This window comes from Variovorax sp. W2I14, from assembly GCF_050435205.1.
Classification (GTDB): Bacteria; Pseudomonadota; Gammaproteobacteria; order Burkholderiales; family Burkholderiaceae_C; genus Variovorax; species Variovorax paradoxus_C.
In genome coordinates this window covers 2,537,585-2,984,708 of the sequence record NZ_JBNDJX010000001.1, presented here as the reverse complement: position 1 = coordinate 2,984,708, position 447,124 = coordinate 2,537,585, and the positions used below count along the sequence as shown (strand labels likewise).

423 protein-coding genes, 2 tRNA genes, 7 pseudogenes and 1 riboswitch (2 of these 433 cut by a window edge) are annotated in these 447,124 nt (G+C 66.6%); of the genes and pseudogenes, 227 read left to right on the top strand and 205 right to left on the bottom strand.

Annotated elements, in window-relative coordinates:
- Window positions 1–794, bottom strand: the start of a protein-coding gene (locus tag QF040_RS13995; protein WP_429611525.1) for a DEAD/DEAH box helicase. It extends 1,036 nt beyond the left edge of the window; the window shows 794 of its 1,830 coding nt (coding positions 1–794); it begins with the start codon at window positions 792–794; its stop codon lies beyond the left edge, outside the window.
- A 300-nt stretch (window positions 795–1,094) separates the two neighbouring features.
- Here QF040_RS13995 and ettA point away from each other — a divergent pair, with 300 nt between their 5' ends.
- The gene (gene ettA / locus QF040_RS13990) at window positions 1,095–2,756 is read left to right on the top strand and encodes an energy-dependent translational throttle protein EttA (RefSeq protein ID WP_306883028.1); all 1,662 of its coding nucleotides are present in this window, start codon (window positions 1,095–1,097) and stop codon (window positions 2,754–2,756) included.
- 87 nt (window positions 2,757–2,843) lie between these two features.
- Here the strand turns inward: ettA and QF040_RS13985 are convergent, their stop codons facing one another.
- The 6 genes and pseudogenes from QF040_RS13985 to QF040_RS13960 all read right to left on the bottom strand — a co-directional run bounded on the left by QF040_RS13985 (window position 2,844) and on the right by QF040_RS13960 (window position 8,817).
- Entirely contained in the window at window positions 2,844–3,683 is an 840-nt protein-coding gene (locus tag QF040_RS13985; protein WP_429611524.1) for an NHL repeat-containing protein, read from the bottom strand.
- Window positions 3,680–4,102 (bottom strand): carboxymuconolactone decarboxylase family protein, encoded by a 423-nt coding sequence (locus QF040_RS13980; protein WP_429611523.1) that lies wholly within the window; start codon window positions 4,100–4,102, stop codon window positions 3,680–3,682. Before QF040_RS13980 ends, QF040_RS13985 begins: the two co-directional genes overlap by 4 nt.
- Window positions 4,017–4,535: a MerR family transcriptional regulator gene (locus tag QF040_RS13975; protein WP_429611522.1), complete on the bottom strand. Its 519-nt coding sequence runs from the start codon at window positions 4,533–4,535 to the stop codon at window positions 4,017–4,019. Before QF040_RS13975 ends, QF040_RS13980 begins: the two co-directional genes overlap by 86 nt.
- Before the next feature lie 51 nt (window positions 4,536–4,586).
- Window positions 4,587–6,355, bottom strand: a pseudogene (pabB, locus tag QF040_RS13970) (aminodeoxychorismate synthase component I).
- A gap of 4 nt (window positions 6,356–6,359) precedes the next feature.
- Window positions 6,360–7,757 (bottom strand): TAXI family TRAP transporter solute-binding subunit, encoded by a 1,398-nt coding sequence (locus QF040_RS13965; protein WP_429611521.1) that lies wholly within the window; start codon window positions 7,755–7,757, stop codon window positions 6,360–6,362.
- A gap of 25 nt (window positions 7,758–7,782) precedes the next feature.
- On the bottom strand, window positions 7,783–8,817 hold the full coding sequence (locus QF040_RS13960; protein ID WP_429611520.1) for a P1 family peptidase: 1,035 nt from the start codon (window positions 8,815–8,817) through the stop codon (window positions 7,783–7,785).
- A gap of 48 nt (window positions 8,818–8,865) precedes the next feature.
- On the opposite strand from QF040_RS13960, the gene QF040_RS13955 reads away from it, so the two are divergent.
- Entirely contained in the window at window positions 8,866–10,173 is a 1,308-nt protein-coding gene (locus QF040_RS13955) for an NAD(P)/FAD-dependent oxidoreductase (protein WP_429611519.1), read from the top strand.
- On the opposite strand, the gene QF040_RS13950 is transcribed toward QF040_RS13955, so the two are convergent.
- The 20 genes and pseudogenes from QF040_RS13950 to QF040_RS13855 form a co-directional block, all read right to left on the bottom strand.
- Window positions 10,166–10,462: a copper-binding protein gene (locus tag QF040_RS13950; protein ID WP_429611518.1), complete on the bottom strand. Its 297-nt coding sequence runs from the start codon at window positions 10,460–10,462 to the stop codon at window positions 10,166–10,168. The genes QF040_RS13955 and QF040_RS13950 overlap by 8 nt on opposite strands.
- Window positions 10,463–10,477: 15 nt before the next feature.
- Window positions 10,478–10,939, bottom strand: a complete 462-nt coding sequence (locus tag QF040_RS13945; RefSeq protein ID WP_429611517.1) for a DUF411 domain-containing protein — start codon at window positions 10,937–10,939, stop codon at window positions 10,478–10,480.
- 34 nt (window positions 10,940–10,973) lie between these two features.
- Window positions 10,974–11,489 carry a cupredoxin domain-containing protein gene (locus QF040_RS13940; protein ID WP_429611516.1) on the bottom strand — a complete coding sequence of 172 codons (516 nt, stop codon included), beginning with the start codon at window positions 11,487–11,489 and terminating at the stop codon, window positions 10,974–10,976.
- Window positions 11,490–11,520: 31 nt separating this feature from the next.
- On the bottom strand, window positions 11,521–12,903 hold the full coding sequence (locus QF040_RS13935; protein ID WP_429611515.1) for a multicopper oxidase family protein: 1,383 nt from the start codon (window positions 12,901–12,903) through the stop codon (window positions 11,521–11,523).
- A gap of 1 nt (window position 12,904) precedes the next feature.
- Complete coding sequence (locus QF040_RS13930) at window positions 12,905–14,383, bottom strand: TolC family protein (RefSeq protein WP_429611514.1); 1,479 nt, start codon at window positions 14,381–14,383, stop codon at window positions 12,905–12,907.
- 77 nt (window positions 14,384–14,460) lie between these two features.
- Window positions 14,461–14,883, bottom strand: a complete 423-nt coding sequence (locus tag QF040_RS13925; RefSeq protein WP_429611513.1) for a hypothetical protein — start codon at window positions 14,881–14,883, stop codon at window positions 14,461–14,463.
- A gap of 24 nt (window positions 14,884–14,907) precedes the next feature.
- The gene (locus QF040_RS13920) at window positions 14,908–15,186 is read right to left on the bottom strand and encodes a hypothetical protein (protein ID WP_307646715.1); all 279 of its coding nucleotides are present in this window, start codon (window positions 15,184–15,186) and stop codon (window positions 14,908–14,910) included.
- The gene (locus QF040_RS13915) at window positions 15,183–16,175 is read right to left on the bottom strand and encodes a glycerophosphodiester phosphodiesterase (RefSeq protein ID WP_429611512.1); all 993 of its coding nucleotides are present in this window, start codon (window positions 16,173–16,175) and stop codon (window positions 15,183–15,185) included. Before QF040_RS13915 ends, QF040_RS13920 begins: the two co-directional genes overlap by 4 nt.
- Entirely contained in the window at window positions 16,172–16,753 is a 582-nt protein-coding gene (locus QF040_RS13910) for a DUF1439 domain-containing protein (protein ID WP_429611511.1), read from the bottom strand. The genes QF040_RS13915 and QF040_RS13910 overlap by 4 nt, the downstream gene beginning before the upstream one ends.
- Before the next feature lie 54 nt (window positions 16,754–16,807).
- Complete coding sequence (locus QF040_RS13905) at window positions 16,808–17,314, bottom strand: GNAT family N-acetyltransferase (protein WP_429611510.1); 507 nt, start codon at window positions 17,312–17,314, stop codon at window positions 16,808–16,810.
- Between the two features lie 15 nt (window positions 17,315–17,329).
- Complete coding sequence (locus tag QF040_RS13900) at window positions 17,330–17,815, bottom strand: AAA family ATPase (protein ID WP_429611509.1); 486 nt, start codon at window positions 17,813–17,815, stop codon at window positions 17,330–17,332.
- 193 nt (window positions 17,816–18,008) lie between these two features.
- The gene (locus QF040_RS13895) at window positions 18,009–18,794 is read right to left on the bottom strand and encodes an amino acid ABC transporter ATP-binding protein (protein ID WP_429611508.1); all 786 of its coding nucleotides are present in this window, start codon (window positions 18,792–18,794) and stop codon (window positions 18,009–18,011) included.
- Complete coding sequence (locus QF040_RS13890) at window positions 18,778–19,431, bottom strand: amino acid ABC transporter permease (protein ID WP_429611507.1); 654 nt, start codon at window positions 19,429–19,431, stop codon at window positions 18,778–18,780. The genes QF040_RS13895 and QF040_RS13890 overlap by 17 nt, the downstream gene beginning before the upstream one ends.
- Before the next feature lie 27 nt (window positions 19,432–19,458).
- Window positions 19,459–20,121: an amino acid ABC transporter permease gene (locus QF040_RS13885; RefSeq protein ID WP_307612092.1), complete on the bottom strand. Its 663-nt coding sequence runs from the start codon at window positions 20,119–20,121 to the stop codon at window positions 19,459–19,461.
- A gap of 15 nt (window positions 20,122–20,136) precedes the next feature.
- A complete protein-coding gene (locus tag QF040_RS13880; RefSeq protein ID WP_013542616.1) occupies window positions 20,137–20,937 on the bottom strand; it encodes a transporter substrate-binding domain-containing protein in 801 nt (266 codons plus the stop codon).
- Entirely contained in the window at window positions 20,934–21,701 is a 768-nt protein-coding gene (locus QF040_RS13875; RefSeq protein WP_307503929.1) for a GntR family transcriptional regulator, read from the bottom strand. Before QF040_RS13875 ends, QF040_RS13880 begins: the two co-directional genes overlap by 4 nt.
- Window positions 21,702–21,806: 105 nt before the next feature.
- A pseudogene (locus QF040_RS13870) lies at window positions 21,807–23,142 on the bottom strand (MFS transporter).
- Between the two features lie 25 nt (window positions 23,143–23,167).
- Window positions 23,168–24,241 carry a hypothetical protein gene (locus QF040_RS13865; RefSeq protein WP_429611506.1) on the bottom strand — a complete coding sequence of 358 codons (1,074 nt, stop codon included), beginning with the start codon at window positions 24,239–24,241 and terminating at the stop codon, window positions 23,168–23,170.
- Between the two features lie 190 nt (window positions 24,242–24,431).
- On the bottom strand, window positions 24,432–25,199 hold the full coding sequence (locus tag QF040_RS13860) for an SDR family NAD(P)-dependent oxidoreductase (RefSeq protein WP_429611505.1): 768 nt from the start codon (window positions 25,197–25,199) through the stop codon (window positions 24,432–24,434).
- Window positions 25,196–25,711: an ester cyclase gene (locus QF040_RS13855; protein WP_429611504.1), complete on the bottom strand. Its 516-nt coding sequence runs from the start codon at window positions 25,709–25,711 to the stop codon at window positions 25,196–25,198. The genes QF040_RS13860 and QF040_RS13855 overlap by 4 nt, the downstream gene beginning before the upstream one ends.
- Before the next feature lie 133 nt (window positions 25,712–25,844).
- Between QF040_RS13855 and QF040_RS13850 the strand changes: the two genes are divergently transcribed.
- Window positions 25,845–26,567 (top strand): Crp/Fnr family transcriptional regulator, encoded by a 723-nt coding sequence (locus QF040_RS13850; RefSeq protein WP_429611503.1) that lies wholly within the window; start codon window positions 25,845–25,847, stop codon window positions 26,565–26,567.
- Window positions 26,568–26,580: 13 nt separating this feature from the next.
- Here QF040_RS13850 and QF040_RS13845 read toward each other — a convergent pair whose 3' ends face one another.
- Window positions 26,581–27,558, bottom strand: coding sequence for a Bug family tripartite tricarboxylate transporter substrate binding protein (locus tag QF040_RS13845; protein WP_429611502.1), 978 nt, complete (start codon window positions 27,556–27,558; stop codon window positions 26,581–26,583).
- Between the two features lie 42 nt (window positions 27,559–27,600).
- Window positions 27,601–28,041, bottom strand: a complete 441-nt coding sequence (locus tag QF040_RS13840) for an OsmC family protein (RefSeq protein ID WP_307503949.1) — start codon at window positions 28,039–28,041, stop codon at window positions 27,601–27,603.
- Between the two features lie 254 nt (window positions 28,042–28,295).
- Here QF040_RS13840 and QF040_RS13835 point away from each other — a divergent pair, with 254 nt between their 5' ends.
- The 6 genes and pseudogenes from QF040_RS13835 (at window position 28,296) to QF040_RS13810 (ending at window position 34,944) form a co-directional block, all read left to right on the top strand.
- Window positions 28,296–29,999 (top strand): long-chain fatty acid--CoA ligase, encoded by a 1,704-nt coding sequence (locus QF040_RS13835; RefSeq protein WP_429611501.1) that lies wholly within the window; start codon window positions 28,296–28,298, stop codon window positions 29,997–29,999.
- A gap of 104 nt (window positions 30,000–30,103) precedes the next feature.
- Complete coding sequence (locus QF040_RS13830; protein ID WP_429611500.1) at window positions 30,104–30,607, top strand: sigma-70 family RNA polymerase sigma factor; 504 nt, start codon at window positions 30,104–30,106, stop codon at window positions 30,605–30,607.
- Window positions 30,608–30,668: 61 nt separating this feature from the next.
- Window positions 30,669–31,136 (top strand): annotated as a pseudogene (locus QF040_RS13825) (DUF4880 domain-containing protein); the annotation flags it as partial.
- A gap of 61 nt (window positions 31,137–31,197) precedes the next feature.
- On the top strand, window positions 31,198–31,719 hold the full coding sequence (locus QF040_RS13820; RefSeq protein ID WP_429611499.1) for a FecR domain-containing protein: 522 nt from the start codon (window positions 31,198–31,200) through the stop codon (window positions 31,717–31,719).
- A 73-nt stretch (window positions 31,720–31,792) separates the two neighbouring features.
- A complete protein-coding gene (gene fhuE / locus QF040_RS13815; RefSeq protein WP_429611498.1) occupies window positions 31,793–34,276 on the top strand; it encodes a ferric-rhodotorulic acid/ferric-coprogen receptor FhuE in 2,484 nt (827 codons plus the stop codon).
- 140 nt (window positions 34,277–34,416) lie between these two features.
- Window positions 34,417–34,944 (top strand): thermonuclease family protein, encoded by a 528-nt coding sequence (locus tag QF040_RS13810; protein WP_429611497.1) that lies wholly within the window; start codon window positions 34,417–34,419, stop codon window positions 34,942–34,944.
- A 42-nt stretch (window positions 34,945–34,986) separates the two neighbouring features.
- On the opposite strand, the gene QF040_RS13805 is transcribed toward QF040_RS13810, so the two are convergent.
- Complete coding sequence (locus QF040_RS13805; RefSeq protein ID WP_429611496.1) at window positions 34,987–35,238, bottom strand: hypothetical protein; 252 nt, start codon at window positions 35,236–35,238, stop codon at window positions 34,987–34,989.
- A 15-nt stretch (window positions 35,239–35,253) separates the two neighbouring features.
- Window positions 35,254–36,609 (bottom strand): NAD(P)/FAD-dependent oxidoreductase, encoded by a 1,356-nt coding sequence (locus tag QF040_RS13800; RefSeq protein ID WP_429611495.1) that lies wholly within the window; start codon window positions 36,607–36,609, stop codon window positions 35,254–35,256.
- 155 nt (window positions 36,610–36,764) lie between these two features.
- Between QF040_RS13800 and egtB the strand changes: the two genes are divergently transcribed.
- The 5 genes from egtB (at window position 36,765) to QF040_RS13775 (ending at window position 41,596) form a co-directional block, all read left to right on the top strand.
- Window positions 36,765–38,033 (top strand): ergothioneine biosynthesis protein EgtB, encoded by a 1,269-nt coding sequence (gene egtB, locus QF040_RS13795; RefSeq protein WP_429611494.1) that lies wholly within the window; start codon window positions 36,765–36,767, stop codon window positions 38,031–38,033.
- Between the two features lie 2 nt (window positions 38,034–38,035).
- Entirely contained in the window at window positions 38,036–39,049 is a 1,014-nt protein-coding gene (gene egtD, locus QF040_RS13790) for an L-histidine N(alpha)-methyltransferase (RefSeq protein WP_429611493.1), read from the top strand.
- Window positions 39,050–39,991: 942 nt separating this feature from the next.
- Window positions 39,992–40,273, top strand: coding sequence for a DUF427 domain-containing protein (locus QF040_RS13785; RefSeq protein ID WP_306883216.1), 282 nt, complete (start codon window positions 39,992–39,994; stop codon window positions 40,271–40,273).
- Window positions 40,270–41,028: a 2OG-Fe dioxygenase family protein gene (locus tag QF040_RS13780; RefSeq protein WP_429611492.1), complete on the top strand. Its 759-nt coding sequence runs from the start codon at window positions 40,270–40,272 to the stop codon at window positions 41,026–41,028. The genes QF040_RS13785 and QF040_RS13780 overlap by 4 nt, the downstream gene beginning before the upstream one ends.
- A 127-nt stretch (window positions 41,029–41,155) precedes the next feature.
- Entirely contained in the window at window positions 41,156–41,596 is a 441-nt protein-coding gene (locus QF040_RS13775) for a universal stress protein (RefSeq protein ID WP_013542598.1), read from the top strand.
- A 49-nt stretch (window positions 41,597–41,645) separates the two neighbouring features.
- Here QF040_RS13775 and QF040_RS13770 read toward each other — a convergent pair whose 3' ends face one another.
- The gene (locus QF040_RS13770) at window positions 41,646–42,368 is read right to left on the bottom strand and encodes an RluA family pseudouridine synthase (RefSeq protein ID WP_429611491.1); all 723 of its coding nucleotides are present in this window, start codon (window positions 42,366–42,368) and stop codon (window positions 41,646–41,648) included.
- 91 nt (window positions 42,369–42,459) lie between these two features.
- Between QF040_RS13770 and QF040_RS13765 the strand changes: the two genes are divergently transcribed.
- Window positions 42,460–43,755: an MFS transporter gene (locus QF040_RS13765; protein WP_429611490.1), complete on the top strand. Its 1,296-nt coding sequence runs from the start codon at window positions 42,460–42,462 to the stop codon at window positions 43,753–43,755.
- Here QF040_RS13765 and QF040_RS13760 read toward each other — a convergent pair.
- The 3 genes from QF040_RS13760 to QF040_RS13750 are packed head-to-tail and all read right to left on the bottom strand — an operon-like array spanning window position 43,752 to window position 44,493.
- Window positions 43,752–44,039: a 2Fe-2S iron-sulfur cluster-binding protein gene (locus QF040_RS13760; RefSeq protein ID WP_429611489.1), complete on the bottom strand. Its 288-nt coding sequence runs from the start codon at window positions 44,037–44,039 to the stop codon at window positions 43,752–43,754. The two genes, QF040_RS13765 and QF040_RS13760, sit on opposite strands and share 4 nt — an antisense overlap.
- Entirely contained in the window at window positions 44,036–44,347 is a 312-nt protein-coding gene (locus QF040_RS13755) for a VF530 family DNA-binding protein (RefSeq protein ID WP_013542594.1), read from the bottom strand. Before QF040_RS13755 ends, QF040_RS13760 begins: the two co-directional genes overlap by 4 nt.
- Window positions 44,344–44,493, bottom strand: coding sequence for a hypothetical protein (locus QF040_RS13750; RefSeq protein ID WP_013542593.1), 150 nt, complete (start codon window positions 44,491–44,493; stop codon window positions 44,344–44,346). The genes QF040_RS13755 and QF040_RS13750 overlap by 4 nt, the downstream gene beginning before the upstream one ends.
- Before the next feature lie 87 nt (window positions 44,494–44,580).
- On the opposite strand from QF040_RS13750, the gene QF040_RS13745 reads away from it, so the two are divergent.
- From QF040_RS13745 to QF040_RS13735, 3 genes are all read left to right on the top strand, one after another.
- Complete coding sequence (locus tag QF040_RS13745) at window positions 44,581–45,099, top strand: N-acetyltransferase family protein (RefSeq protein ID WP_429611488.1); 519 nt, start codon at window positions 44,581–44,583, stop codon at window positions 45,097–45,099.
- Between the two features lie 4 nt (window positions 45,100–45,103).
- The gene (locus QF040_RS13740) at window positions 45,104–45,808 is read left to right on the top strand and encodes a PepSY-associated TM helix domain-containing protein (protein WP_429611487.1); all 705 of its coding nucleotides are present in this window, start codon (window positions 45,104–45,106) and stop codon (window positions 45,806–45,808) included.
- Between the two features lie 93 nt (window positions 45,809–45,901).
- Window positions 45,902–46,810, top strand: a complete 909-nt coding sequence (locus QF040_RS13735; protein ID WP_429611486.1) for a DUF808 domain-containing protein — start codon at window positions 45,902–45,904, stop codon at window positions 46,808–46,810.
- Between the two features lie 62 nt (window positions 46,811–46,872).
- Here the strand turns inward: QF040_RS13735 and QF040_RS13730 are convergent, their stop codons facing one another.
- On the bottom strand, window positions 46,873–47,085 hold the full coding sequence (locus QF040_RS13730; protein WP_307605080.1) for a hypothetical protein: 213 nt from the start codon (window positions 47,083–47,085) through the stop codon (window positions 46,873–46,875).
- Window positions 47,086–47,124: 39 nt separating this feature from the next.
- Window positions 47,125–48,303 carry a lactonase family protein gene (locus QF040_RS13725; RefSeq protein ID WP_429611485.1) on the bottom strand — a complete coding sequence of 393 codons (1,179 nt, stop codon included), beginning with the start codon at window positions 48,301–48,303 and terminating at the stop codon, window positions 47,125–47,127.
- A 102-nt stretch (window positions 48,304–48,405) separates the two neighbouring features.
- Here QF040_RS13725 and QF040_RS13720 point away from each other — a divergent pair, with 102 nt between their 5' ends.
- The 4 genes from QF040_RS13720 to QF040_RS13705 are packed head-to-tail and all read left to right on the top strand — an operon-like array spanning window position 48,406 to window position 50,848.
- The gene (locus QF040_RS13720; protein WP_429611484.1) at window positions 48,406–48,678 is read left to right on the top strand and encodes a DUF2164 domain-containing protein; all 273 of its coding nucleotides are present in this window, start codon (window positions 48,406–48,408) and stop codon (window positions 48,676–48,678) included.
- Window positions 48,679–48,680: 2 nt separating this feature from the next.
- Window positions 48,681–49,505 carry a VOC family protein gene (locus tag QF040_RS13715; protein WP_429611483.1) on the top strand — a complete coding sequence of 275 codons (825 nt, stop codon included), beginning with the start codon at window positions 48,681–48,683 and terminating at the stop codon, window positions 49,503–49,505.
- 57 nt (window positions 49,506–49,562) lie between these two features.
- Complete coding sequence (locus QF040_RS13710; protein ID WP_429611482.1) at window positions 49,563–49,991, top strand: hypothetical protein; 429 nt, start codon at window positions 49,563–49,565, stop codon at window positions 49,989–49,991.
- A 59-nt stretch (window positions 49,992–50,050) separates the two neighbouring features.
- Entirely contained in the window at window positions 50,051–50,848 is a 798-nt protein-coding gene (locus QF040_RS13705) for an enoyl-CoA hydratase/isomerase family protein (protein WP_307611919.1), read from the top strand.
- A gap of 25 nt (window positions 50,849–50,873) precedes the next feature.
- On the opposite strand, the gene QF040_RS13700 is transcribed toward QF040_RS13705, so the two are convergent.
- A complete protein-coding gene (locus QF040_RS13700) occupies window positions 50,874–51,977 on the bottom strand; it encodes a M14 family metallopeptidase (RefSeq protein WP_429611481.1) in 1,104 nt (367 codons plus the stop codon).
- Between the two features lie 47 nt (window positions 51,978–52,024).
- The gene (locus QF040_RS13695) at window positions 52,025–53,338 is read right to left on the bottom strand and encodes an MFS transporter (RefSeq protein WP_429611480.1); all 1,314 of its coding nucleotides are present in this window, start codon (window positions 53,336–53,338) and stop codon (window positions 52,025–52,027) included.
- Between the two features lie 148 nt (window positions 53,339–53,486).
- Here QF040_RS13695 and QF040_RS13690 point away from each other — a divergent pair, with 148 nt between their 5' ends.
- Entirely contained in the window at window positions 53,487–54,389 is a 903-nt protein-coding gene (locus tag QF040_RS13690) for a LysR substrate-binding domain-containing protein (RefSeq protein WP_307504010.1), read from the top strand.
- Here QF040_RS13690 and QF040_RS13685 read toward each other — a convergent pair.
- Window positions 54,386–55,045, bottom strand: coding sequence for a glutathione S-transferase (locus QF040_RS13685; protein WP_429611479.1), 660 nt, complete (start codon window positions 55,043–55,045; stop codon window positions 54,386–54,388). The genes QF040_RS13690 and QF040_RS13685 overlap by 4 nt on opposite strands.
- Before the next feature lie 67 nt (window positions 55,046–55,112).
- Between QF040_RS13685 and QF040_RS13680 the strand changes: the two genes are divergently transcribed.
- The 3 genes from QF040_RS13680 to zigA all read left to right on the top strand — a co-directional run bounded on the left by QF040_RS13680 (window position 55,113) and on the right by zigA (window position 58,218).
- Window positions 55,113–55,982 (top strand): helix-turn-helix domain-containing protein, encoded by an 870-nt coding sequence (locus tag QF040_RS13680; RefSeq protein WP_429611478.1) that lies wholly within the window; start codon window positions 55,113–55,115, stop codon window positions 55,980–55,982.
- 42 nt (window positions 55,983–56,024) lie between these two features.
- Window positions 56,025–56,927, top strand: a complete 903-nt coding sequence (locus QF040_RS13675; protein WP_429611477.1) for an SDR family oxidoreductase — start codon at window positions 56,025–56,027, stop codon at window positions 56,925–56,927.
- A 97-nt stretch (window positions 56,928–57,024) separates the two neighbouring features.
- Window positions 57,025–58,218 carry a zinc metallochaperone GTPase ZigA gene (gene zigA, locus QF040_RS13670; protein WP_429611476.1) on the top strand — a complete coding sequence of 398 codons (1,194 nt, stop codon included), beginning with the start codon at window positions 57,025–57,027 and terminating at the stop codon, window positions 58,216–58,218.
- 6 nt (window positions 58,219–58,224) lie between these two features.
- Here the strand turns inward: zigA and QF040_RS13665 are convergent, their stop codons facing one another.
- Window positions 58,225–58,707 (bottom strand): Fur family transcriptional regulator, encoded by a 483-nt coding sequence (locus QF040_RS13665; protein ID WP_429611475.1) that lies wholly within the window; start codon window positions 58,705–58,707, stop codon window positions 58,225–58,227.
- A gap of 97 nt (window positions 58,708–58,804) precedes the next feature.
- Window positions 58,805–59,113 carry a hypothetical protein gene (locus QF040_RS13660; protein ID WP_429611474.1) on the bottom strand — a complete coding sequence of 103 codons (309 nt, stop codon included), beginning with the start codon at window positions 59,111–59,113 and terminating at the stop codon, window positions 58,805–58,807.
- Window positions 59,114–59,243: 130 nt separating this feature from the next.
- Here QF040_RS13660 and QF040_RS13655 point away from each other — a divergent pair, with 130 nt between their 5' ends.
- The 7 genes from QF040_RS13655 (at window position 59,244) to QF040_RS13625 (ending at window position 64,631) form a co-directional block, all read left to right on the top strand.
- Window positions 59,244–59,906, top strand: coding sequence for an alpha/beta hydrolase (locus QF040_RS13655; RefSeq protein WP_429611473.1), 663 nt, complete (start codon window positions 59,244–59,246; stop codon window positions 59,904–59,906).
- Between the two features lie 54 nt (window positions 59,907–59,960).
- Window positions 59,961–60,272, top strand: a complete 312-nt coding sequence (locus QF040_RS13650; RefSeq protein ID WP_093431065.1) for a putative quinol monooxygenase — start codon at window positions 59,961–59,963, stop codon at window positions 60,270–60,272.
- A 171-nt stretch (window positions 60,273–60,443) separates the two neighbouring features.
- The gene (gene gshA, locus QF040_RS13645) at window positions 60,444–62,000 is read left to right on the top strand and encodes a glutamate--cysteine ligase (protein WP_429611472.1); all 1,557 of its coding nucleotides are present in this window, start codon (window positions 60,444–60,446) and stop codon (window positions 61,998–62,000) included.
- Between the two features lie 170 nt (window positions 62,001–62,170).
- Window positions 62,171–62,551, top strand: coding sequence for a response regulator (locus QF040_RS13640; protein WP_429614653.1), 381 nt, complete (start codon window positions 62,171–62,173; stop codon window positions 62,549–62,551).
- Window positions 62,552–62,671: 120 nt separating this feature from the next.
- A complete protein-coding gene (locus tag QF040_RS13635) occupies window positions 62,672–63,595 on the top strand; it encodes an SDR family NAD(P)-dependent oxidoreductase (protein ID WP_429611471.1) in 924 nt (307 codons plus the stop codon).
- A gap of 135 nt (window positions 63,596–63,730) precedes the next feature.
- Window positions 63,731–64,153, top strand: coding sequence for a nuclear transport factor 2 family protein (locus QF040_RS13630; protein ID WP_429611470.1), 423 nt, complete (start codon window positions 63,731–63,733; stop codon window positions 64,151–64,153).
- Window positions 64,143–64,631: a MerR family transcriptional regulator gene (locus QF040_RS13625; protein ID WP_429611469.1), complete on the top strand. Its 489-nt coding sequence runs from the start codon at window positions 64,143–64,145 to the stop codon at window positions 64,629–64,631. Before QF040_RS13630 ends, QF040_RS13625 begins: the two co-directional genes overlap by 11 nt.
- Window positions 64,632–64,640: 9 nt before the next feature.
- Here QF040_RS13625 and QF040_RS13620 read toward each other — a convergent pair whose 3' ends face one another.
- From QF040_RS13620 to QF040_RS13610, 3 genes are all read right to left on the bottom strand, one after another.
- Window positions 64,641–65,000 carry an HPF/RaiA family ribosome-associated protein gene (locus tag QF040_RS13620; protein WP_306883192.1) on the bottom strand — a complete coding sequence of 120 codons (360 nt, stop codon included), beginning with the start codon at window positions 64,998–65,000 and terminating at the stop codon, window positions 64,641–64,643.
- 135 nt (window positions 65,001–65,135) lie between these two features.
- On the bottom strand, window positions 65,136–65,564 hold the full coding sequence (locus tag QF040_RS13615; RefSeq protein WP_306883191.1) for a CBS domain-containing protein: 429 nt from the start codon (window positions 65,562–65,564) through the stop codon (window positions 65,136–65,138).
- A gap of 310 nt (window positions 65,565–65,874) precedes the next feature.
- Window positions 65,875–66,474 (bottom strand): cell envelope protein SmpA, encoded by a 600-nt coding sequence (locus QF040_RS13610; RefSeq protein WP_429611468.1) that lies wholly within the window; start codon window positions 66,472–66,474, stop codon window positions 65,875–65,877.
- A 172-nt stretch (window positions 66,475–66,646) separates the two neighbouring features.
- Between QF040_RS13610 and ylqF the strand changes: the two genes are divergently transcribed.
- The 7 genes from ylqF to QF040_RS13575 all read left to right on the top strand — a co-directional run bounded on the left by ylqF (window position 66,647) and on the right by QF040_RS13575 (window position 74,344).
- A complete protein-coding gene (gene ylqF, locus QF040_RS13605; protein WP_429611467.1) occupies window positions 66,647–67,603 on the top strand; it encodes a ribosome biogenesis GTPase YlqF in 957 nt (318 codons plus the stop codon).
- Between the two features lie 55 nt (window positions 67,604–67,658).
- Window positions 67,659–68,108, top strand: a complete 450-nt coding sequence (locus tag QF040_RS13600) for a Fur family transcriptional regulator (RefSeq protein WP_429611466.1) — start codon at window positions 67,659–67,661, stop codon at window positions 68,106–68,108.
- Between the two features lie 98 nt (window positions 68,109–68,206).
- Entirely contained in the window at window positions 68,207–68,356 is a 150-nt protein-coding gene (gene ykgO / locus QF040_RS13595) for a type B 50S ribosomal protein L36 (RefSeq protein ID WP_013542562.1), read from the top strand.
- Between the two features lie 138 nt (window positions 68,357–68,494).
- A complete protein-coding gene (locus QF040_RS13590) occupies window positions 68,495–69,202 on the top strand; it encodes an ABC transporter ATP-binding protein (RefSeq protein WP_429611465.1) in 708 nt (235 codons plus the stop codon).
- A 2-nt stretch (window positions 69,203–69,204) separates the two neighbouring features.
- Window positions 69,205–70,605, top strand: coding sequence for an ABC transporter permease subunit (locus QF040_RS13585; protein ID WP_429611464.1), 1,401 nt, complete (start codon window positions 69,205–69,207; stop codon window positions 70,603–70,605).
- Between the two features lie 15 nt (window positions 70,606–70,620).
- Window positions 70,621–72,102 carry an ABC transporter permease subunit gene (locus tag QF040_RS13580; protein WP_429611463.1) on the top strand — a complete coding sequence of 494 codons (1,482 nt, stop codon included), beginning with the start codon at window positions 70,621–70,623 and terminating at the stop codon, window positions 72,100–72,102.
- Window positions 72,103–72,154: 52 nt separating this feature from the next.
- Window positions 72,155–74,344: a TonB-dependent receptor gene (locus tag QF040_RS13575; protein ID WP_429611462.1), complete on the top strand. Its 2,190-nt coding sequence runs from the start codon at window positions 72,155–72,157 to the stop codon at window positions 74,342–74,344.
- Window positions 74,345–74,481: 137 nt separating this feature from the next.
- On the opposite strand, the gene QF040_RS13570 is transcribed toward QF040_RS13575, so the two are convergent.
- Window positions 74,482–76,119 carry a DUF4139 domain-containing protein gene (locus tag QF040_RS13570; protein ID WP_429611461.1) on the bottom strand — a complete coding sequence of 546 codons (1,638 nt, stop codon included), beginning with the start codon at window positions 76,117–76,119 and terminating at the stop codon, window positions 74,482–74,484.
- Between the two features lie 221 nt (window positions 76,120–76,340).
- Between QF040_RS13570 and QF040_RS13565 the strand changes: the two genes are divergently transcribed.
- On the top strand, window positions 76,341–76,781 hold the full coding sequence (locus tag QF040_RS13565) for a PaaI family thioesterase (RefSeq protein WP_429611460.1): 441 nt from the start codon (window positions 76,341–76,343) through the stop codon (window positions 76,779–76,781).
- On the opposite strand, the gene QF040_RS13560 is transcribed toward QF040_RS13565, so the two are convergent.
- A complete protein-coding gene (locus QF040_RS13560; RefSeq protein WP_429611459.1) occupies window positions 76,705–77,934 on the bottom strand; it encodes an acyltransferase family protein in 1,230 nt (409 codons plus the stop codon). The genes QF040_RS13565 and QF040_RS13560 overlap by 77 nt on opposite strands.
- A gap of 155 nt (window positions 77,935–78,089) precedes the next feature.
- On the opposite strand from QF040_RS13560, the gene QF040_RS13555 reads away from it, so the two are divergent.
- The 5 genes and pseudogenes from QF040_RS13555 (at window position 78,090) to QF040_RS13535 (ending at window position 82,921) form a co-directional block, all read left to right on the top strand.
- Window positions 78,090–79,034 (top strand): LytTR family DNA-binding domain-containing protein, encoded by a 945-nt coding sequence (locus QF040_RS13555; RefSeq protein WP_429611458.1) that lies wholly within the window; start codon window positions 78,090–78,092, stop codon window positions 79,032–79,034.
- A 151-nt stretch (window positions 79,035–79,185) separates the two neighbouring features.
- A pseudogene (locus QF040_RS13550) lies at window positions 79,186–80,389 on the top strand (ammonium transporter).
- Window positions 80,390–80,459: 70 nt separating this feature from the next.
- The gene (locus QF040_RS13545; protein WP_429611457.1) at window positions 80,460–81,434 is read left to right on the top strand and encodes an MBL fold metallo-hydrolase; all 975 of its coding nucleotides are present in this window, start codon (window positions 80,460–80,462) and stop codon (window positions 81,432–81,434) included.
- 129 nt (window positions 81,435–81,563) lie between these two features.
- Window positions 81,564–82,499: a succinylglutamate desuccinylase gene (locus QF040_RS13540; protein ID WP_429611456.1), complete on the top strand. Its 936-nt coding sequence runs from the start codon at window positions 81,564–81,566 to the stop codon at window positions 82,497–82,499.
- A gap of 8 nt (window positions 82,500–82,507) precedes the next feature.
- Window positions 82,508–82,921: a DoxX family protein gene (locus tag QF040_RS13535; protein WP_429611455.1), complete on the top strand. Its 414-nt coding sequence runs from the start codon at window positions 82,508–82,510 to the stop codon at window positions 82,919–82,921.
- On the opposite strand, the gene QF040_RS13530 is transcribed toward QF040_RS13535, so the two are convergent.
- The 5 genes from QF040_RS13530 to QF040_RS13510 all read right to left on the bottom strand — a co-directional run bounded on the left by QF040_RS13530 (window position 82,911) and on the right by QF040_RS13510 (window position 86,200).
- A complete protein-coding gene (locus tag QF040_RS13530; RefSeq protein ID WP_429611454.1) occupies window positions 82,911–83,234 on the bottom strand; it encodes a hypothetical protein in 324 nt (107 codons plus the stop codon). The two genes, QF040_RS13535 and QF040_RS13530, sit on opposite strands and share 11 nt — an antisense overlap.
- A 14-nt stretch (window positions 83,235–83,248) precedes the next feature.
- The gene (locus QF040_RS13525; protein WP_429611453.1) at window positions 83,249–84,190 is read right to left on the bottom strand and encodes a restriction endonuclease; all 942 of its coding nucleotides are present in this window, start codon (window positions 84,188–84,190) and stop codon (window positions 83,249–83,251) included.
- 145 nt (window positions 84,191–84,335) lie between these two features.
- Complete coding sequence (locus tag QF040_RS13520; RefSeq protein WP_429611452.1) at window positions 84,336–84,626, bottom strand: nucleotidyltransferase family protein; 291 nt, start codon at window positions 84,624–84,626, stop codon at window positions 84,336–84,338.
- 32 nt (window positions 84,627–84,658) lie between these two features.
- Window positions 84,659–85,588, bottom strand: a complete 930-nt coding sequence (locus QF040_RS13515) for a peptidoglycan DD-metalloendopeptidase family protein (protein ID WP_429611451.1) — start codon at window positions 85,586–85,588, stop codon at window positions 84,659–84,661.
- 63 nt (window positions 85,589–85,651) lie between these two features.
- A complete protein-coding gene (locus QF040_RS13510) occupies window positions 85,652–86,200 on the bottom strand; it encodes a pseudouridine synthase (RefSeq protein WP_306883176.1) in 549 nt (182 codons plus the stop codon).
- A 143-nt stretch (window positions 86,201–86,343) separates the two neighbouring features.
- Between QF040_RS13510 and QF040_RS13505 the strand changes: the two genes are divergently transcribed.
- Window positions 86,344–86,646 carry a hypothetical protein gene (locus tag QF040_RS13505; protein ID WP_429611450.1) on the top strand — a complete coding sequence of 101 codons (303 nt, stop codon included), beginning with the start codon at window positions 86,344–86,346 and terminating at the stop codon, window positions 86,644–86,646.
- 59 nt (window positions 86,647–86,705) lie between these two features.
- On the opposite strand, the gene QF040_RS13500 is transcribed toward QF040_RS13505, so the two are convergent.
- On the bottom strand, window positions 86,706–88,520 hold the full coding sequence (locus QF040_RS13500; RefSeq protein ID WP_429611449.1) for a glutamine--tRNA ligase/YqeY domain fusion protein: 1,815 nt from the start codon (window positions 88,518–88,520) through the stop codon (window positions 86,706–86,708).
- Window positions 88,521–88,667: 147 nt separating this feature from the next.
- Here QF040_RS13500 and QF040_RS13495 point away from each other — a divergent pair, with 147 nt between their 5' ends.
- Window positions 88,668–89,024: a hypothetical protein gene (locus tag QF040_RS13495; protein ID WP_429611448.1), complete on the top strand. Its 357-nt coding sequence runs from the start codon at window positions 88,668–88,670 to the stop codon at window positions 89,022–89,024.
- Window positions 89,025–89,105: 81 nt separating this feature from the next.
- Here QF040_RS13495 and QF040_RS13490 read toward each other — a convergent pair whose 3' ends face one another.
- The 5 genes from QF040_RS13490 to QF040_RS13470 are packed head-to-tail and all read right to left on the bottom strand — an operon-like array spanning window position 89,106 to window position 92,867.
- On the bottom strand, window positions 89,106–89,960 hold the full coding sequence (locus QF040_RS13490; RefSeq protein WP_429614652.1) for a LytR/AlgR family response regulator transcription factor: 855 nt from the start codon (window positions 89,958–89,960) through the stop codon (window positions 89,106–89,108).
- Between the two features lie 17 nt (window positions 89,961–89,977).
- Window positions 89,978–91,015 (bottom strand): sensor histidine kinase, encoded by a 1,038-nt coding sequence (locus tag QF040_RS13485; RefSeq protein ID WP_429614651.1) that lies wholly within the window; start codon window positions 91,013–91,015, stop codon window positions 89,978–89,980.
- A gap of 44 nt (window positions 91,016–91,059) precedes the next feature.
- Window positions 91,060–91,356 (bottom strand): 2TM domain-containing protein, encoded by a 297-nt coding sequence (locus tag QF040_RS13480; protein ID WP_307646663.1) that lies wholly within the window; start codon window positions 91,354–91,356, stop codon window positions 91,060–91,062.
- Window positions 91,353–92,300: a sterol desaturase family protein gene (locus QF040_RS13475; protein WP_429611447.1), complete on the bottom strand. Its 948-nt coding sequence runs from the start codon at window positions 92,298–92,300 to the stop codon at window positions 91,353–91,355. The genes QF040_RS13480 and QF040_RS13475 overlap by 4 nt, the downstream gene beginning before the upstream one ends.
- A gap of 45 nt (window positions 92,301–92,345) precedes the next feature.
- A complete protein-coding gene (locus QF040_RS13470) occupies window positions 92,346–92,867 on the bottom strand; it encodes a DUF6622 family protein (protein WP_307611971.1) in 522 nt (173 codons plus the stop codon).
- 268 nt (window positions 92,868–93,135) lie between these two features.
- Here QF040_RS13470 and QF040_RS13465 point away from each other — a divergent pair, with 268 nt between their 5' ends.
- The 4 genes from QF040_RS13465 (at window position 93,136) to QF040_RS13450 (ending at window position 103,675) form a co-directional block, all read left to right on the top strand.
- Entirely contained in the window at window positions 93,136–94,752 is a 1,617-nt protein-coding gene (locus QF040_RS13465; protein ID WP_429611446.1) for an efflux RND transporter periplasmic adaptor subunit, read from the top strand.
- Window positions 94,753–94,888: 136 nt separating this feature from the next.
- Complete coding sequence (locus QF040_RS13460; protein WP_429611445.1) at window positions 94,889–98,023, top strand: efflux RND transporter permease subunit; 3,135 nt, start codon at window positions 94,889–94,891, stop codon at window positions 98,021–98,023.
- A 790-nt stretch (window positions 98,024–98,813) separates the two neighbouring features.
- Complete coding sequence (locus QF040_RS13455) at window positions 98,814–102,086, top strand: efflux RND transporter permease subunit (protein ID WP_429611444.1); 3,273 nt, start codon at window positions 98,814–98,816, stop codon at window positions 102,084–102,086.
- A gap of 11 nt (window positions 102,087–102,097) precedes the next feature.
- Complete coding sequence (locus QF040_RS13450; protein WP_429611443.1) at window positions 102,098–103,675, top strand: efflux transporter outer membrane subunit; 1,578 nt, start codon at window positions 102,098–102,100, stop codon at window positions 103,673–103,675.
- A 112-nt stretch (window positions 103,676–103,787) separates the two neighbouring features.
- On the opposite strand, the gene QF040_RS13445 is transcribed toward QF040_RS13450, so the two are convergent.
- On the bottom strand, window positions 103,788–104,153 hold the full coding sequence (locus QF040_RS13445) for an SPW repeat protein (protein WP_280807541.1): 366 nt from the start codon (window positions 104,151–104,153) through the stop codon (window positions 103,788–103,790).
- Between the two features lie 175 nt (window positions 104,154–104,328).
- Between QF040_RS13445 and QF040_RS13440 the strand changes: the two genes are divergently transcribed.
- Both QF040_RS13440 and QF040_RS13435 read left to right on the top strand, forming a co-directional pair.
- Complete coding sequence (locus tag QF040_RS13440) at window positions 104,329–106,596, top strand: molybdopterin cofactor-binding domain-containing protein (protein WP_429611442.1); 2,268 nt, start codon at window positions 104,329–104,331, stop codon at window positions 106,594–106,596.
- A 23-nt stretch (window positions 106,597–106,619) separates the two neighbouring features.
- Window positions 106,620–107,084: a (2Fe-2S)-binding protein gene (locus tag QF040_RS13435; protein WP_429611441.1), complete on the top strand. Its 465-nt coding sequence runs from the start codon at window positions 106,620–106,622 to the stop codon at window positions 107,082–107,084.
- Here QF040_RS13435 and QF040_RS13430 read toward each other — a convergent pair.
- Window positions 107,081–107,947 (bottom strand): MurR/RpiR family transcriptional regulator, encoded by an 867-nt coding sequence (locus QF040_RS13430; protein ID WP_429611440.1) that lies wholly within the window; start codon window positions 107,945–107,947, stop codon window positions 107,081–107,083. The two genes, QF040_RS13435 and QF040_RS13430, sit on opposite strands and share 4 nt — an antisense overlap.
- A gap of 137 nt (window positions 107,948–108,084) precedes the next feature.
- Here QF040_RS13430 and QF040_RS13425 point away from each other — a divergent pair, with 137 nt between their 5' ends.
- From QF040_RS13425 to QF040_RS13415, 3 genes are all read left to right on the top strand, one after another.
- Window positions 108,085–109,419, top strand: a complete 1,335-nt coding sequence (locus QF040_RS13425) for an aspartate aminotransferase family protein (protein WP_429611439.1) — start codon at window positions 108,085–108,087, stop codon at window positions 109,417–109,419.
- Between the two features lie 53 nt (window positions 109,420–109,472).
- Window positions 109,473–110,384, top strand: coding sequence for a transporter substrate-binding domain-containing protein (locus QF040_RS13420; RefSeq protein WP_429611438.1), 912 nt, complete (start codon window positions 109,473–109,475; stop codon window positions 110,382–110,384).
- A gap of 138 nt (window positions 110,385–110,522) precedes the next feature.
- Complete coding sequence (locus QF040_RS13415; protein WP_429611437.1) at window positions 110,523–111,188, top strand: aspartate/glutamate racemase family protein; 666 nt, start codon at window positions 110,523–110,525, stop codon at window positions 111,186–111,188.
- Here the strand turns inward: QF040_RS13415 and QF040_RS13410 are convergent.
- Entirely contained in the window at window positions 111,180–112,052 is an 873-nt protein-coding gene (locus QF040_RS13410) for a hypothetical protein (protein ID WP_429611436.1), read from the bottom strand. The two genes, QF040_RS13415 and QF040_RS13410, sit on opposite strands and share 9 nt — an antisense overlap.
- A gap of 168 nt (window positions 112,053–112,220) precedes the next feature.
- On the opposite strand from QF040_RS13410, the gene QF040_RS13405 reads away from it, so the two are divergent.
- Complete coding sequence (locus tag QF040_RS13405; protein ID WP_429611435.1) at window positions 112,221–113,048, top strand: undecaprenyl-diphosphate phosphatase; 828 nt, start codon at window positions 112,221–112,223, stop codon at window positions 113,046–113,048.
- A 12-nt stretch (window positions 113,049–113,060) separates the two neighbouring features.
- Here the strand turns inward: QF040_RS13405 and QF040_RS13400 are convergent, their stop codons facing one another.
- The 5 genes from QF040_RS13400 to QF040_RS13380 form a co-directional block, all read right to left on the bottom strand.
- Window positions 113,061–114,158, bottom strand: coding sequence for a sensor histidine kinase (locus QF040_RS13400; protein WP_429611434.1), 1,098 nt, complete (start codon window positions 114,156–114,158; stop codon window positions 113,061–113,063).
- A gap of 1,005 nt (window positions 114,159–115,163) precedes the next feature.
- Window positions 115,164–115,871 carry a response regulator transcription factor gene (locus tag QF040_RS13395; protein WP_429611433.1) on the bottom strand — a complete coding sequence of 236 codons (708 nt, stop codon included), beginning with the start codon at window positions 115,869–115,871 and terminating at the stop codon, window positions 115,164–115,166.
- A 229-nt stretch (window positions 115,872–116,100) separates the two neighbouring features.
- Window positions 116,101–116,907, bottom strand: coding sequence for an SDR family NAD(P)-dependent oxidoreductase (locus QF040_RS13390; RefSeq protein ID WP_429611432.1), 807 nt, complete (start codon window positions 116,905–116,907; stop codon window positions 116,101–116,103).
- Window positions 116,908–117,004: 97 nt separating this feature from the next.
- A complete protein-coding gene (locus QF040_RS13385; protein WP_429611431.1) occupies window positions 117,005–117,385 on the bottom strand; it encodes a YciI family protein in 381 nt (126 codons plus the stop codon).
- Window positions 117,367–118,656, bottom strand: coding sequence for an RNA polymerase sigma factor (locus QF040_RS13380; RefSeq protein ID WP_429611430.1), 1,290 nt, complete (start codon window positions 118,654–118,656; stop codon window positions 117,367–117,369). Before QF040_RS13380 ends, QF040_RS13385 begins: the two co-directional genes overlap by 19 nt.
- A 96-nt stretch (window positions 118,657–118,752) precedes the next feature.
- Between QF040_RS13380 and QF040_RS13375 the strand changes: the two genes are divergently transcribed.
- Complete coding sequence (locus QF040_RS13375) at window positions 118,753–119,268, top strand: MOSC domain-containing protein (RefSeq protein ID WP_429611429.1); 516 nt, start codon at window positions 118,753–118,755, stop codon at window positions 119,266–119,268.
- A 17-nt stretch (window positions 119,269–119,285) separates the two neighbouring features.
- On the opposite strand, the gene QF040_RS13370 is transcribed toward QF040_RS13375, so the two are convergent.
- From QF040_RS13370 to mutS, 3 genes are read right to left on the bottom strand one after another with little or no spacing between them, the layout of a single operon-like run.
- Window positions 119,286–120,092, bottom strand: coding sequence for an alpha/beta fold hydrolase (locus QF040_RS13370; RefSeq protein ID WP_429611428.1), 807 nt, complete (start codon window positions 120,090–120,092; stop codon window positions 119,286–119,288).
- Between the two features lie 14 nt (window positions 120,093–120,106).
- Complete coding sequence (locus QF040_RS13365; RefSeq protein ID WP_013542517.1) at window positions 120,107–120,946, bottom strand: proteasome-type protease; 840 nt, start codon at window positions 120,944–120,946, stop codon at window positions 120,107–120,109.
- 28 nt (window positions 120,947–120,974) lie between these two features.
- Window positions 120,975–123,632 carry a DNA mismatch repair protein MutS gene (mutS, locus tag QF040_RS13360; RefSeq protein ID WP_429611427.1) on the bottom strand — a complete coding sequence of 886 codons (2,658 nt, stop codon included), beginning with the start codon at window positions 123,630–123,632 and terminating at the stop codon, window positions 120,975–120,977.
- 179 nt (window positions 123,633–123,811) lie between these two features.
- On the opposite strand from mutS, the gene QF040_RS13355 reads away from it, so the two are divergent.
- Entirely contained in the window at window positions 123,812–125,080 is a 1,269-nt protein-coding gene (locus tag QF040_RS13355; protein WP_429611426.1) for a tyrosine-type recombinase/integrase, read from the top strand.
- Here QF040_RS13355 and QF040_RS13350 read toward each other — a convergent pair.
- The 21 genes from QF040_RS13350 to QF040_RS13250 all read right to left on the bottom strand — a co-directional run bounded on the left by QF040_RS13350 (window position 125,070) and on the right by QF040_RS13250 (window position 137,474).
- Entirely contained in the window at window positions 125,070–125,363 is a 294-nt protein-coding gene (locus tag QF040_RS13350; protein ID WP_429611425.1) for a hypothetical protein, read from the bottom strand. The two genes, QF040_RS13355 and QF040_RS13350, sit on opposite strands and share 11 nt — an antisense overlap.
- Complete coding sequence (locus tag QF040_RS13345; RefSeq protein ID WP_429611424.1) at window positions 125,360–126,436, bottom strand: RNA-directed DNA polymerase; 1,077 nt, start codon at window positions 126,434–126,436, stop codon at window positions 125,360–125,362. Before QF040_RS13345 ends, QF040_RS13350 begins: the two co-directional genes overlap by 4 nt.
- 314 nt (window positions 126,437–126,750) lie before the next feature.
- Complete coding sequence (locus QF040_RS13340; RefSeq protein WP_429611423.1) at window positions 126,751–127,110, bottom strand: four helix bundle protein; 360 nt, start codon at window positions 127,108–127,110, stop codon at window positions 126,751–126,753.
- A 40-nt stretch (window positions 127,111–127,150) separates the two neighbouring features.
- The gene (locus QF040_RS13335) at window positions 127,151–127,651 is read right to left on the bottom strand and encodes a hypothetical protein (RefSeq protein WP_429611422.1); all 501 of its coding nucleotides are present in this window, start codon (window positions 127,649–127,651) and stop codon (window positions 127,151–127,153) included.
- Window positions 127,652–127,711: 60 nt separating this feature from the next.
- Window positions 127,712–128,269 carry a DUF1566 domain-containing protein gene (locus QF040_RS13330; RefSeq protein ID WP_429611421.1) on the bottom strand — a complete coding sequence of 186 codons (558 nt, stop codon included), beginning with the start codon at window positions 128,267–128,269 and terminating at the stop codon, window positions 127,712–127,714.
- A gap of 43 nt (window positions 128,270–128,312) precedes the next feature.
- The gene (locus QF040_RS13325; RefSeq protein WP_429611420.1) at window positions 128,313–128,564 is read right to left on the bottom strand and encodes a helix-turn-helix transcriptional regulator; all 252 of its coding nucleotides are present in this window, start codon (window positions 128,562–128,564) and stop codon (window positions 128,313–128,315) included.
- Window positions 128,561–128,746 carry a hypothetical protein gene (locus tag QF040_RS13320; protein WP_429611419.1) on the bottom strand — a complete coding sequence of 62 codons (186 nt, stop codon included), beginning with the start codon at window positions 128,744–128,746 and terminating at the stop codon, window positions 128,561–128,563. Before QF040_RS13320 ends, QF040_RS13325 begins: the two co-directional genes overlap by 4 nt.
- On the bottom strand, window positions 128,743–129,180 hold the full coding sequence (locus tag QF040_RS13315; RefSeq protein ID WP_429611418.1) for a hypothetical protein: 438 nt from the start codon (window positions 129,178–129,180) through the stop codon (window positions 128,743–128,745). The genes QF040_RS13320 and QF040_RS13315 overlap by 4 nt, the downstream gene beginning before the upstream one ends.
- A gap of 48 nt (window positions 129,181–129,228) precedes the next feature.
- Entirely contained in the window at window positions 129,229–129,705 is a 477-nt protein-coding gene (locus QF040_RS13310) for a hypothetical protein (protein WP_429611417.1), read from the bottom strand.
- Window position 129,706: 1 nt separating this feature from the next.
- The gene (locus QF040_RS13305; protein WP_429611416.1) at window positions 129,707–130,441 is read right to left on the bottom strand and encodes a hypothetical protein; all 735 of its coding nucleotides are present in this window, start codon (window positions 130,439–130,441) and stop codon (window positions 129,707–129,709) included.
- A complete protein-coding gene (locus QF040_RS13300) occupies window positions 130,438–132,702 on the bottom strand; it encodes a ParB/RepB/Spo0J family partition protein (protein WP_429611415.1) in 2,265 nt (754 codons plus the stop codon). Before QF040_RS13300 ends, QF040_RS13305 begins: the two co-directional genes overlap by 4 nt.
- Window positions 132,703–132,721: 19 nt before the next feature.
- Complete coding sequence (locus QF040_RS13295; protein ID WP_429611414.1) at window positions 132,722–133,687, bottom strand: hypothetical protein; 966 nt, start codon at window positions 133,685–133,687, stop codon at window positions 132,722–132,724.
- Window positions 133,684–134,160, bottom strand: a complete 477-nt coding sequence (locus tag QF040_RS13290) for a hypothetical protein (protein ID WP_429611413.1) — start codon at window positions 134,158–134,160, stop codon at window positions 133,684–133,686. Before QF040_RS13290 ends, QF040_RS13295 begins: the two co-directional genes overlap by 4 nt.
- Window positions 134,157–134,852 (bottom strand): hypothetical protein, encoded by a 696-nt coding sequence (locus QF040_RS13285; protein WP_429611412.1) that lies wholly within the window; start codon window positions 134,850–134,852, stop codon window positions 134,157–134,159. The genes QF040_RS13290 and QF040_RS13285 overlap by 4 nt, the downstream gene beginning before the upstream one ends.
- Window positions 134,849–135,223, bottom strand: coding sequence for a hypothetical protein (locus QF040_RS13280; RefSeq protein ID WP_429611411.1), 375 nt, complete (start codon window positions 135,221–135,223; stop codon window positions 134,849–134,851). The genes QF040_RS13285 and QF040_RS13280 overlap by 4 nt, the downstream gene beginning before the upstream one ends.
- Window positions 135,220–135,405, bottom strand: a complete 186-nt coding sequence (locus tag QF040_RS13275; RefSeq protein ID WP_429611410.1) for a hypothetical protein — start codon at window positions 135,403–135,405, stop codon at window positions 135,220–135,222. Before QF040_RS13275 ends, QF040_RS13280 begins: the two co-directional genes overlap by 4 nt.
- A gap of 155 nt (window positions 135,406–135,560) precedes the next feature.
- Complete coding sequence (locus QF040_RS13270; RefSeq protein WP_429611409.1) at window positions 135,561–135,965, bottom strand: hypothetical protein; 405 nt, start codon at window positions 135,963–135,965, stop codon at window positions 135,561–135,563.
- The gene (locus QF040_RS13265; protein ID WP_429611408.1) at window positions 135,962–136,219 is read right to left on the bottom strand and encodes a hypothetical protein; all 258 of its coding nucleotides are present in this window, start codon (window positions 136,217–136,219) and stop codon (window positions 135,962–135,964) included. Before QF040_RS13265 ends, QF040_RS13270 begins: the two co-directional genes overlap by 4 nt.
- Window positions 136,216–136,350, bottom strand: coding sequence for a hypothetical protein (locus QF040_RS13260; RefSeq protein ID WP_429611407.1), 135 nt, complete (start codon window positions 136,348–136,350; stop codon window positions 136,216–136,218). Before QF040_RS13260 ends, QF040_RS13265 begins: the two co-directional genes overlap by 4 nt.
- Complete coding sequence (locus QF040_RS13255; RefSeq protein ID WP_429611406.1) at window positions 136,347–136,745, bottom strand: hypothetical protein; 399 nt, start codon at window positions 136,743–136,745, stop codon at window positions 136,347–136,349. The genes QF040_RS13260 and QF040_RS13255 overlap by 4 nt, the downstream gene beginning before the upstream one ends.
- A 114-nt stretch (window positions 136,746–136,859) precedes the next feature.
- Window positions 136,860–137,474 (bottom strand): hypothetical protein, encoded by a 615-nt coding sequence (locus QF040_RS13250; protein ID WP_429614737.1) that lies wholly within the window; start codon window positions 137,472–137,474, stop codon window positions 136,860–136,862.
- On the opposite strand from QF040_RS13250, the gene QF040_RS13245 reads away from it, so the two are divergent.
- The 29 genes from QF040_RS13245 (at window position 137,440) to QF040_RS13105 (ending at window position 163,315) form a co-directional block, all read left to right on the top strand.
- Entirely contained in the window at window positions 137,440–137,664 is a 225-nt protein-coding gene (locus tag QF040_RS13245) for a helix-turn-helix domain-containing protein (protein ID WP_429611405.1), read from the top strand. The two genes, QF040_RS13250 and QF040_RS13245, sit on opposite strands and share 35 nt — an antisense overlap.
- A 199-nt stretch (window positions 137,665–137,863) precedes the next feature.
- Window positions 137,864–138,328, top strand: a complete 465-nt coding sequence (locus QF040_RS13240; RefSeq protein ID WP_429611404.1) for a phage regulatory CII family protein — start codon at window positions 137,864–137,866, stop codon at window positions 138,326–138,328.
- A gap of 3 nt (window positions 138,329–138,331) precedes the next feature.
- Window positions 138,332–140,743, top strand: a complete 2,412-nt coding sequence (locus QF040_RS13235; protein ID WP_429611403.1) for a VapE domain-containing protein — start codon at window positions 138,332–138,334, stop codon at window positions 140,741–140,743.
- 381 nt (window positions 140,744–141,124) lie between these two features.
- Window positions 141,125–141,430, top strand: a complete 306-nt coding sequence (locus QF040_RS13230; protein WP_429611402.1) for a hypothetical protein — start codon at window positions 141,125–141,127, stop codon at window positions 141,428–141,430.
- A complete protein-coding gene (locus tag QF040_RS13225; RefSeq protein ID WP_429611401.1) occupies window positions 141,427–142,221 on the top strand; it encodes a hypothetical protein in 795 nt (264 codons plus the stop codon). Before QF040_RS13230 ends, QF040_RS13225 begins: the two co-directional genes overlap by 4 nt.
- A gap of 157 nt (window positions 142,222–142,378) precedes the next feature.
- Window positions 142,379–142,900 carry a hypothetical protein gene (locus QF040_RS13220; RefSeq protein ID WP_429611400.1) on the top strand — a complete coding sequence of 174 codons (522 nt, stop codon included), beginning with the start codon at window positions 142,379–142,381 and terminating at the stop codon, window positions 142,898–142,900.
- Window positions 142,897–144,960: a phage terminase large subunit family protein gene (locus QF040_RS13215; protein ID WP_429611399.1), complete on the top strand. Its 2,064-nt coding sequence runs from the start codon at window positions 142,897–142,899 to the stop codon at window positions 144,958–144,960. The genes QF040_RS13220 and QF040_RS13215 overlap by 4 nt, the downstream gene beginning before the upstream one ends.
- A 2-nt stretch (window positions 144,961–144,962) precedes the next feature.
- A complete protein-coding gene (locus QF040_RS13210) occupies window positions 144,963–145,286 on the top strand; it encodes a helix-turn-helix domain-containing protein (RefSeq protein ID WP_429611398.1) in 324 nt (107 codons plus the stop codon).
- Window positions 145,287–145,370: 84 nt separating this feature from the next.
- On the top strand, window positions 145,371–145,583 hold the full coding sequence (locus QF040_RS13205) for a phage head-tail joining protein (RefSeq protein ID WP_429611397.1): 213 nt from the start codon (window positions 145,371–145,373) through the stop codon (window positions 145,581–145,583).
- 11 nt (window positions 145,584–145,594) lie between these two features.
- A complete protein-coding gene (locus QF040_RS13200; protein ID WP_429611396.1) occupies window positions 145,595–147,064 on the top strand; it encodes a phage portal protein in 1,470 nt (489 codons plus the stop codon).
- A 55-nt stretch (window positions 147,065–147,119) separates the two neighbouring features.
- Window positions 147,120–149,243: a prohead protease/major capsid protein fusion protein gene (locus QF040_RS13195; protein WP_429611395.1), complete on the top strand. Its 2,124-nt coding sequence runs from the start codon at window positions 147,120–147,122 to the stop codon at window positions 149,241–149,243.
- A 68-nt stretch (window positions 149,244–149,311) separates the two neighbouring features.
- Window positions 149,312–149,674, top strand: coding sequence for a capsid cement protein (locus tag QF040_RS13190; protein ID WP_429611394.1), 363 nt, complete (start codon window positions 149,312–149,314; stop codon window positions 149,672–149,674).
- A 7-nt stretch (window positions 149,675–149,681) separates the two neighbouring features.
- On the top strand, window positions 149,682–150,005 hold the full coding sequence (locus QF040_RS13185; protein WP_429611393.1) for a hypothetical protein: 324 nt from the start codon (window positions 149,682–149,684) through the stop codon (window positions 150,003–150,005).
- A 3-nt stretch (window positions 150,006–150,008) separates the two neighbouring features.
- Complete coding sequence (locus QF040_RS13180) at window positions 150,009–150,455, top strand: hypothetical protein (RefSeq protein WP_429611392.1); 447 nt, start codon at window positions 150,009–150,011, stop codon at window positions 150,453–150,455.
- 13 nt (window positions 150,456–150,468) lie between these two features.
- The gene (locus QF040_RS13175; protein WP_429611391.1) at window positions 150,469–151,122 is read left to right on the top strand and encodes a phage tail tube protein; all 654 of its coding nucleotides are present in this window, start codon (window positions 150,469–150,471) and stop codon (window positions 151,120–151,122) included.
- Window positions 151,122–151,490, top strand: coding sequence for a hypothetical protein (locus tag QF040_RS13170; RefSeq protein ID WP_429611390.1), 369 nt, complete (start codon window positions 151,122–151,124; stop codon window positions 151,488–151,490). Before QF040_RS13175 ends, QF040_RS13170 begins: the two co-directional genes overlap by 1 nt.
- Window positions 151,491–151,567: 77 nt before the next feature.
- Window positions 151,568–151,840, top strand: a complete 273-nt coding sequence (locus QF040_RS13165; RefSeq protein ID WP_429611389.1) for a hypothetical protein — start codon at window positions 151,568–151,570, stop codon at window positions 151,838–151,840.
- Window positions 151,815–154,049 (top strand): hypothetical protein, encoded by a 2,235-nt coding sequence (locus QF040_RS13160; RefSeq protein ID WP_429611388.1) that lies wholly within the window; start codon window positions 151,815–151,817, stop codon window positions 154,047–154,049. Before QF040_RS13165 ends, QF040_RS13160 begins: the two co-directional genes overlap by 26 nt.
- Complete coding sequence (locus QF040_RS13155) at window positions 154,046–154,537, top strand: hypothetical protein (RefSeq protein ID WP_429611387.1); 492 nt, start codon at window positions 154,046–154,048, stop codon at window positions 154,535–154,537. Before QF040_RS13160 ends, QF040_RS13155 begins: the two co-directional genes overlap by 4 nt.
- Window positions 154,537–155,040, top strand: coding sequence for a hypothetical protein (locus tag QF040_RS13150; protein WP_429611386.1), 504 nt, complete (start codon window positions 154,537–154,539; stop codon window positions 155,038–155,040). The genes QF040_RS13155 and QF040_RS13150 overlap by 1 nt, the downstream gene beginning before the upstream one ends.
- Window positions 155,037–155,405, top strand: a complete 369-nt coding sequence (locus QF040_RS13145) for a hypothetical protein (protein WP_429611385.1) — start codon at window positions 155,037–155,039, stop codon at window positions 155,403–155,405. Before QF040_RS13150 ends, QF040_RS13145 begins: the two co-directional genes overlap by 4 nt.
- A complete protein-coding gene (locus QF040_RS13140) occupies window positions 155,402–158,263 on the top strand; it encodes a host specificity factor TipJ family phage tail protein (RefSeq protein ID WP_429611384.1) in 2,862 nt (953 codons plus the stop codon). The genes QF040_RS13145 and QF040_RS13140 overlap by 4 nt, the downstream gene beginning before the upstream one ends.
- Before the next feature lie 19 nt (window positions 158,264–158,282).
- Window positions 158,283–160,229 (top strand): hypothetical protein, encoded by a 1,947-nt coding sequence (locus tag QF040_RS13135; protein WP_429611383.1) that lies wholly within the window; start codon window positions 158,283–158,285, stop codon window positions 160,227–160,229.
- Window positions 160,230–160,232: 3 nt separating this feature from the next.
- Window positions 160,233–161,000: a hypothetical protein gene (locus QF040_RS13130; RefSeq protein ID WP_429611382.1), complete on the top strand. Its 768-nt coding sequence runs from the start codon at window positions 160,233–160,235 to the stop codon at window positions 160,998–161,000.
- Between the two features lie 3 nt (window positions 161,001–161,003).
- A complete protein-coding gene (locus QF040_RS13125) occupies window positions 161,004–161,399 on the top strand; it encodes a hypothetical protein (protein WP_429611381.1) in 396 nt (131 codons plus the stop codon).
- Window positions 161,396–161,716 carry a hypothetical protein gene (locus QF040_RS13120; protein WP_429611380.1) on the top strand — a complete coding sequence of 107 codons (321 nt, stop codon included), beginning with the start codon at window positions 161,396–161,398 and terminating at the stop codon, window positions 161,714–161,716. The genes QF040_RS13125 and QF040_RS13120 overlap by 4 nt, the downstream gene beginning before the upstream one ends.
- Window positions 161,713–162,240: a hypothetical protein gene (locus tag QF040_RS13115; protein ID WP_429611379.1), complete on the top strand. Its 528-nt coding sequence runs from the start codon at window positions 161,713–161,715 to the stop codon at window positions 162,238–162,240. The genes QF040_RS13120 and QF040_RS13115 overlap by 4 nt, the downstream gene beginning before the upstream one ends.
- Complete coding sequence (locus QF040_RS13110) at window positions 162,237–162,731, top strand: hypothetical protein (protein WP_429611378.1); 495 nt, start codon at window positions 162,237–162,239, stop codon at window positions 162,729–162,731. The genes QF040_RS13115 and QF040_RS13110 overlap by 4 nt, the downstream gene beginning before the upstream one ends.
- A 203-nt stretch (window positions 162,732–162,934) precedes the next feature.
- Window positions 162,935–163,315 carry a hypothetical protein gene (locus QF040_RS13105; protein ID WP_429611377.1) on the top strand — a complete coding sequence of 127 codons (381 nt, stop codon included), beginning with the start codon at window positions 162,935–162,937 and terminating at the stop codon, window positions 163,313–163,315.
- A 20-nt stretch (window positions 163,316–163,335) separates the two neighbouring features.
- On the opposite strand, the gene QF040_RS13100 is transcribed toward QF040_RS13105, so the two are convergent.
- From QF040_RS13100 to QF040_RS13090, 3 genes and pseudogenes are all read right to left on the bottom strand, one after another.
- Window positions 163,336–164,001 carry an SGNH/GDSL hydrolase family protein gene (locus QF040_RS13100; protein WP_429611376.1) on the bottom strand — a complete coding sequence of 222 codons (666 nt, stop codon included), beginning with the start codon at window positions 163,999–164,001 and terminating at the stop codon, window positions 163,336–163,338.
- A 73-nt stretch (window positions 164,002–164,074) separates the two neighbouring features.
- Window positions 164,075–164,599 (bottom strand): hypothetical protein, encoded by a 525-nt coding sequence (locus QF040_RS13095; RefSeq protein WP_429611375.1) that lies wholly within the window; start codon window positions 164,597–164,599, stop codon window positions 164,075–164,077.
- A gap of 225 nt (window positions 164,600–164,824) precedes the next feature.
- Window positions 164,825–164,953: pseudogene (locus tag QF040_RS13090) on the bottom strand (helix-turn-helix domain-containing protein); the annotation flags it as partial.
- A 182-nt stretch (window positions 164,954–165,135) separates the two neighbouring features.
- Here QF040_RS13090 and QF040_RS13085 point away from each other — a divergent pair.
- Together QF040_RS13085 and corA are read left to right on the top strand one after the other, a co-directional pair.
- A complete protein-coding gene (locus QF040_RS13085) occupies window positions 165,136–165,759 on the top strand; it encodes a hypothetical protein (protein WP_429611374.1) in 624 nt (207 codons plus the stop codon).
- A gap of 43 nt (window positions 165,760–165,802) precedes the next feature.
- Window positions 165,803–166,780: a magnesium/cobalt transporter CorA gene (corA, locus tag QF040_RS13080; RefSeq protein ID WP_429611373.1), complete on the top strand. Its 978-nt coding sequence runs from the start codon at window positions 165,803–165,805 to the stop codon at window positions 166,778–166,780.
- A gap of 135 nt (window positions 166,781–166,915) precedes the next feature.
- Here corA and QF040_RS13075 read toward each other — a convergent pair whose 3' ends face one another.
- Both QF040_RS13075 and QF040_RS13070 read right to left on the bottom strand, forming a co-directional pair.
- Window positions 166,916–167,764: a siderophore-interacting protein gene (locus QF040_RS13075; protein WP_429611372.1), complete on the bottom strand. Its 849-nt coding sequence runs from the start codon at window positions 167,762–167,764 to the stop codon at window positions 166,916–166,918.
- A gap of 15 nt (window positions 167,765–167,779) precedes the next feature.
- A complete protein-coding gene (locus QF040_RS13070) occupies window positions 167,780–168,277 on the bottom strand; it encodes a PadR family transcriptional regulator (RefSeq protein WP_429611371.1) in 498 nt (165 codons plus the stop codon).
- On the opposite strand from QF040_RS13070, the gene QF040_RS13065 reads away from it, so the two are divergent.
- Together QF040_RS13065 and QF040_RS13060 are read left to right on the top strand one after the other, a co-directional pair.
- On the top strand, window positions 168,230–168,625 hold the full coding sequence (locus tag QF040_RS13065; RefSeq protein WP_429611370.1) for a hypothetical protein: 396 nt from the start codon (window positions 168,230–168,232) through the stop codon (window positions 168,623–168,625). The genes QF040_RS13070 and QF040_RS13065 overlap by 48 nt on opposite strands.
- A gap of 534 nt (window positions 168,626–169,159) precedes the next feature.
- Window positions 169,160–169,468, top strand: coding sequence for a hypothetical protein (locus tag QF040_RS13060; RefSeq protein WP_429611369.1), 309 nt, complete (start codon window positions 169,160–169,162; stop codon window positions 169,466–169,468).
- Window positions 169,469–169,620: 152 nt separating this feature from the next.
- Here QF040_RS13060 and QF040_RS13055 read toward each other — a convergent pair whose 3' ends face one another.
- From QF040_RS13055 to QF040_RS13010, 10 genes are all read right to left on the bottom strand, one after another.
- On the bottom strand, window positions 169,621–169,959 hold the full coding sequence (locus QF040_RS13055) for a DUF3223 domain-containing protein (protein ID WP_429611368.1): 339 nt from the start codon (window positions 169,957–169,959) through the stop codon (window positions 169,621–169,623).
- A gap of 24 nt (window positions 169,960–169,983) precedes the next feature.
- Window positions 169,984–172,509, bottom strand: coding sequence for a DEAD/DEAH box helicase (locus tag QF040_RS13050; protein ID WP_429611367.1), 2,526 nt, complete (start codon window positions 172,507–172,509; stop codon window positions 169,984–169,986).
- Window positions 172,509–173,492 (bottom strand): HamA C-terminal domain-containing protein, encoded by a 984-nt coding sequence (locus QF040_RS13045; protein WP_429611366.1) that lies wholly within the window; start codon window positions 173,490–173,492, stop codon window positions 172,509–172,511. Before QF040_RS13045 ends, QF040_RS13050 begins: the two co-directional genes overlap by 1 nt.
- Window positions 173,493–174,016: 524 nt before the next feature.
- The gene (locus QF040_RS13040; protein ID WP_429611365.1) at window positions 174,017–175,063 is read right to left on the bottom strand and encodes an SLAC1 anion channel family protein; all 1,047 of its coding nucleotides are present in this window, start codon (window positions 175,061–175,063) and stop codon (window positions 174,017–174,019) included.
- A 131-nt stretch (window positions 175,064–175,194) separates the two neighbouring features.
- Window positions 175,195–176,604: an ABC transporter ATP-binding protein gene (locus QF040_RS13035; protein WP_429611364.1), complete on the bottom strand. Its 1,410-nt coding sequence runs from the start codon at window positions 176,602–176,604 to the stop codon at window positions 175,195–175,197.
- Window positions 176,601–177,443, bottom strand: a complete 843-nt coding sequence (locus tag QF040_RS13030; RefSeq protein WP_429611363.1) for an ABC transporter permease — start codon at window positions 177,441–177,443, stop codon at window positions 176,601–176,603. The genes QF040_RS13035 and QF040_RS13030 overlap by 4 nt, the downstream gene beginning before the upstream one ends.
- Entirely contained in the window at window positions 177,440–178,417 is a 978-nt protein-coding gene (locus QF040_RS13025; RefSeq protein ID WP_429611362.1) for an ABC transporter permease, read from the bottom strand. Before QF040_RS13025 ends, QF040_RS13030 begins: the two co-directional genes overlap by 4 nt.
- A 26-nt stretch (window positions 178,418–178,443) precedes the next feature.
- Window positions 178,444–180,006 (bottom strand): ABC transporter substrate-binding protein, encoded by a 1,563-nt coding sequence (locus QF040_RS13020; protein WP_429611361.1) that lies wholly within the window; start codon window positions 180,004–180,006, stop codon window positions 178,444–178,446.
- A gap of 1 nt (window position 180,007) precedes the next feature.
- Window positions 180,008–182,212, bottom strand: a complete 2,205-nt coding sequence (locus tag QF040_RS13015; protein WP_429611360.1) for a TonB-dependent siderophore receptor — start codon at window positions 182,210–182,212, stop codon at window positions 180,008–180,010.
- A 101-nt stretch (window positions 182,213–182,313) separates the two neighbouring features.
- Window positions 182,314–182,703: a DUF2946 family protein gene (locus QF040_RS13010; RefSeq protein ID WP_307607889.1), complete on the bottom strand. Its 390-nt coding sequence runs from the start codon at window positions 182,701–182,703 to the stop codon at window positions 182,314–182,316.
- A gap of 203 nt (window positions 182,704–182,906) precedes the next feature.
- On the opposite strand from QF040_RS13010, the gene QF040_RS13005 reads away from it, so the two are divergent.
- Together QF040_RS13005 and QF040_RS13000 are read left to right on the top strand one after the other, a co-directional pair.
- Window positions 182,907–183,644: a type IV toxin-antitoxin system AbiEi family antitoxin domain-containing protein gene (locus QF040_RS13005; protein WP_429611359.1), complete on the top strand. Its 738-nt coding sequence runs from the start codon at window positions 182,907–182,909 to the stop codon at window positions 183,642–183,644.
- Window positions 183,641–184,573 (top strand): nucleotidyl transferase AbiEii/AbiGii toxin family protein, encoded by a 933-nt coding sequence (locus QF040_RS13000; RefSeq protein ID WP_429611358.1) that lies wholly within the window; start codon window positions 183,641–183,643, stop codon window positions 184,571–184,573. The genes QF040_RS13005 and QF040_RS13000 overlap by 4 nt, the downstream gene beginning before the upstream one ends.
- A gap of 20 nt (window positions 184,574–184,593) precedes the next feature.
- Here QF040_RS13000 and QF040_RS12995 read toward each other — a convergent pair whose 3' ends face one another.
- The 3 genes from QF040_RS12995 to QF040_RS12985 form a co-directional block, all read right to left on the bottom strand.
- Window positions 184,594–185,913: a sulfatase family protein gene (locus QF040_RS12995; protein WP_429611357.1), complete on the bottom strand. Its 1,320-nt coding sequence runs from the start codon at window positions 185,911–185,913 to the stop codon at window positions 184,594–184,596.
- 16 nt (window positions 185,914–185,929) lie between these two features.
- The gene (locus QF040_RS12990; RefSeq protein ID WP_429614650.1) at window positions 185,930–186,895 is read right to left on the bottom strand and encodes a Bug family tripartite tricarboxylate transporter substrate binding protein; all 966 of its coding nucleotides are present in this window, start codon (window positions 186,893–186,895) and stop codon (window positions 185,930–185,932) included.
- An 89-nt stretch (window positions 186,896–186,984) separates the two neighbouring features.
- The gene (locus tag QF040_RS12985; RefSeq protein WP_429611356.1) at window positions 186,985–187,986 is read right to left on the bottom strand and encodes a Bug family tripartite tricarboxylate transporter substrate binding protein; all 1,002 of its coding nucleotides are present in this window, start codon (window positions 187,984–187,986) and stop codon (window positions 186,985–186,987) included.
- Window positions 187,987–188,078: 92 nt separating this feature from the next.
- On the opposite strand from QF040_RS12985, the gene QF040_RS12980 reads away from it, so the two are divergent.
- Window positions 188,079–188,606 (top strand): MarR family winged helix-turn-helix transcriptional regulator, encoded by a 528-nt coding sequence (locus QF040_RS12980; RefSeq protein WP_429611355.1) that lies wholly within the window; start codon window positions 188,079–188,081, stop codon window positions 188,604–188,606.
- 24 nt (window positions 188,607–188,630) lie between these two features.
- On the opposite strand, the gene QF040_RS12975 is transcribed toward QF040_RS12980, so the two are convergent.
- Entirely contained in the window at window positions 188,631–188,885 is a 255-nt protein-coding gene (locus QF040_RS12975) for a DUF1488 family protein (RefSeq protein WP_307607881.1), read from the bottom strand.
- Window positions 188,886–189,054: 169 nt separating this feature from the next.
- Here QF040_RS12975 and QF040_RS12970 point away from each other — a divergent pair, with 169 nt between their 5' ends.
- Window positions 189,055–189,717 carry a suppressor of fused domain protein gene (locus QF040_RS12970; protein ID WP_429611354.1) on the top strand — a complete coding sequence of 221 codons (663 nt, stop codon included), beginning with the start codon at window positions 189,055–189,057 and terminating at the stop codon, window positions 189,715–189,717.
- Between the two features lie 5 nt (window positions 189,718–189,722).
- Here the strand turns inward: QF040_RS12970 and QF040_RS12965 are convergent, their stop codons facing one another.
- Genes QF040_RS12965 through QF040_RS12940 form a run of 6 tightly spaced genes read right to left on the bottom strand, consistent with a single transcriptional unit; the run spans window position 189,723 to window position 197,518 of the window.
- Window positions 189,723–192,134, bottom strand: coding sequence for an ATP-binding cassette domain-containing protein (locus tag QF040_RS12965; RefSeq protein ID WP_429611353.1), 2,412 nt, complete (start codon window positions 192,132–192,134; stop codon window positions 189,723–189,725).
- 32 nt (window positions 192,135–192,166) lie between these two features.
- On the bottom strand, window positions 192,167–192,577 hold the full coding sequence (locus tag QF040_RS12960) for a VOC family protein (protein ID WP_307684027.1): 411 nt from the start codon (window positions 192,575–192,577) through the stop codon (window positions 192,167–192,169).
- Window positions 192,578–192,588: 11 nt separating this feature from the next.
- Window positions 192,589–193,056, bottom strand: a complete 468-nt coding sequence (locus QF040_RS12955) for a helix-turn-helix transcriptional regulator (RefSeq protein WP_429611352.1) — start codon at window positions 193,054–193,056, stop codon at window positions 192,589–192,591.
- Between the two features lie 51 nt (window positions 193,057–193,107).
- Window positions 193,108–194,217 carry a mechanosensitive ion channel family protein gene (locus QF040_RS12950; protein WP_429611351.1) on the bottom strand — a complete coding sequence of 370 codons (1,110 nt, stop codon included), beginning with the start codon at window positions 194,215–194,217 and terminating at the stop codon, window positions 193,108–193,110.
- On the bottom strand, window positions 194,217–196,463 hold the full coding sequence (locus QF040_RS12945) for an FUSC family membrane protein (protein ID WP_429611350.1): 2,247 nt from the start codon (window positions 196,461–196,463) through the stop codon (window positions 194,217–194,219). The genes QF040_RS12950 and QF040_RS12945 overlap by 1 nt, the downstream gene beginning before the upstream one ends.
- Window positions 196,463–197,518, bottom strand: a complete 1,056-nt coding sequence (locus QF040_RS12940; RefSeq protein ID WP_429611349.1) for an inositol monophosphatase family protein — start codon at window positions 197,516–197,518, stop codon at window positions 196,463–196,465. Before QF040_RS12940 ends, QF040_RS12945 begins: the two co-directional genes overlap by 1 nt.
- Window positions 197,519–197,650: 132 nt before the next feature.
- On the opposite strand from QF040_RS12940, the gene QF040_RS12935 reads away from it, so the two are divergent.
- The 3 genes from QF040_RS12935 to QF040_RS12925 all read left to right on the top strand — a co-directional run bounded on the left by QF040_RS12935 (window position 197,651) and on the right by QF040_RS12925 (window position 200,613).
- Window positions 197,651–198,394 carry an RNA methyltransferase gene (locus QF040_RS12935; RefSeq protein WP_307643937.1) on the top strand — a complete coding sequence of 248 codons (744 nt, stop codon included), beginning with the start codon at window positions 197,651–197,653 and terminating at the stop codon, window positions 198,392–198,394.
- Window positions 198,395–198,451: 57 nt separating this feature from the next.
- A complete protein-coding gene (gene cysE, locus QF040_RS12930) occupies window positions 198,452–199,243 on the top strand; it encodes a serine O-acetyltransferase (protein WP_306879047.1) in 792 nt (263 codons plus the stop codon).
- 122 nt (window positions 199,244–199,365) lie between these two features.
- A complete protein-coding gene (locus QF040_RS12925) occupies window positions 199,366–200,613 on the top strand; it encodes an MFS transporter (protein ID WP_429611348.1) in 1,248 nt (415 codons plus the stop codon).
- Window positions 200,614–200,668: 55 nt separating this feature from the next.
- Here QF040_RS12925 and QF040_RS12920 read toward each other — a convergent pair whose 3' ends face one another.
- On the bottom strand, window positions 200,669–201,544 hold the full coding sequence (locus tag QF040_RS12920; protein WP_429611347.1) for a LysR family transcriptional regulator: 876 nt from the start codon (window positions 201,542–201,544) through the stop codon (window positions 200,669–200,671).
- Window positions 201,545–201,646: 102 nt separating this feature from the next.
- On the opposite strand from QF040_RS12920, the gene QF040_RS12915 reads away from it, so the two are divergent.
- From QF040_RS12915 to pyrF, 3 genes are all read left to right on the top strand, one after another.
- On the top strand, window positions 201,647–202,597 hold the full coding sequence (locus QF040_RS12915) for an NADP-dependent oxidoreductase (protein ID WP_429611346.1): 951 nt from the start codon (window positions 201,647–201,649) through the stop codon (window positions 202,595–202,597).
- A gap of 61 nt (window positions 202,598–202,658) precedes the next feature.
- The gene (locus QF040_RS12910) at window positions 202,659–203,528 is read left to right on the top strand and encodes an NmrA/HSCARG family protein (RefSeq protein WP_429611345.1); all 870 of its coding nucleotides are present in this window, start codon (window positions 202,659–202,661) and stop codon (window positions 203,526–203,528) included.
- A gap of 51 nt (window positions 203,529–203,579) precedes the next feature.
- Window positions 203,580–204,323 carry an orotidine-5'-phosphate decarboxylase gene (gene pyrF / locus QF040_RS12905; RefSeq protein WP_429611344.1) on the top strand — a complete coding sequence of 248 codons (744 nt, stop codon included), beginning with the start codon at window positions 203,580–203,582 and terminating at the stop codon, window positions 204,321–204,323.
- Window positions 204,324–204,404: 81 nt separating this feature from the next.
- On the opposite strand, the gene cadR is transcribed toward pyrF, so the two are convergent.
- On the bottom strand, window positions 204,405–204,878 hold the full coding sequence (cadR, locus tag QF040_RS12900) for a Cd(II)/Pb(II)-responsive transcriptional regulator (RefSeq protein WP_429611343.1): 474 nt from the start codon (window positions 204,876–204,878) through the stop codon (window positions 204,405–204,407).
- Window positions 204,879–204,949: 71 nt separating this feature from the next.
- On the opposite strand from cadR, the gene QF040_RS12895 reads away from it, so the two are divergent.
- Entirely contained in the window at window positions 204,950–207,253 is a 2,304-nt protein-coding gene (locus QF040_RS12895) for a heavy metal translocating P-type ATPase (protein WP_429611342.1), read from the top strand.
- 4 nt (window positions 207,254–207,257) lie between these two features.
- Here QF040_RS12895 and QF040_RS12890 read toward each other — a convergent pair whose 3' ends face one another.
- Window positions 207,258–207,836: a carboxymuconolactone decarboxylase family protein gene (locus QF040_RS12890; protein WP_429611341.1), complete on the bottom strand. Its 579-nt coding sequence runs from the start codon at window positions 207,834–207,836 to the stop codon at window positions 207,258–207,260.
- A 118-nt stretch (window positions 207,837–207,954) separates the two neighbouring features.
- Between QF040_RS12890 and QF040_RS12885 the strand changes: the two genes are divergently transcribed.
- From QF040_RS12885 to QF040_RS12870, 4 genes are all read left to right on the top strand, one after another.
- Window positions 207,955–208,287 carry a winged helix-turn-helix transcriptional regulator gene (locus QF040_RS12885; protein WP_429611340.1) on the top strand — a complete coding sequence of 111 codons (333 nt, stop codon included), beginning with the start codon at window positions 207,955–207,957 and terminating at the stop codon, window positions 208,285–208,287.
- Between the two features lie 248 nt (window positions 208,288–208,535).
- On the top strand, window positions 208,536–209,018 hold the full coding sequence (locus QF040_RS12880; RefSeq protein WP_429611339.1) for a hypothetical protein: 483 nt from the start codon (window positions 208,536–208,538) through the stop codon (window positions 209,016–209,018).
- On the top strand, window positions 209,015–209,494 hold the full coding sequence (locus QF040_RS12875; protein ID WP_429611338.1) for a DUF305 domain-containing protein: 480 nt from the start codon (window positions 209,015–209,017) through the stop codon (window positions 209,492–209,494). Before QF040_RS12880 ends, QF040_RS12875 begins: the two co-directional genes overlap by 4 nt.
- Window positions 209,491–210,951 (top strand): YncE family protein, encoded by a 1,461-nt coding sequence (locus QF040_RS12870; RefSeq protein ID WP_429611337.1) that lies wholly within the window; start codon window positions 209,491–209,493, stop codon window positions 210,949–210,951. The genes QF040_RS12875 and QF040_RS12870 overlap by 4 nt, the downstream gene beginning before the upstream one ends.
- A 10-nt stretch (window positions 210,952–210,961) precedes the next feature.
- On the opposite strand, the gene QF040_RS12865 is transcribed toward QF040_RS12870, so the two are convergent.
- On the bottom strand, window positions 210,962–211,702 hold the full coding sequence (locus QF040_RS12865; protein WP_429611336.1) for a response regulator: 741 nt from the start codon (window positions 211,700–211,702) through the stop codon (window positions 210,962–210,964).
- Window positions 211,703–211,893: 191 nt separating this feature from the next.
- On the opposite strand from QF040_RS12865, the gene QF040_RS12860 reads away from it, so the two are divergent.
- The 3 genes from QF040_RS12860 to QF040_RS12850 all read left to right on the top strand — a co-directional run bounded on the left by QF040_RS12860 (window position 211,894) and on the right by QF040_RS12850 (window position 216,102).
- Complete coding sequence (locus QF040_RS12860) at window positions 211,894–212,220, top strand: hypothetical protein (RefSeq protein ID WP_429611335.1); 327 nt, start codon at window positions 211,894–211,896, stop codon at window positions 212,218–212,220.
- Window positions 212,221–212,228: 8 nt separating this feature from the next.
- A complete protein-coding gene (locus tag QF040_RS12855) occupies window positions 212,229–214,757 on the top strand; it encodes an ATP-binding protein (RefSeq protein ID WP_429611334.1) in 2,529 nt (842 codons plus the stop codon).
- Window positions 214,758–214,827: 70 nt separating this feature from the next.
- Window positions 214,828–216,102 carry a cation:proton antiporter gene (locus QF040_RS12850; protein ID WP_429611333.1) on the top strand — a complete coding sequence of 425 codons (1,275 nt, stop codon included), beginning with the start codon at window positions 214,828–214,830 and terminating at the stop codon, window positions 216,100–216,102.
- A 159-nt stretch (window positions 216,103–216,261) separates the two neighbouring features.
- Here QF040_RS12850 and QF040_RS12845 read toward each other — a convergent pair whose 3' ends face one another.
- On the bottom strand, window positions 216,262–217,173 hold the full coding sequence (locus QF040_RS12845) for a heavy metal sensor histidine kinase (RefSeq protein ID WP_429611332.1): 912 nt from the start codon (window positions 217,171–217,173) through the stop codon (window positions 216,262–216,264).
- Between the two features lie 145 nt (window positions 217,174–217,318).
- On the opposite strand from QF040_RS12845, the gene QF040_RS12840 reads away from it, so the two are divergent.
- Window positions 217,319–217,615, top strand: coding sequence for a hypothetical protein (locus tag QF040_RS12840; RefSeq protein ID WP_429611331.1), 297 nt, complete (start codon window positions 217,319–217,321; stop codon window positions 217,613–217,615).
- Here QF040_RS12840 and QF040_RS12835 read toward each other — a convergent pair.
- Window positions 217,585–218,262 carry a heavy metal response regulator transcription factor gene (locus QF040_RS12835; protein ID WP_429611330.1) on the bottom strand — a complete coding sequence of 226 codons (678 nt, stop codon included), beginning with the start codon at window positions 218,260–218,262 and terminating at the stop codon, window positions 217,585–217,587. The two genes, QF040_RS12840 and QF040_RS12835, sit on opposite strands and share 31 nt — an antisense overlap.
- 160 nt (window positions 218,263–218,422) lie before the next feature.
- Between QF040_RS12835 and QF040_RS12830 the strand changes: the two genes are divergently transcribed.
- The 7 genes from QF040_RS12830 (at window position 218,423) to QF040_RS12800 (ending at window position 227,123) form a co-directional block, all read left to right on the top strand.
- Entirely contained in the window at window positions 218,423–218,803 is a 381-nt protein-coding gene (locus tag QF040_RS12830) for a hypothetical protein (protein WP_429611329.1), read from the top strand.
- A gap of 95 nt (window positions 218,804–218,898) precedes the next feature.
- Window positions 218,899–220,242 carry a TolC family protein gene (locus tag QF040_RS12825; protein ID WP_429611328.1) on the top strand — a complete coding sequence of 448 codons (1,344 nt, stop codon included), beginning with the start codon at window positions 218,899–218,901 and terminating at the stop codon, window positions 220,240–220,242.
- Between the two features lie 17 nt (window positions 220,243–220,259).
- Window positions 220,260–221,627, top strand: coding sequence for an efflux RND transporter periplasmic adaptor subunit (locus QF040_RS12820; RefSeq protein ID WP_429611327.1), 1,368 nt, complete (start codon window positions 220,260–220,262; stop codon window positions 221,625–221,627).
- Between the two features lie 9 nt (window positions 221,628–221,636).
- A complete protein-coding gene (locus QF040_RS12815) occupies window positions 221,637–224,858 on the top strand; it encodes a CusA/CzcA family heavy metal efflux RND transporter (protein ID WP_429611326.1) in 3,222 nt (1,073 codons plus the stop codon).
- Window positions 224,848–225,765 carry a cation diffusion facilitator family transporter gene (locus QF040_RS12810; protein WP_429611325.1) on the top strand — a complete coding sequence of 306 codons (918 nt, stop codon included), beginning with the start codon at window positions 224,848–224,850 and terminating at the stop codon, window positions 225,763–225,765. The genes QF040_RS12815 and QF040_RS12810 overlap by 11 nt, the downstream gene beginning before the upstream one ends.
- A gap of 127 nt (window positions 225,766–225,892) precedes the next feature.
- Window positions 225,893–226,645: an SDR family oxidoreductase gene (locus QF040_RS12805; protein ID WP_429611324.1), complete on the top strand. Its 753-nt coding sequence runs from the start codon at window positions 225,893–225,895 to the stop codon at window positions 226,643–226,645.
- A gap of 70 nt (window positions 226,646–226,715) precedes the next feature.
- Window positions 226,716–227,123 carry a cupin domain-containing protein gene (locus tag QF040_RS12800; protein WP_429611323.1) on the top strand — a complete coding sequence of 136 codons (408 nt, stop codon included), beginning with the start codon at window positions 226,716–226,718 and terminating at the stop codon, window positions 227,121–227,123.
- A gap of 9 nt (window positions 227,124–227,132) precedes the next feature.
- On the opposite strand, the gene mog is transcribed toward QF040_RS12800, so the two are convergent.
- Window positions 227,133–227,732: a molybdopterin adenylyltransferase gene (mog, locus tag QF040_RS12795; protein ID WP_429611322.1), complete on the bottom strand. Its 600-nt coding sequence runs from the start codon at window positions 227,730–227,732 to the stop codon at window positions 227,133–227,135.
- Window positions 227,729–228,385, bottom strand: coding sequence for a ribosome biogenesis factor YjgA (gene yjgA, locus QF040_RS12790; protein ID WP_013542458.1), 657 nt, complete (start codon window positions 228,383–228,385; stop codon window positions 227,729–227,731). Before yjgA ends, mog begins: the two co-directional genes overlap by 4 nt.
- Window positions 228,386–228,502: 117 nt before the next feature.
- On the opposite strand from yjgA, the gene pmbA reads away from it, so the two are divergent.
- Together pmbA and QF040_RS12780 are read left to right on the top strand one after the other, a co-directional pair.
- Window positions 228,503–229,873, top strand: coding sequence for a metalloprotease PmbA (gene pmbA, locus QF040_RS12785; protein ID WP_306878923.1), 1,371 nt, complete (start codon window positions 228,503–228,505; stop codon window positions 229,871–229,873).
- A 72-nt stretch (window positions 229,874–229,945) separates the two neighbouring features.
- Window positions 229,946–230,899: an AraC family transcriptional regulator gene (locus QF040_RS12780; protein ID WP_306878922.1), complete on the top strand. Its 954-nt coding sequence runs from the start codon at window positions 229,946–229,948 to the stop codon at window positions 230,897–230,899.
- A gap of 4 nt (window positions 230,900–230,903) precedes the next feature.
- Here the strand turns inward: QF040_RS12780 and QF040_RS12775 are convergent, their stop codons facing one another.
- The 4 genes from QF040_RS12775 to QF040_RS12760 all read right to left on the bottom strand — a co-directional run bounded on the left by QF040_RS12775 (window position 230,904) and on the right by QF040_RS12760 (window position 235,491).
- Entirely contained in the window at window positions 230,904–232,139 is a 1,236-nt protein-coding gene (locus QF040_RS12775) for an MFS transporter (protein WP_429611321.1), read from the bottom strand.
- Between the two features lie 8 nt (window positions 232,140–232,147).
- Window positions 232,148–233,011, bottom strand: coding sequence for an alpha/beta fold hydrolase (locus QF040_RS12770; RefSeq protein ID WP_429611320.1), 864 nt, complete (start codon window positions 233,009–233,011; stop codon window positions 232,148–232,150).
- Between the two features lie 188 nt (window positions 233,012–233,199).
- Complete coding sequence (locus QF040_RS12765; protein WP_429611319.1) at window positions 233,200–233,649, bottom strand: DUF4124 domain-containing protein; 450 nt, start codon at window positions 233,647–233,649, stop codon at window positions 233,200–233,202.
- 105 nt (window positions 233,650–233,754) lie between these two features.
- Entirely contained in the window at window positions 233,755–235,491 is a 1,737-nt protein-coding gene (locus tag QF040_RS12760; RefSeq protein WP_429611318.1) for a M4 family metallopeptidase, read from the bottom strand.
- 333 nt (window positions 235,492–235,824) lie between these two features.
- On the opposite strand from QF040_RS12760, the gene QF040_RS12755 reads away from it, so the two are divergent.
- The 9 genes from QF040_RS12755 to QF040_RS12715 all read left to right on the top strand — a co-directional run bounded on the left by QF040_RS12755 (window position 235,825) and on the right by QF040_RS12715 (window position 245,232).
- Entirely contained in the window at window positions 235,825–237,111 is a 1,287-nt protein-coding gene (locus QF040_RS12755) for an ABC transporter substrate-binding protein (protein ID WP_429611317.1), read from the top strand.
- Window positions 237,108–237,992, top strand: a complete 885-nt coding sequence (locus QF040_RS12750; RefSeq protein ID WP_429611316.1) for a carbohydrate ABC transporter permease — start codon at window positions 237,108–237,110, stop codon at window positions 237,990–237,992. The genes QF040_RS12755 and QF040_RS12750 overlap by 4 nt, the downstream gene beginning before the upstream one ends.
- Before the next feature lie 20 nt (window positions 237,993–238,012).
- Window positions 238,013–238,825 carry a carbohydrate ABC transporter permease gene (locus QF040_RS12745; RefSeq protein ID WP_416367511.1) on the top strand — a complete coding sequence of 271 codons (813 nt, stop codon included), beginning with the start codon at window positions 238,013–238,015 and terminating at the stop codon, window positions 238,823–238,825.
- 32 nt (window positions 238,826–238,857) lie between these two features.
- Window positions 238,858–239,961, top strand: coding sequence for an ABC transporter ATP-binding protein (locus QF040_RS12740; protein ID WP_429611315.1), 1,104 nt, complete (start codon window positions 238,858–238,860; stop codon window positions 239,959–239,961).
- 40 nt (window positions 239,962–240,001) lie between these two features.
- Window positions 240,002–241,051, top strand: coding sequence for an NAD(P)-dependent alcohol dehydrogenase (locus QF040_RS12735; protein ID WP_306878916.1), 1,050 nt, complete (start codon window positions 240,002–240,004; stop codon window positions 241,049–241,051).
- Between the two features lie 126 nt (window positions 241,052–241,177).
- Window positions 241,178–241,999 carry an SDR family oxidoreductase gene (locus QF040_RS12730; protein WP_429611314.1) on the top strand — a complete coding sequence of 274 codons (822 nt, stop codon included), beginning with the start codon at window positions 241,178–241,180 and terminating at the stop codon, window positions 241,997–241,999.
- The gene (locus QF040_RS12725; protein ID WP_429611313.1) at window positions 241,999–243,336 is read left to right on the top strand and encodes a flavin-containing monooxygenase; all 1,338 of its coding nucleotides are present in this window, start codon (window positions 241,999–242,001) and stop codon (window positions 243,334–243,336) included. Before QF040_RS12730 ends, QF040_RS12725 begins: the two co-directional genes overlap by 1 nt.
- A gap of 17 nt (window positions 243,337–243,353) precedes the next feature.
- Window positions 243,354–244,691 (top strand): bile acid:sodium symporter, encoded by a 1,338-nt coding sequence (locus QF040_RS12720; RefSeq protein WP_429611312.1) that lies wholly within the window; start codon window positions 243,354–243,356, stop codon window positions 244,689–244,691.
- A gap of 19 nt (window positions 244,692–244,710) precedes the next feature.
- Complete coding sequence (locus QF040_RS12715) at window positions 244,711–245,232, top strand: hypothetical protein (RefSeq protein ID WP_429611311.1); 522 nt, start codon at window positions 244,711–244,713, stop codon at window positions 245,230–245,232.
- Here QF040_RS12715 and QF040_RS12710 read toward each other — a convergent pair.
- Complete coding sequence (locus QF040_RS12710) at window positions 245,219–246,124, bottom strand: LysR family transcriptional regulator (protein ID WP_013542445.1); 906 nt, start codon at window positions 246,122–246,124, stop codon at window positions 245,219–245,221. The genes QF040_RS12715 and QF040_RS12710 overlap by 14 nt on opposite strands.
- 101 nt (window positions 246,125–246,225) lie before the next feature.
- Between QF040_RS12710 and QF040_RS12705 the strand changes: the two genes are divergently transcribed.
- The gene (locus QF040_RS12705; protein ID WP_429611310.1) at window positions 246,226–246,987 is read left to right on the top strand and encodes a sulfite exporter TauE/SafE family protein; all 762 of its coding nucleotides are present in this window, start codon (window positions 246,226–246,228) and stop codon (window positions 246,985–246,987) included.
- Between the two features lie 27 nt (window positions 246,988–247,014).
- Here the strand turns inward: QF040_RS12705 and QF040_RS12700 are convergent, their stop codons facing one another.
- The 14 genes and pseudogenes from QF040_RS12700 to QF040_RS12635 form a co-directional block, all read right to left on the bottom strand.
- Window positions 247,015–247,491, bottom strand: a complete 477-nt coding sequence (locus QF040_RS12700; protein WP_429611309.1) for an NUDIX domain-containing protein — start codon at window positions 247,489–247,491, stop codon at window positions 247,015–247,017.
- Entirely contained in the window at window positions 247,491–247,940 is a 450-nt protein-coding gene (locus tag QF040_RS12695) for a GatB/YqeY domain-containing protein (RefSeq protein WP_013542442.1), read from the bottom strand. The genes QF040_RS12700 and QF040_RS12695 overlap by 1 nt, the downstream gene beginning before the upstream one ends.
- Before the next feature lie 109 nt (window positions 247,941–248,049).
- Window positions 248,050–248,262 carry a 30S ribosomal protein S21 gene (rpsU, locus tag QF040_RS12690; protein ID WP_007833691.1) on the bottom strand — a complete coding sequence of 71 codons (213 nt, stop codon included), beginning with the start codon at window positions 248,260–248,262 and terminating at the stop codon, window positions 248,050–248,052.
- Window positions 248,263–248,372: 110 nt separating this feature from the next.
- Window positions 248,373–249,608 (bottom strand): NAD(P)/FAD-dependent oxidoreductase, encoded by a 1,236-nt coding sequence (locus QF040_RS12685; protein WP_429614649.1) that lies wholly within the window; start codon window positions 249,606–249,608, stop codon window positions 248,373–248,375.
- A 135-nt stretch (window positions 249,609–249,743) separates the two neighbouring features.
- Window positions 249,744–250,397: pseudogene (locus tag QF040_RS12680) on the bottom strand (distant relative of cell wall-associated hydrolase); the annotation flags it as partial.
- Window positions 250,397–251,521 carry a sterol desaturase family protein gene (locus QF040_RS12675; RefSeq protein ID WP_013542439.1) on the bottom strand — a complete coding sequence of 375 codons (1,125 nt, stop codon included), beginning with the start codon at window positions 251,519–251,521 and terminating at the stop codon, window positions 250,397–250,399. The gene QF040_RS12675 and the pseudogene QF040_RS12680, both read right to left, overlap by 1 nt.
- 65 nt (window positions 251,522–251,586) lie before the next feature.
- Window positions 251,587–252,477, bottom strand: a complete 891-nt coding sequence (locus tag QF040_RS12670; RefSeq protein ID WP_429611308.1) for an ABC transporter permease — start codon at window positions 252,475–252,477, stop codon at window positions 251,587–251,589.
- Between the two features lies 1 nt (window position 252,478).
- The gene (locus QF040_RS12665; RefSeq protein WP_307504365.1) at window positions 252,479–253,396 is read right to left on the bottom strand and encodes an ABC transporter permease; all 918 of its coding nucleotides are present in this window, start codon (window positions 253,394–253,396) and stop codon (window positions 252,479–252,481) included.
- Between the two features lie 16 nt (window positions 253,397–253,412).
- The gene (locus QF040_RS12660) at window positions 253,413–254,681 is read right to left on the bottom strand and encodes an ABC transporter substrate-binding protein (protein WP_307607787.1); all 1,269 of its coding nucleotides are present in this window, start codon (window positions 254,679–254,681) and stop codon (window positions 253,413–253,415) included.
- Between the two features lie 64 nt (window positions 254,682–254,745).
- Complete coding sequence (locus QF040_RS12655; protein WP_307504367.1) at window positions 254,746–255,771, bottom strand: ABC transporter ATP-binding protein; 1,026 nt, start codon at window positions 255,769–255,771, stop codon at window positions 254,746–254,748.
- 98 nt (window positions 255,772–255,869) lie between these two features.
- On the bottom strand, window positions 255,870–256,670 hold the full coding sequence (gene cobA, locus QF040_RS12650; protein ID WP_429611307.1) for a uroporphyrinogen-III C-methyltransferase: 801 nt from the start codon (window positions 256,668–256,670) through the stop codon (window positions 255,870–255,872).
- On the bottom strand, window positions 256,667–257,572 hold the full coding sequence (gene ybiB / locus QF040_RS12645) for a DNA-binding protein YbiB (protein WP_429611306.1): 906 nt from the start codon (window positions 257,570–257,572) through the stop codon (window positions 256,667–256,669). The genes cobA and ybiB overlap by 4 nt, the downstream gene beginning before the upstream one ends.
- Window positions 257,573–257,749: 177 nt before the next feature.
- On the bottom strand, window positions 257,750–260,554 hold the full coding sequence (locus QF040_RS12640) for a molybdopterin-dependent oxidoreductase (protein WP_429611305.1): 2,805 nt from the start codon (window positions 260,552–260,554) through the stop codon (window positions 257,750–257,752).
- A 90-nt stretch (window positions 260,555–260,644) separates the two neighbouring features.
- A pseudogene (locus QF040_RS12635) lies at window positions 260,645–261,862 on the bottom strand (NAD(P)/FAD-dependent oxidoreductase); the annotation flags it as partial.
- 64 nt (window positions 261,863–261,926) lie between these two features.
- Between QF040_RS12635 and QF040_RS12630 the strand changes: the two are divergent.
- On the top strand, window positions 261,927–263,633 hold the full coding sequence (locus QF040_RS12630) for a protein kinase domain-containing protein (protein WP_429611304.1): 1,707 nt from the start codon (window positions 261,927–261,929) through the stop codon (window positions 263,631–263,633).
- Between the two features lie 17 nt (window positions 263,634–263,650).
- Here the strand turns inward: QF040_RS12630 and QF040_RS12625 are convergent, their stop codons facing one another.
- The gene (locus QF040_RS12625) at window positions 263,651–264,916 is read right to left on the bottom strand and encodes an MFS transporter (RefSeq protein ID WP_429611303.1); all 1,266 of its coding nucleotides are present in this window, start codon (window positions 264,914–264,916) and stop codon (window positions 263,651–263,653) included.
- Window positions 264,917–265,173: 257 nt separating this feature from the next.
- On the opposite strand from QF040_RS12625, the gene QF040_RS12620 reads away from it, so the two are divergent.
- On the top strand, window positions 265,174–266,454 hold the full coding sequence (locus QF040_RS12620) for an ANTAR domain-containing protein (RefSeq protein WP_429611302.1): 1,281 nt from the start codon (window positions 265,174–265,176) through the stop codon (window positions 266,452–266,454).
- A gap of 25 nt (window positions 266,455–266,479) precedes the next feature.
- Here QF040_RS12620 and QF040_RS12615 read toward each other — a convergent pair whose 3' ends face one another.
- The 4 genes from QF040_RS12615 to QF040_RS12600 form a co-directional block, all read right to left on the bottom strand.
- Window positions 266,480–267,289: an ABC transporter ATP-binding protein gene (locus tag QF040_RS12615; RefSeq protein WP_013542425.1), complete on the bottom strand. Its 810-nt coding sequence runs from the start codon at window positions 267,287–267,289 to the stop codon at window positions 266,480–266,482.
- Complete coding sequence (gene ntrB, locus QF040_RS12610) at window positions 267,286–268,206, bottom strand: nitrate ABC transporter permease (protein WP_307683979.1); 921 nt, start codon at window positions 268,204–268,206, stop codon at window positions 267,286–267,288. The genes QF040_RS12615 and ntrB overlap by 4 nt, the downstream gene beginning before the upstream one ends.
- 13 nt (window positions 268,207–268,219) lie before the next feature.
- A complete protein-coding gene (locus QF040_RS12605; protein ID WP_429611301.1) occupies window positions 268,220–269,464 on the bottom strand; it encodes a CmpA/NrtA family ABC transporter substrate-binding protein in 1,245 nt (414 codons plus the stop codon).
- A gap of 340 nt (window positions 269,465–269,804) precedes the next feature.
- Window positions 269,805–271,082: a nitrate- and nitrite sensing domain-containing protein gene (locus QF040_RS12600; protein ID WP_429611299.1), complete on the bottom strand. Its 1,278-nt coding sequence runs from the start codon at window positions 271,080–271,082 to the stop codon at window positions 269,805–269,807.
- Window positions 271,083–271,175: 93 nt separating this feature from the next.
- On the opposite strand from QF040_RS12600, the gene tsaD reads away from it, so the two are divergent.
- Complete coding sequence (tsaD, locus tag QF040_RS12595) at window positions 271,176–272,237, top strand: tRNA (adenosine(37)-N6)-threonylcarbamoyltransferase complex transferase subunit TsaD (protein WP_429611298.1); 1,062 nt, start codon at window positions 271,176–271,178, stop codon at window positions 272,235–272,237.
- Window positions 272,238–272,327: 90 nt separating this feature from the next.
- Here tsaD and QF040_RS12590 read toward each other — a convergent pair whose 3' ends face one another.
- Together QF040_RS12590 and QF040_RS12585 are read right to left on the bottom strand one after the other, a co-directional pair.
- The gene (locus QF040_RS12590) at window positions 272,328–272,699 is read right to left on the bottom strand and encodes an Hsp20/alpha crystallin family protein (protein ID WP_429611297.1); all 372 of its coding nucleotides are present in this window, start codon (window positions 272,697–272,699) and stop codon (window positions 272,328–272,330) included.
- Between the two features lie 66 nt (window positions 272,700–272,765).
- A complete protein-coding gene (locus QF040_RS12585) occupies window positions 272,766–272,960 on the bottom strand; it encodes a hypothetical protein (RefSeq protein ID WP_429611296.1) in 195 nt (64 codons plus the stop codon).
- On the opposite strand from QF040_RS12585, the gene QF040_RS12580 reads away from it, so the two are divergent.
- The 26 genes from QF040_RS12580 (at window position 272,959) to QF040_RS12455 (ending at window position 297,728) form a co-directional block, all read left to right on the top strand.
- Window positions 272,959–274,116 carry a branched-chain amino acid ABC transporter substrate-binding protein gene (locus QF040_RS12580; protein WP_429611295.1) on the top strand — a complete coding sequence of 386 codons (1,158 nt, stop codon included), beginning with the start codon at window positions 272,959–272,961 and terminating at the stop codon, window positions 274,114–274,116. The genes QF040_RS12585 and QF040_RS12580 overlap by 2 nt on opposite strands.
- Window positions 274,117–274,131: 15 nt before the next feature.
- Window positions 274,132–275,304 (top strand): pyridoxal phosphate-dependent aminotransferase, encoded by a 1,173-nt coding sequence (locus QF040_RS12575; protein WP_429611294.1) that lies wholly within the window; start codon window positions 274,132–274,134, stop codon window positions 275,302–275,304.
- An 83-nt stretch (window positions 275,305–275,387) separates the two neighbouring features.
- Window positions 275,388–276,317: a DMT family transporter gene (locus tag QF040_RS12570; protein ID WP_429611293.1), complete on the top strand. Its 930-nt coding sequence runs from the start codon at window positions 275,388–275,390 to the stop codon at window positions 276,315–276,317.
- Window positions 276,318–276,406: 89 nt separating this feature from the next.
- Window positions 276,407–276,673, top strand: coding sequence for a 30S ribosomal protein S15 (rpsO, locus tag QF040_RS12565; RefSeq protein ID WP_007837783.1), 267 nt, complete (start codon window positions 276,407–276,409; stop codon window positions 276,671–276,673).
- A gap of 205 nt (window positions 276,674–276,878) precedes the next feature.
- Complete coding sequence (pnp, locus tag QF040_RS12560) at window positions 276,879–279,206, top strand: polyribonucleotide nucleotidyltransferase (protein WP_307607771.1); 2,328 nt, start codon at window positions 276,879–276,881, stop codon at window positions 279,204–279,206.
- Window positions 279,207–279,295: 89 nt separating this feature from the next.
- On the top strand, window positions 279,296–280,294 hold the full coding sequence (locus QF040_RS12555; protein ID WP_013542415.1) for an NAD(P)H-quinone oxidoreductase: 999 nt from the start codon (window positions 279,296–279,298) through the stop codon (window positions 280,292–280,294).
- A gap of 17 nt (window positions 280,295–280,311) precedes the next feature.
- The gene (tpiA, locus tag QF040_RS12550) at window positions 280,312–281,076 is read left to right on the top strand and encodes a triose-phosphate isomerase (RefSeq protein WP_307504410.1); all 765 of its coding nucleotides are present in this window, start codon (window positions 280,312–280,314) and stop codon (window positions 281,074–281,076) included.
- A 37-nt stretch (window positions 281,077–281,113) separates the two neighbouring features.
- Window positions 281,114–281,524, top strand: a complete 411-nt coding sequence (gene secG, locus QF040_RS12545) for a preprotein translocase subunit SecG (RefSeq protein ID WP_013542413.1) — start codon at window positions 281,114–281,116, stop codon at window positions 281,522–281,524.
- Between the two features lie 119 nt (window positions 281,525–281,643).
- A tRNA-Leu gene (locus tag QF040_RS12540) sits at window positions 281,644–281,728 on the top strand.
- Between the two features lie 67 nt (window positions 281,729–281,795).
- Window positions 281,796–282,155, top strand: coding sequence for an NADH-quinone oxidoreductase subunit A (locus tag QF040_RS12535; RefSeq protein ID WP_041943881.1), 360 nt, complete (start codon window positions 281,796–281,798; stop codon window positions 282,153–282,155).
- A 15-nt stretch (window positions 282,156–282,170) separates the two neighbouring features.
- The gene (locus QF040_RS12530) at window positions 282,171–282,650 is read left to right on the top strand and encodes a NuoB/complex I 20 kDa subunit family protein (protein WP_007837763.1); all 480 of its coding nucleotides are present in this window, start codon (window positions 282,171–282,173) and stop codon (window positions 282,648–282,650) included.
- 13 nt (window positions 282,651–282,663) lie between these two features.
- Entirely contained in the window at window positions 282,664–283,275 is a 612-nt protein-coding gene (locus QF040_RS12525; RefSeq protein ID WP_013542411.1) for an NADH-quinone oxidoreductase subunit C, read from the top strand.
- Between the two features lies 1 nt (window position 283,276).
- On the top strand, window positions 283,277–284,530 hold the full coding sequence (locus QF040_RS12520; RefSeq protein ID WP_429611292.1) for an NADH-quinone oxidoreductase subunit D: 1,254 nt from the start codon (window positions 283,277–283,279) through the stop codon (window positions 284,528–284,530).
- A 10-nt stretch (window positions 284,531–284,540) separates the two neighbouring features.
- Window positions 284,541–285,083 (top strand): NADH-quinone oxidoreductase subunit NuoE, encoded by a 543-nt coding sequence (gene nuoE / locus QF040_RS12515; protein WP_429611291.1) that lies wholly within the window; start codon window positions 284,541–284,543, stop codon window positions 285,081–285,083.
- Window positions 285,083–286,423, top strand: coding sequence for an NADH-quinone oxidoreductase subunit NuoF (gene nuoF / locus QF040_RS12510; RefSeq protein WP_013542408.1), 1,341 nt, complete (start codon window positions 285,083–285,085; stop codon window positions 286,421–286,423). Before nuoE ends, nuoF begins: the two co-directional genes overlap by 1 nt.
- A gap of 17 nt (window positions 286,424–286,440) precedes the next feature.
- The gene (gene nuoG, locus QF040_RS12505) at window positions 286,441–288,621 is read left to right on the top strand and encodes an NADH-quinone oxidoreductase subunit NuoG (protein WP_429611290.1); all 2,181 of its coding nucleotides are present in this window, start codon (window positions 286,441–286,443) and stop codon (window positions 288,619–288,621) included.
- Window positions 288,618–289,694, top strand: a complete 1,077-nt coding sequence (gene nuoH, locus QF040_RS12500; RefSeq protein ID WP_429611289.1) for an NADH-quinone oxidoreductase subunit NuoH — start codon at window positions 288,618–288,620, stop codon at window positions 289,692–289,694. Before nuoG ends, nuoH begins: the two co-directional genes overlap by 4 nt.
- Before the next feature lie 17 nt (window positions 289,695–289,711).
- Window positions 289,712–290,257 carry an NADH-quinone oxidoreductase subunit NuoI gene (nuoI, locus tag QF040_RS12495; RefSeq protein ID WP_013542405.1) on the top strand — a complete coding sequence of 182 codons (546 nt, stop codon included), beginning with the start codon at window positions 289,712–289,714 and terminating at the stop codon, window positions 290,255–290,257.
- A gap of 37 nt (window positions 290,258–290,294) precedes the next feature.
- Complete coding sequence (locus QF040_RS12490) at window positions 290,295–290,960, top strand: NADH-quinone oxidoreductase subunit J (protein ID WP_013542404.1); 666 nt, start codon at window positions 290,295–290,297, stop codon at window positions 290,958–290,960.
- Window positions 290,957–291,265, top strand: coding sequence for an NADH-quinone oxidoreductase subunit NuoK (gene nuoK, locus QF040_RS12485; RefSeq protein WP_007837741.1), 309 nt, complete (start codon window positions 290,957–290,959; stop codon window positions 291,263–291,265). Before QF040_RS12490 ends, nuoK begins: the two co-directional genes overlap by 4 nt.
- A gap of 7 nt (window positions 291,266–291,272) precedes the next feature.
- A complete protein-coding gene (gene nuoL / locus QF040_RS12480) occupies window positions 291,273–293,318 on the top strand; it encodes an NADH-quinone oxidoreductase subunit L (protein ID WP_306878830.1) in 2,046 nt (681 codons plus the stop codon).
- A 25-nt stretch (window positions 293,319–293,343) separates the two neighbouring features.
- A complete protein-coding gene (locus tag QF040_RS12475) occupies window positions 293,344–294,822 on the top strand; it encodes an NADH-quinone oxidoreductase subunit M (protein ID WP_429611288.1) in 1,479 nt (492 codons plus the stop codon).
- A gap of 26 nt (window positions 294,823–294,848) precedes the next feature.
- Window positions 294,849–296,336, top strand: coding sequence for an NADH-quinone oxidoreductase subunit NuoN (gene nuoN / locus QF040_RS12470; protein WP_429611287.1), 1,488 nt, complete (start codon window positions 294,849–294,851; stop codon window positions 296,334–296,336).
- Between the two features lie 15 nt (window positions 296,337–296,351).
- Window positions 296,352–296,657 (top strand): DUF2818 family protein, encoded by a 306-nt coding sequence (locus tag QF040_RS12465; protein WP_429611286.1) that lies wholly within the window; start codon window positions 296,352–296,354, stop codon window positions 296,655–296,657.
- 5 nt (window positions 296,658–296,662) lie between these two features.
- Window positions 296,663–297,268: an NUDIX domain-containing protein gene (locus QF040_RS12460; protein ID WP_306878825.1), complete on the top strand. Its 606-nt coding sequence runs from the start codon at window positions 296,663–296,665 to the stop codon at window positions 297,266–297,268.
- 7 nt (window positions 297,269–297,275) lie between these two features.
- Entirely contained in the window at window positions 297,276–297,728 is a 453-nt protein-coding gene (locus tag QF040_RS12455) for a DUF1178 family protein (RefSeq protein WP_429611285.1), read from the top strand.
- A gap of 18 nt (window positions 297,729–297,746) precedes the next feature.
- Here the strand turns inward: QF040_RS12455 and QF040_RS12450 are convergent, their stop codons facing one another.
- Window positions 297,747–299,531 (bottom strand): ABC transporter transmembrane domain-containing protein, encoded by a 1,785-nt coding sequence (locus tag QF040_RS12450; protein ID WP_429611284.1) that lies wholly within the window; start codon window positions 299,529–299,531, stop codon window positions 297,747–297,749.
- A 78-nt stretch (window positions 299,532–299,609) separates the two neighbouring features.
- On the opposite strand from QF040_RS12450, the gene QF040_RS12445 reads away from it, so the two are divergent.
- From QF040_RS12445 to QF040_RS12430, 4 genes are read left to right on the top strand one after another with little or no spacing between them, the layout of a single operon-like run.
- A complete protein-coding gene (locus QF040_RS12445; RefSeq protein ID WP_013542396.1) occupies window positions 299,610–300,146 on the top strand; it encodes a MarR family winged helix-turn-helix transcriptional regulator in 537 nt (178 codons plus the stop codon).
- Window positions 300,139–301,620: an efflux transporter outer membrane subunit gene (locus tag QF040_RS12440; RefSeq protein ID WP_429611283.1), complete on the top strand. Its 1,482-nt coding sequence runs from the start codon at window positions 300,139–300,141 to the stop codon at window positions 301,618–301,620. The genes QF040_RS12445 and QF040_RS12440 overlap by 8 nt, the downstream gene beginning before the upstream one ends.
- A gap of 55 nt (window positions 301,621–301,675) precedes the next feature.
- Window positions 301,676–303,034 carry an efflux RND transporter periplasmic adaptor subunit gene (locus QF040_RS12435; RefSeq protein WP_429611282.1) on the top strand — a complete coding sequence of 453 codons (1,359 nt, stop codon included), beginning with the start codon at window positions 301,676–301,678 and terminating at the stop codon, window positions 303,032–303,034.
- Between the two features lie 38 nt (window positions 303,035–303,072).
- Window positions 303,073–304,635: a DHA2 family efflux MFS transporter permease subunit gene (locus tag QF040_RS12430; RefSeq protein ID WP_013542393.1), complete on the top strand. Its 1,563-nt coding sequence runs from the start codon at window positions 303,073–303,075 to the stop codon at window positions 304,633–304,635.
- A 76-nt stretch (window positions 304,636–304,711) separates the two neighbouring features.
- On the opposite strand, the gene QF040_RS12425 is transcribed toward QF040_RS12430, so the two are convergent.
- Window positions 304,712–305,911 carry an AGE family epimerase/isomerase gene (locus tag QF040_RS12425; RefSeq protein ID WP_429611281.1) on the bottom strand — a complete coding sequence of 400 codons (1,200 nt, stop codon included), beginning with the start codon at window positions 305,909–305,911 and terminating at the stop codon, window positions 304,712–304,714.
- A 224-nt stretch (window positions 305,912–306,135) separates the two neighbouring features.
- On the opposite strand from QF040_RS12425, the gene QF040_RS12420 reads away from it, so the two are divergent.
- From QF040_RS12420 to QF040_RS12395, 6 genes are all read left to right on the top strand, one after another.
- Complete coding sequence (locus QF040_RS12420) at window positions 306,136–306,906, top strand: ABC transporter ATP-binding protein (RefSeq protein ID WP_013542391.1); 771 nt, start codon at window positions 306,136–306,138, stop codon at window positions 306,904–306,906.
- Window positions 306,907–306,993: 87 nt separating this feature from the next.
- The gene (locus tag QF040_RS12415) at window positions 306,994–307,701 is read left to right on the top strand and encodes an ABC transporter ATP-binding protein (protein ID WP_013542390.1); all 708 of its coding nucleotides are present in this window, start codon (window positions 306,994–306,996) and stop codon (window positions 307,699–307,701) included.
- Window positions 307,702–307,813: 112 nt separating this feature from the next.
- Entirely contained in the window at window positions 307,814–308,962 is a 1,149-nt protein-coding gene (locus tag QF040_RS12410; protein ID WP_429614648.1) for an ABC transporter substrate-binding protein, read from the top strand.
- A 51-nt stretch (window positions 308,963–309,013) separates the two neighbouring features.
- Complete coding sequence (locus QF040_RS12405) at window positions 309,014–310,210, top strand: ABC transporter substrate-binding protein (protein WP_013542388.1); 1,197 nt, start codon at window positions 309,014–309,016, stop codon at window positions 310,208–310,210.
- Between the two features lie 45 nt (window positions 310,211–310,255).
- Complete coding sequence (locus QF040_RS12400; RefSeq protein WP_042581796.1) at window positions 310,256–311,131, top strand: branched-chain amino acid ABC transporter permease; 876 nt, start codon at window positions 310,256–310,258, stop codon at window positions 311,129–311,131.
- A gap of 10 nt (window positions 311,132–311,141) precedes the next feature.
- Window positions 311,142–312,128: a branched-chain amino acid ABC transporter permease gene (locus QF040_RS12395; protein ID WP_429611280.1), complete on the top strand. Its 987-nt coding sequence runs from the start codon at window positions 311,142–311,144 to the stop codon at window positions 312,126–312,128.
- Window positions 312,129–312,191: 63 nt separating this feature from the next.
- On the opposite strand, the gene QF040_RS12390 is transcribed toward QF040_RS12395, so the two are convergent.
- The 3 genes from QF040_RS12390 to QF040_RS12380 form a co-directional block, all read right to left on the bottom strand.
- Window positions 312,192–312,635 (bottom strand): YXWGXW repeat-containing protein, encoded by a 444-nt coding sequence (locus QF040_RS12390; protein ID WP_429611279.1) that lies wholly within the window; start codon window positions 312,633–312,635, stop codon window positions 312,192–312,194.
- A gap of 117 nt (window positions 312,636–312,752) precedes the next feature.
- Window positions 312,753–313,826: a lipocalin-like domain-containing protein gene (locus tag QF040_RS12385; protein ID WP_429611278.1), complete on the bottom strand. Its 1,074-nt coding sequence runs from the start codon at window positions 313,824–313,826 to the stop codon at window positions 312,753–312,755.
- The gene (locus QF040_RS12380) at window positions 313,826–314,902 is read right to left on the bottom strand and encodes a PLP-dependent cysteine synthase family protein (RefSeq protein WP_429611277.1); all 1,077 of its coding nucleotides are present in this window, start codon (window positions 314,900–314,902) and stop codon (window positions 313,826–313,828) included. The genes QF040_RS12385 and QF040_RS12380 overlap by 1 nt, the downstream gene beginning before the upstream one ends.
- Window positions 314,903–315,032: 130 nt before the next feature.
- Between QF040_RS12380 and QF040_RS12375 the strand changes: the two genes are divergently transcribed.
- Together QF040_RS12375 and QF040_RS12370 are read left to right on the top strand one after the other, a co-directional pair.
- Window positions 315,033–317,543 (top strand): penicillin acylase family protein, encoded by a 2,511-nt coding sequence (locus tag QF040_RS12375; RefSeq protein ID WP_429614647.1) that lies wholly within the window; start codon window positions 315,033–315,035, stop codon window positions 317,541–317,543.
- A gap of 31 nt (window positions 317,544–317,574) precedes the next feature.
- On the top strand, window positions 317,575–317,709 hold the full coding sequence (locus QF040_RS12370; protein ID WP_429611276.1) for a hypothetical protein: 135 nt from the start codon (window positions 317,575–317,577) through the stop codon (window positions 317,707–317,709).
- 18 nt (window positions 317,710–317,727) lie between these two features.
- Here the strand turns inward: QF040_RS12370 and QF040_RS12365 are convergent, their stop codons facing one another.
- Window positions 317,728–320,337, bottom strand: a complete 2,610-nt coding sequence (locus QF040_RS12365) for an FtsX-like permease family protein (RefSeq protein ID WP_429611275.1) — start codon at window positions 320,335–320,337, stop codon at window positions 317,728–317,730.
- Between the two features lie 85 nt (window positions 320,338–320,422).
- On the opposite strand from QF040_RS12365, the gene QF040_RS12360 reads away from it, so the two are divergent.
- Window positions 320,423–321,889 (top strand): serine hydrolase domain-containing protein, encoded by a 1,467-nt coding sequence (locus QF040_RS12360; RefSeq protein ID WP_429611274.1) that lies wholly within the window; start codon window positions 320,423–320,425, stop codon window positions 321,887–321,889.
- A 13-nt stretch (window positions 321,890–321,902) separates the two neighbouring features.
- Here the strand turns inward: QF040_RS12360 and QF040_RS12355 are convergent, their stop codons facing one another.
- From QF040_RS12355 to QF040_RS12345, 3 genes are read right to left on the bottom strand one after another with little or no spacing between them, the layout of a single operon-like run.
- Window positions 321,903–322,802: an ADP-ribosylglycohydrolase family protein gene (locus tag QF040_RS12355; protein ID WP_429611273.1), complete on the bottom strand. Its 900-nt coding sequence runs from the start codon at window positions 322,800–322,802 to the stop codon at window positions 321,903–321,905.
- On the bottom strand, window positions 322,799–323,374 hold the full coding sequence (locus QF040_RS12350) for an NADAR family protein (protein ID WP_429611272.1): 576 nt from the start codon (window positions 323,372–323,374) through the stop codon (window positions 322,799–322,801). The genes QF040_RS12355 and QF040_RS12350 overlap by 4 nt, the downstream gene beginning before the upstream one ends.
- A gap of 12 nt (window positions 323,375–323,386) precedes the next feature.
- Window positions 323,387–324,004 (bottom strand): DUF4291 domain-containing protein, encoded by a 618-nt coding sequence (locus QF040_RS12345; protein WP_429611271.1) that lies wholly within the window; start codon window positions 324,002–324,004, stop codon window positions 323,387–323,389.
- Window positions 324,005–324,223: 219 nt separating this feature from the next.
- Here QF040_RS12345 and QF040_RS12340 point away from each other — a divergent pair, with 219 nt between their 5' ends.
- On the top strand, window positions 324,224–324,877 hold the full coding sequence (locus QF040_RS12340) for an NUDIX hydrolase (RefSeq protein ID WP_429614646.1): 654 nt from the start codon (window positions 324,224–324,226) through the stop codon (window positions 324,875–324,877).
- A gap of 9 nt (window positions 324,878–324,886) precedes the next feature.
- On the opposite strand, the gene QF040_RS12335 is transcribed toward QF040_RS12340, so the two are convergent.
- The 5 genes from QF040_RS12335 to QF040_RS12315 all read right to left on the bottom strand — a co-directional run bounded on the left by QF040_RS12335 (window position 324,887) and on the right by QF040_RS12315 (window position 329,588).
- Window positions 324,887–326,119, bottom strand: coding sequence for an RNA polymerase sigma factor (locus QF040_RS12335; RefSeq protein ID WP_429611270.1), 1,233 nt, complete (start codon window positions 326,117–326,119; stop codon window positions 324,887–324,889).
- The gene (locus QF040_RS12330) at window positions 326,116–326,478 is read right to left on the bottom strand and encodes a YciI family protein (protein ID WP_206174314.1); all 363 of its coding nucleotides are present in this window, start codon (window positions 326,476–326,478) and stop codon (window positions 326,116–326,118) included. The genes QF040_RS12335 and QF040_RS12330 overlap by 4 nt, the downstream gene beginning before the upstream one ends.
- Before the next feature lie 167 nt (window positions 326,479–326,645).
- The gene (locus QF040_RS12325) at window positions 326,646–328,007 is read right to left on the bottom strand and encodes an NAD(P)H-dependent oxidoreductase (RefSeq protein WP_429611269.1); all 1,362 of its coding nucleotides are present in this window, start codon (window positions 328,005–328,007) and stop codon (window positions 326,646–326,648) included.
- 4 nt (window positions 328,008–328,011) lie between these two features.
- Window positions 328,012–328,887 (bottom strand): phytanoyl-CoA dioxygenase family protein, encoded by an 876-nt coding sequence (locus QF040_RS12320; protein WP_429611268.1) that lies wholly within the window; start codon window positions 328,885–328,887, stop codon window positions 328,012–328,014.
- Window positions 328,884–329,588 carry a GntR family transcriptional regulator gene (locus QF040_RS12315; RefSeq protein WP_307600182.1) on the bottom strand — a complete coding sequence of 235 codons (705 nt, stop codon included), beginning with the start codon at window positions 329,586–329,588 and terminating at the stop codon, window positions 328,884–328,886. The genes QF040_RS12320 and QF040_RS12315 overlap by 4 nt, the downstream gene beginning before the upstream one ends.
- A 117-nt stretch (window positions 329,589–329,705) precedes the next feature.
- Here QF040_RS12315 and QF040_RS12310 point away from each other — a divergent pair, with 117 nt between their 5' ends.
- Window positions 329,706–330,662: a threo-3-hydroxy-L-aspartate ammonia-lyase gene (locus QF040_RS12310; RefSeq protein ID WP_429611267.1), complete on the top strand. Its 957-nt coding sequence runs from the start codon at window positions 329,706–329,708 to the stop codon at window positions 330,660–330,662.
- Between the two features lie 137 nt (window positions 330,663–330,799).
- On the opposite strand, the gene QF040_RS12305 is transcribed toward QF040_RS12310, so the two are convergent.
- The 3 genes from QF040_RS12305 to QF040_RS12295 are packed head-to-tail and all read right to left on the bottom strand — an operon-like array spanning window position 330,800 to window position 333,459.
- On the bottom strand, window positions 330,800–331,453 hold the full coding sequence (locus tag QF040_RS12305) for an ABC transporter ATP-binding protein (RefSeq protein ID WP_429611266.1): 654 nt from the start codon (window positions 331,451–331,453) through the stop codon (window positions 330,800–330,802).
- Complete coding sequence (miaA, locus tag QF040_RS12300) at window positions 331,450–332,484, bottom strand: tRNA (adenosine(37)-N6)-dimethylallyltransferase MiaA (protein ID WP_429611265.1); 1,035 nt, start codon at window positions 332,482–332,484, stop codon at window positions 331,450–331,452. Before miaA ends, QF040_RS12305 begins: the two co-directional genes overlap by 4 nt.
- Before the next feature lie 57 nt (window positions 332,485–332,541).
- Window positions 332,542–333,459, bottom strand: a complete 918-nt coding sequence (locus QF040_RS12295) for an AraC family transcriptional regulator (RefSeq protein ID WP_429611264.1) — start codon at window positions 333,457–333,459, stop codon at window positions 332,542–332,544.
- 225 nt (window positions 333,460–333,684) lie between these two features.
- Here QF040_RS12295 and QF040_RS12290 point away from each other — a divergent pair, with 225 nt between their 5' ends.
- The 3 genes from QF040_RS12290 to QF040_RS12280 are packed head-to-tail and all read left to right on the top strand — an operon-like array spanning window position 333,685 to window position 336,827.
- Window positions 333,685–334,047: a c-type cytochrome gene (locus tag QF040_RS12290; RefSeq protein WP_429611263.1), complete on the top strand. Its 363-nt coding sequence runs from the start codon at window positions 333,685–333,687 to the stop codon at window positions 334,045–334,047.
- 47 nt (window positions 334,048–334,094) lie between these two features.
- Entirely contained in the window at window positions 334,095–334,568 is a 474-nt protein-coding gene (locus tag QF040_RS12285) for a (2Fe-2S)-binding protein (RefSeq protein ID WP_013542368.1), read from the top strand.
- A 12-nt stretch (window positions 334,569–334,580) separates the two neighbouring features.
- On the top strand, window positions 334,581–336,827 hold the full coding sequence (locus QF040_RS12280; RefSeq protein WP_429611262.1) for a molybdopterin cofactor-binding domain-containing protein: 2,247 nt from the start codon (window positions 334,581–334,583) through the stop codon (window positions 336,825–336,827).
- 195 nt (window positions 336,828–337,022) lie between these two features.
- Here QF040_RS12280 and QF040_RS12275 read toward each other — a convergent pair whose 3' ends face one another.
- The 3 genes from QF040_RS12275 to QF040_RS12265 form a co-directional block, all read right to left on the bottom strand.
- Window positions 337,023–338,000 (bottom strand): alpha/beta hydrolase, encoded by a 978-nt coding sequence (locus QF040_RS12275; protein ID WP_429611261.1) that lies wholly within the window; start codon window positions 337,998–338,000, stop codon window positions 337,023–337,025.
- A gap of 188 nt (window positions 338,001–338,188) precedes the next feature.
- Window positions 338,189–340,084 (bottom strand): DNA mismatch repair endonuclease MutL, encoded by a 1,896-nt coding sequence (gene mutL, locus QF040_RS12270; protein ID WP_429611260.1) that lies wholly within the window; start codon window positions 340,082–340,084, stop codon window positions 338,189–338,191.
- Window positions 340,085–340,197: 113 nt separating this feature from the next.
- Complete coding sequence (locus QF040_RS12265; protein WP_429611259.1) at window positions 340,198–340,689, bottom strand: N-acetyltransferase family protein; 492 nt, start codon at window positions 340,687–340,689, stop codon at window positions 340,198–340,200.
- A gap of 49 nt (window positions 340,690–340,738) precedes the next feature.
- Here QF040_RS12265 and QF040_RS12260 point away from each other — a divergent pair, with 49 nt between their 5' ends.
- On the top strand, window positions 340,739–341,401 hold the full coding sequence (locus tag QF040_RS12260; protein ID WP_013542363.1) for a DedA family protein: 663 nt from the start codon (window positions 340,739–340,741) through the stop codon (window positions 341,399–341,401).
- Between the two features lie 70 nt (window positions 341,402–341,471).
- Here the strand turns inward: QF040_RS12260 and QF040_RS12255 are convergent, their stop codons facing one another.
- The 3 genes from QF040_RS12255 to tsaE form a co-directional block, all read right to left on the bottom strand.
- Window positions 341,472–341,759, bottom strand: coding sequence for a glycine zipper domain-containing protein (locus QF040_RS12255; protein WP_429611258.1), 288 nt, complete (start codon window positions 341,757–341,759; stop codon window positions 341,472–341,474).
- Between the two features lie 155 nt (window positions 341,760–341,914).
- Complete coding sequence (locus QF040_RS12250) at window positions 341,915–343,420, bottom strand: N-acetylmuramoyl-L-alanine amidase (RefSeq protein ID WP_429611257.1); 1,506 nt, start codon at window positions 343,418–343,420, stop codon at window positions 341,915–341,917.
- Entirely contained in the window at window positions 343,417–343,932 is a 516-nt protein-coding gene (gene tsaE / locus QF040_RS12245) for a tRNA (adenosine(37)-N6)-threonylcarbamoyltransferase complex ATPase subunit type 1 TsaE (RefSeq protein ID WP_306878784.1), read from the bottom strand. The genes QF040_RS12250 and tsaE overlap by 4 nt, the downstream gene beginning before the upstream one ends.
- On the opposite strand from tsaE, the gene queG reads away from it, so the two are divergent.
- On the top strand, window positions 343,918–345,000 hold the full coding sequence (gene queG / locus QF040_RS12240; protein ID WP_429611256.1) for a tRNA epoxyqueuosine(34) reductase QueG: 1,083 nt from the start codon (window positions 343,918–343,920) through the stop codon (window positions 344,998–345,000). The two genes, tsaE and queG, sit on opposite strands and share 15 nt — an antisense overlap.
- Here queG and arsC read toward each other — a convergent pair.
- From arsC to QF040_RS12170, 14 genes are all read right to left on the bottom strand, one after another.
- Window positions 344,997–345,377, bottom strand: coding sequence for an arsenate reductase (glutaredoxin) (gene arsC / locus QF040_RS12235; RefSeq protein ID WP_429611255.1), 381 nt, complete (start codon window positions 345,375–345,377; stop codon window positions 344,997–344,999). The genes queG and arsC overlap by 4 nt on opposite strands.
- 26 nt (window positions 345,378–345,403) lie before the next feature.
- Window positions 345,404–346,090, bottom strand: a complete 687-nt coding sequence (locus QF040_RS12230) for a glutathione S-transferase family protein (protein WP_429611254.1) — start codon at window positions 346,088–346,090, stop codon at window positions 345,404–345,406.
- Window positions 346,091–346,122: 32 nt separating this feature from the next.
- Complete coding sequence (locus tag QF040_RS12225) at window positions 346,123–346,635, bottom strand: 6,7-dimethyl-8-ribityllumazine synthase (protein WP_176656500.1); 513 nt, start codon at window positions 346,633–346,635, stop codon at window positions 346,123–346,125.
- A gap of 100 nt (window positions 346,636–346,735) precedes the next feature.
- Window positions 346,736–346,899, bottom strand: a riboswitch (FMN riboswitch).
- A gap of 99 nt (window positions 346,900–346,998) precedes the next feature.
- The gene (locus QF040_RS12220; protein ID WP_429611253.1) at window positions 346,999–349,179 is read right to left on the bottom strand and encodes a TonB-dependent siderophore receptor; all 2,181 of its coding nucleotides are present in this window, start codon (window positions 349,177–349,179) and stop codon (window positions 346,999–347,001) included.
- Window positions 349,180–349,490: 311 nt separating this feature from the next.
- On the bottom strand, window positions 349,491–350,582 hold the full coding sequence (locus tag QF040_RS12215) for a DNA glycosylase AlkZ-like family protein (RefSeq protein WP_429611252.1): 1,092 nt from the start codon (window positions 350,580–350,582) through the stop codon (window positions 349,491–349,493).
- A 48-nt stretch (window positions 350,583–350,630) separates the two neighbouring features.
- Entirely contained in the window at window positions 350,631–351,509 is an 879-nt protein-coding gene (locus tag QF040_RS12210; protein ID WP_429611251.1) for a sugar phosphate isomerase/epimerase family protein, read from the bottom strand.
- An 8-nt stretch (window positions 351,510–351,517) separates the two neighbouring features.
- Window positions 351,518–352,705, bottom strand: coding sequence for a dihydrodipicolinate synthase family protein (locus QF040_RS12205; RefSeq protein WP_429611250.1), 1,188 nt, complete (start codon window positions 352,703–352,705; stop codon window positions 351,518–351,520).
- 13 nt (window positions 352,706–352,718) lie between these two features.
- Window positions 352,719–353,882 carry a Gfo/Idh/MocA family protein gene (locus QF040_RS12200; RefSeq protein WP_429611249.1) on the bottom strand — a complete coding sequence of 388 codons (1,164 nt, stop codon included), beginning with the start codon at window positions 353,880–353,882 and terminating at the stop codon, window positions 352,719–352,721.
- Between the two features lie 32 nt (window positions 353,883–353,914).
- Window positions 353,915–355,345 (bottom strand): enolase C-terminal domain-like protein, encoded by a 1,431-nt coding sequence (locus QF040_RS12195; protein ID WP_429611248.1) that lies wholly within the window; start codon window positions 355,343–355,345, stop codon window positions 353,915–353,917.
- Between the two features lie 9 nt (window positions 355,346–355,354).
- Complete coding sequence (locus tag QF040_RS12190) at window positions 355,355–356,134, bottom strand: ABC transporter ATP-binding protein (RefSeq protein WP_429611247.1); 780 nt, start codon at window positions 356,132–356,134, stop codon at window positions 355,355–355,357.
- Window positions 356,135–356,183: 49 nt separating this feature from the next.
- Window positions 356,184–357,194 carry an ABC transporter substrate-binding protein gene (locus QF040_RS12185; RefSeq protein WP_429611246.1) on the bottom strand — a complete coding sequence of 337 codons (1,011 nt, stop codon included), beginning with the start codon at window positions 357,192–357,194 and terminating at the stop codon, window positions 356,184–356,186.
- A gap of 40 nt (window positions 357,195–357,234) precedes the next feature.
- A complete protein-coding gene (locus QF040_RS12180) occupies window positions 357,235–358,008 on the bottom strand; it encodes an ABC transporter permease (RefSeq protein ID WP_429611245.1) in 774 nt (257 codons plus the stop codon).
- 40 nt (window positions 358,009–358,048) lie between these two features.
- Complete coding sequence (locus QF040_RS12175) at window positions 358,049–359,044, bottom strand: tripartite tricarboxylate transporter substrate binding protein (RefSeq protein ID WP_429611244.1); 996 nt, start codon at window positions 359,042–359,044, stop codon at window positions 358,049–358,051.
- Window positions 359,045–359,191: 147 nt separating this feature from the next.
- A complete protein-coding gene (locus QF040_RS12170) occupies window positions 359,192–359,848 on the bottom strand; it encodes a TetR/AcrR family transcriptional regulator (RefSeq protein ID WP_013542345.1) in 657 nt (218 codons plus the stop codon).
- A gap of 93 nt (window positions 359,849–359,941) precedes the next feature.
- On the opposite strand from QF040_RS12170, the gene QF040_RS12165 reads away from it, so the two are divergent.
- Complete coding sequence (locus QF040_RS12165; RefSeq protein WP_429611243.1) at window positions 359,942–361,666, top strand: thiamine pyrophosphate-binding protein; 1,725 nt, start codon at window positions 359,942–359,944, stop codon at window positions 361,664–361,666.
- Here the strand turns inward: QF040_RS12165 and QF040_RS12160 are convergent.
- Window positions 361,632–361,928 (bottom strand): hypothetical protein, encoded by a 297-nt coding sequence (locus tag QF040_RS12160; RefSeq protein ID WP_429611242.1) that lies wholly within the window; start codon window positions 361,926–361,928, stop codon window positions 361,632–361,634. The genes QF040_RS12165 and QF040_RS12160 overlap by 35 nt on opposite strands.
- Before the next feature lie 103 nt (window positions 361,929–362,031).
- Between QF040_RS12160 and QF040_RS12155 the strand changes: the two genes are divergently transcribed.
- Window positions 362,032–362,826 (top strand): AraC family transcriptional regulator, encoded by a 795-nt coding sequence (locus QF040_RS12155; RefSeq protein WP_429611241.1) that lies wholly within the window; start codon window positions 362,032–362,034, stop codon window positions 362,824–362,826.
- Window positions 362,827–362,852: 26 nt separating this feature from the next.
- On the opposite strand, the gene QF040_RS12150 is transcribed toward QF040_RS12155, so the two are convergent.
- Both QF040_RS12150 and QF040_RS12145 read right to left on the bottom strand, forming a co-directional pair.
- Complete coding sequence (locus QF040_RS12150; protein WP_013542341.1) at window positions 362,853–363,299, bottom strand: SWIB/MDM2 domain-containing protein; 447 nt, start codon at window positions 363,297–363,299, stop codon at window positions 362,853–362,855.
- Between the two features lie 155 nt (window positions 363,300–363,454).
- Window positions 363,455–364,378, bottom strand: coding sequence for a DMT family transporter (locus tag QF040_RS12145; protein WP_429611240.1), 924 nt, complete (start codon window positions 364,376–364,378; stop codon window positions 363,455–363,457).
- Window positions 364,379–364,417: 39 nt separating this feature from the next.
- Here QF040_RS12145 and QF040_RS12140 point away from each other — a divergent pair, with 39 nt between their 5' ends.
- The 11 genes from QF040_RS12140 to QF040_RS12090 all read left to right on the top strand — a co-directional run bounded on the left by QF040_RS12140 (window position 364,418) and on the right by QF040_RS12090 (window position 374,755).
- Window positions 364,418–364,807 carry a gamma-glutamylcyclotransferase family protein gene (locus QF040_RS12140; RefSeq protein ID WP_429611239.1) on the top strand — a complete coding sequence of 130 codons (390 nt, stop codon included), beginning with the start codon at window positions 364,418–364,420 and terminating at the stop codon, window positions 364,805–364,807.
- 244 nt (window positions 364,808–365,051) lie between these two features.
- On the top strand, window positions 365,052–366,383 hold the full coding sequence (aceA, locus tag QF040_RS12135) for an isocitrate lyase (protein WP_013542338.1): 1,332 nt from the start codon (window positions 365,052–365,054) through the stop codon (window positions 366,381–366,383).
- A gap of 328 nt (window positions 366,384–366,711) precedes the next feature.
- Window positions 366,712–368,619 carry a threonine--tRNA ligase gene (gene thrS, locus QF040_RS12130; RefSeq protein WP_429611238.1) on the top strand — a complete coding sequence of 636 codons (1,908 nt, stop codon included), beginning with the start codon at window positions 366,712–366,714 and terminating at the stop codon, window positions 368,617–368,619.
- A 101-nt stretch (window positions 368,620–368,720) separates the two neighbouring features.
- Window positions 368,721–369,344, top strand: a complete 624-nt coding sequence (gene infC, locus QF040_RS12125; RefSeq protein ID WP_080559403.1) for a translation initiation factor IF-3 — start codon at window positions 368,721–368,723, stop codon at window positions 369,342–369,344.
- A 154-nt stretch (window positions 369,345–369,498) separates the two neighbouring features.
- On the top strand, window positions 369,499–369,702 hold the full coding sequence (rpmI, locus tag QF040_RS12120) for a 50S ribosomal protein L35 (protein ID WP_007832497.1): 204 nt from the start codon (window positions 369,499–369,501) through the stop codon (window positions 369,700–369,702).
- Between the two features lie 24 nt (window positions 369,703–369,726).
- On the top strand, window positions 369,727–370,086 hold the full coding sequence (gene rplT, locus QF040_RS12115; RefSeq protein ID WP_007832499.1) for a 50S ribosomal protein L20: 360 nt from the start codon (window positions 369,727–369,729) through the stop codon (window positions 370,084–370,086).
- Between the two features lie 113 nt (window positions 370,087–370,199).
- Entirely contained in the window at window positions 370,200–371,276 is a 1,077-nt protein-coding gene (gene pheS / locus QF040_RS12110; RefSeq protein ID WP_429611237.1) for a phenylalanine--tRNA ligase subunit alpha, read from the top strand.
- A 37-nt stretch (window positions 371,277–371,313) separates the two neighbouring features.
- Entirely contained in the window at window positions 371,314–373,755 is a 2,442-nt protein-coding gene (pheT, locus tag QF040_RS12105) for a phenylalanine--tRNA ligase subunit beta (RefSeq protein WP_429611236.1), read from the top strand.
- A gap of 2 nt (window positions 373,756–373,757) precedes the next feature.
- Window positions 373,758–374,129 carry an integration host factor subunit alpha gene (locus tag QF040_RS12100; protein ID WP_198784729.1) on the top strand — a complete coding sequence of 124 codons (372 nt, stop codon included), beginning with the start codon at window positions 373,758–373,760 and terminating at the stop codon, window positions 374,127–374,129.
- Window positions 374,130–374,193: 64 nt separating this feature from the next.
- Complete coding sequence (locus QF040_RS12095; RefSeq protein WP_013542332.1) at window positions 374,194–374,652, top strand: MerR family transcriptional regulator; 459 nt, start codon at window positions 374,194–374,196, stop codon at window positions 374,650–374,652.
- A 26-nt stretch (window positions 374,653–374,678) separates the two neighbouring features.
- Window positions 374,679–374,755: transfer RNA gene (locus QF040_RS12090), tRNA-Pro, on the top strand.
- A gap of 419 nt (window positions 374,756–375,174) precedes the next feature.
- Here QF040_RS12090 and QF040_RS12085 read toward each other — a convergent pair.
- Entirely contained in the window at window positions 375,175–376,134 is a 960-nt protein-coding gene (locus QF040_RS12085; protein ID WP_429611235.1) for a Bug family tripartite tricarboxylate transporter substrate binding protein, read from the bottom strand.
- A 68-nt stretch (window positions 376,135–376,202) separates the two neighbouring features.
- Entirely contained in the window at window positions 376,203–377,120 is a 918-nt protein-coding gene (locus QF040_RS12080) for a dihydrodipicolinate synthase family protein (RefSeq protein WP_429611234.1), read from the bottom strand.
- 106 nt (window positions 377,121–377,226) lie between these two features.
- Here QF040_RS12080 and QF040_RS12075 point away from each other — a divergent pair, with 106 nt between their 5' ends.
- The 4 genes from QF040_RS12075 to QF040_RS12060 all read left to right on the top strand — a co-directional run bounded on the left by QF040_RS12075 (window position 377,227) and on the right by QF040_RS12060 (window position 390,073).
- Window positions 377,227–378,129, top strand: a complete 903-nt coding sequence (locus QF040_RS12075) for a LysR family transcriptional regulator (RefSeq protein WP_429611233.1) — start codon at window positions 377,227–377,229, stop codon at window positions 378,127–378,129.
- Window positions 378,130–378,374: 245 nt separating this feature from the next.
- Window positions 378,375–380,498 (top strand): sensor histidine kinase, encoded by a 2,124-nt coding sequence (locus QF040_RS12070; protein ID WP_429611232.1) that lies wholly within the window; start codon window positions 378,375–378,377, stop codon window positions 380,496–380,498.
- On the top strand, window positions 380,495–381,232 hold the full coding sequence (locus QF040_RS12065) for a response regulator transcription factor (RefSeq protein WP_429611231.1): 738 nt from the start codon (window positions 380,495–380,497) through the stop codon (window positions 381,230–381,232). Before QF040_RS12070 ends, QF040_RS12065 begins: the two co-directional genes overlap by 4 nt.
- Before the next feature lie 399 nt (window positions 381,233–381,631).
- Window positions 381,632–390,073: an autotransporter-associated beta strand repeat-containing protein gene (locus QF040_RS12060; RefSeq protein WP_429611230.1), complete on the top strand. Its 8,442-nt coding sequence runs from the start codon at window positions 381,632–381,634 to the stop codon at window positions 390,071–390,073.
- 48 nt (window positions 390,074–390,121) lie between these two features.
- On the opposite strand, the gene QF040_RS12055 is transcribed toward QF040_RS12060, so the two are convergent.
- The 8 genes from QF040_RS12055 to QF040_RS12020 form a co-directional block, all read right to left on the bottom strand.
- The gene (locus tag QF040_RS12055; protein WP_429611229.1) at window positions 390,122–391,795 is read right to left on the bottom strand and encodes a response regulator; all 1,674 of its coding nucleotides are present in this window, start codon (window positions 391,793–391,795) and stop codon (window positions 390,122–390,124) included.
- A 25-nt stretch (window positions 391,796–391,820) separates the two neighbouring features.
- The gene (locus QF040_RS12050) at window positions 391,821–393,323 is read right to left on the bottom strand and encodes an ATPase domain-containing protein (RefSeq protein WP_429611228.1); all 1,503 of its coding nucleotides are present in this window, start codon (window positions 393,321–393,323) and stop codon (window positions 391,821–391,823) included.
- 203 nt (window positions 393,324–393,526) lie between these two features.
- A complete protein-coding gene (locus QF040_RS12045) occupies window positions 393,527–393,913 on the bottom strand; it encodes a DUF4150 domain-containing protein (protein WP_306879285.1) in 387 nt (128 codons plus the stop codon).
- Between the two features lie 42 nt (window positions 393,914–393,955).
- Entirely contained in the window at window positions 393,956–394,666 is a 711-nt protein-coding gene (locus tag QF040_RS12040) for a DUF3540 domain-containing protein (protein ID WP_429611227.1), read from the bottom strand.
- The gene (locus QF040_RS12035) at window positions 394,663–395,787 is read right to left on the bottom strand and encodes a pentapeptide repeat-containing protein (RefSeq protein WP_429611226.1); all 1,125 of its coding nucleotides are present in this window, start codon (window positions 395,785–395,787) and stop codon (window positions 394,663–394,665) included. The genes QF040_RS12040 and QF040_RS12035 overlap by 4 nt, the downstream gene beginning before the upstream one ends.
- On the bottom strand, window positions 395,784–398,441 hold the full coding sequence (locus tag QF040_RS12030; RefSeq protein WP_429611225.1) for a DUF2169 family type VI secretion system accessory protein: 2,658 nt from the start codon (window positions 398,439–398,441) through the stop codon (window positions 395,784–395,786). Before QF040_RS12030 ends, QF040_RS12035 begins: the two co-directional genes overlap by 4 nt.
- A gap of 13 nt (window positions 398,442–398,454) precedes the next feature.
- Window positions 398,455–398,892: a hypothetical protein gene (locus tag QF040_RS12025; RefSeq protein ID WP_306879290.1), complete on the bottom strand. Its 438-nt coding sequence runs from the start codon at window positions 398,890–398,892 to the stop codon at window positions 398,455–398,457.
- Window positions 398,882–401,227, bottom strand: a complete 2,346-nt coding sequence (locus QF040_RS12020; RefSeq protein WP_429611224.1) for a type VI secretion system Vgr family protein — start codon at window positions 401,225–401,227, stop codon at window positions 398,882–398,884. Before QF040_RS12020 ends, QF040_RS12025 begins: the two co-directional genes overlap by 11 nt.
- Before the next feature lie 317 nt (window positions 401,228–401,544).
- Here QF040_RS12020 and tssA point away from each other — a divergent pair, with 317 nt between their 5' ends.
- The 15 genes from tssA (at window position 401,545) to QF040_RS11945 (ending at window position 420,462) form a co-directional block, all read left to right on the top strand.
- The gene (gene tssA, locus QF040_RS12015) at window positions 401,545–402,666 is read left to right on the top strand and encodes a type VI secretion system protein TssA (protein ID WP_429611223.1); all 1,122 of its coding nucleotides are present in this window, start codon (window positions 401,545–401,547) and stop codon (window positions 402,664–402,666) included.
- Between the two features lie 87 nt (window positions 402,667–402,753).
- Complete coding sequence (gene tssB / locus QF040_RS12010) at window positions 402,754–403,326, top strand: type VI secretion system contractile sheath small subunit (protein ID WP_429611222.1); 573 nt, start codon at window positions 402,754–402,756, stop codon at window positions 403,324–403,326.
- A gap of 44 nt (window positions 403,327–403,370) precedes the next feature.
- Window positions 403,371–404,879: a type VI secretion system contractile sheath large subunit gene (gene tssC, locus QF040_RS12005; protein WP_013541319.1), complete on the top strand. Its 1,509-nt coding sequence runs from the start codon at window positions 403,371–403,373 to the stop codon at window positions 404,877–404,879.
- A gap of 45 nt (window positions 404,880–404,924) precedes the next feature.
- Window positions 404,925–405,407: an Hcp family type VI secretion system effector gene (locus QF040_RS12000; protein ID WP_429610607.1), complete on the top strand. Its 483-nt coding sequence runs from the start codon at window positions 404,925–404,927 to the stop codon at window positions 405,405–405,407.
- 173 nt (window positions 405,408–405,580) lie between these two features.
- A complete protein-coding gene (locus QF040_RS11995; RefSeq protein WP_429611221.1) occupies window positions 405,581–406,456 on the top strand; it encodes a type VI secretion system accessory protein TagJ in 876 nt (291 codons plus the stop codon).
- Between the two features lie 5 nt (window positions 406,457–406,461).
- Window positions 406,462–407,016: a type VI secretion system baseplate subunit TssE gene (tssE, locus tag QF040_RS11990; protein WP_429614645.1), complete on the top strand. Its 555-nt coding sequence runs from the start codon at window positions 406,462–406,464 to the stop codon at window positions 407,014–407,016.
- On the top strand, window positions 407,017–408,888 hold the full coding sequence (gene tssF, locus QF040_RS11985; RefSeq protein ID WP_429611219.1) for a type VI secretion system baseplate subunit TssF: 1,872 nt from the start codon (window positions 407,017–407,019) through the stop codon (window positions 408,886–408,888).
- Window positions 408,885–410,093 (top strand): type VI secretion system baseplate subunit TssG, encoded by a 1,209-nt coding sequence (gene tssG, locus QF040_RS11980; protein ID WP_429611218.1) that lies wholly within the window; start codon window positions 408,885–408,887, stop codon window positions 410,091–410,093. Before tssF ends, tssG begins: the two co-directional genes overlap by 4 nt.
- The gene (tssH, locus tag QF040_RS11975) at window positions 410,090–412,825 is read left to right on the top strand and encodes a type VI secretion system ATPase TssH (protein ID WP_429611217.1); all 2,736 of its coding nucleotides are present in this window, start codon (window positions 410,090–410,092) and stop codon (window positions 412,823–412,825) included. The genes tssG and tssH overlap by 4 nt, the downstream gene beginning before the upstream one ends.
- A gap of 24 nt (window positions 412,826–412,849) precedes the next feature.
- Window positions 412,850–415,240: a type VI secretion system Vgr family protein gene (locus QF040_RS11970; RefSeq protein WP_429611216.1), complete on the top strand. Its 2,391-nt coding sequence runs from the start codon at window positions 412,850–412,852 to the stop codon at window positions 415,238–415,240.
- Window positions 415,241–415,256: 16 nt separating this feature from the next.
- A complete protein-coding gene (locus QF040_RS11965) occupies window positions 415,257–415,703 on the top strand; it encodes a hypothetical protein (RefSeq protein ID WP_429611215.1) in 447 nt (148 codons plus the stop codon).
- Window positions 415,700–418,249 (top strand): DUF2169 domain-containing protein, encoded by a 2,550-nt coding sequence (locus tag QF040_RS11960; protein WP_429611214.1) that lies wholly within the window; start codon window positions 415,700–415,702, stop codon window positions 418,247–418,249. Before QF040_RS11965 ends, QF040_RS11960 begins: the two co-directional genes overlap by 4 nt.
- A complete protein-coding gene (locus tag QF040_RS11955) occupies window positions 418,246–419,295 on the top strand; it encodes a pentapeptide repeat-containing protein (protein WP_429611213.1) in 1,050 nt (349 codons plus the stop codon). Before QF040_RS11960 ends, QF040_RS11955 begins: the two co-directional genes overlap by 4 nt.
- 62 nt (window positions 419,296–419,357) lie before the next feature.
- Window positions 419,358–420,020 carry a DUF3540 domain-containing protein gene (locus tag QF040_RS11950; protein ID WP_306879311.1) on the top strand — a complete coding sequence of 221 codons (663 nt, stop codon included), beginning with the start codon at window positions 419,358–419,360 and terminating at the stop codon, window positions 420,018–420,020.
- A gap of 55 nt (window positions 420,021–420,075) precedes the next feature.
- A complete protein-coding gene (locus QF040_RS11945) occupies window positions 420,076–420,462 on the top strand; it encodes a DUF4150 domain-containing protein (protein WP_429611212.1) in 387 nt (128 codons plus the stop codon).
- 31 nt (window positions 420,463–420,493) lie between these two features.
- Here the strand turns inward: QF040_RS11945 and QF040_RS11940 are convergent, their stop codons facing one another.
- From QF040_RS11940 to QF040_RS11930, 3 genes are read right to left on the bottom strand one after another with little or no spacing between them, the layout of a single operon-like run.
- Window positions 420,494–421,309, bottom strand: a complete 816-nt coding sequence (locus tag QF040_RS11940) for a PP2C family protein-serine/threonine phosphatase (protein ID WP_429611211.1) — start codon at window positions 421,307–421,309, stop codon at window positions 420,494–420,496.
- Window positions 421,302–423,326, bottom strand: coding sequence for a type VI secretion system-associated FHA domain protein TagH (tagH, locus tag QF040_RS11935; RefSeq protein WP_429611210.1), 2,025 nt, complete (start codon window positions 423,324–423,326; stop codon window positions 421,302–421,304). The genes QF040_RS11940 and tagH overlap by 8 nt, the downstream gene beginning before the upstream one ends.
- Before the next feature lie 48 nt (window positions 423,327–423,374).
- Entirely contained in the window at window positions 423,375–423,674 is a 300-nt protein-coding gene (locus tag QF040_RS11930; RefSeq protein WP_234975018.1) for a TssQ family T6SS-associated lipoprotein, read from the bottom strand.
- Window positions 423,675–423,917: 243 nt separating this feature from the next.
- Here QF040_RS11930 and tssJ point away from each other — a divergent pair, with 243 nt between their 5' ends.
- From tssJ to QF040_RS11900, 6 genes are all read left to right on the top strand, one after another.
- On the top strand, window positions 423,918–424,436 hold the full coding sequence (gene tssJ, locus QF040_RS11925; RefSeq protein ID WP_013541337.1) for a type VI secretion system lipoprotein TssJ: 519 nt from the start codon (window positions 423,918–423,920) through the stop codon (window positions 424,434–424,436).
- Window positions 424,437–424,679: 243 nt separating this feature from the next.
- A complete protein-coding gene (gene tssK, locus QF040_RS11920) occupies window positions 424,680–425,975 on the top strand; it encodes a type VI secretion system baseplate subunit TssK (RefSeq protein WP_306879692.1) in 1,296 nt (431 codons plus the stop codon).
- Between the two features lie 8 nt (window positions 425,976–425,983).
- Entirely contained in the window at window positions 425,984–427,351 is a 1,368-nt protein-coding gene (locus QF040_RS11915) for a DotU family type VI secretion system protein (RefSeq protein WP_429611209.1), read from the top strand.
- Entirely contained in the window at window positions 427,351–430,986 is a 3,636-nt protein-coding gene (tssM, locus tag QF040_RS11910; RefSeq protein WP_429611208.1) for a type VI secretion system membrane subunit TssM, read from the top strand. The genes QF040_RS11915 and tssM overlap by 1 nt, the downstream gene beginning before the upstream one ends.
- A gap of 3 nt (window positions 430,987–430,989) precedes the next feature.
- Window positions 430,990–431,703: a type VI secretion system-associated protein TagF gene (gene tagF / locus QF040_RS11905; RefSeq protein WP_429611207.1), complete on the top strand. Its 714-nt coding sequence runs from the start codon at window positions 430,990–430,992 to the stop codon at window positions 431,701–431,703.
- 31 nt (window positions 431,704–431,734) lie between these two features.
- Entirely contained in the window at window positions 431,735–433,711 is a 1,977-nt protein-coding gene (locus tag QF040_RS11900; RefSeq protein WP_429611206.1) for a serine/threonine protein kinase, read from the top strand.
- 79 nt (window positions 433,712–433,790) lie between these two features.
- On the opposite strand, the gene QF040_RS11895 is transcribed toward QF040_RS11900, so the two are convergent.
- Complete coding sequence (locus QF040_RS11895; protein ID WP_429611205.1) at window positions 433,791–434,765, bottom strand: LysR family transcriptional regulator; 975 nt, start codon at window positions 434,763–434,765, stop codon at window positions 433,791–433,793.
- Window positions 434,766–434,852: 87 nt separating this feature from the next.
- On the opposite strand from QF040_RS11895, the gene QF040_RS11890 reads away from it, so the two are divergent.
- From QF040_RS11890 to QF040_RS11880, 3 genes are read left to right on the top strand one after another with little or no spacing between them, the layout of a single operon-like run.
- Window positions 434,853–436,061: a CaiB/BaiF CoA transferase family protein gene (locus tag QF040_RS11890; protein ID WP_429611204.1), complete on the top strand. Its 1,209-nt coding sequence runs from the start codon at window positions 434,853–434,855 to the stop codon at window positions 436,059–436,061.
- Between the two features lie 16 nt (window positions 436,062–436,077).
- Complete coding sequence (locus tag QF040_RS11885; protein WP_429611203.1) at window positions 436,078–437,343, top strand: DUF1254 domain-containing protein; 1,266 nt, start codon at window positions 436,078–436,080, stop codon at window positions 437,341–437,343.
- A gap of 28 nt (window positions 437,344–437,371) precedes the next feature.
- The gene (locus QF040_RS11880; protein WP_429611202.1) at window positions 437,372–438,349 is read left to right on the top strand and encodes a Bug family tripartite tricarboxylate transporter substrate binding protein; all 978 of its coding nucleotides are present in this window, start codon (window positions 437,372–437,374) and stop codon (window positions 438,347–438,349) included.
- A 91-nt stretch (window positions 438,350–438,440) separates the two neighbouring features.
- On the opposite strand, the gene QF040_RS11875 is transcribed toward QF040_RS11880, so the two are convergent.
- Both QF040_RS11875 and QF040_RS11870 read right to left on the bottom strand, forming a co-directional pair.
- Window positions 438,441–438,659, bottom strand: coding sequence for a hypothetical protein (locus tag QF040_RS11875; RefSeq protein ID WP_429611201.1), 219 nt, complete (start codon window positions 438,657–438,659; stop codon window positions 438,441–438,443).
- 136 nt (window positions 438,660–438,795) lie between these two features.
- Entirely contained in the window at window positions 438,796–439,194 is a 399-nt protein-coding gene (locus QF040_RS11870; protein WP_429611200.1) for an STN domain-containing protein, read from the bottom strand.
- Between the two features lie 280 nt (window positions 439,195–439,474).
- Here QF040_RS11870 and QF040_RS11865 point away from each other — a divergent pair, with 280 nt between their 5' ends.
- The 6 genes from QF040_RS11865 to QF040_RS11840 all read left to right on the top strand — a co-directional run.
- Window positions 439,475–440,047, top strand: a complete 573-nt coding sequence (locus QF040_RS11865) for an RNA polymerase sigma factor (protein ID WP_429611199.1) — start codon at window positions 439,475–439,477, stop codon at window positions 440,045–440,047.
- On the top strand, window positions 440,044–441,045 hold the full coding sequence (locus QF040_RS11860) for a FecR family protein (protein WP_429611198.1): 1,002 nt from the start codon (window positions 440,044–440,046) through the stop codon (window positions 441,043–441,045). The genes QF040_RS11865 and QF040_RS11860 overlap by 4 nt, the downstream gene beginning before the upstream one ends.
- 75 nt (window positions 441,046–441,120) lie before the next feature.
- Window positions 441,121–443,631, top strand: a complete 2,511-nt coding sequence (locus tag QF040_RS11855) for a TonB-dependent receptor domain-containing protein (RefSeq protein ID WP_429611197.1) — start codon at window positions 441,121–441,123, stop codon at window positions 443,629–443,631.
- A 1-nt stretch (window position 443,632) separates the two neighbouring features.
- Complete coding sequence (locus tag QF040_RS11850) at window positions 443,633–445,018, top strand: MFS transporter (RefSeq protein ID WP_429611196.1); 1,386 nt, start codon at window positions 443,633–443,635, stop codon at window positions 445,016–445,018.
- A 50-nt stretch (window positions 445,019–445,068) separates the two neighbouring features.
- Window positions 445,069–446,742: a serine hydrolase domain-containing protein gene (locus QF040_RS11845; RefSeq protein ID WP_429611195.1), complete on the top strand. Its 1,674-nt coding sequence runs from the start codon at window positions 445,069–445,071 to the stop codon at window positions 446,740–446,742.
- Window positions 446,739–447,124: the 5' portion of an alpha/beta fold hydrolase gene (locus QF040_RS11840; protein WP_429611194.1), read on the top strand. 1,981 nt of this gene lie beyond the right edge of the window; 386 of the gene's 2,367 nt are visible here — the first part of the coding sequence; its start codon is at window positions 446,739–446,741; its stop codon lies off the right edge, out of view. Before QF040_RS11845 ends, QF040_RS11840 begins: the two co-directional genes overlap by 4 nt.

Sequence of the window (447,124 nt, the reverse complement as noted above, 5' to 3'; positions counted from 1 at the left end):
TCGGCCACGCTGTTGGCGCCGAACTTGGTGCGCGTGAACACGAGCACCTGGCTCCACTTGTTCTCGTTGATGATGTGCGCGAGCAGCGCCTTCTTCTTGCCGCGGCCCACGGGGTGGATCACCTGGGTGATGCGCTGCACCGTGGTGTTGCGCGGCGTGACCTGGATGCTCTGCGGGTTCTTGAGCAGCGTGGCGGCCAGATCGCGGATTTCGTCGCTGAAGGTGGCCGAGAACAGCAGGCTCTGCTTTTCCTTGGGCACGAGCGCGAGGATCTTCTTCACGTCGTGGATGAAGCCCATGTCCAGCATGCGGTCGGCTTCGTCCAGGATGAGCATCTGGACCTGGCTCAGGTCGAGCATGCCTTGCTGCTGCAGGTCGAGCAGGCGGCCGGGGGTGGCCACGAGGATGTCGACGCCCTTCTTGAGCTTGCTGATCTGCGGGTTCATGCCGACGCCGCCGAAGATCACGGTCGAGTCGAGCTGCAGGTACTTGCCGTAGGTACGGACGGATTCCTCGACCTGCGCCGCGAGTTCGCGGGTGGGGGTCAGCACGAGGGCGCGGATGCCGACGCCGCCGAACTTGTTGGTGGCGCTGCGGCTCATGGTGAGCTTGTGCAGCATCGGCAGCGTGAAGGCAGCGGTCTTGCCGGTGCCGGTCTGGGCGCCGCCGAGCAGGTCGTGGCCTTCGAGAACGGCGGGGATGGCTTGCGCCTGGATGGGGGTGGGGGTGTCGTAACCGTGCTCGTGCACAGCCTTCAAGATGGCGGGAGCCAGCTTCAGTTCATCAAAATTCATTGGAAACAATAAGCGCCATACACGGCGCAGTGGCATCGGCCCGCTTGGCGTCTTATCGTGGACGCCGAGCCAGTCAAGGCAGATGAAGGTCAGGGGTGGGAGCCGGAAAACCCGTTGCAAGAAGGGTCTTCTTCGTCCCCGGCAGAGAGCCGGTGTTGCGGGCAACTGGACCCGGCAACGGTGCCAATTGTCGCATGAGTCGATAATCGGTGGTTTGCCGCGCCCGAATGCATCCCCGAATGCCTTGTTCTGGCACCCGCGCTTTCCCCTGATCTTTGTACCCAAGGTAACTATCCACAGATGGCTCAATACGTCTATTCGATGAACCGTGTCAGCAAGACCGTGCCGCCCAAGCGGCAGCTCTTGAAAGACATTTCGCTCTCTTTCTTCCCCGGCGCCAAGATCGGCGTGCTCGGCCTGAACGGCTCGGGCAAGTCCACGCTGCTCAAGATCATGGCGGGTGTGGACAAGGAGTTCGAGGGCGAGGCGCTGCCCATGCCGGGAATGACGATCGGCTACCTGGAGCAGGAACCCAAGCTCAACACCGAGCACACGGTGCGCGAATCGGTCGAGGAGTCCATGGGCGCGGTGTTCGCGGCCAAGGCCCGCCTCGAAGAGGTGTACATCGCCTACGGTGCCGAAGACGCCGACTTCGACGCGCTGGCCGCCGAACAGGCCCAGCTCGAAGCGATCATCGCCACCGCCGGCACCGATTCCGAGCATCAACTGGAAATCGCCGCCGACGCGCTGCGCCTCCCGCCGTGGGACGCGAAGATCGGTCTCTTGTCGGGCGGCGAAAAGCGCCGCGTGGCGCTGTGCCGCCTCTTGCTGTCCAAGCCCGACATGCTGCTGCTCGACGAGCCGACCAACCACCTGGACGCGGAATCGGTCGAGTGGCTCGAAGTGTTCCTGCAGCGCTTCACCGGCACGGTGGTGGCCATCACCCACGATCGCTACTTCCTGGACAACGCGGCCGAGTGGATCCTGGAAATGGACCGCGGTCGCGGCATTCCATGGAAGGGCAACTACAGCACCTGGCTCGAGCAGAAGGGCGAACGCCTGGCGCAGGAGCAGAAGAGCGAAGAAGCCCACGCCAAGGCCCTGAAGAAGGAACTGGAATGGTCGCGCCAGAACCCGAAGGCACGCCAGGCCAAGAGCAAGTCGCGCCTCGCCCGCTTCGAAGAGCTGAGCGACATGGAATACCAGAAGCGCAACGAAACCCAGGAAATCTTCATTCCTGTGGCCGAGCGGCTGGGCCAGCAGGTGTTCGAGTTCCACGGCGTCAGCAAGTCCTTCGGCGACCGCATGCTGATCGACAACCTGAGCTTCACCGTGCCGCCGGGCGCGATCGTCGGCATCATCGGCCCGAACGGCGCCGGCAAGTCGACGCTCTTCAAGCTGCTCGCGGGCAAGGAAAAGCCGGACACCGGCGAGGTCATCATCGGCTCGACGGTCAAGATGGCCTTCGTGGACCAGCACCGCGACGAACTCGCCAACAACAAGACCGTGTGGGAAGACATCTCGAACGGCCTGGACATCATCAACGTCGGCAAGTTCCAGATGGCCAGCCGCGCATATGCGGGCCGTTTCAACTTCAACGGCGCGGACCAGCAGAAGAAGGTCGGTACGCTGTCGGGCGGTGAACGCGGCCGCCTGCACCTGGCCAAGACGCTGATCGCGGGCGGCAACGTGCTGCTGCTGGACGAACCCTCGAACGACCTGGACGTCGAAACCCTGCGCGCGCTCGAAGACGCGCTGCTCGAGTTCGCCGGCACGGTCATGGTGATCAGCCATGACCGCTGGTTCCTCGACCGCATCGCCACGCACATCCTCGCGGCCGAAGGCGACAGCCAGTGGACCTTCTTCGACGGCAACTACCAGGAGTACGAAGCCGACAAGAAGAAGCGCCTCGGCGAAGAAGGCGCCAAGCCCAAGCGCATGCGCTACAAGGCGCTCAAGTAAGCCCGCACCGGTTCTTTCGAGACGCGAACGGCGCGCCGACCCTTGGAGGGCGGCGCGCTTTTTTCATGGGTGGGGCAAGCCGGCATTTCAACGCGGCCGCACCAACCGAAAGGCTGCGTTCGCCCCCCACGTGGCAACCAGCAGGTTCCCATCGGGTGTCCGGGCCAGCCCGACGGGGCTGGACAGGCCGTCCGCCACCACGACGCGGGCCCCTTCGCGGTCGATGCGGCTGACCGTCGTGCCGCCGTAGTCGACCACATAGGCGGCGGCGCCCTCCCGGTCCGCGACGATGCCGGGGCCTGGGCTGCGCAGCCCGCCGTGGATGCTTCGCGCGCGCTTGTCCTGTCCGACCAGCGAAATGCCGCCCGCGATGTTGCTGACCATCAGCTCGCCGCCCGGCAGTTCGACCGCGCCGACCGGTGTCTGCAATCCTTCCGCAGCGACTTCGATCCTGCCGTCGGGATGCGCCGCGAGGATCTGGTGGGTGCGGCGGTTGGCGATCAGCAGCCGGCCGATGCGGTCGAAGCTCAGGCCCGCCGGCGTTGCCAGGCCGCGCACGAACACGCTCTGCCTGCCGCCGGGCGTGAAGCGCCACACCAGGTCCTCGCTGTAGGACGCCACGAAGACGTCGCCGGAAGCGCCGATCGCCAGCCCGCTGGGGCCGCTCAAGCCCGAGGCGAACACCGAGCGGGTGCCGTCAGGCGCAAAGCGCAGGACGGTTCCGGCCGACCAGTTGGCGACATAGAGATGACCAGCCGCGTCGTAGGCCATGCCGACCGGCGAGGAGAGGCCGTCATGCGCGGGGCGTTGCTCCAAGGTCCAGGTCGGCAGGGCGGGCGGTTGCGCGGAGGCGGGCGCCTTCATCGCGGTTGCCAGCAGCGCCAAGCCTAACAGCGGCAGGCGGACGCGAAAGCTGCGGTGCTTCATGCGGGCTCCCCGCGCGGCGCGTCCGCCGCAAACACCTCGCGCGCGGCGCTGATGCCGTTGAGCGCCGCCGGAAAGCCCGCGTACACCGCCATCTGCATGATGATTTCGATCACTTCGGTGCGCGTGACGCCGACATTCAGCGCGCCCTGGATATGCACCTTCAGCTGCGGCGCCGCATTGCCCATGGCCGTGAGCGCGGCCACCACCGCGATCTCGCGCGAGCGCAGGTCCAGGCCGGGGCGCGAGTAGACGTCGCCGAAGGGAAATTCGATCAGCAGGCGGGCGAAATCGGGCGCGATGTCCGCCAGGCTTTCGACGACCTTGACGCCGCCTTCACCGTCGATTTCCTGCAGCTTGGCCAGGCCGCGCTCGTAGCGCAGGTTGCCGTGGCTGGTCTGGCTTGCTTGTGTGTTCGTCATCGCTCGTCCTTCTTTCCGGGGCTGTGCCCGACAACGAGGGACGCTTCGTCTTTGGCGTGGTCTTGACCTTGGTCTCGATCGCGCGGTAGTGCGCGATCTTGGTCGAAAGCGCCTGCATCGATTGCTGCAGCGCCTCCACCCGGGCCCGGACCTCGGCGAGATGCGCTTCGAGCATCTCGCGCCGTTCGCCGACGCTGGCGTCCCCCTGGCTTCGAAGCCCGGCGAAGGCCTGCATGCCCTGGATGGGCATGCCGGTCTCGCGCAGGCGCAACAGGAAGGCCAGCCAGTCCATGTCGGCGCTCGCATAGCGGCGCTGGCCGCCCGGTGCGCGAGACACCGTGGCGATCAGGCCGATTCGCTCGTAGTAGCGCAACGTGTGGGCCGTGAGGCCGGTGCGCTGTGCGACTTCCGCGATGGTCAGGCTGGTTTCCATGGCGTTGATTCTCAAAGTTGGAGCGCGCTCTAAGTCAAGCGCTTTGGCGAACTATTTTTGCGGGGGCAGAAGATCGGCGTCGAGCCAGCCGCGCAGGCTGTTCACGAAGGCGAAGGCCTGCACGCGGGGCAGATCGTCCACCCGCACGACGGCTTCGGCAAGCTCGCCGCTGTGCAGGCGATGGGCGCGGCCGATGCCGTCGAGCAGCCCGCAGCGCAGCGGTGGCGTGACCCAGCGGCCGTCCAGCAGCAGGGCGATGTTGCCGCGCGTGCATTCGGTGATCTCGCCGTGGCGGTTCCACAGCAGGGCGTCGAACACGCCCGGCGATGTGGGCGCGAAAGCCTCGTAGTGCGCGCGGCGCGTGGTCTTGAAGCGGGAGAACTCGCTGTCGGCTTCGTCGAATGCGCGGGCGGCCAGTTGCAGTTGCACGCGTGGCGGCGGAGCGTCCATGGCGAATGCTTCTGCACGCGGTTTGCCTTGCGCATCGAGCAGAAGGCGCACGCGCCAAGAACCCGTCGGATGCGCGTTGGTCAGGCGATCGAGGCATGCCGCCACTTCTGCCTCCTTCCATGCATAAGCGAAATGCGCAGCCGCCTTCTGCATGCGCGCCAGGTGCGCGGGTGCATCGCGCAAAGCACCGTCGATCAGTGCAAGGGTTTCGAGCAATTCGAAAGAACTCATGGCTTGGACGATACAGGCGCGTGGCGCTGTGCCAGGAAGGCTCGCTTGTGCCGCCATTCATCCCACTCCGCATCAGCCTGTGCATCGGCGGTGATGCCGCTGCCGATGCCGCAGCGCGCCTGATTACCGCACAGCGTCACGGTGCGGATCGGCACGTTGAAGGTCGCATGCCCGCCCGGCCGCACCACGCCGACAGCGCCGCAGTACACGCCACGCGCCTCGGGCTCCAGGTCGCGGATCATGCGCATCGCGCTGACCTTCGGCGCACCGGTGATCGAGCCGCACGGGAACAGCGCCGAGAACACATCCACCAACGTGATGCCATCGCGCACTCGCGCCTCGACGTCGGACGTCATCTGCCACACGGTGGGCAGCGCTTCGGTATGAAAGAGCCGTGGCACGCGCACCGAGAAGGGCTGCGCGATGCGCGAAAGATCGTTGCGGATCAGGTCCACGATCATCACGTTCTCGGCACGCTCCTTGGGCACGGTGCGCAGCCGCAGCGCCATCGCTTCGTCTTCGACGGCGGTTGCGCCGCGCGGGGCGGTGCCCTTCATAGGGCGGGCAAGAATCCGGTCGCCTTGCCAGTCGAAGAAGAGTTCGGGCGACACCGACAGCACCTGTTCGTCGCCGGTGTCGATGAAGGCGGCGTAGCCGTTGGGCTGCGCCTTCCGCAAAGCCATAAACCAGTCGCGCGCATTGCCCCGGAACTCGGCGCGCAGCGGCGCGGTGTAGTTGAGCTGGTACAGCTCGCCGTTCGCGATTGCGCGGTGGATGGCCTGCATGTTCCGGTCGAAGGCGGCGCGCGACAGGCCGGCTTGCCAATCGACAGCGGGCACGTGGCTGCCCGCTGCATCGGGCCACGGCACAGCGGCGTCATGCACACCGAACCACGCCAGCGGCCCGTCGCCCGCATGCGCCGCGAAGGCCGGGTCGAAGGCTGCGGACGCCTCGTAGCGCAGATAGCCCACGCACCAGCGACCTTCGCGCGACAGCGCCTCGACGGCCTCCAGCACCGGCTTCACTTCGTCAGCGGTGCGCGCAACGAGCACGCGCGAAGGCGCACCGAAAGTCACGCGCAGCCGAGCCGCTCCGTCGCCGCGCGGCTCGGCGAAATCGATCAGCGTTTGAAAGACCAAGGCGTCAGACAGATTCCGCAGGCTTTGGCGGCACGGCAGGCGCTTCCGTCGATGCGGCGGCGCCCTTCGCCGATCCGGCGAGCACGCGTTTGCGCACTGCGTAGATGTTGTTGCGCAGCGCATAGAGCTCGTCCGCATACGACAGCGGCACCGCCACCTTGTTGACCACGCGATCGAGGTCGTCGAGCTCCTTCAGCAGCGTGTCGCGCTCGCCCGTCTTGCCATCGACCTTGCCCTCGATGTCGCGCAGCCTCGCATACCAGCGGAACACGCGCCGGCGCACGCGGAACTGGTAGAGCGGCGGAATCACGCGGCTCAGCGGCAGCATCAGCACCAGCAAACCGCCAAGCACCAGCCACATGCGCTCGACGAGATTGCTGGCCCAGAACGGCAGGTAGCGCTGCCAGAACGGCGGCGTGCCGTTGATCGCGCGGTCGCCCTCGGGGCTCACCGGCAGTTCGCTGGTGCGCGTGTTCGGAAAATCGCGCGCCCGGTTGAACCAGCCCGCGTCGCTGTGCACCGTCTGCGCCGATTGAGCGAACAGCTGGCGCAGGGCAGGGTGGGTTTCCTCGCGCGACAGCAGCGAGGTGGTGGCCGCGAGCAGCGAGACGTCCGACGGCGGCAGGTCCTTCGACAGGTCGACCACGCCGCGCGGCAGCGTCACCGCCGAGAGGAAAGGAAAGCGCCGCGAGTACGCGTCGGCCTGGCCGAAGTCCATCAGCTTGATGTCACCCGCGCGCAAGAGCCGCTGCACCTGCGGCGATTGCGGCGCTGAAGACAGCACGATCGCATCGAGCAGTCCGGCCTGCAGCGCCTCGGCGGCTGCGGCTTGCTCCAGGTTCGACAGCAGCACGTCGTCGGGCCCGATCCGGTTGGCCTTGAAGAGTCGTTCCATGATCTCGGGCAGCCCGCTGCCGGGCATGTCGACGTTCACGCGCAGGCCGCGCAGTTGCGTCAGCGAGGTCAGCGTGCCGGTCTTCTTGTCGACCTTCAGCGCGCTGTCGGCGCGGTAGAAGAGCCAGATCGGCTCGTAGAACAGGCTGCCGAGCGAACTGAGTCCCGCCTCTTCGTCGGCCACCGGATCGGCGCTGCCGCCGCGCACGAAGCCCACGTCGGCGCCGCCCTTGCGCAGCAGTTCCAGGTTTTCCGAGGAGCCCGAGGTGGGCTTTAGCGCGACCGTGATGCCGTTGGCCTTGAGCGCTGCGGCATAGCGCTTGCCGAACTCCGCATAGGCGCTGCCGGTGGGACCGGTGGCCAGCGTCACGTGCTTGGGCGGCTGCGGCTGCAGGTACCAGTACGCGGCGATCAGGAGGCCGATCACGAGAAAGATGATGGGCCCGGCCGAGGCGATCAGGTCGCGGATCGACAGCAGGATCAGCTTCAGGGTTCTGGGGAACGCCATGGTGGTCCTTTCTTTGTTGGATGCGTCAGGGGCGCGCTGCGGCGAAGTCGGTCGCCGACGGAATGTGCAGGTCGCCCACCGTCACCGATTGCGCCGCGCGCACGGCGCGCAGCGTGGCGATGGCCACGGCCTCCGCGGCCATGGTGCCGAGCACCGTCATGCCGGGTGCGTTGCCTTCGAGCGGCACGCGGCCGGTGGCCAGCGCGAACAGCGTGTCGCCGTCGCTCATCGTGTGCACCGGGTTGATGGCGCGCGCGAGGCCGTCGTGCGCCACGTTGGCCAGGCGATTGGCCTGCACCTTGGTCAGCACCGCGTCGGTCGCGACCACGCCCAGCGTGGTGTTGGTGCCCGCGAGCAGGGGCTTGGGCAGGTCGCCGCGCAGCAGGGCGCGGCGGGTGTCGAGCAAGGCGGTGCCGTCTTCGGTGCGCGCGCCGGCCACGGGCTGCGCGGTGTTGTGGTCGATCACGTCGCCCAGCGAATTGACCGCGATCAGCGCCCCCACCGTGACGCCGCCGACGGTGACCGACGCGGTGCCGATGCCGCCCTTCATCGCGCGGTGAACGCCGAAGAGCTTGCCCACCAGCGCACCGCTGCCGGCGCCCACGTTGCCTTCGGCGGGCGCGGCGTTCGAGGCCGCATCGCAAGCTGCATAGCCGGCCGCCGCATCGGGGCGGATGCGCGCATCGCCGATCGGCAAATCGAACAGCACGGCCGCGGGCACGATGGGCAGGGTGCCGAAGCGCACGTCCATGCCGATGTCGCGTTCCTCGAGCCAGCGCATCGCGCCTTCCGCGGCCGCCAGGCCCCAGGCGCTGCCGCCTGCGAGCATCACCGCATGCACCTGCTGCACGAGGTTGCCGGGCGAGAGCAGGTCGGTCTCGCGCGTGCCGGGTGCGGCGCCGCGCACATCGACACCGGCCACCGCGCCTTCGCGCGCCATGACGACGGTGCAGCCCGTGGGGCGGCGGGTGTCGGAAAAATGACCGACTTCGATGCCGGCGACGTCGGTGATGGCACCGGCGGGATGGGAGGGGGAAGAGTGGGAAGACGGGGCTGGCATGGCGGCCGATTATGGGACCGCACCTTCGCGCCCTCTACGATGGGCGCCATGACAGTTGCAAGAAGTAGTTTCTCCTCCGGGGGCGATGAGCGCCGCCACGTGGTGGTCATCGGCGCGGGCGCGGTGGGTTGCGCCACGGCCATCGAGGCCTTGCGCGCGGGGCTGCGCGTGACCCTCCTCGAACCCGAGACACCCGGCGGCCCGCACGCAACAAGCTACGGCAACGCGGGCTGGCTCTCGTCGCACTCGGTGGTGCCGCCTGCGCTCCCGGGTGCCTGGCGCAAGGTGCCGGGCTGGCTGGCCGACCCGCTCGGGCCGCTCGCGGTGCGCTGGCGCTACCTGCCGCGCGCGCTGCCGTGGCTGCTGCGCTACCTGATCTCGGGGTGGACCGAGGCGCGCGTGCAGCGCACCGCCGATGCACTGCGCACCCTGCTGGCGGACGCGCCCGCACTGCATGCGCAACTCGCGGCCGAAGCCGGCGTGCCGGAACTCATTGAACGGCGCGGGTTGTTGCATGCGTACCGTTCGCGCGCCGAGTTCGAAGACGATGCGCTGGGCTGGCGCGTGCGCGGACGCGTGGGCGTGCAGTGGGAGGAATGGTCGGCCGACGAGCTGCGCCGCCGCGAGCCCGACCTGGATGCGCGCTACACGCTCGGCATCTTCGTGCCCGAGGCCGGCCACTGCCGCGACCCGGGCACTTACGTGGCGGCGCTGGCGCAGCATGTGGTGAATGCAGGAGCCGAGCGGACATTCGGGCGCGCCATCGGCTTTCGCATCGAGGGCGGCCGGTTGCGTGCGGTGCGCACGAACGATGGCGAGATCGTCTGCGATGCAGCCGCCATCTGCGCCGGCGCCTATTCCGGCCCGCTGGCCGCGGCCGCCGGTTCGCCGGTGCCGCTCGATACCGAACGTGGCTACCACGTGGTCATCGAAGGCGCGACCGTCGGTCCGCGCACGCCGGTGATGGTCGCCGACGGAAAGCTCATCGCGCACTGGATGGATGGCGGCCTGCGCGCAGCGGGCCAGGTCGAGATCGGCGGACTGGACGTAGAGCCCGACTGGCGCCGCGCGGAGATCCTGCATCGCCACCTGCTGTCTATGTTTCCCGCGCTTGCAACAACAGAAAGGGGCGGCGCCAAGACCTTCAACCACTGGCTCGGCCGCCGCCCCAGCATGCCCGACGGATTGCCCTGCATCGGGCCCTCGGCCGCAAGCGCGGACATCGTGCTCGCGTTCGGCCATGGGCATGTGGGACTGTGCGGCTCGGCGCGTACGGGGCGGCTGGCGGCGCAGTTGCTGGCGGGGATCGAACCCGAGACGCCGCTGGCGCCATTCGACCCGCGACGCTTCAGCTAGCCGGTTCCGGCTCGATCGACAGCACCGTGAGCGCCCCATCGACCTTGTCGGCCGTGAAGCGCACCTTGTCCCCCGGCTTCACCTTGCCCAGCAGCTCGGGGTCTTTCACACGAAAGACCATCGTCATGCCGGTCATCTCGAGATTCGGGATGTCGCCGTGCTTGAGCGTGATCTTCTTCGTCTCGGTGTCGATCTTGCGGACTTCGCCCTCGACGGCGGGCAGCGCGGCCTGCGCGAAGGCGGCTGCAGCAAGAAGGGCGGCGGAGAGGGCGGTGAGAAGTTTCTTCATGGTCATGGTGTTCCTTCAGCGATAGCTTTGATAGACGCTCGTGCTGCCATCGGCCAGCACGAGCAGCACGTCATACGGATCGCGCTGGTCGCCGTAGGCCGGACCGTCCATGCCGGGCGAGCCGACCGGCATGCCGGGCACCGCGAGGCCGACGGCCTTGGGCTTTTCCTTCAGCAGGCGCTGCACTTCGCGTGCGGGCACATGGCCCTCGAGGGCGTATCCGCCGATGAGCCCCGTGTGGCACGAGCCCAGCTTGGCGGGCACGCCGAGCCGCGCGCGCGCGGCGGTATTGCCTTCGTCGTGCACCTTCGTGGCAAAGCCGTTCTTGTTGAGATGCTTCACCCAGTCCTGGCAGCAGCCGCAGTTCGGGTCTTTCCAGATCTCGACCATCGGTGCTGCGGCCAGCGCCGTGAGCGGCAGGGTGGATGCGAGCGCAAATAGCGGTGCCGCGCGCTTCAAGAGGGTTCGTCGTTGCATGGTGGTGATCTCCTTGGTTCGTTCGTTCATTCGTTCAGGATTTCTTGGGCGCAGCGGCCAGCACGCGGATGCGGCCGGCCATGCCCAGTTCGAAGTGGTCTTTCACGAGGCAGGCGAAGTCGAAATCGCCAGCGCGGTTGAAGGTCCAGACCATCTCGCCGGTCTTGCCCGCGGGCACGTGCACCATCCACGGATCGTCGTGTTCCATGCCCGGAAACTTCTTCATCATGGCCGCGTGGTTCGCGATCTCCAACTCGGTGCCGAGCACGAGTTCGTGCAGCTCCTTGCCCTTGTTCTTCAGGCGCAGCCGGATGGTGTCGCCCTCGCGCACTTCGATGACCGACGGTGTGAAGGTCATGTCGTCGGCCATCGCGATGTCGATGGTGCGGCGCACGTCGCCGGACTTGCCTTCGATGCCCCAAGGCTTTTGCTCGGGCGCGAGCGCGGCGGTGCCCTTCGGTTTCGGCGCGTGGTTCTCGTGGGCCTGCGATGCGGTTGCCGCGGCGGCGAGCGCGAGGCACAGGGCGATGGACTTGAAGGTCTTGTTCATGAGGTGAACTCCGGAATGAAAGTGAATGAGGTCAGTGGTTGTTGTGCGCGCCCGAGGGCCTGCGCACAGTCGCGTCGGTGTTGTTGCTGCCGCCTGGCGATGGCGCATTGCGCGTGGCCGGCGGCACGGCGGCACCGGGCACTTCGCGCGCCACCGTGCCGGCCGGGTGCTTGAACCAGCCCGGGTCCCTGTAGTCCCCCGGTTTCTGGTCGCGCCGCACCTTCAGCAGCGTGAACATGCCGCCCATCTCGGCCGATCCGAAGGGGCCCGCGCCGGTCATCATCGGCATGGTGTTGTCGGGAATCGGCATCTCCATGCCGCCCATGTCGGCCATGCCCTTGTCGCCCATCACCATGTAGTCGGGCACGAGCTTTTTTATCTTCTCGGCCACGCCCTTGTGGTCCACGCCGATCATGGTCGGCACCTCGTGGCCCATCGGTCCCATGGTGTGGTGCGCCTTGTGGCAGTGCAGCGACCAGTCGCCTTCCTCGTCGGCGATGAATTCCATCTGTCGCATCTGGCCCACCGCCACGTCCACCGACACCTCGGGCCAGCGCGCGGTGCGCGGCACGGGGCCGCCGTCGGTGCCGGTCACCTCGAACTCGTGGCCGTGGATGTGGATCGGGTGGTTGGTCATCGTGAGATTGCCCACACGGATGCGCACGCGGTCGCCGCGGCGCACATTGAGCGTGTCGATGCCCGGGAACACGCGGCTGTTGAAGCTCCAGATGTTGAAGTCGGTCATCGTGTTGACCTTGGGCGTGGCGCTCCCGGGCTCCACGTCGAAGCTGCCGAGCAAAAAGCAGAAGTCGCGCTGCACAGGCTCGATGAGCGGATGGTTCTCCTTCGGGTGCGTGACCCAGAAACCCATCATCCCCATCGCCATCTGCACCATCTCGTCGGCATGCGGGTGGTACATGAAGGTGCCGGGGCGGCGCGCGGTGAATTCGTAGACGAAGGTCTTGCCCGGCGGAATGTGCGGCTGCGTGATGCCGCCCACGCCATCCATGCCGTTGGGCAGGCGCTGGCCGTGCCAGTGCACGGTCGTGTGCTCGGGCAGCTTGTTGGTCACGTAGATGCGCACGCGGTCGCCCTCGACCACCTCGATGGTCGGCCCCGGCGACTGGCCGTTGTAGCCCCACATGTTGACCTTGAAGCCGGGCGCCATCTCGCGCACGACGGGTTCGGCGACGAGGTGGAATTCCTTGACGCCTGCGTTCATGCGCCAGGGAAGCGTCCAGCCGTTGAGGGTGACGACGGGGTTGTAGGGGCGGCCGTTCGGCGGCGCGAGCGGTGGCGCGGTGGCGGTGGAGCTTTGCGTGACGGGTTCGGGCAAGGCGGCCATCGAGACGCGGCTGACCGTGGTGGCCGCGACGGCCGTGGCGGCGCCTGCGAAGAAGTTGCGGCGGTTCATGTCAGTGGCCTCCCGCTGCGGGTGCATCGCCGGCCGTGGCCGTCTGCAGTGCTGTCATGCCACCGGGCGAACTGCCCGTGAGCGCGAATTGCAGGTCGGTGTCGGCGAGCCAGAAGTCGCGCTGCGCCTCCATGCCCGCGTTCACCACGAGCATGCTCGCGCGGGTTTCGCCGAGCAGCTCCCACACGCTCGCGAGCATGCCGTTGTAGCGCAGCACCATTTCCTCGTTGACCTTCTTGCGCAGCGGCAGCACGTCGTCGCGGTAGCGGCGTGCCAGCGCGTAGGCGGTGTTCCAGCCCTGCCAGGCTTCACGCGCCTCGCTCGCGGCCAGCACGCCCACGTCGCGCACGCGTGCGGCCGCCTGCATGTACTGCGCCTCGGCGCGACCGGTGCGGGCCTGGCCCCAGTCGAACAGCGGGAGCGGCAGGTCGAGCTCGAAGCCGCGCTGGGTCGAGCGCGAGCGGTCGGCATCGTTTTCGAAGGTGGTGTTGCGCACCGCACCGATCTCCATCGCGTTGATCACGCGGGTGGCGTGCGTGAGGCCAAGCGAATCGGCCATCGCCGTGTTCTGCGCCTGCGCCGAACGCACGTCGAGCCGGTCGCGCAACGCGCGCGCCTGCACGTCGCCGAGGTCGGGCGCTGACTGCGGCAGCGGAGGCAGGCGATCAGGCAGCGTGTAGCTGGTGCGCTCGCCGCTCAGGCCGAGCAGCCGCGTGAGCTGCTCGCGCGTGGCAACGGCGGTCTGCTCGGCGCGCGCGAGCTGCGCTGCCGCGTCGGCCAGCAGCAACTGTTCGCGCGTGCGCTGCAGCGCGCTCCAGTTGCCGACCTGGGCCATGCGGTGCGCAAGCTCGGCGCCGGCTTCGGCTGCCTCTTTCGCATCGCGCAGGTACGCCACGCTCTGCTGCGCCGACACCGCGCGCACCCAGGCGCGGCGAGTGTCGGCGGCCAGCAACAGCACGCTTTGCGCGGCCTGCAGCTTGGCGGCTTCGTGCCGCTGGCCGGCCCAGCGCGCCTGCCACGGCAGCGTGACCAGCCCGATCACGTTGAAGCTCAGCATCCGCTCGAACTCACGCTCGCGGCCCTGCGCGAGGCGGCTGAACGAGAGCACAGGGTTCGGCAGGCTCGCGGCCTGCACGCGGTCGGCATCGCTGATCTGCAGCGTGGCAAAGGCGCCCTGCACGCGCGGGCTGTTGACTAGCGCGATGCGCACGGCCGCCTCGGCATCGAGCGGCTTGGCGAGCAGCGCGTCGATGCTCTTCTGCGAGGCCTCGTCGGGCACGCGTTGCGCGGTGCTGCCCGCCATCAGCGGGTTGTTGCCGACCAGCGCCTGCACGTCGGCAGCGCCGCCGTCGGGCGAAAGACTGGCGCAGCCGGCCAGCACGAAAGCGCTGCCGAGTGCGGCGGTGCGCTTGAGCAGCGCACTGCTACTTCTTCGATAGCAAAGGGGGCCGGCAAGCTGCCGGCGGACAAAGGGGTTCACGCTCGATCTCCATGAGCAATACGACCAACGCCGAGAGCCGTTAAAGGCTCACCGCGGACGGACTACGGGCAGGGAGATCAGGAAATGGGCGGCTTCAGGCCCAGGACGGGCTCTGCGCTCGCGAAGCGGGCCGCGTGGGCGGCCGGTGGCGCCTGGGGCGCGCTGTGTGCAATATCGACCAGAGGCATGCCGCCAAGCGCCACCGTGTGGCAGACCTGGCAGGCGGTGCAGGTGCCGCAGCCCTGGTGGTCGGTGCCGTGGTCGCTGCTGCTGTTGCCGTCGTCATGGTGGTGCGCCATGGTGTCCATGCCGCTGTCGTCGGCTGCGCCCATGGCTTCATGGCAGTGCGCCTCCGCCGCCACCGAGGCCGGGGAGGCCTCTTGTGCGACGAGCGATGCGGCCGGCAGCGAGTGCCGCACCATCTCCACAGCCATCGCATCGCCGAGCCAGCCGCGGATGGGCAGCAGGGCGATCATGAGGGCGAGCAGCAAGGTGCGCATGGGGCGGGATGATAAACCGGTGCCCTAAGACACCAGTTGGCCGCGGGCCTTGTCGACCCACACCTGCAGGTTGTCCAGCAAGTCCTTCTGGCTGAAGGAGCAGCTCTCCTCGCTGAAGAGCGCGCTCGATTCGAGGCGATCGAGCAGATTGAGCAAGACCTCGCCATAGCGCGGCGGCAGGGTGCCGAGCAGTTCGGTGCTGGCGCGGGCTTCGTTCGACAGCGCGGTGACCGATCCGCTGCCGCCGCCGAGCGCGGCGATGCGTACGGCGATGGCGTCGAGTTGCTGTGTCGCGCTGCTCATGACGATGCCTTTCCCGACGGCGGCATCGACAGCCCGCGCTCGCGCATCAGGTCGCGCAGCACGTCGGGGTAGTCCGTGATGATCCCGTCCGCGCCCCAGTCCATCAGCCGCAGCATGTCGGCGCGCTGGTTCACGGTCCAGGGCAGCACCTTCATGCCGAGCTTCTGCGCTTCCTTGATGACGGCGGGCGTCAGGTCCGCATAGGCCGGCGACCAGATCACCGGCCCCGCGCTCCTGCCCGCAGCGGCCTGGACCAACTGCGGCACCGAAGCGAAGCCGGCCGCATCGAGGCCCGCGGTCCAGCGGCTGTCCTTGAGCGTGCGAGCCGTGCTGAGGTAAGCGCGCGGCAGTTGCGGCGCGAGCTGGCCGACCAGCGCCAGCGTGCGCCAGTCGAAGCTCTGGATGGTCACGCGATCAGCCATCTTCGCCCTGTCGATTTCGGCGAGCAGCGCGCGCACCATGGGCTCGGGCGCAGCGGTTTCGTCGGGCTTGTTTGGATCGATCTTGGTCTCGATGTTGAAGCGCACCGTGCCTGCGGCGGCGCCGCGTGCCTGCACCATCGCGAAGAGCGAAGCGAGTGTCGGAATGCGCTCGCCGTCGCGCGGCTGCTGCAGCGCGAACTGCTTGCCGTAGTTGCTCGCAGGGTTCAGGCGCCCCACGTCGTAGGTCTGCAATTGCGCCAGCGTGAGCGAGCGCACGGCGGCGCCGCTCTTCGCCGCGAGCCAGTTGCCGTTGGCATCGCGCGTGTGATCGGGGTTGAGCGCGGTGTCGTGCGAGATCACGACCACGTTGTCGGCGGTGAGGCCGATGTCCAGTTCGAGCGTGGTCACGCCGAGGTCGATCGCGTTGGAGAACGCGGCCAGCGTGTTCTCGGGTGCGAGCCCGCGGCCGCCGCGGTGGGCCTGCAGGTCGAAGTGCTGCTTCGCGGTGGGAACGATGGCGGCACAGCCCGCAATCAGCAGCGTGGCGACGAGCAGGGGGTATTTCATTTGAGCTGCACCTTGATGCCGTTGTCTTGCACGGTGATGTCACCGATCTCGTAGGTCTTGCGGCCCACGGTGAGTTCGTCGGCGGTGAAGCTGCGCAGCACCTGGCCCTGCAGCAGTTCCTGCGCGACGATCGAGCCGACCTTCTGCAGCCGCTCGGCATCGCGGCCCTCCACGCCCTGCAGTTCGAGGCGCTCGGACTTCGGGTGATCGAGCCGCAGGGTGCGCGTGGGCGCGTCGTACCGCAGCGCGCTGCTCATCGACACGACACCCTGCACCGGCGACGCGGCCAGCAAGGGGCTTGCGATCGTCAACGTGGCGGTGAGCGCCGCGCGGTTCGCGCCGGCATCCAGCCCCAGTTGCGGATCGCGCAGCCCGACCATGAAGATCTCGGCATAGCGCTCGGCCACCGGAAAGCGCTTGGCGATCATCGCCTGCAGCTCATCGCGGCTCGCTGTGTATTCGCTGGTGAAGAAGTTGAAGCCGGCCAGCGCCGCGAACGGGGCCTGCAGGGCGGCCGTGCCGAGCAGCGCCTGCAGCATCCGGCGACGGGAGGTGGGGGACGGAGTGCGGAGGTTCATAGGGATTCCGAGCTTGCCACAGGCCGATGCGTTCCCGCCAGCGCTGGCGCGGCGCTACCGCCTGTCGGACGGTGAGCCGTCGGTACGCAATTCGTAGCGGGCGAAAGACCCGTTTCCCTTCTGGATGACGCTGTGCAGCACGAAGCCGAAGCCCTCGTACAGCGTGCGCAACGCCTGCCGGTCGGCCACGCAATCGAGGCGCAGGTAAGGGCGGCCCAGGGTGCGGGTGCGTTCGCGCGCGAAGGCCAGGAGGGCGGTCGACACGCCCTTGCCGCCCCACGACCTGCGAACGGCCAGCTTGTGCACGAACGCGGAGCTTCCGGGTTCGATCTCGGGCCAGAAGAACGGGTCTTCCACGTCGATCCGCACGACCCCGGCCACGTCGCCGTTCTCGCGAGCGATGAAGTAGCGGCCGGCATCGGTGTCGCGCTGGATGCGTTCGATGTCGACATCGGCAGCCGACCACAGCGGGCGGCCTGCGGTGGCGAGCCATTGGGCGGCTTCGCTCAGGACTGCGGCGACAGTGGCCGCTTCGGCGGGGAGGGCTTGGTCGATGTGCATCGCGGCGGATCTTAATCAGGCTTGCGCGGCGTGAACCACGTGAAAGCCTTCCGCCTCCGAGGGCGCAACGAAGTGGCGGGTGATGAGGTCGAACTCGGCATCGGTCGTCTCGAACGGGTGCTTGCCGCTTGCATTGCGCGCACGAAGCCGAGCCTTGCAGACCTCGTCGGGCACATCCAGGAAATGGAGCCGGTGCGCCACGCCCGCCTTCTCGAAGATGCCGCGCGCCCAGGCCCGGCTGCTTACGGTATTGGCAGGAAAGTCGAGCACCACGGACACCCCGGCTGCCAGGAGCGCCACGACGTGCTCCGCCATGACCTGCTTGAGCCGGGTTGAGGTCCGCACGTAGTCGGGCAGGTCGACGATCTCTCCGGGGTACAGCGCGGCAAGCCACGCATCCTCGCTGATGAGCACCGTGGCGGGTGCATCCGCCAGGCGCCGGGTGAGTGTCGATTTGCCGGCGCCGATCTTGCCGCAGACCATGTGGAGCATGGGGGTCATTTCTTTTCTCCTGTGAGATGGATCAAGACCCCAGGAGGCAAAAAGAAACCCGCCTCGTGGGGCGGGTTGCATGGCGTGAATCTCTGCCGGTTCGCGCGCTAACCCACCATCTTTTCGATGGTGCGAATAATCGACGCGTTCTGCAAAAAAGCCATGGACCGAGGATAGCCGAGGACAGTCGGAGGCGAAACCCTCAGTCGTGCAGCGACGAAAGAAACTGCCTCAACTCCGCCGTCTGCGGATTCCCGAACAGCTCCGCCGGCGGCCCCATCTCGTGCACGCGCCCCTGGTGCATGAAGATCACCCGGTCGCTCACCTTGCGCGCGAAGCTCATCTCGTGCGTCACCATCAAAAGCGTCATGCCTTCGTCGGCCAGCGACTCCACCACGCGCAGCACCTCGCCCACCAGTTCGGGGTCGAGCGCCGAGGTGATCTCGTCGCACAGCAGCACGGCCGGTTCCATCGCGAGTGCGCGGGCGATCGCCACGCGCTGCTGCTGGCCGCCCGAAAGCTGGTCGGGCATGGCATCGAACTTTTCGGTGAGGCCCACGCGGTCGAGCAGCTTGCGCGCCTGCGAAGCGGCCTCCATCGACCCGCGCTTCTTCACCAGCGTGGGCGCGAGCATCACGTTCTTGCCGACCGTGAGGTGCGGAAAAAGATTGAAGCTCTGGAAGATCATCCCCACGCGCTGGCGCAGCTCGCGCATGGCCATCGCGCTCTCGTGCAGCAGCGGCTTGCTGTCGACGGTGAGCGAGCCTTCCTGGAACACTTCGAGCCCGTTGATGCAGCGAAGCAGCGTGCTCTTGCCCGAGCCGCTCTTGCCGATGATGGCGATCACCTCGCCGCGCTTCACGTCGAGGTCGATGCCCTTCAGCACTTCGTTGGTGCCGTAGGACTTGCGCAGCGCCGTGATGCGCACGATGGGCGCGGCAAACGTGCTCGCGGGTTCGGTCTGGGGTTGGTCAAGCACGGCGGCCATGGGTCTTCCTCTCGAGGTTCTTGGCGTACAGGCTCACGGGAAAGCACAGCACGAAGTAAAGCAGCGCCACGCAGCTGAACACCACGAAGGGCTGGAAGGTGGCGTTCGAAATCATGCTGCCGGCCTTGGTGAGTTCGACAAAGCCGATCACCGAGGCGAGCGCCGTGCCCTTGATCACCTGCACCAGAAATCCGACGGTCGGCGCGATCGCGATCTTCACGGCCTGCGGCAGGATCACATGGCGCATCTGCTCGCCGAAGCTCAAGGCGAGGCTGCCCGAGGCTTCCCATTGGCCCTTCGGGATCGAGGCCACGCAGCCGCGCCAGATTTCAGTGAGAAAGGCGCTGGTGTAGAGCGTGAGCGCCACGCTTGCGGCGGTCCACGCCGACACGTCGATGCCGAACAGCGCGATGCCGAAGTAGGCGAGAAACAGCTGCATCAGCAACGGCGTGCCCTGGAAGAGCTGCACGTAGAGACCGACGGCCTTGCCGGCGATCCTGCCGCCGCGCAGCCGCAGGAACAGCAGCAGCCCGCCCACGATGCCGCCGCCGACGAAGGCGATCAGCGAGAGCACGACGGTCCAGCGAAGCGCCATCAGCAGGTTGCGCAGGATGTCCCACAGAGAAAAATCACTCATGACGATGGGTTTCCTTCGGTGGTGCGTTCAGCGGCCGAAGAAGAACTTCGGCCCCGCCCAGTTGAGCAAACGCCGCAGCGCCACCGACAGCGCGAGATAGATCAGCGTGGCGATGATGAAAGCCTCGAACGCGCGGAAGTTGCGGCTCTGGATCAGGTTGGCCGCGTAGCTCAACTCCTCGGTCGAGATCTGGCCGCACACCGCCGAGCCCAGCATCACGATGATGATCTGGCTCACCATCGAGGGCCACACCTTCTTGAGCGCAGGCGGCAGCACGACGCGCAGGAACACCTGCGACTTGCTGAGCGCGAGGCTCACGGCCGCTTCGATCTGCCCCTTGGGCGTGGCCTCGATGCCCGCGCGGATGATCTCGGTCGAATACGCGCCCAGGTTCATCACCATCGCGATCACCGACGCCACTTCGGGCGAGAGCTTCACGCCCGCCGCCGGCAGCCCGAAGAAGATGAAGAACAACTGCACGATGAAGGGCGTGTTGCGGATCAGCTCCACATAGGTGCCCACGATCGCGCGCAGCCACGCGGGTCCGCCCGAGCGGGCCCAGGCGCAGAGCGTGCCCACGATCATGCCGAGCACGGTGCCGATGGCGGTGAGGCCGATGGTCCACGCCACGCCGCGCAGCAGCAGCGGCCATTCGGCGAGCACCGCGCAAAAGTCGAACTCGATGTTCATGGCCGCGTGGCTCGATCAGACCGGCAGGTCGCCAGCGGCCTTGCCGAGCCACTTCTTCGACATGGCGTCCAGCGTGCCGTCCTTCTTGGCGGCGGCAATGATCTCGTTGACCTTGGTCTTCAAGGCGGTTTCGCCCTTGGCGACGCCCACGAAGCAGGGGCTGTCTTTCAGCAGCAGCTTGAATTCGGCGCTGACCTTCGGATTCTTGGCGAGCATGTCGCCAGCAACAGCCGCGCTGGTCGCAAGGGTTTGCGTCTGGCCGGCCACGAAGGCCGCGATCGTCGCGTTGTTGTCCTCGAAGCGGCGGTAGTCGACGTTCGCCGGCGCTACCTTGTTCAGCTCCTGGTCTTCCATCGCACCGCGCGTGACGGCGACGGTCTTGCCGGCCATGTCGGAAAACGCGGTGAGCTTCATGCTCTTGGCGGCGTACACGGCCTGGAAGAAGGGCGCATAGGCCGAGGAGAACTCGATCACCTTCTCGCGCTCCGGGTTCTTGCCGAGCGTGGAGATCACGAGGTCGGCCTTGCGCGTCTGCAGGTACGGAATGCGGTTGGCGCTGGTCACGGGCACCAGTTCGATCTTCACGCCCAGTTTGGTGGCGATGAGCTCGGCCATTTCCACATCGAGGCCCTGCGGCTTCATGTTCTTGTCGACCGAGCCGTAGGGCGGGTAGTCGGTCGGCACGGCGATCTTGATGGTCTTGGCCTTGAGCACGTTGTCCAGCGCGTTCTGGGCGTGCGCGCCGCCGGCCGTGGCCAGCAGGGCGACGGAAGCGAACGCGAGGGCGAGGTGGCGTTTCGATGCAGAGAAAGTCATAGCAGGGCTCCTAGGTAAGTCGATGAATCGGGGTCGTTGGTGGAAGGCGAGGGCTTGCGGCGCTTGGGTTTCGTCGAAGCCGTGTTCTGCAGCGGTGCCAGCGCATCGCGCAACTGGGCGAGCGGATCGGTCGGCGCCTGCACGCGCAGCGCCGACTGCACCGTGCCGATGTGCGTGGCCATCAGCGCCTCGGCGGCGGCATGGTCGCCGCGCTCCAGCGCCGCGACGATCTGCACGTGGTCTTCGCACGACTGCACCGCGTCGTGCGTGCTCTGGTAGAGCATGGCGATCAATGTGGTGCGCGCGGTGAAGTCGCGCAGCGTGTCGGCCAGGAGCGTGTTGCCCAGGCACTCGGCCAGGCACACATGGAAGTCGCCGAGCAAGAAGCTGCGGTTGCCGACATCGCTCTCTTTCAGTGCGGCCTTTTCACGCTGAAGGTGCGCCTTCAGTTGGCGCAGGGCTGGCTTGTCGAGCTTGCCGGTGGTGCCTGCGCTGCGGATAAGGCCCAGTTCGATGACGCGCCGCGCCTCGAAGGCTTCGCGCGCTTCTTCCTGCGAGGGCTCGATCACGAACCAGCCGCGCCGCGCGCTCACGGTGACGATGCCGCGCGCCGCCAGCCGGGTGAGGGCCTCGCGCACGATGGTGCGGCTGCAGTCGAAGAGCATGGCCAGTTGCTGCTCGCCCAGGCGCGAACCCGGCGCGAGCTTCTGCGCCATCACCGCTTCGACGATGCGTGCACTGATTTCGGATGCGGATGTAGACATTCGCCTGCATACCAGCAGCTTTTGTGCCAACTGGTATGCAAGATCTGTGCACCGAAATGGATCGGTGCCGTGCGCCGCTGGTGCGGCGCGAGCGCCGCGTGCGCGCTACCGCTTGGCCAGTGCGCTCGCGGGCAGGACCAGCAGCATGAGCAGTGCCGACAGCACCAGCGCCCCGCTCAGTACATACAGGCTGGCCGTGAAGCCACCGGTCAGCGTCTTGAGCGCGCCGACCATCATCGGTGCGACCAGCCCCGCGCTGCCGCCGATGGTGCTGATGAGCGCGATGCCCGCGGCCGCGGCGCTCCTGGACATGAAGTTGCCAGGAATGGCCCACAGCACGGTGAACGCGCTCGAGATGCCCATCGACGCCAGCGCCAGGCACAGCACGGCCGCGAACGGGCTCTGCATGAAGAGCGTGGTCAGCGCGAGGCCCGCCGCACCCACCAGCGCACCGATGGCGAAGTGCCAGCGCCGTTCCTTCTTTCCGGTCGGAGTGCCGCCCGACCACGATGTTGGCCGCGATGCCCGCGACCGCCGGAATGACCGAATAGAAGCCGATCTGCAGCACGCTCAGCCCCATCGACTTCAGGATGGTCGGCTGCCAGAACGACAGCGCATAGATGCCCAGGATGATCAGGAACGACATGAAGCCGATCAGCCAGACGCGCCCGTCGCGCATCGCCGCACCGAAGGTGTGCCGCTCGGCGGCTCCGTACGCGGCCTGGTCCTCGGCCAGCAGGCGCGCCACGCGTTGCTTCTCGGTGGCCGTGAGCCAGGGCGCCTGCGACGGGCTGTTCGAGAGCCAGCGGAAGGCCGCAATGCCCAGAAGCACGCTCGGCAGCCCTTCGAGCAGAAACAGCCACTGCCAGCCACGCAGCGCGAGCACGCCGTCGAGGTAGGTCATCGTGAGCCCGGCGATGGGCCCCGCGACGATCGGCGCCGCGCCGAAGGCCATGAAGAAGAGCGCGGTTGCCTGCGCGCGGCGGTGCGAGGGGAACCACAGCGTCAGGTAGAACAGCACGCCGGGCGCGAAGCCCGCCTCGAACACGCCGATCAGGAAGCGCAGCACATAGAACTGCGTGGGCGTCGTCGCAAACATCATGGCCGCCGACGCCAGGCCCCACAGGCCCATGATCCGCAGCAGCGTCGCGCGCACGCCGATCTTCGCGAGCATCAGGTTGCTCGGAATCTCGAACACCGCATAGCCGATGAAGAAGATGCCGGCCCCCAGGCCGAACACCGCGTCGCTGAAACCCAGCTGGTCCTTCATCTGCAACTGCGCATAGCCGACGTTGGTGCGGTCCAGGTAGTTCAGCACGTAGCAGGCGCACAGCAGCGGCATCAGCCGCCAGGTGATCTTGCGGAAAAGCGCGGCGTCGTCGCGCGCATCGGCCGAGGCGGGCGTGCGCGCATCGGTGGCGTCGAGGGTGGCGGTGTTCATGGGTGTGTCTCCTTCTTCTTTTTTCTCAGGGCCGGGCCAGCGCGCCAAAGCTCGTCTCGCCCCAGAGGTGACTCGTCGGCGCCCCCGGAAAAAGCCAGTGCGGCGAGCATTCGCTGGACGGCACCACGTTGCTGAAGCCATGCGACGACGAAGTGCCCGCGAGCGTCTTCTCCAGCACCATCGACAGGTACTGGTCGTTGCTGCTCTCCTGCGTGTTGCCGTTGAGGATCACCTCCGTGCCGGTCGCCTGCGCATAGCGGCGGATGCCGTTGTGGCGCGACTGCAGCGGCGCCCAGCTGTCGGCCGCCACGCCGTTCTCGCTGCTCACCCGCAGGCCGTCGACGGCGCGATAGACCAGCGAATGGTTCCCTTCGGTGTGCCCCGGCGTGTGCACCAGCGCAAGCCCCCGGCCGAGCTGGATGCTGCCGTCGAAAGCGACGATGCGCTCGGCCAGCACCCCATCGAGCCCATGCGGGCAGTACCACTCGGCCTGCACCGGCAGCAGGCCCTGCACGTTCGCAAGTTCCTGCCGGTGCACCAGCAGCTTCGCGTTCGGCAGCAGCCCGGGCGCATCCGCGCCGCCGAGCCAGCGGCGCACATCCTGCGTGTGCAGGTGGTCGTAGGTGATGTAGTCGATCTGCTCGGGCGCCACGCCGCAGCTCGCCAGTGCCTGCGGCACCGTCTGGTAGACCGGCGCGATGGTCTTGTGCAGGAACTTCGGCGTCTGCTCGCTCAGCCGCTTGAAGTAGGGCGTCTCGTTGCCCACCTCGAAGTCGGCCGGCGTGAACAGCAGCGTGCGCAGGCGCCCTTCGAAGTCGTCGTACTGGATCAGCACCGTGCGCGCCAGCAGATGAACCATGTGCGGCTTGAGCAGTTGCTGCGAATACACGCCGGTGAAGGCGAACCACGCCGGATACGGAATGCGCAGCAGATTGAAGCTGCGTGCAAAGCGCACCGGCGGCGCATCGAGCAGTTGCTCGCGTAGCGCCGAGGCCCCATGACGGATGGCGCGCAAGCGGTCTTGCGGCATCGCCGCGCTGCGCGCGCCGTCGAAGTGCGCCAGTTGCGCGAACCCGGTGGGTTCTGGATCTCGGATCATGGTCGTCTCCTGAAAATTGAGGACTTGTTTTCGATTCGATGCGGTTCGTCGACCGGCCGGCACAACAACAGCGCCTGGTGTACGCAGGGCATCGGGTGCTCCCCGCAGCGAAATCAAGGAGGAGGGCGAAGCCCGGGGGACATTCGCGGAGGGGAGTACCCGGTGGCCTGCGTACACGCCCTGAAGGGCTTCAATACACGGACCGCCCACCCGAGACATCGAACACAGCCCCCGTACTGAAAGAGCAGTCGTCCGAAGCCAGCCAGGCAGCCATCGCAGCCACTTCATCGACCTCGACAAACCGCCCCATCGGCACACGCGCAAGCAAAGCGTTTCGCAACTGCTCGCGATGCTCGACAGGCACCCCAGCGAACACAGCCGTATCGGCCGCCGACGGCGTGATGCAGTTCACCAGCACGCCAGACAACGCGAGCTCCTTGCCCAGCGACTTCGTCAGCGAGATCAGCCCTGCCTTGGAGGCCGAATACGCCGCGTTGAATCCGTTGCCTTCCTTGCCCGCCACCGAGGCGATGTTGACGATGCGCCCCCGCTGCCTTGCCAGCATCACCGGCACGATGGCGCGGCAACAGAGCCATGCGCCGGTGAGATTGATGTCCAGCACGTTGCGCCATTGCGCGGGCGTGTGCTCCCACGCGGACACCGTCGGCCCGAGCACGCCCGCGTTGTTGACGAGGATGTCGATGCCGCCGAAGCCTTCCTGCGCCTCCGAGGCCGCGCGTGCGATCTGGCCTTCGTCGCGCACATCCACGAGCGCCGAGGCCGCGGTGCCCAGCGGTGCGAGCTGCCGCACCGCTTCGGCCAGCGCCTCGGCTTCGACATCCCACAGCGTCACGCTCGCGCCATTCGCCATGCAGCGCCGCGCAATCGCAAGGCCGATGCCGCGCGCGCCGCCGGTGATGACGGCGTGACGGCCTTCGAGCGGCCGCGCGGTGGTCATGCGACGGCAGCCTCGGCCTTGGGCGCTGCGGCCGGCTGGCCGAGCAGCCCGGCCACCAGCGCGCCGACCATCTCCGGCGGCACGCCGACCAGCAACTGCCGCAGCATCGTCAGCGTGTCGAAGTACACGCGCTCGCAGACCAGCGTGTCGCCCTCGAAGATGAAGAAGGCGTTCATGCGGCAGCGGAAGGCATTGCCCGTCGGCGGAATGCCCTTCAGCGGCCCGCGGTGCGTGCCCAGCAGCCAGAACTCCACGATCACCGAATCGTCGGCGTGCCGCAGCTGGATGATCTCGTGGCGCTGGTCGGGGAAGGCGCGGCGCGTCTCGGCGTAGTACTGGCGCACGTCGTCGTTGCCGTCGTGCACCTCGCCGCTCGGGATCAGCTCGTAGTGCGGATGCGGGAAGGTGCCGAGCACGGCATCGAAGTCCTGCCGGGTTTCGTCGGCGAAGTGGTCGAGCACGATGCGCTCGCGGCGGGCTTGAAGTGCGGTGAGTTGCGTCTGGTTGTTCATCGGGGTGTGCTCCATGTGACAGGTGACATCGGGTTGCTGCGATTGCGCCGGCCCGGGCTCGCTGCGTACTATCGGCAGCCCCATGCACCAAGACTGTCCGGTGTTGGCATTCGCCACCCCGGACAAACCCGCGATGCCACGCACGCCCCCTTCATCACCCGCCACCGAAGCCCAGGCGGCGCCGTCACCGCCGCAAGGCAACGACATGCGGCTGGCCGAAGACGTGCAGGAGCGCCTGCTCGCCGTGGCGCATCGGCGCACGCTGGCGCGCGGGGAGTCGCTGTTTCACAAGGGCTCGTCGCCCGACGCACTGTTCGGCGTGGTGAGCGGATCGCTGCGGGTGAGCGTGGTCGCGCCGGGCGGGCGCGAAGCGGTGATCGCGATGCTCGAACCGGGGCACTGGTTCGGCGAGGTGTCGCTGCTGGTGGGGCGCGAGCGCGTCTACGACACCTTCGCGGTCGACGTCACCGAGATGGCCGTGGTGGCCGCGGCCGACTTCCATCGGCTGATTGCCGACCACCCCGATGTGCACATGGCCTTCACGCGGCTGGTGTGCCTGCGGCTGCGGCAGGCGCTCGCGTGGATCGACGACGTGATCCTGATGCCGCTGCCCGTGCGGCTTGCGCATCGGCTGCTGACGCTGGACGCGCGCGCCGCCGTGCCGGGCGATGCGAGCGGCGGCACCACGCTCGGCGTGTCGCAGGAAGACCTCTCGTTCATGCTCGGCGTGTCGCGCCAGAGCGTGAACCGGCAACTCAAGCTCTGGGAGGAAGACGGCACGCTGCGCGTGCGCTACCGCAGCATCGAACTGCTGAGCCGCGCGCAACTCGAGCGGCACGCGGCCGCGCTGCGTTGAACACTGGCGCGGTTCAGTCCATCCGCGCGCCCGACGCCTTCACCGCCTTGTCCCAACGCGGCGTTTCCGTCGCCAGGAAGCGCGCGAAGTCTTCGCTGCCGAGGTAGGCCGGGTCCGCGCCCTGGCTCACCATGCGATCGCGCACCTCGGGGCTGGTCAGCACCTGCCGGAACGCGTCGCTCAGTTTGGCGACCACGTCTTTCGGCGTGTCCTTCGGCGCGAGGAATCCGTAGAAGCCGACCACCTCGAAGCCCTTGACGCCCGATTCGATGACCGTCGGCACGTCAGGCAGCGCGGGGTTGCGCTCGCGGCTGGTCACGGCCAGCGCGCGCACCTTGCCCTGCTTGTGATAGTTGGCCGCCTGCGGAATCGACTCGGCCATGAACTGCACCTGCCCGCCCATCAAATCGGTGAAGGCCGGGGCACTGCCGCGATAAGGGATGTGCACCATGAAGATGCCCGTCGCGGTCTTGAACATCTCGGGCACCAGGTGGCTGATGCCGCCGTTGCCCGCCGAGCCGTAGTTGACTTGGCCCGGCCGCGCCTTGGCGTAGTCGATGAATTGCTTCAAGTTCTGCACCGGCAGCTTGGGCGTGACCAGCAGCGCCAGCGGCTGCATCGCCGTGCGCGCGATCGGCACGAAGTCGCGCTGCGTGTTGTAGGGCAGCTTGCTGTAGAGCGCCCCGTTGATCACCGCCACGCCGGTGTTGGCCAGCATCAGCGTGTAGCCGTCGGCCGGGCTCTTGGCGACCGCATCGGCACCGACCGATCCGCCCGCCCCGGGCTTGTAGTCGACGATCAGCGGCTGGCCGAGCACGGCCTGCAGCTTGTCGGTGAGCAGGCGCGCGTGCTGGTCGAGCGGGCCGCCCGCCGGGAAGCCGATGACGACCTTGATCGGCTTGTCGGGGTAGGCGGCCATCGCCGCCGTGGTGCCGACCGTGCCGAGAGCCAAAGAAAGGACCGCCAGTGCGGTCTGGGTGGGCTTGTTCATGATCCGTCTCCTTTTTTGTGGAGACGATCATAAGCAGCGCTGTCAGCTCGCCAGCGTGGCCTTCAGCGTGATCTCGGGCACGCTTGCGAGCGCCTTCGAGAGCGGGCAGCCGGCCTTGGCGGCGGCCGCGATTTCCTGGAACTTCGCTTCGTCCAGATTGGGCACGGCGGCGTCCAGCTCGAGCTGGATGCGGTCGATCTTGAAGCCGGCGCCATCCTTGGCCAGGCGCACGGCCGCCTTGGTGTCGATGCGCGTCGCGGTCAGGCCCTGCGCTTCCAGCGCGAAGGCGAAGGCCATCGTGAAGCAGGCCGCATGGGCCGCGCCGACGATCTCCTCGGGGTTGGTGCCGCGCTTGTCGTCCTCGAAGCGGCTCGCGAAGCCGTAGGGGTAGTCCTTCAGGGCGCCGGTCTCGGTGCTGATCTGGCCCTTGCCGGTCTTGCCGGCGCCTTCCCAGTGAACGCTTGCGTGCTTGTCTGCTGCCATGGTCGTGGTCCTTCGGTCGGGTGGTGGTGAGGTGGTGAAGAGAGGTGGTGAAGACGGAAGCCGCAGCTTCCCGCGGAAAGCTGCCGCTGTCTGTAGTCGCACGGCGCATGTGTGCGCGCCATCGGTGTCAGAAAAACAGGCGTCGCCTAGGTGACGGTCCGGGGGCTTCCCCCATTGGGCGGCAGGGGCCGCGCGGCTTAGGCTGGCGTGCCTCCGGCACTCATTTCCCTTTTTTCGCCCGTTCTCTTCCCACCATGCAGCAGCAAACACGCCCGCACCACAAGTTCTGGCCCAAGCGCCTCCCGCATTCGATCACCGTTCCCGCCACGTCGCTGTGGCACAACCTCGCCACCTCGGCCGCGCGCTATCCCGACAAGGCGGCGCTGGTGTTCTTCGGCCGCGTGCTGAGCTATCGCGAGCTTGCCGACCAGGTCGAGCGGCTGGCCGGCACGCTGCATGCGCTGGGCGTGCAGCGCGGCGACCGGGTGGTGCTGAACATGCAGAACTGCCCGCAACTGGTGATCGCGCATTTCGCGATCCTGCGCGCCAACGCGGTGGTGGTGCCCGTCAACCCGATGAACCGGGCCGAGGAGCTCAAGCACTACATCGTCGACCCCGACGCCAAGGTGGCGCTGACCACCGGCGACCTCGCGGGCGAACTGGCCAAGGCCAGCAACGCGCTGCCGCCCGAACAGCAGCTCTCGCATATCGTCGTGACCCAGTTCACCGACGCCTTCGACGCCGGCGTGACCGGCGACGACGCGCCCGCGCCGGCCTGGGCCGACTGGCTCGGCACGCGCCATCCGCTGCCATCGCTGGCGAACGGCAAGGCGATCGCGTGGACCGATGCGCTCGACGCCGGCCATCCGGCGCCGGCGCATGCGGTGGGCGCCAACGACATGGCGCTCCTGCCCTACACCAGCGGCACCACGGGCCTGCCCAAGGGCTGCGTGCACCACCATTCGAGCCTGATGCACAACGCGGTGTCGGGCCAGCTCTGGAGCCAGGCCTCGTCCGAAGCGGTGGTGCTCGCGGTGGTGCCCATGTTCCACATCACGGGCGTGGTGAGCATGATGCACACCGCCATCCTCGCGGCGGCCACGCTGGTCATCATGCCGCGCTGGGACCGCGACGTGGCGGGCCGGTTGATCTCGCGCTGGAAGGTCACGAGCTGGACCAACATCCCCACCATGGTCATCGACCTCATGGCCAGCCCGAACTTCGCGAACTACGACATGTCGAGTCTGAGCTACATCGGCGGCGGCGGTGCCGCGATGCCGCAGGCGGTGGCGCAGCGGCTGTTCGAGCAGTACGGCCTCAAGTACCAGGAGGGCTACGGCCTCACCGAGACCGCCGCGCCCTCGCACACCAACCCGTCGGACCATCCCAAGCAGCAGTGCCTGGGCATTCCGTTCATGAGCACCGACGCGCGCGTGGTCGATCCCGACACGCTCAAGGAAATGCCCATCGGCGAATCGGGCGAAATCATCATCCACGGGCCCGAGGTGTTCCAGGGCTACTGGAAGCGGCCCGATGCCACGGCCGCCGCCTTCGTCGATTTCGAGGGCAAGCGCTTCTTCCGCTCGGGCGACATGGGCCGCATGGACGAGGACGGCTACTTCTTCATCACCGACCGCCTGAAGCGAATGATCAACGCCAGCGGCTTCAAGGTGTGGCCGGCCGAGGTCGAGCTCCTGATGTTCCGCCACCCCGCGATCCAGGAGGCCTGCGTCATCTCGACCAAGGACGAATACCGCGGCGAATCGGTCAAGGCGGTGGTGGTGCTGCGCGCGACGCACATGGACACGACCGAGCAGGAGATCATCGACTGGTGCCGCGAGAACATGGCGGTCTACAAGATCCCGCGCAAGGTGCAGTTCGTGGATGTGCTGCCCAAGAGCGGCAGCGGCAAGGTGATGTGGCGGTTGCTGCAGGAAGCCGAGCAACCGGCGGCTTGAACACGGGCGGATGAGGCGGGGGGAGGCCGGTAACGCGGACTTTTTGCTTAAAATGAGAATAATTCTTATTTATAGGCGGAACTTCCGCCCCCGTGCCGCCTGCCATGCCCGTTGCCGAAGCCGCCTTCCAGCAAGTCCACACCCTCTACAGCCACCACCACGGCTGGCTCCAGTCGTGGCTGCGCAAGAAGCTCGGCAACTCGTGTGATGCGGCCGATCTGGCGCAGGACACCTTTGCGCGGCTGCTGACGGCGCGCAACCCCGAGCACATAGCGCAGCCGCGCGCCTACCTCACGAGCGTGGCCAAGAACATCCTGGTGAACTGGTACCAGCGCCAGGCGCTGGAGCGCGCCTACCTCGAGGCGCTGGCCGCGATGCCCGAGCCCGAGGCGCCGTCGCCCGAGCAGCGGCTGGTGATCCTGCAGACGCTGCACGAGATCGACGCCATGCTCGACACCCTCAAGCCGCTCGCGCGCCGGGCCTTCCTGCTGTCGCAGCTCGACGGCATGAAGTACGAGGACATCGCCCGTGAGCTGGGCGTGTCGCTCGTCACCGTCAAGCGGTACATGCAGCAGGGCTTCCGGGGCTGCCTGGCGGTGATGGAATGAGCGCCGCACCGGGCCGCCCCAAGCAAGCTCGCGCCGGAGTGCGAAGCACTAAGGCATTCCGATGAGCGCGCTGAAGTTCGAGACATCAACGCTTGCCCCGCGCGTGCTCGACGAGGCTGCCGAATGGCTGATGCGGCTGCACGACAGCGCCGTCACCGACGAAGACCGCCGCGCCTGCGAGCGCTGGCGCCAGAGCCATCCCGACCACGCCCGCGCCTGGGCACGCGCCGAGCTGCTGATGAACAAGCTCGGCGGCCTGCCGCCGGCGCTGGCCATGTCTTCGCTCGCGCGGCCCGCGCGCGGCAACGCGAACAGCCGCCGCGCCACCCTCGGCCGGCTCGCCGCGCTGCTGGCGGCCGTGCCCGCCGGCTGGCTCGGCTGGCAGGCAATCGAGATGGCGGGCGAACGCGGCTGGATGGCCGGGCACCGCACCGGCACCGGCGAGCGCCGCGACCTGCGGCTGGCGGACGGCAGCCGCCTCACGCTCAACACCGCCAGCGCGATCGACGTGCACTTCGACGGCACGCAGCGCCTCGTGATGCTGCGCGCGGGCGAGATCTTCATTGCCACCGCGCCCGGACCCCGCCGGCGTGCACCGCCCGTTCCGCGTGGCCATCGCCGGCGGCACGCTGGAAGCCTTGGGCACGCGCTTCAGCGTGCGCAAGGAAGAAGCGGGCGGCGCTACCCACATCGCCGTGCTCGAAGGCGCGGTGCGCATCACGCCCGACCGCGCCGCCGCTCGCGTGCTGCCGGCCGGGCAGCAGGCCCGATTCACCGCCGACGGCATCGACAGCATCACTCCAGCGGATGCCTCGGTGCTGGCCTGGACGCAGGGCATGCTGCTCGCCGACGGCATGCGGCTGGCCGACTTCGCCGCCGAGCTGTCGCGCTACCGCCCCGGCCTGCTGCAGTGCGACACGGCCGTTGCCGACCTGCGCATCTCGGGCGCCTTTCCGCTCGCCGACACCGACGGCGTGCTGCGCATGCTGGTGTCGACCTATCCGGTGGACGCGGCCACGCGGCTGCGCGGCTATTGGGTCACGCTCGTGCCGCGTGTGGCAGAAGAAGAAGGCGCGACCGGCGCCTCGAAAAATATTTCGACCCGGGGGTGAGACTTTTTTTCGTTTCGGCTGGCAAGGAGGGTGAAGAACCCACTGTCGTTGCCCAACCGAAAGGCCCGTTTCCATGTCCGTATCCCGCCCGCCCGCCTTGCGCCCGTTCGCAGAGCGCCGCCTGAACACCGTCCTTCGCCATGCCCTGATGGCGCTCGCCCTCGGCGGCCTGGCCGGTGCGGGAGGGCCAGCCTTCGCGCAGGCGTCGCCGTCGTCGCCTTCACTCGACGCCGCCGCGTCCCGTGCCTACGACATTCCCGCCGGCCCGCTCGGCCGCACGCTCGCCACCTTCGCGGCCGGCAACGGCATTGCGCTGTCGTTCGACCCGGCGCTGACGCAGGGGCGCAGCAGCCCGGCGATTTCGGGCCGCTACACCGCGCGCGAAGCCATCGAGCGCCTGCTCGCGGGCAGCGGCCTGCAGGTGGTCGCGCGCACCGACGGCAGCTACACGCTGAACCGCCGCGAGGCCGGCGCGCCCGCCGCCGGGGCCGTGGGCATCGACACGCTCGCGCCCGTCACCGTCACGGCCGAGGCCGACCGCAGCGGCACCACCGAAGGCACGGGCGCTTACGCCACGCGCGCCACGGCGGCAGCCACCGGGCTGGCGCTGTCGCCGCGCGAGACACCGCAGTCGGTCACCGTGATCACACGCCAGCAGATCGAGGACCAGAACCTGCTGTCGCTCGGCCAGGCCATGCAGAGCGTGCCCGGCGTGTTCGCGGTGAGCTCCGACAGCGACCGCACCGACCTGTACGCGCGCGGTTTCTACATCGACAACTACCAGTACGACGGCGTGCCGACCACGGTCACCACCGACTTCTTCGGCGCCTCCACCAACGATCCAGTGCTGTATGACCGCATCGAGGTCGTGCGCGGCTCGACCGGGCTGCTCACCGGCGCTGGCAACCCGTCGGCCTCGGTGAACCTGGTGCGCAAGCACGCCGACAGCAAGGTGTTCGCCGGCAGCGCGTCGCTCGCGCTGGGCTCGTGGAACCTGCGCCGCGGCACCGTCGACCTGCAGACGCCCGTCACGAAAGACGGCCGCGTGCGCGCCCGCATCATCGGCATGACGGAAGACCGCGACTCCTTCATCGACATGTACCACGGCCGCAAGCACGTGTTGTACGGCGTGGTCGACGCCGACCTCTCGCCGAGCACCACGCTGAGCGTGGGCATCGAGTCGCAGGCGACCCGGCCCACCTCGTCGACCTGGGGCGGCCTGCCGCTGACCTTCAGCGACGGCACGGCCACGAACTGGAACCGCCCCAAGTCCGTCGGCACGCGATGGACGCACTGGGACACGACCACCACCACGGCCTTCGCGAACCTCACGCACCAGTTCGACAACGGCTGGAAGCTCAAGGCCAACGCCTCGCACCGCGACAGCCAGCAGAACGCCAAGCTGCTGTACCTCTTCGGCGGCCTGGACCGCTTCACCGGCCGTGGCCTGGGCACGCTGCCCGGCTACTTCGAGCACGAGTTCCGCCAGAACAGCCTCGACCTGCAGGCCACCGGCCCCTTCACGCTGCTGGGCCGCACGCACGAACTCGTGGTGGGTGTCACCAACAGCCAGTCGCGCTACGTGGAGGCCAACCATCCGCGCACCAGCGCACTGCCCAGCACCGGCAACTTCTACGCCTGGGACGGCTCGTTCGCCGAACCGGCGTGGGAGCCGCTCAAGGTGTCGGGCATCACCAAGACGCGCCAGACCGGCTACTACGGCGCCGCGCGCCTGTCGCTGGCCGATTCGCTCAAGCTCATCGTGGGTGGCCGGCAGAACAGCTGGCGCTCCACGCGCCTGACCGCCGACGCCCCGGCCACGCGCAAGCACGAGGTGTTCACGCCCTACGCGGGCCTGGTGTACGACCTGGGCCAGAACTACTCGGTGTACGGGAGCTACACCGACATCTTCCAGCCGCAGAACTACCGCGACGCCACCGGTTCGTACCTCGACCCCGTGACCGGCAAGAGCTACGAGATCGGCCTCAAGGGCGAGCACCTGAACGGCAAGCTGAACACCTCGATCGCCGTCTTCCGCGCCGAGCAGGAAAACGTGGCGCAGCGCGACGGCACCAGGCTCGTGCCCAACTCGACCGAAGGCGCCTACTACGGCGCGCGCGGCGTGACCAGCAAGGGCATCGAGCTGCAGGTGTCGGGCGAACTGGCCCCGGGCTGGCAACTGAACGCGGGCATTGCGCGCACGCTCGGCCGCCAAGGCAACGGCGACCGCATCAACACCACCATGCCGACCACGCAGGCCACGCTGTTCACCACCTACCGGCTGCCCGGCGAATGGCACCGGCTCACGCTGGGCGGCGGCATCAACTGGCAGAACCGCGCGTACTACGCATACAGCGTGGGCGACCTCGACCTGCGCTACCAGCAAGGCTCGCGCGCGGTCGTGAGCCTGATGGCGCGCTACGCCTTCACGCCCAAGCTGGCGCTGCAACTGAACATCGAAAACATCTTCGACAAGAAGTACTACAGCAACATCGACGGCCAGGCCTACTTCGGCACGCCGCGCAACGCGGTCGCGACGTTGAGCTACGCGTTCTGACCGCGAATACGCGGTGAAAAGCGGGGCGCTTCACCAGCGCCTTCAGCGAAGACGAAAACAAATGCATCCGGAGGGCAGGGCGAGCACTTCGCGCCGAGAATCGGCGGTCGTTTTCATCACGTATTCCGTCCTCTTTCCGCATGCGCTTTCGTCCGGTCTTCCTGTTTCTTTTCTTCGGCCTTTCAATCCCGCTGCTGGCGCATGCCGCATCGCCCCGCAACTGCCTCGTCGTCGGCGTGACCGACGGCGACACGCTCACCGCGCGCTGCGGCCGCATCGGTGCCTACGAGCAGGTCAAGGTGCGCATCGCCGCCATCGACGCTCCTGAAAAGAAGCAGTCCTACGGCCAGCGCAGCCGGCAGGCGCTGAGCCGCCTCTGCTACGCCGAAAAGGCGGTCATCACCGAGCGCGACACCGACCGCTACGGCCGCACCGTGGCCGACGTGTCGTGCAACGGCGAGGACGCCGGCAGCCGCATGGTGTCCGAGGGCTGGGCCTGGGTGTACGACTACAACAAGATCGCGACCAAGCGCGGCGGCGGGCTCTTCAAGCTGCAGGACAGCGCGCGCTCGCGGCACCTGGGGCTGTGGGCCGACACGAAGCCGGTGCCGCCTTGGGACTGGCGCAAGAGCCAGCGCGAATCGCACTGGGGCGAACACTTCTTTTGAGACCGGCGTGACCGGGATGTGGGCTCGAAAGGGCGGCGGCGTTCAGCAGGCGCCGCCGCTCCAGCAGCGCAGCGAGGGCATGAACAGCCCCGCGACGAAGGTGATCGCACAGAACACCAGCAGGATCAGCGCCGCCATGCGCAGGCCCTCGGCGTTCCAGCGCGGCGCGAAGCTGCTGATGAAGCCCGAGGCCCACGTGCCCTCGAGCCGCTCCGCGCCGCCCCAGCGCAGCACCCAGACGAGGAAGAGCGCTTCGACGGCATGAATGGCGATCCACCAGATCAGCGACAACATGGCCCGGTTCCGCGTTCAGGACTCGCTCTTGCCCTGCACGTCGGCCACCACGCGCGCATTGCGCTGGAAGCTCCAGTAGGCGCCCGCCCAATCCATCATGACGACGACGCGGTTGCGAAAGCCGATGAGGAAATACGCGTGCGCAAACAGCCAGAACAGCCACGCGAGCCGGCCGCTGAAACGCAGCGGGCCGAAGGGCGTGCCAAGATCCACCACCGCCGAATTGCGGCCGATGGTCGCGAGGTTGCCGTAGTCCGCATAGCGGAACGGCAAGGTCGGCTGGCCCGCGATGCGGCGCAGGATGTTCGACGCCGCGGCGCGGCCCATCTGCTTGGCGCCGGGCGACACACCGGGCACCGGCTTCGGCGGCTTGCCGGGTGCGTGGCTCATGGCGGCCGCGAGGTCGCCCACCACGCTGATCTCGGAGTGGCCCGCGAGGCTCAAGTCGGGCTCGACCTTGATGCGGCCCGCGCGGTCGCATTCGACCCCGGTCGCGGTACCCAGCATGCGGCCCAGCGGCGAGGCCGCGACGCCCGCGGCCCAGACCACGCAACTGCTGTCGATTCGGTAGCTCGCGACCGGTGCGCCATCCGCGCCGCCACCGGTCTGCACTTCGAGGCCGGTGGCGTCGATGGCGGTGACGCGCGCATTCAGCCGCACTTCGACCCCGAGCTTTTCCAGTTGCTCGAGCGCCTTCTGGCTCAGCGATTCGGGCATGGCCTGCAGCACGCGCGGGCCGCCTTCGACCAGCAGCACCTGCGAGCTGCTCGGGTCGATATGGCGGAACTCGCCCGAGAGCGTGTGCTTGGCGATCTCGGCCAGCGTGCCGGCCATTTCCACGCCGGTCGGGCCGGCGCCGATCACCACGAAGGTGAGCAGGGCGCGGCGAAGCGCGGGGTCGGTGGTGGTCTCGGCGGTTTCGAACGACAGCAGCACGCGGCGGCGGATTTCGAAGGCATCGGCCAGCGTCTTCAGCCCCGGCGCGACGGGCGCCCATTCGTCGTGCCCGAAGTAGCTGTGCGTGGCACCGGCGGCGACGATCAGGTGGTCGTAGGGCACGGTGGTGCCGCTCGCCAGCTGCACCGTGCGGCCGGCGGGATCGATGGCGCTCACTTCGCCGAGCAGCGTGGTGATGTTCTGTTGCTTGCGAAACAACGCGCGCACCGGCGCCGCGATGGAGGGCGCGGCGAGCCCGGCGGTCGCCACCTGGTAGAGCAGGGGCTGGAACAGGTGGTGGTTGGTCTTGTCGATCACGGTGACATCGACGTCGGCGCGCTGCAGCTTGCGGGCCGCCTCCAGGCCGCCGAATCCGCAACCGACGATGACGATTCTGGGCCTGGTGGACGCGGTCGAGGAGGTGTTCGTTTGCATCGAACGGATGATACGCAGCCGCCCTGCACACCCAGCCATCTTGTGCCACAGTGGCTGCCCGTCGACTTTCCGGCGGCTCCCCCGCGGCGTTTTGTCCTACGGACCGCGCCGGCCCGGATGGGCTAAAACTTGCAGCTGACCCGACTGGAGATTCCATGACGCTTTCCCGGCCGATCGCACAGGCGGCGAGCGCACTGCGCGACAGGTTCCGCGACGTGCGCGCCACAAGCCTCGCACTTGCCGCCCCGCTTTCCGCCGAAGACCAGTGCATCCAGTCGATGCCCGATGCGAGCCCGACGAAGTGGCATCTCGCGCACACGACGTGGTTCTTCGAGACGGTGCTTCTGCAACCGCACGCCGAGGGCTACCAGCCCTTCGATCCGCGATTCCATTACCTCTTCAATTCGTACTACGAGGCGCTCGGGCCTCGGCATCCGCGTCCGCAGCGCGGGCTGCTCACGCGACCCTCGGTGGACGAGGTGCATGCGTACCGGCGGCATGTCGACGAGGCGGTGCTCGCGCTGCTCGAAGGCGGCGTCGGCGAGCAGGACTGGGCGGCGATCGAGCCCATCGTCACGCTCGGCCTGAACCACGAACAGCAGCATCAGGAGCTGCTGCTCACCGACATCCTGCATGCACTGTCGTGCAATCCGCTGCTGCCTGCGTACAAGCCGGCGAGCGGACCTGCATTGCGCTTGGCCGCGGTGCCGTCGCCGATGCGCTGGCTCCCGCAGCACGGCGGCATCGCCGAGGTCGGGCACGCGGGGCAAGATTTTTCTTTCGACAACGAGACGCCGCGCCACAAGGCGCTGCTGCAGCCGTATGCGATTGCCGACCGGCTGGTGAACTGTGGCGACTATGCGCAGTTCATTGCCGATGGTGGTTATCAACGTGCGGAGCTCTGGCTGTCCGATGGATGGGCTGCGGTGCAAGCCAATGGCTGGCGGCATCCTGCGTATTGGCTCGCGTCGGACGATCCGCGGCTCGGCCTCGGTTCGCAACAACAGCAACAGCAGGGCAGCACGGGCTGGCATGTTTTCGGCCTGCACGGCGTGCGGCCGATGGAAGCCGATGCGCCGGTGTCGCAACTGAGTTTCTATGAAGCCGCCGCGTACGCCGAATGGGCCGGCGCGCGGCTGCCGACCGAGTTCGAATGGGAGGCCGCGTTCGACGCGCCCGGCATCACGCAGATGACCGGCCACGTCTGGCAGTGGACCCGTTCCTCGTACGACCCGTACCCGGGCTTTCGCCCGATGCCCGGCATCGCGGCCGAATACAACGGCAAGTTCATGGTGGGGCAACTGGTGTTGCGCGGCGGCAGCGTCGCCACGCCGGCCGGGCATTCGCGGCCGAGTTATCGCAACTTCTTTCCGCCGGCAGCGCGCTGGCAATTCACGGGGCTGCGGCTCGCGAAAGACCTTTGATCATGCGCAATCCAACTTCTTCTTCGTCGCTGTCTTCGTTCGTTGCCTCGAAGTCGGCGAAGACGACAACGCCTCGCTCGTCGGCACCAGTCGTGCCGCTGTCCGAATTCGGGCGGGAGATGCAGGCGGGTCTTGCGCGTTCGCCGCGCAGCATTTCGCCCAAGTTTTTCTACGACGCGGCGGGCTCGCAGCTGTTCGACCGCATCTGCGAATTGCCCGAGTACTACCCGACGCGCACGGAGCTACGCATCCTCGGCGAATGTGCGGGCGAGATCGCCGAGCAGGTCGGGCCGAACGCGGAGATCGTGGAATTCGGTGCGGGGTCGCTGACCAAGGTGCGGCTGCTGCTCGATGCGCTCGAAACGCCCAAGCGCTATTTGCCGATCGATATTTCGGGGGAGCACCTGGAAGCGGCTGCGGAGCGGTTGAAGGCAGACTATCCGGCGCTCGTGGTGCAGCCCATTGCGGCGGACTACACGATGCCTCTTGTGTTGCCTGCACCTATGGCGGGGTCGGGTCGTCGGGTCGGATTTTTCCCGGGGTCGACCATTGGGAATTTCGAGCCTGATGAAGCGCTGGCTTTTCTGCAGCTTGCGGCGCGGATGCTGCGGGGCGGGGGGCTCCTGATCGGTGTCGATCTGGTGAAGGCGCCGGAGCGGTTGCATGCGGCTTACAACGATGCGCAAGGGGTGACGGCGGAGTTCAATCTGAATCTGCTGCGTCGGGCGAATACCGAGCTCGATGCGGACTTTGATCTGGATGGGTTTGCGCATGCGGCGTTCTATAACGCGCCTCGGCAGAGGATCGAGATGCATCTGGTGAGTCGCAAGGCTCAGAGCGTTTCTTTGAATGGGGAACGGTTTGGGTTCGAGGAGGGCGAGACTATTCACACGGAGTACTCGCACAAGTTCACTGTGGATGGGCTTCGTGCGTTGGCTGTTCGTGCGGGCTTCCGACCCGGGGCGGTTTGGACGGACCCGGAGAAGCTCTTCAGCGTTCACTGGCTGGCTGCTTAGTTTTCTTTCCGAGGCCGGGTCTCGCCCCGGCGGGCGACCTACTTTTCTTTGCTTCGCCAAAGAAAGGTAGGCAAAAGAAAGGCGACCCTGCTGTCTGCGACCCTACGCTTCGCTGCGGGCAACCTGCGGTGCTCGCGGTTCGCGGGGTCTCGCAGAACTCGCCTTCGGCTCAAACAGCTGCGAGCCCTGATCCGCGCACCGCTGCGCTCCTCGGCGCAGCCAGAAGGGGTGGAAACCAACACGCCATCGCTGCGCTCGGCGGGGCGCTCGGGCCTTTGCTTCGCTCGGCCACCATGCCCCACCCCGGCGCTCCCCCGGGAGGGGGAGAAAGACAAGACATGCGACACCGGGGCTGATGCATTGCTCCTTCCCCCTCTGGGGGAAGGCTGGGATGGGGGCACGACAGCGCTCGCTACACGGCAGCGCCTCAACGAGCGCCGCGCGCCCCCACCCCAGCCCTCCCCCGGGGGAGGGAGCCAATCCAAGTCGAGTGGAGCAAAGGCCCGTCGTCGCAGAGAGAGCCAACCCAAGCCGAGCAAAGCGAAGGCCCGTGAGCTGGCCGAGCGCAGCGATGGCGCGCGCGAAAGCCCTTCTGTATGCGCCGAGGAGCGGAGCGTTTCGCGGATCAGGGCTCGCCCTTGTTTGAGCGCAGCGAGTTTGGGCGAGACCCCGCGGAACGTGAGCACCGCAGGTTGCCCGAAGCGAAGCGTAGGGACGCAGACAGCAGGGTCGCCTTTTCTTTGCTTACGTTCTTTTGGCGAAGCAAAAGAAAGTAAGTCGCCCGCCGGGGCGAGACCCGGCCTCGAAAAGAAAACATCCAAATAGGGTTCATACAGCCAACGAAAAAGTGGCAGTGACAAGCAACGGCACAATACCCAAGCCCCGTGCGGTAGCGCACCGGAAAGCGCCCCCCGCACCCCTCCCCTTGGAGACCAAGACAAAATGAAAGCAACCTGGAACGGCGTCACCATCGCCGAAAGCGACGACACCGTGCTCGTCGAAGGCAACCACTATTTCCCGATGAGTTCGCTCAACCGCGATCACGTCACCTTCAGCAACCACAAGAGCACCTGCCCCTGGAAGGGCACCGCGAGCTACTACTCCCTGTTGGTCAACGGCGAGCTCAACACCGACGCCGCCTGGTACTACGCCGACCCGAAGCCCGAAGCCGAGGAAATTCGCGACCGCGTCGCGTTCTGGAAGGACGTGAAGGTCAGCGCGTGACCACCACCGCCTTCACGCCGCCGTTCATCGACCCTGTCGAACTGCCCGCAGCGCTGCGCGAACAGGGCTACGCGGTGCTGAGCCCCCAGGGCGTCAGCGACTGGCTCGGCGCACCGCTCTCGCAGCTCGAGGCACTGCATGCGGACTGGAACGACCTTCCACCCGACGAGTACCTGAAGGACGGCGGCCGCTACCGCACGCGCCGCCATGCATGCTTCACCGTCGAGGCCGGCGGCGACAACGCCGCGCTCGAACAGGTGCCGCATCGCGCGCACTGGCAGCCGGTCGAATACAACGCGCTGCACGGCGGTATGCAGCGCTGGTTCGCGCCGATGCTCGCCGAGACCATCGTGCAGCCGGTGTGGCAGCGCCTGCTGCAGCGACTCGGTACGGCCGCGAGCGACATGCGGGGTGCGCCGCAGAAATGGTTCGTCGAGGCGCATCAGTTCCGCATCGACACCGCCGGTGGCATCGGCCGCCCGACCCCCGAGGGCGCGCACCGCGACGGCGTCGACCTGGTGGCCGTCGCGCTGGTCGGCCGTCAAGGCATCAAGGGCGGCGAGACGCGCGTGTTCGAAGCCAACGGCCGTCGCGGCGAGCGCTTCACCATGACCGAGCCGTGGACGTTGCTCGTGCTCGACGATGCACGCGTCATTCACGAATCCACGCCGATCCAGCCGCTCGAGGAGGGCGGCGAAGGTTGGCGCGATACGCTCGTGATCACCTGCCGATCACAGGGTTTCCAGGGCGATTGACGTCCGTTGGCGGTACTTTGGGTGCCGCTGGCCCGAGTCCTACAGCCACCCATCGGCGTAGCGGTTAAATTCGGGACCCGGTTCGACTTCGAGCCGTGTCTGTCTGCGAACGAAAGCGAGGTCCGCCATGTTCAATCACATCCTGGTTCCCATCGACGGTTCTGAAACTTCCATGCTCGCCGTCAGCAAGGCCAGTGGCCTCGCACTGGCTTTCGGAAGCCGCATCACGCTGATTCACGTGATCGACAACTACCCCTTCATCGGCGTGGGCGCGGACTATGCGCTCGGCCAGAACGAATACCTCGCCGCCGCCACCGCGAGCGCGAATGCGGCGCTGGCACGCGGCGTCGCGGCGCTCGCGGCCGAAGGCCTGCACAGCGACCAGCGCGTGATCGACGGCCATGTGGTGCACGAAGGCATCGTCGACACCGCCATAGCCATCGCGGCCGACCTGATCGTGATGGGCTCGCACGGTCGCAGCGGCATCGAGAAACTGCTGCTGGGCAGCGTCACGCAGCGCGTGCTGCAGGACGCGACGATGCCGGTGCTGGTGGTCAAGGGCGGCTGAGAAGGTATGAATAAACCTACTGCGCGGCTCGATCTCGCACCTGCGGTCCTCACCGTACAGAGTACGGCTCCGGTCCTCGGTGCAAGCTCGAACCGCTCGCTACGGTTTCTTCACACCTTCTGAGCGAAAAGCCTGAAGGACTTTCGAAGCGAAGGGACTGCTGCGTCGCCGGATGCGCGAACGCCAGCTCGCTCGCATGCAGCATCAGCCGCGGCGCACGCGCCTGCATTGCGGCATCGCCATACAGCGCATCGCCAAGGATCGGATGACCGATCGACAGCAGATGCACACGCAGCTGGTGCGAGCGGCCTGTCTCCGGTTCGAGCAGCACATGGGTCGCGCCGAACTCTCCCTGCACCGATGACGCGAGCGCACGCCAGCGCGTGAGGCTGGGCTTGCCCGCGGGGTCGGTCTTCTGCAGCGGACGGCGCGGCCAGTCGGCCATCAGCGGTGCATCGATGATCGACCAGTCTTCGCGCACGGGCATCGCGCCATCGACGATGGCTTCGTAGCGCTTGCGCACCTGCCGGTCGGCGAAGGCGGCGCTCAATGCGCGCTGCATGTCGAGGCTGCGTGCCATCACCACGAGGCCGCTGGTCGCCATGTCGAGCCGGTGGACGATCAGCGCATCGGGCCATTGCCGCATGGCACGCGCGCTAAGGCAGTCCTGCTTGTCCTCGCCGCGGCCCGGCACGCAGAGCAGGCCCGCGGGCTTGTCGAGCACCAGCAGGTGGGCGTCTTCGTGGATCGGTTGGAGAGGCGGCGCGGTCATCGGGAAGCAGAGTGTAGAGAGGAAAGGCGCAGGGAAGGGCGCCGCACCCCGCTCATGCGCGGCTCATGGTGCCTCGGCTATCCTCGACCGAATGTCCGGCCCCGCTCCCGCCTCCGCTTCCTCCCCCCAGCCCAGCTTTTCCGACCTGACGCGCGAGCGCCCCTTCATGCACATGTGGACGGCGCGGCTCTTCGGAACCGCCGCCTCGCAGATGCTGCTGGTGGCCATCGGCTGGCACATGTACGAGCTCACCAACAGCGCCTGGGACCTCGGCCTCGTCGGGCTCTACCAATTCGTTCCCGCACTCCTGCTGGCGCTCCTGGCCGGCCATATCGTCGACCGCCACCACCGCGGCCGCATCGTGGCGGCGTGCTTCGCGGTGCAGGGGCTGGTGGGATTGGTGCTTCTGCTGGCCGTGATGGAGAAGCACGACACGCGCGGCCTCTTGCTGGGCCTTTCGCTGGTGCTCGGGGCGGTGCGCGCCTTCCAGATGCCGGCGCAGCAGGCGCTCACGCCGCTGCTGGTACCGCCCTCGATGCTCGCGCGGGCCATGGCCTTCAGTTCGGCCGGCATGCAGGGCGCGATCATCGGCGGGCCGGCGCTGGGCGGGCTGCTGTTCGTGGCGGGCATGTCGGTGGTGTACGGCGCCAGCGTGGCGTTCTTCGTCATCGCCTGCGTACTCGTGCTGCGGCTGCGCTATGCCTACACGCCGGCCGCGCGCGAGCCGGTCACGCTCGCCACGGTGTTCGCGGGCGTCGATTTCATCTGGAAGCGCAAGCCCGTGCTCGGCGCCGTTTCGCTCGACCTGTTCGCTGTGCTGCTGGGCGGCGCGGTGGCGCTGCTGCCGATCTATGCGAAGGACATCCTGCACACCGGTCCCTGGGGCCTCGGCCTCCTGCGCGGCGCGCCCGCCGTGGGCGCGCTGGTGATGTCGATCGCGCTCACGCGCCGGCCGGTCGAGCGGCACGTGGGGCGCACGCTGCTGCTGGCCATCGGGCTTTTCGGCCTGTGCATGGTGGTGTTCGGCATCTCGAAGAGCTTCATCGTCTCGCTGATCGCGCTCGCGGTGTCGGGCGGGGCGGACATGGTCAACGTGGTGATCCGCCAGACGCTGGTGCAACTGGAGACGCCCGATGCGATGCGCGGGCGGGTGAGCGCGGTCAACTCGATCTTCATCGGCGCGAGCAACCAGCTCGGCGAATTCGAATCGGGCGCCACGGCGGCGCTGCTCGGGCCCGTGGGGTCGGTGGTGGTAGGCGGCGTGGGAACGATGCTGGTGGCGCTCACGTGGTTCAAGCTGTTCCCGTCGCTGGCGCAGCGCGATCGGCTCGTGGTGGCGGTGCCTGCCGGCGCCAGGCCGGTGGGGCCGGTCGGGCCGGCCTCCTAGTCCCGGAAAACCGAAAAGGCTTTCGGTGCGTCGAGCACGAGGTCGTCCAGCGCCTCCGCCACGCAGGGCAGGATCCAGCCCTCGTCCTTCTCGTCGAAGCTCAGGCCGGGCCATTCGATGATGTGGCGCACATGGCCTGAAACAAGCTGGCAGATGCAGGTACGGCAGGTGCCGTTGCGGCAGGAGCTCGGCAGTTCGATGCCGGCCGCCTCGGCCGCCTTCAGGAGCGTGGTGCCCGCATCGGTCTCGAAGTCGAGGCCCGAGGGCTCGATTCGGACCTTCATTCCTGGGGAGGCTGTTGTTGCTGCTGCCGCTCGCGGCGTTGTTCGCGCAGCATGAAGAGATAGAGGCTCTCGACCTTCTCGCGCGCCCACGGCGTCTTGCGCAGGAACTTGAGGCTGGAGCCCACGCTCGGGTCGATCTGGAAACAGCGGATGGGAACGAGCTCGCCGAGGTGTTCCCAGCCGTACCAGTCGGCCAGCGAGGTGACGATGGCCTCCAGCGTGAGCCCGTGCAGCGGGTTGCGCGGCTGGGCCGGCTTGGCTGCGGGCGCCGGGGCCGGTGGGGCCCCGGCCGGTGCCTCGTCGGTCACTTGTTCTTGAGCTTGCCGCGCGGAATCACCGCGGTGGTGATCGTGCGGACCGGCTCGATGCCGCCGGTGCCCACGGGCTTGGGCGGCGAGGTGTCCTTCTTCGGTTTCTTGGCTTCCTTGGTGCTGCGTTGCTGACTCTTGGCCATGACTTTTCTCCAGTTGATGCTACGGATGCAGCGGGCAGTTTAGCGGTGCGGCGACAATAGCCGGTTCCATCCGATTTCCCCGCATTCATGTCCGATTACGAAGTTCGCCCCGCCACGATGCGCGACGCCAAGGCCGTCGCCGAAGTCCATGCCCTGGCCGCCAAGGCCGCCTACGAAGGCATCCTCCCCGAAGAAGAACTGCGCACGCTGGCCCCGGCCAGCCGCGAAGCCAAGTGGCGCGAAGCCATCGAATTCAGCGAACCGCAAGTGCAGGTCGCCACGCTGGACGGCGAAATCGTCGGCTTCGTCGGATTCGACCGCTCGCGCGACCCCAAGACGCCGTCCACCACGGGCGAGATCTGGGCCATCTACGTCAAGCCCGAGCACTGGGGCAAGGGCGTGGGCGTGGCCCTCTGGGACGCCGCGCGCGAAGGCCTCGACGAAGAAGGCTGCACCACGGTCACCATCTGGGTGCCGATTCGCAACGACCGCGCCATGCGCTTTCACGAACTCGCGGGCTTCAAGCGCGAGATGAAGACCGCCAAGACCACGCTCTTGGGCACGGTGCGCATCGAAGAAATCCGACTCAAGCGCAGCGTCGCCTGATTCCATGACGCCGCCGCTGCCGACAACGCCCGACGCCGGCCACAACGGCAACCACGCGGCGCGGGTGCTCGCGCATCGGCGCCGTACAACCGTCGTGCAGTGGATTCGCCGCACCCACGGCTGGTTCGGCCTGTGGGGCGCGGTCCTGGGGCTCCTGTTTGGTTTCAGCGGCATCTGGCTCAACCACCGCAACGTGCTCAAGTTGCCGCAGGCCCAGGAGCGCACGCGGGCCCAGCTGGCGCTGCCCGATCCGGTGCCCGACACCCCCGAGGCGATGAGCCAGTGGCTTCAAGGCGCGCTGCGCATGAGCGGGCCGCCCAATTCATCGCGCATCGAGCCGGCCAAGCCGGTGGCCTGGGCCGACAAGAGCGACAAGTCGGCGCCCGCGCTGACGCAGCCCGCGCACTGGGTCTTCAACTTCGGCGGCCCGAACGAAACCGTGCAGGCCGACTACTGGCAGGGCAACCGCTCGGTCGGCGTCAACACCACGCACAACGGCTTCGTCGCCACGCTCACCAGCATGCACAAGGGTGGCGGCATGCCGCTCGCGTGGATCCTGCTGGTCGACACGCTGGCCGGCAGCCTGATCTTCCTGTCGATCTCGGGCGTGGCGCTTTGGATGCTCACGCACCGCCGCCGTCGCGTCGGCCTCGCACTGTTCGGCGCCTCGCTCGCCGCGATGCTGGCCACCGCGTTCAGCGCGCTCTGATCGGCTTCCCGAGGCTGCCGCGTACGGTTATTGCAAGTGCCTGCAGCCGCTGCGGCTAAGCTCGCCGATTCTTTTTCAGACTGACCTTTTCATATGGCCACCAGCCTGCTCCTGCTGCTCGACGACATCGCAACCGTCCTGGACGACGTGTCGATCCTCACCAAAGTCGCCGCCAAGAAGACGGCCGGCGTGCTCGGCGACGACCTCGCGCTCAATGCGCAGCAAGTCTCCGGCGTCAGGGCCGAGCGCGAGATTCCGGTGGTCTGGGCGGTCTGCAAGGGCTCGTTCATCAACAAGGCCATCCTGGTGCCCGCGGCGCTCGCCATCGGCACCTGGCTGCCCTGGCTGGTGACGCCGCTCCTCATGGTCGGTGGCGCTTTTCTCTGCTTCGAAGGCGCCGAGAAGCTCGCGCACAAGTTCCTGCACAAGAAGGAACACGAGGCCGACACCCAGCGCCACGAGCAAGCCGTGGCCGACGAGGCGGTCGACGTGGTGGCGATCGAGAAGGACAAGATCAAGGGCGCGGTGCGCACCGACTTCATCCTCTCGGCCGAAATCATCGCGATCACGCTGGGCACCGTGCAGGGCCAGCCGTTCACCACGCAGCTGAGCGTGCTGGTCGGCATCGCGCTGATCATGACGATCGGCGTCTACGGCCTCGTGGCCGGCATCGTGAAGCTCGACGACGCGGGCCTCTACCTGAGCCAGCGCGCGAGCGCTGTCTCCCGAGCCCTCGGCCGCGGCATCCTCGCCACGGCGCCCTGGCTCATGAAGGCGCTGTCGGTCGCCGGCACCGCCGCCATGTTCCTAGTGGGTGGCGGCATCCTGGTGCACGGTGTGCCCGCGTTCGGCCATGCCGTCGAAGACTGGGCCAAGGCCACGGGCGGCGTGTTCGGCACGCTGGGCTCGATGGGCGTGAACGCCGTCGTGGGCCTTGTCGCCGGCGCGATCGTTCTGGCGGTCGTGGAGCTCGTCGGCAAACTGCGCGGCAAGAAGGGCTGAGCCTGCTGCGGCGAGCACGTCCCTCTTACTGAAAACCCGCCGCAAGGCGGGTTTTTCTTTTTCTAGGAGCGCGGTTTGTTGCGCTGGAACAGGCCGACGCCGACCAGCGCGATGCCCAGCACCAGCGCGAACCAGCCGACGATGTACGCGCCCGCCACCATGTCGAACCAGCGTGTGCCTTGCAGGAAGCGGGGCGCCAGCAGCACGGCGGCGCCGATCACGAGGCAGAGGATGCCGCGTTCGAGCGTGCGGAGTTGTCGTTGGGGCTTGGCCATGGCTTTTTCTTCGATGGTGCGGGTTGATCTGTCAGCGCGTCATTTTCCGCGCATCGCCGCAGGATGCCCCTGCAGTTCAAACGACTTCCCCGTCGGCACCAGCGTGTCGCCATCGACGCGCAGGATCGTGATGTCCTGGTCGATGAAATTCCCCACGTAGAGGTACTTGCCGTCCGCGCTCCACACCGCGCCTTCGGGCAGGCCGCGCACCACCACCTCGTTGGCGCGCGTGACCTTCTTCCCGTCGATCTTCAGCAGCACGACCGAGCCGTTGCGGTTGTAGAAGTAGGCGTTCTTCGCCGAGTTGCTGCCGCGCAGGATCACCGCCACCGCATGCCGGCCGGTCGGGCTCACGGCCAAGCCCTCGGGGCCGTCGCCGACCACGACCTTGTCGATCACGCGCGGCGGCGCGGCTTCCATGTCGATCACGCTCACCGTGTCGACCTGTCCGTCCGACGCGCCCGAGTTGCCGTTGTCCGCCGTGAGCGCGAGCTTGCCGTCGGGCGTGACGTCCACGTTGTAGGGCCAGAGGCCGGCCGCGAGGTCCACCTTGTTGTAGCTGACCTTCTCGCCGTTCACTTCGAGCAGCGCGATCTTGTGGGCCGGAAACTTGGCGACCAGGGCCCGCTTGCCGTCGGGCGTGAAGCGCACATGCGCGACCGAATCGTTCATGGCCACGGTGTCGATGAGCGTCACCTTCTTGCCCGCGATGCGCAGCACGCTCACCGAGTTGTCGGCGCGATTGGCCACCAGCGCGAGCGTGCCCGCGCGGTTGATCGAGAGGCCCGAAGGCTGCTTGCCCAACATGAGCGTGTCGATGAGCCTGGGTGGTGTGGTGGTGAGGTCGATCACGAAGAGGCGGTTGTCGGGCACCTGCTTCCTCACGCCGTTTTCCTCGACCACGTTGAGCGAGTTCGCGACCAGCGCGAGCGTTTCGCCGGGCGTGATCGCGAGATTGGTCGGCGGGCCGGCGATGGTGTTGTCCAACTGCAGCGTGCCGACGAGCTTGGGCGCGAGCGGGTCGGTGCCGATGTCGAGCACCTGCACCGTGTCGCGTCCCATCGGGCCGAGGATGACGGCGCCTGCGTCGTTCCACGACTGCTTCTCGTCGTTGGCCACGATCATCAGCTGCCGCTGCGGGACGGTGGGCGTGAGGTTGGTGCAGCCCGAGAGCGCGACCAAGGCAAGGGCAGCCAATGCGGCCGGGTGGAACTTCATGGTGCGTGTCTCCGTTGTTGTGTGTCGTTGTCTCGCGCGCCGGGTGGCCGCTGCGCATCGTAGCGGCACAATCGTTCGCCTCAACACCCCAGAGCGAGCCGCATGACCATCGAGATATCCAAGGAAGCGCGCCAGCAGGCGATCACCTCGATCGAGCGCTACTTCAACGAGAACATGGAAGAGAAGATCGGCAACATCGCGGCCGGCGCGCTGCTCGGCTTCTTCCTGGAGGAGGTCGGTCCCCTCGTCTACAACAAAGCCGTGGCGGAGGTGCAGGAGCGGCTGCAGTCGCACATCTCGGAAGTCGATCTGGAAGTGCACGAGGAAGAGTTCCAGTACTGGCGCAAGTTCGACAGGCAGAAGAAGGGCCGCTAGACGTGGCGCCGTACCGCAGCCTCGATCACATCGTGATCCGCGCAAAGGCTGCCGAGCCGCTGTACACGCTCTTCGGTGAAGCCTTCGGGCTGCCCGTGTCCTGGCCGTTGCAGCACAGCGGCTTCGCGAGTTTCGGTTGGGTGAATGTCGGCAACACCAACCTCGAAATCTGGGCGTCGGCGAGCAATGCCGACCTGCCTTCGGACGTGCCACTGCCCCTCGTGCAAGGTCTCGCGCTCAACCCCGAGGACTTGCAGGCCAGCATTGCACGGCTGGCGCAGCGGGGCATCGAATGCAAGGCGCCGAAGGCGTTCCGCACGCAGAAGGACGATGGCACCTTGGTCGACAACTTCACCAACTCGGTGGTGCTCGATGTTTCTTCCGACGCATGCTGCGTCTTCTTCTGCGCCTGGAGTGCGGAAGGCACGATCTACCCGTGGAAGGAAAAGCTGGACGCCGTGCAGCGCAAGGCGAGGGACGAGGCCGCGTTCGGCCGGTGTGCGGGTGGCGCGCTGGGCCTTGTCGGACTGGCCCAGATACGGCTCGCGGTGCCCGACGTGCCGGCGGCCGAACAGGCGTGGCGGGCATTGACCGGTTCGCAGCAACTGCCCATCGCGTTGACGCCCGACATCGCATTGCACATCGTGGCGGGTGCGCGCGGCATCGCGACGATCGAGTCGCTGACCTTCGGCGTCCGGTCGCTGGCCGAAGCCAGGGCATTTCTGTCCGCGCGGCATTGGTTGGAAGGCTCCGCGCCCGATGAACTTGTGCTTTCCCGGTCCGCCTGCGAAGGGCTCGATCTGCGGTTTATCGAAGTTTCGGCGTAGCGCGTACGCATCGCCCGCCATTCAAAGATGCTTCCAAACGTTGCAGAATCCCAAGCCATGCAACTCCACCGCCCGCCCACCCGCTTTTCGCCTTCCTCGCTGCTGCGCACCCTCGTCGCGGTGCCGCTCGTGCTGGCCGCATCCCTCGCTGCTGCGCAGCAAGAGCCGCCCTCGGCGTTTCCCCTGGACGCCGCCGGCTATCTGAACGAGGAATTGCCGCGTATGGAGGCTGCCATCGCCGCCAGGGACCGCAGCTTCTTCCACGGCGCGATGGCGCGCACGGTGCAGTTCACCGAACGTTGGGGCTTCAAGGTGAAGGCCAATCCGGACCTCGCGGCCTACCCGATGTGCACCTCGGCGGTGATGGACTACGTGGTCGTCGGCATGTGCAAGCTCACGCCCGGCGACGAGGTCTGCGAGCCCGGGCTGGCGCCACGTTTCGATGCCAATGTGAAGCAGTGCCGCGAACTGGCGGCGCAAAAATAGCCTCCCGATCTTTCAACGAAGAAAAAAGTCCTCGTCTTCGGATGCAGGACGGAGACACCATGGACTACACCCGCTACCAGACCCTCGCCATCACCCGCCGCGGCGCCAACGGCACCGTGCTCGACATCCAGATGCGCGCGGCCAACGGGAAGCTGCCGACCGCCGGTCATGACGGCCACCGCGAGCTCGCCGAGATCTGGCGCGACCTTTCGGCCGACGACACGGTGCGCTGCGCGGTGCTGCGGGGCGAGGGGCTGGGGTTCTCGGGCGGCGGCGACCTTTCGCTGGTGCAGGACATGGCCACCGACGACGCCATCCGCCAGCGCGTGTGGAAAGAGGCGCGCGACCTCGTCTACAACATCATCAACTGCGACAAGCCGATCGTGAGCGCGATGCACGGCCCGGCGGTGGGCGCGGGGCTGGTGGCGGGCCTCTTGGCCGACATTTCCATTGCCACGAAGAGCGCGAAGATCGTCGACGGCCATACGCGACTGGGCGTGGCGGCGGGCGACCATGCGGCGATCGTCTGGCCGCTCCTGTGCGGCATGGCCAAGGCCAAGTACCACCTGCTGCTGTGCGAGCCGGTGAGCGGCGAGGAGGCCGAGCGCATCGGGCTGGTGTCGCTCGCGGTGGACGAAGCCGACCTGCTGCCGCGCGCCTACGAGGTGGCCGACCGGCTCGCTGCCGGCAGCCAGAGCGCGATCCGCTTCACCAAGTACGCGCTCAACAACTGGCTGCGCCAGGCCGGGCCGACCTTCGATGCCTCGCTGGCGCTCGAATTCATGGGCTTCGCGGGTGCCGACGTGCGCGAGGGCGTGGCGTCGCTGCGCGAGCGGCGCGCACCGAACTTCGGCTGAAGAAGACGAAGTCCGGCTTGCCGGATCAGGCCTTCTTCAGGCCTTGCAGCGTCTGCAGCAGTACGACGCGCGTCTGCCCGAGCACCATGCCCTTCCATTCGTCGTTGTCGCAGTAGAACGCGTCGCGCAGTCCCTGGCGGATCTCGCGCTTCTGCGCTTCCGGGGCCTCGGGATGGCGGCGCAGCCAGGTGTCGGCGCGCAGGCGAAGCAGCACTTCCAGATCGGGCAGCGTGCCGAACTCCAGGCCCATCGGCGCAACGCGGGCGTTCGGGCATTCGTCGTATGCGGTCGAGATGACGGGGCCCGACACGTCGGCCGATGCCGAGTCGCCGGCAAAGGGCGCGAAGACGTCGGCCCCCCACCAGGCATGCGCCAGCGCGAGGTCTTCGGGCGTGTTGCGGCCCGGATAGATCTTCTCGCCATGGCCGTAGGGGCCGAGGCCCGTGTGGACGTCGATCCAGCCGAGGTGGGTGGCCGATGCCGCGTACTTGCGCAAGATCGCGCGAATGGTCTTGTTGCTCCAGGACGGCGCGGTGCCACCGTAGAACAGGCCGTCGGGCGAGGTGTACTGGCCCTTGGTCACGGCCGCGCGGAAGGCGGTCATGCCGTGCTTGCCGATGTAGGCGGCCACGGCCGCGTCGTCGGCGGGCGTCGGCGGCCAGGTGGCGGGCAGCACCAGCGGCTCGACCTCGGCGTAACCGGCATTCACCGGCAGCGGCGCGTTGAAGTCGATGTGGTTGCGGTTCAGGTCGATGTTGTCTTCGTTCGTGCGGTGCAGGTGCGAAAACCCATGCGGGTTGACCGCATGCACCAGCAGCAGCGCCACGCCTGCCTGTTCGAGGCGCGAGAGCAGATCGGCATCGTGCAGCGTCGCGACCTGCGCGCCCGAACCGCAGAAGCCTTCGGGGCCGTGCGTGCCCGAGGTGACGAGCAGGACCTTCTTCGCGTCCTTCGCGCCGATCAGCGCCACGTCGGTGGCGAGTTCTTCGCCGAGCGCGCCGCGGTGCGCGGGATGCACGAACGATTCGATGGCCGCGCCGCGCTGTGCTGCGGCGTCGAGGAACTTGGCGCGGGCTTCGACATACGTGCCGGAGAAATAGCGCGTGGCGGCGGTGCGTTGTGTTTGCATGGGGTGGGGCTCCTGGGCGTGTACGTGGGAATCGTGGGAATGTTTTTTCAGGCCGGCGCGTGCGCGTCCGCGGCGTCGATGTCGCGGCCCGTGTGGTCGCGCAGCCAGATCAGGCCGAGCAGCGAAATCACCGTCATCGCCACGAGATACCAGGCCGGTGCGAGCTTGCTGCCCGTGGCGTTGACCAGCCAGGTGCTGATGAAGGGCGCGAAGCCGCCGAAGAGCGCCACGCCCACGCTGTAGACCAGCGACATGCCGCTCGCGCGCACCCGCTTGGGAAACATCTCCGGCAGCATCGTGATGCCCGGCACCGTCTGCACCACGAGCCCGACGCTGAACACGCCGAGCACGACGAACAGCACCAGCGGCGTGGGCGAGGCGTTGAGCCACAGGAAGCCGGGGTAGATCAGGATCGCCATCACGATGCGGCTCCAGAAGATGAGCGTCTTGCGGCCGACGATGTCCGAGAGCTTGCCCACGAACGGCGCGAGCGCGAACGAGAGCAACCCGGTGAGCGCCGCGCCGAACAGCGCCACCGAGGGCGTGAGGCCAAGCTCGCGCACGGCATACGTGGGCATGTAGAAGGTGACGACATACGCGGCCGTGGTGCCCCCGACGATCGCCAAGATTGCGGCCAGCACCGTCTTGCCGTGCTGGGTGCAGACGATCTTCAGGCTGCTCTCGCGCGGCGCCCTGGCGTCCTCGGCCGAGACGTGCAGCGACTCCTCGAGGTGGCGGCGGATGTACATGCCGACTGGCGCGATCAGCATGCCGATGACGAAAGGCACGCGCCAGCCCCAGCTCTGCATCGCCTCGGGCGTGAGCGAGAAGGTGAGCGCGCCCACCACGATGGCGCCGAGCATCACGCCCAGGCCCTGGCTCGCGAACTGCCAGCTCGCCATGTAGCCGCGGTTGGCGGGCGTGGCGTGTTCCACCAGCAGCGTGGTCGATGCACCCACTTCGCCGCCGGCCGAGAAGCCCTGGATGAGCCGCGCCAGCACGATGACGATCGGCGCCGCGACGCCGATGGCCGCGTAGGTGGGCGTGAAGGCGATGAGCGCGCAGCCCAGCGCCATCAGGAAGATGGTGAGCGTCATGGCCTTCTTGCGGCCCGCGCGGTCGGCGTAGGCGCCGATCACTATGCCGCCCAATGGCCGCATGACGAAGCCGACGCCGAAGCTCGCCACCGTCAGCAGCAGTTGGCCGTACGAATTGAAGGTCGGAAAGAAGAGCTTGCCGATCACGAGCGCGAGGAACCCGTAGACCGTGAAGTCGAAGAACTCGAGCCCGTTGCCGATGGTGGTGGCAACGATGGTCTGTCGCCGGCGGGCGGACGAGGGCTGCGTGCTTGGGATGCTCATGTCTCTCCAGTTGTGCTTTGGTGTGTGATCTGGTTGGAAGGTCGCTCGACCGACCGCGGCGGATGCTAGAGACTTGGTGCTGTCATGAAAAGACAATAATTGGGCGACAACGATAACTTTTGGTTGTCATAACCCAGTGCCTTGAGCGATGAAGCCCAATCAGTTGCATGCCTTCGTGGCGGTGGTCGAGCAGATGAGCATTCGCGCCGCCGCGCGCGTCCTGGGGCTCTCGCAGCCGGCGGTGACCAAGATCGTGCGCGAGCTGGAGCGCGAGGTCGGCGCTCCGCTGGTGGAGCGCAGCGTCAAGGGCGTGCGGCTCACCGAGTTCGGCAAGGCCTTTGCGCCGCGCGCGCGGCTGCTGCTGGCTGACATGGCGCGGGCCCGCGATGAGATCGCGCAGATCCGCGACGGCGCGACAGGCTCGGTGTCGATGGCGGTGAGCGCCTCGTTCGCGCTCACCGTGCTGCCCGCCGCCTTCAAGGATTTCCACACGCGCCTGCCCGCGGTCGACGTGCAGTTCAGCGAGGCGGTGCTGCCCTGGATGCTCGCGCGGCTGCGCGACGGGTTCCTCGATTTCGCGGTGGCCCACGTGGTGCCCGGCACGCTCGATGCGCAGTTCGAAGCGGTCGAGCTGTTCCCGGTGAAGCTGGTGGTGGGCCTGCGCGAGCGCCATCCGCTGCGGGACGCGCGTTCGCTGCACGACCTGTATGCCGGCGAATGGATCCTGCCGGGCGACGACCACCGCGGGCGCGAGGCCGTCTCGCCGCTCTTCACGCCGCTGGGCCTGCCGCCGCCGGCCCGCATCATCCAGGGGCAGTCGGTCACGGTGGCGCTCGGGCTGGTGGGGCACATGGACCTGATCGGCCTTTTCGTCGAGCCGCTGGTCAAGCTGACGTTCAAGCGGCACGGCATCCGGCGCATCGACGTGGTGGAAACGCTCCCCACGCTGAACGTGTGCGTGGTGCGGCGGCGAGGGCAGCTGTCGACGCCGGCGGCGCAGCATTTCATCGAATGCATCCAGCGCGCTTCGGCGGCTGCGATGGGTGGCTAGGGCGTTGGGAAGTCGATGCCCGGTTCGCCCGGCTTCCACGGCGCGTACTTGGCCATGGCGCTGGCGAACAGATCCGAGGTGGTCCATGCGCCGAGCCAGGCATGCAGGCGCGGCCACGGCTGGGCATCGAACCACGCCATGTCGACCATCGCGAACTGCCGCACGAAGGGCACGAGCGCAGCGTCGGCCAGGGTCGCGTGCGTGCCGCCCAGATGGGGCGACACCGAGAGCCTCGCTTCGAGATCGCGCAGGAACGCCGCACCGCGCTCGCGCGCCGCATGCTCCGCATCGTCGAATCGGTTGGGGTATTTGTAGCGGTCGAGCTGCGGCTTGAAATCGCCATCGCACGCGGCGACCAGCACGAGCAGGTCGTCAAGCGTGCCGGCGTCGGGCTGCAGCCAGCGCTGCGGATCGTTGCGCCGCAGAGCCCACAGCATGATGTCCAGGCTCTGTTCGATCACCGTGCCGTCGGCCATCACCAGCACGGGCACGGTGCCCTTGGGCGATGCGGCCAGCATCTCGGCGGGCTTGTCGCGCAGCACGATCTCGCGCAGCTCGCACGGCGTGTTGCTCGCGATCAACGCGAGCCGGGCCCGCATCGCATAGGGGCAGCGGCGGAACGAATAGAAAACGGGAAGGGCGGTGACGGAAGACATGCGAGCGGGCGATTTTCCGCCAGCGTGGCTGACTCGCGCCCGGCCGGGTTTTTCAACACAATGAGCCATGGCCGAACGCCTCTTCCTGCGCCTCGATGACGACCCGCTGCACGGCCCCGAATCGAGCGTGCCCGCCGGCACGCTGCGTGCGGTGCCGGTGAGCGCTGCGTTGCAGGCGCATGTCGCCCACATCCTGCTGTACCGCGAGACCTTCGCCGCGGGACACGAGGTGCATGAACGCGTGCTGCCCGATGGCGCTGTGCGCCTGGTCTTCAACCTCGGCGACGCGCCTTCTGCGGGCGATGGGGCGGGGCTGCCGGTGGAGGCGATCGGCGCCTCCGCCGCGCCGGTTGTGGTGCGTATGCGCGACACGGTGGAGGGCATCTCCGTCACGCTGCGGCCCGGTGCGGCGGCTGCGCTGCTGGGCCTGCCGGCTGGCGAGATTGCGGGCCAGGCCGTGCACCTGGACGAGCTCTGGCAGGGCGGTGCGGCCGAACTGCTCGAACGCATGGCCGAAGCCCCCGACGATGCCGCGCGAGCGGCGCTGCTTCAGTCCGCGCTGGAACGCCGACTGCGAGATGGCGGCGATGCCGTTCACGCCGCCGCGATGCACGCGGCCCGCCTCATCGCCGAATCGGGCGGGCGGCGGCCGTTGCGCGATGTGGCTGCGGCCGTCGGTGTCGGCGAGCGGCGCCTGCAGCAGCTTTTCCACGCACACGTCGGGCTGTCTCCGCGTGCCTGGGCGCGGCTCGCGCGACTGCACGACTGCCTGCGCGCGCTGCGGCTGCAGTCCGCGCCCGCCTGGGCCGATGTCGCGGTCGAGAGCGGCTTCTACGACCAGTCGCACCTGGTCAACGAATTCCGCGCGCTCTGCGGCGTCACGCCGACCGAGTTCATGGGGCACGCGATTTCGGGTTCTTCCAAGACGCCCGGCTGAGGGCGCACTATCTTCGTCGGCGTTCAAACCAAGGAGCACCGGATGACGCAGAACGAGAACACGAAGAACCGCCCGCTGAAGGATTGCATCGCAGTGGTCACGGGGGCCAGCCGCGGCGCGGGGCGCGGCATCGCGATGGAGTTGGGCGCCGCCGGCGCCACGGTGTACGTCACCGGCCGCAGCACGCGCGCGCAGCCCGCCGACACCTACGGCCAGTTGCTGGCGCTGTCGGACATGCCGGCCGTGCCCGGCAGCATCGACGACACCGCTGATGAAGTCACTCGCATGGGCGGACGCGGCATCGCCGTGCGTTGCGACCACACCCGCGAAGAAGACGTGAAGGCGCTCTTCGTACAAGTGGAGCGCGAGGCGGGCCGCATCGACCTGCTCGTGAACAACGCATGGGGCGGCCACGAGACCTTCACCGGCGTGTTCGACGCGCCTTTCTGGGAGCACTCGCTCGCCAACTGGGATTCGATGTTCGACCGCGGCGTGCGCAACCACTTGGTGGCCAGCCGCTCGGCCGCGCCGCTGATGGTGCGCGCCAAGCGAGGCCTGATCGTGACCACCACTTTCTGGGACCGCGGCCGCTACATGAAGGGCAATCTCTTCTACGACCTCGCAAAAGCCTCGATGACGCGGCTGGCCTTCGGCATGGCCGAGGAGCTGAAGCCGCACGGCGTGGCCTCGGTCGCTGTGTCGCCGGGCTGGATGCGCACCGAGTTCGTGTTGGCCGGCCACAAGACCGACGAGGCGCACTGGCAGGAGCGGCCAGCGCTCGCGGGCACCGAATCGCCGCGCTACCTGGGCCGCGCGGTGGCGGCGCTGGCGGGCGATCCGCAGGTGATGGCGAAAACGGGCGAGGTGCTGCGGGTGGCCGACCTGGCGAAGGCGTATGGCTTCACCGACATCGATGGTCGGCAGGTGAAGGCGTTCGAGATGTAAAGATGCAGCGCGAGCGGACGGGTGGGGAATCAAGTGCAACCGTGTTGCACTTGATTCCTATAATGCAATGCTGTTGCATATACAAAGAGCGCACCCCATGACCCATCGCCTCCCTGTCACCGTCCTCTCAGGCTTTCTCGGTGCGGGCAAGACCACCTTGCTCAACCACATCCTGCACAACCGCGAGGGGCGCCGCGTGGCGGTCATCGTCAACGACATGAGCGAGGTCAACATCGATGCGGCGCTGGTGCGCGACGGCGGCGCGCAGCTCTCGCGCACCGACGAGAAGCTGGTCGAAATGAGCAACGGTTGCATCTGCTGCACGCTGCGCGAAGACCTGCTGATCGAAGTGAACCGCCTCGCGAAGGAGGGCCGCTTCGACCAACTGGTGATCGAGTCCACCGGCATCTCCGAGCCGCTTCCGGTGGCCGAGACTTTCACCTTCGCGGGCGAGGACGGCAAGAGCCTGGCCGACGTGGCGCGGCTGGACACCATGGTGACGGTGGTCGATGCCTTCAACTTCCTGCGCGACTACGGCTCGCCCGACAGCCTGGGCCAGCGCGGCCAGTCGCTGGGCGACGAGGACACGCGCACGGTGGTCGACCTGTTGATCGAGCAGATCGAGTTCTGCGACGTGCTGGTGGTCAACAAGACCGACCTCGTCACGTCCGAGGAGCGCGAGCGGCTGATGGCGATCTTGCAGAGCCTGAATCCGCGTGCGCGCATCGAGGTGTCGCAGTTCGGCCGCGTCGCGCTCGATCGTGTGCTCGACACCGGCCTCTTCGATTTCGAGCAGGCGGAGCAGGCGCCGGGCTGGCTGGCCGAACTGCGCGGCGAGCATGTGCCCGAGAGCGAGGCATACGGCATCCGCAGCTTTGTCTATCGCTCGCGCCTGCCGTTCCATCCCAAGCGCTTCTGGGACCTGGTGCAAAGCGAGTGGGAAGGCGTGGTGCGCTCCAAGGGCTTCTTCTGGCTCGCGAGCCGCGCCACGCGTGCCGGTTCGTGGTCGCAGGCTGGTGGCGCTTGCCGTTACGGCGCGGCGGGCTTCTGGTGGGCGGCGGTGCCGCGGGAGCACTGGCCGACCGAGCCGGATGCGCTGGAGACGATCCAGAAGAACTGGGACCCGGCGACCGGCGATGCGCGTCAGGAACTGGTGCTGATCGGCATCGGCATGGACGAGGCCGCATTGCGTGCGCGGCTGGATGCGTGCCTGCTCACCGAAAACGAGATGCGCTTCGGCGCCTCGTGGTGGCAGAACCTGCCCGATCCGTTCCCATCCTGGAACGTCTGAAAGGACCTATCGGGCGCAGTCGCCGCAGGTGCCGTGAAGTGTGAGCGCGGTGTGGCGGGTGTCGATGCCTTGCTTGCGCAGCGCCTTGCCGAGCCGGCCCATCACCTTGGGCAGTTCGGGGTCCGACGGTAGCGCCAGCACCTTGTGGCACTGGTCGCATTCGAAGGTGTTGCCTGATGCCGCCTCGACATGCCGCGCAAAGCGGTTGACCCGGTCGGCGCCCACGCGGCGGTCGCACAGGCCCGCTTCGACGAGGCGGTCGAGCACGCGGTAGATGGTCACGCGGTCGGGGGCTTCGCCGGTGGCCGTGGTGTAGGCCGCGGCCATTTCTTCGTGCGTCAGGGGCTGGGAGGTGTGCCGGAGCAGCTCCAGCACCGTCTGGGCGGCGCGCGTGACGCGCAGGCCGCTTTCGCGCAGCAGGGTTTCGCTGTCGAATGCGGCGGCTGCGGCGGCGAGCGGGGGCTTCGGGTGCGGGTTCGGGGTCTTCATGGGAAACGCGATTGTGTTGCATCTCCGGCCCGAGGTGCGTAAGCAACGAAAAATCGCCTGCCTGCCAAGCCGGAAATCGCCGCCGCAAAGGCCGCGGTCAGCGGATCGAGCGGGACAGCGCCTTGGCGAAATCCGCGACATCGTCGTCGCGGCACACCTCGGCCGCCATCGGCGCGTGTCCGCCCGCCACGGCGACCAGCGCCATCGCCTTCTTGGGGCAGAGGCCCAGGCAGGTCGATTGCACGATGCGCAGGCGCCCCGGCACATGCACCAGGTCGCGCTTCAATTCCTTGCGAACCTGCTTCGCCTTGAGTTTCGTGGGGCCGTCGCTGCGCTCTTCGCAATCGCCGCAGACCAGCACCACGCCGGACAGCTTGATCTCGACCAGGGGAGGGGAATGGCTCACGTGCTTCTTTCCTTTTTCTTTCCTTTTGTTTCGGCCCATCTTGGGCGCCAAGGCACGCCGCGCAAGTCAGCCGAGCGCCCGAATGCGCTAAGGTGCGGCCATCCGAATCCCTGAATACCTTTGCCCGACCATGTCCCGCCTTCCCATCGAAATCGAAACCGCCCCGAACCCCACCGCCTCCGTGATCCTGATGCACGGCCTGGGCGCCGACGGCAACGACTTCGTGCCGATCACTGGTGAGCTCGACCTGTCCAGCGTCGGGCCGGTGCGCTTCGTGTTTCCCAACGCGCCAGTGATTCCGGTGACCCTGAACAACGGCTACCAGATGCCCGCGTGGTTCGACATCGCCGGCCCCGATTTCAATGTGCAGGAAGACGCTACCGGCCTGCGCCGCTCGCAGGCCGCCATCGAGGCGCTGATCGCCAACGAAAAGGCCCGGGGCATTCCCGCCCACCGCATCGTGGTGGCTGGCTTTTCGCAGGGCTGCGCGATGGCGCTGCTGACCGGGCTGCGCCACACCGAGCGCCTGGCCGGCATCGTCGGCCTTTCGGGCTGGCTGCCGCTCGCGGCCAGCACCGCGGCCGAGCGCCATGCGGCCAACCACGACACGCCGGTGTTCCTCGGCCACGGCCGGCAGGACCCGATGGTGCCGCTGGCACGGGCCACGCAATCGCGTGACGCGCTCATCGCCTTGGGCTATACCGTCGAGTGGCACGACTACGCGATGGCGCACTCGGTCTGCATGGAGGAAGTGGCCGACCTGAACGATTTCCTGCTGCGCGTGCTGGCCTGAAGCGCCAAAGGGCCAAAAGGCCGCCGCGGCAACCCACGAAGAAGGAGACACCCCATGATCCTCGTCATCGGACACGCGCTCGCCAAGCCCGACACCCTGCAGGCGATGCTGGCCATCAGCGTGGAGCACGTGCTGCGCTCGCGCGCCGAGCCCGGCTGCATCTCGCACGAAGTCACGACCGACGTTCAAGACCCGCTGCGCCTGACTTTTGTGGAGCGCTGGAGCGACATGCCCGCGCTGCAGGCGCACTTTCGCGTCGATGCCTCGCGCGCCTTCGGCAAGGCGCTCGCGGCCATGGCCGACGGCACGCCGGAGATCCACGTCTACCAGTCGGACGAGATAGACCTGCGGGCAGGCCGCGCCTAGCCCGCATTTTTCTCTACAGAAAAGGCCTTTGGCCTCCATGGCGCCTATGCAGGGAGCTATCAAAAAAGTAGCGGGCGAGAACCTAGCTGGAAACGGGATTCCCTGCACGAGCGTTGCCCGCGCACCCGTGCTACCTTCCAGCCCCTCAGAAGATTGATGGGTCATAACAATATGAGCAACAGATTGCAGGAGAGGCTGGGTGCCCTTTCAGCCGCACGCCTGAAAGGCATGCGCCGTGGCATCGAGAAGGAAAGCCTGCGTGCGCTGCCCGACGGCAAGCTCGCGCTGACGCCGCATCCGCTGGCGCTGGGCTCGGCGCTCACGCATCCGCACATCACGACCGACTTCAGCGAATCGCAGCTCGAGCTCATCACGGGCGTGCACGCCGGCGTCGAATCGGCGCTGGAAGAATTGACCCAGGTCCACCAGTTCACCTACCGCGTGCTCGACCAGCTGGGCGACGAGCGCCTCTGGGTTTCCAGCATGCCCTGCGGCCTGCCGACCGACGAGACCATTCCCATCGGGCGCTACGGCTCCTCGAACGTGGGCCGCGCCAAGAGCGTCTACCGCATGGGCCTGAGCCACCGCTACGGCCGCCGCATGCAGACCATCTCGGGCATCCACTACAACTGGTCGCTGCCCGATGTGTCGAGCGAACAGTACTTCGCGCTGATCCGCAACTTCCGCCGCCACGCCTTCCTCTTGCTGTACCTGTTCGGGGCTTCGCCGGCGCTGTGTTCGAGCTTCGTCGCGGGCCGTCCGCACGAGCTGCAGCCGCTGGGCGACGGCAGCATGTTCATGCCGCACGGCACGTCGCTGCGCATGGGGCGCCTGGGCTACCAGAGCGATGCGCAGGCCTCGCTGGCCGTGAGCTACAACAGCCTCGACGGCTACGGCGCCTCGCTGCAGGACGCGCTCACCCGCCCGTGGCCGGCTTACGAATCCATCGGCATCCGCAACCTCGGCGGCGACTACAACCAGTTGGGCACCAGCCTGCTGCAGATCGAGAACGAGTTCTACGGCACCATCCGCCCCAAGCGCGTGATCAACCCCGGCGAGCGTCCGCTGCATGCGCTGCGCGAGCGCGGCGTCGAGTACGTCGAGGTGCGCCTCATGGACCTCGACCCCTTCGAGACCGTCGGCATCAACGCGCAGACCATGCGCTTCATCGACGTGTTCCTGCTGCATTGCCTCCTGAGCGACAGCCCCGACGACACCCCCGAAGAAATCGCCGACCTGGCACGCAACCAGCACCTGACCGCCGCGCGCGGCCGCGAACCGGGCCTGCGCCTGTCGCGCGGTGGCCGCGAAGTGACGCTGACCGACTGGGGCATCGAGCTGGTCGACGAATGCCTGCCCATCGCCGCCGCGCTCGACGCGGCGCAGGGCGGCACGCTGCACACCGACGCGGTGAATGCCGCCCGGGCCGCGCTGCAGAACCCCGACAGCCTGCCCTCGGCCCGCGTGCTCGCGGCCGTCGAGCAGCAGCACGCCAACTCGTTCATCGGTTTCGTGCGTGCCCAGTCGGAGCAGACCCGCGCCGCGCTGCTGGCCCTGCCGTTCTCGGCCGAGCAGCAGGCTGCATTCGAGCGCATGACCGCCGAGTCGATCCAGGAGCAAAAGCGCATCGAGGCGGCCGACACGATGCCCTTCGAGATCTACCGCGAGCAGTACGTCTCGCCCGCGCGGCTGGGCATCGCCCGGGGGCGGATGGCCGTCGCGGCCTGATACCAAAGCCTTCAGCGTCGTTCGGCGTCCTTCGGCGCCACCATCCTCAGACGACAGCGGTGGTGGCCGATGGCCTACAGGCATTGGCCCGCATGGCCCACCGCGCGACACGCCTGCGCTGCGAGGATGCGTTGCATGCACAGCGCAAGTACCGTCCCCCTGGTTTCATCATGACGTTCAAGGCCTACCTCGTCGAGGACAGCCCCGTGATCCGCGAAAACCTCGTCGGATTTCTCGAAGACGTGGCCAATGCCGAGGTCGTGGCCTCCGCCAGCACCGAGGAAGAAGCCGTCGCCTGGCTGCGCCAGCACCGCGACGGCTGGGACCTGACCATCGTCGATCTCTTCCTCAAGCGCGGCAACGGGCTGGGCGTGATCAACGCCTGCCGAAACCGCTCGCCGCACCAGAAGGTGGTGGTGCTCAGCAACTACGCCACGGCCGACATGCGCGATCGCTCGACCCAGCTGGGCGCCGACGCTTTCTTCGACAAGTCGGCCGAGCTCGACCAGCTGGTGGCCTATTGCGCCACCATGCAGCCGTCGCCCGGGTGACTGGCACGCTCTGCCTGCGGCACTGGTGCCAGGATCTTTTGGGGTAAAACGCCACGCTGCCGCACAGCGGCAAGGCGCAGACACTCCCCCCAACGAAAGCAGCAGAGAAGAGAGCGACTCATGAGCAACAGCATCGACTTCAAGGGCCGCGTGGCCATCGTGACCGGCGCCGGCGGGGGCCTCGGCCGCCAGCATGCGCTGGCCCTGGCGGCGCGCGGCGCCAAGGTGGTGGTCAACGACCTGGGCGGCGCACGCGACGGCTCGGGCGGTTCGGTGAGCGCCGCGCAGGCGGTGGTCGACGAGATCGTGGCGGCCGGCGGTGAAGCCATCGCCAATGGCGCATCGGTGACCGACTTCGACGCGGTGCAGGCCATGGTGCAGCAGGCGGTGGACGCCTGGGGCCGCGTCGACATCCTGGTCAACAACGCCGGCATCCTGCGCGACAAGAGCTTCTCCAAGATGGAGATCGCCGATTTCAAGCTGGTGGTCGACGTGCACCTCATGGGCGCGGTGAACTGCACCAAGGCCGTCTGGGCGCTCATGAACGCGCAGAAGTACGGCCGCATCGTGATGACCACCTCGTCCTCGGGCCTCTACGGCAACTTCGGCCAGAGCAACTACGGCGCCGCCAAGCTCGCGCTCGTGGGGCTCATGCAGACGCTGAGCATCGAAGGCGCGAAGAACGACATCCGCGTGAACTGCCTCGCGCCCACCGCCGCCACCCGCATGACCGAGGACCTGTTCCCGAAAGACATGCTCGAGGCCTTCCAGCCTGACGCGGTGGTGCCCGCCATGCTGGTGCTGGCCTCGCAGGACGCGCCCAACCGCACCGTGCTCTGCGCGGGCGCCGGTGTCTTCGAGGCGGCGCACATCACGCTGACGCAGGGCGTCTGGCTCGGCAGCGGCCCGGACGCGCCCGAGCAGCTGGCCGCGCGGCTGGCCGAGGTGACATCGCGCGATGGCGAGGTCGTGCCGCAGAGCGGGGCGACGCAGGGCAGCAACGAAGTCGGCAAGGCGATGGCGGCGAAGGTCGACAAAGCCTGAAGGGCCTGAAGGGCCTGAAGGGCCTGAAGAGCCCGGACTGCCGCCCTGTTCATGGCGCTTGACCTAGAGCGCACTCGAGCATTTCCAATGAATTCACCGGGACTTCCGGTTCATTCAACTGCCGAGGAAAAAACCATGAACACGAGCTACAACAAGGCCCTGGTCCAGCACATTCACGCCGAGCTGGACAAGGGCAACGGCCAGGCCTTCATCGACAGCCTGGCCGACGATGCCAGCTGGACATTGGAGGGCACCACGCCCTGGTCGCGCACCTACGCGGGCAAGGAAGCCATTCGCGAGGAGCTGATCAAGCCGCTGTTCGCGCAGTTCGCCGCGCCGTACGCGAGCAAGACCGAGCGCGTCATTGCCGAGGGCGACCGGGTGGTGGTGCTCTTCAGCGGCGATGTGCCCACCAAGGCCGGCAAGCGCTACAACAACCGCTATTGCTACGTCTACCGACTCGAAGGAGGCAAGGTGAAGGAGCTGACCGAGTACTTCGATACCGCCTTGGTGCAACAGGCGCTCGAGGCGCCGCCGGTGGCCGCGCATGCCGGCTAGCGTGACTAGAGAGAAGACCGCACCGGCCGCACCGGTGGTGAAGGGCACGCCCTTCCACATCGGCGAACTGGCCACGCGCACCGGCCGCACGGTGCACGCCATCCGCTGGTACGAAACGCAGGGCCTCGTGCCCGGCGTGGCGCGCGACGAGGGCGGGCGGCGCCTCTACGGCGAGCTGCACGTCGGCTGGCTCGACCTGATGGAGCGCCTGCGCCGCACCGGCATGTCGATTGCAGAGATGCGCGAATACACCGCGCTCGCTTTGCAGGGCAAGGCCACGCTGCAGCAGCGCCGCGACATGCTCGCCGCGCACCGCGCGCGCGTGACCGAAACGATTGCCGACTGGAAGAAGGCGCTCACGCTGGTCGACCGCAAGATCGACTTCTACGACGCCTGGATGGCGAGCGGCCATCGCCCGCCGCTGATTCCCGCGGACACGCCGCGCGCCGCGCCGCCGAAGCGGCGCAAAACGGCCTGACCGGCGCCGCTATTCGGCGACGAAGCCGCTGTCCTTGCGGATCGAATCGCGGTCGCGGTGGTTGTTCAGGCGCCCCAGCGTGCTGTCGAGCAGCCGCTTGAGCTTGTCGGCCGCGCCGCGGAAGGCCTCGTCGAGCGTGTTGGCGTGCTGTGTCACGGCCAGCGGTTTGTGGTGGGCCAGGCGCGCTTCCATCACGCAGCGCTTGTCGCCGCCACCGGTCTTGTCGTGGTTTTCGTCGCTCAGATGCACCTCGACGCGCGTCACGTCCTCGACGAAACGGCTCAGTTGCTGCTTGATCTCGGTGTCGGCCCAGCGTTCCAGCGTGTCCTTGTTTTCAATACCGTTGCTCGTGTTGACCTGAATCTGCATGCAATGTCCCTGCTGGATGGATGAACGAAGGTCCACTGTGCGCCCTTGGGCACCATGCCGTGCGTAGGTCTATTCCCTACCCACGCGCCGGGCAGGGTCCGCAATGTCGCGATGCGGGCGGTTTTGCTCAGCCTCTCAGCTCTGGATGTAACTGGTGAGCTGGTCGATCGTCTGCTCGTGCTCGCTGATGATGTCGTCCATCAGGTCCTGGATGGAGATCATGCCCACCACCTTGTCGCCGTCGACCACCGGGAGGTGGCGGAACTTGCGCTGGCTCATCAGCGCCATGCAGGCGCGGGTGCGGGTTTGCGGGGTGACGGTCATCACGTCGGGCGTCATGATCTCCGAGACCTTCATTTCCTTGGAGTTCTTGCCCTGCAGCGCGACCTTGCGGGTGTAGTCGCGTTCGGAGAGAAAGCCCACGAGCTTCTCGCCGTCCATCACCATGAGCGCGCCGACCTCGAAGCGGGCCAGCGTGGCCAGCGCATCGAACACGCTGGTGTCGGGCGAGGTGCGCCAGGCGGCGGAGTCATGGCGCTTGAGCAGTTCGGAGACGGGTTTCATCGCGGTCACTCCATCAGAAAGTTTCGATTCGACCGACGCCGCAGGCGCCGCACTCGGTCAAATCATAGGGGCGGACAAGCCCCTCGCGATGCAAAACCCTCAAGTACGCCGCCCCAGAGATTTCGAAACATGACGAAAGCGACGGATTCGCGCCGAGGGCAAGGCGCAAGCCGCAGCGATACCCGCAGGTATCGCGAGGATTTGCAACGCCGCCATCGGCGCGAATCCGTCGCTTTCGTGTTTCGAAATCTCTGGGGCGGCGTACCTGGGGATTGCGCGTGTGTGCCACGCGCCAGAAGCCGGCGAGAACTTAAGGTGTCGCGGCCAGCACGCGGCTGAGCGCTACCGGATCGCCCACCACCGTCTTCACGAGGCCCTTGTCGTCGAAGTTGACCTGGTACTCCGACCAGCTGTCGCGCCAGTAGCGCCACGTTGTCGCCTCGAGGCTGGGGTTCTCGCCGGCCACGGGATAGCCAATGGCCATGAGCACCTGCTCGCGCGTCATGCCGGGCATCACCTTGCCGGCGCCGATGGCGGTGCTCACCGCGGGCGGGAAGGCCGCCATCTTCTGCTTCGGATCGTCGGTGACCACGTAGCGCTTGGCGAAGTCGATCAGCGTGATGTTGCGGCTGTAGTCGTTCTTGAGGCGCTGCGGCTTGCCCGCGAGGTCGAGATTGAAAAAGCGGAAGTCGTAGCCCGTGATGCGCGCCGGCGTGCCCACGGCCACGATGCTCGTGCCCTGCTCGTCGTAGTTGATGTCGCTGATCGAGTCGCCGTAGGTGCGCATGTTGCAGCACAGGAAGCCGCTGGTCAGCGGGCCGGGCGGCGGGGAAGGGCGCTGGGCATGGACGACGGACACGGGCACGACGGTGGCTGCCAGCAGGGCGGCAACGGCAAGGCGCTTGAACATGGATTTCCCTCGGAGTTTGTTGGAATGCTGCAGGACGCAGCGCCGCGGATTCTAGGGTTGCAGCTATTGAAAAGATAGCATCGGGTCGCTGTTCAGGTTCCCGGTTCACAATGCGCACCCGGCCTCCGAGCCGTCCCCTTCCAAGTCAGCGCGACAGAAAGAGCATCCATCGATGGCGATCCAGTGGTTCCCCGGGCACATGTACACGACCCAGAAGGCCATCACCGAGCGGGTGAAGGACATCGACGTGGTCATCGAGCTGCTCGACGCGCGCCTGCCCGGCTCCAGCGCCAACCCGATGCTGGCCGAGCTGACCGCTGGTCGGCCGACGCTCAAGGTGCTCAACAAGCAGGACCTGGCCGACCCCGCGCGCACCGCGCTCTGGCTCGCGCACTACAACGCGCTGCCCGACACGCGCGCGATTCCGCTGGACGCCAGCCTCACCACGCCAGCGCAGCAGATCGTGAAGGCCTGCCACGACCTCTCGCCCAACCGCGGTGGCATGGCCAAGCCGATGCGGGTGCTGATCTGCGGCATTCCGAACGTGGGCAAGTCGACGCTCATCAACACGCTGACCGGCGGGCGCAAGGCCAAGACGGGTGACGAGGCCGGCATCACCAAGCTGGAGCAGCGCATCACGCTGGCCGACGACTTCTACTTGTGGGATACGCCCGGCATGCTGTGGCCGCGCATCGTGGTGCCCAAGAGCGGCTACAACCTCGCGGCCAGCGGTGCGGTGGGGCGCAATGCCTTCGACGAGGAGGAAGTGGCGCTGGAGCTGCTCAACTACCTGAAGACGCATTACGCCGCCGGCATCGCGGCGCGCTTCAAGCTGATCGAGCTCGACGCAGCGACCATTGCCGGCATGAAGGACGAGGACGTGCTCGACACCATCGGCCGCAAGCGCGGCGCGCTGCTGGGCAAGGGCCGGGTCAATTTGCAGAAGGCGGCGGAAATCGTGATGCACGAGTTCCGCGCCGGGAACCTCGGGCGCATCACGCTCGAGACGCCCGAGGAATTTGCCGCGTGGCTGGCCGAGGGGCAGCGCATCGATGCGGAGCGTGCGGCGAAGAAGGCGGCGCGTGGGAAGAAGCGCAAGTCCGGCGACGAGCCCGCGGCATCCGACTGAACGGGCATCGGGCCGGCCGGCTGAACGCAAGCGGCCCGCCCACTATCATCGAAAAATGCAACGCCTCACGCGCCAACGCAACGCCGTTTTCTCCGCTTTCAGCGACGCCGGCCGCGTCCTCACCGCACCGGAAATCCTCGAACACGCTCGCGAGATCGTTCCCGAGATCAGCCTCTCCACCGTGTACCGCCAGGTCTCGCTGCTGCTGGCCGACGGGGAGATCGCGAAGGTCGAACTGCCGGGCGAACCGGCACGCTACGAAGTGGCCTGCAAGCCCGCCGCGCATCGCCACGCGCACCACGACGGCGAAGGGGCCGACCACCATCACCACTACTTCCATTGTTCGGGCTGCAAGCAGGTGTTCCTGCTGCATGCATGCCCGGGTCCGATGGACGACCTCGCGCCCAAGGGCTTCCAGGTGAAGAGCCACGAGGTGACGTTGCACGGGCTGTGCGCGGCTTGCGTCGACGCAGGCGGCAAGGCGAGCAAGCGCAAGGCGCACTGACGCGTTAGGTTGCGGTCAGCCTTGCGATGTTATTGGCGTTATTGAGAATGAATTCTCAATAACGTATAGTCGCGGGTCCAACTTTTCGGAACGACCCTATGCAAGTCCTGTCCTCGCTCAAGGAAGCAAAGAAGCGTCACCGCGATTGCCAGGTGGTGACACGGCGCGGCCGCACCTACGTGATCTGCAAGTCCAACCCGCGTTTCAAGGCGCGCCAGGGCGGCGCGAAGAACAAGAACAAGCGCTGATCCTGCGCTGACGACAAGGCGGGGCGCTCCCCGCCAACTCCCCCACGACTGAACAAAACCGCACCGGCGCACCCCGCGCCGTCGCAGGCCTGCGCGCGTCTGTCTGCGCCTGCCTTTTCTCCAACCGGAAACCTGTCCATGCTCCGAGCCATCGGCCTCACCAAACAGTACGGAACGCACACCGCGCTCGACCGTCTCGACCTCGACATCCGCGGCGGCGACATCTACTGCCTGCTGGGCGCCAACGGCGCGGGCAAGACGACGACCATCAACCTGTTCCTGAACTTCATCGCGCCGACCGGAGGCACGGTGGAGATCAACGGCGTCGACGTCACGCGCCACGCGGTCGCGACCAAGCAGGACGTCGCGTACATCCCAGAGCAGGTCACGCTCTACGGCACGCTCTCGGGCCTGGAGAACCTGCGCTTCTTCGCCGGCCTCGCGCTCGGCCACGAGCTGCCGCGCTCACGCTTGCTCGAGCTGATGACCGAGGTGGGGCTCGACCACGCGGCTGCCGACAAACGTGTCTCGGCGTATTCCAAAGGCATGCGGCAGAAGGTATGGATCGCGGTGGCGATCGCCAAGCAGGCCAAGGCGCTGCTGCTCGACGAGCCCACCTCGGGGCTCGACCCGCATGCCGCCGCCGAGTTCTCCGACCTGCTGCGCCGCGCCGCCGACACCGGCGTGGCCGTGCTCACCACCACGCACGACCTGTTCCATGCGCAGCAGACCGCCACCCGCGTCGGCATCATGAAACGCGGCCGCCTCGTCGAGAGCCTCGACGGCGAAGCGCAGATCGCGAACACCGATCTGCAGTCGCTCTACCTCCAGCACATGAGAGCCTGAAAATGCTGCTGAACTGGATCGCACGACGCGAATTTCTCGAACGGCTGCGAGACGGCCGCCTGTACCTGGCGGGCGGACTTGTGGTGATGCTGCTCTTCACCGCACTCGCCGTGGGATGGGCGCACCAGCAGGGCGCCCACGCCGAGCAGGTCGCCGCACAGGCCATGGACTACCGCGACTGGCTGCACCAGGACAAGCGCCATCCGCACGACGCCGCGCACCAGGGCATGCACGCCTTCAAGCCCGAGCCGCCGCTGTCGATGGTCGACTCGGGCATCAACCCGTTCATCGGCAGCACCGTGTGGCTGCAGGCGCACCGGCAGAGCGAGGTGAAGTTCAACGCCGCGCAGGACGCGACCGGGCTGCAGCGCTTCGGCAACCTCTCGGTCGGCTGGATCCTGCAGGTGCTCGGCCCGCTGCTGGTGATCGTGCTCGGCTTCAACGCCTTCGCGGGTGAACGCGAGCAGGGCATCCTGCGGCAGACGCTGAGCCTGGGCGTGTCGCCGCTGCGCCTCCTGGCCGGCAAGGCGCTCGCGCTCGCGGCATCGCTCGCGGTGCTGCTCGTGCCGGCCGCCATCGTCGCGGCCGTCGCGGTGGCCGCGGGCGCGGAGCAGGGCGAGCGCATCGATGCGCTGCTGCGCCTTGCCGCATGGTCGCTCGGCTATGCGGTGTACCTGGGCATCTTCGTGTTCCTCGTGCTGGGCGTGTCGGCGATGTCGGCCACCTCGCGCACCGCGATCACCGTGCTGCTCGCGCTGTGGATCGGGCAGGCCGTGATGGCGCCGCGCGTGCTCTCCGAGCTGTCGCGCACCTGGTTCCCGAGCCCGACGCGGCTGGAGTTCAACCAGCAACTCGGCGCCGAACTCAAGACCGTGTCCGACCAGGTCTGGCAGAAGAACTTCGGCACCACCGAGCGCTGGGGTCGCGACGTGCCGCTCAGCAAGTGGGGCATCGCGCTGCGGCTGGACGACCAGGCCTCGTACCCCGTGTACGACCGCCATTACGGCCGTTTGTGGGACACCTGGGAGCAGCAGCAGACCGTGCAGGAATGGAGCGGCCTCGTGCTGCCGATCCTCGCGATCCGCAGTTTCTCGATGGGCATGGCGGGCACCGATTTCTCGCACCACCGCCGCTTCACGACCGCGGCCGAACTGCATCGCCGCAACATCCAGGACCTGATGAGCAAGGACCTCGTGGTGCATGCCGATCCGCTGGGCGACCGCCACTTCTCCTACCAGGCCACGACCGACCTCTGGGCCACCGTGCCGCCGTTCGACTACCACTCGCCGGGCGTGGGATGGGCGCTGTGGCACCAGGCGCGCAGCCTGGCCGTGCTGTGCGTCGGCCTGCTGCTGGCAGCGGCGTTCGCGGCCTTCGCCACTGTGCGCCAGCGCGCGCTCTGAAGAGGGATGCCGCACATGTCCATTCATCCTCCCCAAGGCCGCCGCCTGCTGGCCGTGATGCGCCAGGAAATCCGCTTGATGCTCGCCGAGCGCGGCCTCTGGGTCGTCGGTGCGCTGTTCCTTCTGCTCGTGGCCTATGCGCTCGGCAACGGCCTCATGCAGACCGCCAAGCGCGACCGCGCACAGGCGGCCGTCGCGCAAGCCGATCGCGACACTCGCGCCAATCAGCGCGTGCAGCTCGAAGCCATCCTCGCCGGCAATGCGCAACCCACGCCGTTCGAGAACCCGGCCGATCCCTCGCGCATGGCGAGCGGCTATGGCGGCCAGCATGCGCTGTTGCCGACCGCGCCGCTGGGCCCGGTCGCGCTGGGGCAGAGCGACCTGTTCCCGAGCCAGTACAAGGTCACGAACCAGAGCCGCGTCGTGTTCATGAACCCGAGCGACATCGAGAACCCGTGGCACCTGCTGAGCGGGCATTTCGATCTGGCGTTCGTCATCGTCTATTTGCTGCCGCTGCTGATCTTCGCGCTCAGCTACAACCTGCTGTCGGCCGAGCGCGAGAACGGCACCTTGCGCCTGCTGCTGTCGCAGCCCTTGCGCCTGCGCACGCTGCTCGCGGGCAAGCTCACGGTGCGCGCCGTGGTGCTGCTGGGGCCGGCCGTGCTGCTGCCTGTGGCGGTGCTGTGGATCGCGCGCCATGCGGGCTTCGCCGGCGCATCCAGCGCGATGGGCAGCGCGACGCTCTGGTGGGCGCTGCTGGTCGGCGCTTACGCGCTGTTCTGGTTCGCGCTGGTCGTGGCGGTGAATGCCTTCGGCGCGTCGTCGGCGACAAATGCGATGGTGCTGGTCATCGCGTGGGTGGCGCTGGTGCTGGTCGCGCCCGTGCTGCTCAACCTTGCCGTCACGCGGGACGCGCCGGCGCCGTCGCGCACCGAACTCGCCACGCGCCAGCGCGTGGTCACGGCCGAGGCGATGAAGCGCTACCAGGATCTGCTGGGCACCGAGTACCAGCACGTGGGCCATGGCGCGATCCTCGTGCCGCGCAACGGCAAGATCGAGATCGCCGGCCGCGCGCTGGCCAACTACAAGATCGAGCGCGAGGTCGACGAGGCGATCCGTCCCGCGCTCGAGCGCTTCGACGCGCAGCAGGCGCGCCAGCAGGAGTTGCTCGGCCGCTTCGGCGCGGTGTCGCCCGCCGCCGTCGCCTACGAAGGGATGACCGCGCTGGCCGGCAACGGCGTGCGGCGCCATGCGCGCTTCGAGGCGCAGACGGTGGCGCATCACGAGGCGTGGAAGGCCTTCTTCTTCCCGCGCATCGATGCGCGCGATGCGTTCACGCCCGCCGAGTTCGACCGCATTCCGGCCTTTGCCTGGCAAGAGGAGCCCGCCGAGTTGATGCGCGGCCAGGCCGCGCTGGCGGTGCTGCAGTTGCTCGTGCCGAGCCTGCTGCTTTTCGGCCTTGCGGCGTGGCGGCTGCGGCGCTTCTCTGTCGCCTAGCGCATCGCATCGCTTCTTCCGGTTTTTCGTTTCGTTCCAACCAGGCAGTCCAATGATCCAGTTCACCCGCACGGCCATCGCCGTGGCCGCCGTCACGGCCTTCCAGGCAGCGTATGCACAAGGCACCAGCGCCAACGCAGAGCTCGGCGCCGTCACCATCGAAGGCAGCCGCGATGCCAACAGCCTGCACCTCGAGGAATCGAGCGGCGCCGCTTCGCGCCTGGGTCTCTCGGTGCGCGAGACGCCGGCCTCCGTCGAGATCCTGTCGCAGGACGCAATCCAGCAGCGCGGTGCGCGCACCTTCAGCGAGGCACTGCGCGGCATGGCGGGCCTGTCGGGCGGCGGCCCGCCGTCGTCGCCGACGACGCTCTCCACGCGCGGCTTCAGCAGCCTCATTTACCTCTACGACGGTGTGCGCAGCTCGGGCGCGGGCGTGGTCAACCGCGTGCAGGACACCTGGAACTACGACCGCATCGAAGTGCTGAAGGGCCCGGCCTCGGTGCTCGACGGCGAGGGTGCCATCGGCGGTGTCGTCAACTTCGTGACCAAGCGGCCCGACCGCGATAACCCGCACAAGGAAGCGCTGCTTTCGTACGGCAGCTACGGCTCCACGCGCGCGGCCTTCGGTTTCGGCGGTGCGCTCGGCGATGCCAGCGCCTACCGGCTGGACTACAGCCGCAACGACAGCAAGGTCGGCACCATCGACCGCAACGGCGAGCGCATCGACCACTTCACCAGCGGCCTCGCGCTCGACCTCGGCGGCTCGGTGAAGCTGGACCTTTCCTTCGACTACCTGCGCGACAACAACGACGCCTACTGGGGCACGCCGCTCGTGCCGCGCAGCTTTGCCACGCAGCCGACGAACGTGGTGAGCACGCCCGATGGCCGCGTGATCGACCGGCGCATGACGCGCACCAACTACAACGTGCTGGACGACGACAACTCGTCCGAAACCTACTGGCTGCGCGCGCGCCTCACGGGCCAGCTCGACGGCGGCTGGTCGTGGCGCAACGAGTTCTCGGCCAACAAGTCGAACCGCGTGTTCCGCAATTCCGAGAGCGCCACCTTCCTGGCGCCGTCCGGCATCGCGCGCGACCAGACGCTGATCACGCACGACCAGGACTTCTGGCTCGACCGCATCGACGCCACGCACAAGGGCACGATCGGCGGCATGGACAACCGCTTCGTCGTCGGTGGCGAATACAGCGAGACGCGCTTCGGCAGCCAGCGCCGCTTCTCGAACAGCAGCGCGGGCACGGCGAACCTGCTGCGGGTGCCGGTGTTCGACCCCTACGTGGGTTACTTCAACGATGACCCGGCGCTCAGCGTGGGCGGCGGCAACCGGACCGACATGAACACCAAGGCGCGGGTCAGTTCGGTCTTTGTCGAAGACGCGCTCAAGCCGGTCCGCAATCTCACCTTGGTCGGGGGTCTGCGCCACGACCGCACCGAGGTGGATCGTTCGATCACCGACCTGAACCTGGGCAGCAACACGCGCTTCGGCAGCAGCTACCGCTCGACTTCGGGCCGTCTCGGCGCGGTGTACGACATCACGCCGCAATCGAGCATCTACGCGCAGTACACCAACGCCACGCTGCCGGTGAATTCGCTCTTCCTCCTGGCGGCATCGAACGCGGCATTTCCGATGTCGCGCGGCAAGCAGGCGGAGGTGGGCTTCAAGCAGAGCCTGCCCGAAGCGAACCTGGAGTGGACCGCGGCGGTCTACAAGATCGAGCTCGACAACGTGCTCTCCCAGGATCCGAACAACCCCGGAAAGCCTGTGAACAACGGGCGCCAGTCGTCACGCGGGCTGGAACTGTCTGCGGTGTGGAAGCCCACCCGCGAATGGACGCTGGCAGGCAACCTCGCGGCGCTCGATGCGCGTTTCGACACGCTGGTGGAAGCGGGCAACGTCTCGCGCGTGGGCAAGACGCCGCCCAACGTGCCCGAGCGCGTGGCCAACGTCTTTGCGACCTACCGGCCCGACAACTCGAAGCTCGAATACTTCGTGTCGCTCAACCGCACCGGCCACATGTTCACCGACACCGCCAACCAGATTCGCATCAACGGCTACACCACCATGGATGCGGCGGTGAGCTATCGGTTGAAGAACGCGTTGCTGAGCTTTCGCGTGCGCAACCTGACCGACAAGCTCTACGCCACCTGGGTGGGGCGTGCCACCAGCCAGGTGCTGCTGGCGCCGCGCCGTACCTTCGAGGTGTCGGCCAAGTTCGACTTCTGATAGGGAAACGCGTTCAAAAATATCAATCCGTTCACGCTGAGCTTGTCGAAGCGCCGCGCGAGACTTCGACAAGCTCAGTCCGAACGGTTCTGGTCGACTAACCGCAAACTCGTATAAGAAGGTGCGAGAGCGCGCGCTCAGCGCATCTGCAGCCGTGCGTCCTTCGGATAGCTGATCGTGTAGTCGGCCGCCACGCGCGCGGCCTTGCCGGCATCGAGGTCGAAGCTCCACATCGCGAGGCCCGGCTGCTTGTTCCACGCCAGCTCGCCCGGCTGCGGCGAGAACTGCGAGGCGATGCGCACCTGCTCGTCGACCGAGACCGGCGCCGCTTCGAGCACCTGCACCGCGATCGGCGTGCGGTGGCGGTTTTCGACGACGTAGGCGCGCTGCACCTTGCGCTCGGCGCGCGTGCCGGCGAAGCCGCCCGTGCCCTGGTTGTCCTTCTCCGGTTCGGCCTGTACGCGCACCAGTTCGTCGCGGCCGAAGGAGAGCGTCAGGCGCGCATCGCTCGGCGCCGTCCACTGGCCGTTGCCGACGAAGTTGCCGTCGCGATAAAGCTGCATCGGGCCGGCCGGCCACACGCCCGTGGGCTGTGCGAGGTCGGCGACAAGGAAGGCGCTAGCGTCCACACGCGGGCTGGTGCGCGAGGCGAGCTTCGCCGTGTCCTCGTACTGGCCGAGCGCCATCGTCACGCGCTGGCCGTTGGAGGGTACGTCGATGCTTTGCGGTACCGAGAATTCGGTGGCGAAGCTGTTGTCGAACACGCTCACATCGAACAGCGGCGCGCGGCGTTCCATGGCCGACTCCCTGAGCGACGGCGGTGCGCCCGCGATGGCTGGCGCAGGTGCCGCCATGTAGGCCATGTCGGTCTTTGGGCGCTGCGGCGGCGGCTCGATGCCGATGCGCCATGCGCCCGGCGTGCGGCCAGTGGTTTCGCGGCGCGGCTGGCCGGTGGAGAGCACCAGCTTCACGCCGCGCCAGTCTTCGCCCGTCGCCTGCGCCACCAGCGCCTGTCGTTCGATGCGCACCTTGCGCGTGGTGGTGTCGAGCAGCGCGCGGTAGGTGGGTGTCCAGCCGGGGCCGTTGACTTGATAGCTGAGCTTCACCTCGGCATCGGCGCTGGCGGCCAGCGTGACCGTCACCGCCACCACCTGCGCGCCGTTACCCTGCGAGCGGGTGCGCTCGGCGATCAGCGGGTTGAGTTGGCGGTCGATGTCGCTTTGCTTGCGCGCGAGCTGGTGCTGCTTCAGCAGCGAGTCCTGCCCGGTGCGGCGCATCGCGTCGGTCACCGCGGCGAGGTTGCGCGCGTCCATCGGCGCACGGGCGCCTTGTGATGAATCTCCGCCCGAGAGGCCCTTGAGGTAGCCGGTGACCATGCCCAATGCATCGCGCTCGGCTTGCAGCGCGGCCTTCTGGTCTTCGAGTTCGCGGATGCGGCCGTCGAGCGCGCTGGTGGCGCAACGCGCCGAAAGCTCGCGCTGCTCGTTGAGCACCGAGGTCTCGCCCACCCGCACCGACGCGTCGGCCGACACCTGCAGGCTTTGCACGTCCAGCCCCGCCGGCAGGCAGGCGAAGGTGACCGAGCGGCTGCCGGCCGCGACACGCGCCACGCGTTCCACGGTGGCGCTGCCGGGGTAGACCTTCACCTGGGTGATGCGCGAGTCGGCCGCCTGGGTTGGCAAGGGGGCCGGCACCTGCGCGCTGGCGCTCAACACCAGCCAGGTGGCGGCGACGACGGTGGCGCGGAGCAGGAGGGCGGAGGACGTTGCTTTCATGGAAGAGCCTTCGAAAGTGAGTGGGTTGACCTCCACTCATACGGCCGGGCTCGTTCAACGGGGTTAAGGCGCCTCAATAAATATTTCACGCCGATGGCGGCTGTCGCCAATGCAACCGCAACGGCGTTTCCGGTCACGCGTGCGACGACGCGCGAAGGCGCCGGTTCGTAGAGTGGATTCATCCACCCCACCAACGCACCCCCGTTTCAAGGAGAACCCCCGTGCTCGACACCATCCAGGCCATCAACCGCACCGCTTCGTTCAATCGCTGGGCGGGTTTCGAAGTCCACCATGCAGCCGACGGCGAAGCCGAGCTGCGCATGAACTGGCGCGAGGAAGACATGGGCCAGTACGCCGGCTTCCTGCACGCCGGCATGATCGCCGCGCTGCTCGACACCGTGAGCGGCTACGCGGCCTCCACGAAGGCAGGGCGCGTGCTGGCCTCGCACTTCTCCGTCAACTGCATCTCGCCCGCCATCGGAAGCGCCTTCGTCGCGCGCGGCCGGGTGGTGAAGGCGGGGCGCAAGCAAGTGTTCGTCGTGGCCGAGCTCTATGCGCAGCCCGAAGGCCAGGGTGACGACGCGCTCAAGCTCGTGGCGACGGGGAACGCCATCCTGGTTCCGATTGCGGCGGAAGAGCTTCAGCCGAAGCCCGCCGCCTGAGCTTCAGCCCGAACAACGGCCGCAGCCAGTTGATGCGGCGGATCAGCCCGTCGGTCAGCAGCCAGCAGCAGAGGATGGTCAGCGCCACCAGCAGCGCGGGTTCCAACACCGGGCCGAGCGCGAGCGGTGCCAGCACGGTCACGCCGACGATGATCAGCGTCTGGTGCAGCACGTACCAGGGGTAGACCGACTCATTGGCCCAGCGCAGCCAGGGCCACGGGCGGTTCAGGTGGCGGTGGCCGTGGCCCAGGATGGTCGCGATGGCCAGCCACATATAGAGCGTGCGCAGCAGGTCCATGAGCAGGCCGGGCGCCGACCTTCCCACGCCGACCCGCAGCGCGATGAGCGTGCCGATCGCCACGACCGCCAGCACCAGCGACGCGCGCCGCAGCCGCTCCAGCTCCTTCCAGATGCCCGTGTCCACGCCCATCCAGTAGCCGTAGAGGAACACGGTGAGGTAGATGGCGTGCAGGTAGAAATCGCGCACCAGGTTGTGCGTGGACGGGAAGTGCGGGGCCAGCAGGACCGTCCACGCGAGCAGCGGGAGCACCGGCAGAAGCAGCAACTTCCAGCCGCGCAGCGCGTTGAACCGGCGGCGCACCCACTGGCCGGCCGGCGATTGCCACAGCGGCAGCGTCAGCGCGACCAGCGCGGTGTACGCAAAAAGATAGGGCAGATACCAGAGGTGGTTCCAGGTGATGCCGAACTCCGCGCCGTCGAACGCCCGCTTGGGCCACGGCTCGGCCATCGACAGGTAGCGGAGCAGGAAGGCACCGAAACCCGGCGCGACCAGCCCGTTGGCGACGCCCTGCGCGTAGGCCTGGTAGGGCACGATCACGATCATTCCGAACACCAGCGGCAGCATCAGCCGGGCGCCCCGGCTGCGCAGCAGCGCCCCGGTGCCCTGGTGACGGGCGAGGAAGCCGAGCGACACGCCGGAGATCAAGAACACGAGGTCCATGCGCCAGAGGTTCAGTACCCGCATCGGCCACTGCAGCCATTCGGCCGCGTGCGGGCTTTTGAGGTGCCAGGGCCAGTCGGCCACGTAGTACATGGCCACGTGATAGAGGATCACGAACAGGAAGGCCAGCGCGCGCAGGGCGTCGATGTCGTGGCGCCGGTCCGTGCCAGGTAGGGGAGTCGGAAGGTTCACTTCAGGGTCCTCGAAGCAGAAAGTGCGGCCATCGTGTGGCCCGGCACCACCCGGCGGCGCGCCCATGGGGCGGATGGCCCGGCCTTTGTGACGAGTGGTGGCCCCGGTGGGACGAAATTCGCCCCGCCATCGCGCAGATGGCGAGAATCCCGGGCATGCAAGCGTCCCGCCGCAACCTGTACGAGCGCTACGAGCCGATCCGCCGCTACGTGGAGGTGGGTTTCTGGATCGTGCTGATGGCGCTGCAGGGCGTCTTCAGCACCATGGTCGCGGTGGTCGATGCCCGCAATCGCGCCGTGTCGCGCGCGACCTGGGAAATCGTCACCTGGGAAGGGTCGAGCCACCTGGTGCTGCTGATGCTGATCCCGGTGTTCGTGGCCATCGAGCGCCGCCTGGCGCCGCTGATGCCCGGCCGCTGGGTGCGCTTCGTGACCGGACACATCGTGGCCAGCGTGGCCGTCAGCGTGGTGCACGTGGCGGGCATGTTCGCTGTGCGCTCGCTGATCTATGCGCTGATGGGCGGCCGCTACGACTTCGGCGGCTGGACCGCTCAATGGGGCTACGAGTACCTGAAGGACGTGCGGGTCTACGTGTCGATCGTCTTCGGGATCTGGGCGTACCGGCTCTTCATGTTGCGGCTGCAGGGCGAGGCGAGGGTGCTCGATGCGCCGGAAGCGGGCGCGGCCGAACCGGTGCCGACCCCGGCGGAACCGGAGGAATCCGAACCCTCGATGCAGCCAGTGCCCCCACCACCGGCCGTCGCCCGCCCCGAACGCTTCCTCGTGCGCAAGCTGCGCCGCGAATTCCTGATCGCCGCCACCGACATCGACTGGCTCCAGGCCGAGGGCAACTACGTCGGCCTGCACGTCAACGGCCACGACTACCTGCTGCGCGCCACGCTCACCGATTTCCTGACCCAGCTCGACCCGGCCAGGTTCGTCCGCGTGCACCGAAGCCATGCGGTGAACCTCGCGCGCATCAAGGAAATCGAGCCGCTGGACGGCGGCGACGCCAAGTTGCACATGCACGACGGCACGACCGTGCCCTGCAGCCGCCGCTACCGCGACGCGCTGAGAGCTGGCGCAGGCTTGACGGGCTGAAAGCAGCCTGTTCCGGTGCGCGAACGCGCCGTTATGGCCCGTTTCGCACCATCAAAGAGCCTTCAGGCACCATTTTTGCTTCCTTGCACCATCGCCTCAGGCAATCCGGGTGCGATGCACCAATTCAAACCAAAAACTGCAAGAAGCTCCCATGGACGCACTTAAACAGGGCGCAGATGCGCTGTTCATCCTTCTCGGCGCCATCATGGTGTTGGCCATGCATGCCGGTTTTGCCTTTCTGGAACTGGGCACCGTGCGCAAGAAGAACCAGGTCAATGCGCTGGTGAAGATATTGGTCGACTTCTCGGTCTCGACCATCGTGTACTTCCTGGTGGGCTACGGCGTGGCCTACGGCACCCACTTCTTCGTGGGCGCCACCGAGTTGGCGGCCAAGAGCGGCTACGAGTTGGTGAAGTTCTTCTTTTTGCTGACTTTCGCCGCGGCCATTCCGGCCATCATTTCGGGCGGCATCGCCGAGCGCGCCAAGTTCTGGCCGCAGCTCATCGCCACCGCGGTGATCGTCGGCGTGGTGTATCCGCTCTACGAGGGCATCGCCTGGAACAAGGCCTTCGGCATCCAGGCCTGGATCGCCTCGGTCACCGGCCACGAGTTCCACGACTTCGCGGGTTCGATCGTGGTGCACGCCGTGGGCGGCTGGCTCGCGCTGCCGGCGGTCATCCTGCTGGGCGCGCGCCGCAACCGCTACCGCGGCGACGGCTCGCTGAGCGCGCATCCGCCGTCGAACATCCCGTTTCTCGCATTGGGCGCGTGGGTGCTGTGCGTGGGCTGGTTCGGCTTCAACGTGATGAGCGCGCAGAGCATCGACAAGATCTCGGGCCTCGTGGCCGTCAACTCGCTGATGGCGATGGTCGGCGGCACGCTGGTGGCGCTGGCCCTGGGCAAGAACGACCCCGGCTTCGTCTACAACGGCCCGCTCGCCGGCCTCGTGGCCGTGTGCGCCGGCTCCGACCTCATGCATCCGCTGGGCGCGCTGGTGGTGGGCGGCGTGGCGGGCGGCATCTTCGTCGTCATGTTCACGCTCACGCAGAACAAATGGAAGATCGACGACGTGCTCGGCGTCTGGCCGCTGCACGGCCTGTGCGGCACCTGGGGCGGCATCGCGGCCGGCATCTTCGGCACGCAGGCGCTGGGGCGGCATCGGCGGCGTGAACGTTTGGGCGCAGCTGATCGGTACGGTGATCGGCGTGGTCTGGGCCTTGGTCGGCGGCGCGGTGGTGTACGGCACGCTCAAGGCCACGATGGGCCTGCGGCTCTCGCAGGAAGAGGAATACGACGGCGCCGACCTGTCGATTCACCACATCTCGGCCACGCCGGAGCGCGAGGTCAACTGGTAAGCACGGCGCAGGGCGGGCGGGTTGGGCTATTCTTCGGCCCCTCTAAAGACAAGCCGGAGAAGGAAGACCCATGACCCAACCCACCCACTGGCTGCGCCGCGGCATCGCCGCACTGGCGAGCAGCGTGCTGATGCTTTCGTTCACGGCGGTGCACGCCGCCGCCCCCCAGATCAAGACCCAGGCGCCGGGCTTCTACCGCATGATGCTCGGCGACTTCGAGGTCACCGCGCTGTTCGACGGCACCATCGACCTGGAGGTGAAGAAGCTGCTCACCAACACCACGCAGGCGCAGGTCGGCAAGCTGCTCGACCGCTCCTTCAAGAAGGAACTGGTGCCCACCTCGGTGAACAGCTACCTCATCAATACCGGCAGCAAGCTCGTGCTGATCGACACCGGCGCCGGCTCGCTCTTCGGCCCCACGCTGGGCAACCTGCGCAACAACCTGCTGGCCTCCGGCTACAAGCCCGAGCAGGTCGACGACGTGTTCATCACCCACATGCACGGCGACCACGTCGGCGGCCTCATCGTCGACGGCAAGCTGGCCTTTCCCAACGCCACGATCCACGCCGGCCAGGAAGACGCCGATTTCTGGCTCAGCAAGGCCAACCTGGAAAAGGCCACGCCCGAGATGAAGGGCTTCTTCCAGGGCGCGCAGGCCTCGCTGAATCCGTACGTCGAAGCCGGCAAGTTCAAGCCCCTGGCGGGCGGTGCCGCCGACCTCGTGCCCGGCATCAAGGCCGTGGCCGCCCACGGCCACACGCCCGGCCACAACACCTACGTGATCGAGTCCAAGGGCCAGAAGCTCGTGCTGTGGGGCGACCTGATGCACGTCGCCTCGGTGCAGTTCGTGCAGCCGCAGGTGACGATTTCGTTCGACGTCGATTCCAAGACCGCCGCGGCCGAGCGCAAGAAGGCGTATGCGGATGCGGCCAAGGGGCGATACCTGGTGGCCGGCGCGCATCTGCCGTTCCCGGGGCTGGGGCGCATCCGGGCCGAGGGCTCGGGGTATGCGTGGGTGCCTGTGGATTACCAGCAGGTGCGATAAGCCGTTGATCTGAAGCGCATTTTTGGGGCGCCGCAGCGGCGGTGACTGGTTCGCGAGGTCGGGAAGCACGGATTTGCCTGCTGTAGCAAACTCCCCAGACCCCATCGCTTCCACGCCAACAACAGCCCCATGACCCAATCCCCACCCGCCCTCGAGGTCCTCCCCCGCGACCTGTCCGCCTACCGCCAGGGCAACGTCGGCATCGACTATGTGCACCGCTTCGAGTCCGGCAAGCCGGGCCCGCACGTGCTGATCAATGCGCTCACGCACGGCAACGAAATCTGCGGCATGACCGCCGCCACCCACCTGCTCGACAACGGCGTGCGCCCGAAGATCGGCACGCTCACCGTGGCCTTCGCCAACATCGACGCCTACGAGTCGTTCAAGGAAGAGTCCCCCTACGACAGCCGCCAGATCGTGCACAACCTCAACCGCATCTGGTCGCCCGAATGGCTGGACGGCGGCGAGGACAGCCCCGAGCTGCGCCGCGCGCGCATCCTGCGGCCGGTGGTGGACGCCGCCGACCACATCCTGGACATCCACTCGACCAGCCAACCTGTCGTGCCGTTCTGGGTCTACCCGGCGTTCGAGCGCAACGCCGAGGTGGCATTGGCCATCGGCCGCCCGTCGGTGCACCTCGTGATGCCCGACGGCCTGGGCTCCGGCACGCCGCTGATCCAGTACGGCAGCCACGGCGGCCCCGACGGCAAGGGCGTGGCGATGGTGGTCGAGTGCGGCCAGCACTTCCTGCGCTCGGCATCGGTGCTGGCAACCGCTGTCACGTATGACTTCCTCGCGTACTTCGGCTTGGTCGACAAGGACCCGGCCACGCCCGCGCCCGCGCCGCAGCGCCGCTTTCAGCTGCTGCAGACACACGTCATCAAGTCGGAAGACTTCGCGTTCGTGCGGCCGCTGATCGGCTTCGAGACCTTTGCCAAAGACGAGCTGATCGCGACCAACGGCCCGGACGAAATCCGCGCGCCGTGCGACGACTGCACGATCTTCATGCCTGCGCAGCGCGTGATCGTGGGGCGCGAAGCGGTTTATCTGACCAAGCCGATCTGAAGAAGCGCATGACGGATTCGCCCGTCATGAGCCGCTGGCGCGTGGCGGGCCTGGTGTTCGTCTTCCTGTGGTTCGCTCTCGGCGGCATCGCGCATTTCGTGGCGACCGAAGCGGAGATGCGCATCGTGCCGCCGTACATCCCCTGGCCGCGCGCGGCCGTGCTGGTGAGCGGCGTGTTCGAACTGCTGGGCGCGGCCGGGCTGCTGTGGCGGCCGACGCGGCGCGCCGCGGGGATCGGCCTCATCCTTCTGACCCTGGCCGTGACGCCCGCGCATTTCTACATGCTGCAGCGGCCGGAGCTTTTTCCGAGCGTGCCGTATTGGGCGCTGGTGGTGCGGCTGCCGGTTCAGGTGGCGCTGCTGGCGCTCATTGCGTGGAGCACGTCGGTGTGGCCGGGGTCGAAGAAGACGGTCAGCAGATGAGCAGGTGCGTCGGCTTGCTGGTGGTGCTGTAGTCGGCGTGCCAGTAATGCGGGTCGTCGCAGAGGCTGAATACGGCTTCGGAGGTCGCGTGGCGATTGTCGAAATGGTTGTGCAAGGTGACGTGCACGGAGCCCGCGTCGGGCCAGTCGATGCCGACATCGACGACGCGGTTGCCCGAGGCGATTTCGGCGGCGAGGATTTTCTGCAGGGCGGGGTGCAGGCGGGTGTTGAGGATGTCGAGGGTTTCGCGGCGGGTGGCGCGGGCGAAGGATGTGTCCAGGCAGGCTTCGGTGAACAGCGGTTGATTGGTCATGGCGCGCCTCGCGGTCAGACCGTTGCAGATGCCTTCGACTTCGGAATCGTCCTGCCCCGGCATTTCGGATAGTTGGCGCAACCCCAGAAGCTGCCTTCATTTTTGGACGAATTTTTCTCGACCATCTTCGTGCCGCAGCTTGCACAGGTGGGCCGCCAGTATTCGCCTTCGTAAGCCACGGCGAGCAATGCGGCCTGTTGCTCGGGCGTGCGCTGGCCGATCAGCTTGAGCAAGGCTGCGCCGTCCTGCGCGTGGATGCCGTTGGCCTTGGCGAACGCTGCGGCGTCGGCGGAGAAGGTCGAGCTCGTCACGTAGGTGCCGGTCTTCAACTGATGCGAAGCCATCACGCCAAGGAACTCCCGCATCTCCTTCACGCCCACGGGCTTGCTTCGCCAGTGCTTGCATTGAACGATGCGCGGCACGTCGCTGTGCTTGGAGTGAAGCCAGATGTCGATGCCGCCGTCCGCGCCGTGCGACTGGCTGCGCGTGGTGAAACCCGCCTGCGCGTAGAGCGCTTCGCACAAGGCCTCGAAGCGGCGCCATTCGATGGCCGCGAGCACGGCGGGGCTCCATTGCTGCTGCTGTGCAGGTGTGGGTACTGAAGGCGAGGGCGTTGGCTGGGAAAGATTGGAGTCCAACACGGGTTCGCGTCGCACGGCCGCAGAAGGCGCTGCCTTGACCGCAGCAGCCGATGGCTCGGCACGCTCGATGGCCTGAGGCACAACCTTCTTGCGAGCGACGAGATAGTGCAGCCCCAGCAAGGCCGCGCCAATCGCCAGTGCCGTCCAGCCTGCAGGACGAAGCGCCGGGCCGAGCGTGCCGATGATCGGCCCGCGCATGAAGGCCGGAAGTACCACCAAGAGCAGGACACCGACAACAATCGCCGTCCACCCCTTGCCCGCCAGTTCCATCCGCGCTCGCTCGCGGCGCCGCTCGGCTCTTGTCTGTTTGGTCATCGTCTCAACCCGCCCCTCGTTGGAATGGCGCGAGTTTATGAGGCGAGCGGAATCCGGAACTCAGGGTGATTACTCAAGCCGCGAACAGCGCGGAGTCAACCAACGGGATCGGATGGCGCCGGGCCTCGCGTTGCGGGTCGCCCGATTAGATGGGCATGGCGTCGCGAAGCACTCGGTCGCGGCAGCGGGAAGGCAGGCCGTCAGGCGTGACCACATCCACGTCCATTCCCAGCAGATTTTTTAGCTCGTATCGGATGGCGCCGATGCCCATGTACGTGGTTTGTACCGTGGGGTCGACCAGCAGATCGATGTCGCTGCCGGGACCGTCCTCGCCCCGCGAAACCGAGCCGAACACCCGCACGTTCCGGACGTGATGACTCAAGGTTATTTCGAGAACGCGGGCGCGGTGCCGGGACAGTGCTTCGGACGGGCGCATGAGCAGAGTGTGGTGCGGTGGCTTGCCAGGCTTCAAGCCGGAATGAACAACGCCGGGTCCACCATCGCCCGATTCAACATCACAGACCAATGCAGATGCGGCCCAGTCACCCGCCCGGTCGCGCCCACCGCAGCCAACTGCTCCCCCGTCTTCAGCACATCTCCCACCTTCACATCCACCCGGCTCAGATGGCAATACATCGTCAGCAGCCCGCCGCCATGGTCGAGCCACACCGTGCCGCCGTTGAAGAAATAGTCCCCCGTATCGATCACCCGCCCCGGCAGCGGCGCCAGCACCGGCGTGCCCGTGCCGGCTGCGATGTCCATCCCGCTGTGCGGATTGCGCGACTGCCCGTTGAACACGCGCCGCAGGCCGAACGAACTGGAGCGGCGACCCGGCACGGGCACACGCATCTGCAGCATGGCATCGGGCCGCAGGTCGGTGAGCGTGGCCATCACGCCAGTCAGGTGATCGCGCTCGCGCACGTAGCGCGCTTCGTCCTCGGGCGAGAGATCGACCGTGCGCGGCGCCACGGTCAGGCGCTGCTCGCGGTATTGCTTGTCGGTGACCGTGTAGGCGACCTGTCTTTCGCTCCCGCCGTTCTCTGCGCGCACCGTGATGCTCGCGTCGCCGGGTTTGGCTGCGAGCGGGATCCCGACGAGCGCCGTCCATTCGATGGCGTCACCCACAACGAGCAAGGGCACGTCGCCTGCAAAGGCCGCCGGGCGCTTGGCGCTCGGGCCGAGCGACAGGCGCGCCACGCCGCCCGGCACCTGGGACGCGTGCGGCCAGACGTCGGGGTGCTTCTGCGTTTGCGCCTGCTTGGACTTCGCGGGCGCAGCAGCGACGGCTTGCGTTGCGGGCAGCGCAAGCAGGCCCAACGTGCCGAGCAACGCGCTGCGGCGATTCATCGGTGCGGGCGTGAGGAGGTCGGGCGAAGTGGTTCGGATGTTGTCGTGCATGAAGAGAAGAAGAAATCGAATGAAACAGGTTCTGTCTGTGACGTCGCGCGGCGGCGTTCGTTGTTACTCGCGCCAGGTGCCGGGCGCCAGTCCATCGAGCGTGTGCGGCCCGATGGCGGCGCGGATCAGGCGAAGCGTGGGCAGCCCGACAGCGGCGGTCATGCGCCGCACCTGGCGGTTGCGGCCTTCGCTGATCGCCAGTTCCAGCCAAGCGGTCGGAATGCTCTTGCGCTCGCGAATGGGCGGTTGCCGCGGCCACACATCGGGAGGCGGGTCGAGCAGGCGGGCGCGGGCAGGGCGCGTGAGGCCGTCGTTGAGCTGTACGCCCTGGCGCAGTGCGGCGAGCGCCTCTTCGGTCGGCACGCCTTCCACCTGCACCCAATAGGTCTTCTCCATCTTGAAGCGCGGATCGGCGATGCGCGCCTGGAGCTGGCCGTCGTTGGTGAGGAGCAGCAGGCCTTCGCTGTCGGCATCGAGGCGGCCGGCGACGTAGACGTCGGGAATGTCGATGAAGTCCTTGAGCCCGCGCCAGCGGCCCTCGGGGGTGAATTGGCTGAGGACGCCGTAGGGCTTATTGAAGCGGATCAGGCGGGAAGGGCTTGGAACAGTCATGAATGCACAGGATAGCCCGGGTCTGCGGCCGGTCGCCGTCGGACGGCGGCGGCAGGCCACATCAGATCGCGCAGCCGTCCTGCAACGCGAACGTGTTCACGCGGCTTCCAATCTACCCAGACAACTGAACAACGGAGTCGGACATGACGATGCGAAGTTTCAACCGGTTGGCATGGGTGGTTGCTGCGGGCGTCGCGGTGACGGGATGCAGCAGCACTTCCTTGCGCGTCGGCGGCGCGCCCGATGCGAGCGTCAAGAACTGCGTGACTGCCGCCGCGCGCGAACTGCGGGTGCCGCCGGGCGGTATCGCAGTGGACAGCGGCTCGACGCCGCGTGACGGCGTCTACACGATCAACCTGAAGGTCGGCCCGCAAGGCCGCTCGGCGGTATGCACGACGGACGAAAACAGCGCGGTGCTGGGCGTGGTCTACAAGCGGCCGGAATAGATGAAATGAAAAAGCCGGAGCCATTGCGGCCCAGCTTTGTGCGGGGGAAAGAAGGCGGGTTACTTGCCCCAGCTATCCCGCATCCCCGCAGCCCGATTGAACACCCGCTTGCCGGGCGCATCCGTCTTCGTATCCACCACGAAGTACCCATGCCGCTCGAACTGAATCCCCACGCCAGCCTGGGCCTTCGCCAATGAAGGCTCCACGAACGCCGAGCAAATCTCCAGGCTCTGCTTGTTCAGCTCATCCAGCAGTTCCCCGCTCCCCGGATTCGCCGCTGCAAACAGTCGCTCGTACAGCCGCACCTCGGCCTGCACCGCATCCGCCGCGGCCACCCAGGTGATGTTCCCCTTCACCTTGATCGCGTCCGCGCCGGGCGTGCCGCTCTTGGTGTCCGGCACCAGCGTGGCCTGCACTTCGACGAGCTTTCCGGCGGCATCGCGCGTGGCGCCGGTGCATTCGATGACGTGGCCGTACTTCAGCCGCACCTTGTTGCCCGGGAACAGGCGGAAGAAACCCTTGGGCTGCACGTCCTCGTAGTCGGTGCTTTCGATCCACACCTCGCGGCCGAGCTTGAACTCGCGCTTGCCCATCTCGGGGTGGTGCGGGTGCACGGGGGCGGAGCAGTCGTCGAGTACGTCGTCGCCGCCCATGAGCTCGCCCCAGTTCGTGATCACCAGCTTGACCGGGTCGAGCACGGCCATGGCACGCGGGGCGATGGGGTCGAGGCTGTCGCGGAGCGCGGCTTCGAGGCTCGCGTAGTCGATCCAGCCGCCCGACTTGGTGGTGCCGCTGCGCTCGCAGAACAGGCGCAGCGCCTCGGGCGTGTAGCCGCGGCGGCGCAGGCCCGCGATGGTGGGCATGCGGGGGTCGTCCCAGCCGTCGACGTGGCCTTCTTCGACCAGCTGGCGCAGCTTGCGCTTGCTGGTCATGACGTGGGTGACGTTCAGGCGCGCGAATTCGTATTGGCGCGGATGCGGGCTGGCGATGAGGCCGCCTTCGGCGAGGCGGTCGAGCAGCCAGTCGTAGAAGGGGCGCTGGTCTTCGAATTCGAGGGTGCAGATCGAATGCGTGATCTGCTCCAGCGCGTCTTCGATGGGGTGCGCGTAGGTGTACATCGGGTAGATGCACCACTTGTCGCCGGTGTTGTGATGGTGGGCACGGCGCACGCGGTACAGCGCGGGGTCGCGCATGTTGATGTTGGTGCTGGCCATGTCGATCTTGGCGCGCAGGATGGCGGCGCCGTCGGCGACCTGGCCGTCGCGCATGGCGCGAAAGCGCGCGAGGTTCTCCTCGGGCGTGCGGGTGCGGAAGGGGCTGTCGGTGCCGGGCGTGTTGAAGTCGCCGCGGTTCGCACGCACTTCGTCGGCAGTCTGCTCGTCCACGTAGGCGAGGCCGGCGCCAATCAGGTATTCGGCGGCTTCGTACATGAAGTCGAAGTAGTTGCTCGCGAAGTACTCGTGCGGCTGCAGGGTGCCGGGGGCGCTGGGGCGGTCGGCCAGGTAGGTCTCGTAGCCGAGCCACTTCACGGCGTCGCGGATGGAATCGACGTATTCCTGTTCTTCTTTTTCAGGGTTGGTGTCGTCGAAGCGCAGGTGGCTCACGCCGCCGTATTCGCGGGCCAGCTCGAAGTTGAGCCAGATGCTCTTGGCATGGCCGATGTGCAGGTAGCCGTTGGGTTCGGGCGGGAAGCGAAGGCGGACCTTGGCGGGGTCGTTCATGCCCTGTGCATGGTGGGCGGCGTTGCCGGGAGAGCCGCCCCATTTGCGGCCGGAATAGGCACCCTGTGCGAGGTCGTTCTCGATCACGTGGCGCAGGAAATTGCTCGGTGCGGCGGCCGTTTTGGCACTGCTTTTGTCGGTCGGGGAGGTCATTGCTTCATTCTAGAGGCGACCCCCTGTGGGTTACCTTTGGCAACGTTCTTCACAATGGCCGGTGCACCCCGTTTGCAATTGCCGCGTTCAATACACACATGGGCGGTCCAGACCCGGACAGTGCCCCCGAAACAAGGAGTCAACATCATGAGCCTCACACGTTCCACCTTCTTCAAATGGGCTGCCGCGGGCGTCGTGGCAGCCGGTGCATTGTTCGCAGCCACCTCGGCCAGCGCTCGCAGCGATGTGAGCTGGTCGATCGGTGTCGGCGTCCCCGGCGTGGCGGTCGGCGTGGGCGGTCCCGCCTACTACCCGGCTCCCGTCTATGCACCGCCGGCCCCGGTCTATTACGCACCGCCGCCGCCGGTCTACTACCGTCCGCCGCCGCCGGTGTATTACCGTCCGGCCCCGGTGTATTACGCGCCGCCGGCTTACTACGGTCCCCGCTACTACGGCGGCGGGTACTACCGTGGCCACGGTCACCGTCATGGCCACTGGCGCTAAACAGCCACATCAATCGTGACTGAATGAAAAAAGCCGGCCCCCGAAAGGGCCGGCTTTTTGCTGGGCGTTCGCCGCGTGATTTCACATCGCGCGAAACAGATGCGCGTAAAGCCGGCTGACCGGAATCTTCTCGGCCCGCCCGCGCAGCGTGAGATGCAGCTTGCCGGCCTCGTCCCGGTGCACCGATTCGATGGCCGCGCTGCGCACCACCACCGCGCGGTGCACCTGCCAGAAGGTGTCGGCGTCGAGTTGCGTCAGCAACTGCTTGAGCGGCGTGCGGATCAGGTACTCGTGCGTCGCGGTGAGCACGCGAAGGTACTTGTCGGCCGCCTCGAAATACAGCACTTCGTCGATGGGCACCATGCGCACCGTGCTGCCGCCGGCGTCGCTGGCGGCAATCATCCGCAGCGGTGCAGAGGGCGCCGTTGCGGGCAGCGCCGCGCCGGTGCCGGCGGCGGCGAGCACCTGGCGCCATTGCGCAAGGGTTCGTTCGAGTGCCTCGTCATGGGCCGCAGCGGGGGAGGCCGATGGCGAAGGCTGTTGCTGCTGCGCCGCCAGCGCCTGCTGCAGCCGCGCCACGGTCTTCTGCAGCCGCCCGGGCTGCACGGGCTTGAGCACGTAGTCGATGGCTTCTGCCTCGAAGGCGCGCGCGGCGTATTCGTCGTAGGCGGTGACGAACACCAGCTGCGGCATCGGCGCCTCGTCGGTGGGCCAGCTGTCGGCCAGTTCGGCCGCGGCACCCAGGCCGTCCAGGCCGGGCATGCGGATGTCGAAGAACAGCACCTGCGGCAACAGGCGCAGCGCCTCGCGCACCGCGCTGCGGCCGTCGCCGGCGGTGGCGACGATCTGCAGTTCGGGCCAAGCGGCGGCCAGTTCGGCCTTGAGGGCTTGGGCCAGAAGGGGCTCGTCTTCGGCGATCAGTGCGGTGGGGTTCATCGTGGTTGTGGTCGCATTCATGAAGCAGCAATCGCCGGCAGAGGAAAGCTCAGCGTGGCGCAGGTGCCGCCGGACGGCGCGGCCGCAAGGCGCATCTCGCTTTGCGGGCCGAACACGGTGGCCAGGCGCTCGCGCACCTGTTCGAGCCCGAAGCCGCTGCCGCCTTCTTCAGAGTCAGAGGGCAACGCCGCATCGAGCCCGACGCCGGTGTCGTTCACTTCGATGACCAGCCGGTCGCCGCTGCGGCGCGCGCGCACGGCGATCTCGCCGCCTTCGACCTTGGGTTCCAGCCCATGGCGAATGCTGTTTTCCACCAGCGGCTGCAAGAGCAGCGGCGGCACCGGAACGTCGCGCAGGTCCTCGGGCAGCTCGAGCGTGTAGCGCAGGCGCTCGCCCATGCGCACCGACATCAGTTCGAGGTAGTCGCCCAGCCGGTCGAACTCGGCCGAGAGCGGATGCGCCAGCGCGCGCGAGCCGCTGAGCGTCATGCGCAGGTAGCTGTTGAGGCGGTCGAGCATCGCCACCGCGCGCGGCGGGTCGGCGGTGATCAGCACGCGCAGGTTCGCCAGCGTGTTGAACAGCATGTGCGGCTCGAGTTGCGTCTCCAGCAGCTTGAGGCGTGCCTCGGTGGCGTTGCGCTGCGCCAGATCGAGCTGGCCCTGCATGTGCTTGCTCTTGCCGAGGCTGAAGAAGAAGTAGCACATGCCGATGGTGGCAACCAGGGTGATGACGATGGTCGAGGTCATCTTTCGCGTGGCGAGATTGCGGAATTCCATCGGCGGCACACCGACCCAGGCGTCGCCGATCGCATTGCCGGCAAGAAAGCCGACGGTGACGCCCAGCGCCACCAGGCCGTAGCCCCAGAGGCCGTGCGGCCACAGCACCTCCTTGTTGCCGCTCAGGATCAGCCGGCCGGTGTCGATGACGAGCCAGCTGATCGTTCCGATCGACAGCGAATACACCATCTGGGATTCCCAACTGCCGTTGCCCGAGATGGCCAACGCCGAGCCGATGAGGCAACAGAAGGCGACGGTGATCAGGCCATGCCGCAGCATGTTGCGGAAGTTCTCCGCGCGAAACCGGGGCAGCGCTTCAGGCGTCACCCGCGCTCCCCGGCGCCCAGTGCGCGGCGCTCGCGTGCCACGAGCCGGTCGTAGAAACCGCCGCCGGGCGCAAGGAACCAGATCACCGCGCCGTGGATGAGAAGGCCGAGGCCCCAGCCCATCAGCGGGTACATCGCCCAGGTGTGCCCCTTGGCGGCCGAGAGCCCCACCAGCCCGATGTTGACCAGCACATAGACGAAGGCGTGGATGTACCAGCCCATCTTGGCGCCGGCGCGGCGGCGGGCGAGCTTTTCGAGGTCGGGACGCGAGGTATTGGAGGTGGTGGTATTCATGACAACTCCTTGATCGAAAGGGGAATGAAATCGGGTGCGGAAGGCGGCGTTGCGGGCCGGAGGGCGGCGCGCTGCCGCAGTTCCTCGGTGGTGTCGCCGGGCCCATCCGGACGCCAGCCCGGCGGCTTGACGAGGTATCCCACGAACGCACGCACCGAGCGCGCCGAACGCAGGTCGCGCAAGAGCCCGCGCCAGTGGGTGAACTCGATCTCCAGGATGTTGTTCGAGGTGATCGGGTTCACCAGCCCGTAGCGGCAGGGCAGGTCGGCGCGCTCGGGGATGTAGGTGCCGAAGAGCCGGTCGAACACGATGAGCACGCCGCCGTAGTTGCCGTCCAGGTATTCGAGGTTCGAGGCGTGGTGCACGCGGTGGGCCGAGGGCGTGTTGAGCACCCATTCGAGCGGCCCGAGGCGCGGAATCCACGTCGCATGAATCCAGAACTGGTAGAGCAGGTTGAGCGTGAGCATCAGCAGGATCACCTTCGGCGGCATGCCCAGCAGCGGCGCCAGCATGAAGAACAGCAGCGTGCCGGTGAGCTTGCCGGTCCAGCCGAAGCGGTAGGCGGCCGACAGGTTGAGCTGGTTCGGCGAATGGTGGATGGCGTGGGTGCACCAGAACCAGCGCACCCGGTGGGCCGCGCGGTGGTACCAGTAGTAGCAGAACTCCTGGCCGATGAAGCAGGCGACCCAGCCGCTCCAGTGGTCCATCGGCAGGGTGAAGAGCCGGTGGTTCCAGAACCAGTCCATCGCGCCGGTCCAGAAGGCCACCGGCAGCAGCCAGCGCAGCGGGTATTCGCGCACCAGGAAGTCGAACACCGAGACGCCGGCCGCCTTCCAGTCGTAGCTGGCCCAGCCGTTGCGCCAGGAGAGCACCAGCGCCTCGAGGACCGAGGCGACCAGCACCACCGTGACGGAGATCTTGAGGAGCAGAAAGAGCACTGTCATGGCGGTTCCTGGCTGGGCGGGGCGCTCGGGGCTGGGGCTCGGATCTTAGGCCGCACGGACGCCGGTGGCGACAGCATCGGTGCTGATCGCCAGCTTCCACAGGCGCACCGCGCGGGCCGCGAAGATGCCGCTGAAGGCGCCGTACAGCGTGGGGATCGCCAGGGCGAAGACCGCCTGATGGCGCAGCTCGGGGTGCATGGCGAGCGCCACGCCCACCACGTACTTGGTGCAGAAGATGCCCATCATCAGCGCGAGCGGCACGGCGCTGCCGGCCAGGTGGAACTGGCGGTTCGCCGCGTCGTAGCGGGTGGTGGCGGGCAGCGGGCGCTGCAGCACCAGCGCGATCAGCACCGCCGCTGCCGCCGCCCAGCCGAGCAAGGCACCCAGCGAATCGCCAAAGGCCGAGATCACGCCGAAGACCGACAGGCCGCCCATGAGGATGGGCATCAGCGTGACCCGGCTGAGGCTCACGCTGTTCGACAGCAATTGCTTGGCGCCGAGCCAGACGAGCAGCACGAAGACGGCGAACACCCACTTGGGTGTGTGAAGAAGGATCTGCAGCAGCATGGTGGTTCTCCGGTGAAAGGTATGGGTGTTGTGAACGGGGAATCGATGGGCGGACTGTGCCGGCGCTGCTTCTCCCCGGCCACAGCGATGCGACGAAATGCGGGAACGCGGCGCGAGGTGCATCCGGCCGGCGCGAACCGCAGGTGCCCGGTATCGATCGATCGGGCGGCCCATCAGCTTTACCGTCGCTTTACGGCGCAGCAAACAGCGGTACTACCATTCGGCGCTGTACTCTAGGCCGCAACCCTGCACCTCCCCACGCATCCCCATGGACCCCAAAACTCCCCCCGAGCCCCTGCCGCCCATCGTGTCGCCGACACATCCTCCGGCACAGAGGCGGCGCTGGCTGGGGTGGTTGCTGACCCTGGCGCTGCTGGTGGCCCTGGGAGGCGGTGCCTGGTACCTGATACAGCGTTCGAAAGCTCCCGCGGCGGGACCGGGCGGTCCCGGTGGTCCAGGTGCGGGGCGTCCCGGCGGCGGGCCGGGCGGACGGGGCGGCGGCGGTGCGTCCGCCAACACGGTCGGCGTCGCCACCGCGCGGCAGGCCGACATTCCGGTGCAGCTCGAGGCGCTGGGCACGGTCACTCCGCTGGCCAACGTCACCGTGCAGCCGCAGGTCTCGGGCGTGCTCACCGAGGTGCTCTTCAAGGAAGGGCAGATGGTCAAGAAGGGCGACGTGCTCGCCACCATCGATCCGGCGCCGTTCCAGAACGCGCTGGCGCAGGCCTCGGGTGCACGCCAGCGCGACGAGGCCCAGTTGGCCGCCGCGCGCGTCACCTTGCAGCGCTACCAGACGCTGCTGACCCAGGACTCCATCGCCCGGCAGGATGTCGACACACAAGCCGCATTGGTCAAGCAGCTCGAAGGCACGGTTGCCATCGACCGCGCCAATGAAGGCACCGCAAAGCTCAACCTCACCTGGAGCCGCATCACCGCGCCGGTGAGCGGACGCATCGGCCTCCGGCCGGTGGACGCGGGCAACTACATCTCGACCGGCACCACCGGCGGCGTGGCGGTCATCACGCAGATCGCGCCCATCGACGTCGAGTTCTCGGTGCCGCAAGACCGCGTGCCCGAAGTGCAGGAGCGTCTTGCGCAGGGCGCGCAGCTCGAGGCAACGGCCTTCGACCGCACCCGCACGCGCCAGCTTGCGAAGGGCATGTTCTCGACGCTCGACAACCTGGTCGACACGCAGACCGGCACCGTCAAGTCGAAGGCGCGCTTCTCGAACGCCGACGGCGCGCTGTTCCCGAACCAGTTCGTCAACCTGCGGCTGCTGCTGCGCACCGTGAGCAGTGCGGTGGTGGTGCCGGTGACGGCGCTGCGCCACGGCCCCAACGGCGACTACGTGTACGTGATCAACGAAGACAACACGGTGTCGCAGCGCCCCGTGACGCGCGGCGAATCGAGCGTGGACAACGTGGCCGTCATGTCGGGCCTGAAGGCCGGCGAGCAGGTCGTGACCGAAGGCGGCGACCGATTGAAGGACGGCGCGCGCGTGCAGACCCAGGCCGATCGGCCGGCCACGCCGGCTTCGGGGGCCGCGGCGGGAACCCACCGGCGCCGCCAAGGTGGCGGCAACGGTGCGGGCGCGAAAGCGGGAGGCCAGGCGCCTGCCGCAGCCACCGCGCCGGAACCCGGAGCTGCCGCAGCACCTGCCGCCGGTGCAGCCGCAACGCCACCGGCCGCCGCGGCAGCGCCGGCGCCTGCAGCCGCAGCCAAGCTCCCCACCGCCGAGCAGCGCCAGCGCATGCTCGATTCGGCCAGGGACAACCCCGAACAGCTCGAGCGCCGCAAGCGTTTCCTCGAAGCGCTCGACAAGGGCGATCCGGCGGCGCTGGAGCGCTGGCAGCGGATGTCGGAACGTCAGGGAAAAACGGAATGAGCGCGTGGGCGGACTTTTCCCTCCCCCGCTGGGGGAGGGTCAGGGTGGGGGCACGGCGGCCGTTGAACAGCCATGGCGTGGTTGGCGCCGCTTGCCCCCATCCCCGCCTTCCCCCGGAAGGGGAAGGAGCAAGAGCATGAGTCCCTCACGCCCCTTCATCCTGCGACCGGTGGCGACCTCGCTGCTGATGGTCGCGATCGTGCTGGCGGGCATGGTCGGGTTCCGCTTCCTGCCGCTGTCGGCGCTGCCGCAGGTCGACTACCCGACCATCCAGGTGCAGACGCTCTACCCCGGGGCCAGCCCCGAGGTGATGAGCAACACCGTCACCGCGCCGCTGGAGCGCCAGTTCGGCCAGATGTCGGGCCTGGACCGCATGAGTTCGACCAGCGCGGCGGGCGTGTCGATCATCACGCTGCAGTTCTCGCTCGGCCAGACGCTCGATGTGGCCGAGCAGGAAGTGCAGGCCGCCATCAACGCCGGCGGTTCGCTGCTGCCGGCCGACCTGCCTGCACCGCCGGTGTACGCCAAGGTCAACCCGGCCGATGCGCCGGTGCTCACGCTGGCCATCACCTCCGACACGCTGCCGCTTACCGAGGTGCAGAACCTCGTGAACACCCGGCTCGCGCAGAAGATCAGCCAGGTCTCGGGCGTGGGGCTGGTGTCGCTCAGCGGCGGGCAGCGCCCGGCCGTGCGCATCCAGGCCAACACGCAGGCGCTCGCGGCCAACGGCATCGGGCTCGATACGCTGCGCACCGCCATCAGCGCGGCCAATTCGAATGGCGCCAAGGGCAGCTTCGACGGCCCCAAGCGCGCCTACACCATCAACTCGAACGACCAGCTGCTCACGGTCGAGGACTACAAGAACCTCATCGTCAGCTACAAGAACGGCGCACCGATCCGCATGGTCGATGTGGCGCAGGTGGTCAACAGCGCAGAGAACACGCAGCTCGGCGCGTGGGCCGGAACCAAGACCGCCGAGAACGGCGAAAGCGCCGAACCCAAGCTCACGCCCGCCATCATCCTGAACGTGCAGCGCCAGCCCGGCGCGAACGTGATCGCCACCGTCAACGCCATCAAGAAGCAGCTGCCCGAGCTGCAGGCCGGCTTTCCGGCGGGGCTGAAAATCGAGGTGCTGAGCGACCGCACCGCCGGCATCCGCGCCTCGGTGCAGCACGTGGAAATGGAACTGGTGCTGGCCGTGGTGCTGGTGGTGCTGGTGATCTTCGCGTTCCTCGGCAGCCTGCGCGCCACGGTCATCGCGAGCATCGCGGTGCCGATCTCGCTCATCGGCACGCTGGGCTTGATGTACCTCCTGGGCTACAGCCTCAACAACCTGAGCCTGATGGCGCTGACCATCGCCACCGGCTTCGTGGTGGACGACGCAATCGTGATGATCGAGAACATCGCCCGCTACATCGAGGAGGGCGAAAAGCCCTTGCAGGCCGCGTTCAAGGGCGCGACGCAGATCGGCTTCACCATCATCTCTTTGACGGTGTCGCTCATCGCGGTGCTGATTCCGCTGCTCTTCATGGGCGACGTGGTCGGGCGGCTGTTCCGCGAGTTCGCGGTGACGCTGGCGATCACCATCCTGATCTCGGCGGTGGTCTCGCTCACGCTGGTGCCGATGATGTCGGCGCGCTGGCTCAAGCACGAGGAAAAGAAGAGCCCGTCGGGCACCGGTTTCGGCGCGCGCGCGCAGCGTTTCTTCGACGGCGTGATGGTGCGCTACGACCGCTCGCTGCACTGGGTGATCGACCACCAGCCGCTCACGCTCCTGGTCGCGCTGCTCACCATGGTGCTCACGGTGGTGCTGTACCTCACGATCCCCAAGGGCCTGTTCCCCACGCAGGACACCGGCCAGCTGCAGGCGCGCATCCAGGCCGCGCAGGACGTGTCGTTCGATCGCATGGCGCAGCTGCAACTGCAGGCGGCACGCGCGGTTCTCGAAGACCCGGATGTGGAGAACCTGAGCTCGTTCGTCGGCGTCGATGCCGCCAACAACACCATGCTGCACACCGGCAGCATGCTCATCAACCTGAAGGGCAGCCACGACAGCCAGCAGGAGGTGATGGACCGGTTGCGCGAGCGCGTGCGGCAGGTGGCCGGCGTCACGCTGTACCTGCAGCCCACGCAGGACCTGACCATCGACGCCGAGACCGGCCCGACCGAATACCGCGTGTCGCTCGAAGGCGTGAACAGCGCGCTCATCACCGAGTGGATGCAAAAGCTGGTGGCCAAGCTGCAGGAGTCGGACAAGGTGCGCAACGTGAGCAGCGATGCCGGCGCGCAGGGCCTGGCCGCGTTCGTGAACGTGAACCGCGACACCGCGGCGCGGCTGTCGATCACCGCGAGCACGGTGGACGATGCGCTCTACAGCGCCTTCGGGCAGCGCATCGTCTCGACCATTTTTACCGAGACGAACCAGTACCGCGTGATTCTCGAAGCGCGGCCCGGCATGGTGAACACGCCGCAGACGCTGGGGCAGCTGAACCTGATCGCCGGATCGGGCACGGCCACGCCGCTCGCTGCAATCGCCGACATCTCCGAGCAGCCGGCGCCGTTGCAGATCACGCACGTGGCGCAGTATCCGGCGAGCACCTTGAACTTCGACACCGCGCCTGGCGTGTCGCTGGGCCAGTCGGTCGATGCGATTCGCGCGGCGGCCAAGGAGATCGGGATGCCGGGGAGCGTGACGATGACTTTCCTCGGAGCCTCGGGGGCTTATGAGCGGTCGTTGTCGAACCAGCTGTGGCTGATTCTTGCGGCGATCGTTTGCGTGTACATCGTGCTCGGGGTGTTGTACGAGAGCTATGTGCATCCGCTGACGATCTTGTCGACGCTGCCTTCTGCGGGGGTGGGGGCGCTGCTTGCCCTGATGCTGACGGGCAATGACCTGGGGGTGATCGGGATCATCGGGATCATTCTGCTGATCGGCATCGTGAAGAAGAACGCGATCATGATGATTGACTTTGCTATTGATGCGGAGAGGACTGAAGGGAAGTCGGCTCGGGAGGCGATTCATCAGGCAGCACTGCTGCGGTTTCGTCCTATCTTGATGACGACGCTGGCTGCCTTGTTTGCTGCTGTTCCCCTGATGCTTAGTTTTGGCGAAGGTGCTGAGTTGCGGCGGCCGCTCGGGCTTGCGATCTTTGGTGGGTTGATCGTTAGCCAACTGCTGACTCTGTTCACTACGCCTGTCATCTATCTGGCGTTTGATCGGCTTGGAGGGGGTAGTTCGCGTCGGGCTGCGGTTGAGGAGGAAGCGGCTTGATCGGTTTTGCTTCCTGTTCTTTGTTTGCTTTCCGAGGCCGGGTCTCGCCCCGGCAGGCGACTTACTTTCTTTTGCTTCGCCAAAAGAACGTAAGCAAAGAAAAGGCGACCCTGCTGTCTGCGTCCCTACGCTTCGCTTCGGGCAACCTGCGGTGCTCGCGGTTCGCGGGGTCTCGCAGAACTCGCTTCGCTCAAACAGCTGCGAGCCCTGATCCGCGAACCGCTGCGCTCCTCGGCGCAGCCAGAAGGGCTTGGGGGACCAGCGGGCCATCGCTGCGCTCGGCCAGCTCTCGGGCCTTTGCTTCGCTCGGCCTCGTTTCGGTCGGTTCCGTTTTGGTGGGGTCGCTGTTTCGTTCGGCGGCCGGACTTGCTCCCTCTCCCCTTGGGGAGAGGGCGGGGGTGAGGGCGGCGGCATTCATGCGGGCGACGCGGTATTTCTGCGCTGCCGGCCCTCACCCCAGCCCTCTCCACAAGGGAAGAGGGAGCCCGAGCCGAGCGAAGCAAAGGCCCGATTGCAAGCCGAGCGAAGCGATGGCTCGTTCGGTATCCACCCCCCTCTGGCTGCGCCGAGGAGCGGAGCGTTTCGCGGATCAGGGCCGCAGCTGTTTGAGCGAAGCGAGTTCTGCGGACCCCGCGAAACGTGAGCACCGCAGGTTGCCCCGTAGCGGAGCGCAGGGGTCGCAGACAGTGGGGTCGCCTTTTCTTTGCTTACGTTCTTTTGGCGAAGCAAAAGAAAGTAAGTCGCCCGCCGGGGCGAGACCCGGCCTCTGCCCTCCGCAGGGGACCAAGCGATGAACCTCTCGCTCCCCTTCGTCAGAAGACCCATAGGCACAGTCCTGCTGACCATCGGCATCGCCTTGGCAGGTATAGCCGCGTTCTTCGTCCTCCCAGTCTCGCCACTCCCCCAAGTCGACTACCCCGTCATCTCGGTACGCGCCTCCATTCCAGGCGCAAGTCCCGAAACGATGGCAACGAGTGTCGCGACGCCACTCGAACGCCACTTAGGCACCATCGCTGGCGTCAACGAAATGACGTCCACGAGCTCCGTAGGCTCGTCCCGCGTAACCCTCCAATTCGACCTGAGCCGCAACATCGACGGCGCGGCAAGAGAAGTCCAGGCCGCCATCAACGCCAGCCGAGTCGACCTGCCGGCGACCCTCAGAAGCAACCCGACCTACCGCAAGGCCAACCCGGCGGCCTCGCCTGTCATCATCCTGGCCCTCACGTCCAAGACGAAGACCCCAGGCCAGATCTACGACGCCGTATCGAACATCGTCAGCCAACGCCTCTCGCAAGTAGATGGCGTAGGCGACGTCGAAATCGGCGGCGGCTCGCTCCCCGCCGTCCGCATCGAACTGCTCCCGTTCGCGCTCAACCGCTACGGCATCAGCACCGAGGACGTGCGCGCCGCCATCCAGGCCTCCAACGCCAACCGCCCCAAGGGCATGGTGCAGGGCGATGGCCGCAAGCTCCAGATCTACACCCAGACGCCGGCCCTGCGCGCCAGCGACTACGCCTCGATGGTCGTGGCCTGGCGCAACGGCGCGGCGGTGCGGCTGCAGGACGTGGCCGAGGTCATCGACGGCGTGGAAGACACGCGCACGCTCGGCCTCTTCAACGGCGAGCCGGCCATCGTCATCCTCATCACGCGGCAGCCTTCGGCCAACATCATCGAGACCGTCAACAGCGTGCGCGCGCTGCTTCCCGAACTGCAGGCCCAACTGCCGCCCGACGTGACGCTGCAGGTGGCCTCGGACAGCACCAACTCCATCCGCGGATCGCTGCACGAGGTCGAGCTCACGCTGGTCATTTCGGTGCTGCTCGTGGTGCTGGTGGTCAGCCTGTTCCTTCGCAGCGTGCGGGCGACCATCGTGCCGGCCGTGGCCACGGTGGTCGCATTGCTCGGCACTTTCGGCGTGATGCACCTGCTGGGCTTCAGCCTCAACAACCTGAGCCTGATGGCGCTCACGGTGGCGACAGGCTTCGTGGTGGACGACGCCATCGTGGTGCTGGAGAACACCAGCCGGCACATCGAGGCGGGCATGTCGCGCATGAAGGCGGCGCTGCTGGGCGCCAAGGAGGTGGGCTTCACCGTGCTGTCGATCAGCGTGTCGCTGGTGGCGGTGTTCATTCCGCTGCTTTTCATGGGCGGTCAGGTGGGGCGGCTGTTCCGCGAGTTCGCGATCACGCTGTCGGCGGCGGTGATGATTTCGCTGGTCATCTCGCTCACCACCACGCCGATGATGTGCGCGTGGCTGCTCAAGCCCGGCGGCGAGCACGACAAGAACAAGCCACAGGGGCGCCTGGGGCGCATGGCCGCGCGCAGCTACGACTGGGTGCTCAAGCGCTACGAATACAGCCTCGACTGGGCGCTCGACAGCAAGGCGCTGGTCATGCTGATCCTGGTGGCGGTGGTGGGGCTCAACGTCTATCTCTTCAGCGCCGCGCCCAAGGGCTTCTTTCCGCAGCAGGACAGCGGCCAGCTCAACGGGGGCCTGCGCGCCGACCAGAGCATCTCGTCGCAGGCGCTGGCGGCCAAGCTGCGGCAGGTGGTCGACATCATCCGCAAGGACCCGGCGGTCGACACGGTGATCGGCTTCACCGGCGGCTCGCGCGCGGGCGGCGGCTTCATGTTCGTCAACCTCAAGCCGGCGAACCAGCGCACCGAGAGCGGCCTGGCCGTGATCGCGCGCCTGCGGCCCCAGCTCAACGAGGTGACGGGCCTGCGCGTGTTCCTCGGCACCGTGCAGGACGTGCGCTCGGGCGGGCGCTCGAGCAACTCGACCTACCAGTACACGCTCAAGAGCGACAACCTCGCGGACTTGCGCACCTGGGCCACGAAGCTGTCGGACGAGCTGAAGCTGCAGCCGCTGCTCACCGACGTGGACACCGACCAGGACCAGAACGGCGTGGAGACGGTGGCCAAGGTCGACCCCGACAGCGCACGGCGCCTGGGCCTCACCTCCACCGCCATCGACAACGCGCTCTATAACGCCTTCGGCCAGCGGCAGGTGGCGACCATCTACACCGAGCTCAACCAGTACCACGTGGTGATGGAGTGGGCGCCGCGCTACACGCGCAGCCCCAATTCGCTGAGCGACGTGTACGTGCCGGCTACGCGCACCTCGGTGATCGGCGGACAGACCGTGACCACGCAGGTCGCGGCGACGACCACCACCACCTCGACCACCGGCGGGGCCGCATCGACCGCCACGGCCGCGAGCACCACGGTGCCCGTGTCGGCCAACGCGGGCCTGCGCGGCGCCTCGACCGGCAACGTGCTGAGCAACACGCCCACCACGCTGGTGCCGCTGTCGGCGGTGGCGAAGTTCGAGGAGCAATCGGTCGCCACTTCGGTGAGCCACGACGACGGCGAACTCGCGACCACGATCTCGTTCAATCTCGCCGAGGGCGCGAACCTCGGCGATGCGCGCGAGGCCATCGCCAAGGCCGAGGCCAACATCGCGATGCCCACCAACGTGCGCGGCGCCTTTGCCGGCACGGCCGCCAGCGCGCAGCAGTCGCAGGGCCAGCAGTTCATGCTGATCCTGGCCGCGCTGGTCGTGATCTACATCGTGCTGGGCATCCTGTACGAAAGCCTGGTGCACCCGATCACGGTGCTGTCGACGCTGCCCTCGGCCGGCGTGGGTGCGGTGCTGGCGCTCCTGATGTTCCGCATGGAGTTCTCGATCATTGCGCTGATCGGCGTGTTCCTCCTGATCGGCATCGTGAAGAAGAACGCCATCCTGATCATCGACTTCGCGCTGGAGGCCGAGCGCTCGCGCGGGCTCACGCCGCTCGAAGCGGTGCGCGAGGCATGCCTGCTGCGCTTCCGGCCCATCCTGATGACGACGCTGGCCGCCGCGCTCGGCGCACTGCCGCTGGCCATCGGTTTCGGCGAGGGCGCGGAACTGCGCCGGCCGCTGGGCGTGGCCATCATCGGCGGGCTGATCGCGAGCCAGTTGCTCACCTTGCTGACAACGCCGGTCGTCTATCTCCTGCTCGACAAGCTGCGCCGCCGTGGCAAGAACGAACACGAGCTGAGCCGGGTCACGCCCGCTTGAGAACAACACCAATGAACGCATCACCTACTTCAACTTTTGTGACGCCCGAAAAGAGCCAACCGTTCACGCTGAGCCTGTCGAAGCGCCGCGCAGGGCTTCGACAGGCTCAGCCCGAACGGTTTGTGCTCAGGCTCGGCGTGCTGGCCCTCGCCGCCGTGCTCGCAGGCTGCGCGGTCGGTCCGGCCTACAAGGTGCCGACCTCTGTGGCGTCCACCGCATGGAAGGAGCAGAAGACCGCCGAAGGCTGGCTGCCCGCCGCACCGGCCGATGCGCTGGATCGCGGCGAATGGTGGAAGCTCTTCGCCGACCCCACGCTCGACGAACTGGCTGGCCGCGTGCAGGTGTCGAACCAGAACATCGCCGCCGCCGTGGCCAACTACACGCAGGCCCAGGCGCTGGTGCGCGGCGAGCGCGCGGCGCTGTTCCCCTCGGTGTCGCTCAGCGGCAGCGGACGGCGCAGCGGCAATGTGAACAGCACCAGCGATACCGCCAGCCCGTCGAACAGTTTCTCCGCCTCGCTGAACGCGAGCTGGACGCCCGATGTCTGGGGGCGCCTGCGTGAAGCGGTGAGCAGCGCGCAGGCCAATGCACAGGCGAGCGAAGCCGACCTCGCGGCGGCGCGGCTCTCGGCCATCGGCGACCTCGCGACCAACTACTTCTCGCTGCGCGAGGCCGATGCCGAAATCGTGCTGCTCGACGAAACCATCGCGGGCTACCAGCGCGCCTTCGAGATCACGAGCAACCGCTATGCGGCCGGCATCGCCGCGCAGACCGACGTGCTGCAGGCGCAGACGCAACTGGTCAACGCCAAGGCCGACCGCGTGGGCCTCACGCGCACGCGCGCCACGCTCGAACATGCCATCGCGATGCTCGTGGGCGTGGCGCCCGCCGACTTCACCTTGCCCGCCGCGAAATGGACGCCCACGGTGCCTGGCGTACCGACCGGCGTGCCTTCGACGCTGCTGCAGCGCCGCCCCGACATCGCGGCGGCGGAGCGCTCGGTTGCATCCGCCAATGCGCAGATCGGCATCGCACGCGCTGCGTACTTCCCGAACATCCCGCTGACCGCATCGGTCGGCAGCACCAATGCGAGCCGCGTGAAGGACCTGTTCAGCTCGGCCAACACGCTGTGGTCGCTCGGCTTCTCGGTGGCGCAGGTGGTGTTCGATGCGGGCGCTATCGGCGCCAGCGTCGATGCCGCGAAGGCCGGCCACGAAGCCGCCGTGGCGCGCTATCGCCAGACGGTGCTCACCGCGTTCCAGGCGGTGGAGGACCAGTTGACGACGGGCGCCACGCTCGCCCAGCAAGAGGGCTTCCGCCGCGAAGCGACGCTCGCGGCCGACAAGACCGAGCAGCAATTGCTCAACCGCTATCGCGCGGCGCAGGTGAGCTACACCGACGTGGTGACGGCGCAAGCGGCCGCACTCAACGCGCGGCGCGCGCTGGTGCAACTGCAGGTCAACCGCCAGGCTTCGGCGATCGCGCTCATCCAGGCGATGGGCGGTGGCTGGCAGGCCGACTGGATGAACAACCCGGACGGCACGGCGGCCACGGCGCAACAACAACCCGCCGTCCCTCGCGCGCAATAAGAAGAACGCGGCGAGGGCGGTTTCGCGGATGGGCATCGTGCCCATCCAGTCGGCTCGCCGCCGGCGTCAAGCCGGACGCGGCGGGCTTCGTTTCACGGCGCAGTGTTTTCGTTCAGTGCGCCGGACGGTCCGTCATCCCGCCAAGGTAGTCCTTGTCGGTCACCAGCACCCAGAGGGCGAGCACCAGGATCAGCGCGGCCACGAGCACCGCGTTGACCATCGCCGTTTCCATCGCGGCGAAACCGACCAGCCACGGCGAGGCGGCAAGCCACACCGCGAGGGCCACTTCGGTCCACTCTTCCCACTGCTTGGGCACGAAGGTCGCGCCGAGGGCCACGGCGCCCAGCACGATGCCGGTTGCCACCATGGTCCACATGGCGGGCGAGATGCCCTGAAAGCCCAGGACCCAGGGCGAGACGATCAGCCAGGCGCCGGCGACGGCGTTGACGGGGTCTTGCCAATGCTTCACTTGCTTCATGGTCATTACCTCCTGTCGCGACAAGGCGCCGCGACAGAGGTTGGACACCCGCCACCGGGCGCGGTTCCGTCTTGCGGCAGTGCAGCACAGGGGCTCAGCGGTGCGGCCTTCTATCATCGGCCGTCCGGAAATAGCCCCCGACGACCCCGACGTCATCGGTCACAAGAACCCCACCATGACCCAACTCAAGCGCCGCCACTTCGTCCTCGGCACCCTCGGGGCCGTCGGCGCCCTCGTGGTCGGCTGGTCCGCTATGCCGGCTGCATCGCGCCTTGTGGGTTCCGAGCCGCTGCCCGCGGGGCCGGGCGAGGTCGCGCTCAATGGATGGGTCAAGGTGGGCAGCGACAACTCCGTCACGCTGATGATGTCGCAGTCGGAAATGGGGCAGGGCACGCACACCGGCCTTGCGATGCTGCTGGCCGAGGAGATGGATGCCACGCTCGATCAGGTCCGCATCGAGAGCGCGGGCGCCGACGCCATCTACAACAACCAGGCCGTGATCCTCGATGCGCTGCCTTTCAAGCCCGGTGACGAAGGCAGGGTCAAGCGAGCGACGGAGCACGTAGTGGGCAAGCTGCTGCGTTCGATCCCAGGGCTCTCGGGCACCGGCGGCTCGTCGAGCATCACCGACCAGTGGCTGCCCGTGCGCGAAGCGGGTGCCTCCGCGCGGGCCATGCTGATCGGCGCCGCTGCTGCCGCGTGGAGCGTGCCGGCCGGCGAATGCCGCACCGAAGGCGGCCGCGTGCTGCATCCGAATGGCAAGAGCGCGAGCTTCGGCGAACTGGCGGTGCGTGCCGCGCAGCAGCCGCTGGCCACCAACGTCGCGCTGAAGAAGCAGGCCGACTTCAAGCTGATCGGCCAGCCCTCGCGCCGTATCGAGAACAAGGCCAAGCTCGCTGGCACAGCGAAGTTCGGCATGGACACGCTGCCGCCCGGCCTGCTGTACGCGAGCATCGCCATGTGCCCGACCATCGGCGGCAAGGTCGCTCGCTTCGACGCCGCCGCCGCGCAGAAGCTGCCCGGCGTGCGCAAGGTGGTGGCGCTGGCGCCGGTGGGCGTGACGCTGATCGGCACCGGCAGCACCTCGGGCGGCGTGGCGGTGATCGCCGACACGCCGTACCACGCGATGCGCGCGCTGAAGGTGGTCGAGATCGAGTGGGACCACGGCCCCGCGGCCAGCCTGTCGAGCGGCGAGATGATCGGGCGCCTCTCGCAGACCTTGCGCACGAGCGAAGGCAATGCGCGGCTCGACGAAGGCGATGTGGCCGCTGCGCTGAAGTCGGCAGCGAAGACGCTCGACGTCGAATACCGCGTGCCCTTCCTCGCGCACGCCACGATGGAGCCGATGAACTGCACGGCGCAATTCAAGGACGGCGTGGCCACTGTCTGGGCGCCCACGCAGGCGCCGGGCTTCGCGCGCGGCGCGGTGGCTTCGGCGCTGGGCATCGACGCGAAGAAGGTCGACCTGCATGTGACCTTCCTGGGCGGCGGGTTCGGCCGCCGCTATTCGACCGACTTCGTCACACAGGCCGCGATGCTCGCGCGCGAGACCGACGGCGCGCCGGTGCAGCTGATCTGGTCGCGCGAGGAAGACATGGCGCACGACTACTACCGGCCTGCCTATGTGGCGCGCTGTAAGGCGGGCCTCGATGCGAACGGCGCGCTGGTCGCGTGGCAGACCACCACGGCCGGCTCCAGCCTGGGCGCGCCGTCGTTCATGGACACCTCGACCGATGGTGCATGGAACACGGCCTACGAATTCCCCAACGCCCGCGTGGCGCACGAGGCGGTCGAATCCGCCATGACCACCGGTGTGTGGCGCTCGGTGGCGCATTCGCAGAACGGCTTCTTCGTCGAGAGCTTCATCGACGAGTGCGCAGCCGCTGCCGGCAAGGACCCGGTCGCCTTCCGCGCCACGCTGCTCGCGAAAGACCCGCGCCATCTGCATGTGCTCAAGCGCGCGGCCGAGTTGTCGGGCTGGGGCCAACCGCTGGTCGTGGGACCCGACGGTACAAAGCGTGCGCGCGGCATTGCGATCCATCGCGCGTTCGGCAGCATCGTCGCGCAAGTGGCCGAGGTGTCGGTCGATGCGGAAAAAAAGATCCGCGTGCACCGCGTGGTCTGCGTCATCGACTGCGGCGTGCCGGTCAACCCGAACCTCATCCGCCAGCAGATGGAGGGCGGCATCGTCTACGGCCTCTCGGCCGCGCTGCACGGCGAGATCACGATCGAAAAGGGCCAGGTGCAGCAGAGCAATTTCCACGACTACATGCCGCTGCGCATGAGCGAGTGCCCGGTCATCGAGACCGAGATCGTCGCGGGCAGCGACCGGCCCGGCGGCGTCGGCGAACCGGGCACGCCGCCCATTGCGCCGGCGGTGGCGAATGCGCTGTTCGCGCTGACTGGCCAGCGACTGCGCAGCCTGCCGCTCAAGCTCGCGTGAACAAATAAAAAAAGGAACGCCCCATGACCACCACGATCAGGATCAACGGCAAGACCTCGACCGTCAACGCCGAGCCCGACACGCCCCTCTTGTGGGTGCTGCGCGGCGAGATGCAGCTCGTCGGCACCAAGTTCGGCTGCGGCAAGGCGCTGTGCGGCGCCTGCACGGTGCATCTCGATGGCGAGGCGGTGCGCTCCTGCGTCACGCCGCTCGAATCGGTGGGCGCACGCGAGGTCACCACCATCGAGGGCCTGCAGGGCAAGGAAGCCGATGCGCTGCGCAGTGCCTGGACCGAGGTCGATGTCGTGCAGTGCGGCTACTGCCAAAGCGGGCAGCTGATGTCGGCCTGCGCGCTGCTCAAGAAAGTGCCGCAGCCCAGCGACGACGAGGTGACGAATGCGATGAGCGGCAACATCTGCCGATGCGGCACCTACCCGCGCATTCGCGCCGCGATCCACATGGCGGCGGGCGGCAAGCCGGCCGCTTAACCGCCGCGCGAGACGGGCGGCAGCAGGTACGCGCCCGATTCGAACAACTGCGCCTCGGCCTGGTCGATGCGCTTGATGCCCGATTTGCCCGCACGGCTCGCGAGCAATTCCACCAGCGCTTCGGTCACCGCCACGCCGGCCGCGACAGACGGAAAGAACGACGGGCTGTTGATCGTGAAGAGCAGCGTTTCGTCGGCCGATAGCGAGAGCGGCGAGGTCACGCTGTCGGTGATCGCGACGATGCGGCAGCCCGCCGCCTTCGCGGCCTCGGCGACCTGCAGCGCCTCGCGCGAGTAGGGCGCGAAGCTCGCCACCACCAGCGCATCGCCCTTGGCGAAGGCGCGCTGCTGCATCTCGAGCGATCCGCCTTGGCCATCGACCAGGTGCACGCTGGCGCGGAACAATCGATACACATAGACGAACGAGAACGCGATCGGAAAGCACGCGCGAAAGCCCGCCGCATGCACGGCCGGCGCCTTCTCGATCAGCGCGCACGCCTTCTGCAGCGCCTGCTCGCTCTGCTGGTGCGTGGCTTCGAGGTTGCGGCGCTGCACCTCGAACATTTCGCCGGTGAGGCCGCGGTCCTGCGAGCGACCGACCAGTTGCTTGGCGCGCCCGCCGTAGGTCTCGGTGCCCAGGCCCATGTCGCCCGCGAAGGCCTCCTTGAGTTGCGGCCAGCCCGCGTAGCCGAGGTTCTGCGCGAATCGCACCAGCGTGGCGGGCGTGCTCTGCGCGCGCGTGCCCACGTTGCGCATCGAGGCGGTGACGACTTCGTTGGGGTGGTCGAGTACGTAGCGCGCCACCTGCTGCAGGGCGGGGCTGAGTTCGTTGAAACGCTGGCGGATCTGGTCTCTGGCGCCCATGGCGGTGTCTCTCTTCTGGCTGCTGTTGGAACGAATGTACCGGAGGCGGAACATCGAAACAGTTGACGGAACAAATGTTCCAAACAATAATTCGGCGGAAACGTTAGTTCCAGAAACTGTTCCAGGTTTTCGCCCCCATGACGCACGTCTTCCATCGCCATCTTCGCCAGACCCCGCCCGTTGCCGCCAGTTCGCAGGGCATGTTCATCCGCGACGCCGAAGGGCGCGAATACCTCGATGCCTCGGGCGGCGCGGCCGTGTCGTCGCTCGGCCATGCGCATCCCGAGGTGCTGGCCGCCATGCACGCGCAGCTCGACAAGCTCGCCTATGCGCACACCAGCTTCTTCACGAGCGAAGTGGCCGAGCAACTGGCCGATGAGCTCATCACTTCCGCGCCCGAAGGCATGAGCCATGTGTACCTGGTGAGCGGTGGCTCGGAGGCGGTGGAGTCGGCACTCAAGATGGCGCGGCAGTACTTCGTCGAGATCGGCCAGCCGCAGCGAACCCACTTCATCGCGCGTCGCCAGAGCTACCACGGCAACACACTGGGCGCGCTTGCGGTGGGCGGCAACGCCTGGCGCCGCGAGCCGTTCGCGCCGATCCTCGTGCCGGCCACGCATGTGTCGCCGTGCTATCCGTACCGCGAGCAGCGTGAGGGCGAAAGTGCCGAGCAATACGGCCTGCGACTCGCGGCCGAACTCGAAGCGGCCATCGTCGCGCAGGGCGCCGACCGCGTGATCGCCTTCGTCGCAGAGACGGTGGGCGGCGCCACGGCCGGCGTGCTCACGCCGGTGCCGGGCTACTTCAAGGCGGTGCGGGCCGTATGCGACAAGTACGGCGTGTTGCTGATCCTCGATGAGGTGATGTGCGGCATGGGCCGCACCGGCTCGCTGCATGCGTGCGAGCAGGAGGGCGTGGTGCCAGACCTGATGACCATCGCCAAAGGCCTGGGCGGCGGCTACCAGCCGATCGGCGCGGTGCTGGCGCAGCGGAAGATCGTCGAGGCCATGTCCAAGGGCAGCGGCTTCTTCCAGCACGGCCACACCTACCTCGGCCACCCGATGGCCTGCGCGGCGGCGCTCGCGGTGCAGCAGGTGATCCGCCGCGACGGCCTCGTCGCCAAGGTGCGCGAAGACGGCGTTGCCTTCGGCGCGATGCTGGCCGAGGCGCTCGGTAACCACGCGCACGTGGGCGACATCCGCGGCCGCGGTTTCTTCTGGGGCATCGAGCTGGTCGCCGACCGCGCGAGCAAGACGCCCTTCGATCCGTCGCTCAAGGTCAACGCGCTCATCAAGAAGGACGCGATGTCGCGCGGCCTGCTGTGCTACCCCTTCGGCGGCACCGTCGATGGCCGACAGGGCGACCACGTGCTGCTCGCACCACCATTCATCGCCACAAGGCAAGACCTGCAGGAGATCGCCGCACGGCTCGCGGCCTCCATCGATGCGGTCACGCGTGCCGCCGTGCGCTGATCTTTTCCGTCTTCGTTTTTTTTCTTCAACCCGCCGTTCCGAGGAGCACCTCCATGCCCAAGCTTCGTCTGCAGATTTCCTTCGGTGCTGCCGCTCTCGCGGTGGCCTGCACCCTGTCGCCGTTCGCTGCTGCGCACGCGCAGGAGAACGACACACTCGCCAAGATCAAGGCGAGCGGTGCCATCACCTTCGGCTACCGCGAGTCGTCGTTCGGCTTCTCGTACCTGGACGGCAACCTGAAGCCGGTGGGCTACAGCATCGAGATCTGCAACCGCATCGTCGAGGCGGTGAAGACGGAGCTGAAGCTGCCGGCCATCGAGATCAAGTACCAGGCCGTGACCTCGGCCAACCGCATGCCGCTGGTGCAGAACGGCACCGTCGACATCGAGTGCGGCTCCACCACCAACCTGGTCGAGCGGCAGAAGCAGGTGGCGTTTTCGCCCGATATCTTTCGCTACAACGTGCGCATGCTGGTGAAGGCCGGTTCGGGCATCAGGAGCATCGCCGACCTGCAGGGAAAAACGGTCGCGACCACCAGCGGCACCACGTCGTTCCGCCTCTTGCGCGAAGCCGACCGCGGCCGCAGCCTCGAAGTGACCAACCTCGCTGGCAAGGACCACAGCGATTCGTTCCTGCTGGTGGAAAGCGGCCGCGCGCAGGCCTTCGTGCTCGACGACATCCTCCTGGCCGGGCAGATCGCGAATGCACGCAATCCGAAGGACTTCATCATCACCGGCGAGAGCCTGCGCACCGAGAACCAGTCGCTCATGTTCCGCAAGGACGACGCGGCCTTCAAGGCGCTGGTGGACCGCGTGGTGTCGGGCATGATGAAGTCGGGCGAGATGGAAAAGCTCTATGCCAAGTGGTTCATGTCGCCGATTCCGCCGAAGGGCATCAACATCAACTACCCGCTCAATGCCGAGACGAAGGAGGCCTTCGCCAATCCGTCGTCCAAGGGCATCTGATGCCAGGCTGCGTTCGGTGAAGATGAGACCGTTCACGCTGAGCTTGTCGAAGCGCCGCGCAAGGCTTCGACAAGCTCAGCCCGAACGGATGTGCTTGTCGGAAGCGCCCGAATTCCTGCCAACCTCTCTGTTCCTCGCATGACACGCATCGCCCTCATCCACGCGCTCTCGCATTCGGTCGCACCCATCAACGAAGCCTTCGCGCGCGACTGGCCCGAGGCGGTGCGCATGAACCTGCTCGACGACAGCCTCTCGGCCGACCTCGCACGCAACAACGGGCGCGGGCTGGATGCGGCGATGCACGAACGCTTCCAGCGTCTGGCGCAGTACGCGGTCGATACCGGTGCCGAAGGCATCCTCTTCACCTGCTCGGCCTTCGGGCCCTGCATCGAGGCAGTGGCGCGGCGGCATGCGGGCATTCCGGTGCTCAAGCCCAACGAGGCCATGATTGCCGAGGCGATGCAGGTGGAAGGGCGGCTGGGATTGATCGCTACGTTCGCACCCACGCTCGCTTCGATGCCGCCCGAGTTTCCAGTCGGCGCCGCGCTGGAGTTGGCGTTGGCCGACGGCGCACTCGATGCGCTGAACGCCGGCGACACGCATCGGCACGACGCGCTCGTCGCCGCGCAGGCTGCGGTGCTGCGCGATCGCGGCTGCACGCGCATCGCGCTCGCGCAGTTCAGCATGGCACGCGCCCGCGCCGCATGCGAAGAGGCCAGCGGCCTGCCGGTGCTCACGACGGTCGACAGCGCAGTGCGCGCCTTGCGCCAGCGAACCGGGCAGCCGCGCTCAGTGTCAGTGTGAGCCGCCGTGGCCGATGGCGGTGACCAGCGTGGTCATCGCGATCTGCGCCGCGTCGCTACGTCCCAGCATGCGGTGAACGCCGGTCTCGCGGTCGGTCGCTTCCAGGCCTTCGGCCAGGCGCCGGTAGATGTCCGACGAAGGCATCGTGGCCGCGGTGCCGAGCGCATCGCAGTACGTGTCGGTGAGAAGGCCGGTGAGTGCTTCGCTCTGTTCGTTCGAGAGCTTCATCGTGTCGCCGCTGAACACGGCCGCGATGCAGTGCATGAGGTAGGCCTGCGTTTCGAGCGAGAAGGCCTGCTGCCGCACGTAGTCTTCGACGGCCGACCAGAAGAGCGGGTCGGAGGTGCGGCGCCAGCTCTCCAGCACCTTGCGGGCCTTGGCCACGAGATCGGCATGGGCGTCTTCGGGCTCGCTCGGGCGCAGCGCCAGGCCCTGCAGCGTGAGCGAGGCCACCGGGCCAGCCGCGCCGAGGATGAAGCTCCAGAACTTCCAGCGCGCGTACCACTTCTTGTCGTGCGCGGGGTTCAGCGTTTCGAGAAGGCCGAAGTCGATGCGCTGGCAGGCCTCGGCCTGCTGCCCGGCGATGCAGCCGTCGCCCAGGTCGAGCATCTGGACCTCGGCTTCCATCCGGTCGGCGGCGATGTTGCCCTGCGCGACGATGCCCGCGCTCTTGCCCGAGCGGTCGATGTCGACCAGCCGCTGCATCAAGAGCTTCAATTCATGGGCCGAGGCGCCGGTTGCGCCAGCCACGCGGCGCATCGACTCGCACTGCTCCCGCTCGATCGCAACCGGGTTCTTCAGCCGGTCCCGGCCGTGGTCTTCGGCAGTTGATTCGCGCTCGTCCGCGGCAGTCGACGTTCGCATGGCAAGACTCCTTCGGGGCACATGGATGTTCAGGTTGCAATATGTATCGACTCCCACAGGGTGAACATCCCCGAAATTAGGTATTCGGTACTCTTGCGCGCCTCTCACCTGAACCGGAGCTGACCGATGCCCTCGCCATAATTGACGCTCTTTGTTGAAGGAGTACGCGTGGATATTGTTTTGCTGGTCAAGGCCGCCATCATGGGCATCGTCGAAGGGCTGACCGAGTTCCTGCCGATCTCGTCGACAGGCCATCTGATTCTTGCGGGCTCGCTGCTCGGCGGCTTCGGCGACAACCGGGGCAAGGTGTTCGAGATCGCCATCCAGACCGGCGCGATCTTCGCCGTGATCCTGGTCTACTGGCAGAAGATCAAGTCGACCGTCGTGGCATTGCCGCGGCAACCCAAGGCGCGGCGCCTCGCGCTCAACATCCTCATCGGCTTCCTGCCCGCGGTGGTGCTGGGCCTCCTGTTCGGCAAGGTGATCAAGGCCAACCTGTTCATCCCGACCGTGGTGGCCAGCACCTTCATCATCGGCGGCTTCATCATCCTGTGGGCCGAGAAGCGGCCGCCCGGTTCGGTGCGTGTCGAACATGTCGACGACCTCACGGCATGGGACGCGCTCAAGGTCGGCCTCGTGCAGTGCTTCGCGATGATTCCGGGCACGAGCCGCAGCGGCTCGACCATCATCGGCGGCATGCTGCTGGGCCTGTCGCGCCAGGCGGCAACGGACTTCTCTTTCTTCCTCGCCATCCCGACGCTGATCGGCGCCGGCGCGTACAGCGTCTACAAGGAGCGCGCGCTGCTGTCGATGGCCGACGTGCCGCTGTTCGCGGTGGGCCTCGTGTTCTCGTTCATCAGCGCGTGGCTGTGCGTGCGCTGGCTGCTGAAGTTCATCAGCACCCACAACTTCATTCCGTTCGCCTGGTACCGCATCGCCTTCGGCATCGTGGTGCTGGTGACGGCGTGGACCGGCACGGTGGTCTGGGCGGAGTAATCCGCAAGTCGCTCAGGCTGCGGGCGCCGGCAGCGGCATCCGCAGCGCCAGTTGCGTTTCGCCGGGCCGCGACTGCAACTGAAGATCGGCCCCGAGGCGGCGTGCGCGCGTGCGCAGGCTGCGCAAGCCCGAACCGGCCGCCTTGTCGGCCCCATCGACCACGAAGCCACGGCCATCGTCGCGCACGCTGAGCTGCAGTTCGGCGCCCTCGCGCATCACCGCCACGTCCACGCGACGGCTCGCGCTGTGCTTGAGCACGTTGGTCAGCGCCTCCTGCAGGAAGCGAAGCAGGTCCAGGCTCTGTGACGGCGGCAGTTCGAGCGCTTCGAGGTTCGACACCTGCCAGCGGCAGTCGATGCCGTTCGCATCGAGCAGCTGCGAGGTGCGGTGGCGCAGCGGCGCGAGCAGTTCGCCGAACGCGCGTGCGCCATCGTGGCGGCCGGTGGCTTCGATGATCAGCCGCAGGTCGTCGAGCAGGCTCTTGAGCATCGCGAGCAGTTCGGGCGCCGAGAGGTTCTCGGGCGTGCGCTCCAGCGTCGCGATGCTGCCCACCAGCATGCCGCCGAGGCCGTCATGCAGGTCGCTCGCGAGATTGACGCGCTCGCCGATGCGCGCATGCGCGAGCTCCAGCGCGTGCTGCTGCGCGAGCGTGGCGGCGAGCTCGGCCTTGGCGGCGTTCACTTCCTCGATCAGCTCGGTGTTGAAGTTCTCGATGCGCTCGAGGCTTTTGACGAAGCGGCCGGCCTGGATCAGCGCCATGCCCAGCAGCAGCGCATAGGACGACATCGTCGTGTAGTAGATGTTGCTGTCGATCACCTGCGTGAACACCAGCAGGTCGTGCGTGCCGGTCACGGCGGACATCGCCATGAACGGCGCCAGCGCGAGCACCGCGCCCCGGCGCACGCGCAGGGCGTGGAGCAGTGCCGCGCAGCACACGGCAATCGTCATCAGCCCGCCCACCAATCCCCACACCGCCCGGTGCAGCGGCAGCGACGGCATGCCCGCGGTCCAGAGATCGACCCAGCCCACGCTGACCAGCAGCAGCGCCGCGATTTCCAGCCGCGGCATGCGCCGTTCGCAAAAGCGCAGCGTGAAGACCAGAAAGGCCACGCTGAACGCGAGGAACGCCGAGGTGTTTGAACGCCTGCCAGCTGTGGTTGTTCGTGAAAGGCCAGGGCGTCGTGGCGACGTGGTTGTAGCCGTACGCGAGCCAGAGCACCGACATCAGCGCGAACCAGCCGTAGGCCGTCTCGCTGCGGCGCAACACCCACAGGGCCGCGAAGAAGGCCGAGACCACCGCGCTCAGCGCGAGGCCCAGCATCGGCAGGTCGTGGCGAAAAAGGCGCTCGCGTTCGTACAGCGCCTGCATCGCGGCCGGCGCGCCCAGTCGCACCGGCCCCAGCCCCGGCTGATAGGGCGAAAGGCCCGAGACGCGCACCAGCAGCGTGTTGGTGGTGCCGGGGCGCAAGAGCGGCGCCGCCAGCAGCCAATAGCGCGGCGTGTTCCATGAGCGCGTGAGCGGCTCGACGAGGTTCGGGTCGCGAAGGACCGGCGTGCCGTTGAGAAACACCGCGCCGGCCATGTTGAAGTAGTTCAGCAGCAGCCCGGCTTCGCGCACCCCCGCGGGCTGCGTCCAGGTGAGCCGGTACCAGACCACGCCATCGAAACCGGGCCAGCGATCGGGCCAGCTGTCGGGCAGCGCGACGGGTGTCCAGCCGTCGGTGGGCGGCGTGGTGTCGTCCCAGCCGGTGCCGCGTACGGCTTCGGCATGGAGTTCGGGAGCAGGGGGCTGCTGCCCCTGGGCCGTCGCCATCGACAGGGGCGCCGCGAAGAGCACGAAAACAAGCACGCCCAGCGACGCGGCAAGCCATGCCTGTGCCCATCGGCTTCTGAGCGCGGGTCGAAGGCCAAGCGGCGGTCGATGTTGGGGGGAGGGCATTCCGTCTACCAGTTCTCGGAGATGGCTCCGTTGATAACAGAAGGGCGCGCTCCGCCCCGATCTGTCAGGCTCGTTTCAAGCGGGGTGGGGTAAGCAGCGGCGGCCAGCGAATCACAGCGTCTGTGCAGGCGGGCTACGCCTGGTGAGGTGGTGAAGCGGGCCGGTCAGCAGGCCGGTCAGCGCAACAGGCCGTGCCTGCGCCCCTGGAAGACCGCCTCGGTGCGCGAGGTGACGGCGAGCTTGCGGTAGATGTTCTTGGTGTGGCATTCCACCGTGAGGCGCGAGATCGACAGCGATTCGGCCATGTCGCGGTTGCTCAGCCCCTGCGCCACCAGTTCGAGGATCTTTCGCTCGCGCGGCGTCAGCGCCACAGGCAGTGGGGACGGCGCATCGGTGGCCAGCACCGCGGACAGCGAAGTCTGCTGCGCCGCGAGCCACCCGAGGATGCGGCGCGCGATGGCCGGATCGATGGGCGCGCCGCCTTGCTCGATGCTGCGCAGCGCGATGCTCAGCTCCAGGTCGTCGCGTTCCTTCAGCAGGTAGCCGATGGCGCCGGCCCGCAGCGCCGCGAAGATGACCTCTTCGGTCCGCCAGGCCGAGACCACCACCGCGGGAACCCTCGGGCGATGCGCCTGCATCCAGCCGATCAGCTCGACGCCGCTGCCGTCCGGCAGGCCGATGTCGACCAGCGCAACCCCGAAATCGCGGTCCTCCAGCAATTCCTTGGCCGCCATCACGCTGTCGGCCCAGGCGATCTGCGGCTCGTCGCAACCCAGGGTCGACAGCACGTAGGCGAGCCGCTCGCGCATGGCCGGGTCGTCTTCGACCACCAGCGCGGGGCTCAGGGAAACGACTTCGACGTCTTCCAGGTGCGAATTGGACATGTGGGCGGGATTCTGAACGGTGCCTGACTTTGGTAGGACGTTTTTACTTATATATGGGATTGTTGCAGAGTATTGCCATTTGTATCTTGGAGTCACCCAACTGAAAACAGGGGGAACCTGCGACTGGGCAGGAACTATCGCTCTATTTGGAATGTTTAGCTAGAAAGCGTGCGCCAGGGCCATTGGCGCGGTGCTCATGGACCACCGCGCGACCAGCGCTTCCGGAGCGTCAGTCCAGCGTGACGCCGCCGCTCAGGTTAACCATTGCTCCCGTCATGGCGCCCGCGTGCCCGGACGCCACGAATACCGCCGTATTCGCCACCTGATCGAGCGATGGCAGCCTTTTCACCAGCAGCCCGGCCGGTTTGGCCGCGAGCATCTGCTCGACCGTCATTCCCATGCGCTCGGCCGCAGGCCGAAAGACCTCGTGGCTGTGCGACCCCGCGGCGGCAGCCTCGGGAATCGCGTGGGAGCGGATGCAGACGCTGCGGATGTTGAAGGCCGCCAACTCGCCCGCCATGTGCCGCGTCAGCGCCTCGACGCCCGCGCAGGCCACCGCATGGCCGAGGTAGCCCGGCCCCGGCAGGCGAGAAGCCGGTGTGGAGACCGAAACGATCACGCCGCCGCCGCGCCGGGCCATGTGCGGCGCGACGGCCTTTGCGGTGAGGAAGTTGCTGCGCGTGTAGGCGTGCACGGGGAGGAAGTAGTCCTCCAGCGAGAGCTCCGACAGCGGCCGGTCCTGCACGTGCAGCACGCCGACGGCGTTGAAGGCGATGTCGATGCCGCCGGCCCGTTCGGCGACGTCGTCGGCATGGCGCCGCATGGCTTCTTCGTCGAGCGCATCGACCACCGCCACTTCCGCCAGGCCGCCGGCCGCGGCGATGTCCCGTGCGACGGCGTCGAGCTTGGCGCGCGTGCGGCCCGCAAGAAAAACCCTCGCACCCGCGGCCGCAAAGGCCCGGGCCACCGCGCCACCGATGGCGCCGCCGCCACCGTGAATGACCGCGCACTGGTCCTGCAATGAAATCGACGACATGAACTTCTCCTTGGTGTGCGCCCAGCGACATGCGGGCGTTCGAACCAAGGACGGCGGGCCGCGGCCCGATCCGACAATGCCGGCGAAAGTTTTCCGGTCAGACCTGCGGAATGCGCGCGGCGATCACGCCCGGGTCGTACCAGGTGACCGGCCGGATCTCGAACACCCCGGTCTCGAAGTCCAGCCGGCGGGCGGCGTCGCGGGCCTGCTCGAGGGTGTCGCAATCGACGATGTAGATGCCCATCAGCTGCTCCTTGGTCTCTGCGAACGGGCCGTCGGTCACGAGCGGATGCGCCGCGCCCGTGTGGCGCACCGTGGTGGCGGTGTCGGGCATCAGGCGCAGCACCGTGCCCAGGCGCCCCTGGGACTGAAGGTCGTCGCGCAGGTCGGTGTGCCGCTCGAGCATGTCGTCTTCCACGCCCGGCGCCCAGGCGCCCACGGCGGATTCGGAACCGTAGATCAGGATGGAATAAAGCATCGGTCTTCCTTGGTTGGCTGGTGCGCAGCGGTGTGGGCGAGGCGGTCGAGCTGGCTGCGGATGTGCGCGGCTTCGGCGGCGGTGCGGGCGAGGGCGATGGCGTCCGCGAACGCGGCGCGCGCTTCTTCCGCGCGGCCCATCTGCATCAGCAGCCCGCCCTTGAGACCATGGAAATGAAAGTACGCCGCGAGCGGCCCGGCCAGCGGGTCGATCATCGCGAGCGCCGCTTCGGGCCCGCGCAGCTTGGCGACAGCCACCGCGCGGTTCAGCGTGACCACCGGCGTCGGTTGCAGCGCTTCGAGCACGGCGTAGAGCCGGTCGATCTCGGCCCAGTCGGTGTCGGCTGCGCGTGCCGCCTGTGCGTGCGTGGCGGCGATGGCGGCCTGCACCTGGAACGGGCCGGGTTGCCCCCGCCGCAGCGCGTGGTCAACCAGCGCGAGGCCTTCGCCGATCTGCGCGCGGTTCCAGCGGCCGCGGTCCTGGTCTTCGAGCAGCACCACCAGGCCTTCTTCATCGAGCCGTGCCGCGGCGCGCGCGTGCTGCAGCAGGAGCAGGGCGGTCAACCCCATCAGCTCGGCATCGCCTGGGAACAGTTCGCGCAGCAGGCGCGCCAGGCGTATCGCCTCGTCGCACAGCGCCGCGCGCACATGCTCGGTGCCGCCGCTGGCCGAATAGCCTTCGTTGAAGAGCAGGTAGACGGTGGTGCTCACCGCGGCCAACCGCTCGCCGCGCTCCCGCGCGCCGGGCGCATCGAAGGGAATGCCGGCCGAGGCGACGCGCTTCTTGGCGCGCGTGATGCGCTGCTCCATCGCGCTTTCGCCGACAAGGAACGCGCGCGCGATCTCCTGCACCGACAGCCCCGAGACGATGCGCAGCGCCAGTGCGATCTGCTGCGTCAGCGGCAGCTCGGGGTGGCAGCAGACGAACAGCAGGCGCAGCACGTCGTCGCGGTAGTGGGCCTGGTCGAGCTGTTCGACGAGCCGGGCCTCGGCATCGTCGAGGTCGGAGATCGCGGCCTCGTCCTCGGGCAGCGTGTCGTGCAGCTTGCGGCGCCGCACCTCGTCGAGCGCGGCGTTGCGGCCCACGAAGATCAGCCACGCCAGTGCGTCGCGCGGCGGGCCGCTGCCAGGCCAGTGCTGCAGCGCGCGGAGGCTCGCTTCCTGGAAGGCCTCCTCGGCCATGTCGAGATCGCGAAAGTACCGCAGCAGCGCCGCCACCGCGCGCGGTCGCGAGGCGGTCAGCGTGGTGGCGATCCAGGACATGTCGGTCATGCGGGCGGGTTCCGTCTGGCGTTGTTCCCCCAAGGACGGGCGAGTATGCGTCGGGCCGACAGTGGGCGCAAAAAAGTCGCATGGACAATGCCCCGCATGCCCGACCTCCACGAACTGACCCGGCAATTCGCGCGGCCCGGCCGCCTCGACGCCATCCTGCTGCGCCCGGCGCGCCGGGCGCCGGTGCTGTCGGTGGACGAGGCCGTGGCGGTGGAAGGGCGCGGCCTGGAAGGCGACCGCTTCGCCGCCGCGCGCCCCGGCGGCAAGCGGCAGGTCTCGCTGATCCAGCAGGAGCACCTGCCGGTGATCGCAGCGCTCACCGGCCATGCGCGCGTCGACGCCGAAGGGCTGCGGCGCAACCTCGTCGTCTCGGGCCTGAACCTGCTGGCGGCGCGTTCGCTCTTTCGCGACCAGCCGCTGGTGCTGGCCATCGGCGCGGAGGTGCTGCTCGAAATCAGCGGCCCCTGCGAGCCCTGTTCACGGATGGAAGAGCTGCTCGGCCCCGGCGGCTACAACGCCATGCGCGGCCATGGCGGCGTGACGGCGCGGGTCTTGCGCGGCGGTGTGCTGCGCGTTGGCGACGGCATCGAATGCCGTCCTGCTGCCGCCTGAGGCTTCAGGCGCGACGACTAAAGCAGGTTGCGCAGCGCCGCCTCGACGGCCGCCGCGGTGGCCAGCGGCTTTTCCATCGGGAACAGGTGCGTGCCGTCGAGCATCGTGATGCGCCCCTTGGTCACCTGCTCGGTCATTGCCATGCCCACGCGCTTCATCTCGGCCGACTGCCGCCCGCCGATGAACGCCGCCTTGCACTTGAGCGGGTGCTTGCGCAGCAGCGCGCCCAGGTTGTGGGGCAGGGTGTTGTAGATCTTCGTCTCGACGTCTCGGTCGAAGCTCAGTTCCCGGGTGTCGTCGCCCTCGAACGTGCCGTGGTCGATGTAGTCGTGCAGCATTTGCTCGTCCCACTTCGCAAACGCCTTCTTGCTGCGGAAATGCTCGAACACCGCCTCGCGGTGCGCCCAGCTGTTCTTGCGCTTTTGGCTGATGGCGCCGGGCGAAATGCTCTTCATGAGCGGCGTGCGCTTGACCACGTTGAGCGTGTTCGCACGCCAGCCGCCGAGGATCGGTGAATCGATCAGCACCACGCCGCGCGCGAGCGCCGGATGCAGCGCCGCGCACATCAGGCTGAGAAACCCGCCGAGCGAATGGCCGACCAGGAACACCGGCCCGCCCGCGCGGTCGGCGCGCACCTGGGCGAAATCGGCCAGTTGCTGCACCAGGTGCGGCCAGTTGTCGGTGACGGGGTACTTCGGGTCGTGCCCGAATTTCTCGATGGCATCGACCTCGAAGCCGCGGTTGCGCAGGCTGTCGAGAACGACGCGGTAGGTGCTCGCGGGAAAGCTGTTGCCGTGCGAGAAGACGACGGGCGGCATGGCCATGGCCGATGCCGTGCTCAGATGAGCTTTTCGTCGGGGGTCGAGATCTTGCGCAGCGCGCCGTGCCGCGTGGCCGGCATCTTCAGCGGATGCTCGGTATGGCTGTCGTCCCACACCGGGTCTTCGATGCTGTCGAACACCTCGCGCAGCTTCTGGCCCCAGCTGTTGTGCATCATCCGGTAGTAGGGGTTGTCGGCGTCGATGCAGATCACCCGGTCGGTCTCGAACTTGTTGGCTTCGTACACCACCAGGTCGAGCGGCAGGCCCACCGACAGGTTCGACTTCATCGTCGAGTCCATCGACACCAGCGCGCACTTGGCGGCTTCGTCCAGCGGCGTTTCGGGCGTGAGCACCCGGTCGAGCACCGGCTTGCCGTACTTCGATTCGCCGACCTGGAAGTAAGGCGTCTCGGTCGTCGCCTCGATGAAGTTGCCCGCGGCGTAGACCAGAAAGAGCCGCATGCCTTCGCCCTTGACCTGCCCGCCGAAGATGAAGGACACGTTGAAATCGAGCCCCGCGTGCTTCAGCGCCTCGGCATCGCGGTCGTACACATGGCGCACCGCCGAGCCCAGCACGCGGGCCGCGTCGAACATGCTCTTGGCGTTCCAGATGGTGATCGGGTCGCCCTGCGAGCCGTCTTCACGGGTTTCGCGCAATTCCTCGATCTGCAGGATTTCGCGCACCGACTGCGAGATGCTCAGGTTGCCCGAGGACAGCAGCACCATCACGCGGTCGCCCGGCTGCTCGTAGACGATCATCTTGCGGAAGGTGCTGATGTGGTCCACGCCCGCATTCGTGCGCGAGTCGGAGAGAAACACCAGGCCGGCGTTGAGTTTGATGCCTACGCAATAAGTCATGAGTTCGTCTCGCATGAATCAGGCCCGCTCAGGCGGCACTGCGTTCACGCGTGTTCAGTTTCTGGAGGGCATAGAGCGCGTCGAGGGCCTCGCGCGGGCTCATGGTGTCGGGGTCTAGCGCGGCCAGCGCGGATTCTACGGCGCTGGCCAGCGGCGTCTCGGCCACCGGAGGGGGCGCGAACAGGTCGACCTGCGCACGCGTTTGCGCATGCTGCGATTCAAGCGCCTCGAGCGCTTGCCGCGCATGGTTGACCACCGCGGCCGGCATGCCGGCAAGCCGCGCGACCTGTATGCCGTAGCTCTTGCTGGCCGGGCCGGGCTGCATTTCGTGCAGGAACACGATGTCGCGGCCCGCTTCGGTTGCGCTCACATGCATGTTCACCGCGCCGTGGTGCGTGGCCGGGAACTCGGTCAGCTCGAAGTAGTGGGTCGCGAAGAGGGTGAAGGCCTTGCTGCGGTCGTGCAGCTGCGCCGCGATGCCCGCGGCCAGCGCCAGTCCGTCGAAGGTGCTGGTGCCGCGGCCGATTTCGTCCATCAGCACCAGCGACTGCGCCGTGGCGCTGTGCAGGATCTGCGCGGCCTCGGTCATCTCCAGCATGAAGGTCGACTGCGCATTCGCCAGGTCGTCCGCTGCGCCGATGCGCGTGTGAATGGCGTCGATCGGCCCGAGCCTGCAGGCCGCCGCCGGCACGTGCGAGCCGATGGAGGCGAGCAGCACGATGATCGCTACCTGCCGCATGTACGTCGATTTACCGCCCATGTTCGGCCCGGTGATGACCTGCATGCGCTGCTGCGGTCCGAGCTGCGTGTCGTTGGCGATGAAGCCGCCGGATGACTTCTCTGCGAGGCGCGCCTCCACCACCGGATGCCGCCCCTGCTGGATCTCGATGCACGGGTGCGACACGAAGGTCGGCGCGCGCCAGTGCAGCGTGTGCGAGCGCTCGGCCAGCGCGCACAGCGCATCGAGCGTCGCGATGCCGCCGGCCAGTTGCGTGAGCGCATGCACCGAGGGCTGCAGCGCATCGAGCAACTGTTCGTAGAGCCACTTCTCGCGGGCCAGCGCGCGGTCTTGCGCGCTCAGCGCCTTGTCTTCGAATGCCTTCAGCTCGGGCGTGATGAAGCGCTCGGCGTTCTTCAGCGTCTGGCGGCGGCGGTAGTTGTCGGGCACCTTCGAGAGCGCGCTCTGCGTCACCTCGATGTAGAAGCCGTGCACCCGGTTGAACTGCACCCGCAGGTTGCTGATGCCGGTGCGCTCGCGCTCGCTGATTTCGAGCTTCAGCAGAAAGTCGTCGCAGTTGTCGCTGATCGCGCGCAACTCGTCGAGCTCCGCGTCGTGGCCGGTGGCGATCACGCCGCCATCGCGCACCAGCGCCGACGGATCGGGCTTGATCGCGCTCGTGAGCAGATCGGCGCAGCCCGGCGGCGGTGCGAGACGTTCGGCGATGCGGGCCAGCAGCGGCGCAGAGGCGGGCAGCAGCGGCGCCAGTTGCTCCGCCTTCGCAAGTGCGAGGCGCAGCGCCAGCAGCTCGCGCGGACGCACCTGACGCAGCGCGATGCGCGCCGCGATGCGTTCGACGTCGCTCGTGTTCTTCAGTTGTTCCCGCAGCGTGCGCCAGGGCGCGGCCGTGCCCCCGAGCACCGTCGACTGCAGCGCGGCGATCGCCTCGAGCCGCGCCTGCGCTTCGCTGCGGTCACGACGCGGCGAGAGCAGCCAGCGTTTGACGAGCCGACTGCCCATGCCCGTCATGCAGGTGTCGAGCAGCGAGAACATCGTGGGCGAGTCTTCGCCGCGCAGCGTCTGCACCAGTTCGAGGTTGCGCCGCGTGGTGGGCGGCAGCTCGATCAGGTCGCCGTCGCGCTCAACGGAAAGCCGCTGCACGTGCGAGAGCGCGCGACCCTGCGTGTGCTCGGCATAGCCCAGCAGCGCGGCGGCCGCGGCATGCGCGTTGGTGAGCGATTCGGCGTTCCACGCAGCCAGGCTGTTGCTGCCCATCTGCTCGCTGAGCTTGCGCTCGCCGAGGCCGCCGTCGAACTGCCACGCGGGGCGGATCGAGAGGGTGAACGGCGTTGCGGTGCGAGCGGCTTTCAGGCGTTGCTCGAAAGCCGGCGTCACCTCGGCGCTGTACAGCAGTTCGCTCGGCGCGATGCGCGCGATCCACGCTTCGAGCGCATCGGCCGGGCACTCGGCCAGCCGCAACTCGGCACCCGTCACGCTGAGCCACGCGAGCCCGCAGAAATTGCGCGTGCCCGCATGCACCGCGAGCAGCAGCGATTCGCTCTTGTCGCTGAGCAGTTCCGAATCGGTCAGCGTGCCCGGGGTGACCACGCGCATCACCTTGCGCTCCACCGGCCCCTTGCTCGCGCCGACCTCGCCCACCTGCTCGCAGATGGCCACCGATTCGCCGAGCTTGATGAGCCGCGCGAGGTAAGTGTCGACCGCATGGAAAGGCACGCCGCACATCACCACGGGCTGGCCGGCCGACTGGCCGCGCTGGGTGAGGGTGATGTCGAGCAGGCGCGCGGCCTTTTCGGCATCGGCCCAGAACAGTTCGTAGAAATCGCCCATCCGGTAGAACAGCAGGGTGTCCGGATGGTCCGCCTTGAGGCCCAGGTACTGCGCCATCATTGGGGTGTGGCCCAAATTTGAGTCGCTCGTAAGCGCTTGATCTGTATCGACTTTTTTCATTAAGTCGTTGATCCTATTGGGGAAACGGCCAATCGGGCGGCGTGCTTTTTGTCCATCGACACTTTTCAAAACTCTTCTAAACTCGCTGGGTTGGCGTAGCTTTTTCCTGCTTGGCCGCTCAAAGTTACGCCGCTGGGGCGAACCGGTCATCAGGAAAGCTACGCCGCTGGAGTGTGGCAATGCAATTCGATGCCCGAGCAGCCAAGCTGCTGACGCCTGGCGCGCACATTATGGTGGACGGGTGCCAAGGCCTACGCCTGGAGGCCAGCGCGTCCAAGCGCTCCTGGATCTACCGGTTCAAGTCCCCTGTCGACGGGCGCATGCGGCAGAAGAAGATTGGGGAGTGGCCGGCCGTCAGCCTGGCCAAGGCTGCGGTGGCCTGGGAGGCACTGCGGGACCAACGGAACGCCGGTACTGATCCGGTCCTCGAGACTCGGGCAACGGCGGCCGCGAAGGCCGCGCCGGCCAGCCGGGGCTACACGATCCGGCAACTCTGCGACGACTACCTGAATGGCCACATCAAGAAGCATCGCAAGGCCAAGGGAGCGAAGGAGGTCGAGCGCCTCTTCACCAAACGCCTCGATGCGATCGCGCACAAGCAGGCCGCGACGCTCACCCGTGCCGATGCCTTCGACCTGTTGGAGAAGCAATCGGGCACGCCGGTGAGCACGGCCTCGCTCCGAGGTGAGCTCGCCGGCGCGTGGGATCACGCGCTCGATGCCGGCCGTCTTCCCGACTCCTCGCCGAACTGGTGGCGCCTGATCATGCGCGGTCGGCTGCGAAGCAAGGGCAGGAAGATCGAAGGGAAGTATGTGGGCACCGCGAAGCGATCGCTGAGCCAGGCCGAAACGGGCGAACTCATCCGCTGGCTGCCGAACTTCTCTCGCACGATCGATGATGCGATGACGCTCTACCTGTGGACGTGCACGCGCGGGGCCGAGATCTGTGCGGTGGCGGCGGATGAGATCACCGAGGAGGACGACGGGCTCTGGTGGACCATTCCGAAGGCGAAGACCAAGAATGCACGCCACAAGGACGCAACCGACATGCGGGTGCCATTGGTTGGCCGGGCGGCGGTCGTGGTGCGCCGGCGCCTGCAGGACGCCGGCAAGAAGGGGTATCTTTTCCCCGCGGACACCGAGCTCGGGCACACCGAGCAGAAGGTCTTTCAGACCGGCGTGCACTACAAACAGCCTTACTCGAAGACGAACCCTAAAGAGGTGCGTACTCGGCTACCCGTGTCGCATTGGGCGCCGCATGATCTTCGGCGCACGAGCCGCACGCTCCTGGCCTCAATGGGCTGCCCGGATGCCGTCGGCGAGGCGATCCTCGGGCACATGCTGCCGGGAATGATCGGGGTCTATAACACCTACGAATACGACAAGGAACGCCGGCATTGGCTCGCCGCGCTCGACGTCAAGCTCGAGCAGCTTGCTTCTACGAGGTGACCTGGTCGTCGTCAGCGTCTCGCCCGAGCTGCATCTTCGGTGTGTAGCTCACTCGGGAATAGCGCCTAGTGAGATTGCTTTCAACTTCGCCTGCGGTTGTCCACCCTGACTGAGGCGCAACGACACACACAAAGTCCGCTGAGTCGCCCGCATCGCAAAGATTCGTGCAACGGTGCACGTCGGTGCCGTCGCGCGTGACGTAGTCACCTTCAGCAAAGCGCCCACCTGCTTCCATACGGTGGACCGGCGTTATCTGAACAACGGGAAGATGGCTGGTCTTCATGTGGCGATTCTCCTTCTAAAAATCCGGGTGAGGTTGCCGTCGACCGCGTGGCCACGCTTGAGCAGGGCCCGGGCGATCGCCACCTGGTCCTGGTGGCTCTGTTCTGCCTGCCTGGCCAGACCGAGGTAGCTGTTGCTGGCTGCGTAGATCTCCGGTGGCGGCATCGTCTCGAGGCGGTGCAGCGCCTGCCTGACGGTCCTTGGACGCGTCGTATGACGCCAAGGCTTGATCAGGTGCCCCACGAAGTCGATGCCGCGCTCCACGGGCTGCAGGATGGTCTTCCTCGGATTGAGCCTGGCGTGCAGTTGCTCGGGCAAGAACGCGGCAATGCGCTGGTGTGCCTGGTGCAGCCACTGGGGTGACTCGTGCAGCAGCACAAAGTCATCCACGTAGCGCACATAGCGGCGTGCCTGTAGCCGGTGCTTCGCAAACTGATCCAGGGCATCCAGGAAGACATTGGCGAAGAACTGGCTGCTCAGATTGCCGATCGGCAGGCCGGTGTCGGCGGGCGCGTTGAACAGGCTCTTGTGCGGCGCTACCTGGGCCAGCAGCGCCGGCGGGCTGCGCACGTCGACGTCGACGCGCGGGTCGTGGAAAAGCACCAGGTGCGTGAGATCTCGCCACCAGGGCTCGTGCACGCGTCTGCACAACTGCTCGAAGAGCACGTGCTTGTCGATCGCCACGAAGAAGTTGGCCAGGTCGCACTTGAGATACCACGCCGGGCGGCTCCAGTTCTGTGTGACGGACCGGACATCGTGGGCAAGCCGAGTCGCGGCGTAGAGCGTGCCTCGACCCGGAATGCAGGCACTGCTGCTCGCGACAAAGCCGGCATGAAAGCGCGGTGAGATCTGGTTGTACAGGAGGTGATGGACGATGCGGTCCCTGAAGTCGGCGGCCCACACCTCCCGATGCTTGGGACGCGTCACCACGAAACAGATGCTCCGCCCTGGCTTGTAGGTGCCTTCGAGCAACTGGTCGTACAACTCGCCGAGGTTTCGCTCGACGTATTGTTCGAAGGCGAGGGCGCTCCCTGTGTTGCGCTTCGTGCGGCGGCAGTCCAGCCACGCCTGCACGAGATCCTCGAAAGAAAAAGGGGCCCCGAAGGGCGTTGAATCTGCGGACGGCTCGAACTCGGCCCTCGTAGCTCTTGTCGTTGTTGTTCTGGTTGCCGTTGTTGAAGTTCTGGTTCCAGGCGTTGTTGCGAGAGAACTGCGTCGGTGCTCGCTATCTACGTCGCCCTGTCGAAGGCCGGAGCCGATCGGCGGGGTAACTGCATCGGACCACAGGTCGCCTTGGCGATGGGTATCCGTTACATGCATGTCGGTGCCCTCGTGAGGCAGCGGCGAGACCAGATTCAAAAAGCGCGCGGGCGTGGCCACCGTGGCGGTCACGCAGCAGGCGCTGCGGTGCGAGAGTGCTTCAGCCAGCCGCCGGCCTGCTTGCCGATGCGGTTGCTCAGTTCCACCGATGCCGCCCACTGGCCGTGCGAAATGAAGCGCTTGTCGTGCGCCAGTCGCAGCAGGAGCTCGACGACATGCTGGTGCTCGAGCAGCTCGGTGATGTGCGGCACCTTGTTGCGTGCTGCATTCGCGCGGCCGATGAGCACCAGCATGTCGATACAGCCGTTGTGGATCTTCCCGCCGAGCGAGGCCTTGACGTTGCGCGGCATGTTGTGCGTGATGTCGGTGGCCAGGCTGAGGAGATCTGTCGCGAGCTTGTAGAGCGGCAGTTCGGTGTGGATGGTCATTTTGCGAACGGCCGGCGCTTCGCGCCGGCGAAGGATTGAATTACTGAATGACTAATCTGCGGACGGCTCGAACTCGGCCCTCGTAGCTCTGGTCGACGCCGCGCTGGCCGCCGTGGCAGAAGTCCTGGTCCCAGGCGTCGTAGCGAGAGAACTGCGTGCTCGACCAGTACCACCGCGGCTGGAACAGCTCCGGCGTGCGGGCCCACAGCAGGCGCATCTCGCGGATGCTCGGGATGTAGAAATCGCGGTGGCCGTCGATCACCAGGCTGCGAGCCCACGTGGCGATCGGGTGATCCGTCTTGCTGCCGGCCAACGCGATGGTGTTGGACAGGCCATCCCATTGGTCCTGGGCGCCGGGCTCGTCGACGTCGCGGCCGCCCCAGGCGATGTTCTCTTTCTCGCCTTCGGGTCCAGTGGCCGCGATCAAGTACCAGCCGGGCTTGCCGCTCTGACCAGGTACGAAATCGACGACGACGCCCCCCTGGCCGGGCCAGACTTCGCCGTAGCTCGGCGGGGTGAGATTGCGCTGTGCTTTGCTCATTTGAATGCTTTCGAAAAATGGCCGGCGCTTCGCGCCGGATTGAATTACTGAAGGACTGAATCACTCAATGAGGAATCTGCGGACGGCTCGAACTCGGCCCTCGTAGCTCTTGCCGTGGCTGCCCTGGTAGCCGTAGCCGAAGCCCTGGAACCAGGCGGCGTAGCGAGAGAACTGCGTGCTCGACCAGTACCAGGCGTCGTCGAACGCGTCGGGCGCGCCGGCGCGGAAGCCGTCGATGCCGGTCTGCGCCGGCAGCGAGGCGGTGTAGGGGTAGCCGGCCGGCACGCTGCTCGGGTTGTCGCCAGCTCGGTAGACGTAGTTGGTCTCGGTCGTCGGCTTGTAGTGGCGGTACAGCAGCTCGAGCTCGTCGCGGCTCGGGATGTACCAGTCCTTGTGCCCATCGATCTCCAGGCCGGTTGCCCACAAGGCTACCTTGATGCCCACGTCGGCCATGGCCCGGGTGTTGCCCAGTCCATCGAAGCAGCTGGTGGCGCCGGCGACGACGGCGTTATCCGGCGACCAGGCGCTGATGCACTCGCCTGGAGTTTTGGGCGCGACCTGAAGGCCGTAGAGGGCTTCGCCGATGCGAATGACGAGTTGCGGACGTGGCTTGCTCATGATGGTGACTTTCTTGGTTGCGGGAAGGGACTGACCCGAGGGGTCAGGGATGGGAATGCGATGCCGCGGGTTGGCGCCGGCGGCTGCCGGTGTTCGGCGGTGGCGGGAGGTCGGAGACGGGCCGGGCCTCGGCCCACTCCTCGACCTCGCGCACCAGCCATGCCACGCGGCGGCCGGACAGCACGCGAGGCTTCGGGAACTCGTCCTCACGCACGAGCTTCTCGACGGTGGTCTCGGACAGGGAGACGAACTCGGCGACCGCCTGCTTGTCGAGGTAGAGCGGGCGGGCGGTCATTTGTCTTCCAGCGGCTGCATGGTGCTGTCCATGCCGTCGACCTGCTTGTCGGTGAGGTCCGGTGCGAGCTGCGGCGCCTGGCCCGCGACCTGGCGCACGCGGCAGCCTTCGCAGCCCTTGCGGAACTCGATCGGGTTGTTCCCGCGGCAGGCGGAGCAGATCGGTTGGTAGGTGGCGCTCATGCGGCGCTCCGATCACGCTCGATGACTCGGCCGCCGGCGGCACGAACGCGGCCTGTGGCCAGGTCGAGGGCCTTGGTGGCCTCGGCCGAGCTCAACTGCTCGAGCTGGAACCGATGCAACTCGACAGCCGCTTTGACGTCGTCGAGCTCCTGGTAGTACAGGGCGGTGGGCGCCCATTCGCCCGTGGCCATCGCGCGCAGCTTGATGCCCTGCAGCGCGCGCTCGGCGGCCTCGAGGTGGCCGCGCATGCCGCGGACGACGCCTTTGTCTTCAACGGCGATCGCGATCTCGACAGCGCTGGCCAGCATCGACCAGTCGAGCTCAGAGGCGACACCTTCGCGTAGCGCCTTCATGCTGGCTTCAATCGGGCCGAGCACATGGCCGAGCTCGGCGGCGGTGAGACGCGTGACCTGTCGCACGACCAGGCTCATCATGTGCGGGCACAGGTGCGAAGCGCACGCGGCGGGGAGGGCGGCCGTGGCTCATTGCTCGACTCCGGTTGCCTGCCCGAGAGCCGTCTTCGCCAGCGAGATTGCTTCTTGGTTGCTCGGATCCTTGAGCACGGCCTGCAGCACGCTTGCCAACATTTCGCGCTCCTGGCGGAGCTCGGAGCACAGGTCCGCATAGCTTTGTTCTGTCTGCAGCTGCTCGGGCGTGGCGGCTTCAGCACGCATTTGCACGAACTCGGCGGCCGCGGCGTTCCACGTCTTCGCGGCCTCTCGATACGTCGCCCGGTAGAAGCCCTCGGGCGGCATGTATAGCGGGCATCCCCCTGAGACGATGCCGTCGTCTGGCATGCAGACCAGCGGATCGCCATGTGAACAGCACACGGCCTTTGCGGCCGTCCCGTCCTCGGCGCGCTCCCACATCTCCGAGCGAGAGCCACAAAGCGGACAGGCGGTCAGCGCCTGGCCATGCAGAGCAGACTCGATCATCTTGAACGCGGTATCGATGGTCATATCAGTCCACCGTCGCGGGATCTGCCCGCTTGAGCCATCCGCTGCGGGTGTCCCCGAGGCGCTCGTCGAGCTGCTCTTCGGTCTCCGGCCACAAGTGGAAGTCGTTGACCAGGCGCAGGTAGAGCTGGTGCCAGAAATGGCGGATCACCGTATCCGGATGCTTGTAGCCGACGATCTCGACCGCGTGCATGAAATGCATCTGGTAGTGGTGGGGCAGCGCGTCAACCTGGCGCAGGTAGTCGTGCACGTGCTGTTGCATGCGCTCGCTCCAGTGGTCGAGATCGTCAGGGCCATCCAGCGACGGCCCGGTGAACGAGCCGCCGTTCTCGTCGATCGGATTGGCAAGGACCTTGCCGTCCATTGCAGACAGCAAGATGCATCGCCGGTACCACCGCAGCAGCATCTTTGCCCCACCCCCGTACTTCGCCAGGCCGTCAGGGCCTCGGATCGCAGCCAGCAGCACGCTCTGCTGCATCATGGAAATCGAGTGGACCCACGGCTGTGTGACCGGGCCGGGAGTGCGGGCCTTGGGGAGCTCGGCTGCGTCGTCATTGATGGTGACACCCATGCTGCCCCGCGGCGCGCATTTGTGCTCCATGTCCCAGATCAGCCCGAGGAGTTGCTGGGCACGGCCGTAGCCGATTTCCGCGCCGATGCGATGCAGGGTGCCGACGTGTGCTGCGTCGCGTTCATCGAATGGGTTGTCGCCGAGGAAGGGGTAACGATTGGAGGTCATGCCAGCACCTCCAACACGTCAGCCTCGAGCTCGACCAGCTTGGGGGCTTTCTTCGGCTTGGCCAAGTTGACGATCCACTTGGTACCGCCGGCGACGGCACTCTTCAGCTTGCCTTCCTTGCCGAAGTACTCGGTGTGGAGTCCGGCCATGAGGGTGCTGCGCACTTTGACCCGCATGCCTTCCTTGAGCTCGACGGCCGGCTCAGTGCGCTCGCTCGGATTGCGGGGAAATGGCCACAGTGCGGCCGCAACCACCTTCACCGATGCCGCCGGCATTGTGGGATCGTTGCCGTCTGCGAAGGTCACCCGAACTTTGCCGTTGCTCAGGACTGCAGTGACAGTGCCTTCCTCCTCGTGATAAAGGCTGTCGACGTCGATCACCATGACCCGATCGCTCACCTGCGGGGCCTCGGATGCCTCCTGCCCCTCCACTGGCCCAGCATCAAGCTCTTGCAGCGCGGCAGCGATGCTCGCTGCTGCCTCTTCCTTCGTCGTCTTGCCCTTGCGCGCGGGCGCCGCAGGCTTCGACTTCGATTTTTCTCCCTTCGCACTTCCCTCCGGCTGCGCAGCCAGGTCCTCGCCGGCGGGAGCTTGTGGAGCGCGCTCGGCGCGGATCTGCGCCTGCACATCTGCCTTGATCGCGGCGAGATCGAGCCCTAGCAGACTCGACAGCTCTTCAATAACCGGCGCGGAGTCGTCGACCATGCACTTGCCGTCTTCCCAGTCGTTGCGGCAGTTGCGATCGCCTTCGAGCAGAAGAAGGAGGACTGTGTAGCCGACCTGGTTGTCGTCGAGCGAACGCACCGAAGACTGGACGAGCTCGTCATCGCAGTGATATCCCTCCAGCTCGAGGACGTCACCCAACGTTCCCTCGTTGCATCGCTGATCGACGATGGAGATCTCCAGCAGCACGCGCCGCAGAAGGTTTGCGCTGAGCGACTGGATCTCCCCGGCCAGAATGCGCGGCTTGATCGCGTCGGTGGCTGCTTTGCGCCAGCGATCCTGATAGTCCTCTGCCAGCTGGAGGGCGTCGCGCTCTGCTTGGCGTTCTTTGTCCTTCGCCAGCTGCTTGGCCATCTGCTCGCTGACTTTGCCGCCGTTGGCTTTCCGCTCGGCTTTTTCGGCAAGGGCATCGGGCACGATCTCCCGCACTTCGCCGTTGTGGGGATTCACGAACAGCTTGACCTTGCCCTTGAGCTCACGTTCCGGCAGTGCCGTGCGAATCTCATCGTCCAGGTCGGTGTAGCCGTGAAGGTACGTGTCCCACCGGTGGGGCTGCAGTTCGAGCGCTTCCTTGCCCTCGATGACTTCCATGCCCTTGGCCTTCGCCCGGGCGATCAGCTGTTCGCTATGAGCAGCTGCCTTCGCATGGAAGCATGGCGGGTCGGTGCAGACGTCTGGACCATCGACGTCCGCGAACAGATCGGGGTTCGCGCCGGTGCGCTTCGAGCAGCTCGGGCAATCTCCTGCAGCGGGCACCAGGCTCGCGTCGGTGATCGTGAAGCGCGCGGCCGAAAGCTTCAGCATGACGTTCTGCTGCACCCAGGTCTGCAGCGCTCGGTAGCTCAGCCGCGGCGAACCCTGATGGTCTTTCTCCATTGCGGCCTCCAGGGCCTTGATCTGCAGCTTCTCGTCGGGGATGCGTGCGATGAGCAGCGCCTTGCTGCCGTCGATCTCGCCGGCGCGCAGTGCCTCGCGCGGGCCGCTGCTCAGGTCGAGCAGCTTCATGCGGCCGTAGACATAGCTGCGGCTCTTGCCGATGCGCTCGCCCACGAGCTCCTTGGCGAGGTTGGTCTCGTCGCAGAGGCGCTGATAGCCCTCTGCCTCCTCAAGCTCGGTGAGATCGTCGCGCTGAAGGTTCTCGACGATCTGGATCTCGAGCACCTCCTGATCGCTCAGCTGCCGGATCATCGCGGGGATCGTCGTCTGCTGTGCTGCCTTGCTGGCCCGGTACCGGCGCTCGCCGGACACGATCTCGTGTGTCGGCAAGGGCATGCCGTCGCCGCGGTTGCGGAACGTGTCGTCGAGGCGGTTGCCCGGCAGTGGCCGCACCAGGATGGGCTGGTGGACGCCGCTGACCTTGATGCTCTCGGCCAGGTCGAGCATCTTCGCCTCGTTGAACGCCTTGCGAGGGTTGGTCAGGCTCGGCGTGATCCGCGACAGGTCGAGCATTGCAAACTGCTCGTGGGAGGCTGGCTTCTCGGTCGCGGGTTCGTCCAGGAGGACGGCGCCGGTATCCGAAGCAAATTCTTTCATGGACATGGTGACTTGACTCCGCGGCTCAGGCCGCATCGGTGAGCCGGGGCGGCTCGGTGAGTGGGGAAAGGGGGAGGGCGCGGGTGACGTCGAAGAGCTGCTTGCGCAGCTGCAGGACCGCGATGTAGCCGAGCAGCAGGGCGAGCTCGGCCTCACGCAGGCTGAGTGCGTAGAGCGCGCTTAGCTGCTCGGGATCGAAGTCCGCGTCAAAGGTGGCGTCGCCGGCCACGTAGTCCTGGCCAGCAGGGCGATAGAGCGCGTCCGAGACCGTTCCGAGAAACGTCCTCAGCCCTGTCGCTTCGTCGTTGGTCAGCGGAGAAACGTTGTGCAGGTCCACTTGCCAGAAACGACGGTCGTGACATCCCGGCCGAATGGCATCCACGTGCCCGCTGGCGTGAACGATGTGCAATGGTCTTGGGCTTGCAGAGGCTTCGGGAGGCTGCCAGTCGGGGAGGGCGTACCCCACATGGCCGTCCACCAGGTGGCGTATCAGCGCGCCGCCCTTGAGCGCGGGCTTGAATACCGCCGTGATGTTCGTCCGATGGATGCCGAACTTCGCGGAGATCTCGAAGTGGTTCAGGAAGCCGCCGAAGGCACGCAGGTGCTCGATCACCTTGTGCGGCACGCTGCCCTGGTGCGGGCGGTATGGCTGCTTCTCACGGTGCACCGTGGGGAACTCGCGGGCTGGGCCGGCCTTCTTGGCCACGGGCGCCGCGAGCGGTGGCACCGACAGGTTCGAGAGCGGTTGCTCAGGTGGAGCGGGCTTCGACACGATGGCTTTCGGTGCCGCGGGATCGCGCTTCTGTCCGCTGAAGAGGCTCGGCAGGGCCATCGCGTCGTATGCGCCCGGACGGCTCGATCGCATGCTCAGGTGCTCGCCCATGTAGACACCGGTCATGGCCGAAGTGCGCGGTGCGGCCACCGTGCAGACAATCGGCTCGGGCCCGGCCTCGACGGCCTGGTCGTGCGCAGCTTGGAGAGGAGAGGTCACACGCACCCCACTTCCTCGTACGCCAGGTGCACGGCACGCATCGCGCGCGCGTCCTCAAGCGCGTTGTGCGGCACCAGCGATGGCGCGTCGAGATCTCTGCGGACCTCCATGGTCAGGGCCGGCGTTACGAGGCGCGTCCCGGGCCCGGTGATCAGCACGCGGCAGAAATGCGCGATGTCTTCGGGCCAGTCGGCCACCAGGTGCACCGCCTCGTAGCTGGAGAGCCATTGCGCGAGCGCGAACTGCATGCGGTGCAACGACCAAAAGTCGCGCGGATGCATGAACGGTGTAGACGTCGGCGCCCCGTCAGCGCGGTGCATGCCCAGCACCGGCAGCACGTTGCCGGCGACCCATGCGGCGGGTTCGGCGCACGGCAGGTAGTGATAGAACGATCTGCCCGCCTCGTCGACCAGTGCCAACGAAATCAGTTCGCCCTCAAACCCGTTGAACTCGGTGTCGATCCAGATCCTCATGCTGGCACCGTGACTGTTGCGCCGGAGATGCCGGACTCGATCGACAGGAACTCGCCGAGCACCAGTTGCTGCAGGTGGCGCACGTCGTGGTTGTTCGCGATGACCAGGTCAGGCGAGAACCGGCTGCCGTCCGTGGCACTGATGTGCGCGCCTTCGGAGGTTGTGCTGCTGTCGATGCCCGGGCGTGTGATCTTCCAGATGTAGCCCTCGAGCATGCGCACCGTGTCCGCTTCGTTCTGAAAGCGGCAGTCGGTAATGACGAAGCGCGTGGCGCCGTCACGCATCTGGTCGACGATGCGTTGCAGTAGCTGGCGTGACCAGTAGTGCGGATGCGTGGCGCGCCGGTACTCCGTGCCCCACCACTGCAGGATCTGACGCGGCGTGCGTGGCGTGTCGAGCCACTCGTCCGTCGGCTGGCCTGTGCCGTTGCGCGGGATGTCGACGCCGCCGAGCATCATGCCGGCGATCAGCGCACGTGGTGCCTTCCGAAGCGACAGGGCGCTCATGGGGTGGTTCTTCGTGCTCGGGTGCGCGAGGTGGATGATCTCCACGCCGAAGCCATTGGCGACTTCCCCGCGCAGCGCGTCGGCGAAAGCTACCTTTCGGAAGCTAAGGTGTGCGACCAGGAGGTCGGCGACGGTGTCCTTGCCGACGCCGGCGTAGCCGGTCAGCGCGATGATCTGCTTCTTCATTGATGGGCCTTTGAGGACGGGTGGAGATCCACGGCCTGGACGTGCGGCAGCACCGTGTGCACGTCGTGGAAGGTCGTGGTGAGGGTGACGTGTGCGCCCTTCTTGAGGGTCGCGGCCTTGCGCTCGGCCTGCTCGCGGGTAGCCTCGCTGAAGACCTGGCCAGCGTGGATCGTTCGCTTTGACCCGCTCAGCGGCTTCAGGTCCAGGCAGAGCACGGGCAACGGCCGTGCGTCGACACCGACGAGCTTCACGCGGACTGAAGCGTCCGCGATCAGCTCGCCGTGGATCTCGAAGATCATTTCGTTATGCGCGCCGTCGTCGAACATGTCGGGTTCGAGGACGGGTGCAGACGTCTGCACGGCGGCACTCATGGCGTGACTCCCGGCATGTCGGAGAGCGCGAGGGCGAGCGCGGTCAGGCCGAAGACGGCCACGACGAAAAGTCCGACCAGCGCACGAGCGAAGTCGCGCATCAGGTCGAACGGCGAGCGCAGCGGGTCGTCGCGGCGCGCGGCAAGCTTTTCGAGCTCGATGGGGTCGAGGAGCCGTCTCATGGCGTACTCCCTGTGGTCTTGGCGATGGCGGCGCGAGCTGCGTTCCACGCTGCGGGCGTGCGTTGGTCGAGCTCGGCCTTCATGTTGGCCACCTCCGAAACGGCTTCCGGATCTCGCCGAATCGCGCAACTCAATCAAGGCGGCTCGCTCGGCGCTCACAATGCGCTCCCGGCGACCTTGGCGATGGCGGCGCGGGCGATGTCGCCAAGCGCGGCCGGCACATCGACCAGATTGCCGTCTGCCTCGCGCGACAGCCGTTCGATCTGCTTCAACGCGGCGATCGCCTGCGCCATCAGCTCATCGCGGTCATCGAACGGCGCCAGCTCGTGAGCGGGAACATGCTGATGCCAAATGCTGATCGCTCGGTCTTCGGCACTGCGCGCCGGGATGACGATCGGGGCGTCAAGCACGAGGTCGGCTTGCAGCACGCGATCGCTGTCGAGTGAGAGCCCGCGCAATACGCCTGTGACGCGCTCTCCAAGGTGATCGCGATGGCGAACGCGCTGGCCGATGCGGAGCGAGATCTCGATGCCGGGCCCCGGCGTGTGCTGCGCGCTCATGATTGCGGCACCAGCTGGATGTCGCCCAACGCGACGCCGACCAGTGAAGGCGCGACAGGCGCGCAGCCCCACTCGACCAGCTTCATGTCCGCGAGGTGGCCGTCATACGGCGTCACGCACAGCTGGTGTTCCCCGAACGACGGAAGCTCGTGAGGCGAGTCGAACAGGAAGTGCGGCTGGTCGATCGAGACCGGCGCGGCCTTCTGGTCGCGGATCACCTTGTCCAGGTGCTTGAGAACGCGATGGGTGCTCATCGTGTGCATCCCGGTGCTCGCTGAGCCACGCGCGTGTCCCAGTCGGCTCTATTGGCTTCGTCGATGGCGTCGACCAGGCCATACAGAAACACGAGGCCCACGATCCCGGCAGCGACCGCGAGGGCCTTCATTGGGGCACCTCTACCAGGTTGCCGAAGTCATCGACGGTGCTGAAGCCCGTCGTCCGCCAAGGACGGCCACTCTCATCGAAACGCGAGGCGGTCCACTCGTACAGCCCAGGGCGGCTCCAATTTCCGTGTCGCTCCCACGTGAACGCCGCCGTGAACTGGAGGCCGGTGTGTGGCGTCCACGCGAAGTCGCTGTCTTCACGGATCCAGGGGGGCTCGGTATCGGGGACCAGCAACTGCAGCACGTCGCAGAGGTTGGCCCGGCGCAACTGCAGAAGCAGCGGCGCGACGCACTGCTGGGGATCGTCCTCGAAACCTTCGAGGAAGCCGATACACCTGTTGAGCAGCGTGCTTAGCGGCTGGGGTGCCGCGGCTGCGGCTGGGAAGGGTATGACCATTTCGGCCTCCGTCGTTGTGACGGGGCCGATTATGCAAACTCACCTAACCTATGTCAAAGCAAATTTGCATAAGTCAATCGCGACATCGGTTCAGTGAGGCCGAATCGTAGAATTTCAGCCTCCGCTGAAACTGGAGGACTTGGCCGGTTGTCCGTTTCCCGGCTCTCCCAGAAGACGGTCTATTCGTTCTGCAGCGCGGGCCGCATCATCGGGATCGTTCACCATGTCAGCGAGCAGCGAGGCGACGGCCTTCCGAGCGGGTGCATCGTACGGAGCCAGAGCCTTTCCAAGCTGAAGCACAAGCTCATGGATTGACAATGGGCGGGCCGCCGAGCGGATCGGCGTTGGCGCGCTGCTCGCGCGATTTTCGTTTGTATTGCCATCGCTCGCACTGAGCAATCCGCGAGCGATCGCAACTTCCTCGGCTGCCTCATCATCTAGAAAGGCCTCGACCCGTAGGCCGTAGTGCTTGGCCACTGGGTCCAGGGTCGACCATCGCGGGTTTCGCGTCTTGCCGTCAACGAAGCGCTGAATCTGAGATTGCAGCGAACGATTCTGAAGAGCGTCCGCGAGCGAGTTCGGGTTCTCGCCCGCCTGTGCCATCAGTGCCCGCAGTAGTTGCCGCCCATTCATTTGGCGACTATGCAGCATTGAGTAATGCAAAATCGTTGCCGATGCTAGGCAAACATGCATAATGCCGGCCATGAGCAAGACGTCGGAAATGATCAAGCGGCTTCGTCATCGGGGCCTGTCCGGTTCGGAAATCGCACGCCGCTCCGGGGTATCGCAATCTCGAATCTCTCGCTGGGAGAACGGGGCAGTGCCGGCTGCGGCCGACGACGTCTGGAAGCTCCAGGAGCTAGAGCAAACGCTCGGGACGCTCCCGCCTCCAGAACCCGACGCTGCCGCTGAGGCGTGATGGCGATCGCCCTCTGTTTTCACCCCGTCGCCGTGAACAACGGCGTGCTCGTTTCCATTCCTCCCTCCTCCTTCGCCGCGCGCGGGAAGGTGCGCGGTGTTGGGCTTGCCGAGGCGGCGGGGTCCTTGTGTTTTCGTCATGCAGGCAGTCTCCCGCACTGCAGCATGACTGTCAGTAACGATGAAAGAGAGCCGTCGTAATGGCCATGGATGTGAAGGTTGCCGCGTTCAACGTGGCGCACGACTTCGAGGGGGGCGTCGTCGCACTCGCCCCGCAGATCGGTAAGAACCACAACACGCTCAACGCCGAGGTCGCTGGCATTGGCAGCGCCAAGTTGGGCCTCTTCGACGCAGTGAAGATGACGTTGCGAGCCAAGGACTTCCGCATCCTGGATGCCTTCAACGCGGTGTGCGGCCGAATGTCCATCCCGCTGCCCGATATGCTGGACGTCGAAGGCGACGACTGCATGCGCGCGCTGGCCGAGTCGTCGCGTGAGTACAGCGAGCTCGTGTCCCTGACCTGTTCTTCGTTGGCCGACGACGGCGCCGTTTCTGACAACGAGCTGCAGAAACTGCAGACCGAGGCAGGGCAGGCCATCAAGGCGATCAATGCCTTGATGGCGGCCGCGACCAAGCGCAACCAGTTGGGCAAGCCGGCGGCGTAGAGGATGCCCGACGACATCCAGTTTCCACCGACAGACCCACCGGTGTGGGATGGCATACCCGCCTCTCTTGCGACCCGACAGCAATGGGTGTTGTGGAAGTTCGAGTGGAAGGACAAGTCCAAGCCCGGCGAGGGCAAGCCGGTCAAGATGCCGTATTACGTCCAGGGTGGGCGCCGCGCTGGTGGGCAAGGCTCTGACAGCGATCGCATGCGCCTGGCAACGCTGCAGGTCGCACGCCGAGCCTACGAGCGTGGCGGCTACGACGGTGTCGGTTTCGGATTCCTGCCAGGCGACGGGCTGATCGGCGTCGACCTGGACGGCCAACTCGAGGCGACCGGCGGATGGTCCGACCGCTGCCGCAACATCGTGGCCGCTTGCGACAGCTACACCGAGATCTCGGTGAGCGGCAAGGGCGTGCACTCGATCGTCGAGGGGCACACCGACACCAACAAGAGCAACGACATCGGTGTCGAGGTGTTCTGCGGTAGCCAGTATTTCATCTGCACGGGCAAGCGCTTCCCGAACACGCCCGACGAGATCCGCCCGATCAGCGAGCTGGCGTTGAGACGTCTGCACAAGACGATCAACGATGCGAAGGAGGCCGCGCAGGCGGCCAAGCGTCCAACGCCTTCGCCGGCGCGAGCACCGGCCGCCGCCGTACCAGGCGGGCAGGCGGGCGACGACTTTCAACGCGTCAAAGACGCGGCCATGCAGAACCTGGCTGCCTGGGTGCCGAAGCTGTTCGGCGGCCGCGAGCAGCCGCACAATTTTCCGAGCGGGCCCGGCTTCCGCGTCACATCGAAGGCGCTCAGCCGCGACCTGCAGGAGGATCTCTCGATCTCGCCGGAGGGCATCGTCGATTGGGGCGTGGCCGACATGGGCGACGCGAAGCAAGGTGCTCGCACGCCGATCGACCTGGTCATGGAGTGGCTGCCGGCAGCGAAGCCGGCCGACGCGTTGAAGTGGCTGGCCCCGCATGTCGGCGTCGAACTCACGAAGCCAGCGCGGAGCGCCAGAAATCGCGACACGCCGGCTCCCGCTGGGGGAGCGGGGGGTGGGGGTGATGGCGGCATGCCGCCGCCGCGCGACGACGACCAGGATGAAGAGTACGACCGCGAGGACGTGAAGGCTTTGCTCGTGAAGGGCAAGGGCGGTCGACCAGAGGACTGCCGCGAGAACGTCCTGTACTGCGTGCTCAACGATCCTGCACTCAAGGGGCTCATCAAGAAAAACGACTTCAGCCAACTGTTGGAGCGCACGAAGGATGCGCCGTGGGGTCGGCCCGCCGGCGAGTGGGACGAAGAGGACGATCTGATGCTGGGGGAGTACCTCCTGCGCATGTACCGCCTCGGCATCAAGGGCAAAGGCACCTTGCGCGACGGCGTTTTGATGGCCGCACGGCTGAGCAAGTACAACCCGATCCACGATTGGATCAACGCCGAGAAGTGGGACGAGACTCCCCGCATCGAGCATTGGCTCGTCGACGTGTTCGGCGTCGACGATCGACCATACACCCGGCTCATTGGCAAGTGCTTCATGATGGGCTTGGTGAAGCGAGCGATGCAACCGGGCTGCAAGTTCGACTACATGTTGATCCTGAAGGGCGAGCAGGGCCTTTCTAAGTCCACGGCCTTTCGGGCACTGGCGTTCCCTTACTTCACCGACAACGCAATTCGCGTCGGCGACAAAGACAGTCTGATGGCGATGCAGTTGGCTTGGATCGTCGAGTCGGCCGAGCTCGAGTCACTCAACAAGTCCGAGTCGACGCAGATCAAGCAATTCCTCTCCGCATCGGAGGACTGGTTTCGCCCGCCCTACGGAGGGCAGATGCGCAAGCAGCCGCGGCACTCGGTGAACGTCGGAACGACAAACGCCGACACGTTCCTGAAGGACGCGACAGGCGACCGCCGCTTCTGGCCCCTCGAGGTTCACGAGGTCAACGTCGAGGTTCTGATCGCCATGCGTTCGCAGCTGCTGGCCGAGGCCCTCCACCGGATCAATGCGGGGGAGCGGTACTGGCCGACTCGTGATGAGGAGCGGGAGCTTGTGTTCCCCGAGCATGCGCCGTTCAAGCGTGTCGACGAGTGGGAGAACGTGCTCGATGAGTATGTCAATGACACGAGCCGGCCGCACCTCAACGATGTGGCCCGTATCGATCGCGAGTTCTTCCCGAGCACCGAGATCTACGACAAGGCGCTCAGCATCAAGGCCGACCGCATCGACGGCAATGGCCAGATGGACACCCGCATCGTCAACTGCATGAAGGCGCTCGGGTTCAAGAAGCACAGGGAGACCACGGGCAAGCGCAGGCGCGGCTATCTGCGCCTGGCGCCCGACGTCCCGCAACCTTTGCCAGCGGCAGCCGGTGATCCGCCTGCCTTTGGCGACGAGGAGGGCAATGACCTCCCGTTCTGACATCAACACTGCGCGTCTGGCTGGATGCCACGCGGATCGGTCTCGCCCCGGCGAGGTGGACGTCTATGCGTCTGCCCCTCTGGTCCTGACGCCACCGCCGTCCAGCCCGTCCACCCTACGTCCACCCGGGGGTGGACGGCGCAAGTTGTTGATTCTGTTGGGCAAATACCCCATCCGTCCACCCGTCCAGCCCTTTCGGGGTTTCTCGCTCACACACCGGCGCAGGCGCGCAGACAGGCGGGCGCGTGTCTGCGCGCGTACGCGGGCGCAGCTCACCCACACACCTTGGTCGGGTTGGACGGATGGACGGAATGAGCAGCCATGCGGGTTTGCGCCGTCCACCTCACGTCCAGCACCGACCGTCCTCGAGAGGAAAGAACCATGAACCAACCAGCACCGAAGGTCGACATGCGCAGCACGATGCCCGACACGGCCGATTGGATCGGCCAGAAGCGGCTCGATTGGGGCAGGGCGCACGTTGACGACTGCCTGCGCCGCGCAACGATCGACAAGCAGCCGGGATTCTTCTACGCGATGGAGCGTGGGCACGTCGTCGGCACGCCGTTCCCTGCCGATCACCCGGCTGCACAAGCGCAGCGGTACGCGGTACTGAATGGCTGCACGTTCGCCGTGTTCATGCTGGAGCCCGCCGCCGTGCAGGCGTCTGCACCGGGGAGCGGATCATGAGGATTGATGTCCGCGACAACTTTCCCGAGGTCAAGCGCGCGCTGGCCGAGCAGCAGGCGCAGATGCCGTTCGCCTTGGCCCTCGCACTGACACGCACCGGCCAGGATGTGCGTGCAGCAGAGAAGGCTGAGATCACGTCGGTGTTCGATAGGCCTACGCGCTACACACTCAATTCCCTGTTCCTGCAGCCGGCGACCAAGCAGAAGCTTGAGGCTCGCGTGTGGGTCAAGGACACCGAGCGTCCGGACCACTACCTGCTGCCGCAGATCAACGGAGGCAACCGTCCGCTCAAGCGCTTCGAGCAGCTGCTCGTGCAGCGTGGGCTGATGCGCAGCAGCGAGCGCGCAGTGCCAGGGGAAGCCGCCAAGCTGGATGGGTACGGCAACATGGGCCGCGGCCAGATCGTCAAGATCCTGAGCCAGCTGCAGGCCTTCAACCTGGCGGGCTCCACAGCCAATGCGAGCAGCAGCAAGCGGAGCAAGGCCAAGAGGGCACGCGCGGTCTACTTCGTGAGCACCGGGCCCGGCACGCATCCCTATGGTCGCCACTCGTGGAGCAAGGGACGCATGGCGCAGACGCTGCCTCGCGGCGTGTGGGTGCGCAAGCCCGACGCCGTGATGGGCTCGAAGGTATCGCCTGTCCTGCTCTTCGTCTCGCGTGCCACCTACCGCCCTCGCTGGCGATTCGCCGAGGTGGCAGAGGCAACGGTGCAGCGTGTCTTCCAGGGCCACATCAACGCGGCCCTGGCCCAGGCCCTGCGCACGGCACGACCTGCAGGAGGGGCGCGATGACCCTCGGCCAGACGCACCAAGGTGGGGCGCCCCGCCCCCCCGTTACGGGTCCTTCCAAAAAACCCCTGAGTACGGGTAATTCGAACCCCGTTCGCGCGCCAGTGTGTGGCCGGCGACTAAGTTAACGGATAGGTGAACAGTGTCCAAAGTTAACTTGATGACCCTCGCCGACTATGCGAAGCATCGCGCGTGCTCGCCGGCCGCGGTCACGAAGGCTGCGCAGGCTGGCCGGATCTCGCTCATCGACGGCAAGATCGATCCGATGATCGCCGACGCACAGTGGAAGGCGAACACTCGCGCGCGAATGCCAGCTCGCGCAGCGCGCGACGATGCCGGCCTGCCGGCGGAGGGTGCAGTCGGCGGATCGGAAGTGGCGCCAGAAAGCGAAGGCTACTGGAACTCTCGCGGGCGTCGGGAAGCTGCGGAAGCCGAAATGGCGGAACTCAAGCTCGCCGAGCAGCGTAAAGAATTAATCAGGGTTTTGGCAGTCGAAACCGTCTGGGCTGGGCTGCTCGCTGCGGCTCGGGAACACCTGCTGCAAATCCGGGCCCGCCTGGCCCCGTTGCTGGCCGCTGAATCCGACGTGTTCAAGATCGAGCAGATGCTCGATGCAGAGCACAACCAGGCATTGCAGATGCTGTCGGCTGCCGACGTTCGCAGTGAAGGGGATTCCGCGTGAGCGCTCGCGATCTCCCTTCCGATGAAATCCGGGCTGTCGAGATCCTGGATCGTGTGAAGGCGCGCTATCTGGCACCGCCTCCTCGGGTCGACACGGCGCAATGGGCCAACACCTACCGAAAGATCGCGAAGGGCCCGGAGCGTGGGCAGTGGCGCAATTCGCGAACCCCCTACCTGGTCGAGCCGATGACTTGCGTCAGCGCGTTCTCGCCGTACGAGCGGATCGTGCTGATGTTCGCAACGCAGCTCGGGAAAACAGAGGTGCTCTACAACGGGATCATGCAGCGGATCCACACCGATCCGCAGGACATGATGATGGTCCAGCCGACGCTGCAGGACGCACAGGACCATAGCGGCCAGCGCTTCCTGCCGACCGTGATTCAGACGCCGATCCTCGAAGGCCTCGTGGCTGTCCAACGCAGTCGCGACGAGAGCAGCAGCTGGCGCGCACGCAGCATTCAGGGCGGCTTCGCGGTGTTCTTCGGCGGCGCGAACAGCGCGAGCTCGCTAGCCTCGAAGCCGCTGGGCTTTGCAACTGCGGACGAGGTCGACAAGTGGCCGGCCGACGTCGACAACCAAGGGCCACCGCTTGGCCTGCTCGAAGAGCGGATGAGCAACTTCAGTCGTCGGAAGCTGATTGTTGCCAGCACGCCCACCATCCGCGGAGCCAGCGTGATCGAGGCGGAATACCTGCTCACGGATCAGCGGCGCTATCACGTGCCGTGTCCACACTGCGGCCATCGGCAGATCCTCGTATGGGGAAACGATCAGGAATTCGGAATCAAATGGCTGCGAACGGCCAGCGGCGAGCCGCGGCCGGAGACCGCTGTCTACATCTGCTGCAATCGTGAATGTGGTGCAGCGATCGAGGAGCACTCGAAGAAGGAGATGCTCGCCGAGGGGATCTGGATCCCGGGCATGCCTGGGGCGGCACGGGGCCTGCGCGCGGGCTTTCACTTGAACAAGCTGTACAGCCCATTGGGTTGGAAGTCATGGGCATCACTCGTCGAGAAATGGAACTCGGCTCTCAAAGAGCAGAAGGCCGGGAAGATCGCGCCGCTGAAGGAATTCAAGAACTCGAGCCTGGCCGAGACTTGGAAAGACGAAGGTAGCGGTGCCGACAGCGAAGTCTTGCGACGACGCGCTGAAAGCTATGAACTCGGCAAGGTCCCGATGCGTGGCTTGCTGCTGGCCATGGGCGTCGATACCCAGCCGGATCGACTTGAAGCACGAGTCTGGGCGTACGGCCGCGGCGAGGAGAGCTGGCTAGTCGAGCGCTACATCATCTACGGCGACCCGAACCTCGACGAAAACACCGAGGGTTCGCCGTGGACCAAGCTGACCGAGATCCGTCGAACTCCGGTGTTGCATGCGAGCGGCGCACAGATGCTCATAGAGGCCACTTGTGTCGACTCCGGTGGCCACAACACGCATGCCGTGTACAGCTACTGCCGTAACCATGCACATGCGCACGTGCTGGCCATCAAGGGTGCGAGCCAGTACGGCAAGCCGGTGCTGGGCAAGCCCAGCATGATCGATATCAATTGGCGCGGAAAGTCCATCTCGCGCGGAGTCAAGCTCTGGCCGATCGGCACTGACACCGCGAAGCATCTGCTCTACGGCCGCATGCGACTCACCGCAGCCGGTCCGGGCTTCGTGCATGTGCCAAAAGCGGTCAGCGACACCGACGAATTCGAGCAGATGACCGCCGCCAGGTTGCTGCCCGTCGTGGTGCAGAACAAGCCGTCCATGCGGTGGATCACTCAGCAAGGGACGCGCGAGGAAGCGGGTGACTGCATGGTCTACGCCTACGCCGCAGCGTGTTTCCTAGGCATGGCCAACTTCCGAGAGCCCAGTTGGCTGCGCCGGGAACAACGGTACGCGCCGGTCAACGCAGACCTCTTCGGCTCCGACCTGGCCCAGCCCGAGACGGACAAGACCGAGGAGACGTCCGAAGGATCTCCCGTGCAGACGTCTGCACTGACAGAGCCGCCCCCGCCGGAAACGCAGCCGACGCCGCGAGGCAACCCTAACCGCCCTGCGTTTTCACGCGATTGGTAACCATGACGCAAAGACCCAACCCTACGCCTAAGCTGCAGGAGCTGATCGACCGCGAACCCGACCTGGTCGACCGGATCTTCGAGTACCTCCTCTCCGAGTTTCCCCAGATCGCCGGCGTGAAGCTCGAGGCGACAAAAAACGCCGTACGCGAAGAGTTCCGGGGCGAAGAGGTGTACATCGCTGCTCGGCCCGCGAGCGCCAAGCACCAGTTGGCACAGGACGTCCTGGCCCTCTTCAACGGCCGCAACGCCCGCGAGGTTGCGAGGCGTCTGAACATCAGCAGGGCCACCGTGTACCGGCTCATCAAGCAACCTGGAGAGCGCTGAAACAGTCTCAGCTTTCCGGGAAATGAGACGCCACGACCTGTACGGTCGCCGGCGTACCGACCGCACACTGAACCAGGATTCCACATGGCCTACACCACCGACGATCTCGACGCCATCAAGCGCGCTATCTCCAGCGGCGAGCTCACTGTCTCGCACAACGGGCGCACGGTCACGTATCGATCCATCAACGATCTGTTGAAAGCCAAGGCCGACATTGAAGGTGAGCTCAACGCCGGGGCAGGGAACCGGACCGGCGGCAGCTACCGCTTCAATTTCCAGACTCTGCGGGGCGAATGATGCGCAACCCAGTGGATATCGCCGTCGGCTTTTTCAGTCCCGAAGCGGGTCTGCGCCGCTTCTACAAGCGTGCCATGCTGACCCGCGCCTACGAAGGGGCCAGCAAGCGCGACGGGTGGAGGCCGAAGCGGCCGGGAGCGTCGGCGAACACCGATCACGCCGCCGACGCGGCAACGCTTCGGGCCCGCTCGCGATCCCTCGTACAGAACGTCCCCTATGTTGCACAGGGCATGCGATCGCTCGTGGCCAACGTGATCGGCACAGGGATCACGCCGCGATGGAAGGGTGTCGACGAAAAGAAGCTCAATGAGCTCTGGCGCCAGTGGGGGCCATACGCTGACGCGGACGGCCGCCTCGACATCTACGGTCTGCAAGCTGCGGCTTACCGCGCGGCTCAGCAGGACGGCGAGGTCCTGGTCCGCAAGCGCATGCGGCGCGTCAGCGATGGGTTCCCGGTACCGATCCAGTTCCAGCTGCTCGAGATCGACTGGCTCGACTCGTCGAAGAACGAAACGCGCAACGGCCGCAGTATCGTGAACGGCATCGAGTACGACGTGCTGGGCCGAGTGATGGGCTACTGGCTGTTTGATGCGCACCCGGGAGAAACGACTCCCCTCAGGGGCATTCGTGGTGCGAGCAGTTTCGTCGGTGCGGAAAACATCATCCACCTGTTCAAGCCGGAGCGACCGGGCCAAGGTCGAGGCTTCCCTCGCTTGTCGCCAGTCATCGCATGGATTCGTGACCTACGACTCTACCAAGACGCCGAGCAGCAGCGCAAGAACCTGGAGACCCGGTTGTCCGTCCTCGCGACCGGCGACGTTTCGGAGATGGCGAATCCACCGGAAGCCGGCGGTGCGCCCGATCAAGCAGAGGCACGAAGGACGGGCGAGCTCGGATCGCTGGCCAGCGGCGGCATCACCCAGATTCCGCAAGGCTTGAATCTGACGGTGGTCAAGCCGGAGGCCGCTCCTGGGTATGTCGACTATGTCGTGCACATGCTGCATCTGATTGCCGCCGGCTTCGGTGTGACCTACGAGATGATGACCGGTGACGTCTCCGAGGTGAACTTCAGCAGTGCACGCATCCGAATGATCGACATCCGGCGCGAGTACGAAATGGAGCAATGGACGGAGCTCGTGCCGATGCTCTGCAATCCAATTTGTCGCGCGTTCGCCGATGCCGCCGAACTGGCGGGATTGGCGCGGGCGAACTACGACGTCGACCACGCAATGCCAAAGTGGGACTACGTCAATCCTGCGCAGGATGTTCGCGCGGACCTGGACGAGATCGCAGGCGGCCTGTCCAGCATCAGCGAAAAATTGAGGCGCCGTGGCTACAAGCCTGATGAGGTGTTCGCCGAGCTCGCCGAAGACATCGAGAAGCTGAGAAAGCTGGGCCTCCTCGATGTGCTTCTTGCTTTGCAAAACTCGCGTTCGGTAGCCGATGGCAATGCACCGAAGCCAGCCAAGTTCGAGGCTTAAAAAGTTGTCTCAGTTTTCCTGAACTTGAGACAGGCGGTCGCGCACAGTCGCGGCCATGCCTGAAACCACCGCCACCATCGAACGCCGTCGCGAGGATCTCCCGCTCGCCGATCGCAGCATGGAAATTCGCAGTTTCCAGCGCGCCACGGACGAAACCGCGGATGGCAACGCGCCGCTCGCAACCGCTGAACTCGTCTTCACGACAGGCGCAGCCGTGCGGCGCTACGACTGGTTCCGCGAGCGCTACTACCTCGAGCAGCTCGTGGTGGAAGACGGCGCGATGCGTCTCGACCGAATGAAGCGAGGTGTCGCGCTTCTTAACTCGCACTCATCGTGGGACATCGAGGACCAGCTCGGCGTGGTCGAGAACCCGGTGATTGAAGCGGGGCAGGGTGTGGCCGACGTTTCTTTCTCCCGCCGTGAGTCCGTTGCGGGCTATGTCCAGGACGTCGCCGATCGAATCATCCGCAGCGTGTCGGTGGGCTATGTCCGCCACGCCATCGAGATGGTTCCGCCCGCCAATGAAAACGATCTCTGGGTGTATCGCGTCGTCGATTGGGAGCCCTACGAGGTCTCTCTCGTCGCGATCCCGGCCGATGCCGGTTCACAGATCCGCTCGGACGGACAGCACCCTGCCGGACAAGAGGACCGCGCGCTCGAGCGGCGGTTCCCTTGCGAGTTTCTCGAGCATCGCTCCCTCTCTGTTTCGCCCACGGTGGGCATTACCGCCGCAACTTCAACCCGAAAGGAACCTTCCATGACTGGAACCACTGCCGCCGGCGGCGCCCCCGCAACCGGTACCCCCACTGGCGCGCTGACCGATGAACAACGCGCGGCACAAGCGGAGACCGAGCGCGCAAACACCGAAGCGGCACAGCGCGCCCAGCAGGCCGAACAGCAGCGCTCGGCGGAAATTACAGACGTCTGCACGCGGCATGCGGTGGGCCACCTGGCCGCCGGGCTCATCCGTTCGGGCGGGACCGTCGAAGCCGCCCGCGCAGCAGTGCTGGACGAGCTGGCCCGTCGCGACGCCGCATCCGGCGGTCACCGCAACGTGCGGATCGAAACCGTCAGCGACGAGCAGCAAACGCGCATGGCAGGCATCCAGGAGGCCCTGCTCAGCCGGATCGACCCGCGCGCCCAGCTGACGGACAACGGCCGGCAATACCGCGGCATGAGCCTTGTCGAGATCGGCCGCGACATGTTGGAGGCTGCAGGCCACAGCACGCGCGGTCTGTCGCGCCTCGAGATCGCGGGCCGCATGCTGCAGGTCCGATCCACCGGCTACCAAGGCACGTCCGACTTTTCGGCGCTGCTCTCGAACGTGGCAGGACGTCGTCTGCGCGATGCGTACACGCAATCGCCGACGACTTACCAGATGTGGGCCCGCCGCGCGCCTAACGCGCCGGATTTCAAGGACATCACGGTCGTGCAGCTTTCGGGTGCGCCCGAGCTCCTGCGCACGAACGAGCATGGCGAGTTCACCTACGGCACGCTCAAGGATGGTGCCGAGACCTACAAGGTTGTCACCTACGGCCGCATCGTCGCGCTCACGCGCCAGGCCATCGTCAACGACGACCTGCGCGGCTTCGATCGCCTGCTGCAGGCTTTCGGCGACAGCGCCCGACGCTTGGAAAACCGCCTCGTCTATGCGCAACTCACCGACAACCCGACGATGGCCGACGGCGTGGCTCTCTTCCATGCAAACCACGGGAACCTCGGCACCGCCGGCACCGTGTTCGACGACATCACAAAGCTGGGCGTCGCGCGCACCGCGATGCGCAAGCAGACGGGCATGCAAGGCGAACTGCTCAACATCGCCCCGCGTTACCTGATCGTCCCGGCCTCCCTGGAACAGACCGCGTACCAGTTCACCAGTTCGAACTACGTGCCGATCGTCCCGGGCCAGGTCAACGAATTCCGCACCGGTGGCCGGACTGCGCTGGAGCCGATCGTCGAGCCGCTGCTGGATGCCAACAGCGCCACCGCCTGGTATCTGGCGGCGGACTCCGCGCAAATCGACACCGTCGAGTACGCGTACCTGGACGGTGCCGAAGGTCCGGTCATCGAGTCCGAGGTCGGCTTCGAAGTCGACGGTGTGAGCTTCAAGGCTCGCCTCGACTTCGCGGCGAAGGCCACGGACTACCGCGGTCTGCGCAAGTCGACCGGCGCGGCCTGATCGACCGAACCTGATTCAGGCGCCACAAGCGCCCTTGTCCATCAGCACTCAAACGAGGTACTTGAACCATGAACAACTTTCAACAACGCGGCGATGTAATTCGCCTCACTGCCATCGCTGCTGCGGTGGCATCCGGCCAGGTTGTGCGAGTCGGCAACCTGCTCGGTGTCGCCAATCACAAGGCCGCAATCGGGGCCGAGCTGGAGTGCAACCTGCGGGGCGTCTACGTGGTGCCCAAGGTCGCCGGGGCGGTCATTGCCCAGGGAGAAACGCTCACCTGGGATGCCTCCGCCGCAGCCTTCGACGACAACCTGGCCGTAGCTGCGGCGGGCGATGTGACCGGCGCGGCAGCAGTTGCATTCGAGGCGGCCGGCAACGGAGTCACTTCGATTGCGGTGCTGTTCACGGGCGTTCCCGGCACCCTGACCTGATCGCGCGATGCTCGCATCCTTTGCTGCCCTCGAAGCCCGCGTGAACGCGGCCGTCATCACGTATCTGTCCAACCGGATCGTGACGGTGGCGCCGTCGGCTTCTCCTTCGTTTGAGGGCATGTTCGAGGATGTGGGCGCGGCCGAGCTCGAAGGGCTTGTGCAGGCCACGCAGCCGCGGCTGACCGCGTCCCTGGCGGACTGGCCGGAACTGCCGCGCGGCACTCAGATTTCGCTGCTGAACCCGGCCACTCTCGCCGTCCACGACTTCGTGATTGCCGATTCCAACCGCGATGGCGCGGGCTTTGTCGTCTACGCGTTGCGTACGCCCTGAGCCATGGATCACGTCCAGCAACAGATCATCGACGGCGCGAAGGCGGCCCTCATTGCCGCCGCCACAGCTGCAGGCAACAACGTGTTCACCGATCGCGTCGATCCATTGCAGCCTTCAGAGATCCCGGCCTTGCTGATCGAAGAGGCCCCGTCCGGTGAGCAGGTCGAGCCGCAAACGATCCACGGGGGCGAGCAACGCACGTATTCCTTCATGGTTACGGCCGTTGTCGAGCATTCCAGCGAGTACGGCCGACGAGCGCGTGACCTGGGCCTCCAGGTCGAGAAGGTCCTTGGCGTTCCGACATACGCGATTCCAAAGCCAGGTCGAACCCGCATCGTCGCATCTCGAATGGTCTTGAGCGGCGAGGGCGATCGCGTGCTGGCCGCCCGCGAGCAGACCTGGCAAACCACTTACACAACCCGGCGCGGCGCGCCGGACATCGCCCTTTAACAGGAGCAATCTCATGTCCGAATATCAAGTCTGGTCCGAGGTACAGGTCGACGTGCAGTCCGCGTTGGCCGTGGCCACTCCGATCACATCCATCTCGAAGGCGAACCCGGCTATCGCCGCTGCCGTCGATCACGAGTTCGTCGCTGGCGACATCGTCTTGCTGCGCGTGAAGGGATTCAACGACCTCGACTACGCCGTGGTCCGCGTCGGCACGGTCGTGGCCGATGTGTCCTTCGCGCTTGAAGGTATTGACACCAGCGACTTCACGGGTGCCTTCATCTCCGGCACGGCCAGCAAGATCACCTTCGGTGTTAGCGCAGCGACATTCACCGAGGTGACGCCCAGCGGTGGGGAGCCCACGAAGGTCCTGTTCCAGACCATTCACATGAAGCGAGGCTTTAACAAGCCGGGCGCGGAGTCTCCGCTGGTGTACGGCTTCGGCTCGCTGTGGGATGTCGCCGATCCGGCGCTTCTCGCCCTGCAGGCGGCCTCGCGCAAGGGCCGCGTCCTAGCCGTGCGGTTCATGTTCCTCGACGGAACGACCGTCCTCTTCGCAGGGCAGCCGAGCGTGAACCTCGCGCCAGCCGGTTCCGCAGGCGCTGCGGTGACCACGCCCGTCAGCATCGACGTGCGTGGCTGGCTGCAGGCCTACGCAGGGGACGAGTAATGGTCCTGAACCGTCGCCAGGCCAAGGTTCCCCAGCTGCCGCAGCAGATCGAGCCTTGCGAAGAGCTGGGCGGCGATGTGGTCGTCCGCGGGCTGCTCCTGTCGAAGCGCATGGAAATCGACGAGATCAACGACAAGGCCAAGGTGCCGCTGGAGGGCGAAACCGATGAAGAAGCCCGCACGCGCGCCGGAAAGCTGGTCATTCCTCGCACGCTCCACGCTTGCGTTGTCGACGATGAGGGTGAGCCGGTCCTGTCGCCCGAGCAGTGGGACGTCTTCGGCGGCGCGCATCGAGCCACGACCTACCGGTTGTTCGAGATCGCGCTTCGGATGTGCGGCCGCATCACCGAGGACGTCCGAAAAAACTAGCGGCCCAGCCCGCGCTGCGGTTCGCCTTCGTGCTGGCGCGGGATCTGGGATGCACGGTCGAGGAACTGGGTCAGCGCATGAGCGCGCTGGAGTTTGCGCAATGGCAGTTGATGTACGAGAACGAAGCACTGAACCCGGAATCGCAGCGCATGCAGCACGCAGCGTTGCTCGCAACCATTCTTCAGGGTGCCAGCACCCGCAGGGACGGGAAGCATTGGTCGGCAGCGCACTTCCTCGGACCGGATCCATGGCTGCCAGCAGCTGCGACGGGGTCGGCGGCTGCACCTCGCCGCGTCAATGTGGTGCAGCAAGTCCGAGCCATGAATGCGCGTCGACGCGGGGGTGCGTGACATGGTGACCAGAGCGGAAATCATTCTTGCCGGGACCGATGCCACGAAGGCGATGTTCGCGAGCGCGAGCCGCGGCTTCGATGGACTCAAGGGCCAGGTCAGTTCGATCACGTCCGGCATCTCGACGCTGGGCACCACGATCACAGGGGCGTTGGCACTCGTTGGGGGCAAGGGTCTGATAGACACCCTGGACCGGCTCGACGATCTGCAGGAGAAGACCGGGATCAGCGTCGAGAAGCTCAGCGAGCTGCGTTTCGCGGGCGAGTCGGTAGGCACCCCCTTCGAGGTCTTGGCTGGCGGGGTGGGGCGGCTCAGCAAGCTGATGGCAGAGGCTGCCGGCGGCAACAAGGAGGCAACCGCCACCTTCAAGGCGTTGAACGTCGAGATCAAGAATGCCGACGGCACGATGCGCACCAACGAGGAGGTGCTCGGCGACCTGGCCGACCGCTTCTCCGGCTATGCCGACGGCGCCGTGAAGTCGGCCGATGCACAGCGGGTCTTCGGCAAGAGCGGCGCGGAGATGATTCCGTTCCTGAATCAAGGACGGGAGGGCATCGAGAAGCTGCGCAAGGAAGCCGAGCAGCTAGGCGCCATCTACGGCGGCTCGCTGGCCAAGGATGCCGCCGATTTCAACGACAACCTAACCAAGCTGCGCCTTTCATCCGAAGCGGCCGCAATCTCGGTGGGTGGCCCGCTCCTGAAGTCGCTGGTGAACCTCACCAGCCAGATCCTCGAGGCGAAGAAAGAGGCCGGGTTGCTCAATGCCGTGCTCATCGCGATCGGCGGCGGCTTCGCGCGCACGCTGGGGACCGATGAGATCGGAAAGGCCCAGGCCCGAGCACGCGACGCGACAGGTGAGATGGCTCGACTCCAGGGCGTTATGAACGGTGTCGAGTTGCAGCTGCAGCGAGATCCGACGAACGAGATGGCGCAGCGCCGCCAGGCCACTATCCGCGCGAAGATCGAGGAGCAGCAGCGGATCGCCGCATCATCCAGCGAAGAACTCAAGCGGTTGGCGAATCTTGCCGACCCAATGGGTGACCCCCAGAAACGCAAGGAGGACCGCGGCTTTACCCCCGCTGCACCCGGCAAGCCGGATGCGCCTGTGATTGCAGGTGGCGGCGGCAGCAGCAGCAAAGAGAAAGACCAGGAGGCCGCGGCCAAGCGCTATATCGACAGCCTCACCAAGCAGACCGAAAAGGTCAAGGAACTGAGCCAGGTCGAGATCTCCCTGGCCGAGATCCAGCGGATCCGCGCCTCCGGCGGCGAAGTGACCGAAGCGCAAAAACAGAAGATCCTGCAGACCGCCGCGGAGATCGACATCCTCAAAGAGCGCGAGGAAGCCGAGAAGACGGCGACCAAGGATCGCGAAAAGGATCAGCAGCGCTTGTTTGCCCTGCAGGACCAGGCGAAGCAAGTCTACGAAGCGTCCCTCACGCCGCTCGAGGCATACAACGCGGCAGTCGCGCACCTGAACGATCTGCGGAACCTGGGGCTGCTCAGCTCGGAAACCTACGCCCGCAGCATCAGCAAGGAAGGGGATGAGTTCTCTGCAGCCGAGAAGAAGCTTCGTGACCTGGCCAACCAGTCTGACGAGTTTTCCAAGCGCGCTGCGGAGAACATTCAGGACTCCATCGGGCAGGGCCTCGTCGACATCCTCGACGGCAACTTCGAAGACATCGGCCAGAAGTTCCTGAAGATGCTGAGGAACATGGCCGCCCAGGCCTTGGCCGCGAACCTCTCGCGGGCCATGTTCGGCGACCTCGTGGACGGCGGCAAAGGTGACGGTCTCTTCGGGTCAGCCCTCCGCAGCTTCGGTTCGCTCATCAGTCCAGGCAGCAGCACCATTAGCGCGGCCAATCAGCTGAGCTTCGACACGGTGATAAGTGGCCTCGCCGGCGCCCGCGCCGATGGCGGCCCGGTCGCTGCAGGCCGTGCCTACCTGGTGGGCGAGCGTGGCCAGGAAGTGTTCGTTCCGAAGTCCGATGGCACGATCGTGCCGAATCACGAGCTCGCCGGTCGTGGTGGCCTGACCGTCAACAACTTGACGAACGGCCGCGTCGACTTCGCCAGCGTGGACAAGACGCCCTCCGGCGATGTGCTGACGCTGCGGCAGATGGACCAGATCGCGGCGCAGTTCAACAACCCGAACAGTCGCATCAGCCGGAACGTCGGCCGCAACCTGGCCGTGCAGCGGAAGCGCGGATGACGAACCCGGTCATCCCCGACGGCTTCGTGCCGCAGATCCAGGGCTACAGCATCGGCGCGCCGATGGGCGCCCGGGCGACTTCCGTCGCCGGCGGCGCGCCGCGCACTGCGCTGCAGTTCTCGCGTGGTCCGCAGCCCTTCCAGGTCACCATGATCATGGGCCCGGACGAATTCAGCGTCTGGACCGCGTGGTTCTTCCACATCGTCAAGCTCGGCACCATTCCCTTCGAGATGCCGATCAACAGCGGCTTCGGCCCGCAGACACACGTCTGCACGGTCGTGCCCGACACCTACGCCGCCGTGCCGGTTTCGGGTCCGCTCTACTCGATCTCGTTCGTCGTGTCGGCTGTGAGCCGCGTGTACGACATGACGGCCGCGGATGCGCAGAACCTGGTCGACCTGTGGAATCTGTACACCGACGACCTCACGGCACTGTTCGACCGCCTCGAGCAGTTCGCCAACGTTGATACGACCGTGCTGGACTTCTGATGGACGACCTCGAATACCAGCTACGCGTCTTTCTGGCCTCGGCGCCATCGAACAGGTACGCCATCAAGACCATCGAGCTCAGCCACTCCGCCATGTCGAAGGTCTGGCGCCTGTGGAGCGAGCCCTATCCCGGCGAGATCACGACCGAGGCCGGCGTCGTCGAGGTGCTGCCCGTCAACCTCGACATCCAACTGGCTGGCAGCGACGGCAACCTCGACCAGAAGTTCGATGTGGTGCTCGACACCGTCGACATCAACGACGAGTTCCGTCGCGAGATGGACCTGATTCCCGTGGCCACGACCGAAAAGGTGCGGGCGGTGTACCGCGAGTACCTGAACGATGACCTCGACTCGGTGCAGACGTCTGCAGTGTTGCAGGTCGAGTCGATCGCCTACACGGCCGGCACCGCAACCCTGTCGGCCGTCTCGCCGCGGCTCAACGTCACCCGCACAGGCGAGAACTACCTGCCGCGCGACGTGCCCATGCTGAGGAGCTTCCTGTGAACGTTGATACCTACCTCGGCAAGCAATACGAAAACCCGCCCTGCTGGCGTCTGGTTGCGGATGTCTATGCCACCGAGCGAGGCGAGGGCGTCAACGAGTTCCGGACGATCAACAACTCGGTCCGGCAGATCGCGTCGACCTTCCGGCTCGCGCTGTTCAAGGGTGAGCACGGGTTCGAGCAGGTCGAGTCGCCTGCGGACTTCACCATCGTTCTGCTAAGTCGTTTCCCGAGACTTGGCTGGCATCACTGCGGCGTGTTCTACGACGGCAAGGTGCTTCACGGATTGGCCGACGGCAACCTCTACCAGGATATGGCCAGCCTGGGCGATACCTACTCGCAGATGCAGTTCTGGGGGCGCCCATGAGGATCCGTGTCTACGAACATCCCTTCGCGCCTTGCGCCCCGGCGCTGTTCGAGGTCGACAACCTCGCCCGCTGGCTCGTCTCGCACTACGGCGCGGCGCCACAGTTGCTTCCGCAGATCTTCGAGGGTGAGCCCAGCCTCGAGAACGAGATCACAGGCGACTTTGACGCCATCTGGTATGCCAGTGCACCGGAGTATGTCGTCCTCGAGACACCGGGCGAAGCGGCGGGCCTGAGCGCCCTTGCAGCGCAGCTGTTGGTGACGGCCGCTCTCACCGTGGCACAGATCATCCTGGCACCGACGCCCCAAGCGCTGCCGAACGTCAATCGCACCCAGCAGAGCCCCAACAACGCCCTCGGCGCACGAGAGAACCAGGTCCGCATGCTCCAGCGTGTGGAGGACATCTACGGCACGGTCAAGGCGATCCCGTCGCTGCTGATGCCGACGTACTTCAAGTACCGCAACAACCAGCGCATCGAGTACAGCTACCTGTGCCTCGGCCGCGGCTACTACAACGTGTCGGACGTGCGAGACGGAGAGACCGAAGTGGCCTCCATCACCGGCGCGAGCATTGCGGTTTATCCGCCGTTCCACTCGCCCAACGATGGCACCGCGCCCCAACTGCAGATCGGCCCGGCAATCATCGATGACATTGTCTCGGTGCGTCGTTCGGTAGAGACGGACGGCTTCACGCTGAAGGCCCTGAACCAGATTTCGCTGCCACCCCTCGACTACTACGTCTACGCAAAGGCAGGGCCGACGCGGACGGTGACCCTAGAGGGTGGCTTGTTCCCGAACTTCGAAATTCCTGGAAATGCCAACGACCAGATCCTGCAGCTTTCCACCAGGCCAAACTTCAACGCGATCAGCGAAGTCGGACAGACCGTCACGATCTCAGGCTTGGACGAGGCTTACTCGGCTGATGGCAATTGCGTGGTAGTCGGCGCGGACAGGCGCTACACCGACACCACGCCCACCGATCCGCACCTCTTCACGCGTCTAAGCGTTGGCGACCAGGTGACCTTCTCGGGCTTCCCCGACGCAGGCAACAACGGGACGTTCACGGTGGCCACGAAGCCAGCGTCGAACGAGATCACGGTGACAGCGGGAGCGCAGGTCGACTGGACCGGGTTTCCTTTCCCGGTCGACATCCACGTCGACGGCGTGATCCATCACCCGGGCTATGCCGGCACGCGCACCATCACCGCGGTGATCAACGGCGGGGTTGTGCTCGACGGCACGTCGTTTCCCGATGACTATGGCTTCGACCCGAAGGTCTACACCACTGTCGTGGTGAACAACGGGCTCAGCGATTGGACCAACTGGATAACGCTGCCGAGCCTCGATCGGTCGCAGGTCTGGATCAACGTCGTCGCGCCGCAAGGCATGTACGTCGACAACGGCGGGAAGGCGCCCACCTCGGTGATCTATCAACTTGAGATCGAGCAGCTTGACTCCGGGTTGAATCCGACGGGCTTCGTCGAGTCTGTGTATGGCGAGCTCGTCGGCGCGATCACAGACGAAATCGGCGAGACGTTGGAGCGCGTGACATCCTGGGTTGGTCCTGCCCGCGTACGGGTGCGCCGCTTCACCCCGTACAACTGGCTCTTCCAAGGGACGGTCATCGACGAAATCAAGTGGGCGGACCTCTACAGCGTGTCGCCCGTCACCAAGACGCATTTCGGCAACAAGACCACGATCCATTCGGTGACGATGGCCACGCCGCGCGCGACGGCCGTGCGGAACCGGCAGCTCAACTGCATCGCGAGCCGGCTGTTGCCCCGGTGGAATGACGTCACAGGTTTCTCCGGCGCATTCGACGCCGAGGGGCGGCACGTCTCCGGGACGCTTCAGCCGACGCCGTTCATCCACGACATCATCGGCGCGGTGTCGCTGGATCCGGAGATCGGCAATCGCAGCCTGGCTGAGCTGGACATGGTGCAGATGTCTGCACAGGTCGATCTCGTCTATGGCATGCACCCGGAAGCGCCAACCTTCAACTACACCTTCGACAGCGACAACATCAGCCACGAAGAGACGGTACTGACGATCGCCAATGCGGGTTTCTGTACGGCCTACCGTCAGAACAACAAGGTGCGGCTTTCCTTTGATCGTGCGCAAGCCTCCAACGCAGCCATCTACACCCACCGCAACAAGGCGCCGAACGCCGAGACGATCACACGTTCCTTCGCGAACGATGCCGACTATGACGGCGTCGAGCTTGTCTACCAAGACCCGGATACACAGCAACCCGAGACGATTCGGCTGCCGCTGGATGGGAGTTACTCAAAGCTGAAGAAGCTCGAGATTCCCGGCATTCGCAGCTTCGCCCAAGCGTGGCTCAGAGCCAATCGCGAGTACCGCAAGCTGCTTGGCCAGCGCATCGTGATCGAGACCGACACGACCACTGACGCTCGGGCGCTGCTGCCGAACCTGCGCATCGGCATCGTGGACAACACCCGCATGAAGAGCTTCGACGGCGAGGTGATTGCGCAGAGCGGCCTTGAGCTCACGTTGAGCTGCGACGTCGAGTTCACGCCTGCTGCGAATCACAGCATCGTGCTGATGCGCCGGGACGGCAGCGTCCAGACCATCAACGTCACCCAGGTAGTCGGCTCGCCGAACAAAGTTCTGCTGCAGAGCGTGCCCGGCGAAGCGATCGTCACCGACATATCGGCGGACGGTATTCGAACGATCTTCTCTTTCGCCGATGACGACACGCGCGCCGCCCAGTCCTACTTGGTGCAGACGCTGGTGCCGTCGGGCGATTACATCCGGCTGAGCGCCGTGAACTACAGCGACGACTTCTACGCAATGGACTTCGAGGCGATCCCGCCGAAAGAGTCAGTCATCAACTGATCCAACAAACGAGACATTTATGGCCATCTCCATTTCGGATCTCAACAACGCCGAGGTCGATGTCGATCACATCGCAGACCTTGCTACCTCGCCTGCGCTGACTGCGACTGATCGCTTCGGCAATACGAAGAAGACGTGGGCCGGCATCGAACAGGATCTCGGCGCAGAGTACGCAGAGACGGTCACAGGCCAGAATCGTTTGGCGTCCGACTTTGCGCGATCGCAAGCTGAAACGGCTGCCGACATCTCTGCCGCTCGCGGGAAAACCTATCCCAACGCTGCAGCCGGCGTGAATGCGGGGGGCACACCTCCAGGTGTTTCGCCCGGTGAGTACTTCACGGTCGTGAGCTCGGCTGACGGTATCTCGTTGGACCTTTACCGGAACGTCGGCGGTGCACCGGTTCTTCAAACCGGAAAGGAAATCCCCGCGGCGACAGGCGTGAAGACTGCGATCGCAATTCTGCCCAACCAGTTGGCCTCCGCCGGGCTCGTTGTCTCGGCCGCCGTCGGGGCAGATGTGGCCATCATCGCTGGCAACGACGGTGGCGTTGGGGTGAGCTACGACTTCGCGCTCCAGGACATGCGAGTCAACAACGTCACCATGTCCTCCCTCATTCAGAACGGTGCGCTCGCGGGTGTGGGTGCTGCCGGATTCATGACCTACGTCGGCACCGACTCGGTGTTGCCGATGGTCATCAACTCCAACCTCTACATCGTATCGGGGACAGACACGGCGACAGGCGAAACGATCGCCCCCACTGGCGCGGTGTCCTATCCGCCAGCGGCGCTGGAGAGCTTGCCGGCGAAGCCGACCTTGGCCCCTGTAGAGGTGCACTTCGCCGTTGGCGAATCAACCAGCGTGGGGGCGACGGCGACCGATATCGCTTCGGCTACTCAGCCCTATAGCAACACCACGTTCGCAGGCGGGCCGAGAGGCGATGGCGGCGCCACTGGCACGACCATTCCGCTCATCGAGGTTGTGGGTCCTGCCAGCCAAGGCGAGACGACGTGCTCGACGGCCGCAAACCGCGTCACTGAGTTGTCGGTCCTGCGCGGGCTGCAACCGTCACAGCGGGTCGTCTTCGGCGCGACAGCAGGCAAGGGCAGTACCCGAATCGACGAGATCTCAAAGGGCACCGCTTGGTACAACGGGCAGATCACCAACATCATCACGGCGGCGAAGGCGCGCAATCCGTCCTGCGCCATTCACTACGTCGAGCTGATGACCGGCATCAACGATGCCAACCAAGGCACCCTGTACGCGCCTTTCCGCGCAGCCGTCGAGCAGTTCCAGGCCGACATCGAGCAGCTGATTCAAGGCATCACCGGCCAGGCCGATCCTGTGTACTTCTTGTGTCATCAGCCGAGCTACTACGCGGCCATCTACCCGGACATGGCCTATGCGCTCCTGGATCTCGAAAAGAACCCGAAGTTCTTCATGCTGGACCCAAGCTACAACCTGCCCGGTGCTGTAGACAACGTCCACTTCCCCGCAGCGGGGTACGGCTGGATGGGGTTGCGCGCCGCCCGAGCAGCCGACCAGATCGTGATGGACGGAAAGCGGCCGAACGGCATCCGCCCGGTGTCCGCAACCTTCGATGGCACCCGCGTGCGGCTGCGCTGCAAGGTGCCGACGCCACCGCTCGTGCTTGACACGCTGACCATGCTTCCCACTACCGACATGGGCTTCCGGCTTGTTGACGGGACCGGCACCGTGCCGATTTCCAACATCGTGATCGAGAACGGTACGGACGTGCTACTCACACCGGGCCGCGCGATGACTGGCGCGCGCACGTTGCGCTACGCCGCCGACTACCTAGCGGCTGGGATCAGGGTGAGCAGCGGCGCTTCGGGGAATCTGCGAGACAGCACGCCAGGCTCTCGGACCATCAACGGTGTCGTCTGCTACCACTACCGCATTTGCCCGCACTTCCCCCCCATGACCATCGTCAACGCTGGAGTCTGATCAATGAACCCTCTCATCTTCGTTAACGCCCCCATCCCCGCATCGTCGCGGAAAATTTCGCTGGCTGACATCCAGTTTCTGACGGACTACGACCCGATGTCCTATGACCACTGGCTGTTCAACAAAGGCAGCTCGTTGGACCTCACAGGCCGCAAGCAGGGCAAGGCGCTCACGCCCCAGTCGGGCGCGCCGAGCTACTCCCCGAACTACCTCACGATTGCAAATGCACTGGGCAACGGGCTGCTCACGGATCTCTCGGAAACCGCCACAGCCGTGGACACGATGTGTGTTGTGGTCCGCGACAACGCGACCAACGGGCTTCAGTCCATCCTTGGGAGTCTGGGCACTGCCGGCGACAACTCTGGGGGCGGCGTTTTCTTCAGTGGCAGCGGGGCGGCTCGAACGCTGTTCGCAAGCTATCGCGGAACGACGATCAACTCTGCCGGCCTGGGTGCACCCACGCCGGCCGGCAGTCACTACTTCGTAGGCGTGTCGCGCGATTTCTCGGGCGGCGTGAAGCGAGTCAACATGTTCGTCGGCGGCGTTGCCAGCATCGCACTGACCGGGAGCAACGCATTCGCACCGGCGCCTGCTCCACGAAAGCTTGGCATCGGCTCCACGTACATCGTCTCTGCAGGCACGCCGAGCACGTCGGTGGACTTTGCCGAGGCCGCCTTCTACACCGATGTCTTCCGCTCACTCGCCGATCTCGAGGCGATGTATCAGAAGGCAAAGGTGCGACAGGCGGCTCTCGGAATCGCTGTGGTCTGAGGCATGTCGCAACAACCGATTGCCGACATTGTCGGCGTGGCCGTCTTCATCGCGGCTCTGCTCTTCTCGAGCGAAGTCGCGGCGGTTGTCGGGCCGTACATGGTGATCGTGGTCGCCGCCACGCTGGGTGCGAGTTTCAAGGTGGCCAGGCGCGAGAAGACGACTCGCACCAGTGCGGTCCTGTTCTTCCTGCGCGTGGTGGGTATGGCTGTGCTGTTCACCTCAGCTGCGGCCGCCGCACTGAATGCGTACCGGCCGGAACTTTCACCGCGCGTGACGGTGGCACCGATCGCTCTTTTGATTGGCTTCGTGGATTGGCCATGGGCGCTCGGGAAGCTTGTGAGTTGGGGCGCTTCAGCGCTCGAGCGCATGGTGGGCGGAAAGGGCGGTGCGTCATGAAGGATCTATACCTGTTCGCCATGGCCAACCTGGCCGTGTGCGGCGCGATCGCCTTCATCGCCTTGTGCCGCCTCAATGCAATGCGCTCTGGCGTGCTGCTGCGGGTCCGTCTCGAGTACGCCGGCTACGTGGCAGGAGCCACCGCCGCAGCCTTCCAGCCGCTCTGGGGGGAGTGGCCGCAGCTCGGCTCCCTCGCCATCGCTCTCGTCCTGTTGTTGGGCCTGCTCTGCAGTGGCCGCGCATGGGCGGGCGACGTGCCGCCCGACGTGGCCACGGACCACGCGCCGCTTTCTGACACACCGGAGACCCCACAATGACTCTCGACGAAATCAACCGAGCGGCCGTCGACGCGGCATTGGCGTGGCTGCCGCCCAAGATGAGCAGCCCGGAGGCCCGGGTGGAGATGCTGACTATCTGCCTCAAGGAATCCCTGCTCAAGCACCGCCGCCAGGTCACGAGCAGCGGCAAGGAGGATGGCCCTGCCGTGTCGTTCTGGCAGTTCGAGCGAGGCGGCGGTATCAAGGGCGTCCTAACGCATCGCTCGAGCTCAGATCTGGCGCATCGGTTCTGCGATGAGCGCGGCATCGATGCGTCTCCAATGGACGTGTGGCTAGCCATGCAAACGGATGACGTGCTCGGCGCAGTGTTCGCTCGCCTGCTGCTGTGGACCGAACCCGGCCCACTGCCGCGTGTGACAGACATCGAGGCGGGCTGGCAGCTCTACCTGCGCGCGTGGCGCCCTGGTGCGTACACGCGCGGCACGCCACAGAAGCGGGCCGAACTGCGCGCCGAGTGGGAAGGCCACCACCGCGTCGTCCGTGCGTACCTGAGGCTGCCATGACCAAGGTCTTCGACCTGGCGCCGTCGTGGCTCTACGCTGCGGCCCTCGCGCTCCTGTTGGTGCTTCTGCTCGGCCAACGCGTCCAGGTCAGCAACGCCAAGGCCGCGCAGGCGCGGTCCGCGCAAGCGCTGACCGACTACAAGCTCTCGATCTCCGAGACCAGCCGCATCCTGCAGGCCGACAACGACCGGAAGGCCGCAGACAACAACGCTCGACAACTGGAGGCACTCAATGCTGCACGCACCCGTGAAACCCTGGCATCTGCCGCTGCTGGTGCTCTGCGCCTTGAGCGCGACAAGCTGCTCGACGCTGTCCGTATCGCCTCCCGTCGCGATCGCGTGCCCAGCACCACCGCCACCGCCGAAGCTCAGTCGGCCGGTCCCCTCGCAAACGTATTCGGACAGTGCACGGCTGAAGTTCAAGAGTTGGTCGACGCAGCTGACGACCACGCCTCCGATGTCCAAACCTTGATCGACAGCTGGCCGCGCTGAGCTCTATCGCTCGTTCGCCGAGTTGGTGCAGACGTCTATACCACTATCCAAAGGCCCCAGCGCTCCGGTGCTGGGGCCTTTGTCATTTCCGCTTGGGTTCTTGCCGGCTATATGTCGTCGACGCACTGATGCAAGGGGAAAGCTCCGGTAGACAAGTTGCCTCATGACACTAACCTGCAACCTCCTAATTTATTGGACATCACATGTCGACAACAAAACCGCAAACAGTAGCAATCTACATGGAGGGTGGGTCTGGAAATACCGCCACCGGCAACGATATTCAAGGCTTCGATGCCGGGGTGATGATGGTTAACGAAACGGGATCCAGTGCGAACAACAATCGCATTCTTTCGGCAGAAGCTGTGCAGGTTTTCGCGCAGGCCGAGGCAGCGATCGCTGCGGCAGAAATGGCCGAGCTCGAGCGAGATCGCCTGGCGAGCTTGCTTGCAAATCTCAAGGCCGAGTCAGGGAGGCCAGGCTATGCGAAGAAGTACATGGGCTTCGTTTCTGCGGTCAGCGCGCACGTAGGCCTCCTGCCGGTTTTAGGCCCACTCTTCGATATCTTGGGACAGCTGGGAGGCTGATCAGCGCGTCGGTTTTTGCCTCAGATTGCGCTCTTGAGCGCAGCAATCCACAGGCCGTAGCCCTTCACGTTGGGATGTACACCATCGATGTAGATGTCGGCGAGCGGAACTCCGTCCCCTGCTGGCGCCATGGTGGCGTGCGTATCAAGGTAGCTACAGCTCGGCCTCGCCGCGCAAAGGCTAGCAATCGTTTTATTCGCGGCGAGGATCGCGGCCTCATGTCCAGCGCGGGGCATGATGCTGGACCAAACGACCGGGACCGCCGCCGGGATAAGGTCGAGAACAGCGGCAAGGTCTTCGGCCGAATGCCCTCGTTGTCCGGGCCCGATGTCGTTGGTCCCGATGTTCAAAAACACTCGCTCTGCAGTTTTGTGCGAGTTCAGCTTCGTCATCATCGTGGCTAGTTGGAGCGTAGTCTGGGAGCCAACACCAAAATTCACGGCCCGTGCGGAAATCACGCTGGTCGGCAGCGCTTGAGTGATGCTGTCACCGTGAAAAACTGTCGATCCTGACGGGACAACGGGGTCCAGTCGAAGCGTGAGCGCATCTTGCGCGAAGCGCACGCGCGCCATGTCGGCGAAGCCGAGCCTTGCCTGTACAGCGCTGGCGAAGTTCGGCTTGAGCGCGACAACCGCGAGCGCGGCGTGCACCGCCACCACATAGGCAATGACGACAGATCGATTCATGCCCGGATCATAGCCATGCGGCCTGGATGGCAACGTCGGTGGTCGCGAGCGCATCTCAATGGCGAGATCGGGCTTAGAAATGTCCGAGGTAGTGTCCCGATGCCGTGGCCGGGTCGTAGGGCATCCTTCGCATAGGCCTGTTGCTAATGGTCTTGGCGATCTTCAGCGCCTCGGCCGAGCGTTCCAACTCGCCCCGCTGCCGAGCCTCCTCGCGTGCGACCGCCGGCGTCCCAAGGTCCACGTCGGCGAAGCCGCTGTTGTTGAGTGCAATGGGGCGACACCACCACGTCTGCGGGTAGTTGTCCGATCGGATGTTCTTCATGCCGCGGCCGCGCGGCACGATCTCGATGCCGCTGATCAGGATGCCGCCTCGGATCTTCCGTATGCGCGCGCGGTCCAGCACGGGAAGGATGTATGTCTCACCGTCATCGCGCAGGAGCATCGCGATCCAGATGCCGAGGCCTGGCCTCGGCCCTGGGATCCGCTCCGTGTAGACGAGATCACCGATCGTGCAAGTGTGTTTCACCGCCTCTTCCGAGGGCAGCTTGCGGCCTTCGAAGCGGGTGCGGAACACCTCGTACTGGATTCTGTTTTTCACTGTACAAATATACAGTGATTCTTCCGCCTGCCAAAGAGCCCATGAGCGTAGCTTTTGGCGTAGCTTTCTTTCAGGATGCCAAATTTGCCTAGGAAAGCCGCCCAGCCATCATGGGCGTGTGCCCGGAGAGGTCGCTGGTGGGGGAGATGGGTTGAGCAGTCGTCGTTTTCACTGGGGCGATTATCGGGGACGGGGCGGCGGCTCAGCCGCCGACTGGACTGGCGGCCGGGCATCGTGGATCTGCTTTTGCGATGCGGCCTGCAAGCCTTTGGCCTCTGCGGGCAGGAAGCCCAGTTCGAGGAAGAGATTGGCGCCGGGTTTTGTGACGTGGCGGATGGCGGTGTCTGTCTTCATTGACGAATTCTTCCATGTCGACCTGGTGCATCCGTTCCGGTTAAAGAGGCCGCACCATGGCCTCATGAGCTTTTATGCGCAGAACCCAGACGCGACTGTCGCTGCATCCGCCTCAATCGTCCTGCATCCCCCGCCCTAAAATCCCCCCGCGCAAACCCCGCGTGAAGAACAACAAGGCGCCCATGGCCCCCTCGGAAGAACTCAAAGGCCCTGAAGCGAACGCGCTGCCGGACACCGCCACCTTGCCCGCGGAACTCGCGGCGCTCTATCTCTGCATGCCGCCGGCCCAGCTTGCCGACCTGCGCAAGTCGAAGCGGCCCGAGAAGGGCGGAAGCACCGGCCCGTCGGTCATCAGGCCCATCGAAGGCGGCCCGTCCGGGCCCAAGGACCCGGTGCTCTACCAACTCGGCACCCTGCGTGACTACGCAAAGGCGCACACCGCACCCTCCGATTTCGACACCGTATTGAACAGCGGCATGCTCGGCTGGGTGTCCGCCAAGCTGCCGTTCTTCGCCGAGCGCGAACCCCGCATCAAGCGCGGCAAGCGCGTGCTCATCGGCGGTGCCTGGGACCGTGCGGACCCGCTGCGCGAGAAGCGCTTCATCGACCTGGCGAAGGGCCGCATCCGCTTCACGTCGCTCACATGCGCCGAAGCCGCGACGAGCCTCTGGGCCGACACCGCAAGCCACACCGCATTCGCCGAAAAGGGCCTCGCCTTGCTCAAGGCGGAGACCCAGGCCATCGAGGCCTCGCTGGCCGCCACCCGCGATCTGGCCGCGGCTTCGACTCCCGACGCGGCCGCCTGACCGCCGCGCCTCGAGCTTCACGATCGACCCTGGACGAGCACCGATGCTGATCAACTGCGTGGCCTACGAAAACGGCGCCAAGCTCGCCGACATTCCCGTCGAGGACATCAGCGAGTACATCACCCGCCCCGGCTGCTTCGTGTGGGTGGCGCTGAGCGATCCCTCGCCCGAGGAGCTCGCCGAGATGCAGGCGGAATTCAACCTGCATCCGCTCGCCGTCGAAGACGCCCACCACGGCCACCAGCGCCCCAAGGTCGAGGAGTACGGCGACTCGCTCTTCGTCGTCATGCACCTGGTGGAGCCCTCGGCCGAGGGCGAGCACTGCGTGAACGTCGGCGAGGTCGACGTGTTCGTGGGCCGCAACTACGTGCTCTCGGTGCGCAACCGCAGCCAGCAGGGGTTTCTGGGCGTGCGCGAGCGCTGCGAGCGCGAGCCCGACCTGCTGCGCAACGGCGCGGGCTTCGTGCTCTATGCGCTGATGGATGCGGTGGTCGACCGCTACTTTCCCGTCATCGATGCGCTGGAGGTCGAGCTCGAATCCATCGAGCAGCAGATCTTCGGGCACAGCGGCGCGGCGCGGGACAAGATCAAGCAGCTCTACGACCTGAAGCGCCGCAGCATGATCCTCAAGCGCGCGGTGGCGCCGCTCGTGGAGGCGGCGGGCAAGCTGTACGGCGGGCGCGTGCCGCAGGTGTGCATGGGCACGCAGGAGTACTTTCGGGACGTGGGCGACCACCTGGGCCGCATCAACGGTTCGATCGATGCGATGCGGGACACCATCGGCACCGCCATTGCGGTGAACCTGTCGATGGTGACCATCGAAGACAGCGAGGTGACCAAGCGGCTTGCGGCCTGGGCCAGCATCTTCGCGGTGTGCACCGCGTTCGCCGGCATCTGGGGCATGAACTTCGAGAACATGCCGGAGCTGAAATTCAAGTACGGCTATGCGGTGGCGCTGGGGCTCATCGTCAGCACCTGCGGCTACCTGTACTACCGCTTCAGGCGCGCCGGCTGGCTCTGAGTGTTGTCTTGCTCCCTCCCCTTCCGGGGGAGGGCAGGGGTGGGGGCTCGCGGCGTTCGATGAAGCACTGCGCCTGACAAGCGCCGCGTGCCCCCATCCCAACCTTCCCCCGGAAGGGGAAGGAGCAAGGCGGGATCACTCGTCGTGCGAATCGTGCGTGGCCGCGGCGCCGCGCCGCCAGTAGCCCGACGCCCGGGTCCACTTCGGATTCGCGCCGCGCTCGCTCACCAGATGCGCGCGCAGTGCCTTCGCAATGCCCGACTCGCACCCGACCCACGCATGAAAGTCGCCGGCCGGCAGCTTCGCCGCCTTGAGCGCATCGACCAGCACCGTGCTCACGCCCGCCTCGGCACCACGGCGATGCACCCACTGCAGCGTGAGCTCGGCCTCGGTCTCGAACGCAATCTCGTCCGCTTCGCTGTCGACTTCCGCCAGCACCACCACCCGCGCACCGGCCGGCAACTCGGCCAGGCGCCGCGCGATGGCGGGCAGGGCGGTGTCGTCGCCGATGAGCAGGTGCCAGTCGAACTCGGTCGGCACGATGAACGAGCCGCGCGGCCCGCCCACGCCCAGCGTGTCGCCGGGCTTGGCGCTCTCGGCCCATTGCGTGGCGGGGCCGGCGTCGTGCAGGGCGAAGTCGATTTCCAGCGTGTTCGCCTTCGCGTCGTGGCGGCGCGGCGTGTAGTCGCGCATCGTCGGGCGGCCGCTCGCGGGCCAGATCGGACCGTCGGGCCCGGCCGTCGGCAGCGTGAGCTTGCCCGTGGTCGCGTCGGGGAAAAAGATCTTCGCGTGATCGTCGAACCCCAGGCTCGTGAAGCCCGCGAGGTCGTCGCCCGTGAGCACGATGCGGATGAGGTGCGGCGTCACGCGCTGCACCGTCTTCACCGTGAGTTGGCGAAAGCGAAGGTCGTGGCGCACGCGGCGTGGCGTGCGGTCGGGTGTTTTGGAGGAAGAAGCAGAAGTGGTGGTTGTGAAGTCGGTCATGTCAAAAGAAGAAGTTCAGATGCGCTCTAGCTGTTGAGCGGCGCTGTCGAGCACCGCGGCGAAATCGTGGGCTTGTTGTTCTGTGAGGGGCGTGCCCGACAGGCGCATGCGCATGGCGAGCTTCAGGTTTTCGATGGCGCGCGTGACCTGCGGCGGCCGTCCGCCGCGCGGGCCCGCGCCGTCCACGCCGCCCGTCATGCGGGCCATCATGGCGTCGGCTGTCTCGCGGTTGGCAGCCAGGAACTCCTGACCGCCCGGGGTGATGCTGTAGCGCTTGCGGCCGCCGGTGTCGGCCGTTTCCACGCTCAGATGACCCATCTCTTCGAGCAGCGTGAGGGTCGGGTAGACCACGCCGGGGCTCGGCGCATAGCTGCCGCCCAGGCGGTCTTCGATGGCCTTGATGAGCTCGTAGCCGTGCGAAGGCTTGTCGGCGATGAGCTGCAGCAGCACGAAGCGCAGGCCGCCATGGCCGAAGACGCGCCCGCCGCCGCGACCACCGCGGCCTCCGGGCATGCGCTGGTCGTCGCCGAGGTCGCCCTCGCCATGACCGTGCCGGCCACGGCCGCCGGAGAAGCCGTCTCCGTGCTCGCCGCGGGGGGCGTGGCAGTGATGGTTGTGGTGGTGATGGCCGAAGTGGGGGTGTCTCATGTCGAAGTCCTTGAAGGATGTATCGAAACGATTTTAGATATATATCTAAAACGAAGTCAAGACGGGGTTAGGAGCGCCGAGCGCGAGAGCTGGCCGGTCTTTCCGATGTATCTAATGTTCGATGCGATACGCAAGGTGTTCGCGAACAACCTGCTGCTCATCGCGAGCTTCGAGGCCATCGAAGAGGCGGCGCACTTCGCGGGCTCGATGTGATTGGCGTCATCAAGCTGCTGTGCGACGTGCCCGCGTCAACCGACCAACGTCTGGCGCTGCTGCGGCCATCGCGGCAACAGCACCTGATTTGCTTTTTCCTTCGCCGACAACAACTGAATTTGCGCCGCGCCGGCGCGCGAAACGCCTGCGACTGTCAGTGCTTTGTGTCCCCCGGCAGTCACTCGGCCATTGCCTGAAAGATGCCTCACGAATTCGAGAATTCCTCGACGAATTCTTTTCTCCCGCGCGGCTCTGCTTCTCTACAGTGAATGCCCCAGCGACCGGACGCTGCACTGAGTGAGCGACGAACAGTGCAGTGTGGAAGCAAGACAGAAAGAAAGGAGCGAGCGACAACCCGGAAGAGAAATGAACGGATGAGTGAATGAATCAACCGCCTTGCCTCACGGCGGGTGTCGACGGCCTGCCAAGCGCCATCGATGCGAATGTGAGGCGCAAAAGGCGACGGCCAGGTTGCGTGAACACCCTGACCGTCTGACCACATGACGTGCAAATCTTCTACAAGGAGCACACCAAATGGCTAAGCAAATTATCGCCGGGCGTTCTACGCCCAAATCTCCCTCCCGCCGCAACGGTGCTCGCAGCAACAGCAGCACCAGCACCACCACCAGCGGCGCGCCGCCCTCACCTCCAACGGGCAACGATGCAAGAGACCTCCTCGAAGAAAAACTCACGCAGCTGAACTCGCTGCTGTGGTGCGCCTATGGAGACGGCAACGGGTGGTTCGAAGAAGCAGGGGAGATGCACCGCGGAAACATGATGTGGATCGCTGCGGATCTGGCGCGGGCTGCGGATGAGTTGTTGCAGGCGAGTGTGAGGGGGTAGGGGTAGAAATTTAAGCCGCTACGCCCTCGAGACGTAGCGGCATTTAATTTCTTCAATCTTCAAAGTGATGCTGAGGTCGACTCTAAATATCGACTGTTTGAGCCGTCTTTAATTTCTGAAGAGTTGCTCCATGGATTAAATGGATTTCGGATTTACTCGTGAGCCTGAGAAGCAAGAATCAAGGCCTTGTGAAAACTGAAATCGATTTCCGTTCCATCCACTCGTTTTACAAAAAAGCAATCGTTGATTCCGAAGTGCTCCATATCGGTGCCTCTGAAAAAATATGAAATTCCCGCTCCGGCCTTGGGCTCCCGCATTCCTTCGGAATTTGCATCATATGACTGAATCAAAGCAGCCAAATCGGCGTGATCCTCAGGGGCGGATATTTTGTCACCATTTTTATATCGAGAAAGCATTTCTTGAAAATGTTCTCTTGCTGCTTTTTGCGTTTTCCAGACTCTATCACCGCCCAAGTCAACTTTTTTTGCCATGTAAGACCCCTGGTTTGAAGAAGATTAGGAAAGCAGCATTTTTATTTCCGAAAGCAAAAGAGGGGAAAGCCCGAGCGACTCAGGAGATCGTTGTGCGAGCCACGCTTTCACTTCGGAAATATCCATGTCTTTGCGTCCCGCGATTTCATTTAATTTCATCGCCGTAACGCGTGATAGGCCAAGCGAAATGAAGCTAATCATCGTTCGATCTGAGGCGCCCAGTTCCAAATATAGGGGCAACTGCGGAATGCCCTCTGAGAGTTCCAACTGATCGGCTTCGCGCAGGGCGTGGGAGAGCAATGTGTTGTAGCACCCAAGCAGTCGCACTGCTTGAAAGCGAATATCCTTTTCAATAACCTCAAGCATCTCTCTGATTACTCTTCTGCGATCAATATCTGGTTTTTTCTTAATTTGAAATTCGATAAGACGAGGGAGTGGAATTCCCCTGATCCATTGCAGTGCGATAACGGCGTGAAATTTATGTATTTTATTATCTGCAGAGTGATGGAGTATAAATTGATAGCAAATCCTAAGAACTTCTGCATATGAGTCGTATGCATCGTTTTCCCTGGGGTGAAGCGGAATAAGAGCAGATGCAGATTCTTCTGAGATTGCTATTTGGTCGCAAAAATAGTTAAACAGATTTTGCTGTTTGTGCGCCGAAACACCGGGATTAAGTCGAATAATGGAAGTCGGGAGAGAGACATTGGTATCGGCATGAATCAATGCATTCATTAAATTGGAATGACCGGCGTTCGAAGCATCTATGGAAATTCTGCCGAGGGTCGCTTCGAGATTTCCATTCTTGTAGTCTGTAAATAACCGGACAAAGGTCGAGTCAAGATCGTGCGTTTGTTTTTGATCTTTAAAGGCATCGTCTCGAATTATAGAAATCAGCTCTGATGTACGAGTGTTAATGGCCTGCTCGATTGCTGGAACCACTATCGCATCTCGAGCTCCTTCAAGTGGTTTTTCTTTCCATTTTTCATAGTCGATAAGAAAAATGTTGCCCTGAAATTCTCGACGTAGTCGTCCAGCTCTGCCCGATAGATTCCAAAAATCAATGGATTGCAAAGGATGTGCTCTGCCTTTTTCGGGAGAGCACATGAATAAATTCTTTGCTGGGAGATTAACCCCTTGAAGCAGAGTGCTTGTGCATACCAAATAATCCAAAACCCCATTTGAAACTGCGTCTTCTATGGCGAGGCGTAACTGAGTTGGAATGTTTGAATAGTGAAAGGCGATTCCCCTTTTTACGCACTCAACCAACACATAGTTCGGATGCACTGCTTCCTTTGCCAAGTCGGCCAATTCTTCCTGTGCGGTTGTTGTTGCGCGACTAGAGAAAATATCCATTAATTGCAATGCAATTTTTTCTGCATCAGCCGCCCCATTGGCATAGACAATGTTTGAGCTGCCGGCGCCGAGATGCGCGGAGATTTGAACTAACTTGTCAATTCGACTGGCGATTGTCCGATTTATTGTAAGATTTTCTATTTGGGTTGGTGTGGCAGAGCCGTCTCCAGCGGTGCTAATTGAAATGCTTCCTTTTGTAGCGGATTTGATTTTTACAATCAAAAAATTCTGAGCCACTGTAGGCTCGCTGGACTTTAATTCGGTTAAAGATGGCAATCCAAAAAGCTGGCCGAATATATTCAAATTTCTCACGGCTGGACTTGCGAAAAGAAATTGAGTCTTCAGGTTCCGCGCCAACAAATCATCAATTACCCATTGAAGCAGTACGCCGCGGGAGCCTTCTCCTATTGAGTGGGCTTCATCGACCACCACGACGTTTGCCATAAAGGCACCATGACTTCCGAGCATCAATTGAAGCCGTTCTTGTGTCATTACGTATATGGCCCGTAATGGTAGATCTCCCTCGGCGTCAATTGGGATGCTTATAACTTCAGGCCTAGTGTTGCTGGTGTGAAGCATTTCCCCCAAGTCTAAACAGACCTGAGATATCAACGCTCGGGTAGGCACGACATACGCAACGATTAATGAGTTTTTTTGATTAAATAAGCTAACCAGATGATTTTGAAGTACAAAAGATTTTCCTGCAGATGTCGGTGCGGAAAGGGCGATTGATGCCTTCTTTTTTAAACCATCCCATAAGCCATACTGAAAATCGGTCAGATAGACACTGCTGCCGTTAACTTGTATTGACCTTTTTTCTGCCGACGCCATTTCTTCATGCGCAAGTGCAAGAGGAAGATCGCTCAATGAATTTTCAACATCAGGTCGGGTCGCGAATGAGGGAAAATTCCCAAGTCGTGCGAGCACCACTCGCAGAGCTTGATTCAGAGGTAATTTTTCTGCGCCAAATATTCCATAGGTGGAAGTGGCCACTCTGAACGCCGCTCGCCTATGCATTGGATTGTCAGAGCAAGCCAAAATAGCAGCGGCTCGAATAAGTTTGCTGGCATCGAGGCTTGCGTCTTGCGGAGAGTCAAGAAATCCGAGATCTTTTCGTATCCAATTTAATTCCAAAACCTTACTCATAGTTTGAAATCGATCATCCGCCCAAACGGTATCGCATAGTTCTTGCATCAGTCGTTCCATCCAATTTTGGCTTGAAAGATGTCGCGCAACTTTTGAACAGAAGGAACAGGAAATAGGAAAATTTCCATCGGATGATTTTCCAGTTCCGCATCGATTAAAGCTTGCGATATCAGGGGAGATATTTCCTTCAATTTTTCCACAGCCATGCTCCGAAAATCTGCTTCGCTCGCCTTGCCAGACTTTATCTTTGCATCGCCAAACCCCTCATAGTCGAAGCCAATGAGGCAGGTTGAGATATCGTGCTTAGAGTTCGAATTTTCGCTGTAAGGGTTTAAATATTCTAAAAGTGTGTCGCGGGCATCCTTGGGAATTCCCGACAGTGAAATATTGGTTTGAACCAACTGCAGTTCGTGTTCAAGTTTTTCGGGTTGAAGGGCTTCTTTTATTGATTTTGCCGCTGCCTTTATTGCCTCATTGATATTCTTGTAAATCTTGGATTCGCCCCAGTAAAATAAAAGGCGAGAGGTGCTGGCGCAGTATTTAACGTGTATGCCATCAGAACCGTGGATTGGCATCTCGGAATTAGTCTTAAGAGACATCTTGGCTACTAACTGCGGTGCGTCTAGTATCCATTCTGTCATCAGATAAAGAAGAAGTTCTCCGGCTTCGCCATTTCTATTTGTTGCTCTATTCGCCTTTTTGAAAAGGGATTTGGCGCTTTCTATTAGCTTTTGGTGCAATCGACCAAACTCCATTGCATCAACTACCCCGTACTGTTTTTTTAAGGAGTCGACCTCAGAGCGAGGTGTGCAGAACGGGATAAGGTGATCGGACAGGACTTGGACAAGATCGTCAATCGTCGCCTTGCCCTGCCTTATTGCAGGAAAATGCAAATGCAAATTTACACTCTCGCACTGACACGAAACTTGGTGCGAAACTTGGCGAATTCGTGGAGAAAGGGTGGAGAAATCTCGTTGCAATGCAGCCAGCGCTGCCGCAAGACTTTTTTCATCAAATGAGGTGCTGGACATAATTCTTGGATTGATGCTTCATTTGATCCCTGATCGCACAGTTTCGCCGGGGAGCAAGGTTTGCTCCACGAGCATTAGTAATCAGCTAGAAATATTTTGCAATGCTGCATGCGATAGGGACGGGTTGGAAACCCCATATTTGGGTGATAGCGAAGCGGCGGGCGTGCTTGCCCATAGAAGGAAAAGCAATCTCGTTTCGATGAGCCATCGAGCACCGGCGCAAAATTACTCGTGGAGAGGTCGGCTTCAGGTCATGGCGATAGCAGCCATGAGGACCGGATGAGAGTCCCCTCCCGCGGGCTCATGCGCGAATGCGGCGCGGAGAGAAGTCGTCGCGCGACTGCATTGGGCTCGTGTTGCGGCAGGGAGGTTGCCCTTTAGACAGGTGATCGACGCGATCTGATGCGCTGTCTCGGAGCTAAGGGCGATCGTTCAACTGTCATCCACCCATCGTTCAGCAGCGATGCTGTGGCCCCGACCGTCTGTTGCAGTTGGATAGCTTTAGTTGCTGTGGCAAATCTCTCCTAATTCGTCAGCAGTCGCCCATTAAAAAGAATCCGCACCGTCTGAATCGTCAACACAAACATCGTCGCGGTCAGCACCACCAACATCCCCTCAACCAGTAGCTGTAGCGGCACCTCCCCCCGCACCCCCGCATACACCACCCCCGCATTCACCATCGCAGCCAGCGGAAAACTAATCGCCCACCACCCCGCCCCAAACGGCACGCTCCGCCTGAACACCTTCGGCGCCAGCACCACAAACAAAAACAGCCCGAAGTAAAACAACAGCCCCGCAAACAGATCCACCCGCCCCGTCAGGTTCACGTATGCCGTGAACCCCACCTCGAACGGCGCGACAAGGATCAGCAGCGAGGGCGTCATCGCCGGGGCGAGGGGTTCGTGCTGAATCAATCGCGTGACGATCATCGTGAACAGCACGAGCGCCATCACCGAACCCACGGCCGCCGACAGCAGCAGCACCTCGCCGGCCCGGGCCATGGGCATGTGGCTACCGGTGACGGGAATGTCGAGCGCGGCGACGCCCGGAATGATCCACGCGGGCACCGCGTGCGCGGGGTGGCAGTTGCCGCCCAGCAAGCGCGAGACCACATGCGCGGCCAGCAGCAGCGTGGCGACGGTGCCGGCGATCCACATCACCTGGCCCAGCGTGTCGTTGTAGTGGCCGAGCACGGCCGACTGCAGCAGCAACGCGATCGCGATGGTGCCGAAGAAGTTGCCAGCGATCGGATGGTTGAACTCCGCCTTCACTGCCGCCGGGTGCCGCAGCAGCTTGGCGCCGTAGGCGATGGCGAGCACGACGAAAACGAAGGTGGCGAAGAGGCCGATCACGTCCGACACCACGCGCGGTACGACGGCGCCGAACTCGGTGTGCGCAAGGCGCCAGCCCATCGAAAGGCCCGAGAGGCCCATCACCGCGGCGAACAGGCTGACGGGGAGGTTCTTGATGGACGCGCTGGAAGCAGCAGTAGCAGTAGCAGTAGTACTACTGGCCGCAGCGGCGGGGCGGGCGTCCATCGCGGTGAGGACGGAGGTAGCGGAATTTGTCATGCGCGCCAGTCTCGGGCGCATCGGCTTGGGCTGTTACGGCCGTGGGGCGGCGATTTCTGCCAAATCCTTGCGTTGTCTGACGTGCGCGCGTGCGTGCGTGCCTGCGGCTCGCCGCCTTTCTCGTGCCGGGCTCAACCCGCGGCAAGCCTCCAGCGCTGCGTCGCCACCGCATCCGCAATGTCGTCGTCGTGCGTCACCAGCATCAGCGCCGCGCCGCGTTCGTCGAGTGCGTCGAGCAAAACGGCCATGGCTTCCTGCTGGGAGACCGGGTCGAGCCTCGACGTCGGCTCGTCGGCGAACACGAGCGCGGGCTGCACCGTGAGCACCCGCGCGAGCGCAACGCGCTGCAGTTCGCCGCCGGACACCTGCGAAGGTCGGCGCGCCAGCAGGTCGTGCGGCACACCCATCCGGCCGAGGTGTTGCAGCACGGCGGGCCATGCGCAGCGATGCCGTGCAGCCACGTCGCGCAGCGACTGCCCCAGGGTGACGTGCGGCGCGAAAGAAGCGACGGGGTCCTGGTAGAGCTTCTGGAAGGCGGTGGCGTGCAGGCCTTCCGCGCGCCGCACCACGCCGCGGTCGGCGGGCATGAGGCCGAGCAGCACATTGCCGAGCGTGCTCTTGCCGGTGCCGCTGGGACCCTGCACCACGAAGCGGTCGCCGGCGTGAATCTGCAGATCGACGCCGTCGAACAGCGGCTTGCCGCCGAAGCCCTTGGACAAAGCCTGCGCGCTGAGCACCGGTGCGCCCGCCGAAGTTGAGGCTGCTGCACGTCGGGGCCAGCGCGCGGGGTCGGCAGCGACGAGCCGCCGCGTGAACGCATGCTGCGGGTCGGCCAGCACGGTGCGGGCAGCGCCGCGCTCCACGACCTGGCCGGCGCACAGCACGATGAGCTGTCCGCCCAGCGCCTCGGCCACGCGCAGGTCGTGCGTGATGACCACGACGCATCCACCGCGGTGCTGCACGCCCTGCAGCATCGCCACGGTGTGATCGCGCCAGTGCGCATCCAGGCCCTTGGTGGGCTCGTCCGCCAGCAGGATGCGCGCGCCGCCCGCGCATGCCACGGCGGCGGCGGCGCGCTGCGCCATGCCGCCGGAAAGCTGCCATGGGTATTGACGCGCGGATGCCGCGAGACCTGCGGCGTCGAGGTCGTGCAATGCAGCGGCTTCTGCCTGGTCGAACGCGGCACCGCGCACCAGTTCGTGCGTTTCCGAGAGCTGCGGCGCGATGCGCATCAGCGGGCCGAGCGCGAGGCTCGGCTCCTGGGGCAGCAGCGCGAGGGTGCGCCCCCAGCGCGGTCGCCGCGCGCGGGCGTCGTCGGCGCGGCTCGTCGTGCCGTCGAGGGTAACGCTGCCGCTGGCGCGCAACGCGGCCGGCAGGTTGCCCATCACGGCTTGCGCGAGCAGCGATTTGCCGGCGCCGCTTTCTCCGAGCAGGGTCAGCACTTCGCCAGCGCGCAGGCTGAAGGACACGTCGCGCAGCAAGGCCCGGGTGCCGACGTGCACGCCGAGGTTGTCGGCTGCGAGCAGAACGGAAGCGGTCATGTCGTTTCTCCATCGCCAGCCACGAGCATCATGCCGAGCACCACCGCCATCAGCAGCGCAACGGGCGCGGCAATGAGCCACGGCGCCTCTTCGTAGTGGGGAAGAAACTCGGTCATCATCAATCCGAGTTCGGGCGTGGGCGGCTGCAGCCCGACGCCGATGAAGCCGAGCGCGGCCAGCGCCAGCACCGCCTGCGCGGCACTGAAGGCGAGCAAGGTTCCCAGCACGGGCGCGAGGGCGGGCAGCAAGTGCCGGCGCAGGACGTAACCCGTACCGAAGCCGAGCAGGCGCGAGGCCTGCACCGCATCGCTCGCGAGCACCTGCCGGCTGGCGGCGCGGCACACGCGGAAGTACTCGACCCACAGCGACAGCGACAGGCCGATGTACAGCGCCCAGTGCCGCCCCGGCGCCAGCGCGGCGAACAGCAGCACCAGCAGCAGGCCCGGCACCGAGAGCACGGCATCGGCCAGCATGACCAGCGCGCGTTCGATGCGCCCGCCGCGCCAGCTCGCGGCCACGCCGAGCAGCACGCCGGGGACGGCCGCGGTCAATGCCGCGAGCAAGGCCAGGCCCAGCGAGAGCCGGGCCGCATGCGCGAGGCGTGCGAGCACGCTGCGGCCCAGCACGTCGGTGCCCAGCCAGTGGGCGGCACCGGGCGGCAGCAGGGTGTCGGCGAGCGTCTGGCGGGCGGGGTCGATGCCGATCAGAGACGGTCCGAACAAGGAGAACGCCGAGACCAGCGCGAGGATGACGAGACCCGCGCGGCGGCGGAGGGTCGTGCGGCGCGCGCCATGGCCGGCGAGGTCGAGTGCGGGCATATCGATGACGCTGCCGCTCATGCCGCCACTCCCATGCGCCGGCGCGGATCGAGCGCGAGGCAGGCCGCATCCACCAGCAGGTTGAACACCACGAACAGCAGGCCCATGCAAAGGGCCGCGCCCTGGATCATCGGCACGTCGCGCCCGAACACCGCATGCACCAGCGCGTGGCCGATGCCGGGCCAGGCGAAGAGGGCCTCGACGACGACCGCGCCTTCGACCAGGAACACCGCATGCACGCCGAGGTAGGCGACCACCGGCGTGGCCGCCTGGCGCAGGCCGTGGCGCACGAGCGCCTGCCTGTCCGACAGGCCCTTGGTGCGGGCGAATTCGAAAGACGCGGAGGCGGCGGCCTGGCGCATTGCGGAGCGGGCCACGCGCGCCAGCCCCGCGGCGAGCCCGAGGCCGAGCGTCAACGCGGGCAGCAGCAGGCTGCCGCCGTGGTCGTCGCCCGCCACCGGCACGGCGCCCAGGCGCACCGCCACCACCACCATCAGCAGCACGGCGAGCAGAAAGGGCGGCAGCGCGCGCAGCACCACGGCCAGCGCCAGCGTGAAGCGGTCGACCCATCCGCCCGCATGCAGGCCCGACCAGATGCCCAGCGGCAAGCCGACGACGGCCGCGACGAACACCGAAGCCGCCGCCAGTTCGATGGTCGCCGCGAGTTGATGCGCCACTTCGCGCCACACCGCATGGCCGCTGACCAGCGAGGTGCCGAGATCGAGCCGCGCGATGTCGCCCCACCAGTACAGCAGCGCGAGCCACAGGGGCCGGTCGAGCCCGAGTTCGAGGCGCACGGCATCGGCTGCCGCGTTGCTCACGAGGTCGTAGCCGTAGCGCCCCGCGGCGATGCGGGTGGCCATGTCGCCCGGGAGCGAGCGGGCCATGAAGAAGCACACGGTGCCCACCAGGAGGCCGAGCGCGAGGATCTGGATGGCGCGGCGCAGCAGCATCGCGGTCCAGGCGGTGCGGCTGGGGGGGATGTCAGGGGTCATGGTCTTGAGGGGTTCGATGGTTCCGTTCATGTGGCCCACCTCATGGCGGTGAGCCGGTAGGAGCGTTCCAGCGGGTCGAGGCTCACGCCCTCCAGGCGCCGGCCCACGGCCACCTGCTGGCGATACCAGGTGATGGGAATGACCGGCAGCTCGGCATGGAGCACCGCCGTGACCTGCGTTCGCAACGCAGCCGCGCGCTCTGCCGACGAGGTGCCGCGCGACAGCTCGGCCAGCGCGCGCGCGACCGCATCGCTGCGCCAGCCCATGGCGCCCCAGTCGCCGCCCGAGGTGCCGAAGTCCTGCATGAGCGTGCCGGTGGGGTCGGGCACGGTGGCGTAGTTGCGCGCGGCCAAGCCGAGCTGCAGGCTGCCGTCGCGGTGGCCGAGGGGTATGTCGCCCGAGTTGCCGATGCCGACCTGCACGGCGATGCCGGCCTGCCGCCATTGCTCCTGCAGCGCCGAAGCGATGAGCGGGAGCTCGGGCCGGTCGGGAAAGGTGCGCAGCGACAGGCGAAGCGGCTGGCCCGATGCGTCGCGCAGGCCATCGGGCGCACGTCGCCAGCCGGCTTCGGCCAGCAGCCTTGCCGCGGCGTCGGGGTCTTGCTTCAACGGCGGCAGAGCGGTGTTGTGCCAGGCCGCCATCGTGGGCGGAAAGAGCTGCGTGGCCGCCAGTTCGGGGTCGCGCAGCAGCGCCTTGGCGATGCCGGGCCGGTCGATCGCGAGGCTCAGCGCCTGTCGCACGCGCACATCCTTTAATGCGGGCAGCGTGGCGTTGACCTTGAGGATCACGGTGCGCGGCAGCGTGACGGTGTCCACGCGTACCTGGCCGCGCTTGCGCAGCCGCACGAGGCTCGCCGGATCGAGGCCGTAGGCCAGGTCGGCCTGCCCGCCTTCGGCCATGAGCGCGCGGGTCTCGGAGCGGCCGGCCGCCAGATACCGCACGCGCTCGATGGCGGGCCGGGGGCCGTCGTAGCCGTCGAAGACCGCTGCCTCCACATGCTGCGGCGGCGCCATCGACACCACGCGGTAGGGCCCGCTGCCGACGATGCTTCGCACGGCGCCGTCGGCCGCATAGCTCGCGGGTGCGAGCACCATCGTGCTGCTGTGCGCGAGCAGTGCCGGCAGTGCGCCGTAGGGCTGGGTCAGCCGGATCACGATCACTCCCGCACTCTCGGCCTCCACCGAGCGGATCGGCGCCTGGCTCAGCAGGGCAGGCGCCACGCACGCGGCCTGCAGGCAGCGCACGACGGCGGCGGCAGTAACGGCCGCACCGTCATGAAAACGCGCGGCCGCGCGCAGCGTGAAGTGCCATGCGAGACCGTCGTCCGACACGCGCCAGCGCTCGGCCAGGCCCGGCAGAGGCAAGCCGTCGTCGCTCGCGTTCATCAGCGTCTCGGTGATCTGCATGCGCGTGAACACGTGGCCGCTGCTGGCGGGGGACAAGCCCGCAATCTCCCAGGGGCCGACGATCTGCAGCGGCGCGCGCGTCGTGGCCGGCTGCGCCAGCAGGGCAGTCGATGCGGCGGTGACCGGGCCGGCGGCAAGGAACTGGAGTGCGCGGCGGCGCGTGAAGTCGGGTGGCAATGTCATCTCAGAACTTGGCCTGCAGGCCGAGGGTGACGGTGCGCGGTGTGCCGGGCGTGACCCACACGCGGCTGTACGAGCTCGCGTAGTAGGTCTTGTCGAACAGGTTGTCGACGTCCAGCGTGAGGCGCAGCGTGGGGTTGATTCGCCAGTACGCGACCAGCTTGGCGGTGGTGTAGGCCGGCAGATCGAACGCGGGCTTGCCCGCCTTGGCCTCGGCCTGTGTGCGCGCTTCGCCGAGGCGCCTGCCCACGTGCGTGACCCCGCCGCCGATGCCGTAGCGCTGCCCGTTGGCCAGGCCGTCTTCGTACACCGCGAGCACGCTGCCGTTGACGCGCGGTACGTTCAGAAGGCGCCCGCCCGCCTCCAGGGTGTTGTCCTTTGCGATCTCCACGTCGTTGAGCACCAGGCTGGCGGTGAGGCGCCAGTGCTTCGAGAGCTGGCCCGAGAAGTCGAACTCCAGGCCGCGGCTGCGTATTTCTCCAGCCGCCACCGAGTAGCCCGCGTTGGCGGGGTCGGAGGTGAGCACGTTGCGCTTGCGGATGTCGAACAGCGCGGCGGTGGCGCCCATGCGCTGGTCGGCGCTCTCCCACTTGGTGCCCAGCTCCAGCGAGCGGCCGGTCTCGGGCGCGAAGCCGTTGGCGGCGACGTCCGAGCCGGTGTTCGGCCTGAACGAGCGGCCCGCGTTGGCGTACACGGTCCATTGCGGTGTCGGCAGCCAGCTCAGGCCGATGCGCGGCGAGGTCGACGAGGGCTCCTGGCGGGCCGTGGTGGCGTTTCTGCGGTTCAGCAGCGACTGGCTGTAGTTGTCCGCGCGCAGGCCCGCCACCAGTCGCCATTGGGGCGACAGCTTGATCGCGTCCTGCACGTAGAACGCGGTGTTCTGCTGGTGCTCCAGCGTGTCGGTGTTGGCGGTGGGCACCGGCTGGCGCTGGCCATACACCGGGTTGTAGATGTTGATGGCGTAGGGCCTGGCGGCGGTGGGGTTCGCGCGCAGCATCAGCGTGTCCATGTCGAAGCGGAAGCCCTCCACGCCGAACAGCAGTTCGTGTTCGATGGCGCCGGTCTTCAGGTTGCCTTGCAATTCGGCTTGCAGCGCGACGTCGTTGGAGCTGAAGTCGCGAAAGCGCCGCTGCCGCGTGAGGCTGCCGTCGGCCCGCAAGGCGGCGGGCTCGGTGGCGAAGCCGTTCACCGAGGTCTCGCGGTACGAGACGCCCACGCGGCTGCGCCACGCGGAATTCCATTCGTGCGACAGGATGAACTGGTGCGTCTGGTTCTTCACCGTCACATCGCCGTCGGCCGGCTCGCCGAAGAACCGGCTGCGCGGCACGGCGCCCAGCCGGTTGCCGACGGCCACCACGCCCCGGTCCAGCGGCGTGGCATGGCGCAGGTACTCGCCCGAATACTCCAGCACCGTGTCGCGGCCCAGCTTCCAGGTGAAGGCGGGCGCGACCACCTCGCGCCGGGCGCCGACGTGATCGCGAAAGCTGTCGCGGTCTTCGGCCGCCACGTTCAGGCGATAGGCGAAGTTCCCGCCGATCGGCCCGGTCAGGTCGAGCGCACCGCGCTTGAGGCCCTGGCTGCCGGCGTACACCTCGACGGCGTTGGCCGATGTCCACAAGGGCCGCTTGGACACGATGTTGAGCGTGCCGCCGGGTTCACTGCTGCCGTAGAGCGCGGCGGCCGTGCCCTTGAGGAATTCGATGCGCTCCACGCCGGCCAGATCGCGCGGCGCATTGAAGCCGCGGTTCGAGGAGAAGCCGTTGAACAGCGTCGCCATTCCGGTGCTCTCGTTGCCCGGAAGCCCGCGGATGGCGATGTTGTCCCAGAGCCCGCCGAAGTTGTTCTGGCGCGAGACGCCGCCCACGTAGTCGAGCACGTCGTCCAGCTTGGTGGCGCCCAGGTCGTCGATGGCCTGCCGCGTGACGATGCGCACGGACTGCGGCAGCTCGCGCAACGGCAGGTCGCTCTTGGCGCCGGCCGCTTCGTCCGCGTGATAGGCGCCGGACTCGGTGCGGCCGACGACTTCGACGGTGGTGAGTTGCCCTTGTGCGGCTGCGGAAGGTGCAGGGAGTGCAGCGGGTGCAGGAGGTGCATCCGCGGACTGGGCCATGGCCTGTCCGGAAAAAAGCGCCGAGGCCGCCAGCGCGAGCGGAAGACGGCGAAACAGAAACACGCGGCTGTTCGCGCGTGCGAGATCAAAGGAAGTCATGAATGGCAATCGACTGCACGCCGCCGCCGTGCATTCGAAGAGCCGGGCGCCGCGCAAAAAACAAACGAGCCGCTGCCCTTCAGATCAAGGGCGGCGGAATGTCAGGTCGATGCGTTCGGAGGCGCGCGCGAAGCGAAGGGCCAGCGGCCCGCAAAGGGCTCGAAGGCCGTGCCGGGCGGTGCGCGCGGCAGTGCGGTGGTCTGCACCACCTCGAGCGCGGCCGGCAACCGCGCGGGTGCTGCCGCAAAGTGCACATGGGCCAGGCAGCATTCGCAGACCCTGTGATTTTCCTGGTCGCCATGCGCAGGGGCGTCCGCTTCCGAGGCTGCGTCGTCTGCGATGGTGTCGAGGCCGGCCGCCTGCGCCATGCTCTCGACGGCCTCCCGCATATGGCCGGCCTCGTGCAAAGGCATGCCGATGGCCGCGTTGAAGAACACGGCCAGCAGCAGGAAACGGAGGAGGCGTTGAAGCGGGAGGGGGCGAAGCGGCATGACGGGAGGCGTTGGATCATACCGGCGCGAAAAACCGCTGAAACCCGCAGCAACGTAAGGCGCGCACGGATGGCGCGGCATTGATGCCGGGTAGCGGGGGGCGTTGTGTGATTTCGTTTTATTCGAGTTGTCGTAGTAAGACTACGACAAGTCGATCAAATCAAAATCTTGCGGCGATTTGAAATTGTCTGAATAATCGTAGTGTGACTACGACAAGTCGATCAAAAATAAATTCGCTGATGGCTCAAGTGCCGGGCGGAACACCTGTCACCAGCGAAGACCTGGCGCAGGAGGGCATCTCCGCCGACCTGGCCGTTCACTACGTGCGGGCGGGGTGGCTCCGGCGCCTGGCGCGCGGCGTGTATTGCCGTCCTGACGCTCCCTTGCAGCGAGACCCCAGCTTGCTGCTGCTCCAACGCCAGATACCGGGGCTCCACGTGGGCGGCAAGTCCGCGCTGGACTGGCATGGCATACGCCACTACGTCTCGCAGGCGCCAAGGCTGCACCTCTATGGCCTCAAATCGGCCAGGCTGCCGGAGTGGTTCACCGAGGTCTTTCCCGCGGAGTACCACCGCAAGCAACTCTTTCGCAGCGACACGTCGGGCATGCAGTACGCACGCCCGTTCGAAGGGCGTGCGAATGCACCGAATGTCTCGGCCCCGGAGCGCGCATTTCTGGAGATGCTGAGTGAGGTGGGCACGCGCCAGCCGTTGTCGGAGGCGCGCGAATTGGCGGAGGGCACGTACAGCTTGCGATCCTCTGTGCTCGGCGAACTTCTGCGCGATTGCAGCAACGTGAAAACGGTTCGCCTATGCCTTCACCTCGGCCGCGAATTGTCCTTGCCATGGGCGAAGAAGCTGGACCCGGCGAGCCTGCCCACCGGCGGCAGTCGGCCATGGGTCTCCAGAACCAACGACGGACTGCTGATCCTTAAATCGTGAACGACCTCTATCTCAAGACGGCGCGCCTGCTGACCCAGGTTGCGCCCTTCGTCTTCGCCGACGAAACCTTTGCGCTCAAGGGCGGCACCGCCATCAACCTCTTCGTGCGAGACATGCCGCGGCTGTCGGTCGATCTGGATCTTGTGTTGCCGGATCACACGCTGTCGCGCGATGCGGCGCTCAGGAAGATCAAGGATTCGCTTGGCAAGGCTGCCGATGCACTCAAGGCCAAGGGATTCCGGACGCATCTCTCCGGCGTGCCGGCTGCTGACGAAACCAAGCTCTTCGTGAAACGCGACGACGTCGAGGTCAAAGTGGAAGTCAACTACGTGATGCGAGGGACCGTGAAGCCCGTCTCGGTGATGGGGCTCGCACCCAGAGCCCAGGAAGTACTCCAGGCGGAGTTGGATATCCCGGTGGTGTCGCTCGACGATGTTTATGGCGGCAAGCTCGTCGCAGCCATGGACCGGCAGCACCCGCGGGATTTGTTCGACGCGATGCAGTTGCTGGAAAACGAAGGCATCACGAGCGGCATCCGGCGTGCCTTCGTGGTCTACCTCGCAAGCCACAAGAGGCCGATTCATGAGGTCTTGTTTCCACGGCTGCGCGATGTGAGCACCGAATTTCAGGCCAACTTCCAGGGCATGACCACCGAGCCTGTCGAACTGGACGCACTGCTCGCAGCGCGAGACCAGATGATTGCCACGCTCCACAAGGAACTTGATGCCGAGGAGCGCGCATTTCTCGTGACCCTTGCCAACGCTGCGCCGGAATGGCACCGCATGGGCATCGCGCACCTTGGCGCGATGCCCGCGATTCAATGGAAGCTGCAGAACCTGGCGAAGCTGAAAGAGTTGAACTCGGCCAAGTTCGAGGAGCAATCGCGCGAACTGGCCGAGAAGATTTCAGGCCTCGGAGAGGCCAGATAACTCCCGGCTGGGTGTGAAGGTCAGCGCTGCGGCATGTCCTTCACCGAATACCCCAAGCTCACCGTCGCATCCTCCGGAATCGCCGGCATCGTCGCGTTCCACGCGAGCCAGTCTTCACGCATCGCGGCCAGCCGTTCGGGCTCTTTCTTGCCGAGGTTCGCGCGCTCGCGCTCGTCGGCCGGAATGTTGAACAGGTACTCGTTGCCGTCGACCTTCAGGTACTTCCAGTCGCCGTCGCGCATCGCCTGCTGGCCGCGGTGGTTCATGCGCCAGTGCAGCGGCCGGCGGAAGCTCTGCTTCGCATCCTTCAGCACGGGCATCAGCGACACGCCGTCCAGCGGGTAGTTCGCATCGGCCTTCACGCCAGCGGCTTCGAGCATGGTCGCGGACCAATCCATCGTCATGCAAAGCTGCGCGCTCTCGCCGCCCTTGGCGATCACGGCGGGCCAGTGCGCGATCCATGGCACGCGGATGCCGCCTTCGGTCAGGTCCATCTTGCCGCCGACGAGCGGCCAGTTGTCCGAGAAGCGCTCGCCGCCGTTGTCGCTGGTGAACACCACGAGCGTGTTGTCGGCCATGCCGTGCTTCTGGAGCGCGGCCATGATCCAGCCGATGCCTTCGTCCATGTGATGGATCATGCGGCGGTACACGTGGATGTTGCCGCCGGCCAGGTCGAAGAGGTTGTCCTTGATGGCGGGCGCCTTCTCGGCGTCGTCGCGGGTTTCCCAGGGCCAGTGCGGGGCGGTGTAGTGCAGGCTGAGGAAGAACGGTTGTTCCTGCTTCGCCATGCGCTCCACGTAGTCCACGGCGCGCTTCGAGAGCATGTCGGTGAGGTAGCCGTCTTCCTTCTTGTCCTCTTCGCCGAACCACAGGTCGTGCTGGCCGGCGGAGTCGCAGTGGGTGAAGTAGTCGACGCCGCCCGACATGGGCCCGAAGAACTCGTCGTACCCCGAGCGCAGCGGACCGAAGTGCGGCGGGTAGCCCAGGTGCCACTTGCCGATGAGCGCGGTCTGGTAGCCGCTGGCCTTGAACAGCGAGGGCAGCGTGGGGTGGTCGGTCGGAAGGCCCAGCGTGCTGCTGCCACGGCTGCTGCTGCGAATGGGCTCTTCGGCTGCGCCGCGCAGCCGGTACTGATACCGCGCGGTGATCATCGCGAAGCGCGTGGGCGAGCACACGGGCGAGTTCGCATAGCCCTGCGTGAGCTTCAAACCGTTGGCGGCCAGGCCGTCGAGCACCGGCGAGACGGGGCCGAACGCGGCGTCGCGGCCGCCGTAGCAGCCGAGGTCGGCATAACCGAGGTCGTCGGCGACGATGAAGATGATGTTGGGTCTGCTGGTCATGGGTAACGAATGAGGTTCAGGGCTGGTAGCCCGACTTCTGCACCACAGGCGCCCACTGCGTCTTGTAGGCCTTCAACATCGCGATGGTCTGCGCCTGCGAGCTCACCACGGGCGTCATGCCCGAGTCCTTGAACTTGCGCTGCGTGTCCGGGTCTTGCATCACGTCGCGGATGGTCGCGGCCAGGCGCTCGATCTTGTCCTTGGGCATGGTGGCGGGGGCGAAGAAGGTGTTCCAGCCGGTGGCGGCGAGGTCCAGGCCCGCTTCCTTGAAGGTCGGGATGTTCGGCGCGAAGGGCGAGCGCTTCTCGCCCGAGAGCGCGAGGATGCGCAGCTTGCCCGCGTTGTGCTGGGGGATCACCACGTCTTCGGTGTCGACGGCGATGGGCACCTGGCCGCCGATGAGGTCGTTCAAGAGCGGTGCCGAGCCGCGATAGCCGATCACCTGCGTCTGAACCCGGGCCTTCTCGCCGACCATCAGGCCGAAAAAGTGCGGCAGGCTGCCGGTGGCGGGCACGCCCACGTTGGCCTGCTGCGGATTGGCGCGCATCCACGCGAGCAGGTGGGGGAGTTCGCGCACGGGCAGGGTAGGCGAGACGGCCAGCGCGAAGTCGTAGGCGTTGACGTGCGACACGGGCACGAAGTCGCGCTCGGCGTCGTAGTTGTTGTCCTTGAAGACGAGGGGCGCGACCACCATCACGGCGGGGTTCGCGAGCATCAGCACGTTCTGGTGGGCTGGCGTGAGCTTGACCTGCTGCGCCGCAAGGCGGCCGCCCGCGCCGGGCTTGTTGTCGACGATGACGGGCACGCCGAGCTTGGCGCCGAGCTTCTCGCCGACGATGCGGGCCACGCGGTCGGTGGCGCCGCCGGGGGCGTAGCCGACGACGATGTGCAGGGGGCTGTCGAGCGTCTGCGCGTTCGCGCCGATCGCAATGGTCGCCATGAGACCGGCTGCGGCCAGCAGGCCGACGGCGCGGCGGGTCATGCGGCGGTCGATGCGAAGGTTGGGTTGGTTGGGGTTCAGCATGGTCTAGGTTCCTCCTCGTTCAGTTGTTCGGTCGTCTTCAATCGTCTTCAGTCGTTCGCCTGGAAATTCACGGCCTTCATGATGCCGGCCCAGCGTGTCGTGTCTTCGCGCATGGTCTTCAGGAGCGCGTCGCTGCCATCGGCGATGGGGTACATGCCGTTCTGCAGCAGGAGCTGCCGCACCTCGCGCGTGTTCACGGCGCGGGTGAGTTCGGCGCGCAGCTTGTCGACGATGGCAGGCGGTGTCTTCAGCGGTGCGTAGTACGCGAACCATGCGGTCGCGACCACGTCCTTGTAGCCGGCCTCCACGAAGCACGGCAGGTTGGGCATGAGCGGCGAGCGCTTCTCGCCGCTGGTGGCCAGCACCTTCACGCGGCCCGAAGGCAGCATCTGCTGCGCGCCGCCGACGGTATCGAAGTACACGGGCACGGTGCCGCCCATCAGGTCCTGCCGCGCGGGCGTGGAGCCGCGATAGGGCACGTGCACCATCTTCAAGCCTGCTGCCCGGTTGAGCATTTCGCCGAGAAAGTGCGAGGGCGTGCCCGCGCCGTAGGAGCCGAAGCTCAGCTTGTCGCCCTGTGCCTTGGCCCAGGTGATGAATTCGGGAAGCGTGCTGGCGGGCACGTCCTTGTGCACTGTGAGCGCGAGTTCGAAGCGGGCCGCGTTCAAGAGCGGAATGAAGTCCTTCACCGGGTCGTACGAGAGGTTGCGGTACGCGCTCGGGAACATCGTCATCATGCTGGCCGTGCCCAGCAGCAGCGTGTGGCCGTCGGGCGGCGCGGTCTTCACCGCGTCCACGGCGATGCGGCCGGCCGCGCCCGAGCGGTTGTCGATGATGAGCGGGCCGAGCGAGTCGCGCACCTGCTGCGCGATGGCGCGGGTCAGCACGTCCTGCGTGCCGCCGGCCGGCACGCCGATCAGCACCTTGATGGGCTGGCCGGGCACGAAGGCTGGCTGCGCATGCGCAAGGTCGGCCAGCGGTGCAAGCGCCAGGCCGCCCAATGCGGCGAGTGCATGGCGGCGGTCGAAGGCAAGGCTGCTGCTGGGCATGGGCGGTTCTCCGGGTTCTCGGTCGATGGCGAACGACTTTAGAGACGCTACAGTCGATTGATCTAATCAACCATACCCCGGACTAACCCCAGATGCCCGCCGCCGCCAATGTCGATGCTGCCGCGCCACGCCGCCCGCTCGACGACCTGCTGCTCTACCGGATGTCGCGGCTGCTTTCGGTGGCGGGGAGCATGGTGATCCGGCTGTGCGAAGGGCGCTTCGGCATCACGCGGCGCGAGTGGCGGTTGATCGCGGTGCTGGCCAGCCGAGGCGAACTGAGCTCCTCGCAACTGGCCGAGCATGCGCAGCTGGACCGGGCGCGCACCTCGAAGGCGGTGGGCTCGCTGGTCGCAAAGCAACTGATCTCGCGGGTGGCCAAGGCCGGTGACCGGCGGCAGGTGCAGCTGGGGCTGACCGAAGCGGGGCAGGCGCTGTACGACGCGCTCTTTCCGCTGGTGACGAAGATCAATGGCGACCTGATGAAGGCGCTGGATGCGGAGGATGCGGCGCGCTTCGATGCTTCGCTGAATCTGCTGCAGGCCAAGGCCGAGCGGATGGTGGAAGAGGCGGTGTTGCCGAAGGCGGACAGGGGCCGCCGCAATACGCCCTCGATCCGCTGACCTGTGTTCGGTATCCGGGCTCGTTCAGGCCGGCGCGCGCAGATCGTTCTCGCGCAGCATGATCGGTGCCGAGGAGCCCGCAGCCAGCCGCCTCCGCACGGCCGCATCGAACTCTTCGATGTGCTGGCCGTAGGTGGCGAGCGGGTCGGCGTTCTCGGCGGTGCGGTAGTGATAGCGCAAGACTTCCCTTCCGATGCTCGCATTCACGTCCTGGCCCTCCACCGTCACCGAAAACCTGACCGTGCCCGAAGCGTCGTGAAAGAAGGGGGCGTCAGCCATGGCGTGGCTTCGTGTGTGTCAAGGGGATTCCTTTGGAGGGGTGCGCAGGAAGACTCCCGCGTCGGGTCACTCTAGTCCTTTAGTCGGGTGGCGTCTGTCGGGTCTCACGCTTATGCTCTCGCCGCCGCAAATGCACTGGCGCGAGAGCGCCGACGAGAAGGAGAAGCCGATGAGTTCCATGGAAGAAGTCTGGGCGTACCGCGAGGAGACGCTCTACCCGCGGTTGTTCGGCGACAAGCGCAGCGGCATCTACGTGCTGGACTTCGATGTGTTCTCGTCGCTCGGCGCCGAGGACATCGACCCGGCCTGGCTGCACCTGGGCGTGTTCGAGTTCGAGCCGACGCCCGCGCGCAACTCGTGGCTCTACGTCACCTCCGGTGGATCGACCCCTTGGGGAACAGAGCCCGACGAGTACGACCCCGAGGACTATTCATGGCTCGGCTCCGAACTGGTCATCGAGGTGCATTCGCAGCCCGAGGACCAGTGGACGATCAAGCTCCTGCGCCGGGTGCTGGCCTTCAACGTGCTGCTCGCACACGGTCGCTTCGGCGAAGACAAGCCGCTGCTCGACTACGGCGACCGCATTCCGATGGGCGATGTGATCCGCGCGAAGGGGTCAGTGGGCCTGCGCAACATCGTGCTGGCCGAGCCGAAGCACTATCCCGCCACGGCGCAGTTGGCCTCGGGCAAGTTCGACTTTCTGCATGTGGTCGGCATCACCGATTCCGAAAAAGACTGGGCCAAGGCGCACAGCTCGGAAGCGCTGGTGCGGCTGCTCGAAGTGCACGGCGGCTTTCCGGTGACAGACCCGGGGCGCAAGGCTGTGGTGTGAACTGATCAGCCGCCGACGTACGCCGCGAGGTGCTTGCCCGTGAGCGTGGCGCGCGCCTTCACCAGATCCGCCGGCGTGCCTTCGAACACGACCTTCCCGCCGTCATGCCCCGCGCCGGGCCCGAGGTCGATGATCCAGTCCGCATGCGCCATCACCGCCTGGTGGTGCTCCACCACGATGACCGACTTTCCCGCATCGACCAGCCGGTCGAGCAGGCCGAGCAGTTGCTCGACATCGGCCAGGTGCAGGCCGGCGGTCGGTTCGTCGAGCACGTAGATGCCGCCTTTCTCGGCCATGTGCGTGGCCAGCTTCAGGCGCTGGCGCTCGCCGCCCGAGAGCGTGGTGAGGGGCTGGCCGAGGCTCAAGTAACCGAGGCCGACATCGGCGAGCCGTTCGAGGATGGCGTGCGCGGCCGGGGTGCGCGCATCGCCCGTGCCGAAGAACTCGGTGGCCTCGGTGACGGACATGGCGAGCACCTCGCTGATGTCGCGCTTGCCGAGCTTGTGTTCGAGCACCGAGGCGTGGAAACGCTTGCCTTCGCACTCCTCGCAGACCGTGGCGACGCCGGCCATCATCGCGAGGTCGGTGTAGATGACGCCCGCGCCGTTGCACGCGGGGCAGGCACCTTCGGAGTTGGCGCTGAAAAGCGCGGGCTTCACGCCGTTGGCCTTGGCGAAGGCGTTGCGGATCGGATCGAGCAGCCCGGTGTAGGTCGCGGGGTTGCTGCGCCGCGAGCCGCGGATCGAACCCTGGTCGACCGACACCACGCCCGCGCCTGCGGGAATGGACCCATGCACGAGTGAGCTCTTGCCCGAGCCCGCCACGCCGGTCACGACGACGAGCACGCCGAGCGGCACGTCGACGCTGACATTGCGCAGGTTGTGCGTCTTTGCGCCGCGAATCTCCAGCTTGCCGATGGGCGTGCGCACCTTCTTCTTGAGTGCGGCGCGGTCATCGAGATGCCGGCCGGTGAGGGTGGTGCTCGCGCGGAGTTCATCGACCGTGCCTTCGAAGCAGATGGTGCCGCCCGCCGAGCCCGCGCCGGGGCCGAGGTCCACCACATGGTCCGCGATGGCGATGGCCTCGGGCTTGTGCTCCACCACGAGCACGGTGTTGCCCTTGTCGCGCAACCGCAGCAGGAGGCCGTTCATGCGCTGGATGTCGTGCGGGTGCAGGCCGATGGTCGGCTCGTCGAAGACGTAGGTCACGTCGGTGAGCGAGGAGCCGAGATGCCGGATCATCTTCGTGCGCTGCGCCTCGCCGCCCGAGAGCGTGCCCGAGGGGCGATCGAGGCTCAGGTACCCGAGGCCGATTTCCACGAACGAATCGAGCGTGTGCGCGAGCTTCTCGAGCAGCGGCGCGACCGAGGGCTCGTCGAGGCCGCGCACCCATTCGGCCAGGTCGCTGATCTGCATCGCGCAGGCGTCGGCGATGTTGATCTTCTTGATCTTCGAGGAGCGCGCGCCTTCGCTCAGCCGCGTGCCGTTGCACTCGGGGCAGGTGCTGAAGGTGACGGCGCGCTCCACGAAGGCGCGGATGTGCGGCTGCATCGCATCGACGTCCTTCGCGAGAAAGGACTTCTGCACCTGCGGAATCAGCCCCTGGTAGGTGAGGTTGATGCCATCGACCTTGATCTTGGTCGGCTCCTTGTGGAGCAGCGCATCGAGTTCCTTCTTGGTGAACTTGCGGATCGGCTTGTCGGGGTCGAAGAAGCCGCAGCCGTTGAAGATGCGGCCATACCAGCCCTCCATGCTGAAGCCCGGAATGGTGAGCGCGCCTTCGTTGAGCGATTTGCTGTCGTCGTAGAACGCGGTCAGGTCGAAGTCGGTGACCGCACCGCGCCCCTCGCAGCGCGGACACATGCCGCCGGTGCGGTTGAAGATCTGCTTCACCGTCTTGCTGGCGCCGCGCTCCACCGTGATGGCGCCGGTCGCTTTTACCGAGGGCACGTTGAAGGCAAAGGCGCTCGGCGAGCCGATGTGCGGCTTGCCGAGGCGGCTGAAGAGAATGCGCAGCATCGCGTTGGCATCGGTCGCGGTGCCGACCGTGGAGCGCGGGTCGCCGCCCATGCGCTCCTGGTCCACGATGATCGCGGTCGTGAGGCCGTCGAGCACATCGACCTCGGGTCGCGCAAGCGTGGGCATGAAGCCCTGCACGAAGGCGCTGTAGGTTTCGTTGATGAGCCGTTGCGACTCCGCGGCGATGGTGCCGAAAACGAGCGAGCTCTTGCCCGAGCCCGAGACGCCGGTGAACACGGTGAGCCGGCGCTTGGGCAGCTCGACGCTGATGTCCTTCAGGTTGTTCACGCGCGCGCCCTGCACGCGGATCATGTCGTGGTGGTCGGCGGCGTGGGGCGTGGTCTTCGGCGTTTGCTTCGGCGTTTCCTTCTTCTTCGGGGCTTTGCTGCTGCTGCTCATCGGGTCTCCATCGTTTCTTCTTGTCAGGCGGTTCAGCGCAGTTGCTGGATGCGGATCATGTTGCCCGCCGGATCGCGCACCGCGCAATCGCGAACGCCGTACGGCTGCTCGGTCGGCTCCTCGACGATCTCGGCGTCGGCGGCCTGCAGTTTCGCGAAGGCGGCGTCCAGGTCCTGGGTGGCCAGAAGCATCGTGGCGTAGGTGCCCTTGGCCATCATCTGGGCGATGGTGCGGCGCTCTTCGTCGGTGATGCCGGGCGTGGCGGCCGGCGGGTACAGCACGATGGAAACGCCGGGTTGGCCGACGGGGCCGACGGTGATCCAGCGCATGCCGCCGTAGCCGACGTCCTTGCGGATCTCGAAGCCGAGGGTGTCGCGGTAGAAGGCCAGCGAAATCTCCGCGTCGCTGTGGGGAAGAAAGGTCGAGTGGATGGTGATGTTCATGGCGGGTGGTGCTAAGTGGGTTCGGGCCGCGATGCTAATTCCGGCTGGGGCTCTGGCGCTTCTCGATTCCTGATCGGTCGCGTCACCTGCCTCGCCACGCACGACGGCATGCCCTCCGTCGTGTTCGCGTCCTTCCGGCGGTAGACGCCGGGCGGCACGCCGACCAGTTCGGTGAAGCGGGTGGTGAAGGTGCCCAGCGACCCGCAGCCGACCGCGAAGCACACGTCGGTCACGCTCATGTCGCCGCGGCGCAGCAACGCCATCGCGCGCTCGATGCGCCGGGTCATGAGGTAGGCGTAGGGCGGTTCGCCGTAGGCGATGCGGAACTGGCGGCTCAGGTGGCCGGCGGACATGCCCGCATCGCGCGCGAGCGTTTCGACGTCGAGGGGCTGCGTGTATTCGCGGTCGATGCGGTCGCGCACGCGGCGCAGCGTGGCGAGGTCGCGCAGTTGCTGCGCTTCGGTGGGTCTGCCGGTCATCCGCGGGATCGTGCCACGGTGCGCCGGGGGGCTCAAGCCGCCCGCGGTCGGCTACGAACCTTGGGAGTTGGCCGGTCGGGCGCCGGCCAGGGCGGCCGAAGGAGCCGAGGCGGCAGCCACAGCCGGATCGGCCTCGATGCGCATCTTCGGCAGGAACTGCGGGTACTCGCGCTGCATGAATTCGATGAGCCCCTCGCGCACGCTGCAGCGCAGGTCGAAGGCCAGGCCCGAGGTGGCGGCGGTGCAGAGCACGCGGACCTGCATCGTGCGCTCGGTGGCGTCGGTCACGCGCAGGTTGAAGAAGCGGCCGTCCCATTCGGGCGCGGCCTTCACGATGCGCTCGACCTCGGCGCGCAGCGGTGCGAGCGGCATGCCGTAGTCGAGATAGATGAACACCGAGCCGAGCAGCTGCGCCGAATGGCGCGTCCAGTTCTGGAACGGCTTCTCTATGAAATAGCTGAGCGGCAGGATGAGCCGCCGCTCATCCCAGATCTTGAGCACGACGAAGGTGCCGGTGATCTCTTCGACGCGGCCCCATTCGCCTTCGACCACCAGCACGTCGTCGATGCGGATCGGCTGCGCGAGCGCGATCTGCAGGCCGGCGATGAGGTTGCTGAAAACCGGCTTGGCCGCGAGGCCGGCCACGATGCCGATCACGCCGGCCGAGGCCAGCAAGCTCGCGCCGACCTGGCGCGCGCCCGGAAAGGTCATGAGCATCATCGCGCCGCCGGCCACGATGACCACCGACATGGCGGTGCGCGCGAGCACACGGGTTTGCGTGAGCACGCGGCGCGCCTGCAGGTTGTCGGCCACGTCGGAAGGGTGCTGCGCCAGCACGCCGTCGGCGAAACCGCTGATGGCGCGCACGATGAGCCAGGTGGCCGCGGCGATGAGCAGGAGGCCGTTCAGGTGCCGCACGCTGGCGATGAAGCGCAGGTCGTCGGGCGCGGCCTGGAACACCAGGAGCAGCGCCACCAGCGGCATCACCAGCCGCGCGGGCGACTGGCAGTTGACGACCATCGCATGCACGGCGGGCGCAGGCCGCGTGATGCGCCGGAGGACAAGGCCGCCGATGCGGTGGACCAGAAGAGCGAGCGGAACGGCGACGAGGACGGCAAGCCAGGTGCCGAACCAGGGGTGGGCAAGGATCTCGTGGGTCATCAGGCGGTGGTGGTCGCTGTTTCTGTTGTCTCGTTCAGAGGTTGAAGAATCCGCGCCGCGTCGTCGCGCAGCTGCGTGGCAAGGGCCGTCGCCAGGTCGAGTCGGCGCAGCAGCCAGGGGCTGATGTCGTTGTCGAACGGGTCGGGCAGGGGAATCGGGCCGCCCACCGTGGTGGAGCCCGGGCTCTCGGGTTGAGAGGGGCCGGTGGTCGGTGTAGTTCCGATGGCGGCCTCGATACGTTGCGCAGTGCGCGCGAGCGGCCCTTCGACCTCGCCGGGCGTGAGGCGGTCGCGCCGCAGCACGAGCATCGATTTGACGGCGCTCAACTGCGCGAGCATCTGGTAGCTGTGGGCCTGCAGGTGTTCCAGCGGCTCCAGCGGCGGCTGCACCGCGCGCGGCTCGGAGAGGGCGCGCTGCGTGGCCTGGACCAGCGCCGAGAGGCTGTCGAAGGCCTCGCGGCGCGCGAGCCGCCATTCGAGCTCGGGGCTGCTGTCGATGGCCTGCAGTTGGCCGAGGCCGAGCGCAAGGCGCGCATGCCGGGCCTGCGCCGTGAGCACGCGTGCCACCAGCGCGGGGATCTGCGTGCGCTCCCACGAGGGCAGCACGTAGCAGAAGCCCCAGGCGAGCGCGGCGCCGATGAGCGTGTCGGCGATGCGCTCGAACAGCGCGAAGATGGGCGCGGTGCCGGTGTTCAGCATGTGCGCCTGCACGAGGCCGAGGACCGTGGCCGCCACGGCGGTGATGAGGTAGCGCCGCACCGCGAAGCTGTGCGCAATGGCCTGCGCCACGGTCACGATGACCAGCAGCCACAGCGCCGACGGATGCGCCGAAAGCAGCCCCACCGCGAGCACGCAACCCAGCAGCGTGCCGGCCACGCGGGCATTGCGCCGTTCCAGCGTCTGCGAGAGGCTGCCGCGCAGCACCACGACGATGGTCAGCAATATCCAGTAGTCGTGCGAACCCCAGGGCATCGACACCGCGATGGCATAGCCGGCGGCAATGGCCAGTGCGGCGCGGATCGCGTGGCGCAGCGGCGGCTGGTCCCAGCGCCACAACGTGAAGAAGGGGCGCCAGGTCCAGTCGGTCGGGCTCACGAAGAGCTGCCAGTTGGCGCGCACCACGGCCAGGTTGGGCTCGGCATCGCCGCGCGCCATGGCCGACAGGCGCAGCACCTCGTCGTTGATGTGGCCGATGCGACTCGCGAGGCCGCGCGCGAGCATCGCGGCGGTCGGGCCCGACAGATTCGGATGGCCGTGGTGGTGCTCGTCGTCCGCAGTCACGTGGATGGCCGCGAGGCGCGGGCGACGGTCGGTCACCGGGTCGGGGTGGCGGCCCAGCATGAGCGCGTCGGCGAGTGCGATGGTTTCGTCGGAAAGCTCTTCGAGCACGCGGCGCATTTCGATCAGCGCATCGGCGTGGGCCGGGTGGGCCAGCAGCGCATCGAGGTCGAGCTCGCTCGCGAGCAGCTGGTCGCGCATCTCCAGCACGATCACCAGCATGGCCGCGAGGCGCTGACGGCGTGGGGTGCGGGGGGATTCAAGGACGATGTCGCGCGTGGCCTGTAGCTGGTCGGCCAGTGCGGCTTGTTCACGTAATAGCTGGCCCAGCACCGGAGCGGGCGTGTCGCGGATGTCGCGGGTTTCGTCCTGCGGGGTGAACTGACCAGCCTCGGTGCGCATCAGCGCGGCCAGCGAATACAGCACGTCGGCCACCGACTGGGTGCGAAAGCGCCCGTTCAGCGCGAGGTTCGCGAGCGTCGCCCAGATCACGTACAGCCCCGCGCCCAGCCCGAAATGCCAGGTGCGCAGGACGGCCTCGGCCATGTCGACCGGCGCGGGCGTGGCCATCGAGAAGATCATCGAGAACATCACCGCGATCGCGATGGGAATGCCGCGCTTGCCCCAGGCCATGGCGAGGAAGGCCATGAAGGTGGCGGGCACCAGCAGCAGGCCCAGGCGGATGGGCGCGGTGTGCAGCATCTGCACCGCGAAGAAGAGCGGCAGGCCGATGAGCGGCGCCGGCAGCATCTGGAAGAACTTGCCGCGGCGCGGGCCGGGCAGGTCGGGCGGCGCGGTGACGATCACGCCGGTGGCAGCGGCCGACGCGGCAATGGTGCCGAGCCAGAGGTGCACGCCACCCGAGATGAACAGCAGGCCGAGCGCGACGGTGAGTCCGCTCGCCACATAGTGGCTGAGCGCATTGCGCAACGCGGCTCGGACCCGGACGGCTGCGCTGGGCCCCGTCATCACTTGGCGGGAGCGTCGCCCTCGGAGGGGCTACCGGCGGCAGGGGCGTCGCGGCGGATGCGGGTGAGCTTGCGCGGTGCGGGCTTGGCGGCCACGGCGGGGGTTTCACCCTCGGCCGATTCGTCGGCGAAATCGGCCACCGTGCTGCGGGCGTAGAGGTCGACCGAGGCGTCGTCGGTGTTCGACTTGGTCGAGGCCGACACGGCGCGCACGCGGTCGCTGGCGCGCAGCTTGTCGTCCACGTTGGCGAACTTCGAGTACTTGGCGAGCAGCGGCACGATCTGGCCGTAGATGCGCGGGGCGCCGGCCAGGCACTCGCGCTGCTCGAGGAATTCGGGCTCGCCGGTGAAGTTGCCGATCAGGCCGCCGGCCTCGGTGACCAGCAGCGAACCCGCGGCCACGTCCCAGGGGTTGAGGCCGGTTTCGAAGAAGGCGTCGGTGAAGCCGGCGGCCACGTAGGCGAGGTCGAGCGCGGCGGCGCCGGGGCGGCGCAGGCCGGCCATACGGGGCATCATGTCCGCCATGATGGCCAGGTACTGCTTGAAGTTGTCGCCCGAGCGGAATGGGAAGCCGGTGGACACCAGGCACTCGCTCAACTTGGTGCGCTTGGAGACGCGGATGCGCCGGTCGTTCATGTAGGCGCCGCGGCCTTTGGTGGCGGTGAAGAGGTCGTTGCGGCTCGGGTCGTAGATGACCGCCTGCTCGATCTTGCCGCGCACCGACAACGCGATGGACACGCAGTAGACCGGGAAGCCGTGGATGAAATTGGTGGTGCCGTCGAGCGGATCGATGATCCAGACGTAATCGGAGTCTTTGGCACCGTGTTCGGTGCCCGATTCTTCGGCCAGGATGCCGTGCCCCGGGTATGCGCCAAGCAGCGTTTCGATGATGACCTTCTCGCTGGCGTGATCGACTTCGGTGACGAAGTCGTTGACGTGCTTTTGCGAGACGCGGACCGATTCGACGTCGAGGGCGGCGCGGTTGATGATGGCGCCGGCGGCGCGTGCGGCCTTGACGGCCACATTGAGCATGGGATGCAGGTTGGGGGACGACATTCTGGATTGTGAGAAGAACGGTGGGAATGGTCCCCAAAATGCGAGCTCTTGGTGACCCTGCGGCCCGGCGATGCGGGCGGCGAGAATCGGGCATTTTACCGGCTCTGCCCCGTTAGTGTCTCCAAACCCCCCATGCGCACCCGTTTCATCCTGATCCAGACCAGCCACGCCGGCAATGTGGGCGCCGCCGCCCGCGCCATGAAAACCATGGGTTTCGACGACCTCGTGCTGGTGGCGCCGCGCTGGGCCAACGTGCTGCGGCGGGAAGAAACCATCCAGCGCGCGAGCGGCGCACTCGACGTGCTGACCAACGCCCGCATCGTCGAGACGCTGGACGAAGCGCTCGATGGGGTGACCCATCTGTGCGCCACGGCCATGATCCCGCGCGACTTCGGCCCGCCCACGCGCACGCCGCGCGAGCACCTGGAGCCGCTGGCGAAAGCGGGCGATGCGCAGCACGTCGCCTTCCTGTTCGGCTCGGAGCGTTTCGGCATGCGCAATGAAGACGTCTACCGCTGCAACGTGGCCCTGAGCATTCCCACGGATCCGAAATTCGGCTCGCTCAACCTGGGCGCGGCCATTCAGGTGGTGGCCTATGAATGGCGGCTGGCGCTCGGCGGGTATGAGGTGCGCGACGCCACTGCGCCCGTGCAGGCGGCCGATGCGCAATCGGTGGCGGGCATGCTCGACCACTGGGAGCGCTCGCTGGTCGACATCGGTTTTCTCGACCCGGCCGCGCCCAAGAAGCTGATGCCGCGGCTGCAGCAGTTGTTCAACCGGGCCCAGCCGACACCCGAGGAAATCCACATCCTGCGCGGCATCGCCAAGGCCATGACGGACGCCGCCAAAGGCCCAAAGAGCGGCTCCTCGAGCTAAAACCCCATCGAAAGTACGCGAAGACACCGGGCTTTAGACTGCCCGCCCACTATCGATATAACGACAACAAGGGCAGCGATGTTCTCTCGACTGCGCGCCGACATCCGGTGCATCCTCGAACGCGACCCGGCGGCTCGCAGCGCCTGGGAAGTGATGACGGTCTACCCGGGCTTCCACGCCGTGGTGCTGCATCGCTGGGCGCACGCCTGCTGGACGCACGGATTCAAGTGGCCCGCCCGCTTCATCGCGCACTGGGCGCGCTGGATGACCGGCATCGAGATCCATCCCGCAGCCAAGATCGGCGAGCGCGTGTTCTTCGACCACGCCATGGGCGTGGTGGTCGGCGAGACGGCCGAGATCGGCGACGGCTGCACCATCTACCAGGGCGTGACGCTGGGCGGCACCTCGCTCTACAAGGGCACCAAGCGCCATCCGACGCTGGGAAAGAACGTGGTGGTGAGCGCGGGCGCCAAGGTGCTGGGCGGCTTCGTCGTCGGTGACGGCGCCAAGATCGGCAGCAACGCGGTGGTCATCAAGCCGGTGCCGGCCGGGGCGACCGCGGTGGGCATTCCCGCACGCATCATCCCGTCGAAGACCGGCGAGAGCGCCGATGTGTCCGAGTCGCAGAAGTTTTCCGCCTACGGCATCACGCAGGAAGACGATCCGCTGAGCCAGGCCATGCGCGGGCTGATCGACAACGCCTCGGGCCAGGAGCATCAGATCGCGCTGCTGTGGCAGGCGATCGAGAAGCTCTCGGCGCAGCCGGGAAGCAAGGACTGCGTGCCCGGCGATGCGGCGCGGGGTGAGTGCTTCGAGGCGGAGAAGCTGACGCAGCTGGTGGGGAAGTAGCGCGCCTCTCGGACGATTGCCGAGTTCCCGAGCGCCTGCAGACATCGGGCATCGGCGAGACAATCGCGGCGCTTTTGCTTTGACCACCCGGCGTGCGGTGGCAAGAAACCGAGCTCTCTCCCATGTCATCCCCGCCCGCCGCTTCGACTTCCACGTCTCCGTCCACGCCCCCGTTTTCTCTGTGGCGCATCGCCATACCGGCTTTCGCCCCCTCGCTGCTGTTCGGCTTGGGCGAGGGTGCCATCCTGCCGATCGTGCCGCTGACGGCGCGCGACCTGGGTGCTTCCGTGCCCATGGCCGCGCTGGTGATCGCGATGATCGGCATCGGCTCGCTGTTCAACAACATCCCCGCCTCGATGATCACCATGCGATGGGGCGAGCGCTGGGCCATCGTCGCGGCGGGCGTGTGGAGCGGCCTTGGCATGCTCCTCTGCGTGCTGACCTCGCACCTGGGCCTGTTCGCCACGGGCTGCTTCATGGTGGGCATGTCGCAGGCGGTCTACAACCTCGCGCGCCAGAGCTACATGACCGAGGCGGTGCCCATCGAATACCGTGCGCGGGCCTTGTCGACGCTGGGCGGCGTCATGCGCATCGGCATGTTCGCGGGACCTTTTCTTGCGGCTGCGGCCGTGCATGCGTTCGGCCTGTGGGCCGCCTATGTGGTCGGCATCGTGGCGGTGATGGCGGCGGCCGCCATCGGCGCGCGCATCCCCGACCTGGAGGCGCCGCCGGTCCCGGCCGGTCAGGCCACGCCGGCCTCGACCTCCATCGTCTCGACGCTGCGCGATCACCGCCGTGTGTTCCTCACGCTCGGTATCGGCGTGGTGCTGGTGAGCGCGGTGCGCGCTTCGCGCCAGGCCGTGATTCCGCTGTGGGCCGACCACCTGATGCTCGCGCCTTCGGTGGCGTCGCTGATCTACGGCCTGGCGGGCGGCATCGACATGCTGGTGTTCTATCCGGCCGGCAAGGTGATGGACCGGAAAGGCAGGCGCTGGGTCGCGGTGCCGTCGATGCTGATCATGGGACTGGCCATGCTGCTGATGCCTCTCACGTCAGGCGTCGTGACGCTGTTGATCGCTTCCCTCGCGATCGGTTTCGGCAACGGCATCGGCTCGGGAATGATCATGACCCTCGGCGCCGACCACTCGCCGCGCCACGGACGCGCGCACTTTCTCGGCATCTGGCGTCTGATGTCCGACATCGGGTCTTCATGCGGGCCGGCGCTGCTGTCTCTGTTGGCGGGTGGTTTGTCGCTTGCGGCGGGGATCGCGGTGACCGGGCTGATCGCCTTTGCTGCGGCGGGGATGCTGGGTTATTGGATTCCGCGGCATGCGGGCGCCGGGGGCAAGGGGCGGGGAGTGGCGAGATAGTCCCCGTTCGACAACGAACACGGGCAAAGGACGAACCGCTGCAACCTGCCGTCTCCTAGCCATTCAGCACGAGCGACCCCTGCGGATACTGCGCGCACATGAAGTCGACGAACGCCCGTACCTTCGGCGCGGGCAGTCGCCTCGATGTATGCAGCACCCAGAGCGCGACCTCCACGCCTGAAACCATGCCCCACTGAACCAGTTCTCCGCGCGTCAACTGGTTCCACGCGATGGACTGCGGTATCAGGGCAGCGCCGGCACCGGCGATGGCAGCGTCGCGAATCATCAGGAACGAGGAAAGCCTCAGCCGCGGGATCGGCTCCAGGACCAGGCGTCCGTCGTCGAGCGTCCAGTTCCCGTCCTGAAAGTTCGTTGAAACGATGCCGGGGACCGGGCTGGCCTTGCCTGGCTTCGGCATCGGCACAGACGGCGCGGCCACGACCACCAGCCGGTCCTTGGCGAAACACCGGCCCACGAGGCTGCTGTCCGGCGCTGGATTGATCCGGATCGCGGCATCGAACTGCTCCTCGACGAGGTCGACCAGGCGATCGTCCGCCACCACCTCGCAGCTGACCTCCGGGTAGGCCGTGCAGAACTCGGCCGAGATGCGGCCCATCGTCAACTGGGAGAACAGCACCGGTGAGGCGATGCGCAGGCGACCGCGCGGTACAGATAAGCCCTCGCGCGCGGACGTCATGGCGTCGGCCACTTCGTGCATCGGCCCTTCGGTGCGGTCCATCAGCATCTGCCCGGCTTCCGTGAGCTTGAGCCCGCGGGCGCTGCGCTCGATGAGCCGCACGCCCAGTTGCTCTTCCAGGTCGGCGATGCGCCGGGACAGCGTCGCCTTCGATCTGCCGCTCGCGCGGCTTGCTTTGCCGAGGCCGCCGTTCATGGCGACAAGCGCGAAGTCGCTCAATGCATTCAGGTCCATGGTGTTCCGGATTTGAAACGAGGTGTCTTCATTTTCGGGTCTTTGTTTTAGCAATGCAACGGCCTATCTTCTCCCCATCGCAACTCAACTGGAGAAACTGAAATGACCACCACCCTCAACAACGCCACGCAACGCGCTGTACTGATCCGGGCCTATGGCGGCGCTGCCGCCGCCGAGATCGCCGGCATCGCAAGGCCCACGGCCGGGCAGGGCCAAGTCCTGGTCCGCGTCCGGGCCGCCGGCGTGAACGGCATCGACTGGAAGATTCGCGAAGGCTTCGTCAAAGACGCTTTCCCGCTTCAACTGCCGGCCGTGCTGGGCATCGAACTGGCTGGCGTCGTCGAAGCGCTCGGCCCCGACGCCTCGCGTTTTCACGTCGGCGATCGTGTGATGGGCCCGCTCGGCGGCCTGGGTGCCTATGCCGGGTTCGTGGCGGTCGACGAAGCGAAGCTCGTGCGCACGCCGCAGGGCCTGGACGATGTGCACGCGGCCGCCATCCCTGTGGCGTCCGTCGCAGCCTGGCAAAGCCTGCACCACGCAGGCCCGATCGTCGCAGGCCAGCGAATCCTGATCCACGGCGCGGCGGGCGGGCTGGGTGGCTATGCCGTGCAGTACGCCAAGCAGGCGGGCGCCGAAGTCTTCGCAACCGCGTCGACCGCGCACGTCGACTACGTTCGCAGCCTGGGCGCGGACCACGTCATCGACTACCGCACCGAACGCTTCGAATCGATTGCGCGAGACATCGACCTGGTGCTCGACTACGTCGGCGGCGAAGTGCTCGATCGCTCGTGGCAGGTGCTGAAGAAGGACGGCGCGATCGTCGGCACGTCCTCGCCCGACATCCTGGCACGCACGCCTTCCGGCCGCCGCGGGCTGTGGTTCATGAACAAGCCGGACACCGCGCTCCTGGAGCGGCTGGCGGCGGAGATCGCCCAAGGCACGCTGATCTCGAAGCTCGACGAAGTCGTGGGCTTCGACGACATCCCCGCAGCCATCGAACGCAATCGCACCGATCCGCGCATCGGCAAGGTCGTGGCGGACTTCTCGCGCTGATCGAGTTCTTTCCCTCTTTCCCCTTCAACCCGTTTTCCCTCAACCATCTGGAGATTTTTTCATGAGCATTCTCGTCACCGGTGCCACCGGCACCATCGGTTCCCTCGTCGTCCAAGGCCTGGCTGCTGCCGGCGCCGAAGTCAGCGCCTTCGTTCGCACATCCGGAAAGCAGAGCTTCCCGGCCGGCGTCAAGGAGGTCGTCGGCGACCTGACCGACGTGCCTTCGATGCGCGCGGCACTGTCGTCGGTGCGCACACTGTTCCTGCTGAACGCCGTCACGCCCGATGAAGTGACCCAGGCCCTCGTTGCGCTGAGCCTGGCGCGCGAGGCCGGCATCGAGCGCATCGTCTACCTGTCGGTCATCCATGCGGACAAGTTCACCGACGTGCCGCACTTCACCGGCAAGCACACGGTCGAGCGAATGATCGAGAGCCTCGACATCCCCGCGACCATCCTCCGGCCGGCCTACTTCATGCAGAACGAGCGCATGGTCCAGCAGGTGATCCAGGGCTACGGCGTCTACCCGATGCCGATCGGCTCGTCGGGCGTCGCGATGATCGATGCGCGAGACATCGCGGACATCGCTGTCGCCGAACTGCTGCGCCGCGATCGCGCGCCCACACCGTTGCCACGCGTGACGCTGGAACTGGTGGGGCCCGAGCGGTTGACTGGCGAATCGGTGGCCAAGCTGTGGAGTGCGGCGCTCGGTCGCGACGTGACTTACGGCGGGGACGACGTGGCGGCGTTCGAAGCGCAGATGGCCTCATCGGGACCGTCCTGGCTTGCCTACGACATGCGCCTGATGATGGCCGGGATCCAGAAGTTCGGCATGCACGGCGCGAACGGTGCGGTGGATCGCCTGCAGGCCATGCTCGGGCGTCCCTTGCGCAACTACGCCGACTTCGTCAAGGAGGCTGTTGCTGCGGCGTAGAGGCGCGCCTCGGGCGCCCGTTCCGTTGCCGGCATTCGGCGACAAAGGGTGATGGGTACCATCGGCCAGCAGCAGACCTCCACAGCAATGACCTCCTCAGTAGTTGTTTCGCTCGACTTCGATTCCGCATCCGACGCGATGGCACTGGTAGGGCTGCTTGGCGTTGAAGCGGATCACTACAAGGTCGGTCTTCAGACGCTGACAGCGGCGGGCCCGGATTTGCCGCGCCAGCTTGTCAGCCTGGGCAAGCGCGTGTTCCTCGACCTGAAGCTTCACGAGATTCCCACTTCAGTCGCAGGCGCTGTCAAAGAGGCGGGAAAGCTCGGGGCCACATGGGTGACGGTCCACGCTTCGGCAGGCTCGACGGTCCTGCGGGCTGCGGTTGACGCGGCGGCGGCTTTCCCTCATCTCGAGGTACTGGCGCTGACGGTCATCACCAGCTTGAGCGACGAAGACTTGCCCGAAATTGGCCTTGCGCCCTCGGTCGACGCACAGGTCCAGAGGCTCGCCCTGTTGGCGAGCAAGGCGGGGTGCCACGGCGTCGTCGCGTCGGCCCGAGAGGCAAAACTATTGCGCCAGGTTCTTCCCGAAGGTGCCCTCATCGTCTGTCCAGGCATCCAGTTGCTCGGTGGCGGAGGCGGAGATCAAAGGCGGATCGCCGACCCCGCGGCCGCAGCCGAAGCAGGCGCCTCGCATGTGGTGATCGGGCGAGCGATCACAGCGGCGGACGATCCGGTGGCTGCATTCCGAACTGCGATGAATGCATTTCTCGATGGCGCGCGAAGGGCGACTTGACTATCGGCGGAGCGTCTTGTGACCTGCCGCTATTGAGCACCGGGGCAATGTCCGAAGCAGCGCCCTGGACTCACTCTCCCTTCAACCCGACCGCTTCCCCGCCGTGCCGTGCAGCGACCCATGCACATGCCCCGCGTGCTGCCCGAAGGTCTCCGGTGCGAGCGCGGCGGTGTCCAGTTCCTGCAGGATGCCGCAGGCATTCGCGGACTCTGGCCCGCAGCATTGCAGGCGCAGCGCCTTCAATTGCTTTTCGAGGGTCTTCAGTTCGGCGATGCGCGCGGCCACATGGCCGATGTGGTCGTCCAGCAGCTGGTTGACCTCGCCGCAGTCGTCTTGCGGCGCGTCGCGGAATTTCAGCAGGCTGCGGATCTCGTCGAGCGTCATGTCCAGCGAGCGGCAGCGCCGGATGAAGCCCAGGCGCTGGGCGTGTTCGTCGTCGTAGATGCGGTAGTTGCCGTCGGTGCGCGCGGGCTCGGGCAGCAACTGCTCGCGCTCGTAATACCGGATGGTTTCGACCGGCGTGTTCGCAGCCTTGGCGAGTTCACCGATTTTCATGATGCGGCAAATCCAGAAGTGGAAGTTCAGCGTTTGACTCTACACCTGCTTCAGGGTTTCCAATGGCTTTCATGACGAACCAGAACGCCCTGAAGCCCGTGACGCCGGCCCTGCCTCACGACCACGACCATGGTCACGATCACTCGCACGGACCTGCGCACACCCACGCTCATGCCCATGCCGAAACGGCCTGCTGCGGCAGCCCGGTCTGCGGTTCGTCACCCACGGTAGACACCACCGACATCCCCAAGGGCGCCTTGCTCTTCCGCATTCCGACGATGGACTGCGCGGTCGAGGAATCCGAAATCCGCCGCGCCCTCGAGCCGGTGGCTGGCATCCAAGGCCTGCGTTTTCGTCTCGGCGAGCGCACGATGGCCATCACGGCCGACGATGGCGCGTTGCCCCAGGCGCTCGATGCGATCCGCAAGGCTGGCTTCAAGCCCGAGCCTGTCGGCGACACGGCCGCGCCGGCCGCCCCTGCGCGCATCGCGGGAATGAGCACCGGCCTCGCGCGCCTTGTCGCCGCATTGGTGCTGGCCATCGCGGCCGAATCGATCTCCTTCCTGGCCCTCGACGGCAAGGGCTTCATGGCGGCCGAGATGGTGCTCGCGCTCGCGGCCATCGGGCTGGCCGGCCTCGACACCTACAAGAAGGGTTTCGGCGCACTGGTGCGCGGGCGCCTGAACATCAACGCGCTGATGGCCGTCGCCGTGACCGGCGCCTTCGTCATCGGCCAGTGGCCCGAGGCGGCGATGGTGATGGCGCTCTATGCGATTGCCGAGCTGATCGAGGCCCGCGCGGTCGACCGCGCCCGCAACGCAATCCAGAGCCTGCTCGCGCTAGCGCCCGAGCAGGCCGAAGTCAAACAGCCCGACGGCAGCTGGCAGACCGTGAGGGCCGACGCCGTGGCGCTCGATGCCATCGCACGCATCCGCCCCGGTGAGCGCGTGCCGCTCGACGGCGTGGTGACCGCGGGCCTGAGCGCCATCGACCAGGCGCCGGTCACGGGCGAGAGCATTCCGGTCGACAAGACCGTGGGCGACCCGGTCTTCGCTGGCACCATCAACCAGACCGCCGCGCTGGAATTCCGCGTCACGGCGGTGGCGGCCAACACCACGCTCGCGCGAATCATCCACGCGGTCGAGGAGGCGCAGGGCAAGCGCGCGCCCACGCAGCGGTTCGTCGACAAATTCGCGTCCATCTACACGCCCGCGGTCTTCGTGCTGGCGCTGGCGATCGCGCTGTTCACGCCACTCTTCATGGACTGGACCTGGCTGCAGGCCATCTACAAGGCGCTGGTGCTGCTTGTCATCGCCTGCCCGTGTGCGCTGGTGATCTCGACGCCCGTCACGGTCGTGAGCGCGCTCGCATCGGCGGCGCGGCGCGGCATCCTGATCAAGGGCGGCACCTATCTCGAGGAGGCGCGCAAACTCAAGGCGGTGGCGCTCGACAAGACCGGCACCATCACCGAAGGCAAGCCGAAGCTGGTTGAGTCGACGCTGCTCGATGCATCGGGCAGCAACGAGGCGGCGGTGTTCGCGATCGCCGCTAGCATCGCAGGCCGCTCGGACCACCCCGTGTCGAAGGCCATCGCCGAAGGCCTGAAAGGCGAGCGCGAAGAAGTCGGCGACTTCACCGCGCTGCCGGGACGCGGCGTTCAGGCCGTGCTTTCAGGCCAGACCTACATGCTCGGCAATCACCGGTTGATCGAGGAGAAGGGCTTGTGCACTCCGGCACTCGAAGCCGAGCTCAAGCGCCACGAGGAGGCCGGCCGCACCGTCACCTTGCTCGCATCGAGCCAGGCCGTGCTCGCGTTGTTCGCTGTCGCCGACACGATCAAGGAATCGTCGCAAGCCGCCGTGGCTGAATTGCGCGCCCTCGGCGTCGTGCCCGTGATGCTCACCGGCGACAACGCCGCCACGGCCAGGACCATCGGCGGCCACGCCGGCATCGAGGACGTGCGCGGCAACCTGCTGCCCGAGGAAAAGCTCGGCGCCATCAAGGCGATGCAGGAGCGCTACGGCGCCGTCGCGATGACCGGCGACGGCATCAACGACGCACCGGCGCTCGCGCAGGCCGACATCGGTTTCGCCATGGGTGGCGCGGGCACCGACACCGCGATGGAAGCGGCCGACGTGGTCATCATGAACGACGACATGCGCCGCATTCCCGAGACCATCCGCCTCTCGCGCCGCGCGCACGCGGTGCTGTGGCAGAACATCACACTGGCGTTGGGCATCAAGGGCGTGTTCTTCGTGCTCGCGGTGTTCGGCAGCGCGACGATGTGGATGGCGGTGTTCGCGGACATGGGCGCGAGCCTCCTGGTGGTGGCGAACGGGCTGCGGTTGATGCGAAGCGAGAAGAACCAAGGCTGAGGCGCTACCAGCGCGCCGCCCATTTCTCCAGCGGCACGCGCGCCGCATTGCATACGTAGCTCACCGCGTGGTACCAGCCCGCGATCATCATCAGCTCGATCAGTTGCGCATGAGTCCAGTGTTCGCCGAGCGATTGCCAGAGCGCGTCGTCGATGTCGCTGCGGTCGTGCAACTGGTCGACCATCTGCACCAGCAGCCGGTCGCGCGGCGCGAGCAGTTCCACGTCTTCGATCACCGACGCCATCACGCGCCGGTCGACCTCGCTGAACCCGGCCGCGTCGGCGAAGGCGGCCACGTGCACGCCCCATTCGTACTCGGCGCCGCAGCGGGCGCAGGCGCGGGTGATCACCACCTCGCGGTCGCGCAGGCTGACCGCCGCCTTGCGACCCAGCAGATAGCGGCCCAGCCCCAGCGTTCGCTCCGCGAGTTCGGGGTTGATGGCCAGCACGCGGAAGAGCGCGAGGATCTCGGGCCTTCCGGGCGGATTCATGCGCGCCAGCAGGTCGGCGATCGGCTCGGGAAAGGGCGCTTCGAGCGGTGGAATGCGAGGCGTGCGAGCGCTTGGCATGGCGGCAGTCGTCATGGTCGGAATCCTTCGTAGAATGCGTTGAAATCGCTACGGAAAGCGTAGCGATCCGGCGCAGTCTATCGCTACGCAATCCGTAGCGCAACAGCGGCCGTTCGATCACCGAAAGCACGACATGGACAACAACGAAGAAGACGCATCGGTCTCGCAGCCCGCGGTTGCAGCAGCAGCGCGGCGGCCCATCATGCGGCTGCTGGAGCAACTGGGCCGCAAGGGCACGCTGCGCATCCTGTGGGAGCTGCGCGACGGCGCGCCGCAGAGCTTCAGGGCGCTGCGGGTGAACACGGACGACATGTCGCCCTCGGTACTGAACGACCGGCTCAAGGAGTTGCGCGCAGCCGGCATCGTGGAGCTTTCGGGCGCGGGCTACGTGCTCACCGAAGCGGGCGGCGAGCTCGTCAAGCGGCTGACGCCGCTCAACCAGTGGGCCAGCCGCTGGATCGAATAGCCCGAAAGGCCAACGCTAAAACGGCCGCGTATTTCATCTGCAATCGTTCCGGCTTCATCTGAATCGGCCGCGCCGCGCGCGCAATTCGTGCGCAACGCGCGCTTCGCAAAGTAGAGCCCGAATCGACACCGATCCAGGCACCGCACCCGTTGCCTGGCTCACCCAGTGTTGGCTCGGGGCCTGCCGGACGCGTATCTGCTGGCGCACCCCTTCTACTTTTTCAGATGCGCATCTAGAAGGAAACGATCATGAAGAAACTCAATGCCGCCATGGCGGCCCTTGCCGCCACCCTGATGCTCACCGCTGCCGGCGCCGCCTCGGCCCAGAGCCTGACCCGCGCCGAAGTCGTCGCGCAACTGAAGGCGGCCCAGGCCAGCGGCCAACTGGCTGCACTGACGGGCGAAGACAGCGGCTCGGCCTACCTGTCGCGCCACTTCCAGTCGAGCGAACCGCGCGCCGAGGTGAAGGCCGAACTGGCACAGGCCAAGGCCGATGGCTCGCTCGGCGTGCTGGCCGCCACCGACAGCGGCTCGGCGTACCTCTCGCGCAACTTCAAGTCGACCGAACCGCGCGCCGAGGTCAAGGCCGAGCTGGCCACGGCCGAGAAGAGCGGTCATTTCGACGCGCTCTATGGCGAAGACAGCGGCTCGTTCTTCCTCGCGCATGGCGGCGACGCCGGGGCGACGAACAGCGCCGTCGCGATGGCCACGCCACAAAGCGCAGGCCAGTGAGCGCGACGACACCGCGCCGGCGGCGCGGCATCGCGCTGGCGGCCGCAGCGGTCGCGGCGCTGGTCGCTGCCGTGGGCGTGCTGCCCGCGGCGGCCGACTCGATCGCCGCCGCCTTCGCCGCCGAGAACGACGCCGCCATGAACCGGATGATGGCCGCGATGGAGATCAAGCCCTCCGGCGACGTCGATCGGGATTTCGCCGCGATGATGATTCCGCACCACCAGGGCGCGATCGAGATGGCAGAGACCGAGTTGCGCTACGGCCGCAACGAGCAACTGCGCCGCATCGCGCAGGAAATCATCGTCGAGCAGCAGCAGGAGATCGCGGCGATGCACCTCGCGCTCGGCCAGCCGCTGCCGCCTTCGACGCCTGCGCCGACGCAGGGCCTTTTCTCCGCCACCGACACAACAACAAATTCCTTGCCGCATCCACACACGATGCTCGGCATGCACATGGAGCACCGAGACACCCCATGACCAACCCCGTTCGTCACGCCGCCGCGCTGCTGTGCGCATCGCTCGCTATTGCCGCCTCGTTCGCCCACGCTGGCCAGGCCCCCGGCGCCGCCGCGTCCGCCGACTTTTCGGTGAGCCACCGCGACCGGCTCTACGCCGCCGAACAGTTCTCCAACACCGTCTCCGTGACCGATCCGGTCGACAACAAGCTGCTGGGCGTGATCCGTCTCGGCGATCCGTCGCCCGGCAACTTCAGCCCGCTCTACAAAGGCCAGGTGCTGGTGCACGGCATGGGCTTCTCGCCCGACCATCGCACGCTGGCCGTCGTGTCGATCGGCTCGAACTCGGTGACCTTCATCGACACCGCGACCAACGCCGTCAAGCACACGACTTACGTCGGCCGCTCGCCGCACGAGGCCTTCTTCACGCCCGATGGCAAGGAGGTGTGGGTCACGGTGCGCGGCGAGAACTACGTGTCGGTGATCGACGCGGCCACCTTCGAGGAAAAGACCCGCATCGTCACGCCCGCCGGCCCCGGCATGCAGATCTTCTCGCCCGACGGCAAGTACGGCTACGTGTGCTCGTCGTTCAACCCCGAAACGGTCGTGATCGACACCGCGACGAAACAGATCGTCGGCCGCGTGAAACAGGACAGCCCGTTCTGCCCCAACATCGCCGCCACGCCCGATGGCAGGCAGGTGTGGTTCACCCTCAAGGACGTGGGCCGCACCATGGTGTTCGATGCGAAGCCGCCGTTCGCGGTGATCAAGTCGTTCGACACCGGGCCGATCACCAACCACGTCAACTTCGCCGCCACGAAGAAGGGCACCTTCGCCTACGTGACCGTCGGCGGGCTCAACCAGGTGAAGGTGTTCCGCACCGACGATTTCTCGCAGGTCGCGACCATTCCGGTCGGCAAGCTGCCGCACGGCATCTGGCCTTCGGGCGACGGCTCGCGCATCTACGTGGGGCTGGAGAACGCCGACGCGCTCGCCGTCATCGACACCGCGACGAACAAGGTCGTCGGCGAAGTGCCCATCGGCCAGGCCCCGCAGGCGATTGCCTATGTGCCGAATGCGGTGCCGGAAGGCGATGGCATGCAGGGGCTGCAGCCGCTCGGCGTGGCGGGGCAGGCCGCGCACCTGACGCTCGTGGCCGTGCAGGGCGACAAGGCGGGCGCGCCCACCAGCGTGACGCTGTTCGACCAAGGCTTGACGCAGGTGCTCCAAGCATCCGCGACGGGGCTTGAACCGAAGTCGCCCTATGTGCTGGCACTCGCGGAGCAGCCCGATGGCGGCGGTGCGCTGCAGCCGCTCGCCAACTTCATGACCAACCCGGCGGGCTCGGCCATCGTGAATGCCATCGGGCCGATCCGGCAGATCGTGCAGTCGAATGCGGAGGCCTCGCGCCGCTACCTCGTGATCGCACCGCAGGTCGCGGGCCAGCCCGGCAAGCCGGTGCAGGTGCAAGGCCTCTGAAGCTGCTGCTTCAGTTCAGCGCGTCGACCTGCGTGTCGAACACGTAACCCGCACCGCGCTCGGTGCGGATGAACTGCGGCGTGGAGGCATCGACCTCGATCTTTCGCCGCAGACGCAGGATCTGCACGTCGATCGACCGGTCGTACACCTCCGCGCCGTGCAGGCGCGAGAGCTCGAGCAACTGGTCGCGCGAGAGCACGCGCTGCGGTGCCTCGCACAACGCCAGCAGCAGGTTGAATTCGCCGTTGCTCAGCTCCACCCGCCGGCCGTCCGGCGCGGTGAGGCGGCGCACCAGCACGTTCAGTTCCCAGCCTGCGAAGCGATAGGCCCGGCGCTCGGTGCCGCCCTTGGCCGGCGCTGCCGCGGTGGCGTCGCGCTGCACCTGGTATCGCCGCAGCACCGCGCGGATGCGTGCGAGCAGCTCGCGGTTGCTGAAGGGCTTGGTGATGTAGTCGTCGGCCGCGATTTCCAGGCCCATGACGCGGTCGGCCTCGTCGCGCTTGCCGGTCACGATGATGACGGGAATGGCGCTGCTCTCGCGCAGGTGGCGCGCCAGGTGCATGCCGTCTTCGCCGCCCAGGCGCAGGTCAAGCACCACCAGGTCGATGACCGACTCCGCGAGCACCTTCTTCATCTCGGCGCCCGAGACGGCGGTGGTCACGCGCAGCTCGTTCTCGGTGAGGTACTCGGCCATCAGTTCGCGGATGGCCGGGTCGTCGTCGACGACAAGGATGTGGTGGCTGGCGCTCATGGAGCCGAAGGGTAATGCAACTTCGCTGCGCGCGGCGTACCGCCGGATTACAGATGAAATGCCCGCGCCGCGGCCGACATGAGGGCGGCATGTGCGGCAGCGCCAATAGCTTCATGGCGGCAACTTGCGTCGCCCGCACCGAACAGAGAGAGGCCATGCCGACCGTCGTAGTGATCGAGGAAGATAGCGCCATGCGAACACTGATTTGCGAATGGCTGCTGGGCGAGGGCTACGCCGTGCAAGCACTGCCCGCGCAGGGCGCGTCCAGCGGTGCCGATGCGGACCTCGTGATCGTCGATGTGCCCGATCTGCGGGGCGGCGGCGCTGACACGGTGCGGGCCGTGCGGGCCGGCTACCCGCGGGCGGCGCTGATCGGCCTCTCGACCCGCCTCGGCCGCAGCCTGCACAGCGATTCGAACCCGGCCCGCGCGCTCGGCCTGCGCCGCCTCGTCGCCAAGCCCTGCGCGCGCGGCGAATTGCTGCAGGCCGTGGCCGACACCCTCGGCACCGCCCACTGATTGCCCCCATGAAATCCGCCGACCGCCTGCGCCGCCGCATCGTTGCCGCCGGCGTGCTGTTGATCGCCGCGTGCATCGGCTCGGCCGGCTACGACGGCTGGCGGCTGCACCAGCAGATCATGCTGGCCAACGAGCGCGAACTCGGCAACCTGGCCAAGGCGCTGGCCGAGCAGTCGCTGCGCAGCATGCAGGCGGTCGATGTGGTGCTGCGCGACACCGCGAGCTGGTACGCGGCAGCCAGCGGCGACTTCGGCCCCGGCGAGGTGTCGCCGGGCCTGGCCTCGCGCACGGTCGGCGTGCCGCAGGTGAGCGTGCTGACCGTCGTCGATGCCCACGGCATGCAGCGCCACCGCTCGCGCGACACGGGCGGGCCGCTGTCCGATGTGTCCGACCGGCCGTACTTCACCGCGCAGCGCGATTCGCGCGACACGGGGCTTTTCATCAGCGAGCCGATGACCACGCGCACGGAAGGCATGCCGGGGCTGGTGGTGTCGCGCCGCATCGACGGGCCGAACGGTGCGTTCGCCGGCGTGGTCACCGCCATCGTCACGCTGCAGCACCTGGAAGGCATGTACTCGGCGATCCAGCTCGGCGACCGCAGCTCGCTGCTGCTCACGCTGAGCGACGGCACGCTGGTGGTGCGCCAGCCGGGGCCCACCGATCCGGCGAAGAAGCTGAGCTTTCCCGAGCTCGCGACGCTGAAGGAAGGCGGCAAGGTGGCGCGCGCCGTCAACCCGATGGACGGCCGGGCCAAGCTGATCGCCGCGGTGGGCGTGGGCAAGCGGCCGCTGATCCTGGCCGTCATGCGCGACGAAGAAGAGGCGTTGCGGCCCTGGTACGACGAGATGTGGAGCTCGGGCATCCGCACGGTGCTCTTGATCCTGCTGGTGGTCCTCACCATCGTCGGGCTGCTGCGCCAGCTGCGCCGGCAGGAGCGCGGCGAGCTGGCGCTGCGCCAGAGCGAGGAGCGCTACGCCATGGCCATGGAGGCCGCGAACGAAGGCCATGCCGAATGGAACGTCGCGCAAGACTCGGTGTTCGTCTCCGACAAGTGGCGCGCGCTGCACGGCGTCGATGCGTCGGCGCCGCTGGGCACCTCGGCCGACGTGCTGCGCCATGTGCACCTGCACCCCGACGACGCGCCGCACGCCAGGGCCGCCATCGACGACCACCTGGCCGGCCGCACGCACGCGGTCGAACTCGAATACCGCGTGCGCCACGCGGGCGGCGACTGGCGCTGGATCCACGCGCGTGGCCGCTGCGTGCGCGACGACGCCGGCGCGGCGCTGCGCCTCTTCGGCGCCGCCACCGACGTGAGCGACCGCAAGCTCGCCGAGGCCGACAAGACTCGGCTCGAAGCACGCTTGCAGCAGACGCAGCGGCTCGAGGCGCTGGGCACCTTGTCGGGCGGCATCGCGCACGACTTCAACAACATCCTGGGCGCCATCCTTGGCTTCGGCGAAATGGCGCAGCAGCAGGCCGAGCCCGGCAGCGCCATGCGCCGCCACATCGACCGCGTGATGCAGGCCGGCGCCCGCGCGCGCCTGCTGGTGCGGCGGATTCTCGATTTCAGCCGCAGCGGCATCGCCGAGCGTGTGCCGGTCAATATGCAGGCGCTGGTCGAAGAGGTGATCGCTATGCTCGTGCCCACGCTGCCGCCGGGCCTGCGCGTGGACGCGCGGCTGCAGTCCGGCAGCGCGGCCGTGGTGGGCGACGGCACGCAGCTCTACCAGGTGGTGATGAACCTCTGCACGAACGCCGTGCAGGCCATGGGCAAGGTGAGCGATGAGGGCGTGGTGAGCCTCAGGCTCGACCGCGTGGACATCGCCGAGAAGCGCTCACTGCTGCACGGCGACATCGCGGCCGGTTCGTACGTGCGCCTGGACGTGGGCGACACCGGCCCGGGCATTTCGCCCGAGGTGCTGCAGCGCATGTTCGATCCGTTCTTCACCACCAAGAAGGTGGGCGAGGGCACGGGCCTCGGCCTCTCGGTGGTGCACGGCATCGTGGCCGACATCGGCGGCGCCATCGACGTGGCGACCGGCGAGGGCCGGCCGACCGTGGTGTCGGTGTGGCTGCCGGTGCTGCAAGGGCAGACGGCGGAGGGCGGGCCGGCGCAGGCACCGCTGGACACCGTGCCCGGCTGCCCGCGCGGCAACGGCGAGGTCGTGATGATCGTGGACGACGAGCAGCCGCTGCTGGAGTTGGCCGAGGAACTGCTCGCGAGCCTGGGCTACGAGCCGGTGGGCTTCGGCACCAGCGAGCGCGCGCTGGCCGCGTTCGAGGCCGATCCGCGGCGCTTCGACGCGGTGCTCACCGACGAGATGCTGCCCGGCATGCCCGGCAGCGAGCTGGCCCGGTTGCTGCGGTCGAAGCGGCCCGAGCTTCCCGTGGCGCTGGTGAGCGGCAACGTCAACGTGGCGCTGGAACAGCGGGCGCGCGATGCGGGCGTGGCAGAGGTGCTGCACAAACCGCTGGGGCTGCAGGAGCTGGCCGAGTGCCTCGCGCGCATCCTGGCGGCGCGCCGCCCGGATTGAACCGGGCTCCGTGCGGCACTAACATCGGCGGCCACGCCCCGCCGGCTTTCGCGTTCCGAACCCATCTCCCATGTCCGTCACCACCCTGCTGCTGCAACTCGTCGTCATCCTCACCACCGCGCGCCTCTGCGGCTGGGTGCTGCGCTACCTGGGACAACCCAGCGTGGTGGGCGAGATGGCCGCGGGCCTGATGCTCGGCCCGGCCGTGATGGGCGCTCTCTTTCCTTCGCTGCATGCGCAGCTCTTCGCCAAGGACCTGCTGCAAGGCCTGTCGTCGCTGTCGACGGTCGGGCTGGTGCTTTTCATGTTCGTCGTCGGGCTGGAGCTGCGGTCCTCGCAGAACATGCGTTCGCAGATCAAGGCGGCCGGCGCCGTGGGCGTGCTCAGCGTGATCGTGCCGCTGGCGCTGGGCCTGGCGATTTCGCCGGCGCTGTACCCCACGCTCGCGCCGGCCGGCGTCGCGTTCTGGCCGTTCGCGCTCTTCATGGCGGCGGCGCTCTCCATCACGGCCTTTCCCGTCATGGCGCGCATCCTGAAGGACCGCGGCATGACGCGCACCTCCTTCGGCCAACTGTCGTTGAGCGCCGCGGCGGTGGTCGACGTGTTCGCCTGGGTCCTGCTGGCTTTCGTGGTGGCGATGGTGGGCGCGGGCGAAGGCTATGCGGGGCTCATCAAGATCACGGTCGGCGTGGTCGTGATGCTGGCCTTCCTGTTCTTCGGCCTGAAGCCAGCCTTCGCGTGGCTGCTGCGCGTGAAGGCGCCCGATGGCGAGCCTTCGACCACGGTGATGGCCTCGCTGATGATCGGTTTGCTGGTCACCGCGCTGCTCACCGAATGGCTGCACCTGCACGCGGTGTTCGGCGCCTTCCTCTTCGGCGCCTGCCTGCCGCGCGACGACCGCCTCCTGCGTTCGCTGAGCGAGCGCATCGAACCCATTTCCATCGTCGTGCTGATGCCGCTGTTCTTTGCGCTCGCCGGGCTGGGCACCACCGCCAATGCGTTCAACGGCGCGAGCCTCGGCGCGATGCTGCTGATCATCGGCGTCGCCACCATCGGCAAGATCGCCGGCGGCGCGGCCGGTGCGCGCATGGCGGGCTACAGCTGGCGCGACAGCATGGCCACGGGCTCGTTGATGAATGCGCGCGGGTTGATGGAACTGATCGTCATCAAGATCGGTTTCGACGTGGGCCTGATCGGCCCCGAGCTCTTCACGATGCTGCTGGTGATGGCGCTCGCCACGACTGCGATGACCGGGCCGTTGATGACGCTGTGCCTTGGCCGCAAGGCAAAACCTGTTGCGGACGCGGCGCCTCCCGCCGAAGCCGAGGCGCACGCCAAGCCCTGAAGAGAAAAAACCGCTCACGCTGAGCTTGTCGAAGCGCCGCGCAAGGCTTCGACAAGCTCAGCCCGAACGGTTGGGATGGCCTCCACCCGAACGGTTGGGATAGCCTCCACCCGAACGGTTGTGATGGCCTTGGCCACGAACTGTTGTGGTGGCCTTGCCTCAGCCGGCGCGGCGCACCGTGAAGCCGATGCGCGTTTCCCCACCTTCGCTCGACGCGAACACGCGCCCGCCGTGCATGCGCGCGATGGCCTCGACGATGGACAGGCCCAGCCCGTGGTGCCGGGTCGATCCGTCGCGGGCCTGCGCGGCGCGGTAGAAGCGCTCGAACAGGCGGGGCAGGGCGGCCGGATCGATCGGCTCCCCGCGGTTCACGACCGAGAGCACGAATTCGTCGCGCTCCTCTTTCAGCTCGATGCGGATGGCCGACGCCGGCGCGGCGAAGCGGATCGCGTTGCCCAGGAGGTTGGAGAGCACTCGTCGAACGAGCGAGGCATCCACATCGGCCATCGCATCGCCGGCCACTTCGGCCTTCAAGCCGGCCTCGTCGAGCATCGCGTCGTAGAAGTCGATCACGTCGCGCGCCTGCGCCGCGAGGCTCACGACGGCGCGCGAGCGTGTCGAAGTACCGCGGTCGGCCTTGGAGAGAAACAGCATGTCGGTGACGATGCCCGAGAGCCGGCCGATCTCCTCGAGGTTGGAGGTCAGCACGCCCTGCAGCTCCTCGTTGGAGCGTTGCCGCGTGAGCGCGAGTTCGGTGGAGCCGATCAGGTTGGCGAGCGGCGTGCGCAGCTCGTGCGCCACGTCGGCGTTGAAGGATTCGAGCTGCACGTAGGCCCGCTGCACGCGCAGCAGCAGCGCATTGAACTGGGTGATCCACGGACGAAGCTCTTCGGCGAAGGCCAGTGCATCGATCGGCTGGTTGGCCTTGTCCGGCGCCATGGCCGCGGTGCGGTCGGCCAGCGCCTTCAGCGGACGCAGCCCGCGCCGCACCAGCCACATGCCCGTGAGCGATACCAGCGCGGCGCCCAGCACCACGGCGCCGAGCAGCGTCCATGCGAGCCGTTCGAGCAAGCGTGCTTCCTGCCTGCGCGACGTTCACGCCGAGCTGCACCTGCAGGTTGGTTGTCAGCCCACCTTGCTGCCAGGGCACCGTCAGGTCGCGGCGCAGCCAGCGGCCACCGGTGGTCGGCCGCGACTCGAAGAGGCGTTTGCCCGCATGCGAGATCGACAGGCTCACGTCGTCCTGCAGCGAGAAAAAGTCGTCGAGCTTGTGCTTGAGAAAGACGAGGTCGCCGCCTTTCTCGGCCTCCTTCAGCAGGTGCTGCACGAGCACCGCTTTCCGGTCGAGTTCGTCATCCTGCTTCTCGCCGAAGTTCCAGGCCGTCACGAGGTAGATGGCCAGGCAGATGACGCTGAGGCCGAAGAGCGTCTGCGCGGCGATCCAGAGCGAGAGCCGGCTCTGGATCGATTGCGGACGCGGGCTCATGCCCAGGAGCGGTCTTCCAGCACGTAGCCCATGCCACGCACCGTGTGCAGCAGCTTCACTTCGAACGGATCGTCGATCTTGCTGCGCAGGCGCCGGATGGCCACTTCCACCACGTTGGTGTCGCTGTCGAAGTTCATGTCCCACACCTGCTCGGCGAGCGTGGTGCGCGAGAGGATCTGGCCGCGCCGGCGCAGCAGCACCACGAGCAGGGTGAACTCCTTGGCCGTGAGGTCGAGCCGCGCGCGATTGCGAAACACCTTGCGGCTCGCCATGTCGAGTTCGAGGTCGGCAAGGCGCAGCACGGTGGAGTCCTGTGCCTTGCCGCGCCGAAGCAGCGCCTGCACGCGGGCCAGCAACTCGGAGAAGGAGAAGGGTTTGACGAGGTAGTCGTCGGCGCCTTGCTGCAGGCCCTGCACGCGGTCTTCGACCTTGTCGCGTGCGGTGAGCACCAGCACGGGCACGTTCTTCGTGCGGCGTATCGCCTGGAGCACGGTGAAGCCGTCGATGCCGGGCAGCATCACGTCGAGCAGGACCAGTGCGTACTCTCCCTCGGTGGCGAGGTACCGGCCCTCGATGCCGTCGCGGGCAATGTCGACGACGTATCCGTTTTCCTCCAGCCCTTTTTTGAGGTAATCGCCCAGTTTGGGTTCGTCTTCTATGACAAGGATTCTCATTGTCGGATCGTACCCAATAGCTCTCAAAACACTGGTTACGATTTAGTAATCCTATTGACGGACGAAGCGCCGTCTGCAGGTCGTACATTGCGCCGGGCCCTCTGTTCGCAGGGCTTTTTACGTACGGGGCTTTGCACCCCGTCGATATACTTTTTGGCTCATGCGTCGCTGGCTCCTCATCTTTTTGCTGCTCCTCTTTCCGTTCCAGCTCAGCTGGGCGGCGTCGGCAGCGTATTGCCAGCACGAGCGCGACACGCAGCCCGAGCACTGGGGCCACCACCAGGACGAGCCCAACAACAACACCGACCGCACGCACAACGCCGGCGGTGGCGCGAAGCAGGACACCAGCACGCAGCCGAACGGCGCGGTCGGCCATTGCATCGTCAGCCACTTCGGCGCTGCGCAGCATGTGGACATGGCGGCTGGCAATGCCGTCGGCGCGCTGCAGTTGCCCCAGGTGCTGCATGCCAAAACGGAAGACCGTTTCATCTCGCATGTCTCCGAAGTCCCCGTGCGACCCGCACGGACTCTCGCCCTCTGATTCGGCGAGAGAACACCACCCACCACTGATCCCTTTCATCAGCTGAGCTCTCGCCGAATTCGTCCGTCCGTTGTTTCGCAACCCAGGAGAATTCGATGCGCACGCTCTTCGTGCCGCTGGCCATATTGGCCTTGGCGGTACCCCCGGCCCATTCACAGCAATTGCAGCAGCCGCAGACCGCTGCGGGCCTTCCGACTTCATCATCCCGCCCGGCCGCCAGAACGCTGGAGCCCGCCGGTCCGCTGACCCTTCGCAGCGCCGTCGCGATGGTGCTGCAGTCCAACCCCAGCCTGTCCGCCGCCTCGCGCGAGCAGGAAGCCACCGAGGGCGCCATCGTCCAGGCCGGCGCCTGGCCCAACCCCGTGCTCGACGCGCAACTGGAAGACCTGCGGCGCGACAACCGCACGACCACGCTGCAACTGAGCCAGCCCATCGAGCTGGGCGGCAAGCGCGCAGCCCGCGTGACCGCCGCCGAGCGCGCGCGCGACCAGGCCGCATCGGCGCTGGTGGCGCGCCGCTCGGAACTGCGGGCTTCGACGGTCACGCTGTTCTTCGAGGTGCTGACTGCGCAGGAGCGCCTGCGGCTCGCGCAGGACTCGGTCGGCCTCGCGCAGATCGCAACGAAGGCGGCCGCCAACCGCGTCACGGCCGGCAAGGTCTCGCCGTTGGAGGAAACCCGCGCACGCGTGGCCGAGGCCGGTGTGCGCGTCGAGCTGCTGCAGGCCGAGGGCACGCTGCGCTCCGCGCGCCAGCAATTGGCCGCGCTGTGGGGCAACCCGGTGCCGCGCTTCACGCAGGTGGACGGCGCAGTCGATCAGTTGCCGACGCTTGCTTCGCCCCAAGACGTAGAAGGCCGGCTCTTCGCCGCGCCAGTGCTGCGGCAGGCACGGCTCGAAGTCGAACGGCGCGAGGCGCTCTCCAGCCTGGAGCGGGCCAAGCGCATTCCCGACATCACCGTGTCGCTCGGCGCCAAGCGCGTGCCCGCGTCTACCGACACCGAAGCTGCGAGCAGCCGCCGCAATCAGGTCGTCGTCGGGCTCTCGGTGCCGCTGCCGATCTTCGACACCAACCGAGGCAACCTCGCCGAGGCCCTGAGCCGCGAGGAAAAAGCGCGAGACGACCTCGCCGCCGCCGAGCTGCAACTGGGCGCCGACATAGCGCAGGCGACCGAACGCCTGCGTTCGGCGCGCGCCACGGCCGAAACGCTGCAGCGCGATGCGCTCCCCGGCGCCGAGACCGCCTACAAGGCCGCGACCAAGGGCTTCGAGCTCGGCAAATTCAGCTTTCTCGAAGCGCTGGATGCGCAGCGCACGCTGTTCCAGGTGCGGAACCAATACCTCGTGGCGCTGGCCGATGCGCACCGCGCGGCCGGCGAACTCGACCGCCTGCTCGGCACCGACGGCGAAGAAACCCTGCATGCGACGCCGGTCGCACGCTGACAAGGACACCCCAGATCATGAACACGCAAGAAGAACGCAAGACTTTCACCGAGCGCACCAGCAAGAAGCAGTGGATGGCCGTCGTGGCCATCCTGGTCCTGGGCTTCGCGGCCGGGGCGCTGATCCTGCGCACCGATCCGGCCAAGCCCCAGGCGGCTGGTCACTCGGAGGCCGGCGGGCACGCCGACGGCGAGCATCACGAGGAAGGGAAAGCCGAGGGCAAGGACCATGGCCACGAGCACGGCCATGAAGAGGCCAAGGGCCATGGCGACAAGGAGCACCACGGCGAGGAGGCGGCCAAGGAGAAGGGCGCTCCCGCTGAAGCGAAAGCTGAATCGAAGGAGCACAAGGAAGACGAGGAAAAAATCCCCTTCACCGACGAGCAGGTCAAGGCCGCCGGCATGGCGATCGAAAGCGCTGGCCCCGCGCGCATCAAGACCTCGCTGCAATTGCCCGGCGAGATCAAGTTCAACGAAGACCGCACGGCGCACGTGGTGCCGCGCGTGGCGGGCGTGGTCGACAGCGTGTCGGCCAACCTGGGGCAAGAGGTGAAGCGCGGCCAGGTGCTCGCGGTGCTGTCGAGCCCGGGGCTTTCAGAGCAGCGCAGCGCGCTGCAATCGGCGCAGCGCCGGCTGGAACTGGCTCGCACCACCTACGAGCGCGAGAAGAAGCTCTGGGAAGAAAAGATCTCGCCGCAACAGGATTACCAGCAGGCGCAGCAGGCGATGCAGGAGGCGCAGATCGCCGTGGCCAACGCCAACCAGAAGCTCTTGGCGCTGGGCGCCACGCCGGGCTCGGCCGCGCTCGGCCGCTACGAGCTGCGCGCGCCCTTCGACGGCATGGTGGTCGAGAAGCACATCTCGCTCGGCGAATCGGTGGGCGAGGCCGTCAACGTGTTCACCATCTCCGACCTCTCGACCGTGTGGGCCGAGATCAGCGTGGCGGCCAACAACCTGAACCTGGTGCGCATCGGCGAGCCGGTGACCATCCGCTCCAGCGCCTTCGACCAGACGGCCAGCGGCACCGTGTCGTACGTGGGCTCGCTCATCGGCGCGCAGACGCGCACGGCCACGGCGCGCGTCACGCTGACCAATCCGCAGCGCGTGTGGCGCCCGGGCCTGTTCGTGAACGTGGAGCTGGTGTCGTCCGAGGCGGATGCGCCCGTCACCGTGGCGGCCGAGGCGGTGCAGACGGTGGAGGAGAAACCCACGGTCTTCCTCAAGGTGCCCGGCGGCTTCATGCCGCAGCATGTGCAGACCGGTCGCAGTGATGGCAAGCGCATCGAGATCGTGGGCGGCCTGAAGCCCGGCGCGGCCTACGCTGCGAGCGGCAGCTTCGTCATCAAGTCGCAGCAGGGCAAGAGCTCCGCCACGCACACCCACTGAGGACGCCGCATGTTCGAACGCATCATCGGCTTCTCCATCGCGCAGCGCTGGCTCGTCCTGCTTGCCGTGCTCGGCATGGCCGCGCTCGGCGTCTTCAGCTACCAGAAGCTGCCCATCGACGCGGTGCCCGACATCACCAACGTGCAGGTGCAGATCAATACGTCGGCGCCCGGCTACTCGCCGCTCGAAGCCGAGCAGCGCGTGACCTATCCCATCGAGACGGTGATGGCCGGCCTGCCGGGCCTGCAGCAGACCCGCTCGCTCTCGCGCTACGGCCTCTCGCAGGTGACGGTGATCTTCGAGGACGGCACCGACATCTACTTCGCGCGGCAGTTGGTGAACGAGCGCATACAGTCGGCGCGCGAGAGCATGCCCAGCGGCATCTCGCCGGTGATCGGGCCGATCTCCACGGGCCTCGGCGAAATCTATCTCTGGACCGTGGAAGTGGAAGAGGGTGCGAAGAAGCCGGACGGCAAGCCCTACACGCCCACCGACCTGCGCGAGATTCAGGACTGGATCATCAAGCCGCAGTTGCGCAACGTGAAGGGCGTGACCGAGATCAACTCCATCGGCGGCTACGACAAGGAATACCAGATCGCGCCCGACCCCGCGAAGCTCCTGGCGCACGGCCTCACGATGACCGACCTGGTCACCGCGCTGGAGCGCAACAACGCCAACGTGGGCGCGGGCTACATCGAGAAGCGCGGCGAGCAGTACCTCATCCGCGCGCCGGGGCAGGTGAAGTCGGTGGAGGACATCGGCAACGTGATCCTCGGCAATGCCGGCGGCATTCCGCTGCGCGTGCAGGACGTGGCCGAGGTCGGCATCGGCCAGGAGCTGCGCACAGGCGCGGCCACCGACAACGGCCGCGAGGTGGTGCTGGGCACCGTCTTCATGCTGATCGGCGAGAACAGCCGCACCGTGTCGCAGGCCGTCGACAAGAAGATGCAGGAGGTCAACCGCACGCTGCCCGCGGGCGTGAAGGCGGTGACGGTGTACGACCGCACGGTGCTGGTCGACAAGGCCATCGCGACGGTGAAGAAGAACCTCTTCGAGGGCGCGGTGCTGGTGATCGCGATCCTGTTTCTTTTTCTCGGCAACATCCGCGCGGCGCTGATCACCGCGCTGGTGATTCCGCTGTCGATGCTCTTCACCTTCACCGGCATGGTGAACCAGAAGGTCAGCGCCAACCTCATGAGCCTCGGCGCGTTGGACTTCGGCATCATCATCGACGGGGCGGTGGTGATTGTGGAGAACTGCGTGCGCCGCCTCGCGCATGCGCAGGCCAAGCATGGCCGGCCGCTGACGCGCAGCGAGCGCTTTCATGAAGTGTTCGCCGCCTCGCAGGAAGCGCGGCGCCCGCTGCTGTTCGGGCAGCTGATCATCATGATCGTATACCTGCCGATCTTTGCGCTCACAGGCGTGGAGGGGAAGCTCTTCCACCCGATGGCCTTCACCGTGGTGATTGCGCTGGTGGGCGCGATGATCCTGTCGATCACCTTCATTCCCGCGGCCGTGGCGCTCTTCATTGGCAACAAGGTCAGCGAGAAGGAAAACCGGCTGATGACGTGGGCCAAGCGCGGCTACGAGCCGCTGCTCGCGCGCGTGATGACGGCCAAGCCGCTGGTGATCACGATGGCTGCGGTGGCGGTGGTGCTCTCGGGCCTGCTGGCGACGCGACTGGGCACCGAGTTCGTGCCGAGCCTGAGCGAAGGCGATTTCGCGATCCAGGCGCTGCGCATTCCGGGCACCAGCCTCACGCAGTCGGTCGAGATGCAGAAGCAACTCGAGCGCACGCTGAAGGCGAAGTTTCCGGAGATCGAGCGCGTGTTCGCGCGCACCGGCACGGCCGAGATCGCATCGGACCCGATGCCGCCGAACATCTCCGACGGCTACATCATGTTGAAGCCCGAGAGCGAGTGGCCCGCGCCGAGGCGCACGCGCGCCGAGTTGCTGACGGCGGTGCAGGAAGAGGTCGAGAAGCTGCCGGGCAACAACTACGAGTTCTCGCAGCCGATCCAGTTGCGCTTCAACGAACTGATCTCCGGCGTGCGCAGCGACGTGGCGGTGAAGATCTTCGGCGACGACATGGCGGTGCTCGACAAGACGGCCGCTGAAGTGTCGAAGGTGCTCACCGGCATTTCCGGCGCGGCCGAGGTGAAGGTCGAGCAGACCACGGGCCTGCCGATGCTCACGGTGAACATCGACCGCCAGAAGACCGCACGCTATGGCCTGAACGTGGGCGATGTGCAGGACGCGATTTCCATCGCGGTCGGCGGCCGCGAGGCGGGCACGCTGTTCGACGGCGACCGGCGCTTCGACATCCTCGTGCGCCTGCCAGAGAACCTGCGCACCGATCTGGAGGCGATCAAGCGGCTGCCGGTCGCGCTGCCCAAAGGCGCGGGCGGGGAGGGGCTGCGCACCAGTTTCATTCCGCTCGGCGAAGTCGCCACGCTGGAGCTCGCGCCCGGCCCGAACCAGGTGAGCCGCGAGAACGGCAAGCGCCGCATCGTCGTGAGCGCCAACGTGCGCGGCCGGGACCTCGGCTCCTTCGTGGCCGAGGCCGAAGAAGCGATGCGCAAGGTGACCATTCCCACCGGCTACTGGACCGTGTGGGGCGGCCAGTACGAGAACCTCGCCTCGGCCACGCAGCGGCTGCAGGTGGTGGTGCCGGTGTCGCTGCTGCTGGTGTTCACGCTGCTGTTCGCGATGTTCGGCAATCTGAAGGACGGCCTCTTGGTGTTCACCGGCATCCCGTTCGCGCTCACCGGCGGCATCGTGGCGCTGTGGCTGCGGGGCATTCCGCTGTCGATCTCGGCGGCGGTCGGTTTCATCGCGCTCTCGGGCGTGGCGGTGCTCAACGGGCTGGTGATGATCTCGTTCATCCGCAACCTGCGCGAAGGCGGACTGCCGCTGGACGCGGCGATCCGCGAAGGCGCGCTCACCCGGCTGCGGCCGGTGCTGATGACGGCGCTGGTCGCGTCGCTGGGTTTCGTGCCGATGGCGATCGCCACCGGCACCGGCGCCGAGGTGCAGCGGCCGCTGGCGACAGTGGTGATCGGCGGTATCCTTTCTTCGACCGCCCTGACGCTGCTGGTGCTTCCGCTGCTCTATCGCATCGCCCACCGACGCGACGAAGACGAAGAACTGCAGGACGCCCGCGATCGGCGGCACGGCGCACCGCTCGATCCTTCTCCCGGTTCCCAAGGAGTGACGATCCATGGCACATGAACATTCCCACGCCGTCGGCGGTAACGAGAAGGCGCTGCGCTGGGCCTTGCTGCTCACCACGCTCTACCTCGTGGCGGAGGTGGTGGGCGGGCTGGTGTCGGGGAGCCTCGCGCTGCTCTCGGACGCGGCCCACATGTTCACCGACACCGTGGCGCTCGCGATCTCGCTGGCCGCCATCTGGATCGGCAAACGGCCGGCCGACAAGCGGCGCACCTTCGGCTACTACCGCTTCGAGATTCTCGCGGCCGTGCTCAACGCGGTGCTGCTGTTCTTTGTCGCGATCTACGTGCTGTATGAGGCGTACAGGCGCATCTCGGCGCCGGCGGAGATCCAGTCGACGATGATGCTTTTCGTCGCGGTGGGCGGGCTGGTCGTCAACCTGATCGGCATGCGCTTGCTCGCGAGCGGCAAGGACAAGAGCCTCAATGTGAAGGGCGCGTATCTTGAGGTGTGGGCCGACATGCTGGGCTCGGTCGGCGTGATCGTCGGTGCGCTGGTGATTCGCTTCACCGGGTGGGCGTGGGTCGATTCGGTGATTGCGGTGGCCATCGGGCTGTGGGTGCTGCCGCGCACCTGGCGCTTGTTGCGCGAGAGCCTGAACGTGCTGCTGGAAGGCGTGCCCGATGACGTGGACCTGCCTGCCGTCGAAAGTGCGCTGCTTGGCAGCGAGGGCGTCGCGAGCTTGCACGACCTTCATGTGTGGGCGCTGGCTAGCGGCAAGGTGAGCCTGAGCGTGCATGTGGTGTGTACGCCTGAAGTGGGCGACATGGCGCCGTTGATGCTGCAACTGCGCGCGCTGCTGGCCGAGCGCTTCGATATTCATCATTCGACGGTGCAGGTGGAGCGTGTGCCTTGCGAGCAGGCGGTGGACAGCCACGGCTTTGGGCCTGCAATAGCGACTCCCTAGCGCAACCGATCGGTCGATTCCGGGATTTTTCGGTCCCGCTGTCACAAACGCCCCCGACTGGACGTCTTCCTTGCATGGACGCCCACGGGGGCGTTCTTTTGTGACTCCATCCACCAAGGAATCGACCATGAAGATCGTCATCATCGGAGGCTCCGGCCTCATCGGCTCCAAGCTCGCTGTGCTGCTGCGCAATGCCGGCCACGAGGTCAACGCCGCCTCGCCCTCCACGGGCGTCAACACCCTCACCGGGGAGGGCCTGAAAGAAGCGCTGGCGGGTGCCCAGGTCGTCGTCGACGTGGCGAATTCGCCTTCGTTCGCGGACGAGCCCGCGCTGAATTTCTTCGACACCGCGGGTCGCAACCTGCTCGCCGCCGAGGCGGAGGCTGGTGTCGCGCACCACATCGCGCTGTCGGTGGTCGGCACCGACCGTCTGCTGGCCAGCGGCTATTTCCGCGCCAAGCAGCGTCAGGAGGAGCTGATCGAGGCTTCGCCCGTGCCCTGGACCATCGTGCAGGCCACGCAGTTCTTCGAGTTCGCGGCCGGCATCGCCGACGGGAGCGTGCGGGACGGCGAAGTGCGGCTGTCTAGCGCGCTGATCCAGCCGATGGCGGCGGACGACGTCGCCGCCGCACTCGCTGTGGTGGTGGGCGAATCGCCCGCGCGGCACCGGATCGAAATCGCGGGGCCCGAGGCAGCGCCGCTCGATGCACTGGTGCGCCGCCTGTTCGCTGCGACCGGCGACAAGCGGCCGGTCGTCACCGATGCCGAAGCCAGCTACTTCGGCGTGCAGCTCGACGACCGCTCGCTGACGCCTGGCACCGGTCCGCGCCTCGGGACGACCCGCTTCGCGGACTGGCTTGCGCAGCGTGCGCGCGCCTGAGCCGCTGGCGACCTGCTGATCTATTCATTCATTGATTCAAGGCCCGCCACACGGGCCGGAAAGACAACCCATGACCCGCTTCCAGAAGACCTGCATCTCCCTCGGTCTCGCACTCGGCATGTTCGCCGCGGTGCCCGCCGTGGCCGCACCCGAAGCCGCCGCGACCGTCCTCATGACGAAGGACCTGGCGGACATGCCCGGCAAGGAGGCGATCTCGTTCATCGTCGACTTTCCGCCGGGCTCCGTCGATCCGGTGCATCGTCACGACGCCCACGCGTTCATCTACGTGCTCGAAGGATCGATCGTGATGGGCGTGAAGGGCGGCAAGGAGGTCACGCTGACCCCTGGCCAGACCTTCTACGAAGGCCCGGGCGATATCCACACCGTCGGCCGCAACGCCGGCAAGACCAAGCCCGCGAAGTTCCTGGTGACGATGGTCAAGGACAAGGGCGCGCCGTTGCTGACGCTGGTCAAGTAGCCGCAGTGTTCAGCGCGGCGGCCGAATTGCCGACTTCGGCCTGAAAGCCTTGCAGACCGCGTCGTCGGTTTCCATGTACGGCCCACCGATCAGGTCGATGCAGTAGGGCACCGCCGCGAAGATGCCGGGCACGACCTGTGCGCCGTCGGCATCCTTCAGCCCTTCGAGCGTTTCGGCGATCGACTTGGGTTGGCCCGGCAGGTTGATGACGAGGCTCTTGTCGCGGATCACCGCCACCTGGCGCGACAGGATCGCGGTCGGCACGAAGCGCAGGCTGATCTGGCGCATCTGTTCGCCGAAGCCGGGCATTTCCTTGTGGGCGACAGCCAGCGTGGCCTCGGGGGTCACGTCCCGGAGGGCCGGGCCGGTGCCGCCGGTGGTCAACACCAGCGAGCAGCCGGCGTCGACCAGTTCGATCAGCGTGGCACTGATCAGGGCGGTTTCGTCGGGAATCAGCCGGGCCTCGAATTCGATGGGGTTCTTCAGCGCCCGGGCCAGCCATTCCTTCAGCGCGGGAAGGCCCTTGTCTTCATAGGTGCCGCTGGAGGCGCGGTCGCTGACGGAGACGATGCCGATGCGGACCGGATCGAACTGCGACGACGAACTCATGCGTCCTCTTCCCGGTCCTGCGCGGCGGCGGCCGCGGCGTGGTCGTCGCCGCCGTGCACTGCCAGTTGCTCCCGCACCAGCTGGAAGATTTCCCGGTAGGCCTTGCCCTGGCGGGGCGCCTCGCCGGCCGGGCCCGTCTTCATGTCCTTGCGGGCCTGGCGCACCAGGGCGCGCAGTTGCTGGGAGTCGGTGGCGGGGTGGGTTTCGATCCAGCCGCCGAGGGCGTCGTCGTCGGCAATCAGGCGGTCGCGCCAGCGTTCGGCCTCGTGCAGGGCGGCGGTTTCGGCGGCCGGCGTGCTGTTCTGCTCGGTCAACGCGAGCTTCACGGCTTCCAGCGTGGGCTCGTCGAGCTTGCGCATCAGCTTGCCGATGAACTGCATCTGGCGGCGCTTGCCCTCGAAGTTGGTGATGCGTTTGGCCTCGGCGATGGCGTCGACCAGCTTTTCGTCCAGTTGGAGGGCGTCGAACAGGGCGGCGCGCAGCGTGAGCAGCTCGGTGCCGAGCTTCTGCAGTTCGTCGCTTTCGCGCTTGAGATCGGTGCGGCTGGCATCGTCGGTGCCCTTGAGCTCGCGCTTGAGCTCCAGGTCGAGTTCGCTGCCTTCGGCAACGAACTGGCCACGGACGAAATAGCCTTTTTTGGGTTTGCGGGACATGTGGGTGGATTCTGGGCCGCGACGTGCGGCGTTGCAATGCGTGCAACAGGACAGCGAAGACAGCGGGAAGCTGGGGGAAAACCGGGAAATGGGGGGCGCAAGTATCATAGCCACCACATGACGACATCCTCCTCGCGCGCCGATTCCGGCTTCGCCTACAGCCGCTCCTTCTTCGAAAACCTGGTCGACACGGCCCTGGCCCACGCCAAAAAGCTCGGTGCGACCGATGCCGGCGCCGAGGCCTCCGAGGGCTGCGGCCTCAGCGTCTCGGTCCGCAAGGGCGAGCTCGAGAACGTCGAGCGAAACCGGGACAAGTCGCTCGGCATCACGGTCTACGTGGGCCACCGCCGCGGCAACGCGAGCACCTCCGATTTCTCCGAGGGCGCCATCAAGCAGACCGTGCAGGCCGCTTACGACATCGCCCGCTTCACCGCCGAAGACCCGGTGAGCGGTCTTCCCGACGAGGAAGACATCGCCAAGGAACACCCCGAGCTGGACCTGTTCCACCCCTGGGACGTGACCAGCGAGCAGGCCGCCAAGCTGGCGCTGGAGTGCGAAGCGGCCGCCCTCTCGACCGACAAGCGCATCACCAACAGCGAAGGCGCGGGCGTCTCGGCCCAGCAGAGCCATTTCTTCAGCGCCCACACGCACGGTTTCCGCGGCGGCTACGCCAGCTCGCGGCATTCGATTTCGGTGGCGCCCATCGCCGGCAAGGGCGACAACATGCAGCGCGACGCCTGGTACAGCTCCATGCGCTCGGCCGACGAACTCGCGAGCCCGCAGGCCGTCGGCCGCTACGCCGCCGAACGGGCCTTGAGCCGCCTGAAGTCGCGCAAGATCAAGACCACCGAATGCCCGGTGCTGTTCGAATCGCCGCTGGCCGTGGGCCTCCTGGGCGGGCTGGTGCAGGCGGTGAGCGGCGGAGCGCTGTACCGCAAGAGCACCTTCCTGCTCGATTCGCTCGGCAAGCCCGTGCTGCCCAAGCACATCGACATTGCCGAAGACCCGCATGTGATGCGCGGCAAGGGCAGTTCGCCCTTCGACGACGAAGGCGTGACCACGCGCGCCCGCAAGGTGGTCGATGCCGGCCGGCTCGAGGGCTATTTCCTCTCCACCTATTCGGCCCGCAAGCTCGGCATGAAGACCACCGGCAACGCCGGCGGCTCGCACAACTTGACGCTGAGCTCGCGCCTGACGAAGCACGGTGACGACCTCGACGCCATGCTCGCCAAGCTGGGCACGGGCCTCTTCGTGATCGAGCTGATGGGGCAGGGCGTGAACTACGTGACCGGCGACTATTCGCGCGGCGCCAGCGGCTTCTGGGTCGAGAAGGGCCGCATCGCCTTCCCCGTGCAGGAGATCACCATCGCCGGCAACTTGAAGGACATGCTGATGGGCATTGAAGCCATCGGCGCGGATGCCTACACTTTCGGCGCCAAGACCACGGGGTCGATTCTGGTCAACCGCATGAAGGTGGCCGGCGCCTGACGGGCGCCTTCTGCCCGCACCGGCAACGTCGCATGCTCGAAAGCAACCCGTGGTCACATCCAGGGAGACGCCATGAGCAAATACAACAATGCGAGAAAGCCGGAACTCGAGCATGAGTTGATGCGCGACCCCCGGCTCGGCTTCGAGCCGGCGGGCGGCAGTTCGGTGCGCTGCCTGCAGCACGGCGTGCCATGGCCGTTCGACTGCTGGCACTACCACGACGAATACGAGCTGCAGATCATCAACCGCAGCAGCGGCGATGCCTACGTCGGCAATCACATCGGACGCTTCGAGCCCGGATACGTCGCCCTGGTCGGCGGACGGTTGCCGCACACCTGGATCTCGCACGACGTGCCGCCCGAGGGCATTGCCGACCGCAGCATGGTCATTCATTTCCGCGACGAGCCGCTGCGCAAGGCCTCGGGCCTGTTCCCCGAACTGGAAGCGGTGCTGCCGATGCTCGATCGCGCACGGCTGGGCATCGAGTTCTTCGGCATCAGCGCGCGGATGCGGGAGCGCTTCGCACGGGTGCAGGGCCAGGAGGGCATGGCGAGGCTCTCGGAATTCATCGGGGTGCTGCACGAGCTGGCGAACTGGGAAGACTGGCGTCAGATATCGAGCGCGGCCGGCCCGCTGGACGATGACCCGAGCGCCAACACCCGCATGCGGCGCGTGCTCGACTACCTCGATGCGCACCTGACCGAAGAGCTCTCGCTGCCGGCCGTGTGCGCGGTGGCCAACATGGCCGAGAGCAGCTTCTCGCGCTACTTCCACAAGCACATGGGCAGCACCTTCACCGACTTCGTCACGCGGCTGCGCATCACGAAGGCCTGCGAGATGCTGCAGACCTCCGACCGGCTGGTGAGCGACATCTGCTACGAGGTGGGTTTCGCGAACCTCGCGAATTTCAACCGTCGCTTCCTGCATCTCAAGGGCATGACGCCCTCGGCCTACCGCCAGCAGGCGCAGGACCGCTTCGGCCTGCGGACGGCGCAGAACACGCCGCTCGCGGCCACCACAGCCTGAGTCTTCAGCGCGGTGAATCCGCCGGCGTCAGGTGCCGGGTCAGGACCCAGAACGCCAATGCAATGCCGCTGGTGATTGCGCCCGCAATGCAGACGCCGTTCCAGCCGGCATGGGCGTACACCATCGTCGAGGCGATCGATCCCGTGGCGGAGCCGATCGAATAGAAGATCATGTAGCCGGCCGTTAGCCGGCTCTGCGCTTCGGGCCGCACGCGGTAGATGAGGCTCTGGTTCGAGACGTGCACCGATTGAAGGCCGAAGTCGATCGTGACCACGCCGATCACCATCGCCCAGATCGACCACGGCAGCAGCGCGATAAGCGCCCACGACAGCAGCATGACCACGAGCCCGATACCGGTGGTGCGCTGCGCCCGTCCGCGGTCCGCTTGGCGACCCGCCCGCGCAGCACCCAGCGCACCGGCCGCGCCCGCCAGGCCGAACAGCCCCACCTGTGTGTGCGAGAGCGAGAACGGCGGCGCCGTCAGCGGCAGCACCATCGGCGTGAGCAGCATCGTGATGGCCATGAAGATCAGCATCGCGAGCACCGCGCGGATGCGCAGCACGGGCTCTTCGACAAAAAGCATGAACACCGAGCGGATCAACTGCGGATACGGGATGCGCACCGCGGGCCGAACGTTCTGCGGAAGCGCCTTCCACAGCAGGCCCGAGACCAGCAGGGTGGCCGCAGCCGACACCAGGTACACCGAGCGCCAGCCGAAAAGATCCGACAGCGTGCCCGACACGGCCCGCGCGAGCAGGATGCCGACGATGATCCCGCTCGTCACGATTCCCACCACCCGGCCGCGCTCGCCCGGCGGCGCCATGATCGCGGCGTAGGCGACCAGCACCTGCGTCACGACGGCCAGCACGCCGACCGCCGCCATCGCCGGCAGCAGCATCGAGGCACTGGGCGCCAGCGCGACACAGAGCAGGGCGATCACCGACAGCAGCGACTGCCCCACGATCAGCCGCCGCCGGTCGACGAGGTCGCCCAGCGGAACGACCAACAGCAGCCCGAGGCCGTAGCCGATCTGGGTGATGGTGATGACGATGCCCACCGTCGCGGGGCGAATGCCGAAGGTGGCAGCGAGCGTGTCCAACAGCGGCTGGGCGTAGTAGACGTTGGCCACCGCAAGCCCGCAGGCGACCGCGAACAGCAGCGCCATCGCACCGGATATCGACGGCGCGGCAGGCCGTGCTTCTGCGTGCCGCGCCGCGGCCGCATCGACATTCAATTCCACGGTGAGCCTCAGGCTTTCAGGGCGTCATGGAAGCGCTCGATGTGGGCGGCGATTGCCTCTCCCAGTTCTTCGAGCGCGAAGTGGCCGGTGTCGAGCAGCTTGAAGTCGATCTGCCGCAGATCGCGCTGGTACGGGTACGCACCCGACGGCGGAAAGATCACGTCGTTGGCGCCCCAGACGACCAGCGTAGGCGGCTGGTGCTTGCGGAAGTACGCCTGCCAGGTCGGGTAGCGCGCGAGGTTGCCGCCGTAGTCGTGCAGCAGCGCGGCCATCGCGTCCTTGTTGCCGGGGCGGGCGAGCAGGGCGCGCTGCAGGAGCCAGTTGTCGGGGTCGATGCGCTCCGGGTTCTTCACGCCGTGCGTGTAGTTCCATTCCAGCGCCGCGTCCGACATGGCGGCTTCGCGGATCTTCGCGTAGTTGGCGGGCGACGGGTCTTTCCACAGCGCACGCGCGAGGCGCCAGAAATCGTCGGGCAATCCTTCCTCGTAGGCATTGGCGTTCTGCACCACGAGGAAGCTCACCTTCTCCGGATGACGGGTGGCGAGGCGAAATCCCACCGGGCCGCCGAAGTCCTGCATGTAGAGGCCGTAGCGCTCGAGGCCGAGTTGTTCGGTGAACTTCCCGACGATGTCGGCGAGGCTGTCGAAGGTGTAGCTGAACTCGACCACCGAAGGCGCATCGCTGTGGCCGAAGCCCGGGTAGTCCGGTGCGATCACGTGGAAGCGATGGGCCAGCCGCTCGATCAGCCCGCGGTACATGAAGGACGAGGCCGGAAAGCCGTGCAGCAGGAGCAGGGCCGGGAGTGCGGGATCGCCCGCCTCGCGATAGAAGATCTTCAGGCCGTCGACGGTGGCGGAGCGGTAGTGGGTCATGGCGAATCCGGAAGAGGTTGAGATGGTGGATGTCGGCTTCTGGTTTCAAAAGAAGACCGATCGAATTCTATTCATCCGGTTTTACATTGCAACCGATGAGGTCGAGCCGGCACCAGGGCGATGGTTGCTCCAGCGCCCGGCTTCAGCCGAAATCGGTTATTCGCCCCCGCGCCCGCGGGATCGCTCGATCACTTGCAAAAGGACTTGACGTCGTTCTGCGCCACGTCGCGGTCGTATTGGTCGAGGGGCTTGCCGTTGCTGTGTCGCAGCAGGCCGGCGAGAACATCGCGCGCAAGGGCGCAACGCGATGCGTCGGTGCCGTTCTCCCTTCCCCCCGAGACCGACCTGGGCCTTGCCGCGGGCGGTACGTAGGGCGGCGCTCCCGTTGCAGTCTGCGTCGGCGGCGTGGCCCTGCTCCAGGCGCGCCAGTCTTCCTTCGGTGCGGAGGCTTGCGGCGCCGCCGGGGCGGGTTTCACTTCCACGGTCTTCGCGTCGCCCGCGTCGGCCTTGCGCTCCGAGTAATGCGTCTGGCCTTTGGCGTCGACCCATTTGTAGATCTCCGCATGGCCGGCGGATGGAGGAAGCAGCGCCGCGAGCGCGGCGCCGAGCACATGCCAGGCGGGATTCGGACTTTGCATCTTCGGGCGCAGAGGGATGAATCGGTGGGCGCCGATCTTGGCCCGGATGATGCCCGACCGGCGGCCGTTTTCGGCGGCCGGCCGGGGCTCTTCACCGCCGCCTGGTCATTCGACCAGGACCGCGCTCCACGCGCGCGCCACGGCGGCCTTCTCGACCGAGTTGGCACCGTACAGATCCGACGCCGCGCGGATCGATGCGACGCGGGCATTCGGATAGGTCGAGTTGCCGTTCAGGTACAGCGTGAGCGTGCGATACCAGATCTTGCCGGCCTTGTCGCGCCCGATGCCCGCCACGCCGGTGTCGCCGTTGCACACCAACTGGTTCTTCGTCAGCCTGGTGTCGGTCGACGGCACCACGGCGCCTTCGGCCAGCAGGTAGAAGAAGCGATTGCCGACCCCCGAGGTGAGGTGAGGGTCGTGCCGCGGATTCACGAGCACGCTCTTGAAGCCGCCCTGCGGGTAGCAGACGTACGAGCGCCCGTCGATGTCCTGCTTGTACATCTTGCGCAGGCCCGCGGCCAGGATGCGCGCGCCGATGACGTAGTTGCCCGGATCGTTCGCGTTGTTCGCGTGGTACTTCACCAGGGTGCCGAAGATGTCCGAGTTCGCTTCGTTCAGGCCGCCCGCATCGCGCGAGTACGCAAGGTTCGCGGTGGCCTGGTTCACGCCATGGCTCATCTCGTGCCCCGCAACGTCGATGGACACCACCGGCCGCGGCAGCGAGGTCCCCGCCTGCCCGTCGCCGTAGACCATCATCCGGTATTCGCCGATCCACGCGGCATTGGCGCCCGTGATGCTGCCGTCCTGGTTGGTGAACAGCACATGCGCGAAGCTCTGCACGCCCTGGCCGTCGTTGAAGATGCCGCTGCGGCCGTGCACGGTCTTGTAGTAATCCCAGGTCTTGGCCAGGCCGTAGTTGATGTCGACCGCGACGGTCTTGCGGTCGGTCACAGCGCCGCTGCCCCACTTGTTGTCGGGGCTGGTGAACGGGGCCAGGTCCGGTGCATCGAACAGGTCCGTGTACACCGAGTCGCGCCCATCGATCACCTCGCCGCCGCCGCGTGTCGGATCGACCATGCGATAGGCGTTGTTGCCGGTCTGGTCGGTGGTGATCTGCAGGTCGCCGTAGTAGAGCGATTTCCCCGTGCCCGTGGCGGCCGCGGTGTGCACCAGGTCTTCGGCGTCCAGCAGCTTGCCGTCCGCCGCGTTGACGTAGTACGCCACGGCGCTCCCGTGTGCCGCGGTAGCCCTGCCGTAGATGCGAACCTCGTAGGCCAGCACCGGCGTTTCGTCGCGCGCGAAGACCACCAGCTCGGGCGTGCCGTAGCGCGTCACCGCGCTGGCGAAGCGCTCGCCCGCAATCTGCTTGGCGCGCTCGGCGCCGATGTCGGGCGAGTTCTGGATTACGGTGCGTCCATCGACCTTGACCAGCGTTTCGGGCAGGCGTATCGGAGCGCCTTGCGTGAGGCTGGACTGGGTGAGCTGTCCCCGCACCGAATGCACGACCACGTCGCCGCCGATCACGCGCAACCCGTTGTGAAAGCGGTCGAAGCGCACGTGCTCGGTGCCGTCCTTGTCCACGGTCACGTCGCGCGGCTTGAACTGGTCGCCCTCGGCGGGCGCCGCCGCGCTGCCTGCCGCGCCCTGGAAGTCCAGCGAGCGGCGGGTGCGATTGGAAGCGGGGGCGGGCGTCGCAACGCTGAAGCTCGACGGGTTGCTCTGGATCAGTGCCAGCGCGCGGTCGATCGCCGCCTGCTTGCCCGGGTCCGCATCCGCGGCAAAGGCACCAAGCCCCGCCAACGTCAGCACTGCGACAACGACAACTTTGAGTCTGGTTTTCATAGGCATTCCACAAAAGGTGATGTAAGGGATAGACACATACCGGCCGGCCGGCGCTTGTGACGCCGGCGAATGGCCGCGTGGATTACAGCGGGGATCGCATGCAGCGTCGATACGGGGGAAGTAGTCGATTCCGCGCTATTTCTTCGCGGGCGTTTTCAGTCTGCAAACCTTCGAATTGAAATGAGCAAGAAGTAATTAGCGCCCCACACCCCCGGCTAAACCCCAAGTCCGCTGGTCATCGAAATACCAGTCCCCCGGCGCGCGTGTACGCGGGGCCGGGCCTTGGCTGCATACGCTTCGTCACCCTCACAAGGAACCCAAGGAGACGAACAAATGACCCACCGAAACACCCGCCGCATCACCGCTGGCGCACTGCTGCTGGCGGCCTTGGCCGCGGCCGGCCAGGTTCAGGCCCAGCAGGTCTGCAAGGACGATGTGCGCGTGCTCTCCCAGCCGCGCGACGGCCTTACCCTGCTCGAAAAGTACAAGGACGAATTCAAGGCGCTGAGCGGCGCCTCGTTCACCATCGACAACCTCAACGAGAACGACCGCCGCACCAAGACGCGCGCCGATGCATCGACGGTGGGCAAGTACAACGTGTACTACGTCGACGAGGCCAACGTGCCCTTGTTCGCGCAGTCGAAATGGATCGTGCCGCTCGCCAAGTACTACCCCGCCGACTACGACTACGACTACGCCGACTTCGACCCTGGCCGCCAGAAGGTCGCAACCTTCGCGGGCGAGGCCTGGTTCGCGCCGCTCACCGGCGGTGGCGACCTGCTGGTCTACCGCAAGGACCTGCTGGAAAAAGCCGGCGTCAAGCCGCCCACCACGCTCGACGAATTCGTCGCTGCAGCAAAGAAGCTCAACGACCCGGCCAACGGTATCTACGGCGTGGCCCTGCGCGGCCAGCGCGGCTCCGGTGCCAACGTGTGGCGCTGGATGCCGTTCTTCCGCGGCAACGGCGGCCAGTGGTTCGACGGCGACAAGCCCGTCTTCAATTCGCCCGCCGCGGTGAAGGCCACGCAGACCTACCTGGAGCTCTTCAAGTACTCCGCGCCCGGCACCAAGACCGGCAGCTGGGACGAATCCACCGGCGCTTTCCTTGCGGGCAAGGTCGCGCTGCTGGTCGAGTCGACGCCGCTCGCGGGCAATGCGCTCGATCCGAAGATGTCCACCGTCATCGGCAAGGTCGCCTACCTGCCGCCGCCTTCGCCGCTCACCGGCGGCGGCTACGGCCACGGGCTGGCCATCGGCACCAAGGCCAACAAGACCGAAGAGGCGAAGAAGTGCGCGGGCCTTTTTGTCGCCTGGGCTACCTCCAAGAAGCAGGAGCAGCGCCGTCTGGCCGAAGGCCAGTTCAGCGAACTCAACCGCACCAGCGTGCTGGGCAGCCCCGAGTTCGCCAAGCGCTACGGCGCCGATCTGGGCAAGGCCCTGGCCGACACCGGCAAGGTGACCGCGGTGAACTTCTGGCAAGACCCGGCATGGCCAGATCTCGGCGATCGCTGGGGGATCATTCTCGAAGAGCTGGTCACCGGCTCGCGCACCGACATCCAGGGCGGGCTCGATGAACTCGATGCCTACGCGAAGCAGCTGATCGCACGGCGCAAGAAGTGAAGACGACGCGAAGCAACAACAAGACCCGGCTGCCGGTCGTCTTCATCGGGCCGGGCCTGCTGGTGCTGGCGGTCCTGGCGCTGGTGCCGACGATCTTCGCGATCGTCATCTCGCTGCAGGACCGGGAGTTGGGTCAGACCGATATCGGCTGGGTCTGGTTCTCGAACTATGTGCAGCTCTTCTCCGACCGGCGCTTCCTGAACTCGGTGAGCGTCTCGCTCATCTGGGAAGTGCTGACGGTCACTTCGACCATGGCCGTCGCGGTGCTGCTGGGCGTGCTGCTGTTCCAGAACACCACGCCGCGCTGGCGCAACGCGCTGTGCATGCTGTTCATCGTGCCGGTGCTGTTGCCGCGCGTGTCGGCCGCCTTCGTCTGGAAGTTCGCGTTCCATCCGCTGTTCGGGTTGTTGACGTACCCGTACAAGGCGATCACGGGCGAGCCGCTGGACCTGCTGGCCAATCCGCTCACGGCGCTGCTCACCGTGGCTTTCGTGGACGTGTGGCAGTGGGGCCTGTTCTTCGCCGTCATCGTGCTCAAGCTGCTCGAGACCCTGCCGCCCCAGCCCTTCGAGGCTGCGCGCATGGACCACGCCAAGACCTGGGAGATCTACACCTACGTCGCGCTGCCGATGCTCAAGGCGCCGCTCATCAGTCTCACCTTCGTGAAGATGGTCGAGTCGCTGCGGGCCTTCGACCTCATCTACGTGATGACGCGCGGCGGCCCCGGCATCTCGACCGAGACGCTGGACATGTACGCCTTCTCGCAGGGCTTCATCGAGTCGGGGCGCATCTCGTACGCATCGAGCATGGCGGTGCTGATGATGGTCGCCTCGACCGTGGCCTTCACCTACATCTGGAAATGGACGAGGCCGTCGTCATGAAAAAGCAATCGTCTCTGTCCATGGGCACGCTGCTCGCGCGGCTGGTGCTCGTCGTCGCCGGCCTCTCCGCGCTGGTGCCGGTGCTCTGGACTTTCCTCAACTCGTTCAAGAACCGGGTCGACATCGTCTCGGCCGTGCCGAAGTTCTTCTTCACGCCCACGCTGGAGAACTACGCCTACGTGCTGGGCCGCGAGGCTGTGGCGCAGGGGCTCATCAACTCGATTCTGGTGGTCGGCGCAGCCGTCGTCATCGGTGCAGTGCTCGGGTTGCCGGCCGCCTATGCGCTCGCCCGCTATCCGCTGCGCTGGGCCGACGACATCCAGTTCTTCGTGCTGTCGATGCGCTTCCTGCCGCCGGTGGCTGTGGCGATTCCGTTGATGGTCATCTGGCTGCAGCTGGAGCTGTACGACACGCGCTTCGCGCTCATCGTCACCTACACGCTGCTCACGCTCTCCACCGTGATCTGGCTCGCGATTCCGGCGTTCAAGGCGGTGCCCAAGGAGGTGGAAGAAGCAGGGCGCGTCGATGGCTACGGGCCCTACGCGATCTTCTTTCGCGTGTCGCTGCCGATTGCCGCGCGCTCGCTCGTCGGCGCCATCGCCTTCGGCTTCGTGCTGGTGTGGAACGAGTTCCTCATCGCGTTGATGCTCACCACGTCCGATGCCAAGACGCTGCCCATCGTCGCCTCCGAACTCAGCCAGCTGGGGCGCGACGTGCCCTGGGGCATCCTGAATGCCTCGGTCATCCTGCTGTCGGTGCCGCCGCTCCTGATGGTCGGCGTGCTCAGCGGCTTTCTCAATGCCGCGTTCAAGCGCAAGCGGGAGGCCGCATGAGCCGCATCCATTCCTCTTCTCCAATACAAAAAATGTCTGCAATCAGCTGTCACAACATCATCAAGCGCTACGGGGAAGCGCAGGTCGTCCATGCGTTCGACCTCGACGTGGCCGACAACGAGTTCGTCGTGTTCCTCGGCCCCTCGGGCTGCGGCAAGTCGACCATCCTGCGCATGCTCGCGGGCCTGGAAGACATCAGCGGCGGCGACCTGCATATCGGCGGCCGGCGCGTCAACGACCTGCCGCCGCAGGAGCGCGGCATCGCCATGGTGTTCCAGAACTACGCGCTCTACCCGCACATGACCGTGCGCGACAACATCGCCTTCGGTTTGAAGCGCCTGAAGGTGCCCAAGGCCGAGATCGACAGCCGCATCAAGGAGGTGTCGGACACGCTGGGCCTCGCGCGCTACCTGCAGCGCAAGCCCGCCGAACTCTCGGGCGGCCAGCAGCAGCGCGTGGCGATTGCGCGCGCGATGATCAAGACGCCCAAGGTGTTTTTGTTCGACGAGCCGTTGTCGAACCTCGACGCCAAGCTGCGCAACCACATGCGCATCGAGATCGCCAAGCTGCACCAGACGCTCAAGACCACCACGGTCTACGTCACGCACGACCAGCACGAGGCGATGACGCTGGCCGACCGCATCGTGCTGCTGCGCGACGGGCGCATCGAGCAGGTCGGCTCGCCCAAGGAAATCTTCGAGCGCCCGCGCTCGGCCTTCGTGGCCGGCTTCATCGGCACGCCGCCGATGAACCTGGTGGAAATGTCGGTGAAGGACGAGGGCAGCCATTTCGAGCTGAGGGGACGAGGCGGCGTCGTGCACGTGAATGCGCGCCGGTTCGCGCTCGAAGGGCGCGAACGCGTGACGCTGGGCATCCGGCCGGCGCACCTGCAGGTGGACACGAACAGCGGTCGCGACGGCGGCTTCTCAGGCGAAGTGCAGCTGGTCGAATACCTCGGCAACGAGGTGCTGGTGAGCTTTGGCGGAGACGACAACGAAATCTCCGCGCTCATGCCATCGGCCCAGAGCCCGCGGCTGCACGAGCGCGTGAGCTTCGTGGCCGATCCCGAGCAGGTGCATCTGTTCGACATCGACACAGGCGCATCGCTGCGCGTTGACCGCGCCCCCTTGCATTGAACGCAGACAACCGAAACACACTCTCGATCGAAAGATGGAAATGAAAGCACTGGTCCTGGAAAAGGCGCACGAACTCACGCTGCGCGACGTTGATGTCTCCCTTGAGATGGGGCCTCGCGACGTGAAGATCCGTATGCACACCGTGGGCGTCTGCGGCAGCGACGTTCATTACTACCAGCATGGCGGCATCGGCCCCTACATCGTCAATGAGCCGATGATCCTCGGCCACGAAGCATCGGGCGTGGTCGCCGAGGTGGGTGCCGAAGTCACGCACCTCAAACCCGGCGACCGCGTCTGCATGGAGCCCGGCATTCCCGAGATGGATTCGCGCGCGACGCTCGAAGGCCTCTACAACCTCGACCCTGCCGTGCGCTTCTGGGCCACGCCGCCCATTCACGGTTGCCTCACGCCCTTCGTGGTGCACCCGGCCGCCTTCACCTTCCGCATGCCCGACAACGTGAGCTTTGGCGAGGGCGCCATCGTCGAGCCGCTGGCCATCGGCCTGCAGGCGGCGAAGAAGGCGGCGCTGAAGCCGGGCGATGTGGCTGTCGTGATCGGCGCCGGCACCATCGGCGCGATGACCGCATTGGCCGCGCTCGCGGGCGGCGCGGCGCGCGTGATCCTGGCGGACCTCGTGCCCGAGAAGCTGGCGCTGTTCGCCGACAACCCGGCCGTGACCACCGTCAACGTGCGCGACGCCGATCTCGCCGAGACCGTGAAGGCCCTGACCGATGGCTGGGGCGCCAACGTGGTGTTCGAGGCCAGTGGCAGTGCGCGCGCTTTCGACAACATCTTCGATCTGCTGTGTCCCGGTGGTTGCCTCGTGCTGGTGGGCATGCCCGGCAACAAGGTGCCCCTGGACATCGTGGCGATCCAGGCGAAGGAAATTCGCATCGAGTCGGTGTTCCGCTACGCCAACATCTTCCCGCGCGCACTCGCGCTGATCGCTTCGGGGCAGGTGAACGTGAAGCCGTTCATCTCGCGCACCTTCGCATTCGAGGACGGCATCAAGGCTTTCGAGGAAGCGGCTGCGGGCCGGGCGAGCGACGTGAAGATTCAGATCGAGTTTCCGGCGACCCTGCCGGCTTGATTTCGAGGGGCGAAAGGCCCGCAGACCGGCTGGCCGAGCGCTTCTTCGCAAGGGAAAACGCCGGGGAGCGCGATGGCGATGCGCGGCTAAAGTGGCTGCGCCTTGCCACTCGCCGATCCGTCGCCCATGCCCTTGGTCTTTCGCAATGTCGTCCTCACCGGAGCCTGTGGTGGTCTCGGCCAGGCACTGGCGCGAGAGCTGATCGGTGGCGGTGCGCAGGTGGCGCTGGTCGGGCTCGATAGGGCAAAGCTCGAATCGCTCGCTGCGCTGGCAGCGGGACGATGCGCGGTCTACACGCCCGACGTGTCGAACAGCCTTGCGATGCAGTCCATGGCCAGCGACTGGATGGCCAAGACCGGCGTGCCCGACCTCGTGATTGCCAATGCGGGCGTGGCGGGCGGCTTCGATACCGCCGAGGCCGATGACCTTGCGGTGCTGCGCCGCATGCTGGAGATCAACCTGCTCGGCGCGGCGACCACCTTCCAGCCATTCGTGAAGCCGATGCGTGCGCAGCAACGTGGCGCATTGGTCGGCGTGGCCAGCATCGCGGGCTGGCGCGGCATGCCGGGCAATGGCGCCTACTGCGCGAGCAAGGCGGGGTTGATCCGCTATCTCGAAAGCCTGCGCGCCGAGCTGCGAGAGACAGGCATCACGGTGCACACCATCAGCCCCGGCTACATCCGCACGGGTCTGACTGCAGGCAACCGCTTCGCGATGCCGGGCCTGCTCGAAGCCGACGAGGCTGCGCGCCAACTGCTTGCCGGTGTGCACGCCGGACGCGAGCAGATCGTGTTGCCGCGCCGCATCGGCTGGCTCTCGAAGCTGCTGAACCTGCTGCCCGAGAAACTGCACGACCGCGTGCTGCGCGGGCAACCGCGCAAGCCGCGCGTGGGCGAGGCCGGCGCCACGGCCATCCCCGGTCTTTCCGACAAACATCCACCGACCTGATGGCAGACGACGCACCCACCCACGAGAAGATCGCCCTCATCGGCGCCGGTCCTTCCGGCCTCGCCGGGGCGCGCAACCTGCAGAGGCACGGTGTTCCCTTTCAGGGCTTCGAGGCGCACAGCGATGTGGGTGGTCTCTGGGACATCGACAACCCGCGCTCCACGGTCTACCACTCGGCGCACCTGATCTCCAGCAAACGCACCACGGAGTTCACCGAGTTCCCGATGGCCGACACGGTGGCGGACTACCCGAGCCACCGCGAGTTGCGCCGCTACTTCAGCGACTTCGCCGACCGCTTCCGGCTGCGGGAGCACTTCCGCTTCAACACACGCGTGCTGCGCGTGGAGCCGGTGAGCGATGCGCCGGACACGCGCTGGCGGGTGAGCGTCGATGCGGCCAATGGGGCCGGTGGCCGCATCGAGACGGCCGAATACAAGGGCGTGGTCATCGCCAACGGCACGCTCGCCGAACCCAAGCGCCCGCAGTTCGAAGGCCACTTCGATGGCGAGCTGCTGCACACCAGCGACTACAAGCACGCCGAGCTCTTCAAGGGCAAGCGCGTGCTGATCGTCGGCGCGGGCAACTCGGGCTGCGACATCGCGGTCGATGCCGTGCATTACGCAAGGAGCGTGGATATTTCGGTGCGGCGCGGCTACTACTTCGTGCCGAAGTACGTGTTCGGAAAACCGGCCGACACGCTGGGCGGCAAGCGGCCGCTGCCGCCGTGGCTCAAGCAGCGCATCGATGCGACGGTGCTCAAGTGGTTCACCGGCGACCCGGTGCGCTTCGGGTTTCCGAAGCCCGACTACCGGATGTACGAGTCGCACCCCATCGTGAATTCGCTGGTGCTGCACCACGTGGGGCACGGCGACATCGGCGTGCGCGGCGACATCGCGCGCTTCGACGGGCATGCGGTGCATTTCAAGGACGGCAGCGCGCACGACTACGACCTGATCCTGACCGCCACCGGCTACGCGCTGCACTATCCGTTCATCGACCGCGAGCTGCTCAACTGGCAGGGCATGGCGCCGCGTCTGTACCTGAATATCTTTTCGCCGCGCTTCGAAAACATCGGCGTGCTCGGGATGATCGAGGCGAGCGGCATCGGCTGGCAGGGGCGCTACGAACAGGCCGAATTGCTGGCGCGCTACTTCCGCGCGAAGGCGGCGGGATCGCCCAAGGCCGCGGCGTTGCGCGCGGCAGTGCAGGGGCCGCCACCCGACCTGTCGGGCGGCTACAAGTACCTGCAGCTCGAACGCATGGCGTACTACGTGCACAAGGACACCTACCGCGCGGCGGTGCGCAGCGCCTCGGCGGCGCTGGCCGACTCACCCTGAACGAGGCTTTCACATCCATGCTGCCCGTCGACGAAATCCGCCTGCACTTCAATCCGGCCTCGCTGGTGCTGCTCAACGTGGTGCTGGGCTTTTTGATGTTCGGCATTGCGCTGGACACGCGCATCGACGACTTCAAGCGCGTGGCGCGCATGCCCGGCGCGATGGCGGTGGGCATCGGCGCGCAGTTCGTCGTCCTGCCGGCCGTGACCTTCGCGCTCACGCTCATCCTGAAGCCGGGGCCGAGCATCGCGCTCGGAATGATCCTGGTGGCCTGCTGTCCGCCGGGGAACATCTCGCAGATCCTCACGCACCGTGCGGGTGGCAACGTGGCGCTGTCGGTGTCGATGACGGCGATCTCGAATGCGCTTTCGATCGTCGTCATGCCGCTGAACTTCGCGTTCTGGGGCGGGCTGCATCCGACGGCGTCGGCGCTGCTCAAGACGATTGCGCTCGACCCGATGGACATGCTGGGCCACATCGTGATGATCATCGGCATTCCGTTCGTGCTGGGCGTGGCCTGCGCGCACCAGTTGCCGAGGTTCACGGCGCGCATCAAGAAGCCGGCGCGCATCCTGAGTTTTCTCGCGCTGATCGCGTTCATCGTCGGTGCCATCGCGGGCAACTGGCGCTACTTTCTCGACTATGTCGGGCTGGTGCTGATGGCGGTGGTCATCCACGACGCGCTGGCGTTCGGCACCGGCTACCTGTGCGCGCGGCTCTCGGGGCTGGGCGACTACGACCGGCGCGCGGTGTCGATCGAGGTGGGCATCCGCAACGCAGGGCTCGGACTGGTGCTGATCTTCAGCTTCTTCGGCGGGCTGGGCGGCATGGCGGTAGTGGCCGGCGTGTGGGGGCTTCTGGGACATCATCGCGGGCCTTGCGCTGGCGAGCTGGTGGGGGCGCAAGCCCGCGACGCCGTGAGCGCGCGCCGTGTGCTCGTGACGGGTGGCGATGGATTCCTGGGGCGCGGCGTGCTGGCTGCGCTGGCGGGGAAATCGCTTGATGTTCTGGTGGCGCTCGATGTGCGTGAGGTGCCTGCGGAGCGGCAGTTGCCGGGCGTGGTCTATCGCCAGCAGGATGTGCGGGATGCGGCCATCGGCGACACGCTTGCAGCGCACGCCATCGAAACCGTCGTGCACCTGGCCTCCATCGTCACGCCGGGCAAGGACTCGAACCGCGCCTTCGAGCACTCGGTCGATGTGGGCGGCACGCGCAATGTGCTCGAGGCCTGCGTGGCGCAGGGCGTGCGGCACATCGTGGTGTCGTCCAGCGGCGCGGCCTATGGCTATCACGCGGACAACCCGGCGTGGATCACCGAAGCGCAGCCGCTGCGAGGCAACCCGGTGTTCGCATAACGCCGACCACAAGCGGCAGGTGGAAGAGATGCTCGCGGACTATCGCGCCGCGCATCCTGCGCTCGCGCAGACGGTGCTGCGCATCGGCACCATCCTTGGCGAGCGGGTCGACAACCAGATCACCGCGCTGTTCGAGAAGAAGCGGCTGATCGCCATCCGCGGCAGCGCGAGCCCGTTCGTGTTCGTGTGGGACGAGGACGTGACGGGCGCCATCGCGCATGCGCTCGGCGAGGCGCCGCCCGGTTGCTACAACCTCGCGGGCGACGGCGCGCTCACCATCCACGAGATCGCATCGCGCCTCGGCAAGCAGGCGACCGATTGGCCGGCCGGTATGCTCAAGGCGGCGCTCGCGGTCGGCTCTGCATTGGGCGTGAGCCGATACGGCCCGGAGCAGCTGGACTTCCTGCGCTACCGGCCGGTGCTGCTCAACACCGCGCTGAAGGAGCGCTTCGGCTACGTGCCGAGCAAGACCAGCAGCGAAGCCTTCGACGCCTTCGTGGCGGCGCGTGCGCGGCAGGGGCGGCCGGTCACTTCTTCCTGATTTCTTCCACCGGTGCGATCAGATGCTCGAGCATGCGCCGGGCGTTGATCGGCAAGTCTTCCGACGAGCGCACGCAGGCCATCAGCGTGCGCTCGGCCCAGGCGTCGGCGAGCGAGGCGCGCGCGATCTTCATCGAGCGGGCGCAGCGCTCGGCAGCGGTCTGCGGCACGATGCCCACGCCAATGCCGTACTCGACCATGCGGCACACCGCTTCGAAGTTGCGCACGCGCACGCGGTAGGCCAGGTGCTTGCCCAAGGCGCGGACGTGGCCGGTCAGCAGTTGCTGCAGCGCGGTGTCCGCGGGCAGGCCGACGAACTCGTTGTCGACCACTTCGGCCAGCTTCACGCGCCGGCGCCCGGCCAGCGCATGGCCGCGCGGCATGACGAGCACGAGGTCGTCACGGCGGAAGGGATGGCATTCGAGGCCCTCTGAGTCGATCGCATCCGAGACGATGCCGATGTCGCAGAGGCCCGCGCGCAGCGCATCGACGGTGTCGGGGCTCGGACGTTCTTCAAGATCGACCGAGATGCGCGGGTGCTGCGCGAGAAAGCGGCTGAGCACCTCGGGCAGATGCTCGGTGAGCGCCGAGGTGCCGCACATGAAGCGCACGTGGCCCTTCAAACCCTGGCCGTATTCGCCAAGCTCGCCGCGCAGCCGCTCCATCTGCTGCAGCACGACGCGCGCATGGTGCAGCAGCGTACGGCCGGCCTCGGTGGGGCGCACGCCTTGCGCGTGCCGGGTGAGCAAGGGGCTGCCGAGCGCGTCTTCCATGCCGCGCACGCGCTGGCTGGCCGAGGCGAGCGTCATGTGCGAGCGCTCGGCGCCGGCCGTGAGGCTGCCGGCTTCGACGACGTGGATGAAGAGCCGCAGGTCGGTGAGATCGAATCGCATGGTGGGCCGCAAGGTAGCACGGGAGCCTCAGCCTGTGCCTGAGGCTGGGTGCGCGAATGCCACATTTTCAGTCGTGCGCCGGGTCTGCAGACTCGGCGGCAATGACGATCTTTTCCAATGAACTGACGGCGGGCCACTGGGCCGCGGCGGCTGCCGTATTTCTTCTGGCCGGGGTGATCAAGGGCGTGATCGGGCTCGGGCTGCCGACGGTGTCGATGGCGCTGCTCGCACTCTGGATGGCGCCGGTGCGCGCCGCGGCCCTGCTGATCGTGCCCTCGCTCGTCACCAACATCTGGCAGACCGGGCCGCGCGCGAGCTTCGGGGCGGTGCTGCGGCGCATCGGCGGGATGCAGGCGGGGATCGTGGTGGGCACGCTGGGTGGGGCGCTGTGGCTCGGCGCGCCGGGGGGCGCATGGGCTTCGGTGGCGCTCGGCGTGGCGCTGGTGGCCTATGCGCTCTGGGGACTTACCGGGCGGCAGCTGCACGCGCCCCCTGCGCATGAATGGTGGCTGGGGCCGCTGGTGGGTGTTGCGACGGGGTTGGTGACGGCGGTGACCGGCGTGTTCGCGGTGCCGGCCGTGCCCTATCTGCAGGCGCTGGGCTTCCAGCGCGATTCGCTCATCCAGGCGATGGGGATTTCGTTCACCACCTCGACCATCGTGCTGGGCATCGGGCTGGCGGGAAACGGGGGCTATCCGATGGCGGCGGTGGGCAGTTCGGTCGCGATGCTGGTGCCGGCGATCGGCGGCATGGTCATCGGGACGTGGCTGCGGCAGAAGCTGCCGGTGGCGGTGTTCAAGCGCTGCTTCCTGATCGGGCTGGCGCTGCTGGGCGGGTACATGACGGTCCGGGCTATCGCCTGACCGGCGACCGATCAATCAACCAATCAATCAGGCGACGGGCAGCAGGGCGGCGCGCACGCGCTCGATGGTCTGGCGGTAGGGCAGGGCGAAGTCGTCGAGCGCGTCGTCGGCGTCGAGCCAACGGAACGAAAACACCAGGCCCTCTTCTTCGGGGCTGCCCGTGGCCATGTGCTCGAAGGTCTCGGGCAACGGTGCCTCGGCGCGCATCAGGAACAGATGCCAGAGCTGCGGATGGCGGTGCGTGTTGCCCTCGACGCCAGCCTCGCATTCGCGGTCCAGCGTGCCGAGCGGCTGCAGCGCGCCCGTGAAGTCGATGCCCGATTCCTCGAGCAGTTCGCGCCGCACCGCCATTTCGGGCGATTCGCCGGGCTCGATCGTGCCCTTGGGCAGTTGCGTGTTGCCATCCCCGGGGTGGCGGAACACCAGCAGCCGGCCCCGTGCGTCGACCAGGCAGGCGCAGGCCTTGAGGATCGGATCGGAGGGGCTCGCGCCGCTGTCGCTCATCAGGCGCCCGTCAGTGCGGCCTTGACCGCTGCGCTGACCTGGCCCATGTCGGCCTTGCCGGCCAGGCGGGTCTTGACGACGCCCATCACCTTGCCCATGTCGCCGGGGCCGCTGGCGCCCAGCTCGGCCACGATGGCTTTGACGGCGGCGGTGGTTTCCTCGGCGCTCATGCGCTGGGGCAGGTAGCCCTCGATCACCTTGATCTCGGCGGCTTCCTTGTCGGCGAGGTCGGGGCGGCCACCGGTGGTGAACGCGGCGATGGAGTCCTTGCGCTGCTTGACCATCTTGTCGACGATGGCCACGACCATGGCGTCGTCCAGCTCCACGCGCTCGTCAACTTCCTTTTGCTTCATGGCGGCGAGCAGCAGGCGGATGGTGGCCAGGCGCTCGGAATCCTTGGCGCGCATCGCCGTCTTCATGTCTTCGGTGATTTGTTCTTTGAGTGTCATGTCAGCCTTTCGGAAAAAACAAAAGCCGCGGCAGGTTTCCCTGGCGCGGCTGAGGCAACGGGGCGCGGGCAGTGACTTTCGTCGAGGGCCGGCTGCCCGCAGGTGTTGCTTAGTACAGCTTCTTGGGCAGCTGCATGCTGCGCACGCGCTTGTAGTGGCGCTTGACGGCGGCTGCCTTCTTGCGCTTGCGCTCGGCGGTCGGCTTTTCGTAGAACTCGCGGGCGCGCAGGTCGGTCAGCAGGCCGAGCTTTTCGATGGTGCGCTTGAAGCGACGCAGAGCGACGTCGAAGGGCTCGTTTTCTTTAACGCGGATGGTGGTCATTGATGAATCGTTGAACTGAAGTTGGCTCGGGGAGATCGAGGCCCAAAGCCGGGGTTCCTCAACTGAAATCTTTGGTGGCCGTTGAGGGAAGGCCAAAAGTTAGCCCGCGATTATAGCGCGGTTGCGCACGCATGAGCGCTCGCCCAGGCCCATTGGAAGTTGTATCCGCCCAACCAACCCGTCACATCGACCACTTCGCCGATGAAATAAAGCCCCAGCTGCTTCGATTCCATCGTCTGGGACGACAAATCGCGTGTGTCGACGCCGCCGGCCGTGACTTCGGCCTTCTTGTAGCCCTCGGTGCCGCTCGGCGTGATTTGCCAGCGGGCGATGCGCTCGGAAAGCGCCGCCAGCGCCTTGTCGGCCGCCTCGTTGACGGGCCGCTGCAGGGCCGGGTCCTGCCCGACCCAGGCGTCGGCGAGGCGAGAGGGCACCAGCGTCGCTAACTCGTTGGCGATGCGCTTCTTCGAGCGCAGCTTGGCTTCGCCCAGCGCCTCGGCCACGTCCGTGCCGGGCGCGAAGTCGATGGTGAGCGGGGCGCCCGGCTTCCAGTAGCTCGAAATCTGCAGCACCGCCGGGCCGGACAGGCCGCGGTGGGTGAACAGCAGGTCTTCGAGAAAGGCCATCTTTTCCTTCTTCGCCCCGGTCTCGATCCGCACCGGCAGCGCCAGCCCGGCCAGTTCGGCGTACGGCGCCCAGCCTTCGCCGCCGAAAGTCAGCGGCACGAGGGCCGGACGGGGCGTGACCACGCGCAAGCCGAACTGCTCGGCGATGCGGTAGCCGAAGTCGCTGGCGCCGATCTGGGGGATCGACAGGCCGCCGGTCGCAATCACCAGCTTTGGTGTCTCGATCACGCCGCGATCGCTATCAATTCGATAGCTTCCGGCTCCCGTTGCGTCGGCGGTTGTCGGAGAAAAAGCAATGGCCCCCAGCTTGCAAGGCTGCCACCGCGTCACCCCGCCGGCTTCGCATTCGGCCAGCAGCATGTCCACGATCTGCTGCGAGGAGTCGTCGCAAAAAAGCTGCCCCTTGTGCTTCTCGTGAAAGGCGATGCCGTGCTTCTGCACCAGGTCGATGAACTGCTGCGGCGCATAGCGCGACAACGCCGAGCGGCAGAAATTCGGGTTGTCGCCGATGAAGTGGCGCTGTGGCGCCCGCACGTCGAGGTCGCGATTGGTGAAGTTGGCCCGCCCACCGCCCGAGATGCGGATCTTCTCGCCGACCTTCTCGCTGTGATCGACCAGCAGCACCTTGAGTCCGCGCTGGCCTGCCACCCCGGCGCAGAACAGCCCGGCCGCACCGGCGCCGACCACGACGACATCGAACTGGAAAGTGGCAGTGCTCAAGACGGCCCATCGGCCGCCAGGATCGGCGGCGCGTTGTATTTCAGGTGCCCGATGTAGCGCAGCGGCTGCGTCGCGGCGATGGAGGGGCACGTCGCCCTCGCGCATGTGCAGCAGGTCGGCCGGGCTCACCCAGCGCGGATCGGCCGCGGTGATCGGCAGGCCCGCCTGGCGGTAGGCCTCGAGCACGAACTGCGAGCAGAAGAACTGGTCGTCGCGGCTCGCGCCCAACTGCACCATGGCCATGCCGCTGATGCAGAAATTGCTCACTGAAGACGGAATCAACGGCAGCTCGCAGAGGCGCCGGTTCAGCACGAACGGCGCGTTCAGCAGCACGCCGGTGGTGTTGTAGCGCGTGCCCACCTGCGAGTTGGCCCAGGTGCGCAGCTTCGCGACGCCCGCGTCGTCGAGGCCGGGCACGCGAAAGGCCACCACCATCTGTTCTTCGGCGACCACGTCGGCCAGCGGCCGTGCGCGCACGCCGGTGCCCACGGCTTCGGCGATCAGCCCGTCGCCCAGGTACAGCAGCGCATGGCTCACCGGCGAGAAAGTGCCCAGCCGGATGCCGAACGAATTGACCGTGGCAATCGAGCTCAGCAGGATGTCGCCGGGCTCCAGCGCGCTGGCCGTGATGAGCTCGCCGCCGTTGCCCGGCGCGATGACCGAGCTCTGTACCCTGAGGCGCAGGCCCGAGTCCTTGGAGGGCAGGTCGACCCGGGTGGCGCAGGCCGCGAGCTGCAGCGCGGCACCCGCCGCGGCCACGACTGCGGCGGCGCGAAGAGCGGCCCGCATCATCCCTTCCAGACGAACGGAAACTTCAACTGCTTGAAGAAGCCGTTGGGCACGTAGTCGCCCAGCACGCCGTACTTCTCGGGCCAGAGCTTGGTGCTCTTCACTGCGGTGCCGAAGATGTAGTCGAGGAAGGCGTAGTGCGCCGAATAGTTCTTGTCGAGCGCCTCGATGTCCTGGCTGTGGTGCCAGTGGTGGAAGTTGGGCGTCACGATGATGTAGCGCAGCGGGCCGAGCCGCACGCTCACATTGCAGTGGTTGAACACCGCCTGGAAGCCGACCACCACGATGTAGGCGTCGATCACTTCCTTGCTGAAGCCCAGCACGTAGATCGGCGCGAGCACCAGCGTGCGCGTGATCAGCAGCTCCAGGATGTGCTGGCGCGAGCCGGCCATCCAGTCCATGCTTTTGACGCTGTGGTGCACCGCGTGCAGGCGCCAGAGCACAGGCACCTCGTGGTAGGCGCGGTGCGTCCAGTACTGCACGAGGTCGGCCACCAGAATGATCAGCAGGATGCCCGCCCAGAACGGCAGGTTCCCCACCCAGCCGCGGATGCCGTCGTTGGCAGCCCAGCCGAAGAGCTTGTGCACCATGAGGTTGGTGGCCAAGAGCACGAAGCCCACGATCATGTGGTTCACCACGAAGTGATGAAAGTCGGTCTGCCACTCTTCGCGGAACACCGGCTGGTCTTTCCGCAGCGCAAACAGCTTCTCGATGAAGATGAAGATCAGCGACGAGCCCAGCAGATCGAGGATGAACCAATCCAGGCCGATGTACGGCGTGTTGTCCGCGAAGTCGTGCACCGGCACCTTGTGCCCGCCGAGCAGCGCCGAGGCCACCACCAGCAGGAACGCGGCCGACGAGAGCCAGCGCGAGCGGTTGAAGATGATGTTGACCAGCGAGAGCCCGCCCGAGACCACCAGGGCCACGAGCAGGATGTAGCGCATCACATCGACGTTGTAGCTCTTGCGCAGCTCGGGCGTCGTGAGGTACTGCGGGAAGTGGAAGGCCAGCACCCCGAGGAAGCACAGGATGGCCAGGCTCAGGGCAATGGTTCCGGTGACGAGGCCGCGGCCGCGCTGCAACTCGCCGTGGCTCGCCGTGAAGTCGTTCAGTTTGTCGAGCATGTCCGCCTCTCTCTCTATCGCTTGTGCTTTGTTGGAGCGCGATTTTAGGCGGCGTAGGATGAATCTCACATAGGCCGAACGGCCCGCCGCCGCAACAATGCCGCAGCACCCAGCGCGATTGCCATGACCAGCAGCGAAACGACCGTGGTCACCGTTCCCAGCGCATAGATCGACGGCGTGGTGACGGTCGAGGTCAGCCCCTGCAATTCGAGCGGCAGCGTGTTGACGTCGCCGATGGCCTGCGAGGTGCGGGCGATCTCGTCCCACGAGAGCGTGAAGCCGAACATGCCGATGCCCACGATCGAGGGGCCGATCAGCGGCAGCACCACGAAGCGGAAGGTCTGCCAGGGTGTGGCGCCGAGGTCGCGCGCGGCTTCTTCATACGCCGGGTTGAAGCGGTTGAACACCGCGAACATGATGAGCAGGCCGAACGGCAGGGTCCACGTCAGGTGTGCGCCGAGGGCGGAGCTGAAGAGGCCGAGCGCGGTGCCATAGCCTTCGAGCAGCGTGGTGGCGTCCATCGCCGTGAGCACACCCTTGATGCCGGTATCGAGCAGCCGGAACTGCAGCCCGATGCCGAGCGAAATGATGATCGACGGCATGATCAGGCTCGCGACCGTGACGAAGAACAGCGCATTGCCGCCCTTGAGCTTCTTGCGGAATGCGAGCCCGGCCAGCACCGACAGCACCACGGTGAAGGCCATCACTACCGCGCCCAGCGCCAGCGAGCGCCTGAAGGCTGCGCCGATGTCGACGGTGCCCAGGCCCTCGGCCAACTTGTAGAACCAATGCAGCGAGACGCCGCGCAGCGGAAAGGTCAGGCCGCCTTCGGGACCCTGGAAGCTCAGCACGACGATCGTGATCATCGGGCCGTAGAGGAACAGCACGAACAAGGCGAACACGATCGCAAGGGGCCAGAAGCCGGGGGCACGCTGGGCGCCGATCGGTGTCTGCATGTCAGAGCTCCTTGCGGATATCGACCAGCCGGGTCAGGCCCCAGATGATCATCAGCACCACGGCCAGCAAAATCATCGCGTTGGCCGCGGCCAGCGGAAACTGCAGGTACGAGGTCTGCACCTGGATGATCTTGCCGATGGAGGCGATCTGCTGGCCGCCCATCACGCCGATGGTCACGAAGTCGCCCATCACGATGGTGATGACGAAGATCGAGCCGATCAGGATGCCGGTGCGCGACAGCGGCACCACCACGTTCCAGAGTGTCTGCCAGCCCGAGGCGCCCGCATCGTTCGCCGCTTCGAGCAGCGAGCGGTCGATGCGCATCATGCTGTTGAAGATCGGCACGATCATGAACATCGTGTAGAGGTGCACGAAGGCCAGCACCACCGAGAAATCGGAGAACAGCAGCCACTCGACCGGCTGGTTCACGAGGCCCGTGCCCATCAGCGCCTGGTTGACCAGGCCGTTCCGCCCCAGCAGCGGCACCCACGAGATCATGCGGATCACGTTCGATGTCCAGAAGGGCACGGTGCACAGCACGAACAGCACCGTCTGCATGGTCGACGAGCGCACATGGAACGCCAGGAAGTAGGCGACCGAAAAACCGATGAGCAGCGTGATGCCCCACACCAGCAGGCAGAACTTGAAGGTGCTGAGGTACGTGTTGAGCGTGACGCACAGGTCGCCGTTGTCGGTGAGGTGCGAGCACCCCTCGAACAGGCTCAGGTAGTTGCGCAGGGTGATCGCGGGGATCAGCTCGTACTCGTTGAAATTCCACAGGCTGACCATCGCGACCAGCGCCAGTGGAATCAGGAAGAACAGGAGAAACACCAGCGCGAACGGCGCCGCCTGCCACCACGCCTTCACGGTGTGGAGCGGGTTGGCGGCGGCGGATGCGCGGGTGGCGGGAGCGCTCACGGAATCGAAAAGGAAGTCAGGCCGCGACGAACTCGTTCCACTTGCGGACCATGTATTCGTTCTCGTCCATCACCGCGTTCCAGCAGGCAATGCCGCCCATGCGCTGCTCGTAGCTGCCGCCGTCGCGCACCGCGCCGGCCTTGGCGATCACGTCGCCCTGCGGGCTCTTGATGTCCTGTGCGGCGGGCTTGCCTTCCATCCAGTAGGCCCATTCGTAGGCTTCCATCTTGGTCTTGGCGGTGTCCAGCACGGCGCTGTAGTAGCCCTGGCGGTTGAGGTAGGCGCCGGCCCAGCCGTCGAGGAACCAGTTGATGAATTCGTAGGCGCCATCGAGCTTCTTGCCCGAGAGCGTGGCCGGCAGGCCGAAGCCCGAGGCCCAGGCGCGATAGCCTTCCTTCAGGGGCTGGAACGTGCAGTCGATGCCCTTGCCGCGCACCGCGGTGACGGCCGGCGACCACATCGACTGGATCACCACTTCGCCCGAGGCCATGAGGTTGACCGACTCGTTGAAGTCCTTCCACAACGCGCGGAACTGGCCGGCCTTCTTGGCTTCGATCAGGGTCTTGATCGTGAGGTCGATCTCGGCCTTGGTCATGTTGCCCTTGTCGGCGTACTTGTGGATGCCCTTGGCCTCCACCACCATCGCGGCGTCCATGATGCCGATCGATGGGATGTTCAGGATCGCCGCCTTGCCCTTGAACTCGGGGTTCAGCAACTCGGCCCAGGAGCCGATCGGGCGCTTGATGAGGTCGGGGCGAATGCCCAGCGTGTCGGCGTTGTAGGTGGTCGGAATCAGCGACATGAACTGCGTCGGCGACTTGGCGAACGCCTTGCTCTTCTCGCCTTCGAGGTAGATCACCTTGATGGGCGCCGTGCCCTGGTCGCCGACCTTCTTGCCGCCCACTTCGCCCTTCGTGAAGAGCGAGGTGATCTTGGCGGCGTTCTTCACGCGCTTGGTGTCGATGCCTTTCAGGTTGCCGGTGGGCACGATCTTCTTGAGCGAGAAGAACTCGGTGTCGATCAGGTCGAAGCTGTTGGGTGCGGTCACCGCGCGTTTGGTCACGTCGTCGGTGGTCACGGCCACGTACTGGATCTCGATGCCGGTGTCGGCCTTGAACTTCTCGGCGATCGCCTTGTCCTGGTTCACCGCGGTGCCCAGGTAGCGCAGCACGATCTTTTCCTGTGCGTGCACGAAGGGCGCGATGCCCGTGGCCAGGATGCCGGCGGTGCCCTGCAGCAGGGTGCGGCGCTTGACGCCGGCGGACGAGTCGATGGGTTCGGTCATTGGCAAAGTCTCCGTGGAAGAAAAAAGAGGCGAACGAGAGAGGGGAGAAAAGGAGAAAAGAGGACTACGGCGCCACGGCGAGCGAGCGCGCATCGGCTTCGGCCCATGACAGGCGAACCGTCTCGCCCTGCGCATAGGGGCTCGCGAGAAAAGCGGCTTCGCCCAGCAGCACCGACACGTTCCGGCGCTCCGGCGCGGCGGCTTCCAGCGCCAGGCCGAGCAGCACGTAGGTGCCCTGGTACTCGACATCGGTGATCGCCGCGGCAAGGCCGCCGCCGTCCGATGTCGTTGCGATCCGCATGTGATCGTTGCGCACGGCAATCGGCCCGGCGGGCGTGTCGATCACGTTGTGGCCGCCCATGAAGCGCGCCACGAATTCGTTGGCGGGGTGGTTGTAGATCTCGTGCGGCGAGCCGACCTGCTCGATCACGCCGTGGTTCATCACCACCATCGTGTCGGCCAGCGCCATGGCTTCTTCCTGCGAGTGCGTCACATGCACGAAGGTCAAGCCCAGCTCCTTTTGCCAGCGTCGCAGCTCGGCGCGCATCTGGATGCGCAGGAACGGATCGAGTGCCGACAGCGGCTCATCGAGCAGCAGCACGCGCGGCTCGGTGATGAGCGCGCGGGCCAGCGCCACGCGCTGCTGCTGTCCACCGGAGAGTTCGCCGGGCTTGCGCTCGGCCAAGTGACCCATCGCGACGCGCGCCAGGAGGTCGCGCGCACGCTTCTGGCGCTCGGCCTTGCCGACGCCTTTCATCTTGAGGCTGAAAGCCACGTTGTCGGTGGCCGAGAGGTGCGGGAACAGCGCGAAGCTCTGGAACATCATCGCCGTGCCGCGCGCGGCGGCGGGCAGGTTGGTGATGTTGCGGTTGTCCAAGAGGATGTCGCCGCTGGTGACCGACTCGTGGCCCGCGATCATGCGCAGCGTGGTGCTCTTGCCGCAGCCCGAGGGCCCCAGCAGGCAGCAATAACTGCCGCTGGCGATGCGCAGATCGATGGCGTCGACGGCGGCTGGCGTGCCGGGGGCGTAGCGCTTGCTGAGCGCAACGATCTCGACCGCGGCGGGCGGGAGCGGGGCGACGGCGTTCATTGCCGGGCGGAAAACGGGCGGGTGACGGGCATGCACGGTCTAAGCACGCTCCATGCCACGTGATCGGCGGCGCCCGGCCGCCACTGGGCTTTCGAAAGCTAGGTGCCGAAGCGGTCCGCACCCGCCGGCAGCGCAGCGGCAGCCAGCCCGCGCAGCACGTCGCCCACCACGATCACCGCGGGGCTCGCGAGCCCCGCTTCGGCGATGCGTGCCTGCAGTCCGTCGAGCGTGGTCGCGATGTGGCGCTGGTGCGGCAGGCTTGCGTGCTGGACAACGGCAACGGGCGTGTCCCCCGGCAGGCCCTGCAGCAATTCGCGTTCGATGCGCGCCGCGCCCGATACGCCCATGTAGATCACCAGCGTGAGGCGCGCGTTGTGCGCCATCGCGGCGAGTGCGCGCCAGTCGGTCGGGTCATCCTGCGCGCCCGCGCCGGTCTTGGCGTGGCCGGTGACGAACACGACGCCCTGCGCGTGGTCGCGGTGGGTGAGCGGCACGCCCAGCGAGGTCACGGCCGCAAGGCCGGCGGTGATGCCGTTGACCACCGCGCATTCGATGCCGGCTTCGCGCAGGTGCTCCACCTCTTCGCCGCCGCGGCCGAAGATGAACGGGTCGCCGCCCTTCAGCCGCACCACGGTTTCGCCTTCGCGCACCGCGGTGATCATGAGCCGCTCGATGAACGCTTGCGGCGTGCTCTTGCAGCCGCCGCGTTTGCCCACGTGCACGATGCGCGCGCCGGGGCGGGCGTAGGCCAGGATTTCGTCGCTCACGAGGTCGTCGACCAGCAGCACCGTGGCGGCCTGGATCGCCTTCACGGCCTTGATGGTCAGAAGTTCCGGGTCGCCAGGGCCGGCGCCCACCAGCGTGCAGCGGCCGGTGATGAGGGTGGATGCGTTGTTCATGCGTGGGATGCCAGTTGCTTGATGTGCCCGACCTGTGCGGCGATGGCTTCAGGCACAGGATGCTCGCCGTTCAATACGCGCCGTGTGTAGTCGGCCGTGGTGGCGACGTCGATTTCCTTCGGAAGCCCGGGCACCTCGGTCGCGGTGCCGCTGACCTGCGCCTGCAGCTCGGTGCGCACACCGCAGAGGAAGCCGTCGATCTGCGCGGTGCGGCGCGGGTCGGAGACCACCTCGCCTTCGAGGCCGCGCGAGAGCAGGGCGGTGGTGCCCATCAGCTCGAAGGTCTCGGCCATGACGCGGGCGTATTCGGGGTGCGTGTAGCTGGCGACCACCACGGCCGGGCCGGCGGTGGGCTGCATCAGCTTGACCACGCTGTGGCCAGGGTTGCGCAGGCCGACGACGCGGCGCACGTCGAGCAGGCGCTTGAGCGTGGGGTTCAGCAGCTCGGTCGCGGCGAAGCCCACGGTGCCGTTGGCGATGGGGCCGATGGCGGTCATGGGCGGTACATCGAGCGCGGCGAGCACGTTGGAGGCGAGCACGCGTGCCGTCTCGGTGGCGCTGCCGTGCACCAGCACCGGCAGGCCTTCGCGGGCCAGCAGCAGCGCGAGCAGCGGGGTGAGCACCGGGAGCTTGCGCGCGCCGTTGTAGCTGGGCAGCACGATGAGCGCACGGTCGCCGGCGGGAATGTGCTGCAGCCGCGCATGCGTGGCATCGAGAAAACCGGCCATCTCCTCGGGCGTCTCGCCCTTGATGCGCATCGCGAGGCAGAAGCCGCCGATTTCGAGGTCGGTGACGGTGCCGTCCAGCACCTGGCCGAACAGGTCTGTGGCCTGTTCGCGCGTGAGCGGCTTGGCGCCTCGCGCGCCGCGGCCGATTTCCTTGATGTATTGGCTGATTCCCATGGGTAGGCGGATTGTCCTGCAACGCTTATGCCGGAATGCGAGTCGGCTTATGCACTGGTTTTACCCCTTCCCCCTCTGGGGGAAGGTTGGGATGGGGGCGGGCAGAGCGCTCCATAGGTACGCCGCCTGCCCCCACCCCGGCCCTCCCCCGGGAGGGGAGGGAGCAAGACACGCAGCTCATGGGGTCTCCGCCACGGCTTCGGACGGCACCATCCGCACCATGCGTTTGAGCTCCGGAATGCACGAGCCGCAGTTCGTGCCGCATTTCAGCGTTCCTTGCAGAGCGGCCAATCGCTCGCCGGGCGTGCCGCCGCAGCGGCCGAGCTCGGTCTGGATCGCCACGTCGGTCACGTTGAAGCAGGTGCAGACCGGCTTTCCGCGCGACTGCACCGCCAGCGGCGCACGGGCGCCGGGCGAAAGCAGCAGGCGGCCGTAGCTCTGCGCCGGCAGTTCTTCCCTCAGCAGCGTGGCGATCCAGGCTTCGGCGCTGGTGTCGCCCGCGAGCAAAAAGGCTTCGAGGCCGGCGCTCTGGTCGGCGCGGCGCACCAGCCGCACCGAACGGCGCTGGCCGCGGCGGCGGTCGGCGTAGCGCAGGGTGTCGGCGCTTTGCAGGCCGAGCAGGGCTTCGATCTGTTCCAGCAGCGCATCGGCCGGCGCATCGTGCGCGGCTGCGCGGAACAGGAGGCCGCTGCGTTCCGCACCCGCCGCGTCCTTGGTGCTGCCCGAGAACGGCACGCAGGTCGCGAATGGAAACATCGCCATCAGCGGCTGCAGCGCACGGTGCACTGCCAGCACCTCGTCGGTCGGGAGCCACGCCATCGTGAGCAGCGACCACGGCAACTCGGCTTTGAGGATCTTCACCGCCGTGTGCTTGAGCTCGGGCTGTTTCGAAGTCGGGCAGTAGGCCGGCGTGGTGAGCGCGTTGATGCCGGCCAGCCGCGTGCCGGTCGACGAGCAGCCGCTCAGGTACTCCTCGCCCCAGTGCATCGCGACGAAGGCCTGGCTCAGGCCGATCTCGGCGCTGCCGCGCGCAGGCAGCAGGATCGAGCCACGCTTCGACGTCAGGTGCACGAGGTCGCCTTCGCCGATCTGGCGGCGCGCCATGTCCTGCGGGTTCATCTGCACCAAGGGCTCGGCGACATGGCCGAACAGGCGGCCGACAGTGCCGGTGCGGCTCATGCCGTGCCACTGGTCGCGCAGGCGCCCGGTGTTGAGCGAGAAGGGATAGCGCGCCTCGCGGGCCTCGGCCACGGGTTTGTAGGGCGTGTCGACAAAACGGGCGCGGCCATCGGGCGTGGGGAACACGCCGTCCTCGTACAGGCGCACCCGGCCGCTGCTTTCGCCTTCCTTCAGCGGCCATTGCTGCGGGCCGAGGTCGTCGAGCATCGCGTAGCTCAGGCCGGTGATGTCCAGGTCGCGCCCGCGCGTGGTTTCGCGATGCTCGTTCCAGACCGATTCGGCGGTGTCGTACGGAAATAGCGTGCCCGCGCGGCCGAGCCGCTGTTCGAGCCGGCGTGCGAAGTCGGTGGCAATCGACCAGTCGTGCCGCGTCTCGCCCGGTGCGGCGATGGCGGGGCGCACGCGCGAGATGCGGCGCTCGCTGTTGGTCACGCTGCCGTCCTTCTCGCCCCAGGTGGTGGCGGGCAGCAGCAGGTCGGCGAAGGCGCAGGTGGCGGTGGTGGAGAAGGCCTCCTGCACCACCACGAACTCGGCGCGCTCCAGCGCGCGCCGCACCGTCGCCTGGTCGGGCATCGACTGCGCGGGGTTGGTACAGGCGATCCAGAGCGCGCGGATCTCGCCGTCGGCGGCGGCTTGGAACATCTCGATCGCGGTCCTGCCCGGCTTCTCCGGCACCGACGGCACGCCCCAGAGCGCAGCCACTTCGGCGCGATGTTCGGGGTTGGCCAGATCGCGGTGCGCGCTCAGCAGGTTGGCGAGGCCGCCCACTTCGCGCCCGCCCATCGCATTGGGCTGGCCGGTGAGCGAGAACGGGCCGGCGCCCGGCTTGCCGATCTGACCGGTGGCCAGGTGCAGGTTGATGAGCGCCGCGTTCTTCGCGGTGCCGCTGGAAGACTGGTTCAGGCCCTGGCAATACAGGCTCAGCGTCGCGGGCGAGGTGGCGAAGAGCCGCGCGGCCTGGAGCAGATCGTCCTTCGGGATGCCGCAGACCTGCGCCACCTTGTCCGGCGTGCACTCGCGCACCGTGGCCTTCAGCGCGTCGAAGCCGTTGGTGTGCTCGGCGATGTACTTCGCGTCGGTCCAGCCTTCCCACAGCATCAGGTGCAGCATGCCGTGGAACAGCATCACGTCGGTGCCGGGCTGGATCGGCAGGAACAGGTCGGCGATCTCGACCGTGTCGGTGCGGCGCGGATCGGCCACGATGATCTTCAGCGCCGGGTTCGCCGCCTTCGCATCCTCGATGCGGCGGAAAAGAATCGGGTGCGCCCATGCCGTGTTGCTGCCCACGATGAAGAGGCAGTCGGCATGCTTCAGGTCGTCGTAGCAGGCGGGCGGCGCATCGGCGCCCAGCGTCTGCTTGTAGCCCGCGACCGCACTGCTCATGCACAGGCGCGAATTCGTGTCGACATTGTTGGTGCCGACCAGGCCCTTGGCGAGCTTGTTGAAGACGTAATAGTCCTCGGTCAGCAACTGGCCCGAGATGTAGAAACCGACCGCATCGGGGCCGTGGTCCTGGATGACCTGTGCGAACTTGCCCGCCGCGTTGTCGAGCGCCGTGTCCCACGACACGGCCGTGGGCGCTTCGCCGCGCACAAGGCGCTGCAGCGGCTGCAGCAGCCGCGCCTGCCGCGTGACAGGCGCCGTGGCCGTCAGGTGCAGCGTCGAGCCCTTGGTGCAGAGGCGCCCGAAATTGGCAGGGTGGTCGGGATCGCCGCGCACGCCGGTGATCTGCGCGCCGTCGGATTCGATGATCACGCCGCAGCCGACGCCGCAATAGGGACAGGTGGATCTTGTTTCCCGCATCACGCCCTCTCCTTCCGGTGGGTGGAGGAGGTGAGCGTCAACGGCGTTGGCGATGTGCACGCTGCTGCCCTCACCCTAGTCTTCCTTGAGACCGATGCTCGATTCACCGAACATCAGCCTGTCGCGGATCTCCTGCACGCTGAGGCCTTCGCGCAGCAGCTTGAAGTACCAGCTGCCGTCCCCGGTGTCGCCGTACAGGCAGGCGCCCACGAGCTTGTCGTCCTTGAGCACCAGCTTCTTGTAGACGCCGCCGAAGGGGTCGCTCATCACGATCTCCTCGGTGCCTTCGCCGCCCATGAATTCGCCGGCGCTGAAGAGGTCGATGCCCGTCACCTTGAGCTTGGTGGAGGTGAGCGAACCCAGGTAGCGGCCGATGCCGAACTGCGCGAGGTGGTTGGCAGCCACCTTGGCTTGTTCGAACAGCGGCGCCACCAGCCCGTAGGCGATGCCGCGGTGCGCCGCGCATTCGCCCACCGAATAGATGCGCGCATCGGTCACGGTCTGCATGGTGTCGGTGACCACGATGCCGCGGTTGCAATGCAGGCGCATCTTTTCGGCCAGCTCCACGTTGGGGCGGATGCCGACGGCCATGACCACGAGGTCGGCCGCGACTTCCGTGCCGTCCTTGAAGCGGATGCTCTTCACGCGGCCGTCCTCGCCACCGACCATGTCCTGCGTCTGCGCACCCATCATGAACTTGAGGCCCCGGTCTTCGAGCGACTTCTGCAGCAGCTTGCCCGCGACGTCGTCCAGCTGGCGCTCCATGAGCCAGGGCATGACGTGCACCACGGTCACGTTCATGCCGCGCAGCATCAGGCCGTTGGCCGCTTCCAGGCCGAGCAGGCCGCCGCCGATGACCACCGCGTTCTTGTGCGTGCGGGCGGTCTCGATCATGCAGTCGGTGTCGGCGATGTCGCGGTAGGCGATCACGCCCTTCAGGTCCTTGCCGGGCACGGGCAGCATGAAGGGGTTGGAGCCGGTGCACATCAGCAGGCGGTCGTAAGGTGCCTCGGTGCCATCCTCGGCGCGCACGATGCGCTTGACGCGGTCGACCTCGACCACCTTCTTGCCGGCGTGCAGCGTGATGTGGTTGTCGCTGTACCACTCCCAGCTGTTGAGCACGATCTCGTCGACCGTCTGCTCTCCCGCGAGCACCGGCGACAGCATGATGCGGTTGTAGTTCGGGTGCGGCTCGGCGCCGAAGACGGTGATGTCGTAGAGGTCGGGCGCGATCTTCAGCAGCTCCTCGAGCGTGCGCACGCCGGCCATGCCGTTGCCGACCATCACGAGTTTCATTTTTTTCTTCATGGGGCTGGACCTTTCCTCGAAATCAAGCGAATGAAGGCCCGCGGCGCGCGTGGAGAATCGCGCCATGAGCTTTGAAGTGGACATCGGCTACAGCAGCCTTCGCGGACCCCGCGAGGTGAACGAAGACTTCGCCGGTGCCGTGCATGCGCCGCGCGGCGACGAGGCGCGTGGGCTCATCGCGGCGATTGCCGATGGCGTGTCCACCGGCGGGCGCGGCCTGGAGGCGGCGCAGACCACGGTGATGGGCCTCCTGGCCGACTACTTCGCCACGCCTGACACCTGGGAGCCAACCGCCGCGCTCGACCGCCTGATCGGCGCGCAGAACGCCTGGCTCGCCGACCACAACCGACGCCGTGCGGGCAGCGCGACCGCGCTCACCACGCTCACCGCATTGGTGCTGCACGGCCAGAGCTACACACTGGCCCACGTGGGCGACACGCGCGCCTGGCGCGTGCGCGACGATGGCGAAGCGGCCGTGCCGCTCACGGCGGACCATGCCTTCGAGCATCCAGACATGCGCAGCCGTCTCACGCGCGCCATCGGCCTGGACGACCAGGTGCGCGTCGACTACGCGCAGGGCGACGTTCGCGTGGGCGACTGCTTCGTGCTGACCTCCGACGGCGTGCACGGCGCGCTCGAGCCGCAGCAGGTGGCTGCGCTCGCGCTGCAGGGCGATGCCGAAGCGGCGAGCGAGGCGCTGGTGCATGCGGCGCTCGACGCCGGCACGCGCGACAACGCGACCGCGCTGGTGATTCGCGTCGTCGGCCTCGATGCGCGGCAGCTCGACGACGAACTGGGCGACGGCCGCCGGCTCGCGCCGCCGCCGCTGCTGAAGGTGGGCGACGTGCTCGACGGCTACGTCGTCACCGGCCTGGTGGCCGACACCGGCGTTCATCTGCTGTACCAGGCGCGCCATCCGGCCACGCGCGAGCTGGTCGCGCTCAAGACACTGCATCCCTCGCGTGCCAGCGACCCGCAGGAGCGCGCGATGCTCGCGCACGAAGCCTGGCTGGGCCAGCGGGTCGGCGAGGGCGGCGGTTTCGTTCGTGTGCACGAACGCGCCGAGAACGCAAGCGCGCTCTACATCGTGTTCGACTGGCACGGCGGCCGCACGCTGGAGCAGATGCGCAAGTCCGGCGCGCGCGGCGCGGTGGCCGAAGTGGTCGCCGCGGCCATCGAGGTGACCAAGGCGCTCGGCCGGCTGCATCGCCACGGCGTGGTGCACCGGGACATCAAGCCCGGCAACCTGCACCTGGGCGATGACGGGCGCTGGCGCATCCTCGACCTGGGCGTGGCGCTCTCCGGCCGTGAAGGCGCGGCGCAGCGCGAATTGCATGCGGGCACGCCGAGCTACATCAATCCCGAGCAGTGGGAGGAGGGCGGCGTTGCGGATGCGGGCAGCGACCTGTTCGCGCTCGGCGCCACGCTGTATCAATGGCTCGGCGGGCACCTGCCCTACGGCGAGATCGAGCCCTACCAGGTGGCGCGCTACCGGCGCGATCCGGTCGCGCTCTCGCGGCTGCGGCCCGATGTGCCGGTGTGGCTCGACCATCTCGTGCGCAAGGCCGTCGCCCGCGACCCGAGGGAGCGCTTCGAGACCGCCGAGGAGATGCTGCTCGCGCTGGAGCGCGGCGCCTCGCGCCCCGTCGGCGCGCCCATGGCCACGCCGCTCTCGCGACGCGATCCGGTCATGCTCTACAAGATCGCCCTCGGCGTGTCGTTGCTGTTCAACGCACTGCTCGTGGTGTGGCTGTTGTTCCTGCCACGCTGAGGACGAACGGAAGAGGCTCATGGCCGGGCGGCCTTTCGTGGAGCCGTATAGCTCGTGGAAGCGGGAGCCGGTGAAGTGCGCGCACGGCCACCCTTTTCGGCCCAGGTGCGTGTCCAGCGGATCTGCATGACGCGCATCACGCCCAGCATCGCCAGCGAGAGGGCACCGAAGAAGACGAAGCCCCAGGTGTAGCTGCCCAGGTACTGCTTCGACAGGCCCATCGCGTTGGGCACGAGGCCGCCGCCGAGGGCGCCGATCTCACCGATCATCGAGCCGGCCACCGCGGTGCTCAGCGGCCAGCGCAGCGGCACCAGTTGGAACAGCGCGCCGTTGCCTGCGCCCAGCGCGGCGAAGCACACGATCAGCAGCAGCGTGGTGAGCGCCAGCGAGCCTGCGGAAAAGCCGACGAGCACGAGACCCACGGCCACCACCAGCAGCACCACGGTGAGCGTGTTCACGCCACCCCAGCGGTCGGAGAGCCAGCCGCCCACGATGCGCACCGCCGCGCCCATGAAGGCTGCAAGCATCGTGAGCTGGCCCGCCTGCACCTTGCTCACGCCGAACTGGTCGTAGTAGTACGAGGGCAGGAAGGTGGTGAGGCCGATGAAGCCGCCGAAGGTCACGCCGTAGATCAGGCTGAAGACCCAGCCGTCCTTCTCGAAGAGGCAGGCGATGTGTTCGCGGAAGCTCGCATGGCTGTCGACGTCGGGTGGCTCCTTGGCGAAGATCACCATGACGACCATCGGGATCAGGATCGCGACCGCGGCCACGCCGTACACCGCCTGCCAGCCCAGCCACAGCGCGAGCGGCGGCGCCACCAGCACCGACACCGCCGTGCCCACGTTGCCCGCGCCCACGAGCCCCATCGCGAGGCCCTTGTGCTGTGGCGGGAACCAGCCCGAGCCCAGCGACAGCGCCACGCCGAAGCTCGCGCCGGCGATGCCCAGCAGCACGCCCATGGCGAGCAGGTCGTTGAAGCTCTTGACGAAGAAGAAGCCGAACAGCATCGCCACGGCGATAAGGCCCATCTCGACCAGCGTGGCCTTCTTGCGGCCGATGTACTGCGAGAGGATGCCCAGCGGAAAGCGCATGAGCGCGCCCGCGATGATCGGCACCGACAGCATCAGGCCCTTCTGCGCGGGCGAGAGGTCGAAGCTCTCGCCGATGAAGGGCGCCATGGCGCCGTTGAGCACCCAGATGCAGCAGGAGAACGAGAAGTACAGGAACGCCGCGAACAGCGTGGGACTGTGGCCTGACTGCAAGAAATTCCTGAAACCGGACATGGTGTTCAAAGGTGCAAAAAGCCGCGGCGCGACCTTGGAAGGGTCGTGTCGACGGACAGGGTTGGGGTCGGGGTGCCGGCAGCGGACGCTGTCGGCGTGGGGGTGTGTCCGGCCTGTGCGTGGCCGGACGGGTTGCAGGAGCCTGCAGCCTCACCAAAGCGGTGCTTCGTTACACCGCATCCCCTTCGTTGCAAGAGGCGTGCCCGCGAAATTCCGCAGGCGTGGCCTATGCTTGCCGTGCCTTCCGACACCCCGCCATGACTTCCCTTCTTCTCGTCCTGCCCAATGAATTCGAGGCCTCCGCGCCCTTGCCGGAGCCGCTGCGCCAGGGCCTCGCGGATGCCGGCGCCACGGTGATCGGGCGCGCCACCTGCCGCACGCTGGTGCAGCAAGCCGGTGCGCTTGCACCGCAACAGGTGCTGGCCTGCCTGCCCGATGCGGCGCAGCTTCAGGCCTTGCGCAATGCGTTGCAGATCTGGAACGGCGTGCCGCCCTGCGCGGTGAGCGTGGCCGGCGCGCCGCTGGAAGGTGCACAGCACGAGGCGCTGGTTGCGCTCGGCGTGCATGCATGGGCGCCGCTCGATGCGTTGTCGATTCCCGCATTGCTGGCCCGCGCCCAGGCCCGATGGACGCGCGAAACCGCGCTGCGCACCGAGCTCGACAACCTGCGCACCCGCATGGACGAGCGCAAGTGGGTCGATCGCGCCAAGGGCCTTTTGATGTCCGCGCGCGGCATCGGCGAGGACGAGGCCTTCGGCCTGCTGCGCGGTGCGGCGATGCACGCCAACCTGCGGCTCGGCGAAGTGTCGCGCTCGGTCATCGAGGCCGCGCAGTGGGCCGAGGCGATCAACCGCGCCGGGCAGTTGCGCATGCTGTCGCAGCGGCTGGTGCGGGTGGCGGCGCAACTGCTCGCCGGCATCGACGTGCAGCGCGCGCGGGTCCTGCGCACGCAGTCGACCGAGCGGGTGCAGCAGAACCTGGATCACCTGTCGGCCCTCGACCTGGGCACTGCCGGCCTGCGTGCGCTTGCCGAGGTGCAGGCGGCATGGAACGGGTTGAGCACGGCGCTGCCCGTGAAGCCCACGCCGCAGGCGCTCGCCAAGATCGATGCGCGTGGCGAGGCCGTGCTGCTCGCGGCAGAAGCGATGACGGAGGCGCTGGAAGCATCGGGCGCACGGCGGGCGCTGCGCATCGTCAACATCTGCGGACGGCAGCGAATGCGCGCGCAGCGCCTGGCGAAGGATGCGTTGCTGGCTTCTACGCTCGCCGCAAGCGCCTCGCGTGCGCGGCTGCTGCCGACGATGAATGAGTTCGAAGCCGCGCTCGTGGAGCTGGAGCGCGCACCCCTCAGTTCACCCGAGATCCGCGCCGGGTTGGTGACTGCGCGCGACGAATGGCTGCGCCTGGTCGGCGGCGTGCAGGCGCTGGACAGTCCCGAAGGCCGCGCCACGCTGGTTCGCTCCAGCGAAGCGCTCGTCGACACCTTCGAGCGCCTCACGGGTTGGTACGAGCACAGCCTGCAGGTCATCATGTCCTGACGCCGGTTGTGCGGCACCCGTTGCGTCAGGCCGCGACCTTCTCCACATGCGCCTGGCGCGTGTAGAGGAAATCGATCACCGCCTTGCGCGCATGCACATAGGCTGGGTCTTCCGCCAGCTCGACGCGGTTGCGCGGGCGCGCGATGTCCACCGCCAGCACGTCGCCGATGGTGGCAGCCGGGCCGTTGGTGAGCATCACGATGCGGTCGCTCAACAGCACGGCTTCGTCGACGTCGTGCGTGACCATGACGACGGTGCTGTGCGTCTTCTGCACGATGGCGAGCAGCTCGTCCTGCAGCTTGGCGCGGGTGAGGGCGTCGAGCGCGCCGAAGGGCTCGTCCATCAGCAGCACCTTGGGTTCCATCGACAGCGCGCGCGCGATGCCCACGCGCTGCTTCATGCCACCGGAGATTTCGCCGGGGCGCTTCTGCGCTGCGGGCGTGAGCCCGACCAGCGCGAGCGCTGCATCGGTGCGTTGGCGCAGTTGCGCCTTGCTCTCGGTGGCGGCGAACACGCGCTCGACCGCGAGGTACACGTTCTCGAAGCAGGTGAGCCAGGGCAGCAGCGAGTGGTTCTGGAACACGACGGCGCGTTCAGGGCCAGGCCCTTTGATTTCGCGGTTTGCGCACAGCAGCACGCCTTGCGTCGGCGTGGTCAGCCCGGCGATCAGGTTCAAGAGCGTCGACTTGCCGCAGCCTGAATGTCCAATCAGCGTGATGAACTCGCCCTTGGCGACGTTCAGGTTGATGTCGCGCAGCGCGAGGAAGCTGCCCTTCGCAGTCTTGAAACGCTGCTCGACGTCTCGGATCTCGATGTACTTCGAATCGTCGTTCATGACTTCACCTCTTCGAACGTGAATGCAGTTGCGAGCTTGATGAGCGCGAACTCCAGCACCAGACCGACGATGCCGATCACGAAGATCGCGATGATGATGTTGGCGACGTTGAGGTTGTTCCACTCGTCCCACACCCAGAAGCCGATGCCCACGCCGCCGGTCAGCATCTCGGCCGCGACGATCACCAGCCACGCGGTGCCGACCGCGAGGCGCACGCCGGTGAGCATGTAGGGCAGGACGGCGGGGAAGAGGATCTTGGTGAGGATCTTCCATTCGGAAAGATTGAGCACCTTCGCCACGTTCATGTAGTCGCTCGGCACGCGCTGCACGCCCACGGCGGTGTTGATGACCATCGGCCAGATCGAGCAGATGAAGATGGTCCAGATGGCCGCCGGGTTCGCGCCCTTGAACACCAGGAGGCCGATGGGCAGCCACGCGAGCGGCGACACCGGGCGCATCAGGCTGATCAGCGGATTGAACATGCGCGCGAGGAACTCGAAGCGTCCGATCGCGAAGCCCGCCGGAATGCCGACCAGCGCCGCGAGCCCGAAGCCCAGCGCCACGCGTTGCAGCGACGAGAGCACGTTCCAGCCCACGCCCTGGTCGTTCGGCCCCTTGCTGTAGAACGGATCGCTGAACACCGTGAGCGCCTGCTGCCAGGTGGCGAGCGGCGTCGGAAAGCCGGTGGTGCTTTTCATCGCGACCAGTTCCCAGATCAAGAGCAGCAGGCCGAAGCCCGCGAGCGGCGGGAGCACGCGCATCCAGAAGGCGCGCAGGTCGATGGGCGTGCGGTTACGGGGCTCGGGCGCAGGGGCCGCCACGACTGCGGGCGCGGGTGCCACGGGCCTGGCGGCGGCAGGCGCCGGCGCCTGCGATGCGGCCGCTTCGAGCGGAGAGTGAAATACAGCGCTGACCATGGTGCGTTTCTCCTCAGACATGCAGCTTGAAAGACTCGGCGTACTTCTTCGGGTCCTTGCCGTCCCAGACGGAGCCGTCGAAGAGCTTGCTGGTGCGCATCACATCCTTGGGCACCGGCGTCTGCGTGGCGGCGGCGGCCTGCTTGTAGATGTCGATGCGGTTGATCTCGGTGGCCACCTTCAGGTAATCGGGGTGCTCCTTCAGCAGACCCCAGCGCTTGTGCTGCGTGATGAACCACATGCCGTCCGAGAGGTAGGGGAAGTTCACCGCGCCGCCGTTGTAGAACTTCATGTGGTTCGGGTCGTCCCAGCTCTTGCCCAGGCCGTTGGTGTAGCGGCCCAGGATGCGCTGGTTGATCGCGTCCACGCTGGTGTTGACGTAGCTCTTGTCGGCGATGGTCTCGGCCATCTTGTTCTTGTTCTGCAGGCCGGTGTCGATCCACTTGCTGGCTTCGAGGATCGCGGCGGTCACCGCACGCGCGGTGTTGGGGTACTTCTTCGTGAATTCGGCGGTGCAGCCGAGCACCTTCTCGGGGTGGTCCTTCCAGATGTCCTGCGTGGTGATGGCGGTGATGCCGATGCCGTCCATGATCGCGCGCTGGCCCCAGGGCTCGCCCACGCAGTAGCCGTCCATGTTGCCCACGCGCATGTTGGCCACCATCTGCGGGGGCGGCACGGTGATGTTCTTCACGTCCTTGAACGGATCGATGCCGGCCGAGGCGAGCCAGTAGTAAAGCCACATCGCATGCGTGCCGGTGGGGAAGGTCTGGGCGAAGGTGTATTCGCGCTTCTCGGTGGCGATGAGCTTGGCGAGGGAGGCCGCATCGACAGCGCCCTTGTCGGCCAGCTTCTTCGAGAGCGTGATCGCCTGGCCGTTGTTGTTGAGGGTCATGAGCACGGCCATGTCCTTCTTCGGGCCGCTCAGGCCCAGGTGCATGCCGTAGACCAGGCCGTAGAGCACGTGCGCCATGTCGATGTCGCCGTTGGAGAGCTTGTCGCGCACGCCGGCCCAGCTGGCTTCCTTGCTGGGGACGATCTTCACGCCGTACTTCTTGTCGATGCCGAGCACCGAGGCCATCACCACGCTTGCGCAATCGGTCAGCGGGATGAAGCCGATCTTCACTTCTTCCTTTTCGGGCTTGTCGGAGCCCTGGGCCCAGACGGCGGCGCGCAGGGCAGGGTCGATGCCCACGGCGCCGATGGCGGCGGCTTGCAGTACGCGGCGGCGGCTGAGACGGGTTTTCAGCAGGTCGGTCATGAGGGCGGGCTCCGGTTGAAGAACGAACAAACAAAAAAAGCAGAAGCGAAAAACAAAAAAGGCGTCCCGACCGCGCAGGGGCTGCTCGCGAACGAGCCCTTGCGGGATGGGGACGCCTTTGTCCGGTTCGGTGGGAGACACCCGCCGTTGGGTGCCGCCTGCCTGAAGACCACGAAGGTCTTATGTACTCACCTACGCAAACTGCGTGCCAGTAATCGTGGGATGTGCGGTGCTATCGAAAAAGTAGCTCTGGTGCACGGTGTGCGAAGGCCGGAGCACTGCTGGACGCCGGCATCCGGCCAAGGCACGTTTTTGTGCATTGCACCAAGTTGAAACGCGCTCAGCGCGGCGTGCGGGCATCGGGCATCGGCAGGTAGTCGGCCATGGCGAGCATCGACTCCGCCACGTCGACCAGCCGGCGCTTCTGGTTCATGGCGGTCTGACGCAGCATCTTGTGGGCCTCGTCCTCGCTCAGGCGCCGGTGCGCCATCAGCAGGCCCTTGGCGCGCTCGACCACCTTGCGCTCGTTGAGCGAGGCGCGCACGGTCTGCAACTCGTCGCTCATGGCCTGCAGGCGCTGCGACTGCTCCTGGACCATGTCGAGCACCGAGCGTTCCAGCCCGCGCCCGTACGGGGCGGGGGCCACGGCCTGGGTGCCGGCATTGTCGAAGAACAGGGCGCCGCCGGACTGCGGCGCCAGCGTGCCGAGCAGTTGCTGGTAGGCCTCCAGGTCGGTGCGCGCCTGCGCGGTCTTGCGGTTGCAGAGGGCGCGCAGGTCGGCGGCGAGGCGGTCTTCGACCCTGCGCATCGCGTCGATGCGGCGGGAGCAGCAGTCGAACCAGTCCTGGCTCAGCTGGCTGTATTGCGCGTCCGGCGCCGCGGCCAGCGTGGTGCCGATGCGGCGCAGGCGCTCGAGCTCGGCCATGGTGGCGTCGGCCTCGCTTTCGCGCCACAGCACCAGCACCTCGTCGCTCGAGAAATCGGTGAAGACGTGAAAGCAGCGTTCCTGCGATTCGATGAGGTGCAGCCACTGCACGCGCTGCGCCTCGTTGCTGCGGCCCAGCGCCAGCGTGGCAGCGCCGAAGGCGCGCTCCTGGCCGGCAAACTCCTTGCCCTGCATGAAGTTGAACATCGCGACCAGGAGGCGCGAGATCTCGGGGTCGGTGGCGCCGTCGGCCGCCTCGAACACCACGGCCAGCAGGCCGGCGACGAGCTTGGCGAAGGCCGCGGTCGATTGCGCAGGCGCGAGTTCCAGTGCGCCGACGCGCGTGCGCAGCGCGGGCAGGGCGTCCAGCCCCGGCAGCACCCAGGCGATGCGGCTGAAAAGGCGTGCGCTGTTACCGGCACTGGCACGCTGGCGGGCCTCGGTTTCCAACTGGTCGAATCCGTTGCGCACCGCCTCCTCGAGCGCCTGGCATTCGGCGATCTGCGGACCGCGCTGGTCGGCGAAGCGCTGGCCGCGCGAGGCGAGGAACACGTTCGACATGCCGCGCTCGCGCTGCAGCGCATGCACCAGCCGGCCGATCAGGCCGACCAGCTCGCTGGTGCGCGCGAGCTGGTCGAGCTCGTCGATTTCGCACTGGCGGGCGGCAATGAGGAAGTGCAGACCGGATTTCATGGTGGGTGGGGAAGGGGACGCACACCGTCGCTGCAACATCCGTGCCTTGCCCCTTTGCGGGCGTCGCTTGCAGGCGCCACCTACACTCGCCGCATGCTCTTGTTGGGAATCGAATCATCTTGCGACGAGACCGGCGTGGCGCTGGTCGAGTCTCACGGCGACGCGCTGCCGGTGCTGCTTTCGCACGCACTGCACAGCCAGATCGCCATGCACCAGGCCTACGGCGGCGTGGTGCCCGAACTGGCCAGCCGCGACCACATCCGCCGCGTGCTGCCGCTCACCGAAACCGTGATGGCCGAGGCCGGGCGCTCGCTGAAGGAAATCGACGTGGTGGCCTACACGCGCGGGCCGGGGCTTGCGGGCGCGCTGCTGGTGGGCGCCGGCGTGGCTTGCGCGCTGGGCGTGGCGCTCGGCAAACCGGTGCTGGGCGTGCATCACCTCGAAGGGCATCTGCTGTCGCCTTTTCTGAGTGCCGATCCGCCGGAATTTCCGTTCGTCGCGCTGCTGGTGTCGGGTGGTCACACGCAGCTGATGCGGGTCGACGGCGTGGGGCGCTACGAGCTGCTCGGCGAAACCATCGACGATGCCGCGGGCGAAGCCTTCGACAAGAGCGCCAAGCTCATGGGCCTGCCGTATCCGGGCGGACCGTGGCTTGCCAAGCTCGCTGAAGACGGCAACCCGACGGCGTTCAAGCTGCCGAGGCCACTGCTGCACAGTGGCGATCTCGATTTTTCCTTCGCGGGCCTGAAGACGGCGGTGCTGACGCAGGCCAAGAAGCTCGGCGACCAGCTCGAAGCGAACAAGGCCGATCTGGCGGCGTCGACGCAGGCAGCCATCGTGGAGGTGCTGCTGAAGAAGTCTCTTGCGGCGCTCGACCAGACCGGGCTCAAGCGCCTAGTGGTGGCCGGCGGGGTGGGCGCGAACAAGAATTTGCGTAAGCAACTGAATGCGGCGTGCGCCAAGCGCAAGGTGCGCGTGCACTACCCCGAGCTGCACCTGTGCACCGACAACGGCGCCATGATCGCCATGGCCGCCGCGATGCGCCTGCAGTCTGGCCTGTCCCAGGCCAGCGCGCGCTACGCTTTCGACGTCAAACCGCGTTGGCCGATGGCCTCGCTGGCAGCCGAGGCGCAGCCGCTGCCCGAGGCGGTGTAAAGAAAGCAACGCGTGCCGCCCTGCAAAGGCAGGCAAAGGCAGGGCGGCACGTCGCATCAAAGCCTGGCCGTACGGCCAGTCCTGGCCGCCTTAGTTGATCTGCAGTTGCGAAGCCTGGCTCACCGGAACCAGCTTGCCCAGCTTCAGCGTGAGCACGCCGTTTTCCAGCTTGGCTTCGCTCGCTGCGGCATCGATGTCCAGCGGCAGTTCGTAGGCGGCCTTGAACTGGCGCTTGGCTTCGGCCTTGCTGTCGATGCGGACCACGGCGCCTTCGAGGCTGATCGCGAGGTCTTCGCGCGAGAAGCCCGGCACGTCGAGCGAGAGAGTCCAGCTCTTGTCGTCCTGCTCCACCAGCGGCGAACGGCGGGGTGCGGCGAAGGCGTCGTTCACGAAGCGCTCGAAGGCACGGTCGTACGAGCGGGGAACGAAGCGGGTGGTGCGGACGGTGGGTGCGAAAAACATGATGAAAAGCTCCTGAATGAACACAATGGGGACAAGGAATGTGTGTCCCTTACACTGCGCGGCCATTCAATCCTGAGTGCCGCTTGACACCTCATCTAGGCGCAGCCGCACGCGTTTCAAGACGATGACTCCCCCCTTTATTTGGCGCCGCCAGGCCTTGAAATTCGCGGCGCTGGCGCTATGCGCGAGCCCCTTCGCCGCGCTTGCGCAAACCTCGTCCGTGCCGCCCGCGCCCATCCGGCTTGCGTTGATCGAGAGCATGAGCGGGCCCTTCGCGAACACGGGCGAAGCGGTGTTTCGCAACCTGCTGTGGGCGGTGGAGCGGGTCAACGCGCGCGGCGGCGTGAAGCTGCCCGGCGGTGCGCGTCCGCTGCAGCTCGACCGCTACGACAGCAAGGGCCAGAACGAAGAAGCGCTCTCCGCATTGCGCGCGGCCATGGACGACGGCGCGCGCATCGTGCTGCAGGGCAACTCGTCGGCCACCGCGGCGGCGCTGGTCGATGCCATCGACAAGAACAACGAGCGCGATCCGGCAAGGCGCGTGATCTTCCTGAACTACGCGGCGGTCGATCCGGTGCTCACCAACGAGCGCTGCAGCTTCTGGCACTTTCGCTTCGACGCGCATGCCGACATGCGCGTGGCCGCGCTGATGGACGTGGTGAAGGACGACGCGGCGCTCAAGCGCGCCTACCTGATCGGGCAGGACTACAGCTTCGGCCAGTCGGTGCTGCGCGAGGTGCGCCGGCAGCTCGGCGTGCAGCGGCCCGATGTGGAGATCGTCGGCGACGAACTGCACCCGATGGGCAAGGTGAAGGACTTCGCGCCCTACGCCACCAAGATCCTCGCGAGCGGCGCGCAGGCGGTGTTCACCGGCAACTGGGGCAACGACCTCACGCTGCTCGTGAAGGCGGCGCGCGAGGCAGGCTTCAACGGCAGTTTCTATACCTTCTACGGCAACGCGCTCGGCGCGCCCGCGGCCATCGGCGATGCGGGCATCGGCCGCGTGGTGGCCGTGGCCGACTGGCTGCCGAACGTGCAGACCGCGCAGTCGGAGGCGTTCTATCGCGCGTTCCGTGCGCGCTTTCCGAAGCCGACGGACGACTATGTGCACATGCGGATGCAGCTGCTCGTCGAATCGCTCGCGCAGGCCGTCGAGCGTGCGGGCAGCGTCGATGCAGTGGCATTGGCGCGTGCATTGGAGCAGGCCGACGTGAGCCTGTACGGCCAGCGCGGCCGCATGCGCGCGGCGGACCACCAGTTCCAGCAGCAGCTCGTGGTCGGCGTGATGGACCGGCAGGGCAAGCCCGGCGTGCAGTTCGATGTCGAGGGCTCGGGCTACGGCTTCCGCGTGATCAAGACGATCGCCCCGGAGCGCGCGGAACTGCCGACTTCGTGCAAGATGAAACGACCCTCATGAACAGGACAACAGCAGATGCGTGAAGCCATTCACAACCTCGAAGCCTCCAAGATCCGTGAGGTGGCCAATGCCGGTTTGGGCCGCGACGATGTGCTCGCCTTCTGGTTCGGCGAAAGCGACGAGGTCACCCCCGAGGTGATCCGCCAGGCGGCCATCGAATCGCTGCAGCGCGGCGAAACCTTCTATGCCCACAACCTCGGCTTGCCCGAACTGCGCGAGGCGATTGCGCGCTACACCAGCGCACTGCATCCGGCGGTCGATGCCTCGCGCATCGCGGTCACCTCGGGCGGCGTGAGCGCGCTGATGCTCGCGGTGCAGGCGCTGGTCGAGGCGGGCGACGACGTGGTCGCGGTCACGCCGGTGTGGCCGAACCTCACGGCGCAGCCGGCGATCATGGGGGCGCATGTGCGATCGGTACCGCTGGTGCCGGTGCAAGGGCAGTGGACGCTCGATTTGCCCGCGCTGCGCGCGGCGGTCACGCCGATGACGAAGCTCCTGATCGTCAACGCGCCGAACAATCCCACGGGCTGGACGATGACGCGCGGCGAGCAGCAGGCCGTGCTCGATCACTGCCGCGAGACCGGCACCTGGATCCTGGCCGACGAGGTGTACGAGCGGCTCTACTTCGAACCCACGCCGAACGGTTGCGCCCCGAGCTTTCTCGACATCTCGAAGCCCGACGACCGGCTCGTCGTGACGCACAGTTTCTCGAAGAGCTTTCTCATGACCGGATGGCGCCTCGGCTGGCTGGTGCTGCCGCCTGCGATGGTCGATGGCATCGGCAAGCTGATCGAGTTCAACACCTCGTGTGCCAGCGTTTTCACGCAGCGCGCTGCCATCGCTGCGATCGCGCACACGGCGGACATCACGCCGCGCGTGGTCGCGCACCTGAAGCTGTGCCGCGACACGCTGGTGCCGCTGCTGGTCGCGGTGCCCGGCGTGCAGGTGGCGCCCGCCAAGGGCGGCATGTACGCCTTCTTCCGGCTCGAAGGCTTCGGCGATTCGCTCGATGTGGCCAAGCGGCTGGTGGTCGAGGCCGGCCTCGGGCTCGCGCCCGGCAATGCCTTCGCGCCCCAGGCGCAGGGCTGGCTGCGCTGGTGCTTTGCGTCGAAAGACCCGCAGCGGCTGGTGCGGGGCGTGGAGCGCTTGCGCAACTGGCTGGCGGCGCAGCCGCAACGCAAGGGCTGATCCGGCCCGGCTGCAATTTCGTTCAATACGCGGAGCGTGCGGCCCGCGAAGCTTGGCCTTTCTTCGAGAGCGAAAGGTCATGCATGTCGGAACGAATCAAGGGAATGGTGCTGTGCGCGCTGGCGATGGTCACGGTGGGCAGCACGGTGGTCGCCAGCAAGGTGATCGCGGGCGGCCTGCCTCCGTTCACCGCGACGGCGCTGCGGTTTGCGATGGCGCTGCCGGTGTTTCTTTTGCTGCTGCGGGTGACGCGCACGCCGTGGCCGCGGCCTGATCGGCGTGATCTGGTGCTGCTCTTGTGCCAGGCCGGGCTGGGGAGCGTCGGCTACACGGTGCTGCTGATCCTGGGCGTGCGGTGGGCGCCGGCCGCCAGTGCGGGCGTGGTGGCGGGGACGCTGCCGGCTGTCGCTGCGCTGGTCGCCGTGCTGGCGCTGCGCGAGCGACCGGGGCGCTATCTGGTGGGCAGCATCGTGCTGGCGACGGCGGGGGTGCTGGCGATCAGTTGGCCGGGGGAGGGCGCCGTGACGAGCTCGAAATCGCCGTCCGCGATGATCGGCAACCTGCTGGTGCTGGGCGCAGTCGTCTGCGAGGCGATGTTCATTTTGCTCAACAAACGCTTGCGGGTGCCGGTGCGGCCGTTGGCGCTGTCGACGCTGATGACGGTCTTCGGGCTCCTGTTGTCGCTGGTGCCGGCGCTGTTCGAGCGGGCCTGGGAGCGTCCGCTGCCGAACGACGCGCTGGTTGGCGTCGCCTACTACGCGCTGGTGCCGACGGTGCTGGGCTTCGTCCTCTGGTTCGCCGGATCGGCCAGGCTGAAAGGGGCGGAGGCAGCGCTCTTCACGGCGCTGCTGCCGGTTTCTGCGCTGATACTGGCGGCGCTCTGGCTGGGTGAAAGTATCAGTCTTGCGCAGATCGGCGGGGCTGCTTGCGTGCTGGGTGCCGTGGGGCTGGCTTCGCTCGATGGACGGGGTGGGAAACGCCCCGAAAGCCCCCTCCGGCCCGCCGAGCTATAATCCCGAGGCTTTGCATGCCGCAAGGCGCACGGTGAGGGCAGTTCCAGCACTCACCGCAAGTCAAACATCCCGGAACAAGGAAATTCAACATGATCGCAGCCTCCATCAAGGCCGAAGTCGTCAAAGACAACGCCCGCGCCGCCAACGACACTGGCAGCCCAGAAGTGCAAGTCGCACTGCTGACCGCCCGTATCAACGAGCTCACCCCCCACTTCAAGACCCACGCCAAGGACCACCACGGCCGTCGCGGTCTGCTGCGCATGGTGAGCCGCCGCCGCAAGCTCCTGGACTACCTCAAGTCCAAGGACGCTGACCGTTACACCGCGCTGATCGCCAAGCTGGGTCTGCGCAAGTAAATCGAATCGCATGAAAAAACGCCTGGGTTAGTCCGCTAGCTCAGGCGTTTTTTACTTCGCGATCCACTTTCGGAGTGCCAAAACAGAGCGAAGCTGTGTCATTCCAATGAAGTTCTCCCCGAGCTTCGCTGGAATGGCATCGTGTTCTGAGAAGCCTCCGCCCCTTGCGAACCCTGTGCGGTTCGCTACTAAAACAGGAGCAAACATGAGCCTCTTCAACAAAGTCACCAAGTCCTTCCAATGGGGCGACAAGACCGTCGTCATGGAAACGGGCGAAGTCGCCCGCCAGGCCAATGGCGCCGTGCTGGTCGACATCGACGGCACCGTGATCCTGGCGACCGTGGTCGCCTCCAAGTCCGCCAAGCCGGGCCAGGACTTCTTCCCGCTGACTGTCGACTACATCGAGAAGACCTACGCCGCAGGCAAGATCCCCGGCAGCTTCTTCAAGCGCGAAGCCAAGCCCAGCGAACACGAAACGCTGACCAGCCGCCTGATCGACCGTCCGATCCGCCCGCTGTTCCCCGAAGGCTTCCTGAACGAAGTGCACGTGGTCATCCACACCGTGTCGCTCAACCCCGAAGTCGACGCCGACATTGCCGCCATGATCGGCGTGAGCGCCGCTCTGTCGATCTCCGGCATCCCTTTCAGCGGCCCGATCGGTGCTGCCCGCGTGGGTTACATCAACGGCCAGTACGTGCTGAATCCGGGCCAGACGGCTCGCAAGGATTCGCAGATGGACCTCGTCGTCGCCGGCACGCAAGCCGCCGTGCTGATGGTCGAGTCCGAAGCCCAGCAACTGAGCGAAGAAATCATGCTCGGCGGCGTGGTGTTCGGCCACGAACAGGCCGGCATCGCGATCAACGCGATCCATGACCTCGTGCGCGACGCCGGCAAGCCGGTGTGGGACTGGCAAGCGCCGGCCGAAGACGAAGCCTTCGTCGCCAAGGTCAAGGGCCTGGCCGAAGAAAAGCTGCGCGCCGTCTATCAAATTCGCAGCAAGCAAGCCCGTACGCAGGCTCTCCGCGAAGCCAATGCCAGCGTGATGGCATCGCTGAAGGAAAGCGGCGAGCCCTTCGACGCCGGCAAGGTCAACGACCTGCTGTTCTCGATCGAATCGAAGATCGTTCGCAGCCAGATCCTGTCGGGCGAACCCCGCATCGACGGCCGCGACACGCGCACCGTGCGCCCCATCGAAATCCGCAACTCGGTGCTGCCCCGCACCCACGGTTCGGCCCTGTTCACGCGCGGTGAAACGCAGGCGCTGGTCATCACCACGCTCGGCACCGAACGTGATGCACAGCGCATCGACGCGCTGGCCGGTGAATACGAAGACCGCTTCCTGTTCCACTACAACATGCCTCCCTTTGCCACTGGCGAAGTGGGCCGCATGGGTTCGACCAAGCGCCGCGAAATCGGCCACGGCCGCCTGGCCAAGCGCGCGCTCGTCGCCGTGCTGCCGACCAAGGAAGAATTCCCGTACACCGTGCGCGTGGTCTCGGAAATCACCGAGTCGAACGGCTCTTCGTCGATGGCTTCGGTCTGCGGCGGCTGCCTCTCGATGATGGACGCCGGCGTGCCGATGAAGGCCCACGTGGCCGGTATCGCCATGGGCCTCATCAAGGAAGACAACCGCTTCGCGGTGCTGACCGACATCCTGGGCGACGAAGATCACCTGGGCGACATGGACTTCAAGGTGGCCGGCACGACAAACGGCATCACCGCGCTGCAGATGGACATCAAGATCCAGGGCATCACCAAGGAAATCATGCAGGTCGCACTGGCACAGGCCAAGGAAGCGCGCATGCACATCCTGGGCAAGATGCAGGAAGCCATGGGCGAGGCCAAGGCCGAAGTCTCCAGCTTCGCACCGCGCCTGACCACGCTGAAGATCAACCCCGAGAAGATCCGCGACGTGATCGGCAAGGGCGGCTCGGTCATCCGTGGCCTGCAGGAAGAAACCGGCACGACGATCAACATCGACGAAGACGGCACCATCACCATCGCCTCGACCGATCCGGAAAAGGCCGAACTCGCCAAGAAGCGCATCGAACAGATCACCGCCGAAGTCGAAATCGGCAAGGTCTACGAAGGCCCGGTCACCAAGATCCTGGACTTCGGCGCGCTCATCAACCTGCTGCCCGGCAAGGACGGCCTGCTGCACATCAGCCAGATCGCGCACGAACGCGTCGAGAAGGTGACCGACTATCTGAGCGAAGGCCAGATCGTGAAGGTCAAGGTTCTGGAAACGGACGAAAAGGGCCGCGTCAAGCTGTCCATGAAGGCCCTGACCGAGCGTCCGGCCGGCATGGAATACAGCGAGCGTCCGCCGCGTGAAGACCGTGGCGATCGCGGCGACCGTGGCGGCGACCGTCGCGAGCGTTCGGACCGTGGTGATCGCGGCGGCGACCGTGGTGGTGATCGTGGCGAGCGCGCACCGCGCTTCAACGACCAGCAACAGCAACCGCGCAACGACCAGCAGCAGGCTCCGGCCGGCGAGCAACAGTCGCAAGCCCCGCGCGAGCCTCAGGAGTAAGAAGGGCGCAACGGCAGGTTTTCCCTGCCGTTGCTATCTTTTGAACAACCAGCTGCGCCCCATCTGCGGGCGTTGGAGGCCGAAAGACCATGAAAGCCATTGAAATCACTTCGTACGGCGCCCCTGAGGTGCTGCGCGTGGCCGATCGTCCCGATCCCGTGGCGGGTGCGGGCGAACTGCTGATTCGCGTTGCGGCCAGTGGCGTCAACCGGCCCGATGTGCTGCAGCGGATGGGCCACTATCCGGTGCCGCCGGGTGCCTCCGACCTGCCGGGCCTCGAAGTGGCCGGCGAGATCGTGTCAGGCGACGCCGCGGCCTTGGCCGAAGCGGGCTTCAAGGTCGGTGACCGTGTCTGCGCGCTGATTGCCGGTGGTGGATACGCCGAGCTGTGCGTGGCGCCTGTGGCGCAATGCCTGCCGGTGCCCAAGGGCTGGAGCGATGTCGATGCGGCCTCGCTGCCCGAGACCTTCTTCACCGTCTGGAGCAATGTGTTCGAGCGCGGCCGCCTGCAAAAGGGCGAGACGCTGCTGATCCAGGGCGGCTCGAGCGGCATCGGCGTCACGGCAATCCAGATCGCCAAGGCGCTGGGCGCGACGGTGATCGTCACGGCCGGCAGCGATGACAAGTGCGAAGCCTGCAAGAAGCTGGGCGCCGACCATGCCATCAACTACCGCACGAGCGACTTCGTCGAAAAGGCGAAGGAACTCACGGGCGGCAAGGGGGTGGACGTGATCCTCGACATGGTCGCTGGCGACTACGTGGCGCGCGAGATCGAGTGCCTGGCCGAAGACGGCCGGCTTGTGATCATCGCGGTGCAGGGCGGCGTGAAGGCGCAGATCAATGCGGGCCTCGTGCTGCGCAGGCGGCTCACGATCACTGGCTCGACGCTGCGGCCCCGGCCGGTGGCATTCAAGGGCGCGATTGCCAAGGCATTGCGCGAGAAGGTGTGGCCGCTGCTCGAAAGCGGCGCGATCAAGCCCGTGATCCACAGCACGTTTGCAGCGGCGGGTGAACCCAGCGGCGCAGCCCAGGCTCACACGCTGATGGAATCGAACCAGCACATCGGCAAGATCGTGCTGACATGGTGACAACGACGAACAACGCGATGACAACCAAGAAGAAACTGATCGCCGGCAACTGGAAGATGAATGGCGGCCTGGCCGCCAACGAGGCGCTGGTGAAGGCTCTGCAGCAAGGCCTGGCGGCAAGCCCGGCTGCTTGCGATGTCGCGCTGTGCGCGCCGGCACCGTATTTCGCCCAGCTGCAATCGCTGTTGGCGGGTACGCCGTCGCTGGCACTCGGGGCGCAGGACGTCTCGGCGCATCCTCAGGGTGCGTTTACTGGCGAGCAATCGGCGGCGATGCTGAAGGATTTCGGCGTGCGCTATGCCATCGTCGGCCACTCCGAGCGTCGGCAGTACCACGGCGAAACCGACGAGACGGTGGCTGCGAAGGCGGCTGCCGCATTGGCTAACGGCATCACGCCGATCGTCTGCGTCGGCGAGACGCTGGCGGAGCGCGAAGCAGGGCAGACCGAAGAAGTCGTCAAGCGCCAATTGGCCGCGGTGATCCATGTGAATGGCCATTGCATCAGCGAAATCGTTGTGGCTTACGAGCCGGTCTGGGCCATCGGCACCGGCAAGACGGCATCGCCAGAGCAAGCGCAGGCAGTGCATGCCGTGCTGCGTGCGCAGTTGCATCACGCAGCGAGCGAGCACGCTGCCGGCATCAGCATTCTTTACGGCGGCAGCATGAACGCGGCGAATGCCGCCGAACTGCTGGCGCAGGCCGACATCGACGGCGGCCTCATCGGTGGCGCGTCGCTCAAGGCCCCCGACTTTCTGCAGATCATTTCTGCCGCTGCGCGCTGAACGCGCAACGGCTGTTATCAATTAGGAGTAAGAACGAATGAACGTGGTCCTCAACCTTCTGGTCGGCGTGCAAATGCTGGCGGCCCTGGCGATGATCGGCCTGATCCTGGTCCAGCACGGCAAGGGTGCCGACATGGGCGCCGCCTTCGGCAGCGGCAGCGCCGGCAGCCTGTTCGGTGCCAGCGGCAGCGCAAACTTCCTCTCGCGCACCACGGCCGTGCTGGCTGCGGTGTTCTTCGCATGCACGTTGCTGCTTGCGTACTTCAGCCATGCGCGTCCTGCGGGCGGCGGCAGTCTCCTCGAGCGCGCGGCCGTTGGCACGCCCGCTGCGCCGGCCAAGCCGGCATCTGGCGCGGCAGGCGAAATCCCTGGTGCAGGCGCTCCGAGCGCACCTGCATCGGCACCTGCCGCACCCGTTTCGGGCGCTGGTCAGATTCCGAACAAGTAATCCAGTCGTTTTCATGCAGTCGTCAGCGAGAAATGGCTGCATTTCAGGGTAAACTCTAAAGCTGTTCAGAAAGCCAAATGCCTTAACCGGTACCTCATGCCATCTGAACAGCAAAAACCGCGGTCGTGGTGAAATTGGTAGACACGCTATCTTGAGGGGGTAGTGGCGAAAGCTGTGCGAGTTCGAGTCTCGCCGACCGCACCAAATCTCATCGGCAGAAAACCTCATCCAGAGGTTCTTCTTGCCGGTGGCAAGCGGTGAAAATTTCTCGATGAACCTCGATTCCTACCTTCCCGTCCTTTTGTTCATTTTGGTCGGAGTCGGCGTAGGCGTCGCCCCCCAAGTCATCGGATACATCCTCGGTCCCAATCGGCCAGACGCTGCGAAGAACGCTCCCTACGAGTGCGGCTTCGAAGCCTTCGAGGATGCGCGCATGAAGTTCGACGTGCGCTATTACCTCGTCGCCATTCTCTTCATCCTGTTCGATCTCGAAATTGCCTTTCTCTTCCCGTGGGCCATTGCGCTCAAGGAGATCGGTGCTGTCGGCTTCTGGGCCATGATGATCTTTCTCGCCATCCTCGTCGTAGGTTTCATCTACGAGTGGAAAAAAGGCGCGCTCGACTGGGAATGACAAGGAAAGCACACGATGGCCATTGAAGGCGTTCTCAAAGAAGGTTTCGTCACCACCACCTACGACTCGGTGGTGAATTGGGCGAAGACCGGATCTCTCTGGCCGATGACCTTCGGCCTCGCATGCTGTGCGGTCGAAATGATGCACGCGGGTGCTGCCCGCTACGACATCGACCGTTTCGGCATGCTGTTCCGTCCCAGCCCGCGCCAGTCCGATCTGATGATCGTGGCCGGCACGCTGTGCAACAAGATGGCGCCGGCACTGCGCAAGGTCTATGACCAGATGCCCGAGCCGCGCTGGGTGCTCTCGATGGGCTCGTGCGCCAATGGCGGTGGCTACTACCACTACAGCTATTCGGTCGTGCGCGGCTGCGACCGCATCGTGCCGGTCGACGTCTATGTTCCGGGTTGCCCGCCCACCGCCGAGGCATTGCTTTACGGCGTGATCCAGTTGCAGCAGAAGATTCGCCGCACCAACACCATTGCCCGCGCCTGAGAGATTGCCGACGATGACTGACTTTGCAATTTCGCCGGAGGTGCTGCGCGCCACCATCACCGAGACGCTCGGCGCCAAGGCCAAGAGCGTGACTCTCGCTCTGGGCGAGGTGACTGTCGTGGTGAGCGCCGCCGATTACATCGAAGCCGCCACGCTGCTGCGCGATGCGCCCGGCTGCCGCTTTGAGCAGCTGATCGACCTCTGCGGCATGGACTATTCCGACTATCGCGAAGGCGAGTGGCAAGGCGAGCGCTACGGCGTGGTCTCGCACCTGCTGTCGGTCACGCTCAATCAGCGCGTGCGCCTGAAGGTGTTTGCGCCGAACGAAGACCTGCCTGTGGTCGATTCGCTCCAGCCCGTCTGGAACGCCGCCACCTGGTTCGAGCGCGAAGCATTCGACCTCTACGGCATCGTGTTCGACGGCCACGACGACCTGCGTCGCATCCTGACCGACTACGGCTTCATCGGCCACCCATTCCGCAAGGACTTCCCGGTGTCGGGACACGTCGAAATGCGCTACGACGAAGAACAGAAGCGCGTCGTGTACCAGCCGGTATCGATCGAGCCGCGGGAAATCACGCCGCGCGTGATCCGCGAAGACAACTACGGCGGCGGTTTGCACTGATATGGCCGAAATCAAGAACTACACCCTCAACTTCGGCCCCCAGCATCCGGCCGCGCACGGCGTGCTGCGCCTGGTGCTCGAGCTCGACGGCGAAGTGATCCAGCGCGCCGATCCTCACATCGGCCTGCTGCACCGCGCGACCGAAAAGCTCGCCGAATCGCGCACCTTCATCCAGTCGCTGCCCTATATGGATCGTCTCGACTACGTGTCGATGATGTCCAACGAGCACGCCTACTGCCTCGCCATCGAGCGGATGATGGGTCTCGATGTGCCGATCCGCGCGCAGTACATCCGCGTGATGTTCGCCGAGATCACCCGCCTCTTGAACCACCTCTTGTGGCTTGGCGCGCACGGTCTGGATTGCGGTGCGATGAACATGCTCATCTACTGCTTCCGCGAGCGTGAAGACCTGTTCGACATGTACGAGGCCGTTTCCGGCGCGCGCATGCACGCGGCGTACTTCCGTCCGGGTGGCGTCTACCGCGACCTGCCGGATGCGATGCCCCAGTACAAGGTCAGCAAGATCAAGAACGCGAAGGCCATCGAGCGCCTGAACGAAAACCGCCAGGGTTCGCTGCTCGACTTCATCGACGACTTCTGCAAGCGTTTCCCGAAGATGGTGGACGAGTACGAGACGCTGCTCACCGACAACCGCATCTGGAAGCAGCGCACCGTGGGCATCGGCGTCGTGACGCCGGAGCGCGCGCTGAACCTGGGCTTCACCGGCCCCATGCTGCGCGGCTCGGGCATCGAGTGGGACCTGCGCAAGAAGCAGCCCTACGACGTCTACGACCAGATGCAGTTCGACGTGCCCGTGGGCAAGACCGGCGACTGCTACGACCGCTACCTCGTGCGCGTCGAAGAAATGCGCCAGGCCAACAAGATCATCCAGCAGTGCTCGGCATGGCTGCGCGCCAATCCCGGCCCGGTGATCACCGACAACCACAAGGTCGCCGCGCCTGCGCGCGAATCGATGAAGGCGAACATGGAGGAGCTGATCCACCATTTCAAGCTCTTCACCGAAGGCTTCCACGTGCCCGAAGGCGAGGCCTATGCCGCCGTCGAGCATCCGAAGGGCGAGTTCGGCATCTATCTCGTGAGCGACGGCGCCAACAAGCCCTATCGCCTGAAGATCCGCGCCCCTGGTTTCCCGCACCTCGCCGCCCTCGACGAAATGTCGCGCGGTCACATGATCGCCGACGCTGTCGCGGTGATCGGCACGATGGACATCGTGTTCGGCGAAATCGACAGGTGAGAAAGAGCGAATGACGACTTCCTCAACCCATCACCACGACGCGGCCGCTGCGGCCCCGTTGAAGGCTGAAATCCTCGAGCGTTTCGCGCGCGAGGTCGCCAAGTACCCTGAAGCCGGCAAGCAATCCGCCGTGATGGCGTGCCTGGCCATCGTCCAGCAGGACGAGGGCTACATCAGCATGCAGCGCGAACGCGAGATCGCCGACTACCTCGGCATGGCGCCCATCGCCGTGCACGAAGTGACGACCTTCTACAACATGTACAACCAGCATCCGGTGGGCAAATTCAAGCTCAACGTGTGCACCAACCTGCCATGCCAGTTGCGTGACGGCGTCACTGCGCTCGTTCACCTCGAGAAGAAGCTCGGCATCAAGATGGGCGAGACGACCGGCGACGGCCTGTTCACGCTGCAGCAGAGCGAGTGCCTGGGTGCCTGCGCCGATTCGCCCGTGATGCTGGTCAACGATCGCACCATGTGCAGCTTCATGAGCAACGAGAAGCTCGACCAGCTCATCGAGGGCCTGCGCGCTTCGACCAAAGGGGAGGCTGCCTGATGTCGCCCGAACAAGTACTCCAGCAGTTCCAGGCAACGGGCGTCCAGACCTGTTTCCATGACCGCCACATCGAGCCGCAGATCTATGCCGGCCTGAACGGCACCAACTGGCGCCTGGCCGACTACGAAGCGCGTGGTGGCTACAAGGCGCTGCGCAAGATCCTCACTGAGGGCCTCACGCCTGACCAGGTGATCGCCGAAGTGAAGGCCTCGGGCCTGCGCGGTCGTGGCGGCGCCGGTTTCCCGACGGGCCTGAAGTGGAGCTTCATGCCCCGCCAGTTCCCGGGCCAGAAGTACCTCGTCTGCAACTCCGACGAAGGCGAGCCGGGCACGTGCAAGGACCGCGACATCCTGCAGTTCAACCCGCACATCGTGATCGAAGGCATGGCCATCGCTGCATACGCGATGGGCATCAGCGTGGGCTACAACTACATCCACGGCGAGATTTTCCAGAGCTACGACCGCTTCGAGGAAGCCCTCGAAGAAGCGCGCGCCGCCGGCTACCTCGGCGACAAGATCATGGGCAGCACGTACAACTTCCAGTTGCACGCAGCCCACGGCTTCGGCGCGTACATCTGCGGCGAAGAAACCGCGCTGCTCGAATCGCTCGAAGGCAAGAAGGGCCAGCCGCGCTTCAAGCCGCCGTTCCCGGCGAGCTTCGGCCTCTACGGCAAGCCCACCACTATCAACAACACCGAGACCTTCGCGGCGGTGCCCTGGATCATCAACAACGGTGGTCCGGCGTACCTCGAATGCGGCAAGCCGAACAACGGCGGCACCAAGATCTACTCGGTGAGCGGTGACGTCGAGCTGCCCGGCAACTACGAAGTGCCCATGGGCACGCCGTTCTCCAAGCTGCTGGAGCTGTGCGGCGGCGTGCGCAAGGGCCGCACGCTCAAGGCCGTGATCCCCGGCGGGTCGTCTTCGCCGGTGCTGCCGGCCGACATCATGATGGCCTGCACCATGGACTACGACTCCATCGCCAAGGCCGGCTCCATGCTGGGTTCGGGCGCGGTGATCGTCATGGACGACAGCCGCTCGATGGTCGAGTCGCTCAAGCGCCTCTCGTACTTCTACATGCACGAATCCTGCGGCCAGTGCACGCCCTGCCGCGAAGGCACGGGCTGGCTCTACCGCGTGGTGGACCGCATCCACAACGGGCAGGGCAGGGCGACCGACATGGACCTGCTCAATTCCGTGGCTGACAACATCCAGGGCCGCACCATCTGCGCCCTCGGCGATGCAGCGGCAATGCCGGTGCGCGCCATGATCAAGCACTTCCGTCATGAGTTCGAGGCCTTGATTCCGGGCTACGTCCCGAAAGCGCCCGTTCAGGCCTGAGCCCGAGAAATACATATATGGTTGAAATCGAACTCGACGGCAAGAAGGTCGACGTGACCGAAGGCAGCATGATCATGCATGCGGCCGACAAGGCAGGCACGTACATCCCGCACTTCTGCTATCACAAGAAACTCAGCATCGCGGCCAACTGCCGCATGTGCCTGGTCGACGTGGAAAAGGCGCCCAAGCCGATGCCGGCCTGCGCCACGCCCGTCACGCAGGGCATGATCGTTCGCACCAAGAGCGAGAAGGCCATCAAGGCGCAGCAGTCGGTCATGGAGTTCCTCCTGATCAACCACCCGCTGGATTGCCCCATCTGCGACCAGGGCGGCGAGTGCCAGCTGCAAGACTTGGCCGTCGGCTACGGCGGCTCTTCTTCGCGCTACGAAGAAGAAAAGCGCGTCGTCTTCCACAAGGACGTCGGCCCGCTGATCAGCATGGAAGAGATGAGCCGCTGCATCCATTGCACGCGCTGCGTCCGCTTCGGCCAGGAAGTGGCCGGCGTGATGGAGCTCGGCATGACCCAGCGCGGCGAACACTCCGAAATCGAAACCTTCCTCGGCGATTCGGTCGACTCCGAACTGTCGGGCAACATGATCGACATCTGCCCGGTCGGCGCGCTCACGAGCAAGCCGTTCCGCTACAGCGCCCGCACCTGGGAACTGTCGCGCCGCAAGTCGGTGAGCCCGCATGATTCGACCGGCTCGAACCTGATCGTCCAGGTCAAGAACAACCGCGTGATGCGCGTGGTGCCGCTCGAAAACGAAGACGTCAACGAATGCTGGATCGCCGACCGCGACCGCTTCTCGTACGAAGCCCTCAACGGCCCGGAACGCCTGACGCAGCCCATGCTCAAGCAGGGCGGCCAATGGCAGCAGGTCGACTGGCAGACCGCGCTCGAATACGTGGCCAATGGCCTGAAGCAGATCAAGACCGACCACGGCGCGCAAAGCATCGGCACGCTGGTCAGCCCGCACAGCACGCTCGAAGAGCTGCAGCTCGCCGCCATGCTCACGCGTGAACTCGGCAGCGACAACATCGACTATCGCCTCCGCAACGCCGAATTCGCGGCGTTCGAAGGCGTGCGCTGGCTCGGCACCTCGATCGCTTCGCTCACGCAAGTGCAGCGTGCGCTGGTCGTTGGTTCGAACCTGCGCAAGGAACACCCGCTCTTCGCGCAGCGCATCCGTCAGGCCGTGCGCAAGGGCGCCGCGCTGTCGGTGATCACCTCGGCCGGCTTGATGGCCGATCGCGATGCCTGGGCCATCAACGTGGCGCAGTCGACCATCGTCGAAGCGGACCAATGGATCGAAGCACTGGCCGCGGTTGCCGCCGCCATCGGCAAGACCAACGGCGTTGCCGCACCACTCGCACCGAAGAACGAGCCCGACGCCGCCGCACAAGCCATTGCAGCGTCGCTGCTGGGCGGCGAACGCAAGGCCATCCTGCTCGGCAATGCCGCCACCCACCACGCACAAGCCAGCAGCCTGCTGGCCCTCGCGAACTGGATCGGCGCACAGACCGGCGCGACCGTCGGTTACCTGACCGAAGCCGCCAACACCGTGGGCGCGCAGCTTGTTGGCGCCTTCCCGAAGAACGGCGGCCTCGATGCCGGCCGCATGCTCGCCGCAGGCTCCGGCCTCAAGGCCGTGCTGCTGCTGAACACCGAACCCGTGTTCGACTCGGCTGCCGGTGCTGCCGCCGCCGATGTCATCGGCAATGCGCAGATGGTCGTCACGCTGAGCCCCTTCAAGGCCAACCTCGAGTTCAGCGACGTGCTGCTGCCCATCGCGCCGTTCACCGAAACCCCAGGCACCTTCGTCAATGCCGAAGGCCGCGTGCAAGGTTTCCATGCCGTCGTGAAGCCGCAAGGCGAAACGCGTCCGGCGTGGAAGGTGTTGCGCGTGCTGGCGAACATGCTGAGCCTGCCTGGCTTCGCATTCGAATCGGCCGCTGAAGTGCTCAAGACGGTGCAGGCGTTGGAGGAGGGCGGTGCCGTACCGGCCAGCGCCCTGAACAACGCAACGGCCGCCAACGCCGTCGCCTCCAATGGCGCTGCGCCGGCACCGGTGGTCGCGAGCATCTACCAGCTCGACTCCATCGTGCGCCGCGCCCCGTCGCTGCAACTGACGGCCGATGCGCGCAACGCATTGGGCGCACCGGTCGCATCGGGCCAGGCCGAGGAGGCATTGGCATGATCGACGCGATTCATGGCTTCGGCCAGGGGCTGATCGCCGCGGGCTGGTGGACGGCGGTGGCATGGCCCGTGATCTGGACGCTGATCAAGATCATCGTGGTCGTGATCCCGCTGATGGGCGCCGTGGCGTACCTCACGCTGTGGGAACGCAAGGCCATCGGCTTCACGCAGATCCGCATCGGCCCCAACCGCATCGGACCGCTGGGCCTGCTCCAGCCGATCGCCGACGCGCTCAAGCTGATGACCAAGGAAATCATCATTCCTACGGTCGCCAACAAGGGCCTGTTCCTGCTCGGCCCGATCATGACCATCATGCCGGCGCTCGCCGCATGGGCCGTGATTCCCTTCGGCCCCGACGTGGCGCTGGCCAATATCAACGCAGGCCTCCTGTTCGTGATGGCCATCACCTCGCTCGAGGTGTACGGCGTGATCATTGCCGGCTGGGCATCGAACTCGAAATACGCGTTCCTCGGTGCGCTGCGCGCTTCGGCGCAAATGGTGAGCTACGAAATCGCGATGGGCTTCTGCTTCGTCGTGGTGCTGATGGTCACCGGCAGCCTGAACATGAGCGACATCGTCACGGTGCAGGGCAAGGGCATGTTCCATGACATGGGCATCAGTTTCCTGTCGTGGAACTGGCTGCCGCTGCTGCCGATCTTCGTCGTCTACTTCATCTCGGGTCTCGCCGAAACCAACCGCCACCCGTTCGACGTGGTGGAAGGCGAGTCGGAAATCGTTGCGGGCCACATGATCGAGTACTCGGGCATGAGCTTCGCGATGTTCTTCCTGGCCGAGTACGCCAACATGTGGCTGGTCTCGATCCTCACCGTGGTGCTGTTCCTCGGCGGCTGGCTGCCACCGTTCGAGTTCCTGAGCTTCATCCCGGGCTGGATCTGGCTGGGCCTCAAGACCTTCTGCGTGGTCACCATGTTCCTGTGGGTGCGCTCGACGTTCCCGCGCTTCCGCTATGACCAGATCATGCGTCTGGGCTGGAAGATCTTCATCCCCGTCACCCTCGTGTGGCTGGTCGTTGTGGGCGGCTGGATGCAGACGCCGTTCAACATCTGGAAATAACTGGAAGCGCCGACATCATGACTGCTTCACATACCGCGGGCGGACTCTCGCGCCCGTCCAAGCTGGCTTCCGCGCCGTTCTCGCTCAAGGATTTTTTGGGCAGCTTCATGCTGTTCGAATTGTTCAAGGGCCTGGCGATCACGGGCAAGTACGCCTTCGCCCGCAAGATCACGGTGCAGTTCCCCGAAGAGAAGACACCGCTGTCGCCGCGTTTTCGCGGCCTGCACGCGCTGCGTCGCTATGAAAACGGCGAAGAGCGCTGCATCGCCTGCAAGCTCTGCGAAGCCGTTTGCCCCGCGCTGGCGATCACCATCGAATCCGATGTGCGCGACGACGGCTCGCGCCGCACCACGCGCTACGACATCGACCTGACCAAGTGCATCTTCTGCGGCTTCTGCGAAGAGAGCTGCCCGGTCGACTCGATCGTGGAGACCCACATCTTCGAATACCACGGCGAAAAGCGCGGCGACCTGTACTTCACCAAGGACATGCTGCTGGCCGTGGGCGACCGCTACGAAAAAGAAATTGCAGCGAACAAGGCGGCCGACGCCAAGTACCGCTGATCCGTCCAGCCCGAAACCCGTACCCACTCGAATTCCAATGGACGTCAAGACCGGTCTGTTCTATCTGTTTGCCGCGGTGCTGCTGTTTGCAGCCTTCCGCGTCATCACCGCCCGCAACCCCGTGTACGCCGCGTTGTACCTGGTGCTGGCCTTCTTCCAGGCTTCGGCCATCTGGCTGCTGCTGCGCGCCGAGTTCCTCGCGATCTCGCTCGTGCTGGTGTATGTCGGCGCAGTGATGGTGCTGTTCCTCTTCGTCGTGATGATGCTGGACATCAACGTCGACAGCTTGCGGCAGGGTTTCTGGAAGCACTTCCCGCTCGCGGCAGGCGTCGGCGCGCTGATCGCGCTCGAAATGGCGGCCGTGCTCATGGGCGGTTTCCGCCTTGGCGAAGCACCGCGCGCCATGGCGGTCACCTCGCCCAACACCTCGAACACGATGGAACTGGGCAAGCTGCTCTATTCCGAGTACCTCTATCCGCTGGAAATTGCCGCGGTCATCCTGCTCGTGGCCATCATCGCCGCCATTGCACTGACGCTGCGCACCCGCAAGGACAGCAAGTACACCAACCCGTCGGACCAGGTGCGCGTGAAGGCGCGCGACCGCGTGCGCATCGTGCAGATGCCCGTGACGCGTGCGGCGGAACCCGTGGCCGAAGCAGCACCGGCAGCATCGGCTGAGGCGGCAAAGGAAAACAAGGCATGACGCTCACGCTCGGACACTTCCTCTCGCTCGGCGCGATGCTCTTCGCGCTGTCGGTGATCGGCATCTTCCTGAACCGCAAGAACCTGATCGTGCTGCTGATGGCCATCGAGCTGATGCTGCTGGCGGTCAACATGAACTTCGTGGCGTTCTCGCACTACCTGGGCGACATGCACGGACAGATCTTCGTGTTCTTCATCCTGACGGTGGCTGCTGCCGAGTCGGCCATCGGCCTGGCCCTCCTGGTCCTGCTGTTCCGCAACAAGTCGAACATCAACGTCGACGAGCTCAACTCGCTCAAGGGTTGAAATCAACATGAGCGCAACCCTTTCCGCATCCACATTGCTGGCCGTGCCGCTGGCACCCCTGGTCGGCGCCGCCCTCGCGGGCGTCTTCGGCACCAAGTTCGGCGGCAATCACATCGGCCGCAAGGTCACGCATTCGCTGACCATCCTCGGCGTGCTCGTCGCTTTCATCATCTCGGCCATGACGCTCAAGAGCGTGGTGGTCGACGGCGCCCGCTTCAACGCCACGCTCTACGAATGGATGATCGTCGGCGGCCTGAAGATGGAAGTCGGCTTCCTGGTCGACGGCCTCACGGCCATGATGATGTGCGTGGTGACCTTCGTGTCGCTGATGGTGCACATCTACACCATCGGCTACATGGAAGAAGACGACGGCTACAACCGCTTCTTCTCGTACATCTCGCTGTTCACCTTCTCGATGCTGATGCTCGTCATGAGCAACAACATGCTCCAGCTGTTCTTCGGCTGGGAAGCGGTGGGCCTGGTGTCGTACCTGCTGATCGGCTTCTGGTTCAACAAGCCGACCGCGATTTTCGCGAACATGAAGGCCTTCCTGGTCAACCGCGTGGGCGACTTCGGCTTCATCCTGGGCATCGGCCTGATCGCCGCCTACGCCGGCACGCTGAACTACGGCGAAGCCTTCGCCAAGGCCAACACGCTGGCCGGCATCACCTTCCCCGGCACGGAGTGGATGCTGATCACCGTGATCTGCATTTGCCTCTTCATCGGTGCAATGGGCAAGAGCGCACAGTTCCCGCTGCATGTGTGGCTGCCCGATTCGATGGAAGGCCCGACGCCCATCTCCGCGCTGATCCACGCGGCGACGATGGTGACGGCAGGCATCTTCATGGTGGCGCGCATGTCGCCGCTGTTCGAATTGAGCGACACGGCCCTGAGCTTCATCCTCGTGATCGGCGCCATCACCGCGCTCTTCATGGGTTTCCTCGGCATCATCCAGAACGACATCAAGCGCGTGGTCGCGTACTCCACGCTCTCGCAGCTGGGCTACATGACGGTGGCGCTCGGTGCCTCCGCCTACTCGGTCGCGGTGTTCCACCTGATGACGCACGCGTTCTTCAAGGCGCTGCTGTTCCTGGGCGCCGGCTCGGTGATCATCGGCATGCACCACAACCAGGACATCCGCTGGATGGGCGGCGTGCGCAAGTACATGCCGATCACCTGGATCACTTCGCTGATCGGTTCGCTCGCGCTGATCGGTACGCCGCTGTTCTCGGGCTTCTACTCGAAGGACAGCATCATCGAGGCGGTGCACGAAAGCCATCTGTGGGGCGCGAACTTCGCCTACTACGCGGTGCTGATCGGCGTGTTCGTCACGGCCTTCTATTCGTTCCGCATGTACTTCCTGGTCTTCCACGGCAAGGAACGCTACGACCAGAACCCGGACGCTCACCACGACGACCATGCGCACGATGCACATGGCCACGACGATCACGGCCACGGCCATGACGCCCACAAGCCGCACGAATCGCCCTGGGTGGTCTGGCTGCCGCTGGTGCTGCTGGCGATCCCGTCGGCGCTGATCGGCTTCTACACCATCGATCCGATGCTGTTCGGCGAGTTCTTCAAGGGTGCGATCTTCGTTGACGGCACCAAGCACCATGCGATGAAGGAGCTGGAAGAGGCTTTCCATGGTCCGCTGGCCATGGCAAAGCACGGGCTCACGGCCATGCCCTTCTGGCTGGCGTTGGCCGGCGTGGTGCTCTCGTACTACATGTACATGATCAACCCGGCGCTGCCGGCCGCGATCAAGCGCGCATGCAGCCCGATCTACAACCTGCTCGAGAACAAGTACTACCTCGACTGGATCAACGAGAACATCCTCGCCCGCGGTGCGCGCCTGCTCGGCACGGGCCTCTGGAAGGGTGGCGACCAGGCCCTGATCGACGGTGCCATGGTCAATGGTTCGTGGAAAGTGATCGGCCGTATCTCCAGCGTGGTGCGCTGGGTGCAGTCGGGCTACATCTATCACTATGCCTTCGCGATGCTGCTCGGCATCTTCATCCTGATGACGTACTTCGTCTGGTTCAAACGCTGAGCCCGAACGCTGGAGAAAAAGAAAAATGGGTTTGTTGAGCCTTGCCATCTGGGTGCCGATCGCATTCGGCGCCGTGCTGCTGGCGTTTGGCCGCGAAGAGCATGCCAAGGGCGTGCGCTGGGTCGCGCTCGTCGGTGCCATCGTGAGCTTCCTGGTTACGGTGCCGCTGTTCACGCGCTTCCAGAACGGAACCGCCGCCATGCAGTTCGTCGAGAAGACGAGCTGGATCTCCCGCTTCAACGTCAATTACCACATCGGTCTTGACGGCCTGTCGCTGTGGATGGTGCTGCTGACCTCGTTCATCACGGTCGTGGTCGTCATCTCGGCCTGGGAAGTGATCACCGAACGTGTGAACCAGTACATGGGCGCGTTCCTGATCCTGTCGGGTTTCATGATCGGCGTGTTCTCCGCGCTCGACGGCATCCTGTTCTACGTGTTCTTCGAAGCCACGCTGATCCCGATGTACCTGATCATCGGCATCTGGGGCGGCCCGAACAAGATCTACGCGGCGTTCAAGTTCTTCCTCTACACCTTGCTCGGCTCGCTGCTGATGCTGGTGGCGCTGATCTTCCTGTACAACAAGTCGGGCGGCAGCTTCGACATCCTGGCCTGGCACAAGCTGCCGCTGGGGTCGACCGCACAGACCTTCCTGTTCTTCGCGTTCTTCGCAGCCTTCGCCGTCAAGGTGCCGATGTGGCCGGTCCACACGTGGTTGCCTGACGTGCACGTCGAGGCCCCGACCGGCGGCTCGGCCGTGCTGGCTGCGATCATGCTGAAGCTGGGTGCCTACGGCTTCCTGCGCTTCTCGATGCCCATCGCTCCCGATGCGTCGCACGAGTGGGCCTGGCTCATGATCGCGCTGTCGCTGATTGCGGTGATCTACGTGGGCCTGGTTGCGCTGGTGCAGCAGGACATGAAGAAGCTGGTGGCTTATTCGTCGGTCGCCCACATGGGTTTCGTGACGCTCGGCTTCTTCATCTTCAACGAGCTCGGCGTGTCCGGCGGCATCGTGCAGATGATTGCCCACGGTTTCGTCTCGGGCGCCATGTTCCTGGGCATCGGCGTGCTGTACGACCGCGTGCACTCGCGCCAGATCGCCGACTACGGCGGCGTGGTCAACACCATGCCCAAGTTCGCCGCGTTCGCGCTGCTGTTCGCCATGGCCAATTGCGGCCTGCCGGGCACCGCCGGTTTCGTGGGCGAGTGGATGGTGATCCTGGGTGCCGTGAAGGCCAACTTCTGGATCGGCCTGGGGGCAGCAACCGCGCTGATCTTCGGCGCCGCCTACACCCTCTGGATGTACAAGCGCGTGTACCTCGGCCCGGTCGGCAACGACCATGTCAAGGAACTGAAGGACATCAACGCCCGCGAGTTCCTGATGCTGTCGCTGCTGGCGATCGCCGTGTTGTGGATGGGCCTGTATCCGAAGCCCTTCACCGATGCGATGGATGCCTCGGTGACCGAGCTCCTGCGCCACGTGGCAGTTTCGAAACTGCCCTCCTGATGCCACGCTGAAGACAAGAGAACGAGATGATTGACAAACTCAGCTGGGTCACGATCTACCCCGAAATCGTGTTGCTGGTCATGGCCTGCATCATTGCGTTGGTCGACCTGTCGGACACGAGCCCGCGCCGCACCCGCACCTATGTGCTGACGCTGCTCACGCTGCTGGTGGTGGCCGTGCTCACCGGCATGGCCGGGCTCGACGGCAAGACCATCTACGGCTTCGGCGGCATGGTCGTGAGCGATTCGATGGGCAACTGGCTCAAGTGCTTCTCCACCATCGCCCTGATGGTCACCCTGATCTATGGCCGCCCCTATGCGGCCGATCGGGAGATGCTGCGCGGCGGCGAACTGTTCACCATCAGCATGTTCGCGTTGCTGGGCATGTTCGTGATGATCTCGGGCAGCAACTTCCTGTTGATCTACCTGGGCCTGGAACTGCTCACGCTCTCGAGCTATGCGCTCGTGGCGCTGCGCCGCGACAACGCGGTGGCCAGCGAAGCGGCGATGAAGTACTTCGTGCTCGGCGCAATGGCCAGCGGCTTCCTGCTGTACGGCCTCTCGATGATGTACGGCGCGACCGGCTCGCTCGACCTGAACGAAGTGTTCAAGGCGATCTCGACCGGCAAGGTGAACCACCAGGTGCTGGTGTTCGGCCTCGTGTTCATCGTGGCCGGCCTGGCATTCAAGGTGGGGGCGGCGCCTTTCCACATGTGGGTGCCCGACGTCTACCAGGGGGCGCCCACGGCCGTCACGCTGCTGATCGGCGCGGCGCCCGAACTGGCCGCCTTCGGCATCATCATTCGCCTGCTGGTGGATGGCTTGCAGCCGCTCGCGATCGACTGGCAGCAGATGCTGGCCGTGCTGGCCATTGCTTCGCTGCTGATCGGTAACCTCGCCGCCATTGCGCAGAGCAACCTCAAGCGGATGCTGGCGTACTCGACCATCTCGCAGATGGGCTTCATGCTGCTGGGCCTGGTCGCCGGTTCGGACCTGTCGGGCACGCAGAACGCGCAGGCGGCCTACAGCGCCTCGATGTTCTACATCGTGACCTACGTGCTGACCACGCTGGCGAGCTTCGGCATCATCCTGCTGCTGGCGCGCGAAGGCTTCGAGAGCGAAGAGATCACCGACCTGGCCGGCCTCAACCAGCGCAGCCCGCTGTACGCCGGCGTGATGGCCATCGCGATGTTCTCGCTGGCCGGTCTGCCTCCGCTCGTTGGCTTCTACGCGAAGCTGGCCGTGCTGCAGGCGCTGATCGCCTCGGGCCAGGCCATCTACATCGGTCTGGCGGTGTTCGCCGTGATGATGTCGCTGGTCGGCGCCTTCTACTACCTGCGCGTGGTCAAGGTCATGTACTTCGACGCTCCTGTCACGGCCACCACCGTGTCGGCATCGTTCGACGTGCGCACCGTGCTCGTGATCAACGGCGCGCTGATCCTGATTCTCGGCGTGTTGCCCGGCGGTCTGATGACGCTGTGCTACGAGGCCATCGCGGCCACGCTGGCCCACTGACTCGGCCGGCCCACGGTGTCGCAAACCGCGTCGGTCTGGGTCGTGTTGCTTGTGGCCCTGTTGGCCGCCAACCTGCCGTTCTTCAATGAGCGCCTGTTCGGCGCCGTGCCGCTGCCGGCAAAGCGCAAGTCGCTCGCGATCCGCTTTACCGAGCTGGTGGCGCTGTACTTCATTGCCGGCGGCATCGGCCTCTTGTTCGAACGCAGGGCAGGGCAGATCTCGCCGCAGGGCTGGGAGTTCTACGCGGTGACCGGCGCGCTCTTCATCGTGCTGGCCTTTCCAGGTTTCACCTGGCGCTACCTGATGAAGCACAGGCATTGATTCACATGACTTCACCCATTGCCGACTCGCACCTGAAGGAAGAACTCGTCAGCAGCGAAGAGCTCTTCAAGGGCCGCTTCCTGCATGCCAAGCGCGACACCATCCGCCTGCCCGACGGCCACAACGCCACGCGCGAGTACGTGGTGCATCCCGGCGCGGTGGTGGTGATTCCGCTGCTCGACGATGGCCGTGTGGTGCTGGAGCGCCAGTACCGCTACCCGGTCGGCCATGTGATGGTGGAGTTTCCGGCCGGCAAGCTCGATCCGGGCGAAGACCCGCTGGTCTGCGGCCAGCGCGAACTGCTCGAGGAAACCGGCTACACCGCCCGCGAATGGGCGCATGCCGGTGCGATGCACCTGGCCGTGGCGTACTCGACAGAGATCATCCACATCTACTTCGCACGCGGCCTCTCGCTGGGCGAGCGGAAGCTCGACCACGGCGAATTCCTCGACGTGTTCACCGCCACGCCCGAGGAAATGATCGGCTGGTGCCGCGACGGCACGGTCACCGACGCCAAGTCATTGACCTGCACCCTGTGGATGCAGAACGTCCTTTCGGGCGCATGGGCACTCGACTGGAAAGCGGCGGCGTCGCAGGGCGGCGCGGGATAATCCGCGCATGAAGGTCCTCGATCTCCGCTGCACGCACGGCCACGGCTTCGAGGGCTGGTTCGCGTCAAACGAGGCTTTCGAGACGCAGCTTGCCGGCGGGCTGGTCGAATGCCCGGTCTGCGGCGACACCGCCATCGTCAAGCTGCTGAGCGCGCCGCGTCTCAATCTTGGCAACGCCAAGGCGCCGGCAGCAGAAGCGGCGCCCGCCGCGCCCTCGCAGGCGCCGGCTCAACTTTCCCCCGAAGCTCGCTGGATGCGCGCCGTGCGCGAGGTCATCGCCAAGACCGAAGACGTCGGCGATCGCTTTGCCGAGGAAGCCCGCAAGATGCACTACGGCGAAACCGAAGAGCGCGGCATCCGTGGCCAGGCGACGCCCGAGCAGACCGAAGCGCTGCTCGATGAAGGCATCGCGGTGATGCCGCTGCCGATGCCCGCGGCGCTCAAAGAGACGCTGCAGTAACTCTGCTGCGGCCTGGGCTCAGGCCGTGAACTGAAGTGCGGCCAGGCGGGCGTAGACACCGCCCTGCGCCACCAACGCCGCATGCGTTCCCTGTTCGACGATGCCGCCGTGATCCAGCACGATGATGCGGTCGGCCTTCTGCACGGTCGCCAGGCGATGCGCGATGACCAGCGTCGTGCGGCCTTCCATTGCCGACTCGAGCGCGGCCTGCACCATGCGTTCACTTTCCGCGTCGAGCGCACTGGTGGCTTCGTCGAGCAGCAGCAAGGGCGGGTTCTTGAGGATCGCGCGCGCAATCGCGATGCGCTGGCGCTGTCCGCCGGACAACCGCACGCCACGTTCGCCAAGGAAGGTGTCGTAGCCCTCGGGCAATGCTGTCAGGAAGTCGTGCGCGAATGCGGCGCGGGCTGCCGCATGCACTTCGTCGGCGGTGGCTTCGGGCCGGCCGTAGCGAATGTTCTCGAACGCGCTGGCCGAGAAGATCACCGCGTCCTGCGGCACAAGCCCGATGCGGGTGCGCAGGTCGGGCAGGGCGAGCGATGCGAGCGGCGCGCCGTCGAGCAGCAACTGGCCCGATTGCGGGTCGTAGTAGCGGAGCAGCAACTGGAACACCGTGCTCTTGCCAGCGCCGCTGGAGCCGACCAGCGCCACGGTTTCGCCGGGCGCGATGTCGAGGTTGAAATCGCGCAGCGCCGGCGTGCCGGGCCGTGAGGGATAGTGGAAGGTCACCGCGTCGAGCTTGATCGCGCTTCCCGCGGCCGGGATCGGCGTGACCGCCGGATTCGCGGGAGAAGTGATGACGGCCGGCGCATGCAGCAGCTCCATCAGCCGTTCGGTGGCCCCTGCCGCGCGCAGCAGGTCGCCGTACACCTCGCCGAGCACCGCTGTCGCGCTCGCGAGGATGGCTACGTAGACCACGGTCTGGCCGAGGTGGCCCGCCGTGATGTCGCCGCGCAGCACAGCCTGCGTGCCTTGGTACAGGCCCCAGAGCAGCGCTGCCGAGGTCGCGATGATGATGAAGGCCACGAGCACCGAGCGGGCCTTGGTGCGGCGCACGGCGGTGCGGAAGGCGTTCTCGGTCGAGGCGTCGAAGCGGGCCGCCTCGCGCGACTCGGCGGTGTAGCTTTGCACCACCGGAATCGCATTCAGCACCTCGGCCGCGATCGCGCTCGAATCGGCCACGCGGTCCTGGCTCGCGCGCGACAACTTGCGAACCCGCCGGCCGAACCACATGCTCGGCAGCACCACCAGCACCAGGATGCCCAGCACCTGCACCATCACGTAGGGATTGGTCCAGACCAGCACGGCCAGCGCGCCCACGCCCATCACCGCGTTGCGCAGGCCCATGCTCAGCGACGATCCGACGACTGTCTGCACCAGCGTCGTATCCGCCGTGAGGCGCGAGAGCACTTCACCCGTTTGCGTGGTCTCGAAGAAGGCCGGGCTCTGGTGCAGCACATGGCCGTAGACCGCGTTGCGCAGGTCCGCCGTGACCCGTTCGCCCAGCCAGCTCACCGTATAGAAACGCGCGGCCGAGAAAAGCCCCAGCGCCACGGCGACCGCGAAAAGGGCGCCGAAGTGCTCGCGCAGCGCCATGGTCTGGGCGCCCTTGTCGGGGTTGATCAGCCCGCCGTCGATCAGGCTGCGCAGCGCGAGCGGAAAGGCCAGCGTCGTGATGGCCGCCATCACCAGGAAAACCGCCGCCAGCACGATCTGCACGCGGTAGGGGCGAAGGAAGGGGCTCAGGCCCGACAGCGACCGGGGCGAGCCCTTGGCCATGGAAGACGGTGGGGAGGAAGCCATGGGCGCGGATTCTACCGACCGCTGCCGCTACAAAGGCAGCCTTGACAATAATTGCCGCGGCAGCTAATATTTCGTCCCATGAGCGATGCAAACATTCCCAAGGCCTCGTCGGTCCCCGATGACGCTGTGCGTCGGCCCCCCGTCTTCTATCGGGCGGAGGACTATCGCGCCGAGGAAAGCATCGGCTACCTGATGCGCCGCATCGTCTCGGCGGTGGCCCAGTCGGTGGAAACCCGCATGTGCGAGCCCGGCGGCCCCACCTTTCCGCAATGGGTGCCGCTGTACAAGCTGCACACCGGCGCGGCGACCACGGTGGCCGAACTGGCACGCGCCTGCGAACTCGACACCGGCGCCATGACGCGGCTGCTCGACCGCCTCGAAGCCAAGGGCCTGTGCCGCCGGGTGCGTTCGCTGGAAGACCGCCGCGTGGTCAACATCGAGCTCACCGACGAAGGCCGTGCCGCCGCCAAGGAAGTGCCTTACGTGCTCAGCCGCGTGCAGAACGAGCACCTGGCAGGTTTCACCACCGAGGAGTGGGAGCAGCTCAAGGGCTACCTCCGCCGCATCCTCGACAACGCGCAGGCCCTCGCGGCCCGTGGAGATAAAAATGAATGATTCCTTCGCCGTGCGCGCTGTGCGTCGCACTCCCGTCGTTGCGGCCGCGTTGCTGCTTGTGGCGCTGGCCGGTTGTGCCGACATGTCCGGCATCGGCTCGCAGGCCAAACTGCGCGATGCGTCGTCGCTCGGCATCGCGCCCGACAGCGCCGCAACCCCCGTCTCCAGGCTCGACCGCCAGTGGTGGCTCGCCTTCGGCGACACGCAGCTCAACACGCTGATCGACCAGGCCGTGGCCGGCAACCCGAACCTGCAAGTCGCGCAGGCCCGCCTCGCGCGTGCGCAGGCTTCGGCGGACATCGCCGGCGCGGCGCTCAAGCCGCAGGTCAAGGGCGACCTGGACCTGAACCGCCAGAAGTTCAACAGCAACTACATCTACCCGGCGCCGCTGGGCGGCTCGACGCAGAACATCGGCCTGCTGCAGCTCGGCGCCAGCTGGGAGCTCGACTTCTTCGGCAAGAACCGCACCGCGCTCGATACCGCCATCGGCGCTGCCAACGCCGCCGCGGCCGATGCGGATGCCGCCCGTGTGCTGCTCGCCAGCAACGTCGCGCGCAGCTACTTCCAGTGGGCGCGCCTGAACGACCAGCTCACCGTGGCGCAACGCACGCTGGCCCAGCGCGACGAGACCTTGAAGCTCGTGCGCGACCGCGTCTCCGCCGGCCTGGACACCCGCCTCGAACTGCGCCAGAGTGAAGGCGGCCTGCCCGAAGCGCGCCAGCAGATCGAAGCCCTCAACGAGCAGATCGCGCTGCAGCAGCACGCGCTCGACGCACTCGTCGGCCAGCCCAACGTGTCGGCCTCGCTCAAGCCGCCGGTGCTCGCCGGCGTCAAGCCGATGGCGCTGCAGGCCAACATCCCGGCCGACCTGCTGGGCCGCCGCGCCGACATCGCCGCCGCGCGCTGGCGTGTCGAGGCCGCGACGAGCGACGTGGCCAATGCCAAGACCCAGTTCTATCCCAACGTGAACCTCACGGCCTTCGTCGGCTTCCAGAGCTTGGGGCTAGGCAAGCTGCTCAAGTCGGGCAGCGAGCAGTGGGGCGTGGGCCCGGCCATCAGCCTGCCGATCTTCGAAGGCGGGCGGCTCCGCGCCAACCTGCGCGGCAAGTCGGCCGACCTGGACGTGGCGGTCGAAAGCTACAACGCCACGGTGCTCGACGCCGTGCGCGACGCGGCCGACCAGGTCTCCAGCGCCCAGTCGATCACCCGCCAGCAGGCCGAACAGCGCGCCGCGCAAACGGCCGCCGAAGGCGCCTACGACATCGCCGTGCAGCGCTACCGCGCGGGCCTTGGCAACTACCTCAACGTGCTGACGGCCGAGACCTCGGTGCTGGCGCAGCGCCGGCTGGCCGTCGATCTGGCCGCGCGTGCGCTCGACACGCAGGTGGGCCTGGCACGAGCGCTGGGCGGCGGTTGGCAGCCCCCGGCGACTTCCACCGCCACGGCATCGGCCCCGACGGCCGCAGTGAACTGAACAGGACCGCGCTGACACGGCTCCCGACTCCCTCGTTTTCGGAAAGAAATTCATCATGAGCGACAACAACACTCCGACGTCCGCTGCCTCCGCAGCCCCTGTTGCACCCGAAGCGCCCGCCGGCAACGGCAAGCGCCGCCGCGCGCTGACCGCACTGGCAGCCGTGGTGATCGTCGCCGGCGGCGGCTGGGGTCTCTACGAATGGCTGGTCGCCAGCCATTACGAAGACACCGACAACGCCTACGTACAGGGCAACGTCATCCAGATCACGCCGCAGATCGGCGGCACCGTCATGGCCATCAACGCCGACGACACCGACTTCGTGAAGGCTGGCCAGCCGCTGGTGCAGCTCGACCCGGCCGATGCCAAGGTCTCGCTCGAACAGGCCGAGGCCGCGCTGGCCCAGACCGTGCGCCAGACGCGCACGCTCTACGCCAACAACGGTTCGCTGGCCGCGCAGGTCACGCTGCGCCAGTCGGACATCGTCAAGGCCCAGAGCGACATCGCCAAGGCCCAGGACGACCTGCAGCGCCGCCGCGCGCTCTCGGGCAACGGCGCCGTGTCGAAGGAAGAACTGAACCACGCCGAAACGCAGCTCGACACGGCCAAGAGCCAGCTCGCCGCCGCGCAGGCCGGCGTTGTCGCCGCGAAGGAAGCGCTGGTGAGCAACCAGTCGCTGACCGAAGGCACCAGCGTCGCGCAGCACCCGAGCGTGCTGGCCGCCGCCGCCAAGGTGCGCGAGGCCTACCTCGCCACGCAGCGCGTCGCGATGCCCGCGCCGGTCGACGGCTACGTCGCCAAGCGCACCGTGCAGCTCGGCCAGCGTGTGGCCGCCGGCACGCCGATGATGTCGATCGTGCCGCTCAACCAACTGTGGGTCGATGCCAACTTCAAGGAAGTGCAGTTGCGCAACATCCGCATCGGCCAGCCCGTGAAGCTCACCGCCGACGTCTACGGCAAGAAGGTCGAGTACGACGGCAAGGTCGCCGGCCTGGGCGTGGGCACCGGCAGCGCGTTCGCACTGCTGCCCGCGCAGAACGCCACCGGCAACTGGATCAAGGTGGTGCAGCGCGTGCCCGTGCGCATCGCGCTCGACCCCGAGCAGCTCAAGGCCAACCCGCTGCGCATCGGTCTGTCGATGGACGCCGAGATCGACATCACGTCCAAGAGCGGCAAGATGCTCGCCGACGCGCCGCGCGGCACCGCGCTCACGCAGACGCAGGTCTACAGCCAGCTTGACCGCGGCGCCGATGCCGAAGTGGACCGCATCGTCGCGGCCAACCTCGGCCGCAGCGCTTCGACCAACGCCGCGAACGCCGCAAGCGTCACGAGCGCCACGAGTGCGCCCGCGAAGCATCCGGCCGCGACGCCGGGCACCGGTGCGCAGGTGGCGGTTCAGGGCCAGCCCGGTTGATCGTTGCCCGCTTCGCTTGAACTGAAAAAGCACGCGCAATGGCCACCGCCGCTCCCGCTTACATAGCGCACGCACCGCTCGAGGGCTCCGCCCGCGTGTGGGGCACGATCGCGCTGTCCGCGGCAACCTTCATGAACGTGCTCGATTCGTCGATCGCGAACGTGTCGTTGCCTGCCATCTCGGGCGACCTGGGCGTGAGCACCACGCAGGGCACCTGGGTCATCACCAGCTTCGCGGTGGCCAACGCCATCGCGGTGCCGCTCACGGGTTTCATGACCCAGCGCTTCGGCCAGGTGCGCCTGTTCATGGCGAGCGTGATCCTGTTCATGATCAGCTCGCTCCTGTGCGGCCTCGCGCCGAACATGACCACGCTCATCCTGTTCCGCGCGCTCCAAGGCTTCGTCGCCGGTCCGATGATTCCGCTGTCGCAGACGCTGCTCCTGTCCAGCTATCCGAAGGCCAAGGCGGGCCTTGCGATGGCGATGTGGTCGATGACCACGCTGGTCGCGCCGGTGATGGGGCCGCTCCTGGGCGGCTGGATCACCGACAACATCTCGTGGCCGTGGATCTTCTACATCAACATCCCCGTGGGCATCGTCGCGGCTTCCATCACCTGGGCGCTCTATCGCAAGCGCGAGAGCAACACGCACAAGGTGCCCATCGACGCCATCGGCCTCGCGCTGCTGGTGCTGTGGGTCGGCTCGATGCAGCTCATGCTCGACAAGGGCAAGGAGCTCGACTGGTTCCACTCGCCGCAGATCGTCACGATGGCGGTGGTGGCCGTGGTCGGCTTCGCGTTCTTCCTGATCTGGGAGCTGACCGACAAGCACCCGGTGGTCGACCTGTCGCTCTTCAAGCGGCGCAACTTCTGGTCGGGCGCGGTGGCAACGGCTGTGGCCTACGGCCTTTTCTTCGGCAACGTGGTGCTGCTGCCGCTGTGGCTGCAGCAGTGGATGGGCTACACCGCGACGCAGGCGGGGATGATCATGGCGCCGGTGGGATTGCTCGCGATCTTCTTCTCGCCGGTGGTCGGGCTCACCGTGTCCAAGATCGATCCGCGGCGCTATGCCACGTTCTCGTTCCTGGTGTTCGCGCTGGTGCTGTGGATGCGGTCGAACTTCAACACGCAGGCCGACTTCGTCACCATCATCATTCCGACGGTGATCCAGGGCATTGCGATGGCGTTCTTCTTCATTCCGCTGGTGACGATCACGCTGTCGGGCCTCACGCCCGACCGCATTCCGGCCGCCTCGGGGTTGTCGAATTTCCTGCGGATCACGGCCGGTGCGATGGGCACCTCGCTCACCACCACGCTGTGGGACAACCGCGCGACGCTGCACCATGCGCAGCTCGCCGAGACCATCAACCAGGGCAACAACGCGGCCACCGCTGCGATGTCCGGGCTCACCGGCAGCGGCCTCAGCACCGAGCAGGTGATGGGGCAGATCAACCGCATCGTCGACCAGCAGGCCTACATGCTCGCGACGAACGACATCTTCTATGCGTCGGCGATCCTGTTCCTGTTGCTGATCCCGCTGGTGTGGCTGGCCAAGCCGCAGAAGGGCGGCGCTGGAGGCGACGCCGCGGCCGGCGCGCACTGACAACGCGCGCGGTGGTCACCCCGTAGTCACCCGCGATCACCATCACCCCCAGGCTCCTTCGGGACCCTGGGGGTTTTTACTTGCCCAGCGCCTTCAGCACGTCGTAGCAGGCGCCCATCGTGTGGTAATCGGTCTTGCCGGCCGGGCTTTTTTGGTCGCTGATCTTCCGGTTCTGCGGCGTGAGGATGCGGTACCACGCGCCGTGCGTGTGATCGATGAAGTGCTCCCACGCGTACGCCCAGATGTTGTCGTACCAGTCCCAGTAGCTCGCATCGCCGGTGCGCACCGCGAGCAGGGCGGCGGCCGCGAAGCTCTCGGCCTGCACCCAGAAATACTTGTCGCCGTCGTACATCGAGCCGTCGGGCGCGAAGCCGTAGACCAGCCCGCCGTTGTCCGCATCCCAGCCGCGGAACATCGCGGTGTCGAAGAAGTGACGGGCGCGCGGCACGATCCAGTCGGCTTCGGCGCCTTGCGCATTCAGGAGGCGCTCCAGTTGCAGCAGCAGCTTGGTCCATTCGGTCAGGTGGCCGGTCTGGAAACCCCAGGGCTTGAAGATGTCGCTGCGGTCGCCGCGGTTGAAGTCCCAGTCGACCGACCAGTCGGTGCGGTAGTGCTCCCACACGAGGCCATCGGCCAGCGCGGCCTGCCGGCCCGTCACGGCCTCGGCGAGTGCGATCGCGCGGTCGAGGTAGCGCGTCTCGTGCGTGGCCTCGAAGGCGGCCATCATCGCCTCGCAGGCGTGCATGTTGGCGTTCTGGCCGCGGTAGGGCGACACCTGCCAGTCGGCCGTGGCTTCGTCGGCATACAGGTGGTGGCGCGGTTCCCAGAAGTGCTGCTCCATCAGGTCCCACGCGTGCTCAAGTCCCTCGCGCGCCTCGCCCACGCCGGCCATCAGCGCGTGTGCGTGCGCGAGCAGCACGAAGGCCAGGCCGTAGCAGTGCTGGGTGCTGTCCAGCACGGTGGCGCGGCCGCCGTGCCAGTCGATCTGCCATGCGTAGCCGCCGCCGGGCAGCGCATGCGCGCCTTGAAGGAAGGCCAGGCCGTGCCGCACGGCGTCGAGATCCGCCGCATTGCCGAAGCGGCGGTACGCGTTCGCGTGGTTGAACACGAAGCGCGTGCTGCTCACCAGGTGGCGCGTGCGCCGGTCGTAGACCGCGCCGTCGTCCTTGAAGAAATGAAAGAAGCCGCCCGAGGAATCTGTGTCGCGCGGTTCGTAGAAGTCCAGCGTGTGCCGGATGTGGTCGATGAGGAATTCGGGTGAGCGGAAGTCGGGCATGGCGCTGAGGGTGTGAGTGTCGCGGGCGACGCCATTGTCATTCCGACGACAGTCGGTGCTCGTGCATAGCTTCCCCGTCTTGCGCAGGTTGCACTGCAGCATAGGCATTTGCCCCAGTATGCAAGTGCGGGTCGCCCACGAACAATCGGTCCGCGCTCATGGTGGCGCGCCAAGATGGACCGCATGACCGACTTCTTTTTTCCGAACCCGGGCGACCTCGCGAGATGAGCGACGTCATCCTCGAAACACGCCAGCTCACCAAGGAATTCAAGGGGTTCACCGCGGTCAGCAAGGTCAACCTCTCGGTGGTGCGCGGCTCGATCCACGCACTCATCGGCCCCAACGGTGCCGGCAAGACCACCTGCTTCAACCTGCTCACGAAATTCCTGGAGCCGACCACGGGCACGATCCTGTTCAACGGACAGGACATCACCGGCGAGCGCCCTGCGCAGATCGCACGGCGCGGCATCATCCGCTCGTTCCAGATTTCGGCCGTGTTCCCGCACCTGACGCTGCTGGAGAACGTGCGCCTCGGGCTGCAACGGCGACTGGGCACCTCGTACCACTTCTGGAAGAGCGAGAAATCGCTCAAGCCGTTGGATGCCAGAGCCCGCGAGCTGCTGGCTGAAGTCGGCCTCGAAGAACTGGCCGACGAACAGACCGTGAACCTGCCTTACGGCCGCAAGCGCGCGCTCGAGATCGCCACCACGCTGGCGATGGAGCCCGAACTGATGCTGCTGGACGAACCTACGCAGGGCATGGGCCACGAAGATGTGCACCGCGTGGCCGAGCTCATCAAGCGCGTGTCGGCCGGACGCACCATCCTCATGGTCGAACACAACATGAGCGTGGTCTCCACGATTGCCGACACCATCACCGTGCTGCAACGCGGCGCCGTGCTGGCCGAGGGCCCCTACGCCGAAGTCTCGAAGAACCCGCAGGTCATGGAGGCCTACATGGGCACGACGGACGGCGAAATGCAAGGGGCTCACTGACATGAACCCCCACGCTCATCACTTCGTGTATTCGCTGCCCCCCGAGGGGGCGCGGGCCTCCCTTGGGGCGGCCCGGCGGGAGGCCCAATGACCGCTGCACTCGAAATCAAGGGCCTGCAAGCCTGGTACGGCGAATCGCACGTGCTGCATGGCGTGGACATGGTCGTGCAGCCCGGCGAAGTGGTCACGCTCCTGGGCCGCAACGGCGCGGGCCGCACCACCACGCTGCGCGCCATCATGGGCCTGACCGGTGCGCGCAAGGGCAGCATCGAGGTCAACGGCAAGGAAACGATCGCGATGCCGACGCACCGCATCGCCCACCTCGGCATCGGCTATTGCCCGGAAGAGCGCGGCATCTTCGCGAGCCTCTCGTGCGAAGAAAACCTGCTGCTGCCGCCCGAACTCAAGGGTGCGGGCCCGGGCATGTCGGTCGAAGAGATCTACGCGATGTTCCCCAACCTGGCCGAGCGCCGCCACAGCCAGGGCACGCGCCTGTCGGGCGGCGAGCAGCAGATGCTGGCGGTCGCGCGCATCCTGCGCACGGGCGCCAAGCTGCTCTTGCTCGACGAGATTTCCGAAGGCCTCGCGCCGGTCATCGTGCAGGCGCTGGCCCGCATGATCACCACGCTGCGCGCCAAGGGCTACACCATCGTGATGGTGGAGCAGAACTTCCGCTTCGCCGCGCCTCTGGCCGACCGTTTCTATGTGATGGAGCACGGCCGCATCGTGGAGAAGTTCGGCGCCGCCGAGCTCGAAGCCAAGATGCCGGTGCTCACCGAGTTGCTCGGCGTCTGAACAAGAAAAGTCCACAAGACTCCCCTTTCCCCATCCCACAAAGATTCCTTCAGGAGACAACACCATGAACAAGAAACTCGGCCTCATCGCCTCCGCCGTCGCTGTCCTCGCCATGGGCGCGGGCGCCGCACAAGCTCAAGAGAAAGTGAAGATCGGCTTCGTCACCGACCTGTCGAGCCTGTACGCCGACCTCGAAGGCAAGGGCGGCGCCACCGCCATCCAAATGGCCATCGACGACTTCGGCGGCAAGGTGCTGGGCCAACCCATCGAACTGCTGGTTGCAGACCACCAGAACAAGGCCGACATCGCCGCCTCCAAGGCCCGCGAGTGGGTCGACACGGCCGGCGTGACCATGATCTTCGGCGGCACCAACTCCGGCACCGCGCTCGCGACCGCCAAGGTGGCCGAAGAGAAGAAGCGCGTGTACTTCAACAACGGCGCGGGCAGCTCGGTGCTCACCAACGAGCAGTGCTCGCCCTACACCGTGCACTACGCCTATGACACCGTGGCGCTGGCCAAGGGCACCGGCGCGGCGGTGGTCGATCGTGGCGGCAAGAGCTGGTTCTTCCTGACGGCCGACTACGCCTTCGGCCACGCGCTGGAAGCCGACACCACCAAGGTGGTGAAGGAAAAGGGCGGCACGGTCGTGGGCGCGGTGCGCCATCCGCTGAACGCATCGGACTTCTCCTCGTTCCTGCTGCAGGCGCAGAACTCCAAGGCGCAGATCCTGGGCCTGGCGAACGCGGGCGGCGACACCATCAACGCGATCAAGGCGTCGAAGGAATTCGGCATCAACAAAACCATGAAGACCGCGGGCCTCCTGGTCTTCCTGAGCGACATCCACAGCCTGGGCCTGAAGAACACCGAAGGCCTGCTGCACACCACCAGCTGGTACTGGGACCTGAACGACGACACGCGCAAGTTCGCCAACCGCTTCTTCGAGAAGACCAAGCGCATGCCCACCGACGTGCAGGCCGCCGACTACTCGGCCACCACCACCTACCTGAAGGCCGTGGCCGCCGCCAAGACCACCGATTCCGACAAGGTGATGGCGCAACTCAAGAGCATGAAGATCGACGACTTCTACGGCAAGGGCCAGATCCGCGCCGACGGCAGCTTCATCCATGACATGTACCTGGTCGAAGCAAAGTCGCCCGCCGAATCGAAGAAGCCGTGGGATTACCTGAAGGTGCTGAAGGTGCTGCCGGGCGAGCAGGTCTTCACCACGAAGGCCGAGACGAAGTGCGCCGCCTGGAAGTAATGCGCTGACCCCATTCGCGATTCACCCACCGAAGTCAACGAGGACCCTCCCATGAAACGCACGCTCATCGCTTCCGCCTGCCTGCTGGCCACCTGTCTCGTGGCCGCGGGCGCGGCCCAGGCGCAGGACAAGGTCAAGATCGGTTTCATCACCGACATGTCGAGCCTCTACGCGGACGTGGAGGGCAAGAACGGCGCCCTGGCGATCCAGATGGCCATCGACGACTTCGGCGGCAAGGTCAATGGCATGCCGATCGAACTCTTGTCGGCCGACCACCAGAACAAGGCCGACATCGCCGCCTCGAAGGCGCGCGAATGGATCGACACGCAGGGCCTGACGATGCTGTTCGGCGGCACGAGTTCGGGCACCGGCCTCGCGATGGCGAAGGTGGCGCAGGAGAAGAAGCGCGTCTTCATCGTCAACGGCGCGGGCAGCTCGGCGCTCACCAACGAGCAGTGCTCGCCCTACACGGTGCACTACGCCTACGACACCGTGGCGCTCGCCAAGGGCACCGGCAGCGCGGTGATCGCGCGCGGCGACAAGAGCTGGTATTTCCTCACCGCCGACTACGCCTTCGGCCAGGCCCTGGAAGCCGATGCCTCCAAGGTCGTGAAGGAAAAGGGCGGCACCGTGGTGGGCAGCGTGAAGCACCCGCTCAACACGTCCGATTTCTCTTCGTTCCTGCTGCAGGCGCAGAACTCCAAGGCGCAGGTGCTGGCGCTAGCCAATGCCGGCGGCGATACCATCAACTCGATCAAGGCGGCCAAGGAATTCGGCATCACCAAGTCGATGAAGATGGTGGGCCTTCTGGTCTTCGTGACCGACGTGCACAGCCTGGGCCTGAAGAACACCGAGGGCCTCCTGCTCACCACCAGCTGGGACTGGAACCTGGACGACAAGACGCGCGCTTTCGGCAAGCGCTTCTTCGAGAAGACCAAGCGCATGCCCACCGACATCCAGGCAGCCGACTACTCGGCCACCATGACGTATCTCAAGGCCGTGCAGGCCGCCAAGACGGTCGATGCCGACAAGGTGATGGAGACGCTCAAGTCCACGCCCATCGACGACTTCTATGCCAAGGGCAACATCCGCGCCGACGGCCGCTTCGTGCACGACATGTACCTGGTGCAGGTGAAGTCGCCGGCCGAGTCGAAGCAGCCCTGGGATTACTACAAGGTGGTCCAGAAGCTCAAGGGCGAGGACGTCTTCACGACCAAGGCCGAGAGCAAGTGCGCCCTCTGGAAGTGATCTCCCGCGGGCGCCCTTGCGGCGCCCGGGTTCGTTGAAACGCTTATGAACATTTCCCTCCCCGCCTTGTTGAGCCAGCTCCTTCTGGGGCTGGTCAATGGCTCGTTCTACGCCATCCTGAGCCTCGGGCTGGCGGTGATCTTCGGTTTGCTCAACGTCATCAACTTCGCGCACGGCGCGCTGTTCATGCTGGGGGCCGTCCTGACCTGGATGGCCATGGAGTATTTCGGCATCAACTACTGGGTGATGCTGATCGCGGCACCCATCCTCATCGGCCTCTTCGGCGTGGTGATCGAGCGGTTGCTGCTGCGCTGGATCTACAAGCTCGACCATCTGTATGGCTTGCTGCTCACGCTGGGCCTCACGCTCTTGATCGAAGGCGTGTTCCGCTCGGTCTACGGCGTCTCGGGCCTGCCCTACGACGCGCCCGATGCGCTCTCCAGCGCCACCGACCTCGGCTTCATGGTGCTGCCCAACTACCGCGCCTGGGTGGTCGTCGCCTCGCTGGTGATCTGCTTTGCGACCTGGTACGTGATCGAGAAGACGCGCCTGGGTGCGTACCTGCGCGCCGGCACCGAGAACCCGCGCCTGGTGGAGGCCTTCGGCGTCAACGTGCCGCTGATGATCACGCTGACCTACGCCTTCGGCTGCGCGCTCGCGGCCTTCGCGGGCGTGCTGGCCGCACCGGTGATGCAGGTCTCGCCGCTGATGGGGCAGAACCTCATCATCGTGGTGTTCGCGGTCGTCGTGATCGGTGGCATGGGCTCGATCATGGGCGCCATCCTCACGGGCTTGGGCCTTGGCGTGATCGAAGGCCTCACCAAGGTTTTCTATCCAGAAGCATCGTCTACGGTTGTGTTCGTGATCATGGTCATCGTGCTGCTCATCCGCCCCGCCGGCCTGTTCGGCAAAGAGAAATAAGGCGGACGGCATGAACATGAAAAAGATATCCACCGTCGTCTACGCGCTGCTGCTGGTCGCGCTCATCGCCGCGCCGTTCTTCGGTGCCTACCCGGTGTTCGTGATGAAGCTCATGTGCTTCGCGCTGTTCGCCGCGGCCTTCAACCTGCTGCTGGGCTTCACGGGCCTGCTGTCCTTCGGCCATGCGGCCTTCCTGGGCGGCTCCGCGTATGTGGCGGGCCATGCGATCAAGGTCTGGGGCCTCACGCCGGAACTCGGCCTCATCGCGGGCACGCTCAGTGGCGCCTTCCTCGGCTGGATCTTCGGCATCCTGGCCATCCGCCGGCAGGGCATCTACTTCGCGATGATCACGCTGGCGCTCGCGCAGATGATGTTCTTTGTCGCGCTGCAGGCCAAGTTCACCGGCGGCGAGGACGGCCTGCAGGGCGTGCCGCGCGGCAAGCTCTTCGGCGTCATCGATCTGTCGAACGACCTCACGATGTACTACGTCGCGCTGGTGGTCGTGGTGGCTGCCTTCTTGCTGATCGTGCGCACCATCCACTCGCCGTTCGGGCAGGTGCTCAAGGGCATCAAGGAGAACGAGCCGCGCGCGCTCTCGCTGGGCTACGACGTGAGCCGCTTCAAGCTGCTGGCGTTCGTGATCTCGGCGGCGCTCTCGGGCCTGGCGGGTTCGCTCAAGACATTGGTGCTGGGCTTCGCCACGCTGTCGGACGTGCACTGGACCGCTTCGGGCCAGGTCATCCTGATGACGTTGGTGGGCGGCCTCGGCACGCTCTCGGGCCCCATCGTGGGTTCGGCGGTGGTGGTGCTGCTGGAAAACAAGATCGGCGAGCTCGGCAACTTCCTCGCGCGCATCACGACGGTGGACTGGTTCAACACGCTGGGCGAGTCGGTGACCATGGTCACGGGCCTGATCTTTGTGATCTGCGTGCTGGCGTTCCGCAAGGGGATCATGGGCGAGATCATTGCGTTCATCGACCGACGACGCGCGAAATAGCCGCATCGGGCAACGCTAAAAAAAAAGGGAGCTTTTCGAAGCTCCCTTTTTTATTGCCGTTGATCAGCAGTTGCCTTTTTTCGCTTGGCCGGGCGGGCAGAAATCGCCCCGGTCGCGGTCATGCCCGCGATCGTGCCGCCGAGGGCCATCGTCCCAGTCGCGGCGGGCCTCGCGACGGGCCTCGCGGCGGCGCCAATCGCCTTCGGTCCAGCGCCAGCCGCCACGGTCTTCGACCCAGCGGCCCGGGGCGTAGGCATAGCCTGCCCGCGCGGGCCGCCAGTCGCCGCGTCGCCACGCATACGCGCGGCCGTCCCAGGCCCAGCGGCCCGGCACCCAGACATAGCCGCCGCGCGGTGGCGGTGGTGCCTCGTAGCGTGGAGGTGGCGGCGCCACCATGACCAACCCGGGAACGTTGATGTTCACCGAGACCTGTGCGTTCGCGCCAAGGGGCGTGGCCAGCAATGCAAAAGCGCTGGCCAGGCCGAGCGCGGCGAATCGAATCTTCATGGAGCCTCCGTTTTTCCAGATCGTGAGTATGCAAACTGCCAACGCATGGGGGGCGCTGCCGGTTGTCAGGCCTTGCACCAGTACCTGATGGCCTGCGTACGCATCCCGAACAGAAACTTACAGCCGCAGCGGCGCAGCGTATCCCGTCATCTCCAGGTAGCCCCGACCGACGCGCTTCCCCTGTGCATCGAGCAAATCGCTGAGCCCTTCCCAGTACACGCCGCCGGTCGAACCCCGGCTGTCCAGTTCCTGGTCCTCGAGCAGGGCGCGCACTTCGAAATTTCCGGAGGGCGTCTGCACGCGCCACTGCGTCGGGTACTTCGCCTGCGTGCGCGGACTGCTCCACGCGTTGAGGCTTTCGAAACGCACCTCGTCGTTCTTGAAGACGCGCGGAACACCGTCGCGCGTGCGGAACGAGCCGCCACCCCACAAGGCGCTGCCATCTTTCCGACGCAAATGAAAGGCGGTGAGTGCGCTGCCGTCGTCGAGGTTCATGCCGATCCAGTCCCAGCCCACGGCCTCGGGATGCATCAGCGCCTCGCTCCATTCGTGGTCGAGCCATGCGGTGCCGGCAACGTCGAAAGCCTGGCCCTTGAGCGTGAGCTTGCCCTGTGTCTTGAGCTGAGGCTCGCTGTAGTAATAGCTCGCCTGGGCTTCGTCGGGTCCCTTGCGCGAGAGACCTGCGTTGCCTTGCAGCAGCACCGGCTGCGTCGGCACGAAGCGCAGGTCGAGTGCGAACTCGCCGGTCGGAATGCGCGCCGCATAGCTGCCGTCCTTGCGCACCAGCGACCAGTCGCGCAGCCGCACATCGGTGTCGGCTTCGCTGGCCGATGCGACGCCGAAGCCCGCGCGCGCGATGCGCTGGTCATGCAGCAGCACGCGGCCTTCGAGGTCGGTGACCGCCGCATGCGCGAACACGAGGTTCTTCGCGGCGAAGGCCGAGCGCATGTTCTGCGTCGCATCGATGCGCGAGCGGAAGAAGGTCACCTGAAAGCCGAACTCGCGCCCCGCTGTGCTCTTCGCGTGGCCGGTGATGTACCACCACTCGGTGTGCAGGTCGGGATGGCTGCCGAAGTCGCGCGGAAACTGCAGCGTACGCGGAGGCAATGCCCAGCTCGCGGGCGCCGCAGCCAGCGCGGCGAGCAGCAGGCTGCGCCGCGAGAGACCGAAAGCACCGGAAGGCGAAGACATCACCCCGCCACCAGCGCATCGATGCGCTGCTGCGCAGGCCCGATGTCGCCGAACGCGTTCTTCACCCACGCCGCATCGTGGTAGCTCGGCAGGTAGCGCTCGCCTGAATCGCACAGCAGCGACAGGATCGAGCCCTTGCGCCCGGCCGCGCGCATCTCCTCGGCCACGGCCAGCATGCCGATGAAGTTGGTGCCCGTCGACGGCCCCACCTTGCGCCCGAGCAGCGCCGAGAGCGCATGCATCGCCGCCACCGAATCGAGATTGGGCACCTCGATCATGCGATCGACCAGCGTGCGGACGAAGCTCGGCTCCACGCGCGGCCGCCCGATGCCTTCGATGCGCGAGCCGACCGCCGTCAGCGTCGTATCGCCCGTGCGGTGATAGGCCGAGAACACCGAGCCCTCGGGGTCGGGCACGCACACCTGCGTGTCGTGGCAGCGGTAGCGCAGGTACCTGCCGATGGTCGCGCTGGTGCCGCCGGTGCCCGCGCCCACCACGATCCATTCCGGTATCGGATGCCGTTCGCGCGCCATCTGCTGGAACATGCTCTCGGCGATGTTGTTGTTGCCGCGCCAGTCGGTCGCGCGCTCGGCGTAGGTGAACTGGTCCATGTAGTGCCCGCCTGTGCGCTCGGCCAATGCGCGGGCTTCCTCGTACACCTCTGCCGCGTGGTCGACGAAGTGGCAGCTTGCGCCGTAGAAGGCGATCTGCGCGACCTTCTCGGGCGAGGTGCTGCGCGGCATCACCGCGATGAAGGGCAGGCCCAGCAGCCGCGCGAAGTAGGCCTCGCTCACCGCCGTCGAACCGCTGGAAGCCTCGACGATGGTCGTGCCCTCGCGCACCCAGCCGTTGCACAGCGCGTAGAGGAAGAGCGAACGCGCGAGCCGGTGTTTCAGGCTGCCGGTCGGGTGGGTGGATTCGTCCTTCAGGTACAGGTCGATGCCCGCTGCCGCGAGAGCGGGCAGGGGGAGCGGGATGAGGTGCGTGTCGGCACTCCGCTGGTAGTCGGCTTCGATGCGGCGGATGGCGCTGCCGAGCCAGCCGCTGCAGGAAGGGGATGTGGGGGTGGGCTGCATAGCGCGCCAGTCTACAAGTCATGCCTTGTAACCTGGCCACCGGTGGAAATCGGGATACTGTGCGCTGCCATCCACAAGGCAGGAGACGAGACACATGAAAAGAACGAGCCCGCGCCTCGCCGCGCGACGCATGCCGAGCCATCGGCTTTCCATCATCGGCTCACTTGCCGCCATCGCACTCGCAGGTTGTGCGTCCGCTCCTTCAGGCAGCGACACACCCAGCCGCCCCTCCTCATCCTTCGCCGTCCCCGGCCTCGAGAAGCCCGCCGAAGTGCTGGTCGACCGCTGGGGCGTGCCGCACTTGTACGCCGGCACGCTCTACGACGCCTTCGTGGCGCAGGGTTTCATCGCCGCGCGCGACCGGCTCTGGCAGATGGACCTGTGGCGCAAGCGCGGCCTCGGTGAAATGGCGAAAGACTTCGGCCCCGCCTGGGTCGAGAGCGACCGCGCCGCGCGGGCCGTGCTCTACCGCGGCGACATGTACCGCGAGTGGCTGGCCTACGGGTCGGACGCCAAGCGCGTGGCGGAGGCTTTCACGGCCGGCGTCAACGCCTACGTCGCGCAGGTGCGCGCACAGCCCGCGCTGCTGCCCACCGAGTTCGCATTGCTGGGCTACCAGCCGGCGACGTGGTCACCCGAGGACGTGGTGCGGATCCGGCACCACGGGCTCACGCTCAATTTCACTTCAGAGGTCGACCGCGCACGCGCCTTCTGCGCAGGCGGTCCGGGCGTCAAGGCCGACTGGCTGCGCCGTGAGCTCGATCCGCCGGTCACGCCCAAGGTTCCCGTGGGGTTCGACCCCTGCGCCATCCCGGCGGCGGAACTGCGCGCAGCCTATTTGCGGGCGACCGATTCGCCGCGCTTCACCAAGGAGAACACGCGGGTCGGCTTGAACACGGGCGCGGCCGCTGCACCGGTTGCCTTGCTGCCCGGCAGCGCCGAGTCCATCGCCGCAAAGGCCGAGCAGGACGCCGCACAGCAGCAGGCCCTTCAAGGCGACCCCACGGGCGCCTACGGCAGCAACAACTGGGTCATCTCGCCGAAGCTCACGTCCACGGGCCGGCCGATCCTCGCGAACGATCCGCACCGCTCGCACGGCGCGCCGAGCCTGCGCTACATGACGCACCTGAGCGCACCCGGCATGGACGCCATCGGCGCGGGCGAGCCGTTCCTGCCGGGCCTGTCGATCGGCCACAACGGCACCATCGCCTTCGGCCTCACGCGCTTCTACATGGACCAGGAAGACCTGTACGTGTACCAGCTCAACCCGAAGAACCCCAACGAGTACCGCTACCAGGGCCGATGGGAGCCGATGACGCGCGTCGCCGAGCGCATCGCGGTACGCGGCGAGAGCGCACCGCGCGAGGTGGTCAACACCTTCACGCGCCACGGTCCCGTGCTGCTTTCCGAGCCCGGCAAACGGCGCGCGTATGCATTGCGTGCCGCCTGGCTGGAGCCTGGCATGGCGCCGTACTTCGGTTCGATGGACTACATGCGCGCGCGCAACTGGGACCAGTTCCGCGCCGCGATGAACCGCTGGGGCGCGCCGGGCGAGAACCAGGTGTATGCCGACAGCAGCGGCAACGTCGGCTGGATTCCGGGCGGGCTCACGCCGATCCGCCCGAACTGGGATGGCCTCATGCCCGTGCCGGGCGACGGCCGCTACGAGTGGTCGGGCTTTCGCAACGGCGACGAGCTGCCTTCGGAGTTCAACCCCGCGCGCGGCTACGTGGTGACCGCGAACGAGAACAACATTCCGCCCGACCATCCGGCTGCGAAGAAAGGCGTCGGCTACGAGTGGAGCGATGCGGCCCGCGCGCGGCGTTTGAAAGAGCTGTTCGCAGCGAAGGTGGCGGCAGGTTCGCGCTTCACCATCGAGGACTCAGAGCGCATGCAGAACGACATCGTCGCGACGCCCGCGCAGCGGCTCCTGAAGCTGTTGGCGGGGCTGCGCAGCGACGACGCGCAAACGACCGCCGGCCTCCGCCTGCTGCAGAACTGGGACGGCACGATGGACCGCGACAGCGCCGCTGCCGCGCTCTACGAGGTGTGGAGCAGCAAGACCCTGCGCGCAGCGGTGCTCAAGGCCGGCGCGGGCGAGGTGGGCGCGCCCCTGGCGGCACCAGGCGACAACACGCGCATGGTGCTGCTGCTGGAGAACCCGTTCGGCTGGGTCACCGATGCGCAGCGCGACGCCTTGCTGCTTCAGACGCTGCCGCCCGCGATGCAGGAGCTCACCGCCAAGCTCGGCCCCGACATGACCGCCTGGAAGTGGGGCACGCTGCACCGCGCGGAGTTCCGCCATCCGCTGGCCGGCGTGGTCGATGCCGCGACGCGCAAGAAGCTCGACGTGGGCGACTGGCCGATGTCCGGCTCCAGCTTCACGCCGATGGCCGCGACCTACCGGGCCAGCGACTACAAGCTGACCTCGGGCGCGTCGTTCCGCATGGTGCTCGACGTGGGCAGCTGGGACGCCTCGCGTGTCATCAACACGCCGGGCCAGTCGGGCAACCCGGACAGCCCGAACTACCGAGACCTTGCGCCGCTGTGGCTCGAAGGCAAGTACGTGCCGCTGGTCTACAGCCGCGGAGCGGTGGAGAAGGAAACGGTCGAACGCATCCAACTCACGCCCGCAAAATAGGCGGCATGACCCTCGACGAACTCAACCGGTCGTGTTCGACGACATCCGCGTCGTGAACATGATCGACATCTGGCGCCGCATCGCACAGCCCAAGATGGACCTGACTTCCTTCGGCCACTGGAGCGGCACAGGCCTGATCGACTGGAACGGAACGTCCGATCTCTGAGCGTTGAAAGAGGAGGGGCTACCAGTCCTCTTTCACCGCCAGCACCACATCCTTGCCCGCAGCGGCTCGCCCCGCCAGCCACGCGGTGACGGTGCCGGCCACGACCACCGCGCCGCACAGCGCGATCAACCGCGCCCACGGCACGAGCAAATCCATCGTCCAGTGAAAGCTCTGCGGATTCACCACCTTCACGAGCACCACCGACACCGCGAGCCCGAGCACCAGCCCGGCCACGGCGCCAATGGCCGTCCAAGCCGCGCCTTCGCCCGCCACCACCGCCAGCACCTGCCGCCGCGTAAACCCCAGGTGCGCGAGCAGGCCGAACTCCTTCCGCCGCGCGAGCACCTGCGCGCTGAAGCTCGCGGCGATGCCGAAGAGGCCGATCGCGATGGCCACGGCCTGCAGCCAGTAGGTCACCGCGAAGCTGCGGTCGAAGATGCGCAGGGACGTCGCTCGGATCTGCCCGACCGAGGCGATCTCGACCGAATCGGGTGACCCGCCTGCCTGGCGCGCCGCAAGCGCGCGCACGGCGGCCTGCACTTCGCCTTCTGATGCGCCCGGTGCGAGCCACAGCGAGATGTCGCTCACGTCGCGCTGGCCGGTGACGCGCTCGTAGTCGCGCGCATCCATCGTGATCGCGCCGAACTGCCGCGCGTAGTCGCGCCACACGCCGGCCACGAAATAGGTGTGCGTGGCTTTCGTCGGGAGCGCGGTGGCCGACAGCGCGGCGGCCAGCGGCGCGAAGGCCGCGCCCGGCTTCGCGCCGTAGAGCTCCACCATCGGCTCGCTCACGTAGATGCCGATCTGCCCCGAGGGCACATGCAATGCCGAGCCCACCAGCGGCAGCGATTGCGACGCGCTGCCTTCCAGGCTGCGCGCGATCAGCGTCACCGCTGGCTGCGACGCATCGAGCTGCAGCGACTGCGTGCGCAGCGTGCCCGTGCGCGCCACGCCGGGCAGTTGGGCCAGCGCCTGCACGAAGGCGGGCGGAAAGGTCGCGGTGTCGGTGCTGCTCGTGCCGCCGCTGTTGCCGCCGCGGCCGCCCGAGGTGGCGCGCACGTACAGGTCGGCGGGCAGCACCACGTCGAGCCAGTGCGTCACCGAATCCCGAAAGCTCGCGACCATCACCGTGAGCGCGACCGCGAGGCTCAGGCTTGCGACCACGCCGCTCACCGCCACGGCCGCCGTGCCGCGCATGCGCCGCGCGCGCTCGATGGCGAGCATCGGCAGCACGCGCTCGGCGAACGCGGGCGCGATGCGGTCGTACAGCAGCGCGATCAGCCAGGGCAGGGCGGTGATGCCGCCCACCAGCAGACACGCGACCGAGAGATACGCCGCCACCGGAATGCCGCCGATGGCCGGGATGTTCGCCAGCGCCGCGCTGAGCGCGATCAGCCCGAGTGCCAGCCAATGGCTGCGGCTCTGCGTGGGCGCGGCGCCCAGGCCCTTGAGCGTCTGCGCCTCGGGCAGCGCCTGTGCGGCGCGCGCGGGCCACCAGCCACCCACCAGCGCTGCCACCACGCCGAGGCCGCCGTACAGCAGCGCCGCGCCACCGCTCCAATGCAGCTTGGGCGCGACGCCTTCGAAGTACCCACCGCCGAGGTCGCCGCCCAGCACCCGCAGCGCGAAGGCCGCGAGCGCGCTGCCGAGCGCAAGACCCGCGGCACTGCCGATCACGCCGAGCACCAGCGATTCGGCGAGCACCAGCCGCAGCCGTTCGCGCGGCGTGAGGCCGAGCACGCCGAGCAGAGCGAACTGCTGCGCGCGCTTGGCGACGCTGAGCGCGAGCACCGAGAACACGAGGAACGCACCGGTAAACAGCGCCACCAGCGCCAGCACCGTGAGGTTGACGCGGTACGCGCGAGACAGGTTGCTCACGCGCTCTGCCGCATCACCTGGCTCCGCGAACTGCACGCCCGCGGGCCAGCCGGGGGACTTCTGCAACGCATCGATGAAGGCCGCGCGGTCGGTGCCGGGCGCGAGCCGCAGGTCGATGCGACTCAGGCGGCCGACCTGCTCGAACAGGTCTTGTGCGGCTGCGATGTCCATCACCGCGAGCGCCGTGCCGCTGGCGGCGACGTGGCCGGCGACCTCGAGGCGATGCCACATGGCGCCGCTGCGCAATTGCACCGTCTCGGTGGCGTCGACGCTGGCTTGCGCCGGCAAGCCGAGCACGCTGCGCGCAGCGGCATTGAGGAATACATGGCCCGGCGCGAAGAGCGAGAGGCGGTCGGCACCCGCTGCGGGCTGCGGCATCAGCGCGGGCGCGATGGTCGGCAGCACCAGCGCATCGACGCCGATCACGCGCATCGGCACTTGCCGTTCGCCGCTGGCGAGGGCCAGGCCCTGGAACTCGAGCACCGGGCTCGCGAGCGTCACCTGCGGATGCTGTGCAAGTTGCGCGAACACGGCTTCATCGAAGCCGCCCTGCACGGCACGCACTTCGAGGTCCGGCTGGCCGTTGACCGATCGCACCGCGCTGGAGAACTCATCGAGCGCCGAGGCGTTGATGAGCTGCACCGAGAACGCGAGCGCCACGCCCAGCATCACGGCCAGCACGGCCGCCGCATTGCGCCAGGGGTGGTGACGCAGTTCCTGCCAGGAGAAGGTGGTGAGCAATGCACGCATTCCGCGATTGTGGCCGCGGGAGGCCTTTGTTACATCGGCGTGGCACGATGGCGCCTCTTTCGATGACGCCCCGAGGAATTCGACGATGCGGCTCCTGCCCCCTGCCTTGTCCACAGACATGTTCCCGGTGATGCGCCGCCGCTGGTTCGCGGCCTGGCTTTTTGCTCCGCTGCTGGCCGGCAGCGCCGCTGCCCAGCTCCAGCCGCCGCAGCAACAGCAGCAACCGCTGTCCCTCGCGAGCGACCCTGCCGTGCTGGCCAAGACGGCGCTCGGGGCCGAGCGCGGAACGCTGGTCATCGGTCTCCTGCGCAACGGCAAGGCCTCGTACGGTGCCGCCTACAACCCCGAGCCGCTTTCGCCCCCGCGCCCCATCGAGGCCAACAGCGCGGAGCAGCCGATGTTCGAGATCGGCTCCGTCACCAAGGTCTTCACCGGTCTCCTGCTCGCGCAGGCGGTGGAGCGCGGCGACCTGAAGCTGGACGACACCGTGGGCAAAGTGCTCGCGGGCAAGGTCCAGGGCGTGCCGCCCGCGGCAGCCGCGGTGACGCTCAAGCAACTCGTCACCCACACGGGCTGCATGCCTGTGATGGCCGATGGCGTGACAGGCGGTGCGCAGCTGGCCGAACAACTGCGCACTTTCGACAGGCCGATGTTCTGGGCCGCGCTCTCGCGCATCAAGCTCACCGCATCGGCGGCGCCGTGCGAAGCCGCGTACAGCAACTTCGGGATGGCGCTGCTCGGGCAGTTGCTGGCCGAGCGCTACAACACCTCGTGGGGTGAGCTGGTGCGTGCGCGCATCACCGAGCCGCTGGGCATGAACGACACCGTGATCCCGCTCGGCGACAAGGCCTCGCGCATGGCCCCGGCCTTCGCCGGCGACCGCCGCCAGCCGCTGCTGGACATGGTGGCCTACGCACCGGCCAGCGCGCTGCGCTCGACGGCGGCCGACATGATGACCTTCAGCCGCGCCGTCCTCGCCGGCGCCAGCGGCCCGCTGGGCCCGGCCGCCGCCCGCATGCTCACGCCGCTCGCGCACTACGAGGGCGCCGAGATCGGCTACGCGGTGATGGTGCGCGGCCCCGAGGGCGGGCGCCGCACTTATTGGCACGCGGGCCTCACCGAGGGCTACCGCACGCTGTGGCTGATCGCGCCGGATACCGGCGAAGCGCTCATCGTGCTCAGCAGCAACGCGCGCGCGCCGCTGCAGCCGGTGATGCTGGCGATCGGCAAGAGCCGCTATCCGGTGTCGACGACCGAAGTGCCGGTCGATCCGAAGCGGCTGGAGGACTACAAGGGCGAGTACCGCATCAGCAAGACCAAGGCGCTGGGCTTCACGGTGCGCAACGGGCGGCTGCTGGTGCGGGAGACGGGGCGGGGCTACAACGCGCTCGTGCCGACGGGTACCGACCGTTTCGCGGTGGCGACCATCGGGGCGCAGATCGTTTTTCAGCGTGGCGAAGGCGATGCGGTGGTGGGGGTGACGCTGGCGCAAGGGGGCAGCCAGTTGGAAGGGAAGCGGGTGGGCGAAGCGGTCGCCGTGCCGCAGGAGTGAAGCGCCGGCGGGTTCAGCGCTGCGCCAGCGCAAGCAGATCGTCGGCCATCTGCGTGATGTCCTTGCGCATCACGAGTTGGTGCAGCCAGCCGGCCGGAATGCCGTCCACGCCGTAGAAGGCACCCGCGATCTGCCCGCAGATCGCGGCGGTGGTGTCCGCATCGTCGCCAAGATTGGCTGCTGCGAGTACCGCCTGCTCGAAGGATTCGGTATGAGCGAAGCACCAGAGCGCCGCTTCGAGTGATTCGACGCAGTAGCCCGAACCCTTGATGCGCTCGATCGGCTTCGATGCATAGTCACCGCGCGCCAGTGCCGCAACCTTTTCGCTCAAGGGGGCCAACGGCGCGGTGCCCAGGATTGCCACCTTGCCTTCGCCCCGCAGCGCTTCGCGCAACTGCAATGCGAAGAGTTGTGAGCACTCGATAGCCTCCTGTGCGCCATGTGTGGTGCGAGTGCTTTCGCCGGCCTTTCGCCATGTCGCCTCGGCGCCGGCCGCGAAAAACATTGGGACGGGCGCGAGCCGCATCAACGCACCGTTGCCGGCTGTCCGCGGGCTGGGATCGCCCGCGAACGGATCGCCCGATGCAAGGTAGCGGGTAAGGGCTGCCGACACCGTGCCGCCGATGTCGAAGCAGCGTCCGTTGCTGCTCATGTAGCCTACGTTGCGCCAGTTGCAGTAGCGGTTCATCTGGTCGACCGCATTGAAGCCTTGGCAATGGATCAGGCTCGCCGCGAGGCACAACGCCATCGAGGTGTCGTCGGTCCATTCGCCCGGTTCAAGACCGAACGGACCACCGCCGTGCATGCCGGTCACCGGTACGAAGCTGCCGCGCGAGCGGAACTCCACGGTGGTGCCCACCGCATCGCCGCAGGCCAGGCCAAGCAGACACCCTTGGTAGCGCGCTGCGTTCATCGGACCGCCCTCAGTTCGTCGCGGGCCGCCATCAGCGCATAGCCCAACAGGTTCAGGCCTTTCCAGGTGCGCGGGTCCTGAGCCGACACGTCCGTCGCGGCCAGTCCGATCCCCCAGATGGGATCGACCGGACTCGCCTCGACCAGCACCTGCCGGCGGGTGCCGAGCAGGAACGCGCTGAGCGCCGCGTTCTGCGAGAACTTCGCGATGTTGCCGCGCGTCACCAGATCGAAGCGGGCTTCGAGCCACGCCGCTTCGTCGAAGTTGTGGATCTGACGCCCCAGCTTCTTGGCCTCGCCGGGCGTGCGCGCGGCGATGATCTTTTCGCAGGTGGCCGCATCGCCGAAGAGCCGCGCCTTGCCAGCCATCATGAAATGCTCGGCGGTGCGGTACGCGATGCCTTCGATCGTGAAGGGCGCTTCGTACCACTGGCTGAAGCAGCTCTTGCCGACACTGCCGTCCCTCGGGACTTGATGGCCCCAGAAGAACAGGTAGTCGACCGGGTGGCCCTGGGCGACGTGCGCGATCAGTTCTTCGTTGCTGCGCGGCCTGTTTGGGATGTTCGTCGTCATTTCTTGTACTTCTCAGGTTTCGATGTCGAGCGCGTGCTCCACCGGCAATTGCAGCTCAGGGTTGTCGTTCTGCGCCATCGGGCGCTGCGCTTCCACAAAGGCGCGCATGTCGATCACTTCGAGCAATTCTTCGTGCGCGAGTGCCGCCAACGTGCGTCCACGCAGGCCCAGCTGGATTGCGCGGCGCTCCAGCTTGTTGCCCGCAGGCGCATGGTCGGGGTCCCATTGCAGACGCACGTCGGAGCGGCCCACGGCCTCCTGCCATGCATCGCGGCTCGGATAGCGCCTGTCGTCGAAGGTCGACGGCACGGCCTCGCGCACCACCTGCTCGAAGAACGCACGGCGCAGCCGCAGGCCGAGGGTGACCTCCTGGCCCTCTTTGGTGCCCCAGCCGGAGCGATACATCATCCAGAGGAAGTTGGGCTTGATCCAACTCATGCGCGAAAGGCTGAAGTCCGGTCCGTCGAGCCGGCCGTGCCGCACCGCGTATTCGCCGATGGACGGGCGATAGGCTTGGTAGACAATGACGGATTGCGCATCGTGGTGCGCGAGGATGTGCCGCCCGCTCTGCGGCCAGCGCTCACGCTGGGCGAGGTGCGATTCGGTGGGGAGTTGAGTCAGGTCTTCCATTGTTTTGAGTTCCTCTCTTGATCGTTCTTGTTATTGCTTGCTCCATTGGTTGCTCCATTGGTTGCTCCATTGGTTGCTCCATTGGTTGCTCTGGGCAACTAATGAAGGGTTGTATAGTACAACTAATAAATTCGGAGTCAAGCCGCTGTTGTGAGCACACCCAAGTCGAACTTTCCGTCCCTGTCCTTCCCGCGCCCGCTGGTCACCGTCGACGTGGTGATGTTCACCGTGCTCGACGATGCCCTGCAGGTCTTGCTGGTGCGTCGGCCTTCCGACACTGCCGAGCCGTTTCCGGGGAAGTGGGCATTGCCCGGCGGCTTCGTGAACACTGACGAAGACGCCACGCTGCTCGACTGCGCCTTGCGCAAGCTGCGTGAGAAGACCGGCGTGGTCACGCCGTATCTCGAACAGCTGGGCAGTTGGGGCGGCTCGGAGCGCGATCCGCGCGGCTGGTCGGCCACGCATTGTTTCTATGCGCTGATCCCCGCCCAAGCGATGCAGTTGCGCAGCGGTGCCAATGCTGCAGAGGTCGCATGGTTCGAGGTCGATGCCGCATCGCGCAAGCGGCTGGCCTTCGACCACGGCGAACTGCTGGATGCAGCCGTCGCCCGGTTGCGCAGCAAGGTCGAATACACCTCACTGCCGGCCTTCCTGCTGGAAGAACCCTTCACCTTGCCGGCGTTGCAGCACACCTATGAGGTCGTGCTGGGCCGCGGCATGGACAAGAGCGCTTTCCGCAAGCGCATGCTCGACGGTGAATTCATGGAAGAGGCGGGCATGGTCACCGGCAGCCTCGGCCGACCGGCGATGAGTTATCGCTTGCGTAACCGCTCGCAGGCGGCGCTGTTTCCACGCACCTTCAACGCAAAGTAGACGACTCGCTCAAAGCCGCTGCGACATCGCATTGAGATACGCCCGCACCGCCGCATTCGCACTCAGCCCGATCGCGCGGTCATAAGCCTGCCGCGCCGCGGCGCGCGCGCCACCGGCCGCAAGCAGGTGTGCACGCGCCGCCCAGAACGGTTGGTAGCTCGCCACCTCGTCCGGCGGAATCGCCTCCAGCGCCCGCAGCCCGATCTCCGGCCCGCGCGCATTTGCAAGCGCGCAGGCGCGGCTCACCTGCGCGCCGATGCTGGGCCGCAGGGCCAGCAGGCCTTCGTACAGCGACACCAGCACCTCGGGCGCCACCGGCGCGCCCACGCGGCGCTCGCAATGGGCCGACTGGATGGCGGCCTCCAGTTGATAAGCGCCGAGGGACTTCATCTCCGATGCCAGGCGCAGGCACCGCTCGGCTTCCGCCAGCAGGTCGGGGTCCCAGCGCAAGGTGTCCTGCTGGTCGAGCGGCACATACGCCCCGGTCTCGCTGCGCCGGGCGGCGGCGCGGCTTTCGCAGAAGAGCATCAGCGCGCGAAGGCCCAGCGGCTCGGGTTCGTTGGGCATCAGGTGGCAGAGGATGCGCCCGAGGTCGATGGCTTCGGACGTGAGCCCGCGCGGCAGCGCATCGGCGCCGTCGACGTCGTCCCAGCCGGTGCCGTAGGCGGCGTAGATGCCGTCGAGCACGTCCTGCAGGCGCTGCGGCAGGTCGCGCGCTTCCGGGTATTCGAAGGGAATGCCCGCCGCACGGATGCGCGCCTTGGCCCGCACCAGCCGCTGGCCGAGCGTGGAGGGCGCGGTGAGAAAGGCGCCGGCCATGCGCGCCGCGTCCAGGCCGAGCACGGTCTGCAGCATCAGCGGCGCGCGGGCGGCCGCGTCGATGGCGGGGTGCGCGCAGACGAAGAGCAGGCGCAGCCGCTCGTCGGGCACGGCGGTGCCTTCGGCACTGGCTTCGTCCATTTCGCCGGCCAGGAGAAGCAGGGTCTGGGTGGCCTGGTCCTGCACGCGGGTGTGGCGCCAGGCGTCCAGCTTGCGGTGCCGCGCCACGCTCAGCAGCCATGCGTCGGGTTGGTCCGGAATGCCGTCGGGCGGCCAGCGTTCGAGGGCGCGGGCGAAGGCGTCGGCGAGCGCGTCTTCGGAGGCGGCGATGTCGTGCGTGCGCGCCGACAGGATCGCCAGCAGCCGGCCGTACGACTCGCGCGCCGCCTTTTCGGCGGCCTGATGAGCCGCCGGGTCGTTCACGATGTGGCTGCCGTGGCCGTGAAGACCGGCCGCACCTCCACGCCCCCGCTGCTGGCGCAGGGCGCGCGCGCGGCCCATTCGAGTGCGGCATCGAGGTCGGGCACATCGACAACGAAGTAGCCGCCGAGCTGCTCCTTGGTGTCGGCGAAGGGGCCGTCCTGCACCTGGCGCTTGTCGCCGCGCACGCGCAGGGTGGTGCCGGTCATGGGTGGAAAGAGGCCGTGGCCGCCGAGCGCGACGCCCGACTGGCGCACCGCATCGGCATACGCGATCCAGCTGGACCGGTAGGCCTGGGACGACGCGTCGTCGCGCTGTTCGAATTCGGCCGCGGGCTGATAGAACATCAACATGTACTGCATGGTGTCTCTCCGTGAAGGAAAAGCTTGCTGAGCAAGAGCGCTCACCACAATGACGGCCCGCCGCCGGTCATTTCGACACGGAAGCTCCGTGTCGTGCAGATTATTTTTTACGCGAAATTCGTTTGGCGCAACGGTTGCGCTACCTACTCCTTTCGGCTGGTACCGCTTTAGGCTGCCTTCGTTTGAACAGCCGCCGAGAACATGCTTTCCATCTCGCTGCGCAGCTTGTAGGCGGCGGTCGAGGTGTCGATTGCCACGTCGGCCCAGCTCAGGCTCTGGCCTTTTTTCACCGGTCGCACGAGCTTGACGTTGTGCGCCAACCCGAGCGGCAGGCCGCCCAGGCGCAGCGACCGTTCGGCCGGCAGCAGCTTGCCCCACACGGTGTAGCCGCCTTCGCCGTCGAGCATCTCGCCCGCCGCGAGGTCGCGCTTGGCGGTGGCCACCACGTCGGCGTTCCAGCAGGTGGCCACGCCGGTCGCTTCGCCGCGCAGCGCCACGCTCGCGACCGACATGCCGACCTCCAGGCCGATGAGGTGCCAGCGCTTGTAGAGCGTGAAATAACGCCCGCTCGGGTCGGTGTGGGCGTTGTATTCCTCGAAGCAGTTCTTGATGTAGTCGGTCTCGGCCTCGACCGTGACCCACACGCCCATGCGGATGTCGTACGGGATCTTTCTGCCGTCGGCTTCGAGCGAGGAGATCACCTCGACCATGCCCTTGCGCTCCAGCACGCCGCCTTCGCTCTTCGGGCGGGTGACAAAGGGAATGTCTTCCACGCTCGCGGGCGGGTAGAGCAGGCCGTCCGACGGCACGCCGAGGCCGGTGGCGTTGGCCACCGCCGAGCTTTCGATGGACGGCTTGGAACCGTCGAGAAAGCTGTTGAACATCTTCGGATTGAGCCCGCCGCGCAGCGCCTGCTCGGGCGTGAGGCCGTAGTTGCCCCACACGGTCTCGGGCGTGGATTCGGTGAAGTGCGGCAGCCACTTGTGGCCGCGACCGGCCGCCACCACCGGAAAGCCGCAGGTGCGGGCCCAGTCGACCAGGTCGCAGATGAGCGCGGGCTGGTCGCCGAAGGCCAGCGAATAGATCACGCCAGCCTGCTGCGCCTTGTGCGCGAGCAGCGGGCCGCAGAAGGCATCGGCCTCCACCGTCACGTTGACCACGTGCTTGCCGTGCGCGAAGGCATCGAGGCAATGGTCGACAGCGGCGATGGGGTGGCCGGTGCACTCGACCACGATGTCGATGGAGGGCTCGCGCGTCACGGCCTGCCAGTCGTCGGTGATCCAGGTGTTGCCGGTCTTGAGCGCCTCCTGCATCGAGCCCGCGGCGGTGCGCTCGGGCTTCCAGCCGACGCGCGCAAGGTTCACGCGCGCCGCATCGGGCGACAGGTCGGCAATCGCCACCAGTTGCACGCCGGGCGTGTGCGGGATCTGTGCAAGGTACATCGAACCGAACTTGCCGGCGCCGATCAGGCCGATGCGGATGGGGCGGCCTTCGGCGGCGCGCTGCTGCAGGCGGGTGTAGAGGCTCATGGGGTCAGGCCTCCGCGGTGTCGAGGACTTCGAGCGAGGTCTGGAGGGCGCTCTCGGGCAGACCGTTCTTCCAGGGCAGGTCGACCGGGTAGGGCTTCAGCAGGCAGTCGTCGGGCAGCATCTCGATGGGCGTGAAGTCGCGGTGCGCGATGTACTCGGGCCGCTTGTGGCGGCGGATGTGGTTGCTGACGGCGCACAGGCTCAGGTACACCGCCACCCGGTTGAAGGGCGAGAGGTTGCTGCCCGATGCATGCACGAGGCAGCTGTGGAACAGGATCATCGAGCCGGCCGGGCCCTTGGGCGAGACGATGCCTCCTTCCTTGCCGCCGGCGCGCTCGACCAGTTGCGTGATCAGGTCGTTGTCCACGGTCCAGAGCGGATAGCTCGTGGTCGTGAGGTCATGCTTCGCATCGACCACGCCCTTGCGGTGGCTGCCCGGAATGAACATCAGCGGGCCGTTGTGCTCGTTCACGTCGTCCAGGAAGATCGCGACGTTCATCGCGCGCTCGGTCGGCATCAGGTCGTCGTTGAGCCAGGTGCCGTAGTCCTGGTGCCACTGCCACACCTGGCCTTCGAAGGCCATCTTTCCGTTGATCTTGAACTGGTGCATGTAGACCTCTTCCTCGAAGAGGTCCATCACCGGGCCGACCATGCGCGGATGGCGCGCGAGCCTGGCGAAGGGCTCGCTGATGAGGTGCGCGGCGAAGTTCGTGCGCACGGCGTCGGAGCCTTTCTCGCGCACGTTGAAGGCCTCGCGCTTGCTGTAGAGGTCGGGCACCGCATCGGTCAGCGCTTTTGTCTCTTCGGGCGAGAAATGGCCGGGGAAGAACAGATAGCCGTCGCGCTCGAACTGCGCGCGTTGCTCGGGGGTCAGCTTCATGCCTTGTCTCCTTTGTGGGTGGCGATGTCGATTGCGTTGCGGGCCTGCTGCTCGGCGAGGCGCCGGGCCAACGCTTCGCTGGCCTGCGCGACGTGCTCTTCGCTCAGGCGCGCGGCGCGGTCGGCGTTGCCTGCGGCAATCGCGTCGGCGATGGCTTCGTGCTCGTCCCAGAGCGATTCGCGCTGGGGCTCGGCCTGCAGCACCGCGCCCATCGCGCGGCGGAGGTGCCGCCAGTGCGGGTCGGCGCTCTGGCCGATCAGCGGGTTGCCCGAGGCGTCGTAGATCGCGCGGTGAAACGCCACGTCGGCATCGATCATGGCTTCGACGTTGCGCCCGCGCGCGGCGCGCCGGCCGCGCTCGATGAGCTTGGGGTCGATGCGAAAACGCTGCCCGGCCGCCAGCCGCGCGGCCAGCACGTCGAGCACGCCGCGCACCTGGTAGATGTGGCGCATGCCCTCGGCATCGAGCGGGGCCACCAGCACGCCGCGGCCGGGCGCGTCGTGCACGAAGCCGTCTTTCTTCAGGAGGCGCAGCGCCTGCAGCACGGGCTGCCGCGACACCGAAAGGCGCTGCGCGATGTCTTCCTGCGTGATGCGCTCGCCCGGTGCCAGCGAGCCGCTGCTGATGGCGCCGAGCAGGGCGCGGTAGACCTGGTCGACGAGGTCGGGCGCGACTTCGATGCTGACGAGTTGGGCGGGCATGAGAGGCGGCTTTCTTTGAACTCTGTATACAGAGTACGAAAATCCCGGGCGCCGCACCTACCGGGTTTTTACCCATGGGGACTGCAAAAAAACGTAAGCCGCCGCTAAGCTCGAACCATGCAACTCCCTACCTACAACGACGTCACCGCCGCGGCCGCGCGGCTCGAAGGCCATGCCCACCGCACGCCGGTGCTGCAATCGACCACCGCCAACGAACGCTGGGGCGCTCAGTTCTTCTTCAAGTGCGAGAACTTCCAGCGCATGGGCGCATTCAAGTTCCGTGGCGCGTTCAACGCGCTCTCCAAATTCGATGCGGCACAGCGCAAGGGCGGCGTCATCGCCTTTTCGTCGGGCAACCATGCGCAGGCCATCGCGCTGTCGGCGCGGCTCTTGTCGATGCCCGCCGTGATCGTGATGCCCAAGGACGCGCCGGCCGCCAAGGTCGCGGCCACGCAAGGCTACGGCGCCGAAGTGGTGCTGTACGACCGCTTCACCGAAGACCGCGAGGCACTGACGAAGCGGCTCGCACAGGAGCGCGGCATGACGATGATTCCGCCGTATGACCACCCCGATGTGCTCTCGGGGCAGGGCACGGCGGTGAAGGAACTGATCGAGGAGACGGGGCCGCTCGACCATCTGTTCGTGTGCCTGGGCGGCGGTGGGCTGCTCTCGGGTTCGGCGCTCTCGGCGCGTGCGCTCTCGCCCGATTGCAAGATCTACGGCGTGGAGCCCGAGGCGGGCAACGACGGGCAGCAGTCGTTCCGCACGGGGAAGATCGTGCACATCGAAACGCCCAAGACCATCGCCGATGGGGCGCAGACGCAGCACCTGGGCCAGTACACGTTCGGGATCATCCAGCGCGATGTGAACGACATCTTCACGGTGACCGACGACCAGCTCGTGGAGGCCATGCGCTTCTTTGCCGAGCGCATGAAGATGGTGGTGGAACCGACGGGTTGCCTTGCCTTTGCAGGCGCCATCGCGGCAGGCAAGGCGATCGCGGGTCAGCGCGTAGGCATCGTGATCAGCGGCGGCAACGTCGACTTGTCGCGCTACGCGGCGCTGCTCGCCTAAATCTCGTCCGGGTTGCGTTCGAAAGGACAGAGCCGTTCACGCTGAGCTTGTCGAAGCGCCGCGCAAGGCTTCGACAAGCTCAGTCCGAACGGGTTGGGTGGATCGAGCGGTTTGGCCAGATCGAACGCAGTTTCGTATCAGGCGCGAATCCCGCTGGCCGTCAGGTGCAGCAGGCGGTCCGCACGCGCGGCGGCGCTCTCGGAGTGCGTCACCAGCACCAGCGAGGCGCCGTGTTCGCGGGTCTGGCCGATCAGCAGTTCCATCACTTTTGCCGCCGTGGTCGGGTCGAGGTTGCCCGTGGGCTCGTCGGCGAGCAGCAGCGCGGGCCGGTGCACCAGCGCGCGCGCAATCGCCACGCGTTGCAGCTGACCACCCGAGAGCGTCTGCGGCAGCCGCGCGCCCATGCCGGGCAGGCCGACCGCATCGAGCATGTGCGCGACGCGGCCGTCGTCTTTTTTCTTCTCGCCCAGCAGCATCAGCGGCAGCGATACGTTCTGCGCCACGTCGAGGTGCGGCAGCACGTGGAAGGCCTGGAACACGAAGCCGACGTGCTTGCGTCGCCAGAGCGCACAGGCTTCGCCATCGAGCGCGCCGATGTCGGTGCCGTCGTGCGTCACCGTGCCCTGGTCCCAGCTGTCGAGGCCGGCCATGCAGTTGAGCAGCGTCGACTTGCCCACGCCCGATTCGCCCACGATGGCGACGAACTCGCCGGGCTGAACTTCCAGCGTCACGTTCTCGAAGACGGGCGATTCACCGTAGTGCTTGCCGAGGTTGGAAATGCGCAGCGTCATCCGGGTTGGGTGGTCTTGGCGATCAGTTGAACGGCGGTCTTCACCGCATCGGGCGCGTCGCAGGCGATCACGATGCGCTGCGGCATGCTGCGCAGCCAGGTGATCTGCCGCTTGGCGAGTTGGCGCGTGGCGGCGATGCCGCGTTCGCGCAGGTCTTGCATGGCCCTGGCATCGGGGGCGGAGGTGCCGCAGGCATCGAGCATTTCCCACGCCTGCCGGTAGCCGACGCAGCGCATCGAGGGCAGGTCGGTGGAGAGATCGCCGCGCGCGCGCAGCGCTTTCACTTCGTCGAGAAAGCCGGCGGCGAGCATCGCGTCGAAGCGGTCGGCGATGCGTGCATGGAGCCAGGCGCGGTCGGTGGGCTCGAGCGAGAAGAGCACGCCGCCGTCCACGGCTTTCGCCGTCTTGTTGTCGCTCGCGTGAAAGCTGGAGAGCGGCTGGCCGCTGCTCTCCCACACTTCGAGCGCGCGCTGGATGCGCTGGCTGTCTTGCGGTGCGAGGCGTGCGGCTGTCACGGGGTCCACCTCGGCAAGCCGTGCGTGCATCGCGGGCCAGCCCAGCTCGGCGGCTTGCGCATCGATTCGCGCGCGCACCGCGGCATCGGCGGCGGGCATCGCATCGATGCCGTCGAACAGCGCCTTGAAATACAGCATCGTGCCGCCGACCAGCAGCGGCAATGCGCCGCGCGCGCGGATCTCCTCGATGAGCCGCGTCGCATCTGCCACGAAGGCGGCGGCGCTGTAGCTCTCGCGCGCATCGAGGATGTCGATCAGGTGGTGCGGCACGGCAGCCTGCTCGGCCGCAGTGGGCTTGGCCGTGCCGATGTCCATGCCGCGGTAGACCAGCGCGGAATCGACCGAGATGATTTCCACCGGCTGCGACTGCGCAAGCGCCAGGGCGGCAGCCGTCTTGCCCGAGGCGGTGGGACCGGCAAGCGCCACGTAGCGTGGCAAGCCGGAAGGCGCAGCGGCAAGCGATGCCGAAGGAGCCGGAGATGGGGCCTCGGCGGCCGATGCGGAGCTGGGAAACATGGTGCGCCGAGGGTAGCAAATGGCGCGTGCCCGCCGGCAGGAGGGACGCGGATGACCCTAGGTCGTTTCGCGCATCCGTCGTATATCGCGCAGCGGCGGTGCCCCGAAAAGCCGCGCGTATTCGCGGCTGAACTGCGAGGCGCTCTCGTAGCCCACGCGCACGCCCGCGGTGCCGGCGTCGATGCCCTGGTTCAGCATCAGCTGCCGCGCCTCCTGCAGGCGCAACTGCTTCAGGTATTGCATCGGGCTCATGCCCGCCACGGCGCGGAAGTGCTGGCGGAAGGTCGAAGGACTCATATGCACGGACGCGGCCAGGTCGTCCGCCAGCACCGGCTGCGTGAAGTTCACCTTGAGCCAGGCCATGCTCTGCACCACCTGCTGGCTCGGCGAGCCGACCGCCACGAGGCGCTGCAGCTGCGGGCCGTGGCGCCCGGCCAGCAGCCGCACGAGGATTTCGCGCTGCAGGAGCGGCGCGAGCTGCGGTAGCAGCCGGGGCTCGTCGATCAGTTCGACGAGCCGCGTCACCGCGCCCAGCAGCGTCGCATCGAGGGCGCCGAGCGACATGGCGCGGTAGCTGGAGTCCTTGCCCGGCTGGGGCAAGGCCATCTCGGCGGCCGCCTGCACCACAGTGCGCGGATCGAGCCGGAGCATGAGGCCCATGAAGGGCTGCGTGGGGCTCGCATGGGTGATGTGCGTCACCACGGGCAGATCGGCGGTCGTCAGCAGCGATTGGCCCGCCGAATAGTCGAACACCTCCTCGCCGAGCGCCACGCGCTTCTGACCGCTCACCGTGATGCCCACGCCGAAGCCGTAGAGGCAATGCATCGGTTCGGTCGTGGCGCTGCGGCGGTGCACCGAGAGTTCGGGAATGGCCGTGAGGTAGTCGCCGTCGCTTTGCGCAATGCGCTCGACCGCCCGCGCCAGATTGCTCAGGACGCCCGACTCTTCCTGCCTCGCCGGCTGTGCCGCTTCCATCTGAATCCTTTCGAATGACGCCAGCGAAAAAGTCTAGCTGGCGCATCTCGTGCGCCACGCGTTTTCGGTGCAGTCTCGTTGTTTCAGGCAAGAACACGCGCGGATTGGGCAAACGGCGGACGGGTCTTCCCCCGACACTGGCCCGCGATGTGCCGGCGTGCGTGCGGTGTCATGCGCCGAGAGCCATCCGTCGATTCAGACAACTCTCTTTCTCACGAAGCCACGATGAAAACAGAAACGACCCACTCCCCGCGAAAGCAGCCGCGCGCGCTCGTCGCCTCCCTGGCCATGGTCCTGGGGCTTGGCGCCAGCGCCCTGTGGCCGCTGCACGCCGGCGCGAGCCTCGCGCTGGCGCAGAAGTATTCATGCGTCGCATGCCACCAGCCCGCCACCAAGGTGGTGGGCCCGTCGTGGAAAGACATCGGCGCGAAGTACGGCGACGGCAAGGGCACGGCCGCGCAACTGGCTGCCAGCATCAAGGCCGGCAGTTCGGGCAAGTGGGGCGCGATGCCGATGCCGCCACAGGCCCAGGTCCCCGATGCCGACCTGCAGGCGCTCGCGCAGTGGCTGCTCGACGGCGCCAAGTGAACAAATAGATTCCACCCCACCCACAACCACCCACGGAGAAAAAGAAGATGACTGCGCTCCACGTCAATGGCCGTGACCACACGGTCGATGCCGATCCCGGCACCCCCATCCTCTGGGCCCTGCGCGACACGCTGGGCATGACCGGCACCAAGTTCGGCTGCGGCGCCGCGCTGTGCGGCGCCTGCACCGTGCACCTGGACGGCCAGGCGATCCGTTCGTGCATCACGCCGATCTCCGCCGCAGAGGGCAAGAAGATCACCACGATCGAAGCCGCCACCGATGGCAGCGACCCTGTCGGCGCATCGGTGCACGCCGCGTGGGTCAAGCACGACGTCGCGCAGTGCGGCTACTGCCAGAGCGGCCAGATCATGAGCGCGACCGCGTTCCTGAAGTCGCTGCCCAAGGGCAAGCAGCCCAGCGTGGACGAGATCGATTCGGCCATGGCCGGCAACATCTGCCGATGTGGCACCTATGTGCGCATCCGCGCCGCCGTGGCCGATGCGGCCCGCGCCCTCGCTTAAGGAGCCGTCACCATGTTGCCCAACATCGACTACAACGACTTGCCGCGCGCGCTGCAGCGCCTGATGGTCCAACCCTCCACGGACGAAGCCGCCACGCTCCCTCGCCGCAGCTTCCTGAAGATGGCTGGCGCCGGCGGCCTCGTGCTCGGCGCCTTTCCCCACATGGCCATGGCGCAGGCCGACGGTGCGAAGCCGGTGGCCGGCGGCTTGAAGCCGACGCAGCAGCCTTCGGCCTTCGTGCAGATCTCGCCCAACGGCGAAGTCATGGTCACCATCAACCGCCTTGAATTCGGCCAGGGCGTGCAGACCGGCCTGCCGATGATCCTGGCCGAAGAACTCGACGCCGACTGGGCCCTGGTGCGCAGCCGCAGCGGAACCAACGATGCCGCGTATGCCGACCCGCTCTTCGGCATCCACCTGACCGGTGGCTCGAACACGATCAAGAACAGCTTCACGCAGTACCGCGAACTGGGCGCGCGCGCCCGGGCCATGCTGATGTCGGCCGCGGCGGCGCGCTGGAAGGTCGACGTCGCCACGCTGCGCACGCAGGCCGGCACGGTGATCGGTCCCGGCGGCCGCAAGCTGAGCTACGGCGAGCTGGCCGAGGCGGCCATGGCCCTGCCGGTGCCCGAGAAGGTCGCGCTGAAAGACCCGAAGGACTTCCGCATCATCGGCCGCGCCACCACGCGCCTGGACGCCCGCGCCAAGAGCAGCGGGAGGCAGGACTTCGGCATCGACGTGAAGCAACCCGGCCAGTTGACGGCCGTGGTCGCGCACCCACCGGTGTTCGGCGCGCGCCTGTCCTCGGTCGACGACAGCGCGGCGCGCGCCGTCAAGGGCGTGAAGGCCGTGGTGCGCATTCCGCTGGACCGCGGCGCCGAAGGCGTGGCGGTGGTGGCCGATGGCTACTGGCCGGCCAAGCTGGGCCGCGACGCGCTCAAGCTGGAATGGAACACGTCCGCCGTGGAAAAGGTCGACAGCGACAAGCAACTGGTCCAGTACCGCGAACTGGCCGGCCGCCCCGGCAACCGCAAGTTCGACGCCGACATGGCGCCGCTGGCCAAGGCGCCGCACAAGCTCGAGGCCGAGTTCGTGTTTCCCTATCTGGCGCATGCGCCGATGGAGCCGCTGAACTGCACCGTGAAGCTGTCGGAAGGCCGCGCCGAGCTGTGGGTCGGCACCCAGTCCGCCGACCTCGACGGCCAGGCCGCGGCGCGCACGCTGAAGCTCAAGCCCGAGCAGGTGAAGGTGAACGTGCAGATGGCGGGCGGCGGCTTCGGCCGGCGCTTCGTGGGTTCGAGCGACTTCGTGGTCGAGGCCTGCGAGATCGCCAAGGCGACGCGCGCCGCCGGCCTCGATGCACCCGTGCGCCTCTTGTGGAGCCGCGAGGACGACATGAAGGGCGGCTACTACCGACCGATGCACCTGCACCGCGCAAGCATCGGCTTCGACGAGCGCGGCAAGATCCTCGCGTGGGACCACGTCATCGTCGGCCAGTCGATCACCGCGGGCACGGTCTTCGCCGGCATGATGGTGAAGGACGGCATCGACGCCACGGCGGTGGAGGGCATGCGCGATCCGTACCCGCTGCCGATGCGCCTGACGGTGCACCACCCGCAGGTCAACGTGCCGGTGCTGTGGTGGCGCAGCGTGGGCTCGACCCACACCGCCTTCGTGATGGAGACACTCATCGACGAGATCGCCCGCAGCACGAAGCAGGACCCGGTGGCCTACCGCATGCAGCTCTTCGGCGACAAGCACCCGCGCCATCGCGCCGCGCTGCAACTGGCAGTGGACAAGAGCGGCTACGGCAAGAAGAAGCTCGCGGACGGCCGCGCCTGGGGCGTGGCGGTGCACGAGTCCTTCGAATCGGTGGTGGCCTATGTGGTGGAAGCCTCGGTGAAGGATGGCCAGCCGGCCTTGCACCGTGTGACCAGCGGCGTGCACTGCAACCTGGCCGTCAACCCGCGCAGCGTGGAAGCGCAGGTGCAGGGCGCGGCGGTGATGGGGTTGTCGACCTGCCTGCAAGGCAGCGCGATCACGCTGAAGGACGGTGTCGTGCAGCAGGGCAACTTCGGCGATTTCACGGTGGCCCGCATCACGCAGGTGCCGGAGTTCGACATCCACATCGTGCCCAGCGCCGATGCGCCGAAGGGGATGGGGGAGCCAGGGTTGCCGCCGCTGGCGCCGGCGTTCGCGAATGCGATTGCGCAATTGACGGGCAAGCCTTTGCGGCAACTGCCTTTCAACCTGGCTTGACGCGCGCTATTGGGTTCGGTGGTCTGAAAAAAACCAGAGCCGGAGCCATGGCCGTTCGGGCTGAGCTTGTCGAAGCCTCGCGCGGCGCTTCGACAGGCTCAGCGTGAACGGATTGGAGCCCCGCGTTAACGGAACGGGGCTCGGCGTTAACGGAACGGGGCTCGGCGTTGACGGAGCGGGCTGGCGGATTGGGCTTCAGATCGCCGCGGGCACGCTGCTCGCGCGCGCCTCGCCGCGCACATCCTGCGGCGCCACCGCGGGCGGCAGCGGCAGGGCCAGCGCAGGCGGCGACAGCTTCGGCTGGTTGCGCGCCACCATGTTGTCGGGCTTCATGCGGAACAGCTGGGTCAGCGCCGCGCGGTACTGCGCCTCGCCCACCGAATTGGTGTTGTGGTGCGAGCCGCCTTCCACCAGCACGAACTGCTTGGGCACCGTCGCTGCGTCATAGAGCTTGCGGCCCAGCGTCGGGTTGATGAGGCTGTCGGCCGTGCCATGCACCACCAAGAGCGGTGCACCGATGTCCTTGACGGTGTTGATGGCCTCGAAGCGCTGCGTGATGAAGGGGCCCAGTGGCAGCCAGCCCCACTTGAAGCTGCTGACCACATCGGCGATGGAGCTGAAGGTGCTCTCCACGATGGTGCCGCTCTCGTCCTTCACATGCGCCGCCAGGTCGATGCCGATGGCGCCGCCCAGCGAGTGGCCGAAGATGTAGCGATGCTGCTTGGGGTGGCGCGCGGCCAGCCAGGTCCAGGCGGCGCGGGCGTCTTCGCGGGCCGATTCCTCGGACGGCAGGCCCTTGGAGCTCTTGCCGAAGCCGCGGTAGTCGATGGCCAGCACCGAGAAGCCCAGCTCGTGCATGCGCTGGATGCGCGGCGCCGAGCCGGCGACGTTGTAGCGGGCGCCGTGCAGGTACAACAGCACGGGGGTTTCGGTGGTTTCGGGGGCGCCGCCCAGCCACAGGCCGTGCAGCCGCGCGGGTTCGCCGGTGATGGACGACTGGAAATCGATCCAGACGTCCTCCATGCCCTGGGTCATGTTGGCGGTGTTGCCCCAGCTGCGGTCGCTGGGCTGAAAGATCCATTCGCGCTGTTGTTCGTCGAACGTGGAGCAACCGGCAGCGAGCAGGGCGCACAGCGAGAGGACAGACGCAAGGAGGGTCCAGCGTTTCATCATGGGGTTGAGGGACAGCGATACCGGCCGAAAGTTTCATCCGCTTTCACCACGGCGCGCCGGCGTTGCGCCCTGGTAACCCTCCGAAACAGCGCTCGACGGCGCTTTGGGTTAGAGCATGCAACGTGCGTGCCCGGTCCCCGGATGACCCCCGGAAATCCTCGAAAACCCTGAAAAAGGCGCCGATTCGCCTATCGGCCGCGCATGAACAGCGTGTCGAGCTCGCGAATCGACAGCTGGCGCCAGGTCGGCCGGCCGTGGTTGCACTGGTCCGAACGCTCGGTCGCTTCCATCTGGCGTAACAGTGCGTTCATCTCGTCGATGGTGAGCTTGCGGTTGGCCCGCACGGCGCCGTGGCAGGCCATGGTGGAGAGCAATTCGTTCTGGGCGCGCTGCACCACGGTGCTCGCGTCGTGCTGGCCCAGTTCGGCCAGAACGCTGCGCGCGAGCTCGACCGGGTCGCCGTCTGCCAGCGTGCCGGGCACGGCGCGCACCGCGAGCGTGCGCGCCGAAAAGGCGGTGATTTCCAACCCCAGCGTGGGCAGCACCTCGGCGCAGGCCTCGGCCGTAGCCACTTCCTGGGGCGTGGCCGCGAAGGTCGCCGGAATAAGCAGCGGCTGGCTGGTGATGGCAGCGCCGTCGAGCTGCGTCTTGAGCCGCTCGTAGACGATGCGCTCGTGCGCCGCGTGCATGTCGACCACGACCAGGCCCTGGGTGTTCTCGGCAAGGATGTAGATGCCTTGCAGTTGAGCCAGTGCGCGGCCGAGGGGCCAGGCTTCCTCGTTGGTGGCGGCGACCGCCGCGGCGTCTTCCGCGGGGCTTGGCGGTAGCCCGACGGGCGCCCTGAAGGTCATCGGCGCCGCGCCGGTCAGTGGCCAGTGCGAGGGCGTGGCATCGGGCGCATGGCCGAGCTCGTCGGTGCGGCGCGGCCACATCGCCTCGAAATCGCCGGCACCGCGCTCGCGCGCCACGAAATTCATCGCCGGCTGCGACCAGCTCGCGCTCTCGGGCAGCTTGGTCTCCTTGAAAAAGGGTTCCGGCGGCCCGGGAGGCGCCACGGCATCCCCGGCGCGCGGCGCGGCCAGCGCGTCCTCGATGGCGTGGCGCACCGCCTGGTGCACCTCGCGGCCGTCGCGAAAGCGCACCTCGATCTTGGTGGGGTGCACGTTCACGTCGACGCGCGACGGATCGATTTCCAGGTACAGCGCATAGATCGGCTGGCGCTGGCCGTGCAGCACGTCTTCATAAGCGCTGCGCACCGCGTGCGAGAGCACCTTGTCGCGCACGAAGCGGCCGTTGACGTAGAAGAACTGCTGGTCGCCACGCGACCGCGCCGCATCGGGAATGCCGGCGCGGCCGACCACGCGCACCACGCCGCCCACATGCTCGACGGCCACGCTCTTGGCCACGAAGTCGTCGCTGAGCGCATCGGCCAGCCGCTGTTCGCGCGCGTCGGCGGCGCGCCATTGCTCGACCAGCTTGCCGTCGTGCCACACCGAGAAGCCGACCTCGGGCCGCGCCAGCGCATGGCGGCGCACGGCCTCGATGCAGTGGGCCAGCTCGGTGGCGTCGGTCTTCAGGAACTTGCGCCGCGCGGGCGTCGCGAAGAAGAGTTCGCGCACCTCGACGGTGGTGCCGACCGAGCGCGCCACCGGGCGCAGCTCGCCGGTGCGGCCATCGAGCGCGAAGGCGCTTTCGGCGCCGCCGAAGCGCGAAAGGATGCTGAGTTCGGCAATCGCATTGATGGCAGCGAGCGCCTCGCCGCGAAAGCCCATGGTGCCGACCGTCTCCAGGTCGTCCAGGCTCGCGATCTTGCTGGTCGCGTGGCGGCGCAGGGCCACCGTGAGTTCTTCGCGCGGAATGCCCAGGCCGTCATCTTCGACCGAGATCAATCGCACGCCACCCGAGGCGAGCCGCACGGTGACCTGGCTCGCGCCCGCGTCCAGCGCGTTGTCGAGCAATTCGCGCACCACCGAGGCCGGTCGCTCGACCACTTCGCCGGCGGCGATCTGGCTGATCAGCTCGTCGGGGAGCTCGCGGATCGGGCGGCGGGGGGAGGGGGGAATGGAAGAGGGTAGTGCGCTCACCGGGGCATTTTAGAAGTGCAAACAATCCTGGCCCGGACCTGATCGGAAGACCCCTTGCCGGTCCGCTCGGTGCGGCATCGGCGGGCTTGACGGCAACTGTACCGGCGTGTTCTCTATGACAACTGCTTGTACATGACGAAGGCATCCACAAACCCGTGCTGCGGATGCCGGAACGCGCCCGGCAGCGTGCCGACGATGTCAAACCCCATCCGTTGCCAGAGCCGCACCGCGCGCTCGTTCGTGGACACGACGAAGTTGAACTGCATCGCCAGAAAGCCCATGCGCCGTGCCTGCTGCTGCGAGTGCTCGCACAGCGCCGACGCGACGCCGAGGTCGCGCGCCACCTCGGACACCACATAGCCGCAGTTGCTCACATGCGCGCCTTGACCGGGCTGGTTGGGCTTGATGACGTAGGTGCCGAGCACAGCGCCCTGCGCGTCGCATGCGACGAAGGCGGCAGTGGGAACTTTCGTCCACGAATGACGCGCCTCGTCTTCGGTCACGTCTGCGGCGAAGGTGTAGGTGTCGCCACGGCGAAAGGTGGGCTCGAGCACGGCCCAGAGGGCGGGCCAGTCCGCATCGAGGGCTTCACGTATGTGGATCATGGGGGGATTCGAAAAGGATGCGGGGCGTCAACAAGGATAATCCGCGGCCATGGAAATCATCAGCTTTCTCGTCGACTTCATCCTTCACGTCGACAAACATCTCGAGGCCTTCGTCATCGCCTATGGCCCCTGGGTCTATGCGCTGCTCTTCCTGATCGTCTTCGTGGAGACCGGCGCGGTGGTGATGCCGTTCCTGCCGGGCGATTCGCTGCTCTTCATCGTCGGCGCACTGTGCGGCGCAGGGCTCATGAATTTTCCGCTGGCCTGCGGCATCCTGATTGCGGCAGCCATCCTGGGCGACCAGACCAACTATTCGATCGGCCGTTACTTCGGGCCGAAGGTCTTCCAGTGGGAGAACTCGCGCTTCTTCAACCGCAAGGCCTTCGACCAGGCCCACAGCTTCTACGAACGCTATGGCGGCATCACCATCATCCTTGCGCGCTTCATGCCGTTCATTCGCACGTTTGCGCCGTTCGTGGCGGGTGTGGCGGAGATGAGCCGCGCGAAGTTCACCATGTACAACGTGGTGGGCGCGCTGATCTGGGTGCTGGGCATCGCGACGGCCGGCTACTTCTTCGGCAACCTGCCGTTCGTGCGGCAGCACCTGGACAAGATCATCTGGGCGCTGATCTTCGTGCCGGGGCTGCTGGCCATATTCGGTGCGTGGCGGGCATCGAAGGCCGAAAAGGCGAGGGCCGCAGCCCAGGCCTGAGGCGATTCAGCGGACAGGAAAAAGCGCGCCGAGGCGCGCTTTTTTCATTCAGCCAATCGCTGGCGCCCGCTCAATAGCGCGGACCGTTGCTGGGGTAGTAGTTGCTGCCCTGCGGGTAGCGTTGCTGGTTGTAGTAGTTGCGCTCGTCGGCATTGCGGCCGACCTGGTTCCCGATGATGCCGCCGATGGCTGCACCGCCCACCGTGCTGGCGGTGTTGCCGCCGATGGCATTGCCCACCAGCGCGCCGCCGACCGCACCGACACCAGTACCGAGGTTCTGGTTGGGGCCGCTCGCGCAGCCCGCAATGGCCATGACCGAAGTGGCTGCAGCTGCAGCGATCCAGAGACGTGTCTTCATGATGTCCACCTTTCGAGGAGTGATGGATCCATCATCTGCAAAAGTGCCGCCCGCCCCGTGTAGGAGCCTGCCGCGCCTGCCTGTGCGGTGTGATGGGCCGCTCGGCGTGGGACAAAAAGCGTGCTTTGGCTTTACAAAGCGCGGCAGCCGATGGATCAGAGCTGCCGGCTGCGCGCCAAGGGCGGGTTCTGCGCAAAGTAGCGCTGGATGCCGCGCATCAGCGCATCGGCCAGGCTCTCCTGGTAGTCGACCCGGCGCAGGTTGGCTTCTTCCTCCGGGTTGCTGATGAACGCCGTCTCCACCAGCACGCTTGGAATATCCGGCGCCTTCAGCACCGCGAAGCCGGCCTGCTCGACCTGGCCCTTGTGCAGCCGCGCACCGATGCCCTTGATCTCGCCGAGCATCGCGCCGCCGAGCTTCAGGCTGTCGTTGATCTGCGCCGTCGTGCTCATGTCCAGCAGCGCGCGCTGCACCTGCGCCTCGTGATTGCCGACGTTCACGCCGCCGACCTTGTCGGCGTCGTTCTCCTTGTTGGCGAGCCAACGCGCAGCGCTGCTCGATGCGCCGCTCTGGCTCAGCGCGAACACGCTGGCGCCGCGCGCGGCGGGCGTGGTGAACGCGTCGGCATGGATGCTCACGAACAGGTCGGCCTGCACGCGCCGCGCCTTCTGCACGCGCACGCCCAGCGGCACGAAGAAGTCGGCATCGCGCGTGAGAAAGGCGCGCATCGGATTGCCGTTGACGCTGCCCGCATTGATGCGGTCGCGCAGGCGAAAGGCGACCTGCAGCACGATGTCTTTTTCGCGCGTGCCGCTGGGGCCGGTGGCACCGGGGTCTTCGCCGCCGTGCCCGGGGTCGAGCGCCACGATGATGATGCGGTCGGTGCGGCTCGCGGTGGCGCCGCCGCGCGCGACGGCGACGGGCGGCGACACGGGCTTCACCGGCGCGGTGCCCACCACGGGCGGCAGCGGTGCCGGCGCCACGAGCACGGGCGGTGCGGAAGGGCGGTCAGCGCCTGCGACCACCGGCGGCGCGGGCGCCGCTGGGCCGGGCCGCATCGACTGCTGTGCCATGAGATCGCCCAGCGGATCGCCCGCGGGCGTCGCGGGACGCACCGGCGCTGCCGGCGCGGAGGGCGCAATGCCGGCCACCGACGAACCATTGTTGATGCCGCTGCCCGGCTTGGGCGCATCGCGCAGCCGCTCGGCAATCAGCGCTTCCATCGGATCGATGGCCTGCTCGGGATACAGGTCGAGCACCAGCCGGTGCTTGTAGGCCGCCACGGGCGCAAGGGAGAACACCTGGGGGCGCACCGTCTGCTTCAGGTCGAACACGATGCGCACGACCGTCGGTGCGTTCTGCCCGACGCGCAGGCCGTTGATGTACGGATCGCCCGGCTTGATCTTGCCGACCAGTTCGCGCAGCTCGCTGTTGAGCTCGATGCCTTCGATGTCCACCGCCAGCCGCGGCGGGCTGCCCACCACGAGCTGTTGCGAGGTGAGGCGCGCATCGGACTCGATGGTCACGCGGGTGTAGTCGGCGGCGGGCCAGACGCGGACCGCGAGGATGGTGGCGCCGCGTGCGATCTGGTGCACGCCGAGCATCAGCGCGATGCTGCCGCCCTGCAGCAACACGCGCCGTTTCAGTCCACCCGCCTTCATGCGGCGATGCGCGCCAGCAGATCGCTGCCGCGAGGGGTGTTCGCGAGGAGGGTCACGCTGCGTGTGTCGTCGGTCATTGCTTCTATTTTAATAGCGAGGTCCGCAACAGGTGTGCGGCCCGCGGCGTTTTCCGGCCATTCGGCCAGCTTGAGGCCCGGCCCCGCGAAGATGTCGCGGAAGCCGGCGTCGTCCCATTCGCGCGGATCGGCGAAGCGGTAGAAATCGAAATGGAAAATCTGCAGGCCGTCGGGCGCTTCATGGGGCTCGACCACCGCATAGGTGGGGCTCTTGATGCGCCCCTCGATGCCCAGGGCGCGCAGCAGGTGGCGAACGAAGGTGGTCTTGCCGGCGCCCAGGTCGCCTTCGAGGGCGATGAAGGCATCGCGCAATGCGGGCGAGGCGGCGAGCGATTGCGCGAAGGCGTCGGTGTCGGCTTCGCTGCCCCAGCGCAGGACGCGGGTGCGTGGGGTGCCCTTGGGCGTTTCTACAATCGGCAAGTGATCGTCAGCCATCCACTCGTTGTTCGTATTCAGGCTTTGGCCCGGGAACTCGGATTCTCCCAAATCGGAATCGCGGGCGTCGATTTATCGAGCGCCGAGGACGGTCTGATGCAATGGCTGGCCCATGGGTTCCATGGCGAAATGCAATACATGGAAACGCACGGCACCCGCCGCGCGCGTCCCGCCGAGCTGGTGCCGGGCACGGTGAGCGTGATCACCGCGCGCATGGACTACCTGCCGCGCGACACGCCGCCCGAGTGGCAGGCGATCGAGTTCGACCGCCTCGCGCGGCCCGGCGAGGCCATCGTGTCGGTCTATGCGCGGGGCCGCGACTATCACAAGGTGCTGCGCAACCGGCTCGCGAAACTGGCCGAGAAGATCGCCGAGGAGGTCGGCCCCTTCGGCCACCGCGCCTTCACCGATTCGGCGCCGGTGCTCGAAGCCGAGCTCGCCTCGCGCAGCGGCCAGGGCTGGCGCGGCAAGCACACGCTGGTGCTCGACCGTGACGCGGGCTCGATGTTCTTTCTCGGCGAGATCTATGTGGACATGGCGCTGCCCGAGAGCGAGCCCGTCACCGCGCACTGCGGCAGTTGCAGCGCCTGCATCGACGTGTGCCCGACGCAGGCGATCGTCGCGCCCAGGCGGCTCGACGCGCGGCGCTGCATCTCGTACCTCACCATCGAGCACGGCGGGCCGATTCCGGAGGAACTGCGGCCGCTGATGGCCAACCGCATCTACGGCTGCGACGACTGCCAGCTGATCTGCCCCTGGAACAAGTTCGCGAAGAAAAGCGCGCTGCCCGATTTCGATGCGCGCGAAGGGCTCACGGGCCGCACGCTGGCCGAACTCTTCGCGTGGACTGAAGACGATTTTCTTCGCCGCACCGAGGGCAGCCCGATACGCCGCATCGGGCACGAGCGGTGGCTGCGCAACATCGCGGTGGCGCTGGGCAATGCGGTGCGCTCGGGAGAGGGCGGAGCGAAGGAGGCGCTGGCGACGCGCGCTGCGCATCCGAGCGAACTCGTGCGCGAGCACGTCGCATGGGGCCTGGCGCAGCAGACCACCGATCAACCGCTCTAAGCCGGCAGGATCTCGCGCACGCGCTCCCACGGCCGGCACATCAACGTGCCGCGCGGCGAGACCACGATGGGGCGCTGCAAGAGGATCGGGTTCTCCACGATCGCATCGAACAACTGGTCGTCGGTCCGCTTCGCATCGGCCAGCTTCAGTTCTTCGTAGGGCGCTTCCTTCGTGCGCAGCAGGTCGCGCGCGGTCATGCCCATGGCCTTCGTGAGTTCGCGCAGCTTCTTCTTCGAAGGCGGTGTTTCCAGGTACAGCACGATCGTCGGCTCCACGCCGCTTTGGCGGATCAAGCCCAGCACGTTGCGCGACGTGCTGCAGTTGGGCTTGTGATAGATCGTCATCGGGTAATTGGTGGTGGGGGTGCGTGCGGTCATGGCGTCGATTATCGGAAGGGCGCGCGTCAGTTCTTCTTGGCTTCCTCGTCCATCGAGAACGGAAATCGCGCGGCCCAGAACTCGGCCAGCCTTGGGTCGGCATCCACGCGCCGCACCACGCGCGCCATGCGCGGCGCCACGCGGTAGAAGCGCCGGCGCTGCGGCGTCCAGCGCGACAGCACCGTCACGTACAAATCAAGCATGCTGATCTTTTCGCCGAGCAGGTAGGGCGCCGGCTCGTCGATCTGCGTGTCCATCAGCTGCCAGCATTGCGCGATGCGCTCGGCCGTGCGCTCGAGCATCACGGCCTGCGCCGCAGGGTCGGGCGTGAGGCGCGTGGGCTCGTCGCGCACCCAGAAGAGCGAATAGATGGCCGCGGGCAGATAGACCATCCAGCGCAGGTAGCGCGCGCGCAGCGGATCGCCGGGCGCGGGGCAGAGCCCGGCTTCGGGATAGCGGTCGCCGAGCCAGAGGAGGATGGCCGCGCTCTCGGTCATCACTTCGCCCGAGGGCAGCACCAGCGCGGGCACTTGCCGCATCGGGTTGATCTTGGACACGCGCTCGCGCTCGGCATCGCTCTCCCAGGTGGCGACGTCGACGGTCTCGACCTGTGCGCCGATCAGCGTCAGCGCCGCATGGACCGGCGTGGCGCCCGAGCCGGGCGCGCCGTAGAGGATGTAGCGGTCTTCGGAGGCAGGTGAAGAAGAAGCCATCCGCACAGATTACTGCGGACGGCCCCCGGTTGTCACGCGGCCAGCGCCGCGTCCACCTTCTTCAGGGCCTCGAGCGTCTTGAAGCAGGCCTCGGCCACTTCGGTGCCCTTGATCGCGAAATGGCGATGGAAGTACTTGCGGTGCTCCACATGCTCGTGGAAATGGTGCGGCGTGAGCACGGCCGAGAAGATCGGCACATCGGTCTCGAGCTGGAGCGACATCAGCGTGCTCACCACCGTGTTCGCGACGAACTCGTGACGGTAGATGCCGCCATCGACCACCAGCGCGCAGCCGATGATGGCCGCGTACTTGCCCGAGTTCGCGAGGCGCTTGGCATGCAGCGGAATCTCGAAGGCGCCGGGCACATCGAAGATGTCGATGAGCTCGCGTGCCACGCCCAGGCGCGCCATCTCTTCGAGAAAAGCGTCGCGTGCCTGGTGGACGATGTCGGAATGCCACTGCGCTTCGACGAATGCGATGCGCTCGCCGCGCGACGAATTCGAAGCGGTGATGGCGGAGAGGGGAAGGTCGTTGATCTGACTCATGGTGTGCCTCTGAAAAGCAGGTTTCCTGAATCAGGGCGCACGAAACCGCAAAGCCCGCCGCGCGCTCGTGCATGGCAGAGCGCGCGGGCGTGCCCGCATTTCGCGCTCTCTTTCATCCGGACTGTGACCGTCGGCTTCGGAATCGCACCGAAATCTGCTGACCCCTCGGCCTGCTTGCACAGGCCTCGGGCGCTCGCGGGCTTGTGCAACCTTTCGGTCGCCATCACCGCCGGTGGGGAATTGCACCCCGCCCTGAGAACGCTTGCCGCGCGGCGAACCGGGCGACGGGCGCGATTCTAGAAGCCCGCTGCGGCGAAGGGTTGTCGCCCGCGCGCCAGACCTTCCGCTGCGCGGGGGCTTGCGTCAGAAGCGGTACGTCGCGTTCGCCGTCACGGTACGGCGCTGGCCGTAGAAGCAGTCGCCGCGCGCCAGGCACGTGGTGATCTGCACCTTGTCCGCGAGGTTGGCCACGTTGAGCGACAGGCGCAGCGGTCCGTTGTCCCAGGCCAGCATCGCATCGACCAAGGTGGCTGAAGGCGTGCGGATGCCGTCCATGCCATCCCACGATTCGCCCAGGTAGCGGATGCCGCCGCCGACCGTGAAGCCCGGCACGCCGCCGATGGAGAAGCGCCGTGTCACCCAGGCCGAGGCCGTGTGCTTCGGCACGCCAGAGATGCGCTTGCCGAGGTCGGAGCCGTTGCTGCGCGAGACCCGCGCGTCGGTGTACGCGTACGAGGCGATCCAGTCCCAATCGCGCGCGATGCTGCCCTTGTATTCGAGCTCCAGCCCCTTCACGTGCACTTCGCCCAGTTGCACGCTGTTGAGCGGATTGACCGGATCGGTGGTCTTGCGGTTGGTGTCGCGCAGGTCGTACACCGCCGCCATGAACGATGTGCGCTGGCCCACGGGCTCCCACTTCACGCCGGCTTCCCACTGCTTGCCGCGCTGCGGCTTGAAGGGCGTGTTGTTCAGGTCGACGCCGCCCAGCGGCAGGAACGACTCGGCATAGCTCAGGTAGGGCGCCCATCCGCCGTCGGCCAGGTAGACGAGGCCGGCGCGCTTGGTGTTGGCCTTGTCGTCGGCGGCCGCGGCCGGGCGGCCTTCGGTGTCGGTGGTCGCCTTGTCGTGGCGCAGGCCCAGCAGGCCGACCCAGCGGCCGTACTTGACCTGGTCCTGCACGTAGATGCCGGCCTGCTTTTGCAGCACGCCCGGCTGGCGCGCGATGACGGTGGGCGGCGTGTAGTTGCCGTACACCGGCGCGTAGACGTCCAGCGCGCCCGCGGTGCCGTTTCCCCTGGCCTGGGTTGTTTCGTTGCGCTGGAAGTCGGCACCGATCAGCACGGTGTGCTCGAACTCGCCGGTCTTGAACTTCGCCTCGGCCTGGTTGTCGAGCAGCACCATCCGGGCGGTGTTGATCATGGCGCTGAGGTCGCGTTCGATGGTGCGCGCATCCGCGTTGAACACCGGGCGCGCCGGTCGGCCCGTGCGGCGGTTCGCGGCGAAGCTGGTGTACGAGGTGTCGTAGAAGACCTTGCTCTCGGTCGAGCGCAGGTTCTGCCGCACCGTCCAGGTGTCGTTGAAGCGGTGGCTGAACAGGTAGCCCAGCGAGGTCTGCTGCGTGTCGAAGCGGTCGAAGCCGGGCTCGCCCGTGAAGGTCGAGGTCGGAATGCGGCCGTAGCGCGAGGGGTACAGCGTGCCCTGCCACGGGAAGAAGCCGATCAGCGAGCCGCTCTTGTCCTTTTGCGACAGCAGTTGCAGCGTGAGCGAGGTGTCCGCACTCGGGCGCCAGGTCAGCGAGGGCGCGATCAGTTGACGGTCATCGCGCACATGGTCGACCTGCGTGCCGCTGTCGCGGTTGACGGTCACGAGGCGGTACATCCATTTGCTTTCGGGGTCGAACGAGCCGGTGAAATCGGCCGCGATCTGCTTGCGGTTGAAACTGCCGTATTGCAGTTGCACCTCACGTTGCGTCTCGGCCTGCGGGCGCTTGGAGACGAGGTTGAGCACCCCGCCCACGCCGCCCTGTCCATAGAGCACCGACGACGGGCCGCGCAGCAACTCGACGCGCTCGAGCGTGTACGGGTCGGGCTTGGTGGTGTTGTAGAAGCCGTAGCTGCGCTGCAGGCCGTCGAGGTACTGCACCGCATCGCCGCCGCGCACCTTGAACGAGTCGCCACGGCTGTCGAAGTAGCTCGACACCACACCGGCCGTGTAGTTGGTGGTTTCGCGCAGCGTGAGCGCGCCCTGCGCCTCGATCTGGTCGCGCGTGATGACCGAGATGGCCTGCGGCGTCTCGATCAGCGGCGTGTCGGTCTTGGTGGCGGTGGCGCCGCGTTTGGCGACGAAGCCGGTCACCGGGCCGGTCGCGCTTTCCTCGGCGTCGCTGGTGACGGTCACGGTGGGCAGGGCCTTGCCGCGCTCCGCGGCTTCGTCCTTTTCCTCCGCATAGGCGGGGGCGGTCGCACCCAATGCCACGGCGGCAGCGGCGATGGCGATGCGGCGGTGCGCGTGGCGCGGTTTCTGGCGATTCTTCGAAAGGGTCATGTGCAGCTTCTCCGGTGTCCTGCTGTCAAGCGATGGGGAGTGGCTGCGGCACGCGGCGGGCGTGCCATGGCTTCTCAGGTCAGGTGTGTGTGGAATACGAACGCAACCGGCCGTGCGCCCATGGCAGGCGACCGGCTGGTGTTGTGTGTGTTCTGGCGTCGTAGGGGTGGCAACCGGCGGTTCCGACGGCGTGGCGTCGGTCCGGGGCGGTTGCCGTCTCCGTTCCTTCGGAGACAGCTGGCAGGCCCTTGTCGGGCGGCTGGCTGAGGAGCGAAATTATAGAAGCGGCTTTTGGGGAAAGCCGACGCGGATCATCGGCCCGAGAGGAAGAGCGTCATGCGGTGCAGCTCATCGTCGAGCGCCGCGCGAAACGCCGCATCGCGCGGCTTCTTGTCGGCGTAGCCGAAGGCGGGTTGCAGCCGGCCTTCGGGTGCTGTCACGTTGGCCCAGCCGATCACCTGGTCATGCCACAGCATCGGCAGCGCGTAGTAGCCGAACTGGCGCTTCGGCGCGGGCGTGTAGGCCTCGAACTTGTACGTCCAGCCCCACAGCAGTTCGAAGCGGCGGCGGTCCCACACGACCGGATCGAAGGGTGCCAGCAGGCGCACCGCTTCGTCGGGCGCATGGCGCTTCGAGGCCGGGTTCTCGTCGGCGGGCCAGTACCAGGTGGTGCCGTCGATGCGGCAACTCGCGAGCTCTTCGCGTGCCAGGCGCAACGCTGCCTGCGTCTGCGGCGCGAGATGCGGCGCGCCGTAGCCGAGCAGGCGCACGAGGTAGGTGAGGCTCGCAGCGGGCAGCGGCGCGTACTTGCGCACGATCAGTTCGATGAGCGCGGCGGCGCGTTGCGCGCGGCCGGCGGGGCTGTCGTCGGCGGGCATGTGCGTCACGGCTTCATAGACGCGTGTGCCGCTGTCGCGCCGAACCACGCGCAGCATGCCGCGGTAGTGCATGCCGTCGAGCAGGTGCGTGGTCGCGTTGCTCGAACCGCCCCAGTAGTTCTTGACGCGGCCGTGCGCGAAGTGCTGCTCGACCTGGCGCGGATGCACCGGGCCGTGCTCGCGCACATAGGCCAACACGTCGGCGGCCTTGCGCTGCATGTCGGCGTCCCAGGCTTGCTTGGCTTCGCGCGGATGCATCAGCGCCAGGTGCTCGCGCGGCAGGAAACCGTAGTTGACGAGGCAGTCTTCCTCGATTGCGAGGCGCGTGTAGCGGCTTTCGAGATCGCCCGCGCGGTAGTCCTTCACGCGGTGGCGCAAGGTCAGGTCTTGCGCACGCGCCGGGGCGCGGATCGGATCGGCCTGCACGAAGCCGAGTTGGCGGATCGCGCTCGGCAACGTGGTCGGTTTGAAGAGGGTGCGCGCGACGGCGTAGCGCCGTAGGTCGTCGAGGGTCGGGTCAGCCATGAAGCGAATTGCAGCACAGGCGGCTGCTTTTCGCTTCGGCACAAAGCGTCAGACCGCGCTGCGATGTCGCTCGATGCAAACGTCGAGCGTCTCGGCCCCGGGCCGCTGCCACCAGTCGAGGTTCGAGAAGATCTCGACTTCGCTGAAGCCCGCGAAGCCCGCCTCTTCGACCCAGCCGCGGATCTTCTTGAGCTCGACCACGCCATCGCCCATCATCCCGCGGTCCGAGAGCAGGTCGCGTGTGGGCGTGAGCCAGTCGCAGACGTGGTACGCCAACAGGCGTTCGCGGCCGGCACGGGCGATCTGCTGCTGCAGCTTCGGGTCCCACCAGACGTGATAGATGTCCAGCGCCACGCCCAGCATGCCACTCTTGCCCGCGTCGAGTTCGTCGCAGAGGTCGAGCGCGTGTTCGAGCGTGTTGATGCAGGCGCGGTCGGCTGCTTGCATGGGGTGCAAGGGCTCGATGGCGAGCGGCATGCCGACTTCACGGGCGTACTCCAGCGACGCGGCGATGCCGTCGCGTACCTCGTTGCGTGCGCGCGCGATGTCCTTGTAGGCCGCCTTGCCGTCGAGCGCGCCGGGGAGAGCGCCGACGACCAGCACGAGGCAGGGCGCGTCGAGCGTCTTCGCCTCGTCGATGGCGCGGCGGTTGTCCTCGAGCGCGGCCTTCAGGCCCGCCGCATCGGGCGCTGGGAAGAAGCCGCCGCGGCAGTAGCCCGAGAGGCCGATGCCATGCGCCTTCAACTGCTTCGCCACCTTGTCGAGACCTACGGCCGCGACCTGGTCGCGCCAGGGGCTGATCGCGCGGATGCCGCGCTCGGCGCACTGGTCGATGATGCGGTCCAGCGGCACCTCGGCGCCCGATTGCTTCCGGACGGTCGCGGTGTTGATTGAAAGCCAGTCGTGGTTCTGCGAGAAATCGCGCATAGGCCGCTTCAACCTTCCACGCCGTGTAGTGCAAGCAGCGTCTTCATGCGGCGGGCCGCCAACTCCGGCTGCTCCAGCAGGTTGGCCGCATCGGCCAGGCGGAACAGTTCGGCGAAGTGCTGCAGCGAGCGCGTGCTTTGCTGGCCGCCCACCATCGTGAAGTGCTTCTGATGGCCGTTGAGCCAGGCCATGAACACCACGCCGGTCTTGTAGAAGCGCGTGGGCGCCGCGAAGATGTGGCGCGACAGCGGCACCGTGGGGCCGAGGATCGCGTGGAATTTCTCGGTGTTGCCTTGAGCCAGTGCGCCCAGTGCAGCGCTCGCAGCCGGCGCGATGGCGTCGAAGATGCCGAGCAGCGCATCGCTCTTGCCGTGCGTCGGCTCGTCGCCGAAGCCGTCGCCGGCGATCAGCTCGGCGTAGTTGAAGTCGTCGCCCGTGTACATGCGCACGCCCTTGGGCAGGCGGCGGCGCATCGCGATTTCCTTGTCCTTGTCGAGCAGCGAGATCTTGATGCCATCGACCTTCTCCGGATGCGCCGCGATGATGCCCACGGCGGTGTCCATCGCCGCATCGACGTCCTTCGTGCCCCAGTAGCCCGCGAGCGCCGGGTCGAACATGTCGCCCAGCCAATGCAGCACCACCGGTTGCTTCGCCTGGCTCAGGATGCGGTCGTACACACGTTCGTAGTCGGCGGGGCTCTTCGCGACGCGGGCGAGCGCGCGGCTGGCCATCACGATCAGCTTGCCGCCGAGCGCCTCGATGGCGGCCATCTGCTCCTCGTAGCCGCGGATCACGTCGTCGACGCTCTTCACATCATCGATGTTCAGGTGATCGGTGCCGCAGCCCGAGGCGACGAGCGCGCCCGGCACGTCTTTCGCCGCATCGAGCGAGCGGCGGATGAGTTCGAGCGACGTGGGCCAATCGAGGCCCATGCCGCGCTGCGCGGTGTCCATCGCCTCGGCCACGCCGAGGCCCAGCGAGAACAAGTGGCGGCGGTAGGCGATGGTGGTGTCCCAATCGACCGCCGCTTGCAGCCAAGGGTCGACGGCCGCGAGCGGGTCGGCCACGACGTGCGCGGCCGAATAGGCGATGCGGTTGAACTTGACGCCCGCATCGGGCTTGACGGACGCGGTGCCGCGAAGGGCGTAGGGCGCGAGCGCGCCGCTCGCGGTGGGAAGGGTCAGCGAGAGGGTCATGGCAGCTTCTTCCTCAGACCTTCAGCGCGGGCACGTCGACCCAGCGGCGGTCCTTCCACGATTCGAGCGCGGCCTCGACCAACTGCACGCCCTTGGCGCCTTCGGGCAGCGTCCACTTGTAGGGCTCGTTCTCGACCACATGGCGAATGAAATGCTCCCACTGGATCTTGAAGCCGTTGTCGTAGACCTGCGAATCGGGAATCTCCTGCCACTGGTCGAAGAAATTCATCATCTGCTTCTCGTCGGGGTTCCACACAGGGCGCGGCGTGGCGACGCGCGACTGCGCGCGGCAGCTCGACAGACCGGCCACGGCAGAACCGTCGGTGCCGTCGACGTGGAAGGTCACGAGGTCGTCGCGACGCACGCGCGTGACCCAGCTCATGTTGATCTGCGCGATCACCGGCTCGCCGTTGTGGCCGGTGAGTTCGCAGGTGGCGTAGGCCGCGTCGTCGGCGGTGGCTTCGTACGGCTTGCCGGTTTCGTCCCAGCGCTTGGGGATGTGCGTCGCGCCGATGCACGAGACTGATTTCACCTCGCCGAACAGGTTGTCCAGCACGTAGCGCCAGTGGCACATCATGTCCAGGATCATGCCGCCGCCGTCTTCTTTGCGGTAGTTCCAGCTCGGGCGCTGGATGGGCTGCAGGTCGCCTTCGAACACCCAGTAGCCGAACTCCAGGCGCACGCTGAGCATGCGGCCGAAGAAGCCCGCGCGGCGCAGCATGTCGAGCTTGCGCAGGCCCGGCAGGAACAGCTTGTCCTGCACCGCGCCGTGCTTCAGGCCCGAGCCTTCGGCGAGGCGCGCGATTTCCACGGCTTCGTTCAGGTTGGTTGCGATCGGCTTCTCGCAGTAAACGTGCTTGCCGGCGCGGATCGCCTTGGCCAGCAGCGTGGGGCGCATCTGCGTGGTGCCGGCGTCGAAGAAGATGGTGTCGTCCTTGTTCTCCAACGCCTTGTCGAGGTCGGTGCCCCAGCGCGCGATGTTGTGGGCCTTGGCGAGCGCTTCCATCTTCTCGGCATTGCGGCCGATGAGGATCGGATCGGGCATGACCTTGTCGCCATTCGACAGCGTGACGCCGCCTTGCGCGCGGATCGCGCAGATCGAGCGGATCAGGTGCTGGTTCATGCCCATGCGGCCGGTGACGCCGTGCATGATGATTCCTAGACGTTGGGTGGCCATCGTTTTCTTCCTTGGGATGCGAGAGGGGTGCTTCAGTAGACGGAACGCATGGCGTCCCACGAGATGCCGGCGCCGGGCTTGCCGGTGGCAAAACCGGGCGCGGTGGCGAGCGAGGACAGGTCAAGCTGTCCGCCGCGGAGGGCGAGGCGCGTGGCGCCGTCGCTGGTTTTGTAGAGGCCGGGGTGCAGCTTCAGCAGGGCTTGCTGCTCCGCCTCGGGCACGGCCGCGAGGCCGTTGACGTAGTGATGGCCGTTGCGCTCGACGTGCGAAAGGCCGAGCCAGCCGACCAGCGCGAGGTCTTGCTGCACGCCGACGCCGGCCTGCATGGTGAGGTCTTCGCCGGAGAGGAAATAGCGCGGCTTGTCTTCGGTTGCGTTCCAGTGCGCGCAGCGTGCCGCGTTGACGACCGACTTGTAGAAGCCCTTGCAGCTCTTGCTCGAGACACCGGTGTAGCCGAGCGCGCGAGCCTGCACGAAGGCGTCGAGCGTGGCGTCGGATTCGTCGATGAGCAGCGGGATGCGCTTGCCCAGCGCCGACACACTGCGCTCCAGCGCGGCATCGCGGCGGATCGGCTGCTCGACGAAGACGGTCTTCTGCGCGAGGTTCCACAGCACGGGCGTCGAGAGCATGCGGTCGAGAAAGACAGCGAAGTCGTCGGCATCGGCGTACTGCTCGTTGCCGTCGAGCGTCACGAGCTGCGCGTGGCCGTCGATCACGCGGGCGATGCGCTGGAGTCGGTCGATGTCCTGCGCGGTGTTGCCGCAGAGCTTGAGCTTGAAATGCGTTAGGCCGTAGCGCTTCGCCGCAGCGGCGAGCGTGGTCGGCAGGCCGTCGACGGGCGCATCGGGGAGGGCGTCGCTGTCGTCGATGGCATCGGCCAGGCCGACGGTGTGGCGTGCCGCGATGCTTGCGCGCGGCGAATGGCTGGCCAGGAAGGCCGGCATGTCGAAGCCCGCGAGATCATCGGCGAGCCCGCTGCCCGCGATGTCGATGCCGCAGAGGTTGGCGCTCATCGCCGCAGCGAAGCTCGTGCCGGTGTGCAGGCACAGCGCGTCCATCACCGCACGGTCGATCAGCGCGGGGCCGTAGCTGGCCACGAGTGCCTGCAGGCCCTTGGCTTTTGCGCGGGCCTGCAGTCCAGCGTAGTTCGAGGCGAAGTGCGTCCACGCAGTCTGCGCGTCGTCTTCTCCGACGTAGGCATCACGTGCATCGCGCAGCGCAAAGCGCAGCTGCTCGAAGTTCTGTTCGTTGTTGAGGGCCGGGTTCTTGTCGAACCACTTGGGCACCATCATCTCGGCCGCGCAGCCTTCTGCCGTGCCACCGTTCTCGAAGCGGATGCGCGTCCGCACATACACCTGCGGGCAGGCGGTAACGGTGGCGGCACCGAAGCGGAACGGCAGCCGGAGCGCCACGTCGCGCTCGGCGAAGCGGATCTCTTCGATGTGGAAACGGGGCGCGTCCATGGCTCGCGTTCAGTGGTCCAGGATGCCCTGCGAGAAGAAATGCGCGCGCACCAGCTTCGTGTACTGGCCGAACTCGGGCGAAGCCATCATGTCCAGCGTGCGCGGGCGCGGCAGGTCGATGTCGTACACGGCCGCGATCGAGCCGGGGCGCTCGCTCATCACGATCACGCGGTCGGACAGGAAGATCGCCTCGGGAATGCTGTGGGTGATGAGCATCACAGTCTTCTTCGAAGCCATCCAGATGCGCTGCAGTTCGAGGTTCATCTTCTCGCGCGTCATCGCGTCGAGCGCACCGAAGGGCTCATCCATCAACAGCACCGACGGGTCGTGCAGCAGCGCGCGGCAGATCGAGGCGCGTTGCTGCATGCCGCCCGAAAGCTGCCACGGGTACTTGCCCTCGAAGCCCTTGAGGCCGGCCATTTCCATCAGCGCGCGCGCGCGGGCCTGCGAGGCGGCCTTGGGCAGGTGGCGCATTTCGGCCTGCAGCAGGATGTTGTCTTCCACGCTGCGCCAGGGCAGCAGCACCGCGCTCTGGAACACGATGCCCACGTCCTTCTGTGGCCCCTTGATCGGCTTGCCGGCCAGCGTGAGCTCGCCCCCGCTGATCGGCAGCAGGCCCGCCACCATCTTGAGCAGCGTGCTCTTGCCGCAACCCGAAGGGCCGACGACGGAGACGAACTCGCCTTCCTCGATGGCGAAGTCCAAGGGCTTGAGCGATTCGACCGGGCCGTCCTTGCTTTGATAGGTCTTCGAGACGCCTCGCGCTTCGATCAGATTGACTTGGGACATGGCGTAGGTGAGAGGTGACAGCAGCAGGTGAGCGAGCGCGCAGAGGGGATCAGTTCGGCAGGAAATCGAGCGTCACGTAGTCTTCAGGCTTGCCGCGCGTGGACGGGTCCATGCCGCCGTACTGCACCAGCAGGTCGAGCGAGTCGTTCACGTTCTTCATCGCCACGCGAAACGGCCGCTGGTTGGCCGTGTCCTTCGTGTGATAGAGCGCCACGCTCTGCTTCATGCCGACGATCAGCGTGTCGCGCACGCCGGCCTTCGGGTTGGCCTTGAGCATTGCGTCGACCGCGGACTCGGGGCTCTTCTCGGCGGCTTCAGCGGCCTTGGTCGAGGCGCGCATGAAGCGCTTCACCAGGTCGGGGTTCTCGGTCAGCAGGTTCTTGTTGGTGATGATCCCGGAGCTGATCTGGTTCACGCCCGAGTCGGCAAAGCGGATCGGCGTCACGGGCTTGCCGGTGGCGTCCTGCAGCTTGATCGCCTGGTCCATCACGTAGCCGAGCAGGAGGTCGGCCTGGCCGTTGGTCACCGCATTGAGCTTGGTCTGGCCGTCGCCCGAGACGATCTTCACCTGGTCGGCCTTGATGTCGTTCACCTTGAGGAAGAGCGGCCACATCTGCGACATCGAATCGCCGGGCGTCACCGCCACGGTCTTGCCGATGATGTCCTTGGGGGTCTTGATGTTCTTCTCGCTGAAGCCCATGACCGACATCGGGCTCACCTGGAACAGCACGCCGGTCGACTTGAGCGGCGCGCCCTTCGCGGCGGCCTTGATCATGGTCGTGACGTCGATGTAGCCGAAGGTCGCCGACTTGGCGGCCACCGCCTGCGCGGTGACGGCGGAGCCGCGGCCTTCCTGGATGTCGAGGTCGATGCCTTCCTCGGCATAGAAGCCTTTTTCCTTGCCGAGGAAGAAGGGCGCGTGCTCGCTGTAGAGATACCAGTTGAGCATCAGCGTGACCTTGTCCTTCGGCTTCTCGGCCTGCGCATGGGCGGGTGCGATGGCGAAGGTGGCAAGGGCCGTCACGGCAACGGCGAGCATCGAGGGAAGCAGTTTCTTCATGGCGTTGTCTCCGGGAGTTTTATGGGTATGGCGAAGGAACTCAGTTCGCGTGGCGCTGCGAGGCGTGCCACGGGATCATCAAGCGCTCGACCAAATCGACCGCGACGAAAAGGACCACGCCGATGCTCGACAAGACCACCAGCGCGGCGAACATCAATGGCAGGTCGAAGTTGCCGTTCGCCACTTGAAGCACATAGCCGATGCCCGAGTTCGAGCCGACGAATTCGCCGACCACCGCGCCCACGACGGCCAGCGTGACCGACACCTTCAGGCCGCTGAAGATTGCGGGCAGCGCCTGCGGCAGGCTGATCTTGAAGAAGGTCTGCAGGCGGCTCGCGCCCATCGAGCGGGCGAGGTCGAGCATGTCGGGCTCGACCGACTTGAAGCCCATCACCGTGGACACCACCACCGGGAAGAAGCCCAGCAGAAAGGCGCTGATCACCTTGGGCAGGATGCCGAAGCCGAACCACACCACGAAGAGCGGCGCAATCGCCACCTTGGGAATGCTCTGCGAGAACACCAGCAGCGGATACACGTACGACTCGACCAGCCGCGAGTAGGCGATGACCATCGCGATCGGAATGCCGATCACGATCGTGAGGCCGAAGCCGCCGAGCGTGGCGAGCGTGGTCTTCCAGCTTTCGCTGAGCAGGCGCGGCCATTCGGCGACGAGTTGCTTGACCACCTCCCACGGCGGAGGAATCAGGTAGGCCGGGATCTTGAAGAGCCGGATCGCGAGGTCCCACAGCACCAGCAGCAACAGGATCAGCACGAACGGCCGCAGGGCCGGGGAGAGCAGGAGCTTGCGGAGCATGGAGGCGACTCGGATCTTTCTCGGCGCGGGCGGGCTTTTTTTACTGCTGGACCTGCAGGCCCGCGGCCTTCACGAGCTGCGCATTGCTCGCGATCTCTTCCTTGATGTAGGCGTCGAACTGCTCGGGCTTGAGCGTCCAGGCGTCGGCGCCGAGCTTGAGGAAACGCTCCTTCACTTCAGGCGTGGCGAGGGCCTTGGCCACTTCGTCGTGCAGGCGGTTGACGATGTCGCGCGGCGTCTTGGCGGGGGCCATCATCCCGATCCAGAAGTTGAACTCGGAGCCGGGCACGCCGGCCTCGGTGGTGGTGGGCACGTCGGGGAGAGCCGCCGCGCGCTTGGGCGAACCGACGGCGAGTGCGAGCAGTTGGCCTTCCTTGATCTGGCCGATCACCGGGGCGATGGGCGAGAAGTAGTAGTCGACGCGGCCCGAGAGCACTTCGGTCACGGCCTCGCCCGATCCCTTGAAGGGGATGTTGGTCGCATCGATCTTCGCGGCCATCTTGAATTTCTCGGCGTTCAGGTGTGTGGCGCTGCCCTGGCCGGCCGAGGCGAAGTTCATGCTGCCGGGCTTGGCGCGTGCCGCGGCCAGGAGCTGCGGCAGCGTCTTGATGTTCTTCGAGGGCGAGATGACCAGCGCGTTGGGCAGCGACGAGATCGGCGTGACGCCGGCGAAGTCGCCCACCGTGTCGAACGGCAGCTTGGCGAAGGTCGACGGGCTCACCGTGTGCGACGACGAATGGATCATGACCGTGTAGCCGTCCGGCGCAGCCGTGGCCACCGCCTGCTGGCCGATGGTGCCGCTCGCGCCGCCGCGGTTATCGATGACCAGCGTCTGGCCCATGCTCTGGCTCATCTTGTCGGCGATGGCGCGGGCAATGATGTCGGTGGTGCTGCCGGCCGCGAAGGGAACGATCACGCGAATCGGTTTGGTCGGGTAGCCGTTCTGTGCGGATGCAACGCCTGGCATCAGTGCGGCCAGGCCGGTGAGCGCAGCGAATGCGGTGAGGGTGGCGGTGGTGCGTGCGAGTCGCTTCATGGTTCTTTGTCTCCGCGCGGTCGGGCCGCTGTCTTGAATCGGTTCAATTCACCAATAAGTGAATTAGAGATTTTAGGAACGGCTGCGCCGCAGCGTCAACCGACGCGGCCTAGTGAATACCCGGAGGAGGTTTTGAAGCGTCCGCGCTCAGCGCAGGACGTAGCCCAGAACCAGGTCGGTCATGTGCGAGAGGCGTTGCGCCATCGCCTTGGGCGCACGCAGGTCACGGCCGAAGATGGCCGAGAGCGTGTGGTTGTTCGAGAGGTAGAAGTAGCAGAGAGACGCGATCGAGATGTAGAGCTGCACCGGGTCCACGCCCGCGTGGAACAGGTTCTCGCGGCGGCCGCGCTCGAGCACCGTGTCGAGCAGTTGCACCAGCGGAGAGTTCATTTCCTGGATGCGCTCGGAGCGCTTCAGGTGCGCGGCGCGGTGCAGGTTCTCGCTGTTGAGCAGCGTGATGAACTCGGGATGTTCGAGGTAGTAGTGCCAGGTGAAAGAGACGAGCTGGCGGATCGCCTCGACCGGCTCGATCTCGTCCAGGTGCAGCCGCTGCTCGGCTTCGCGGATGTCGGCATAGGTGCGCTCGAGCACCGCGAGGAACAGGTCGTCCTTGCTGCCGAAGTAGTAGTAGATGAGGCGCTTGTTCAGGCCCGCGCGCGTCGCGATGCTGTCCATGCGCGCGCCGGCGAGACCCAGTTGCGAGAACTCCTCGCGGGCCGCGGCCAGGATGGCGAGCTGCGAGCGGTCGGCATCGCGCGAGCGCGGCTCGAGTGTCTCGATCGGGGAATCCTTCGGTGCCTTCATGGCGCGAATTTAACCATTTGGGGAATTAACGCAAGGCGTGAGAAGCAGACGCACATAATTGCCGGAGACATTGCAGCTGAGGTTCGACTTCTCATGAGTACATCACAACCCGCAGGCCACCTGATCGTCGAGTGCCTGATCGCGCAAGGCATGGAGATCGCATTCGGCGTGCCGGGGGAAAGCTTCCTCGCCGTGCTCGACGGCTTTCATGCGTATGGCGACCGCGCGCGCTTCATCGTGAACCGGCAGGAGGGCGGCGCGGCCTTCATGGCGGAGGCGCACGGCAAGCTCACCGGGCGGCCGGGCGTGTGCTTCGTCACCCGCGGGCCGGGCGCCACCAACGCATCGATCGGCGTGCACAACGCGTTCCAGGACTCGACGCCGATGGTGCTGTTCGTGGGCGACGTCGGCAGCGACTTCCGCGACCGCGAGGCTTTCCAGGAAGTGGACTACGGCAGCTTCTTCGGGCCGAGCACGAAGGGATTCGCCAAGCGGGTGGAGCGCATCGACGATGCGGATCGCATTCCGGAGTACGTGGCGCGCGCCTTCGCCACGGCCATGAACGGGCGGCCGGGGCCGGTCGTGCTGGTGCTGCCCGAGGACATGCTGCGCTCGGAGACTTCAGCGCGGCCATTGCCGCGCGTGGAGGCGGTGCAGCCGTGGAGCGATCCGGGTGCGCTGCGGACCTTGCGCCAATTGCTGTTGAAGTCCGAGCGGCCGCTCGTGATCGCCGGCGGCGGTGGCTGGACGACGCAGGCCGCGCAGGCGCTGCAACGCTTTGCCGAGAACTGGCGCCTGCCGGTGGCGAACGCCTTCCGCTACCAGGACACTTTCGACAACCACCATCCGCTGTACGCGGGCGATGTCGGCATCGCGATCAACCCGAAGCTCGCGCAGCGCGTGAAGGATGCGGACCTGATCCTCGCGATCGGGCCGCGCCTGGGGGAGATGACGACGGGCGGCTACACGCTGCTCGAGGCACCGAAGGCGAAGCAGGTGCTGGTGCACATCCATGCAAGCGCCGAGGAGCTGAACCGCGTCTACCAGGCCGATCTGGCGATCAACGCCGGCATGAGCGCCGCGGCGCGCAGCCTCGAGGTGCTGAGCGCGCCGCCGACCTTGCCGTGGGAGGAATGGACCGAACAGGCGCATGCGGACTACGAAGCCAACCTCGTGCCCCAGGCGCTTGCCGGCATGCCAGCCGAGACGCCGCGCGGCCCGGTCGACATGGCCGCGGTCGTCGCGTTGCTGCAGAAGCACCTGCCGCCGGATGCGGCCATCACCAACGGTGCCGGCAATTTCGCGAGCTGGGTGCACCGGTACTTCCGCTATCACGGGCTCGCCAAGGGCCACAAGACGCAGCTGGCGCCGACCAGTGGCGCGATGGGGTACGGCGTGCCGGCCGGCATCGCCGCGAACCTCGCGACGGGGCGCGTGGCCTTCACGATCGCGGGCGACGGCGATTTCCTGATGACGGGGCAGGAGTTGGCAACGGCCGCGCAGCACGGCGGCAAGAGCATCGTCGTGCTGCTCAACAACGGCATGTTCGGCACGATCCGAATGCACCAGGAGCGCGAGTACCCGGAGCGCACCAGCGGCACCGCGCTGCGCAACCCTGACTTCTGTGGTCTCGCCCGCGCCTACGGCTATGCGGCCGAGCGCGTGACGGAGACCGCGCAGTTCGAAGCCGCGCTGCTGCGCGGGCTGGCGGCCGACACGGGCACGCTGATCGAGATTCCGCTGGACCCCGAGGTGATCACCACGCGCGGGACGCTGGGCTCGATCAGGCGCGCGGCGCAGCAGCAGGCGCCGAACTGATGAGCGCCGCGCGATGACGGGCCACCTCGTCGCGCAGCGCGGGCGAGCGCAGTTCGAACACGTCGAACAGGCCGAGCGCTTCGAGCGCGGGCAGCAGCGCGATCAGGTCCCGCTCGGCGGCTTGCTTTGCTTCGGCGATTGCGTTGGGGTCCTGCAGCAACTGCGCGTTGATGAGGAAGGCACCGACGGATCCTTTGCGCAACTGGAGTCCGTTCCTGACGACGAAATCCTGACCGTCGGGCAGTACGTCTTGGGCTTGCATGTGTGTTCCTTTGAAGGCGTTGTAAAGACGAGTTCGATGCTAGGCAGCGGCGCGCTTTGCGCCTTGCGGCGCGAGGCCAATCGATACCTCCGGCGGGCCAGGCATGGCGGCTGAGGCGCCCGTCAGGCTCTGGATCAACGCGTACGAGGCGCCGCGCGTGACGGGCTTTCACGCGCACGAGACCGGCCAATTGTTCGCCTTGCGCGAGGGGCTGCAGGTCATCGAGACGCCCTCCGGACGCTGGGTGCAGCCGCCGGGATGGATCGGCTGGATTGCGCCGCGCTGCGCGCATGCGGCGCAGAGCTTCGGCGCGACGGCGGGCTGGAGCCTGCACATCGATGCGGCAATGGCAGTAGGCCTGCCCGACGGGCCGCATGTGTTTGCGACGGCGCCGTTGATGCAGGCGCTGATCGACCGGCTGACGGCGCTCGATGGTGCATCGTCGGCGGTTATCGAAGAGCGTCGTGTGCGGCTTGTCGGTGTGCTGCTCGATGAACTCGCCGAGAGTGCAAAGCCGTCGCTGCATCTGCCGATGCCGCAGGACAAACGCCTGGCCGCGATGGCCGCTGCGCTGGCGAACGATCCCGCGATGCCCGACACCATCGACCAGTGGGCCGATCGCATCGGCATGGCGCGCCGCACGCTCACGCGTCGCTTCGCGGTCGAGACCGGATTGAGCTTCGCGCAGTGGCGGCAGCAATCGCGCTTGCTGAAGGCCGTCGAACTGCTGAGCCTTGGCGAGTCCGTCACGGCTGTCGCGTTGACGGTGGGCTACAGCTCGGTGAGCGCGTTCATCGAGACCTTCCGCAAGAACTTCGGCTGCACGCCGGCGCGCTTCTTCGAGGAGGGAATGGCCTTGTCGCAGGCAAAAAAAAGCCGGCATGAGCCGGCTTTTTGATTCAGGAGCGCAAGGCCCCTGAGCGCTTACTTGACGTGCTTGCCGATCAGGGCAGCCAGTTCGAACATCGACACTTGCGACTTGCCGAAGATTTCCTTCAGCTTGGCGTCGGCGTTGATGTTGCGCTTGTTGGCCTTGTCTTGAAGGTTGTTCTTCTTGATGTAGTCCCACAGCTTGCTCACGACAGCGGTGCGCGGCAGAGGCGTCGAGCCGACCACGGCAGCGAGTGCCGGGCTGGGGGTCAGTGCCTTCATGAACGCAGCGTTGGGCGTGCGCTTCTTGGCGGGAGCTGCCTTCTTTGCAGGAGCTGCCTTCTTCGCCGGTGCGGCCTTCTTCGCAGGAGCAGCAGCCTTCTTTGCGGGAGCTGCCTTCTTCGCCGGTGCAGCCTTCTTCGCAGGAGCCGCAGCCTTCTTGGCGGGAGCGGCCTTCTTTGCCGGAGCTTTCTTGGCCGGAGCCTTCTTTGCAGTTGCCATGGTTGATTTCCTTTTTTGGTTGAACATTCACCAATGAAAAACTTGCGTCTCCAGTGGCAATGCGGATGCTAAAGGAGAAAAAACGCGTTTCCAAGGGAAAAAACGGTTTTTTCATTGGGAGTTGTTGTTTTTTCAGAGGAGAGAAGCCTCGCTTTTCACCTTCGACGCCCAGGCCAGGTCGCGAGCACCACGCCTGCGAGTGCAAGCGCGAATGCGATCAGCTGCGGCCCGGAGAGGTTTTCGCCGAGCACGAGCACGCCCACGAGGGCCGCACTGACGGGCAGCAGCACTGCGAAAACTCCGGCCTGTGCAGCGGGAACATGGCGCAGGCCCGTCATCCAGAGCCACACCGTCCAGATGCTCGCGGCGAGCGCGTAGGCCACGAGCAGCACCCACATGCCGCCGTGCACCGCGCGGAAATCGAACGACAGCGCGAACCAGATGCCCAGGGGCGTCGAGAGCACGAAGCCCCAGAGGTTGATGAGCGACGCTATTCGCTTGGGTCCGACCCGTCCGGTGAGCGACTTGCCGATCACCACATACGCGGCCTCGCAGAGCACCGCGCAGAACACCAGCAGGTTGCCGAGCCATGGCATCGACGACTTGGCTGCATCGGGCGAAGCTGGCGCATGCGCGGGGCTGAGCGCCAGCAGGCCGATGCCGAATGCAGCGCACGCGATGGCCAAACCGATGCGCACCGTGATGCGCTCGCGCAGAAAGAGCCAGCTCGCCAACGCAACCATCGCGGGGATCGAAGCCATGATCACGCCAGCCGAGACCGCGCTCGTCATGCTCACGCCGAACAGCATGCAGATCGAGAACAGGAAGTTGCCGAGAAATGATTCGAGGAAGACGAGTCCGCGGGTACGCGCTGTCATCGGAGCTTCGTCCGCGCCGCGCTTGAGCCAGTGGGGCATCGCCAGCGCGGCGATGCCGAAGCGCAGCCATGCAAGCAGCAACACCGGAAAGGCGGCAACGAGAGGCTTGGAGAGGGCAACGTAGGCGCCAACGAGCGACATGCTCAGGGCGAGGCAGCCGTAGGCCACGAGACGGCCGGAAGCAGGGGCAGCGGAGTTCAATAGACTGAAGTTTTTGTTGTTGCGGAAGAAAGCGGATCGATGATGCCCCACGTTTTTGTCTACGGCACGCTGCGCCGCCATGGGCGCAACGACATCGCGCGCTATCGGCCTTCGCCCGTGTTCGTTGGCGAGGCGAGCATTGACGGGATGCTGTACGACCTTGGGGCTTATCCAGGCGTCGTGCTCGGTGGAGTGGGGCGCGTGAAGGGCGAGGTCTATCGCGTAGAGCCCGAGGTCGAGGCGGCGCTCGATCTGCTGGAAGAAGTGGCTGAGGACGATTCGGGCGAATACATCAAGCGCGAGGTTCGCGTGGCGGTTGATGCGGAGTGGCTTGATTGCCTGGTCTATGAGATTCACCCTTCGCGGATCGAGGGGCGTCCCGTGATCGATGGCGGCGATTGGATCGCGCACGCTGCAAAGAAACCATGAGCGTTTTCACCACCGAAAGATTGATTGCACATCGTGGAAGACGCCGCTGTTGCGGCGCAATATTTTTTCTCAATATGAGAAAAATAATTTCGCATTGAGGGATATCACCGTAAGTCTTTGATTTTGTTGAGTGAAAAATATGTCTTCTATAAGACATAAGAGTCTTGGATCGAATTACAGTTGATCCCAAGGCCGCAGCGCCCAATCGCTTTTTCAACCCTTCAATCAACCTCACGGAGTGACCATGCCCCAGACCCTCACAGAACAACTGAGCCGCGAACAGCAGATTGCCGCCCTCGAAAAAGACTGGGCCACCAATCCGCGCTGGAAGGGCGTCAAGCGTGGCTACAGCGCGGCCGACGTGGTTCGCCTTCGCGGCTCCTTCCCCATCGAGCAGACGCTGGCCCGCCGCGGTGCCGAGAAGCTCTGGGACAAGATCAACGGCGGCGCGAAGAAGGGCTACGTGAACGCGTTCGGCGCCATCTCCGCCGGCCAGGCCATGCAGCAGGCCAAGGCAGGCCTGGAAGCCGTGTACCTGTCGGGCTGGCAGGTCGCGGCCGACGGCAACACGTCCGAGACGATGTACCCCGATCAGTCGCTGTACGCCTACGACTCGGTGCCGACGATGGTCCGCCGCATCAACAACACCTTCAAGCGCGCCGATGAAATCCAGTGGGGCCGCGGCATCAACCCGGGCGACAAGGAATTCATCGACTACTTCCTGCCGATCGTGGCCGATGCCGAAGCCGGTTTCGGCGGCGTGCTGAACGCCTTCGAACTCATGAAGAACATGATTGCTTCGGGCGCCGCCGGCGTGCACTTCGAAGACCAACTGGCTGCCGTGAAGAAGTGCGGCCACATGGGCGGCAAGGTGCTCGTGCCGACGCACGAAGCGTGCGAGAAGCTGATTTCCGCGCGTTTCGCCGCCGACGTGATGGGCGTGCCGACCATTGTGCTGGCCCGCACCGACGCGGAAGCCGCCAACCTGATCACGTCGGATCACGACGCGAACGACAAGCCTTTCCTGACCGGCGAGCGCACGCAGGAAGGCTTCTACCGGGTCAAGAACGGCCTGGAGCAGGCCATCAGCCGCGGCGTGGCCTACGCGCCCTACGCAGACCTCGTGTGGTGCGAAACCGGCGTGCCCGATATCGGCTTCGCCCGCGAATTCGCGCAAGCCGTGCACGCCGCCTGCCCCGGCAAGCTGCTCTCGTACAACTGCTCGCCGTCGTTCAACTGGAAGAAGAACCTTGACGACAAGCAGATCGCTTCGTTCCAGGAAGACCTCTCGGAGCTGGGCTACAAGTACCAGTTCATCACGCTGGCCGGCATCCACATCAACTGGTACAACACCTTCCAGTTCGCCCATGCGTACGCTAACGGCGAAGGCATGAAGCACTACGTGAACATGGTGCAGGAACCCGAGTTCGCCGCGCGCGACAAGGGCTACACCTTCGTGTCGCACCAGCAGGAGGTCGGCGCCGGCTACTTCGACGACGTGACCACCGTGATCCAGGGCGGCTCGTCCAGCGTGAAGGCGCTGTCGGGTTCGACCGAGGAAGAGCAGTTCCACTGATCTGTCGACGCAGTTTTTCGCTGTCACTCTCAAGCCCGGCCGTGTGCCGGGCTTTTTTTGTGGCGTTTCATCGGCGGGGCCAGAGGAGGCTGCGGCGACAGCTCGAGCGGCCAGAAGTTAGAATCGCCGCCTCTGCACTCAACAAGAGCGAGAAAGGCACCTTGGTTATGACACCGCGAACTACTCCGCAAGGATCGAGCGGCTTTTTCTTCTTCGAAGCGATCGAAGGAAAGGGCCGGTAGCCCGCGCTCGCTGGTTTTTCTTCCAGCTCCCAACCAAGCAAAGCGCGGCATCCACCGCGCTTTTTGTTTTTCTCCCGAGGTTTCACATGATCCAGATCACGCTCCCAGACAACTCGCGCCGCGAGTTCCCAGGCCCGGTTTCGGTGGCCGAAGTGGCCCAGTCCATCGGCCCCGGTCTCGCCAAGATGACGGTGGCCGGCAAGGTCGACGGCCGGCTCGTCGATGCCAGCGACGTCATCGACCATGACGCCAAGCTCCAGATCATCACGCCCAAGGACGAGGAGGGCCTGGAGATCATTCGCCATTCGACGGCCCACCTGGTCGGCCATGCGGTCAAGCAGCTCTATCCGACGGCCAAGATGGTGATCGGCCCGGTGATCGAAGAGGGTTTTTATTACGACATCTCGTACGAGCGCCCCTTCACGCCCGAGGACATGGCAGCCATCGAGGCGCGCATGCGCGAGCTGATCGCGCAGGATTACGACGTCGTGAAGAAGATGACGCCGCGCGCCGAGGTGATCGAGGTTTTCAAGTCGCGCGGCGAAGACTACAAGCTGCGCCTCGTCGAGGACATGCCCGACGAGCAGGCAATGGGCCTCTACTACCACCAGGAATACGTCGACATGTGCCGCGGCCCGCACGTGCCAAACACGCGCTTCCTGAAGGTCTTCAAGCTCACGAAGCTGGCCGGCGCCTACTGGCGCGGCGATGCCAAGAACGAGCAACTGCAGCGCATCTATGGCACGGCCTGGGCCGACAAGAAGCAGCTCGACCAGTACATCCAGCGCATCGAGGAAGCCGAAAAGCGCGACCACCGCAAGCTCGGCAAGGAGCTCGACCTGTTCCACATCGACGAAGTGGCGCCGGGCGTGGTGTTCTGGCATCCCAAGGGGTGGGCGGTCTGGCAGGCGGTCGAGCAGTACATGCGCGGCATCTACCGCGACACGGGCTACTGGGAAGTGAAAGGCCCGCAGATCCTCGACAAGAGCCTGTGGGAGAAAACGGGCCACTGGCAGAACTACCGCGACAACATGTTCACGACGGAGTCGGAAAAGCGCGAATACGCGCTGAAGCCGATGAACTGTCCGGGCCACGTGCTGATCTTCAAGTCGGACCTGCGCAGCTACCGCGACCTGCCGCTGCGCTACGGCGAATTCGGTCAGTGCCACCGCAATGAACCCAGCGGCGCGCTGCACGGGATCATGCGCGTGCGCGGCTTCACGCAGGATGACGGGCACATCTTCTGCACGGAAGACCAGATCCTCGACGAATGCATCGCCTACACGGAGCAACTCCAGAAGGTCTACGCCGACTTCGGCTTCACGGACATCCTCTACAAGGTCGCGACGCGGCCCGAGAACCGCGTCGGTTCCGACGAGCTGTGGGACAAGGCCGAGCATGCGGTGATGGAGTCGCTGCGCCGCTCGGGCGTCGACTTCATCATCTCGCCGGGCGATGGCGCCTTCTACGGCCCGAAGATCGAATACACGCTGCGCGATGCCATCGGCCGCCAGTGGCAGTGCGGCACGATGCAGGTCGACTTCAACACGGCCGAGCGCCTGGGCGGCGAATACGTGACGGAATCAAGCGGCCGTGCGCACCCCGTGATGCTGCATCGCGCGATCGTGGGCAGCCTGGAGCGCTTCATCGGTATGCTGATCGAACACCACTCCGGCGCGATGCCCGCATGGCTCGCCCCGGTACAGGTGGCGGTGCTCAATATCAGCGAAGGACAGGCCGACTACGCTGCGCAAGTTGCGAAAACGCTGCAAAATCAAGGGCTTAGGGTTCAGCTGGATCTGCACAACGAGAAGATTACGTATAAAATACGGAAGCATTCGTTGCAAAAGCTCCCTTACATCCTTGTCGTGGGCGACAAGGAAAAGGAAGCAGGTGCCGTCGCAGTGCGCGCCCGGGGCAATCAAGACCTCGGAGCAATGTCCCTCGAATCGTTCGTGCAACGGCTCGTCCAGGATGTTGCCGACAAGCGTTGATTTGCCTCTGAAACACCCCATATGTTTCCCAGCCAAATCGTGCCGCTTGTCCGCGAGGACTGACCGGCGTTCGCTACAGATTTTGTAGCAAATTTTGAAGGATCCTGACCATCGCTACTGCATTTCGCGACCGCCGCCACCGCGAGGAACGCCAACACCGCCTGAACCGGGAAATCATGGCCCCGGAAGTCCGCCTTGTAGGCCCGGAAAACGAGCCAATGGGTGTTATGAGTCTCTCGGAGGCCCTGCGCCTTGCTGGCGAGGCCGATGTGGATCTGGTGGAGGTCGTCGCGGCGGCCAACCCGCCGGTATGCCGCCTGATCGAGTACGGCAAGTTCAAGTACCACGAGCAGAAGAAGGCGGCCGAGGCGAAGTCGAAGCAGAAGGTCATCGAGGTCAAGGAAATCAAGTTCCGGCCCGGTACCGACGATGGCGACTACAACATCAAGATGCGCAACATCAAGCGCTTTCTTGAAGAGGGCGACAAATGCAAGATCACGCTGCGCTTCCGCGGCCGCGAGATCACGCACCAGGAACTCGGTCTGGCGCTCCTGCAGCGCATTCGCGATGAACTGGGCGACACGATCATGGTCGAGCAGTTCCCGAAGCTGGAAGGCCGCCAGATGATCATGATGATCGCGCCGGGCCGCAAGAAGGCCGGCGGCGCTGCTCCCAAGCCGGCAGCAGACGCTGCGCCGGCACCAGCGCCCACGGCAACCGCCTGAGGCGTTTGCAGCAGATGAGGTTTTGAAGGGATTTCGCCATTGCCGGCGCTTTGAAAGAAGTGCTGGCAGGGGCGAGATAAAGAAGTGTCTCGGGGCCAACAAGTTCATGGAGCATCCATGGCGCCTCACGAGCACAAACTAAAGGAGCATTCACATGCCCAAAATGAAGACCAAGAGCAGCGCGAAAAAACGTTTCCGCGTTCGTCCCGGTGGCACCGTCAAGCGCGGTCAAGCCTTCAAGCGTCACATCTTGACGAAGAAGACCACCAAGAACAAGCGTCACCTCCGTGGTGCAGTCGCAGTGCATGAGACCAACATGGTTTCTGTCGCCGCCATGCTGCCCGGCCGTGGCATTTAACTCAGACGAACAAGGAGTACACACATGCCTCGCGTCAAACGTGGTGTAACGGCTCGCGCCCGCCACAAGAAAGTTCTCGCACTCGCCAAGGGTTTCCGCGGTCGCCGCGGCAATGTCTTCCGCGTCGCCAAACAGGCGGTGATGAAGGCAGGCCAATACGCCTACCGTGACCGCCGTACCAAGAAGCGCGTGTTCCGTCAGCTGTGGATTGCGCGTATCAACGCCGCCTCGCGTGAACTGGGCCTGACCTACAGCCAGTTCGCCAACGGCATCCGCAAGGCCGGTATCGAGATCGACCGCAAGATGCTTGCGGACATCGCCGTGCACGACAAGGCCGCTTTTGCCGGCATCGTGGAGCAGGTCAAGGCCAAGCTGGCTGCTTGATTCTGCACAGCAGGGGTGCTGCCTCCGGGCAGCTTCCTGCGCCCACGGCTCAAGGGCTGGCGCTTGAAAAGGCTCCAGCTCTTTTTTATTTCCCCTCGAAGATTTTTCTTGCCATGAACGAGTTGGACTCCCTTGCAGCCACCGCCCGCGCCGCCTTCGCCGAAGCGAAAACGCCCGCCGAGCTCGAAAACGCCAAGGCCCAGTTCCTTGGCAAGTCGGGCCGCATCACCGAGTTGATGAAGGGCATGGCCGCGCTGAGTGTCGAAGAGAAGAAGTCCCGCGGTGCCGCGATCAATGTTGCCAAACAGGCCATCGAGTCCGCGCTGACCGACCGCCGCCAGCAACTGGCTGACGAAGAACTCTCCCTGCAACTGCGTGCCGAAGCGCTCGACGTGAGCCTGCCCGGCCGTCGCCGCATCCCCGGCGGCCTGCACCCCGTGAGCCGCACCCTGGAGCGCATCGAGGAGATTTTCTCGAGCATGGGCTTCGACGTGGCCGACGGCCCCGAGATCGAGAGCGACTGGCACAGCTTCACCTCGCTCAACAACCCGCCGAATCATCCTGCGCGCTCGATGCAGGACACCTTCTACGTCGACCTCAACGGCGACGACGGCATCCCTTACAACCTGCGTCCGCACACCAGCCCGATGCAGGTGCGCTATGCGCATCAGCACATCAAGAAGTACGCGGCCGAATTTGCCGCTGCCGCAGCCGACACCACCGGCACCGTGAAGGCGCCCGAGATCCGCGTGATCGCCCCAGGCCGCACCTACCGCGTCGACAGCGACGCCACCCACTCGCCCATGTTCCACCAGTGCGAAGGCCTCTGGCTCGGTGAGAACGTGAGCTTCAAGGACCTGAAGGTCGTCTTCACCGACTTCTGCCGCACCTTCTTCGAGCGCGACGACCTCGTGCTGCGCTTCCGCCCGAGCTTCTTTCCGTTCACCGAGCCCAGTGCAGAAATCGACATCCAGTTCGCGAGCGGACCGCTGGCCGGCCGCTGGCTCGAGGTGTCGGGCTCCGGCCAGGTGCATCCGAACGTGGTGCGCAACATGGGGCTCGACCCCGAGCGCTACATCGGCTTCGCCTTCGGCATGGGCCCCGACCGGCTCACGATGCTGCGTTACGGGGTGAACGACCTGCGCCTCTTCTTCGACGGCGACCTGCGTTTTCTCTCGCAGTTCCAGTAAGCACCCATCCCCAGAAAATCAGATCGAGATCGAAGAGATGCAATTCCCGGAATCCTGGCTGCGCGAGTTCTGCAACCCGCCCCTCGACAGCGCCACGCTGGCCGAAACGCTCACCATGGGCGGCTTCGAGGTCGAAGAGCGCCGACCGGTGGCGCCGCCTTTCACGCGCATCGTGGTCGGCGAAATCAAGGAAGCCGAGCAGCACCCGAATGCCGATCGCCTGCGCATCTGCCAGGTCGATGCGGGGCAGGGCGCCTTGCTCAACATCGTGTGCGGCGCGCCCAATGCGCGCGTCGGCATCAAGGTGCCTTGCGCGCTCGTCGGCGCCGAACTGCCGCCCGGTGAAGACGGCAAGCCTTTCCTCATCAAGCTGGGCAAGCTGCGCGGTGTCGAGAGCCAGGGCATGCTGTGCTCGGCGCGCGAACTGAAGCTGAGCGAAGACCACGGCGGCTTGCTCGAACTCGACGCCGATGCGCCCATCGGCGCCGATGTGCGCGACGTGCTCAAGCTCGACGACGCGCTGCTGACCCTCAAGCTCACGCCCAATCTCGCGCACGGCCTCAGCGTGTATGGCGTCGCGCGAGAACTCGCTGCGCTCACGGGTGCACCGCTCAAGACGCCGACGATCGCGCCAGTGGCCACATCGTTCAACGACGTGCTGCCGATCAAGGTCGAAGCGCCCGAACTCTGCGGCCGCTTCTCCGGCCGCATCGTGCGCGGTGTGAACACCACCGTCGCCACGCCCGCCTGGATGGTCGAGCGCCTCGCGCGCTGCGGCCAGCGCAGCGTGACGCCGCTGGTCGACATCTCGAACTACGTGATGTTCGAGTACGGCCAGCCGAGCCACATCTTCGACCTCGACAAGATCCACGGTGGCCTCACGGTGCGCTGGGGCAAGGCGGGCGAACAGCTCAAGCTGCTGAACGGCACGACGATCACCGTCGACGACAAGGTCGGCGTGATCTCCGACGACCGCGAGGTCGAATCGCTGGCCGGCATCATGGGCGGCGACGCGACCTCGGTCTCGGATGAAACCCGCAACATCTACGTCGAAGCCGCGTTCTGGTGGCCCGAGGCCGTGCAGGGCCGTTCGCGCCGCTTCAACTTCTCGACCGACGCGGGTCATCGCTACGAGCGCGGTGTCGATCCGAGCCGCAGCGTCGAAATCATCGAGCGCATCACGCAATTGATCATCGAGATCTGCGGCGGCGAAGCCGGCAAGATGGACGACCAGACGCTGAACGTGCCCGCAACGGTGCCCGTCACGCTGCGTGTGGCGCGCGCTGCACGCGTGATCGGCATGCCGCTCACGCAGGCGCAATGTGCCGATGCACTGAACCGTCTCGGCTTCGCCATCGCGGAAGGCGAGGGCACGTTGACCGTGACCCCGCCGCCGCACCGCTTCGACCTGCTGATCGAGGAAGACCTGATCGAAGAAGTCGCGCGCCTGATCGGCTTCAACAACCTGCCGACCACCGCACCGCTCGCGCCCATCACCGCCCGTGTGCGGCCCGAAGCGCAACGCAGCCGTTTCGCAGTGCGCCGCAGCATCGCGGCACTCGGTTACCAGGAAACCATCAACTTCAGCTTTGTCGAAGCGCATTGGGAGCAAGACCTCGCCGGCAATGCCAATCCCGTCAAGCTGCTGAACCCCATTGCCAGCCAGATGAGCGTGATGCGCTCGTCGCTGATGGGCTCGCTGCTGCAGGTGCTGAAGTTCAATCTTGACCGCAAGGCACCGCGCGTGCGCGTTTTCGAACTGGGCCGCGTGTTCCTGCGCGACGACAGCGTCGTCACCACCGACAGCACGGTGCGCGGCGTGAACCAGCCGATGCGCATGGCGGGCCTCGCATGGGGCGACGCCGACGAATCACGCTGGGACGGCAAGCCGCAGCGCATCGATTTCTACGACGTCAAGGGCGACGTCGAAGCACTGCTCGCGCCGCTGGTTCCGACCTTCGAGCCGGCTGAGCATCCAGCCTTGCACCCCGGCCGTTCGGCCCGTGTGTCGATCGACGGCAAGGCCATCGGCTTCGTCGGCGAACTGCATCCGCGCTGGCGCCAGAAGTGGGACTTCGCGCAAGCACCCGTGCTGTTCGAACTCGACCTCGATGCCGTCGCCGCGCGCCCCGTGCCGGTGGCACAGCCGGTGCCCAAGCACCAGGCGGTCGAACGCGACATCGCAGTCGTGGTCGCCGAGGCCGTGACCCACGATGCGTTGATGCAAGCAATCCGCTCGACGGCCGCTGCAGAGGGCCTGCTGCGCGATGCAACGCTGTTCGACATCTACCGTCCGCAGCCGCTGCAGGGCGGAGCCGTTGCAGCACCCGGCGCGCTGGCGCAAGGCGAGAAGAGCATGGCGGTGCGCTTGAGCTTCCAGAGCGACAGCGCCACCCTCACGGACGAGCAGGTCGAGCCCGCTGTCCGTGCCATCGTCGAACAACTGGGCGCCAAGGTCGGCGGCCGCTTGAGAGGATGAAGATGAACGCTGCCGAATTCACGCTCGAGGCTCTCGAAACGCCGGCGCTCACCAAGGCGCACCTGGCCGACCTGCTGTTCGAGCAGATCGGGCTCAACAAGCGCGAGTCCAAGGACATGGTCGAGGCGTTCTTCGAGCTCGTGGCCAACAGCCTGATCGAAGGCACGGACGTGAAGATCTCGGGCTTCGGCAATTTCCAGATTCGCGTGAAGGCGCCGCGGCCCGGTCGCAATCCGCGCACCGGCGAAGCCATTCCGATCGGCGAACGTCGCGTCGCCACGTTCCATGCGAGCGCCAAGCTCAAGGAACAGATTCACGGAAGCATCGAGCAGAGCGGCTCATCCGAAGTCGAGTGGAGCCTGGGCACCGAATAGTGCTTGGTGCTCGGTGGCGGCGTAGAGTAATCTCTCAGGTTTCCCGCGCACCGTCTTGATTTCAATGGAGAAAACACTCCCGCCGATTCCTGTCAAACGCTACTTCACCATCGGTGAAGTCGGCGAACTCTGCGGCGTCAAGCCACATGTGCTGCGCTACTGGGAGCAAGAGTTCACGCAGCTGCGGCCCATGAAGCGCCGCGGCAACCGTCGCTACTACCAGCACCATGAGGTGCTGATGATCCGCCGCATCCGCGACCTGCTCTACGACCAGGGCTTCACGATCAGCGGTGCACGCAACAAGCTGCAAGAGCTCGTGCAAGGCGAGCGCGATCGCCGCAAGGCCGGCGAGGTGCCGCTCGAAGGCATGGAAGCGATCGAGATCGACCAGGAAGAATTCGACGCCGCCGTGGTGCAGGACAGCCCCGACCAGACCGCGCCGCGCACCGTCGACCTGTCGCAGTTGTTGCACCTTCGCCGCGAGCTTTTTGAAATTCGTGAACTCCTGACCGTCGGACGCTGATTTCCGCCGGCTATAATTGCAGGCTTCGGTGTGTGGCGCAGCCTGGTAGCGCACTTGCATGGGGTGCAAGGGGTCGAAGGTTCGAATCCTTTCACACCGACCAACAAAAAACGTCCAAGGGCGTCCGGTTTCATCCACCGGACGCCCTTTTTCATTGGGGAAATTGGCGAAAGCCATCTTCGGCCAGCATGTGGCTGCGCACAGTTGGTCCCTTATCGCGCGTGGGTAGCCCGTTCCCGATCCCTGAAGCTCGACGACAACCTGCTGCGCTGCAGGACACGTTGACGGCTGTGCGCATCCGCCGCCCGGTTCAGCCCTGCGCTCATGAGCTCCATGCGAACGGCGCAGTACCTGCGCGGCCGTGTGCCTTGCTCGCCGAGTTGTTTCCGTCCGAACGGATGCGCGAGGCCATCGAGGTGGTCTGCACGAGCGCATCACCCCGATGCTTTTCTCTCCGCTCTCCTCACGACCATCACCCGGATGCGGTCTGGGAAGCCGCGGGTTGGAATCGAACCCGACCGGCTACTCCGCGACGATGCCGGCGGTCTTGATGATCCGGCCCCAGCGCTCGAGCTCGGAGAGCTGGAACTTGCCGAGTTCTTCAGGGCTCGACAGCGAGACTTCCATGCCCGCCTGCTCGGCCACGTTGCGCACGGCGGGCGCCTTCATGGCGGACTGCATCAGCGCGTTCAGCCGGCTCACCACCGGTGCCGGGGTCCCTGCGGGGGCATAGAGCGCGTTCCAGTACCCGAACTCATAGCCGTTGATCGACTCGGCGACCGTGGGCGTGCCCGGCACGAGGGACAGGCGCTTCGGGCTGGTCAGGCCCAGTGCGCGCAGCTTGCCTGCCTTGACCTGCGGCAAGGTCGTGGCGAGGTCCGCAATCATCAGGTCGGTCTGGCCCGCCACCAGATCGATCACCGCCGGCGGGTTGGCCTTGTAGGGCACGTAGTTGAACTTGGTCGCCGTCATCTGCTGGAACAACTCGGTGGCAACCTGCGCGGAGGAGCTGCCAGATCCGTAGTTGAGCTTGCCCGGCGAAGCCTTGGCCAGCGCGATCAGTTCCGCGACGCTGTTCGCCTTGACCTGCGGATTCACCACCAACAGCTGATAGCCCTTGGCGAGCAAGGCCACGGGCGCGAAGTCCTTGATGGGGTCGTACGAGAGCTTCTTCTGCAGATGCGGATTGGCCGCCTGCGTGGTGTTCGTCGTCATGAACACGGTGTAGCCGTCGGGCTGCGCACGCGATGCGAACTGCGCGGCGATGCCGCCGAAGGCCCCGGGCCGGTTGTCGACGATCACCGACTGTCCAGTCGCCTTCGTCACTTCCAGGGCCACGGCGCGCGCCAGGCCGTCGGTGGCGCTGCCGGCGCTCGAGCCCACGACGATGGTGAGAGGGCGTGCGGGAAATTCCTGGGCGACGGCGGCGCCACCGTTCAACGAAAGTAAGGCGGCCAGGGCGAGCAGAGATCGGCGGTTCATGGTTTGTCTTTGATAGTTGTGGGAAAGCTTCGAACAGCGGCGCCGCATCGGCACCGCGACGGGAACGGTCAGCGCAGCAGGTTCCAGCCCGACATCAGCGCATGCAGCTGCCGGTGCTGGTTCTCCGAGAGCGGCCATGCGGAAGGCGCGCGCGCCGCACCGCAGTCGTTGCCCATCATCTGCAGCGCGGTCTTCACCACGGTCACGTTGGTGCCGTTGTTTTCCTGGGCGCGCAGCTCTTCAAAGGGCAGCATCTCTTCGATGAGCCGCATGGCCTGCGGATAGTCGGCCGCCTCCAGCGCCTGGTAGATGGCGACCGAGCGTTCGGGCCGCACGTTGATGAGGCCCGACGTGAAGCCGCGCGCACCCACCGCATACAGCGGCGGCGCCCAGACTTCCGCCAGGCCGCCGACCCAGGCCAGCCCGAGATCGGCGGTGCGGCGCATGGCTTCGGCGAGCACCAGCGGCGTGGGCGATGCCCACTTCACGCCGACGATCTGCGGAATGCGGCACAGCTCCTCGATCGCGGCCAGGCCGATCGCCTCGTTGCGCAGGTAAAGCACCAGCGGCAGGCCGTCGGCCGCGTCGGCGATCTGGCGCAGGTAGGCCACCACGCCGCGCGGTGCCACGAACGGATCGGGCGGCTGGTGAACCATCAGGGCATCGGCGCCGGCCTTGCGCGAAGCGCGGGCGAGGGCGCAGGCTTCGTGCACGCTGCGGCCCACGCCGGCCAGAAGCGGCGCGCGTCCCTGGATGCATTCGGCGGCGGCATGCACCATCTGCTCGGCTTCGTGTGCCTGCAGGCCGTAGAACTCGCTCGTGTTGCCGTTGGCCACGAGCACATGCACGCCCGCGTCGATCGCGCGGTCGACCACGACCCCGAGCCGCGAGGGCGCCAGGCTGTCGTCGGCATCGAAGGGCGTCACCAAAATGCCTGAAATGCCCTGGAGCGCAGCGCGCAGTGCCGCGCCGTGGAAATGACTCATCTGGTTGTCCCGTAATGGAGTGGCGGAGAAAGCGGCTACTCTAGAAGTCACCTGAAGCGGCGTCCAATCCATACACGGGATGCTGCAATCCAAGAATTGAATCGCCGTGTTCCAGCTCACCCAACTCCGATGCTTTGTGGCCGTTGCCACCGAACTTCATTTCGGACGCGCGGCCGTCTCGCTGAACATGACCCAGCCGCCCCTGACACGCCAGATCCAGCTGCTGGAGCACGAGCTCGGCGTGCTGCTGCTCGAGCGCTCCGGCGGCAACGTGCGGCTGACGCCCGCGGGTGCCGTGTTCCTGCGCGAGGCGGAAGACATCCTGCGCCGCAGCCAGTCGGCCGCATTGGCCGCGCGCCGTGCCATGCGCGCCGATGCCGGCTCCGTGACGATGGGCTTCATTCCCGCGGCGAGCTTCACGCTGCTGCCGCAGCTCCTGGCCTCGGTGCAGGCGCAGCTGCCCGACGTGCAGATCGTGCTGCGCGAGATGCAGACCGTGGACCAGATCGAGGCGATCGGCACCGACCGGATCGAGCTGGGCATCGTGCGGCCGTTCGCGCCGCGCAGCTTTGCCGAATCGGCCGCGATCTTTCGTGAACCCTTCGTGCTCGCGATGCCCAGCGGGCACCGTTTGGCCGGGCAGGCTCGCATGCGCCTGCGCGATCTGGAAGGCGAGGCGTTCATCCAGTTCTGCCCGTCGGAGTCGCGCTATCTCTACGAATTGATTGCCGGCAGGCTGCGTGCCCAGGCCGTCGCACCGGAAACGGTGCAGACCCTGAGCCACACGCATTCGATCCTAGCCCTCGTGGATGCGGGCGTGGGCGTGGCGCTCGTGCCGCGCTCCGCGCAGAAGCTGGGCTATGCGGGCGTGCGCTTCAGTCCGTTGGACGAGACCGACAGCTTCGATGTCGAGGTTCATCTGGCCTGGCGCCGCCGCGGTCGCCAGGGCGTGGTGGATGCGGTGCGCCTGCTGATCCAGGAGGCGTACCCGGTGCCGGCCAAGGCGTAGCCAATGGCGGCGCAACGCGCGGCGTGCCCGGAACGGTTGCATGGCGACAGCACGCGCGCCTCTGGCGCGAAGCCCGACGGATGAAAGAAAAAGTAAGGTGCAAACTCCGCGGCCGCGCACCAGAATCCGGTGCGAAGCGGCGACGCAGACGGCGCCGTGACGGCACTTCGAGGACTCGGACGGCAACTTTGTTCATCGCGCTTTGCTTGACAAATTTCGGGTTGCGGCTCGCTGCGGTCCGCGCGATGGCGGGGCTCGCCTTGTTCCTGCTGGCATTCCTGGCCATGCCGAGTCATGCGCAGACGGAGCCGCTGAGACTCGATGCCGGATTGGACATCCTCGAGCGCAGCTTCAACGGGCGCCTGGAGGCCTACCACGACAAGAGCGGCCTGCTCACGCGCGAACAGGTGGCATCGCCTTCCCATCAGCAGCAATTCAAGACGGTCGAGGGCGTCTTCAACGGCGGCTATGCCAGGGGCGCCTGGTGGGTGCGCTTCCAGGTCCAGGCCTCGCCCGAAGAGATTGCGCATCCGATCGAGGGTGGCTGGTGGCTGCGGCTGAATGCGCCGTATGCCGACTACATCGACGTGTGGTGGCCCGACGGCGCGGACGGCGCAGGCGGCGCGAACGGCGGCTTCACGCACCGCGCGCTTGGCGGGATGCGCGCAGCCTCCACGCGCGAGCTGCCCTGGTCGATCCCTGCCGTGCGCCTGCCCGACCTGCCCGATACCGAGCCGCGCTGGGTCTGGGTGCGGCTGGCAGGCGACCGCTCGCTGACCCTCGCCGGCGGCGTATCGCCGCTGCGCGAGCAGGCCGTGGTACAGCAGGAGCTGGACTACGTCGATGCGGCCGTCGCCGGCATGGTCCTGCTGATGGCGGTGGTCAGCCTGATGATGGGCATCGCGTTGCCCGACCGGCGATTCATTGCGTACGCCGGTTATCTCCTCACGCTCGCGCTGGTGTTCGGAAGCTCGGAGGGCCTGCCGGCGTCCCTGTGGCTGCAGGACCACCCGTTGGCCGCCGTTCGCCTGCACAACTTCGCGGTCTGCCTGCACAGCGCCGCCGCATTCGGATTCGCCCGCGTGCTGCTGGACATGGAGCGGCAGTTCCCGCGCATGAACCGGGTGTTCCAGGTGATGACGCTGGTTTGCCTCGCGGCCTGTGCGCTGGCCATGGCGGGCTGGTACGGACGCATCGCGCGACCGCTGAACCTGATGTGGGTGGTGTTCGCCGCCTGCATCGTGCCGATGTGCGCCGTTGCGCTGCGCCGGAACATCCAGGCCTGGCCGGGATTGGTCGGCTATGCCATCTACCTCCTGATGGGCGTGGCGCACTTTGCGAAGAACCTGCAGTGGCTGCCCTATACGCTGGCCACCCAGTCCAGCTATGCGATCGGCAGCATCCTTCACATCATGGCTTTCTTCTTCGCGCTGGGTTGGCGCGTGCGCAACCGCGAGCGGCGGGCGCTTGCGCTGTCCCGGCGGCATCGCGCGCGGTTGGCACGACGGGTGAACGAACGCACCCGCGACCTGCGCCAGGAGATCGCGCAGCACCATCGCACGCACGACCAGCTGGCGCTGGCATTCCGCGAGCAGCGCGGCCTGCTGGCCATGGTGTCGCACGAGTTCCGCACGCCGCTCGGCACGATCGGCGGGGCGGCGCAGATTCTCTCGGACGACCGGCTCGGCCTGGCGCGCGAGGAGGTCAAGAAGGAAGCGGAGAAGATCAGCCGTACCGTCTTTCGCATGCGCGATCTGGTGGACACCCTGCTGGCCGACGAATGGCTCCAGGCGTCCAGCAACAACCTGTGCCTGGTGCCTGTCGAGCTCGCGGGTTTTCTGCGCGAGAAGATCGAGGAGCACAACGAAGGCGTGGGTGGCGGGCGGATTTCCCTCGATCTCGATGCGCGCGAACTGCCGGTGCTGGCGGACGAGACGCTGATGCACATCGCCATGGACAACCTCCTGACCAACGCCATCAAGTACTCGCCGCCGCATTCGCCGGTGGTGGTCAGGGCCGGAATCCGGCGCTGCCGCTCCGATGGCCTTTCGGACGACCACGACGACGCCGTGCCGGGCGTCTGCATCCAGGTGTGCGACGAAGGCCCCGGCTTCCTGCTGCAGGATCTCACGCATGTCTTCGAGCGCTTCTATCGCGCGGCCGGCGTGCGGCGGATTCCGGGCATCGGACTGGGCCTGCACATGGTGCACCGCATTGCCACGGTTCATGGTGGAAGCGTGGTCGCCTCCAACGCGAGCGGGCAGGGCGCCGTGCTGACGTTGACCCTGCCGCTGCTCGGAAGCTCCGAGCCGCCGGAAGCGCGCGGCGGAAGCCCTGCGGCAATTCCCGCCTACGGAGGGCTCCGATGAGCGCTCCGGCCCGCGTGCTGGTCATCGAGGACGACGACGACCTGCGCGACACGGTGCTGCGGTACCTGCGCGGCGTGGGCATGTTCGCGAGCGGCCTGGAGAGCGCCGAGGCGCTGGACGCCGAACTCCAGCGGCAGGACTTCGATGCCGTGGTGTGCGATATCAATCTGCCGGGCGAAGACGGCTTCAGCGTGCTGGCCCGGCTGAGAGCGCGCAGCGCCATGCGCATCGTGATGCTGACCGCGCGCGGCATGGCGAACGATCGCCTGCACGGACTGGGCCTGGGCGCCGATTACTACCTCGTGAAGCCGGTGAACCTGCGGGAGCTCGAGATGGTGCTGCACAACCTGCTGCAGCGCAGCCAGGAAACGCGAGGGCAAATCGCGAGCGACCCCGCTGCGATGGAGGCCGGCGAACCCGCCGCGCAGGCGCCGTGGCGCTATCGCGTCACCACCTGGTTCCTGCTGTCGCCGGCCGGCCAGGGCGTGCAGTTGTCCAGCGCGGAAGCGCGGCTGCTGCAGTGCCTGATCGAGCAGCCGCGCGAAGTGGTGGACCGGGCCACGCTGCTCGCGGCGATGGGACGCCCCGGGCTGGAAGCCTACGAGCGCAACCTCGACGTCACGGTGTCGCGGCTGCGCCGCAAGGCCGAGCAGGCCACGGGCGAGAAGCTGCCGATCGTCGCGGTGCGCGGCGAGGGCTACAGCTTTCAGGGGAGCGTGCGCATCGAGCGTTGATGCGCCACGGGCCCTGCCGGCGCGTGAAAGCCAATGCATTCCTCTTGCAGGAAAACCCACGGTTTTCCGTAGGTGAAGGCGTGTCCATTGCAAGAAAAAGTAAGGTGCAAATCCGATAGCGGCACTTGAGAATTTCTCTCCAAGCGGCAGCGCAGTGATGCCGCACGCGCCATGCGTCCTTGCGATGGCATGGCGGGAGGAGACCCCTTGAACAGCACCACGACAGCCATCGACCCGCGCGGTCGCCGGCCACATCGAACGAGCCTCGCCTGCTCGTCGATTTCCCGCGCGGCGAGTCCCCCGGCGCCCGGCGCGTGGGGATGACCGCGCCGTCGGCCCGCCGCTTCCGATCTGATTTTTTCGCAGCACCTTGAACACGCTGCGCATGGAGAACCGTTGATGAATACCGCCTACAAGACCCTCTGGAACGCAGCGCTCGGTGCATGGGTCGCCGTGTGCGAAACGGCGCCCGCGCGCGGCAAGCGCAGCGGCGGGCGGCGTGCGTCGAGCCGCGCGAGCCTCGTGGCACCGCTCGTGGCCGTGCCCGCTTTCCTGCTGAGCGGAACGGCCTGGGCGGCGTGCACGCTCACGGGCACCACGCTCGACTGCGCGGGCGTCACGCCCGGCTGGGTCGGCGTGGCGGACGGCGGCACGATCAACAACACAGGAACCATCGCCACGCTCGGCGACGGCACTTGGGCCATCAACGTCGGCTCCAACGTCACGGTCAACAACACCGGCACGATCCATGGCACGGCGGGCGTGGTGACCGGCGGCAACTCGGTGATCAACAACAACGGCGGCACGATCAGCAGTACCGATCGCGCGGTCCAGGTGACCGGCGGACCGGTCACGCTGACCAACTCGAACGGCGGCGTGATCGAAGGGTCCGCGGGCGCCCTGCTGTATGGGGGCGGAACGATCGTCAACACCGGCAACAGCCGCATCACCAGCAACGGCAACTACCTGGGCCTCGGCTTCGGCGGAGGCAGTGCAAACATCACCAACACGGCGGGCTCCACGATCGAGGGCATCTACAGCATCTACGGCGAGGCCACCGCGATCACGCTCGACAACGGCGGCCTCCTGCGAGGCCACGTCGCCCTGGACGGTGGGCTGGTGCAGTGGGTCACGCTTCGCACCGGCAGCCGCGTTCAGGGCAATCTCACCATCGGCAACCGCGCGGGATCGACGCTCACCCTGGCCGGCGCGGGCACGCAGATCCATTCGCAGGCGGTCACCGGCGTCACTGACTTCGGCGGCGACCTGATCAAGAACGACAGCGGCGACTGGATCGTCGACCGCGCCATCGGTCCGCGAACTGCAACAGTCAACGGGGGGGCGCTGGGCTTCGCCTCGGGCGGCTCCTTCGGCACCGGCACTGCCCTGAGCCTGGCCGCAGCGGGCACGATGCTGCACACGGATTCGGGCACTGCCGTCGTCGGCAACCTGACCGGCGTGGCGGGCACCACGGTTGCGCTCGCGGCCGGCTCCTCGCTGAGGATGGCCGACGACAGCAGCACCACCGTCGCCAGCGATTTCAGCGGCGGGGGAACGCTGATCAAGAGCGGCACCGGCGTGCTCACGCTCAGCGGCAACAACAGCGCCTTCACCGGAAGCTTCACCGCCTTCAGCGGCACCTTGCAGGCTTCGAGCGCGCAGGCCATCGGCGGCGCCGCGCTCGGCATCGGCGGCGCGGTCACGCTCTCGAGCCCGTTCGCGCTCGCGCTGAACAACGTCGACTTCTTATCGGACAGCGGCGTGCTCGATGTGCAGACACCGGGCGCGGTCAGCTTCGGCGGCGTGGTCTCGGGCGCGGGTTCGCTGGACCTGCGCGGCATCGGCGGCACGGTCTCGCTGCTGAACAACAACAGCTATGCGGGCGGCACGCGCCTGGCCGGCAGCACCGTCGTGCTGGGCAGCAACACCGCGCTGGGCACCGGCACGGCCGCGATCGAGGGCAACACCGCGCTGTCGGGCAATGCAGCGCTGACGCTGGGCAACGCCTTCGCGATCGGCAAGTCGAACACGCTGAGCATTTCGGGCCCGGCACTGGCGCTCGATGGCCAGATCTCGGGTGACGGCGCCATCGTGAAGCAGGGCGCCGATGTGCTTACGCTGCGCGGCGACAACAGCTACAGCGGCGGCACCACGGTGGCCATGGGCACGCTGAGCGTCAGCAACAAGAGCGGCAGTGCCACGGGCACGGGCGCCGTGCAGGTGCAGTCGGGCGCGGCGCTCGTGGGCAGCGGCGCCATCGCCGGCCCGGTCAATGTGGCCGCGGGAGCCCGCCTGTCGGTGGGCAACGGCGGCGTGGGAGCCCTCGCTACCGGCGCGCTCACGCTTGCGGCAGGCTCGACGCTCGAGATGGAAATGGGCAAGGCCGGCAAGGCCGGCGGCGCGTTCAACGATCTGATCAACGTCAACGGCGATCTCGCGCTGGCGGGCACGCTCAATCTCGCCCAATCGGCCGGCGGCACCTTCGGTGCGGGGATCTACCGGCTCATCAACTACACGGGCGCGCTCACCGCCAACGCGATGACCATCGGCAGCGCGCCGACGCCGCTTGGATACCTCGCGCTGCAGACAGGCGTGGCCAACCAGATCAACCTGGTCAACACCGGCGGCCTCGCGCTCAACATGTGGGACGGCGGCAATGTCGCGGACTTCAACAATGGCCAGGTAGAAGGCGGCAGCGGCACCTGGCGCGCCGGCTCGCCCGGCGACAACTGGACCGATGCCAACGGTATCGTCAACGCGGGCTGGATCCAGGACGGCCTCGCGGTCTTCACGGGCAAGGCCGGCACAGTCGCGGTGGACAACACGGGCGCGGGCGGCGCGGTGCGCATCGGCGGCGCGCAGTTCGCGGTCGACGGCTACGTGGTCAACGGCGACCCGCTCACCATCAACGCGGCGAACACCACGGTGCGCGTGGGCGACGGCACCGCCGCGGGCGCGGGCATGACGGCGACCATCAACGCGGCCATCGGCGGCACGGGCGGGCTGGTCAAGGACGACGGCGGCACGCTGGTGCTGACCGGCAACAACAGCTACATGGGCGGCACCTCGGTCAAGGGCGGCATCCTGCAGATCTCGGGCGATGCCAACCTCGGCGCGATCGGCACGGGCCTGGCGCTGGACGGCGGCACCCTGCGCATCGCCACGGGTTCCACGCCGTTCTTCAGCATGCGCAATGTCGCGCTCGGCGCCGGCGGCGGCACCATCGACCTGGGCAACAGCTTCCTCGAGCTGCGCGGCGTCGTCAGCGGCAACGGCCTCTTTACCGTCACCGGCAAGGGCGGCAGCCTGAGTCTGGTGGCGGCCAACAGCTACAGCGGCGGCACGGTGCTGCAGGACGGCGCGAGCATCGTCGCCAGCGCCGGCGGCGTGTTCGGCGGCGGCGCGGTGCAGCAGCAGGGCGACGGCACGGTGCTGGCCTTCACCAACGCGGCGAGCGCCGGCGGCAACGACTACACCGTGGGACGTGCCGCGACCGCGGACAACGGCAATGTGCTGTCGTTCGCCCAGACCACCACGGCGGCCACTTCGAAGATCACGGTCAATGGCGCGGGCTGGCAGGCGCCGGGCGTGAACATCTTGCGGTTCGGCGGCAGTTCGAGCGCCGGTGCATCGACCATCGTCAATGCGGGCGGTGGGATCGGCTTCCTGGAGACCGCCAGCGCCGGGACGGCGACGATCACGAACGGCAGCAACAGCCTGCTCGTCTTCGGCCAGAAGGCCACGGCCGGCAGTGCGCAGATCGCCAACACGGCCGGCGGCCTTGTGCTCTTTGCCGATACCGCGACGGGCACGAATGCCTCGGTCAACAACGCCGCAGGCGCCACGCTCGATGTGTCGGGCGCGACGGGCGGCAAGCCCGCCGTCGAACTCGGCTCCCTCACGGGCGCGGGCGCCGTGGTGCTGGGCGCCACGCAGCTCTCGCTCGGCGGGCTGGGCGGTAGCGACACGATCTCGGGCACCGTCAGCGACAAGGGCAGCATCTTCGCGCAGCCGGGCACGGGCACGGGCGGCTCGATCGTCAAGGTCGGCGCCGGCACGCTCACGCTGAGCGGCGCCAACAGCTACACCGGCGGCACCACGGTGGCGGCCGGCACGCTCGCCGTGAACAACGCAAGCGGCAGCGCGACCGGCACGGGCGCGGTGCAGGTGCAGTCGGGCGCGACGCTCGCAGGCATCGGCAGCATCGCAGGCGCGGTGAGCGTGGGCAAGGGCGGCCAGCTGTCTGCAGGCAACGGTGGCGCCGGCACGCTGACCTTGGGCAGCCTGAGCCTTGCCGATGGCGCGGTGCTGAGCTACGACCTGGGCCAGGCCGGCGTGGCGGGCGGATCGCTCAACGATTTGGTCAACGTCAACGGCAACCTGCAACTGGACGGCACGCTCAACGTGGCGGAATCGACCGGCGGCAAGTTCGGCGCGGGCCTGTACCGCCTCATCAACTACACCGGCACGCTGACCGACAACGGCCTGGACATCGGCACTGCGCCGACCGACGCGAGCAAGATGTCCGTGCAGACCTCGGTGGCGAACCAGGTCAATCTGGTGAACAGCAACGGGCTGGTGCTCAACCTCTGGGACGGCGTCAACTCCGGCAACTTCAACGACGGCAAGATCGCCGGCGGCTCCGGCACCTGGCGTGCGGGCGTGCCCGGCGACAGCTGGACCGACGCCAATGGAACCGCCAACGGCACGTGGGTGCAGGACGGGTTCGCGATCTTCGCCGGCAAGGCCGGCACGGTCATGGTGGACAACACGGGCGCGGGCGGGGCGGTGCGCATCGGTGGTGCGCAGTTCGCGGTCGATGGGTACACCATCGATGGCGCAGCGCTGACGGTGAACGCGCCGGTCTCGATCATTCGCGTGGGCGATGGCACGGCCGCGGGCGCCGGCATGAACGCGACCATCAACGCGGCCATCACGGGCGCGGGCGGTCTCGTGAAGGACGACGTGGGCACGCTGGTGCTCGGCGGCAGCAACAGCTACACCGGCGGCACCACCGTCAAGGGCGGCACCTTGCAGATCGCCTCCGACGCCAACCTCGGTGCGGCCGCGGGCGGCCTTGCGCTGCAGGGCGGCGCCACGCTGCACGTGACCGGCGACAGCGTCAGTGCGCGCGCCGTGAGCCTGGGCGCGGGCAGCAACACCTTCGACATCGACGCGGTACGTACCGTGGCGCTGAACGGCACCGCGAGCGGCGCGGGCAGCCTGCGCAAGACCGGCGCGGGCACCTTGCGGCTCGGTGCGGCCAACAGCCATGCGGGCGGCACCTTCGTCGATGCGGGCACGCTGGCCACCGACGTCACCGGTGCGCTGGGCGGCGGCGCGGCGAACGTGGCCACGGGCGCGACGCTGCAACTGGGTGGCGGATTCGATGCCGGCACCACCGCCATCGGCAACCAGGGCACGGTGCGCTTGCAGGACAAGTCGAGCGCCGGTGCATCGACCATCACCAACGCCGCAGGCGGCGTGCTGGCCTTTGCCGGCGACGCCTCGGCCGACAAGGCCACGGTGATCAACCAGGCCGGCGCCCAGGTGCGCATCGACCAGGCGACCACCGGCGTGAGCTTCGGCACGCTCGGCGGCGCGGGCGATGTCGTGCTCGGCGCCAAGGCGCTCACGCTGGGCGGCAGCGGCGGCGACAACACCCTGTCGGGCACCGTCAGCGGCACCGGCGGCTCGGTCGTCAAGGTCGGCGCCGGCACGCTCACCCTGACAGGCGCCAACACCTACACCGGCGCCACCACGGTGGCCGCCGGCACGCTGCGCGTGAACAACACGAGCGGCAGCGGCACGGGCACCGGCAGCGTGCAGGTGCAGTCGGGCGCCACGCTCGCGGGCAGCGGCAGCATCGCGGGCGCGGTCACCATCGCCAAGGGCGGCATCCTCGCCGCGGGCAACAGCCCCGGCACGCTGACGCTCGGCGCGCTCACGCTGGCCGGCGGCGCCACGCTCAACTACGAACTCGGCCAGGCCGGCGTGCCCGGCGGCGCGCTCAACGACCTGATCAACGTCACGGGCAACCTGCAACTGGACGGCACGCTGAACATCGCGCAGTCGGCGGGCGGCACCTTCGGGCCAGGGCTGTATCGCCTCATGAGCTACGGCGGCACGTTCACCGACAACGGGCTGGACATCGGCACCGCGCCGACCGGCGCCAAGCTGGCCGACCTGCAGGTGCAGACCTCGGTGGCGAACCAGGTCAACCTGGTCAACCGCGCGGGCCTGTCGCTCAACTTCTGGGACGGCGGCGATAGCAGCAAATACAACGACGGCCAGGTGGCCGGCGGCAACGGCACCTGGCGCGTGGGCAGCCCGCAACCCTCGCAGGATGGCTGGACCGACATGGACGGCAAGCTCAACGCCAACTGGGCGCAGAACCAGTTCGCCGTGTTCGGCGGCAAGGCCGGCACCGTCACGGTCGATGGCGGCGGCGGGGCGGTGCGCATCGCCGGCGCGCAGTTCGCGGTCGACGGCTACACGGTGCAGGGCGACGGCATCACGCTGGACAACGCCAACTCCGTGATTCGCGTGGGCGACGGCACGGCCGCCGGCGCGAACATGACCGCCACGATGAATGTCGCGCTCTCGGGCACGGGCGGCCTCTCGAAGGAAGACGCGGGCCGGCTGATCCTCGGCGGTGCCAACACCTACACCGGCGGCACCACCGTCAAGGGCGGCGTGTTGCAGGGCAGCGCCACCAGCCTGCAGGGCGCCATCGTCAACAACGCCGAGGTCGCGTTCGACCAGGACAAGACCGCCGGCATCTACGCGGGCGCGATGAGCGGCACCGGCAAGCTGCGCAAGATCGGCTCAGGCACCCTGACGCTGGCCAGCGTCAACAGCTACAGCGGCGGCACGCTGGTCGATGCGGGCACGCTCGCCACCGACACCAGCGGCGCACTGGGCACGGGCGCGGTGAGCATCGCCTCGGGCGCGGCGCTGCAGTTCGGCGGCAAGGCCGATGCGGGCAAGCTCGCCATCGCCAACCAGGGCACCTTGCGGCTGCAGGACGGCGCGAATGCCGCCAGCGCTACCGTGACCAACGCCGCCGGCGCGCAGGTGCGCATCGACCTGGCCACCACCGGCGCGAGCATCGGCGCGCTCGGCGGCGCGGGCGACGTGGTGCTCGGCGCGAAGGCGCTCACCACCGGCGCTGTCGGCAGCGACAGCACGATCTCGGGTGCCATCACCGGCGGCGGCGGTTCGCTGGTCAAGGTCGGCGCGGGCACGCTCACGCTCGCGGGCACGGCCAGCTACAGCGGCGAGACGCGCGTGGCCACGGGCACGCTCAAGGCCGGCGCGGCCAACGCCTTCAGCGCGGCTTCCAGCGCCGTGGTGGCCAGCGGCGCCACGCTCGACCTCGCGGGCTTCAGCCAGACCGTGGCCGGCCTCGCCAACAGCGGCACCGTGGCACTGGCGGGCGCCGCGCCCGGCACCACCTTGACGGTCAAGGGCAACTACGTCGGCAACAACGGCGTGCTGAAGCTGGGCACCGTGCTCAACGGCGGCGCGGGGCCATCGGACCGGCTGGTGATCGATGGCGGCGCGGCCAGCGGCAGGACCAGCGTGCAGATCGCCAACATCGGCGGCCTGGGTGCGCGCACCAGCGGCGCGGGCATCGAGGTGGTGAACGCGCGCAACGGTGCGACCACCACCGCGCAGACCACCAGGGACGCCTTCGTGCTCGCAGGCGGGCATGTCGACGCCGGTGCCTTCGAATACCGGCTGCACGCGGGCGACGCCAGCGGTGGCGGCGAGAACTGGTACCTGCGCACCGAGGCCGAACCAGGTACGCCGGGCAATCCCGGTAATCCCGGCGGCACCGGACTTCCGACCTACCGCGCCGAGGCTTCGCTGTTCGCGGCGCTGCCGAACCAGCTGCGCCAGAGCAACCTGGGCATGCTCGCGAGCCGCAGCCAGCGCGTCGGCGACGACGATGTGCGCGGCGGTGCAAGCAGCGGTGCCGGAGCGACGCCAGGCACCGACGGCAGCTACCGCCGCGCCTGGGGCCGGCTGATCTCCACCGACATGGACATCCGCCAGGGCGGCACCGTCTCGCCGCACAGCGAGGGCCGCCTGACCGGGCTGCAGGCCGGCACCGACCTGTGGGCCAACCCGGATTGGCGCGCCGGCATCTACGTGGGCCAGATCGACGGCGACACCCGCACGAGCGGCTTCGGCAGCGGGCTTTTGAACACCCCCACCGGCCGCAACGACCTGCGCAGCCAGTACCTGGGCCTCTACGGCACCTTCGCCACCGAAGACGGCTTCTATGCCGACGCGGTGCTGCAGGCCGGCCGTCATCGCTACACGGTGCAGCCGCTGTTGAGCGGCGGCGTCGAGGGCAAGGGCAACAGCTTCCTGGCATCGATCGAAGTGGGCAAGGCGTTTGCGATCGGCTCGGGCGGCTGGTCAGTGGAACCGCAACTGCAGTTGATCCACCAGCGGCTGCGGCTGGACGACGTGTCCATTCCGGGCGCGCTCGTGCAGCAGGACGCCGACAGCGGCTGGATCGGCCGTGCGGGCGTGCGCATCAAGGGCAGCTTCGCGACCGGCGCCGGCACGCTGCAGCCGTATGCGCGCCTGAACGTCTATCGCAGTGCCAAGGGCAACGACGTTGCGCGCTTCGTGAATCCGGCGGCGATCACGCCGGTGGGTGCGCCGATCGGCGGCACCAGCACCGAGCTGGCCGCGGGCTTCACTTTGTCGGTGAGCCAGCGCACGAGCCTCTACGGCGAACTCGGCAAGCAGTGGGCTTCGGGTGGCGATGCGCGCGTGGGCAGTTCGATCAATGCGGCTGCGGGGGTGCGGGTGAAGTGGTGAGGTGAGGCGGGGCCGGTCGGTCCCGGCGACGACGCGGTGCCGAGGGCGCTACGGCAGCGGTTTCCCGCGCTGGAGTTCCGTGGCGACCGCCGAGCCGAGCGTGTCCAGGTCGAATGGCTTGGCCAGCACCGATTGCGGACCGATCAGCCGCTCGACCGCGTTCATGTCGGCGTAGCCCGTGGCCATCAGGATGGGAATGTCGTTGTACAGCTTTTGCGCGTGCGCGATCAGCTCGGCGCCGTTCATGTGTGGCATGAGGTAGTCCACCAGCAGCAGGTCCGGCCTCGCCTTTCTCAATTCGAGCAGGCCCGATGCGCCGTCGGCCGCCTGCCTGACGCGGAATCCGAGCACCTGCAGGCTCTCGACCATGCTGCGGCGCACGCCGGGATCGTCCTCGACGACAAGGATCTCGGCCTGCCGCGCATCGGCGATCGCCCGACCGGCGGCGACCGTTTCCAGCGCGGCCTCGGTGGGGTCTGGAGCGAGCGGAAAACGCAGCCTGATCGAGGTTCCCGCGCCGACCGCGCTTTCCACGATCGCGCTTCCGCCCGACTGCCGCGCGAAGCCATAGACCTGGCTCAACCCGAGCCCCGTGCCCGCATGCTGCTTGGTGGTGAAGAACGGATCGAAGACCTTGTCCAGCAGGTTCTCGGGGATGCCGGTCCCGGTGTCGCGCACCGTGACGTCGGCCGTGCCCAGCGGATAGCCGGGCTCGCCCGCGGCGCCTTCCACCCCCGCCGGAGAGATCTGCGTGCAGATCTCCAGGGTCCCGCCCTGCGGCATGGCGTCACGCGCATTGACCGACAGGTTCAGGATCGCCATTTCCATTTGCGCGGCGTCGACGATCACGAAGGCGGGCTGCGTGCACAGCGCCAGGTTCAGCCGCACATGGGAGCCGACCGAAATGGAGATCAGCTCCGCCATGTTCCTGATCAACCCATTCAGATCGTGCAGCCTGGGAACCAGGCTCTGGGTGCGCGCGAACGACAGCAGTTGCCCCGTCAGCCGAGAGCCGCGGTCCACGGCTTCCTTGGCCCGCCGTGCGTAGTCGCGAACGCGGTCCTCGTTCACCTTCAGCCGCTCGATCAACTGCAGGTTCAGGTTGACGACGTGCAGCAGGTTGTTGAAGTCGTGGGCGATGCCGCCCGTCAGCCGGCCCAGCGCCTCCATCTTCTGGTTCTGCACCAGGGAGTTCTCGATGCGCTCGCGCTCCAGCATCTCGCGCATCAGCCGGTCGTTGGCACTCGCCAGATCGGCCGTGCGCTCGGCAATGCGCGACTCCAGCGCGCCGTTGATCTGCTCGACGCTGGCCTTGGAGGCCTGCAGCTCGGCCAGGTGCTTGCGGGTGAGGTACTGGCGCTGGCGCGCCCGCACCGCGGACTGCGCCGCGCTGATGAGCGTGTCGACGTTGACCGGGCGCTCGAGCAGCACCAGGTTGCTGAGGTCCTGCAGCGCCGATCGCGCGCGATCGGTGCGGCGCACGGTCTGGCGGGCCGCCAGCACCACGAACGGGTAGTCCGACCACGGCGGCTGTTGCGCCAGCATTTCGCGAAGGGCCGCGACCGTTCCCTCGTCGAGGGATTCCTCGGTGAGGATCGTTGCGGCCGATTCCTTTTCGATTTCGCGCATCAGCGCACGCGCGTCCTGGCAGACGTGCACTTCGATTCGCCGCGCGGCGAGGGCGTCGCCGATCAGCCGTGCGTCGCGCCCGAACGGCGCCATGACGAGAATCCGATCTTCCACCTGGTCAGGCCCGATCGGTATCGCCAAGAAGCGCGGTCCGGCCCCGGTAGCGTGGAAGACCCGCCATCACGCCTTCGAAATCGGTGAGCGCCTCGCCGATCTCCAGACCCGTCGGGCCCAGGCGGAACTGATGGATCGTCGTGGCATGCGCGCTCGAGCGGCTCTTGACCACGGACACGGCCTTCAGCAACTGTCCACGCGCCTCGAAAAACCGGAACTGGAGCATCGAGTCGCTCAGGTAGCTCAGGTCCACATCGTTCGGCGCCTCGCCGGTGAGGCCGTGCTGCGACAGCACGAGGATGGTGGTGACGCCCTGCAGGTTGAGATAGGTCAGCAGCTCGTGCATCTGCAGCATCAGGAAGTTGCTGCCGGGCATCGCGATCAGGTAGGCGTTCAGCGTATCGATCACCACGGTCTTCACGCCTTGCCGCTCGACCGCGTCCCGCACGCGATGCGAGAACTGGCCCGCCGAGATTTCGGCAGGGTCGATCGCGTGCACGGCCAGTTGTCCCGACGAGGCGTACTCGTCGATGCCCAGTGCGAGCGCGCGCGATCGCATCATCAGGGTCTTGACGCCTTCGTCGAACAGGAAGATGGCGGCCTTGCCGCCGCGCTCCACGCTGGCGCGCGCGCAGCAGACGGCCGTGGTCGTCTTGCCCACGCCGGCGGGGCCGGCGAACAGCAGGTTGGTGCCCGGCGTCAGGCCGCCGCCCAGCAAGCGGTCCAGGTCCGCGTTGCCCGAGCTCAGGGGCTCGCTCGCAAAGGCCCGCCCATGCTCGCTGGCCACCAGGCGGGTGAAGATGTGCAACCCGCCGCGGTCCAGGCTGACGTCGTGCTCGCCTTCGCGAAACTTGACGCCGCGCAACTTCACGATGCGCAGGCGGCGCTTGTCCGAGCCGTAGGTGCCAGTTTTCTGCTCGAGCTGAATCACCCCGTGCGCGATGCTGTGAAGGTGCATGCCGTCCGCGGCGCGCGCCCTGTCGTCCAGCAGCAGCACGGTGCATCGGTGGGCGAGGAAGAAGCGTTTGAGCGCCAGGATCTGGCGGCGGTAGCGCATGGGATCCTGCGAGAGCAGGCGCAGCTCGGACAGGCTGTCGAACACCACGCGGTCGGGCCGCAGGCGCTCGACCACCGCCATGACTCCGCGGATCGTCTCGCCCAGTTCGAACTCCGATGGATGAAAGATGCTCTGCTCGGCTTCGGAGCTCAAGCCTTCGTCGCTGACCAGATCGAAGATCTCGATGCCCTGCAGGTCCCAGCCATGGGAGAGCGCACCTTCGGCGAGTTCCTGCGAGCTCTCGGAAAGCGTGACGTACAGGCCCTTCTGGCCGAGCGTGCGGCCCTGAAGAAGAAATTGCAGTCCCAGCGTTGTCTTGCCGGCGCCGGGCGTGCCTTCGACCAGATAGAGATGGCCCGCGGGCAGGCCGCCCGCGGTCACCTCGTCGAGGCCTGGAACACCCGTGGGCTCCAGCTTGGGCGGTACAGCATGTTCGATAGAAGTCGTCATGGGAAAGCTGTCCGATGGAAAGGATGGTGCGGCTATGCGACGACTCTAATGGGCCGCTCCGGCCGTCCTCGGCAATACCCGGCGCAGCTCGCTGTAGGCTCAAGCCTTGCGCGTGCGTACGAGGCTGCTGGCGCGTCGAGCAGCAGAGCCCACGATCCATCGATGGAGCCGCGCCGCGGCGACTCGCAACCGCGGCCGGCGTCTCAAGCTGCCAACACGAGCACCTTGAACTGGCTCGGCACGATCCGCATGCCGACGATGTTGCAGCGGTTCTGCACGGCAAGGCTGGTCATGCGGGTGCAGGGCGTGCCCTTCAGCAGCACGGTGAACGCGCCGGTGATGTGGCGCGAGGGGCCCATCACCGTCTGCGACACCACGCCCATCAGCACGCCCGCGTTGTCGCCGTTGGTGATCGGCGTGATGGTGGCCATGTTGTGCGCGGGCGTGCCGCCGTAGAGGATGTTCCAGGCGTTGGGAATGGCCGTCGGCCCGAGCGCGAAGTTGGGGTAGGGAATGGGAAGCGCGGGCGGCGTCTTGCAGACATCCGGAAAGGCGAGATCCACGCCCATCATCTGTGCATTGGCAAACATGGCAAAGGCTCCTCGATTCGTCGTTGGTGGTCAGTGGCAGGGTCAGCCCATGTGGATCTGTTCGGCATCGACCTTGACCAGCGCCTTGCTGGTGACCAAGGTGTTCTTCGCGTGCAGGCGCAGTGTTTCGCTCGCCTGCATGTCGATCTGCCCCGCGCGCACCTGCTCGACCTCCTCGGTCAGGCGAAAGCTCGAACGCGTGAGCACGCTCAGCCGGTCGAGCACCGTCTCCAGCGTGCGGCCCACGAAGCGCGCGACCAGCGTGGTCACGCGCACTTCGGCACCGCGGTAGTCCATCTCGACGATGTCCAGGCGCGCCTTCCGTGCCTGCAGCGTCAGCGTGGGCGCATCCAGTGCGATGCGCCCCTGGCGCGAGCTGATGGTGAGGTCGCCGTCGGTGACGATGCGCGACTGGCTCGCATCCGCCTGTGTGACGACCGCGATCAGGTAGAGCTGGTCGCGGTGCGGCCCGGCCACCAGCACGGTGTCGCCTGGGCTGGGCTGAAGCAGGCAGCTTGCGGCGCGGGGACAGTGCCAGCGGTCGCTGCCGTCCTGCGGTGCGACGAGAAAGCCGCCGCCGGCCAGTTCTTGAATCACCGTGCCGAGCGCGCTGCCCGTCCATGGGAAGACCGCTGTCGCGGAGGAGGGCAGCGGCTTCTGCAGCAGCGCCTGCATGTCGGGAGAGGGCGTGCCGTCGCCGGCTGCAACGCCGACGACGGCCTGGGCGGATTCGCGAATGGCGCGGTGGGTCATGGGGCGGTGTCTTTCGGGTCGGACGGCAAGGGCCGCCCGAAGGTGTCGCGGCCCGCACGGTGCGGCCGGCTCGCGCGGGCGGCCGAGAAGCGCTCGGCCTCGAACAGCGCGGGATCGCTGTCGAGCACGCCGAGGCGGTCGCTCCAGCGGGCGCCGTCTTCGACGGCACGGTGCAATTGCGTGCGCTGGAAGGTGGCGCCACGCATGTCGGCACCGCGCAGGTCGGCATAGGAGAAGTCCGCGTAGACCAGCTGGCTGCGCGCGAACGAAGCGCGGTGGCAGCGTGCGCGGTGGAACACGCATTGCACGAGCTGTGCGTCCGAAAGGTCCGCGTCGGCCAGCAGCGCATCGACCCAGATGCTCTGCGCGAAGTGTCCGCCCCGGCAGTCGGCGCCGCGCAGGTCCGCCTCCGGAAAAAGGCATTGGGGCGCATGCACGCCCGCGAGCACCGCGCGTTCCAGCTTCGCGCCCTTGAAGTTGCATTGCGTGAGCCGCGCGCCCTTGAAGTTGCAGCCCGCGAGGTCCGCGTCGATGAACTGGCAGAGATGGAACTGCTGCGCCGAGAAGTCCTGCGCTGCCAGGTCGGCCTCGCTGAAGATCACGTTGTGAAAGCTCGCGGCCTTGAAGCTCGCGCCGCGCAGCCCGGCGCGGTAGTAGACGGTGGTGTCGAGCCGCACATCGTCGAAGTGCGCCCCGTCGAGCGTCGATTCGCCGAACACGGTCTTGGTGAGGTCGGCGCGGTCGAAGCGCGCCGCATCCAGCGTGCTCTTGTGGAAGGCCGCGAGGTCCAGGCGTGCCGTCGCGAAGTCGGCGCCCTGCAAGCTCGATTCGCTGAAGGCCACGCGCGTCATCGTCGCGCCGCGCATGCTCGTCTGCGAGAGGCTGCACTTGTGGAAGGCCGCGCGCTGCAGGTCGGCGGCGTCGAGCCGCGCACCGTCGAAGCGGCAGGTGTCGAACATCGACTCGGCCAATTGCGTGCCTTCGAGGCTCGCCTGCGAGAAATCGCATTCGCCGAAGGTGCCGCCGCGCAGGTCGAGATGATCGAGGCGCATGCCCTTGAAATCCTGGCCCTTGATGAACTCGCCGCCGCGAACCTTCTGTGCCAACGCGTGCGGCGTCATCGCGCCGGTTCCGTCGCGCGCCGCGGAACGGTCTTGGCCTGTTCGATGTAGGCGCCGCGGGTTTCGGTGACCGTGTCGATCAGCGCCTGCGACACATCGGCGCGAAAGAGATTGGCGTCGCGCAGGTCGACGCCGGCGAGCGTCGCTTTCTGGAGGCTTGCGTTCATGAGGTTGGCGCCGCGCAGCGACGCATGGGTCAGGTCGGCTCGGATGAACAGGCTCTCCGGCGCATCGACAAGGCTCAGGTCCGCGCCCACGAGGCTGCAGCCCGAGAGGTCGCAGGTGTCCAGCGTGGCGCGGCTCAGGCGCGCACCGTCGAGCACCATGTCGCGCAGGCTGCACTGCACGAGCGTTGCGTCCTGGAAGTCGACGGTGCGCAGGCTGCTGGTGCCGACGAAGCAGGTGGTCTTCAGCGTGGCCGCGGCGAAGGTGATGCCGTGGTCGCCGGCGGTGTGAACCCAGGCGCAGGCCTCGAAATTCGCCTGCGAAAAATCCAGGCGCTCGACCACGGAGGAGATAAGGCCGAACTTGTGCAGGCGCGCCGCGCGAAAGCTGCAGTCCATCAGCCGGCTCTGCTCGAGCAGCGTCACGTAGTCGAAGTGCGCGCGGTCGAAGCGGCAGTTCTGGAAGTGCATGCCGAAGAGGTTCAGGTGCGCGAGGCGCGCATCCGAGAAGTCGCAGTCGTCGAAGCGGGTTTTCTCGATCGTCGTTTCATCGAACTGCGCGCGCGCGAACGAGGTGTGCGCGCAATGCGAAAGGCTCAGGTTGGCGCCGCGCAGCACGCAGCCGGCGAGCGACGCACCTGCCAGCCGCGCGCGGACCAGCACGGCGTCGGTGGCGTCGGCATCGTCGAGCCTTGCGCCGCACAGGTCCGCACTTTCGAGCAGCGTGCGGTGCAGGCGGGCGCAGCGCAGGTCCATGTGCGAAAGGTCGGCGCCTGTGAGGTCCATGCCGGAGAGATCGCGGGTGGTGGACATGAGCGCCTGTACGCGTGCGCGTGCTTCACCGGCGCGTTCCACGGTCATGGCATCGGCCGCGGATTGGTGCTGCGCGCCGAGCCGGTACATGTCGATCAGCCCGCGACGGCCGCTCTCGGCGGTCTTCGCAAGATCGGCCTCTTCTGCAGGTGACATGGGCGCGGTGCGCGTGGCAGGGGCGATGCCCCGCATGCCCTGCATCAGGGCTTTGGCATCGAACGTGGGCGGACCTTTGACCTGGCCGCCGTTCGCATCGGCCACGAGCGCGCGGCTGTCGAAACCCACCTTGCGCGATTCCGCCGCATTGGCCTCGGCCATCTGCGCGAGTTCGCGGCGCGCGGCGTCGAGCTTGTGTTGCTGTTCGCGCTCGTAGACCTTGGTGCGCTGGATGAACTCGGGCAGCTCGTTCAGCGTCGGCATCTTCGTGAAGGGTTCGGGCGACGCGCGCTCCTTGAAGTGGCGCGGCTTGTGGCCGAGGTCGAGCGCCTGCTGCGTGAGGTCTTGCCGCAGCGCGTTGCCGCGCTCGCGCATGTTGCGCACGAGCACGGACTCTTCCTCTTCCATCTGGTCGACCCACGGGCCGATGGCTTCGGCGGGCAGCAGCTCGTCGTCGCGGAACATGTAGAGGCCGCCGGTCTCGGGATCGCAGCGGCGCTGCAGGATCGCGAAGTAATGTTCGAGTGGCCGCGCGGTTTCGGCGGCGGACTCGATCGCCGGCATCAGGTGCGTGATGTCGGCCGCATCGTCCTCGGCGATGGCGGTTTCGCCATGCCAGATCAGCGCGACCTGCGCCAGATGCGGAAAGAACCACGCCGTGGTGAGCCGCAGCGCCACCTCTTCGAAGCGCTCGGGCTCGGCCTGCCCCGAGGCGCCCTTGCGTGCGATGAATGCGCGCGCGCGCCAGTCAGGCAAGCGGCCGCGTTGTACCGGCAGGGTGGGGTGCATGTTCCACACCTCGTAGGGCGTGCCGCCCGGAATGCGGTCGTGGTCCGGCCAGCGCTGCTCGGGCGATGCGGCGTTGAAGAGGCGCCAGTCCATGTCCTCCGAAAAACCGGGGAAGAGGTTCTCGCGCCAGTGCGCGTCGTAGTGCTTGCCAATCAGGCGCATGCGGCTGGGCCAGCTCACGTCCATCGCGTCGAAGCACGCGGGCTCCGGCTGCCGCGACGGCCGGTCGATGCGGCGGTGCGGATGCTCGACATTGGGCAGGCGCTGCACCAGCAGGCCGTTCACCAGTTCGGGCGCATGGCCGATGCCCAGCGGGTTGTCGGCGAAGGCGGGGCCGCCGAAGGCGCGCGTCCAGTCCAGGCGCATCGATTCGAAGGGCTGCGGCGCGGTCGCCCGGCCATCGAGCCAGAAGCGGTCGCCGAACACCACGAGTTGCCGGCTCAGCGCGCCGACGTTCAGCGCGACGGCGCAGGCGGTCTTTTCTTTCTGGTGGTGCGTGTACGCATGGCCGGTCGCAAGGAATTCGGCACACGCCTTGGGCATGCCGAGATCGAGCACCCCCGTGGGGCCCAGTTCGTTGGAGACCGCCTTCCAGAACTCGGGCTCGGGCAGCAGCACGGGCGCTTCGTCCATGGCGACCATGCCCATGGAAGTCACGCCCAGCCGCTGGTGGCCGGCGCGCAGGAACGGCCGCGTGATGATGCTCAGGCGCAGGGGTTTGACGGTCTTCACGGCAAGGCTTGCATCAACCCGCGGCGCGCGCGATTTCCAGCGGCGTGCGCGTGCGGTCGATGGCCAGGCTGGATGCATCGTGAGGGTCGCGCAGCAGGTGCACCCGCGTGCCGGCAATGCAGAACTGCGGCAGCAGGGCTTCGTCGACCAGCGTGCGCACGACGGCCGGGTTCGAGCCGCCCGCGCCGTCGAATACCTTCAGCGACATCTCGACCGCCAGCACCGTTTGTCCCTGCGAGCCGCCGCGCGTGAGTTCGTGCGCCGAGCGCTTGACCGATTCGACGATGGCCTCCGCCGGAACGCCGTGTTGCGCCAGGCGCTTCCAGGTTTTCTCTTCGGCCGAATAGATGCGGTTCTCGCGCGAGGCGACGATCGCCACCGACACGGCGGTCACGATCACCGCGCTCATCACGACGGCGAAGACGATCCAGAGCAGCGTTTCAAACCACAAGGGTCAGCACCTTGAACTTCGCGGCCAGGCCGCCGGTGGCGATGAGCATGCCCTTGTTGGCAATGGCCAGGCCCTTGGCGCTGACTTCGAGCGGCTTGTTCTTCAGCGAGAAGACGGCCGTGTCGATCTTCACGGTCGCGATCTGCGCATTGAGTCCGGCGTAGTACTGCAGGCGCGCGCCCCACACGTCGAACGACATGCCCACCAGGCTGATGCGAAGGCCCACCCCGCCGGCGCGGAACAGCCGCCAGTCGCTGCTCTTGGCGTAGTTGTTGATGTAGGTGGCGGAGTTGTTGGTGTAGTTGACGGTCAGGTTGTTGTAGGTGGTCGACGTCGTGTTGTAGTTCGTCGTGTTGATGACGTGCTGCGTCGTGTTGTGGATGTGGTTCGTGGTGTTGAAGGTCACGTCCGGCGAGGTGTGCACCGTCGGGCCGGTGACCGTGGTGGTCGAGGGGCCGTTGACCAGCACGGTGTTGGAGGTGTTGATCGTGTCGTTGCGGCCCGCGCTCACGAAGCGGATTTCCTGTCCGTCGATGGTGCCGTTGAAGCCGCCGGTGATGGCGAGCTGGACGCCGCCGGTGATGGTGTCGTTCAGCCCGCCGCTGAGCATGCGCGTCTTGCCGCCGGAGATGGTCTGGTTCACGCCGCCGCCGATGGTCTCGCCGAAGCCTCCCGTCACGTCGCGGGTGTCGCCGCCGGTGATGGTTTCCTTCGCACCCGCGGTGATCTCGCGCGTCTCGCCGCTCTGGTAGGTGGCCGACTCATGACCCTTGATCAGCGTGGTGCGGGTGCCGCCGGTGGTGTGGGTCTCGTCGGCCTCGACCTCCACGTCGAGGTTGCGCTCGGCGTGCAGCAGGATCTGTTCGGCGCCCGTGCGGTCTTCGAAGCGAAGCATGTTGGCCTGGTTGGCCGCACCGCCGGTGCTCGAGCGCGTGAGGATGCCACTGGCCGTGGCGTTGGCGGGCAGTTCCCAGGGCGGCATCTGGTCGCTGTTGTAGACGCGGCCGGTGATGATGGGGCGATCGGGTTCGCCACCGATGAAATCGACGATCACTTCCTGGCCCACGCGCGGCATGTGCATGGTGCCGTAGTTGGCGCCGGCCCAGTTGCTCGACACGCGCACCCAGCAGGAGCTGTTCTCGTCGGATTGGCCATAGCGATCCCAGCGGAACTGCAGCTTCACGCGGCCGAAGCGGTCGGTCCAGATCTCCTCGGGTCCGACGACGGTGGCGGTCTGCGGGCCGTTGGTGCGCGGCTTGGGCGTCTTGCGCGCGGGGCGGTAGGCCACGGTGGAGGGCAGCACGGTGAAGTCGAATTCGCACACCGATTCCGCGCTGCCACCGCTCGAATACTCGGGCTCCTGCAGGTCGTAGCGCGTCTCGGTGACGAGGTACTCGCGGTTGTCGGATTCGCGCGGGCAGTGCGTCATCTCGAACAGGTGGCCCGGTGCCATGCCCAGGACGTTGGTGTGTCCCGAAGCCAGTTCGTGCGCGCACTGCAGCTCCTGCAGGCGGACCTTTGCGTAGGCATCGCCTTGCCCGTGCTCGCTGTAGCCGCCGAGCCATTCGTAGACTTCGTAGGTCGAATGCTCGTGGCCCTTCGGGTCCTGCTGCACGCTTTGCAGCGAGGCGCGCGACTTCCTGAAATCGAAGTCGTCGAGCATCACGCGGCCCGAGGTGATCTGCTCGGAGATGCGCCATCGGTCGATGCACGGCTCCATCGCGTTGACCACGCGGTCGCGTGGACGGTAGGGAATGGTCGCGTAGCCCGGCAGCCTGGCGTAGCCGCCGGTGTCATCGGCCAGCACCAGAAGATGGGCGCCGTTGCTGTGCTCGAAGTGATAGGCGATGCCTTCGTGCTCCATGAGGCGGCTCACGAAGGCGAAGTCGCTCTCCTGATACTGCACGCAATATTCCCACGGGCGATAGTTGCCGGCCAGGCGCTTCTCGAACTGGAAGCCGTATTTGCCCAGCACATCGTCTAGCACCTCGGGCGCGCTCTTGTTCTGGAAGATGCGGCAGTCGGTGGTGCGCGTGAGGTACCAGAGCCAGGGCTGCACCAGCGCGCGGTAGATGTAGTGGCGGCCGGTTTCGTTGGCACGGCCCACGAGTTCGAAGCGCACCACGGTGCCGTTGAGAAAACGCGGTGCGCCGCCGTCCTGCAGTTCGATGGTGAGCGATGTGCCCAGCAGCGTCTTCAGGTCGAGGCTGAAGCTCGTGCTGACCATGTCTACCTCGAACTCGAACAGTTGCGAGAGGCCTTCGTGCCCACGCATGGCGCGGAATTTGAGGTGCTCTGCACCGAGTGCGGTGTGAACCTGAGCGGTACGCGTCATTCGGAATTTCCCTGACCCTTGGAGCTTTTTACGGTTGCAAGCCTTCGGGGGCAGTCTAGAAATTCGTTATGTCATATGCATGACGTGGGTGTGCTGCGCCCTCTGGAAATCCAACGCGCGAACACCTCGCGGCGCGCGTGCATCGAGGTCTTGCGCACGATCCCGTAAGCAGCCTCGCGCATTCACCTGTGCTCTGTTGTAGGACTTCTGTGTGATGTCTAAAAGAAGTTGTACTTCTTTGGAATTCATCGCGCCAAGTTGCATTCGGTTGCGGTTGACCATGCCTTCGGTTCCCCTCAAGATAACAAGTGTTGACGATGGTTAATCACAAGGGGGACCGGTTGTTGCCGAGTGAGATCGATTTGTTGCAGTCGCCTGTCGAAGGCCCGCTTCCATGCGGCGAGGATCTGGAGTACGACCCCGATTTCATGGCGTTGCAACAAGCGGCGACGGGCAAGCGGGAGCAACAGTTCGGCGCAACGATCATTCCCGCGGAGCCGCCCGACTGGGCCCGCGTGGAACGCATTGCCAGACAGTTGTGCGAACGCACGCGCGACCTGCGGGTGCTGGTTCCGCTGACCCTCGCATGGACCGAGACCCGCGGGCTCTCCGGCTATGTCGACGGCCTTCGGCTGGTGGACGTGGTGCTGCAGAAGTTCTGGGATGACGTGCATCCGCGCGTCATTGCCGATGGCTTCGAAGACCCGCTGCCGCGCATGAATGCGCTGGCTGCACTGGCTGAAACCGAAGGGCTCGGGCGCAGTGTGCGCGACGCTCGCCTTCTCGACGATGGCGGTTCGTCGGTGAGCCTGCGGCAGGTCGAAGCCCTGCTCGATTCGAGCAAGGCCGATCAGATCGATTACCCCGGCGGCATCGGCCGGTTGCGCGAAGCGGCGCGCCGCGCGCACGAGAAGGCAACACCCGCGGTGGTGGCCTTGCGTTCCGCGCTCGAACTGCTGCAGCGCATTCGCGAGACCTGCGAGCGCGCACTGGGACAGAGCTGGGCGCCGGATTTCTCCCGGCTCGAACGCTCGCTTCGCACTGTGATGCAGTTGCTGCCCGAGCAGGCCAAGGCGCAGCCGCTGGCCGATGCTTCGCATGAAGGCGATGGGTCTGCGCAGGGCGCCGCGCAGAGCGCCGCGGCAAGTGCGCACGCCGCCGTTCCGGGTACCGCAAATGTCGGTGCAGGACTACGCGCAATAAGTATTAAAGAGATTGAAATATCGAGCCGCGATGATGTGCAGGTGCTGTTGGAGAAGGCATGCGAATACCTGGAGCGCACGGAGCCCAGCCATCCGGCGCCCATGCTGATACGGCGAGCGCAAAGACTCATGGACCTCAACTTCTTCCAGATCATCGAAGAGCTTGTGCCCGAGGGATTGCAGAAGATCGAAGGCCTGGCCGGACGGCCGTTGAACGGCGGTGCCGCGCCTGAATAGGCGGCCACCGTTGCCGATGCCGAAGGCTCGCACCGCCAGGACAGACAGTCGGGTCCGACCCATGGATTCAGTTTCAAGAGGAAGCTTATGGCAGACAACCGTGTCAGAAACAGTGGTCAGAAGTTCATCGCGCGGAACCGGGCGCCGCGCGTGCAGATCGAGTACGACGTCGAGATCTACGGCAGCGAACGCAAGATCCAGCTGCCCTTCGTGATGGGCGTGATCGCCGACCTCGCGGGCAAGCAGATGGACCCGATGCCCGATCTGGCCGAGCGCGATTTCATGGAAGTCGACATCGACAACTTCGACGACCGCATGAAGTCGATCAAGCCGCGCGTGGCGTTCCAGGTGCCCAACACGCTCACGGGCGAAGGCCAGATGAATGTCGACATCACCTTCGACACCATGGACGACTTCTCGCCCGCGCGCATCGCGGGCCAGGTGGGCGCGTTGCAGCAGTTGCTCGCGGCACGCACCGAACTGTCGAATCTGCTCTCTTACATGGACGGCAAGAACGGCGCGGAGCAGTTGATCGCGCAAGCCCTGCAGAACCCGGCGCTGCTCAAGTCGCTCGCCTCCGCGCCCAACCCGGCGGTCGCCAAGGCGGTCGATGCGGCGAACGAGAAAGCGGGCCTCGCGCCCGGCGGTTCTCCCGAGTAAGCGCAAAGCCCGAGCAACGACAGCAAGCCGACAGGATTCCCACCATGAGCACCGCACCGAAACAGACAGCGCGCGCACAGGCCACCACGGTCGAGGCACTGGCGCCGAACGAGTTCTCCGACCTCCTGCAGCGCGAATTCAAGCCCAAGACCGAGCAAGCGCGCGAGGCGGTGCAGAACGCCGTCAAGACGCTCGCCGTGCAGGCGCTGGAGAGCACGGTCACCATCTCCAACGATGCCTATCGCACGGTTCAGGGCATCATCACCGAGATCGACCGCAAGCTCACCGAGCAGATCAACCAGATCCTGCACCACGAGGATTTCCAGCAGCTCGAAGGCGCATGGCGAGGCCTGCACTATCTGGTGAACAACACCGAGACCGACGAGCAACTCAAGATCCGCGTGATGTGTGCCTCCAAGCGCGAAGTGGCGCGTTCGCTCAAGCGCCACAAGGGCATCGGCTGGGACCAGAGCCCGCTGTTCAAGAAAATCTACGAAGCCGAATATGGCCAGTTCGGCGGCGAGCCCTTCGGCGCGCTGATCGGCGACTTCCACTTCGACCACAGCCCGCCCGACGTCGAGATGCTCGGCGAGATGGCCAAGATCGCCGCGGCCGCGCACTGCCCCTTCATCGCGGGCGCGTCGCCCACGGTGATGCAGATGGATTCGTGGCAGGAGCTGTCGAACCCGCGCGACCTCACCAAGATCTTCCAGAACACCGAGCACACCGCATGGCGCTCGTTGCGCGAATCGGAAGACGCACGCTACATCGGCCTGGCCATGCCGCGCTTCCTGGCGCGTCTGCCGTACGGCGCGCGCACCAACCCGGTGGACGAATTCGAGTTCGAGGAAGAAACCGATTCGGCCGCGCACACCCGCTACACCTGGGCCAACTCGGCCTATGCGATGGGCGTGAACATCAATCGCTCGTTCAAGCAGTACGGCTGGTGCACCTCGATCCGCGGCGTCGAATCGGGCGGCGCGGTGGAGAACCTGCCCACCCACACCTTCCCGACGGACGACGGCGGCGTGGACATGAAGTGCCCCACCGAGATCGCGATCAGCGACCGGCGCGAGGCCGAGCTTGCCAAGAACGGCTTCATGCCGCTGGTGCACCGCAAGAACTCGGACTTCGCGGCCTTCATCGGCGCGCAGTCGCTGCAGCAGCCGGCCCAGTACTACGACGCCGACGCCACGGCCAACGCGAACCTCGCGGCGCGCCTGCCGTACCTGTTCGCGTGCTGCCGCTTTGCGCACTACCTCAAGTGCATCGTGCGGGACAAGATCGGATCGTTTCGTGAGCGCGAGGACATGGAGCGCTGGCTCAACGACTGGATCATGAACTACGTCGATGGCAGCCCCGGCACATCGTCGCAGGACACGAAGGCAATGAAGCCGCTGGCGGCGGCGGAGGTCCAGGTGGAAGCCATCGAAGACAACCCCGGCTACTACGCCGCCAAGTTTTTTCTCCGGCCGCACTATCAGCTCGAAGGGTTGACGGTTTCCTTGCGGCTGGTTTCGAAGCTGCCGTCCAACAAGAAGGACAGCAGCTAAATCAACGGTGCTCCACGAGGGCGCAAATAACTTTGGGGGTTAATCATGGCAGTAGACATGTTCATGCGCGTTGAGGGCGCGAACGGCGAATCCAAGGACTCGAACCACAAGGATTGGAGCGATATCAAGTCGTTCGCGTGGGGTGCAACGCAGCCTGGAAACATGGTCAGCGGCGGCGGCGGCGGTGTGGGCAAGGCCAGCTTCAACGACCTGCAGGTGGTTGCGCGCATCGACAAGGCGGCTCCTTCCATCCTGAAGAACTGCGCGAGCGGCAAGCACCTGAGCAAGGTCGAGGTGTCGCTGTGCAAGGCCGGCGGCACGCAGATCGAATACACCCGCGTCACGCTCGAGGAAGTGCTGGTCACCTCGGTGCAGTACACGGCGGAGCAGGGCGGCGACGCGGTGCTCGTGCAGTTCGCATTCCAGGCCGCCAAGGTCAAGCAGCAGTACTGGGAGCAGACCGACAAGGGCGGCAAGGGGGCCGAGACGGTGCTGGCCTGGAACCTCAAGGAAAACAAGGAGGCCTGAGTCTTCAGGGCAAGGAAAACAAGGAAGCCCGAGGGCTTCCTGTTGCCGTCATGTCGGAGGCGGGCCGCGCGAGCAACTCGCGCGCCGATGCAAGGAAGGCCCGCTTCCGGCCGAGGATCGATCACCACCGGACGACTCGGCCCTGTGCGCGAGTCAGTCAATGAGGAAGCTTCATGGGCGATGGGTTTGCAGTGCTGGGCGAACGCTCCGTGGCCGAGCACACCGAACGGGTACAGCGGCAGATCCGTGCCAGCCCCCAGAACGCCAGCCTGCGCCTTGCCCTGTGCCACTTCCTCGCGCTGCGCGGCGAGTGGCAGCGGGCTGAAGACCAGCTCAAGCTCGCGGCGAAGATCGATCCCTCTTTCGCGCCGGCGAGCGCCACCTGCGCGATGGCGCTGGCGGGCGAACGCCACCGCACCGAGTTCTGGAACGGCGGCCGCGCGCCGGCTGTCGTTGCCGGCCAGGCGCCGTGGGTCGACGGATTGATCGCCGCCGTGGCATTGCCACCCGAGCAGGCTGGCGAAGCGGCTGCATTGCGCGAAGCGGCGCGGCAGGATGCGCCCGCATCGCAAGGCATGCTGGGCGTTGTCGACCGCTCCGATTCGCGTGCCGTGCAGGCCATCGACGGCGAGCCGGTCGACACCATCGAGTTCGCCTGGCTCTGCGATGGCGACGTGCGCATGGGTGCCGTGCTCGAACTTCTCACGCCTTCGGGTTACGCATGGCTGCCGCTGCATGCGGTGCGCCGCCTGAAGTTCAAGCGTCCGCAGCATCTGGTCGATCTCTTGTGGGCGCCAGCCGAGATCGTGCTGCACGATGGCCGCGGGCTCAACGGCCTGGTGCCGGTGCGCTATCCCGGCAAGCTCGATGCGCTCGACGACGAAACCACGCTGGGCCGCCGCACCGACTGGCTGCCGCTGGCCGGCGAAGAGCAGTACGCGGGCGTCGGCCAGCGCACGCTGATCAGCGAAGCCGGCGACCATTCATTGCTCGATGTGCGCCTCGTCGAATTCGATTCGGCAGCAACCGCGGAGGGCGCCGCACCGTGAGCACCATGCTGCCCGCCAGCCGTTCCGCGGCGATCGACGCCGATGGCGATCCGCAGGAAAGCGTCGCGCGCGACCGCCTGCAGCCCGTGCTGCTCGATCGCCTGACCGACAAGCAGCCGCAGAACCGCCAGGAGCGCGCGGGCAGTTTTCTCATGAGCGGCAGGCTCTTGCGCGACTCGGTGCTGCGCGACCTGCAGTGGCTGCTCAACACCACCAACTTCGGCACCGAACACGGCATCAACGCCATGCCGCGCGCGCGGCGCTCGGTCGTCAACTACGGCGTGCGCGGCTGGGCCGGCGGGCGCATGTCGGAGGTCGACTTCGCCGACGTCGAGGCCGCCATCCGGGCCGCGATCATCGACTTCGAGCCGCGCATCATGAAGGACAGCATCGACGTGCGCTGCGTGACCGATGCGGCCGACCTCGAACACCACAACCTGCTCGCGCTGGAGATTCGCGGCACGCTGTGGTCGGTGCCTTACCCGATCGAATTCATCCTGCGCTCGGAGCTCGACCTCGAAAGCGGTCACATGATCCTGCGGCCGACGGGAGGGCTCTGAATGGACGCAAGGCTGCTCGACTACTACAACCGCGAGCTCACCTACATGCACGAGCTCGGGGCCGAGTTCGCGCAGCGCTATCCGAAGATCGCGGGCCGCCTTGGGATGCGCGGCATCGAGGTCAGCGATCCGTACGTGGAGCGCCTGCTCGAAGGCTTCAGCTTTCTCACGGCGCGCATCCAGCTCAAGATGGACGCGGAGTTTCCGCGCTTCTCGCAGCGCCTCCTGGAGGTGGTGTACCCCAACTTCCTCGCGCCGCTGCCCGCCATGGCGGTGGTGCAGATCGACGGGAACCTCAACGAAGGCTCGTTGAAGGCGGGCTACGAACTGCCGCGCCACACCGTCCTGCGCGGCCGCATGATCAAGGGCGAGCAGACGGCGTGCGAGTTCCGCACCGGCCACCCGGTCACGCTGTGGCCCATCAGGATCACCGAGGCCGGCATCGGCCCCGTGCCCGCGGAAATCGGGCATGCGATGCCGATGGTGGCGCGCCAGGCGAAGAGCGCGATCACCATCAAGCTCGAAGCGGTGGGCGGCGCCAGGTTCTCCGAGATGCCGCTCGACCGGCTCGAATTCTTTCTCTCGGGCGCCGAGTTGCACGCGCTGCGCGTGCTCGAACTGGTGGCGCACCGCAGCGTGGGAGCCGTGTGCCGCAGCGGGCCCGGCGCCACCGCGCGCATCGTGCCGCTGGGCGACGAGGCCATCCGCCACGAAGGCTTCGATCCCGACCGGGCGCTGCTGCCCTACGACGCGCGCTCGTTCCAGGGCTACCGGCTGCTGCACGAGTACTTCGCGTTTCCCGATCGCTATCTTTTCTTCAGCGTGAAGAACCTGCGCGCGGCGGTCTCGGCCATCGGCGGGAGCACGATGGAAATCGTGATCCTTCTGGACCGCAGCGACGGCGACCTGGAGAGGGTGGTGGACGCCAAGCACTTCTCGCTCTTCTGTACGCCCATCATCAACCTCGTGCCGCGGCGCAGCGACCGCATCCCGGTCGGGCCGGGCCAGCACGAGCACCACGCGGTGATCGACCGCACGCGCCCGCGCGACTTCGAGATCTTCACCGTCGAGCGCGTCACCGGCCACATGACCAACGGCTCGGAGGAGCGCGAGTTCCGCCCCTTCCTTGGCTCGTTCGCGACCGACGACGGCGACTTCGGCGCGTATTTCTCGCTGCGCCGCGAACCACGCCTGATGTCCGATCGCGCACGCGCGCAGGGCACGCGCACCAGCTACACCGGCAGCGAGGTCTACGTGTCGCTGGTCGACCAGCACGACGCGCCGTTTCCGCACAGCCTGCGGCACATCACGCTCGATGCGCTGTGCACCAACCGCGACCTGCCGCTGCTGCTTCCGACGGGGCTCGAATCGGACTTCACGCTGCGCATCTCGGCGCCCGTGCGCTCGATCCGCATCCTGCGCGGCCCTTCGCGGCCGTACCCGGCGCTGGCCGAAGGCGCGCTCACCTGGCGGCTCATCAGTCACCTGGGCCTCAACTACCTGAGCCTGACCGACGTCGATGCCGCGCAGGGTGCCGCCGCGCTGCGCGAGATGCTCGACCTCTATGGCAACCTCGCCGATCCCGCGGTACGCCGCCAGATTCAGGGCGTGCGCTCGATGGCGCTCGCGCCGGTGTTCCGCCGCCTGCCCGAGCCGGGGCCCATCGTCTTCGGCCGCGGCGTGGAGGTGGCGCTCAAGATCGACGAGGTCGCGTTTTCCGGCGCGAGCCCGTATCTCTTCGGCGCGGTGCTGGAGCAGTTCTTCAGCCGCCACGTGTCGCTCAATGCCTTCACCGAGTTCGCGCTCTCCAGCCTGCAGCGCGGCGAAATCGCGCGCTGGACCCCACGGGTCGGACGCCGCCCCGCCGTATGAGTACAGCCGGCTTCTCCGACGACATGCCGCAGGCCGCGCAGGTGGAGGGCGAGGAGCTGTTCGAGGCGCATTCGTTCGATGAACCCGCCGGCCAGGAGACGCTGGAAATTGCACCGACGGGCCGCCGCGATGCGCTGCTGGCCGACCCCGCGCTGTGGGCCGGCTTGGTCGAGCAGCCCTTCGAGCACGACCTGTTCATGCTGCTGCGCAGGCTCGATGCGCACGGCGACCATCCCCTGCTGGGCCGCGCGCCCCGCCCATCGGACGAACCGCTGCGCCTCGGGCAGGAGCCTTCGATGGCCTTCGCGCCGTCGAACGTGTCGGGTGTGGATGCCGATGGCGACGGACCGCCGCGCATCTCGATCTACGGCTTCGGCTTGTTCGGCCCCAACGGTCCGCTGCCGCTGCACCTGACCGAGTACGCGCGCGAACGCAAGCGCCACCACAACGACCACACGCTCAGCGCCTTCGCCGATCTGTTCCACCACCGGCTCATCCTGCTGTTCTACCGGGCCTGGGCCGATGCGCAATCGGTCAACAGCCTGGACCGCCCCGACGGCCACCGCTTCGTCGACTACGTGGCGAGCCTCATGAACATGGGGCAGCCGGGCCTGAAGGAGCGCGACCGCATCGCCGACCACGCGCGCACCTTCATGGCGGGCCATCTCGTGCGCCAGACGCGCAACCCCGAGGGGCTGATCCAGATCCTGCGCCTGTACTTCGACGTGCCGGTGCGCGTCGAGGAATTCGTGAGCGACTGGGTGATGATCGACGAGCGCCAGGTGAGCAGGCTCGGGCTCTTCGGACGCAACCACCGGCTCGGGGGCGGGGCCACCATTGGCCTGGCGGTGCGCGATGCGCAGAGCAAATTTCGCCTCGAACTCGGCCCGCTCACGCAGCAGCAGTTCCGCGAATTCCTGCCGGGCAGCCGCCGGTTGCAGCAGGTGGTCGACTGGGTGCGGCAGTACGTCGGCATCGAATTCGCCTGGGAGCTGAGGCTGGTGCTCAAGAAACAGGAGGCGCGCGGCATGCAACTGGGCAGCGACCAGCGCCTCGGCTGGGGCACCTGGGTCGGCACGCGCCTCTCGGACACCGACGCCGGCGACATGCTGTTCGAGCCCGAGGCGCTGTATCCCCCGCTCTATCCCAGTGACGCATCGGCGGCCGCAGTGCCTGCCGGGTCCGCTTCTTCCATGGCCCTATGACCGACATCCGCCGCGTCTCTCTCTTTTCGAAGCTGAACCCGATGCTCTACAAGGCATTGGAGACCGCCACCGCCTTCGCCAAGCTGCGCGGCAATGCCTATGTCGAGCTCGTGCACTGGCTGCACCAGATCCTGCAACTGCAGGACAGCGACATGCTGCGCATCATCAAGCGCGCGGGGCTCAACCGCGATGCGGTGGAACAGGACCTCGTGCGCGCGCTCGACCGCCTGCCGCATGGTGCGACGTCGATCAGCGATATCTCCGAACACGTGGACAACGCCGTCGAACGCGCGTGGGTGTATGCGAGCCTGCGCTTCGAGGCCACGTCGATTCGCGGCGGGTATCTCCTGGCCGGCATCACCAAGACGCCGGGGCTGCGCCAGGTGCTCTCGGGCATCTCGCGCGAGTTCGACAAGATCGTGCCCGATGTGTTGGTGGCCCAACTCGACGCGTGGACCGAAGGCTCGCCGGAGGACGACTATGACGTCACGCCGAACGAGGGTCCGAGCGGCGGCGCACCGGCCGTGCAACACCAGGGCGATGGCGCGCCGGCAGGCGGCTCGGCGCTTGCGAAGTACGCGAGTGACCTCACGGCCAAGGCGCGTGCGGGCGAGCTCGATCCGGTCTACGGCCGCGACGAGGAGATCCGCCAGATCATCGACATCCTGATGCGCCGCCGGCAGAACAATCCGCTGCTCACCGGCGAGGCCGGCGTGGGCAAGACGGCGGTGGTCGAAGGGCTCGCCTCGCGCCTGGCTTCGGGCGATGTGCCGCCCTCGCTCAAGGACGTGTCGCTGTGGGTGCTCGACCCGACGCTGCTGCAGGCCGGCGCGGGCGTGAAGGGCGAGTTCGAGCAGCGGCTGCGCCAGGTGATCGACGAGGTCGAGAAGAGCCCCAAACCCATCGTGCTGTTTGTCGATGAAGTGCACACGCTGGTGGGGGCGGGCGGCACGGCCGGCACCGGCGATGCAGCCAACCTGCTCAAGCCTGCGCTCGCACGCGGGCGGCTGCGCACCATCGGCGCAACGACGTGGTCGGAGTACAAGAAGTACATCGAAAAAGACCCGGCGCTCACGCGGCGCTTCCAGACCATCCAGGTCCACGAGCCCACCGAGCCCAAGGCGGTGATCATGCTGCGCGGCATTTCGGCGGAGCTGGAGAAGCACCACGGCGTGCTGATCCTCGATGCGGCGCTTGAAGCCGCCGTGAGCCTCTCGCACCGCTACATTCCCGCGCGGCAGTTGCCCGACAAGGCCGTGAGCCTGCTCGACACGGCGTGCGCGCGCGTGGCGCTGAGCCAGCATGCGCTGCCGGCTGCGCTGGAAGACCTGCAGCGGCGCATCGAGGTGCTGGGCATCGAGTCGGGCATCGCGGGGCGCGAGGCGGCCATCGGCGTGGGCGAGCGTCAGCGTGTCGAAGACATCGCGGCCGAAGTGGCCGCCGCACAGGCCGAACTCGATCTGCTGGAGCAGCGGCGCGTGGAAGAGGCCGCCCTGGTCGAGCGCATCGTGGCGCTGCGCAAGTTGCTGTCGCCCGCTGCCGTGCCGGCGCAGGCTGAAGTGGAGGAGGGCGAGCAAGAGGCCGAGGAACAGACCCGGGACGCCGAGCCCTCCGATCCCTCCGAACGCGAGAGAACGCCCGAAGCGATCCGCGCCGAACTCAACGAGGCGCAGGACCGGCTCGTGCAGCTGCAAGGTGAATCGCCGCTCATCCTGGCCGCCGTCGATGCGCAGGCCATCGCCACCGTCGTGGCCGACTGGACCGGCATTCCCATCGGCCGCATGGTCCGCGACGATGCGCAGTCGGTGCTGCGCCTGGGCGAGATCCTCTCGGCCCGCGTGGTGGCCCAGCCCGATGCGCTGGAGACCATCTCGCGGCGCATCCGCACCGCGCGTGCGCGGCTGGACAACCCCAACAAGCCTGTCGGCGTGTTCCTGCTCTGCGGCCCCTCGGGCGTGGGCAAGACGGAGACTGCGCTCGCGCTTTCGGAAGCGCTGTATGGCGGCGAGCAGAACCTCGTGACCATCAACATGAGCGAGTTCCAGGAGTCGCACACCGTCTCCACGCTGAAGGGGGCGCCTCCGGGCTACGTGGGGTACGGCGAAGGCGGCGTGCTCACCGAGGCCGTGCGCCGCCGGCCCTACAGCGTGGTGCTGCTCGACGAGATCGAGAAGGCGCACACCGACGTGCACGAGATCTTCTTCCAGGTGTTCGACAAGGGCTGGATGGAAGACGGAGAAGGCCGCCACATCGACTTTCGCAACACCGTGATCATCATGACCTCCAACGTCGGCACCGACCTGGTCATGCAGTTGTGCGAAGACCCGACCCTGCGCCCCGACCCCGAACCTCTTGCAGCGGCGCTGCGTGAACCGCTGCTCAAGGTGTTCGCGCCCGCGCTGCTCGGGCGGCTGGTTGTAGTGCCTTATTACCCGTTGCAGGCCGATGCGTTGCATCGCATCATCCGTCTTCAACTCGACCGCATCGCCACGCGGCTCGCGGCGAATCACGGAATTACTTTGGATTACAACGACAGCGCCGTGGAGCTTGTGGCGCGCCGCTGTACCGCCATAGAGTCGGGTGGCCGGATGATCGATGCGATCCTCACGCACACCATCCTGCCCCGATTGAGCGAGGAAGTCATCGGCGCCACGGTCAGTGGCCGCAAGCTCGCCGCCGTGCAACTGAGCGCGGCGCAAGACGACTTTCACTACGAATTTTCTGAACGCTAGTCGAAGAGAGAAAGGGAGCGCCCCATGGCCAGAGTCGTCAAAGCCCACACACCGCTTGGAGAGGACCAGCTGCTGTTCCGCTCGATGCACGGCAACGAGGGGCTCTCGCAGCTGTTCGAGTTCGAAGTCGATCTGCTCAGCCCGAACACCTCGGTCGACATGAAGGCCGTGCTCGGCAAGCCGCTCACGCTGGAGATCGTCACCGTCAACGGCACGCCGCGCTACCTCAACGGCCAGATCACACGCTTCACCATGATCGGCCGCGAGGAGAGTTCGTCGCGCTACGTGGTGTACCGCGCGCTCGTGCAGCCATGGCTCTGGTATCTCACGCGCACCAGCGACTGCAAGATCTTCCAGAACAAATCGGTCGTCGACATCCTGGACGAGGTCTTGGGCGAGTACGGATTCGCCTTCGAGAAGAAGCTCAGCGCCAGCTACCGCCAGCGCGACTACTCCGTGCAATACCAGGAGACCGACTTCGCGTTCGTGAGCCGGCTCATGGAGCACGAAGGCATCTATTACTACTTCAAGCACGAGAAGAACCAGCACATCCTGGTGCTCGCCGACGACATGGGCGCGCACGAGACGCTGCCGGGCTATCCGCGCATCGGTTACTTGGCCACCGACCGGCCGGGAGAGCAGGGCCGCGAAGTGATCGACCAGTGGGAGGTGACGGAGGAGATTCGCCCGGGCACCTTCGTGGTCGACGACTTCGACTTCAAGAAGCCCAAGGCCGACCTGCTCAACACCCGCAGCCAACCGCGGGGCAACGACCATGGCCAGTACGAGATGTACGAATGGCTCGGTGGCTACAGCGATGCCGGGCAGGGCGAGCATTACGCGCGCATCCGCCTGGAGGAGGCGCAGGCGCAGGCCGAAGTCGACACCGGCCACTGCAATGTGCGCGGCATGGCTCCCGGCTACTGCTTCAAGATGCAGAACGCGCCGCGCGACGAGGACAACAAGGAATACCTGATCGTCTCGGTCACCTACAACCTGCGCGAAGGCGGCTACGCGACCGGTGCAGCGCAAGGCTTGTACAGCTTCAATTTCGGCGTGCAGCCCACGTCGTTCCCGTTCCGTGCGCCGCGCGTCACGCGGATGCCGACCACGCACGGGCCGCAGACCGCCACGGTCGTCGGCCCTCCGGGCGAAGACATCTGGATCGACAAGTACGGCCGCGTGAAGGTGCAGTTCCGCTGGGACCGCTATGGGCAGCGCAACGAAGACAGCTCCTGCTGGGTTCGCGTGTCGAGCGCGTGGGCGGGCTCCAACTTCGGCGCCGTGAACCATCCGCGCGTGGGGCAGGAGGTCATCGTCGATTTCATCGCCGGTTGCCCCGACCGGCCGATCATCATCGGCCGCGTCTACAACGCCGACCAGATGCCGCCGCTCGAGCTGCCGGCCAAGGCGACGGTCAGCGGGTTCATCAGCCGTACAGTGAAGGGCGATGGCGAGTTGGCCAACCACTTCGTGATCGACGACGACCCGAGCAATGAGTCGATCAAGATCCATGCACAAAAGGACTTCGGCATCTCTGTCGAGGCAGACGAGACGCACACCGTGGGCGGAACTCGCACGACAACCATTGAAGGTGCGGATACCTACACGACCAATACATCGCTCGATGAAACGGTGAATGGCCCTCACACGCTGACGGTAAATGGTGGCCCGCAGGAAATCACTGTTGATGGTGATCAGACGATTCACATCACCGGCAAGAGGGTGGATTCAGTGGATAGCGGTGAAGAGCGCAATATCAAAGTTGAGCTCAAAGAAACGATTACCGGCCCACAGACGACAAAAATCAGCGCGACCTACACTGAAAAATCAAAAGAAAAATGGGTTGAAGTGACCGGGCGAGAAGACTATCAAATCGGCGGAATCAGCAATACAGTCGTTACTGCAGAGACAATTCTTTATTCTGGAGGGAGTATTTTCAATACTTCTTCTGGCGGCGGTATCAAGCACAACAATCAGGGTGGCGACTTCACCGTTGATAGTTCCGGAGGAAAAATCTACCTAGACAGTTCGGCCGGTGGCAATACGGAAATCAACGCGTTGGGTCATCTTTTCAAGGTTGATGCCAAGAACATCCTTTTGCATTCGACTGCAAATCATACAAATAAGTATGACGGGGATATTCATACGGAAGCCGGAAACTCTGCCTATACCAAGGCGAAGAACATCATCGAGTCGGAAGCGCCCAAGATCCACACGTACGCCGGCTTCTTCACCATGCGCGTACGGACGACCCAAACATACTCGGTGGTCAATCTGAACATCGGCGTTGCTGCCGTGGATGTGAAGGTGCTGCGGGCCTCCAACGTGGCGTTGAACCAGTCGAACGCCGGCGTGGCGGCGAAGTCGAATGCGCTCTACACAAAGCTCGCAGGCCTCATTTCGTTCTTCTGACAAGCGGTGGCAAGTCGTGATCTTCCCCGGAATCGGTCTTCTGCTCGTGCTGGTTGCCGTGTCCCTCACGTTTGTCGATTCGACCGGCGGCATCGATTACTCCTGGCTGTCCATGCTGTGCGGCTTGGTTGGTGCCTTGCTGCTTTGTGGTGGAGGCGAGCTCGCAGGAATCTTCGGCGCCCGCCTGCTGAAGGGCAAACGCATGAGGGCCCACGCCATGGGTCTGGTCGAGAGCATCGAGTTGGGACGGGGCATCTTCAATGGTCGGGCCCTCGTGTCCTTGGTGGTGTCCTTTGCGGGCGAGGACGGCATGGCCCATCGAACCAAGACGAATGCATTGGTGTCGCTGGCTACTTTGTCGACCTATGAAAAAGGAAGACCGGTAGTTGTCCGATACGACGCCAGCGATCCCGATGGTGGAATCCTCGTTGAACTGCCAACTAGCCCATCGAAAGACTCGTGAAGACCGTCAAGCCGTTCCGCCTCAGCACACTGACCCGCCCCTATCGGTGGCAGCGCCGCGACCACCTCGGCGTGGCCGTGATGGCGTTCTGCAGCCTGGGGGACGAGCCGCGCCTCATGCCGGAGCAGGCGCTGTGGAAGACGGCGGCCGACGAGATGGGCCCCGGCGCGGTGCTCGATCTGGGCACGCCCAAGCAGACGCCGGAGTTCCTGGTGAGCGGCTACGGCTACACCCATCACCAGGCCGAAAAGACGGCTTGCGCGGTGCGTGTGCGCGTGGGCGAGATCGACAAGAAGCTCACGGTCTTCGGCGACAGGTTCTGGCTGAACAACCGGCCTACGCTCGCGCAGCCTTTCGAGAAAATGCCGGTGGACTGGCGCCACGCCTATGGCGGACCGGCGGTGCCCGAGAACCCGCTGGGCATAGGCACGGTGGACGAGACCGTCAACGGTGTGCGCACGCGCCGGCTGCCCAACGTCGAGGCGCCGGGTTCGCAGGTGTCGTCGCCACGCCAGGCCGCCGCGCCGGCGGGGTTGGGCGCCATTCCGCCGGACTGGCCGCAGCGCATGTCGCTGATGGGAACCAAGTACGACCAGGAATGGCTGGAGAACGACTTTCCGGGATTCGCGCGCGACATCGATTGGCGCTACTTCAATGCCGCCCCGCCCGACCAGCGCTGGGAGGGACACCAGGCGTTGCCTGCTGGCGCGTCTTACGAGATATGGAACATGCATCCCGACGTGCCGGTCCTGCGCGGCAACCTGCCGGACTGGCGGCCGCGCTGCTTCGTGAGCCCGCGCAAGGACGGCACCGAACTGCGCGAGACCCCACTGCGCCTGACCACCGCCTGGTTCTTTCCGCACCGCGACCGCGTGGCGCTGATCTGGCACGGCGTGTTCCCGATCGTGGAGGACGACGCGGCCGACGTGCAGATCCTCATGGCCGCGCTCGAGTTGCCCGATGCGTCCAGGCCGCTCGCGCATTACGAGGAGGTGATGCGCCGGCGCCTGGACTCCGAGCGCGGTGCCATCCAGGCGTTGCGCGACAGCGACCTGGTGCCTCGCGAAGTGATGGGCGAGTGGGACAGGTCGCTGTTGCCCGACGTGCTATCCGAGCCGATGGCGCGCAACATGCGCGCCGGCCATCAACGCGATTACGACGCGCGCCGCGCGGAATTGCTGGCGCAGGGCCAGGACCCCGACAAGTTCCTGTCGCCGCCGCAGGCGCTGGAGGAGCTGCCGGCCATCGACGACCTGCCGGAGTATCTGGAACGCATGGAGGCCGAGGCCCAGCGGACCCGGGAAGCGTTGGGCCCGCTCGCCGATTGGGATGCGGCTGCGCCGGTGCCGCGTGTCGACCCAGAACCTGCTTCTGCGCACGAGGCCGAGGACGATCCGCTGCCGGGCGAGGCCCCGCAGCCCGGACCACCTGAGATGGACGGCGGAACCCCCGGCATGGCGGCGCTGCTGCGTCAGAGCCAGCTTCACTCCGCGCACCTGTCGGCGCCCGCACCGGCCATGCCCTCGGCCCGCTCGAGCAAATGGCGTCGCCGTCTGGCTGCGGTAGAGCCGGGCAAGCGCAACTTCTCGGGGCTGAATCTCACAGGCATCGACCTGTCCGGCATGGCGCTTCAGGGTGCCGACTTCTCAGGTGCCAACCTGGAGGACGCGAACCTCGCCGGCGCCAACCTCGACGGCTGCAATTTTTCTCAGGCCGTGCTGGCGCGGGCGCAACTCGTGCGCACGTCGATGGCGCACGCGAACCTGCGGCAGGCAAATCTGGGCGGTGCGCGGTGCGACCAGGCTGTGCTGAGCGGTGCGGTCCTGTACGAGACGAACTGCCACAAGGCCCACTTCGAATCCTGCAACTTCGTCGGCGCAAGCTTCGAACAGACGCACTTCAACGAAGCCGTGCTGAAGGAATGCGATTTCAGCAAATCGCGTTGGCGGCAAGTGGCACTGATCAATATGACCTTGCAAGACCTGCTCTTCGACGAAGCCGACTTCGACCAGATGAGCTGGATCCAGTGCCGCTTGCAGCGCGTTTCCTTCGTCTCGGCCCGTTTGCTGCGTTGCGGCTTCGTCACGACCGACTGCGGCGAGGCGGTCGATTTCTCGGGTGCGGCGCTGGAGGGCAGCAGCTTTGCGCAGGGCAGTTCCCTCTCGCACGCACTGTTGCGCAATGCACTGGTCAAGCAGTGCGGGTTGCGCACCACGTCGCTCGCGCATGCAGACCTGAGCGACGCCCGGCTCGACAACAGCGACTTCTCCGAGTGCGACATGAGCTTTGCAAAGCTGGAGCGCGTCGTGGCCGGCGACAGCCTCTTCATCCGTGCCGATTTCACCGGTGCCTCGTTCCGCGATGCCAACCTCATCGATGCGAACCTGTCCAAGTCCGACCTGCGTTCGGCCGACCTGGGCGGGGCCAACCTGTACCGGACCGACGTGTCCCAGGCCCAGGTCGACGCGCGCACGCGAATGGAGGGGGCCTACACCCAGAACGCCAAGGTCTGGCCGGCACGGCGACTCGAGGCTCCGGCAGCATGACCCATGACGAACTGCTCGATCAGATCCGGCACGGCGTTCCCATCCAGGGTGCGGACTGCAGGGGCTGGAACATGAGCGGGCTCGACTTGTCGGGCGCCGTGTTGGACGGCGTCGACTTCGGTGGCGCGAACTTCTCGGGCGCGAATGTCGGAGGCAGCCTCATGACGCATTGCCGCATGGACGGCAGCGACTGGTCGCGCAGCCTGCTCAAGAACGCCAAGTTCCTTCGATGCACGTTACCGGATGCGCGTTTCGACGATGCGCTGCTCGAGAGCACCGCGTTCTCGGAGTCCGACCTCGCTAGTGCGAGCTTCGCTCAAGCGAACCTGGACCGCACGATCTTCTTTCGCTGCGAGCTGCGGGAAGGCCGCCTGCAATCGCAGACGTTCAGGCACGTGACCTTCGCCGAATCCTCGCTCGATCACATCGATGTCTCCGGCGCCATGTTGAACGCAGTGATCTTTCACCGCCTGGACCTCGCGGCTGCCGTGTTCACCGGCGCGCGCTTCGAGACCGTGGTGTTCTCGGAGTGCGTGTTGAATGACCAGAAGTTTGCCGGACACCATTTCCAGCGATGCGTGTTCACAGACAGCCAAATGGACAACGTGGACTTCCATCAGGCCACGCTGACGCAGTGCATCTTCAAGGGCGCGTCCTTGCGCGGCGCCAGTTTTGCCGCGGCCGATGCGCCCAACGCGTTGTTTCCCGAGGCCGATCTCACGGGAGCGGACTTTCGCGGCGGGCGTTTCGATCGCTCCATCTGGGTCGAGGCAAAGCTTGAGGGCGCGAACTTCAGCGATGCGCGCATGCCCGAGAGCGTTTTCCAAACGGCGCGCTGCACCGGCGCGATCTTTCGCGATGCCGAATTGCAGGATGTCGATTTTTCGTACGCGCAACTGGTCGACGCCGACTTTCGCAAGGCACGCTTTCTACGAACCCGTTTTCATCGCGCCATTCAAACCGGGGCACGGTTTTCAGGGCGCGGCGGGATCATCGAGAACGATCCGGACCTGTTCAAGGCCCAGGCGCGCTCGGGCATCTTGTGACGGCAACCCGCCCATCCATCGGTTCATCTGTGAAGAACATTGAAAGAGAAAGGGATCCCACCATGAACGTCGTTTCATTGCGCCCCGTGTCCACCGAATCGGTGCCCGTCCAGCTCGTGGGGCGGCTGGTCTCGTCAATGCCCGACGGACAGCTCGGCGTCCAGGCCGAGGACGGCACGCTCTGGTCGTGCCGCCGTGCGGCGAGTTGCCTGCTCAAGCCGGAGCCCGGCGACACCGTGTTGCTGTCCGGTCCGGACCGCCTGCGCGTCTACCTGATCGCGGTGATCGAACAGGCCGACGCCGCAATGAGCCGCATCGACGTGCCCGGCAGCCTGACCCTGGCTGCCAATGCGGGCGCGGTGTCCATCGAAGGCGACGGAGATCTGCGTCTTCGAAGCGGCGGCGCACTCGACATGCAAGGCGCCCGATGGACTATGAAAGCCGAGAAGGCGCAGTGCGACGTGGCGGACATGCGCTACACCGGCGAGTCGGTCGACGGCACGGTGGGGCGCCTGCGTCTGGTGGGCAAGCTGTTCGAAACCGTGGCCGGGCGCATGGTGCAGATGGCGCGCAGCGCGTTGCGGCTGGTCGACGAGACCGACCAGGTCCGCGCCGGTCACCTGGACATGCGTGCGCAGGAGTCGGTGTCAGTGCACGGCAAGCATGTGCTGATGACGGGCAAGGAGCTCATGAAGGTGGACGCCGCGCAGATCCACATGGGCTGAGGGCCGGCGCCCGTTCCACATCGCTTTTTCAATCGAATTTCAAGGAGGCAACCTCATGTGTCTGGCAACTCACCAATGGCTGGGAGGGTCGATCGGCTTTCCCGATGTCTGCCGCACGCCCGTGCCGTTTCCCTTTCCGAACCTTGCGATCCGGCCCATGTCGATCCCCGTGTGCTGGAACATGCTGCTGATGGGCGCACCGATGCACAACATGGCCACCATGACGCCGATCACCCTGGGCGACCAGCCCGGTGTGATGGGCGGAATGATCTCGCAGGTGTTCATGCAGGTGATGCGGCACATCGCCGGCATGTTCACCCTTTTGCTCAGAGGCACACCCGCGACCCGGCTGGGCAGCCTGACGACGCAGAACCGCATGAATATCTTGGGCTTCGAGTGCATTCCCGGCATGCACTTCAAGATGTTCTATTTCGGCTTCTGAGGCGGCGGGCGCGCCACCCGCGCGGCCGCGCTCAGGCCGCGGCCCGTGGCATCGCCGTGCCCGCCAGCGTCACCTGCTGCGGCGCCCCCACCCACACCGCCAGCGCCGAGTAGTTGTCCCGCGCCTTGTCGGCCTTCGCCTCGGCCGCGCGCCGCAACAGCGCGAGCCATTCCTCGGCGCTGTCCGCCAGCTGCAGCGAACGCTCCATCACCTGCTGCGAGATCAATTGCCAGAGTCCGTCGGTGCACAGCAGGAACGCATCGCCATCGGCGAGTTGCTGCGACGCCGACAACGTGGTCTCGGCCGTTGCGCGCGCGCCGAGCGCGCGGTACAGCAGGTTGGTCTTGACCAGGCGCTCGCCACCGTTGGCGCCGCTGCCGCTCGCGGCTTCGCCCGAGCGCGCCGACAGGCTGTGGTCTTCGGTGCGCTGCATCAACGCGCCGCGGCGGAACCAGTAGAGGCGGCTGTCGCCCACATGGGCCCAGGAGGCGTGGCCGCTTGCACGGTCCACGAACAGCGAGACGATGGTCGCGCTCATGCGGCTCTGGTCGGCGAGCTCGCGCTGCCTCGCCAGGATGGCGTCGTTGGCCGCCTTCACCGCATGGCGGATGTCGTCGGCCGCGACAGAAGGACGGCCCACGAAAGTGTTGAGCGCGGTGTCCACCGCGATGCGCGCGGCCAGTTCGCCGCCCGCATGGCCGCCGACGCCGTCGCTCACGACGAAGCACGCGTTGTGCTCATCGAGGTGGTAGCCGATGGCGTCCTGGTTGCCGGAGCGCTCGCCCACGCAGGAGAACTGCGAGGTCGAGATGGGAACCGCGAAGGCGGCGCGGGTGGCGTCAAGCACGGCGCGCTTCCTTCAGGCGTTCCATCTCCCTGTCGTAGGCCTGCTGGAAAGCGCGGCCGAAGACGGCCTGGAAATCGTCTTCGACGGCCGCGGCCGTTTCCGCATGCAGTTGCCGCAGCTGGCGCCACAGGCGCGCCTCGCGCCCGCCGGGCAACATCTTTTCGCCGAGGCTGCCGTCGTGCGGTGTGGTGCGGCTCAGCGTCGCGGGGTCGAAGCGCTGCAGCACGGTGAGCAGCGCCGCGCGCATGCCGGCCACCATGCCTAGCTGGTGCGATTGCAGGTCGCCAAGGGCATCGTGCACTGCGGCTTCGGGCGTGAGAAAACCGGGCATGCGCGCGCCGAACATCTGCATCAGCACGGCGCGGCCGTTGGGCAGGATCTTGAAGGGGTTGTTCTCTTCGTCCACGATCATCGTGATCTCGGCGCGCACCTCGCGCTTGAGCATCGCGCGCGATGACAAGAGCTCGATGGTGCCGTCGGTGAACGCGCGCATCAGCCGGCCGAGGTGGCGCATGGCTTCCGCATCGAGCGGCTGCTGGCCGGCAACATCGGGCACGCCGGCACCTTCGAGAAAGGCCTTGAAGAGTTCGTCGGAAGACGCGGGTGATGACAACGCCGCTGCGGGCGGGAGCGCTGCGGCCACGACGGGAGGCGAAGGCGAAAGCGCAGTGGGTGCCGGGGCCTGTTCGGGTTCGACCAGTTCCGATGACACGATCTCGACTGGCGGAACAACCTCCGCGGGTGCGGCCGTGACCGGTAGCGCGGCGGCGGGAGTTTCCGGCTCCGCAATCGGCGTGGGTGCCGATGTTGCTTGAGGAGGCGGCGGCGGCGGAGGAGGTGGAGGAGGTGGAGACGGCGGTAGTGGTTCAGGTAACGGGCTCACCTCCGCGTTCACCGGCTTCACCTCGGGCGCATCGAATGCCACCGGGCTCGGCGGCCTGAATTGCGCGCCGACTTCGCGCGCATGGTTCGAGTGGTTGAACCCCTGCACAGCCGGCGGCTTGCCCAGCAGATCGAGGGCCGGGTGCCTGTCGCTGAGCGGGTCTTCGTGGGTGAGTGCCGTGGGGCGCGGATCGGCGAGCGGCGAGGGTGCGTTGCTGTCGGCCGCGAAGAACGAGAGCGGATCCATGCCGCGCTTGAGCGCGATGTCGGACATGTCGTTCGCTGCACCTGGGTTCAGTTCAGCAAGCGGATCGACGGGGTTTCTTCGCGCCTGTGACGGCAGCTCGAAAGGCTCGTGCACCAAGGGATCGGGCATCGGTGCCGACGCGCTGTCGACGCGGCGAGGCGCGTTCGCGAGGATGGCGTCCCAATCGGCGGCGGAAGGAATCTGCGATGTGGTGGGCGCAGCCGTCTTCGCGAACGGCGGTGGTGCTGGTGATGGTGCAGCCGTGACCGCAGGTGCGGCGAACTGTTGTTCCTGCGGCGGTGGTGCAAAGGCCGGCGCAGGCGAGGGCAGGGGCGTCGCTGCAGGAACAGAAGCCGATGCAGGCGCAGGCATCGCCACGGTCGTCGGCGGCGCGTCACCGATGGGCAGCGCGCCCGCGCCGAACAGGTCCGAGAACACGTCGGACACGGGCGCCTCTTGCGGCAGTGCATCCAGCGAACTCGCCGGCATTGCCTGCACCGCAGGCGGATGCAGCGTCGCCGGCGCATCGATCGGCGGTGGCGAAGGCGGCCTTGCGGGAACGTTCGTCGCACGCTGGGCGCTCGCGGCCTCCAGCACATAGCTCCCGATGACCACGCGGTCCCCGTCCGCAACGCGCGACTCTTCCTCATGCTGCAGCGTGCGTCCGTTCACGCTGATGGGCAGCACCGCGCTCATGTTGCGCAGCACTACAGCGCCCTCCTGGTCGAAGCGCACGGTGGCCTGCAGGCGCGAGATCTGCCGCTGCTCGTCGGGCAGCACGAGGTGGTTGTCGGGGCTGCGTCCGATGGTGCCTCCGGGCGCTGCAAGCAGCGCCGAGGCGCCTGTTGTCACCGGCCTGCCGGCATGTTCGATCACGGTCCAGCGCATGGCGTCTTCCTGTTCATCTCGGGCGTCGGTCGGCGGTGACCGCGATGGTCAGCGCTTCATTCGTTTGGCGGCCTCGAAGGCGGGGCCCCACACCGGGTGCTTGCGCTCCGCGACGGTCAGATCGAAGCTCGGGAATGCATCGAGGACCTTGCGGAATTGCGTGCGGCATTCCGGGATCTGGTTGTTCACGCAATAGCTGAAGGCCTCCAGCTTCATCGCGCTCTGGCGCGTGGCGGGCTCGGCACCGTCGAACACCGACACGCCGCCGCTCTTGAGCGTGGAGATGGCCTTGGCGTAGTCGCCTTCGTCATAGGCCTGCTGCGCGCGCTCGAGCGTGTCGCGTGCCACCTTCTGGCTCAGGCGTTCGGGTTGCGGTGGCGGCTCGGGCGCGGTCTGACAACCGGATACCAGAAAAAGCGTGAAAGCCAGAGCAGGCAGACATGACTTCAATCTTCTCTCCTACCTCGCGAAAGGCAATGAATGGCAATGCTCGAAACAGTATGCCGCCAGGTTGCGACACAAGCACACGATGCGTCGTCGTCCGGGGACACGATTCGATAATATAGGCCGCGAACCTCTGAGGGAGATCTCATGCAGCGACGAACCTTGCTTCAGGGCGCACTTGCAACCACACCGTTGTTTGCGGGCCTCGTCAGTGGATGCGCATCGACCGCCAAGTCGTTGCCCACGCCCTATGCGGTCACCATCCGCATCGACGACGGCGTGAACCCCGACGGACGCGGCCAGGCAGCGCCGATTCTCGTGAAGGTCTTCGAACTGAAATCTTCCGGTAACTTCGAGACCGCAGACTATTTCGCGCTCCAGGACCGCGACCGCGAGACGCTGTCGACAGAGCTCGTCAATGCGGACCAGGCCATCATGCGAAGCGGCGAAGAGCGTGTCTTCAAGCGGGAAGCAGGGCTCGACTCGCGCTCCATCGGCATCATCGCGGGCTACCGCAAGCTCGAAGCTGCGCGGTGGCGCATCGTGTTGCCGCTCAAGGAGCCGAAGCAAACCAATCTGTACAAGGTGTGGCAGTTTTCGCCAAGCGAACAAGCGGTGCGCATTGCCATCCGCAAGACGGGCATCGAGTTACTACCAAGTCGTTAACGACATCGCAAAGTTAGTGCGAAAGTGCGAAAAACCAGTGCGCAAAATGCGGTGCAAAACGCAACAAGCGGCGTGTAGCATCAAGCGCAGAACGATCGATCGGGAGGCCGTCATCAGAGCGCATCTCCCGCTTCCGTGTGAGCACTCCCAGGAGGTTCTTTGGTGACAGTTCGCAACTCGGGCTCCGCAAGATCGGGCGCCCATCCGCAGGCATTGGCGAACCGCGTGGTGTGGTCCGAAGGCATGTACCTGCGGCCCCAGCATTTCCAGCAACTGGAGCGCTACGTCGAGCAGTACGTCACGCGCCGCGCCGCGGGTCTGCAGGGCGCGTACTGGGGTTGGCTGCATCTGGACATCGATCGCGACGCCTATGCGCTCGGGCGCGTGTCGCTGCTCGGTGGCGCCGGCGTGCTGCCCGATGGCACGCCGTTTTCCTTCGGCATCGAAGATGCGCCGCCGCCCTACGAAGTGCCCAACGATTTGACCGATGAACTCATCGTGCTCGCACTGCCGCTGCGCAGGCCCGGCAGCGAGGAGGTCATCTTTGCCGAAGACGAGGGCTCTGCCGCGCGCTTCGGCGTGATCGAGCGAGAGGTGGCCGACGGCAACGCGGTGGCCCTCGGTCCGGCGGTGCTGCAGCTTGCGGCGCCGCGCCTTCGCCTTGCGCGCGCCTCGTCGCTCACCGCGGAGTGGCAGGCCATCGGCGCGGTACGCGTGATCGAGCGGCGCACCGACCACAAGCTGGTGGTCGATGCCAACTACATCCCGCCGGTGCTCGATGCATCGGCCCACGCAATGCTGCGCAGCATGATCGCGGAGCTGCACGGCCTGCTCACGCAACGCTCCGAGGCGTTGGCCTCGCGGCTCTCGCAACCGGGCCGCGGCGGTGTGAGCGAGGTCTCCGATTTCCTCCTGCTCGAGCTGGTCAACCGCTACCTCGCGACCACCTGGCACGCGCAGCAGGCGGTGCAGGTGCACCCTGAGCAACTCTTCATCGACTGGCTCAAGCTGGCCTGCCACCTTGCCACGCACACCTCGCCCACGCGCCGTCCGGTGCTGTGGCCGGTGTACGACCACGACAACCTCAACGAGAGCATCCGTCCGCTGATGGAAGAGCTGCGCCGATCGCTCTCGGCCGTGCTCGAGCAGAGCGCGATCGCCATCGAGCTGGAGGAGCGCAGCCACGGCGTGCGCGTGGGACGCATGCCCGATCCGGTGCTGGTGCGCAATGCGGGCTTCGTGCTCGCGGTGCACGCGGACCTGCCGGCCGAGGCGATCCAGCAGCGCTTTCCCACGCAGGTCAAGATCGGTTCGGTCGAGCGCATTCGCGATCTCGTGCAGCTGCAGCTGCCGGGCGTCACGGTGCGGCCGTTGCCGGTGGCGCCGCGGCAGATTCCCTACAACGCGGGCTACCACTACTTCGAGCTCGACAAGAGCGGCGACATGTGGCGCCAGCTCGAGAAATCCGGCGGCGTCGCCATGCACCTGGCCGGTGACTTTCCGGGCCTGGCCATGGAGTTCTGGGCCATCCGTCCGTGAGGGACCCTATGAACGGTGTCAACGACATGGCCGTCGGTCCGGGGGGCTTCGTGCCGCCGAACCCCGGCGGCGGTAACGGCGGTAGTGGCGGCAATGGCGACGCGGGCGGCATGCCGGCTTCGCCGCGCGGGCTGGGCCAGCAACCCGAATCCTTCACCGCATGGCACGACGCACGGCGCCCGCACGCGGGCGATGCCGCGCTCGCGGGCAACAACCCGCTGGTGGCGGCCGCCAACCCGCTGCTCGACCTGATCCCGCAGATCCGCGCGACGGGCCATCACGATGCGCCGGCGCAGCTGCGCGAGAACCTCGTGGACGAAGTGCGTCGCTTCGAGACCCGCGCGCAGCAAAGCGGCATCTCGCCCGAGGTGATCATCGGCGCGCGCTATTGCCTCTGCACTGCCGTGGACGAAGCCGCTGCGCTCACGCCGTGGGGCGGCAGCATCTGGTCGTCGCAGAGCCTGCTGGTGATGTTCCACAACGAGACCTGGGGCGGCGAGAAATTCTTCCAGCTGCTCTCGCGCCTGGTGCAGAACCCGCAGCAGCACCTGCACCTGATCGAACTCATCTACTTCTGCCTGGCCATGGGCTTCGAAGGGCGCTTTCGCGTCATCGACAACGGCCGCACGCAGCTTGAAACCCTGAAGCAGCGCCTGTTGCAGATCATTCGCCAGACGCGTGGCGAAATCGCGCAGCCGTTGTCGCCGCACTGGCAGGACGCGACCGCGCCGGTGCGCCGCACGCGCAACTGGCTGCCGGTGTGGGCGGTGGGCGCCGTGGCGTCGGTGCTGCTGGTGCTGACCTTCGCAGTGCTCACCTTCAACCTTGCGGGCAACTCCGATGGTGCGTTCGCGGCCGTCAATGCGGTGCGCCTGCCGCAGACGGCGCGCGCGGTCGTCATGCCCGCGCCGCAGCCGCGCCTGCAGCGCTTTCTCGAACCCGAGATCCGCGAAGGCCTGCTGACGGTGCGCGACGAGGTCGACCGCAGCGTGGTCGTGCTGCGCGGCGACGGGCTCTTCGCGTCCGGCTCCGACCGCGTGCTCGACCGCTATGTGCCGGTGCTCAGCCGCGTGGCCGATGCGCTCAATTCCGTGGAGGGCAACGTGCTGGTCAGCGGCTTCAGCGACGACCAGCCGATCCGCAGCGTGCGCTTTCCCTCCAATTGGCAGCTCTCGCAGGCACGCGCCGATTCCGTCAAGAAGATGCTGGCCTTGCGCATCACGCGGCCTGAACGCCTGCGCGCCGAGGGCCGCGGCGATGCCGATCCGCTCGCGCCCAACGATTCGCCGGCCAACCGCGCGCGCAACCGCCGCGTCGAGGTCACGCTGCTGGTCGCGCCCGTGACGCCGTCGGCGCAGCAAGGGGGAACCCGCTGATGCTGCGTTCCATCTTCCGTTTTCTCATCGGCCGCGACCTGTGGATTTTTCTCGGCCTGCTGGCCGTTGCGTTCCTGATCTGGGTCATCGGCCCGGTCATCGCCGTGGGCCGCTACCGGCCGCTGGAAAGCGAGTTCGTCCGCATCGCCGTCATCGCGCTGATGTTCGCGATATGGATCGTTCGGCTGATCTATCGCAAGTGGCGCGAGCGCCGACTCAATGCGCAGCTGCTCAACCAGCTGCGCGTGCCTTCGAAGAAGGAAAAAGAAGCCAGGCCCGAAGATGCGCCCGAGATCAAGGAGCTGCAGAGCGGCTTCACCGACGCCACCGCGATCCTGAAAAACATGCGCTTCGGGCAGGGCGCCGACGGCAAGCCCGCGAGCCGCTTCTCGGTGTTCGACCGGCAGTACCTGTACCAGCTGCCCTGGTACATCTTCATCGGCGCGCCGGGCTCGGGCAAGACCACGGCGCTGGTCAACTCCGACCTGGACTTTCCGCTGGCCGACCAACTCGGCAAGGCCGCGGTGCGCGGCATCGGCGGCACGCGCAACTGCGACTGGTGGTTCACCAACGAGGCGGTGCTGATCGACACCGCGGGCCGCTACACCACGCACGAGAGCAACCGCGAGACCGACGAGGGCGAGTGGAAGGGCTTTCTCGACCTGCTCAAGAAATTTCGCCCGCGCCAGCCGATCAACGGCGCGATCCTCACGATCAGCATCGCCGATCTGCCGCTGGCCGACGACGCGCAGCGGGCGCGCCACGCAATGGCGCTGCGCAAGCGCCTGCTGGAACTGCGCAACGACCTGGGCATCGACTTTCCGGTCTATGTGCTGGTCACCAAGACCGACCTCCTGGCCGGCTTCAACGAGTACTTCGGCTCGCTGGGCCGCGCCGAGCGCGCGCAGGTGTGGGGCTTTACCTTTCCCATCGAGGCCAACCCCGCGGATGCCGCGAAGGCCGATCTTCGCGAGCGCTTCCACCAGGAATACAAGCTGCTGCACCAGCGTCTGGACGAGCGCCTGCCCGAGCTGATGGCCGCCGAGCCCGACCAGATGCGACGCGCGCAGGCCTACCTGCTGCCGCAGCAGTTCGCGAGCTTCGAGGACATCCTGGGCACCTTCCTGGCCGACGTGTTCAACCCCTCGAAGTTCGAGGCCGCGTCGATGCTGCGCGGCGTGTACTTCACGAGCGGCACGCAGGAGGGCACGGCCTTCGACCGCGTGATGGGCGCGATCAAGCGCTACCTGCAGGTCAATGCGCCGCCCGCGCCGCCGCCGGGTCCGGGCAAGAGCTACTTCCTGAAGGAACTGCTGCAGCAGGTGATCTTCCGCGACGCGGGCGTGGCCGGCATCAACCTGCGCTGGTACCGCCGCCGCCGCGCCATGGACGTCGCGGGCTACAGCCTCATCGGCGTGCTGCTCGTGGTGCTGCTGGGCGCCTGCGTGAACAGCTGGCGCAACAACAAGGACTACGTGGCCGAGGTCGACAACAACGCCAAGGCCTTCAACAAGGCCGCGGCGCGCGGCGAGCTGCCGACGGTGGTCGATGCGAGCGGCGACCTCGCGAGTTCGCTCCTGATCCTGGACCGCCTGCGCGACCTGCCCAAGTCGGGCCGGTTCGACATCGGCGATCCGCCGGTGTCCTACCGCTTCGGCCTCTACCAGGGCGAGAAGCTGCAGGCCGCGACCGATGGCGTCTACCAGCGCGCGCTCGAAAGCGTGCTGCTGCCGCAGGCGGCGCAGCGCATCGAGCAGTCGCTGCGCGATGCCGCGAAGATCGATGCCGAGTACAGCTACGAGGCGCTCAAGGCCTACCTCATGCTGTACGACGCCGAGCGCTACGACGCCGACTTTTTGCAGGCATGGCTGCTCACCGACGTGGACCGCAAGATCGGCGCTTCGCTCACGCGCGAGCAGCGCACCAACCTCGAGTCGCACCTGAAGGCGTTGTTCGCGGAGCGCGTGGTGACATCGCCGTTCGCCAAGGACGACAGGCTCATCACGCAGACGCGCGAGCGCCTGGCCGGCGTGCCGCTCGCGCAGCGCTCGTATGCGCGGCTGCGCCGCATCCTGCTGCAGACCAGCCCGCCCAATGCCTTCACCATCGCCGAGATGGCCGGGGCCGAGTCGGCGCTGGTGATCCGGCGCGCGAGCGGCAAACCGCTGACCGACGGCATCCCGACGCTCTTCACCTACCGCGGCTACTGGGACATCTTCGACAAGCGCATGGCCGAGACCACGCTCGCGCTCGAACAGGAAGACCGCTGGGTGCTGCAGATCCGTGCGCCCGGCATGACCGACATCACCTCGCGCGAGCTGCTGCTGCGCGAAGTGCGGCGGCTCTACCTCACCGACTACATCCGCGTGTGGGACGAGTACCTGGCCGACGTGCGGCTGGCCGAAAGCAAATCGCTGCTGCAGAGCATTCAGATGACGCGCGTGCTCTCGACCGGCGAGTCGCCGATGTCGCGGCTCATTCGCGGTGCCGCGCGCGAAACCGATCTGCTGCGCAACCATGACGAGGCCGCGCGCAGCCTGCTCGACCAGGCGCAGAACCGGGTGGCCAGTACCCGCGAGCGCATCGAACAGCTGATCGGCCAGCCCGACGGCAGCCAGCGCCGCAACGCCGCGCCCGACCGCCCCGAGTCGCTGGTGGACAACCACTTCGAACCGCTGCGCCGCATGGTGACCGCGCCCAAGGCGGGCGGGCAGACGCCGCTGGATGCCACGGCGGCCCTCATCAACGAGCTCTACACCTTCCTCACCGCCACCGACACGGCGCTGCGCAGCGGCAACATTCCGCCGTCGAGCGATGCGGTCACCAAGGTACAGGCCGAGGCGGGCCGGCTGCCCGTGCCGTTCCAGGGGATGCTGAACGACCTGTCGGCCACCGCGTCGTCGAAGGCGGCGGCAGTGACGCGGCAGAACATCGGGCAGAACGCGGCGGCGACCATCGGGCAGTTCTGCAACCAGGCGATCGCGGGGCGCTACCCGTTCTCCCGCGGCTCGCCGCGCGACGTGGCGGCCGGCGACTTTGCGCAACTCTTCGCACCGGGCGGGATGATGGACGACTTCTTCCAGAAGAACCTCGCCTCGCAGGTCGACACTTCGGTCAATCCGTGGACCTTCAAGCGCGGTGTCGACGGCAGCGCGGCAGGGCGCTCGGCGTACCTCGATTCGTTCCAGAAGGCGCAGGCGATTCGCGACGTGTTCTTCACCGGCATGGCGGGCAGCCGCACGCCGTCGTTCACCATCGACCTCAGGCCCGAAGACATGGATGCCGCCATCACCCAGTTCACGCTCGACATCGACGGCCAGACGGTGCGCTATGCACACGGCCCGCAGGCGCCGAGCACCGTCAAGTGGCCGGGCCCGCGCAACAGCAACCAGGTGCGCCTGCAGGTGACGACCGCCAACGGCACGCCGGCCGGCGGCATCGTGACCGAAGGGCCGTGGGCGCTGCACCGGCTCTTCGACAAGGCATCGGTCTCGGCCGGGCGTTCGCCCGAGTCGTTCAACGCGACGTTCGACCTGCAGGGCAAGAAGGTGGTGCTGGCGGTCACGGCCAACAGCGTCTACAACCCGCTGCGGCTGAACCAGATGAGCGGGTTCTCGTGCCCCGGGAAGTCATAGGACATGAACAGCAGCCTCCCCCCGCAGGCCTGGGTCCCCGTCGACGAGCAGATCGGCTGGTACGGCAAGCTGCCCGCCGCCGGCGACTTTCTCTACCGCCGCATGCCGCGCGAACTGCAGGCCTGGTGGGACCGCTGGATGCAGAACGGCCTCGCAAGCTTCAAGCGCTGGCCCGACGCCATGACGCGCCACTACGCGGTGGCCCCGGTCTGGAACTTCGCCATTCCCGCGACCCATGGCGTGGACGCGGTGCAGTTCGGCTGCATTGCCCCGAGCTGCGACCGTGTGGGCCGCTACTACCCCGTGTGCGTGACGCTGCAGGTGTCCGCGTCGAACTACCGCCCCGCCGTGCTCGAAGGCTCGGCCGCGTGGTACTGGCAGTGCGGCACCGCGTTGCTGCAGGCCATTCGCCACGGCGTGGCACCCGACCAGTTCGACGGCCAGATCCTGGCCGCCGCGCGCGCGGGCTTTCGCACCGCCAGCGGTGGCTCGGACGACATTCTTTCGATCCTCGGACCTACAGCCGCTGGCGCGAGCGCCCAACAACGCCTGGGCTGGCCCGAGCTTCCACTGTGCTTCGATGCCTTCGGCAGCACCAGCTACTGGTGGACCAACCAGGCCGACGGCTCACCGTTGCGCACCGCTGCCCACGGCGGCGGCCTCAATACACCGCTGTTCTCGAAATTGTTTTCGCAGGGGCACGTGCCATGGGCATAAAAAACCGGCCCCCCGCGACAGGAGGAGATGAATGACGACGAACGACAGCAGCACCGGCAGCGGCCACAGTCCGCCGTCCGATGCGCAGGACGCGGAGAAACCGCACCCGCTGGGCGTGGGCCACCGGCTGGACGAGTTCGAACTGCTGGAAGTGATCGGCGAGGGCGGCTTCGGCATCGTCTACCGCGCCTACGACCACTCGCTGCAGCGCGAGGTCGCGATCAAGGAGTACATGCCCTCCATGCTCGCGCGCCGCGTGGGCGACAACAGCGTGCACGTGCGCTCCGAGCGGCTCACCGCCACCTTCCAGGCGGGCCTTCGCAGCTTCATCAACGAAGCGCGCACGCTCGCGCAGTTCAGTCATCCGGCGCTGGTGCGGGTGCATCGCTTTTGGGAGTCGAACTCCACCGCCTACATGGCGATCCAGCTCTACAAGGGCCGCACGCTGCGCCGCCTGGCAGAGGACGAGCCCGCGAAGATCACCGAGCCGTGGCTGCTGGGCATGCTCGGCCCGCTGCTCGGCGCGCTGGAGACGCTGCACCGCAACCAGTGCTTTCACCGCGACATCGCGCCCGACAACATCTTCATCCAGCACGACGATCTGCCGGTGCTGCTCGACTTCGGCGCGGCGCGCAAGTCGATTGCCGACCTGGTCGACGAAGTGGCGGTGATGGTGAAGTCGGGCTATTCGCCCATCGAGCAGTACGCCGACGACAACACGCTGCGGCAGGGCGCGTGGACCGACTTGTATGCATTGGGCGCCGTGCTGTACCGGGCGGTTACCGGCCATCCGCCGCCGTCGGCCGTGGTGCGCAGCGTGCAGGACGCCTACGTGCCGCTGTCGTCCATGGGCCGCAGCGACCTGAGCCCCGGCTTCTGCGCCGCGGTCGACCATACGCTGGCCGTGCACAGCAAGGACCGCACGCAGACCGTCGCCGTGTTCGCGGCCGAGCTGGGGCTCGTGAAGCTGGGCGATATCTATGTGAACGCGATGGCCGCGCCGGCGGTGATCATTCCGTCCGCGCCCGTACCGGCCACGCCACCCCCTCCGCCGCTGTCGCCCATGCCGGCGCCGCTCGAGGCAACCGCCATTGCTCCCCAGCCTGCGGCGGCGGCCGAGCCGTTGCAGACCCAGCCTCCCGCGCGGCCGCCGCGTGCCGCCTCGACCGGGAGCAGCAGCAAGCCCGTCGCGCAGAAGAAGACACCGCCTCTTGCGCGCTGGGGCCTGGTGGGCGGGTTGCTGATCGCACTCGTCGCCGTGGGTGCCTGGATCGGCCTGCGCATGACCTCGGGCAAGCCGGACATCACGAGCGCCGTGGTAACGATGCCGCCGCCCGCGCCGCCGATGTCCGATCCCGCCGCGCCGCCGGTCGCCATGCCCGCACCCGTCACCAGCGCGCCCGCTGCCGGGTCTCCTGCCACCGACGGCACGCCGCCAGCCGGCGGTGCGACGGTGATTTCGGACGGCGCCGCCGCGCCGCCCGCGGCTCCTGCGAGCGCGCCATCGGCGCAAGGACCGCTGACGCCGCTCGAGAACGTGCCGGTCACAACACCTCCCGCCGAGGCACAGGCGGCAACGCCGCCGCCCGCCGTCCCACAGGCGCCCACCGAAGCCGAGGACTGGAAGCTTGCCCAAGCCGAAAATTCGCGGGAAGGCTACGAGGCCTATCTGCGCCGCTACCGGCGCGGCCCGCACGCAAGAGACGCGCGCAACGCGATCGCGGAGCTGAATCGGCTTTCGGCGAACTCCGGCGCGCCGCCCGTGCCCTCTGTGCCGTCGGCGGCGGCCGCACCGGGCATGGGGCGCGTGCAGTTCAACATCCGGCCGTGGGGCCAGGTGTTCGTCGATGGCGCGGACCGCGGCGTGAGCCCGCCGCTCAAGACGCTGCCCCTGCGACCGGGGACCTACAACATCGAGGTGCGCAATGGAGACCTCGAGGTGTACCGCCAGCGCGTGACCGTGCAGGACAGCCGGTCCGTGCCTGTGGTGGCGCACGAGTTCAAGTAGGCGAGAGTCAGTCCGTTCTTGTATTCGACGGGTCGAGACGGCTGACGCGGCCCGCGAATGTTCGCTCGTCAGAGCCAAGTCAATGTTTGGCCGGGCGCTTGTTTCCCGCAGTGCTGGCTCTGCTGGCGCTCCGTATGGCATCTGCGAACGCTGTGAGGATCGCGGGCCTTTCCAGTCCGTCCCGTCGAAAGAAAAGACCGAACGACGGCAGGTCGACGCGCGGCCCGATCTTGAGGCGGTGCACGCCGCCCCTGGCGACTTCGTCCAGCGCATGCTCCAGCCGTACCGCGCACAGCAGCGATGGGTCCTGGCGGAGCACGGTGCCGATCGTGACCGAGGACATCGCTTCGATGACAGGCACGGGCGGCGTGACGCCGCTGTTCAGGAAGACGGTCATGAAAGCCTGCCTGACCAGTGTTTCCTTGGGAGGAAGAACCCATTGCGCGGTTTGGAGGTCGGCCCACTTGAACGTGCGTCCGGCGATGCGCCGGTTCGCGGTCGAAGCGAGAACGCAGAGTTCGTCCTTCAGCAGCAAGACGGGCTCGAGCAACGGAATCAGATCGCTGGAGATCAGCTCGGGTGTGATGGCACCGAAAACGCAGTCCAGTTCGCCGTCGAGCAGGCGATGGATGAGTTCATGGACGCGGCCCTCCCGCAACTGCACGGCCGCGCCCGGCAGCCGCTCCCGCAACCTGACGATGGCCGCTGGAACAGTCGCAGTGACCGACGGCGCGCCGACGCGCAGAACCGCAGTCACGCCGCGTTGCATGGCATCGACGTCCTCGGTCGCCCGGGCCAGCTCGTGCAGTACCGCGCGTGCCCGGACTACGGCACTCGAACCCAGCGCGTTGGCCTGGATGCCTTGATGGCTGCGCTCGAACAGCCTGGCTCCGAAGCAGCCCTCGAGTTCTCCGAGCATCTTGCTGATCGCAGGCTGGCTCAGGTGCAGCCGTGCCGCGGCGCCTCGCATCGTGGGTGTTTCGGAGAGGGCCACCAGCAGCTCCAGGTGTCTTAGGCGCAGCGTGCGAACGAGGCGGTCTGTCTTCGTGTCCATCCGGGGTCCTTAACCATAGCCAATCGTGATCACATCCTCACGATTATCGAATTTTCAAGAATCGGCGCAGACGATAACGTTGCCCCGATGACATTCGAATCCAGAGAGACAACCGCGGCCGCGGCACCGCTGAAGAACGTGCGCGTGATCGACATGGGGCAATACATCGCCGGACCCGGCGCGGCCATGGTCCTGGCCGAACTCGGCGCGCAGGTGATCAAGATCGAACCGGTTGCGGGGGACCAAGCCAGGCACATCGGCCGCTATGGCGAGTCGATGATCCGCGCCTACAGCCGCGGCAAGCAGTCGATCGCGCTCGACTTGAAGCGCAAGGCGGGCCTGGAGATCGCCTGGCGCCTGATCGGCGAGAGCGACGTGGTGATCCAGAACCTGCGCCCCGGCGCGGTGGAGGCACTGGGCCTGGGGCCATCTGCGGTGCGGGAGCGTTTTCCCAAGGTGATCTACCTGTCGATCTCGGGCTTCGGGGACCTGGGGCCTTCGAGCGAGCGCCCGGGTTACGACATCGCGGCCCAGGCGGAGAGCGGATTGATGTCGGTCACCGGCGAGCCGGACCGCCTTCCGCAAAAGGTGGGCGTGCCGATCATCGACGCGGCCGCCGCGCACCTGGGCGCCCAGGCGGTGCTTGCGGCGCTCTATGGGCGCGGGCAGACGGGCCGGGGCGAGACGCTGCGTACCTCGCTGCTCGAGGTGGCGATGCACCTGCAGGCCACCACCTGGTGCGACTACCTGGGTGGCGCGCCCGAGCCGACCCGCATCGGCGATGGCCAGCCGAACAATGCGCCCGCCGCGGAGGTGGTGCCCACGCGCGACGGGCACATCGTGCTGTCTGCCTATGCGGAGGAGCACTGGACACGGTTTTGCCGCGTGGTGGGGCGCGAGCCGCTCGCCACCGACCCGCGGTTTCGCACCAACGCGCTGCGGGTGCAGCACCGCGCCGAGCTCCGCATCGTGCTGCGCGAGTGCCTCTCGTCGTTCACCAGCGAGGAGTGCGTCGCGCTGTTGAGCCGCAACCAGATCGTTGTCGGCTTCGTGCGCAGCTACCAGCAGGTCCTTCAAAGCGCGGACGTCAAGGCGAGCGGGATCCTGGTCGATGCCATGGGCGCCGACGGCCGACGCTACCCCTCCCTGGCGTTGCCCTACCGGCTGGGTGATGCGCCCCGGGCCAATCCGGCAGCCGCGCCTTCTTGCGGAGCCGACACCGATCAGATCCTTGCCGAGCTCGGATTCGCGCAGAACGAGATCGAGGAGCTGCGCCGTACCGGCGCGGTCGCGTGACACAAGGAAACGCACGATGAATTCAAAGACCGACCCCATCGCGCACGGCTGTGACGACGTGGTGATCCAGACGCTGCCGCTTTTCGAGATGATGCGGATGCGCGCCGCAACCACTGCGCGCCGCCATCCCACGCTCGGGTTCGCCGCGGCGGACCCGAAGTCCAACGCGCGGTGGGTCAACCAGTTCACCCACACGCACCGTCGCCTGGGCCCCGAAGACAAGGAAGTCGTCAGCCCGAACAACGACACGGTCTACAGCAACGCCTGGCTGGATCTTTCCGAAGGACCGGTGGTCATCGAAACGCCCGACATGGGCGACCGCTACTGGACGCTGGGGCTGCTCGACGCGTGGACCAACCCGTTTGCCTATGTCGGGCGCCGCACGACGGGCAACAGGCCCCAGCGCACACTGGTGCATGGCCCCGGCTGGCACGGCGTCGTTCCGGCCGACATCACGCTGACGGTGGGTGCGCCGGGAAACGATGTGTGGGTGATCGGCCGCCATCTCGTGGAGGACGACGGCGAAGATGCCGCGCGCGTGCGCGAGTCGCAATCCGCGATGCGTCTGGTCCGCCTGAACGGCGCCGATGCTGCGATGCGGGTGGACACATGGATCGACGGCCGCGATGCGGGTATCCCGACGGCCGACCTGTACCTGCGCATCGTGGGCGCCGCACTTCGACGCAACGCGCCGCTGCCTGGCGAACGGCTGGCCTGGCCTCCTGCGGCGGCCGGTCTCGCACCTTCATTGACGACCGTCTACGAACGGCTGCGAGCCAACAACCAGCCGCACGATCTGGGCGGAGGCTGGGCCATCCCGGTCATGGTCAAGAACAACTGGGGCGACGATTACCTGACGCGCGCGCGCATCGCTCGCAACTTCATCGGCGCATTGGGCATCGAGGAGGCGATGTACCCCACCGCGGAGGTGGATGCGCGCGGCGTGCCGCTGAATGGATCGCAGCGCTACGAACTGCGGTTCGCGCCGGGAAAAGGGCTGAAGGTGGACGCCTTCTGGTCGCTCACCATGTACCGGCGCAGCGACTGCCTTTTCGTTGCCAACGCCATCGACCGGTACTCGATCGGCGATCGCACGCCGGGCTTGCACCACGACGCCGACGGTGGCCTTGCCATTCGGCTCCAGGCCGAAGACCCGGGACCCGGGGTCAACTGGCTTCCCGCGCCGCAGGGCGAGTCGTTCTATGTCGTGCTGCGGCTCTATCAGCCGCATGCCGACCACCTGGCGCTGACATTCGACTATCCGCCGATCCAGCCCCTCTGAAGCCCGGAAAATCAACGGAGACAAGCCCATGACAATGAATCGCCGACACCTTCTCGCCACCGCCGCAGCTGGCCTGGCACTTCCCTGGAGCGCCTCGGGCTTCGCGCAGGCTTGGCCGGCGCGGCCGATCCGGTTGATTTCTCCCTACGGCGCCGGTGGGTCGAACGACATCCTCACGCGCGTTCTCGGCGACTTCCTGGCCCGAAGGTTGGGGCAGGGCGTCGTCGTCGAAAACAAGGCCGGCGCCGGCACGCGCATCGCCAACGATTTCGTTGCCAAGGCACCGGCGGACGGCTACACGCTGCTCCATGCGGCGGCACCGATCGCCATCGGCGAGGCGCTGTACAAGGACCTGCCGTACGACGTGCACAAGAGCTTCGCCTCGATCGCCAGCACGGCCATCGCTCCCCTGTTCCTGGTGGTCAATGCCGACGCGCCGTACAAATCGCTCGCGGAGTTCATCAAGCATGCGAAGTCGGATCCGAAGGGAGCGACTTTCGGATCGCCCGGGGCGGGGTCCGCGCCGCATCTGACGGCCGAGCTGCTGCTGCGTGCCTCCGGCGCGAAGGGCATCGTGGTGCAGTACCGCGGCGACGCCGCGGCTTACACCGAGCTTCTTGCCGGGCGGATCGACGCCACCCTGACCGCCATCTCGACCGCCATTCCGCACATACAGGCCGGCAAGCTGCGGGTTCTGGGTGTGGCCACCGAAGAGCGGACGCCTCTCTACCCGCAGGCGCCGACCTTCCGGGAGCAGGGACTGCCTTCCGTGGTGGGCTATGGCTGGTACGGCATGCTCGCGCCGGCCGGAACGCCGGCCAGCATCGTTGCGCGGCTGACCGCGGAGATCAACGCGGCGGTGGCCGACCCGGATGTCCGTCGCAAGGCCGAGGCCGCGGGGCTGCAACTTCGCGGGAGCAGCAGCGAGGACTTCAGCGCATTCATTGCGAGCGAAACCCGCAAGTGGGCGCAGATCGTGAAGACCGCGAACATCACGGCCGAATGACTCTTGCGCCTGGGGCGCGGCGGTAGGCGGTAGGCGGTAGGCGGTAGAGCCGGCCCCCGGATGCCATCGCCCCGTACAGAAGGCTCGCGCCTCACTGTCCCTTCGGATAGCCCTGGCTGCCGGCCGCGGGCGCACCCAACTGCATGCTGGAAACCAGCTGCAGGTCGAGCGGCCCCGCGGCACGTTCGCGTTCGACCGCAAGATGCAGGAGTGCGATGGTGGTGACCAGGACTGCAATCACGATCAGGAGCAGGAACTCGCCGCTGGGGCGTTGCGACGGCTGCCTGCCTTTGCAAGCGCTTTGATTCATCTCACCTCCGGTTTTTTCTTGGGGATGCGGGAGTCTTGGGGCCGGCGGCCGGGCGCTGTGTCGGACGGCGCTGAACCGCGGTGTCTTCCAGCGCCGCGTTCTGCAGGCGCTGCGCGTGCGGCTGTGGTCGATCGTCTTACTCGACGCGCACAGGCGCGTCCGATCGCGCGGCCGCTGGCGCGCGTGCCGGGGCCGGCGCGATGAGCACCATCGCGCCGTCCTGGCCGCGCCGCACCCGCAGGCGGGTGCCCTCGAGCAGGCGGTCCAGCGCCGCTTCGGCGGCGATCTTTCCCTTGAGGCCCCGGGTCGAGAGGTCCTTGACGTCTTGCACCTTGTAGATGAGCTGCACGCCCGACTGCGCGATATAGGCATCGAGCGCGGGCCGCAGCTCGCCGCCTTTCACGTCGAACTCCATCGCATGGGCGAAAGCCGGACCCGCCACCAGCAGGCCGGCCGCGGCAACGAAGGCCGGGCCCGGGTGGGAGCGCTTCAGGAAGGCGAAGAGGGTGGGGGGTTGCCTCCGTATTCGAATCATGTCGTTCTGTTTTTCCGCGAATTGGTTTTTCTTCTGTCCCGGTAAGACGAGTTCGAACGCACTTTCCGGTATCGGGCAAGGCGGAAAAGCCCTTGGCCGCGGCCTCCTAGAATTTCGGGGAGCGCAGCCGGGCGCCGGAATTCGCAGGAATTTCGGCAAATTCACCCGGCGTGCCGTCGCGCGTTACCGGAAATCCTCGGGCCGTTCGTCTCACTGTCTGTCGCCAATCCCGGCGGCTGCCGTCCCTTCGTTTCGGCCCTTCACTTTCCAGGAGCGCTTAGTGGTTCTCAGTGACTTGGACGCCTGGTTCGTCAGCGAGGTGCTGCCGATGGAAGCCGCGCTCACGCGTTTCCTTCGCCGCAACTGGCGCGACGATGCCGAAGTGCCGGACCTGCGGCAGGACGTTTACGTGCGCATCTACGAATCCGCCTCCAGATCCATGCCCGAACAGGTCAAGCCCTTCGTCTTCGCCACCGCGCGCAACCTCTTGATCGACCGCGCCCGGCGCGCGCAGATCGTCTCCATCGAGATCATTGCCGACCTCGACGCGCTCGATTTCTCGGCCGACGAGCTCACACCCGAACGCCACGCCGCCGGCCGCGGCGAGCTGCGGCTGCTGCAATCGGCGCTGGAAGCGCTGCCGGCCAAGTGCCGCCGGGTGGTGGAGATGCGCAAGATCGACGGGCTCTCGCAGCGCGAGGTCGCCACGCAACTGGGCATCACCGAGGACACGGTCGAGCGGCAGGTCTCGCGCGGCGTGCGCGCCCTGGCCGACGCCCTGTTGTCGGGCGGCGTGCAACTGGACACCAAGGCCTTCGGGCGAGCGCAGAACGAGCGGAGGCTTTCGACATGAGCGATGCCCAGCGCATTGAATCCGTGGCCGCCGACTGGCTGGCCCGCCGCGACAGCGGCACATGGACCGACACCGACCAGCAGCAACTGGACGCCTGGATCGCCGCATCGATCGCCCACCGCGTGGCGTGGCTCCGGCTGTCCAGCGCCTGGGAGCGCGGCGACCGGCTGGGCGCACTGCGCACACCGGCGATCCCGATTCCTGCCCCCACGCCGGCTCCGGCACCGCAGTCGCAGGCTGCACGCGCGGCCCCGCGCCTGTCGCGCTTCTCGCTGCAACGCATCGCCGCCGGCGTGCTGGTGGCCGTGGCGGGCACCGCCTGGTTCGGCTGGAAGTACATGCGGGAAGAACAGGGCCAGCAGTACGCCACGGCCGTGGGCGCGCGCCAGTCGGTGGCGCTGGCCGACGGCTCGAAGCTCACGCTGAACACCGCCACGCAGGTGCGCACCGCGGTGAACGACAGCGGTCGCAAGGTCTGGCTCGATGCGGGCGAGGCCTATTTCGACATCGCCCACGACAAGAAGCGGCCCTTCGTCGTGATCGCGGGCGACCGCCGCATCACCGTGCTGGGCACGCGCTTCCTGGTGCGGCGCCAGGGCGAGCAGGTGAACGTGACGGTGGAAGAAGGGCGCGTGCAGATCGCATCGGCCCAGCCGGGCGCCAAGAGCGCCGAGCCCACCGTGCTCACGCGCAACCAGGCGGCCGTCACGCATGCGGACAATGTGCTGGTGATGTCGAAGGCGCCCAAGCAGGTCGACGACGAACTGAGCTGGCGCGAAGGCAAGCTGGTGTTCGACCAGACCACGCTGGCCGACGCGGCCGCGCAGTTCAACCGCTACAACACGCGCCAGCTCGTGATCGCCGATCCGGTGGTCGCGCAGGTGCGCATCGGCGGCAGCTTCGATGCCAACAACATGAGCGGCTTCGTGGCGTTGCTCAAGCAGGGCTTCGGCCTTGCGGCGCATGAGCGCGGCAACGAAATCAGAATTTCGAATTAACAAATTACCGGAATGTGACGGGGCGTTCGTCTCAGTGGGTATCCCAAACAAATAACCACGTTGGAGAAGACACCCATGAATCGCATCGCGCCCCGCACCGGTCTGCCGTCCAAGAAGAAGCGAACGTTCGGGGCCCTGCGCCCATGGGTCATCGGCGGCGCGTGGGCGCTGTCGAGCGCAATGGCCGCGCAAGCGCAGGCCCAAGTGCAGACGCAGGCCACGCCTCAAGGTTTCGATGTGAGCGGCGGCGATCTCAAGACCGCACTCGATGCCTACATCGCGCAGGGCGGCGTGCAGCTGCTCTACAAGGTGGACGACGTGAAGGGCGTGGCGACGCGTGGCGTGAAGGGTGCGCTCTCGCCGCAGGACGCACTGGCGCGGCTGCTCGAAGGCACATCGCTGCAGACGCGCCGCGGTGAGGACGGCGCGGTCGTGATCTACACGGCTGCCACGGCCGCGAAATCGCAGCCCGATGAAACGCCCCAGTCGCTGGACAGCGTCACCGTCACCGCCACGCGCCGCCGCGAGCCGGTGCGCGAAGTCCCGATGCAGGTCAACGTGATGAAGGCCCAGACGCTGGAGCGCGCGGGCGCCAAGAACCTGGCCGATTACGTGGCCGAGCAGCCGGGCGTGAACCTCACGAGCAGCGGCAGCGTCGGCGGCATCCTCACCATGCGCGGGCTGACCACCGGCCCCGTGCAGGGCATCGCGACCGTGGGCGTGTACGTGGACGACGTGGCCACCGGCCTGAGCTCGGCCGGCGCGAGCAGCGGCATCACGCCGATGGACATGGGCATGCTTGACCTCAGCCACATCGAGGTGCTGCGCGGCCCGCAGGGCACGCTGTACGGCGCCGGCGCCATGAGCGGCGTGCTCAAGTACGTGACCAACCAGCCCGACACCATGGAGTTCGCGGGCTCGGTGCGCTTCGGCACCTCGTGGACGCAGGGCGGCGGCCCGGGCTTCACGACCGGCGCGGTGCTCAACGTGCCGCTCAAGGAAGACGTGGCGGCCATCCGCTTCGCCGCCTTCACCGACCAGATCGGCGGCAGCTACGACGCCACGGGCCTGGCGCGCGGCCGCAACATCGACCGCGGCCACACCGACGGCGGCCGGGTCTCGCTGCTGCTCACGCCCACGCGCGAACTCACGGTGCGCCTCACGGGCACCGTGCAGGACGTGCACCGCAAGGGCCTCGGCTTCGAGGACATGGACCGGCGCACCCTGCGCCCTTGGGGACGGGAGCGCACGCGCGACCTCGCGGCCGGCGAGTCGTACCGCAACCTCTCGCAGCTCTTCGGCCTGGACGTGGAGTACGACTTCGGATGGGCCCGGCTGAACTCGATCACTTCCGCGCAGGACGTGAAGATCAACAACGTCGTCGACGTCACCAGCCGCTACGCGCCGCTGATGGGCGCGCTGCGCCTGCCGCTGGCGTCGGCACCGATCACCAGCACCGTGGAGCAGCATCGCATCAGCCAGGAGTTCCGCCTGACCTCGCGCTCGGGCACCACCTTCGAATGGCTCGCAGGCCTGTACCTGAACCGCGAGCGCGGCAGCAACAACGGCTCGCTCGATGCCAACCTGGCCGCCGGGCTGGGCAGCATCGGCCTGCTGTCGTCGACGCAGTCTTCGCGCTACCGCGAAGAGGCCGTCTACGGCAACGCGACCTGGAACGTGACACCCGCGTTCTCGCTCACCGGCGGCGTGCGCCTGGCGCGCAACCACCAGGAATACGCCAGCCGCCAGACCGGCCGTCTCGTCGGCCCGGTCGCCGCCGATGCCGCCGGCACCTCGTCGGAAAGCCCGACCACCTACCTCGCCGCGGCCAGGTACCTGCTGTCGGACACGAGCAATGTGTACTTCCGCGCGGCCAGCGGCTACCGCCCGGGCGGCCCCAACGTGCTGAAGGCCGACACCGACCGCCGGGTCGTGCAGCCGACGTACGACTCGGATTCGCTGTGGAGCTACGAGCTCGGCTACAAGGCCGACCTGCTGGACCGCACGCTGTCGCTGGAGGCCGCGCTGTACGACATCGAGTGGAGCGGCGTGCAGCAGCCCACGCGCAGCGGCGCCTTCACCTTCGTCACCAACGCTGGCGCGGCCCGCATCAAGGGCGGCGAACTCACGCTCAACTGGAAACCCAGCAAGGAGTGGCGCTTCACCGCGAACGCCGCGGCCGTCGATGCGCGCCTGACCGAAGACGCCAAGGGCCTGGAAGCCAAGGCCGGCACGCGGCTGCCCCAGACGCCGCGCTTCGCAGCCACGCTGGGCGTGACGCGCAACTTCAGCATCGCCGAGCACCCGGCCTACGTCGGCATCAGCGCGCGCTACACCGGCAAGCGCGATGCGGGCTACCGCGGCAGCAGCGTCATCCCGAGCATGACGATGCCGGCCTACACGCTGGTCGACCTGCAGGCGGGCATCGACTTCAAGCGCTTCAGCGTCTCGGCCTACGTGCGCAACCTGGCGAACAAGCGCGGCATCGTGTCGGTCGAACTTGGCCTCACGGGAAATCCGAACATCGTCACGGCGGCGCTCGCACAGTCGCGCACCATCGGCTTCAACGTCAACGTCCCGTTCTGACATGGCGGGCCTCCCACCGTTCGCGGCACCGATGCCGCTGGATGCGGCCGCCCCTGCGGCCGTCGAAACGAACCGCAAGGCGCCCACCAGCGCCTGGTATGCGCTGGCGGTGCTCATCATCGCGACGGTGCTGGGGTCGATCGACAAGGTCATCCTCACGCTGCTGACGGAGCCGATCCGCCAGACGCTGTCGCTCTCCGACACGCAGCTCGGGCTGCTGCAGGGCGCGGGCATCGTGCTGTTCACCGGCATCGCCACCTTGCCGCTGGGCTGGCTCAGCGACCGCTACGACCGGCGCGTGGTGCTCGCCGCCTGCGTGGTGCTGTGGAGCGCGGCCACCGCCATGCGCGGCACGGCCATGGACTACGGCGTGCTGTTCGTCGCCTCCGTCGGCCTGGGCGTGGGCGAGGCGGGCCTCACGCCCATCACCAACAGCATGATTCCCGACCTGTTCCCGCGCGCGCAGCGGGTGCTGGCGAATGCGGTGTTCGCGCTGTCGGCCATCTTCGGCAGTGCGCTCGGCGCGCTGCTGGGCGGCACCATCGTGCACCTCACCGACGACCTGCGGCCCTGGCTGCCCGTCGCGATGCAGCAGCTCGAAGCCTGGCGCCTGACCTTCTTCGTGCTGGCGTCGGCCGGCATTCCGGTGACGCTGCTGGTGCTGTCGATCCGGCGCACGCCGCGCGAAGGCCCGCCGGCTCCGAAGCCCGGTGCCACAGCCGCCGAAGCCTCGGGCGCGACGACCCTGCGCGAGCACCTGCGCCGTCACTGGCGCACCTTCGCGGGCCTGGTGGCCGGCGTGGGCCTGACCAGCGTGGGCCTGAGTTCGCTGGGCACCTGGCTGCCGATCGTCACGGCGCGCACCTACGGCGTCACACCGGTGCAGATGGGGCAGGGCATGGGCCTCGCATTCCTGTGCGGCACGGTGGCCGGCGGCCTGCTGGGCGTGGGCGCGATGCGCTACGCGCAGCCGCGCATGGGACCGGCCGCTGCGCTGCGCCTGATCATGCTGGGCAATCTCACGGCCGCGCTGCTGTCGACATTGCTGCTGTTCACGAGCTCGGCCAACCACAACTTCGCGCTGCTGGGCCTGCTCGTGGTGCCGCTCATCGGCAGCGCGGTTCTGCTGCCCAACGTGCTGCAGGACGCGGCGCCGCCGCACCTGCGCGCCCGCACCATCGCCATGCTCACGCTGGCCAGCCTGCCTTTCGGCGTGGTGGGGCCGCTGATGGTCGGCATGTTGTCGGATGCCCTCAAGTCGATGCCCAACGGGCTCGCCGTGTCCATCGTCGCGACCACGCTGGTCGGCGGCTGCCTGGGCGCGATGGTGCTGCGCGCCACCGAAGGCGCGTTCGTGCGCCTGATGCGCGAGGCGAAGCCGAACTGAGCCTTCTGCGTCGACATCCGCTCCCCCCATTCATCGTTCGTTGTTCCCCCATGTCACAACCCCAAGCTTCAGCCTCTCTTCCTGACACCGCGTCCGCACTGGCCGCCATCGACGCGCTGGTGGCGCCCCTGAACCGCAGCGACGCGCCCGGCCTGGTGCTGGGCATCGCGCAGCATGGCCGCCTGCTGTACCGCCGCGCCGTCGGCATGGCCAGCCTGGAAATGGGCGTGGCGCTCACGCCGACCACGCGCATGCGCATCGCCTCCACCAGCAAGCACTTCACGGCCATGGCCGTGCTGCTGCTGGCCGAAGACGGCCTGCTGAGCGTGGAAGACCCGGTGCAGAAATACCTGCCCGAGCTGCCGCAGCTCAGCGCCAACGGCCCCACGCTGCGCCACCTGCTCACGCACACCAGCGGCTGGCGCGGCCACGACGAGCTGTGGGCCATTGCGCACGGCCTCACGTTCACCTTGCCCGGCCCGGGCCTGCCAGCCATGGCGCGCCAGAGCGAGCTCAACTTCGAGCCCGGCACGCACATGGTCTACAGCAACGGCGGCTACTTCCTGCTGGCGAAGATCGTCGAGCGCGTGAGCGGCCAGAGCTTCAACGACTTCCTGAAGGCGCGCTTGTTCGGACCACTGGGCATGCCCGACACCTCGTCGGTGCAGACCGACCTCGACGTGGTGCCGCACATGGCCGGCCTCTACATGCCCGTGCCCGGCGGCGGCTGGCGACGCGGCGTGTACCCGTGCGAACTCGACGGCGGCGGCTCGCTGGTGTCGACGGCGGACGACATGCTGCGCTGGCTCGCGCACATGCACGGCAGCGAAAAGATCGTGGGCAGCGCGAAGAGCTGGGCGCTGCTGTCCGAACCCACCACGCTGTCGTCGGGCTCGAAGGTGACCTACGGCTTCGGCCTTGCGCGCCACCTGTACCGCGGCGTCGAGATCGTTCACCACGCGGGCGCGGTGCTCGGTGCGCAGTCGCAAATGATCAGCGTGCCCGGCCACGGGCTGCACATCATCGCCATGGTGAACGGCGCGCCCGTGTCGCCGGCATCGCTGGCGCTCCGGGTGATCGAGCTGCTGCTGGGCGACGCGCTCGCGCCGTCCGAAGTGCGGCCCCTGGCCAGCGACTTCCCCGCGCTGGTCGGCCAGCGTTACCACGCACCGTCGACCGGCAGCGTGCTGGGCTTCGCGGATGTCGGCGGCAAGCTGGGCATGTCGTGGCAGGCCAGCGGCGCGCAGCCGCTGCACCAGGGCGACGGCAAGCTCTGGCTGGGCCTGCAGGACATCCCGGTGAACGACCTCGTGATCGACGCGGGCGACATCGACCCGCAGCGCGCACCTGACGCGCTGGCGCTGCACGAAGGCGGCCAGCCACGCCGCTTCGAGCGCCTGCCCGAGAGCGCGCCCGATGCCGCGTCGCTGGCCGACGCGCTCTGCGGCGACTACACCAGCCCCGACCTCGACGCCACCGCGCAGATGGCGCTGGTCGACGGCAAGTTGCTGCTCACCGTGCAGGGCCGACACGGCCAGCATGTGTGCGCGCTGACGCCGCTGTCGGCCGACGTGATGGTGCTGGCCTCGGCCGATCCGGTGCTGGCGCAACTGGGCAAATCGATTCTCAACGTGGAGCGCAAGGCCGGCCGTGTCGTCGGACTGCGGCTGGACACCATGCGCACCCGCAACATCCACCTTGCCCGCCAGGAGCGCCGCGCATGAAGTTCTTCACCACCCTGTTCGCCACCGAGACCAACACGTTTGTCTCGGCCCCCACGGGCCTGGGCAGCTACGAGGAATACGGCATCTTCCGTGGCGACGCGAGCACGCGCGATGCGGCCGGCTACGGCATGTACGCGGTCGAGGTTCGCAAGCAGCTCGCCGCCGAAGGCCATGAAACCGTCGAGAGCCTGCTGGCCTTTGCGCAGCCGCTCGGGCGCACCGTGCGCAGCGTGTACGAGCGCCTGCGCGACGAGATCCTGGACGACCTGCGCAAGGCCGGCCCGGTCGACGGCGTGATCCTCGTGCTGCACGGCGCGATGGTGGCCGATGGCTACGACGACTGCGAAGGCGACGTGATCTCACGCGTGCGCGACATCGTCGG

Excerpts from the sequence above, each read along its gene's own strand:
- ettA (WP_306883028.1), top strand. The coding sequence starts at position 1,095 with ATGGCTCAATACGTCTATTCGATGAACCGTGTCAGCAAGACCGTGCCG.
- QF040_RS13985 (WP_429611524.1), bottom strand. The coding sequence starts at position 3,683 with ATGAAGCACCGCAGCTTTCGCGTCCGCCTGCCGCTGTTAGGCTTGGCG.
- QF040_RS13980 (WP_429611523.1), bottom strand. The coding sequence starts at position 4,102 with ATGACGAACACACAAGCAAGCCAGACCAGCCACGGCAACCTGCGCTAC.
- QF040_RS13975 (WP_429611522.1), bottom strand. The coding sequence starts at position 4,535 with ATGGAAACCAGCCTGACCATCGCGGAAGTCGCACAGCGCACCGGCCTC.
- QF040_RS13965 (WP_429611521.1), bottom strand. The coding sequence starts at position 7,757 with ATGGCGTTCCCCAGAACCCTGAAGCTGATCCTGCTGTCGATCCGCGAC.
- QF040_RS13960 (WP_429611520.1), bottom strand. The coding sequence starts at position 8,817 with ATGCCAGCCCCGTCTTCCCACTCTTCCCCCTCCCATCCCGCCGGTGCC.
- QF040_RS13955 (WP_429611519.1), top strand. The coding sequence starts at position 8,866 with ATGACAGTTGCAAGAAGTAGTTTCTCCTCCGGGGGCGATGAGCGCCGC.
- QF040_RS13950 (WP_429611518.1), bottom strand. The coding sequence starts at position 10,462 with ATGAAGAAACTTCTCACCGCCCTCTCCGCCGCCCTTCTTGCTGCAGCC.
- QF040_RS13945 (WP_429611517.1), bottom strand. The coding sequence starts at position 10,939 with ATGCAACGACGAACCCTCTTGAAGCGCGCGGCACCGCTATTTGCGCTC.
- QF040_RS13940 (WP_429611516.1), bottom strand. The coding sequence starts at position 11,489 with ATGAACAAGACCTTCAAGTCCATCGCCCTGTGCCTCGCGCTCGCCGCC.
- QF040_RS13935 (WP_429611515.1), bottom strand. The coding sequence starts at position 12,903 with ATGAACCGCCGCAACTTCTTCGCAGGCGCCGCCACGGCCGTCGCGGCC.
- QF040_RS13925 (WP_429611513.1), bottom strand. The coding sequence starts at position 14,883 with ATGCGCACCTTGCTGCTCGCCCTCATGATCGCCCTGCTGCCCATCCGC.
- QF040_RS13920 (WP_307646715.1), bottom strand. The coding sequence starts at position 15,186 with ATGAGCAGCGCGACACAGCAACTCGACGCCATCGCCGTACGCATCGCC.
- QF040_RS13915 (WP_429611512.1), bottom strand. The coding sequence starts at position 16,175 with ATGAAATACCCCCTGCTCGTCGCCACGCTGCTGATTGCGGGCTGTGCC.
- QF040_RS13910 (WP_429611511.1), bottom strand. The coding sequence starts at position 16,753 with ATGAACCTCCGCACTCCGTCCCCCACCTCCCGTCGCCGGATGCTGCAG.
- QF040_RS13905 (WP_429611510.1), bottom strand. The coding sequence starts at position 17,314 with ATGCACATCGACCAAGCCCTCCCCGCCGAAGCGGCCACTGTCGCCGCA.
- QF040_RS13900 (WP_429611509.1), bottom strand. The coding sequence starts at position 17,815 with ATGACCCCCATGCTCCACATGGTCTGCGGCAAGATCGGCGCCGGCAAA.
- QF040_RS13895 (WP_429611508.1), bottom strand. The coding sequence starts at position 18,794 with ATGGCCGCCGTGCTTGACCAACCCCAGACCGAACCCGCGAGCACGTTT.
- QF040_RS13890 (WP_429611507.1), bottom strand. The coding sequence starts at position 19,431 with ATGAGTGATTTTTCTCTGTGGGACATCCTGCGCAACCTGCTGATGGCG.
- QF040_RS13885 (WP_307612092.1), bottom strand. The coding sequence starts at position 20,121 with ATGAACATCGAGTTCGACTTTTGCGCGGTGCTCGCCGAATGGCCGCTG.
- QF040_RS13880 (WP_013542616.1), bottom strand. The coding sequence starts at position 20,937 with ATGACTTTCTCTGCATCGAAACGCCACCTCGCCCTCGCGTTCGCTTCC.
- QF040_RS13875 (WP_307503929.1), bottom strand. The coding sequence starts at position 21,701 with ATGTCTACATCCGCATCCGAAATCAGTGCACGCATCGTCGAAGCGGTG.
- QF040_RS13865 (WP_429611506.1), bottom strand. The coding sequence starts at position 24,241 with ATGATCCGAGATCCAGAACCCACCGGGTTCGCGCAACTGGCGCACTTC.
- QF040_RS13860 (WP_429611505.1), bottom strand. The coding sequence starts at position 25,199 with ATGACCACCGCGCGGCCGCTCGAAGGCCGTCACGCCGTCATCACCGGC.
- QF040_RS13855 (WP_429611504.1), bottom strand. The coding sequence starts at position 25,711 with ATGAACAACCAGACGCAACTCACCGCACTTCAAGCCCGCCGCGAGCGC.
- QF040_RS13850 (WP_429611503.1), top strand. The coding sequence starts at position 25,845 with ATGCCACGCACGCCCCCTTCATCACCCGCCACCGAAGCCCAGGCGGCG.
- QF040_RS13845 (WP_429611502.1), bottom strand. The coding sequence starts at position 27,558 with ATGAACAAGCCCACCCAGACCGCACTGGCGGTCCTTTCTTTGGCTCTC.
- QF040_RS13840 (WP_307503949.1), bottom strand. The coding sequence starts at position 28,041 with ATGGCAGCAGACAAGCACGCAAGCGTTCACTGGGAAGGCGCCGGCAAG.
- QF040_RS13835 (WP_429611501.1), top strand. The coding sequence starts at position 28,296 with ATGCAGCAGCAAACACGCCCGCACCACAAGTTCTGGCCCAAGCGCCTC.
- QF040_RS13830 (WP_429611500.1), top strand. The coding sequence starts at position 30,104 with ATGCCCGTTGCCGAAGCCGCCTTCCAGCAAGTCCACACCCTCTACAGC.
- fhuE (WP_429611498.1), top strand. The coding sequence starts at position 31,793 with ATGTCCGTATCCCGCCCGCCCGCCTTGCGCCCGTTCGCAGAGCGCCGC.
- QF040_RS13810 (WP_429611497.1), top strand. The coding sequence starts at position 34,417 with ATGCGCTTTCGTCCGGTCTTCCTGTTTCTTTTCTTCGGCCTTTCAATC.
- QF040_RS13805 (WP_429611496.1), bottom strand. The coding sequence starts at position 35,238 with ATGTTGTCGCTGATCTGGTGGATCGCCATTCATGCCGTCGAAGCGCTC.
- QF040_RS13800 (WP_429611495.1), bottom strand. The coding sequence starts at position 36,609 with ATGCAAACGAACACCTCCTCGACCGCGTCCACCAGGCCCAGAATCGTC.
- egtB (WP_429611494.1), top strand. The coding sequence starts at position 36,765 with ATGACGCTTTCCCGGCCGATCGCACAGGCGGCGAGCGCACTGCGCGAC.
- egtD (WP_429611493.1), top strand. The coding sequence starts at position 38,036 with ATGCGCAATCCAACTTCTTCTTCGTCGCTGTCTTCGTTCGTTGCCTCG.
- QF040_RS13785 (WP_306883216.1), top strand. The coding sequence starts at position 39,992 with ATGAAAGCAACCTGGAACGGCGTCACCATCGCCGAAAGCGACGACACC.
- QF040_RS13775 (WP_013542598.1), top strand. The coding sequence starts at position 41,156 with ATGTTCAATCACATCCTGGTTCCCATCGACGGTTCTGAAACTTCCATG.
- QF040_RS13770 (WP_429611491.1), bottom strand. The coding sequence starts at position 42,368 with ATGACCGCGCCGCCTCTCCAACCGATCCACGAAGACGCCCACCTGCTG.
- QF040_RS13765 (WP_429611490.1), top strand. The coding sequence starts at position 42,460 with ATGTCCGGCCCCGCTCCCGCCTCCGCTTCCTCCCCCCAGCCCAGCTTT.
- QF040_RS13760 (WP_429611489.1), bottom strand. The coding sequence starts at position 44,039 with ATGAAGGTCCGAATCGAGCCCTCGGGCCTCGACTTCGAGACCGATGCG.
- QF040_RS13750 (WP_013542593.1), bottom strand. The coding sequence starts at position 44,493 with ATGGCCAAGAGTCAGCAACGCAGCACCAAGGAAGCCAAGAAACCGAAG.
- QF040_RS13745 (WP_429611488.1), top strand. The coding sequence starts at position 44,581 with ATGTCCGATTACGAAGTTCGCCCCGCCACGATGCGCGACGCCAAGGCC.
- QF040_RS13740 (WP_429611487.1), top strand. The coding sequence starts at position 45,104 with ATGACGCCGCCGCTGCCGACAACGCCCGACGCCGGCCACAACGGCAAC.
- QF040_RS13735 (WP_429611486.1), top strand. The coding sequence starts at position 45,902 with ATGGCCACCAGCCTGCTCCTGCTGCTCGACGACATCGCAACCGTCCTG.
- QF040_RS13730 (WP_307605080.1), bottom strand. The coding sequence starts at position 47,085 with ATGGCCAAGCCCCAACGACAACTCCGCACGCTCGAACGCGGCATCCTC.
- QF040_RS13725 (WP_429611485.1), bottom strand. The coding sequence starts at position 48,303 with ATGAAGTTCCACCCGGCCGCATTGGCTGCCCTTGCCTTGGTCGCGCTC.
- QF040_RS13720 (WP_429611484.1), top strand. The coding sequence starts at position 48,406 with ATGACCATCGAGATATCCAAGGAAGCGCGCCAGCAGGCGATCACCTCG.
- QF040_RS13710 (WP_429611482.1), top strand. The coding sequence starts at position 49,563 with ATGCAACTCCACCGCCCGCCCACCCGCTTTTCGCCTTCCTCGCTGCTG.
- QF040_RS13705 (WP_307611919.1), top strand. The coding sequence starts at position 50,051 with ATGGACTACACCCGCTACCAGACCCTCGCCATCACCCGCCGCGGCGCC.
- QF040_RS13700 (WP_429611481.1), bottom strand. The coding sequence starts at position 51,977 with ATGCAAACACAACGCACCGCCGCCACGCGCTATTTCTCCGGCACGTAT.
- QF040_RS13695 (WP_429611480.1), bottom strand. The coding sequence starts at position 53,338 with ATGAGCATCCCAAGCACGCAGCCCTCGTCCGCCCGCCGGCGACAGACC.
- QF040_RS13690 (WP_307504010.1), top strand. The coding sequence starts at position 53,487 with ATGAAGCCCAATCAGTTGCATGCCTTCGTGGCGGTGGTCGAGCAGATG.
- QF040_RS13685 (WP_429611479.1), bottom strand. The coding sequence starts at position 55,045 with ATGTCTTCCGTCACCGCCCTTCCCGTTTTCTATTCGTTCCGCCGCTGC.
- QF040_RS13680 (WP_429611478.1), top strand. The coding sequence starts at position 55,113 with ATGGCCGAACGCCTCTTCCTGCGCCTCGATGACGACCCGCTGCACGGC.
- QF040_RS13675 (WP_429611477.1), top strand. The coding sequence starts at position 56,025 with ATGACGCAGAACGAGAACACGAAGAACCGCCCGCTGAAGGATTGCATC.
- zigA (WP_429611476.1), top strand. The coding sequence starts at position 57,025 with ATGACCCATCGCCTCCCTGTCACCGTCCTCTCAGGCTTTCTCGGTGCG.
- QF040_RS13665 (WP_429611475.1), bottom strand. The coding sequence starts at position 58,707 with ATGAAGACCCCGAACCCGCACCCGAAGCCCCCGCTCGCCGCCGCAGCC.
- QF040_RS13655 (WP_429611473.1), top strand. The coding sequence starts at position 59,244 with ATGTCCCGCCTTCCCATCGAAATCGAAACCGCCCCGAACCCCACCGCC.
- QF040_RS13650 (WP_093431065.1), top strand. The coding sequence starts at position 59,961 with ATGATCCTCGTCATCGGACACGCGCTCGCCAAGCCCGACACCCTGCAG.
- gshA (WP_429611472.1), top strand. The coding sequence starts at position 60,444 with ATGAGCAACAGATTGCAGGAGAGGCTGGGTGCCCTTTCAGCCGCACGC.
- QF040_RS13640 (WP_429614653.1), top strand. The coding sequence starts at position 62,171 with ATGACGTTCAAGGCCTACCTCGTCGAGGACAGCCCCGTGATCCGCGAA.
- QF040_RS13635 (WP_429611471.1), top strand. The coding sequence starts at position 62,672 with ATGAGCAACAGCATCGACTTCAAGGGCCGCGTGGCCATCGTGACCGGC.
- QF040_RS13630 (WP_429611470.1), top strand. The coding sequence starts at position 63,731 with ATGAACACGAGCTACAACAAGGCCCTGGTCCAGCACATTCACGCCGAG.
- QF040_RS13625 (WP_429611469.1), top strand. The coding sequence starts at position 64,143 with ATGCCGGCTAGCGTGACTAGAGAGAAGACCGCACCGGCCGCACCGGTG.
- QF040_RS13620 (WP_306883192.1), bottom strand. The coding sequence starts at position 65,000 with ATGCAGATTCAGGTCAACACGAGCAACGGTATTGAAAACAAGGACACG.
- QF040_RS13615 (WP_306883191.1), bottom strand. The coding sequence starts at position 65,564 with ATGAAACCCGTCTCCGAACTGCTCAAGCGCCATGACTCCGCCGCCTGG.
- QF040_RS13610 (WP_429611468.1), bottom strand. The coding sequence starts at position 66,474 with ATGTTCAAGCGCCTTGCCGTTGCCGCCCTGCTGGCAGCCACCGTCGTG.
- ylqF (WP_429611467.1), top strand. The coding sequence starts at position 66,647 with ATGGCGATCCAGTGGTTCCCCGGGCACATGTACACGACCCAGAAGGCC.
- QF040_RS13600 (WP_429611466.1), top strand. The coding sequence starts at position 67,659 with ATGCAACGCCTCACGCGCCAACGCAACGCCGTTTTCTCCGCTTTCAGC.
- ykgO (WP_013542562.1), top strand. The coding sequence starts at position 68,207 with ATGCAAGTCCTGTCCTCGCTCAAGGAAGCAAAGAAGCGTCACCGCGAT.
- QF040_RS13590 (WP_429611465.1), top strand. The coding sequence starts at position 68,495 with ATGCTCCGAGCCATCGGCCTCACCAAACAGTACGGAACGCACACCGCG.
- QF040_RS13585 (WP_429611464.1), top strand. The coding sequence starts at position 69,205 with ATGCTGCTGAACTGGATCGCACGACGCGAATTTCTCGAACGGCTGCGA.
- QF040_RS13580 (WP_429611463.1), top strand. The coding sequence starts at position 70,621 with ATGTCCATTCATCCTCCCCAAGGCCGCCGCCTGCTGGCCGTGATGCGC.
- QF040_RS13575 (WP_429611462.1), top strand. The coding sequence starts at position 72,155 with ATGATCCAGTTCACCCGCACGGCCATCGCCGTGGCCGCCGTCACGGCC.
- QF040_RS13570 (WP_429611461.1), bottom strand. The coding sequence starts at position 76,119 with ATGAAAGCAACGTCCTCCGCCCTCCTGCTCCGCGCCACCGTCGTCGCC.
- QF040_RS13555 (WP_429611458.1), top strand. The coding sequence starts at position 78,090 with ATGCAAGCGTCCCGCCGCAACCTGTACGAGCGCTACGAGCCGATCCGC.
- QF040_RS13545 (WP_429611457.1), top strand. The coding sequence starts at position 80,460 with ATGACCCAACCCACCCACTGGCTGCGCCGCGGCATCGCCGCACTGGCG.
- QF040_RS13540 (WP_429611456.1), top strand. The coding sequence starts at position 81,564 with ATGACCCAATCCCCACCCGCCCTCGAGGTCCTCCCCCGCGACCTGTCC.
- QF040_RS13535 (WP_429611455.1), top strand. The coding sequence starts at position 82,508 with ATGACGGATTCGCCCGTCATGAGCCGCTGGCGCGTGGCGGGCCTGGTG.
- QF040_RS13530 (WP_429611454.1), bottom strand. The coding sequence starts at position 83,234 with ATGACCAATCAACCGCTGTTCACCGAAGCCTGCCTGGACACATCCTTC.
- QF040_RS13525 (WP_429611453.1), bottom strand. The coding sequence starts at position 84,190 with ATGACCAAACAGACAAGAGCCGAGCGGCGCCGCGAGCGAGCGCGGATG.
- QF040_RS13520 (WP_429611452.1), bottom strand. The coding sequence starts at position 84,626 with ATGCGCCCGTCCGAAGCACTGTCCCGGCACCGCGCCCGCGTTCTCGAA.
- QF040_RS13515 (WP_429611451.1), bottom strand. The coding sequence starts at position 85,588 with ATGCACGACAACATCCGAACCACTTCGCCCGACCTCCTCACGCCCGCA.
- QF040_RS13510 (WP_306883176.1), bottom strand. The coding sequence starts at position 86,200 with ATGACTGTTCCAAGCCCTTCCCGCCTGATCCGCTTCAATAAGCCCTAC.
- QF040_RS13505 (WP_429611450.1), top strand. The coding sequence starts at position 86,344 with ATGACGATGCGAAGTTTCAACCGGTTGGCATGGGTGGTTGCTGCGGGC.
- QF040_RS13500 (WP_429611449.1), bottom strand. The coding sequence starts at position 88,520 with ATGACCTCCCCGACCGACAAAAGCAGTGCCAAAACGGCCGCCGCACCG.
- QF040_RS13495 (WP_429611448.1), top strand. The coding sequence starts at position 88,668 with ATGAGCCTCACACGTTCCACCTTCTTCAAATGGGCTGCCGCGGGCGTC.
- QF040_RS13490 (WP_429614652.1), bottom strand. The coding sequence starts at position 89,960 with ATGAACCCCACCGCACTGATCGCCGAAGACGAGCCCCTTCTGGCCCAA.
- QF040_RS13485 (WP_429614651.1), bottom strand. The coding sequence starts at position 91,015 with ATGCTGCGGCATGGCCTGATCACCGTCGCCTTCTGTTGCCTCATCGGC.
- QF040_RS13480 (WP_307646663.1), bottom strand. The coding sequence starts at position 91,356 with ATGAATACCACCACCTCCAATACCTCGCGTCCCGACCTCGAAAAGCTC.
- QF040_RS13475 (WP_429611447.1), bottom strand. The coding sequence starts at position 92,300 with ATGACAGTGCTCTTTCTGCTCCTCAAGATCTCCGTCACGGTGGTGCTG.
- QF040_RS13470 (WP_307611971.1), bottom strand. The coding sequence starts at position 92,867 with ATGCTGCTGCAGATCCTTCTTCACACACCCAAGTGGGTGTTCGCCGTC.
- QF040_RS13465 (WP_429611446.1), top strand. The coding sequence starts at position 93,136 with ATGGACCCCAAAACTCCCCCCGAGCCCCTGCCGCCCATCGTGTCGCCG.
- QF040_RS13460 (WP_429611445.1), top strand. The coding sequence starts at position 94,889 with ATGAGTCCCTCACGCCCCTTCATCCTGCGACCGGTGGCGACCTCGCTG.
- QF040_RS13455 (WP_429611444.1), top strand. The coding sequence starts at position 98,814 with ATGAACCTCTCGCTCCCCTTCGTCAGAAGACCCATAGGCACAGTCCTG.
- QF040_RS13450 (WP_429611443.1), top strand. The coding sequence starts at position 102,098 with ATGAACGCATCACCTACTTCAACTTTTGTGACGCCCGAAAAGAGCCAA.
- QF040_RS13445 (WP_280807541.1), bottom strand. The coding sequence starts at position 104,153 with ATGAAGCAAGTGAAGCATTGGCAAGACCCCGTCAACGCCGTCGCCGGC.
- QF040_RS13440 (WP_429611442.1), top strand. The coding sequence starts at position 104,329 with ATGACCCAACTCAAGCGCCGCCACTTCGTCCTCGGCACCCTCGGGGCC.
- QF040_RS13435 (WP_429611441.1), top strand. The coding sequence starts at position 106,620 with ATGACCACCACGATCAGGATCAACGGCAAGACCTCGACCGTCAACGCC.
- QF040_RS13430 (WP_429611440.1), bottom strand. The coding sequence starts at position 107,947 with ATGGGCGCCAGAGACCAGATCCGCCAGCGTTTCAACGAACTCAGCCCC.
- QF040_RS13425 (WP_429611439.1), top strand. The coding sequence starts at position 108,085 with ATGACGCACGTCTTCCATCGCCATCTTCGCCAGACCCCGCCCGTTGCC.
- QF040_RS13420 (WP_429611438.1), top strand. The coding sequence starts at position 109,473 with ATGCCCAAGCTTCGTCTGCAGATTTCCTTCGGTGCTGCCGCTCTCGCG.
- QF040_RS13415 (WP_429611437.1), top strand. The coding sequence starts at position 110,523 with ATGACACGCATCGCCCTCATCCACGCGCTCTCGCATTCGGTCGCACCC.
- QF040_RS13410 (WP_429611436.1), bottom strand. The coding sequence starts at position 112,052 with ATGCGAACGTCGACTGCCGCGGACGAGCGCGAATCAACTGCCGAAGAC.
- QF040_RS13395 (WP_429611433.1), bottom strand. The coding sequence starts at position 115,871 with ATGTCCAATTCGCACCTGGAAGACGTCGAAGTCGTTTCCCTGAGCCCC.
- QF040_RS13390 (WP_429611432.1), bottom strand. The coding sequence starts at position 116,907 with ATGTCGTCGATTTCATTGCAGGACCAGTGCGCGGTCATTCACGGTGGC.
- QF040_RS13385 (WP_429611431.1), bottom strand. The coding sequence starts at position 117,385 with ATGCTTTATTCCATCCTGATCTACGGTTCCGAATCCGCCGTGGGCGCC.
- QF040_RS13380 (WP_429611430.1), bottom strand. The coding sequence starts at position 118,656 with ATGACCGACATGTCCTGGATCGCCACCACGCTGACCGCCTCGCGACCG.
- QF040_RS13375 (WP_429611429.1), top strand. The coding sequence starts at position 118,753 with ATGCCCGACCTCCACGAACTGACCCGGCAATTCGCGCGGCCCGGCCGC.
- QF040_RS13370 (WP_429611428.1), bottom strand. The coding sequence starts at position 120,092 with ATGGCCATGCCGCCCGTCGTCTTCTCGCACGGCAACAGCTTTCCCGCG.
- QF040_RS13365 (WP_013542517.1), bottom strand. The coding sequence starts at position 120,946 with ATGACTTATTGCGTAGGCATCAAACTCAACGCCGGCCTGGTGTTTCTC.
- mutS (WP_429611427.1), bottom strand. The coding sequence starts at position 123,632 with ATGAAAAAAGTCGATACAGATCAAGCGCTTACGAGCGACTCAAATTTG.
- QF040_RS13355 (WP_429611426.1), top strand. The coding sequence starts at position 123,812 with ATGCAATTCGATGCCCGAGCAGCCAAGCTGCTGACGCCTGGCGCGCAC.
- QF040_RS13350 (WP_429611425.1), bottom strand. The coding sequence starts at position 125,363 with ATGAAGACCAGCCATCTTCCCGTTGTTCAGATAACGCCGGTCCACCGT.
- QF040_RS13340 (WP_429611423.1), bottom strand. The coding sequence starts at position 127,110 with ATGACCATCCACACCGAACTGCCGCTCTACAAGCTCGCGACAGATCTC.
- QF040_RS13335 (WP_429611422.1), bottom strand. The coding sequence starts at position 127,651 with ATGAGCAAAGCACAGCGCAATCTCACCCCGCCGAGCTACGGCGAAGTC.
- QF040_RS13330 (WP_429611421.1), bottom strand. The coding sequence starts at position 128,269 with ATGAGCAAGCCACGTCCGCAACTCGTCATTCGCATCGGCGAAGCCCTC.
- QF040_RS13325 (WP_429611420.1), bottom strand. The coding sequence starts at position 128,564 with ATGACCGCCCGCCCGCTCTACCTCGACAAGCAGGCGGTCGCCGAGTTC.
- QF040_RS13320 (WP_429611419.1), bottom strand. The coding sequence starts at position 128,746 with ATGAGCGCCACCTACCAACCGATCTGCTCCGCCTGCCGCGGGAACAAC.
- QF040_RS13315 (WP_429611418.1), bottom strand. The coding sequence starts at position 129,180 with ATGATGAGCCTGGTCGTGCGACAGGTCACGCGTCTCACCGCCGCCGAG.
- QF040_RS13310 (WP_429611417.1), bottom strand. The coding sequence starts at position 129,705 with ATGACCATCGATACCGCGTTCAAGATGATCGAGTCTGCTCTGCATGGC.
- QF040_RS13305 (WP_429611416.1), bottom strand. The coding sequence starts at position 130,441 with ATGACCTCCAATCGTTACCCCTTCCTCGGCGACAACCCATTCGATGAA.
- QF040_RS13300 (WP_429611415.1), bottom strand. The coding sequence starts at position 132,702 with ATGTCCATGAAAGAATTTGCTTCGGATACCGGCGCCGTCCTCCTGGAC.
- QF040_RS13290 (WP_429611413.1), bottom strand. The coding sequence starts at position 134,160 with ATGAGGATCTGGATCGACACCGAGTTCAACGGGTTTGAGGGCGAACTG.
- QF040_RS13285 (WP_429611412.1), bottom strand. The coding sequence starts at position 134,852 with ATGAAGAAGCAGATCATCGCGCTGACCGGCTACGCCGGCGTCGGCAAG.
- QF040_RS13280 (WP_429611411.1), bottom strand. The coding sequence starts at position 135,223 with ATGAGTGCCGCCGTGCAGACGTCTGCACCCGTCCTCGAACCCGACATG.
- QF040_RS13275 (WP_429611410.1), bottom strand. The coding sequence starts at position 135,405 with ATGAGACGGCTCCTCGACCCCATCGAGCTCGAAAAGCTTGCCGCGCGC.
- QF040_RS13270 (WP_429611409.1), bottom strand. The coding sequence starts at position 135,965 with ATGAGCGCGCAGCACACGCCGGGGCCCGGCATCGAGATCTCGCTCCGC.
- QF040_RS13265 (WP_429611408.1), bottom strand. The coding sequence starts at position 136,219 with ATGAGCACCCATCGCGTTCTCAAGCACCTGGACAAGGTGATCCGCGAC.
- QF040_RS13260 (WP_429611407.1), bottom strand. The coding sequence starts at position 136,350 with ATGAAGGCCCTCGCGGTCGCTGCCGGGATCGTGGGCCTCGTGTTTCTG.
- QF040_RS13255 (WP_429611406.1), bottom strand. The coding sequence starts at position 136,745 with ATGGTCATACCCTTCCCAGCCGCAGCCGCGGCACCCCAGCCGCTAAGC.
- QF040_RS13245 (WP_429611405.1), top strand. The coding sequence starts at position 137,440 with ATGCCGGCCATGAGCAAGACGTCGGAAATGATCAAGCGGCTTCGTCAT.
- QF040_RS13240 (WP_429611404.1), top strand. The coding sequence starts at position 137,864 with ATGGCCATGGATGTGAAGGTTGCCGCGTTCAACGTGGCGCACGACTTC.
- QF040_RS13235 (WP_429611403.1), top strand. The coding sequence starts at position 138,332 with ATGCCCGACGACATCCAGTTTCCACCGACAGACCCACCGGTGTGGGAT.
- QF040_RS13230 (WP_429611402.1), top strand. The coding sequence starts at position 141,125 with ATGAACCAACCAGCACCGAAGGTCGACATGCGCAGCACGATGCCCGAC.
- QF040_RS13225 (WP_429611401.1), top strand. The coding sequence starts at position 141,427 with ATGAGGATTGATGTCCGCGACAACTTTCCCGAGGTCAAGCGCGCGCTG.
- QF040_RS13220 (WP_429611400.1), top strand. The coding sequence starts at position 142,379 with ATGACCCTCGCCGACTATGCGAAGCATCGCGCGTGCTCGCCGGCCGCG.
- QF040_RS13210 (WP_429611398.1), top strand. The coding sequence starts at position 144,963 with ATGACGCAAAGACCCAACCCTACGCCTAAGCTGCAGGAGCTGATCGAC.
- QF040_RS13205 (WP_429611397.1), top strand. The coding sequence starts at position 145,371 with ATGGCCTACACCACCGACGATCTCGACGCCATCAAGCGCGCTATCTCC.
- QF040_RS13195 (WP_429611395.1), top strand. The coding sequence starts at position 147,120 with ATGCCTGAAACCACCGCCACCATCGAACGCCGTCGCGAGGATCTCCCG.
- QF040_RS13190 (WP_429611394.1), top strand. The coding sequence starts at position 149,312 with ATGAACAACTTTCAACAACGCGGCGATGTAATTCGCCTCACTGCCATC.
- QF040_RS13185 (WP_429611393.1), top strand. The coding sequence starts at position 149,682 with ATGCTCGCATCCTTTGCTGCCCTCGAAGCCCGCGTGAACGCGGCCGTC.
- QF040_RS13180 (WP_429611392.1), top strand. The coding sequence starts at position 150,009 with ATGGATCACGTCCAGCAACAGATCATCGACGGCGCGAAGGCGGCCCTC.
- QF040_RS13175 (WP_429611391.1), top strand. The coding sequence starts at position 150,469 with ATGTCCGAATATCAAGTCTGGTCCGAGGTACAGGTCGACGTGCAGTCC.
- QF040_RS13170 (WP_429611390.1), top strand. The coding sequence starts at position 151,122 with ATGGTCCTGAACCGTCGCCAGGCCAAGGTTCCCCAGCTGCCGCAGCAG.
- QF040_RS13165 (WP_429611389.1), top strand. The coding sequence starts at position 151,568 with ATGAGCGCGCTGGAGTTTGCGCAATGGCAGTTGATGTACGAGAACGAA.
- QF040_RS13160 (WP_429611388.1), top strand. The coding sequence starts at position 151,815 with ATGCGCGTCGACGCGGGGGTGCGTGACATGGTGACCAGAGCGGAAATC.
- QF040_RS13155 (WP_429611387.1), top strand. The coding sequence starts at position 154,046 with ATGACGAACCCGGTCATCCCCGACGGCTTCGTGCCGCAGATCCAGGGC.
- QF040_RS13150 (WP_429611386.1), top strand. The coding sequence starts at position 154,537 with ATGGACGACCTCGAATACCAGCTACGCGTCTTTCTGGCCTCGGCGCCA.
- QF040_RS13140 (WP_429611384.1), top strand. The coding sequence starts at position 155,402 with ATGAGGATCCGTGTCTACGAACATCCCTTCGCGCCTTGCGCCCCGGCG.
- QF040_RS13135 (WP_429611383.1), top strand. The coding sequence starts at position 158,283 with ATGGCCATCTCCATTTCGGATCTCAACAACGCCGAGGTCGATGTCGAT.
- QF040_RS13130 (WP_429611382.1), top strand. The coding sequence starts at position 160,233 with ATGAACCCTCTCATCTTCGTTAACGCCCCCATCCCCGCATCGTCGCGG.
- QF040_RS13125 (WP_429611381.1), top strand. The coding sequence starts at position 161,004 with ATGTCGCAACAACCGATTGCCGACATTGTCGGCGTGGCCGTCTTCATC.
- QF040_RS13120 (WP_429611380.1), top strand. The coding sequence starts at position 161,396 with ATGAAGGATCTATACCTGTTCGCCATGGCCAACCTGGCCGTGTGCGGC.
- QF040_RS13115 (WP_429611379.1), top strand. The coding sequence starts at position 161,713 with ATGACTCTCGACGAAATCAACCGAGCGGCCGTCGACGCGGCATTGGCG.
- QF040_RS13110 (WP_429611378.1), top strand. The coding sequence starts at position 162,237 with ATGACCAAGGTCTTCGACCTGGCGCCGTCGTGGCTCTACGCTGCGGCC.
- QF040_RS13105 (WP_429611377.1), top strand. The coding sequence starts at position 162,935 with ATGTCGACAACAAAACCGCAAACAGTAGCAATCTACATGGAGGGTGGG.
- QF040_RS13100 (WP_429611376.1), bottom strand. The coding sequence starts at position 164,001 with ATGAATCGATCTGTCGTCATTGCCTATGTGGTGGCGGTGCACGCCGCG.
- QF040_RS13085 (WP_429611374.1), top strand. The coding sequence starts at position 165,136 with ATGGCCCCCTCGGAAGAACTCAAAGGCCCTGAAGCGAACGCGCTGCCG.
- corA (WP_429611373.1), top strand. The coding sequence starts at position 165,803 with ATGCTGATCAACTGCGTGGCCTACGAAAACGGCGCCAAGCTCGCCGAC.
- QF040_RS13075 (WP_429611372.1), bottom strand. The coding sequence starts at position 167,764 with ATGACCGACTTCACAACCACCACTTCTGCTTCTTCCTCCAAAACACCC.
- QF040_RS13065 (WP_429611370.1), top strand. The coding sequence starts at position 168,230 with ATGGCCGAAGACGCGCCCGCCGCCGCGACCACCGCGGCCTCCGGGCAT.
- QF040_RS13070 (WP_429611371.1), bottom strand. The coding sequence starts at position 168,277 with ATGCCCGGAGGCCGCGGTGGTCGCGGCGGCGGGCGCGTCTTCGGCCAT.
- QF040_RS13060 (WP_429611369.1), top strand. The coding sequence starts at position 169,160 with ATGGCTAAGCAAATTATCGCCGGGCGTTCTACGCCCAAATCTCCCTCC.
- QF040_RS13055 (WP_429611368.1), bottom strand. The coding sequence starts at position 169,959 with ATGGCAAAAAAAGTTGACTTGGGCGGTGATAGAGTCTGGAAAACGCAA.
- QF040_RS13050 (WP_429611367.1), bottom strand. The coding sequence starts at position 172,509 with ATGCAAGAACTATGCGATACCGTTTGGGCGGATGATCGATTTCAAACT.
- QF040_RS13045 (WP_429611366.1), bottom strand. The coding sequence starts at position 173,492 with ATGTCCAGCACCTCATTTGATGAAAAAAGTCTTGCGGCAGCGCTGGCT.
- QF040_RS13040 (WP_429611365.1), bottom strand. The coding sequence starts at position 175,063 with ATGACAAATTCCGCTACCTCCGTCCTCACCGCGATGGACGCCCGCCCC.
- QF040_RS13035 (WP_429611364.1), bottom strand. The coding sequence starts at position 176,604 with ATGACCGCTTCCGTTCTGCTCGCAGCCGACAACCTCGGCGTGCACGTC.
- QF040_RS13030 (WP_429611363.1), bottom strand. The coding sequence starts at position 177,443 with ATGAGCGGCAGCGTCATCGATATGCCCGCACTCGACCTCGCCGGCCAT.
- QF040_RS13025 (WP_429611362.1), bottom strand. The coding sequence starts at position 178,417 with ATGACCCCTGACATCCCCCCCAGCCGCACCGCCTGGACCGCGATGCTG.
- QF040_RS13020 (WP_429611361.1), bottom strand. The coding sequence starts at position 180,006 with ATGACATTGCCACCCGACTTCACGCGCCGCCGCGCACTCCAGTTCCTT.
- QF040_RS13015 (WP_429611360.1), bottom strand. The coding sequence starts at position 182,212 with ATGACTTCCTTTGATCTCGCACGCGCGAACAGCCGCGTGTTTCTGTTT.
- QF040_RS13010 (WP_307607889.1), bottom strand. The coding sequence starts at position 182,703 with ATGCCGCTTCGCCCCCTCCCGCTTCAACGCCTCCTCCGTTTCCTGCTG.
- QF040_RS12995 (WP_429611357.1), bottom strand. The coding sequence starts at position 185,913 with ATGACCAGCAGACCCAACATCATCTTCATCGTCGCCGACGACCTCGGT.
- QF040_RS12990 (WP_429614650.1), bottom strand. The coding sequence starts at position 186,895 with ATGACCCGCCGCGCCGTCGGCCTGCTGGCCGCAGCCGGTCTCATGGCG.
- QF040_RS12985 (WP_429611356.1), bottom strand. The coding sequence starts at position 187,986 with ATGCCCAGCAGCAGCCTTGCCTTCGACCGCCGCCATGCACTCGCCGCA.
- QF040_RS12980 (WP_429611355.1), top strand. The coding sequence starts at position 188,079 with ATGCCCGCCGCCGCCAATGTCGATGCTGCCGCGCCACGCCGCCCGCTC.
- QF040_RS12975 (WP_307607881.1), bottom strand. The coding sequence starts at position 188,885 with ATGGCTGACGCCCCCTTCTTTCACGACGCTTCGGGCACGGTCAGGTTT.
- QF040_RS12970 (WP_429611354.1), top strand. The coding sequence starts at position 189,055 with ATGAGTTCCATGGAAGAAGTCTGGGCGTACCGCGAGGAGACGCTCTAC.
- QF040_RS12965 (WP_429611353.1), bottom strand. The coding sequence starts at position 192,134 with ATGAGCAGCAGCAGCAAAGCCCCGAAGAAGAAGGAAACGCCGAAGCAA.
- QF040_RS12960 (WP_307684027.1), bottom strand. The coding sequence starts at position 192,577 with ATGAACATCACCATCCACTCGACCTTTCTTCCCCACAGCGACGCGGAG.
- QF040_RS12955 (WP_429611352.1), bottom strand. The coding sequence starts at position 193,056 with ATGACCGGCAGACCCACCGAAGCGCAGCAACTGCGCGACCTCGCCACG.
- QF040_RS12950 (WP_429611351.1), bottom strand. The coding sequence starts at position 194,217 with ATGACCCACGAGATCCTTGCCCACCCCTGGTTCGGCACCTGGCTTGCC.
- QF040_RS12945 (WP_429611350.1), bottom strand. The coding sequence starts at position 196,463 with ATGACGGGGCCCAGCGCAGCCGTCCGGGTCCGAGCCGCGTTGCGCAAT.
- QF040_RS12940 (WP_429611349.1), bottom strand. The coding sequence starts at position 197,518 with ATGTCGTCCCCCAACCTGCATCCCATGCTCAATGTGGCCGTCAAGGCC.
- QF040_RS12935 (WP_307643937.1), top strand. The coding sequence starts at position 197,651 with ATGCGCACCCGTTTCATCCTGATCCAGACCAGCCACGCCGGCAATGTG.
- QF040_RS12925 (WP_429611348.1), top strand. The coding sequence starts at position 199,366 with ATGTCATCCCCGCCCGCCGCTTCGACTTCCACGTCTCCGTCCACGCCC.
- QF040_RS12920 (WP_429611347.1), bottom strand. The coding sequence starts at position 201,544 with ATGGACCTGAATGCATTGAGCGACTTCGCGCTTGTCGCCATGAACGGC.
- QF040_RS12915 (WP_429611346.1), top strand. The coding sequence starts at position 201,647 with ATGACCACCACCCTCAACAACGCCACGCAACGCGCTGTACTGATCCGG.
- QF040_RS12910 (WP_429611345.1), top strand. The coding sequence starts at position 202,659 with ATGAGCATTCTCGTCACCGGTGCCACCGGCACCATCGGTTCCCTCGTC.
- pyrF (WP_429611344.1), top strand. The coding sequence starts at position 203,580 with ATGGGTACCATCGGCCAGCAGCAGACCTCCACAGCAATGACCTCCTCA.
- cadR (WP_429611343.1), bottom strand. The coding sequence starts at position 204,878 with ATGAAAATCGGTGAACTCGCCAAGGCTGCGAACACGCCGGTCGAAACC.
- QF040_RS12895 (WP_429611342.1), top strand. The coding sequence starts at position 204,950 with ATGACGAACCAGAACGCCCTGAAGCCCGTGACGCCGGCCCTGCCTCAC.
- QF040_RS12890 (WP_429611341.1), bottom strand. The coding sequence starts at position 207,836 with ATGACGACTGCCGCCATGCCAAGCGCTCGCACGCCTCGCATTCCACCG.
- QF040_RS12885 (WP_429611340.1), top strand. The coding sequence starts at position 207,955 with ATGGACAACAACGAAGAAGACGCATCGGTCTCGCAGCCCGCGGTTGCA.
- QF040_RS12880 (WP_429611339.1), top strand. The coding sequence starts at position 208,536 with ATGAAGAAACTCAATGCCGCCATGGCGGCCCTTGCCGCCACCCTGATG.
- QF040_RS12870 (WP_429611337.1), top strand. The coding sequence starts at position 209,491 with ATGACCAACCCCGTTCGTCACGCCGCCGCGCTGCTGTGCGCATCGCTC.
- QF040_RS12865 (WP_429611336.1), bottom strand. The coding sequence starts at position 211,702 with ATGAGCGCCAGCCACCACATCCTTGTCGTCGACGACGACCCGGCCATC.
- QF040_RS12860 (WP_429611335.1), top strand. The coding sequence starts at position 211,894 with ATGCGAACACTGATTTGCGAATGGCTGCTGGGCGAGGGCTACGCCGTG.
- QF040_RS12855 (WP_429611334.1), top strand. The coding sequence starts at position 212,229 with ATGAAATCCGCCGACCGCCTGCGCCGCCGCATCGTTGCCGCCGGCGTG.
- QF040_RS12850 (WP_429611333.1), top strand. The coding sequence starts at position 214,828 with ATGTCCGTCACCACCCTGCTGCTGCAACTCGTCGTCATCCTCACCACC.
- QF040_RS12840 (WP_429611331.1), top strand. The coding sequence starts at position 217,319 with ATGCGAGATCGACAGGCTCACGTCGTCCTGCAGCGAGAAAAAGTCGTC.
- QF040_RS12835 (WP_429611330.1), bottom strand. The coding sequence starts at position 218,262 with ATGAGAATCCTTGTCATAGAAGACGAACCCAAACTGGGCGATTACCTC.
- QF040_RS12830 (WP_429611329.1), top strand. The coding sequence starts at position 218,423 with ATGCGTCGCTGGCTCCTCATCTTTTTGCTGCTCCTCTTTCCGTTCCAG.
- QF040_RS12825 (WP_429611328.1), top strand. The coding sequence starts at position 218,899 with ATGCGCACGCTCTTCGTGCCGCTGGCCATATTGGCCTTGGCGGTACCC.
- QF040_RS12820 (WP_429611327.1), top strand. The coding sequence starts at position 220,260 with ATGAACACGCAAGAAGAACGCAAGACTTTCACCGAGCGCACCAGCAAG.
- QF040_RS12815 (WP_429611326.1), top strand. The coding sequence starts at position 221,637 with ATGTTCGAACGCATCATCGGCTTCTCCATCGCGCAGCGCTGGCTCGTC.
- QF040_RS12810 (WP_429611325.1), top strand. The coding sequence starts at position 224,848 with ATGGCACATGAACATTCCCACGCCGTCGGCGGTAACGAGAAGGCGCTG.
- QF040_RS12805 (WP_429611324.1), top strand. The coding sequence starts at position 225,893 with ATGAAGATCGTCATCATCGGAGGCTCCGGCCTCATCGGCTCCAAGCTC.
- QF040_RS12800 (WP_429611323.1), top strand. The coding sequence starts at position 226,716 with ATGACCCGCTTCCAGAAGACCTGCATCTCCCTCGGTCTCGCACTCGGC.
- mog (WP_429611322.1), bottom strand. The coding sequence starts at position 227,732 with ATGAGTTCGTCGTCGCAGTTCGATCCGGTCCGCATCGGCATCGTCTCC.
- yjgA (WP_013542458.1), bottom strand. The coding sequence starts at position 228,385 with ATGTCCCGCAAACCCAAAAAAGGCTATTTCGTCCGTGGCCAGTTCGTT.
- pmbA (WP_306878923.1), top strand. The coding sequence starts at position 228,503 with ATGACGACATCCTCCTCGCGCGCCGATTCCGGCTTCGCCTACAGCCGC.
- QF040_RS12780 (WP_306878922.1), top strand. The coding sequence starts at position 229,946 with ATGAGCAAATACAACAATGCGAGAAAGCCGGAACTCGAGCATGAGTTG.
- QF040_RS12770 (WP_429611320.1), bottom strand. The coding sequence starts at position 233,011 with ATGACCCACTACCGCTCCGCCACCGTCGACGGCCTGAAGATCTTCTAT.
- QF040_RS12765 (WP_429611319.1), bottom strand. The coding sequence starts at position 233,649 with ATGCAAAGTCCGAATCCCGCCTGGCATGTGCTCGGCGCCGCGCTCGCG.
- QF040_RS12760 (WP_429611318.1), bottom strand. The coding sequence starts at position 235,491 with ATGAAAACCAGACTCAAAGTTGTCGTTGTCGCAGTGCTGACGTTGGCG.
- QF040_RS12755 (WP_429611317.1), top strand. The coding sequence starts at position 235,825 with ATGACCCACCGAAACACCCGCCGCATCACCGCTGGCGCACTGCTGCTG.
- QF040_RS12745 (WP_416367511.1), top strand. The coding sequence starts at position 238,013 with ATGGGCACGCTGCTCGCGCGGCTGGTGCTCGTCGTCGCCGGCCTCTCC.
- QF040_RS12740 (WP_429611315.1), top strand. The coding sequence starts at position 238,858 with ATGTCTGCAATCAGCTGTCACAACATCATCAAGCGCTACGGGGAAGCG.
- QF040_RS12735 (WP_306878916.1), top strand. The coding sequence starts at position 240,002 with ATGAAAGCACTGGTCCTGGAAAAGGCGCACGAACTCACGCTGCGCGAC.
- QF040_RS12730 (WP_429611314.1), top strand. The coding sequence starts at position 241,178 with ATGCCCTTGGTCTTTCGCAATGTCGTCCTCACCGGAGCCTGTGGTGGT.
- QF040_RS12725 (WP_429611313.1), top strand. The coding sequence starts at position 241,999 with ATGGCAGACGACGCACCCACCCACGAGAAGATCGCCCTCATCGGCGCC.
- QF040_RS12720 (WP_429611312.1), top strand. The coding sequence starts at position 243,354 with ATGCTGCCCGTCGACGAAATCCGCCTGCACTTCAATCCGGCCTCGCTG.
- QF040_RS12710 (WP_013542445.1), bottom strand. The coding sequence starts at position 246,124 with ATGCGATTCGATCTCACCGACCTGCGGCTCTTCATCCACGTCGTCGAA.
- QF040_RS12705 (WP_429611310.1), top strand. The coding sequence starts at position 246,226 with ATGACGATCTTTTCCAATGAACTGACGGCGGGCCACTGGGCCGCGGCG.
- QF040_RS12700 (WP_429611309.1), bottom strand. The coding sequence starts at position 247,491 with ATGAGCGACAGCGGCGCGAGCCCCTCCGATCCGATCCTCAAGGCCTGC.
- QF040_RS12695 (WP_013542442.1), bottom strand. The coding sequence starts at position 247,940 with ATGACACTCAAAGAACAAATCACCGAAGACATGAAGACGGCGATGCGC.
- rpsU (WP_007833691.1), bottom strand. The coding sequence starts at position 248,262 with ATGACCACCATCCGCGTTAAAGAAAACGAGCCCTTCGACGTCGCTCTG.
- QF040_RS12675 (WP_013542439.1), bottom strand. The coding sequence starts at position 251,521 with ATGCTCGACAAACTGAACGACTTCACGGCGAGCCACGGCGAGTTGCAG.
- QF040_RS12670 (WP_429611308.1), bottom strand. The coding sequence starts at position 252,477 with ATGCAGACACCGATCGGCGCCCAGCGTGCCCCCGGCTTCTGGCCCCTT.
- QF040_RS12660 (WP_307607787.1), bottom strand. The coding sequence starts at position 254,681 with ATGACCGAACCCATCGACTCGTCCGCCGGCGTCAAGCGCCGCACCCTG.
- QF040_RS12655 (WP_307504367.1), bottom strand. The coding sequence starts at position 255,771 with ATGAACGCCGTCGCCCCGCTCCCGCCCGCCGCGGTCGAGATCGTTGCG.
- cobA (WP_429611307.1), bottom strand. The coding sequence starts at position 256,670 with ATGAACAACGCATCCACCCTCATCACCGGCCGCTGCACGCTGGTGGGC.
- ybiB (WP_429611306.1), bottom strand. The coding sequence starts at position 257,572 with ATGGGAATCAGCCAATACATCAAGGAAATCGGCCGCGGCGCGCGAGGC.
- QF040_RS12640 (WP_429611305.1), bottom strand. The coding sequence starts at position 260,554 with ATGCGGGAAACAAGATCCACCTGTCCCTATTGCGGCGTCGGCTGCGGC.
- QF040_RS12630 (WP_429611304.1), top strand. The coding sequence starts at position 261,927 with ATGAGCTTTGAAGTGGACATCGGCTACAGCAGCCTTCGCGGACCCCGC.
- QF040_RS12625 (WP_429611303.1), bottom strand. The coding sequence starts at position 264,916 with ATGTCCGGTTTCAGGAATTTCTTGCAGTCAGGCCACAGTCCCACGCTG.
- QF040_RS12620 (WP_429611302.1), top strand. The coding sequence starts at position 265,174 with ATGACTTCCCTTCTTCTCGTCCTGCCCAATGAATTCGAGGCCTCCGCG.
- QF040_RS12615 (WP_013542425.1), bottom strand. The coding sequence starts at position 267,289 with ATGAACGACGATTCGAAGTACATCGAGATCCGAGACGTCGAGCAGCGT.
- ntrB (WP_307683979.1), bottom strand. The coding sequence starts at position 268,206 with ATGGTCAGCGCTGTATTTCACTCTCCGCTCGAAGCGGCCGCATCGCAG.
- QF040_RS12605 (WP_429611301.1), bottom strand. The coding sequence starts at position 269,464 with ATGACCGACCTGCTGAAAACCCGTCTCAGCCGCCGCCGCGTACTGCAA.
- QF040_RS12600 (WP_429611299.1), bottom strand. The coding sequence starts at position 271,082 with ATGAAATCCGGTCTGCACTTCCTCATTGCCGCCCGCCAGTGCGAAATC.
- tsaD (WP_429611298.1), top strand. The coding sequence starts at position 271,176 with ATGCTCTTGTTGGGAATCGAATCATCTTGCGACGAGACCGGCGTGGCG.
- QF040_RS12590 (WP_429611297.1), bottom strand. The coding sequence starts at position 272,699 with ATGTTTTTCGCACCCACCGTCCGCACCACCCGCTTCGTTCCCCGCTCG.
- QF040_RS12580 (WP_429611295.1), top strand. The coding sequence starts at position 272,959 with ATGAGCGGGCCCTTCGCGAACACGGGCGAAGCGGTGTTTCGCAACCTG.
- QF040_RS12585 (WP_429611296.1), bottom strand. The coding sequence starts at position 272,960 with ATGCTCTCGATCAACGCAAGCCGGATGGGCGCGGGCGGCACGGACGAG.
- QF040_RS12575 (WP_429611294.1), top strand. The coding sequence starts at position 274,132 with ATGCGTGAAGCCATTCACAACCTCGAAGCCTCCAAGATCCGTGAGGTG.
- QF040_RS12570 (WP_429611293.1), top strand. The coding sequence starts at position 275,388 with ATGTCGGAACGAATCAAGGGAATGGTGCTGTGCGCGCTGGCGATGGTC.
- rpsO (WP_007837783.1), top strand. The coding sequence starts at position 276,407 with ATGATCGCAGCCTCCATCAAGGCCGAAGTCGTCAAAGACAACGCCCGC.
- pnp (WP_307607771.1), top strand. The coding sequence starts at position 276,879 with ATGAGCCTCTTCAACAAAGTCACCAAGTCCTTCCAATGGGGCGACAAG.
- QF040_RS12555 (WP_013542415.1), top strand. The coding sequence starts at position 279,296 with ATGAAAGCCATTGAAATCACTTCGTACGGCGCCCCTGAGGTGCTGCGC.
- tpiA (WP_307504410.1), top strand. The coding sequence starts at position 280,312 with ATGACAACCAAGAAGAAACTGATCGCCGGCAACTGGAAGATGAATGGC.
- secG (WP_013542413.1), top strand. The coding sequence starts at position 281,114 with ATGAACGTGGTCCTCAACCTTCTGGTCGGCGTGCAAATGCTGGCGGCC.
- QF040_RS12535 (WP_041943881.1), top strand. The coding sequence starts at position 281,796 with ATGAACCTCGATTCCTACCTTCCCGTCCTTTTGTTCATTTTGGTCGGA.
- QF040_RS12530 (WP_007837763.1), top strand. The coding sequence starts at position 282,171 with ATGGCCATTGAAGGCGTTCTCAAAGAAGGTTTCGTCACCACCACCTAC.
- QF040_RS12525 (WP_013542411.1), top strand. The coding sequence starts at position 282,664 with ATGACTGACTTTGCAATTTCGCCGGAGGTGCTGCGCGCCACCATCACC.
- QF040_RS12520 (WP_429611292.1), top strand. The coding sequence starts at position 283,277 with ATGGCCGAAATCAAGAACTACACCCTCAACTTCGGCCCCCAGCATCCG.
- nuoE (WP_429611291.1), top strand. The coding sequence starts at position 284,541 with ATGACGACTTCCTCAACCCATCACCACGACGCGGCCGCTGCGGCCCCG.
- nuoF (WP_013542408.1), top strand. The coding sequence starts at position 285,083 with ATGTCGCCCGAACAAGTACTCCAGCAGTTCCAGGCAACGGGCGTCCAG.
- nuoG (WP_429611290.1), top strand. The coding sequence starts at position 286,441 with ATGGTTGAAATCGAACTCGACGGCAAGAAGGTCGACGTGACCGAAGGC.
- nuoH (WP_429611289.1), top strand. The coding sequence starts at position 288,618 with ATGATCGACGCGATTCATGGCTTCGGCCAGGGGCTGATCGCCGCGGGC.
- nuoI (WP_013542405.1), top strand. The coding sequence starts at position 289,712 with ATGACTGCTTCACATACCGCGGGCGGACTCTCGCGCCCGTCCAAGCTG.
- QF040_RS12490 (WP_013542404.1), top strand. The coding sequence starts at position 290,295 with ATGGACGTCAAGACCGGTCTGTTCTATCTGTTTGCCGCGGTGCTGCTG.
- nuoK (WP_007837741.1), top strand. The coding sequence starts at position 290,957 with ATGACGCTCACGCTCGGACACTTCCTCTCGCTCGGCGCGATGCTCTTC.
- nuoL (WP_306878830.1), top strand. The coding sequence starts at position 291,273 with ATGAGCGCAACCCTTTCCGCATCCACATTGCTGGCCGTGCCGCTGGCA.
- QF040_RS12475 (WP_429611288.1), top strand. The coding sequence starts at position 293,344 with ATGGGTTTGTTGAGCCTTGCCATCTGGGTGCCGATCGCATTCGGCGCC.
- nuoN (WP_429611287.1), top strand. The coding sequence starts at position 294,849 with ATGATTGACAAACTCAGCTGGGTCACGATCTACCCCGAAATCGTGTTG.
- QF040_RS12460 (WP_306878825.1), top strand. The coding sequence starts at position 296,663 with ATGACTTCACCCATTGCCGACTCGCACCTGAAGGAAGAACTCGTCAGC.
- QF040_RS12455 (WP_429611285.1), top strand. The coding sequence starts at position 297,276 with ATGAAGGTCCTCGATCTCCGCTGCACGCACGGCCACGGCTTCGAGGGC.
- QF040_RS12450 (WP_429611284.1), bottom strand. The coding sequence starts at position 299,531 with ATGGCTTCCTCCCCACCGTCTTCCATGGCCAAGGGCTCGCCCCGGTCG.
- QF040_RS12445 (WP_013542396.1), top strand. The coding sequence starts at position 299,610 with ATGAGCGATGCAAACATTCCCAAGGCCTCGTCGGTCCCCGATGACGCT.
- QF040_RS12440 (WP_429611283.1), top strand. The coding sequence starts at position 300,139 with ATGAATGATTCCTTCGCCGTGCGCGCTGTGCGTCGCACTCCCGTCGTT.
- QF040_RS12435 (WP_429611282.1), top strand. The coding sequence starts at position 301,676 with ATGAGCGACAACAACACTCCGACGTCCGCTGCCTCCGCAGCCCCTGTT.
- QF040_RS12430 (WP_013542393.1), top strand. The coding sequence starts at position 303,073 with ATGGCCACCGCCGCTCCCGCTTACATAGCGCACGCACCGCTCGAGGGC.
- QF040_RS12425 (WP_429611281.1), bottom strand. The coding sequence starts at position 305,911 with ATGCCCGACTTCCGCTCACCCGAATTCCTCATCGACCACATCCGGCAC.
- QF040_RS12420 (WP_013542391.1), top strand. The coding sequence starts at position 306,136 with ATGAGCGACGTCATCCTCGAAACACGCCAGCTCACCAAGGAATTCAAG.
- QF040_RS12415 (WP_013542390.1), top strand. The coding sequence starts at position 306,994 with ATGACCGCTGCACTCGAAATCAAGGGCCTGCAAGCCTGGTACGGCGAA.
- QF040_RS12410 (WP_429614648.1), top strand. The coding sequence starts at position 307,814 with ATGGGCGCGGGCGCCGCACAAGCTCAAGAGAAAGTGAAGATCGGCTTC.
- QF040_RS12405 (WP_013542388.1), top strand. The coding sequence starts at position 309,014 with ATGAAACGCACGCTCATCGCTTCCGCCTGCCTGCTGGCCACCTGTCTC.
- QF040_RS12400 (WP_042581796.1), top strand. The coding sequence starts at position 310,256 with ATGAACATTTCCCTCCCCGCCTTGTTGAGCCAGCTCCTTCTGGGGCTG.
- QF040_RS12395 (WP_429611280.1), top strand. The coding sequence starts at position 311,142 with ATGAACATGAAAAAGATATCCACCGTCGTCTACGCGCTGCTGCTGGTC.
- QF040_RS12390 (WP_429611279.1), bottom strand. The coding sequence starts at position 312,635 with ATGAAGATTCGATTCGCCGCGCTCGGCCTGGCCAGCGCTTTTGCATTG.
- QF040_RS12385 (WP_429611278.1), bottom strand. The coding sequence starts at position 313,826 with ATGTCTTCGCCTTCCGGTGCTTTCGGTCTCTCGCGGCGCAGCCTGCTG.
- QF040_RS12380 (WP_429611277.1), bottom strand. The coding sequence starts at position 314,902 with ATGCAGCCCACCCCCACATCCCCTTCCTGCAGCGGCTGGCTCGGCAGC.
- QF040_RS12375 (WP_429614647.1), top strand. The coding sequence starts at position 315,033 with ATGCCGAGCCATCGGCTTTCCATCATCGGCTCACTTGCCGCCATCGCA.
- QF040_RS12365 (WP_429611275.1), bottom strand. The coding sequence starts at position 320,337 with ATGCGTGCATTGCTCACCACCTTCTCCTGGCAGGAACTGCGTCACCAC.
- QF040_RS12360 (WP_429611274.1), top strand. The coding sequence starts at position 320,423 with ATGCGGCTCCTGCCCCCTGCCTTGTCCACAGACATGTTCCCGGTGATG.
- QF040_RS12355 (WP_429611273.1), bottom strand. The coding sequence starts at position 322,802 with ATGAACGCAGCGCGCTACCAAGGGTGTCTGCTTGGCCTGGCCTGCGGC.
- QF040_RS12350 (WP_429611272.1), bottom strand. The coding sequence starts at position 323,374 with ATGACGACGAACATCCCAAACAGGCCGCGCAGCAACGAAGAACTGATC.
- QF040_RS12345 (WP_429611271.1), bottom strand. The coding sequence starts at position 324,004 with ATGGAAGACCTGACTCAACTCCCCACCGAATCGCACCTCGCCCAGCGT.
- QF040_RS12340 (WP_429614646.1), top strand. The coding sequence starts at position 324,224 with ATGTTCACCGTGCTCGACGATGCCCTGCAGGTCTTGCTGGTGCGTCGG.
- QF040_RS12330 (WP_206174314.1), bottom strand. The coding sequence starts at position 326,478 with ATGCAGTACATGTTGATGTTCTATCAGCCCGCGGCCGAATTCGAACAG.
- QF040_RS12325 (WP_429611269.1), bottom strand. The coding sequence starts at position 328,007 with ATGAGCCTCTACACCCGCCTGCAGCAGCGCGCCGCCGAAGGCCGCCCC.
- QF040_RS12320 (WP_429611268.1), bottom strand. The coding sequence starts at position 328,887 with ATGAAGCTGACCCCCGAGCAACGCGCGCAGTTCGAGCGCGACGGCTAT.
- QF040_RS12315 (WP_307600182.1), bottom strand. The coding sequence starts at position 329,588 with ATGCCCGCCCAACTCGTCAGCATCGAAGTCGCGCCCGACCTCGTCGAC.
- QF040_RS12310 (WP_429611267.1), top strand. The coding sequence starts at position 329,706 with ATGCAACTCCCTACCTACAACGACGTCACCGCCGCGGCCGCGCGGCTC.
- QF040_RS12305 (WP_429611266.1), bottom strand. The coding sequence starts at position 331,453 with ATGACGCTGCGCATTTCCAACCTCGGCAAGCACTACGGTGAATCGCCC.
- miaA (WP_429611265.1), bottom strand. The coding sequence starts at position 332,484 with ATGTTTCCCAGCTCCGCATCGGCCGCCGAGGCCCCATCTCCGGCTCCT.
- QF040_RS12295 (WP_429611264.1), bottom strand. The coding sequence starts at position 333,459 with ATGGAAGCGGCACAGCCGGCGAGGCAGGAAGAGTCGGGCGTCCTGAGC.
- QF040_RS12290 (WP_429611263.1), top strand. The coding sequence starts at position 333,685 with ATGAAAACAGAAACGACCCACTCCCCGCGAAAGCAGCCGCGCGCGCTC.
- QF040_RS12285 (WP_013542368.1), top strand. The coding sequence starts at position 334,095 with ATGACTGCGCTCCACGTCAATGGCCGTGACCACACGGTCGATGCCGAT.
- QF040_RS12280 (WP_429611262.1), top strand. The coding sequence starts at position 334,581 with ATGTTGCCCAACATCGACTACAACGACTTGCCGCGCGCGCTGCAGCGC.
- QF040_RS12275 (WP_429611261.1), bottom strand. The coding sequence starts at position 338,000 with ATGATGAAACGCTGGACCCTCCTTGCGTCTGTCCTCTCGCTGTGCGCC.
- QF040_RS12265 (WP_429611259.1), bottom strand. The coding sequence starts at position 340,689 with ATGATCCACATACGTGAAGCCCTCGATGCGGACTGGCCCGCCCTCTGG.
- QF040_RS12260 (WP_013542363.1), top strand. The coding sequence starts at position 340,739 with ATGGAAATCATCAGCTTTCTCGTCGACTTCATCCTTCACGTCGACAAA.
- QF040_RS12255 (WP_429611258.1), bottom strand. The coding sequence starts at position 341,759 with ATGAAGACACGTCTCTGGATCGCTGCAGCTGCAGCCACTTCGGTCATG.
- QF040_RS12250 (WP_429611257.1), bottom strand. The coding sequence starts at position 343,420 with ATGAAGGCGGGTGGACTGAAACGGCGCGTGTTGCTGCAGGGCGGCAGC.
- tsaE (WP_306878784.1), bottom strand. The coding sequence starts at position 343,932 with ATGGCTGACGATCACTTGCCGATTGTAGAAACGCCCAAGGGCACCCCA.
- arsC (WP_429611255.1), bottom strand. The coding sequence starts at position 345,377 with ATGACCGCACGCACCCCCACCACCAATTACCCGATGACGATCTATCAC.
- QF040_RS12230 (WP_429611254.1), bottom strand. The coding sequence starts at position 346,090 with ATGGCTTCTTCTTCACCTGCCTCCGAAGACCGCTACATCCTCTACGGC.
- QF040_RS12225 (WP_176656500.1), bottom strand. The coding sequence starts at position 346,635 with ATGAGTCAGATCAACGACCTTCCCCTCTCCGCCATCACCGCTTCGAAT.
- QF040_RS12220 (WP_429611253.1), bottom strand. The coding sequence starts at position 349,179 with ATGACCCTTTCGAAGAATCGCCAGAAACCGCGCCACGCGCACCGCCGC.
- QF040_RS12215 (WP_429611252.1), bottom strand. The coding sequence starts at position 350,582 with ATGGCTGACCCGACCCTCGACGACCTACGGCGCTACGCCGTCGCGCGC.
- QF040_RS12210 (WP_429611251.1), bottom strand. The coding sequence starts at position 351,509 with ATGCGCGATTTCTCGCAGAACCACGACTGGCTTTCAATCAACACCGCG.
- QF040_RS12205 (WP_429611250.1), bottom strand. The coding sequence starts at position 352,705 with ATGACCCTCTCGCTGACCCTTCCCACCGCGAGCGGCGCGCTCGCGCCC.
- QF040_RS12200 (WP_429611249.1), bottom strand. The coding sequence starts at position 353,882 with ATGGCCACCCAACGTCTAGGAATCATCATGCACGGCGTCACCGGCCGC.
- QF040_RS12195 (WP_429611248.1), bottom strand. The coding sequence starts at position 355,345 with ATGGACGCGCCCCGTTTCCACATCGAAGAGATCCGCTTCGCCGAGCGC.
- QF040_RS12190 (WP_429611247.1), bottom strand. The coding sequence starts at position 356,134 with ATGTCCCAAGTCAATCTGATCGAAGCGCGAGGCGTCTCGAAGACCTAT.
- QF040_RS12185 (WP_429611246.1), bottom strand. The coding sequence starts at position 357,194 with ATGAAGAAACTGCTTCCCTCGATGCTCGCCGTTGCCGTGACGGCCCTT.
- QF040_RS12180 (WP_429611245.1), bottom strand. The coding sequence starts at position 358,008 with ATGCTCCGCAAGCTCCTGCTCTCCCCGGCCCTGCGGCCGTTCGTGCTG.
- QF040_RS12175 (WP_429611244.1), bottom strand. The coding sequence starts at position 359,044 with ATGAAGCGACTCGCACGCACCACCGCCACCCTCACCGCATTCGCTGCG.
- QF040_RS12170 (WP_013542345.1), bottom strand. The coding sequence starts at position 359,848 with ATGAAGGCACCGAAGGATTCCCCGATCGAGACACTCGAGCCGCGCTCG.
- QF040_RS12165 (WP_429611243.1), top strand. The coding sequence starts at position 359,942 with ATGAGTACATCACAACCCGCAGGCCACCTGATCGTCGAGTGCCTGATC.
- QF040_RS12160 (WP_429611242.1), bottom strand. The coding sequence starts at position 361,928 with ATGCAAGCCCAAGACGTACTGCCCGACGGTCAGGATTTCGTCGTCAGG.
- QF040_RS12155 (WP_429611241.1), top strand. The coding sequence starts at position 362,032 with ATGGCGGCTGAGGCGCCCGTCAGGCTCTGGATCAACGCGTACGAGGCG.
- QF040_RS12150 (WP_013542341.1), bottom strand. The coding sequence starts at position 363,299 with ATGGCAACTGCAAAGAAGGCTCCGGCCAAGAAAGCTCCGGCAAAGAAG.
- QF040_RS12140 (WP_429611239.1), top strand. The coding sequence starts at position 364,418 with ATGATGCCCCACGTTTTTGTCTACGGCACGCTGCGCCGCCATGGGCGC.
- aceA (WP_013542338.1), top strand. The coding sequence starts at position 365,052 with ATGCCCCAGACCCTCACAGAACAACTGAGCCGCGAACAGCAGATTGCC.
- thrS (WP_429611238.1), top strand. The coding sequence starts at position 366,712 with ATGATCCAGATCACGCTCCCAGACAACTCGCGCCGCGAGTTCCCAGGC.
- rpmI (WP_007832497.1), top strand. The coding sequence starts at position 369,499 with ATGCCCAAAATGAAGACCAAGAGCAGCGCGAAAAAACGTTTCCGCGTT.
- rplT (WP_007832499.1), top strand. The coding sequence starts at position 369,727 with ATGCCTCGCGTCAAACGTGGTGTAACGGCTCGCGCCCGCCACAAGAAA.
- pheS (WP_429611237.1), top strand. The coding sequence starts at position 370,200 with ATGAACGAGTTGGACTCCCTTGCAGCCACCGCCCGCGCCGCCTTCGCC.
- pheT (WP_429611236.1), top strand. The coding sequence starts at position 371,314 with ATGCAATTCCCGGAATCCTGGCTGCGCGAGTTCTGCAACCCGCCCCTC.
- QF040_RS12100 (WP_198784729.1), top strand. The coding sequence starts at position 373,758 with ATGAACGCTGCCGAATTCACGCTCGAGGCTCTCGAAACGCCGGCGCTC.
- QF040_RS12095 (WP_013542332.1), top strand. The coding sequence starts at position 374,194 with ATGGAGAAAACACTCCCGCCGATTCCTGTCAAACGCTACTTCACCATC.
- QF040_RS12085 (WP_429611235.1), bottom strand. The coding sequence starts at position 376,134 with ATGAACCGCCGATCTCTGCTCGCCCTGGCCGCCTTACTTTCGTTGAAC.
- QF040_RS12080 (WP_429611234.1), bottom strand. The coding sequence starts at position 377,120 with ATGAGTCATTTCCACGGCGCGGCACTGCGCGCTGCGCTCCAGGGCATT.
- QF040_RS12070 (WP_429611232.1), top strand. The coding sequence starts at position 378,375 with ATGGCGGGGCTCGCCTTGTTCCTGCTGGCATTCCTGGCCATGCCGAGT.
- QF040_RS12065 (WP_429611231.1), top strand. The coding sequence starts at position 380,495 with ATGAGCGCTCCGGCCCGCGTGCTGGTCATCGAGGACGACGACGACCTG.
- QF040_RS12060 (WP_429611230.1), top strand. The coding sequence starts at position 381,632 with ATGAATACCGCCTACAAGACCCTCTGGAACGCAGCGCTCGGTGCATGG.
- QF040_RS12055 (WP_429611229.1), bottom strand. The coding sequence starts at position 391,795 with ATGGCGCCGTTCGGGCGCGACGCACGGCTGATCGGCGACGCCCTCGCC.
- QF040_RS12050 (WP_429611228.1), bottom strand. The coding sequence starts at position 393,323 with ATGACGACTTCTATCGAACATGCTGTACCGCCCAAGCTGGAGCCCACG.
- QF040_RS12045 (WP_306879285.1), bottom strand. The coding sequence starts at position 393,913 with ATGTTTGCCAATGCACAGATGATGGGCGTGGATCTCGCCTTTCCGGAT.
- QF040_RS12040 (WP_429611227.1), bottom strand. The coding sequence starts at position 394,666 with ATGACCCACCGCGCCATTCGCGAATCCGCCCAGGCCGTCGTCGGCGTT.
- QF040_RS12035 (WP_429611226.1), bottom strand. The coding sequence starts at position 395,787 with ATGACGCCGCACGCGTTGGCACAGAAGGTTCGCGGCGGCGAGTTCATC.
- QF040_RS12020 (WP_429611224.1), bottom strand. The coding sequence starts at position 401,227 with ATGACGCGTACCGCTCAGGTTCACACCGCACTCGGTGCAGAGCACCTC.
- tssA (WP_429611223.1), top strand. The coding sequence starts at position 401,545 with ATGGTTAATCACAAGGGGGACCGGTTGTTGCCGAGTGAGATCGATTTG.
- tssB (WP_429611222.1), top strand. The coding sequence starts at position 402,754 with ATGGCAGACAACCGTGTCAGAAACAGTGGTCAGAAGTTCATCGCGCGG.
- tssC (WP_013541319.1), top strand. The coding sequence starts at position 403,371 with ATGAGCACCGCACCGAAACAGACAGCGCGCGCACAGGCCACCACGGTC.
- QF040_RS12000 (WP_429610607.1), top strand. The coding sequence starts at position 404,925 with ATGGCAGTAGACATGTTCATGCGCGTTGAGGGCGCGAACGGCGAATCC.
- QF040_RS11995 (WP_429611221.1), top strand. The coding sequence starts at position 405,581 with ATGGGCGATGGGTTTGCAGTGCTGGGCGAACGCTCCGTGGCCGAGCAC.
- tssE (WP_429614645.1), top strand. The coding sequence starts at position 406,462 with ATGCTGCCCGCCAGCCGTTCCGCGGCGATCGACGCCGATGGCGATCCG.
- tssF (WP_429611219.1), top strand. The coding sequence starts at position 407,017 with ATGGACGCAAGGCTGCTCGACTACTACAACCGCGAGCTCACCTACATG.
- tssG (WP_429611218.1), top strand. The coding sequence starts at position 408,885 with ATGAGTACAGCCGGCTTCTCCGACGACATGCCGCAGGCCGCGCAGGTG.
- tssH (WP_429611217.1), top strand. The coding sequence starts at position 410,090 with ATGACCGACATCCGCCGCGTCTCTCTCTTTTCGAAGCTGAACCCGATG.
- QF040_RS11970 (WP_429611216.1), top strand. The coding sequence starts at position 412,850 with ATGGCCAGAGTCGTCAAAGCCCACACACCGCTTGGAGAGGACCAGCTG.
- QF040_RS11955 (WP_429611213.1), top strand. The coding sequence starts at position 418,246 with ATGACCCATGACGAACTGCTCGATCAGATCCGGCACGGCGTTCCCATC.
- QF040_RS11950 (WP_306879311.1), top strand. The coding sequence starts at position 419,358 with ATGAACGTCGTTTCATTGCGCCCCGTGTCCACCGAATCGGTGCCCGTC.
- QF040_RS11945 (WP_429611212.1), top strand. The coding sequence starts at position 420,076 with ATGTGTCTGGCAACTCACCAATGGCTGGGAGGGTCGATCGGCTTTCCC.
- tagH (WP_429611210.1), bottom strand. The coding sequence starts at position 423,326 with ATGCGCTGGACCGTGATCGAACATGCCGGCAGGCCGGTGACAACAGGC.
- tssJ (WP_013541337.1), top strand. The coding sequence starts at position 423,918 with ATGCAGCGACGAACCTTGCTTCAGGGCGCACTTGCAACCACACCGTTG.
- tssK (WP_306879692.1), top strand. The coding sequence starts at position 424,680 with ATGTACCTGCGGCCCCAGCATTTCCAGCAACTGGAGCGCTACGTCGAG.
- QF040_RS11915 (WP_429611209.1), top strand. The coding sequence starts at position 425,984 with ATGAACGGTGTCAACGACATGGCCGTCGGTCCGGGGGGCTTCGTGCCG.
- tssM (WP_429611208.1), top strand. The coding sequence starts at position 427,351 with ATGCTGCGTTCCATCTTCCGTTTTCTCATCGGCCGCGACCTGTGGATT.
- tagF (WP_429611207.1), top strand. The coding sequence starts at position 430,990 with ATGAACAGCAGCCTCCCCCCGCAGGCCTGGGTCCCCGTCGACGAGCAG.
- QF040_RS11900 (WP_429611206.1), top strand. The coding sequence starts at position 431,735 with ATGACGACGAACGACAGCAGCACCGGCAGCGGCCACAGTCCGCCGTCC.
- QF040_RS11895 (WP_429611205.1), bottom strand. The coding sequence starts at position 434,765 with ATGGACACGAAGACAGACCGCCTCGTTCGCACGCTGCGCCTAAGACAC.
- QF040_RS11890 (WP_429611204.1), top strand. The coding sequence starts at position 434,853 with ATGACATTCGAATCCAGAGAGACAACCGCGGCCGCGGCACCGCTGAAG.
- QF040_RS11885 (WP_429611203.1), top strand. The coding sequence starts at position 436,078 with ATGAATTCAAAGACCGACCCCATCGCGCACGGCTGTGACGACGTGGTG.
- QF040_RS11880 (WP_429611202.1), top strand. The coding sequence starts at position 437,372 with ATGACAATGAATCGCCGACACCTTCTCGCCACCGCCGCAGCTGGCCTG.
- QF040_RS11875 (WP_429611201.1), bottom strand. The coding sequence starts at position 438,659 with ATGAATCAAAGCGCTTGCAAAGGCAGGCAGCCGTCGCAACGCCCCAGC.
- QF040_RS11870 (WP_429611200.1), bottom strand. The coding sequence starts at position 439,194 with ATGATTCGAATACGGAGGCAACCCCCCACCCTCTTCGCCTTCCTGAAG.
- QF040_RS11860 (WP_429611198.1), top strand. The coding sequence starts at position 440,044 with ATGAGCGATGCCCAGCGCATTGAATCCGTGGCCGCCGACTGGCTGGCC.
- QF040_RS11855 (WP_429611197.1), top strand. The coding sequence starts at position 441,121 with ATGAATCGCATCGCGCCCCGCACCGGTCTGCCGTCCAAGAAGAAGCGA.
- QF040_RS11850 (WP_429611196.1), top strand. The coding sequence starts at position 443,633 with ATGGCGGGCCTCCCACCGTTCGCGGCACCGATGCCGCTGGATGCGGCC.
- QF040_RS11845 (WP_429611195.1), top strand. The coding sequence starts at position 445,069 with ATGTCACAACCCCAAGCTTCAGCCTCTCTTCCTGACACCGCGTCCGCA.